395 protein-coding genes, 15 tRNA genes, 3 rRNA genes, 1 other RNA gene, 8 pseudogenes and 1 riboswitch (1 of these 423 only partly in view) are annotated in these 461,373 nt (G+C 67.7%); of the genes and pseudogenes, 260 read left to right on the forward strand and 162 right to left on the reverse strand.

What is annotated here, in order from left to right:
- Positions 1 to 508: 508 nt before the first annotated feature.
- The 25 genes from R3I40_RS02185 (at position 509) to R3I40_RS02305 (ending at position 26,262) form a co-directional block, all read left to right on the forward strand.
- Positions 509 to 2,034: ribosomal RNA gene (locus tag R3I40_RS02185) — 16S ribosomal RNA — on the forward strand.
- Between the two features lie 381 nt (positions 2,035 to 2,415).
- Positions 2,416 to 5,490, forward strand: a 23S ribosomal RNA gene (locus tag R3I40_RS02190).
- Between the two features lie 204 nt (positions 5,491 to 5,694).
- Positions 5,695 to 5,812: ribosomal RNA gene (gene rrf / locus R3I40_RS02195) — 5S ribosomal RNA — on the forward strand.
- The 16S, 23S and 5S rRNA genes sit together here, the layout of an rRNA operon.
- A gap of 243 nt (positions 5,813 to 6,055) precedes the next feature.
- Positions 6,056 to 7,063: a polyprenyl synthetase family protein gene (locus tag R3I40_RS02200; protein ID WP_317700066.1), complete on the forward strand. Its 1,008-nt coding sequence runs from the start codon at positions 6,056 to 6,058 to the stop codon at positions 7,061 to 7,063.
- A 296-nt stretch (positions 7,064 to 7,359) separates the two neighbouring features.
- The gene (locus R3I40_RS02205) at positions 7,360 to 9,117 is read left to right on the forward strand and encodes an FHA domain-containing protein (RefSeq protein WP_285262358.1); all 1,758 of its coding nucleotides are present in this window, start codon (positions 7,360 to 7,362) and stop codon (positions 9,115 to 9,117) included.
- Positions 9,114 to 9,926, forward strand: a complete 813-nt coding sequence (locus R3I40_RS02210) for a PP2C family protein-serine/threonine phosphatase (protein ID WP_239375998.1) — start codon at positions 9,114 to 9,116, stop codon at positions 9,924 to 9,926. The genes R3I40_RS02205 and R3I40_RS02210 overlap by 4 nt, the downstream gene beginning before the upstream one ends.
- 29 nt (positions 9,927 to 9,955) lie before the next feature.
- Entirely contained in the window at positions 9,956 to 10,717 is a 762-nt protein-coding gene (locus tag R3I40_RS02215) for a hypothetical protein (protein WP_285262359.1), read from the forward strand.
- A complete protein-coding gene (locus R3I40_RS02220; RefSeq protein ID WP_285262360.1) occupies positions 10,714 to 11,508 on the forward strand; it encodes a hypothetical protein in 795 nt (264 codons plus the stop codon). The genes R3I40_RS02215 and R3I40_RS02220 overlap by 4 nt, the downstream gene beginning before the upstream one ends.
- Before the next feature lie 36 nt (positions 11,509 to 11,544).
- Entirely contained in the window at positions 11,545 to 12,270 is a 726-nt protein-coding gene (locus R3I40_RS02225) for an FHA domain-containing protein (RefSeq protein ID WP_285262361.1), read from the forward strand.
- 66 nt (positions 12,271 to 12,336) lie between these two features.
- Positions 12,337 to 16,764, forward strand: a complete 4,428-nt coding sequence (locus R3I40_RS02230) for a type VII secretion EssC family protein (protein WP_285262362.1) — start codon at positions 12,337 to 12,339, stop codon at positions 16,762 to 16,764.
- On the forward strand, positions 16,761 to 17,117 hold the full coding sequence (locus R3I40_RS02235) for a WXG100 family type VII secretion target (RefSeq protein WP_183373585.1): 357 nt from the start codon (positions 16,761 to 16,763) through the stop codon (positions 17,115 to 17,117). Before R3I40_RS02230 ends, R3I40_RS02235 begins: the two co-directional genes overlap by 4 nt.
- 183 nt (positions 17,118 to 17,300) lie before the next feature.
- Positions 17,301 to 17,573: a hypothetical protein gene (locus R3I40_RS02240; RefSeq protein ID WP_239376005.1), complete on the forward strand. Its 273-nt coding sequence runs from the start codon at positions 17,301 to 17,303 to the stop codon at positions 17,571 to 17,573.
- A gap of 34 nt (positions 17,574 to 17,607) precedes the next feature.
- The gene (locus R3I40_RS02245) at positions 17,608 to 17,934 is read left to right on the forward strand and encodes a hypothetical protein (protein ID WP_183373587.1); all 327 of its coding nucleotides are present in this window, start codon (positions 17,608 to 17,610) and stop codon (positions 17,932 to 17,934) included.
- Between the two features lie 193 nt (positions 17,935 to 18,127).
- Positions 18,128 to 18,209: transfer RNA gene (locus R3I40_RS02250), tRNA-Tyr, on the forward strand.
- A gap of 95 nt (positions 18,210 to 18,304) precedes the next feature.
- A tRNA-Thr gene (locus R3I40_RS02255) sits at positions 18,305 to 18,377 on the forward strand.
- A 56-nt stretch (positions 18,378 to 18,433) separates the two neighbouring features.
- Positions 18,434 to 18,510, forward strand: a tRNA-Met gene (locus R3I40_RS02260).
- Positions 18,511 to 18,602: 92 nt separating this feature from the next.
- Positions 18,603 to 18,773, forward strand: a complete 171-nt coding sequence (gene rpmG, locus R3I40_RS02265) for a 50S ribosomal protein L33 (protein ID WP_183373588.1) — start codon at positions 18,603 to 18,605, stop codon at positions 18,771 to 18,773.
- 187 nt (positions 18,774 to 18,960) lie between these two features.
- Positions 18,961 to 19,413, forward strand: a complete 453-nt coding sequence (locus tag R3I40_RS02270) for an FAS1-like dehydratase domain-containing protein (RefSeq protein WP_285262363.1) — start codon at positions 18,961 to 18,963, stop codon at positions 19,411 to 19,413.
- Position 19,414: 1 nt separating this feature from the next.
- Complete coding sequence (locus R3I40_RS02275; RefSeq protein WP_183373590.1) at positions 19,415 to 19,903, forward strand: MaoC/PaaZ C-terminal domain-containing protein; 489 nt, start codon at positions 19,415 to 19,417, stop codon at positions 19,901 to 19,903.
- Positions 19,900 to 20,991, forward strand: a complete 1,092-nt coding sequence (locus tag R3I40_RS02280; protein WP_285262364.1) for a UDP-N-acetylmuramate dehydrogenase — start codon at positions 19,900 to 19,902, stop codon at positions 20,989 to 20,991. Before R3I40_RS02275 ends, R3I40_RS02280 begins: the two co-directional genes overlap by 4 nt.
- A 129-nt stretch (positions 20,992 to 21,120) precedes the next feature.
- Entirely contained in the window at positions 21,121 to 22,389 is a 1,269-nt protein-coding gene (gene glyA / locus R3I40_RS02285; RefSeq protein WP_281368059.1) for a serine hydroxymethyltransferase, read from the forward strand.
- Between the two features lie 35 nt (positions 22,390 to 22,424).
- A complete protein-coding gene (locus R3I40_RS02290) occupies positions 22,425 to 23,330 on the forward strand; it encodes a bifunctional methylenetetrahydrofolate dehydrogenase/methenyltetrahydrofolate cyclohydrolase (protein WP_183373592.1) in 906 nt (301 codons plus the stop codon).
- The gene (locus R3I40_RS02295) at positions 23,327 to 24,136 is read left to right on the forward strand and encodes an exodeoxyribonuclease III (RefSeq protein ID WP_183373593.1); all 810 of its coding nucleotides are present in this window, start codon (positions 23,327 to 23,329) and stop codon (positions 24,134 to 24,136) included. Before R3I40_RS02290 ends, R3I40_RS02295 begins: the two co-directional genes overlap by 4 nt.
- 220 nt (positions 24,137 to 24,356) lie before the next feature.
- On the forward strand, positions 24,357 to 24,989 hold the full coding sequence (locus tag R3I40_RS02300; protein ID WP_221187071.1) for a copper chaperone PCu(A)C: 633 nt from the start codon (positions 24,357 to 24,359) through the stop codon (positions 24,987 to 24,989).
- Entirely contained in the window at positions 24,976 to 26,262 is a 1,287-nt protein-coding gene (locus R3I40_RS02305; RefSeq protein WP_285262365.1) for a Dyp-type peroxidase, read from the forward strand. Before R3I40_RS02300 ends, R3I40_RS02305 begins: the two co-directional genes overlap by 14 nt.
- Positions 26,263 to 26,428: 166 nt before the next feature.
- On the opposite strand, the gene R3I40_RS02310 is transcribed toward R3I40_RS02305, so the two are convergent.
- Together R3I40_RS02310 and sdhA are read right to left on the reverse strand one after the other, a co-directional pair.
- On the reverse strand, positions 26,429 to 27,160 hold the full coding sequence (locus R3I40_RS02310; protein WP_285262378.1) for a succinate dehydrogenase iron-sulfur subunit: 732 nt from the start codon (positions 27,158 to 27,160) through the stop codon (positions 26,429 to 26,431).
- 65 nt (positions 27,161 to 27,225) lie between these two features.
- Positions 27,226 to 28,998 (reverse strand): succinate dehydrogenase flavoprotein subunit, encoded by a 1,773-nt coding sequence (sdhA, locus tag R3I40_RS02315; RefSeq protein ID WP_183373595.1) that lies wholly within the window; start codon positions 28,996 to 28,998, stop codon positions 27,226 to 27,228.
- Between the two features lie 104 nt (positions 28,999 to 29,102).
- Between sdhA and R3I40_RS11540 the strand changes: the two genes are divergently transcribed.
- Positions 29,103 to 29,168: a hypothetical protein gene (locus R3I40_RS11540; protein WP_396349486.1), complete on the forward strand. Its 66-nt coding sequence runs from the start codon at positions 29,103 to 29,105 to the stop codon at positions 29,166 to 29,168.
- Positions 29,169 to 29,182: 14 nt separating this feature from the next.
- Here R3I40_RS11540 and R3I40_RS02320 read toward each other — a convergent pair.
- Together R3I40_RS02320 and sdhC are read right to left on the reverse strand one after the other, a co-directional pair.
- Positions 29,183 to 29,500: pseudogene (locus R3I40_RS02320) on the reverse strand (succinate dehydrogenase hydrophobic membrane anchor subunit); the annotation flags it as partial.
- Positions 29,501 to 29,502: 2 nt separating this feature from the next.
- A complete protein-coding gene (sdhC, locus tag R3I40_RS02325; protein ID WP_239376010.1) occupies positions 29,503 to 29,880 on the reverse strand; it encodes a succinate dehydrogenase, cytochrome b556 subunit in 378 nt (125 codons plus the stop codon).
- Between the two features lie 179 nt (positions 29,881 to 30,059).
- Here sdhC and R3I40_RS02330 point away from each other — a divergent pair, with 179 nt between their 5' ends.
- The 8 genes from R3I40_RS02330 to R3I40_RS02365 all read left to right on the forward strand — a co-directional run bounded on the left by R3I40_RS02330 (position 30,060) and on the right by R3I40_RS02365 (position 39,896).
- Positions 30,060 to 31,253 carry a mannose-1-phosphate guanylyltransferase gene (locus R3I40_RS02330; RefSeq protein ID WP_285262366.1) on the forward strand — a complete coding sequence of 398 codons (1,194 nt, stop codon included), beginning with the start codon at positions 30,060 to 30,062 and terminating at the stop codon, positions 31,251 to 31,253.
- A 47-nt stretch (positions 31,254 to 31,300) separates the two neighbouring features.
- Positions 31,301 to 32,566 (forward strand): amidohydrolase, encoded by a 1,266-nt coding sequence (locus R3I40_RS02335; RefSeq protein ID WP_285262367.1) that lies wholly within the window; start codon positions 31,301 to 31,303, stop codon positions 32,564 to 32,566.
- A gap of 131 nt (positions 32,567 to 32,697) precedes the next feature.
- Positions 32,698 to 33,795, forward strand: a complete 1,098-nt coding sequence (locus R3I40_RS02340; RefSeq protein WP_259923397.1) for a BMP family lipoprotein — start codon at positions 32,698 to 32,700, stop codon at positions 33,793 to 33,795.
- 92 nt (positions 33,796 to 33,887) lie between these two features.
- Positions 33,888 to 35,459 carry an ABC transporter ATP-binding protein gene (locus R3I40_RS02345; RefSeq protein ID WP_183373601.1) on the forward strand — a complete coding sequence of 524 codons (1,572 nt, stop codon included), beginning with the start codon at positions 33,888 to 33,890 and terminating at the stop codon, positions 35,457 to 35,459.
- Positions 35,456 to 36,658, forward strand: a complete 1,203-nt coding sequence (locus tag R3I40_RS02350; protein ID WP_285262368.1) for an ABC transporter permease — start codon at positions 35,456 to 35,458, stop codon at positions 36,656 to 36,658. Before R3I40_RS02345 ends, R3I40_RS02350 begins: the two co-directional genes overlap by 4 nt.
- Before the next feature lies 1 nt (position 36,659).
- Positions 36,660 to 38,018, forward strand: a complete 1,359-nt coding sequence (locus tag R3I40_RS02355) for an ABC transporter permease (RefSeq protein WP_239376021.1) — start codon at positions 36,660 to 36,662, stop codon at positions 38,016 to 38,018.
- Between the two features lie 79 nt (positions 38,019 to 38,097).
- The gene (locus R3I40_RS02360; protein ID WP_239376023.1) at positions 38,098 to 38,610 is read left to right on the forward strand and encodes a cytidine deaminase; all 513 of its coding nucleotides are present in this window, start codon (positions 38,098 to 38,100) and stop codon (positions 38,608 to 38,610) included.
- Positions 38,607 to 39,896, forward strand: coding sequence for a thymidine phosphorylase (locus R3I40_RS02365; protein ID WP_285262369.1), 1,290 nt, complete (start codon positions 38,607 to 38,609; stop codon positions 39,894 to 39,896). Before R3I40_RS02360 ends, R3I40_RS02365 begins: the two co-directional genes overlap by 4 nt.
- A 46-nt stretch (positions 39,897 to 39,942) precedes the next feature.
- On the opposite strand, the gene R3I40_RS02370 is transcribed toward R3I40_RS02365, so the two are convergent.
- Positions 39,943 to 41,040, reverse strand: coding sequence for an NUDIX domain-containing protein (locus tag R3I40_RS02370; protein WP_285262370.1), 1,098 nt, complete (start codon positions 41,038 to 41,040; stop codon positions 39,943 to 39,945).
- Positions 41,041 to 41,076: 36 nt separating this feature from the next.
- Here R3I40_RS02370 and deoC point away from each other — a divergent pair, with 36 nt between their 5' ends.
- Complete coding sequence (deoC, locus tag R3I40_RS02375) at positions 41,077 to 41,838, forward strand: deoxyribose-phosphate aldolase (RefSeq protein WP_285262371.1); 762 nt, start codon at positions 41,077 to 41,079, stop codon at positions 41,836 to 41,838.
- On the opposite strand, the gene R3I40_RS02380 is transcribed toward deoC, so the two are convergent.
- From R3I40_RS02380 to R3I40_RS02410, 7 genes are all read right to left on the reverse strand, one after another.
- Positions 41,832 to 43,562 (reverse strand): phospho-sugar mutase, encoded by a 1,731-nt coding sequence (locus R3I40_RS02380; protein ID WP_285262372.1) that lies wholly within the window; start codon positions 43,560 to 43,562, stop codon positions 41,832 to 41,834. The two genes, deoC and R3I40_RS02380, sit on opposite strands and share 7 nt — an antisense overlap.
- On the reverse strand, positions 43,559 to 44,413 hold the full coding sequence (locus R3I40_RS02385; protein ID WP_183373608.1) for a purine-nucleoside phosphorylase: 855 nt from the start codon (positions 44,411 to 44,413) through the stop codon (positions 43,559 to 43,561). The genes R3I40_RS02380 and R3I40_RS02385 overlap by 4 nt, the downstream gene beginning before the upstream one ends.
- 61 nt (positions 44,414 to 44,474) lie before the next feature.
- Positions 44,475 to 46,253: an acetyl/propionyl/methylcrotonyl-CoA carboxylase subunit alpha gene (locus R3I40_RS02390; RefSeq protein WP_259923389.1), complete on the reverse strand. Its 1,779-nt coding sequence runs from the start codon at positions 46,251 to 46,253 to the stop codon at positions 44,475 to 44,477.
- Between the two features lie 173 nt (positions 46,254 to 46,426).
- Entirely contained in the window at positions 46,427 to 47,128 is a 702-nt protein-coding gene (locus tag R3I40_RS02395) for a Maf family protein (RefSeq protein WP_239376034.1), read from the reverse strand.
- Positions 47,125 to 48,849, reverse strand: a complete 1,725-nt coding sequence (locus R3I40_RS02400; protein WP_285262373.1) for a DUF885 domain-containing protein — start codon at positions 48,847 to 48,849, stop codon at positions 47,125 to 47,127. The genes R3I40_RS02395 and R3I40_RS02400 overlap by 4 nt, the downstream gene beginning before the upstream one ends.
- Before the next feature lie 26 nt (positions 48,850 to 48,875).
- Complete coding sequence (locus R3I40_RS02405; protein WP_183373612.1) at positions 48,876 to 49,166, reverse strand: hypothetical protein; 291 nt, start codon at positions 49,164 to 49,166, stop codon at positions 48,876 to 48,878.
- Entirely contained in the window at positions 49,163 to 50,773 is a 1,611-nt protein-coding gene (locus R3I40_RS02410; RefSeq protein WP_285262374.1) for an acyl-CoA carboxylase subunit beta, read from the reverse strand. Before R3I40_RS02410 ends, R3I40_RS02405 begins: the two co-directional genes overlap by 4 nt.
- A gap of 121 nt (positions 50,774 to 50,894) precedes the next feature.
- On the opposite strand from R3I40_RS02410, the gene R3I40_RS02415 reads away from it, so the two are divergent.
- The 11 genes from R3I40_RS02415 (at position 50,895) to R3I40_RS02465 (ending at position 61,593) form a co-directional block, all read left to right on the forward strand.
- Entirely contained in the window at positions 50,895 to 51,668 is a 774-nt protein-coding gene (locus R3I40_RS02415) for a biotin--[acetyl-CoA-carboxylase] ligase (protein ID WP_239376037.1), read from the forward strand.
- Complete coding sequence (locus R3I40_RS02420; RefSeq protein ID WP_239376038.1) at positions 51,665 to 52,777, forward strand: adenylate/guanylate cyclase domain-containing protein; 1,113 nt, start codon at positions 51,665 to 51,667, stop codon at positions 52,775 to 52,777. The genes R3I40_RS02415 and R3I40_RS02420 overlap by 4 nt, the downstream gene beginning before the upstream one ends.
- 73 nt (positions 52,778 to 52,850) lie before the next feature.
- On the forward strand, positions 52,851 to 53,546 hold the full coding sequence (locus R3I40_RS02425; RefSeq protein WP_183373616.1) for a response regulator transcription factor: 696 nt from the start codon (positions 52,851 to 52,853) through the stop codon (positions 53,544 to 53,546).
- Positions 53,547 to 53,549: 3 nt separating this feature from the next.
- A complete protein-coding gene (locus R3I40_RS02430; RefSeq protein ID WP_239376039.1) occupies positions 53,550 to 54,938 on the forward strand; it encodes an ATP-binding protein in 1,389 nt (462 codons plus the stop codon).
- Between the two features lie 28 nt (positions 54,939 to 54,966).
- Positions 54,967 to 56,118, forward strand: a complete 1,152-nt coding sequence (locus R3I40_RS02435; protein WP_259923385.1) for a 5-(carboxyamino)imidazole ribonucleotide synthase — start codon at positions 54,967 to 54,969, stop codon at positions 56,116 to 56,118.
- Positions 56,119 to 56,206: 88 nt separating this feature from the next.
- Positions 56,207 to 56,782 carry a 5-(carboxyamino)imidazole ribonucleotide mutase gene (purE, locus tag R3I40_RS02440; protein ID WP_259923384.1) on the forward strand — a complete coding sequence of 192 codons (576 nt, stop codon included), beginning with the start codon at positions 56,207 to 56,209 and terminating at the stop codon, positions 56,780 to 56,782.
- A gap of 30 nt (positions 56,783 to 56,812) precedes the next feature.
- Complete coding sequence (locus R3I40_RS02445; protein WP_239375095.1) at positions 56,813 to 57,538, forward strand: acyltransferase; 726 nt, start codon at positions 56,813 to 56,815, stop codon at positions 57,536 to 57,538.
- The gene (locus R3I40_RS02450) at positions 57,535 to 58,638 is read left to right on the forward strand and encodes a DegT/DnrJ/EryC1/StrS family aminotransferase (protein WP_239375098.1); all 1,104 of its coding nucleotides are present in this window, start codon (positions 57,535 to 57,537) and stop codon (positions 58,636 to 58,638) included. The genes R3I40_RS02445 and R3I40_RS02450 overlap by 4 nt, the downstream gene beginning before the upstream one ends.
- A 2-nt stretch (positions 58,639 to 58,640) precedes the next feature.
- Positions 58,641 to 59,654, forward strand: a complete 1,014-nt coding sequence (locus R3I40_RS02455; RefSeq protein WP_285262375.1) for a Gfo/Idh/MocA family protein — start codon at positions 58,641 to 58,643, stop codon at positions 59,652 to 59,654.
- 731 nt (positions 59,655 to 60,385) lie between these two features.
- Positions 60,386 to 60,736 (forward strand): glycosyltransferase family protein, encoded by a 351-nt coding sequence (locus tag R3I40_RS02460; protein ID WP_317700078.1) that lies wholly within the window; start codon positions 60,386 to 60,388, stop codon positions 60,734 to 60,736.
- Between the two features lie 104 nt (positions 60,737 to 60,840).
- Positions 60,841 to 61,593 carry an ATP-binding cassette domain-containing protein gene (locus R3I40_RS02465; RefSeq protein WP_396349479.1) on the forward strand — a complete coding sequence of 251 codons (753 nt, stop codon included), beginning with the start codon at positions 60,841 to 60,843 and terminating at the stop codon, positions 61,591 to 61,593.
- Here R3I40_RS02465 and R3I40_RS11545 read toward each other — a convergent pair.
- The 4 genes and pseudogenes from R3I40_RS11545 to R3I40_RS02480 form a co-directional block, all read right to left on the reverse strand.
- Positions 61,498 to 61,761: pseudogene (locus R3I40_RS11545) on the reverse strand (glycosyltransferase); the annotation flags it as partial. The gene R3I40_RS02465 and the pseudogene R3I40_RS11545 overlap by 96 nt on opposite strands.
- A 91-nt stretch (positions 61,762 to 61,852) precedes the next feature.
- A complete protein-coding gene (locus R3I40_RS02470) occupies positions 61,853 to 63,076 on the reverse strand; it encodes an IS110 family RNA-guided transposase (protein ID WP_317700079.1) in 1,224 nt (407 codons plus the stop codon).
- A gap of 712 nt (positions 63,077 to 63,788) precedes the next feature.
- Positions 63,789 to 64,922, reverse strand: coding sequence for a glycosyltransferase (locus R3I40_RS02475; protein ID WP_285262125.1), 1,134 nt, complete (start codon positions 64,920 to 64,922; stop codon positions 63,789 to 63,791).
- Positions 64,923 to 64,979: 57 nt separating this feature from the next.
- Positions 64,980 to 66,608 (reverse strand): hypothetical protein, encoded by a 1,629-nt coding sequence (locus R3I40_RS02480; protein ID WP_285262126.1) that lies wholly within the window; start codon positions 66,606 to 66,608, stop codon positions 64,980 to 64,982.
- 145 nt (positions 66,609 to 66,753) lie between these two features.
- On the opposite strand from R3I40_RS02480, the gene R3I40_RS02485 reads away from it, so the two are divergent.
- From R3I40_RS02485 to R3I40_RS02495, 3 genes are read left to right on the forward strand one after another with little or no spacing between them, the layout of a single operon-like run.
- Positions 66,754 to 68,034 (forward strand): oligosaccharide flippase family protein, encoded by a 1,281-nt coding sequence (locus R3I40_RS02485; RefSeq protein WP_285262127.1) that lies wholly within the window; start codon positions 66,754 to 66,756, stop codon positions 68,032 to 68,034.
- Positions 68,031 to 70,394: a glycosyltransferase gene (locus R3I40_RS02490; RefSeq protein ID WP_239375116.1), complete on the forward strand. Its 2,364-nt coding sequence runs from the start codon at positions 68,031 to 68,033 to the stop codon at positions 70,392 to 70,394. Before R3I40_RS02485 ends, R3I40_RS02490 begins: the two co-directional genes overlap by 4 nt.
- Positions 70,391 to 72,541 carry a DUF6541 family protein gene (locus tag R3I40_RS02495; protein WP_239375118.1) on the forward strand — a complete coding sequence of 717 codons (2,151 nt, stop codon included), beginning with the start codon at positions 70,391 to 70,393 and terminating at the stop codon, positions 72,539 to 72,541. The genes R3I40_RS02490 and R3I40_RS02495 overlap by 4 nt, the downstream gene beginning before the upstream one ends.
- Position 72,542: 1 nt before the next feature.
- On the opposite strand, the gene R3I40_RS02500 is transcribed toward R3I40_RS02495, so the two are convergent.
- Positions 72,543 to 73,685 (reverse strand): glycosyltransferase family protein, encoded by a 1,143-nt coding sequence (locus tag R3I40_RS02500; RefSeq protein WP_239375120.1) that lies wholly within the window; start codon positions 73,683 to 73,685, stop codon positions 72,543 to 72,545.
- A gap of 108 nt (positions 73,686 to 73,793) precedes the next feature.
- Between R3I40_RS02500 and wecB the strand changes: the two genes are divergently transcribed.
- Entirely contained in the window at positions 73,794 to 74,864 is a 1,071-nt protein-coding gene (gene wecB / locus R3I40_RS02505; RefSeq protein WP_239375122.1) for a non-hydrolyzing UDP-N-acetylglucosamine 2-epimerase, read from the forward strand.
- Positions 74,861 to 76,066 carry a glycosyltransferase family 4 protein gene (locus R3I40_RS02510; protein ID WP_239375125.1) on the forward strand — a complete coding sequence of 402 codons (1,206 nt, stop codon included), beginning with the start codon at positions 74,861 to 74,863 and terminating at the stop codon, positions 76,064 to 76,066. The genes wecB and R3I40_RS02510 overlap by 4 nt, the downstream gene beginning before the upstream one ends.
- A 71-nt stretch (positions 76,067 to 76,137) precedes the next feature.
- Here R3I40_RS02510 and R3I40_RS02515 read toward each other — a convergent pair whose 3' ends face one another.
- Genes R3I40_RS02515 through R3I40_RS02525 form a run of 3 tightly spaced genes read right to left on the reverse strand, consistent with a single transcriptional unit; the run spans position 76,138 to position 79,913 of the window.
- Positions 76,138 to 78,096 (reverse strand): DUF6541 family protein, encoded by a 1,959-nt coding sequence (locus tag R3I40_RS02515; protein WP_239375127.1) that lies wholly within the window; start codon positions 78,094 to 78,096, stop codon positions 76,138 to 76,140.
- Complete coding sequence (locus tag R3I40_RS02520; RefSeq protein WP_239375129.1) at positions 78,089 to 78,589, reverse strand: DUF2304 domain-containing protein; 501 nt, start codon at positions 78,587 to 78,589, stop codon at positions 78,089 to 78,091. Before R3I40_RS02520 ends, R3I40_RS02515 begins: the two co-directional genes overlap by 8 nt.
- A gap of 1 nt (position 78,590) precedes the next feature.
- Complete coding sequence (locus tag R3I40_RS02525) at positions 78,591 to 79,913, reverse strand: nucleotide sugar dehydrogenase (RefSeq protein WP_239375131.1); 1,323 nt, start codon at positions 79,911 to 79,913, stop codon at positions 78,591 to 78,593.
- 186 nt (positions 79,914 to 80,099) lie between these two features.
- Here R3I40_RS02525 and R3I40_RS02530 point away from each other — a divergent pair, with 186 nt between their 5' ends.
- A complete protein-coding gene (locus R3I40_RS02530; RefSeq protein ID WP_183373636.1) occupies positions 80,100 to 80,828 on the forward strand; it encodes a glycosyltransferase family 2 protein in 729 nt (242 codons plus the stop codon).
- Between the two features lie 9 nt (positions 80,829 to 80,837).
- Here R3I40_RS02530 and R3I40_RS02535 read toward each other — a convergent pair whose 3' ends face one another.
- Positions 80,838 to 81,812 (reverse strand): LCP family protein, encoded by a 975-nt coding sequence (locus R3I40_RS02535; protein ID WP_239375133.1) that lies wholly within the window; start codon positions 81,810 to 81,812, stop codon positions 80,838 to 80,840.
- Between the two features lie 557 nt (positions 81,813 to 82,369).
- Here R3I40_RS02535 and R3I40_RS02540 point away from each other — a divergent pair.
- The 6 genes from R3I40_RS02540 (at position 82,370) to R3I40_RS02565 (ending at position 89,291) form a co-directional block, all read left to right on the forward strand.
- Positions 82,370 to 83,341, forward strand: a complete 972-nt coding sequence (locus R3I40_RS02540) for a glycosyltransferase (protein WP_239375136.1) — start codon at positions 82,370 to 82,372, stop codon at positions 83,339 to 83,341.
- Positions 83,338 to 84,165, forward strand: a complete 828-nt coding sequence (locus R3I40_RS02545; protein WP_239375139.1) for a glycosyltransferase — start codon at positions 83,338 to 83,340, stop codon at positions 84,163 to 84,165. The genes R3I40_RS02540 and R3I40_RS02545 overlap by 4 nt, the downstream gene beginning before the upstream one ends.
- Positions 84,166 to 84,282: 117 nt before the next feature.
- A complete protein-coding gene (gene glf, locus R3I40_RS02550) occupies positions 84,283 to 85,440 on the forward strand; it encodes a UDP-galactopyranose mutase (RefSeq protein ID WP_183373638.1) in 1,158 nt (385 codons plus the stop codon).
- Between the two features lie 53 nt (positions 85,441 to 85,493).
- Entirely contained in the window at positions 85,494 to 87,539 is a 2,046-nt protein-coding gene (locus tag R3I40_RS02555; RefSeq protein WP_239375142.1) for a glycosyltransferase, read from the forward strand.
- Positions 87,536 to 88,444, forward strand: a complete 909-nt coding sequence (locus R3I40_RS02560; protein ID WP_239375145.1) for an ABC transporter permease — start codon at positions 87,536 to 87,538, stop codon at positions 88,442 to 88,444. The genes R3I40_RS02555 and R3I40_RS02560 overlap by 4 nt, the downstream gene beginning before the upstream one ends.
- Before the next feature lie 7 nt (positions 88,445 to 88,451).
- Entirely contained in the window at positions 88,452 to 89,291 is an 840-nt protein-coding gene (locus R3I40_RS02565; RefSeq protein WP_285262128.1) for an ABC transporter ATP-binding protein, read from the forward strand.
- Here R3I40_RS02565 and R3I40_RS02570 read toward each other — a convergent pair whose 3' ends face one another.
- Both R3I40_RS02570 and R3I40_RS02575 read right to left on the reverse strand, forming a co-directional pair.
- A complete protein-coding gene (locus R3I40_RS02570) occupies positions 89,292 to 90,011 on the reverse strand; it encodes a TIGR03089 family protein (RefSeq protein ID WP_285262129.1) in 720 nt (239 codons plus the stop codon).
- Entirely contained in the window at positions 90,008 to 91,264 is a 1,257-nt protein-coding gene (locus R3I40_RS02575; protein WP_285262130.1) for a folylpolyglutamate synthase family protein, read from the reverse strand. The genes R3I40_RS02570 and R3I40_RS02575 overlap by 4 nt, the downstream gene beginning before the upstream one ends.
- A 249-nt stretch (positions 91,265 to 91,513) precedes the next feature.
- Here R3I40_RS02575 and R3I40_RS02580 point away from each other — a divergent pair, with 249 nt between their 5' ends.
- Genes R3I40_RS02580 through R3I40_RS02590 form a run of 3 tightly spaced genes read left to right on the forward strand, consistent with a single transcriptional unit; the run spans position 91,514 to position 96,886 of the window.
- Complete coding sequence (locus tag R3I40_RS02580) at positions 91,514 to 91,795, forward strand: WhiB family transcriptional regulator (RefSeq protein WP_375544814.1); 282 nt, start codon at positions 91,514 to 91,516, stop codon at positions 91,793 to 91,795.
- 37 nt (positions 91,796 to 91,832) lie between these two features.
- On the forward strand, positions 91,833 to 95,240 hold the full coding sequence (locus R3I40_RS02585) for a glycosyltransferase family 2 protein (protein ID WP_285262131.1): 3,408 nt from the start codon (positions 91,833 to 91,835) through the stop codon (positions 95,238 to 95,240).
- Positions 95,237 to 96,886 (forward strand): DUF5719 family protein, encoded by a 1,650-nt coding sequence (locus R3I40_RS02590; RefSeq protein ID WP_285262132.1) that lies wholly within the window; start codon positions 95,237 to 95,239, stop codon positions 96,884 to 96,886. Before R3I40_RS02585 ends, R3I40_RS02590 begins: the two co-directional genes overlap by 4 nt.
- A 49-nt stretch (positions 96,887 to 96,935) precedes the next feature.
- Here the strand turns inward: R3I40_RS02590 and R3I40_RS02595 are convergent, their stop codons facing one another.
- Positions 96,936 to 97,343, reverse strand: a complete 408-nt coding sequence (locus R3I40_RS02595) for a metallopeptidase family protein (protein WP_285262133.1) — start codon at positions 97,341 to 97,343, stop codon at positions 96,936 to 96,938.
- Positions 97,344 to 97,408: 65 nt separating this feature from the next.
- Between R3I40_RS02595 and R3I40_RS02600 the strand changes: the two genes are divergently transcribed.
- The 9 genes from R3I40_RS02600 (at position 97,409) to secA (ending at position 107,856) form a co-directional block, all read left to right on the forward strand.
- Positions 97,409 to 97,819 (forward strand): DUF3499 family protein, encoded by a 411-nt coding sequence (locus R3I40_RS02600; RefSeq protein ID WP_183373660.1) that lies wholly within the window; start codon positions 97,409 to 97,411, stop codon positions 97,817 to 97,819.
- A gap of 8 nt (positions 97,820 to 97,827) precedes the next feature.
- Positions 97,828 to 99,498 (forward strand): phosphohexomutase domain-containing protein, encoded by a 1,671-nt coding sequence (locus R3I40_RS02605; RefSeq protein WP_285262134.1) that lies wholly within the window; start codon positions 97,828 to 97,830, stop codon positions 99,496 to 99,498.
- A gap of 31 nt (positions 99,499 to 99,529) precedes the next feature.
- Positions 99,530 to 100,219, forward strand: coding sequence for an MtrAB system response regulator MtrA (mtrA, locus tag R3I40_RS02610; protein WP_285262135.1), 690 nt, complete (start codon positions 99,530 to 99,532; stop codon positions 100,217 to 100,219).
- The gene (gene mtrB, locus R3I40_RS02615) at positions 100,191 to 101,804 is read left to right on the forward strand and encodes an MtrAB system histidine kinase MtrB (RefSeq protein ID WP_285262136.1); all 1,614 of its coding nucleotides are present in this window, start codon (positions 100,191 to 100,193) and stop codon (positions 101,802 to 101,804) included. The genes mtrA and mtrB overlap by 29 nt, the downstream gene beginning before the upstream one ends.
- A 200-nt stretch (positions 101,805 to 102,004) precedes the next feature.
- Positions 102,005 to 102,283: an LpqB family beta-propeller domain-containing protein gene (locus R3I40_RS02620; protein ID WP_285262137.1), complete on the forward strand. Its 279-nt coding sequence runs from the start codon at positions 102,005 to 102,007 to the stop codon at positions 102,281 to 102,283.
- A gap of 44 nt (positions 102,284 to 102,327) precedes the next feature.
- Entirely contained in the window at positions 102,328 to 103,143 is an 816-nt protein-coding gene (locus R3I40_RS02625) for an LpqB family beta-propeller domain-containing protein (RefSeq protein ID WP_285262138.1), read from the forward strand.
- Complete coding sequence (locus R3I40_RS11615; protein ID WP_425485173.1) at positions 103,052 to 103,906, forward strand: ComF family protein; 855 nt, start codon at positions 103,052 to 103,054, stop codon at positions 103,904 to 103,906. The genes R3I40_RS02625 and R3I40_RS11615 overlap by 92 nt, the downstream gene beginning before the upstream one ends.
- A 193-nt stretch (positions 103,907 to 104,099) precedes the next feature.
- Positions 104,100 to 104,762 (forward strand): ribosome hibernation-promoting factor, HPF/YfiA family, encoded by a 663-nt coding sequence (hpf, locus tag R3I40_RS02635; RefSeq protein ID WP_183373673.1) that lies wholly within the window; start codon positions 104,100 to 104,102, stop codon positions 104,760 to 104,762.
- Between the two features lie 241 nt (positions 104,763 to 105,003).
- The gene (gene secA, locus R3I40_RS02640; RefSeq protein ID WP_285262139.1) at positions 105,004 to 107,856 is read left to right on the forward strand and encodes a preprotein translocase subunit SecA; all 2,853 of its coding nucleotides are present in this window, start codon (positions 105,004 to 105,006) and stop codon (positions 107,854 to 107,856) included.
- Positions 107,857 to 107,956: 100 nt separating this feature from the next.
- On the opposite strand, the gene R3I40_RS02645 is transcribed toward secA, so the two are convergent.
- Both R3I40_RS02645 and R3I40_RS02650 read right to left on the reverse strand, forming a co-directional pair.
- Positions 107,957 to 108,370 (reverse strand): Rv3235 family protein, encoded by a 414-nt coding sequence (locus R3I40_RS02645; protein WP_183373684.1) that lies wholly within the window; start codon positions 108,368 to 108,370, stop codon positions 107,957 to 107,959.
- Positions 108,371 to 108,393: 23 nt separating this feature from the next.
- Positions 108,394 to 109,350 carry a LysM peptidoglycan-binding domain-containing protein gene (locus R3I40_RS02650; protein ID WP_285262140.1) on the reverse strand — a complete coding sequence of 319 codons (957 nt, stop codon included), beginning with the start codon at positions 109,348 to 109,350 and terminating at the stop codon, positions 108,394 to 108,396.
- Between the two features lie 205 nt (positions 109,351 to 109,555).
- On the opposite strand from R3I40_RS02650, the gene R3I40_RS02655 reads away from it, so the two are divergent.
- A complete protein-coding gene (locus tag R3I40_RS02655) occupies positions 109,556 to 110,140 on the forward strand; it encodes a hypothetical protein (protein WP_285262141.1) in 585 nt (194 codons plus the stop codon).
- Here the strand turns inward: R3I40_RS02655 and R3I40_RS02660 are convergent.
- Positions 110,126 to 110,356 (reverse strand): helix-turn-helix domain-containing protein, encoded by a 231-nt coding sequence (locus tag R3I40_RS02660; protein WP_183373691.1) that lies wholly within the window; start codon positions 110,354 to 110,356, stop codon positions 110,126 to 110,128. The two genes, R3I40_RS02655 and R3I40_RS02660, sit on opposite strands and share 15 nt — an antisense overlap.
- A gap of 86 nt (positions 110,357 to 110,442) precedes the next feature.
- Between R3I40_RS02660 and R3I40_RS02665 the strand changes: the two genes are divergently transcribed.
- Genes R3I40_RS02665 through R3I40_RS02675 form a run of 3 tightly spaced genes read left to right on the forward strand, consistent with a single transcriptional unit; the run spans position 110,443 to position 113,031 of the window.
- A complete protein-coding gene (locus R3I40_RS02665) occupies positions 110,443 to 111,363 on the forward strand; it encodes a CpaB family protein (protein ID WP_285262142.1) in 921 nt (306 codons plus the stop codon).
- On the forward strand, positions 111,363 to 112,571 hold the full coding sequence (locus R3I40_RS02670; RefSeq protein ID WP_239375199.1) for a CpaE/TadZ family protein: 1,209 nt from the start codon (positions 111,363 to 111,365) through the stop codon (positions 112,569 to 112,571). The genes R3I40_RS02665 and R3I40_RS02670 overlap by 1 nt, the downstream gene beginning before the upstream one ends.
- A 28-nt stretch (positions 112,572 to 112,599) precedes the next feature.
- The gene (locus R3I40_RS02675; RefSeq protein ID WP_259923368.1) at positions 112,600 to 113,031 is read left to right on the forward strand and encodes a hypothetical protein; all 432 of its coding nucleotides are present in this window, start codon (positions 112,600 to 112,602) and stop codon (positions 113,029 to 113,031) included.
- A 112-nt stretch (positions 113,032 to 113,143) separates the two neighbouring features.
- On the opposite strand, the gene R3I40_RS02680 is transcribed toward R3I40_RS02675, so the two are convergent.
- A complete protein-coding gene (locus R3I40_RS02680; RefSeq protein ID WP_183373699.1) occupies positions 113,144 to 113,650 on the reverse strand; it encodes a DUF2505 domain-containing protein in 507 nt (168 codons plus the stop codon).
- 227 nt (positions 113,651 to 113,877) lie between these two features.
- Here R3I40_RS02680 and R3I40_RS02685 point away from each other — a divergent pair, with 227 nt between their 5' ends.
- A complete protein-coding gene (locus R3I40_RS02685; protein WP_285262143.1) occupies positions 113,878 to 115,386 on the forward strand; it encodes a sensor histidine kinase in 1,509 nt (502 codons plus the stop codon).
- 123 nt (positions 115,387 to 115,509) lie between these two features.
- Here R3I40_RS02685 and R3I40_RS02690 read toward each other — a convergent pair whose 3' ends face one another.
- Positions 115,510 to 115,758, reverse strand: a complete 249-nt coding sequence (locus R3I40_RS02690) for a WhiB family transcriptional regulator (RefSeq protein WP_183373703.1) — start codon at positions 115,756 to 115,758, stop codon at positions 115,510 to 115,512.
- 315 nt (positions 115,759 to 116,073) lie between these two features.
- On the opposite strand from R3I40_RS02690, the gene R3I40_RS02695 reads away from it, so the two are divergent.
- Positions 116,074 to 116,532, forward strand: a complete 459-nt coding sequence (locus R3I40_RS02695) for a hypothetical protein (protein WP_183373705.1) — start codon at positions 116,074 to 116,076, stop codon at positions 116,530 to 116,532.
- A gap of 75 nt (positions 116,533 to 116,607) precedes the next feature.
- Here the strand turns inward: R3I40_RS02695 and R3I40_RS02700 are convergent, their stop codons facing one another.
- A complete protein-coding gene (locus tag R3I40_RS02700; protein ID WP_183373707.1) occupies positions 116,608 to 117,345 on the reverse strand; it encodes an SOS response-associated peptidase in 738 nt (245 codons plus the stop codon).
- Between the two features lie 13 nt (positions 117,346 to 117,358).
- Positions 117,359 to 118,495, reverse strand: coding sequence for a YihY/virulence factor BrkB family protein (locus R3I40_RS02705; RefSeq protein ID WP_239375214.1), 1,137 nt, complete (start codon positions 118,493 to 118,495; stop codon positions 117,359 to 117,361).
- 198 nt (positions 118,496 to 118,693) lie between these two features.
- Here R3I40_RS02705 and R3I40_RS02710 point away from each other — a divergent pair, with 198 nt between their 5' ends.
- The 15 genes from R3I40_RS02710 (at position 118,694) to R3I40_RS02780 (ending at position 131,094) form a co-directional block, all read left to right on the forward strand.
- Positions 118,694 to 119,911 carry a TadA family conjugal transfer-associated ATPase gene (locus R3I40_RS02710; RefSeq protein ID WP_285262144.1) on the forward strand — a complete coding sequence of 406 codons (1,218 nt, stop codon included), beginning with the start codon at positions 118,694 to 118,696 and terminating at the stop codon, positions 119,909 to 119,911.
- Positions 119,911 to 120,783, forward strand: a complete 873-nt coding sequence (locus tag R3I40_RS02715) for a type II secretion system F family protein (RefSeq protein WP_317700082.1) — start codon at positions 119,911 to 119,913, stop codon at positions 120,781 to 120,783. Before R3I40_RS02710 ends, R3I40_RS02715 begins: the two co-directional genes overlap by 1 nt.
- Positions 120,780 to 121,715, forward strand: a complete 936-nt coding sequence (locus R3I40_RS02720) for a type II secretion system F family protein (RefSeq protein ID WP_183373728.1) — start codon at positions 120,780 to 120,782, stop codon at positions 121,713 to 121,715. The genes R3I40_RS02715 and R3I40_RS02720 overlap by 4 nt, the downstream gene beginning before the upstream one ends.
- Positions 121,716 to 121,770: 55 nt before the next feature.
- The gene (locus R3I40_RS02725; protein WP_183375415.1) at positions 121,771 to 121,986 is read left to right on the forward strand and encodes a hypothetical protein; all 216 of its coding nucleotides are present in this window, start codon (positions 121,771 to 121,773) and stop codon (positions 121,984 to 121,986) included.
- A gap of 5 nt (positions 121,987 to 121,991) precedes the next feature.
- Positions 121,992 to 122,417: a pilus assembly protein gene (locus R3I40_RS02730; RefSeq protein WP_239375221.1), complete on the forward strand. Its 426-nt coding sequence runs from the start codon at positions 121,992 to 121,994 to the stop codon at positions 122,415 to 122,417.
- Entirely contained in the window at positions 122,414 to 122,881 is a 468-nt protein-coding gene (locus R3I40_RS02735; protein ID WP_317700083.1) for a hypothetical protein, read from the forward strand. The genes R3I40_RS02730 and R3I40_RS02735 overlap by 4 nt, the downstream gene beginning before the upstream one ends.
- A 14-nt stretch (positions 122,882 to 122,895) precedes the next feature.
- Entirely contained in the window at positions 122,896 to 123,396 is a 501-nt protein-coding gene (locus tag R3I40_RS02740) for a pilus assembly protein TadG-related protein (protein WP_285262145.1), read from the forward strand.
- Positions 123,397 to 123,491: 95 nt separating this feature from the next.
- A complete protein-coding gene (gene prfB / locus R3I40_RS02745; RefSeq protein ID WP_221187075.1) occupies positions 123,492 to 124,613 on the forward strand; it encodes a peptide chain release factor 2 in 1,122 nt (373 codons plus the stop codon).
- A gap of 67 nt (positions 124,614 to 124,680) precedes the next feature.
- Positions 124,681 to 125,820 (forward strand): cell division ATP-binding protein FtsE, encoded by a 1,140-nt coding sequence (gene ftsE / locus R3I40_RS02750; RefSeq protein WP_285262146.1) that lies wholly within the window; start codon positions 124,681 to 124,683, stop codon positions 125,818 to 125,820.
- Positions 125,817 to 126,734, forward strand: coding sequence for a permease-like cell division protein FtsX (gene ftsX / locus R3I40_RS02755; protein ID WP_183373736.1), 918 nt, complete (start codon positions 125,817 to 125,819; stop codon positions 126,732 to 126,734). The genes ftsE and ftsX overlap by 4 nt, the downstream gene beginning before the upstream one ends.
- 4 nt (positions 126,735 to 126,738) lie before the next feature.
- Positions 126,739 to 128,088 (forward strand): M23 family metallopeptidase, encoded by a 1,350-nt coding sequence (locus tag R3I40_RS02760; protein ID WP_285262147.1) that lies wholly within the window; start codon positions 126,739 to 126,741, stop codon positions 128,086 to 128,088.
- 136 nt (positions 128,089 to 128,224) lie between these two features.
- Positions 128,225 to 128,743: an SsrA-binding protein SmpB gene (gene smpB, locus R3I40_RS02765; RefSeq protein ID WP_239375229.1), complete on the forward strand. Its 519-nt coding sequence runs from the start codon at positions 128,225 to 128,227 to the stop codon at positions 128,741 to 128,743.
- 183 nt (positions 128,744 to 128,926) lie between these two features.
- Positions 128,927 to 129,299: a transfer-messenger RNA gene (ssrA, locus tag R3I40_RS02770) on the forward strand.
- 335 nt (positions 129,300 to 129,634) lie between these two features.
- Complete coding sequence (locus R3I40_RS02775; RefSeq protein WP_239375231.1) at positions 129,635 to 130,423, forward strand: SGNH/GDSL hydrolase family protein; 789 nt, start codon at positions 129,635 to 129,637, stop codon at positions 130,421 to 130,423.
- Complete coding sequence (locus tag R3I40_RS02780; RefSeq protein ID WP_183373777.1) at positions 130,423 to 131,094, forward strand: S-layer homology domain-containing protein; 672 nt, start codon at positions 130,423 to 130,425, stop codon at positions 131,092 to 131,094. Before R3I40_RS02775 ends, R3I40_RS02780 begins: the two co-directional genes overlap by 1 nt.
- Positions 131,095 to 131,185: 91 nt before the next feature.
- Here the strand turns inward: R3I40_RS02780 and R3I40_RS02785 are convergent, their stop codons facing one another.
- From R3I40_RS02785 to tdh, 4 genes are all read right to left on the reverse strand, one after another.
- Complete coding sequence (locus tag R3I40_RS02785; RefSeq protein ID WP_396349480.1) at positions 131,186 to 132,775, reverse strand: amino acid permease; 1,590 nt, start codon at positions 132,773 to 132,775, stop codon at positions 131,186 to 131,188.
- Between the two features lie 159 nt (positions 132,776 to 132,934).
- Positions 132,935 to 134,602: an alanine/glycine:cation symporter family protein gene (locus R3I40_RS02790; protein WP_285262148.1), complete on the reverse strand. Its 1,668-nt coding sequence runs from the start codon at positions 134,600 to 134,602 to the stop codon at positions 132,935 to 132,937.
- Positions 134,603 to 134,814: 212 nt separating this feature from the next.
- Positions 134,815 to 136,041: a glycine C-acetyltransferase gene (locus tag R3I40_RS02795; protein ID WP_317700084.1), complete on the reverse strand. Its 1,227-nt coding sequence runs from the start codon at positions 136,039 to 136,041 to the stop codon at positions 134,815 to 134,817.
- 54 nt (positions 136,042 to 136,095) lie between these two features.
- On the reverse strand, positions 136,096 to 137,160 hold the full coding sequence (tdh, locus tag R3I40_RS02800; RefSeq protein WP_285262150.1) for an L-threonine 3-dehydrogenase: 1,065 nt from the start codon (positions 137,158 to 137,160) through the stop codon (positions 136,096 to 136,098).
- A gap of 219 nt (positions 137,161 to 137,379) precedes the next feature.
- Here tdh and hrpA point away from each other — a divergent pair, with 219 nt between their 5' ends.
- The 4 genes from hrpA (at position 137,380) to R3I40_RS02820 (ending at position 145,538) form a co-directional block, all read left to right on the forward strand.
- Positions 137,380 to 141,258, forward strand: a complete 3,879-nt coding sequence (gene hrpA, locus R3I40_RS02805; RefSeq protein WP_285262151.1) for an ATP-dependent RNA helicase HrpA — start codon at positions 137,380 to 137,382, stop codon at positions 141,256 to 141,258.
- A gap of 74 nt (positions 141,259 to 141,332) precedes the next feature.
- Positions 141,333 to 142,784, forward strand: a complete 1,452-nt coding sequence (locus tag R3I40_RS02810; RefSeq protein ID WP_183373787.1) for an NAD-dependent malic enzyme — start codon at positions 141,333 to 141,335, stop codon at positions 142,782 to 142,784.
- Between the two features lie 163 nt (positions 142,785 to 142,947).
- Positions 142,948 to 143,439: a DUF3039 domain-containing protein gene (locus R3I40_RS02815; protein ID WP_183373789.1), complete on the forward strand. Its 492-nt coding sequence runs from the start codon at positions 142,948 to 142,950 to the stop codon at positions 143,437 to 143,439.
- A gap of 296 nt (positions 143,440 to 143,735) precedes the next feature.
- A complete protein-coding gene (locus R3I40_RS02820; protein WP_285262152.1) occupies positions 143,736 to 145,538 on the forward strand; it encodes a DEAD/DEAH box helicase in 1,803 nt (600 codons plus the stop codon).
- Between the two features lie 85 nt (positions 145,539 to 145,623).
- Here the strand turns inward: R3I40_RS02820 and R3I40_RS02825 are convergent, their stop codons facing one another.
- A complete protein-coding gene (locus R3I40_RS02825) occupies positions 145,624 to 146,961 on the reverse strand; it encodes a nicotinate phosphoribosyltransferase (protein WP_285262153.1) in 1,338 nt (445 codons plus the stop codon).
- A gap of 72 nt (positions 146,962 to 147,033) precedes the next feature.
- Here R3I40_RS02825 and clpS point away from each other — a divergent pair, with 72 nt between their 5' ends.
- The 6 genes from clpS to rdgB all read left to right on the forward strand — a co-directional run bounded on the left by clpS (position 147,034) and on the right by rdgB (position 151,243).
- Positions 147,034 to 147,372, forward strand: coding sequence for an ATP-dependent Clp protease adapter ClpS (gene clpS, locus R3I40_RS02830; protein ID WP_183373795.1), 339 nt, complete (start codon positions 147,034 to 147,036; stop codon positions 147,370 to 147,372).
- A gap of 3 nt (positions 147,373 to 147,375) precedes the next feature.
- The gene (locus R3I40_RS02835; protein WP_183373797.1) at positions 147,376 to 148,032 is read left to right on the forward strand and encodes a DUF2017 family protein; all 657 of its coding nucleotides are present in this window, start codon (positions 147,376 to 147,378) and stop codon (positions 148,030 to 148,032) included.
- 129 nt (positions 148,033 to 148,161) lie between these two features.
- The gene (gene murI, locus R3I40_RS02840) at positions 148,162 to 148,995 is read left to right on the forward strand and encodes a glutamate racemase (protein WP_183373800.1); all 834 of its coding nucleotides are present in this window, start codon (positions 148,162 to 148,164) and stop codon (positions 148,993 to 148,995) included.
- Entirely contained in the window at positions 148,992 to 149,768 is a 777-nt protein-coding gene (locus R3I40_RS02845) for an MBL fold metallo-hydrolase (protein WP_183373802.1), read from the forward strand. The genes murI and R3I40_RS02845 overlap by 4 nt, the downstream gene beginning before the upstream one ends.
- Before the next feature lie 66 nt (positions 149,769 to 149,834).
- Positions 149,835 to 150,602, forward strand: coding sequence for a ribonuclease PH (gene rph, locus R3I40_RS02850; RefSeq protein ID WP_183375240.1), 768 nt, complete (start codon positions 149,835 to 149,837; stop codon positions 150,600 to 150,602).
- 14 nt (positions 150,603 to 150,616) lie between these two features.
- The gene (rdgB, locus tag R3I40_RS02855; protein WP_259923353.1) at positions 150,617 to 151,243 is read left to right on the forward strand and encodes an RdgB/HAM1 family non-canonical purine NTP pyrophosphatase; all 627 of its coding nucleotides are present in this window, start codon (positions 150,617 to 150,619) and stop codon (positions 151,241 to 151,243) included.
- A gap of 15 nt (positions 151,244 to 151,258) precedes the next feature.
- Here rdgB and R3I40_RS02860 read toward each other — a convergent pair whose 3' ends face one another.
- Together R3I40_RS02860 and R3I40_RS02865 are read right to left on the reverse strand one after the other, a co-directional pair.
- Positions 151,259 to 151,798 (reverse strand): DUF4916 domain-containing protein, encoded by a 540-nt coding sequence (locus tag R3I40_RS02860; RefSeq protein ID WP_317700085.1) that lies wholly within the window; start codon positions 151,796 to 151,798, stop codon positions 151,259 to 151,261.
- A gap of 81 nt (positions 151,799 to 151,879) precedes the next feature.
- A tRNA-Leu gene (locus tag R3I40_RS02865) sits at positions 151,880 to 151,964 on the reverse strand.
- Positions 151,965 to 152,184: 220 nt separating this feature from the next.
- Between R3I40_RS02865 and R3I40_RS02870 the strand changes: the two genes are divergently transcribed.
- A complete protein-coding gene (locus R3I40_RS02870; protein WP_239376307.1) occupies positions 152,185 to 152,553 on the forward strand; it encodes a DUF3618 domain-containing protein in 369 nt (122 codons plus the stop codon).
- A gap of 105 nt (positions 152,554 to 152,658) precedes the next feature.
- A complete protein-coding gene (locus R3I40_RS02875) occupies positions 152,659 to 153,414 on the forward strand; it encodes an SDR family oxidoreductase (RefSeq protein WP_183373808.1) in 756 nt (251 codons plus the stop codon).
- Between the two features lie 40 nt (positions 153,415 to 153,454).
- On the opposite strand, the gene R3I40_RS02880 is transcribed toward R3I40_RS02875, so the two are convergent.
- From R3I40_RS02880 to R3I40_RS02890, 3 genes are all read right to left on the reverse strand, one after another.
- Positions 153,455 to 153,757 carry a YchJ family protein gene (locus R3I40_RS02880; protein WP_317700086.1) on the reverse strand — a complete coding sequence of 101 codons (303 nt, stop codon included), beginning with the start codon at positions 153,755 to 153,757 and terminating at the stop codon, positions 153,455 to 153,457.
- Between the two features lie 131 nt (positions 153,758 to 153,888).
- Positions 153,889 to 154,557, reverse strand: coding sequence for a hypothetical protein (locus tag R3I40_RS02885; protein WP_285262154.1), 669 nt, complete (start codon positions 154,555 to 154,557; stop codon positions 153,889 to 153,891).
- 122 nt (positions 154,558 to 154,679) lie between these two features.
- A complete protein-coding gene (locus R3I40_RS02890) occupies positions 154,680 to 155,201 on the reverse strand; it encodes a ferritin (protein WP_183373813.1) in 522 nt (173 codons plus the stop codon).
- A gap of 194 nt (positions 155,202 to 155,395) precedes the next feature.
- Here R3I40_RS02890 and R3I40_RS02895 point away from each other — a divergent pair, with 194 nt between their 5' ends.
- The 3 genes from R3I40_RS02895 to R3I40_RS02905 all read left to right on the forward strand — a co-directional run bounded on the left by R3I40_RS02895 (position 155,396) and on the right by R3I40_RS02905 (position 157,462).
- Complete coding sequence (locus R3I40_RS02895) at positions 155,396 to 156,544, forward strand: calcium:cation antiporter (protein WP_285262420.1); 1,149 nt, start codon at positions 155,396 to 155,398, stop codon at positions 156,542 to 156,544.
- A gap of 214 nt (positions 156,545 to 156,758) precedes the next feature.
- Positions 156,759 to 157,148: a type II toxin-antitoxin system RelE/ParE family toxin gene (locus R3I40_RS02900; protein WP_239376302.1), complete on the forward strand. Its 390-nt coding sequence runs from the start codon at positions 156,759 to 156,761 to the stop codon at positions 157,146 to 157,148.
- Positions 157,145 to 157,462 (forward strand): type II toxin-antitoxin system RelB family anti-toxin, encoded by a 318-nt coding sequence (locus tag R3I40_RS02905; protein ID WP_239376300.1) that lies wholly within the window; start codon positions 157,145 to 157,147, stop codon positions 157,460 to 157,462. The genes R3I40_RS02900 and R3I40_RS02905 overlap by 4 nt, the downstream gene beginning before the upstream one ends.
- On the opposite strand, the gene R3I40_RS02910 is transcribed toward R3I40_RS02905, so the two are convergent.
- Together R3I40_RS02910 and R3I40_RS02915 are read right to left on the reverse strand one after the other, a co-directional pair.
- The gene (locus tag R3I40_RS02910; protein ID WP_239376298.1) at positions 157,455 to 158,027 is read right to left on the reverse strand and encodes a recombinase family protein; all 573 of its coding nucleotides are present in this window, start codon (positions 158,025 to 158,027) and stop codon (positions 157,455 to 157,457) included. The two genes, R3I40_RS02905 and R3I40_RS02910, sit on opposite strands and share 8 nt — an antisense overlap.
- A 1-nt stretch (position 158,028) precedes the next feature.
- Positions 158,029 to 158,394 (reverse strand): hypothetical protein, encoded by a 366-nt coding sequence (locus tag R3I40_RS02915; protein ID WP_239376296.1) that lies wholly within the window; start codon positions 158,392 to 158,394, stop codon positions 158,029 to 158,031.
- Between the two features lie 1,066 nt (positions 158,395 to 159,460).
- Here R3I40_RS02915 and R3I40_RS11550 point away from each other — a divergent pair.
- From R3I40_RS11550 to nrdH, 4 genes are read left to right on the forward strand one after another with little or no spacing between them, the layout of a single operon-like run.
- Positions 159,461 to 159,907: a tyrosine-type recombinase/integrase gene (locus tag R3I40_RS11550; protein WP_396349481.1), complete on the forward strand. Its 447-nt coding sequence runs from the start codon at positions 159,461 to 159,463 to the stop codon at positions 159,905 to 159,907.
- A 28-nt stretch (positions 159,908 to 159,935) separates the two neighbouring features.
- On the forward strand, positions 159,936 to 160,469 hold the full coding sequence (locus R3I40_RS02920; protein ID WP_239376294.1) for a hypothetical protein: 534 nt from the start codon (positions 159,936 to 159,938) through the stop codon (positions 160,467 to 160,469).
- Complete coding sequence (locus tag R3I40_RS02925) at positions 160,466 to 161,602, forward strand: C40 family peptidase (protein ID WP_239376292.1); 1,137 nt, start codon at positions 160,466 to 160,468, stop codon at positions 161,600 to 161,602. Before R3I40_RS02920 ends, R3I40_RS02925 begins: the two co-directional genes overlap by 4 nt.
- A 14-nt stretch (positions 161,603 to 161,616) precedes the next feature.
- On the forward strand, positions 161,617 to 161,895 hold the full coding sequence (nrdH, locus tag R3I40_RS02930) for a glutaredoxin-like protein NrdH (protein ID WP_239376290.1): 279 nt from the start codon (positions 161,617 to 161,619) through the stop codon (positions 161,893 to 161,895).
- A 4-nt stretch (positions 161,896 to 161,899) separates the two neighbouring features.
- On the opposite strand, the gene R3I40_RS02935 is transcribed toward nrdH, so the two are convergent.
- The gene (locus R3I40_RS02935; RefSeq protein ID WP_239376288.1) at positions 161,900 to 162,124 is read right to left on the reverse strand and encodes a hypothetical protein; all 225 of its coding nucleotides are present in this window, start codon (positions 162,122 to 162,124) and stop codon (positions 161,900 to 161,902) included.
- Between the two features lie 549 nt (positions 162,125 to 162,673).
- Positions 162,674 to 163,504: a DUF2637 domain-containing protein gene (locus R3I40_RS02940; RefSeq protein ID WP_285262419.1), complete on the reverse strand. Its 831-nt coding sequence runs from the start codon at positions 163,502 to 163,504 to the stop codon at positions 162,674 to 162,676.
- A gap of 372 nt (positions 163,505 to 163,876) precedes the next feature.
- On the opposite strand from R3I40_RS02940, the gene R3I40_RS02945 reads away from it, so the two are divergent.
- Complete coding sequence (locus R3I40_RS02945) at positions 163,877 to 167,644, forward strand: AAA family ATPase (protein WP_285262418.1); 3,768 nt, start codon at positions 163,877 to 163,879, stop codon at positions 167,642 to 167,644.
- Positions 167,645 to 167,894: 250 nt separating this feature from the next.
- Here R3I40_RS02945 and R3I40_RS02950 read toward each other — a convergent pair whose 3' ends face one another.
- The 10 genes from R3I40_RS02950 to R3I40_RS02995 all read right to left on the reverse strand — a co-directional run bounded on the left by R3I40_RS02950 (position 167,895) and on the right by R3I40_RS02995 (position 180,442).
- Positions 167,895 to 168,455 carry a hypothetical protein gene (locus R3I40_RS02950; RefSeq protein WP_285262417.1) on the reverse strand — a complete coding sequence of 187 codons (561 nt, stop codon included), beginning with the start codon at positions 168,453 to 168,455 and terminating at the stop codon, positions 167,895 to 167,897.
- Positions 168,445 to 169,101, reverse strand: coding sequence for a hypothetical protein (locus R3I40_RS02955; RefSeq protein ID WP_285262416.1), 657 nt, complete (start codon positions 169,099 to 169,101; stop codon positions 168,445 to 168,447). The genes R3I40_RS02950 and R3I40_RS02955 overlap by 11 nt, the downstream gene beginning before the upstream one ends.
- Before the next feature lie 354 nt (positions 169,102 to 169,455).
- Positions 169,456 to 170,592 (reverse strand): ArdC-like ssDNA-binding domain-containing protein, encoded by a 1,137-nt coding sequence (locus tag R3I40_RS02960; RefSeq protein WP_285262415.1) that lies wholly within the window; start codon positions 170,590 to 170,592, stop codon positions 169,456 to 169,458.
- Positions 170,592 to 172,412 (reverse strand): type IV secretory system conjugative DNA transfer family protein, encoded by a 1,821-nt coding sequence (locus tag R3I40_RS02965; RefSeq protein WP_285262414.1) that lies wholly within the window; start codon positions 172,410 to 172,412, stop codon positions 170,592 to 170,594. The genes R3I40_RS02960 and R3I40_RS02965 overlap by 1 nt, the downstream gene beginning before the upstream one ends.
- Entirely contained in the window at positions 172,399 to 173,922 is a 1,524-nt protein-coding gene (locus R3I40_RS02970) for a putative type IV secretion/conjugal transfer ATPase (RefSeq protein WP_317700087.1), read from the reverse strand. The genes R3I40_RS02965 and R3I40_RS02970 overlap by 14 nt, the downstream gene beginning before the upstream one ends.
- Positions 173,919 to 175,373 (reverse strand): SCO6880 family protein, encoded by a 1,455-nt coding sequence (locus tag R3I40_RS02975; protein ID WP_317700088.1) that lies wholly within the window; start codon positions 175,371 to 175,373, stop codon positions 173,919 to 173,921. The genes R3I40_RS02970 and R3I40_RS02975 overlap by 4 nt, the downstream gene beginning before the upstream one ends.
- A gap of 33 nt (positions 175,374 to 175,406) precedes the next feature.
- Entirely contained in the window at positions 175,407 to 175,709 is a 303-nt protein-coding gene (locus R3I40_RS02980) for a hypothetical protein (protein ID WP_285262411.1), read from the reverse strand.
- A gap of 406 nt (positions 175,710 to 176,115) precedes the next feature.
- The gene (locus tag R3I40_RS02985) at positions 176,116 to 177,879 is read right to left on the reverse strand and encodes a type IV secretion system protein (protein ID WP_285262410.1); all 1,764 of its coding nucleotides are present in this window, start codon (positions 177,877 to 177,879) and stop codon (positions 176,116 to 176,118) included.
- Complete coding sequence (locus tag R3I40_RS02990; protein WP_285262409.1) at positions 177,866 to 178,618, reverse strand: hypothetical protein; 753 nt, start codon at positions 178,616 to 178,618, stop codon at positions 177,866 to 177,868. The genes R3I40_RS02985 and R3I40_RS02990 overlap by 14 nt, the downstream gene beginning before the upstream one ends.
- A gap of 63 nt (positions 178,619 to 178,681) precedes the next feature.
- Positions 178,682 to 180,442 (reverse strand): hypothetical protein, encoded by a 1,761-nt coding sequence (locus R3I40_RS02995; RefSeq protein WP_285262408.1) that lies wholly within the window; start codon positions 180,440 to 180,442, stop codon positions 178,682 to 178,684.
- Positions 180,443 to 181,894: 1,452 nt separating this feature from the next.
- On the opposite strand from R3I40_RS02995, the pseudogene R3I40_RS11555 reads away from it, so the two are divergent.
- Positions 181,895 to 181,990 (forward strand): annotated as a pseudogene (locus R3I40_RS11555) (hypothetical protein); the annotation flags it as partial.
- A gap of 125 nt (positions 181,991 to 182,115) precedes the next feature.
- Here R3I40_RS11555 and R3I40_RS03000 read toward each other — a convergent pair.
- Positions 182,116 to 182,192: transfer RNA gene (locus R3I40_RS03000), tRNA-Lys, on the reverse strand.
- 236 nt (positions 182,193 to 182,428) lie between these two features.
- Positions 182,429 to 183,523, reverse strand: coding sequence for a YeiH family protein (locus R3I40_RS03005; protein ID WP_285262407.1), 1,095 nt, complete (start codon positions 183,521 to 183,523; stop codon positions 182,429 to 182,431).
- Between the two features lie 71 nt (positions 183,524 to 183,594).
- On the opposite strand from R3I40_RS03005, the gene R3I40_RS03010 reads away from it, so the two are divergent.
- The 3 genes from R3I40_RS03010 (at position 183,595) to R3I40_RS03020 (ending at position 187,712) form a co-directional block, all read left to right on the forward strand.
- Complete coding sequence (locus tag R3I40_RS03010; protein ID WP_285262406.1) at positions 183,595 to 184,506, forward strand: LysR family transcriptional regulator; 912 nt, start codon at positions 183,595 to 183,597, stop codon at positions 184,504 to 184,506.
- A gap of 130 nt (positions 184,507 to 184,636) precedes the next feature.
- On the forward strand, positions 184,637 to 186,814 hold the full coding sequence (locus tag R3I40_RS03015) for a glucose PTS transporter subunit IIA (RefSeq protein ID WP_285262405.1): 2,178 nt from the start codon (positions 184,637 to 184,639) through the stop codon (positions 186,812 to 186,814).
- Between the two features lie 43 nt (positions 186,815 to 186,857).
- On the forward strand, positions 186,858 to 187,712 hold the full coding sequence (locus tag R3I40_RS03020; RefSeq protein ID WP_239376261.1) for a PRD domain-containing protein: 855 nt from the start codon (positions 186,858 to 186,860) through the stop codon (positions 187,710 to 187,712).
- A gap of 130 nt (positions 187,713 to 187,842) precedes the next feature.
- Here R3I40_RS03020 and R3I40_RS03025 read toward each other — a convergent pair.
- Positions 187,843 to 187,916 (reverse strand) — tRNA-Lys (locus R3I40_RS03025).
- 201 nt (positions 187,917 to 188,117) lie between these two features.
- On the opposite strand from R3I40_RS03025, the gene R3I40_RS03030 reads away from it, so the two are divergent.
- From R3I40_RS03030 to R3I40_RS03055, 6 genes are all read left to right on the forward strand, one after another.
- Complete coding sequence (locus R3I40_RS03030; protein WP_239376259.1) at positions 188,118 to 189,014, forward strand: NAD-dependent epimerase/dehydratase family protein; 897 nt, start codon at positions 188,118 to 188,120, stop codon at positions 189,012 to 189,014.
- 28 nt (positions 189,015 to 189,042) lie between these two features.
- Positions 189,043 to 189,189: riboswitch (FMN riboswitch) on the forward strand.
- A gap of 59 nt (positions 189,190 to 189,248) precedes the next feature.
- Positions 189,249 to 190,397: a bifunctional diaminohydroxyphosphoribosylaminopyrimidine deaminase/5-amino-6-(5-phosphoribosylamino)uracil reductase RibD gene (locus R3I40_RS03035; protein ID WP_285262404.1), complete on the forward strand. Its 1,149-nt coding sequence runs from the start codon at positions 189,249 to 189,251 to the stop codon at positions 190,395 to 190,397.
- A complete protein-coding gene (locus R3I40_RS03040; protein WP_285262403.1) occupies positions 190,397 to 191,152 on the forward strand; it encodes a riboflavin synthase in 756 nt (251 codons plus the stop codon). Before R3I40_RS03035 ends, R3I40_RS03040 begins: the two co-directional genes overlap by 1 nt.
- A complete protein-coding gene (ribB, locus tag R3I40_RS03045) occupies positions 191,149 to 192,474 on the forward strand; it encodes a 3,4-dihydroxy-2-butanone-4-phosphate synthase (RefSeq protein ID WP_285262402.1) in 1,326 nt (441 codons plus the stop codon). Before R3I40_RS03040 ends, ribB begins: the two co-directional genes overlap by 4 nt.
- Before the next feature lie 41 nt (positions 192,475 to 192,515).
- Positions 192,516 to 192,998, forward strand: a complete 483-nt coding sequence (gene ribH, locus R3I40_RS03050; RefSeq protein WP_259923256.1) for a 6,7-dimethyl-8-ribityllumazine synthase — start codon at positions 192,516 to 192,518, stop codon at positions 192,996 to 192,998.
- Positions 192,999 to 193,264: 266 nt separating this feature from the next.
- Positions 193,265 to 193,340 (forward strand) — tRNA-His (locus R3I40_RS03055).
- 136 nt (positions 193,341 to 193,476) lie between these two features.
- On the opposite strand, the gene orn is transcribed toward R3I40_RS03055, so the two are convergent.
- Positions 193,477 to 195,402 carry an oligoribonuclease gene (gene orn / locus R3I40_RS03060; RefSeq protein WP_317700093.1) on the reverse strand — a complete coding sequence of 642 codons (1,926 nt, stop codon included), beginning with the start codon at positions 195,400 to 195,402 and terminating at the stop codon, positions 193,477 to 193,479.
- A 166-nt stretch (positions 195,403 to 195,568) separates the two neighbouring features.
- On the opposite strand from orn, the gene R3I40_RS03065 reads away from it, so the two are divergent.
- Positions 195,569 to 196,198 carry a superoxide dismutase gene (locus tag R3I40_RS03065; protein WP_183373840.1) on the forward strand — a complete coding sequence of 210 codons (630 nt, stop codon included), beginning with the start codon at positions 195,569 to 195,571 and terminating at the stop codon, positions 196,196 to 196,198.
- 173 nt (positions 196,199 to 196,371) lie between these two features.
- Entirely contained in the window at positions 196,372 to 197,565 is a 1,194-nt protein-coding gene (locus R3I40_RS03070) for a M48 family metallopeptidase (RefSeq protein ID WP_239376661.1), read from the forward strand.
- Between the two features lie 73 nt (positions 197,566 to 197,638).
- Here R3I40_RS03070 and R3I40_RS03075 read toward each other — a convergent pair.
- A tRNA-Arg gene (locus tag R3I40_RS03075) sits at positions 197,639 to 197,711 on the reverse strand.
- A 240-nt stretch (positions 197,712 to 197,951) separates the two neighbouring features.
- Between R3I40_RS03075 and R3I40_RS03080 the strand changes: the two genes are divergently transcribed.
- Entirely contained in the window at positions 197,952 to 198,521 is a 570-nt protein-coding gene (locus R3I40_RS03080; RefSeq protein WP_239376660.1) for a single-stranded DNA-binding protein, read from the forward strand.
- Positions 198,522 to 198,584: 63 nt separating this feature from the next.
- On the opposite strand, the gene R3I40_RS03085 is transcribed toward R3I40_RS03080, so the two are convergent.
- A complete protein-coding gene (locus R3I40_RS03085) occupies positions 198,585 to 199,142 on the reverse strand; it encodes a hypothetical protein (protein ID WP_239376659.1) in 558 nt (185 codons plus the stop codon).
- A gap of 122 nt (positions 199,143 to 199,264) precedes the next feature.
- Between R3I40_RS03085 and R3I40_RS03090 the strand changes: the two genes are divergently transcribed.
- The gene (locus tag R3I40_RS03090; RefSeq protein ID WP_239376658.1) at positions 199,265 to 202,342 is read left to right on the forward strand and encodes a UPF0182 family membrane protein; all 3,078 of its coding nucleotides are present in this window, start codon (positions 199,265 to 199,267) and stop codon (positions 202,340 to 202,342) included.
- Between the two features lie 114 nt (positions 202,343 to 202,456).
- Positions 202,457 to 202,530, forward strand: a tRNA-Met gene (locus R3I40_RS03095).
- 237 nt (positions 202,531 to 202,767) lie between these two features.
- Here R3I40_RS03095 and R3I40_RS03100 read toward each other — a convergent pair.
- The 6 genes from R3I40_RS03100 to R3I40_RS03125 all read right to left on the reverse strand — a co-directional run bounded on the left by R3I40_RS03100 (position 202,768) and on the right by R3I40_RS03125 (position 209,572).
- On the reverse strand, positions 202,768 to 203,991 hold the full coding sequence (locus tag R3I40_RS03100) for an IS110 family RNA-guided transposase (protein ID WP_317700042.1): 1,224 nt from the start codon (positions 203,989 to 203,991) through the stop codon (positions 202,768 to 202,770).
- Positions 203,992 to 204,367: 376 nt separating this feature from the next.
- Positions 204,368 to 205,594 carry a pyrophosphate--fructose-6-phosphate 1-phosphotransferase gene (locus tag R3I40_RS03105; RefSeq protein WP_239376656.1) on the reverse strand — a complete coding sequence of 409 codons (1,227 nt, stop codon included), beginning with the start codon at positions 205,592 to 205,594 and terminating at the stop codon, positions 204,368 to 204,370.
- 142 nt (positions 205,595 to 205,736) lie between these two features.
- Entirely contained in the window at positions 205,737 to 206,528 is a 792-nt protein-coding gene (locus tag R3I40_RS03110; protein ID WP_239376654.1) for an inositol monophosphatase family protein, read from the reverse strand.
- A 17-nt stretch (positions 206,529 to 206,545) separates the two neighbouring features.
- Positions 206,546 to 207,550 (reverse strand): ribosome small subunit-dependent GTPase A, encoded by a 1,005-nt coding sequence (gene rsgA, locus R3I40_RS03115; RefSeq protein ID WP_375544809.1) that lies wholly within the window; start codon positions 207,548 to 207,550, stop codon positions 206,546 to 206,548.
- 35 nt (positions 207,551 to 207,585) lie between these two features.
- Positions 207,586 to 208,917, reverse strand: coding sequence for a 3-phosphoshikimate 1-carboxyvinyltransferase (aroA, locus tag R3I40_RS03120; protein WP_239376652.1), 1,332 nt, complete (start codon positions 208,915 to 208,917; stop codon positions 207,586 to 207,588).
- A gap of 94 nt (positions 208,918 to 209,011) precedes the next feature.
- Positions 209,012 to 209,572 (reverse strand): DoxX family membrane protein, encoded by a 561-nt coding sequence (locus tag R3I40_RS03125; protein ID WP_183373858.1) that lies wholly within the window; start codon positions 209,570 to 209,572, stop codon positions 209,012 to 209,014.
- A gap of 93 nt (positions 209,573 to 209,665) precedes the next feature.
- Between R3I40_RS03125 and R3I40_RS03130 the strand changes: the two genes are divergently transcribed.
- Positions 209,666 to 210,286, forward strand: coding sequence for a sigma-70 family RNA polymerase sigma factor (locus tag R3I40_RS03130; RefSeq protein ID WP_239376650.1), 621 nt, complete (start codon positions 209,666 to 209,668; stop codon positions 210,284 to 210,286).
- Between the two features lie 104 nt (positions 210,287 to 210,390).
- Positions 210,391 to 210,717, forward strand: a complete 327-nt coding sequence (locus R3I40_RS03135; RefSeq protein ID WP_239376648.1) for a hypothetical protein — start codon at positions 210,391 to 210,393, stop codon at positions 210,715 to 210,717.
- Positions 210,718 to 210,799: 82 nt separating this feature from the next.
- On the opposite strand, the gene R3I40_RS11560 is transcribed toward R3I40_RS03135, so the two are convergent.
- From R3I40_RS11560 to R3I40_RS03155, 5 genes are all read right to left on the reverse strand, one after another.
- A complete protein-coding gene (locus R3I40_RS11560) occupies positions 210,800 to 210,874 on the reverse strand; it encodes a 50S ribosomal protein bL37 (RefSeq protein ID WP_375544813.1) in 75 nt (24 codons plus the stop codon).
- Positions 210,875 to 210,950: 76 nt separating this feature from the next.
- The gene (locus tag R3I40_RS03140; protein WP_183373864.1) at positions 210,951 to 211,583 is read right to left on the reverse strand and encodes a GDSL-type esterase/lipase family protein; all 633 of its coding nucleotides are present in this window, start codon (positions 211,581 to 211,583) and stop codon (positions 210,951 to 210,953) included.
- A gap of 59 nt (positions 211,584 to 211,642) precedes the next feature.
- A complete protein-coding gene (locus R3I40_RS03145; protein WP_239376646.1) occupies positions 211,643 to 215,404 on the reverse strand; it encodes a multifunctional oxoglutarate decarboxylase/oxoglutarate dehydrogenase thiamine pyrophosphate-binding subunit/dihydrolipoyllysine-residue succinyltransferase subunit in 3,762 nt (1,253 codons plus the stop codon).
- A 160-nt stretch (positions 215,405 to 215,564) separates the two neighbouring features.
- Entirely contained in the window at positions 215,565 to 216,638 is a 1,074-nt protein-coding gene (locus R3I40_RS03150; RefSeq protein ID WP_285262048.1) for a sensor histidine kinase, read from the reverse strand.
- A complete protein-coding gene (locus R3I40_RS03155) occupies positions 216,635 to 217,357 on the reverse strand; it encodes a response regulator transcription factor (RefSeq protein WP_239375077.1) in 723 nt (240 codons plus the stop codon). The genes R3I40_RS03150 and R3I40_RS03155 overlap by 4 nt, the downstream gene beginning before the upstream one ends.
- 206 nt (positions 217,358 to 217,563) lie before the next feature.
- On the opposite strand from R3I40_RS03155, the gene R3I40_RS03160 reads away from it, so the two are divergent.
- From R3I40_RS03160 to R3I40_RS03185, 6 genes are all read left to right on the forward strand, one after another.
- Entirely contained in the window at positions 217,564 to 218,907 is a 1,344-nt protein-coding gene (locus R3I40_RS03160) for a hemolysin family protein (protein WP_239375074.1), read from the forward strand.
- Complete coding sequence (locus R3I40_RS03165) at positions 218,904 to 219,968, forward strand: hemolysin family protein (protein WP_239375071.1); 1,065 nt, start codon at positions 218,904 to 218,906, stop codon at positions 219,966 to 219,968. Before R3I40_RS03160 ends, R3I40_RS03165 begins: the two co-directional genes overlap by 4 nt.
- A gap of 353 nt (positions 219,969 to 220,321) precedes the next feature.
- Positions 220,322 to 221,209: a M23 family metallopeptidase gene (locus tag R3I40_RS03170; RefSeq protein WP_239375068.1), complete on the forward strand. Its 888-nt coding sequence runs from the start codon at positions 220,322 to 220,324 to the stop codon at positions 221,207 to 221,209.
- Positions 221,206 to 222,255, forward strand: a complete 1,050-nt coding sequence (gene tsaD, locus R3I40_RS03175; protein WP_183373874.1) for a tRNA (adenosine(37)-N6)-threonylcarbamoyltransferase complex transferase subunit TsaD — start codon at positions 221,206 to 221,208, stop codon at positions 222,253 to 222,255. Before R3I40_RS03170 ends, tsaD begins: the two co-directional genes overlap by 4 nt.
- A 76-nt stretch (positions 222,256 to 222,331) precedes the next feature.
- A tRNA-Arg gene (locus R3I40_RS03180) sits at positions 222,332 to 222,404 on the forward strand.
- 300 nt (positions 222,405 to 222,704) lie between these two features.
- Positions 222,705 to 223,064, forward strand: a complete 360-nt coding sequence (locus R3I40_RS03185; RefSeq protein WP_239375065.1) for a DUF1206 domain-containing protein — start codon at positions 222,705 to 222,707, stop codon at positions 223,062 to 223,064.
- Here the strand turns inward: R3I40_RS03185 and R3I40_RS03190 are convergent.
- Entirely contained in the window at positions 223,049 to 224,008 is a 960-nt protein-coding gene (locus R3I40_RS03190) for an ROK family protein (RefSeq protein WP_317700094.1), read from the reverse strand. The genes R3I40_RS03185 and R3I40_RS03190 overlap by 16 nt on opposite strands.
- Positions 224,009 to 224,344: 336 nt before the next feature.
- Here R3I40_RS03190 and xylA point away from each other — a divergent pair, with 336 nt between their 5' ends.
- The 4 genes from xylA (at position 224,345) to xylB (ending at position 229,851) form a co-directional block, all read left to right on the forward strand.
- Positions 224,345 to 225,538: a xylose isomerase gene (xylA, locus tag R3I40_RS03195; RefSeq protein ID WP_239375062.1), complete on the forward strand. Its 1,194-nt coding sequence runs from the start codon at positions 224,345 to 224,347 to the stop codon at positions 225,536 to 225,538.
- 88 nt (positions 225,539 to 225,626) lie between these two features.
- Complete coding sequence (locus R3I40_RS03200) at positions 225,627 to 226,832, forward strand: MalY/PatB family protein (protein ID WP_239375060.1); 1,206 nt, start codon at positions 225,627 to 225,629, stop codon at positions 226,830 to 226,832.
- Between the two features lie 42 nt (positions 226,833 to 226,874).
- On the forward strand, positions 226,875 to 228,410 hold the full coding sequence (gene nhaC / locus R3I40_RS03205) for a Na+/H+ antiporter NhaC (protein ID WP_285262049.1): 1,536 nt from the start codon (positions 226,875 to 226,877) through the stop codon (positions 228,408 to 228,410).
- Positions 228,411 to 228,468: 58 nt separating this feature from the next.
- Entirely contained in the window at positions 228,469 to 229,851 is a 1,383-nt protein-coding gene (xylB, locus tag R3I40_RS03210; protein ID WP_239375055.1) for a xylulokinase, read from the forward strand.
- Positions 229,852 to 229,964: 113 nt separating this feature from the next.
- On the opposite strand, the pseudogene R3I40_RS03215 reads toward xylB, so the two are convergent.
- From R3I40_RS03215 to R3I40_RS03230, 4 genes and pseudogenes are all read right to left on the reverse strand, one after another.
- Positions 229,965 to 231,501, reverse strand: a pseudogene (locus R3I40_RS03215) (IS1634 family transposase).
- A gap of 68 nt (positions 231,502 to 231,569) precedes the next feature.
- Positions 231,570 to 231,779, reverse strand: coding sequence for a hypothetical protein (locus R3I40_RS03220; RefSeq protein WP_239375052.1), 210 nt, complete (start codon positions 231,777 to 231,779; stop codon positions 231,570 to 231,572).
- 123 nt (positions 231,780 to 231,902) lie between these two features.
- A complete protein-coding gene (locus R3I40_RS03225; RefSeq protein ID WP_317700097.1) occupies positions 231,903 to 232,226 on the reverse strand; it encodes a helix-turn-helix domain-containing protein in 324 nt (107 codons plus the stop codon).
- Between the two features lie 525 nt (positions 232,227 to 232,751).
- Positions 232,752 to 235,022 carry a bifunctional alpha,alpha-trehalose-phosphate synthase (UDP-forming)/trehalose-phosphatase gene (locus tag R3I40_RS03230; protein ID WP_239375050.1) on the reverse strand — a complete coding sequence of 757 codons (2,271 nt, stop codon included), beginning with the start codon at positions 235,020 to 235,022 and terminating at the stop codon, positions 232,752 to 232,754.
- Positions 235,023 to 235,227: 205 nt separating this feature from the next.
- On the opposite strand from R3I40_RS03230, the gene lysA reads away from it, so the two are divergent.
- The 20 genes from lysA (at position 235,228) to R3I40_RS03330 (ending at position 254,674) form a co-directional block, all read left to right on the forward strand.
- Entirely contained in the window at positions 235,228 to 236,640 is a 1,413-nt protein-coding gene (gene lysA / locus R3I40_RS03235) for a diaminopimelate decarboxylase (protein WP_183373890.1), read from the forward strand.
- A gap of 28 nt (positions 236,641 to 236,668) precedes the next feature.
- The gene (locus R3I40_RS03240) at positions 236,669 to 237,997 is read left to right on the forward strand and encodes a homoserine dehydrogenase (RefSeq protein WP_239375048.1); all 1,329 of its coding nucleotides are present in this window, start codon (positions 236,669 to 236,671) and stop codon (positions 237,995 to 237,997) included.
- 2 nt (positions 237,998 to 237,999) lie between these two features.
- The gene (thrC, locus tag R3I40_RS03245) at positions 238,000 to 239,082 is read left to right on the forward strand and encodes a threonine synthase (RefSeq protein WP_239375046.1); all 1,083 of its coding nucleotides are present in this window, start codon (positions 238,000 to 238,002) and stop codon (positions 239,080 to 239,082) included.
- Positions 239,079 to 240,008 (forward strand): homoserine kinase, encoded by a 930-nt coding sequence (gene thrB, locus R3I40_RS03250; RefSeq protein ID WP_183373896.1) that lies wholly within the window; start codon positions 239,079 to 239,081, stop codon positions 240,006 to 240,008. Before thrC ends, thrB begins: the two co-directional genes overlap by 4 nt.
- 225 nt (positions 240,009 to 240,233) lie before the next feature.
- Entirely contained in the window at positions 240,234 to 242,261 is a 2,028-nt protein-coding gene (gene rho, locus R3I40_RS03255; RefSeq protein WP_239375044.1) for a transcription termination factor Rho, read from the forward strand.
- A gap of 146 nt (positions 242,262 to 242,407) precedes the next feature.
- Positions 242,408 to 242,623 (forward strand): 50S ribosomal protein L31, encoded by a 216-nt coding sequence (gene rpmE / locus R3I40_RS03260; RefSeq protein ID WP_183373900.1) that lies wholly within the window; start codon positions 242,408 to 242,410, stop codon positions 242,621 to 242,623.
- A gap of 148 nt (positions 242,624 to 242,771) precedes the next feature.
- On the forward strand, positions 242,772 to 243,818 hold the full coding sequence (gene prfA, locus R3I40_RS03265; protein WP_396349487.1) for a peptide chain release factor 1: 1,047 nt from the start codon (positions 242,772 to 242,774) through the stop codon (positions 243,816 to 243,818).
- On the forward strand, positions 243,811 to 244,785 hold the full coding sequence (locus R3I40_RS03270; protein WP_239375042.1) for a N5-glutamine methyltransferase family protein: 975 nt from the start codon (positions 243,811 to 243,813) through the stop codon (positions 244,783 to 244,785). Before prfA ends, R3I40_RS03270 begins: the two co-directional genes overlap by 8 nt.
- Positions 244,786 to 244,797: 12 nt before the next feature.
- Positions 244,798 to 245,601, forward strand: a complete 804-nt coding sequence (locus tag R3I40_RS03275) for an L-threonylcarbamoyladenylate synthase (protein WP_259923226.1) — start codon at positions 244,798 to 244,800, stop codon at positions 245,599 to 245,601.
- Positions 245,598 to 246,722 (forward strand): glycosyltransferase family 4 protein, encoded by a 1,125-nt coding sequence (locus R3I40_RS03280; RefSeq protein WP_259923225.1) that lies wholly within the window; start codon positions 245,598 to 245,600, stop codon positions 246,720 to 246,722. Before R3I40_RS03275 ends, R3I40_RS03280 begins: the two co-directional genes overlap by 4 nt.
- Entirely contained in the window at positions 246,709 to 247,146 is a 438-nt protein-coding gene (locus R3I40_RS03285) for a Cg1360 family ATP-synthase-associated protein (protein WP_239375036.1), read from the forward strand. The genes R3I40_RS03280 and R3I40_RS03285 overlap by 14 nt, the downstream gene beginning before the upstream one ends.
- A 159-nt stretch (positions 247,147 to 247,305) precedes the next feature.
- Positions 247,306 to 248,115, forward strand: a complete 810-nt coding sequence (gene atpB / locus R3I40_RS03290) for a F0F1 ATP synthase subunit A (protein ID WP_221187078.1) — start codon at positions 247,306 to 247,308, stop codon at positions 248,113 to 248,115.
- Between the two features lie 72 nt (positions 248,116 to 248,187).
- On the forward strand, positions 248,188 to 248,418 hold the full coding sequence (gene atpE / locus R3I40_RS03295; protein WP_183373912.1) for an ATP synthase F0 subunit C: 231 nt from the start codon (positions 248,188 to 248,190) through the stop codon (positions 248,416 to 248,418).
- Positions 248,419 to 248,441: 23 nt separating this feature from the next.
- Entirely contained in the window at positions 248,442 to 248,978 is a 537-nt protein-coding gene (locus tag R3I40_RS03300) for a F0F1 ATP synthase subunit B (RefSeq protein ID WP_183373914.1), read from the forward strand.
- A gap of 13 nt (positions 248,979 to 248,991) precedes the next feature.
- Positions 248,992 to 249,807, forward strand: coding sequence for a F0F1 ATP synthase subunit delta (locus R3I40_RS03305; protein ID WP_183373915.1), 816 nt, complete (start codon positions 248,992 to 248,994; stop codon positions 249,805 to 249,807).
- A 66-nt stretch (positions 249,808 to 249,873) separates the two neighbouring features.
- Positions 249,874 to 251,505 carry a F0F1 ATP synthase subunit alpha gene (atpA, locus tag R3I40_RS03310; RefSeq protein ID WP_183373917.1) on the forward strand — a complete coding sequence of 544 codons (1,632 nt, stop codon included), beginning with the start codon at positions 249,874 to 249,876 and terminating at the stop codon, positions 251,503 to 251,505.
- A gap of 41 nt (positions 251,506 to 251,546) precedes the next feature.
- On the forward strand, positions 251,547 to 252,467 hold the full coding sequence (locus tag R3I40_RS03315) for a F0F1 ATP synthase subunit gamma (protein WP_259923224.1): 921 nt from the start codon (positions 251,547 to 251,549) through the stop codon (positions 252,465 to 252,467).
- A 27-nt stretch (positions 252,468 to 252,494) separates the two neighbouring features.
- Entirely contained in the window at positions 252,495 to 253,955 is a 1,461-nt protein-coding gene (gene atpD / locus R3I40_RS03320; RefSeq protein ID WP_285262051.1) for a F0F1 ATP synthase subunit beta, read from the forward strand.
- On the forward strand, positions 253,955 to 254,230 hold the full coding sequence (locus tag R3I40_RS03325; protein ID WP_183373923.1) for a F0F1 ATP synthase subunit epsilon: 276 nt from the start codon (positions 253,955 to 253,957) through the stop codon (positions 254,228 to 254,230). The genes atpD and R3I40_RS03325 overlap by 1 nt, the downstream gene beginning before the upstream one ends.
- A gap of 24 nt (positions 254,231 to 254,254) precedes the next feature.
- Positions 254,255 to 254,674: a DUF2550 family protein gene (locus R3I40_RS03330; protein WP_285262052.1), complete on the forward strand. Its 420-nt coding sequence runs from the start codon at positions 254,255 to 254,257 to the stop codon at positions 254,672 to 254,674.
- Positions 254,675 to 254,729: 55 nt separating this feature from the next.
- Here R3I40_RS03330 and R3I40_RS03335 read toward each other — a convergent pair whose 3' ends face one another.
- Entirely contained in the window at positions 254,730 to 255,893 is a 1,164-nt protein-coding gene (locus R3I40_RS03335; protein ID WP_285262053.1) for an N-acetylglucosamine-6-phosphate deacetylase, read from the reverse strand.
- Positions 255,893 to 256,603 (reverse strand): endonuclease NucS, encoded by a 711-nt coding sequence (gene nucS / locus R3I40_RS03340; RefSeq protein WP_183373935.1) that lies wholly within the window; start codon positions 256,601 to 256,603, stop codon positions 255,893 to 255,895. Before nucS ends, R3I40_RS03335 begins: the two co-directional genes overlap by 1 nt.
- 186 nt (positions 256,604 to 256,789) lie before the next feature.
- On the opposite strand from nucS, the gene R3I40_RS03345 reads away from it, so the two are divergent.
- From R3I40_RS03345 to R3I40_RS03395, 11 genes are all read left to right on the forward strand, one after another.
- Positions 256,790 to 257,869: a DUF8094 domain-containing protein gene (locus tag R3I40_RS03345; protein ID WP_285262054.1), complete on the forward strand. Its 1,080-nt coding sequence runs from the start codon at positions 256,790 to 256,792 to the stop codon at positions 257,867 to 257,869.
- A gap of 66 nt (positions 257,870 to 257,935) precedes the next feature.
- A complete protein-coding gene (locus tag R3I40_RS03350) occupies positions 257,936 to 258,814 on the forward strand; it encodes a co-chaperone YbbN (RefSeq protein WP_183373939.1) in 879 nt (292 codons plus the stop codon).
- A gap of 67 nt (positions 258,815 to 258,881) precedes the next feature.
- Positions 258,882 to 260,054, forward strand: coding sequence for an AAA family ATPase (locus R3I40_RS03355; RefSeq protein ID WP_285262055.1), 1,173 nt, complete (start codon positions 258,882 to 258,884; stop codon positions 260,052 to 260,054).
- Positions 260,055 to 260,076: 22 nt separating this feature from the next.
- Complete coding sequence (locus R3I40_RS03360; RefSeq protein ID WP_285262056.1) at positions 260,077 to 260,973, forward strand: DUF58 domain-containing protein; 897 nt, start codon at positions 260,077 to 260,079, stop codon at positions 260,971 to 260,973.
- Entirely contained in the window at positions 260,960 to 261,421 is a 462-nt protein-coding gene (locus tag R3I40_RS03365) for a hypothetical protein (protein ID WP_259923217.1), read from the forward strand. Before R3I40_RS03360 ends, R3I40_RS03365 begins: the two co-directional genes overlap by 14 nt.
- Complete coding sequence (locus R3I40_RS03370) at positions 261,415 to 262,440, forward strand: VWA domain-containing protein (RefSeq protein ID WP_285262057.1); 1,026 nt, start codon at positions 261,415 to 261,417, stop codon at positions 262,438 to 262,440. The genes R3I40_RS03365 and R3I40_RS03370 overlap by 7 nt, the downstream gene beginning before the upstream one ends.
- Entirely contained in the window at positions 262,437 to 263,426 is a 990-nt protein-coding gene (locus R3I40_RS03375; protein ID WP_183373947.1) for a vWA domain-containing protein, read from the forward strand. The genes R3I40_RS03370 and R3I40_RS03375 overlap by 4 nt, the downstream gene beginning before the upstream one ends.
- Positions 263,423 to 264,322, forward strand: a complete 900-nt coding sequence (locus tag R3I40_RS03380) for a hypothetical protein (protein WP_259923215.1) — start codon at positions 263,423 to 263,425, stop codon at positions 264,320 to 264,322. The genes R3I40_RS03375 and R3I40_RS03380 overlap by 4 nt, the downstream gene beginning before the upstream one ends.
- Positions 264,316 to 265,461, forward strand: coding sequence for a cysteine desulfurase family protein (locus R3I40_RS03385; RefSeq protein WP_239375009.1), 1,146 nt, complete (start codon positions 264,316 to 264,318; stop codon positions 265,459 to 265,461). Before R3I40_RS03380 ends, R3I40_RS03385 begins: the two co-directional genes overlap by 7 nt.
- Positions 265,462 to 265,564: 103 nt before the next feature.
- On the forward strand, positions 265,565 to 266,644 hold the full coding sequence (gene mnmA, locus R3I40_RS03390) for a tRNA 2-thiouridine(34) synthase MnmA (RefSeq protein WP_285262058.1): 1,080 nt from the start codon (positions 265,565 to 265,567) through the stop codon (positions 266,642 to 266,644).
- Between the two features lie 17 nt (positions 266,645 to 266,661).
- Positions 266,662 to 267,762 carry a hypothetical protein gene (locus R3I40_RS03395; protein ID WP_239375007.1) on the forward strand — a complete coding sequence of 367 codons (1,101 nt, stop codon included), beginning with the start codon at positions 266,662 to 266,664 and terminating at the stop codon, positions 267,760 to 267,762.
- A gap of 3 nt (positions 267,763 to 267,765) precedes the next feature.
- Here the strand turns inward: R3I40_RS03395 and R3I40_RS03400 are convergent, their stop codons facing one another.
- Complete coding sequence (locus R3I40_RS03400; protein ID WP_183373957.1) at positions 267,766 to 268,419, reverse strand: class I SAM-dependent DNA methyltransferase; 654 nt, start codon at positions 268,417 to 268,419, stop codon at positions 267,766 to 267,768.
- A 41-nt stretch (positions 268,420 to 268,460) separates the two neighbouring features.
- Between R3I40_RS03400 and R3I40_RS03405 the strand changes: the two genes are divergently transcribed.
- The 15 genes from R3I40_RS03405 to cimA all read left to right on the forward strand — a co-directional run bounded on the left by R3I40_RS03405 (position 268,461) and on the right by cimA (position 289,599).
- Complete coding sequence (locus tag R3I40_RS03405; protein ID WP_183373959.1) at positions 268,461 to 269,546, forward strand: Gfo/Idh/MocA family oxidoreductase; 1,086 nt, start codon at positions 268,461 to 268,463, stop codon at positions 269,544 to 269,546.
- On the forward strand, positions 269,543 to 271,807 hold the full coding sequence (gene ligA, locus R3I40_RS03410) for an NAD-dependent DNA ligase LigA (RefSeq protein WP_285262059.1): 2,265 nt from the start codon (positions 269,543 to 269,545) through the stop codon (positions 271,805 to 271,807). The genes R3I40_RS03405 and ligA overlap by 4 nt, the downstream gene beginning before the upstream one ends.
- A 38-nt stretch (positions 271,808 to 271,845) precedes the next feature.
- Positions 271,846 to 272,142: an Asp-tRNA(Asn)/Glu-tRNA(Gln) amidotransferase subunit GatC gene (gene gatC, locus R3I40_RS03415; RefSeq protein WP_183373963.1), complete on the forward strand. Its 297-nt coding sequence runs from the start codon at positions 271,846 to 271,848 to the stop codon at positions 272,140 to 272,142.
- 1 nt (position 272,143) lies between these two features.
- On the forward strand, positions 272,144 to 273,649 hold the full coding sequence (gene gatA / locus R3I40_RS03420) for an Asp-tRNA(Asn)/Glu-tRNA(Gln) amidotransferase subunit GatA (RefSeq protein ID WP_285262060.1): 1,506 nt from the start codon (positions 272,144 to 272,146) through the stop codon (positions 273,647 to 273,649).
- Positions 273,646 to 275,199 carry an Asp-tRNA(Asn)/Glu-tRNA(Gln) amidotransferase subunit GatB gene (gene gatB / locus R3I40_RS03425; RefSeq protein WP_285262061.1) on the forward strand — a complete coding sequence of 518 codons (1,554 nt, stop codon included), beginning with the start codon at positions 273,646 to 273,648 and terminating at the stop codon, positions 275,197 to 275,199. The genes gatA and gatB overlap by 4 nt, the downstream gene beginning before the upstream one ends.
- A 285-nt stretch (positions 275,200 to 275,484) precedes the next feature.
- The gene (locus R3I40_RS03430; RefSeq protein ID WP_285262062.1) at positions 275,485 to 277,095 is read left to right on the forward strand and encodes an alanine/glycine:cation symporter family protein; all 1,611 of its coding nucleotides are present in this window, start codon (positions 275,485 to 275,487) and stop codon (positions 277,093 to 277,095) included.
- 82 nt (positions 277,096 to 277,177) lie between these two features.
- Positions 277,178 to 279,010 (forward strand): dihydroxy-acid dehydratase, encoded by a 1,833-nt coding sequence (ilvD, locus tag R3I40_RS03435; protein WP_285262063.1) that lies wholly within the window; start codon positions 277,178 to 277,180, stop codon positions 279,008 to 279,010.
- A 274-nt stretch (positions 279,011 to 279,284) separates the two neighbouring features.
- Positions 279,285 to 281,042 carry an acetolactate synthase large subunit gene (locus R3I40_RS03440; protein ID WP_183373973.1) on the forward strand — a complete coding sequence of 586 codons (1,758 nt, stop codon included), beginning with the start codon at positions 279,285 to 279,287 and terminating at the stop codon, positions 281,040 to 281,042.
- 3 nt (positions 281,043 to 281,045) lie between these two features.
- Positions 281,046 to 281,579, forward strand: a complete 534-nt coding sequence (gene ilvN / locus R3I40_RS03445; RefSeq protein ID WP_285262064.1) for an acetolactate synthase small subunit — start codon at positions 281,046 to 281,048, stop codon at positions 281,577 to 281,579.
- An 83-nt stretch (positions 281,580 to 281,662) separates the two neighbouring features.
- A complete protein-coding gene (ilvC, locus tag R3I40_RS03450) occupies positions 281,663 to 282,694 on the forward strand; it encodes a ketol-acid reductoisomerase (RefSeq protein WP_285262065.1) in 1,032 nt (343 codons plus the stop codon).
- A gap of 70 nt (positions 282,695 to 282,764) precedes the next feature.
- Positions 282,765 to 284,081 carry a hypothetical protein gene (locus tag R3I40_RS03455; RefSeq protein ID WP_285262066.1) on the forward strand — a complete coding sequence of 439 codons (1,317 nt, stop codon included), beginning with the start codon at positions 282,765 to 282,767 and terminating at the stop codon, positions 284,079 to 284,081.
- Between the two features lie 94 nt (positions 284,082 to 284,175).
- Positions 284,176 to 285,780, forward strand: a complete 1,605-nt coding sequence (serA, locus tag R3I40_RS03460; protein ID WP_285262067.1) for a phosphoglycerate dehydrogenase — start codon at positions 284,176 to 284,178, stop codon at positions 285,778 to 285,780.
- 31 nt (positions 285,781 to 285,811) lie between these two features.
- The gene (locus R3I40_RS03465) at positions 285,812 to 286,849 is read left to right on the forward strand and encodes a 3-isopropylmalate dehydrogenase (protein WP_285262068.1); all 1,038 of its coding nucleotides are present in this window, start codon (positions 285,812 to 285,814) and stop codon (positions 286,847 to 286,849) included.
- A gap of 61 nt (positions 286,850 to 286,910) precedes the next feature.
- Positions 286,911 to 287,990: a branched-chain amino acid aminotransferase gene (locus R3I40_RS03470; protein ID WP_285262069.1), complete on the forward strand. Its 1,080-nt coding sequence runs from the start codon at positions 286,911 to 286,913 to the stop codon at positions 287,988 to 287,990.
- A gap of 7 nt (positions 287,991 to 287,997) precedes the next feature.
- Positions 287,998 to 289,599 carry a citramalate synthase gene (cimA, locus tag R3I40_RS03475; RefSeq protein ID WP_183373993.1) on the forward strand — a complete coding sequence of 534 codons (1,602 nt, stop codon included), beginning with the start codon at positions 287,998 to 288,000 and terminating at the stop codon, positions 289,597 to 289,599.
- A gap of 46 nt (positions 289,600 to 289,645) precedes the next feature.
- On the opposite strand, the gene R3I40_RS03480 is transcribed toward cimA, so the two are convergent.
- From R3I40_RS03480 to R3I40_RS03500, 5 genes are read right to left on the reverse strand one after another with little or no spacing between them, the layout of a single operon-like run.
- The gene (locus R3I40_RS03480; protein ID WP_285262070.1) at positions 289,646 to 290,842 is read right to left on the reverse strand and encodes an aminotransferase-like domain-containing protein; all 1,197 of its coding nucleotides are present in this window, start codon (positions 290,840 to 290,842) and stop codon (positions 289,646 to 289,648) included.
- A complete protein-coding gene (locus R3I40_RS03485) occupies positions 290,839 to 291,375 on the reverse strand; it encodes an arsenic metallochaperone ArsD family protein (protein WP_183373997.1) in 537 nt (178 codons plus the stop codon). Before R3I40_RS03485 ends, R3I40_RS03480 begins: the two co-directional genes overlap by 4 nt.
- 38 nt (positions 291,376 to 291,413) lie before the next feature.
- Positions 291,414 to 293,975 carry a DEAD/DEAH box helicase gene (locus tag R3I40_RS03490; RefSeq protein WP_239374984.1) on the reverse strand — a complete coding sequence of 854 codons (2,562 nt, stop codon included), beginning with the start codon at positions 293,973 to 293,975 and terminating at the stop codon, positions 291,414 to 291,416.
- Positions 293,976 to 294,025: 50 nt separating this feature from the next.
- The gene (locus R3I40_RS03495; RefSeq protein ID WP_285262071.1) at positions 294,026 to 294,865 is read right to left on the reverse strand and encodes an HAD family hydrolase; all 840 of its coding nucleotides are present in this window, start codon (positions 294,863 to 294,865) and stop codon (positions 294,026 to 294,028) included.
- Positions 294,866 to 294,905: 40 nt separating this feature from the next.
- Complete coding sequence (locus R3I40_RS03500) at positions 294,906 to 295,883, reverse strand: 3-methyladenine DNA glycosylase (RefSeq protein WP_285262072.1); 978 nt, start codon at positions 295,881 to 295,883, stop codon at positions 294,906 to 294,908.
- A 62-nt stretch (positions 295,884 to 295,945) separates the two neighbouring features.
- On the opposite strand from R3I40_RS03500, the gene R3I40_RS03505 reads away from it, so the two are divergent.
- From R3I40_RS03505 to R3I40_RS03530, 6 genes are all read left to right on the forward strand, one after another.
- Positions 295,946 to 296,731, forward strand: a complete 786-nt coding sequence (locus tag R3I40_RS03505) for a fumarylacetoacetate hydrolase family protein (RefSeq protein ID WP_285262073.1) — start codon at positions 295,946 to 295,948, stop codon at positions 296,729 to 296,731.
- A 38-nt stretch (positions 296,732 to 296,769) separates the two neighbouring features.
- A complete protein-coding gene (gene gltX / locus R3I40_RS03510) occupies positions 296,770 to 298,293 on the forward strand; it encodes a glutamate--tRNA ligase (RefSeq protein WP_285262074.1) in 1,524 nt (507 codons plus the stop codon).
- A 136-nt stretch (positions 298,294 to 298,429) separates the two neighbouring features.
- Positions 298,430 to 298,501: transfer RNA gene (locus tag R3I40_RS03515), tRNA-Gln, on the forward strand.
- Positions 298,502 to 298,541: 40 nt separating this feature from the next.
- Positions 298,542 to 298,614, forward strand: a tRNA-Glu gene (locus R3I40_RS03520).
- A 50-nt stretch (positions 298,615 to 298,664) separates the two neighbouring features.
- A tRNA-Glu gene (locus R3I40_RS03525) sits at positions 298,665 to 298,737 on the forward strand.
- Between the two features lie 94 nt (positions 298,738 to 298,831).
- Complete coding sequence (locus R3I40_RS03530) at positions 298,832 to 299,644, forward strand: universal stress protein (RefSeq protein ID WP_183374009.1); 813 nt, start codon at positions 298,832 to 298,834, stop codon at positions 299,642 to 299,644.
- A 13-nt stretch (positions 299,645 to 299,657) separates the two neighbouring features.
- Here the strand turns inward: R3I40_RS03530 and R3I40_RS03535 are convergent, their stop codons facing one another.
- Positions 299,658 to 300,392 (reverse strand): IclR family transcriptional regulator, encoded by a 735-nt coding sequence (locus R3I40_RS03535; RefSeq protein ID WP_183374011.1) that lies wholly within the window; start codon positions 300,390 to 300,392, stop codon positions 299,658 to 299,660.
- A 132-nt stretch (positions 300,393 to 300,524) separates the two neighbouring features.
- Between R3I40_RS03535 and leuC the strand changes: the two genes are divergently transcribed.
- The 6 genes from leuC (at position 300,525) to R3I40_RS03565 (ending at position 306,872) form a co-directional block, all read left to right on the forward strand.
- Positions 300,525 to 301,928 carry a 3-isopropylmalate dehydratase large subunit gene (gene leuC, locus R3I40_RS03540; protein ID WP_239374968.1) on the forward strand — a complete coding sequence of 468 codons (1,404 nt, stop codon included), beginning with the start codon at positions 300,525 to 300,527 and terminating at the stop codon, positions 301,926 to 301,928.
- A gap of 85 nt (positions 301,929 to 302,013) precedes the next feature.
- Positions 302,014 to 302,619 (forward strand): 3-isopropylmalate dehydratase small subunit, encoded by a 606-nt coding sequence (gene leuD, locus R3I40_RS03545; RefSeq protein WP_183374015.1) that lies wholly within the window; start codon positions 302,014 to 302,016, stop codon positions 302,617 to 302,619.
- Between the two features lie 104 nt (positions 302,620 to 302,723).
- Positions 302,724 to 304,040 (forward strand): UDP-N-acetylglucosamine 1-carboxyvinyltransferase, encoded by a 1,317-nt coding sequence (murA, locus tag R3I40_RS03550; RefSeq protein WP_183374017.1) that lies wholly within the window; start codon positions 302,724 to 302,726, stop codon positions 304,038 to 304,040.
- Positions 304,041 to 304,044: 4 nt separating this feature from the next.
- Positions 304,045 to 304,743: a DUF2867 domain-containing protein gene (locus R3I40_RS03555; RefSeq protein WP_259923200.1), complete on the forward strand. Its 699-nt coding sequence runs from the start codon at positions 304,045 to 304,047 to the stop codon at positions 304,741 to 304,743.
- 1 nt (position 304,744) lies between these two features.
- Positions 304,745 to 305,743, forward strand: a complete 999-nt coding sequence (locus R3I40_RS03560; protein WP_285262075.1) for an NAD(P)H-dependent glycerol-3-phosphate dehydrogenase — start codon at positions 304,745 to 304,747, stop codon at positions 305,741 to 305,743.
- A gap of 13 nt (positions 305,744 to 305,756) precedes the next feature.
- Complete coding sequence (locus R3I40_RS03565; RefSeq protein ID WP_285262076.1) at positions 305,757 to 306,872, forward strand: D-alanine--D-alanine ligase family protein; 1,116 nt, start codon at positions 305,757 to 305,759, stop codon at positions 306,870 to 306,872.
- Positions 306,873 to 306,902: 30 nt separating this feature from the next.
- On the opposite strand, the gene R3I40_RS03570 is transcribed toward R3I40_RS03565, so the two are convergent.
- On the reverse strand, positions 306,903 to 307,487 hold the full coding sequence (locus tag R3I40_RS03570) for a DUF3515 domain-containing protein (RefSeq protein ID WP_239374964.1): 585 nt from the start codon (positions 307,485 to 307,487) through the stop codon (positions 306,903 to 306,905).
- Positions 307,488 to 307,509: 22 nt separating this feature from the next.
- On the reverse strand, positions 307,510 to 308,646 hold the full coding sequence (locus tag R3I40_RS03575) for an EamA family transporter (protein WP_285262077.1): 1,137 nt from the start codon (positions 308,644 to 308,646) through the stop codon (positions 307,510 to 307,512).
- A 94-nt stretch (positions 308,647 to 308,740) separates the two neighbouring features.
- Here R3I40_RS03575 and R3I40_RS03580 point away from each other — a divergent pair, with 94 nt between their 5' ends.
- From R3I40_RS03580 to R3I40_RS03635, 12 genes are all read left to right on the forward strand, one after another.
- Positions 308,741 to 309,697 (forward strand): LysR family transcriptional regulator, encoded by a 957-nt coding sequence (locus tag R3I40_RS03580; protein WP_285262078.1) that lies wholly within the window; start codon positions 308,741 to 308,743, stop codon positions 309,695 to 309,697.
- Positions 309,694 to 310,773 carry a thiamine-phosphate kinase gene (gene thiL / locus R3I40_RS03585; protein ID WP_285262079.1) on the forward strand — a complete coding sequence of 360 codons (1,080 nt, stop codon included), beginning with the start codon at positions 309,694 to 309,696 and terminating at the stop codon, positions 310,771 to 310,773. Before R3I40_RS03580 ends, thiL begins: the two co-directional genes overlap by 4 nt.
- 153 nt (positions 310,774 to 310,926) lie before the next feature.
- Entirely contained in the window at positions 310,927 to 311,118 is a 192-nt protein-coding gene (gene rpmB / locus R3I40_RS03590) for a 50S ribosomal protein L28 (RefSeq protein WP_183374031.1), read from the forward strand.
- A gap of 71 nt (positions 311,119 to 311,189) precedes the next feature.
- A complete protein-coding gene (locus R3I40_RS03595) occupies positions 311,190 to 313,424 on the forward strand; it encodes an ATP-dependent DNA helicase RecG (protein WP_285262080.1) in 2,235 nt (744 codons plus the stop codon).
- A 1-nt stretch (position 313,425) separates the two neighbouring features.
- Complete coding sequence (gene rsmD, locus R3I40_RS03600) at positions 313,426 to 314,043, forward strand: 16S rRNA (guanine(966)-N(2))-methyltransferase RsmD (RefSeq protein ID WP_183374035.1); 618 nt, start codon at positions 313,426 to 313,428, stop codon at positions 314,041 to 314,043.
- Positions 314,040 to 314,531 carry a pantetheine-phosphate adenylyltransferase gene (gene coaD, locus R3I40_RS03605; protein WP_183374037.1) on the forward strand — a complete coding sequence of 164 codons (492 nt, stop codon included), beginning with the start codon at positions 314,040 to 314,042 and terminating at the stop codon, positions 314,529 to 314,531. Before rsmD ends, coaD begins: the two co-directional genes overlap by 4 nt.
- A gap of 1 nt (position 314,532) precedes the next feature.
- The gene (locus R3I40_RS03610) at positions 314,533 to 315,123 is read left to right on the forward strand and encodes a YceD family protein (RefSeq protein ID WP_285262081.1); all 591 of its coding nucleotides are present in this window, start codon (positions 314,533 to 314,535) and stop codon (positions 315,121 to 315,123) included.
- A complete protein-coding gene (rnc, locus tag R3I40_RS03615; protein WP_259923196.1) occupies positions 315,120 to 315,875 on the forward strand; it encodes a ribonuclease III in 756 nt (251 codons plus the stop codon). The genes R3I40_RS03610 and rnc overlap by 4 nt, the downstream gene beginning before the upstream one ends.
- Positions 315,875 to 316,828: a bifunctional DNA-formamidopyrimidine glycosylase/DNA-(apurinic or apyrimidinic site) lyase gene (gene mutM, locus R3I40_RS03620; protein ID WP_285262082.1), complete on the forward strand. Its 954-nt coding sequence runs from the start codon at positions 315,875 to 315,877 to the stop codon at positions 316,826 to 316,828. The genes rnc and mutM overlap by 1 nt, the downstream gene beginning before the upstream one ends.
- A 467-nt stretch (positions 316,829 to 317,295) precedes the next feature.
- Entirely contained in the window at positions 317,296 to 320,010 is a 2,715-nt protein-coding gene (locus tag R3I40_RS03625; protein WP_285262083.1) for a DNA methyltransferase, read from the forward strand.
- Positions 320,007 to 321,992, forward strand: a complete 1,986-nt coding sequence (locus tag R3I40_RS03630; RefSeq protein WP_285262084.1) for a DEAD/DEAH box helicase — start codon at positions 320,007 to 320,009, stop codon at positions 321,990 to 321,992. The genes R3I40_RS03625 and R3I40_RS03630 overlap by 4 nt, the downstream gene beginning before the upstream one ends.
- Complete coding sequence (locus R3I40_RS03635) at positions 321,992 to 323,200, forward strand: GIY-YIG nuclease family protein (protein WP_285262085.1); 1,209 nt, start codon at positions 321,992 to 321,994, stop codon at positions 323,198 to 323,200. The genes R3I40_RS03630 and R3I40_RS03635 overlap by 1 nt, the downstream gene beginning before the upstream one ends.
- Before the next feature lie 243 nt (positions 323,201 to 323,443).
- Here the strand turns inward: R3I40_RS03635 and R3I40_RS03640 are convergent, their stop codons facing one another.
- Together R3I40_RS03640 and R3I40_RS03645 are read right to left on the reverse strand one after the other, a co-directional pair.
- Positions 323,444 to 323,668: a helix-turn-helix domain-containing protein gene (locus R3I40_RS03640; protein ID WP_239374942.1), complete on the reverse strand. Its 225-nt coding sequence runs from the start codon at positions 323,666 to 323,668 to the stop codon at positions 323,444 to 323,446.
- A gap of 614 nt (positions 323,669 to 324,282) precedes the next feature.
- The gene (locus R3I40_RS03645) at positions 324,283 to 325,506 is read right to left on the reverse strand and encodes an IS110 family RNA-guided transposase (protein ID WP_183375371.1); all 1,224 of its coding nucleotides are present in this window, start codon (positions 325,504 to 325,506) and stop codon (positions 324,283 to 324,285) included.
- A gap of 230 nt (positions 325,507 to 325,736) precedes the next feature.
- On the opposite strand from R3I40_RS03645, the gene R3I40_RS03650 reads away from it, so the two are divergent.
- The 3 genes and pseudogenes from R3I40_RS03650 to R3I40_RS03660 all read left to right on the forward strand — a co-directional run bounded on the left by R3I40_RS03650 (position 325,737) and on the right by R3I40_RS03660 (position 328,163).
- Complete coding sequence (locus R3I40_RS03650) at positions 325,737 to 327,212, forward strand: ApeA N-terminal domain 1-containing protein (RefSeq protein WP_317700101.1); 1,476 nt, start codon at positions 325,737 to 325,739, stop codon at positions 327,210 to 327,212.
- Between the two features lie 144 nt (positions 327,213 to 327,356).
- Positions 327,357 to 327,488: pseudogene (locus R3I40_RS03655) on the forward strand (zinc finger domain-containing protein); the annotation flags it as partial.
- A gap of 57 nt (positions 327,489 to 327,545) precedes the next feature.
- Entirely contained in the window at positions 327,546 to 328,163 is a 618-nt protein-coding gene (locus R3I40_RS03660; RefSeq protein WP_285262086.1) for a response regulator, read from the forward strand.
- Between the two features lie 10 nt (positions 328,164 to 328,173).
- Here the strand turns inward: R3I40_RS03660 and R3I40_RS03665 are convergent, their stop codons facing one another.
- Genes R3I40_RS03665 through R3I40_RS03685 form a run of 5 tightly spaced genes read right to left on the reverse strand, consistent with a single transcriptional unit; the run spans position 328,174 to position 335,695 of the window.
- The gene (locus tag R3I40_RS03665; protein WP_317700102.1) at positions 328,174 to 329,424 is read right to left on the reverse strand and encodes a sensor histidine kinase; all 1,251 of its coding nucleotides are present in this window, start codon (positions 329,422 to 329,424) and stop codon (positions 328,174 to 328,176) included.
- Positions 329,412 to 331,250, reverse strand: a complete 1,839-nt coding sequence (gene cydC, locus R3I40_RS03670; RefSeq protein ID WP_285262088.1) for a thiol reductant ABC exporter subunit CydC — start codon at positions 331,248 to 331,250, stop codon at positions 329,412 to 329,414. Before cydC ends, R3I40_RS03665 begins: the two co-directional genes overlap by 13 nt.
- Positions 331,247 to 332,971, reverse strand: a complete 1,725-nt coding sequence (gene cydD / locus R3I40_RS03675) for a thiol reductant ABC exporter subunit CydD (RefSeq protein WP_285262089.1) — start codon at positions 332,969 to 332,971, stop codon at positions 331,247 to 331,249. Before cydD ends, cydC begins: the two co-directional genes overlap by 4 nt.
- Before the next feature lie 30 nt (positions 332,972 to 333,001).
- The gene (gene cydB, locus R3I40_RS03680; RefSeq protein ID WP_239376578.1) at positions 333,002 to 334,108 is read right to left on the reverse strand and encodes a cytochrome d ubiquinol oxidase subunit II; all 1,107 of its coding nucleotides are present in this window, start codon (positions 334,106 to 334,108) and stop codon (positions 333,002 to 333,004) included.
- Positions 334,109 to 334,126: 18 nt separating this feature from the next.
- A complete protein-coding gene (locus tag R3I40_RS03685) occupies positions 334,127 to 335,695 on the reverse strand; it encodes a cytochrome ubiquinol oxidase subunit I (protein WP_285262090.1) in 1,569 nt (522 codons plus the stop codon).
- A gap of 374 nt (positions 335,696 to 336,069) precedes the next feature.
- Here R3I40_RS03685 and R3I40_RS03690 point away from each other — a divergent pair, with 374 nt between their 5' ends.
- The 4 genes from R3I40_RS03690 to obgE all read left to right on the forward strand — a co-directional run bounded on the left by R3I40_RS03690 (position 336,070) and on the right by obgE (position 341,815).
- Positions 336,070 to 339,282: an Rne/Rng family ribonuclease gene (locus R3I40_RS03690; RefSeq protein WP_285262091.1), complete on the forward strand. Its 3,213-nt coding sequence runs from the start codon at positions 336,070 to 336,072 to the stop codon at positions 339,280 to 339,282.
- Positions 339,283 to 339,536: 254 nt separating this feature from the next.
- On the forward strand, positions 339,537 to 339,845 hold the full coding sequence (gene rplU / locus R3I40_RS03695; protein ID WP_183374049.1) for a 50S ribosomal protein L21: 309 nt from the start codon (positions 339,537 to 339,539) through the stop codon (positions 339,843 to 339,845).
- A gap of 36 nt (positions 339,846 to 339,881) precedes the next feature.
- Positions 339,882 to 340,136: a 50S ribosomal protein L27 gene (gene rpmA / locus R3I40_RS03700; protein ID WP_183374051.1), complete on the forward strand. Its 255-nt coding sequence runs from the start codon at positions 339,882 to 339,884 to the stop codon at positions 340,134 to 340,136.
- Between the two features lie 134 nt (positions 340,137 to 340,270).
- Positions 340,271 to 341,815 (forward strand): GTPase ObgE, encoded by a 1,545-nt coding sequence (gene obgE / locus R3I40_RS03705; RefSeq protein ID WP_285262092.1) that lies wholly within the window; start codon positions 340,271 to 340,273, stop codon positions 341,813 to 341,815.
- Here obgE and R3I40_RS03710 read toward each other — a convergent pair whose 3' ends face one another.
- The 4 genes from R3I40_RS03710 to R3I40_RS03725 form a co-directional block, all read right to left on the reverse strand.
- A complete protein-coding gene (locus R3I40_RS03710; RefSeq protein WP_285262093.1) occupies positions 341,816 to 342,730 on the reverse strand; it encodes a ribokinase in 915 nt (304 codons plus the stop codon).
- Between the two features lie 112 nt (positions 342,731 to 342,842).
- Complete coding sequence (locus R3I40_RS03715) at positions 342,843 to 343,808, reverse strand: phosphotriesterase family protein (protein WP_317700103.1); 966 nt, start codon at positions 343,806 to 343,808, stop codon at positions 342,843 to 342,845.
- An 85-nt stretch (positions 343,809 to 343,893) separates the two neighbouring features.
- Positions 343,894 to 344,817, reverse strand: coding sequence for a DMT family transporter (locus R3I40_RS03720; RefSeq protein ID WP_317700104.1), 924 nt, complete (start codon positions 344,815 to 344,817; stop codon positions 343,894 to 343,896).
- Positions 344,818 to 344,982: 165 nt separating this feature from the next.
- Positions 344,983 to 345,735 carry a glutamine amidotransferase gene (locus R3I40_RS03725; protein ID WP_285262094.1) on the reverse strand — a complete coding sequence of 251 codons (753 nt, stop codon included), beginning with the start codon at positions 345,733 to 345,735 and terminating at the stop codon, positions 344,983 to 344,985.
- Between the two features lie 152 nt (positions 345,736 to 345,887).
- Between R3I40_RS03725 and R3I40_RS03730 the strand changes: the two genes are divergently transcribed.
- Entirely contained in the window at positions 345,888 to 346,835 is a 948-nt protein-coding gene (locus R3I40_RS03730) for a LacI family DNA-binding transcriptional regulator (RefSeq protein ID WP_396349488.1), read from the forward strand.
- Here the strand turns inward: R3I40_RS03730 and R3I40_RS03735 are convergent.
- On the reverse strand, positions 346,813 to 347,883 hold the full coding sequence (locus tag R3I40_RS03735) for a M20 family metallopeptidase (RefSeq protein ID WP_285262095.1): 1,071 nt from the start codon (positions 347,881 to 347,883) through the stop codon (positions 346,813 to 346,815). The two genes, R3I40_RS03730 and R3I40_RS03735, sit on opposite strands and share 23 nt — an antisense overlap.
- A gap of 293 nt (positions 347,884 to 348,176) precedes the next feature.
- Between R3I40_RS03735 and R3I40_RS03740 the strand changes: the two genes are divergently transcribed.
- The 7 genes from R3I40_RS03740 to R3I40_RS03770 all read left to right on the forward strand — a co-directional run bounded on the left by R3I40_RS03740 (position 348,177) and on the right by R3I40_RS03770 (position 352,463).
- Positions 348,177 to 349,094, forward strand: a complete 918-nt coding sequence (locus R3I40_RS03740) for a thermonuclease family protein (protein ID WP_317700105.1) — start codon at positions 348,177 to 348,179, stop codon at positions 349,092 to 349,094.
- Positions 349,095 to 349,195: 101 nt separating this feature from the next.
- Positions 349,196 to 349,411 carry a hypothetical protein gene (locus R3I40_RS03745; RefSeq protein WP_183374061.1) on the forward strand — a complete coding sequence of 72 codons (216 nt, stop codon included), beginning with the start codon at positions 349,196 to 349,198 and terminating at the stop codon, positions 349,409 to 349,411.
- 35 nt (positions 349,412 to 349,446) lie between these two features.
- On the forward strand, positions 349,447 to 350,058 hold the full coding sequence (nadD, locus tag R3I40_RS03750; protein WP_183374063.1) for a nicotinate-nucleotide adenylyltransferase: 612 nt from the start codon (positions 349,447 to 349,449) through the stop codon (positions 350,056 to 350,058).
- On the forward strand, positions 350,048 to 351,223 hold the full coding sequence (locus R3I40_RS03755) for a hypothetical protein (RefSeq protein WP_317700106.1): 1,176 nt from the start codon (positions 350,048 to 350,050) through the stop codon (positions 351,221 to 351,223). Before nadD ends, R3I40_RS03755 begins: the two co-directional genes overlap by 11 nt.
- Positions 351,220 to 351,600, forward strand: a complete 381-nt coding sequence (rsfS, locus tag R3I40_RS03760; RefSeq protein ID WP_183374067.1) for a ribosome silencing factor — start codon at positions 351,220 to 351,222, stop codon at positions 351,598 to 351,600. The genes R3I40_RS03755 and rsfS overlap by 4 nt, the downstream gene beginning before the upstream one ends.
- Positions 351,600 to 352,283, forward strand: coding sequence for a histidine phosphatase family protein (locus R3I40_RS03765; protein ID WP_259923176.1), 684 nt, complete (start codon positions 351,600 to 351,602; stop codon positions 352,281 to 352,283). The genes rsfS and R3I40_RS03765 overlap by 1 nt, the downstream gene beginning before the upstream one ends.
- A 107-nt stretch (positions 352,284 to 352,390) precedes the next feature.
- Positions 352,391 to 352,463: transfer RNA gene (locus R3I40_RS03770), tRNA-Ala, on the forward strand.
- 601 nt (positions 352,464 to 353,064) lie between these two features.
- Here the strand turns inward: R3I40_RS03770 and R3I40_RS11565 are convergent.
- From R3I40_RS11565 to R3I40_RS03810, 8 genes and pseudogenes are all read right to left on the reverse strand, one after another.
- Positions 353,065 to 354,147: pseudogene (locus tag R3I40_RS11565) on the reverse strand (recombinase family protein); the annotation flags it as partial.
- Between the two features lie 144 nt (positions 354,148 to 354,291).
- Positions 354,292 to 354,489: a hypothetical protein gene (locus R3I40_RS03780; protein WP_252908453.1), complete on the reverse strand. Its 198-nt coding sequence runs from the start codon at positions 354,487 to 354,489 to the stop codon at positions 354,292 to 354,294.
- 2 nt (positions 354,490 to 354,491) lie between these two features.
- Complete coding sequence (locus R3I40_RS03785; protein ID WP_252908451.1) at positions 354,492 to 355,112, reverse strand: DUF4913 domain-containing protein; 621 nt, start codon at positions 355,110 to 355,112, stop codon at positions 354,492 to 354,494.
- Between the two features lie 16 nt (positions 355,113 to 355,128).
- Positions 355,129 to 355,578, reverse strand: coding sequence for a single-stranded DNA-binding protein (locus R3I40_RS03790; protein ID WP_252908449.1), 450 nt, complete (start codon positions 355,576 to 355,578; stop codon positions 355,129 to 355,131).
- Positions 355,579 to 355,662: 84 nt separating this feature from the next.
- Entirely contained in the window at positions 355,663 to 357,444 is a 1,782-nt protein-coding gene (locus tag R3I40_RS03795) for a TraM recognition domain-containing protein (RefSeq protein WP_317700107.1), read from the reverse strand.
- On the reverse strand, positions 357,441 to 357,977 hold the full coding sequence (locus R3I40_RS03800; protein WP_252908445.1) for a hypothetical protein: 537 nt from the start codon (positions 357,975 to 357,977) through the stop codon (positions 357,441 to 357,443). The genes R3I40_RS03795 and R3I40_RS03800 overlap by 4 nt, the downstream gene beginning before the upstream one ends.
- Positions 357,977 to 359,461 (reverse strand): putative type IV secretion/conjugal transfer ATPase, encoded by a 1,485-nt coding sequence (locus R3I40_RS03805; protein WP_259923172.1) that lies wholly within the window; start codon positions 359,459 to 359,461, stop codon positions 357,977 to 357,979. Before R3I40_RS03805 ends, R3I40_RS03800 begins: the two co-directional genes overlap by 1 nt.
- The gene (locus R3I40_RS03810) at positions 359,458 to 360,246 is read right to left on the reverse strand and encodes a hypothetical protein (protein ID WP_317700108.1); all 789 of its coding nucleotides are present in this window, start codon (positions 360,244 to 360,246) and stop codon (positions 359,458 to 359,460) included. The genes R3I40_RS03805 and R3I40_RS03810 overlap by 4 nt, the downstream gene beginning before the upstream one ends.
- A 73-nt stretch (positions 360,247 to 360,319) precedes the next feature.
- Here R3I40_RS03810 and R3I40_RS03815 point away from each other — a divergent pair, with 73 nt between their 5' ends.
- Both R3I40_RS03815 and R3I40_RS03820 read left to right on the forward strand, forming a co-directional pair.
- Positions 360,320 to 360,952, forward strand: coding sequence for a hypothetical protein (locus R3I40_RS03815; protein WP_317700109.1), 633 nt, complete (start codon positions 360,320 to 360,322; stop codon positions 360,950 to 360,952).
- Positions 360,953 to 360,993: 41 nt separating this feature from the next.
- Positions 360,994 to 361,371 (forward strand): VOC family protein, encoded by a 378-nt coding sequence (locus R3I40_RS03820; RefSeq protein WP_252908441.1) that lies wholly within the window; start codon positions 360,994 to 360,996, stop codon positions 361,369 to 361,371.
- A 14-nt stretch (positions 361,372 to 361,385) separates the two neighbouring features.
- Here R3I40_RS03820 and R3I40_RS03825 read toward each other — a convergent pair whose 3' ends face one another.
- The 3 genes from R3I40_RS03825 to R3I40_RS03835 are packed head-to-tail and all read right to left on the reverse strand — an operon-like array spanning position 361,386 to position 364,738.
- Positions 361,386 to 362,873: an SCO6880 family protein gene (locus tag R3I40_RS03825; protein WP_285262100.1), complete on the reverse strand. Its 1,488-nt coding sequence runs from the start codon at positions 362,871 to 362,873 to the stop codon at positions 361,386 to 361,388.
- Complete coding sequence (locus tag R3I40_RS03830; protein WP_285262101.1) at positions 362,870 to 364,381, reverse strand: conjugal transfer protein TrbL; 1,512 nt, start codon at positions 364,379 to 364,381, stop codon at positions 362,870 to 362,872. The genes R3I40_RS03825 and R3I40_RS03830 overlap by 4 nt, the downstream gene beginning before the upstream one ends.
- Positions 364,382 to 364,426: 45 nt before the next feature.
- Positions 364,427 to 364,738, reverse strand: a complete 312-nt coding sequence (locus R3I40_RS03835) for a DUF6112 family protein (protein ID WP_034375318.1) — start codon at positions 364,736 to 364,738, stop codon at positions 364,427 to 364,429.
- A gap of 168 nt (positions 364,739 to 364,906) precedes the next feature.
- Here R3I40_RS03835 and R3I40_RS03840 point away from each other — a divergent pair, with 168 nt between their 5' ends.
- On the forward strand, positions 364,907 to 365,671 hold the full coding sequence (locus R3I40_RS03840) for a hypothetical protein (protein ID WP_285262102.1): 765 nt from the start codon (positions 364,907 to 364,909) through the stop codon (positions 365,669 to 365,671).
- Positions 365,672 to 365,705: 34 nt separating this feature from the next.
- Here the strand turns inward: R3I40_RS03840 and R3I40_RS03845 are convergent, their stop codons facing one another.
- The 13 genes from R3I40_RS03845 to R3I40_RS03900 form a co-directional block, all read right to left on the reverse strand.
- Positions 365,706 to 365,972 carry a DUF6112 family protein gene (locus R3I40_RS03845; protein WP_252908424.1) on the reverse strand — a complete coding sequence of 89 codons (267 nt, stop codon included), beginning with the start codon at positions 365,970 to 365,972 and terminating at the stop codon, positions 365,706 to 365,708.
- A 5-nt stretch (positions 365,973 to 365,977) separates the two neighbouring features.
- Positions 365,978 to 367,594: a M23 family metallopeptidase gene (locus R3I40_RS03850; RefSeq protein WP_285262103.1), complete on the reverse strand. Its 1,617-nt coding sequence runs from the start codon at positions 367,592 to 367,594 to the stop codon at positions 365,978 to 365,980.
- Positions 367,595 to 367,601: 7 nt separating this feature from the next.
- Positions 367,602 to 368,300: a RodZ family helix-turn-helix domain-containing protein gene (locus R3I40_RS03855; protein ID WP_252908420.1), complete on the reverse strand. Its 699-nt coding sequence runs from the start codon at positions 368,298 to 368,300 to the stop codon at positions 367,602 to 367,604.
- Between the two features lie 45 nt (positions 368,301 to 368,345).
- The gene (locus R3I40_RS03860) at positions 368,346 to 369,389 is read right to left on the reverse strand and encodes a ParB N-terminal domain-containing protein (RefSeq protein ID WP_252908415.1); all 1,044 of its coding nucleotides are present in this window, start codon (positions 369,387 to 369,389) and stop codon (positions 368,346 to 368,348) included.
- On the reverse strand, positions 369,386 to 369,679 hold the full coding sequence (locus tag R3I40_RS11570) for a hypothetical protein (RefSeq protein WP_396349482.1): 294 nt from the start codon (positions 369,677 to 369,679) through the stop codon (positions 369,386 to 369,388). The genes R3I40_RS03860 and R3I40_RS11570 overlap by 4 nt, the downstream gene beginning before the upstream one ends.
- 18 nt (positions 369,680 to 369,697) lie before the next feature.
- Positions 369,698 to 370,267 carry a hypothetical protein gene (locus R3I40_RS11575; protein ID WP_396349483.1) on the reverse strand — a complete coding sequence of 190 codons (570 nt, stop codon included), beginning with the start codon at positions 370,265 to 370,267 and terminating at the stop codon, positions 369,698 to 369,700.
- A 102-nt stretch (positions 370,268 to 370,369) separates the two neighbouring features.
- Positions 370,370 to 370,915 (reverse strand): hypothetical protein, encoded by a 546-nt coding sequence (locus R3I40_RS03870; RefSeq protein WP_252908412.1) that lies wholly within the window; start codon positions 370,913 to 370,915, stop codon positions 370,370 to 370,372.
- A complete protein-coding gene (locus R3I40_RS03875; protein ID WP_396349484.1) occupies positions 370,912 to 371,724 on the reverse strand; it encodes a DUF2637 domain-containing protein in 813 nt (270 codons plus the stop codon). The genes R3I40_RS03870 and R3I40_RS03875 overlap by 4 nt, the downstream gene beginning before the upstream one ends.
- A gap of 17 nt (positions 371,725 to 371,741) precedes the next feature.
- The gene (locus tag R3I40_RS03880) at positions 371,742 to 372,662 is read right to left on the reverse strand and encodes a bifunctional DNA primase/polymerase (protein ID WP_252908409.1); all 921 of its coding nucleotides are present in this window, start codon (positions 372,660 to 372,662) and stop codon (positions 371,742 to 371,744) included.
- Positions 372,659 to 373,744, reverse strand: a complete 1,086-nt coding sequence (locus R3I40_RS03885) for an ArdC-like ssDNA-binding domain-containing protein (RefSeq protein ID WP_252908408.1) — start codon at positions 373,742 to 373,744, stop codon at positions 372,659 to 372,661. The genes R3I40_RS03880 and R3I40_RS03885 overlap by 4 nt, the downstream gene beginning before the upstream one ends.
- Before the next feature lie 230 nt (positions 373,745 to 373,974).
- A complete protein-coding gene (locus R3I40_RS03890) occupies positions 373,975 to 374,856 on the reverse strand; it encodes a helix-turn-helix transcriptional regulator (RefSeq protein ID WP_252908407.1) in 882 nt (293 codons plus the stop codon).
- A gap of 122 nt (positions 374,857 to 374,978) precedes the next feature.
- Entirely contained in the window at positions 374,979 to 376,274 is a 1,296-nt protein-coding gene (locus R3I40_RS03895) for an MFS transporter (RefSeq protein WP_252908406.1), read from the reverse strand.
- Positions 376,275 to 376,326: 52 nt separating this feature from the next.
- Positions 376,327 to 378,579 (reverse strand): ATP-binding cassette domain-containing protein, encoded by a 2,253-nt coding sequence (locus R3I40_RS03900; protein ID WP_252908404.1) that lies wholly within the window; start codon positions 378,577 to 378,579, stop codon positions 376,327 to 376,329.
- A gap of 132 nt (positions 378,580 to 378,711) precedes the next feature.
- On the opposite strand from R3I40_RS03900, the gene R3I40_RS03905 reads away from it, so the two are divergent.
- Positions 378,712 to 379,461, forward strand: a complete 750-nt coding sequence (locus R3I40_RS03905; protein ID WP_252908402.1) for a TioE family transcriptional regulator — start codon at positions 378,712 to 378,714, stop codon at positions 379,459 to 379,461.
- A 45-nt stretch (positions 379,462 to 379,506) separates the two neighbouring features.
- On the opposite strand, the gene R3I40_RS03910 is transcribed toward R3I40_RS03905, so the two are convergent.
- Positions 379,507 to 379,707 carry a hypothetical protein gene (locus R3I40_RS03910; RefSeq protein WP_252908400.1) on the reverse strand — a complete coding sequence of 67 codons (201 nt, stop codon included), beginning with the start codon at positions 379,705 to 379,707 and terminating at the stop codon, positions 379,507 to 379,509.
- A gap of 625 nt (positions 379,708 to 380,332) precedes the next feature.
- Between R3I40_RS03910 and mobF (R3I40_RS03915) the strand changes: the two genes are divergently transcribed.
- Together mobF (R3I40_RS03915) and R3I40_RS03920 are read left to right on the forward strand one after the other, a co-directional pair.
- Positions 380,333 to 382,873, forward strand: coding sequence for a MobF family relaxase (gene mobF / locus R3I40_RS03915; protein ID WP_285262123.1), 2,541 nt, complete (start codon positions 380,333 to 380,335; stop codon positions 382,871 to 382,873).
- A gap of 55 nt (positions 382,874 to 382,928) precedes the next feature.
- Positions 382,929 to 384,506 (forward strand): recombinase family protein, encoded by a 1,578-nt coding sequence (locus R3I40_RS03920; RefSeq protein ID WP_259800613.1) that lies wholly within the window; start codon positions 382,929 to 382,931, stop codon positions 384,504 to 384,506.
- Positions 384,507 to 384,824: 318 nt separating this feature from the next.
- On the opposite strand, the gene R3I40_RS03925 is transcribed toward R3I40_RS03920, so the two are convergent.
- The 4 genes from R3I40_RS03925 to R3I40_RS03940 all read right to left on the reverse strand — a co-directional run bounded on the left by R3I40_RS03925 (position 384,825) and on the right by R3I40_RS03940 (position 388,350).
- The gene (locus R3I40_RS03925) at positions 384,825 to 385,697 is read right to left on the reverse strand and encodes an exopolyphosphatase (protein WP_102237368.1); all 873 of its coding nucleotides are present in this window, start codon (positions 385,695 to 385,697) and stop codon (positions 384,825 to 384,827) included.
- Between the two features lie 328 nt (positions 385,698 to 386,025).
- Positions 386,026 to 386,742 carry an FAD-dependent monooxygenase gene (locus R3I40_RS03930; RefSeq protein ID WP_285262124.1) on the reverse strand — a complete coding sequence of 239 codons (717 nt, stop codon included), beginning with the start codon at positions 386,740 to 386,742 and terminating at the stop codon, positions 386,026 to 386,028.
- A complete protein-coding gene (locus R3I40_RS03935; RefSeq protein ID WP_285262104.1) occupies positions 386,684 to 387,235 on the reverse strand; it encodes an FAD-dependent monooxygenase in 552 nt (183 codons plus the stop codon). Before R3I40_RS03935 ends, R3I40_RS03930 begins: the two co-directional genes overlap by 59 nt.
- Positions 387,236 to 387,246: 11 nt before the next feature.
- On the reverse strand, positions 387,247 to 388,350 hold the full coding sequence (locus tag R3I40_RS03940; protein ID WP_285262105.1) for a hypothetical protein: 1,104 nt from the start codon (positions 388,348 to 388,350) through the stop codon (positions 387,247 to 387,249).
- Positions 388,351 to 388,481: 131 nt separating this feature from the next.
- Between R3I40_RS03940 and R3I40_RS03945 the strand changes: the two genes are divergently transcribed.
- On the forward strand, positions 388,482 to 389,084 hold the full coding sequence (locus R3I40_RS03945; RefSeq protein ID WP_102237365.1) for a TetR/AcrR family transcriptional regulator: 603 nt from the start codon (positions 388,482 to 388,484) through the stop codon (positions 389,082 to 389,084).
- A gap of 189 nt (positions 389,085 to 389,273) precedes the next feature.
- On the forward strand, positions 389,274 to 392,717 hold the full coding sequence (gene mobF, locus R3I40_RS03950; RefSeq protein WP_317700138.1) for a MobF family relaxase: 3,444 nt from the start codon (positions 389,274 to 389,276) through the stop codon (positions 392,715 to 392,717).
- Here the strand turns inward: mobF (R3I40_RS03950) and R3I40_RS03955 are convergent.
- From R3I40_RS03955 to R3I40_RS04000, 10 genes are all read right to left on the reverse strand, one after another.
- Positions 392,712 to 392,918 carry a helix-turn-helix domain-containing protein gene (locus tag R3I40_RS03955; protein ID WP_317700110.1) on the reverse strand — a complete coding sequence of 69 codons (207 nt, stop codon included), beginning with the start codon at positions 392,916 to 392,918 and terminating at the stop codon, positions 392,712 to 392,714. The genes mobF (R3I40_RS03950) and R3I40_RS03955 overlap by 6 nt on opposite strands.
- A 2-nt stretch (positions 392,919 to 392,920) precedes the next feature.
- Complete coding sequence (locus R3I40_RS03960; RefSeq protein WP_317700111.1) at positions 392,921 to 393,643, reverse strand: helix-turn-helix transcriptional regulator; 723 nt, start codon at positions 393,641 to 393,643, stop codon at positions 392,921 to 392,923.
- 67 nt (positions 393,644 to 393,710) lie between these two features.
- The gene (locus R3I40_RS03965; protein ID WP_073117283.1) at positions 393,711 to 395,156 is read right to left on the reverse strand and encodes an ABC-2 family transporter permease; all 1,446 of its coding nucleotides are present in this window, start codon (positions 395,154 to 395,156) and stop codon (positions 393,711 to 393,713) included.
- Positions 395,156 to 395,863 carry an ATP-binding cassette domain-containing protein gene (locus R3I40_RS03970; protein WP_317700112.1) on the reverse strand — a complete coding sequence of 236 codons (708 nt, stop codon included), beginning with the start codon at positions 395,861 to 395,863 and terminating at the stop codon, positions 395,156 to 395,158. The genes R3I40_RS03965 and R3I40_RS03970 overlap by 1 nt, the downstream gene beginning before the upstream one ends.
- Positions 395,864 to 395,971: 108 nt before the next feature.
- The gene (locus tag R3I40_RS03975) at positions 395,972 to 396,364 is read right to left on the reverse strand and encodes a hypothetical protein (RefSeq protein ID WP_199173951.1); all 393 of its coding nucleotides are present in this window, start codon (positions 396,362 to 396,364) and stop codon (positions 395,972 to 395,974) included.
- Positions 396,361 to 397,233, reverse strand: coding sequence for an ABC transporter ATP-binding protein (locus tag R3I40_RS03980; protein WP_285262108.1), 873 nt, complete (start codon positions 397,231 to 397,233; stop codon positions 396,361 to 396,363). Before R3I40_RS03980 ends, R3I40_RS03975 begins: the two co-directional genes overlap by 4 nt.
- A gap of 11 nt (positions 397,234 to 397,244) precedes the next feature.
- Positions 397,245 to 398,009: a hypothetical protein gene (locus R3I40_RS03985; RefSeq protein ID WP_285262109.1), complete on the reverse strand. Its 765-nt coding sequence runs from the start codon at positions 398,007 to 398,009 to the stop codon at positions 397,245 to 397,247.
- The gene (locus tag R3I40_RS03990) at positions 398,006 to 398,632 is read right to left on the reverse strand and encodes a hypothetical protein (protein WP_102237361.1); all 627 of its coding nucleotides are present in this window, start codon (positions 398,630 to 398,632) and stop codon (positions 398,006 to 398,008) included. Before R3I40_RS03990 ends, R3I40_RS03985 begins: the two co-directional genes overlap by 4 nt.
- An 83-nt stretch (positions 398,633 to 398,715) precedes the next feature.
- Complete coding sequence (locus R3I40_RS03995) at positions 398,716 to 399,531, reverse strand: hypothetical protein (RefSeq protein ID WP_102237360.1); 816 nt, start codon at positions 399,529 to 399,531, stop codon at positions 398,716 to 398,718.
- On the reverse strand, positions 399,524 to 400,069 hold the full coding sequence (locus R3I40_RS04000) for an RNA polymerase sigma factor (protein WP_073117307.1): 546 nt from the start codon (positions 400,067 to 400,069) through the stop codon (positions 399,524 to 399,526). Before R3I40_RS04000 ends, R3I40_RS03995 begins: the two co-directional genes overlap by 8 nt.
- A gap of 353 nt (positions 400,070 to 400,422) precedes the next feature.
- Here R3I40_RS04000 and R3I40_RS04005 point away from each other — a divergent pair.
- The 10 genes and pseudogenes from R3I40_RS04005 to R3I40_RS04045 all read left to right on the forward strand — a co-directional run.
- Positions 400,423 to 401,421: pseudogene (locus R3I40_RS04005) on the forward strand (MobF family relaxase); the annotation flags it as partial.
- 194 nt (positions 401,422 to 401,615) lie between these two features.
- Positions 401,616 to 402,569, forward strand: coding sequence for an ABC-three component system protein (locus R3I40_RS04010; RefSeq protein WP_218154349.1), 954 nt, complete (start codon positions 401,616 to 401,618; stop codon positions 402,567 to 402,569).
- A complete protein-coding gene (locus R3I40_RS11580; protein ID WP_204514417.1) occupies positions 402,553 to 402,807 on the forward strand; it encodes an ABC-three component system middle component 6 in 255 nt (84 codons plus the stop codon). Before R3I40_RS04010 ends, R3I40_RS11580 begins: the two co-directional genes overlap by 17 nt.
- Entirely contained in the window at positions 402,794 to 404,494 is a 1,701-nt protein-coding gene (locus tag R3I40_RS04015) for an ABC-three component system protein (RefSeq protein ID WP_252908395.1), read from the forward strand. The genes R3I40_RS11580 and R3I40_RS04015 overlap by 14 nt, the downstream gene beginning before the upstream one ends.
- A gap of 173 nt (positions 404,495 to 404,667) precedes the next feature.
- Positions 404,668 to 405,663 carry a hypothetical protein gene (locus R3I40_RS04020; RefSeq protein WP_252908394.1) on the forward strand — a complete coding sequence of 332 codons (996 nt, stop codon included), beginning with the start codon at positions 404,668 to 404,670 and terminating at the stop codon, positions 405,661 to 405,663.
- A 463-nt stretch (positions 405,664 to 406,126) separates the two neighbouring features.
- Positions 406,127 to 406,870: a hypothetical protein gene (locus R3I40_RS04025; RefSeq protein WP_259923163.1), complete on the forward strand. Its 744-nt coding sequence runs from the start codon at positions 406,127 to 406,129 to the stop codon at positions 406,868 to 406,870.
- Positions 406,871 to 407,126: 256 nt separating this feature from the next.
- Positions 407,127 to 407,783 carry an abortive infection family protein gene (locus tag R3I40_RS04030; RefSeq protein ID WP_252908392.1) on the forward strand — a complete coding sequence of 219 codons (657 nt, stop codon included), beginning with the start codon at positions 407,127 to 407,129 and terminating at the stop codon, positions 407,781 to 407,783.
- A 1,112-nt stretch (positions 407,784 to 408,895) separates the two neighbouring features.
- Entirely contained in the window at positions 408,896 to 409,726 is an 831-nt protein-coding gene (locus R3I40_RS04035) for a C40 family peptidase (RefSeq protein ID WP_183374108.1), read from the forward strand.
- A gap of 590 nt (positions 409,727 to 410,316) precedes the next feature.
- The gene (locus R3I40_RS04040; RefSeq protein ID WP_285262110.1) at positions 410,317 to 411,231 is read left to right on the forward strand and encodes a C40 family peptidase; all 915 of its coding nucleotides are present in this window, start codon (positions 410,317 to 410,319) and stop codon (positions 411,229 to 411,231) included.
- Positions 411,232 to 411,770: 539 nt separating this feature from the next.
- Positions 411,771 to 412,820 (forward strand): C40 family peptidase, encoded by a 1,050-nt coding sequence (locus R3I40_RS04045; protein WP_285262111.1) that lies wholly within the window; start codon positions 411,771 to 411,773, stop codon positions 412,818 to 412,820.
- 55 nt (positions 412,821 to 412,875) lie between these two features.
- On the opposite strand, the gene R3I40_RS04050 is transcribed toward R3I40_RS04045, so the two are convergent.
- Positions 412,876 to 413,895 carry a DUF2891 family protein gene (locus R3I40_RS04050; protein ID WP_285262112.1) on the reverse strand — a complete coding sequence of 340 codons (1,020 nt, stop codon included), beginning with the start codon at positions 413,893 to 413,895 and terminating at the stop codon, positions 412,876 to 412,878.
- Positions 413,896 to 414,043: 148 nt separating this feature from the next.
- Between R3I40_RS04050 and fabG the strand changes: the two genes are divergently transcribed.
- A complete protein-coding gene (gene fabG / locus R3I40_RS04055; protein WP_285262113.1) occupies positions 414,044 to 414,817 on the forward strand; it encodes a 3-oxoacyl-ACP reductase FabG in 774 nt (257 codons plus the stop codon).
- Positions 414,818 to 414,884: 67 nt separating this feature from the next.
- Here the strand turns inward: fabG and glsA are convergent, their stop codons facing one another.
- On the reverse strand, positions 414,885 to 415,850 hold the full coding sequence (glsA, locus tag R3I40_RS04060; RefSeq protein ID WP_183374116.1) for a glutaminase A: 966 nt from the start codon (positions 415,848 to 415,850) through the stop codon (positions 414,885 to 414,887).
- A 73-nt stretch (positions 415,851 to 415,923) separates the two neighbouring features.
- Positions 415,924 to 417,516, reverse strand: a complete 1,593-nt coding sequence (locus R3I40_RS04065) for a glycoside hydrolase family 10-like protein (protein ID WP_285262114.1) — start codon at positions 417,514 to 417,516, stop codon at positions 415,924 to 415,926.
- A 91-nt stretch (positions 417,517 to 417,607) separates the two neighbouring features.
- On the opposite strand from R3I40_RS04065, the gene R3I40_RS04070 reads away from it, so the two are divergent.
- Positions 417,608 to 418,396: a class II glutamine amidotransferase gene (locus R3I40_RS04070; protein ID WP_183374120.1), complete on the forward strand. Its 789-nt coding sequence runs from the start codon at positions 417,608 to 417,610 to the stop codon at positions 418,394 to 418,396.
- Between the two features lie 149 nt (positions 418,397 to 418,545).
- Positions 418,546 to 419,448: an SDR family oxidoreductase gene (locus R3I40_RS04075; RefSeq protein WP_183374122.1), complete on the forward strand. Its 903-nt coding sequence runs from the start codon at positions 418,546 to 418,548 to the stop codon at positions 419,446 to 419,448.
- Here the strand turns inward: R3I40_RS04075 and R3I40_RS04080 are convergent.
- The 3 genes from R3I40_RS04080 to R3I40_RS04090 are packed head-to-tail and all read right to left on the reverse strand — an operon-like array spanning position 419,417 to position 421,924.
- A complete protein-coding gene (locus R3I40_RS04080) occupies positions 419,417 to 420,187 on the reverse strand; it encodes a glycerophosphoryl diester phosphodiesterase (protein ID WP_285262115.1) in 771 nt (256 codons plus the stop codon). The two genes, R3I40_RS04075 and R3I40_RS04080, sit on opposite strands and share 32 nt — an antisense overlap.
- A complete protein-coding gene (locus R3I40_RS04085; protein WP_183374126.1) occupies positions 420,184 to 421,041 on the reverse strand; it encodes a cytochrome c biogenesis CcdA family protein in 858 nt (285 codons plus the stop codon). The genes R3I40_RS04080 and R3I40_RS04085 overlap by 4 nt, the downstream gene beginning before the upstream one ends.
- A gap of 4 nt (positions 421,042 to 421,045) precedes the next feature.
- On the reverse strand, positions 421,046 to 421,924 hold the full coding sequence (locus tag R3I40_RS04090; protein WP_285262116.1) for a DsbA family protein: 879 nt from the start codon (positions 421,922 to 421,924) through the stop codon (positions 421,046 to 421,048).
- 164 nt (positions 421,925 to 422,088) lie between these two features.
- On the opposite strand from R3I40_RS04090, the gene R3I40_RS04095 reads away from it, so the two are divergent.
- Entirely contained in the window at positions 422,089 to 422,394 is a 306-nt protein-coding gene (locus tag R3I40_RS04095; protein WP_285262117.1) for a CsbD family protein, read from the forward strand.
- Between the two features lie 73 nt (positions 422,395 to 422,467).
- Here the strand turns inward: R3I40_RS04095 and R3I40_RS04100 are convergent, their stop codons facing one another.
- From R3I40_RS04100 to R3I40_RS04125, 6 genes are all read right to left on the reverse strand, one after another.
- Complete coding sequence (locus R3I40_RS04100; RefSeq protein WP_285261555.1) at positions 422,468 to 422,830, reverse strand: DUF2200 domain-containing protein; 363 nt, start codon at positions 422,828 to 422,830, stop codon at positions 422,468 to 422,470.
- Positions 422,831 to 422,852: 22 nt separating this feature from the next.
- On the reverse strand, positions 422,853 to 424,127 hold the full coding sequence (locus R3I40_RS04105; RefSeq protein WP_183374132.1) for an aromatic amino acid transport family protein: 1,275 nt from the start codon (positions 424,125 to 424,127) through the stop codon (positions 422,853 to 422,855).
- Between the two features lie 163 nt (positions 424,128 to 424,290).
- Positions 424,291 to 425,598, reverse strand: a complete 1,308-nt coding sequence (locus tag R3I40_RS04110) for an SLC5/6 family protein (protein ID WP_239374423.1) — start codon at positions 425,596 to 425,598, stop codon at positions 424,291 to 424,293.
- Between the two features lie 192 nt (positions 425,599 to 425,790).
- A complete protein-coding gene (gene selB / locus R3I40_RS04115; RefSeq protein WP_285261556.1) occupies positions 425,791 to 427,617 on the reverse strand; it encodes a selenocysteine-specific translation elongation factor in 1,827 nt (608 codons plus the stop codon).
- Complete coding sequence (gene selA / locus R3I40_RS04120) at positions 427,614 to 428,963, reverse strand: L-seryl-tRNA(Sec) selenium transferase (protein ID WP_285261557.1); 1,350 nt, start codon at positions 428,961 to 428,963, stop codon at positions 427,614 to 427,616. Before selA ends, selB begins: the two co-directional genes overlap by 4 nt.
- A 104-nt stretch (positions 428,964 to 429,067) precedes the next feature.
- A tRNA-Sec gene (locus R3I40_RS04125) sits at positions 429,068 to 429,162 on the reverse strand.
- A gap of 72 nt (positions 429,163 to 429,234) precedes the next feature.
- Between R3I40_RS04125 and selD the strand changes: the two genes are divergently transcribed.
- Positions 429,235 to 430,272: a selenide, water dikinase SelD gene (gene selD / locus R3I40_RS04130; RefSeq protein WP_183374138.1), complete on the forward strand. Its 1,038-nt coding sequence runs from the start codon at positions 429,235 to 429,237 to the stop codon at positions 430,270 to 430,272.
- An 89-nt stretch (positions 430,273 to 430,361) separates the two neighbouring features.
- On the opposite strand, the gene nrfD is transcribed toward selD, so the two are convergent.
- The 3 genes and pseudogenes from nrfD to fdnG form a co-directional block, all read right to left on the reverse strand.
- Complete coding sequence (gene nrfD / locus R3I40_RS04135; protein WP_285261558.1) at positions 430,362 to 431,477, reverse strand: NrfD/PsrC family molybdoenzyme membrane anchor subunit; 1,116 nt, start codon at positions 431,475 to 431,477, stop codon at positions 430,362 to 430,364.
- Positions 431,474 to 432,493: a 4Fe-4S dicluster domain-containing protein gene (locus R3I40_RS04140; RefSeq protein ID WP_239374453.1), complete on the reverse strand. Its 1,020-nt coding sequence runs from the start codon at positions 432,491 to 432,493 to the stop codon at positions 431,474 to 431,476. Before R3I40_RS04140 ends, nrfD begins: the two co-directional genes overlap by 4 nt.
- 317 nt (positions 432,494 to 432,810) lie before the next feature.
- Positions 432,811 to 435,945: pseudogene (gene fdnG / locus R3I40_RS04145) on the reverse strand (formate dehydrogenase-N subunit alpha); the annotation flags it as partial.
- 186 nt (positions 435,946 to 436,131) lie between these two features.
- On the opposite strand from fdnG, the gene R3I40_RS04150 reads away from it, so the two are divergent.
- A complete protein-coding gene (locus tag R3I40_RS04150; protein ID WP_285261559.1) occupies positions 436,132 to 437,088 on the forward strand; it encodes a nucleoside hydrolase in 957 nt (318 codons plus the stop codon).
- 78 nt (positions 437,089 to 437,166) lie between these two features.
- Here R3I40_RS04150 and R3I40_RS04155 read toward each other — a convergent pair whose 3' ends face one another.
- On the reverse strand, positions 437,167 to 438,969 hold the full coding sequence (locus R3I40_RS04155; RefSeq protein ID WP_259928110.1) for a DEAD/DEAH box helicase: 1,803 nt from the start codon (positions 438,967 to 438,969) through the stop codon (positions 437,167 to 437,169).
- Positions 438,970 to 439,486: 517 nt separating this feature from the next.
- On the opposite strand from R3I40_RS04155, the gene aspS reads away from it, so the two are divergent.
- Positions 439,487 to 441,283, forward strand: a complete 1,797-nt coding sequence (gene aspS / locus R3I40_RS04160) for an aspartate--tRNA ligase (RefSeq protein WP_285261560.1) — start codon at positions 439,487 to 439,489, stop codon at positions 441,281 to 441,283.
- Between the two features lie 75 nt (positions 441,284 to 441,358).
- On the opposite strand, the gene R3I40_RS04165 is transcribed toward aspS, so the two are convergent.
- On the reverse strand, positions 441,359 to 442,009 hold the full coding sequence (locus R3I40_RS04165; protein ID WP_285261650.1) for a DUF3043 domain-containing protein: 651 nt from the start codon (positions 442,007 to 442,009) through the stop codon (positions 441,359 to 441,361).
- A 133-nt stretch (positions 442,010 to 442,142) separates the two neighbouring features.
- Here R3I40_RS04165 and R3I40_RS04170 point away from each other — a divergent pair, with 133 nt between their 5' ends.
- The 6 genes from R3I40_RS04170 to ctaF all read left to right on the forward strand — a co-directional run bounded on the left by R3I40_RS04170 (position 442,143) and on the right by ctaF (position 447,654).
- A complete protein-coding gene (locus tag R3I40_RS04170) occupies positions 442,143 to 443,510 on the forward strand; it encodes a dipeptidase (RefSeq protein WP_285261561.1) in 1,368 nt (455 codons plus the stop codon).
- A complete protein-coding gene (locus tag R3I40_RS04175) occupies positions 443,507 to 443,773 on the forward strand; it encodes a hypothetical protein (RefSeq protein WP_183374150.1) in 267 nt (88 codons plus the stop codon). The genes R3I40_RS04170 and R3I40_RS04175 overlap by 4 nt, the downstream gene beginning before the upstream one ends.
- A 128-nt stretch (positions 443,774 to 443,901) precedes the next feature.
- Positions 443,902 to 444,264, forward strand: a complete 363-nt coding sequence (locus R3I40_RS04180; RefSeq protein ID WP_239374406.1) for a HesB/IscA family protein — start codon at positions 443,902 to 443,904, stop codon at positions 444,262 to 444,264.
- Positions 444,265 to 444,589: 325 nt separating this feature from the next.
- Positions 444,590 to 445,498: an aa3-type cytochrome oxidase subunit II gene (ctaC, locus tag R3I40_RS04185; protein WP_183374154.1), complete on the forward strand. Its 909-nt coding sequence runs from the start codon at positions 444,590 to 444,592 to the stop codon at positions 445,496 to 445,498.
- 95 nt (positions 445,499 to 445,593) lie between these two features.
- Complete coding sequence (ctaD, locus tag R3I40_RS04190; protein WP_239374447.1) at positions 445,594 to 447,231, forward strand: aa3-type cytochrome oxidase subunit I; 1,638 nt, start codon at positions 445,594 to 445,596, stop codon at positions 447,229 to 447,231.
- A 6-nt stretch (positions 447,232 to 447,237) separates the two neighbouring features.
- The gene (ctaF, locus tag R3I40_RS04195) at positions 447,238 to 447,654 is read left to right on the forward strand and encodes an aa3-type cytochrome oxidase subunit IV (RefSeq protein ID WP_183374155.1); all 417 of its coding nucleotides are present in this window, start codon (positions 447,238 to 447,240) and stop codon (positions 447,652 to 447,654) included.
- A gap of 93 nt (positions 447,655 to 447,747) precedes the next feature.
- Here ctaF and trpD read toward each other — a convergent pair whose 3' ends face one another.
- Entirely contained in the window at positions 447,748 to 448,821 is a 1,074-nt protein-coding gene (trpD, locus tag R3I40_RS04200) for an anthranilate phosphoribosyltransferase (protein ID WP_239374404.1), read from the reverse strand.
- A 285-nt stretch (positions 448,822 to 449,106) separates the two neighbouring features.
- On the opposite strand from trpD, the gene ctaE reads away from it, so the two are divergent.
- From ctaE to qcrB, 4 genes are read left to right on the forward strand one after another with little or no spacing between them, the layout of a single operon-like run.
- Positions 449,107 to 449,814, forward strand: a complete 708-nt coding sequence (ctaE, locus tag R3I40_RS04205) for an aa3-type cytochrome oxidase subunit III (RefSeq protein WP_239374402.1) — start codon at positions 449,107 to 449,109, stop codon at positions 449,812 to 449,814.
- 52 nt (positions 449,815 to 449,866) lie between these two features.
- Positions 449,867 to 450,667, forward strand: coding sequence for a cytochrome bc1 complex diheme cytochrome c subunit (gene qcrC / locus R3I40_RS04210; protein ID WP_183374161.1), 801 nt, complete (start codon positions 449,867 to 449,869; stop codon positions 450,665 to 450,667).
- Positions 450,664 to 451,755, forward strand: a complete 1,092-nt coding sequence (gene qcrA / locus R3I40_RS04215) for a cytochrome bc1 complex Rieske iron-sulfur subunit (protein WP_239374400.1) — start codon at positions 450,664 to 450,666, stop codon at positions 451,753 to 451,755. Before qcrC ends, qcrA begins: the two co-directional genes overlap by 4 nt.
- A 6-nt stretch (positions 451,756 to 451,761) precedes the next feature.
- Positions 451,762 to 453,411 carry a cytochrome bc1 complex cytochrome b subunit gene (qcrB, locus tag R3I40_RS04220; protein WP_239374398.1) on the forward strand — a complete coding sequence of 550 codons (1,650 nt, stop codon included), beginning with the start codon at positions 451,762 to 451,764 and terminating at the stop codon, positions 453,409 to 453,411.
- A gap of 81 nt (positions 453,412 to 453,492) precedes the next feature.
- Here the strand turns inward: qcrB and R3I40_RS04225 are convergent, their stop codons facing one another.
- From R3I40_RS04225 to R3I40_RS04240, 4 genes are all read right to left on the reverse strand, one after another.
- Entirely contained in the window at positions 453,493 to 453,774 is a 282-nt protein-coding gene (locus R3I40_RS04225; RefSeq protein ID WP_183374171.1) for an Lrp/AsnC family transcriptional regulator, read from the reverse strand.
- 141 nt (positions 453,775 to 453,915) lie between these two features.
- Complete coding sequence (locus tag R3I40_RS04230; protein WP_317700114.1) at positions 453,916 to 455,496, reverse strand: DEDD exonuclease domain-containing protein; 1,581 nt, start codon at positions 455,494 to 455,496, stop codon at positions 453,916 to 453,918.
- Positions 455,497 to 455,559: 63 nt separating this feature from the next.
- Positions 455,560 to 457,374, reverse strand: coding sequence for an AMP-dependent synthetase/ligase (locus R3I40_RS04235; RefSeq protein ID WP_183374173.1), 1,815 nt, complete (start codon positions 457,372 to 457,374; stop codon positions 455,560 to 455,562).
- 83 nt (positions 457,375 to 457,457) lie between these two features.
- Positions 457,458 to 458,207 (reverse strand): alpha/beta hydrolase, encoded by a 750-nt coding sequence (locus tag R3I40_RS04240; RefSeq protein ID WP_285261562.1) that lies wholly within the window; start codon positions 458,205 to 458,207, stop codon positions 457,458 to 457,460.
- Between the two features lie 38 nt (positions 458,208 to 458,245).
- On the opposite strand from R3I40_RS04240, the gene R3I40_RS04245 reads away from it, so the two are divergent.
- Entirely contained in the window at positions 458,246 to 459,106 is an 861-nt protein-coding gene (locus R3I40_RS04245; protein ID WP_239374390.1) for a lysophospholipid acyltransferase family protein, read from the forward strand.
- A gap of 81 nt (positions 459,107 to 459,187) precedes the next feature.
- Entirely contained in the window at positions 459,188 to 460,591 is a 1,404-nt protein-coding gene (locus R3I40_RS04250; protein ID WP_239374387.1) for a class II 3-deoxy-7-phosphoheptulonate synthase, read from the forward strand.
- A 96-nt stretch (positions 460,592 to 460,687) separates the two neighbouring features.
- Here R3I40_RS04250 and pknB read toward each other — a convergent pair whose 3' ends face one another.
- Positions 460,688 to 461,373, reverse strand: partial view of a Stk1 family PASTA domain-containing Ser/Thr kinase gene (pknB, locus tag R3I40_RS04255; protein ID WP_239374384.1) — the end only. It continues 1,357 nt past the right edge of the window; the window shows 686 of its 2,043 coding nt (coding positions 1,358-2,043); its start codon lies beyond the right edge, outside the window; it ends in the stop codon at positions 460,688 to 460,690.

A 461,373-nucleotide genomic window follows, 5' to 3' on the forward strand; every position in this document is an offset into this window, starting at 1 on the left:
GGTCCCCGAACACGGTGGCCGCCGTCACGAAACTGCAGGTCAGCGACCTGAGAATCGGGACAGATCGGACGGCGAGCCGGGGCGTATGTTGCTCGCGCCACCAAATGCCCCCACAGGGTTGCGCGCCTCGGTTCGGGGGCCGTAATGTTTTATCTCGTTGCCCCGCAGGGCGGTGAACGGGAGATGAACTTCTTCCGTGTGCTGCTCAGGGAGATAACTGAAGAGGTGAACCGGGACGGTCGTTCGGTGTGACTGAGGTCACGGAGCCGGGATTTGACAGGGTCTGGTCAGCTGAGTAGGTTAGAGGGGTTGCTCCGGAGCGGACCGCCGATTGTGATCGGGGGCGAGGTTCGGGTGCGCAAGTTGTTTGATATCTCAATAGTGTGTCTGTTTATTGATGCCAAAGTTTTTTTGGCAGAGGATCAATTTTTTAGTTGATTTCTTCGGACAATTGAACGCAGATTTTTATCAGCGTCGGTTGTTTGTTTTCTGCCGGGTTTCAAATTTTTTTATGGAGAGTTTGATCCTGGCTCAGGACGAACGCTGGCGGCGTGCTTAACACATGCAAGTCGAACGATGAAGGCCCAGCTTGCTGGGTTGGATTAGTGGCGAACGGGTGAGTATCACGTGAGTAACCTGCCCTTCACTTCGGGATAACTTCGAGAAATCGGGGCTAATACCGGATGTTCTGTCTGCACCGCATGGTGTGGGTTGGAAAGATTTATCGGTGGAGGATGGGCTCGCGGCCTATCAGTTTGTTGGTGAGGTGATGGCTCACCAAGGCGATGACGGGTAGCCGGCCTGAGAGGGCGACCGGCCACACTGGGACTGAGACACGGCCCAGACTCCTACGGGAGGCAGCAGTGGGGAATATTGCACAATGGGCGGAAGCCTGATGCAGCGACGCCGCGTGGGGGATGACGGCCTTCGGGTTGTAAACCTCTTTCAGTAGGGAAGAAGCCTTTGGGTGACGGTACCTGCAGAAGAAGCGCCGGCTAACTACGTGCCAGCAGCCGCGGTAATACGTAGGGCGCAAGCGTTGTCCGGAATTATTGGGCGTAAAGAGCTTGTAGGTGGCTTGTCGCGTCTGCCGTGAAAACCCAATGCTTAACGTTGGGCGTGCGGTGGGTACGGGCAGGCTAGAGTGTGGTAGGGGAGACTGGAATTCCTGGTGTAGCGGTGAAATGCGCAGATATCAGGAGGAACACCGATGGCGAAGGCAGGTCTCTGGGCCATTACTGACACTGAGAAGCGAAAGCATGGGGAGCGAACAGGATTAGATACCCTGGTAGTCCATGCCGTAAACGTTGGGCACTAGGTGTGGGGAACATTCCACGTTTTCCGCGCCGTAGCTAACGCATTAAGTGCCCCGCCTGGGGAGTACGGCCGCAAGGCTAAAACTCAAAGGAATTGACGGGGGCCCGCACAAGCGGCGGAGCATGCGGATTAATTCGATGCAACGCGAAGAACCTTACCAAGGCTTGACATGCACTGGATCGCTGCAGAGATGTGGTTTTCTTTGGACTGGTGCACAGGTGGTGCATGGTTGTCGTCAGCTCGTGTCGTGAGATGTTGGGTTAAGTCCCGCAACGAGCGCAACCCTCGTTCCATGTTGCCAGCACTTCGGGTGGGGACTCATGGGAGACTGCCGGGGTTAACTCGGAGGAAGGTGGGGATGACGTCAAATCATCATGCCCCTTATGTCTTGGGCTTCACGCGTGCTACAATGGTCGGTACAATGGGTTGCGATACTGTGAGGTGGAGCGAATCCCAAAAAGCCGGTCTCAGTTCGGATTGGGGTCTGCAACTCGACCCCATGAAGTCGGAGTCGCTAGTAATCGCAGATCAGCAATGCTGCGGTGAATACGTTCCCGGGCCTTGTACACACCGCCCGTCAAGTCACGAAAGTCGGTAACACCCGAAGCCAGTGGCCTTACCCCTTGTGGGAGGGAGCTGTCGAAGGTGGGATCGGTGATTGGGACTAAGTCGTAACAAGGTAGCCGTACCGGAAGGTGCGGCTGGATCACCTCCTTTCTAAGGAGTATCTTTCGAGCGTTTTGGCACTGTCGTGACCGAGTGTGTTGCGGGTGCTGCTCGTTGGGTGGAACATCAATGAATCAACAGGCTGCTGCTGGTTGGGCTGGCTCTAGTACGTGTCTCTTCGGGGGTGCTGGAACGGGTCTGGGTTCGGCTGGTGGGGTTTGGTAGGCACACTATTGGGGTGTGAGGCGGCTTGTGTCGTTTCTTCCCTGCTGGGGTAGGAGCCATCCTGTGTGGGTGGTGGGGCCTTGGTGTGGGGGTGTTGTTTGTCAACTGCATAGTGGACGCGAGCATCTTGTAAGCAATTTACAGATTGTTGCGAAACGAAGCTTTGTTTTTGTTTTGTCTCTGTGTGTTCATTTTTATGTGTGTTTTGTTGAAGTTTTCAAGGGCGCACGGTGGATGCCTGGGCACAAGAAGCCGATGAAGGACGTGGGAGTCTGCGTTAAGCCCCGGGGAGGTGACAACCGACCTGTGAGCCGGGGATGTCCGAATGGGGAAACCTGCCAGGCGTTATGGTCTGGTACCTGCCGTTGAATGTATAGGCGGTATGGGGGGAACGCGGGGAAGTGAAACATCTCAGTACCCGTAGGAAGAGAAAACAATTGTGATTCCGTGAGTAGTGGCGAGCGAAAGCGGATGTGGCTAAACCTGGTTGGTGTGATACTCGGCAGAGGTTGCTGATCAGGGGTTGTGGGATGTGCATGGATTGGGCTGCCGCCTGGTCGTCGCTGTCAGTGTGTGGTAGGTGAATCCTTGTGAGTGGGGAACCGTAGTGGGTGTGAGTCCCGTAGCTGAAACTGCATGGCTGGGTGATGGTGCATTGTCCCGAGTAGGACCGGGCTCGTGAAATCCGGTGTGAATCTGCCAGGACCACCTGGTAAGCCTAAATACTTTCTTGTGACCGATAGCGGACAAGTACCGTGAGGGAAAGGTGAAAAGTACCCCGGGAGGGGAGTGAAATAGTACCTGAAACCGTGTGCTTACAATCCGTCGGAGCCTTTTTTGTGGGGTGACGGCGTGCCTTTTGAAGAATGAGCCTGCGAGTTAGTGGTCGGTAGCGAGGTTAACCTGTGTGGGGTAGCCGTAGCGAAAGCGAGTCTGAATAGGGCGCCTTTAGTTGCCGGCTCTAGACCCGAAGCGAAGTGATCTATCCATGGGCAGTGTGAAGCGCGGGTAAGACCGCGTGGAGGCGCGAACCCACTTCAGTTGAAAATGGAGGGGATGACCTGTGGATAGGGGTGAAAGGCCAATCAAACTTCGTGATAGCTGGTTCTCCCCGAAATGCATTTAGGTGCAGCGTTGCGTGTTTCGTCCTGGAGGTAGAGCACTGGATAGGCGATGGGCCCCACCGGGTTACTGACCTTAGCCAAACTCCGAATGCCGGTGACGTGAGAGCGCAGCAGTGAGACTGTGGGGGATAAGCTTCATAGTCGAGAGGGAAACAGCCCAGAACATCAGCTAAGGCCCCTAAGCGTGTGCTAAGTGGGAAAGGATGTGGAGTTGCTGAGACAACCAGGAGGTTGGCTTAGAAGCAGCCACCCTTGAAAGAGTGCGTAATAGCTCACTGGTCAAGTGATTCCGCGCCGATAATTCAGCGGGGCTTAAGTACACCGCCGAAGCTGTGTCACTCCACTGTGTGTGGGGTGGGTAGGGGAGCGTCGTGCATTGTGTGAAGCTGCGGGGGAACCTTGTGGTGGATGGTGTGCGAGTGAGAATGCAGGCATGAGTAGCGATTAGGCGGGTGAGAATCCCGTCCGCCGAATGATCAAGGGTTCCAGGGCCAGGTTTATCCGCCCTGGGTTAGTCGGGTCCTAAGGCGAGGCCGACAGGCGTAGTCGATGGATAACGGGTTGATATTCCCGTACCGGTTGTGTGAGGACCCATGCTGAAAGTCGTGATGCTAACCACCCGAACGCTGCTCTTCACCTTCGGGTGTTGGTGTGGTGTGAGGCTGGGGTCCAATCGGTGAGTAGGTGAGCGTGTGGGATGACGCAGTGAGGTAGCTTCCGCGGGGCGATGGTTGTCCCCGTCTAAGCGTGCAGCCTGTGCCCGAGTAATGTTGGGCGCGTGTAGGTCAGACGTGATAGTGACCCTTTAGTGGGGAAGTTGGGTGATCCTGTACTGCCGAGAAAAGTCCCGGCGCCACGAGCGCAGCCGCCCGTACCCTAAACCGACTCAGGTGATCTGGTAGAGAATACCGAGGCGTTCGAGAGAATCGTGGTTAAGGAACTCGGCAAAATACCCCCGTAACTTTGGGAGAAGGGGGACCTGACCAGTGAGAGCTGGGAGGGTCGCAGAGACCAGGGAGAAGCGACTGTTTACTAAAAACACAGGTGAGTGCGAAGTCGTAAGACGCTGTATACTCACTGACGCCTGCCCGGTGCTGGAAGGTTAAGCGGACTGGTTAGCGCCTTCGGGTGCGAAGCTGGGAAGTTAAGCCCCAGTAAACGGCGGTGGTAACTATAACCATCCTAAGGTAGCGAAATTCCTTGTCGGGTAAGTTCCGACCTGCACGAATGGCGTAACGACTTCTCCACTGTCTCAACCGCGAACTCGGCGAAATTGCATTACGAGTAAAGATGCTCGTTACGCGCAGCAGGACGGAAAGACCCCGGGACCTTTACTATAGTTTGGTATTGGTGTTCGGAGCGGCTTGTGTAGGATAGGTGGGAGACTGGGAAGCTGGCACGCTAGTGTTGGTGGAGTCGTTGTTGAAATACCACTCTGGTCGTTTTGGATATCTAACCTCGAGCCATGATCTGGTTCAGGGACAGTGCCTGATGGGTAGTTTAACTGGGGCGGTTGCCTCCTAAAGAGTAACGGAGGCGCTCAAAGGTTCCCTCAGCCTGGTCGGTCATCAGGTGTTGAGTGTAAGTGCACAAGGGAGCTTGACTGCGAGACAGACATGTCGGGCAGGAGCGAAAGCTGGAACTAGTGACCCGGCACCTCATTGTGGAATGGGTGTCGCTCAACGGATAAAAGGTACCCCGGGGATAACAGGCTGATCTTGCCCAAGAGCTCATATCGACGGCATGGTTTGGCACCTCGATGTCGGCTCGTCGCATCCTGGGGCTGGAGTTGGTCCCAAGGGTTAGGCTGTTCGCCTATTAAAGCGGTACGCGAGCTGGGTTTAGAACGTCGTGAGACAGTTCGGTCCCTATCCGCTGCGCGCGTTGGATATTTGAGAAGGCCTGTCCCTAGTACGAGAGGACCGGGATGGACTGACCTCTGGTGTGCCAGTTGTTCTGCCAAGGGCATGGCTGGTTGGCTACGTTGGGAAGGGATAACCGCTGAAAGCATCTAAGCGGGAAGCCTGCTTCGAGATGAGATATCCGTGCACCTTTGGGTGTGTGAGACCCCCAAGAGATGATTGGGTTGATAGGCCAGATGTGGAAGCGCGGTAACGTGTGGAGCTGACTGGTACTAATTGGTCGATGACTTTATCAAAATACGCATAAAGCACTGGCTGTTGGTTGGTGTGTTTGCTTGTGTGTTCGCGTCCACTAGGCGGTTGATTGACCGCACCCCTTGTGGCTGCCGGCAGTGCCCTTTTTGTGGGTGGTGTTGGTGGTGGGGTTGTATTGTTTGTATAGTGTCTGATCCCCGCACCTGTGTGGTGGGTGTGGTGTGGAACGGTCTTTGTGTGGTTGTTCCGGTGGTCATAGCGTTGGGGAAACGCCCGGTTACCTTTCCGAACCCGGTAGCTAAGCCCAACTGCGCCGATGGTACTGCACTCGGGAGGGTGTGGGAGAGTAGGTCGCTGCCGGACTTTTTTCTTGTGTGGTGTGGGCTCCAGCCTGGTGGTTGGGGCCCACACGCATTTAATCGTTTTTTCGCGGCACAGGTTCATTGGCTTGGCCTGAGAGCGGGTGAGAGCCACTCGAACGCAAACAAGCGTCTCGTCAACACGTGACGGCCTGGGAGCAGGGCACCGCATCCCCAGCGGGTAGGATTGAGCTTTGGACGCGCCGCGCGGCGGTGCTCGACTCCCTCGACCCGTGAAGGAACACAGATGTCCTCGTTCGCATTGCCGTCAGACCTGGACGATGCGTTTGCCGACTCCCTCCTCACCGATCTCGCAGAGGTGGAGAAGCGGCTCAACGACGCAGTCGCCACTCACAACGCAATGGCACAGTGGACCGCCAAACACCTCATGGTCGCTGGCGGCAAGCGCATCCGCCCCCTCCTGGTGCTCCTGGCTGCACACCTCGGGGAAGGGACCAATGACAAGGTCCTCGACGCAGCAGTCCTCGTCGAACTCACCCACCTCGCCAGCCTTTACCACGATGACGTGATGGACGGAGCCACCACCCGTCGTGGCACCCGCGCCGCTCACCAGGTCTGGGGCAACAACGTCGCCATCCTCACCGGCGACTTCCTCTTCGCCCGTGCGAGCGCCCTCAGTGCCAAGCTCGGACCCGAAGCGGTCCTCCTCCATGCCAACACCTTTGAGCGGCTCTGCCTCGGCCAGCTGAATGAAACCGTCGGCCCCGCCGAGAACGCCGACGCCTTCCAGCACTACATCTCCGTGCTCGAGAACAAGACCGGCTCCCTCATCGCCGCCGCCGGAATCCTCGGCGCTCAACTCGGCAACGCCGCCGCGGACACCGTCGGCGCACTGGGCCGATACGGCGAGGCAGTCGGTGTTGCCTTCCAGCTCGCCGATGACGTCATCGACCTGCGCAGCAACCCAGAGACCTCCGGCAAGACCCCCGGCACCGACCTGCGCGAAGGAGTGCCCACCATGCCGACCCTGCTGCTGCGCCAACGGCACGCCGACGGCGACGACGCCCCGGGCACTACTGCGGTGCTCCACGCCATCGAGTCCGACCTCGAAAGCGACGACGCGCTCCAGCACGCCGTCAAACTCCTTGCTGCCGATCCCGCCACCGATCGCACACAAGAGCTCGCCGACGAGTACGGCGACGAAGCCATCGACATCATCAGCGACCTGCCCGAATCTCAGGCGCGCTCAGCACTCCTGGAATTCACCACCCAGCTCGTGCGTCGCTCCGCCTGATTCCACCCGCCCTCCCAGCCTGACAACGCGAGCGAGGAGCTGGGCGAAGCAGGCCGCACCGGGAGACCAGGGGCAGTCCATACCGGATCGTTATCCACACGGGGCGAACTATCCGCGCAAGTCAATCCCGATTTCGGTAGTGTCAGGCGGGGCAGGGAACCAGCCGGTCTCACGGGCCCTCCCACGGCACAAGGAACTAGGATGATCAGCAAGCACGGCCGGTCCGCACCGCGCCGCTGAGCACCGGCAGGCCACCAGACTGTCAGCCCACGACTTCAATCGACAGAGGAATCGCAATGACCAACACGCCATACGGACCGACAGCGAGCGCCAACAGCGGACCCCTGTCCTCCGAAACCCCCGCATCCGGCGGCAAGAAGGTCGGATCCTGGCTGATCGACGTCATCTTCATCAGCGCCCTGCCGATCATCCTCGTCGCCATTGCCGAAATCGGCTACATGCTCTCCAACGCATCCAAGCCCGGCGCCCTCTACTTCATCCTCTGGGTCGCCGCGGTCGTCATCTTCCTCATCCTCCTGCTCGCCGTCATCGGCCTGCGGGCGGCAAAGGGAACCAGCCCCGGCATGGGAGCCGTCGGCATCCGCACCATCAAGCAGGCGACCGGAAAGCTCACCATCGACAAGCGCGCCTCGAACTCGAACCAGGCCGCTGGCGCCGGCAGCTACGACCAGCACTCCGCTGGCTTCGGCCAGGCCCCCAACCAGTTCGGGCAGAACAGCGCAGAAGGATTCCAGCAGTCCGCCCCGGCCTTCGGTCAGGCGAGCGCCAACAACCCCGTCCCGCAGGGCGGTTACGACCAGCAGGGCGGTTACGACCAGCAGGCGTCCTTCGGTCAGCCCTCCGCCGGTCAGGCTCCGCAGTACGGTGAGCCCAGCGCGCAGCAGGCACCCCAGTGGGGTGCCCAGGATCAGCAGGCATCCCAGTGGGGCGCCCAGGATCAGCAGGCACCCCAGTGGGGCGCCCAGGACCAACAGGCGCAGCAGTTCAGCGCCCCTGCCGCCGGCGGCTCCTTCGCCGTCGGAGCCGCGCCGGCCGTCGGCCAGGGCTCCGCAGCTCCGGCCTACGGTGACCAGTCCGCTGCCCCGGCCTACGGTGACCAGTCCGAAGCCCCGGCCTCCGGCGACCAGTCCGCTGCCCCCGCCTTCGGTGAACAGGACCACGGCCAGGGAGCCTCCACCACAGGCGAGAGCCACATTGACGCCGCTCATGACGACAGCGCCGCAGTCGCCGCCGGTCACGGCGTGAGCGTCTCCGACGACTCCGATGCGCTGTCCGCAGAGCCCGCCGACGCCACCGCTTCCGGCACCTTCGGTGAAGCACCGGCAGATGCGCCCGCCCAGGAGCAGGCAGCCCCCGCTCTCAACGCTGAGCACCAGAGTGAGGAGCTCACCGACGGCGCGGAGGAGCAGAGCAGCGCACAGGCAGAACAGGACTCCGCGGCAGCAGGTGTCGGCGTCTCCGTCTCCAGCGACGACTCCGCCCTCACGGCTTCGCCCGAAGATGAGAACACCACCGAGGACGCCGCTGCCGTCAGCGATGACTCCGTCGGCCAGCGCCTCGACCAGAGCACCGAAGCAGCAGGCGACAGCGTCGTCGTCGGCCACGCCGACACCGCCCAGCAGGACGAAGACGACGACGCCACCCGCCTCGTCGCCGCACCGGCCGCGCAGCAGGCCACCAGCTCCGACGACGATGCCACGGAGCTCATGGCCCGAATCCGCCTCCGCTTCGACAACGGCGAAGAGCACACCCTCGCCCCGCGCACCCTCGTGGGCCGCAACCCGCAGGCATCCGGTGGCGAAAGCGTCATCGCCGTGCAGGACGAGTCCCGCTCCATGTCCAAGACCCACGCGCTGATCGAGAACAACCAGCACGGCATCGTCGTCACCGACCTCGGCTCCACCAACGGAACCTCCGTCACCGACGTCGACGGCACCGTCTACCCGGTCCCCGCCAACCAGCCGACCATCCTGCCCGACGGCTGGACCCTCCAGCTCGGTGACCGGGACGTGACCGTGGAGAAGAACGCGTGAGGGATGACTCCCAGTACGGCACGCTGCTGACCGAGCCCATCCGGGTCCGGTCAGCAGCGGCCACACACGTCGGGCGCGTGCGCAGCATGAACGAGGACTCCTACCTCGCCGCCCATCCGATCTACCTCGTCGCCGACGGCATGGGCGGCCACAACGCCGGAGAGATCGCCAGCGCCATCGTCGTCGACCAGTTCAGCGACCTCGCCGGGCAGCACGACATCACCCCCGAGACCCTCGCCGAGAACCTCATCGTCGCCTACGAGCGGATCACCCGACTCGACGACTCCACCGCCGCGCGCTCCGCCGGCACCACCGTGGCCCTCGTCGGCACCTCGTTCGACCACGACCAGGCCACCTGGGTCGTCATGAACCTCGGCGATTCCCGCATCTACCGCCTCTCCAACGACGAATTCGAACAGATCAGCATCGACCACTCCGTCGTGCAGGAACTCGTCGACCGCGGCGAAATCACCGAAGAGGAAGCCCGCGTCCACCCCTACCGCAACATGGTGACGCGCGCCCTCGGCCCCGGCCCCAACTCCAGCCCGGACTTCTGGCGCCTGCCGGCCATGCTCGGTGACCGCTTCGTCATCTGCTCCGACGGCATCAACGGCGAACTCGACGACGCCGTCATCGAATACTGCCTCCGTGAAGCCGACGACATCCGCGACGTCGCCCCCTCCCTCGTCACCAAAGCCGTCGAAGCCGGCGGCCGCGACAACGCCACCGTCGTCGCCCTCGAAGCAGTCGCCGACGACGCCGCTGAAGAGATCAACCGCTACTCCCTGTTCGACGCCGGCAGCGTCTGACCGGGACGAACCGGCAGAGGGGGGAAACAATGCCGGATCACAACGGAACCTGGTGCGCACACGGCGCCGCCCTGCTCATCCGCACCGGCGGCCGAGGACTCCTGCTGCCGCCCGGCACCAGCCACAGCGATGCAGCAGGCCTCCGCCGCGCACTCAGCGCCCCGGACGCCTTCACCAACCTCGCCGCCGCAGCCGGAGACGAACCCCTCCTCGCCTTCGACGACGACGGCGAACGCCTCCACATCCTGCTGCGCGGCACCACCACAATCCGCGCCATCCTCGTCAGCGGCAGCCAGATCGACCTCACCGAAGCCGACGGGCACCAGCCCGAGCCCGGTGCACGCCCGCCGGCCAGCATCACCCGAGACGACATCGCCGCCATCAGCGTCCACCTTGGCGACCCGCAGCCGGCCCGCACCCTCCTGGACAGCGGAATCACCGGAGTCACAGCCTTCACCCACGTCCGGAACCTGCCCAGCGGCAGCCGCAGTGCCGACGCCGACCGCGCCATCCAGGCCCAGCTCGACCCGCCGTCCACCACCCGGGCCTCAGGGGCGACGACGCGTGCAGATGCACGCACGACCCCGACGCCCCCGGAGAGCGGAACCCGCAGCAGGCTGACCGCCCGAAGTGCCGCTCGCCGCACCGGACCGGACAGCACGGCAGCGCACCCAGACGCGCCGGGCCGCACCACCGGCGGGCCGCCGCAGCGTCCCAACCGGATCGTCGCAGCCACCGCCCGCGCATCAACGAGGAGCGCCGAGGCCCGACACGGAGGAGATCACCGATGATCCGACGCCGTCGCCACCTGCCCATCGAGGGCTTCACCCCGCGACCGCACACACCCCAGCAGTGCCCGGCCAGCGGCGCCACCGCCAGCGCCTACCGATCAGTGGAGGACCGCCGACCCGTCACCGTCCGCACCTGGACGGACCCGGCCCTCGTCGCCGGCGTCAGCCCCGCCCGCGCCCAGCAGCGGATCGACGCCCTCGCCCGACTCTCCGATCTGCCCGGCATCACCCCCGTGCGCGCCGGCGGCCTCGTGGACAGTCGGCGCGGCCGCCACCTCTACCTCGTTACCGACGACAACGGCGAGGTCCTGGGCCCATCGGTCGTGGACCCGGCCCACCTGCTGCGCGCCGCAGCTGACATCGCCGCTGCGCTCCATCGCTTCCACGCCGCCGGACACCTCCACCTGGCGCTCTGTCCGCAGGCGCTCACCACCACTCCCAGCGGCCGGATCCACCTGAGCGCGCACCGCGCCCCCGGTGTCCACTGGATCGCCGAGGCCGCCCTCGAGCACCAGGCGCCCGAAGTCGGACAGGCCAGCGGGGGAGAGCCCCGCTCCGATGTCTACGCCCTCGCCAGCACGGTCCTCGCCGTCCTGGACGAAGGCGCCGACACGTCGTGGACGTCCGATGCGGCGCTCGTCACGGCGCTGGAGCGGGCGACGGCACCGTCCGTCGCGGATCGGCCCTCTGACCTGGGGATGCTCGCCGACGAGCTCGATGATGCGGCCCGCCGAGCAGCATGGTGGGAGGGGCGGGAAGAGTCGGTCTTCTCCCAGCGGATTATGGCGTAATGCGTAGTTTCGTGGCGGATGCCATAAAGTTGTGCCATGGCACAGGTATCAGTGGAGTTCTGCGATGAGTGGACTGACGTCGCAGACAACGGTTCCCTCACGATCGGACGCGAAGCCGATCTCATCATCGACGAACGCAACCCGTTCCTGCACCGGCGGTTCCTCGCCATCAGCAGCATCGACGGACTGTGGTGGCTGCTGAACGTCGGTGACCGGCTCAGCGCCTCCATCACCGACAACTCCGGCACCATGCAGGCCGTGCTGTCACCCGGGGCCCGCCTGCCGCTCGTATTCGATCAGACGAAGGTCGTGTTCACCGCCGGCCCCACCACCTACGAGTTCTCCATCCATACGACATCCCCGGAGTTCGCCACCATTCCGCGCGAACTCGACGACGACGGTCCCAAGACCATCGGCCAGGTCGTCCTCACCGATTCGCAGAAGCTGCTGATCCTGGTGCTGGCCGAGCCGATGCTGATGCGCGACGGCGAATCGATCTCCTCGATCCCGTCGTCCGCTGACGCCGCCGATCGCCTCGGCTGGACCCGCACTAAGTTCAACCGCAAGCTCGACAACGTGTGCGACAAGCTCGACCGCATGGGTGTGCGCGGTCTGCGCGGCGGCCCCGGCCGTCTCGCCTCCAACAGGCGCGCCCGGCTCGTGGAGTACGCCGTTATGTCCCGCGTTGTGGATCAGTCTGACCTTCCCCTTCTCCACAAAGCCGTGCAGGAGGCGGACGAAGCGAGGCGCGCCGCCGAATAATCGAGTGCACCGGCCGACAGCCGGCGCTCCGTAAGGAGTGAGAACGCAGTGTCCTGAGGGGGAGACATGCGGCTGCGACTCACACTCGAAACCAACGCGGACACCACCGCACTCGCTGTCACCGCCGACGGCACCGCCACCGTCGGCGACCTCGCGGACGCGCTCGACACCTGGGCCGAGAACACCGGATCGACCGCCGCCGCGATCCCGGCCGAAGGGCCCCGTCCGAACGCGGATGCCGCGGACGGGTCGGGTCCGCTCACCATCAGCGTTGGCGGGCAGCGCATCAACCCGCAGCTGCGGCTGCTGCACTCCGGCATCTTCTCCGGCACGACCGTTCGCCTCCGTGCCGCCGGCGCCGACCCCGCCTCGAGCAGCCGTCCGACGCTCGAGCGCTCCGGACCTCACGCGGCACCGGCCGCCTACCTGTCCGCTCTCACCGGCCCCGCCGAAGGGCTCCACCTGCCGCTGACCACCGGCGAGCACACCATCGGCACCAGCAGCCGCACGGGGATTCTGAGCCTCGGCGACACGACGCTGGACGAGGTCCACGCCCACCTCAGCATCAGCGCCGACGGCGACCGCATCCGCGCCGCCACCGAAAGCTCCCTGGTGCGCATCAACGGTCGCGTCATCACCGACGCCCCGATCCTGCACGGGGACATCATCCATATCGGGCAGACCACGCTGCGGCTGCGCCGCACCCCCAGCACGAGCGGGGACGCCACCGACGCCGCCGCCATCCCCGTGGACCCAGCACCCGCCCTGCTCGAACCCGTCACCGGGGAGAGGCACACCCTGCCGAAACCGCCCGGCCGCCCCACTCGGCAGACCTTCCCGATCATGATGCTGATCATGCCGCTGTTCCTCGGCGCCGGCCTGTTCGCCCTGACCCGCAGCCCGTTCAGCCTCATGTTCATCCTGTTCATGCCGGCGTTCGCCACCGCCGGGTACGTCAACTCCCGCCGCAACCACCGCCTGCAGCGCGGCGATGCCTGGCACGACTTCGACAGCGACATCGACGCACTGCGCGCCACGCTCGACCTGGACCACGCCCGCGAACGAGAGCTCCTCGCCGCGCACCACCCTCACATCCGTGACCTCGACGACGAGGTCGGCCGGCTCGGCCCGGCTGTGTTCGGCCGCCGCCGCGTCGATGCGACGTTCGGCACCGTCCGCATCGGCACGGGCAGCTGCACCTCCGCCACAACCGTTACATCCGGCGGCGCTGACGAACCCGAGCTGCGCCGGCAGCTCGCCCGCGCCGCCGACGGCCTCGCCGACATCACGGACGCCCCCATCACCATCCCGCTCACCGGCCGGACACCCGCTGCACTGATCGGGGAGGGGACGCACACCGCGCCGGTCCTCGCGTCCGCCCTGCTGCAGCTCGCTGCCCTCCATTCACCAGCCGACCTCACGCTCACCGCCATCGCCGCAGTCGATGACGACATCCCCGACTGGCTGCACCACCTGCCCCACACGAGCAGCCCGTTCAGCCCCCTGCACACCACCCACATCGCACGCGGCAGCGCCGCCGCCCGTGACCTCATCGCCGTGCTGCTGACCGAACTGCACACCCGCCTGCAGGCACCCGATGCCGAGGCCGGCGCTGACGCCACGGTCCCGTTCCCGCGGATCGTCGTCGCCCTGGTCGAACCCGCGCTGGTCAGCCGCACCGACCTGAGCGCACTGCTCGATGGCGGACCCGCCGCTGGAATCCACGTCATCTGGATCGCGCGCAGCAGCGGAGAGGTCCCGGCGGCCTGCCGCACCCGCGCCCACATCGCCGCCGACAGCGCCCGGGTCGACCACGAGGAAGCCGGTGAGCCCGGCTCCACCGGGAGCATCACCCGCAGCCGCGCCCACGTCCTGGACACCCTCAGCGACTCGGCGCAGCGCCGCCTCGCCCGCCACCTCGCGCCGCTCGCCGACGCCAGCGCCAGCACCCCCGACTCCACCACCATGCCCCACTCCTGGTCGCTGCTGGAGGTCGACGGCGGCAGCCTGCGCACCTTCCTCCGCCGTGCCGCCGAGAACTGGAGCCGCCGCAGCGGCACTCTCACAGCCGTCCTCGGACACACCGGGACCGCGCCCTGCACCGTGGACCTGCGGGCCGACGGCCCCCACGCCCTCGTCGGCGGCACCACCGGCAGCGGAAAGTCCGAATTCCTGCAGAGCTGGGTGCTGTCCATGGCGGCGCACGCCTCACCCGAGCGCATCACGTTCCTGTTCGTCGACTACAAGGGCGGCAGTGCGTTCGCTGACTGCGTCCACCTGCCGCACTGCGTCGGCCTCGTCACCGATCTCACCGACCACCTCGTGGACCGCGCCCTCGCATCCCTGCGCGCTGAGGTGCGCCGCCGCGAAGAGATCCTCCACCAGAAGGGAGCGAAGGACCTGCGCACCCTGGAGGACAGGCAGGACCCGGAGTGCCCGCCGAGCCTCGTGATCGTCATCGACGAGTTCGCTGCGCTCGCGGCCGATGTTCCGCACTTCATCGACGGCGTGGTCGACATCGCCGCGCGGGGCCGCTCCCTCGGCCTCCACCTGATCCTCGCCACGCAGCGCCCCTCCGGCATCATCACCGGAAGCCTGCGCACGAACACCCCGCTGCGGATCGCGCTTCGGCAGACCGACGCAACGGACTCCGCGGACATCGTCGGTGTCCGCGACGCCGTCGACTTCCCCGCGGACCGGCCCGGCCGCGCTGTCATCTCCCGCGGCCCCGGACAGCTCACCCACCTGCAGGGCGCGTTCGTCGGCGGCCGCACCACGGAGCAGCAGCGCAGCAGGATCACCATCCGCCCCGTCGCCGAGCCCAGCGGCGCAGCCAGGGAGGCTGCCACCGTCTCCGCCGGCAGCACCGGACAGCTCACGCCCAGCTCGAGCAACGGGGGAGCGGAGGGCCAGCCGACGGATTCTCAGCGCATCGTCACCGGGCTGCAGCGACTCGCCGACGCCACCGGCTGCCCTGCACCGCGCCGCCCCTGGCTCGATGACCTGCCCGAGAGCATCAGCCTCGACCGCCTCAGTGAACGCAGGGGTACCGCCGCCGGTGCATTCGCGCTGCTGGACTTCCCGCATCGACAGCTGCAGACCGTCATGAGCGTGACGCCCGGTCAGGACACCGCCATCACCATCGTGGGGGCGCCCGGAAGCGGCCGCACCAGCGCGCTGCTCACCCTCGCGCACACCACCGCGGAGGCGGCCCGCCGAACCAGCCGGCCCCTGACCATCTGGGGCATCGACGGCCCCAGCGGCGGCCTCGCCGCCCTGCACGACCTCCCGGAGACCGCTGACGTCATTGCGCTCGCGGACCTGCCCCGCATGAACCGCCTCATGGCCCGGTTCGCCGACCTCACTGCGGCCCCGCAGGTTCCGACCGACACACTCATCCTCATCGACGCGGGAGGCCTGCGTGACGCCCTCGCCTCCGCTGGACACACGCACTGGCAGGACACACTGCTGGCGCTCCTGCGGGACGCGCGGCGCCTCCGCCTGACCCTCGCCGTCACCGCAGAGCACCCGCAGGCCCTGCCCGCCGCCATCGCCCGATCCGCCCAGCACCGCATCGTGCTGCGCCTGTCGACGGACGACGACTACCGCATCGCCGGTGAGCGCCCCGGTGTCCTCACTGCGGACTCACCGGCAGGGCGGGCCCTCATCAACGGCACCGAAGCGCAGATCGCTCAGCCGCCCGCGCCGGACCTGGGCACCACCACCACTGAACCCGCCACCGGGGCATCCGGGCAGAGGCCCTCCGGCATCCCGACGCTGCCGGAATCCGTCGGCCTCGACGACCTGCCGCTCACGGAGAAGCAGCTACGAGTGGGCCTGCGCGCCGACAGCGTGGAGCCGCTGGTGGCGGTGCCCTCCGCCACCATGCTCATCGCCGGTGCCCAGGGGAGCGGCCGCACCACCGCCCTGATCGCCCACTGCTCGGAGTTCCGCCGGATGCACCCGTCGGCGCCGATCGTCCTCGCCCACGCCGAACGCGCACCGCTGCACCCACAGCTGCGCGACCTCGCAGACGAGGTCGCCATCGGTCTGGCCGACCTCCTCGCCCTCACCGGCGACCTCGCCGACCACCTCGCCGCGGCCCCGGGGGAGGAGCCCTGCGCCGATGGGGCAGCCGAACCGGACGTGCGCGGCCTCATCGCCGTCACCGGGCTGCGCGACCTCGCCCATGAGGACGAGCACCACCACATCGCTGACGTTCTGCGCACCGCGACCGGATACGGCTTCCACCTCGTCGGCGACCTCGACACCACAGCAGCGGCCCCGAGCAGGCAGCTCACCCGCGTCTTCACCGCCGACGGAACCGGACTTCTGCTCGAGACCGCCGACCCATCCGGCTCCACCCTGTTCGGCAGCCACCGACTGCGCTACCCGGATGCCCCCGGACCGGGCCGCGGCTACCACTTCAGCCCGCGCGGGCCCGTGCCCGTCCTGGCCGCAACCGCCACCATCGTTCGGGAGGAGACCCCATGACATTTCTCGGCATGAACCCCACTGAGGCGCGGCGAGCCGCGCAGCAGATCACCGACTACGGGCAGAAGCTCGACGGCTATACCGACGCGCTCCGCCACCTGCTCATCGACCTCGACTGGCGCGGTCCCGACCGCGACACCGTCATTGAGCGCTGGGACAGGCACATCGACACGCAGCTGCGCCTGCTGTCCTCCAACGTCCTCGGCATCGGCGAATCGCTCGACCACCACGCCGCCGAACAGGAAGCCGCCTCCGCCGGACCCGACGGGTTCGTCCCCGCTCCGAGCACCGGCCGCATCCGCCGCGTCGGCGCACCCAGTGGACCCGGATCCGTAGGGGTGAGCCCGCAGTGAAGCGTCGACTCTCACCCTGCCGAGAACCACCAGAGCAGCGGGGGTCTGCAGCCCCCGCCCCCACGCCTGGAGCAGGCGCACCATCACCCACACAATCCGGAACGGGCAGACCGGCACCGACACGGCCCGGAAGCAGCCCACACGACACAGCCGGGAGTGAACCCGGCGCGAAAGGACACAGCCATGACTGAATCCACCTTCAAAGGAATGAGCCCCGCCGCCGTCAAGAACAGCGGCCAGAGCCTCACCGATGCCGCACAGAGCATCGGTCAGGCCCTGGAATCCGCTATCGACGCGATGGAGGCGATCGAGTGGATCGGTGAGGACCGCGAACACTTCATCACCACGTACTGCGTCCCGCTCTCCGAGGAGCTCACGCTCGTCGAAGAGCTGCGCACCCTCGGCCAGCACCTCGTCACCGAGGCCGACCAGCAGCTCACCGCATCCGCCGCCTGAGCCGGAGACCCGCCACCAATCGAAGGAGAACACCATGAACGACTACATCGGCCTCGATCCCGCCTCTGTGAAGAAGGCGCTGGAGATCGTCGCGGACTGCATCCAGAAGATCAGCGGGTCCCACAACACCTGCAACCCGCTCATCCTCGCTCTGCCCTGGTGGGGCGATGACTGCGACGAGGCCCGCGTGATCTGGAAGGAGCTCAGCAGACGGATCGAGAACGTCTTGGAGCTCATCAGCCGTGCCCAACGTGCACTCGAAGAGCAGATGTCCGGGCAGGTAGAGGCCTCCCGCGCACTCTTCGGCGCGATGATCTCCGCCGGCGGCACCAACCGCACAGCGCTGCCCTCCGCTGCTTGAGCACAGTCGCCGCTGGACTGGGGCGGTCGGCCCACGAACTGCTGCTGACCGCCCCAGTCAGCGGCTACCAGCGCAGGCGCACTCCGTGAGCGGATCAGGTCACATTCCGCCTGGCGGGATTGGAAACCCCCGGTGAACTGTCGCTAGTATTGTTCGAGTCAGATCGGGTGAGTGATCGCCGGATCGGACCTCCGGCGGGTTTCCGGAGTGGCCAAACGGGGCTGACTGTAAATCAGCTGGCATCGCCTTCGGGGGTTCGAATCCCTCACCCGCCACGCAGGAGAGTCCACATCCCGCAGATGTGATCTCGTGCACCGGAGACTTCTTCGGTTTGTCTCTCACGAGCAAGCTTGATAAAGTTTCGCAGGTTGCCCTGATAGCTCAGAAGGTAGAGCGTCTCCATGGTAAGGAGAAGGTCACGGGTTCGATTCCCGTTCGGGGCTCTGAGAAGGATTCGGCCCGGCATCCCACGTGGTTGCCGGGCCGCTTTCCCGATCAAGCCGGGGTAGCTCAGCTGGTCAGAGCGCACGACTCATAATCGTGAGGTCGCGGGTTCGAGCCCCGCCCTCGGTACCACTTCCAGTCCGATGCTGGAGTGTTGACTTGTCTCCGGCTCGGAGGCACATCGAAACAGCGTATGCGAGTGCGCATGACGAAAAGAGGCAATCGTGGCGAGCAAGAGCTCTGACGTGCGTCCGAAGATCACCTTGGCGTGCGTAGAATGCAAGAACCGCAACTACATCACCAAGAAGAACCGTCGCAACACCCCGGACCGCCTCGAGCTCCAGAAGTTCTGCTCGACCTGCGGCCGCAGCACGGCTCACCGCGAGACCCGCTGATCTTCGGTCTGCGAGACCATAGAAAAAAGCCACCCGGCGCTACGGGTGGCTTTTTCTCTGCCCGAACCACGCGCGGCACCCGTCGGCCCCGCAGCCGACGCACCGCCTCCGTCCGCTCGGCCGGAACTCGCCGCCCAGGCCAGCGGACTAGAATCCTCGGCGGCACCGTACGCACAAGGAGGCTCACGTGACTCAGCCCAACCCCGACTACGCGGGCAGGCAGTACCCGCCCGGCGACGCCGCCGCCGTCACCGCTGACGCGATCCGCGCCTTCGCCACCGCCACCGGCGCCGCCAACGAACTGCACCACCGCACCGACGCCGCCCGCGCCGCCGGCTACCGCGACATCGTGGCCACCCCCACGTTCCTCGTGTCCCTCGCCCAGCAGGCCGAGGCCGCCTACATCAACGACCCCGACGCCGGCGTCGACTTCTCCCGCGTCGTCCACTCCGATGAGTCCTTCGACCTCGCCCGCCCCATCGTCGCCGGCGACGTCCTCACACCCCAGCTCACCGTGGAGTCCGTGAAGTCCGTCGGCCCCCACGCCATGATCAGCACCCGTGTCGACTTCACCGACGCCGACGGAGCCCACGCCGCCAGCGTCCGCTCCTCCCTCGTGGTGCGCGGAGAGGAGAACTGACATGACCGCCACCGTCCCCACCCCCGCCGGCATCACCGCGAACCACAAGGGCACCCAGGTCGCCAGCGCCACCATCACACTCACTCGTGACAGCCTCGTGCGCTACGCCGCCGCCTCCGGTGACTTCAACCCGATCCACTACAACGACGAGTTCGCGCGCAGCGTCGGCCTCGAATCCGTGATCGCCCACGGGATGCTCACCATGGGCTCCGTCCTCGCCCCCGTCTCCGACTGGGCAGGCGACCCGGGCCGCATCCTCCGCGCCGAAGCACGCTTCACCAAGCCCGTGCCCGTGCCCGCTCTCGGCTCCGTCGACGTCGAGGTCGTCGCCGTGATCGGCGCCGTGGACGAGGCGAAGCAGGAAGCCCGCATCGACCTCACCGTCACCAGCGGCGGCGCCCGCGTGCTCGGCAAGTCCCGCGCCGTCGTCCGCATCGGCGAGACGAACCCCGCCGACTCGTCCGGCGCCTCGATGGGGGACGCTGCATGAGGCTGAGCGACCTCACCACCCTGCGCATCGGGGGCGAGATCGACGAGGTCATCGACGCCCGCACTCCCGAGGAGATCATCGACGCGGTCCGCACCGCCGATGAGGCCGGGCAGCCCCTGCTCGTCCTCGGCGGCGGCTCCAACCTCGTCGCCTCCGACGCCCCCTTCCGCGGAACCGTCGTGCGCACCCTGCCGCCGGCCGAGCCGGCCCAGGTGCGGCCCATCATCATCACCACCGAGGACCGCGGTGACATCGACGGCCTCGTCATCACTCACGCCGCCGGCACCGTGTGGGACGACGCGGTCCGCCACGCCATCGAGCACGGCGCCTCCGGCACGGAAGCGCTCTCCGGCATCCCCGGCTCCGTCGGTGCCACCCCCATCCAGAACGTCGGCGCCTACGGCCAGGACGTCTCCGCCACCATCGCCGAGGTCGAGGTGTGGGACCGCCACGACGGCGCCCGACGGGTGCTGACGCCCCCCGAGCTCGCCTTCGGCTATCGCATGTCCGTGCTGAAGGCGACCCCGTACACGGGCGGGACGCCTTCGGCCACCAACCGCTGGGTGGTGCTGAGCGTCACCTTCCACCAGGAGAAGAGCGACCTGTCCGCACCGATCCGCTACCCGGAGCTCGCCAGCCGACTCGGCGTCGAGGTGGGGGAGCGGGCCCCGTCGGCCCAGGTGCGTGACGCAGTTCTCGAGATCCGCGGCAGCAAGGGCATGGTCCTGGACGAAGCCGACCACGACACCTGGAGCGCCGGCAGCTTCTTCACCAACCCGATCCTCACCGCTGAACAGGCGGCCGCGCTGCCCGACGGCGCCCCGCAGTTCCCCGCCGGAGACGGCCGCATCAAGAGCAGTGCCGCGTGGCTGATCAGTCACGCCGGCATCGACCGCGGCTTCACCCTCCAGGCCGATGGCGAGGTGCGCGCATCGGTCTCCACGAAGCATTCGCTGGCGCTCACCAACCGCGGCGGGGCGTCCAGCGAGGACATCCGTCTGCTCGCCCGCGAAGTCCAGCGGCGTGTGCAGGATCACTTCGGGATCGCGCTGGAGCCCGAACCCGTGAGACTCGGCCTGGATCTCTAGGGATCTGGGCGAAAGCGTCAGACTGACCTGGTAAGAAGAACCCTGGGCGGGCGTGCAGTGGCCCCCGCTCCCGTACTCCTTCCTCACCGCTGCTCGGCCGAGGATGTGTCCGTCCGTGAAGGAGAAGAAATGAACCTGATGAACAGCTCGATCTCTGAGCTCGATCCCGACATCGCGAAGGTCCTCGATCAGGAGCTCGGTCGCCAGCGCGACATGCTCGAAATGATCGCCAGTGAGAACTTCGTTCCGCGCGCAGTCCTGCAGGCGCAGGGCTCCGTCCTCACCAACAAGTACGCCGAGGGCTACCCCGGCAAGCGCTACTACGGCGGCTGCGAGTACGTGGACGTCGCAGAGAACCTCGCCATTGAGCGCGTCAAGCAGCTGTTCGGTGCTGAGCACGCCAACGTGCAGCCGCACTCCGGCGCCTCCGCGAACGCTGCCGTGATGCACGCACTCGCCGAAGCCGGCGACACCATGATGGGTCTGTCGCTCGCCCATGGCGGTCACCTGACCCACGGCATGAAGATCAACTTCTCCGGCAAGCTCTACAACGTCGTCGCCTACGAGACGGAGCCGGACACCGGCCGCATCGACATGGACAAGGTCCGCAAGCTCGCGCTGGAGACCCGCCCGCAGGTCATCGTGGCCGGCTGGTCGGCCTACCCGCGCCAGCTCGAGTTCGATGCCTTCCGCTCCATCGCCGACGAGGTCGGCGCGAAGCTCTGGGTCGACATGGCTCACTTCGCCGGTCTCGTGGCCGCGGGCCTGCACCCCAGCCCCATCGACTACGCCGACGTCGTGTCCTCCACGGTCCACAAGACCCTGGCGGGCCCCCGCTCCGGACTGATCATGTCGAAGGCGGAACTCGCCCGCAAGGTCGACTCAGCCGTGTTCCCGGGCCAGCAGGGCGGCCCGCTCATGCACGTCATCGCCGCCAAGGCCGTGGCGTTCAAGGTCGCCCAGTCCGCGGAGTTCAAGGAGCGCCAGCAGCGCACCCTCGAGGGCGCCCAGATCATCGCTGATCGCCTCATGGAGAAGGACGCCGCGGATGCCGGCATCAAGCTCCTCTCCGGCGGCACTGACGTCCACCTCGTGCTGGTCGACCTCGTCAACTCGAAGATCGACGGCCAGCAGGCGGAGGACATCCTCCACGAGGTCGGCATCACCGTGAACCGCAACTCCGTGCCCAACGATCCGCGCCCGCCGCGGGTCACCTCGGGTCTGCGCGTGGGCACCCCCGCCCTCGCCACCCGCGGCTTCGGCGCCGAGGAGTTCACCGAGGTCGCCGATGTCATCGCCGAGGCCCTCAAGGGCGACGCGGACCTGGAGAAGCTGCGTGCGCGCACCCGCGCCCTCGCCGACTCCAAGCCGCTGTACGCCGGCCTCGAGCAGTACTGATACCCCAGCTCTTCCGACAGAAGGAGAAGACGCACATGACCGCACAGGTCCTCGACGGCCGCACCACGGCCAAGACCATGAAGCAGGAGCTCAAGGAGCGCGTGGAGAAGATCATCTCCGAGGGCGCCGTGAAGCCCGGCCTCGCCACCGTTCTGGTGGGCGCGGACCCCGCCTCCGAGATCTACGTTGCGGGCAAGCACCGCGACTCCGAGGAGATCGGGATCAACTCGATCCGCAAGGACCTCCCGGAGGACATCTCGCAGGAGGACCTCTTCAAGGTCCTCGATGAGCTCAACAGCGACGAGTCCTGCACCGGCTACATCGTCCAGCTGCCGCTGCCGAAGCACATCGACACCGACGCCGTGCTCGAGTACATCGACCCGCAGAAGGACGCCGACGGCCTGCACCCCATCAACCTGGGCCGCCTCGTGCTGAACGTCAACAATCCGATCAATACCCCGCTGCCCTGCACCCCGCGCGCAGCGATCGAGCTCGCTCAGCGCCACGGCATCGACTTCAACGGCAAGCACGTGGTCGTGGTCGGCCGCGGCGTCACCGTGGGCCGCCCGATCGGCTCCCTGCTGACCCGCCGCGAGTTCAACGCCACCGTGACCCTCTGCCACACCGGCACGAAGAACCTGCCGGAGCTCATCAAGCAGGCCGACGTGGTCGTGGGCGCCGCCGGCGCACCGCACCTGATCAAGCCGGAGCACATCAAGGAGGGCGCTGTCCTCCTGGATGTGGGCGTGTCCCGCACGAAGGACCCGGAGACCGGCAAGTCCAAGATCCAGGGCGACTTCGCCCCGGGCTGCGAGGAGAAGGCCTCCTGGTACTCCCCGAACCCGGGCGGTGTGGGCCCGATGACCCGCGCCCTGCTCATGGCGAACGTGGTGGAGTCCGCTGAGCGCGCATGGGAGAAGAAGAAGGCCGCTGACAAGTGACCTTCACCGTCGCAACCGTCAACGTCAACGGGATCCGCGCCGCGGTGCGCAAAGGCATGCACGACTGGATCGAGCAGGCCGCACCGGACGTGATCACCCTGCAGGAGGTGCGGGCTCCTGACGAGCTCGTCGCCCCGCTGATCGGTGAGGGCTGGAACGTCGTCCACGCGGAAGCGGCCGCCAAGGGCCGCGCCGGTGTGGCGATCTGCTCCCGCCACCCGTTCCTGGACACTCGCCTCGGCATCGGCGTGGAGTACTACGCCACGGCCGGCCGGTGGGTGGAGGCGGACATCACCTCCCCGTTCAACGACGATGCGGTTCTGACCATCATCTCCGCGTACGTCCACACCGGCAACGCCGAGGACGAACAGAAGATGAGCGACAAGTACGGCTTCATGGACGCCATGGTGGAGCGCATCGGGCTGCTGCGGGAGGCGGGCAACCACGTCCTGCTCACCGGCGACCTGAACGTGGCGCACACCGAGCGCGACATCAAGAACTGGAAGGGCAACCTGAAGAAGGCGGGCTTCCTCCCCACGGAGAGGGCCTACTACGACAGGATGTTCGACCAGCTCGACTGGGTGGACATCGGCCGCACGCACGCGGGCGATGTCCCCGGGCCGTACACCTGGTGGTCCAACCGGGGAAAGGCGTTCGACAACGACGCCGGCTGGCGCATCGACTACCAGATCGCCTCCCGGGACCTCGCGGGCCGCGCGGTGGACTGCCGCGTGGACCGCGCCCCCTCGTACGACACGCGGTGGAGCGACCACGCACCACTGGTCGTCGACTATCGAACGGACTGAGGAAGCCCCGACTGCCCACCCGGCGGCGCCCGGAGGGCAGCCACCTCGGCATCGACAGCGGCCGACGGGACCGTGTGAACGCACGGATCCGTCGGCCGCTCCGCTGTCTCCAGGGTGGGGACCTTGGTCCTCCCGGCCGGGATTCGGGACGGATAGGGTGGCGTGCGCCCGGCCCCGTACTGCCGCGCGGCCGTCCCGATCTGCGAAGGAACCCGCTCTGATGCGCATGCGCTCTCGTCGTCTTGCCCTGTCCCGCCGCGCCGCTGCCGCCGGCGTCGCCACCGCTGCCCTCGCCGCCCTCGTCGCCTGCTCCAGCGGTGCCGACGGAGCCTCCGGAAGCGCCGGCTCGGACACCTCCAGCACCCCCGCGGTCGTCTCCGACGGCGGCGGCTCCGACCAGGGCGGTACCGACAAGGGCGCCACGGCCACCAGCGCGGATCTCACCGTGCACGACGCCTGGGGCAAGGCCGCCGACGACGGCATGACCGGCGTGTTCGCCGAGATCACCAACAACGGGCCGAAGGCCATCACCATCACGGGCGGCTCCTCCGAGGCGGCGCACATGGTGCAGCTGCACGGCACCGAAGGCAACGCCAAGGGCGGGATGACGATGAAGGAGAAGGAAGGCGGGTTCACCATCGAACCGGGCGCCTCCCTCACTCTGGAGCCCGGCGGCGACCACATCATGCTGATGGACCTGACCGGCCCGCTGAAGCCCGGTGACGAGGTCGCGATCGACCTGGAGCTCGCCGATGGGAGCACCCTCGAACTGACCGCACAGATCCGCGACTTCGCCGGAGCACAGGAGGACTACGCGCCCGGCCACGGGGGTGCATCCGATGGCGGCCACTGACCAGGCCAGCCCCGCTGAGCCGAACTCGGCTGAGCCGGCCCCCGCGCAGTCGGGGACCTCGCGACGGCGACTGCTGACCGGCGGCGCACTCACTGCAGCGGGCCTGACAGTCGGCGGCGCGCTCGGCGCATCCACCGCCTCCGGTCTCCTCACCAGGAACCGCGGAGCCGAGTCCGCCCAGCAGGAGAGCCCCGCCCCGTTCGGGGAGGAGAGGACCGCCTTCTACGGCACCCACCAGGCCGGCATCACGGAAGCCCCCGCCGCCCACGCCGCGTTCATCGCGTTCACCCTGAAGAAGGACACGGACCGGGACGCGCTCGCCCGGATGATGCGCATCGTCACCGACGACGCATCCCGCCTCACCGACGGCCGGGCCCCGCTGACGGATGTGGAGCCCGAGCTGGCGGCGGACCCGTCGGCCCTCACGATCACGGTCGGCTTCGGTCCGGGGTTCGTGGAGCGCGCCGGCGGCGCCGCCCCCGCCTGGTTGAAGCCGCTGCCCGCGTTCGAGATCGACCAGCTGCAGGACGAGTTCTCCGGCGGGGACCTGCTGATCCTCGTCGCCTCCGACGACCCCGTCGCGCTGTCGCATGCGCAGCGGGCCATGCTGAAGTCTGTGCGGCCGTTCGCCGACCTCGCCTGGGTCCAGCGCGGTTTCCGCAGCGCCCGCGGCGCGCACGACGACGGCCGCACGCAGCGCAACCTGTTCGGGCAGGTGGACGGCACGGTGAACCCGCATCCCGATGAGGATGCGTTCGATGACCTGATCTGGGTGAAGGACGGCTCGTGGATGAACGGCGGCACGTCGCTCGTGCTGCGCCGCATTGCCATGAACATGGAGACGTGGGATGAGGTGGACCGACCCAGTCGCGAATTCTCCATCGGGCGCCGCCTCGACACCGGCGCACCCCTGACGGGCACAAAGGAGCATGACGCCCCGGACTACCACGCGAAGACAGCGACCGGGATGCCCGTCATCGACGACTTCTCCCACATGCGCCGTGCCACGTCACGCAGCGCGCGGGAGCGGATCCTGCGCCGCCCCTACAACTACGACGATGCGCCCCTGCCGGGGGCGGAGTCCGGATCGAACACGGGACTGCTGTTCGCGTCGTACCAGGCGGATGTGCTCGAGCAGTTCCTGCCTATTCAGCAGCGCCTCGCCGAGGGGGACCTGCTGAACACGTGGACCACGCCGATCGGGTCGGCCGTGTTCGCGATCCCGCCGGGGTGCGCGGCCGACGGGTTCATCGGCGAGACGCTGCTGTCCTGACGGCCGCGGCCCGGCCGCGGAGGGCAGGGCGGACCGGATCCATGGCGGGCTCAGGTCCAGCCCACCCGCAGACGCAGCAGCGCCCGCCCACATGCTCCATGGGGGAGTGGTGGGCGGGCGCTGCTGTCGTGTGATCCGGCAGGATGGTCCGGCCGGGGCGCGGCCGTCAGATGCGGCCGTTGATCATCGCCTGCTTGACCTCGGCGATCGCCTTGGTCACCTGGATGCCGCGGGGGCAGGCCTCGGTGCAGTTGAAAGTGGTGCGGCAGCGCCACACGCCTTCGCGGTCGTTGAGGATCTCCAGGCGCTGCTCACCGGCGTCATCGCGGGAGTCGAAGATGAAGCGGTGCGCGTTCACAATCGCAGCGGGACCGAAGTACTGGCCGTCGGTCCAGAACACGGGGCAGGACGAGGTGCACGCGGCGCACAGGATGCACTTGGTGGTGTCGTCGAACCGTTCGCGCTCCTCAGCGGACTGCAGGCGCTCGCGGGACGGCTCCTGCCCCTGCGCCACCAGGAAGGGCATGACTTCGCGGTAGGAGTCGAAGAACGGCTCCATGTCCACGATCAGGTCCTTCTCCACCGGCAGGCCCTTGATCGGCTCCACCGTGATGGGCTTGTTGAGGTTCAGGTCCTTCAGCAGGGTCTTGCAGGCCAGGCGGTTGCGGCCGTTGATGCGCATCGCATCGGAGCCGCACACGCCGTGCGCGCAGGAGCGGCGGAACGTGAGCGAGCCGTCGATCTCCCACTTGATCTTGTGCAGCGCATCGAGGATGCGGTCCGTGCCGTACATGGTGACGGTGTGCTCGTCCCAGTAGTGGCCGCGTTCAGTGTCCGGGTCGAAGCGGGCGATCTTCAGGGTGACCTGGAAGGTGGGGATCTCCTGGTCGCCGCTCATGCGCGGCTTCTCCTGACGGCCCTCGGGCGCGCCGGATGCGGTGGTGTCAGCAGCAGCGGAAGACATCAGAACGTGCGCTCCTTCGGCTCGTAACGGGTGATGACGACGTCCTTCTTGCCCAGGCGGATGTCGGTGCCCTCCTCACCGGTGCCGTCCGCGGTGCGGTAGGCCATGGTGTGGTGCAGGAAGTTGACGTCATCGCGCTTCTGGTAGTCCTCACGGAAGTGACCACCGCGGGACTCCTTGCGCTCCAGGGCGCCCAGGGCGACGACCTCGGCGAGGTCGAGCAGGAAGCCGAGCTCCACACCCTCGAGCAGGTCGAGGTTGTAGCGGGTGCCCTTGTCGTCCACGGACACGGCGGCGTAGCGCTCCTTGAGCTTCTTGATCTCGGCGAGCGCGTGACGGCAGGTCTCGTCGGTGCGGTACACCTGCACGTGGGCGTCCATGACCTCCTGGAGGTCGCGGCGGATCGCCGCGATGCGGTCCGGGTTCGCCGGGCGGTTCTTCAGCTCCTCGAGCAGCTGGACGGTCGGCGCCTCAGCGTTCTCGGCGACCTCCGCGAAGTCCACCTCGTGGGCGTGCTCGGCGGCGTAGATGCCGGCGCGGCGGCCGAACACGTTGATGTCCAGCAGCGAGTTCGTGCCGAGTCGGTTCGCCCCGTGCACGGACACGCACGCCACCTCGCCGGCGGCGTACAGGCCCGGCACCACGTCCTTCTCGTTGCGCAGCACCTCACCGCGGATGTTGGTGGGGATGCCGCCCATCGCGTAGTGGGCGGTGGGGAACACGGGGATCGGCTCCGTGTACGGCTCCACGTTCAGGTAGGTGCGGGCGAACTCGGTGATGTCCGGCAGCTTCGCGTCGATGTGCGCGGGCTCCAGGTGGGTGAGGTCCAGCAGCACGTAGTCGCGGTTCGGGCCGCAGCCGCGGCCCTCGCGCACCTCGTTCGCCATGGCGCGGGCCACCACGTCACGCGGGGCGAGGTCCTTCAGCGTGGGGGCGTAGCGCTCCATGAAGCGCTCGTTCTCGCTGTTGCGCAGGATGCCGCCCTCGCCGCGGGCGGCTTCGGACAGCAGGATGCCGAGGCCGGCGAGGCCGGTCGGGTGGAACTGGAAGAACTCCATGTCCTCCAGCGGCAGGCCGCGCCGCAGCACCATCGCGGGGCCGTCACCGGTGAGGGTGTGGGCGTTGGAGGTGGTCTTGAACATCTTGCCGAAGCCGCCGGAGGCGAAGACGACGGACTTCGCCTGGAACACGTGGATCTCGCCGGTGGCGAGCTCGTACGCCACCACGCCGGCGGCGCGGACGTCCTCGTCGGTGCGGGGGTCGCCGGACAGCAGCACGTCCAGAACGTAGAACTCGTTGTAGAACGAGACCTCCTGCTTGACGCAGTTCTGGTAGAGGGTCTGCAGGATCATGTGGCCCGTGCGGTCCGCTGCGTAGCAGGAGCGGCGCACCGGCGCCTCACCGTGCTCGCGGGTGTGGCCGCCGAAGCGGCGCTGGTCGATGCGGCCCTCCGGGGTGCGGTTGAACGGGAGGCCCATCTTCTCGAGGTCGAGGACGGCGTCGATCGCCTCCTTCGCCATCACCTCAGCGGCGTCCTGGTCCACCAGGTAGTCGCCGCCCTTGACCGTGTCGTAGGTGTGCCACTCCCAGTTGTCCTCTTCGACGTTCGCCAGGGCGGCGCACATGCCGCCCTGGGCCGCGCCCGTGTGGGAGCGGGTGGGGTACAGCTTGGTCAGCACAGCGGTGCGGGCGCGCGTGGAGGACTCCAGCGCAGCGCGCATGCCGGCGCCGCCGGCGCCGACTATCACCACGTCGTACTTGTGGGTCTGCATGAATACGGTTCTTTCCTCGCGTTGAGTGGGGGAGTGCTCAGGCCTGGCAGTACTTCGCCATGGTCTGGGAGTCGACGCCCGGCAGGCACGGGTCGAAGGTGAAGATGACCAGGGTGCCGAGCAGGATGATGACGACGGTGACGGCGGCCAGCAGGTACTTCAGGCCCTGACGCAGGCGCGGGCGCTCCACGTAGTCGCTGATGATGGTGCGCACGCCGTTGGCGCCGTGGATCATGCCGAGCCACAGCATCAGCAGGTCCCAGACCTGCCAGAACGGGTTGGCCCACTTGCCGGCCACGAAGCCGAAGTCGATCGCTTTGACGCCTTCGCCGAGCCACAGGTTCACGAACAGGTGGCCGATGACCAGGAAGACGAGGACGAGGCCGGACAGGCGCATGAACAGCCATGACATCATCTCGAGGTTCGGGCCGGACCGGCCGGTGCGGCGGTAGCGCGAACGCGAGTAGCGGGTGCTCGGCTGGGGGATGGAAGTCGAGGTCATGATCAGCCTCCGAACATGTGCATGAGGTGGCGGGGGACGAAGGCGAGCATCATCAGTGCCCAGACGATGACCACGCCCCAGAACAGTGCGCGTTGCTTCGCCGGTCCCTTGGACCAGAAGTCGACTGCGATGATGCGCAGGCCGTTGAGCGCATGGAACAGGACGGCGCCGACCAGGCCCATCTCGCCGAGGCCGAAGACCACCGTCTTGTAGTGGCCGATGACCACGTTGTAGGCCTCAGGGGAGACGGTCACCAGTGCCGTATCGAGCACATGGACGATGAGGAACAGGAACAGAAGCATGCCGGAGATGCGATGGGCAACCCAGGACCACATGCCTTCGCGTCCGCGGTACAGCGTCCCGGACTTGGCATTCGCCACGGGGACCTCCATTGGTTCGTGAGGGGTTTTGGCTTTATCACACTAGCACTGGAGAACACAGGGCGAACGCCCAACGCCCGCTGGACATCGAGGCGTGTCGACTGTCCTGTCCGGGCGAGCGAACACCGCTCACCGACTCTTCGGTCGGTCACCTGGTTGCGGCTCGGTACTGTGGGGGCATGTGCGCAAGCTCCGTCTTCATCCCGATCGTCCCCGCCGGCGGGTCCGGCACCCGTCTGTGGCCCCTGTCCCGCCGCAGCGAACCGAAGTTCCTGCTGGACCTGACCGGCACGGGCTCGTCCCTGCTGCAGCAGACCCTTCGCCGCCTCGAGCCCATTGCGGACCACCCACCGATCATCGTCACCGGTGCTGTTCACCGCGACGCCGTCACCACCCAGGCCCAAGCCGTGGCCGCGGGGGCGGACCGCCGCGCCCGCATCCTCGCCGAACCGAGCCCGAAGAACTCCATGCCGGCGATCGCCTGGGCCGCTGCGGTCGCCGAACGCATCGATGAGGACGCCGTCATCGGCTCCTTCGCCGCCGACCACCTGATCCACGACGTCGACGGCTTCACCGCGACCATCCGCGCCGCCCACCGCGCCGCCGAACTCGGCCACCTCGTCACCATCGGCATCGAACCGACCTACCCGGCCACGGGCTTCGGGTACATCCAGGAGGCCGACGGAACCCCCGAACAGCTCGGGGCTGCGGGCGCCCGCGCGGTTGCCCGCTTCGTGGAGAAGCCGGACGCCGAGACCGCCCAGTCCTTCCTCGCCGCCGGGGGCTTCACCTGGAACGCCGGCATGTTCGTTGCCCGCGCCTCGCTGATCCTGCACTGGCTGGACCGGCTGCTGCCGCAGGTGGCGGACGCTGCGCGGCAGCTGGCCCGCCTGGGCCAGGAGCACGTCGGCCCCGAGGAGATCGACCGGATCTGGCAGGGGATGACCTCCATCGCGATCGACCACGCGCTCGCGGAGCCGCTCGCCGCGGAGGGAGCGGTGGCGATGGTGCCGGCCCGATTCGACTGGGACGACGTCGGCGACTTCCACGCGCTCAGCCGTCAGCTGCGCAGCGCCCGGCCGGCCGCCCAGCAGGGGCACGACGACGCCACGCCGGCCGGCTCAGCCGTACAGCAGGGGAGCGGGGGAGCCGGCAGTGACGTGGTCGCGCTCGGGGACGCCCCCGTCATCGCCGACGCCTCCCGCGCCAGCATCTACTCCCGCACCGGCCGCCCCGTCGCCGTCGTCGGCCTGGAGGACATCACCGTGGTCGACACCGAGGACGTCCTCCTCGTCCTCGCCGACGACCACGCGCAGAGCCTCTCCGGCCTCGTCGCGAACCTCGAGGAGCATGGGCAGGGGCATCTGCGCTGACCACCGGGAGCACGAACACGACCGACATGAACGGAAAGGGGCAAGGGGTGACACCGTCGCCGACGCCTGAGAACGAGCAGAACCGCACCGCCGGACCCGAGGCTGCCCGCCACCAAGCCGTCGTCGGAGAGGGCGGCATCATCGACCGCATCATCGACTCCCGCATCGACGACCTCATCGCGGTGCGCCGACGCCTCCACGCCGACCCCGAGCTCAGCCACCAGGAGTTCCGGACCACCGCCCTGATCGCCGCCGAGCTGCGCGACCTCGGCCTCGAACCCAGCCTCACCAAGCAGACCGGCCTGTTCTGCGACATCCGCGGCACCGATGACTCCCTGCGCCCCGTCGCGCTGCGCGCCGACATGGACGCCCTCGGCATCCCCGATCTGAAGAAGGTGGAGTACCGCTCCCGCAACGACGGCGTCTCCCACGCCTGCGGGCACGACGTCCACATGACCTGCGTCCTCGGCGCCGCCATGGCGCTGCGCGCCGTCCAGGCCGCGGGTCACCTGAAGCGGACGGTGCGGCTCGTGTTCCAGCCGTCCGAGGAGAGCCCCACCCCGCCGGGTGCGCTGCAGATGGTGAAGCAGGGCGTGGTGGACGGCATCGATTCCATCTACGCCCTCCACTGCGATCCCAGCTTCGACGTGGGCCGCATCGGCATGCGCACCGGCCCCATCACCTCCGCCGCCGACCCGATCTCCATCGAACTGCGCGGCGCCGGCGGCCACACCTCCCGGCCCCACAACACCCAGGACCTCATCTGCGCCATGGGGCTGGTCGCGACCCAGCTGCCGGCGATGCTGACCCGGCGCCTCGATCCCCGCAGCGGCGTCAACCTCACCTGGGGCTCCATCCACGCCGGCAGCACCTTCAACGCGATCCCCTCCTCGGGGCAGATGCAGGGCACGCTGCGCTGCCTGGACCGCGACGCCTGGGACAGCGCCTCCACCCTCCTGGAAGAACTGCTCATCATGCTGGTGCGGCCCCTCGGGGTGGAGGCGAGCGTGCACCACACCCGCGGCATCCCGCCGGTCACCAACGACGCCCGCTGCGTGCGCCTCATGGAGCGCACCGCCGCCGGTCAGTTCGGTCCGGAGAGCGTGGAGGCGGCGCCGCAGTCCCTCGGGGGTGAGGACTTCGCCTGGTATCTCGGGAAGGTGCCAGGGGCGCTGGGCCGCCTCGGCACCCGCACTCCCGGCGGCCGCACCTATGACCTCCACATGGGGGACCTCGTGATCGACGAGCGCGCCATCCGCTGCGGCGCCGGGTTCCTCGCGGCCCTGTGCGTGCAGCGCGACCAGAAGCGCTGACCGGGGTCGCCGCCGCGGTGGGACCTCTGGGTTCTGCAAACCCTCTCAGGCGGGGTAGGTTATTGCCAGCGCCTGGCATCGGAGCCCGGCCCCGACCCCTGACCCGACCCCCGTGTCGTTGGAGGATCCCCATGAAGTCAACGGCAGCCCGCGCAGCGGCCATCCTCGGAGCCGGAGCGCTCCTTCTCAGCGCCTGTGGCGCACCACCCGAAGAGCAGAAGGGCGCCGGTGGCGACAGCAGCGCCCCCAAGGACTACAAGGCCTGCATGGTCTCCGACCAGGGCGGCTTCGACGACAAGTCCTTCAACGAGTCCGGCCACGACGGCCTCGTTGCCATCAAGGACCAGACCGGTGCGGAGATCCAGACCGCCGAGTCCTCCTCCCCGGCTGACTTCCAGCCGAACCTGCAGAACATGGTCAACCAGGGCTGCACCCTGACCTACACGGTCGGCTTCCTCCTGGCCGGCTCCACCGCCACCGCGGCGAAGGCGAATCCCGATGCGCACTACGCCATCATCGACTCCCCGGCTCTTGACTCCGACGGCAACCCGATCGAAGTCGAGAACGTCAAGCCGATCCTCTTCGACACCGCCCAGGCCTCCTACCTGGCCGGCTACCTCGCCGCCGGCATGTCAGAGACCGGCGTGGTCGCCACCTACGGCGGTATGAAGATCCCGTCGGTCACCATCTTCATGGACGGCTTCGTGGACGGCGTCGCCAAGTACAACGAGGTCCACGGCACCGACGTCAAGGTGCTCGGCTGGAACAAGGACAAGCAGGACGGCTCCTTCTCCGGCGACTTCGAGGATCAGACCAAGGGCAAGACCCTGACCGAAGGCTTCATCAGCCAGAAGGCCGACATCATCATGCCGGTCGCGGGCCCCGTCGGCGCCGGCACCCTCGCCGCCGCGAAGGAGCACGACGGCACCAAGGTGATCTGGGTGGACGCCGACGGCGTCAAGACGAACCCGGACTCCAAGGAGGTCATCCTCACCTCCGTGATGAAGGGCATCGCCCCCGCTGTTGAGGACGTCGCCGCTGCCGACATGGCCGGCTATTTCTCCAACGAGCCGTACGTGGGCACCCTGGAGAACGAGGGCGTGTCGCTGGCCCCCTTCTACGACTTCGACTCCAAGGTCCCCGCGGACCTGAAGAAGGAGATCGACTCGCTGAAGCAGGACATCATCGACGGCAAGGTCACGGTCGACTCCCCGTCCTCCCCGAAGTGATCCCCTGATCATCACCATCACCGGCCGACGGGTTCTTCGGGACCCGTCGGCCTTCTGACCGCCGACGACGGCCGCGCAAGGAGCAGGAGACCGTGAAACTCGAACTGCAGGGCATCACGAAGCGTTTTGGTTCGTTCACCGCCAACGACAGCATCGACCTGGTGGTCGAACCCGGGGAGATCCACTCCCTGCTCGGCGAGAACGGCGCCGGAAAATCCACCCTGATGAACGTTCTGTACGGGCTGTACCAGCCCGACGGCGGTCGCATCCTGCTCGACGGGAAGCCCGTCAGCTTCAGCGGCCCCGGCGACGCCATGGCCGCCGGCATCGGCATGGTCCACCAGCACTTCATGCTGGTGCCCGTGTTCACCGTCGCGGAGAACGTCGCACTGGGCCACGAGCCCACGAAGGGCCCCATGCTGGACATGGCGACCGCCCGCGCGAAGGTGCGGGAGATCTCCGAACGGTTCGGCTTCGACATCAACCCCGACTCCGTGGTCGAGGACCTCCCCGTCGGTGCGCAGCAGCGTGTGGAGATCATCAAAGCGCTGTCCCGCCGCGCCGAGGTCCTCGTGCTCGATGAGCCCACCGCGGTGCTCACCCCGCAGGAGACCGACGAGCTCATGCAGATCATGAAGCAGCTGCGGGACGAGGGCACCTCCATCGTGTTCATCACCCACAAGCTGCGCGAAGTGCGCGCCGTCGCCGACCGCATCACCGTGATCCGCCGCGGCAGGATCGTCGGCACCGCCGACCCGTCCGCGGAGCAGTCCGAACTGGCGAACCTGATGGTGGGCCGCAGCGTCGCCCTCCAGTTCGACAAGGAGGAGGCGCCGACGGGGGAGACCGCCGTCAGTGTGCGCGACCTCACCGTGGTGGACGACGCCGGGCTGCGCACCGTCGACAACGTCTCCTTCGACGTCCGCGAAGGGGAGATCCTCGGCATCGCCGGAGTGCAGGGCAACGGCCAGACTGAGCTCACCGAAGCGATCATGGGCCTGCAGAAGAACGTGTGGGGCTCCATCCGCCTCGGCAGCACCGAACTGGTGGGCCGCTCCACCAAGCAGGTGCTGGACGCCGGGGTCGGGTTCGTCCCCGAGGACCGCACGCACGACGCCCTCATCAGCTCCTTCAGCGTCGCCGAGAACCTCGTGCTCGACCAGCACAACCGCCGCCCCTTCGGCTCCGCCCTCTCCCTGCGGCTGCCGCGCATCCGCAAGCACGCCCAGGAGCAGGTCGAGGAGTTCGACATCCGCACCTCCGGCACGGACTCACCCGTCGGCTCCCTGTCCGGCGGCAACCAGCAGAAGGTCGTGATGTCGCGCGCGCTCAGCCGCGACCTCTCCCTGTTCATCGCCGCCCAGCCCACCCGCGGCGTGGACGTCGGCTCCATCGAGTTCCTGCACCGCCGCATCATCGCGGCCCGCAGCGAAGGAACCCCCGTCATCATCGTCTCCACGGAGCTCGACGAGATCAGCCAGCTGTCCGACCGCATCGCGGTCATGTACCGCGGCCGCATCCTCGGCATCGTGCCCGGAGACGAATCCCGCGAAGTGCTCGGCCTGATGATGGCCGGCTACACCGCTGAAGCGGCCCGCGCCGAAGTCGCCTCCGGCAGCACCCTCGCCAACGAAGAACTCGCCGCCGAAGGAGACATCGCGTGAGCGCCCCCACTGCTGAGAACGAGAACACCCCCACGCTCGCCGCCCGCATCGGGCGCAGCGAGATCCCCGTGGTGATCATGGCGTTCGTGTTCGCGTTCCTGATCAGCGCCGTGCTGATCCTCATCTCCAACGAGGACGTCCGCCAGTCCGCCACGTACCTGTTCGCCCGCCCCTCCGACTTCTTCCGCGCCTCGTGGGACGCCATCGTCTCCGCGTACGACGCGCTCTTCCGCGGCGCCGTGTACGACTACAGGGCGAGGACCTCCACCCAGGCGTGGAACCGCCTCATCGAAACCCTCACGGTCGCGACCCCGCTGATCATCGCCGCGCTCGGCATGGCGGTCGGCTTCCGCGCCGGCCTGTTCAACATCGGCGGCACCGGCCAGCTGATCGTCGGCTCCGCAGCCGCCGCCTGGGTGGGCTTCGGCCTGTCCCTGCCCCCGGTGATCCACCTGATCGCGGCGCTGGCCGCCGGCATCGCCGCCGGTGGGCTCTGGGGCGGCATCGCCGGCTTCCTCAAAGCCCGCTTCGACGCCAACGAAGTGATCACCACGATCATGCTGAACTGGATCGCGGTGAACCTGCTCGCCTGGCTCCTCACCACGGCCGCGTTCCGCGCACCCAACGTGCTCACCCCGCAGTCCCCGCAGGTGAAGGCCACCGCGATGCTGCCGCGCCTGCTCGGCGACCAGTTCCGCCTCCACCTCGGCTTCGTCATCATGCTGCTGGCGGCCCTGTTCCTGTGGTGGCTGATGTCCCGCTCCACCCTCGGCTTCCGCTTCCGCGCGGTCGGCGAGAACCCCCGCGCCGCACAGGTCGCCGGCATCAGCGTGGGCACCTCCAGCTTCCTCGTGATGCTGATCGCCGGTGGCCTCGTCGGCCTCGGCGGCGCCGTCAACGTGCTCGGCACCGAACACTCCCTCAACGACGGCATCGCCGGCAGCATCGGCTTCGACGCCATCACCGTGGCGCTGCTCGGACGCTCCGGACCCGTCGGCATCATCCTGGCCGGCATCCTGTTCGCCGGGCTGTCCACCGGCGGCCGCTACATGGAGGGCCAGGGCGTGCCCATCGACCTCGTCGCCGTCATCCAGGCGCTCGTGGTGCTGTTCATCGCAGCCCCGCCGCTGGTGCGCCGCATGTCCGGCCTGAACCTGCTGACCCGTCCCCGCCGCACCGCGGCCACCAAGGAGGCCTGAGATGAACTCGACCGCAGTCAGCCGCGCCCCCATCACCACCGGGGACTCCGAGGTCCGCCTCACCGAAGCCAAGGGCCGCCTGCCCGGCTGGTGGAAGATGCCGGCCGCCCTCACATTCTTCGCCCTGGTGTCCCTGCTGGTGTTCGGCATCGGCGGAGTCCGCGGCCAGGACTCCCACTTCACCATCGCGCACGACTCCATGTTCACCTCCATGGGCATCCCCACGGAGATCACGGTGCCGTCGGTGCCCACCGCGATCGTGCTGTCGATGGTGCTGCTGGCCCTCGCCGGCTTCGCCTGGTTCATGCAGGCCACCAACCGCACCTGGCCGCGCTTCGCGAAGCCCGCGCTGCTGGTCGGCTTCGGTGTGCTGTTCGCCGTCGCGTTCCTCGTGTGGACCGTCGCAGCCCAGTCCCTGAACATCGAGTTCCTGCTGAAGGCCACCCTCGGACTCGCCGTGCCGCTGGTGTTCGGCGCCCTGTCCGGTGTGCTGTCCGAACGCGCCGGCGTCATCAACATCGCGATCGAGGGCCAGCTGCTGTTCGGTGCCTTCGGCGCCGCCGTGGTCGGCTCCATGACGGGCAGCCCCTGGATCGGCATGCTCGCCGCCCCGCTCGTCGCGCTCGTGATGGGTGCACTGCTGGCACTGTTCGCAGTCGGATACCACGTGCAGCAGATCATCGTCGGCGTGGTGCTGAACGTCCTGGCGGTCGGCCTGACCAGCTTCTTCTACGGGGCGGTGCTGAAGCCGCAGGCCGAGCGGTACAACGTGCCGCTGCGCCTGCCCGAGCTGCGGATCCCCGTGCTGGCGGACATCCCCCTGATCGGCCCGATGCTGTTCAGCCAGAACATCCTCGTGTACCTCATGTGGGTCATCGTCGCAGTCTGCACCGTCGCCCTTTTCCGCACCCGGTGGGGGCTGCGGGTCCGCAGCGTCGGTGAGCATCCGCAGGCGGCGGACACCGTCGGCATCAACGTGGCCCGCACCCGCTGGTCGAACGTGCTGCTCGGCTCCGCGATCGCCGGTCTCGGCGGTGCCACTCTCACGGTCGGCACCAATGTGGCGTTCACGCAGGAGATCTCCGCCGGCAAGGGATACATTGCGCTCGCGGCGATGATCCTGGGCCGCTACCACCCGGTGGGCGCGGCGATGGCGGCGCTGTTCTTCGCGTTCGCGACCGCCCTGCAGCAGAACCTCGGCATCCTCTCCTCCTCGCCGCTGCCGGCGGGCGTGGAGAAGTTCACGGTGCCCTCGGAGTTCCTGAACATGCTCCCGTACATCGTGACGCTGCTGGCCGTGGCCGGTTTCGTGGGCCGCGTGCGCGTCCCCGCCGCCGACGGCAAGCCCTACATCAAGTGACCGCCACCCGGTCATCGTGACCGCTCGAGCGGGCGCCGGCACCCTCAGCGCCCGCACCGCTGCCGAACGGAGTCAACGCATGGACACCCCCACCCCGGCGGGACCGACGGAGCCGACGGAGACGACAGGGCCGACGGCGCAGACCGCAGGGTTCGACGCCCTGCTGGATTCCGCTCGCGACGTCGCTCAGCGCGCCTACGCCCCCTACTCGGGCTTCAGGGTGGGCGCGGCGGGGCTCGCCGACGACGGGCGCACCGTCACCGGATGCAACGTGGAGAACGCCGGCTACGGCGTGACGCTCTGCGCGGAATGCGGACTGGTCTCCGAGCTCATCGCCGGTGGCGGCGGGAAGCTGGAGAAGTTCGTATGCGTCAACGGCGATGGGGCGGTCATCATGCCGTGCGGCCGCTGCCGCCAGCTGCTCGCCGAGCATGCGTCGCCGCAGTTCCGGATCCTCACCCCGCTGGGGGAGCGCACCCTCGATGCGGTGCTGCCGCAGGCGTTCGGCCCCGCCGACCTCGACGACCCCGCCGCCGCCGACCCTGCTGGCCCCGCCGCCGCGGAGCGCCGCACCGAAGGAGACCCCTCATGACCGAACAGTTCGACGCCGTCGACATCATCCGCGCCAAGCGCTTCGGCGGAACCCTCACCCCCGAGCAGATCGCCTGGACCATCGACGCCTATGCCCGCGGCCACATGGCCGATTCGCAGATGGCGTCGCTGGCGATGGCGATCTGCCTGCAGGGGATGGACCGTGCTGAGATCGCCCACTGGACCCGCGCCATGATCGACTCGGGCGAGACCATGAGCTTCGAGGGCCTCGGCGCCCCCACCACGGACAAGCACTCCACCGGCGGCGTGGGCGACAAGATCACGCTGCCTCTCGCGCCCCTGGTCGCCAGCTTCGGCGCCGCCGTGCCGCAGCTGTCCGGCCGCGGCCTCGGCCACACCGGCGGCACACTCGACAAGCTCGAATCCATTCCCGGCTGGCGCGCCGACCTCACCAACGAGGAGTTCTTCGCTCAGCTGCGCGAGGTCGGTGCCGTGATCTGCGCCGCCGGTTCCGGGCTCGCCCCCGCCGACAAGCGCCTGTACGCGCTGCGGGACGTCACCGGCACCGTCGACTCGATCCCGCTGATCGCCTCCTCGATCATGTCGAAGAAGATCGCGGAGGGCACCGCCGCCCTCACCCTCGATGTGAAGACCGGTGCCGGTGCGTTCATGCGTGATGAGGCGGACGCGCGCGAACTCGCCCGCACCATGGTGGACCTCGGCACGGACGCCGGCGTGCGGACCGTGGCGCTGCTGACGGACATGTCCGCCCCGCTCGGCCTCACCGCCGGCAACGCCATCGAGGTGGAGGAGAGCCTGGAGGTTCTGCAGGGCGGCGGTCCTGCGGACGTCGTGGAGCTGACCGTTGCGCTCGCCCGCGAGATGCTCGCCGCCGCCGGAAAGAGCGACGTCGATGTGGAGGCTGCGCTGCAGGACGGCCGCGCGATGGACACGTGGCGCGCCATGATCACCGCCCAGGGCGGGGACGTGGACGCCCCGCTGCCGCAGGCGGCGGAGTTCACCGATGTAGTGGCGGAGGCCGACGGGGTCATCACCGATATCGACTCGCTGAAGGTGGGGGTGGCGGCGTGGCGCCTCGGCGCGGGTCGCTCCACCCCGGGCGCCCCCGTGCAGCACGAGGCCGGTGTGCGGCTGATGCGCACCCTCGGTCAGCGGGTGACGAAGGGCGAGGTCATCGCCCGGATGCAGACGAACACGCCGGAGAAGTTCAGCCGCGCCGAGGAAGCGATCGCGGGCGCCTTCACGATCGATGCGGGGGCCGAGGAGTTCCCGCTGCCCAGCCGCATCCTCGACCGCATCGCCTGAGGGCGGGAACCGGCCGGCGAGTCAGCGGCGGGACCCGGCCGGCGAGTCAGCGCAGGCGCTCGCGCAGGGCAGGGAGGATGAACTCCCGCATCAGCGGGGCGATCGGGACGTCGTCCGACGGGTTCTCGATGTCGATCCAGCGGGCCTCTTCGAGCTCCGCGCGGATCGCCATGTCCGTAGGGTTGTGCACCTGCGGAGCGAGGAACACCGTCCCCTCCAGGGCATGCCCCGCTTCGTTGGCCGCCATGGTGCGGTGCGAGCCCAGTTCCACCAGCTGGTGCGGGGCGAGCGAGATGTTCAGTTCCTCCTTCACTTCCCGCACCGCTGCCTGAACAGCGGTCTCACCCGGCTCCGGTTTGCCGCCGGGCTGCATGAAGCGGTCCGTGCCCTTCTTGCGGACGCTGAAGAGGCGCCACTGACCGTTCGGCACACCGGGCCCCGGGGGAGTGAAGTGCGTGAAGCACACCGCGGACACGGTGATCACCGGCGGCTCGGCCACCTGCTCGGTCCGGCCCGCGCGCTCCGTCTGAGCGTCGGCGGCGGTCAACAGCGCCCGCACCCGGGCGAGCGCGTCCCGAAAGCCGAGGGGCCGCAGCCCCTTGCTCGCCCAGGTCGCCACATCGGTCTTCTGGGACCGGGCGAGGCCGACGGCGCGGCGCATGATCGTCGGCAGCGGTTTGCGGCGCTCCCGCACATCGCGCGCCACCCGCAGGCCCGTCACGAGGGCGGTGGGGCGGTCGAGGACGATCCCGTCGGCCAGCAGACCGAGCCTCTGCAGCGGCTCCACGAGTTCCGCGGCGAAGACGCCCTCGGCCAGCACGATCGGGAAGCCGGCGGCGCGGATGGTCTGCGTGCCGGTGCGGGCACTGCGGGGAATGGAGTAGGTGGGGATCCGGACCGAGTCCTCGTGGCAGAGCGCGATCAGTGCCTGGAGGGCGTCGTCGCCCTTCCAGGAGGCGGGGTGGTCCCAGTCCACGATGCCGAAGCGCTGCGGCAGGCCCGGCTCGTCGCCGTCGCAGTAGAAGTCGTCCAGCTGGACCAGGGGGATGCCGGCGAGGGCGCCGAGGCGGCCCTTGCCGCTGCCGGAGGGGCCCGCGAGCAGGACGATGCGGCGGACCGCGGCAGCTGGGGGCTCAGTGTTCACGATGCACCAGTGTAGGCGCGTGCGAGAATGACGCGTATGAACGACAACGTGACAACCACCGCCCCTGACGCCTCCGCCCTCACGCCGAGCGAACTCGCCCAGCTGATCGACCACACCCTGCTGAAGCCCGAGTCCAGCCCGGCCGACGCCGCCGCCCTCGCCCGTGAAGCCGAACAGCTCGGCACCTACTCGATCTGCGTGTCCCCGTCGATGCTGCCGATCGACACCACCGTGCACGTGGCGACCGTGTGCGGCTTCCCGTCGGGCCAGCACGCCCCCGAGGTCAAGGCCGCCGAGGCGAAGCTCGCCGTCGACAACGGCGCTGACGAAGTCGACATGGTGATCAACGTGGGCCGGGCCGCCGCCGGCGATGCCGACTTCACCGAAGCGGAGATCCGCGCCGTCCGCGACGCGATCCCCGGCGCCGTCCTCAAGGTCATCATCGAATCGGCGGCGCTGAGCGATGAGCAGATCGTCGCCTCCTGCCGGGCCGCGAAGAACGCCGGCGCCGACTTCGTGAAGACCTCCACTGGGTTCCACCCCGCCGGCGGCGCCAGCGCCCACGCGGTGCGACTGATGCGCGACACCGTCGGCGAGGACCTCGGTGTGAAGGCCTCCGGCGGGATCCGCACCCTCGCTGCGGCGCGCGAGATGATCGCCGCCGGCGCGAACCGTCTGGGCCTGTCCGGCTCCGCCGCCATCCTCGAGGAGGCGGCCGGCGGTCAGCAGGCCGGCGGCGCCGGCCTCGGTGGTGAGACCGAGAGCATCACCGAGGAGTCGCAGGCGAACGGCTACTGAACCCCGAGCACCTGGCGGATCTCGCCCGCCAGCGCCGTCAGCGTCCGCTGAGCGCGCTGGTGGGCGCCGGTGAGGTCCTCGAAGGAGGCATCGGGGGCGACGTCCTCCACAGCCTCCAGGTAGCACTTCAGCTTCGGCTCCGTCCCGGAGGGCCGCACGATGATGCGGGAGCGGTCCTCCGCGAGCAGCACCACGGCATCCGTCGGCGGCAGGCCCGCGGGCACACCGCCGCCCGCTTCGCCGGGGCCGGTGCCGCCGGCGAGGTCCGTCACCGTCACCGGGCAACCGTTCAGCTGCGCGGGCGGATTCTGCCGCAGCCGCGCCATCATCGCCCCCAGCTCATCGAGATCCGTCACCCGCAGCGACACCTGCGACGTGGCGAACAGCCCGCAGTGGCGGGCCAGGGCATCGAGCACACCGATCAGGGAGGACCCGTCGGCCTTCACCTCGGCGGCCAGCTCCGCGATGGCGAGCGCCGCTGAGATGCCGTCCTTGTCGCGCACCACGTCCGGCAGCACGCAGTAGCCGATCGCCTCTTCGTACCCGAAGGTGAGGTCCTCGGTGCGGGCGATCCACTTGAACCCGGTCAGGGTCTGCGCTGACTTCACCTCCGCGCCGTCGGCGATGGCGGCGAGCAGGCGGGAGGACACGATCGAGTTGGCGTACACGCTGCTCTCGGTGGTGCGGCGCAGCAGTGCGAAGCCGAGCAAGGCACCGAGCTCATCACCGGTCAGCATCCGCCAGTCGCCGAGCCGCGGGTCCGGGACCGCCACAGCGCACCGGTCAGCGTCCGGGTCGTTCGCGATCACGAGGTCCGCGCCCACGCGGCGCGACTGCTCCAGCGCGAGGTCGATCGCGCCGGGCTCCTCCGGGTTCGGGAACTCCACGGTGGGGAAGTCCGGGTCGGGGTCCGCCTGCGCCCCCACGGCATGCACGGTCAGGAACCCGGCCTGGGACAGCGCGGTCATCACCGTGTCGTGGCCGACCCCGTGCATGGAGGTGTGCACGATGCTGACATCGCGGGGTCCGCCCGGGGTGAGGACCTGCTGGATCGCCTGCACGTACTCGCCCTGCACATCGCCGCCGAGCGTGGTCCAGCCGGATTCGGCGACAGGGATCGATGAGACGGATTCGACTGCGGCGATCTGCGCGGCGATCTCCGCATCGACCGGCGGCACGATCTGCACCCCGCGGCCCTCTGCGCTGGTGGCGCGGCCGCCGAGGTACACCTTGTAGCCGTTGTCCGCGGCGGGGTTGTGGGAGGCGGTGACCTGGATGCCGGCGTCCGCATCGAGCGCGCGGACCGCGTAGGCGGTGATGGGGGTGGGCCAGGCGGCGGGCATCAGCATCGTCTGGTGTCCGGCGGCGGTGAGGATGGCGGCGCTGCGGCGCGCGAACTCCTCGGAGTGGCAGCGGGCATCGAAGCCGATCACCACGCGGGCATCGCCGACCCTCTCGCGCAGCCATGCTCCGATGCCGGCGGCGGCGAGGGACACGACGGAGTCGTTCATGCGGTTCGGGCCGGGTCCCATGGCGCCGCGCAGGCCCGCGGTGCCGAACTGCAGCATCCCTGCGAACGCGTCCTGCAGCTTGGCAGCGGCGGCCGCGTCCCCGTTCTCGGCTGTGTCGATCAGGGACTGCAGGGATTCCCGGGTGGCGGGGTTGGGGTCGTCGGCGAGCCAGGTGCGGGCGCGCTCCAGCAGGGCGGGGTCGGGGGTGCTCATGCGGTGCGCTCCTCAGTGGTGGGGCCGGCTTCGGCGATGCCGACGGTGATCTTCGACAGCAGGTCCGCGAGCCGCGGTGCCGCGGCCCGGCCCGCCTCGATGACCTCCTGGTGGGACAGGGGCTCCGGGGAGATACCGGCGGCGAGGTTCGTCACGAGCGACATGCCGAGCACCTCCATGCCGGCCTCTCGGGCCGCGATGGTCTCCAGCACCGTGGACATCCCCACGAGGTCAGCGCCGACCACCCCGGCCATGCGCACCTCGGCGGGCGTCTCGTAGGTGGGGCCGTGGAACTGCATGTACACGCCCTCCGGCAGGGACGGGTCGATGCGGTGAGCGAGGCTCCGCAGGCGCTGCGAGTACGCCTCGGTCTGGTCGAGGAACGTCGCTCCCACCAGCGGGGTGGCGCCGGAGAAGTTGATGTGGTCGCGGATCAGGACGGCGGTGCCGGGCCGCCAGTCGCGGTTGAGACCGCCGCAGCCGTTGGTGAGGATCGCGGTGCGGGCGCCGAGGGCGGCGGCGGTGCGCACGCCGTGCACCACGGCCGGCACGCCCCTGCCCTCGTACAGGTGGGTGCGGGCGCCGAGGACGAGGGCGATCGCGTCGGTGCCGGTGACGCGGATGGCGCGGAGCATCCCGGTGTGGCCGTCCACGGCGGGGCGGGAGAACCCGGGGATGGAGTGCGCAGGCGCGGACCACACTTCGTCACCGATGAGGTCGGCGGCACCGGACCAGCCGGATCCGAGGGTGAGGGACAGGTCGATGCGCTCCAAGCCGGAGGCGGAGCGGATGGCGGCTGCGGCCGCGTCGGCATCGCGGTACGGCTGGGCGGTGTCGTGCGTGTTCGTCATGCCCCGATCGTACCGGGGAGCAGCCGGGATCCGCCGGGGCCGACGGGCCCTCCGAGATCGATCAGTCGTCGAGTTCGCAGAGGACAGCGCCGGCGGAGACGGTCGCGCCGATCTCCGCGTCGAGGTTCTTCACCACGCCGCTGCGGTGGGCGAGGATCGGCTGCTCCATCTTCATCGCCTCGAGCACCACGAGCAGGTCGCCGTCGGCCACGGACTGTCCCTCTTCGGCGACCACCTTGACGATGGTGCCCTGCATGGGGGCGGTGACGGCGTTGCCGGAGGCGGCAGCCGGGCCGGTCTGGCCGCGCTGGGTGCGGCGGCGGCGCTGGGCCGACGGGGTCCGCGGCGCCCGCAGCGAAGCCGGCAGCGACACTTCGACGCGGCGGCCGTCGACCTCCACGACCACGTTCTCACGGCCCTCGTCCTCTTCGCCCGGCACGGGCAGGGGAGCGGGCGTGACCTCGCCGGTCCATTCGGTCTCGATCCAGCGGGTGTGGACGCGGAACGGCTCGTCGTCCTTCTGCGGGGCGAAGTCCGGATCGTCCACCACGAGGCGGTGGAACGGCATCACGGTGGGCAGACCGTCGATGCGGAACTCGTCCAGCGCGCGGCGGGAGCGCTCGAGCGCCTCCCGGCGGGTGGCGCCGGTGACGATGAGCTTGGCGAGCATGGAGTCGAAGTGGCCGGAGATCTCATCACCGGCGCGGACACCGGAGTCCACGCGGACGCCCGGGCCGCTGGGTGCTTCGAACACCTTGATGGGGCCGGGGGAGGGGAGGAATCCGCGGCCGGCGTCCTCACCGTTGATGCGGAACTCGAAGGAGTGGCCGCGGCTGACCGGGGTCTCTTCGCTGATCCTCTCACCAGCGGCGATGCGGAACTGCTCGCGCACCAGGTCCACGCCGGTGATCTCTTCGGTGACGGGGTGCTCCACCTGCAGGCGGGTGTTCACTTCGAGGAAGGAGATGGTGCCGTCCTTGCCCACGAGGAACTCGCAGGTGCCGGCGCCCACGTAGTCGGCTTCGCGCAGGATCGCGCGGGAGGCCTCCACCAGCTGGGTGTTCTGGTCGTCGGTGAGGAACGGTGCGGGCGCCTCCTCCACGAGCTTCTGGTGGCGGCGCTGAAGGGAGCAGTCACGGGTGGAGACGACCTGCACGTTGCCGTGGGAGTCCGCGAGGCACTGCGTCTCCACGTGGCGGGGGGAGTCGAGGAACCGCTCCACGAAGCATTCGCCGCGGCCGAACGCGGAGACCGCTTCACGGACGGCGGAGTCGTACAGTTCGCGCACTTCGGCGAGTTCGCGGGCGACCTTCAGGCCGCGGCCGCCGCCGCCGAACGCTGCTTTGATCGCAATGGGGAGGCCTTCGCGCTTCGCGAACTCGAGGACCTCATCGGACCCCTTGACGGGGTCCTTCGTGCCGGCGACGAGCGGGGCGCCGGCGCGCTGGGCGATGTGGCGGGCGCTGACCTTGTCGCCGAGCTGTTCGATGGCGCGCGGCGGTGGGCCGATCCACACCAGGCCGGCGTCCATCACGGCCTGCGCGAAGTCGGCCTGTTCGGAGAGGAATCCGTAGCCGGGGTGGATGGCGTCGGCGCCGGAGCGCTGGGCGATGTCCAGCAGCTTGTCCACCACGAGGTACGACTGGGCGGCGGTGGTGCCGCCCAGGGCGTACGCCTCGTCGGCCACCTTCGTGTGCAGGGCGCTGCGATCGCTGTCGGAGTAGACGGCGATCGAGCGCAGCCCGGCGTCACGGCAGGCCCGAGCGATCCGCACGGCGATTTCGCCGCGGTTGGCGATGAGGACCGTGGAGAACGGGCGGTAGGCGGAGGGACGGGACATTCGCGATTCCTTCGGAGAAACGGGTCAGTGGGCCGTGAACGGGGCACGGGCGGGGCCAGTCGGACAGCAAGCATATCCGGTGGGCCGCGCGCCGTGCGCCTTCAGGTTCATCGGTGAGCGGGCCCTGGTCAGGTGGGGAGACCCCCACCTGACCTGCGCACCTCAGTGACCTGTCAGCAGCCTTCGGGGTCGGTCCACAGGTCGCTGACCAGAAGGTCCAGCTCCGCGAGCAGGCCACGCAGCGCCGGTATCGACAGACCGATCACCGCGGTGTGGTCACCGGTGATCGAGTCGATGAACGCGGACCCGCGGCCGTCGATGGTGAAGCCGCCGGCCACGCCGAGCGGCTCCCCGGTGGCGACGTACGCGTCGATCTCCTCATCGCTGAGGTCCGCGAACGAGACCTCGGTGGAGACGGTCGTGCCGATGGTGGCGCCGGTGCCGCCGTCCGCCGGGTCGCGGTCGTCGACGATCCAGTGGCCGGTGTGCAGCACCGCGGACTTCCCCCGCACCTGCCGCCAGCGCTCCACGGCGCGCCCGGCTTCCAGGGGTTTGCCCATGACTTCGCCGTCGAACTCCAGCATGGAGTCGCAGCCGAGGACCACATAGCCGCCGTCGGAGGCGTCCAGGCCCGCTTCGGCCTTCGCCCGTGCCAGCACGAGGACCTGCTCCGCGGCGGGGAGGTCCCCGTCGGCCGCCTCAACAGCGCGGGCGAGAACAGCGCCCTCGTCGAGGTCCACGGGGCGGGCACTGAACGCGATGCCGGCGCGGCTGAGCAGTTCATGGCGGCCGGCGGATGCGGAGGCGAGCAGCAGCAGCGGCTCGAACTCCTCGCCGCCGGCGGGGCCGACGGATTCGGGGCGTGCGGTGGTCATCGCATCTCCTTCACAGCGTCTTCGAGGATCGACAGCGGCAGCGCACCCAGCGCGAGGGTGCGGTCATGGAACTGGCGGGACGGCAGCGGCGACTCGGCGCGCAGACGTTCCCAGACCCGCTGGCCCACCTTGTAGGACGGCGCCTGGCCCGGCCAGCCGAGGTAGCGGTGCAGCTCGAACCGGCGGTGCTCCTCACCGAGGCCCCAGAACTCGGTCATGAACTCCCACGCCTTCTCGTAGGTCCACTCGCCGCCGCCGAACTCCTCCGGCACCGGGCGGCCGGTGTGGAGGCCGATGTCGAGGACCACGCGACCGGCGCGCATCCGCTGCTCGCTGAGCATGCCGAGCCGCTCCGCATTCTCCGCGAGGAAGCCGAGCTCATCCATCAGGCGCTCCGCGTACAGGGCCCAGCCCTCTCCGTAGCCGGAGATCCAGCACATGAGGGCACGCCACCGGTTGAGGCGGCCCAGTCCCGCCTGCATGGTCTGCGTGCCGAGCTGCAGGTGATGGCCCGGAACGCCCTCGTGGTAGACGGTCGTGGTCTCCTTCCACGTGTGGAAGGCGGTGACGCCCTCGGGCACGTCCCACCACATGCGGCCCGGGCGGGAGGTGAGGTCCTCGCTCGGCGGCGTGTAGTAGATGCCGCCGGAGCCGGTCGTGGCGATCATGCACTCCAGGGTGTGCAGCTGCTCGGGTATGTCGAAGTGCTCATCGGCGAGGGCGGCCACCGCCGCATCGGACTTCTCCTGCATCCACGCCTTCAGGTTGTCCGAGCCGTGCACCAGCCATGCCTCGTCCTCGTTGAGGCTGGCGTAGGCGGCGTCCACATCGTCGCCGCCACCGTTGCCGTAGTGCTCGTTGATGCGCGCGGCGATCTGCCGCTGCTCCTCGAGGATGCCGAGCAGCTCCCGCACACCCCACCGGTAGGTGTCCTCCAGGTCGATCTCGGCGCCGATGTAGGCGCGCGAGTGCAGGCGGTAGGCGTCCTCGCCGACCGCGTCGGCCTCGGGGGCCGACGGGTGCAGCTCATCGAGCACGTCCGCGAGCTGCGCGTATGCTCCGCGCGCCTGGTCGGCGGCGTCCCGCAGGCCCGCCGCCAGCTGCTCATCACTGCTGGGGGCCTGGGTGATGAGCTGCGCGAAGAACCCGTCGGCCGCCGCGAAGCCGCGGGCCTCCTCGGCGCCGATCCGCAGCTGGCGCTGAGCGGAGAGCACGCCCTGGCCGGCGGCGAAGCGCAGCGACTCGGCGAAGCCCTCCAGTGCGGCGGGGATCTTCGTGAGGCGCTCGCGGATCACGTCCCAGTTCTCGACTGCCTCAGCATCGGTGTCGCCGGTGGTGGGCATCTGATCGAACACGGCGCGCAGGCCCTGGATGGGGGAGGTGATGTTGTTGACCTGTGAGTGCGGGATCAGCTTCTCGTGCATCTCCAGGTCGAGACCGAGGCGTTCGCGCATCGCGGCGAGCGTGAGGCGGTCGTTCTGGGAGAGCTCTTCGCCGGCGTCGCGGGCAGCGGCTTCGGCGTCGTCGAGGTCGGCGAGGGTGGTGCGGGCGAGATCCGCTTCGGCATCGAGGCCGGCGGGGGAGAGGTCCGGCATGTCGCGGTCATGACCGGGCACGCCGAGGCCGCTCGCGAGCAGTGGGTTCAGGGCGGTGGCCTTCTCCACGTAGGAATCGGCGATGCGGTCGATGGCGGACGGGGTCGAGGGGATGGTGTGAGTCATGACACCGATCCTATCGGCGCACGTGCTCAGCGGTGGTTGAACCGCCAGGCCATCGGCCCGCGCTCACCGCGCAGAGCATGGCCCCCGCGCACCCGGTGCACCGGGGAGGACCAGCCCGTACCGCGGTCACCGGAGCGCGACTCCAGCTCCCGCTGGTGCGCTTCCTCGCGCGCCACCACGCTCAGCGCGGAGACAGCCACGGCGATCGCTGCGAGCTCATCGTTGGAGAGCTGACCGCTCACGAGCTTCACCGCGGTCGATGCCGCGGGCGACACCTCCACCTGCCCCTGCGGGGCGCCGGACTCGGGCGTGCTCACAGCGGAATGTTCCCGTGCTTCTTCGTCGGGAGCATGTCCCGCTTCGTGCGCAGCAGGCGCAGCGCATGCGCGATCTCGAGGCGGGAGTCCCGGGGCGCGATGACGCCGTCGATCCAGCCGCGCTCCGCCGCCAGGTACGGGGTCGCGAACCGCTCTTCGAACTCACCCTGCAGCTTCGCGCGCTCCGCCTCCACATCGCCGCCGTCCTCCGCGACGCTCTTGAGCGTGCGGCGGTGCAGGATGTTCACCGCACCCTGCGCGCCCATCACCGCGATCTGCGCGGTGGGCCACGCCAGGTTGATATCGGCGCCCAGGTCCTTGGAGCCCATCACGATGTACGCACCGCCGTAGGCCTTGCGGGTGACCAGGGTGATCAGCGGAACCGTCGCTTCGGCGTAGGCGTACAGCAGCTTCGCGCCGCGGCGGATGATGCCGTTCCACTCCTGATCCGTGCCCGGCAGGAAGCCCGGGGTGTCCACGAACGTGAGCACCGGGATGTTGAAGGCGTCGCAGGTGCGGACGAACCGCGCGGCCTTCTCGGAGGCGTCGATGTCGAGGGTGCCGGCGAAGTGGGACGGCTGGTTCGCCACGATGCCCACGCTCTGGCCCTCCACGCGGCCGTAGCCGATGACCACGTTCTGCGCGTAGTTCGGCTGCACTTCGAGGAAGTCACCGTCGTCCAGCACGGTGCGGATCACGGTGAGCATGTCGTACGGCTGGTTCGGGGAATCCGGCACCAGCGAATCCAGCGCCTCGTCCTCCTGCGTGGTCTCCGTCGGCGTGTCCAGCGGGAACACCGGCGGATCGCTGAGGGTGTTCTGCGGCAGGTACGACAGAATGTCCTTGACGTACTCGATGGCGTCATCCTCATCGGACGCCATGTAGTGCGCCACGCCGGACTTCGACGTGTGGGTGCGGGCCCCGCCGAGGTCCTCGAAGCCGACGTCCTCACCGGTGACGGTCTTGATGACGTCCGGGCCGGTGATGAACATGTGGCTGGTCTTCTCCACCATCACGATGAAGTCCGTCAGCGCCGGGGAGTACACGGCACCACCCGCCGCGGGGCCCATGATCAGCGAGATCTGCGGGATCACGCCGGAGGCGCGGGTGTTGTTGCGCATGATGCCGGCGAAGGCGGCCAGGGACGCCACCCCTTCCTGGATGCGGGCACCGCCGCCGTCGAGGATGCCGATCAGCGGTACTCCGGTGCGCAGAGCGAGGTCCTGCACCTTCATGATCTTGCGGCCGTGCGCCTCACCGAGGGACCCGCCGAACACGGTGAAGTCCTGGGAGTACACGCAGACCTGGCGGCCGTCGATGGTGCCGTAGCCGGTGACGATGCCGTCGCCGTCGGGGCGCTTGCTGTCCAGGCCGAACGCGGTGGACTGGTGGCGGACGAATCGATCGGTCTCCACGAACGAACCGTCGTCCAGGAGGTCGGTGATGCGCTCGCGAGCGGTCTTCTTGCCGCGGGCGTGCTGCTTCTCCACGGCGGTCCGGCCGGCGGCGGTGACGGCGGTGTCGTACCGCTCCTGCAGATCCGCGATCCGCTCAGCCGTTGTGATGGCTCGGGGCTCCTGGGGGTTCGTCGGAGACGCGTCGTTCACTCTCACTCCTTGGTGCGCGGCCGGAACTGCAAGGATCCTACGCTACCCGCCTCCGCACTGTGATGCGCTACTCTCTCCGGGTGCCTTCCCCAGCCGACCAGCAGAAAGGGGCCACGCGACCGTGGACGCGACCAGCCTGACCTTCGTCCCCTGGGCGAGCTCCACCAACGATCTGGTCGGCGAGGACGCGTTCGCCTCCCGCCGCACACCGTTCGCCGTCGCCACCTTCGATCAGCGCTCCGGCCGGGGCCGACAGGGACGCACCTGGCAGAACCGCCCCGGTGACTCCCTCGCCCTCACCTATGTGCTGCGCCCCAGGATCGATCGGGACCAGTGGGGCTGGCTGTCGCTGGCGATGGCGCTCGCGGTGCAGGACGCTCTGGAGGACAGCGTCGGCGCGGCCGTCGAGCTCAAATGGCCGAACGATGTGCTCGATGCCGACGGGCGCAAGCTCGCCGGAATCCTCGCGGCCGTGGACGGTGAGCGGGTCGCCGTGGGGGTCGGAGTGAACCTGCGCGGCGGAATCGACGCGGACGACCCGCTCCTCGCGAATGCCGGCACCGTTGAGGCGGTGATCGGCCGCAGTCTCGATGACGGGGAGCGGGAGCAGATCGCTCGCGCGATCTGCGCTGCCATGGACCACTGGGTCCAGTGTCTGGAGACTCGGACGGGTGCTGATGAGATGACCTCGATCTATCGTGAGAGATGTGTCACGATCTCACGAGCGGTGCACATGGTCGATCAGACCGGCTCCGCCACCATCCGCGGCACCGCCGAGACCGTCGACTCCGTCGGCCGACTCGTCATCCGCGCGGTCGACGGGACCCGCACGTCCGTCACCGCCGGGGACGTCCACCTGGTGCCGGATACGAACGAGAGGAGCGTTGGTGTATGAGCTCTGCCGAGCCCAGTGACGGTGCTGTCCCCACCGTCACCGCGGAGATGAGCATTCCGCAGCAGCTCAACCGGCGCTTCGCACGCGTCCGCCAGAGCGTCGGCGCTCTCGAACGGGTCCTCCTGCAGGGGCCGCGCACCCACTCCGCCCGCGAACTGCAGTCGCTCCACGGTCTGCCCGAATCCCTGGTTGCGAAGTACTGGCGCGGTATGGGCTTCGGCGGCATCGACCATGACACCGCCGTGTTCACCGACGAGGACGCCGAAGCGATCGGTGAGCTCATCCGCCTCGTCACCGACGGCGAGATCGACGAGGACACGTTCGTCAACTTCGCCCGCGGCTTCGGCTTCCACACCGGCCGCCTCGCCATGTGGCTCACCGAAGCGCTCGTGGACGAGGCGAAGGCCGGAGGCAAGGTCTCCGACTCTCAGGCCCGCATGCTCATGCTGGAGCGCGCCCCGGAGTTCCTCGGCGTGTTCGAGCGCCAGGTCGTCTACGCCTTCCGTCGGCAGATGGCCTCCTACACGGCCCGCGCCGGATCGGAGATCCTCCGCAGCGTCGGCGAGTCCTGGTCCGACGAGGCGCTTCCGCTGCCGCGCGCCGTCGCCTTCGCCGACCTCGTCCAATTCACCCGGCTTGCCCAGTCGATCGACGGGTTCGAGCTCGCCGACGTCATCAAGCAGTTCGAGGGTCTGTGCCGCGACATCATCTCCGAGGGCGGCGGCCGCGTGGTCAAGACCGTGGGCGACGAGATGATGTTCCTCGCCGACACGCCCGAGGACGGCGTCCGCATCGCCCTGTCCATCACCGAAGCCGTCGCCGCCAGTCCCATCCTGCCGGCGGTGCGCGTGGGGCTGGCCTGGGGCAACATGTTCTCCCGCTACGGTGACGTGTTCGGGCCGCGTGTGAACCTCGCCGCCCGCCTCGAAGGCATCGCCGAACCCGGCGCTGTGGTGGTGGATCTGGAGACCGCCGAGACGGTGGACCGCGCCTTCCCGGGCGGGTTCAGCCGCGCCGAGGAATGGACCGTGGAGCTACAAGGCATCGGTCTGACCCCGGTGGTGCGCCTCGAGCGAGCCGCCGCGTCCCGCATCGTCATCAACCGCTGAGCGGCCCGGAAGCACCCGGTCTCCGCATCGATCGCCCGGCGCTGTCAGCACCGGGCCGTTAGGATCAGGAACTGTGACTCGCCTACTTCTCGTCGAGGATGACTCGGCCATTGCAGAACCGCTGTCCCGCGCCCTGGACCGTGAGGGCTACTCCGTCATGCGCGCATCGCGCGGCATGGATGCCCTGGCGGCGGCCGCGCAGGAGGACCCGATCGACTTCGTGATCCTCGATCTCGGCCTGCCCGACATCGACGGGCTTGAGGTTGCGCGCCGCCTCCGCAAGGGCGGCGTCACCGCCCCGATCCTGATCCTCACCGCCCGCGCCGATGAGGTCGACGCGGTGGTGGGCCTGGACGCCGGCGCCGATGACTACGTCACCAAGCCGTTCCGCCTCGGTGAGCTGCAGGCCCGCATCCGTGCCCTGCTGCGCCGCACCCAGGCCGTGGAGGAGCAGTCCGACGCGTTCTCCGTCAACGGCGTGGAGCTCGACGCCTCCGCCCGCCGCGCGTACGTGGGCGGTGAGGAGCTCACCCTCAGCGCCAAGGAGTTCGACCTGCTTGCGGTGCTCATCCGCGAAGCGGGCTCCGTGGTGACCCGTGACGACCTCATGCGAGAGGTGTGGGGTGCCGAATGGTGGGGCTCCACCAAGACCCTCGACATGCACATCTCCTGGCTACGCCGCAAGCTCGGCGACGACGCCACGAACCCGACCCGCATCACCACTGTGCGCGGAGTCGGCTTCCGCTTCGAGAACCCCGCCGAGAGCTGATTCATGCAGCGCAGGGTCCTGCAGGCCACCCTTGTCTCCGTGCTCCTGGTGGTTCTGCTCCTCGGCATTCCCCTCGGCACAGCCTGGCTGACCCTGGTGCAGAACAACCTCAGCAACTCGGGGCGCACCCTGCTGCAGTCCGTGGTCACCGCCACCGACGGTCGCCTCAACAACGGGCAGCGCATCGATGAGCCGATGCTGGAGCAGTACGTCAACCAGACCGCGGACCTCAACGTCCACATCTCCGTGACGCACGACGGCCGCACCGTGCAGGCCGGACAGCCGCCCGGGGAGAACCCCGTTGTGGTCTCCGCGGCCGGTTCCAATCGGCAGGTCGTGACGATCTCGATTCCGCAGTCGGATGTGCGCGCCCACACCGGTGGGGCGGTGGTGCTGATCGTGCTGACGGCGCTGAGTGCGATCGCGATCGCCATCTCCGTGGCGCTGTGGCAGGCGCAGAGGCTGTCGGCGCCCCTGACCAAGCTGACGCGCCGAGCCGCTGAGCTGGGCTCGGGCCGCGCCCGCACCCAGTGGCAGGAGTCCGGGATCGCGGAGATCGACATGGTGGCCGTGGAGCTCACGAAGTCCGGTATTGCGCTCACCGAACGGCTGGAGGCGGAGAGTGCGCTCGCCTCGGACGCCTCCCACCAGCTGCGCACACCGCTGACGGCGCTGTCGATGCGCCTGGACGAGATCCTCGCAACCTCCTCGGAGGAATGGGTGAGGGACGAGGCGCGCGTCTCCCTGGAACAGGTGGACCGCCTCACGAACGTGGTCAACGACCTCATCAACAAGCCGCGCTCCTCCCAGCGCCGCACCCCGGGCGTTGTGGAGCTGCGCAACGTGCTCACCCAGCAGAGCGAAGAGTGGAAGCACGCGTTCCGTCAGGCCGGCCGAGAGCTGCGCATCCACGTGCCGAAGTCCGCAGCGGTGTGGGCGTCCGACGGGCCCCTCACGCAGGTGGTCGCCACCCTGATCGAGAACTCCCTCATGCACGGCGGCGGCACCACGAGCCTGAAGGTGCGCGCGAACTCCCACTCCACGGTGATCGAGGTGGCGGACCAGGGAGAGGGTGTGGACCCGACGGTCGGCACGCGCATCTTCGAGCGGTCCGTGCAGGGCCCGAAGTCCACCGGCACCGGTGTGGGCCTTGCGCTCGCCCGCACGCTGGTGGAGGACGACGGCGGCCGGCTGGAGCTGCTGCAGGAGCAGCCGGCGGTGTTCGGCGTCTTCCTCATCACCGCGCCGGGGGAGGCCGGCGACGGTGATGTGGTCCTCGGGGAGTCGACCCTCACGTCCCGCGCAAGCGCGAACGACGCCGATGGGTTCTCCCAGGGCCGGGTGATGAGCCGCCGGGAGCGGCGGGCGCAGCAGGCGCAGTCCCAGCGCTGAGCGGTCCTCGCCTAGAATGGTCGCCGTGATGACTGATTCTGCGCCCTCCACCGTTCGCACCATCGGCGTTGTGGGAGGCGGGCAGCTCGCCCGCATGATGATCCCCGCCGCCATCGAACTCGGTCTGGACATCGCCGTCCTCGCCGGCAGCGACACGGTGTCCGCCGCACAGGTTGCTCACCGAGTGGAGATCGGCAGCCACGAGGACGCCGATGCAGTTGCGGCCTTCGCTGCGAGCGTCGATGCCGTCACCTTCGACCACGAGCACGTTCCCCAGGACATCCTCCGCGCCCTGGAGGCCGACGGGATCGCTGTGCGCCCCGGGGCCGACGCCCTCATCCACGCACAGGACAAATTGGTGATGCGCGAGCGCCTCACCGAGCTCGGCCACCCCTGCCCCCAGTGGTGGCGCATCGCCAGCCGCGCCGACCTCGAGCAGGCGCTGGAGGAGGCCGGCGGCCGCATCGTGGTGAAGACCGCCCGCGGCGGCTATGACGGCCACGGCGTCGCCGTCATCTCCTCGGCCGATGAGGTCGCCGACTGGCTGGAGCGCGGTGATGACCTCCTCGCCGAGCAGCTGGTGCCGTTCACTCGGGAACTGTCCGCGCAGGTGGCGCGCCGCCCCGGGGGACAGGTCGCCGCCTATCCGGTGGTGGAGAGCGAACAGAAGGACGGCGTGTGCTTCCGAGTCGCCGCCCCCGCTCCCGGACTGTCCGCTGAACGCGATGCCGAGATCCGCGGTCTCGCTGAGCGCATCGCCGAGGACCTCGGCGTGGTGGGCATGCTCGCCGTGGAGCTGTTCGAACTGGCCGACGGCACCGTTCTCGTCAACGAGCTGGCCATGCGGCCGCACAACACGGGTCACTGGTCGATGGACGGCTGTGTCACCTCCCAGTTCGAGCAGCATCTGCGCGCTGTTGCCGATCTGCCGCTGGGCTCCACGGAGCCGCTGCGTCCCGCGGCTGTGATGGTGAACCTGCTGGGCGGCACCCGCGAGGACCTCGTGGACGGCGGTCGGATCGCGGTCGAGCAGGACCCGTCGGCCACCATCCACCTGTACGGCAAGGGCGTGCGTCCCGGCCGCAAGGTGGGGCACGTGAACCTGACCGGCGAGGACATGGACGAGGTGACCGCTCGGGGGATCCGCGCCGCCGCCACCATCGTCGACGCTGACGACTGACCCGCCCCGCCGGCCGGCCCGCGCCGTCGGCTGACCCGCCCCGCTTCCACCCACCGACCACCCGCTGACCTTCCCGAAAGAGGACGCGATGACTGACATCACCCCCGCCGCCGACTCCACCGCTTCCGGCGCCACCGGCGCCCCGGACGCCGACGCCGCTGGACGCCCGCTGGTCGGCATCGTGATGGGCTCCGACTCCGACTACCCCGTCATGAAGGACGCGCACGAAGCGCTCACCGAGTTCGGCATCGAATGCGAGGTCGGCGTGGTCAGCGCCCACCGCATGCCGGAGGACATGATCGAGTGGGGCCGCACCGCCGAAGCGCGGGGCCTGCGCGTCATCATCGCCGGCGCCGGCGGCGCCGCCCACCTTCCCGGCATGCTCGCCTCCGTCACCACGCTGCCCGTCATCGGGGTGCCGGTGCCGCTCAAGCACCTCGACGGCATGGACTCCCTGCTGTCGATCGTGCAGATGCCCGGCGGTGTGCCGGTGGCGACCGTCTCCGTCGGCGGTGCGAAGAACGCCGGACTGCTCGCGGCGCGCATCCTCGGCGCGAACAACACCGAGCACGGCGCCCAGCTGCGTGAGCGGATGGTCACATATCAGCAGGAACTGCGAGAACTGGCCGTCTCCAAGGGAGAATCGCTGCGCCGCTCCCTCTGACTGACAGTCGGGAAATGTAGGCTCGAAGCCATGAACGACTCCACCGCATCGGCCCCGAGCGAGGGCCGCTTCCGCGTCGCGCCCGGCGCCGACGTCTCCGACGCCGCCCAGATCGGCGACGGCTCCTCCATCTGGCACCTGGCACAGGTCCGCGAGAACGCGGTCCTCGGCGAGAACTGCATCGTCGGCCGCGGCGCCTACATCGGCACCGGCGTCACCATGGGCCACGGCTGCAAGGTGCAGAACTACGCCCTCGTGTACGAACCGGCGAAGCTGGCCGACGGAGTCTTCGTCGGCCCCGCCGCCGTCTTCACCAACGACCACTTCCCGCGCGCCGTCAACCCCGACCTCACGCCGAAGGACGCCAGTGACTGGGAGCCCGTCGGCGTCACCGTGGAGGAGGGCGCCGCCATCGGAGCCCGCGCCGTCTGCATCGCCCCCGTGACGATCGGCGCCTGGGCGACCGTCGCCGCCGGCGCCACCGTCACCCGCGACGTGCCCCCGCACGCCCTCGTGGCGGGTGTTCCCGCGAAGCGCCTCGCCTGGGTGGGCCGCGCAGGGGTTCCTCTGAAGCCCGCCGACGACGGCACCGATGCCTGGGTCTGCCCCCAGACCGGCGCCTGGTATGTCCCCGACGAGACCACCGGCGGTCTGCGCGCCGCCGACTCCCAGCCCGCACCCGCCACCAGCACCGAACCCGCCGGCTCCGGCGAGACTGACTCCGACACCGTACAGATCGAGAAGGATTCCGAATGAACAAGCCCATGATCCCCGCCGCGAAGCCGATCATCGGCGACGATGAGCGCCGCGCTGTCGACCGTGTCCTCGCCTCCGGCATGGTGGCGCAGGGCCCCGAGGTCGCCGAGTTCGAGAAGGAGTTCTCTGCTCAGCTCGCCGGCAGTCGTGAATGCGTCGCCGTCAACTCCGGCACCTCCGGTCAGCACCTCGGCCTGCTGGCCTCCGGCGTGAAGCCGGGCGACGAGGTCATCGTCCCGTCGTTCACCTTCGCCGCTACCGCCAACTCCGTCGCCGTCATCGGCGCCACCCCCGTGTTCGTCGACATCGACATCGACACCTTCTGCATCGACCCGTCGGCCATCGAGGACGCCATCACGGACCGCACCGTGGGCATCCAGCCGGTCCACCTGTACGGCCACCCGGCCGCGATGGACCGCATCCTCGAGATCGCGAAGAAGCACAGCCTGTTCGTGGGGGAGGACGCCGCGCAGGCGCACGGCGCTGAGCTGAACGGCCAGCAGGTCGGCACCTTCGGCCAGTGGGCGATGTTCTCGCTGTACCCCACCAAGAACATGACCTCTGGTGAAGGCGGCATGGTGTCCGCTGAGAGCCCGGAGATCGCCCGCACCCTCCGCCTGCTGCGCAACCAGGGCATGGAGAAGCAGTACGCGAACGAGATCCCCGGCCTCAACAACCGCATGACCGACATCCACGCCGCGATCGGCCGCGTCCAGCTGACGAAGCTGGAGGAGTGGACGAAGCGTCGTCAGGAGCTCGCCGCGCACTTCGACGCCCACCTGCAGGGCGTTGTGGTGCCGAAGGTCGCCGACGGGGCCACCCACGTGTACCACCAGTACACGATCCGCATCGACGGCGCGTCCGCCCAGGAGCGCGACCGCTTCGCGCAGGCTCTGCGTGAGGAGCACGGCGTGGGCTGCGGTGTGTACTACCCGACCCCGGTGCACCGCCTGCCGGCGTTCGAGCTGGAGCTCGACCTGCCGAACACGGAGAAGGCGGCCCGAGAGGTGCTGTCCCTGCCCGTCCACCCGAGCGTCAGCGATGCTGACCGTGACCGCATCGTCGAGGCCGTGAACACGGTCGCAACCGCAGGAGCCTGAGCATGACGAAGAATCTCCGCGCCGGCCTCATCGGCCTCGGCATGATGGGCCGCCACCACGCACGCAACCTCATGAACCTCGAGGGCGTGGACCTCGTGGCAGTGGCGGACCCAGGCGGCGACCCGCACGGCGCCGCCCCCGGCTACGACATCCTTCCCGGTGTTGAGGAGCTCGTGAAGACCGGCATCGACTACGCCGTTGTCGCCGTCCCCACCGCCTTCCACCACGATGTTGCGATGACGCTCGCTGAGGCGGGCGTGCACACGCTCGTGGAAAAGCCCCTCGCGTTCGACATCGACGAGGCCGAAGCCATCACCGAAGCGTTCGAGTCCCGCGGGCTCATCGGCGCTGTCGGCTACATCGAGCGGTACAACCCGGCCCTGCAGGCGATGCGCAAGCGACTCGAAGACGGCCAGCTCGGTGAGCTCTACCAGATCACCACCCGCCGGCAGGGGATCTTCCCCGCCCGCATCGCCGACGTGGGCGTGGTCAAGGACCTCGCCACGCACGACCTCGACCTCACCGCCTGGGTGGCGCAGTCCCACTTCCAGTCGGTCGCAGCGGTGTCCACCGGCAAGTCCGGCCGCGAATACGAGGACATGGTGTCCGTGACGGGCCGCCTGGAGAACGGCATCATCACCAACCACCTGGTGAACTGGCTGTCCCCGTTCAAGGAGCGCACCACTGTGGTCACCGGCGAGAAGGGCGCCCTCGTGGGCGACACCGTCACCGCCGACCTCTGGTTCTACGAGAACGGCGAATCCACCACCAACATGTGGGACTCCTTCGCCAGCTTCCGCGGCGTCAGCGAGGGCGACAAGATCCGCTACGCCCTCAACCGGAAGGAACCGCTCGCAACCGAGCACGAAGCCTTCCGCGACGCCGTCCTCGGCAGGGGCGACAACTACGTCACCATGCGTGACGGCCTCCACACGGTGCGCGCGGTCGAAGCGGTGCTGGAGAGCGCGGCGAACAACACGGTGGTGAGCCTGCCGTCCGAGAGCAGCAACGCCTGACATTCGCAGGACTGTGAACGCGGCCCTCGGCCGCGCTACAGGTCTGACCCGGTTCTGCCGGGTCGGTGGGGCGACACCGGCCGGTACTTCGCTGTCCAACGGCAGCTGGACTCCGCGGACACCCCTGCCGACTGGCGCAGCCAGGTGGCCCGGTTCCTCCGGCGAGGTGACGACGAACATCGACGCGGCCGTGTCGACGAGGCCCTGCGCTGGTACGACAAGGCCCTGAGGATCGCCTACCACCCGAACCTCCACTACTCCCATGCGCGGTCCCCGCTGGCCAGCAGCCCCGACGAGTTCCTGCAGCCGCTCCGCAGCAGTGAACTCGGGGCACTGCTCCTCGGCCCGACGCCGCCCGCGACTGAGCGGTCCAGCTGGGAGCCGCGTGAGCGGCGGAAGGGCGACCCCATTCGCCTGCTCGTCATTGCGCAGAAGAACTGGACGTTCGTGGAGCCGGTCATCGAGGCGCTGGAGGCCGATGGGCACTTCGAGGTCCGCCGGTTCGAAGTCAATGATCTGCCCGTGCAGGAGCGTCCGAGTCGGGAGCGTGTTCTGCGCGCCCGGTACGACTTCGTCACCAGCGGGAAGCGCCTTGCGACCTCTGTTGCGCTGAAGGAGGCGCACGAATGGGCTGACTCCGTGCTCATCGAATGGGGTCACCACGTCCTCACCTGGGCGCCCGGCTCGACACCTCGCCCCGGCATTCAGCGGTGCGCTTCCATCGGTTCGAGGTGTACACCCCGTTCCCGGTGTTCACCGACTTCTCCCGCGTGGACTGCGTCCTGTTCGTGTCCCCCCATGTCCACCGACTGCTGGAGCGCCTCAGCCCCGGTGTGAACAACGCCGGTCGCATCGTCACCGTCGACAATTTCCTCAGCCGCGGCTTCGGTCCCGAGATCTCGGGCAGCGCGGACCGCAAGCAGCTCGCTCAGGTCGGCTGGATCAAACCCGTCAAGGACGTGGTGTTCACCCTCGATGTGCTCGAGGAGCTTCGCGCTGAGGACCCCGAATGGAGCCTTGTGCTCGTCGGCCCCGGTCTGAACGCAGACCCGGCGCGAGACACCCCGTATGAGCGGGACTGAGGGAGCGGATCTCCGGGTTCGGCGACGATGCGATCCGCATCATCGAGGCGAGGGCCGCGGTCGAGCACAAGGAGCGCCCGGACAGCGGGCAGCTCTCCGACCGCATGCACGACATCGTGTTCGAGAAAGTCTCCTTCACCTACCCGGTGCGGGACGCACCGGCGATCCGCAACGTCAGTCTCCGCATTCCCGCGGGTGCGTCCGTCGCCTTCGTCGGCACGTCCGGCGCCGGCAAGTCCACGATCGTGGATCTGGTGCTCGGGCTTCTGACACCCAGTGAAGGCCGAATCCTCGTGGACGGCACGGACATCACCACGGTGCTCCGTCAGTGGCGCAGCACCGTCGGCTACGTGCCGCAGGAGGCGTCCCTGTTCGACGTCTCCGTCGGCCAGGGCCTGCGTCACCTGGTCCGGGGCAACGGGCCCCACCAGGTGGACCCGTTCGTGGACACCGAGGTCCTTCGCCTGCGCGAACAAGCCTCTCAGGTACTCGTCATCACCGAAGGCGAGCATCACGAAGTGAACGGAGGAGGGGAGATGAGCGAGTGCTCTGATCGTCTCCTCCAGGCTGTGGTTGCTTGTGGCGGAGCCGCTGTAGGCGATGACAGAGGTGTCATCAGGCAGCTCAGCGAGGGATCGGAGTCGTCCATCGCTGCGGGACGGGGTGGGGCTGTCAACGGGAATGTTCCGCAGCAGCGCTGGCTTCCGCTGCAGTCGGTAGGTGCGCTGCAGCCAGGCAGCGATCGACGGGGACACTGTGAGGACCCGGTCCGCGCAGCGAATGCCGATGTGTTCGATGACAGCTTCGACGAATGGGGCCAGGATGTGATCCTGGCGGACGTTGCGCCGACGCCATAGTTCGTGGGAGTCGTAGACGAATTTTGCGCGTAGAATCCGGCCCGCTAGAACAGCTGGTGGGAGTGTGTTCGCGTCGTTGGCGAGGATCGAGTCGGGGCGCTCGGGGAGGAGTTCTGCGGTGGCGCGAACCCAGTATGCCGTCAGGTTCAACGGTCCCCAGGCACGCATCACAAACGCGCCGGTTCGTTGGCGCAGGGTGGGTGCTGATGGGTGATCGCGGCCCTGTCTGCTGTCCGGGGGGGTGTCCCTATGTTTCGAGTCAAGCCGCGAGAGCGGTCGGCTCGGGGGTAGGGGCGGTTGTCGGTGGCTGGTAGTAGGTGCCGTCGCGGAGCATGGCGTAGATGACGTTGCAGCGGCGGCGGGCTAGGCAGATCACGGCGGCGTTGTGCCGTTTGCCTTCGGCGCGTTTGCGATCGTAGTAGGCCTTGGAGATGGGGTCGTGGTTGGAGGCGACCCAGGCGGAGTAGAACAGGGCGTTCTTCAGGCGTTTGTTCCCTGACCGGGCGGGGAACTCTCCGCGGATCGAGGTGCCTGATCTGCGGGTGACCGGCGCGATCCCGGCATAGGCCGCGAGGTGGCTGGCGGACTCAAACGCGGAGCCATCACCGATCGCGAGGAGGATCTGGGCGGCGGTCTTGATGCCGATCCCCGGCATGCTCATCAAGACCGAGGCGAGAGGGAAGTCCTCCAGCATGCCCTCCACTTCGTGGGCCACGGTCGCGCGCTGTTCTTTCAGCTCTTTAACCTGGCCAGCGACTCGGGGGATCACCAGCTCAACCGCTGCGGTGGCGGGCACGATGACGGTCTGCTCGCTAAGGGCTGTGAAGATCTGCTCGACCAGCGTCTCGGGGTCGCGGCGTGAATGCGCGCGGGCGAACCGCAGCACCTTCCTTCGGCCGGCACTTCGGAGGCCGGTGGGGCCGCCAAACTTCTCCAGCAGGTCCAGCACGAGCCCAGTGGAAAGCTTCCCGCCGGCGAAGACGCGCTCGAGCGCGGGGTGGATCTGGGTGAGCAGGGACCGGATCCGGTTCAGCGCCCTTGTGGTCTCGTGGGCGAGGTCCTCATCGAAGCCGGCCAGAACCTTCAGCGCGGAGAGGACCTCGCTGTCGCGATCGACCTGCCGGAGGGTGTGAGGCATGGTGCGGGCCGTGTCGGCGATGATGAAAGCATCCCGCGCATCAGTCTTTGACCTGCCCGGATACAGATCCGCGGCCTTCCGCATCGCCAATCCGGGAAGGTAGGCGACTGTGCAGCCGGTATCCCGGGCCACCGCGATCGGCAACGCTCCGATGGTGTTCGGCTGATCGACCACCATCAGCACTTCGCCGTGGTTCTGCAGCTGGGTGAACAGCTCGCGAAGTTTGGTCTCGTCCTGCGGGAGGGGCTTGTCGAACAGCTTGTTCCCCTCCGGGTCGAGTGCGCACGCGTGGTGAGCTGTCTTCCCGACGTCCAGGCCGATCACGACCGCGAACCCTGTGTTCATGACGCTGTCCTCCGCATCACTGCTGGCCGCAGTCTCGACACCCGATGCCGGCACCCACGTTACGAAGAGACCTCAGACAGAGCTGGGCCGTGTCCCTATCAGCGGTCAACGCGTGTCTCTCGACCGGGCGGCAACACCCCCCGGACCATCAATGGCAGGGCAACAAAGCCATACCCGGCCGAGCGACCAGACCCCGTCCATCGGGGTGCTCACAAGGTAACGGGGGGAGAGAGAGACGCCGGTGAGCGGGTGGGGGCTGCACCCTGTGTGGTCCTGCTCGGGAGGGCGCGGGCTGCCTGGGCGGCGCCGGTCTGCTCGCGCGCGCTGGTCAGTCCGAGCAGCGATCGGATGCGCTTCGCTGCTGGTTTGAGCAGGGAATCCAGTGACAGCTCGGGAACACGGACGACCGAGACGCCGGAATCGGTGCGGAATCGTCCAGCAGAGGCGCCGCGAGCGGTACGGGAGACCGCGATGATGGTGACATCCGCACCTGCATTGACCAGAGTCCCAGCACTTTTGAGCACTCGGGAGTCGTTCGTCGCGTGGTTATGGACGAGCGAGGCAATGCATCGTCCCTGCAGGGGTGAGGGAGCATGGAAGCCCTTCTGCGGGGCGGGCGAAAGGTCACGGATTTCGCGATCATCATAGCGACTGCTCTGTCCGTCGAATCGCCCACCGGCTCTTGATCGTCGCTGCTGCGACGAGAAGCACGTCAGCGGCCCAACAGAGTGCGATAGTGCGTGTCGAGAATGTCCGCTGCGCCGTGGACGCTCCGCTCAGTGACCACGAAGCTGCGCGCAGCATCGGCGATCTGGCGGCGGGCTTCAGCACCGTCCGGCATCCATTCCAGCACGGCGTGGGCGAGGTCAGCGGCCGACGGGTTCTCGCTGTCGACGACGGTTCCGGTCCTCCCGGGGGCAACCATTTCGGCTTTGCCATCGCCACCGGTGACCACCGCGGCCATCCCGCAGGCCTGCGCCTCGAGGATCACCAAGCCGGCGCCTTCGCTGTGGGACGGCAGGATGAGGGCATCGCTTCGCTGCATCCATTGCCGTATTCCATCACGGTCCGTGGACCCGACTATGCGGACGTGCGGGAGGGAGGCGCTCTTCTCCTCCAGTCGGCTCCGTTCTGGTCCGTCGCCCACAATGAGCAGTTCGTGCTCCTGGTGTCGCGAGATCAGTGCGGACGCCTCGATGGCCAGATCGGCGCGCTTCCGCGGAATCAGCGCACCGACGAACAGAAGGCGAAGAGGACGATCCGCGGACTCGATCGCTGACGCGGGGCGGAAGTAGTCCGTGTCGACGCCCTGGTAGTGGACATGCAGACGCTCGGCTGGGGCCCCTGCGGAGAGGGCGAGCCGGCGCTGGTGGTCGCTGACGGCGAGCAGGAGATCCGACTCATCGAATGCGGCACGGGTCTGCTGTTGATGGATCCTCTGCAGCCCGCGCGGGGCGGATCGTGCCGCGCTGACCACGTCGGTGCCATGCAGAGTGGTTACCAGGGGAACGCCGAGAGCACGGGACGCGGCCCGAGCCCCGCCGGACCAGGTCCCGTGGTGCTGGTGGATCAGATCCGGCGCGGCAGCGACAAGAGCGCGCCTCTGGAGCGGCATGGCGATCTTCGCCAACGAGGCTCGCTGAGGATAGGAGGCAGGGCGACGAAGTGCTGGAACAATGGGAACCGATGTTGCGTCCGCGTCCACACGGCTCGCGAGAGGAAACGCGGCGAAACGGTAGCCGCGGCCTTCGCGCATCAGCTCATCGGCGTGCTGGGTGACGAAATAGGTCGGCGGGATGGCCAACAGGGCGGTAGCCAGTGCGATGCTCCCGGTGGGGTGGTCCATGTTCGTCCTTGCTGAGTAGATGGTCGATCGTCGGTCGGGCAGAGCTCACCGAGACCGTCAACGGGGATCTTCCCCGGGGGTTGTTGTGGACCGGGACTCATTGAAGAGATGAGTGTTGGGCAGCCAGCGATCGGTGAGGAAGAGTCGTGCAAAGAGTCCGAGCACGTTCTTGCCCAGGAGTGTGCCCACCGCGACGGGTGTGAACCCTGCGGAGGGATGGAAGGCTCGGAAGCCGAGTGGGTGGCGGCGGACATGCCGGAGGCGCCGTACCCGAGTGTCGGCCACCCCGAGACCGACAGCCAACCCCGCCTTCTTCGCGGATGCAACAACCCGAGCTGTCGCAGTTGGGCGCGCAGACGGTCCGGGGACGCGACGAGCGGCGGGTTGGACTGCAGCAGGGTGATGCTCGGCGAACCGGCGGCGGATCAGGCCCTCGTACCAGTCGCGCGAGGCGATCGCAGAGTCTGGCATCGCCGTGTAGATATCCCACGCGGCCTGCGAATGCAGAGGAAGCTCCCAATCCAACCCGAAGTGCTCGTAGGTTCGAACCGAATTGAGGATGTACTTGGCTTGGCGCTCCTCGTGCCAGACTCGTCGGGCGAGACTCATCATCTGGCGGCGCGTGACCGTAATGGTGGCATCGAGGTGAGCCCCGTGGCGGGTGAACTCCGCTGATGCGTAATCTGCGGCGGCATGGCGGACGGTGGAGATCCGAGCCGCTGCCCCAGGTCGCCCCTGCAAAGTGCAGTGCACCTTCGCGATGTGGGCGAGGATCGCAGCAGATAGATCGGTGAAGGAAGCGGGACGATCGATGAGATGCTCGAGTCCCGTCAAACGGGCCGCGCTCACGACGGTGTGCCCCGGAATGACAATTGACCCGGACGAGAGAATTCCCCGCGTGGTCAGTGAGCGGATCGCGTACCAATCCTGGATATGGGGGAGGGCCGTGCCCCGGGACGAGCAGCGGAGGAACGACTCGTCGCCGTGTCGTTGCCACTCACGACGGAGCTCCGGCTGCGTGAACTCTGTCTTGACCCACGGGATGTTCAATGAATCCGCGATCTGCTTGGACCGGACAGATTCGGCGTCCGAGGGGAGGCCGTAGGTGAACGCAAGGATCTGATCGCGCGGGATAGCGGACGTGGTCAGCAATGAAGCGAGGAGCCGTGAATCCCACCCTGCGGACATCGGCAGAGCGAGGGTTCGCGATCCGGCGCGCTTGGCCAGGTCGTCGATGCTGTCCCGGAGGGCGGAGTCGAACCGCGCCGTCATGGTCGGTTCATCTGCGGCCGGGGAGTCCGTCAGCATCAAAGCTCGGGGGGTGGTGCTGGTCACAGCACCCGTCCGTCGGCAGATCCGCACCTCTTGCCCGGCGCGCACCTGGGACACCGAAGGGAACAGGGTTTCCTGCCCGAGAACGAAGCCTGTGTGCTCGAAGGTTCTGCCCGCGTCGGCATCCACCATGCGCGGGCGATCCGGCACCAAGCTGAACGCGTCATCGGCGATGTGCACGGCGTCGTCGGTGACTCGATAGAAGATGGGCCAGGACCGGAGTCTGTCAGCCGACAGCACCACGGAGTCCGCGGACGTCACGACCCGAGCGAATCGATCACCGTCATTGAGTTCGAACGACTGAGGGGCACGTTCGCGCCACGGGGAGGTGAAGGTCGTGTGGACGTCTCGCACGGGCGGGGGCTCCTCGGTGGTCTCGGCCTAACTCGGGCTGATAGCCATGCTACCCTGGCGCTCCTATATCTCTGGATGTGAGTGGGAGGGTCCGGTCAGTCCGATGGAATCCCCGGTCGGAAAGCGGCGACGGGTCACTGCGCTGATGACGAAGTACCCGACGTTGAAGAACATCGGGATTCTGGTCACAGGCACCGGTTTCGCCCAGGCGGTCGCCATGGTTGCCATGGTCTTCACCGCCCGGATGTTCACTCCCGAGATCTTCGGTCAGTTCGCCGTCTTCGGGTCGCTGACCACCATCGCGATCACCATTGCGTCCATGCGCATGGATATGGCGATCATGCTGCCGGAAGACGACGACTCTGCGCGTCGAATCGCTCGGATCGCCACAGTCTCGAACATCGTGGTGGCCCTGCTGTTCGCTGTGGCCGCTGTGGTCGGCCGAAATCTGATCATTTCCGTGTACGGGTCGGAGAACCTTGCGAGCTGGATGCCCATCGGCGCTCTGACGATCTTCTTCGTTGCCCAGGTGACCGTCCTGCAGTATTGGTTCAACCGGCGCACCGACTACAAGACCATTTCTCTGAACCGGATGCAGCAACAGGTGGCGTCATCTGGTGGACAGCTTGCGTTCGGAGCTTTGGGAGTGCGCACCTTGCCGGGCCTGATCCTCGGCACCATGGCTGGGCAGGCGCTGGCATTCGTCAACCTCAGGCTGCGATCGAAGGATCTTGTGCAGCCGATCAGCGACGACACCCCGTCGGCCAAGGCACTTCTGTCCGAGTACAAGAAGATGCCTCTGCTGAATATGCCCACTGCGCTGGTCGATGCGATCCGGCTCAACGGTATTGTTCTGTTGATCGGGTCGGTTGCCCTCGGTGCTGTCGGTCAGTTCAACTTGGCGTGGCGACTCCTCCAAGTCCCAATCGGCCTGATCAACAGCGCCATCTCGCAGGTGTTCTTCCAAAAGCTTGCCCGCGTGAAGCCCGGTGGCATGACCCGGCTCGTGCGCTTCACGATGATGCGGTCCCTCCTGATCTCGCTGGTTCCCTTTGGTTTGCTCTATCTCCTGGCGCCGTGGCTGTTCACGGTGTTGTTCGGGCATCAGTGGGACCTCGCCGGAGATATCGCCCGAGCCTTGACACCATGGCTGATGATGCAACTGGTCACATCTCCCATCTCCACAGTCTTCGTCGTCACGGGGAAACAGCAATGGTCTCTGATGTTCGCCGTCGTCTTCTGCGCCAGCCCTCTCGCACTGCTGCAGTTCTCGACCATGGACCTGTTGCCCACGATCCGGTGGCTCGGGATTCTGATGGCGGCGATGCTGGCCACTAACCTGGTGCTTGCTGATTTCGCTGCCCGCAGCTTCGACCGTGAAGGGCCTGAAGTGCAGGAGCCAACTGAGGAGGAGACTGACGCGTGAAGATCCTGGTGGTCCCGTCGTGGTACCCGACTGCTGAACAGCCGTTCAATGGTTCGTTCTTCCGCGAGCAGGCGCAGATGCTGTCCCGATCAGGGAACAGCGTCACGGTCCTCGTGCCACGCGTCATTCCCGCCTCCCGATGGCCCCTCGCCCGCACAACCGTCACGCACGACGGCGCAGTGACCACCGTCGAGGTCCCGGTGCCGGCCTTCGCTCGGCCACTGCATCGGTGGGAGACCGCGGCGATGAGCCGACTCCTGCTTCGCGGGCTGAAGTCAGAGGCCGGTGCTGAGGGTTTCGACGTCATCCATGCTCACTCGGTTCACCCTGCTGCTGGTATTGCGCAGGCTCTGTCGATTGCCTTGGAAGTTCCCTATGTCGTGACTGAGCATCGTCCCTCCAGTCTCGAGCGTCGTGTCGGCACTGCACGCGATCACGTCATCACTCAGGCGATCTGGGATGCCGACGGTGTCGCGACCGTTTCGACTCCGTTCGCTGAGGCTCTGCAGGAGCGCTATGTGATCGATGGTGTGCAGACGCTTGACCTTCCCGTCGCCGATTCCTTCGCTCAGTCCTTGAACCGCATCGCGGAGCCGGGCGACGACGAACCAGGGGTCGTCTCGTCGGGGGGATCGACTCCGTGGACGCTCCTGCACATCTCCCACTTGAACCCGAACAAGCGGGTGGAAGAGACCCTGGAAGCCTTTACCGCTGTGCAGGAACCGGCGCGCTTGATCGTCGCCGGGGGCGATGGCGACCGGGTCGCGCAGCTGCGCGGCGCCGCGGCCCGCCTTGGTGTTGAGGACCGTGTCGAGTTCATGGGCCAGGTGCCGAGGGACTATTTGCCGGCCGTCCTCAACTCTGCTGACACTCTCGTCCTGGCGAGTGTCAGGGAGGCGGGTGGCACGGTCCTGAGCGAAGCTCTCATCTGCGGTGTTGATCTCATCGTCACCGATACCTGGGCGGGGACTCACGCTCGCAATGCGGAGGGCAGTGAGTTTGTTGAGCTTGTCGCTCAGCCCGCCGGCGGAAGTTCTGAGCAACTGGTGGACGACCTCAGTGCTGCGATGAGGCGCCGCGCCGAGAAGCACGCCTCGATGTCGGCCGCTCAACGGTCCGCATACCGCCGGAAGATCAGAAAGCAGGCATCTGTACGCGTCAGCGAGGCTGCGTTTGCGTTGTCGCATCACGAGTTCTACTCGGCCGCGGTCGACCGCGCCGCTCTGCCCTCAGCTGTCTTCCATGCCCCATACTTTTTGGAGTATCGACCCAAGGGTGGAAGCCGTCTGCGGCCCCTGCAGATGAAGCGAGCACTGCGTGACCAGGGGCTGAGGGTGCGTCATCTGCTGGGTGGCCCCGGCCAGCGGTCGTACGGTTTCCGGCAGCTCAGAGCGCGTGTCGCCGCTGGCGAACGTCCCGCCTTCATCTATTCGGAGAACTCGACACAGCCGAACGTGCTCGCATCTTCGCTGAAGAATGGAATTGCGCCGTTCCTCGACGCTCGGATCTTCTGGTGGGCCCACCGGCGGGGCATTCCTGTTGGCCAGTTCTACCGGGACATCTACTGGCGCTTCCCCAAAGCACTGAGCGGGGCTCCCCTGTACCGACGGCTGGTCATGGGGGCTGCCTACCGGTTCGATGTGTGGGTGCTGCGTTCGCTGCGGATCCACACCTTCCTGCCGTCGATGGCGATGGGGCCGGTCGTTCCGTTGCTCCCCGGCACTTATAGCGCCCTCCCGCCCGGATGCGACGTCACCGAGTCGCCGATGCCCCGTCCCCTTCATCTCCTGTACGTGGGCGGTCTTGGTTCCGAGTACGGCATGCATATGTGCGTGGAGGCTGTGAGCAGCACGGAGGACGTCAGTATGACGATGGTGGTTCCCGAAGCTGATTGGGAACGGCATCGCGAGTCGTATCGTCCTCTGATGAACGACAGCGTGACGGTGGTACATGCGCGCAGTCACGAGCTCGAGCCGTACTATGCCGCAGCGTCTGCCTGTGTGCTCTTCGTGGAACCGATCGAGTACCGTACCTTCGCGGCACCCATCAAATTCTTCGAGTACCTCAGTCATGGCAAACCGATCCTGCTGAGTGAGGGAACCCTTGCCGCCCAGTGGGGCAAAGAAGCTGGATTCGGACTAGCGATCGAGTACGACGAAGCCTCGTTTCGGGAAGCGCTGCGTGAGCTGGTCGCCGAACCGCACCGCCTGGAGCGCCTCGCTTCACGCGCTCGGGAAGAGCGGTGGAACCATACGTGGGCTCGCCGCGGACGCCAGGTCATCGACGAACTCGCTCCCGCTGTCGTAGCTCCCCAGGGACCACGCGTAGGTCGCGGGGCCGGTGAGGAGCGGCGCCGGTGAGTGCCGGATACCTGGTGCAGTGGCTGAGCTCAGTGCCTCTGCTGACGGTGCTGCTGGCCATCACAGTCGGTCCGGGCTATGCGGTGCTCAGGGTTCTGCGGATGAGGACGATGCTTGCGCTCGCGGCCGGCCCTGCAGTGACTGCCTTCCTCGCAGGGGGAATGGCGATCGTCAGTCGAAAGCTGCGCGTGGACTGGGGGTGGGGGCCGTACCTGCTGGTCGTGGTCCTTGCAGTGATCACAGCGCTTGTCCTGCGGCGCTATATCGTCCCGCCGTCCGCGAGGATCTTCCGAAAGGTTCCGGGATCCAGCCCCTCTCGGGCGGAGTTGGGGGCCATTCTGGCGGCAACCGTACTCTTCTGTCTCGTCACGGCAGTGCCGCTGCTCCAGTGGGTTGACCCCACGGTGCCCAGCCCGCGCGTCGATCCGATGTACCACTACAACGGGCTCAACGCGATTGGCCATTCCGGTGATGCGTCCATGTTCTCGGCCATGGACTTCAACTACGGCTTCCGCACTCTTCACGTCACTTACCCAAGCGTGTGGCACGCGCTCACATTCCTTGCCCTCCCGATCACGGACATTGTGACCGGCGCGAACGTAATGGGCTATCTGGTTCCCATCGTCGTCTTCGTCATCGGTCTGGTCGCGCTGACGCGGGAAGTGTTCCCTGACCGACCTTGGATGACCGTCCTGAGTGTCGTAGTGGCGGCTGGATTTCCTGCGTTCCCGAGTTACATAGTGCTGGCGAAGACCTTTTGGCCGAATGGGCTCGGCTTCGCCATGCTTCCGGGCGTTCTTGCACTCATCGTCACGATGCGGAACGGGTTCCGGTGGGGGAGAGCACGCAAACGGCACAGTTATGCGCTGACCGTTGTGGCGGCCACTGGTGTGGCCTTCGCAGGAGCGGTGCTGACGCACCCATCGGTGTTCTTCACAATTGTCTGGGTCATGATCCCCGTCGCGGTGTACGCGGGGCTGCGAGTCTTCAAGGTTCAGGGGCGCCGCTGGACCCCCAAGCGGCGCCTGGTTACCGGTGGCAGTGTCGCCCTCGCAGTGGTCGTCGCTGTTCTGGCCATGACGTCTCCGACGAAGGTCCGCGGCTATCTTTCGCGCGACTCGACTGCGAACTGGGATGGTGCGCTGTCGAAGATCGTGAGTACGGCGGTGAACTGGCCCGTGGGTAACAACCCTCCGATGGTTCTCGGGTACCTGCTCATCTTTGTACCGCTTATCCTGGCTGGGGCCGTCCTGGCGTGGCGTGATCAACGGACCCGGTGGGTCACATCCGCCTGGCTGATGCTGGTGCCGCTGATCCTCGGAACCTATTTCCCACTTCCGGTTCTGTCGAGCGTGTCGGGCCTGTGGTATTCGGATACTTATCGGCTGTTCGCTGTGCAGAACATCTTTGTGTCGATGCTCGTTGCTGTGGTGATCGACCGAATGCTCGGCACACCTGATGCCTGGGCGAGGCCGGTGCGGGCTCTGGCGAAGCCGGGCAGGCTTTTCTTTATGGCCTGGACTGCGGGGTTCGTCGTCCTCCACACGATGATGGCGATGCTGCTGACCATCGGCTACGCGAAATCAGTCGGTGCAGAGTCGCCGCTTCATCACCCGGTGTCCAGTGAGGCCGAGCTCGCGATGCTCAAGGATCTGGATCGGTCGGTCCCGGCGGGGTCCGTGATCATAGGCGACCCAGCATCCGGTGTCGCCTATGTGCCGCTCTATTCCGACGCTCAATCGGTATTCACCCAAGTGAATCCTAGGGCAATCGACTTCGATGGTGAATACCTTTATAAGCACTTCGACGACATCACCTCCGACCCGTTGGTGTGCACGATCCTCGATCATTACGGTGTTGCGTACTTCTATGAGGACACCAGCAAATTCTATTCCGGGCATGAGCGCGAAGAGTTCGCCCCGGGATTCTACGGCGTAGACACGGGTTCGGGGTTCACCTTGGTTGCTGAGGGCGGCGACGCACGTGTGTGGCGGATCGATGCCTGTGGCCCGATCGACCCGCCCCGCGACTGGTGGGACCGCAGCACAAGAAAGAACCCTGTTCTCAGTGCACCTTATCCGGACGAACCGGTGTTCCCCGGTGCGAACGGCGGCGGAAGTGGTGGCACCCGGATGAGCCGAGACTGACTCAGGCGTTCAGCATCCGTCGGAGGATGGCCCTTTCCACCTCGGCTTCATTGTCGAAGCTCAGAGCCGGTGCTGCGGCATCAGACGACTGTTTGAAGGCGGCGACGCTTTCGGGCGTGAGAGTGCGAAGCGATGCGACGATGTCCTCGACGTCGAACGACTCCGAAATCACTCCGAGATCGTGGTCCTGCACGATGCGCACCATTTCGATGCTCGGTCCGATCGCGAGTGCGAGACGAGCCTGTACGTAGTCGAACAGCTTGTTCGGCAGCGCGAGGCGGCCATTGGTGTGTGTAGGCGGCATCCAGAACACGCCGACGTCGTACTGGTTCAGCACTCGCGGCAGCTCTTGGGGACTCACTGCATCGTGGATCGTGATTCGAGGATCACCGGCTGCGCGCTGCTCCAGAGAACGCAGGTATCCGCCGCCGTCCGAAGCGGCGATGAGATACATATCCAGGGTGAACTGCTCGGGCAACTGGCGGACGGCGTCGATCATCGCTTCGAGATTGCGGCCGTGGACAGCGCCACCGGAATGGACGAGTCGGATCCGATCCCCTTCCAGTTCGGTGGGGGAGAGGTTCTGCAGCGGGGCCGCATTGCGCATGAGCTCAGGGCGCACGCCGTAGGACTCCTCATAGAGCTCTGCGATGCCCTGCGCCACTGTCGTGGCCGCGGTTGCTTTCGGCAGGTACTCTCGGCACATGTAGTCCATGAGCGGCGCCACCAGCAGCCGCCATGAGCGGATATGGGTCCGTTCCTCAGGTGCGTATTCGTGCAGGTCCGCCCACACGGGAGCGCCCTTCGCCACGCGATGAGCGCAGGCGAGGATCCGCGCCTCGTTCGCGATGACTGCATCGAAGGTCCGCTCCTTCAGAGCATCGAGGATGAACTTCACACCAGGGGCGTCGAGTTCGGCGGAGCGGAAGCGGCGCAGCGCGAGCTTGAGGACCCCGCTCGGGGTCTGGGGAAGAGACAGCTTGTCGCTCGGCACCTGAATGTGCTCATCGGCGCCGGTCGGATGCGGGCCGTACCCGATGGTGGTGACGTGTCCGACTTCAGCGGCGACGCCGATCTGGCGCAGCACACGAGCATCGGAGGCGATATCGGACAGTGAGATGACCAGGATGGTGGGGCGGGACATGCCTTCAGTGTAGGGCGGTGTGAGAGACCTTCCCAATGCGGCGAGCGTGGGGCATGTGGCACCGAGCGGCGTCTCATAGACTATGGGGTAGTCGACCAAAGGAATGACGTGAAGATCCTGTCAGTTGTGGGCGCACGCCCGCAGTTCGTGAAGCTCGCAGCGGTCGCGCAGGCCGCCTCCAAGTCCGCTGATGTGGAACACCTCATTGTGCATACCGGCCAGCACTATGACGAGGCGATGAGCGACGCGTTCTTCGACCTGCTGCACATTCCCGCGCCAGATGTGAACCTCCATGTGGGCTCCGGCAGCCACGGCCGCCAGACCGGCGCCATGCTCGCCGCCATGGACGCCGTGCTCGAAGAGCACCAGCCCGATTGGGTGCTCGTCTACGGCGACACCAACTCCACGCTCGCCGGCACCCTCTCCGCCGTGAAGATGCACATCCCCGTCGCCCACCTCGAGGCAGGTCTGCGGTCCTTCAACCGCCGCATGCCCGAGGAGCACAACCGTGTCATGACTGACCATGCCGCCGACCTCCTGCTCGCCCCCACTGAGGTGGCCCGCGAACACCTCACGTCGGAGGGGCTCGCAGAGCGCACAGTAGTGGTCGGCGATGTGATGACCGACGTCTGCCTCACCGTTGCTGATTCCGTGAAGGGCAACGAGCTGCGCCTGCCGAAGGTCATCGATCCGGCACAGCCGTTCGCTGTGGCCACCCTCCACCGAGCCGACACCACCGACGACCCGGACTACCTGCGCTCCGTCATCGCCGAGCTGCAGAAGCTTGACATCCCCGTTGCCCTGTTCGCCCACCCGCGTCTCAAGGCGAAGGCTGCCGACGCCGGCATCGAACTGCAGGGCGGATCCCTGCACGTGGAGGAGCCGCTCGCCTACCCGGATCTGATGAACGCATTGCAGCACGCCGCAGCGGTCATCACCGACTCCGGCGGCCTGCAGAAGGAGGCCTACCTCCTCGGCGCTCCCTGCACCACACTGCGCACCGAAACCGAATGGGTGGAAACCCTGCGCGATGACTGGAACGTTCTCGCGCCGAAGCCCGAGCAGATCCGCGATGCCGTCATGCGACCCCGCCCCACCGCGGAGCGCCCCGACTACTACGGGGACGGCCACGCTTCCGAACAGGTCATCGCAGCGCTGAAGGAGCACCGGGCACAGTGACGCCGAAGAACACGAACGCCCGCCCCGACGCGAGCACCCCCACGGTCCTCGTCGCGACCCGCGTGTTCACCCCCGAGCCCATCCCCGCAGCATTCCGGCAGGAAGCGCTGGCGGTCGCGCTCGAAGAGGTCGGAGCGGACGTCCGTGTCCTCACCACCCGCCCACCGGCGGGCACCCACGGGACGGTGCGCGCATCGCACGTCCGGCGCTTCCCCGTGAAGCGGGACTCCATGGGGCAGGTGCGCGGTTACGGCTCATACATGAGCTTCGACATCCCCCTGTTCTTCCGCATCCTCCTTGCCCGCCGGGTTGATGCGGTCGTGGCGGAACCGCCGCCCACCACCGGACTCGCGGTTCTTGCCGCCGCTGCGATCCGACGGGTTCCCGTCACCTTCTACGCTGCCGACGTGTGGTGTGACGCCGCAGAATCCGTCGGCGGCGTCCCCGCCGTGGTCCTGAAGGCCGTGCGCTGGATGGAGACCACCGTGTGGAAGAGGTCCGCCGCAGTCCTCACCATCTCACCGGGCGTGCAGAAGCGCCTCGAGGAACTGGTGGGGGAGCGCAGCACCTTCCACATGATCGGCAACGGGGTGGACACCTCGTCCTTCTCACCCGACGGGGACCTGCCGGATGACCGGCCGGACGGACCCTACTTCGTCTACGCCGGCACCGTGTCCGAATGGCAGGGCGCTGACGTGTTCATCGACGCGTTCGAGCAGCTGCGGACCACGCACCCCGAAGCGCGCCTGCTGTTCTTCTCCGAAGGAACCGGGCGAGACCAGCTCGAACAGACCGTGCACGAGCGCGGGATCGACGGCGTCGAATTCCACGGCCGCGCTCCGGCATCGGTCGTCGCCGGATACATCCGCGGCGCAGTGGCGGGCCTCAGCTCCATCACCCCGGGCCTCGGCTATGAGTTCGCCCTGCCCACGAAGATGTACGCCGCGACCGGCTGCGGAACCCCTGTGATCCACGCGGGTTCGGGCGCAGCCCACGACCGAGTGCAGGGCAACAGCCTCGGCTTCGCCGCGGAGTACACTGCGGAATCCGTTGCCAGCGCTATGCGCGCAGCGATTGACGGTCCCCGCCCGGACGCGGAGCATCTGCGCCAGTGGACCGAGGACAACGCCTCACTGATGGGATGCGCCCGAAAGGGTGCCGCTGCGGTGCTCGCCACGATCCGCCCCGCGCGCCGCAAGTGAGGGATAGCGACTGACCCGGACGGGGAGCGCGGCTCGTTTCTCCGGATCACTCGCCGTCCGGGCTGTCGGTCTCACCCGTCAGCGCTGCAGTCCACCTTGTACATCACGGAATGGTCCGTGGACATGATCACCTGACCGATCGCCGGATCGACTGCACCCAACGGCGTGAAGATCTCAGCGCGTCCATACGCCCACGCATCGCTGTACACGTATCCGATGCCGTGGCTCTTCAGCGTTTGACACGCTCGGGGGTCGTGCCCGGCGTTCTGGGCTGCGAGGACGAGATTCTTGTGCGATTTCTTGTAGGTTTGGCCGGCAACCGGGAACCGCACCTTCTGCCCGGTCATGGCATGGAGGTGTGACCCCCCGGAGAACGGGCTCGCGAGCAGCATGACCTCCGGGTCCATCTCTCCAGCGACCCGCTCCAGTTCAGCCAGCTCATGGGAGTCGAAGTAGCGGGGACGAGACAGATCATCCAGGTCCAGGTTCAGCGCGGCATAGTCAGCCCGGTCCTGGACGCTCACTCCCGCGAGCAACACAGCTGATGCAGCAACAACCGCTGTTACTGCGGGCAGCCGCTCCAACACCCGCTGCAGACGCGCCAGGCCCGCTGGCACCAGGGTGACTACCAGCGTCGTCAGAAACATGGAGATGCGGTCCTGGCCGCGGTACCAGAGCCCGGAGAGCTGCGGCTCCCAATCGATTGCAGCATCGATGTACAGCACCCCGGTGATCAGCACCATGACGAGGATGGGGAACGAGCCGCGCCGCAGCATCGCCCACAGTCCGATCCACGCGACGATCCACAGAGCCACGCCGATCGGCATCGGCCACACCGTCAACAGGCCGCTGACCAGTTCGCCCGCGCCCTGGGGGAGAGGCACCACGAGGCCGCCGACATAATCGCCGGGGTTGATGCCGAGGCGTCCGGAAACAACAGCGGCGTAGGGGAGGAGCCCGAGAGGTGGAGTCCAGGCCAGCGCCCACGTCCTCAGGTGACGGTCACGTCGGGTCAGAAGGTCCGTGCCCGCACCAGCACCCAGGATGAGCGCGGCATAGACAGCCACATTCGGGTGCGTGAATGCGACCCCGAAACCAGCGACACCGAGGGCACCGACGCGGACGATCACGGCGGGTGACAGCACCCCCGCCGATCGGCGGCGCAGAACCCGCCACGTCTCGATGGCGAACCCGAGCAGTGCCGGCAGCAGAGATGCTGCCACCAGGTTCGGGATGGGAGAGAGATGGATCCACTCATTGACGGGAGCGGCAGGGGCCAGCGCGGCAGCGACGGCGGCAGCGGTCGGAGCCCACCATCGCCGAATGAACAGGACACGCGCCAGGTAGGCCGAGCCGACCACGAAAGGAACGACGGCCAGGACGAGCACGGATGCGTTCAGCAGGATCGGCGTGGGGGTGAACGGCACTAGGGCAGCGAGCGCGTGATACCCGCCCGGATAGTACCGAGGAAGATCTGTCGCCAGAGAAAGACGACCGAGATGCAACGTGGAGCCGTCTCCGGTCAGGCGGACCTGCTGCACGGCCTGCAGGTGGTACAACGCATCCCAGCGCTGGAGGAACGCCCCCGGCTCACCCATCGCCACGAGGATCGGCATCACAGCGATGCCGACCGCCGGCGCGATGACAGCGAGCGACAGCCACGGGCGCGGGAACAGACGCGGCAGGACTGGTAGCTCCCTTGTCCGCGCGCGCACAGGCCCGTCGGCCGCTCCAGTCGCGGTCTCCGTGGAGGCGGCTGAGCCCCGGCGTGAGGCCAGCACCCGTCGGCCCACCAGCCCCAGAGCGGCCAGGAGCAGCACCGGAACCAGCAGAACCGGCAGGGACCACCGGATCCCCATCGGCGCCGCCGCCACCGCCGCGAGCGTGGACACCGCGACGGTGATCAACGGCGCGACCGCCCAGACGGTGGGGCCGCGCAGCCCCCAGCAGCGGAGAATGAGAACGCCTGGTCCGACAGCGAGGACCAGAGTCCACGCCGCGGACCAGGCGAACCGAGCCCAGTCAGCCATCAGTGCGCGACGCACCCTCCGCAGCACCGGTGGCGCCATCGGCCCTGCGCACGGTGCCCAATGCTGCGATCCGGTACTCATCCGGGTGCACCGTGTCCGCGATCGCGAGGCGCCGCGCCAAGTACGTTGTACGCTTCTCCGCGTTCTTCGTCCGCGCCTCCTGCAGCGCCAGGAAGCCCAACAGGACCACCACGGTCGCGTACAGCAGCAGGTCGGCGCCGCGTCCCACACCGACGAAGCGCGCAACCTGAGTGAGGATCGACGGGAAGATCACGGTGAACACCGCGAACAGGGCGAACAGGATGATCAGCAGGCGGCGCACCGCCAGCTGCTTGGCGCCGCGCTTCAGGAACAGCCACGCCGTGATCCCCAGAATGCCGGCGATCAGGATCATCTGAATGATGAACGCCCTGTTCGCGAACGCGGGGGCTCCCTGCACCGCCGCGACGGTTCCGGTCACAGCGGGATGGACGAGGAGGGCAGCGCCGGGCATGTCAGGCGTCCTTCGCGGAGGCGGTCGACTGCTCGCCGTCGCCGTGGACCAGGCGCGGGGTGCCCTGCCACTTCGCGGCGTCCGTGATGTTGCGGCCGTCCACGATCAGCTTCACACCCGGCACGGTCGCAGCCGAGTACTCCGCGTACTCCGGGTGGTTCGTCTGCACGATCACCAGGTCAGCGGCATCGCCCTCGTGCCACGGCGTCCAGCCGAAGCCCTCGAGCTCCTCATCGGTGTAGAACGGGTCGTGCACGGACACCTCGGCGCCGCGCTTGGTCAGCTCGTCCACGGTCGGGAACACACCCGAGAAGGCGGTCTCCTTCACCCCGGCGCGGTAGGACGCACCGAGCACCACGGCCTTCATGCCCTTCAGGGACCCCAGCAGCTTCTCAGCGCGCTCCACCAACTTCGCGGGGACGGAGGCGTTGAGGATGCGAGCGGAGCGCACGGTCTCGGCCGACGGGTCGCCGGAGAGGTACAGGCGCGGGTACACCGGGATGCAGTGCCCGCCCACGGCGATGCCCGGCTGGTGGATGTGGCTGTACGGCTGCGAGTTCGAGGCCTCGATCACCTTGAATGCGTCGATGCCGTTGTCCTGCGCGAACAGCGCGAACTCGTTCGCCAGACCGATGTTCACATCGCGGTAGGTGGTCTCGGCGAGCTTCGCGAGCTCCGACGCCTCCGGGGTGCCGAGGTCCCACACGCCGTTCGGGCGGGCCAGATCCGGGCGCTCATCGAACTGGAGGGCGGACTCGTAGAACTCGGTGGCGCGCTTCGTGCCCTCAGGGGAGAGGGCGCCGATCAGCTTCGGGTACTTGCGCAGGTCCTCGAACACGCGGCCGGTGAGGACTCGCTCCGGGGAGAACACGGCGAAGAAGTCCTTCGACTCCTTCAGGCCGGAGATCTTCTCGATTGCGGGCACGAAGCGGTTGCGCAGCGTGCCGACGGGCAGGGTGGTCTCGTAGGAGACGAGCGTGCCCGGGGTGATGTGCTCGGCAAGCGACGTGGTGGCCGCGTCCATCCAAGCGAAGTCCGGCTCCCAGGTCTCGTCGTTGACGAACAGCGGCACCACGATCACGATGGCGTCGGCGCCGGGAATGGCCTCCGAATAGTCCGTGGTGGCGCGCAGCCGACCAGCGGGGACGAGCTCCTCCAGCTTCTCCTGCAGGTGCGCTTCGCCGGGGAACGGCTCCTTGGCGTCGTTGACCATGTCAACGGTGCGCTGGTTGACGTCAACGCCGATGACCTCGTGGCCTGCGTCAGCGAATTGGACGGCGAGGGGAAGGCCGATCTTCCCCAGTGCAACAACGGCAGTCTTCACGTTCGGGTGTCCTCACATGGTCGATGCGAATCCGGCCACCAGGCCGAGTCCGCGTCCCGGTTAACAGTCCTCAACAGGGTATCCTCCTAGAGGTCGGGGACCATGGGAGCGCCATGCCGAATGCGGCGAAGCTCGCGCCCGCCGCCCGGCCCCGCCGTCACGACGCCGAACCACCGAAGGAGCGCGATGAGCCACGTCCCCGAGGAGCGCCGCGAGCCAACCACTTCAGCGCCCCTGCCCGACCCGGGAACGGACACCACCTGGTTCGTCATCCCCCTCTTCAACGAGGGCCCCGTGATCCATGACGTGATCACGCAGCTGCGCACCCGCTACCCCCTCGTGGTCTGCGTGGATGACGGCAGCGACGACGACTCCGCTGAGCAGGCCGAAGCCGCCGGCGCCGTCGTGGTCCGCCACCCCTACAACATGGGGCAGGGCGCCGCGCTGAAGACCGGCATCGACTACGCCCTGCAGGACGAGAACATGCGCCAGGTCGTCACCTTCGACGCCGACGGTCAGCATCAGGTGGATGACGCCGCCTCCATGATCCGCATGCTCCACGATGACGGCGTGGACGTGGTCCTCGGTTCCCGCTTCCTGGACACCCGCACCAAGCCGGGCCTGCTGAAGCGGATTGTGCTCAAGGGGGCGATCGTGTACGAGAACCTGACCACCGGGGTCAGCCTGACCGACGCCCACAACGGGCTGCGCGTGCTCGGCCGCACCGCCTGCGAGGTCATCACCATTGAGCAGAACCGCATGGCGCACGCCTCGGAGATCCCCTCGGAGATCCATCGGCACGGCCTCACCTACAAGGAGCATCCGGTGCACATCCTGTACACCGACTACTCCCGCGCCAAGGGTCAGTCGGTTCTGAACTCCATCAACATCGTCATCGACATGATCCTGCGCTGAGCGCGCCCATCACAGGGCGTTCTTCTTCGCCTTCTCCACATCGAGCGTGCCGTCCTTGATCTCGGAGAAGAACGTCTCGATCTCCTGATCATCGGTGGAGATCGCCACACCCGAATGCTTGGTCTGGAAAGCAGGGTTGTCGATCGGCATCGGCACCGCACTGCCGGAATTCGATGCGCTGCGCATCGCCATTCCCAGTCGCGTCACGTCCACCAGCCCGGTGTCGTCGTCGGTCAGCAGTGCTCGGCCGGACGCGCTCGCCAAGCGCACATGGGCGAACGGGTTCAGAAGCACGGCAGGGGAGGCGGCGCGCTTCATCATCGATGAGATGAACTGCTGCTGGCGCTCCTGGCGCCCCAGATCTGCGCGCGGATCGAAGTAGCGGGCGCGGACGAACGCGAGCGCCTGCTCACCGCCCACGTCGTGGCAGCCCTTCGTCATCTTCAGACCGGACTTCTCATCGTCCACGTCCTGGTCGATGCACAGGTTCACGTGGCCCACGGCGTCGACCATGTCGGTGACGCCGTCGAACCCGATCACCACGAAGTGGTCCACCGTCAGACCGGTGAACTGCTCGATCGTCTTCACCAGCAGCTTCGGGCCGCCCATCGCGTAGGCGGCGTTGATCTTGTACTTCCCCTTCCCGGGGATGTCCACGAGGGTGTCGCGGGGGATCGACACGAGATAGGTGTTCCCGTTGTCCGCCTTGTGCACCAGCATGAGGGTGTCAGTGCGCTGCGCGCCGCCGTCCTCCAGGTCCGCGCCGGCGACGAGATAGGTGGTGCCGGGCGTGTCCTCGGCGTCCGAGAGGGCGGCCGTGTGCTGAATGTGCGAGTTGGTCCACACCCCGAGCCCCACGCCCCATCCGAGCACCAGGACGATCAGCAGAATCGCCGCGGCGCGCAGGAGCCTCGCCCACCGCGGCAGACCCCGTCGGCCTCCCTCCCGACGCGCAGGCCGGGAGCCGCCCACCTGGCCGGGCATGCGTTGCGGGCGTCCCTTCGGCCGTAGCGCGCCGGGCTGTGCTGCAGCGGGATGAGAGCCGGCCGCGGCTGCGGCAGCGCCGCCCTGGCCGACGGGGGTCGCGCCTCGAGCAGGTGCGCCACCAGCAGGGGCGCCACCGCGGACGGGCGGCATCCGACGGGTCGGCGGCTCCTGGCGCGGCATCTGCTGCGTGGGCTGCTCACCCGTCGGAACAGGACGGGAACCGCGCGGCGGGCGCGGACGGGACGAGCGGGTGTGAGGATTCCCTCCGGCTGGGCCGATGGGGCGGGCAGAGCTGCCGGGTCGCGCATGCGACCTGCCGGACTGCTCGGGGGAATCCTGGTTCATGGGGTCTCCGAATCGAACTGCTCGGGGTCTGGTGCCCACTCAGAGTACACAGCAACGGTCCCACTTCGAGGCCCGTCGGCCCACCCTCCACAACCCCATCGCCGCGCGTGCGAACAATCTTCACCTCACCTCCCCTCGCGCCACCACGATTCGGCAGGCTCGCCCGATTACACTCGAGGCGAACCAGCCCGACGAAACGGAGATCATCCATGCCCGCCGACCTCGCGCCGATGCACGTGACCGCTGTCGTCGTCACGTACAACCGCCCCGATCTCCTGCGCGAGAGCCTCGACGCCCTGGCCGACCAGACCCGCCCCGCGGACCGCGTCATCATCATCGACAACGCCTCCACCGACGAATCCGGGCGCGTCGCCGACGAACACCACATCGGCGCTGACGTCCTCCACCTGAACCGCAACGTCGGCGGCGCCGGAGGCTTCACCGCCGGCATGGCCCACGCCCTCCGCAGCGGCGAGCACACCGACTTCCTGTGGATCATGGATGACGACACCGTCCCCCTTCCGGACGCCCTCGCCGAACTCCTCGCCGCTGATCACCGACTCCAGCAGCGCGGCATCAGCGCCGCCGTGCTCTCCTCCCGTGCCGTCTGGACCGACGGGCGCGACCACCCCATGAACTCCTCACGGACCCGCCTCGGGGTCCCCCAGAGCGAGGTGGAGCGCTTCGCCGAGATCGGAGTGCGCCCGATCCGCACCGCCAGCTTCGTCTCCGCCCTCATCCGTGCCGGCGAGGTCCGCACCCACGGCCTGCCGAAGGCCGACTACTTCATCTGGAGCGACGACTTCGAATTCACCGGCCGCCTTCTGCGCAGCGGTCAGGGCTTCGCCGTGCCCGGCAGCGTGGTCGAGCACCGCACCGTCGCGTTCTCCAACGCCGCCGCCAACCCGGGCAGCCGCATGCGCTACGACGTCCGCAACCGCCTGTGGACCCTCCTGCGCACCGACTCCTTCACCCGGAAGGAGCAGGTCCTCTACGGCGGGAAGTCCGCGCTCGGCTGGGGGAGGACCCTGCTGCGCACCCGCGGCGACCTTCTGCCGATCGCGTGGCGCGGCCTGCGCGAGGGCCTGCGCGAGATGCCCCGCATGAACGCCGTGGTCCTCGGAGCCGACCCGGAGCGAGCCGAGGAGATCCGAGCCGTGGAGAAGGCGGCCCGCCGGTGACGCAGCATCCCCGCGAGCCGTTCACCCTTCTGATGGCGGTGTGGGGCAACGACGAGCCCTCCGCCGTCCGCGCCGCCCTGCACAGCGCCACCAGCGCGCAGACCCTTCCGCCGGACCATGTCGTCCTCTCCTGCGACGGTGACCTGCCCCCGGCGCTCGCCGCCATCGCCGACGGTGTGGAGCGCGGCGAGTACGGCCCCGCAACCGTGCTGCGCCGCAGCGACCACCGCGGCCTCGCCGAAACCCTCCAGGAAGGCCTGCTGGCGTGCCCCACCTCGCTGGTGGCCCGCGCCGACGCCGACGACCTCAACCACGCCGACCGCTTCGAGAAGCAGATCCCGGCGCTGCTGCGCCGCAACCTCGACATCCTCGGCGCCGGCATGCGCGAACTCGGCTCGGGCCGAACCCGCAACCGTCCCACCTCGCAGGAGGAGATCGAGCGGTACCTCAAGGACCACTCGCCGTTTCAGCATCCCACCGTGGTGTTCCGCAAGGAGGCCGTGCTCGCCGCAGGTGGCTATCAGAGCCTCCCGTTCATGGAGGACTACGACCTCTGGTACCGGATGCTGCGAGCCGGTGCACGTGCAGGCAACCTCGCCGAAGCGCTCGTGGACTACCGCGTGGGCCCGGAGCTGTACGACCGACGCGGCGGCCTCGAACTGTTCCGCAGCGACATCCGGATGCAGCGCCGCATGGTGGCCGACGGGGTCACCTCCTGGCCCCGCGCGCTGCGCAACCTCTGCATCCGCGGCGCCTACCGAACGGTGCCCGGCCCTCTCCGGCGGCTCATGTACCGCCTGCTCGTCGAGAAGATCGGTGTGTGACTTCCCACCCGCACGGGGTGAACAGGTATTGGGAGGGTCTCCACCGGCCCGCCCGAAGGGCTCCTCAGATGCCGAATCGGTACAGTGGAGCCACGTTGACTTCAGAAAGGCAGACGCATGTCGAACCCTGACCTCGTGATCGTCGGCTCCGGCCTCTTCGGACTGACCATCGCCGACCGCGCGGCTCGTGAGCACGGCGCCCGCGTGACCATCATCGAGAGCCGCGACCACATCGGCGGCAATGCGTACTCCGAGGTCGATGACCGCACCGGCATCGAGGTCCACAAGTACGGTGCGCACCTGTTCCACACCTCCAATGAGCGGGTGTGGAAGTACGTCAACGACTTCACTTCGTTCACCGACTACGTGCACAAGGTGTACACCACTCATCAGGGCGTGGTGTACCCGATGCCGATCAACCTCGGCACCATCAACCAGTTCTTCTCCGCCGCCTACAGCCCCAGCGAAGCGCGCGAGCTCATCGCCGAGCAGGCCGGCGAATTCGCGGGCAAGGACCCGGAGAACCTCAACGACAAGGGCATCTCCCTGATCGGCCGCCCCCTCTACGAGGCGTTCATCAAGCACTACACCGGCAAGCAGTGGCAGACCGATCCCAAGGACCTGCCCGCCTCGATCATCTCCCGCCTCCCGGTGCGCTACACCTACGACAACCGCTACTTCAACGACACCTACGAGGGCCTGCCCACGAAGGGCTACACCGCGTGGCTCGAGAACATGGCGGACCACCCCAACATCGAGGTGAAGCTGTCCACGGACTACTTCGACGAATCGCAGGAGCTCAACAAGAAGAACCTGCGCGGCAATGTTCCGGTCGTCTACACCGGCCCGGTGGACCGCTACTTCGACTACGAGCTCGGCGACCTCAAGTGGCGCACTATCGACCTGGAGACCGAGCACCTCGATGTGGGCGACTTCCAGGGCACGTCCGTGATGAACTACGCCGACGAGTCCGTACCCTTCACCCGCATCATCGAGCCGCGCCACTTCCACCCCGAACGCGACTACGCCACCGACCGCACCCTCATCCAGCGTGAGTTCTCCCGTTTCGCGGAGCGCGACGACGAGCCGTACTACCCCATCAACTCCAGCGCCGACCGCGAGACCCTGCTGCAGTACCGCGAGAAGGCGGCCGCCGAGCCCTCCACCCTCTTCGGCGGTCGCCTCGGCACCTACCAGTACCTCGACATGCACATGGCGATCGGCGCGGCCCTGTCCATGGCGGACAACAAGCTGCCGGACCTGCTGCGGTCCTGAGCGCACCCCGCCCGGCCGAGACGCATCCGCACCACCATCCAGGAGCCTTCCCGATGAACCAGACCGTCCGCATCCCCGACGACCACCGAGTCCTCCACCGGCTGATCATGCCGGAGGACCCGATGGCGGACACTCTGCCGCTGTACGTGGAGTCCGTTGCTGCAGGGGCCGCCGCCCTCGCCTCCACCGGGTCGGCCCTCGGAGAGGTCGGTCCGCAGAAGAAGGCGGAGCAGACCCCAATGGCTCCCGGGGCTGCTGTGGCGGAGGACTTCGACCTCTCGGAGCACCGCTCCCGCTTCGGCGCCACCATCCCCGCCGCAGGCTCCCGGTCCTTCGGCACCTACTTCAACGCCTTCCCGGCCTCGTACTGGCGGCGCTGGACCCCGGTGCGGGAGATCACCCTCACCATCCAGACCGAGGGTGACGGGCAGATCGTCGTGAACCGCTCCAACGCCAAGGGTGCGCAGCAGCGCGTGGACGCCGTCGCCGTCACCGGAAGGCGCACCACCCGCGTCCCGCTGAAGCTCGACGCCTTCGGCGACGGTGGCTGGTACTGGTTCGACGCCTTCGCCGGAGCCCAGGGGCTGCGCATCCTCGGCGCCGCGTACTCTGCAGACGCCTCCCTCGCGAAGCGCCGCGGCACCTTCTCCATCGGCATGACCACCATGAACAAGGTGGAGTACTGCCTGGACAACATCCGCACTCTCCTGCGGCAGGACGACCTCCTGGAGCTCATGGACGTCATGTACGTGATCGACCAGGGCAGCGACCGCCTCACCGACCATGCCGAGCAGCTCACGCCCCTGCAGGAGGGGATGGGCGAGAAGCTCCGGATCATCGAGCAGGGCAACATCGGCGGCTCGGGCGGCTTCTCCCGCGGTATGTACGAGGCTTCCACCAACGGCCGTTCCGACTACGTCATCAACTGCGATGACGACATCGTCATCGAACCCGAGTCCTTCCACCGCGTCCTCACCTTCGCCGACTTCTGCACCCGCCCCACCCTCGTGGGCGGCCACATGTTCGATCTCAACAACCGCTCCTCGCTGCACACCTTCGGCGAAGTGGTGGACCCGTGGCGCACGCAGCCCGCGGCACCGAACGAGGAGATGGAGCTCAGCTACAACCTCGCCTCCTACCCGCTGCGCGCCACGCCGTGGCTGCACCGCCGTGTGGACGTGGATTACAACGGCTGGTGGATGACCCTCATCCCCACCGAAGTGGTGCGTGAGATCGGACTGTCCCTGCCCGTGTTCATCAAATGGGACGACGCCGAGTACGGCCTGCGCGCCAAGAAGGCGGGCTACCCGACCGTGTCCCTGCCCGGCGCCGCCGTGTGGCACGTCGCGTGGGGTGACAAGGACGACCTCGTCGGCTGGCAGGCGTTCTTCCACGAACGCAACCGCATCATCACCGCCCTCCTGCACTCCCCGTACGAGAACGGCGGCCGTGTCACGAAGGAGTCGCAGTTCCTCGACATCAAGCATGTCTTCTCGATGCAGTACTTCACCCAGATGGGCCGTGCCCTCGCGCAGCGCGCCATCCTGGACGGCCCGGACGCCCTGCACCAGAACATCGGCACGATCCTTCCTGAGATCCGGTCCAAGACCGGTGACTATGCGGACTCTCGCCCGAAGAAGAACATCGACGACTTCCCGGCTGTGGTGCCCGGCAAGCCGCCGCGCAAGGGCCGCCCGCTCACGCAGCCCCGCCGTGCCGCCCTGCCGCTGTGGGCGGCGAAGCAGCTGGTGCGCCAGACGCTGGTGAAGCCGTCGGAGAAGGCGCAGAAGAACCCGCAGGCAGCGATCGCGCACCAGGATGCCCGCTGGTGGCGCCTCACCCGCTACGACAGCGCCCTTGTCTCCAACGCTGAGGGAACTCAGGTGTTCTGGTACCAGCGCGACCCGAAGGAAGCGGTGAAGGCGCTCGGCGAGTCTGTGCGCGTCCACGCCGACCTCACCCGCCGGTGGAAGGAGCTCAGCCGTGCGTTCCAGGATGCCGCGCCGCGCATCACTTCCTTCGAGGAGTGGGAGAAGACCTTCGCCGCGAACCCGGCACCGCAGCGGGAGGACAAGAACAGCGCGGGGGCTGATCGTTGAGCCGAACCGCGCTGAACCGTGAGGAGAAGAAGCAGGGATGGCGCGAACCGGGGGATGACGCCGGCTGGCTGAACCCCGTCAAGGAGCGGTTCCTGCTGCGCCTGCTCGTGAAGAAGGAGCTGCGCGTCCGCTACCGCGGCAGCGTGCTCGGCATGGCGTGGTCATACGTCAAACCGGCCGCGCAGTTCCTCGTCTTCTTCATCGCCCTCGGCGTGTTCCTGCAGCTGAACCGGTCGATGCCGGCGTACGCCGTCTACCTGTTCTCCGGCATCGTGGTGATCAACCTGTTCGGAGAGGTGTTCGGCAACTGCACCCGCTCCATCTCGTCCAACGCGCCTCTGGTCTCCAAGATCTACCTGCCGAGCGAACTGTTCCCCTGGTCCAGTGCGGTGGTCGCGATCATCCACTTCATTCCGCAGCTGCTGGTGCTGACAGTCGGCGCCCTCGTGTTCGGGTGGCGGCCCGGCCTGACAGAAGCGGCATCGTTCGCCGCCGGCTTCGCGATCCTCGTGATCTTCACGGTGGGCCTCGGCATGCTCGCCGCCGCTCTGAACGCCGCGTTCAGAGACGTGGAGAACTTCGTTGACCTCATCATCATGATCGCCACGTGGGCCTCACCGATCCTGTACCCGATCTCCCTCGTGCACAAAGAGATGGGCGACAGCATCCTCTGGTCGCTGTACGCACACAACCCGCTGACCATCGTGGTGGAGCTGTTCCACTCGGCGTTCTGGCGCGGCTACGCCCGCACCGCACACCCCAGCCCCGAAGCGCAGGCAGCGATCGACATCGGGTCCTCCGTGGCCGGTCTGTGGTGGTTCGGCCTGCTGACCGCGATCGCCACGTTCATCGTGGGGGCCCTCGTGTTCGACCGCGCGAAGCGCAGCTTCGCCCAGGAGCTCTGAAACGGCGATGTCAACCGCTCTTCCCAGCGCCGCGTCCCTGCCCGACGCCGACGCCCGCGAAATGATCCGCATCGAATCCGTTACCAAGGAGTTCTCGCTGCGGCACAACCACTCCTTGAAGGAGCTGGCGTTCGCCGCCCTCAAGGGCAAGAAGCTCTCCGATTCCTTCATGGCGCTCAACGGGGTGGACCTGACCGTGTCCTCGGGGGAGACCGTCGGCCTGATCGGACTGAACGGCTCCGGCAAATCCACCCTGCTGAAGACCATCAGCGGTGTTCTCTTCCCGGACAGCGGGCGCGTGCTGGTCCGCGGCCGCGTCGCCGGGCTCATTGAAGTCGGCGCCGGGTTCCACCCGGACCTGTCCGGCCGGGAGAACGTCTACCTCAACGGAGCGATCCTCGGCATGTCCCGGGAGCAGATCGATGCGTGCTTCAATGACATCGTCGCGTTCAGTGAAATCGAGAAGTTCATCGACACCGATGTCAAGTACTACTCCAGCGGCATGTTCCTGCGACTCGCGTTCTCCGTGGCGATCCACACCGACCCGGACGTCTTCCTCGTGGATGAGATCCTGTCGGTCGGTGACGAGCCGTTCCAGCGCAAGTGCATTGAGCGGATCCGTCAGATGCAGGCCGACGGCGCCACCATGGTGATCGTCTCCCACGAGCTGGACATGCTGCAGAAGCTCTGCTCGCGCATCGCCGTCATGCAGTCCGGGAACCTGATCTTCAACGGCAATCCGGCCGAAGCGATCCGCGTGCTGCGCGGCGACGCCCAGCCGGGCGAGCACGAGGACGATGCCGACGAGCACCACGAGGGCCAACCCGACGACCTCGACACCGACTAGTCAGCGCACCCCTTCGGCGCGCTGCTGCTCCTCACTGACAGCCCACGCAGGCGCCAGCACCACACCGCCGGCCAGCCACACCGCGAACGCGCGCGATGCATCGGCTCCATCGATGTCCTCCAGCGCCACCACCGCGCCCGGCTCCACCGAACCGGAACCGTCGCCGCGATGATCACCGCCCTCGAGGTGGGCGGGGGATGGGCCGCTGAAGTGTTCCAGCGGGGCGCTCAGGTGGTCGCCGTGGCCGCGCACCGCCGGCAGGTAGTCATGCGCCAGGTCGGGGACCTCGCCGCTGAAGCGCAGCGCGAGGGACACGGGATCGAGCACCAGCACCTCGTCAGCCTGATCCACGGCGTCGAGAGCGGGGTCACTGGTGGCGAGGACCGTCCCGTCGGCCAGCGGCTCGGCGAGCAGCCCGGCGGCCTCGCCGGCGGCGGCGTCGAGGCTGAGGATCCGCACCTCAGCGCCCACCGACCAGCCGGCGAGCGCCAGCACTAGGCGCTTCCAATGCGGCGGCATCGCGATCACCATCGGCGCGCCGGGGTCCGTGAACAGCTCGTCCCGCAGCAGATTGACGGTCTTCGTCACCCAGTTCGCGAGCACATGCCCGGACAGCTCGGTGCGGCCGTCCTCGCCGCCGTACCAGATGAGGGCGGGGGAGGGGCCGCGCTGCTCAAGAGCGGCCAGCAGATCGGCGCCGGTGGGGGAGAGGTCGCTCATCGCTCCACCCCCGTCTCCGCGGCCGACGGATCCTCCACCCACCAGCGGTCCACATCCAGTCCCATCCGCTCTGCCATCTCCGCGGCGAAGCTCATCGTGCCCAGGCACACAACGGGGTCACCGGAGGTCTCCGCGTCCCGCACAGCGTCCTCGAACGACGCCTGCGCCCAGTCCTCCGGGTAGTTCTCGAACGTCAGGTGGTCCTCATGGGTGCGCACGAGAGTGGTGCGGTCCTTGTCCACCACGTCGATGATGCGGGTGATGTCCTTGATGTCCGGCAGGCACACCAGATAGCGGGCGCCGCGGAAGTCGCTGTGGGCGCTGACCGCTGCGAGCGCGGCCTGGAATCCCTCGCGGGAGATCGCCGCGTCGAGGAACCACGGCGCGCCGTTGTGCAGCAGGAAGCTGGAGCGCCCGGGCAGCTGCAGGTGTCGGGCACCGCTCAGATCCAGCGCAGGCAGGTCCTCGAGCGTGTCCGCGCGGTGGTGGGCGGCGAGTGCGGCGGTGTACCCTGCGGCGATGTTCGCGGAGGTCAGGGGCCCGAAGCCGAGGTCCTCCGGGGACGGCACTCGCAGCACATGTGCCTGCGGCAGGAGAACCTCGATCGCGCGGATCGCGACCGGGTCCTGTGCCTCCAGGGTCACGACCCGTTCGGTGCGGCGGTCACCGGCGCCGACGAGGTTCCAGGCGATCTCCTCGATCGTGTCGCCGATGACGCCCTCATGCTCGAGGAACACGGGCGTCACCACGAGCGTGTCGAGGCGGAACTGGGAGATCTCGTCGGTGGCGCCGCCGAGGCCCTCCTCAATGACGAGGACGTCCGCGCCGCGCTCCAGCAGATAGTGGGCGCCCATCAGGGTGAAGCAGCCGGTGGGGGCGAGGTACCCGTCGGTCTCCTCTACCGGCGGCAGCTGCTGGATCGCGTCCGAGAGCACCTGTCCGAGTTCGGTGTAGTCCTTCAGGGAGATCGGCTCGCCGTTGAACCGGATGCGCTCCAGGTTCGTGATGAACGGAGGGGAGGACACGGTGCCCACGTTCAGGCCGAGGCGGCGCAGCTGCTGGGTGGCGGCGGCGACCGTGGTGCCCTTGCCCTTGGATCCGACCACTCCGATGACGGGCACGGCGGGGTCCCGGTCGATGCCGACGGTCTCGGCGAGGAGAGCGGCCCGCTGACGGGACCGGACCATGGGGCCGTGGTGGCGCTTCCATTCGCGGAAGAAGGGCTCGTCCTCGCTGAGCAGGCGTGCTGGCATCGTGGGGTCTCCTCGAGTCGGGCGGTCCGCTGTCGCACTGGGCCCGAGCGAAGGTTCACGGGCACTTGACGAAGCGGAGTTGCACCAGTGTAGTTTAGTTGGGACAGGACAGTGGCCGAGAGGTGCCCTGCCGGTCCGCAGATGATTGTGTCAGACCCCGATGTGGGGGAGTGCGCAGACTGCGGCGGCACCGCACACCTCCGGCTGGAAAGGATCGCGCCGATGCAGCAGAACGCGCCTCGCACGCCCATGGAGAGCGGACTCTCGATCGTGGAGATTACGGGAGCCGGTGACTTCGGTGAGGAGCTGGAACCCGCGTCCTGGCAGGAGCGGGCCCTGTGCGCCCAGACCGACCCGGAGGCGTTCTTCCCCGAGAAGGGCGGCTCCACCCGCGAAGCCAAGAAGGTCTGCACCTCCTGCGAGGTCCGCGCCGAATGCCTCGAATACGCCCTGTCCAATGATGAGCGCTTCGGCATCTGGGGCGGCCTGTCCGAGCGCGAACGCCGCCGCCTGAAGAAGCAGGCCATCTGAGCGCCCACCGATCCTCCGGAAAGGACGACCAGCGTCCGTGATCCAGCGCGATGTCACCGCGGTTCTGCTCGTCTCGCCCGCCGACTCCGTCGGCGCCATTGACCGCACAGTCCGCGCAGTCCGGCAGCAGTCCCGCCCCGCCGACCGCACCGTCCTCGTCGCCGCGGCCGGACTGAGCGAGCCCGTCGCCGAATACCTGGCGACCCTCCAGACCGACGGCATGGTGGATGACCGCATCAACCTGTCGCCCGGTGCCACCCTGGCCGGCGCCACCCGCGCCGTCGCCTCCCGCATCGACGGCCGCGCGGCCGACGGGCACCGCCCCGACAACGCCGATCACGCCGCTCAGGACGCCGACGCGCAGGGCGCCGCCGTCGCTCCTGACCGCGCCCGGGCAGCCGAATCCAGCGGCCGTGCCGACGCGCACACCGGCGGCTCCACCGCGGTCTCCCCTCAGCATCGTGGCCGCCGCGCCCGCAGCGTCGACACCGAAGCGGAGCTCGCCCGTTCGACCCGCGAAGCACAGGAAGAAGCACGCGTTCCGGCTCGCCTGCGGCAGCGCGGAAGCGCCAGAGGGGGCCGTCGTCGCCGCGCCACGGCCGACGACCAGAGCTGGCTCTGGCTGCTCACCATGGAGGCCGAACCCGACCAGCACGCGCTGGAGGAACTCGTCCGCACCGTCCGAGAGGTGCCCTCCACTGCGGTCGCAGGCTCCAAGCACCTGTCCTCGAACTCCCGCTCCGATGCCCCACCACTGGTGGACCTCGGCATCACCCTCACCCACTCCCACCGGATCCGCACCAGTGTGGACACCGGGGAGATCGACCAGGGGCAGGCTGACTGGCGCACAGATGTCCTCGGGGTGACACTGCCCAGCATGCTGGTGCAGACCGCCGCCCTGCAGGAGGTCGGCGGCTTCGACCCGGCGCTCGCCTCCCCATGGGCTGAACTCGACCTCTGCCAGCGGATCTGGCGCTCCGGCGAACGCGTCACCGCTGTCTCCGACTCCCGTGTCAGCGCAGACCCGAGCCGCCTCACCGGCGCGAAGGACCCCGTTGCCTTCCGGTCCGGTCAGGTCCTGTCCCTGATCCGGCAGCGGCCCACCCTCATGGGCATCCTGACGCTGCTCGTCCTGCCGTTCGCGCTGATCGCACGGATCATCGGGGCGATCGTCTCGCACCGGCCCCGCGCAGTCGGCCATGAACTGCAGGCGTTCGTCCGGATCCTGCGCCACGCCCCCGCGGTGTTCGCCCGCGGCCGCGCCTCGAGTGCGCGCTCACCGATCCCACGGAGACGCCTCGCGCCGCTGTACGTTCCGCGCAGTGCCGCCGCCCGCTTGGCACTGGACGAAGTGTGGACAGATCTCTTCGCCGATGACGCGCACACGCGCCGCATCAAACGCACCACCTGGGGCATCGCCGGCACCAGTCATGGCGCAGACGACGCCGACTACGGTCGGCACACCGTGTGGACGCTCATCCTCGCCGGCCTCTCAGCAGCCATCGCCCTGCTGGCGATGCGCAGCATCCTGGGGCGCGGCGCCCTCGTCGGCCCCCACCTGATCGCCCCCACGAACGTGCTCCAGGACCGGTGGGACACCGTTTTCTCCTCCTGGATCCCCGGGGAGCTCGGCGCGTCCGGCCCCTCCGACGCCCTCACCCGCCTCGTCGGCATGATCCCCCTCAGCGGGGACGCGATCGTGCTCACCCTGCAGCTGCTCGCCATCCCCGCGGCGGCGCTCGGCGCCTGGTTCGCCGCCGGCACGCTCAGCCGGTCCATCGTGGTGCGCCTCATCGCCGCGGTCGCCTGGACCACCGCCCCACCGTTCGCGGACGCGCTGCTGTCCGGTCGCTGGCCCGCCGTCCTGGTGCACCTCATGATCCCGCTCGCCGCCATCGGTCTGGTACGCGCCATCGGCCTGCCGCACAAGACGGCGCAGGCGAGCCCGGCAGCCGCCGCGGCAGGCGGTCTCGCCCTGGCTGTGATCAGCGCTGTGCAGCCGATCCTCGCACCGATGGCGTTCATCGGCCTGCTGTTCATCATCCCGTTCATCCCCGGTCGACGCTGGCGTATGGTCTGGTTCGCGATCCCCGTTCTCGGCCTGCACCTGCCGAACCTCACCGCCTACATTCAGCACCCGAAGTCGCTGATCGCCGTCAGCGGCGTCGAGGGCGCGTTCGCCCGCCCTTCACTGGCGGACCTCGCGTTGCTGCAGCCCACCGCGCATGGCCGCCTCGCCGAAGCCGCCGGGGCCGACGGGTCCCTGCTGTGGGCCCTGTTCGCCGCCTCGCTGATGATCGCCGGGCTGCTGGCGCTGCTGACCGCCCCGTTCCTCGCCGGGGACGCCGGCCGGGTCGGCATCTTCTCGGTGCTCGTGGTGGCGGGCGGCTTCGCGCTCGCCCTGGCCCTCGGCCGGTTCGTCACGGGGTTCGATGACGGCACCCCCTTCACCTCCTACGCCGGACCAGCGCTCTCCATCGTGTGCGCGGGCCTCGTCACCGCTCTGCTGTGCACGGGGGACGCGATCGCGCACCGCGTTGCATCGCCGGTCGCCGGACAGACCTGGCTGCGGCGCACCCTCGCTCCCGTGCTCGGAATCCTCGCCGTCGGTCTCGTCGCCTCGTGGGCGATCATGGCGCCGTCGGCGATGGAGCTGGAGCGCACCACCGAGCTGCAGATCCCCGCTGTCGCCGCCGACCAGGGCGTGTCCGATCAGCGCACCCGCACGCTCGTGCTCCACCAGGAGAACGACGGCTCTGTCACCGGCCGTGTCGTGGACGGTGCAGGCGACTCCATCGACCAGTCCTCCGGTGCGGAGAACGCGCGCCAGGCGGAGCTGGGGGAGACAGCCAGCCCGTTCGACACCGCCAGTGAGCACCTCGTCGGCTCCATCGCCGCGAACCTCGCCGACGACGGCACAGGCGTGGTGCCGCCGCTGTCCACCTTCGCGGTGCAGTACGTGGTGGTGCCCAGCCAGGAGAACGCGGACTCCATCACTCTTGCGCTGAACTCCTCACCGCGGTTCGAGCGCGTCACCGAGTCCGATCAGGGCGGGCTGTGGCGCGTGGTGGACCCGTCGGCCCGAGCGATGATCCTTGATTCCGCGCCCGGCCAGCGCATCAATCCGACCACGACGACGGCCCTGCCGTCGGGCCGCACCGACGCTCAGGCGCAGGTGAAGGCCGCCGACCACGTGCGGACGGTGATGCTCTCCGAGCGCTCCGACTCCGGGTGGCACGCCACCCTGAACGGCCGCGCCCTGACCCCGGTGGTGGTCGACGACTGGGCGCAGGGCTTCGAACTGCCGGCAGGCGCCAGCGGTGAGCTCCACATCCGCTACACCAGCCCGTTGGCGACCCCGCTGATCATCATCGGCCTCATCATCCTGGCGGTGACCGTGCTGGTCGCCCTGCCGTGGCGCCGCCGTTCGAAGGAGGCACTGTGAGTTCCACCCCCACTGAGCCGCACGTTCCCGCAGACCCCGTCGGCCCCACCGACCCGGGCCCTGTCGGCAGCAGCCCGGTGCGCAGCCGCCGCGTCGCCGCCGCCGTCCTCGCGTTCGTCCCCCTCATCGGCGTCGTCGCTGCCGGCGCGACCCTCGGCCAGAAGTCGTTCACCTCCGTGGAGGACCTCTCCGCCCGCTCCACCGCGGTCGCCCAGGCGCAGTCGTGCCCCGGGCCGTTCCTGCCGCCGGAACAGACCACCGGCACCGACGAGGCGCTCGCCGAGCAGAAGCCCGCGGACACCGCGCAGGTGCGCACCCTCGCTCTCGAACCGGACACGAGCCTCCTGTTCGGGCAGGACCAGGTCGCCGCCACCCGCCTCACCGAGGACGGAACGCCCCGCACCCCCACCATCGACGCCGAGAACCGCGACGGGACCCCGCTGGACGCCACCCCGGTGAAGGGGAAGGCGGAGTTCGCAACCGCGTCCGCGGAGGCCGGCGCCGACGGGGCGATCATGCGCTCCACCTCGTTCGACTCCCAGCGGCCGATCGCGGACACCATCCAGGCCGTCCGCACCGAATCCGGTGACTTCCGGTCCCTCGCGCTCACCCGCTGCTGGGAGCCGCGGGTGAAGGGCACCTTCGTAGGCGTCTCCACCACGCCCGGCTCATCGAGCGTGCTCGTGCTCACCAACACCACGGACCGGCCCTCCTCCGCCAGCCTGACGGTGAACACAGCCGACGGCGAAGCGGACCCGCAGGGCCGCGGCACCATCGTGGTCGCGCCGGGTGCAACCGAGCGGATCCCGATGGAATCCATCGCCCCCGGATTCGACTCGCTCGGCGTGTCGGTCACCGTGCAGGGCTCGCCGCTCGCGATGAGCATGGAGACGTCCGAGCGCGACGGCCTCACCCCGCACGGCGGTGACATCGCCACCGCGCAGCAGGCGCCGTCCACCGACCACGTGTTCCCCGGCGCAACCATCACCGCGGGCCGGCCCCTCAAGATCGACCTGCTGAACAGCACCGGGCAGCCCACCACCGCGACTGTCCGCTTCATCAGCCCCACCGGCGAGGTGAAGGACCGGGAGATGACAGATGTGCAGATCCCCGCCTCCGGCGTGCTGCAGCTGGACACCGGGACCCTGCCCCGCGGCGCCTACACGGTGACGGTGGAATCCGAGGCGCCCGTGTTCGCCACGATCCGCTCGTCAGTGTTCGGCAGCGATCAGCCGGGGGAGACCACCTCGAAAGCGGTGGACTTCACGATCCAGAACCCGTCGGACCCGATCCGGAACTCCTCCGTGCTCGCGCTGCCGCGTGGCGGCGCCGACGGCCAGGTGCGCCTGTTCGGTCTGGCGGACACCACGGTCACCGTGATCGGCACCAAGGCCGACGGGTCCCTGTCGAAGCCGGTGACGAAGCCGGTGGCGGACGGTCAGACCCTGTCGATCGCGGCCACCGAGATCGACCCGAAGCCGGAGGACCTGACGGGCCTGATCGTGGTGCCGGAGACGCCCTCATCGATCACGGGGGACTGGGTCCAGACCGCGAAGGCGGGCAGCAGCGGACCGCTCATCGGCAGTGTGCGCCTGGCGGACAACAACGTGGCCGCCTCCGGCGTCAACGTCCGCCTGCAGTACTGAGCGGATCACCGCAGCTGGGCGGCCCACCGGGGCGCAGGACAGGTCGGCCTCAGAGGCCGAAGTCGGGGTCGATGTCCTCGGGCTGCTTGCCGAGGAGAGATGCCACGTTCTGCACCAGCACCGAGCGCACCAGCTCCCGCAGGTCCTCCGCGTCCGTCACACGCATCTCAATGGGGCGGCGGTACACCACGATCTGCGGCGGCGACTGGCGGTCGCCGGGGAAAGCGCGTCCCAGCAGCACCGCGTCCTCCCAGTGCGCGTGCGACGAGGGCGGAACGTCCTCGGCGAGCACTTCCACGTACTCCAGCTCGCGGGGGAAGCGCTGCAGCATCTCCGCCATCGCATCCTGCACCGAAGCGTCGAAGCGTTCGCGTCGGCTCACATAGCCGGGCAGATGCGGCGGCACGAGGTCGTGACGGAAGGCGCGGCCGCGTCGGCGGCGTCGAGGGGAGGGCATGGCCCCAGCCTATCGGCGCCGGAGGCGGTGAGGCTCAGCGCTGCGGCTCGCGATAGAGTTGCCTCGTGTCTGATCGTGAATGCTCAAAAACCGGATGCTCCGAGCCCGCTGTGGCCGTCCTGACCTACAACTACGCGGACTCCGTCGCGGTCATCGGCCCGCTCCCGGCAGAGCGCGACCCGCACGGGTACGACCTGTGCCTCGCTCACGCTCGCAGCCTGACGGTCCCCAACGGCTGGACCGTGCAGCGCGTCCCCGGCGAACTGCGCCAGCAGGACGACGTCCTCGCCCTCGCAAAGGCCCTCGCCGACGCCGAGGACCGACCTTCGGCCGCGTCCCGAGCACCGCACGGCGCCCACCGCGCCCCCGCCGCTCCCGCGCAGGCGCCCCATCGCGAGGGCACTCCCGCCCAGCAGGCCGGCGCTGCCGGTCAGGGCCGGCACCTGCGCGTTGTCCGCTCCGCCGACAGCGAATGAGGAGACCCGTGACCACCGTATCCACACCGATCGACCGCTCCGGAACCGATCTCAGCCGCATCGTCAAGGCCTATGACGTCCGCGGGCGCGCCCACGAGGACTTCACCGCCGACGGCTCCCGCGCCCTCGGCGCCGCGTTCGCCGACCTCTTGGACGGCGCCGACATCATTGTCTCCCACGACATGCGCGAATCCTCCCCGGAGCTCGCCGGCGCCTTCGCCGATGGGGCCCGCACCCGCGGCTCCACTGTCCTGTGGGCTTCGCTCAGCTCCACCGACCAGCTGTACTGCGCCTCCGGTCTGCGGGACGTCGCAGGCGCGCAGTTCACCGCCAGCCACAATCCGGGCCCGGACAACGGGATCAAGATGTGCTTCGCCGGCGCCGTTCCCGTGGGCCGCGACACCGGGCTCACCGAGATCCGCGACACCGCCCAGGCGTACCTGGACGCAGGCACCATCCCCGCGGCTCGCCGGAGGGGCGAGCAGCGTGAGATCGACACCCTCGGCGACTACATCGACACCGTGCTGTCCCTCGTCCCCCTGGACGGGGAGCGCGAGCTGACCGTTGTGGTCGACGCCGGAAACGCGATGGCGGGCCTGACCGTTCCCGCGCTCGCCCAGCGGGTGCCGTCCCTGCGGGTGGTCCCCCTCTTCTTCGAGCTGGACGGCACCTTCCCGAACCATGAGGCGAATCCGTTGGACTACTCCACCCTGAGCGATCTGCGCGCAGCGGTGAAGCGGGAGGGCGCCGATCTCGGCCTCGCCTTCGACGGCGACGCCGACCGCTGCATCGTGGTGGACGAATCAGGTGAGGTGGTGTCCCCGTCGGCCATCACCGCGATGATCGCCACCGGTGAGATCCGCCGAGTCCGCGCCGAGGGCGAGACCAGCCCGGCGGTGGTCGCCAACATCGTCTCCAGCCGCCATGTGCGCGACGCCATCGAGGCCGAGGGCGGCCGGTGGGTGGTCAGCCGAGTGGGGCACTCCATCATCAAAGCGCTGATGGCGAAGGAGAACGCGGTGTTCGGCGGTGAGCACTCCGCCCACTACTACTTCCGGGACTTCTTCTTCGCCGATTCCGGCATGCTGGCGGCGCTGCACACCCTGCGCGCCCTGCAGAAGAGCAGCGGGACCCTCTCCGACCTGATGGCGGAGCACGACCCGTTCGCCGCCAGCGGTGAGATCAACTCCCGCGTTGCGGATGCCGACGGCGCCGCGCAGCGGGTCCGCTCCGCCATCGAAGGGGTCCCGGGCGTCACGATCGACGACCTCGACGGCATGACCGTCACCCACTGGGATGAGGCGATGCCCGAGGATCAGCGCTGGTGGTTCTCCCTGCGCCCGTCGAACACGGAGCCGCTGCTGCGACTGAACGTGGAGGCGGCGACCGGGAACACTATGGCGCGAATGCGCGATGAGATCCTGGGGATCATCCGCGCCGATGCCCCCGCGGGGCGGCGCCGCTCGGATTCGGCGGGACCCGTCGGCCGCCCTGATGGAGCGGCGCATCCCGCAGCGCGCAGCCGAATCCCGTCCCTGCCGGCGTGGGCGGCCGATGTGGTGCGCTGCCCCGCATGTCGAAGCGACCTCGTCCAGCACGGGGCGCACATCACCTGTTCTGCGTGTTCGTTGGCATATCGTGATGTTGAAGGCCTCCCGATGCTGATCCAGCAGCGGTAAGATCAGCGAATTTCCGTCCTCTTCCGGCATAATGGGACCCATGAGCACTTCACCCAAGGTCCTCGTGGTCGATGATGATGCGGCCATCGCCGAGATGGTCTCCATCGTTCTTACCGGCAAGGGGTTCGATGTCACCACCGCAGCGGACGGGAATGAAGCACTCGACGGCTTCGAGGACGGCATGTACGACGTCGTCCTCCTGGACCTGATGCTGCCGGGGACCGACGGCAACAAGATCTGCCGCCGCATGCGCGAGGTCTCCGGTGTTCCCATCATCATGCTGACCGCCCGCAGTGACACGAAGGACATCGTGGAGGGTCTGGAGGCCGGAGCCGACGACTACCTGACGAAGCCGTTCGATCCGGACGAACTGGTCGCCCGCATCCGCGCCCGTGTGCGCCGGCAGGAGGAGCCCGGTCCCGAAACGCTCAAGGTGGCGGACATCGTCATCGATGTGGAGGGCCACCGCGTGTGGCGCGGGGAGGAGCGCCTGCCGCTCACCCCCCTCGAGTTCGACCTCCTCGTGGCGCTGGCGCGCAAGCCGTGGCAGGTGTTCAGCCGCGAGGTCCTGCTGCGCGAAGTGTGGGGCTACCGCCACAGCGCCGATACCCGCCTGGTGAACGTGCATGTGCAGCGACTGCGCGCCAAGATCGAGCTCGACCCGGAGAACCCGCAGATCGTGGTGACGGTTCGTGGTGTCGGATATCGAGCAGGAAAGTAGCGCCCCCCTCGGACGCTCCGGCAGGCGTCACTACCCCCACTGGCCGCTGAGCGTCCGCGTTGCGGTCATCACCCTCGTCCTGTCCGCCATCGCGATCACCGCGGTGGGCGGCTACCTCTCCACGGTCATCGCCGACGGACTCTACGATCAGCGCCGCGACCTCGTGTTCGAACAGACCGAGCTCGCGCGCAGTTCGCTGACCCGAGAACTGCGCAGCTCGGTGGGCAGCAGCCCCGGTGAACGCCAGGACTCGGTTGCCCAGTTCATCCAGTCGCTGCGCACCGAAGAGCACGGCCCGCTTTCGTCAGCGGCGCTGCTGCCGGTGGATGAGGAGTCCACCATGTCCACGATCTCCACGGACCGCGCGGTGATGGACTACGTGGACCCCGAGCTGCGAGGGCAGCTGTCCGGTTCCACCGGGTCGATCGTGCACCGCAACGTGAAGCTGAAGGACGGCACCCCGGGAATGCTGACCGCGGTGCGGATCAGCGTGCCCGGATCGGGATCCTTCGACCTCGTCATGCTGTACTCCTTCGCGGAGGAGCAGAACACGCTCTCGTTCATGCGGCCCGTGCTGCTGACCGGCGGCGCTGTCATCATGCTGCTGCTGCTCGGCATCACCATCATCATTGCGCGCATGCTGAAGACTCCGCTGGGGCGGGTCGCGAACGCCGCTGAGCGCATCGCCGACGGTGACCTCGACTACCGCATCGACGTGCGCGGCGGCGACGAGCTCGCCACCGTGGGCACTAGCTTCAACCGGATGGCGGAGTCCCTGCAGGAGAAGATCACGGACCTCACGGAGCTGTCCCATGTGCAGCACCGCTTCGTCTCCGACGTCTCCCATGAGCTGCGCACCCCGCTGACCACCATCAAGATGGCGGCGTCCGTGCTGGATGCGGAGAAGGACTCGTTCTCCCCGACCATCAGGCGCACCACACAGCTGCTGACCGACCAGGTCAACCGGTTCGACCACATGCTGGCGGACCTGCTGGAGATCTCCCGCCACGACGCGGGAGCCGCGATCCTCGACGAACGCGAGGAGAACCTCAGCGATGTGGCCCGCTCCACGGTAGAGCTGCTGAAGCCGATCGCTGACGAGGCGGATTCGGCGTTCTGCGTGAAGTGGCACAAGGAGCCGATCCTGCTGCAGATGGACTTCCGCCGTATGGAGCGGATCGTCCGCAATCTGCTGGTGAACGCGCTGGAGCACGCGGAGGGCGGCCCGGTGGCGGTGGAGACCGCGTCGAACGAGAAGTGCGCGGCGATCATCGTGCAGGACTTCGGCGTCGGCATCTCCGAGGAGTCCGCGCGCCATGTCTTCTCCCGGTTCTGGCGAGCCGACCCTGCGCGTTCCCGCACGCTCGGCGGTGCCGGCCTCGGCCTGTCGATCGCGGCGGAGGATGCTCACCTGCACGGTGCCTGGCTGGAGGCGTGGGGCCAGGAGGGCCGCGGCGCCGTGTTCCGCCTGACGCTGCCGAAGACTCCGGACGCATCCGTGGACGATTCCCCTCTGGCGCTGCGGCGGTCATGGGAGCTGCCGGACGACGGCGAGTGGGTGGGCACTCCGCGGGAGATCGGATGAGGAGCCGGGGCCTGACCCGCCGCGGCGCGCTAACAGCGTTCGCAGCGGCTGCGTCCGCTTCCGCGGTCGCCCGCCAGTTCCTCACGCCCGAAAAGGCCCGCACGTAGGCGCCGGACACGGAGGTCTTCGTCCATGTCCCCAATGAAGAACCGGCGATCTCGCAGGTCGACACCTCCACCGTGGAGGTGACGCTGACGGCGGTGACCCGCGTGGACTCCTCCGGTGTGCGCACCTGGCTCCTGGATGGGGAGCCGATGCGATACACCCTCCATCTGACCCGGGTCGCCGGACAGTGGCGGATCGCGGACCCGCCGGACATGGTGGTCATCTCGCAGGCCACCTTCGGCCTTCTGTGGACGCCGGTCAGGATCGCATACCTCGACCCGACCCGCACGACTCTGGTGGGGGATCTGCGCTGGTTCGTCCAGGCCCGCGCTGTGGACCGGGTGGCGCAGGCACTCGGCCACGCGCCGCTGTGATGGCGGTTCGCGAGAGCGGTGACGGGTACAGCACGTTGTCCCTCGTGCCCGCCTTCGCCAAGGACCGCGTCATCGCACCGGTGGGGTCCCCTCGGTCCTCGACCGCGGCAGCGCTCACGCCGGACCGCCGGACCCTGCTGGTGGGGTCGACCGACGGTCGCCTCCAGCGCAGGGAGGCGCTGACCGGGCAGGCGTTGGTGCCCCCATCGGTGGACCAGTTCGGGTGGATCTGGACCGCGGACTCCGAACGTCCCGGTGAACTCCTCGCCGTGAACGAGTCCGGCGGGGCGGAGCATTCGTCTGCGCTGCTGAACCTCGCCGACGGCGACGAGATCTGCAGCGCCTCGTTGGGGCTGGGCTCCACGCAGCTGGCGCTGCTGATCAAACGGGACGGCCGGCTGCTGCTCGGTGAGAGCGCGGTGGTCCGCAGCCGCAAGGGTGATCCGACCGGCCTGTCCACGGTCCAGACGATGCCGCTGCCGGTGAACGGCTCCGGTGAGCTCTGCTGGTACTCCAAGCAGGCGATGATCGTGTTCGTGCCGGCAGCGGAGGGCCAGAGTCCGCAGGCGATCATCTGGGACTCCACGCGGGGCGTGCAGCGGGTTCCGCCGCCGCCTCGCCGCACCCCGGTCCGCGCCTCAGCGCTGTCCACACGTCGAGTCGTCCCCAGAAGGGCCGGCCGCCGCGCGCCGCCGTGCGCGCCGAGCCAGCATGATGCTCATGCATGCCACCACCCACACCGTTCTGCGGTCCCTCGCCGATGTTCTGCTGCCGACGGCCTGCCCCTGCGGTGTCGGCGGGAGGGTGTTGTGCGCGGACTGCGCCGCGGTGCTCGAGATGGGCGCCGAGCGGGTCGATGACCGGCTCGACGCACTGCAGCTCGCCGTCCCCGATGAGCTCGGTGAGCATCGCGGAGCCGTGTCGTTCAGACCCCGCATGCCGGTGGTGGCGGCGGGGGACTACACGGCCCGACTGCAGGCACTGGTGCTGGCGTTCAAGAACGGTGGCCATTTTGCGCTCGCGGAGCCGTTCGCCCGCAGTCTGCTGGATCCGGCGCGGGAGCTGCTGCGGCACGGTGGTGTGCTGGTGCCGGTGCCCTCGAGCGGGGCGGCGGTGCGCCGACGGGGCGAGCAGCACACGCAGCTCATTGCGGAGGCGCTGGGGGAGTCCCTCCGGACACCGGTGGTGTCGTGCCTGTCGCTGCCGCGGGCGAGCGGGGCGCCCGCGGGGCTGCCGGGAGGTGCGTCGGCTGCGCGCTCGGGTGCTGCCGTGGCAGCACGGTCGGGTGGTGCTGTGGCGGGCCGACGGGTACGGAATCGGCGGGAGCGGCGCCTGTCCGGCGGAATGCGGGTGAGCGGCCGCGCCGTCACCCGCGCGCTCGGATCCTCGCACTTCGCGGCAGAGGCGAGGAGCGCCGCCGACGAGGCGAGAAGTCCGACGACCGGGACATCGCGGAACGCGCCAGGGCGGGGCCCGTCCGTCGTGCTGGTGGATGACGTCGCCACCACCGGAGCAACCCTCGCCGCCGCCGCGGATGCGCTCGAAGCGGCCGGGTGCCGCGTTCTCGGCGCTGTTGTCGTGGCGGCCGCACAGCGCGTCGGGCCAACGTCCGTCAGGCCGTGAATCCTGCTCGCAACGTGCCTGTGACTCTCATGACACTGTCAGTTCGATCGGGGATAATGAAGCCACCGGAAGCCCCGGTGATCGCCGCTAGCGGCGACTGGATCCTCGAGCAGAGTCGGAGGTGATGCGCACCCCACCCTGATCAGGATGCGCACGAGCGCATTCTTCGAGTCTCATCTCTTTGGAGGATTCCATGGACATCAACGTTGCCGGCCGCCACACCGACGTGACGGAGCGCTTCCAGCGCCATATCAACGACAAGCTCGACAAGGTCAACCAGCTCGCCCCGAACGCATCCCGCACGGACGTCGTCGTGATGACCGAGAAGAACCCGCGACTGGCGGACCAGAAGGAGCGGATCGAGCTCACTGTCCACGACAACGGAACCGTCATCCGCTCCGAGGCCAGCGCCGCCGATCAGTACGCCGCCCTCGATCTCGCCTACGACAAGCTCATGGAGCGTCTGCGCCGCCTGCGCGACCGCCGCAAGGATCGCCGCAAGGGCCGCGACCGCGCCCACCAGGTGGAGACCGAGTCCCTGCGCACCATGGGCGAGGACCAGGTCCACATGGATCGGCTCATCGAAGAGCAGAAGGAGCGCACTGCCACCGGCTCCATCGAGGCTGTCGACCCGGAGCCGGACACCGCTGCTGATGCCCCGGAGTCGCCCGTGGTGATCCGCGAGAAGAAGCACAAGGCTGAGCCGATGACCATCGACGACGCCCTGTACCGCATGGAGCTGGTGGGCCACGACTTCTTCCTCTTCGTCGACAAGGACACGAACCACCCGAAGGTCGTGTACCGCCGCAAGGGCTGGAACTACGGCGTCATCGAACTGGACACCGATTCACAGTGAGCGCACGCTCAGCGTGAGCAGCGTCCGGCCATGACCGGCACGCGCATCGGCTCCGCACCCGTCGGCGGATGACCCCGTCGGCCCCGCGCAGTCGAGCGGACCACGACCCGCAGGGCGGGACGCACCACAACGGGCGCGTCCCGCCCGCGCATTGTCTGTAGACTCCAAGGTGGCCCGACTAGCGTGGGCTGGGCCCTTCTCAGGCCGACGACACTGACGTTCAGCAATCCAGGGAGTACGAGTGGCCAGCTTCTTCGAGAAGATCCTGCGAGCAGGCGAAGGCCGTGAGCAGAAGCGTCTGGCGCCGATCGCCGATGATGTGGAGAAGCTCGAAGAGTCGTTCCGCGAGCTCACCGATGACGAGCTGCGTGCGGAGACCGACGCGTTCCGCCAGCGCCTCGAGGACGGCGAGTCGCTCGACGACATCATGATCGAGGCGTTCGCCGCGGTTCGAGAAGCAGCCCGCCGAGTCCTCGGCCAGCGCGCGTACCCGGTGCAGCTGATGGGCGGCGCCGCCCTCCACCGCGGCCGCATCGCTGAGATGAAGACCGGTGAGGGCAAGACCCTCGTCGCGACCCTGCCCGCCTACCTCAATGCCCTCGCCGGCAAGGGCGTGCACGTGGTCACCGTCAACGACTACCTCGCCTCCTACCAGAGCGATCTCATGGGCCGCGTGTTCCGCGCCCTCGGCATGAGCACCGGCGTCATCATCGCCGGCCAGACCCCGGCGCAGCGTCGGCGCGAGTACGCCGCGGACATCACCTACGGCACGAACAACGAGTTCGGCTTCGACTACCTGCGCGACAACATGGCTACGAACGCCGAGGACAGGGTCCAGCGCGGCCACTTCTTCGCCATCGTGGATGAGGTCGACTCCATCCTCATCGACGAGGCCCGCACCCCGCTGATCATCTCCGGTCCCGCGTCCGGCGACGTCAACAAGTGGTTCGCCGAGTTCGCACGCGTGGTCAAGACCCTGCGCCGCGATCGTGACTACGAGGTCGACGAGAAGAAGCGCACCGTCGGCGTTCTCGAACCCGGCATCGACCGGGTGGAGGACGAGCTCGGCATCGACAACCTCTACGAGTCGCTCAACACCCCGCTGGTCGGCTTCCTCAACAACGCCATCAAGGCGAAGGAGCTGTTCAAGCGCGATAAGGACTACGTCATCATCGACGGCGAAGTGATGATCGTCGATGAGCACACCGGTCGCATCCTCGCCGGGCGCCGCTACAACGAGGGCGTCCACCAGGCCATTGAGGCGAAGGAGGGTGTGGAGATCAAGGCGGAGAACCAGACCCTCGCCACCATCACCCTGCAGAACTACTTCAAGCTGTACGAGAAGCTCGCCGGTATGACCGGCACCGCTGAGACCGAAGCCGCCGAATTCATGGCGACCTACAAGCTCGGCGTGGTGCCGATCCCCACCAACCTCCCTACCAAGCGTGTGGACGAAGTGGATGAGATCTACCGGACGGAGCGCGGAAAGTTCGCCGCGGTCGTCAACGACATCGTCGAACGCCATAAGACGGGGCAGCCTGTGCTGGTGGGCACCACCAGCGTGGAGAAGTCCGAGCACCTCTCGGAGCTGCTGCGGAAGAAGGGCGTGCCGCACAACGTGCTGAACGCCAAGAACCACGCCAGTGAGGCCGCCACCGTCGCCATGGCGGGTGCGAAGGGCGCCGTCACCGTGGCCACCAATATGGCCGGCCGCGGCACCGACATCATGCTCGGCGGCAACGTCGAGTTCATGGCGCACAAGTCCCTGGAGGACCGCGGCTTGGATGCCGAGGAGAACCCGGAGGAGTACCAGGCGGCCTGGGAGGAGGCGCTGGAGCGCGCCAAGCGCCAGGTGAAGGACGAGGCGGATGAGGTCCGCGACCTCGGCGGACTGTACGTGCTGGGCACGGAGCGCCACGAGTCCCGCCGCATCGACAACCAGCTGCGCGGCCGTTCCGGCCGTCAGGGCGACCCGGGCGAGTCCCGCTTCTACCTGTCGCTGCAGGACGAGCTGGTGCGCCGCTTCGCCGGCCCGGGCGTGGAGCAGATCATGGCGCGCGGCGGCGTGGATGAGGACACGCCGCTGACCGGCCGCCTCGTGTCCGGTGCGATCCAGGGCGCTCAGCGCAAGATCGAGTCGCAGAACTTCGAGATCCGCAAGAACGTGGTGAAGTACGACGATGTCCTCACCAAGCAGCGCGAACGCGTCTACGGCGACCGCAACCGGGTGCTCGACGGTGAGGACATCACCGCGACGATCGACCGTTACCTCGAGGACGTCATCACCACCGCCGTCGCCAACGCGACCGGCAGCCGCAGCGCGGAGGACTTCGAGCTCGACGAACTGTGGGGCTCGCTGAAGTCCCTGTACCCGGTGTCGTTCACCGAAGAGGACCTGATCGACGAGGTCGGCGGCAAGGAGAACCTGACGCGGGAGCGCCTGCGTACGGAGCTGCTGTCCGATATCCGCATCGCGTACGGGAAGCGCGAAGAGGAGCTCGGTTCGGACGCGATGCGTGAGCTGGAGCGCAGGGTGATCCTGCGGGTCATCGACAACCGCTGGCGCGACCACCTCTACGAGATGGACTACCTCAAGGAGGGCATCGGTCTGCGCGCCATGGCGCAGCGCGACCCGCTCGTGGAGTACGGCCGCGAGGGCTTCCTGATGTACCAGGACATGGTGGCGGGCATCAAGGAGGACGTGGTCGGGTACCTGTTCAACCTCAACGTGCAGGTGCAGCGCCAGCCTCTCGTCCCGGATGCGGTGAAGAACCTCCTCGCCAAGAGCGCCGCGACCCTGTCCGCGAACGCCGATTCCGTCGGCGCCTCCGCCGGTGCAGCCGCCGAGGCCGGCTCCGAACCGGTTGCCGACACCGAGAGTGCAGCGTCGGGTGAGGACGCTGAGTTCGAGGATGAGGCGAGCGAGATCCACCTCCACGCCAAGGGTCTGGAGGATTCGGTGAACCCCTCCCAGCTGTCCTACTCCTCCGCGGAGGGCGAGAGCGCCGCGCCGATGTCGCGCGCTGAGCGACGGAAGGCTGAGCGTGAGCAGCGCCGCGCGGAGAAGAAGCAGGCGAAGAGCCGCCGGCGCTGATCTGCATCGTCCGGTGCATTCAGATGCCCCGTCACCGTGAGGTGGCGGGGCATCGCTCGTGCAGGGCGGAATCGAGGGGAGGAGCGGGGACGCCGGCCCCTCAGCCGACGTCCAGGACGACCACCTTCCAGCGTCCGCGGCGCAGCTCCCAGCGCATGACGACCATGCGGCTGCGGTGGGAGTCGCTGATGACGGCGTTCGCTTCGACCGCGGTGTCGGTGACGGCGCAGAAGCGGACCCCGCCCACGCGGATGCGGGCAGCGGTCCTGACTCCCCGCTGAGCGGCGACATCGGCGATCAGCCGCGCCCGCTCATGCAGGCGGCGGCGAACCTCGAGGTCAACGATCTGGTCCAGGCTCGTCAGCGGGCGCTGGCCGAGGATCACTTCAAGCGCGTTGCGCGCGACAGCGGTGACGGCGCGCTCCCCACTGTCGGGGTCGGCGAACGGTCCCGACGGGGCCAGCTGATGGCTGGGACGAGCTGCGGGCGTGGAGGAGATCGGGGCTGTGGACATGATGCGGATTCCTTGTCGTCTCGTCAGTCAGCAGGAGTGATGGTGGGGGCGGCCGCCGAGGGAATGTGCAGCTCATCGCCGGGGTGGATCAGATCCGGATCCTCGATGCGGTTCTCCGGGTCGGCGGCGATCTGCTCCACGAGGGCAGCGATGTCGGCGTCGTCGGCGGAGGGGCCGAGGGTGTGGGAGGCGATCTGCCAGAGGGAGTCGCCCGGGCGGACAGTCGCGGTGGTGCCGGGTGCGGGCGCGTCGGATGCCGGCGCCGGGGTGCGCGACTCAGAAGCGGGCGCCGGCTCGTCAGGAGCAGGTGTCGGTGCTTCAGTGGCGGGTGTCGGATCTTCAGGGGCGCGTGCCGGCTCATCGGTGGACGGTGCCGGCTCATCACTGGCCGGTTCGGGCGCATCGCGCGCGGGCGCGGGTGCCGGCGGCGGTGCATCCGCGGGGGCGTCCGGCGGTGCGCTGGCGGAGTCGTGCTGGGGCGCCCACCCGATCTCGAGGTCGTCCGCGTTCAGATCACCGTCCTCAGCAGAGCCGTCGGCGGAGTCATCCGCTGCGGACTGCTCCGAGGACGTCGACCAGCCGAACCCACCGGACGGTGCCGGGGCGGGTTCTGCGGCCACAGCCGACACACTGAACGCGACCACGCTGCCCGCCGCGAGTCCGGACCCGACCACAGTCTTGGCGAGTCGTGGAGCAATGACCCGCAGGGCACCGAAGCTGATGCGGCCGGCGGCCGAGCCGGTTCCGAACACGCGGGTCACCGCGATGAGGGCCCACACGAGGGCGAGGTACGCGGCGCAGACTCCCAGCGCAGCCGCTGCAGCGGCCAGGAGCCCAGCAGTGAGCTGCTGGATGCGATCGGACTCGGCGACCAGAGCGCCCTGCGCACGTGCGAACACTGTGCTGCTGACGCTCAGAACGGCAGCGCCGGCGGATGCGGCGATGGCGGTCCCTCGCCCGTGGTGGTGCTGGTGGTCCATGGGAATCCCCTCTGCGGCGGGTGCCGGTGGGATGCTGCCCCGCGCCGACACCATTCATGCTGTTTGATGCAGTTTGATAAATATTGGTCCTGTTTGGAATGTGATCATGAGGTTAGATCCACATTGAGGGGGTCGCAACCGCTTTGCTAACATTCGTGAAAACTCGTAGGCGGACAGGCCGCCCTCGCCGACACCAGGAGCTGCCGTGGTTGAACCGGCCGGTGACGCACACCAGCCCCGCCGACACCGTCGTCGTCCACCGGGTTCGTCCGTCAGCGGTGACGAGCGTCTGCAGGATGTCGCTGCCCAGCTGCAGCACGCCTCGCAGCTCGATGCGCGCCGCAGCGCCCGTGAACTCGCCCGCCTGGAGCGCGGATCGATCGGGCTCGCTGACCGCTTCGCCGGCAATGGGGGCACTCAGGTGCGGCTCACGCTCATCACTGGGGGAGTGCTCCGCGGCACGGTTGCGGAGGTCGGCGCCGACTGGGTGACGATCTCTGACGGGGACGCAGCGACGCTCGTGCGGATGGATGCAGTCCAGATTGCGACAGGTCTGTCGCAGCGGTCCCGCGGGACCGACGGGTTCGACCGCCGTTCACTGCGGTCCGTTCTCAGTGACTGGGAGGAGAGCCGGCGGGCCGTTGTGGTCGCAGCCGGGGTGCAGACGCTGCGCGGCAGAATCGCTGCCGTGTGGGCGGATCACCTGGATCTGCGGGGCGATCAGCGCGGTGCGGACCTCCTTGCGATCCCGTTCTCGGCGATCGCGACGGTCGCCTCAGTCAGCAGATGAGGCAGCGGCGGCGCGCTCCTGCGCGATCTCCCACTCCGTCTCCTTGTACTTGCGGGCGATGTACGCCTCCAGTTCGGCCTGCTCCACGCGCCACTGGCCGCGGCCGCCCACTTTGATGGCCCGCAGCTCCCCACTGCGCACGAGCGCATACGCCTGCGAGGCGCTGATGGACAGCTGCTCAGCAACCTCAGACAGGGGGATGAAGCGTGCGGCCATGCTCGAGTCCTTCCGACGCGCGGGGTGGTTCGTGGGTCCTCATCCTCTCACGCACACTGCCGCAGCCGCGCCGTGAACGACCTGTTGTGGACAACCTCGACCAGACGCGCCGCTCCGGCCCGGGACGGTTCCAGCGGCCCGCCCCCGGAGGACACCAGGTCTCAATACGGACACCGTTCATCCACAACCGCCCCACCATGGTGATGCTCGGCCTAGCGTGGACGAACAGTCCCGTCACCGTCGACCCAGGATTCGTTATGAGCATCTTCTCCCGCCGTCCCTCCGCCGCGCAGAACCGCGATTCCGAAGGGGCTGAGCAGACCCGCTCGCCCGACCCCGTCGGCCCCGCCGTCCTCGCACCAGGGCGGGCTCCAGTGCGCGCCATGCGCCTGCGCCGCCCCCGTGCACGCGATCCTCGCCTGCTCACCGGAATCGCCCTGGTGCTCATCAGCGTGCTCGCCGGAGCCGGCATCCTCACTGCAGCCACCCGCACCACCACCGTCCTGGTGGCCACCACCGACATCGCCGAAGGGCAGAAGATCGACCCCTCCGCGTTCCGGCAGGTCGAGGTCAGCCTCGGCGACAGCTCCAGCAGCTACGCCGTCTCCGCCGATCAGATCCCCGCGGGGGCGCTCGCCGCCACCCGCATCGAACAGGGCGAGCTGCTGCCCGTCTCCGCCATCGGGCAGAGCGAGGAGAGCACCCTGCGGCCCATCGCCGTTCCCATCGAGTCCGACGCCGCTGCCGGCCTGCAGTCCGGTGACGTGGTCGAAGTGTGGACCGCCGCCAGTGCCAAGGAGGGCGCCGAGGCCAGCACCAAGGGCGCGCACATGCTGGTGGACCGCGCCCAGGTGCGGTCCGTCAGCAGCGGCAGCTCCCTGAGCATGCAGAAGGCCACGGTCGAGGTGCTCGTCCCAGCGGACTCCGTCGCCGAAGTGCTCGAAGCCATCGACCGCGACGACTCGATGTTCGCCATCGAAGTCCTCGGCGGCACGGAGGTCGGCTGATGATCGACCTCGTCCTCCTCGCCTCCGGCGCGGACGAACTGCGCATCGTCCATGCCTTCGCCACCGAACTGCCCGACCGGGTGCGGGTCGTGCGCCGCTGCGCGGAACTCACCGAAGCCCTCGCCGCTGTCAGCGCCGGGGTGGCCGACGCGGTCCTCGTGGACTGCGACGTCGACGGCCTTGACCGCTCCAGCGTCGCGCAGCTGATGGCCGGCGGCACCGCCGTGATCGGTCTCGACGGAGGGACGCGGCGCGCCCCTGCGGACCTCGGCATCACCTGGGGGATCGACCCTGCCGCCGATGTCGAGCAGATGTACTCCACGATCCTCGAGGCCGTCGCCGGCGCGGATGACGCGGACGCATGGACCACGGACGAACCTGTGGATGAGCCGCGCGGACGCATCATCACGGTCTGGGGGCCCGCCGGGGCACCGGGACGCTCCACCATCGCCGCGAACATCGCCGGGGAGCTCGCCCGTGCCGGACGACGCACCATTCTGGTGGACGCCGACACTGACGCCCCCTGCCAGTCCCAGCTGCTGGGGGTGGTCGACGAGGTGCCCGGGCTCGTCACCGCAGCACGGCTCGCCACCTCGTCCCAGTTGACGGCCGACGCGCTGCACCGCATCGTGCCGGAGATCGAACCGAACCTGCGCCTGCTGTCCGGCATCGGTGTGCCGAGCCGGTGGGCGGAGGTGGAGCCGTCGGCGCTGACCGCGGTGCTGGCGGCGCTGGCGCGCGAGGCCGACGCCGTCGTGGTCGACATCGCCGCCGGCCTGGAAGACGACGACGCCCTGGCCGACTCGCTCATCTCCTGCCGCGACGGAGCCGCCATTTCGGCGCTCGCGGAGGCCGACGAAGTGATCGGAGTGTGCGCCGCTGACCCCGTGTCCATCACCCGGTTCGTCCGCGAAGTCGGGCCGCTGCAGGCGATCACCTCGGCTCCCGTGCATGTCATCATCAACGGCACCGACCGCGCCGCCCCCGAGTCGCAGCTGCAGGCGGCGATTGCGCAGCGGTTCACCCCCGCCGGCATCACCACTGTCCCGAGGGACCCGCTGGTCATGAGGCGCGCACTTTGGGACGGTGCTCTGCTGGCCGAGGCCGCGCCGCGCTCAGCCGTCCGGCGGGCTCTGCAGCGGGCCGCCGAGGCGGCAGGGGAGCGCATCGATCAGCACTGGAGGCAGGCCGCCGCGGTTCCCGCGTAGAATCGTGGCGTCGTCAACAGGAGGTCCCGTGCGCATCTTCGTTCCGCTTTCCGCCGTCCCCGACTCCGCACCCGTGATCGCCCCCGGCACGCTCGTGTGGGGCGTGGACCCCAGCATCGCGAAGGACGTCACCGCTGACGAGGCGGAGCAGCTCGATCTCGATGCCGTCCAGGAGGCCGTCCTCGTCACCGCGCACGGCGCCACCGGCGCCGCCGCGCACACACGCGTGGTCATCGCCGCCGTGGATGTGCCCGATGACGCCGCACCCGCCGAGGCGGGGGACAACGGAGACCATGCCCGGCGGATCACCGCCGACGAGCCGGTCCGCATCCGTGCCCTGCACGTCAGCGAACTCACCGCGGCGGAGGCCCTCGCCGACGAGTTCGCCCCGGACGTGCTCTGGTTCGACCCCTCGGAGACGGCGGAGGCGTTCGCCTACGCCAGCGGCGCGGGCGACTGACGCCACCTGACCGAGACCGCCCGGCCGGCGACGGCCCGGCAGACGGTGGTCCGGTGGAGGCATCCGGTCGGCGCAGCGCCGGACGTCCGATCACTCCACGGGCTGGGCCCGGTCAGTCCTCCCGCTCCGCGAAGTAGCGCTGCGCCGCGCGCTGCTCCACGCCGAACACCTGCGCCACGTACGGCTCCGCCGCCTTTTCGATCCGCTTGCCGACCAGCGGCACCTGCGCGCTCAGCTCTCCGGTCACCGTCAGCACCGAGCCTCCGGCCGACGGCTCCAGACGGTAGTGGGCGCTGACGACCGCAGGCGTGCCCTTCACCGTGATCTCGGCACGGCCCTCACGCCGGCCGTCCGCACCGGCGGCCTCCCAGGTCTGCGCCTCGTGAACGGTGACGGAGGAGCCGATCACCGACTGCACCATCTGCGGGGCGCGATCGGTGGGCATCGCAAACTCGGTCGTCGTGGTGAAGCCGGCCTCCGGGGTGCCGTTGACGTACGCGGTCGCCCAGTCAGCGGTCAGTTCCTGCTTCCGGATCTCGGCGTACTGGGGGTCGGCGTACATCGCGGCGACGGCCTCCGGCGATTGGGAGAACTCGATGGTCTCATTGAACGGCAGCATGGGGAACCTCCGGGTCGTGTCGGGCCGCCCCGGCCACGTGCCGCAGCGGGGCGGCAGTCAGGCGGGGAGCGGTGTTCGGCTGGAGCCTACCGGTCTGCGCAGGCCGAGCGCTGGGAGCCGTGACCCCGTCGGCCCTGAACTCAGCCGGCCCTGAACTCAGCCGGCCCTGATTTCAGCCGGCCCGGTGCCGCGCCCGGCCCCGGAGGTGCGGGCGGTAGGCTCAGACCATGCCCACAGCACTGTCGAAGTTCTTCAACGCCGATTCCGAATCCGAGCAGACGGGCGCGCAGTGGCTGCAGCTCGTGCTGGGGGACTGGCAGGTGGTCGCCGACCTCATGGGCGCTGACCTCGTCCTGTGGATCCGCCGCGACATCGGCGGGAAGGACACCATGGTGGCCGTGGGTCACACGCGGCCCGGCAACGGCACCACCGTGTACTACGACGACCCCGTCGGCAACCGCTACGCCCCTGCGGACTGGCCCCAGATGGCCGACGCGTTCGAGAGCTCCACGGTCTCCACCCAGGAGTGGACCGTGGAGCGGGACGAGCGCACCGCATCGGTGATGTTCGCCCCCGTCTGCACCGGCGGAGAGATCATCGCCCTGCTGTCCGTTGAGTCCTTCACCTCGTTCCAGACGGGCCACCTGGGCACCACCGAAGCGGAGATGCGACGACTCGGCATGCGCCTGCTGGTGATGCTGAGTGAGGGGTCCTTCCCGATCCTCGGCGCTCCGGTGCCGCCTCGCCGCGGCGCGCCGCGCGTGCAGGACGGCCTGGTGTCCCTCGACGCCTCTGGACGGGTGCTGTGGTGCTCCCCGAACGCGCTGTCCGCATTCCACCGCTTCGGCATCGACGGTGACCTGACGGGGGAGTCCCTCGCCGAACACGCCACCGACATGCTGCGTTCCCGCGCTACCGTGGACGAATCGCTGCCCCTCGTGCTGATGGGCCGAGCAGCCTGGCGCGCCGATATGCAGGGCCGCGGCAGCACGCTCTCGCTGCGCGCCGTCCCGCTGAAGCAGGGCGACACGCGCATCGGGGCGATCCTCCTGGTGCGCGATGTGACCGAGCTGCGCCGCCGCGAACGCGAACTGATGACCCGCGATGCCACGATCCGTGAGGTGCACCACCGCGTGAAGAACAACCTGCAGACTGTGGCCGCGCTGCTGCGGCTGCAGTCGCGTCGCATGAAGTCGGAGGAGGCGAAGGAGGCGCTGCTGGAGGCGATGCGCCGCGTCTCCACGATTGCGCTGGTGCACGAGTCGCTGCTGCAGGGCAGTGAGGAGACCGTGTTCTTCGACGACATCATCGACCGATGCCTGCGCCTTGCGGTGGACGCCGCGGCGGCAACAGTCTCAGCGCCCAGTGCGGACGGCGGTGCTCACGGTCCCGCCACTGTGCGCACGGAGCGCCGCGGCAAGGTCGGGGTGATCCGCGCGGAGGAGGCGACGCCGCTGGCCCTGGTGGTGACGGAACTGGCGATGAACGCGGTGGAGCACGGTCTCGCCCGCTCCGGCGGCACCCTGGAGGTCGTGGTGGAGCGCACCGGTTCCCACCTGAAGATCCATGTGGACGATGACGGCGCGGGGATGGCCGGCAAGCCAGATGGTCTCGGCACCACCATCGCCCAGAACCTCGTGGAGGGGGAGCTGGGCGGGGTGCTGTCCTGGCAGAACCGTCCGGATGCGGGCACCCGCGCCACCATCGAGGTGTACCTGGATCCCGTGATCGTCTGATCTGCTGCTTCTGTGACCGTGTGATCGCCTGCTGCGGTGGCGGTCTGACCCCGGACGCAGAGAAGCCCGCTGATCGTGCTGATCAGCGGGCTCCTCTGCAGGCGGCGGGCCGCCTGGTGGATGTCAGCTCGCGCGACGGGCGCGTGCGTTGCGGCGCTTGAGGGAGCGGCGCTCGTCCTCCGACAGGCCGCCCCAGACGCCGGCGTCCTGGCCGGTCTCCAGAGCGAACTTGAGGCAGACGTTCATGACCTCGCAGCGCTGGCAGACGGCTTTCGCCTCCTGGATCTGGGTGATCGCCGGCCCCGTGTTTCCAATGGGGAAGAACAGTTCCGGATCCTCGGTGAGGCATGCCGCGCGGTGGCGCCAGTCCATCGTCACTCTCTCTTTCTCAGACCGCAGGAGAAGCGCCGGGCGGCGGCTCCCTGCGGCATTCTTTGCCGAGCAGGCTTACTGGTTCGCATCGGTTCCGCTGGCGGCGGGGCTCCGAGGGAGCATCCCGCTGCCGGTTCCTCCGCAGTGACGCGGTGAAACAGGCGGATGTGCATCAATTGTTCCCCGTCCCGGCGCCGCTCACAAGGGTCTATGTCGCGAAGGTGCCGTAATGCTTCCCACACCGCCTCGTCCGCGGTTGGGCACCTCGGCCCGGTGGGCTCCGAGGCCGACGGGACCGGCGATACAGTTGGCCCTATGACCGCTTCTGATCGCTCCCGCACCCGCGCGTCCGCGTCCCGTTCTCCTGTCGACAGCGAGGGGCAGGGCCTCGAGGGGCGGCCGGAGCGCCTCCGGGTGGTCGGTGCGTCACTGCTGGTGCTGGAGGCGGTCCTGCTGCTGGGCACCGCCGTGTTCGCGGTCTTGAACCTCCGCACAGAGGCCGACGGGATCCCCACCGTGGCGTTCGGTCTGGCGGTGGTGCTGACGGTCTTCGCGGCACTGCTGGTCCTGGCGGCGGTGTCGCTGCTGCGCCGCGGCCGGTACGGCGTGTCCTACGGCATCACCTGGCAGCTGTTCCAGGCGCTGATCGGTGCGTCCATGTTCAAGGCGGCGATGCTGGCGCCCGCCGTGGTGGTCACGGTCCTGGCGGTCGCCGTGTTCATAATCCTGCTGAAGCCGCAGTGCCGTCCGGACCGCCAGGGCCTGGACGGCTGAGAGCTCACCGGCAGCCAGGCGGGTGAGGGCTCCGTCGCCCCCCTTCGGCTGAGGCTCTGGGCTCGTGCTGGGGGCTCACACGGGATCCATCAGGTGCGGGCCCTGCGCCTGCACATTCCCCACCGCCGGGTCCACCGCGTACACCTCGAGGTCGCCGTTGGGCACGCGCGGCGCCTGCGTGTTGATCCAGTCATGGGCTTCGCGCCCGGTTTCGAAGGAGTCCTGCTTCAGCCATTCCTTCGCACCGTCGCGGGTGAGGATGACGGGGATCCGCGAGTGGATCTGGGCCATGGAGCCCTCTGCTTCGGCAGTGATGATGGTGGCGGTCAGCAGCCATTCGCCGTCGTCGTAGGCGGCAGGGCCCTCGTTCTTCCCTTCGCCCTTCCACCAGGCGACGAGGCCGGCCATCAGCATCGGCCGGTGATCGGCGCGGCGGATCATGTTCGCCTGTTTGCGCTTCTGCCCCTCCACGGGCGTCCACTCGTAGTACCCGCTGACGGGAATGATCGCCCGCCGCGACTTCAGACTGCCGCGGAACGAGGGCTTGTCGGCGAGGGATTCGGCGCGCGCGTTGAACGTCTTGGACGAGAACGCTTCGTCCTTCGCAAACGGCGGCAACAGGCCCCAGCGTGCAATGCGCAGGGCCCGCACCAGTTCGCCGGTGTCGCGGTCGACGGATTCGGTGACGATGTGGATCGGCGCCGTGGGCGGGATGTTGAACCGGGAGGTGAGGGCCCCGTCGGTCAGGTCCACTGCATCGAGGTCATCGACGAGGGCGTCGATCTCCTGATGGAAGGCGAAGCGTCCGCACACGGCGCCGGTCTCCTCAGTTCTCCGGTTCGGCGGCGGTGGAGCCCTCGGTCACCTGGTGACCGGGGAAGCGACCGCCCTTGCTGGTCTCCGGGGCGTTGCGCATGTTCTCCAGGCGCAGGTCGCGGGCTTCGTCCACGAGCTTCTCGTGCTTCTTGTCCGCCTTGGTCGGGGTGTCCTCGCCGCGCTTCTCCAGCGGGAAGTCGTCCTCAGCGGCGTGACCGGCAGCGAGCTCCTTCGCGCGCTCGTACTCCGCATCGAACACGGCGCCGAGGATCAGCACAATGTTGATCACCCAGAGCGCGAACAGCACAGCCATGACACCACCGATGGCGCCGTAGCTGGAGTAGCTGCCGGCGGTGGCCATGTAGATGGACAGGGCGACCACGGCCAGGGCGATGCCGATGATGGCGAAGATGCCGCCGGGGGAGACGGGGCGGTAGGGGCGCTTCAGGTTCGGAGCGGCCCAGTACAGCAGCGACACGATGGCGAACAGCAGCACCAGGATGACCGGCCACTTCACCCACGCCCAGATCGGCATGAAGGTGCCGGACAGGAAGGTGAAGGTGTCGGTCATGCCGATCGCCTTGAAGATCGGTCCGAGGAGGGAGTCGATCAGGCCCTGGCTGAGCAGCAGGGAGGCGAGCGCGACCAGGGCGCCGACCACGACGACCACGGTGACGAGGTACATGGACCCGGCGAGCTTCACGAAGCCGCGGGTCTCCTCCACGTTGTAGATGTCGTTGGAGACGCGTGAGAACGCCTTGACGAACGCCGAGGCGGACCAGAGCGCGATCAGGATGCCGAGGATCAGAGCGACCGTGCCTCCGGAGCTGGAGGACATCAGGCTGTCGAGAGTGGAGTCGATCGCCGGCCCCACCTCCGTGCCGGAGCCCACACCGGAGGTCATGATCATGTCCTTGATGGCCTTGGCGACCTCCTCCTTGTAGCCCTTGAGCAGGAGAGCGGTCAGCGAGAACACGGCCACGAGCGCCGGCGCGATGGCGAGGACCGTGTAGTAGGTGAGGGAAGCGGCGAGGTCGGTGCCGCCGGTTCGGGTGAATTCGGGAAGAGTGCGCTTGGCTGCGTACTTCCATTCGGACGAGGACAGGCGGACCTTCTTCCCGTCCTCAGCGGCGGAGTTCTTGGCCATGGGGGATGCCTCCATTGTGGTGTCGATCCAGATCATCGTAGCGATTCGGAGCCCGTCGGCCCTGGAGCGCGGGCGGCCTGTCGTGATCATTCCGTGATCTTCATGCCCGAAACGTTATCCACAAGAAGTCCGAATCCTGCCCGATCCTTCGCGCAGTCTGGTTATGTGGATCACAGTCGATTCAACGAGGAGTGGCCTGTGGACGCCGTTGCCATCATCGAAGCGGAATCACGCGACAGCATCCGCATGCGGGGGATCGAGACCGGATCGGACGCCCTCGAAGCCCTGATCCGCGAAGTGTTCGCGGACTACGAAGCCCGCGCAGCCCGCGGGGAAGTGCCGACCGTGCGCGATCCCGAATCGGTCGTCTCCGATGTCGCGGCCCGCATCGGCGGCTTCGGCCCCCTCCAGCCGTTCCTCGACGACCCCACCGTCGAAGAGATCTGGATCAACTCCCCAACGGAGGTGTTCGTCAGCCGCCTCGGCGTCGCCGAACTGACCCCGTTGGTGCTGTCCGACTCCCAGGTCCGCGGCCTGGTGGAGCGCATGCTCGCCTCCTCAGGTCGCCGCATCGACCTCTCCACCCCGTTCGTGGACGCCCTCCTGCCGGACGGATCCCGCCTCCATGCCGTCATCCCGCACGTCACCCGGCAGCACATCAGCGTCAACATCCGAAAGTTCATCGCCCGTGCGCACAGCCTCAGCGATCTCGTTCAGCTCGGCACTCTCACGGACCAGGCGGCCCGGTTCCTCGACGCCGCTGTCAAAGCCGGCCTGAACATCCTCGTCTCCGGCAGCACCAGCGCAGGCAAGACCACCACGTTGAACTGTCTGGGAGCAGCCGTCCGTCCCCGCGAGCGCGTCATCACCATCGAAGAGGTCTTCGAGCTCGACATCCGGGTGCGCGATGTGGTGGCGATGCAGACCCGTCAGGCGAGCCTGGAGGGCACGGGCGAGATCAGCATGCGCCGCCTTGTGAAGGAGACCCTGCGGATGAGGCCGGACCGCATCATCGTCGGCGAAGTGCGCGAAGCGGAATCGCTGGACATGCTCATCGCCCTCAACTCCGGCCTGCCCGGCATGGCCAGCATCCACGCCAACTCGGCTCGCGACGCGATCGGAAAGCTCTGCACGCTGCCTCTGCTGGCTGGGGAGAACGTTGCGGGCGGCTTCGTGATCCCCACCGTTGCATCCGCCATCGACCTGGTGGTTCACCAGGACCTGATGCCCGACGGGCGCCGCCGCATCCGTGAGATCGCGGCCGTGCCGGGACGCGTGGAGGAGGGCGTAGTGGAGATCGAGAAGATCTTCGAGACCCGCGATGGTCGGCTGATCCGGGCCGACGGGTTCCCGCCTCACCGGGACCGCTTCGCACGAGCGGGGCATAACCTCGGCGAACTGCTGGGGGCCGCCTGATGGCAGTGAAGGGAATCATCCTCGGAGCAGTGCTCGGCATGGGGGCGCTGCTGATCTTCATGTCCGCATGGGAGGACGAGCGCAGCCCCAAGCGGCGCGCCCGCAGCCGCGCGGCGCAGCGCCTCAGCGACGACCTGACGCGGATCGGCCTGCTGCGAGTGGAGCCGATCCACCTCGCGGCGGTGTCGGTCCTGCTCGCCGGCCTCGTCTTCCTCATCGCTCTCGGAGCGACCACTGCCATGGTGCCGAGCATCGCCGCTGGCGCGCTCGCCCTCACCGCACCCATCGCGATCGTGCGGATGCTGGCGCAGAAGCGGCGGGACTCCTTGAAGGACGTGTGGCCGGATCTGATCGAGCACGTGAACTCCGCTGTCCGGGCGGGAATGTCGCTGCCGGAGGCGCTGGCACAGCTCGCCGAGCACGGCCCGGAGCCGTTGCGCGACAGCTTCTCCGACTTCGCCCGCGACTATCAGGCGACTGGTGACTTCGGGCACTGCCTGGACCGGTTGAAGATGCGCCTCGCCGACCCCGTCGGTGACCGCATTGTGGAGGCCCTGCGGATCACGCGGGATGTGGGCGGCACGGACCTCGGCGCGCTGCTGCGCACACTCGCCCAGTTCCTCCGTGATGACGCCCGAGTCCGCTCCGAACTCGAAGCCCGACAGAGTTGGACCGTGAACGGTGCTCGGCTCGCTCTCGTGGCGCCGTGGGCGGTCCTCGCCATGATGGTGATGCGCCCCGAAGCCGCCGAGGCGTACGACACTCCGGCCGGGGCGGCACTGATCGCCGGGGGAGCGGTGGTCAGCATTGCTGCCTATCGCCTGATGGTCCGCATCGGACGCCTCCCGCACAACCAGAGGACGCTCGCATGAGCCCCGCGGTCCTCGGCGCGGTCATCGGTGCAGCCTTCGGGGTGGGCAGCGTGCTCGTGCTCCTGCACAATCCGTGGACACGGCCGCGCGCGGTGCACCGTCGCATCGACCCGTACGTTCGCCGCAGTCAGCGCCGCGGAGGCTTCGCCGCCTACGAGCACGCCCTGTCCTCCCACCCGTTCCTGCGCCGCAACATCCTGCCGCCGGTCCGGTCGGCGGCGCGGCTCACAGCCCGCTGGTTCGGTTCGGAGGAGGAGATCACCCGTCGGCTCCGCCTGGCGGGCCGCGAGGACTCCGCCGACGCCTTCCGCGCCGAACAGGCACTGTGGGCGGTCGCCGCATTCACGGTGGCGCTGATCTCGGCGATCCTGCTCATCACCCTGCGTGACGCGGGTGCTGTCCCGATGCTGATCCTCGTGCTCGTGATGACCGTCCTCGGTGCCCTCGCCCGCGACAAATGGCTGTCCATGCAGATCCAGAGGCGATCCGAGCAGCTCGCCCGGGAGTTCCCCACGGTCGCGGACCTGCTCGCGCTCGCGGTCGCTGCCGGTGAGGGCACGGTCGCAGCTATGGAACGGGTCAGTCGAACAACGACCGGGCCGCTCGCGCACGAGCTCGGCCGGACCGTGGCGGATATCCGCGCCGGCGCGACAGTGGAGGACGCGTTCCGACAGCTGGGGCGGCGCACCTCCTTGGAGACCATCACCCGGTTCACCGACGGCGTCACCGTTGCGATCGAACGCGGTACGCCGCTGGCGGATGTGTTGCGCGCTCAGGCGCAGGACGCCCGCGACGCCGGACGCCGCGACCTGATGGAGACAGCGGGCAAGCGCGAGATCTGGATGCTGATTCCCGTTGTGTTCCTGCTGATGCCGATGGTCATCGTGTTCGCCATCTTCCCCGGCCTGTCCGTCCTTTCCATTTCCCTGTGACCTGAACCGGTCCCCTCCGTCCTCAATCACTCAAACGAACTAAGGAGTCAATCCCATGAAGGACACCCGCATCACTGCTCAGACCCGCCGACCGGAGCGTCTGCGGCGCCTCGCCGGTCGCGTCGCAGAAGCGCTGCGCAGCGACCGTGGTGACGTGCCCGGCTGGGTCCTCATCACTCTTATGACCGCAGGCATTGTTGTTGCCCTATGGGCAGTTGCGAGTGACGCCCTGATCGGGCTGTTCAACCAGGCGATCGCCCAGTTCGGCTGATCCTCATGCCCCGCCCTCTGCTGCGACCGCTGCCACGGTTCTCTGCGCGGCTGCCCTCCCGCCTGCGGGAGGAGCGCGGCAGCATCATCGCCGAGTTTCCGCTGGTGATGGTGCTGGTCGTGGGCCTGACCCTGACGCTGACGCAGCTGGCCCTGTTCGTCTACGTCCGCAATGGTCTGATCGATGCAGCGGTCCAGGGCGCCCACCACGCAAGCCTGTACGGCAACGGCGTGGAGGACGGCACGAACCGCACCTATGCGATCGCTGATCGACGCTTCCATTCCCTGGTCGACCCCGAAGTCAGCGCTGACCGCACGGCCGATGGGATGATCACGGTTCGGGTCCGGGCGGACCTGCCGCTCGTGGGCTTCATCGGGCCGCGCGGGGGACTGGTCGTGGAGGGTCACGCGGTGGACGAGGACTCGCTGTGAAGCGGGCGGTGCGCGCGGCAGCGCCCATCGGCCGACGACTGCGCAGCGAGCGAGGATCTGCAGCCGTTGAGTTCATCGGTGCGGCCGTCATTCTCCTGATCCCGCTGGCCTATCTGATCCTGTGGCTCGGGGCGATGCAGAACGCATCGTTCGCGGCCACAAGCACGGCGGTCCACACCACCCGGTCCATCACCGGGCACGAAGATCCTGAAGCTGCAGATCGCGCAGTGGCGCTGATCGTTCAGTCGGCCCGTGAGGACTACGGGGTCGAGCTCACGCGGGATGCCGTCACGGTCGACTGTTCGTCCCCGCGGTGCTCCGCCCCGGGAACGACCGTGACCACGCGGGTTGAGATCCCCGTACCGTTGCCCGGACTCGGTCACCTCGGACTGAGCGGCGGGCCGGTCACGGTCTCCGCTGAGCATTCCCTCGTTGTCGATGAGCACAGGGAGGACCGCGGATGACCCGGCCCAGTCGGATGATCCGGCCCCGCTGGACGTCACGAACACGTCTGGTCGCCGCGCTCCGGGAAGAACGGGGGAATACGTCGGTCCTCACGATCGGGGTGATGGTCATCGTCCTGATGGTCATTGCGTTCGGTGCCGCGATCACAGGCGTGGAGCTGGACCGCAATCGGGTGCAGGCCATGGCTGACGGTGCTGCGCTGTCGGCGGCCGCGGCTGTGGATGAGGATGCGGTGGAGGCATTCAACGCGGGCTATCGCGCTCCGGGGCAGACCAGGTCGAAGCTGATCTCGCAGGACAGTGCGGAGCAGGCCGTGGAGGACTACTTGGCGTCCTATCCGGCCGGTGGCGGGAGTCTCGGCAGAGTCGAGGTGGAGTCGGTTGAGGTGCATCCCAGCGGTGACGTCACGGTGCGTATGGTCGCCGAGACCTACCCGCCGCTGGTGGGGTGGATCTCCCGCAGCCTCGATGCGCCGGTGACTCTGCGCGTGGAGTCCGAAGCGCATTCGTTCTGACCTGGTCGCCCTGCCGCGATGCTGGCTGACCGGGTGGGGGAGTGCGTCCAGACTCACCGTCCCCTTCACTGACCGATGGGACTGCCTGATCTAGGATGGAAATCGTGAGTGTTGACTTTTCTGCCGAAATCCCTGCCCTGCGCGCCACGCTGACCTCGATCGAGAAGGTCACCGACATGGACGCGCTGAAGAAGCGGATCGCGGTCCTCGAGGAGCAGGCCGCAGCGCCTGACCTGTGGGATGACCCCGAGTCCGCCCAGAAGGTGACGTCGCAGATGTCGCACGCGCAGGCCGAGTTCCGCCGCATCAACGACCTCGAGTCCCGCATCGACGACCTCGAGATCATGGTGGAGCTCGCCGAGGAGGAGAACGACTCGGACGCACGCCACGAGGCGGAGAAGGAGCTCGCCTCCATCCGCAAGACCCTTGAAGAGCTCGAAGTGCGCACCCTCCTCTCCGGTGAGTACGACGAGCGCTCCGCCGTCATCACCATCCGCGCCGGCGCCGGTGGTGTGGACGCCGCTGACTTCGCGGAGATCCTCATGCGCATGTACCTGCGCTGGGCAGAGCACCGCGGCTACCCCACCAAGGTGATGGACACGTCCTACGCCGAAGAGGCCGGGCTGAAGTCCGTGACCTTCGAAGTGGACGCCCCGTACGCCTACGGCACCCTGTCGGTGGAGGGCGGCACGCACCGCCTGGTGCGCATCTCTCCGTTCGACAACCAGGGCCGCCGCCAGACCTCCTTCGCCGCGGTCGAGGTGATCCCGCTGATCGAGTCCACCGACTCCATCGAGATCCCCGAGAACGAGCTGAAGGTGGACGTGTTCCGCTCCTCCGGACCCGGTGGGCAGAGCGTCAACACCACGGACTCCGCAGTCCGCATGACCCACATCCCCACCGGCATCGTGGTGTCGATGCAGGATGAGAAGTCGCAGATCCAGAACCGTGCGGCCGCTCTGCGCGTCATGCAGTCGCGCCTGCTGCTGGTGAAGAAGCAGGAGGAGGACGCCAAGCGCAAGGAGCTGGCCGGTGATGTGAAGGCGAGCTGGGGCGACCAGATGCGCTCCTACGTGCTGAACCCGTACCAGATGGTGAAGGACCTGCGCACCGAGTACTCCGAGGGCAACCCGCAGTCCGTGTTCGACGGCGAGATCGACGGCTTCCTCGAAGCCGGCATCCGCTGGCGGGTCGGCCAGGGCACCAGCGAGGACTGACCGGGCCCAGCCCCGGTGGACCCGTGACCCGACCCACTGACACCTCCGCAGCGACAGAAGGACACGCGTGATCCGCTTCGACGACGTCACCAAGGCGTACCAGAGAACCGCAGAGCCCGCGCTCGATCGACTCACCATTGAGTTCGAGCGCGGCGAGTTCGCATTCCTGGTGGGCGCCTCCGGCTCCGGCAAGTCCACCATGATGCGCCTCATCCTGAAGGAGACGACCCCGTCCTCCGGCAGCATCTTCGTGGCCGGCAAGGACCTGTCGAGGATCCCGTCGTGGAAGGTGCCGAAGCTGCGCCGCGACATCGGCATGGTGTTCCAGGACTTTCGCCTGCTGCCCACGAAGACCGCGTACCAGAACATCGAGTTCGCGCTGCACGTGATCGGCACGCCCCGCTCCGCGTCCCGCCGTCTCGTGCCGGAGATGCTGGAGATGGTGGGCCTGGAGGACAAGGGCCACCGCATGCCCCATGAGCTCTCCGGTGGTGAGCAGCAGCGCGTCGCCATCGCCCGCGCCTACGTGAACCGCCCCCGCATCCTGCTGGCCGATGAGCCCACCGGCAACCTCGACCCGCAGACCGCCGAAGGCATCATGGAGCTGCTCACCGAGATCAATGACAACGGCACCACCGTGCTCATGGCCACGCACGACCGCTCGGCGGTGGACCGCATGAAGCGCCGCGTGGTGGAGCTCGTCGGGGGAGTCGTGGTCCGCGATGAGGTCGGCGGCGGCTACACCTCGAGCATGCCGCTCAACGAGCTCGGCGAACCCGTCGGCACGCAGGCGGACCGTGACCGCGCCGCCACCGCGGCCGCTCGCGAAGCAGCCGCCCGGGAAGTCCTCGGCCGCGACGCTGACCAGGACACCCCCACCGGGAGCATGTCCGAGCCCGCCCGCACCGCAGGTTCCGGCGCGGCGGAGGAGGCCGACGGGTCCCGCCCCGTCACCCAGACCCGCGCCGACGAGTCGGGGCACCCGGACGATCCGTTGCTGACCCGCGATGAGGACGACGCGCCCGTCGGCCCCGATCTGCGCGACGGCGGGCCGACGGGATCCACAGCAGCGCCCGCCCCCAACCTCGAGGACTACTTCCCCGAGGAGGAGAAGATCGGCGACGTCGACACCGCGTTCGATGACGACGGCTACGGCGAAGCCGGCTTCGACGAGCCCGTCCACAGCAGCGAGGAGGGCGCCCGATGAGAGCACGCTACGTCCTCTCCGAGAGCTTCATCGGACTGTGGCGGAACATCGCAATGGTCATCTCCGTGATCATCGTGACCGCCGTGTCCCTGTCCTTCGTGGGCGCCGGCATCGCCATGCAGAAGCAGATCATGGAGATGCGCCAGACCCTGGTGCAGAACTCCCAGATCACCATCTACATGTGCTCCCCGCACTCCACCACCGCCTCCTGCTCCGGCGGCGCCGCCACCGACGCGCAGCTGAAAGAGACCCGTGACGCCCTCAGCGGCGACGTCCTCTCCCCGTACATCGCCAGCGTGAAGGAGCGCAGCCCCAAGGAAGCGCTCGCGATCTACCAGGAGCAGTTCAGCGGTGAAGCGTTCGCCCAGGACTTCACCGAGAAGGACATGCCGGTGAGCTTCCACATCACCCTGAAGGACTCCCAGCGCTCCCAGGCGGTCGTGGACTTCTTCCAGGGCCGGACCGGAGTGGACGAAGTGTCCGACCTCCTCGCGGTGTACGAACCGTTCATCAACGCCCTCAACCAGTCCACCCTGCTCGCGGTCGGCCTGGCGGTCATCATGCTGATCGCCGCGGTCCTGCTCATCGCCACCACGATCCGCATGTCCGTGGTGAACCGTCGCCGCGAGATCGCAATCATGCGCCTGGTGGGTGCCTCCAACCTGTTCATCCGCCTGCCCTTCCTGCTCGAGGGCGCGGTCGCCGCCATCATCGGCGGCATCCTCGCCAGCGGCATCCTTGCGCTCGGCTTCAACTTCCTGGTCGACGGGTGGCTGCGCTCCACCCTCGGCGACTCCATCGTGCAGATCGGCAGCGGCGACATCATCTGGATCGCGCCCATCCTGATCCTGCTCGGCGCACTCATGGCCATCGGGTCCTCCGTGGTCTCGCTCAACCGCTACCTGAAGGTGTGATCGCATGACCGGTCTGCCGTCCCGTCGAACCCTGCTCCGCTCCGTCACCGGTTCCGCCCTCGTGTGCGGACTGGGCACGGTGCTGCTGTCCACCTCGCCCGTCTCCTACGCCGACAACGGCAAGAAGGACAAGCAGCGGGAGAAGGAGAGCGTCGACTCCGAACTCGCCCGCATGCGCCAAGACCTCGACGGCGTGGATCAGCAGCTCGCCGACACCTACCTCGAACTCGCGCAGACGGAGCTGCAGATCCCCGAGGCGCAGTCCCGCCTGGACGACGCCCGGACCGCCCTCGCGCAGGCGCAGAAGGAGGACGACGCGCTCGCCTCGCGCCTCGCCGCCGCGCAGAAGGAGGAGAAGGAGCTGCAGAAGAAGGTCGCCTCCGGCAAGGAGGAGATCGCCGCCGGAGACGCCGAAATGGCCGAACTGTCCCTGGACGCCTACAAGGGCTCGGGGATGCCGAGCGCCGCGTCCGTGTTCGTGGGCTCCGGTGATCCGCAGAACACCGTCGACCGTTCCATGAACTACAAGCTGACCCTGCAGTCGCAGGGCCGCGAACTGGTCGGCAAGCGCACCGACCAGGCCCAGAACGTCAATGCCGCTGACCGCCTCAGTGCTGTCCGCACCGAGATCGCGGATCTTAAGAAGAAGTCCGCCGCCGCGGTCAAGGCGCGCAAGAAGGCGGAGTCCGATGCGGCCAGCGCCAAGAAGGGACTGGACGAGCTCTATTCCCAGCAGAAGAAGCAGAAGCAGACTCTGGAGACGGAGAAGAACCGCTTCAAGAAGCGCGAGCGGGAGCTGAACAAGCAGTCGGAGCAGCTGAATGCGGAGCTGGAGCGCCTGGAGAAGAAGGAGCGTGAGGAGCAGCTCGCCGCTGCCCGCCGTGAAGCATCCCGCCGCCGCGGCGCGGGGGAGAAGGACACCCTGTCCTCCACCTACACGGACACCGTCACCACCAGTGGACAGTTCATGAAGCCGTCCGACGGCGTCATGACCTCGAAGTTCGGCTACCGCGTCCACCCGATCTTCCACACCCGCAAGCTGCACGCCGGCCAGGACTGGGGTCTCCCGAGCGGCAGCCCCGTGCGCGCCATGGCCGACGGCAAGGTGCTGCGCACCGGCTTCAGCGGCGGTGGCGGCAACGTGCTGGAGATCAGCCACGGCCTGTACAACGGGCAGCTGCTCGTGACCCGCTACCTGCACTTGTCAGCCTTCCGCGTCTCCCCAGGGCAGACTGTCAAGAAGGGCCAGCTGGTGGCGCTGTCCGGCAACACCGGCAACTCCACCGGCCCGCACCTGCACTTCGAAACCCGTCTCGACGGCACCCCCGTGGACCCCCTCAGGTTCATCGGCTGATCCCGTCGGCCGCGCCGCCGGCACGCAGGCTGGGTTGAGCCGCACGCGAAAATCCTTCGCACCACCGCTGCGGTGCGTGCAACAATGTGGGGCCCGCATCCGTCGGGCCCCATCGTTTCGAACAGGAGTGAGCATCGTGAGCACGAAGGCCTCGAAGTCCGGCAAGCGCCCCGGGGGCGACGCCCCCGAGCGCAAGAAGGTGCTGATCTCCTCCAACAAGCGGGCCCTGCACGACTACCACATCGATGCGACGTGGGAAGCGGGCATCGTGCTGACCGGCACCGAAGTGAAGTCCCTGCGCGACCGCGGAGCCTCCCTGGTCGACGGGTTCTGCTACATCGATGGCGGCGAGATGTGGATGGAGCACGTCCACATCGCCCCGTACGTGAAGGGCACGTGGACCAACCACGCAGCGCGCCGCAAGCGCAAGCTGCTCATGCACAAGTCGGAGATCCTCAAGCTCATGGGCAAGACCCGCGAGAAGGGGCGCACGATCGTTCCCCTGGAGCTGTACTTCCTCGGCTCGCACGCCAAGGTGAAGGTGGCGCTGGCGCGCGGCAAGAAGGAATGGGACAAGCGGCAGACCCTGCGGGAGAAGCAGGACAACCGCGAAGCGCAGCGCGCGATGCGTCATCGGGAGAAGCTCGGCGGCTGAGAAGTCGGCGCTGCCGCCACCGGAAACCGCGGCGGGAGGCCGACGGGCGCCGCAGTTCGCCTGTGGCGAATAATGCCTGGCCGGTCCTCCCGGCCGGTGGTAAGCTGGTTCTCCACGGATGAGGAGTCTGCGGCTTGTTTGACAAGTTCATAGGGTGTGCGATCCATACCGCATTCCTTGCACGGGGCCGATCGGTTTCGACGGTAGATGTCCAGCGAGGGGAAGCGGGCCGAGGAGCCACAGTCATCTCGTTAACGATCTGTGGAAACCAATAAGTGCCGAACCTAAGCGCACTGACTTCGCTCTCGCTGCCTGATCAGCGAGTAGCAGTCTGGACCGTCAGGGGTTGCTCGCGACCTGACCTGTCCATCATTGAGCGAGCCACTGCTTCCCGTGCTTGTCATCGGCACGGGGTGAACACTTCAGAATGACTGAGTTCGTCGGCGACATGTCTGTGTGAGCGCCGGAACTGAGAAAACGCCTTTCGCAGACTGCGCCCGGAGAAGCCCTGGCTTCGCACTATCGGACGCGGGTTCGATTCCCGCCGGCTCCACCATTCAGCAGCGCCCAGCTCATCACGGGAGTGACGCGCCAGCAGCTGATCAACGAAGAGCCCTGGACTGATGTCCAGGGCTCTTTTCTGTGCCCAAGACGGTGAACAGCACGGTCGGCGCGTGCATGTCCGCCGCTGACGTGTGGCTCAGATCTCCCATGCGGAGGTCGGAATCCGGGTCGCACGCCGAGGCAAAGGGCAGGTATTCTTCAGCTTGTGCGCTCGCAAAGAGCCCGTGGGACCGTGACAGGGGGTGACGAGTGGAGACAGGGACGGCTGGTACCAGGTTTCTGCTCACGCCCACCGTTGCTCGGCTCTTCACCTGGGGCTCCAGCTCCATGTCCGGCGAGGGCGGCGACCACGGTGCGCCGAGCCCGAGCCGTCCGCACGAGCACCTCCGCGCAGTCCTCAGCCCGGGCGAGGTCATCCCCACCGCGCAGGGCGGCACCCAGAGCTTCCACAACCGTGTCCAGATCGGACTCGACGCCCCGACCGTCGCGTTCCCCGGCGGTCGCGCCGCCACCCCCGGCACCGCGCCCGTCTCCGGGGTGGACCATCACATGAACTCCTGGCGCGGCTTCTCCTGCGCCGGCAGTATCAACGGTGTGCCCGGCGTCCTCGCCGGTGCGGACACGCACTTCACCTGGACACCGGCCGACGGGTCGACCCTCACCGAGGACGGCCCCTTCGTCTCCGCCTTCACCTCAGACCTGAAGGGCGCCCACCATCTCTTCTGGTGCGGAAAGAACAACATCGGTGAACAGGAAGGCGCCCTGACCATCAGCGATACCGATGCAATGGTCGACTTCACCGGTGCGGCGGAGCGGTGCTTCATCCTCGGACAGTGGGTCACTCCACTGGACAGCACCCGGATCGCTCGCGCGGTCGCCCGGGTCAACGATCACCAGCGCGCCCGCTACGGCGATCGCTTCCTCGATGTGCAGGAACTTCTGTCCACCTCGTGGGGTCTGCAGAGCCCACCGGTGCGCGCGCTCGCCTTCACCGCGACGCGGGGTCGCATCCCGGAGTCGGTGGTGGCCCCCGATGGCATCCATCTGAACGCGCGCGGCAACCAGGTCGTCGTGTGGGCGCTGCTGGAGCGGATGAAGCAGCTGGGGTGGATCTGATGAGGCCGTCTCCCACACCCTCGGGCCGCGTGCGCCGCCGGGTCCTCGTCGCCGCCGGGTCGATCGGCGGCCTTGCCCTGCTGACGGGAACGGGCGCCACCGTCGTCCGGAGGTTCACTGACGTCTCAGAATCGCCCTTCCGCGCGGACATCGAATGGATCACCTCCACGGGCATTGACCCGGGTGCAGGGAAGCATGAGTTCCAGCCGGAGACACCGGTTCTGCGGCATGAGCTCGCGGCTGCGCTGTACCGGTTCGCGGGGTCGCCGGCCACGGTCGGGGCCCGCGGCGTCTTCACGGATGTTCCCGCTGATGCGCAGAACCGTGCAGAGATCGAATGGCTGCAGGCGCAGGGGCTCGAGTGGGGGAGCGCTGAGGGCGAGTTCCAGCCGAACGCCGTCGCCACCCGCGGCCTGCTGGCCGACTACCTGCATGGTCTGCTGGAGGCGCGCCTGCGCCGCCACGGTCTGCGCATTGACCCGGAGGCAGCGGACCTCTTCGCCGACGTCGCTGCTGACCATCCAGCGGCAGCACAGATCCGCTGGATCCGTGCCAGTGGAATCACCGCCGGGTTCCCGGACGCGACGTTCCGCCCCGATGGTGACCTGCTGAGGCAGGAGATGGCGGCCTTCATCCGCGGCGCCGCCCTCCTCGCCGACCGCGCCCGCTGACCCTCAGACCGCAGACGCAGAACCGCCCCGAACCTCCGGTCTGAGCCGGTTGCTCGGGGCGGTGCGCTGTCCGCGTCAGGCAGCGCGGGGATCAGCCGTCGTAGCGGTGAGAGCCGCGGCCGCGCTCCTCGACGTACTGCGAGGCCGCCAGGACCGGGTGCTCGCCGGTGTAGCCCTGGCGCTCCGCCGCGATCGCCATGACGCGCTTGCGCACCAGGAACCAGCCGCCGATCAGCACGGGAACGAGCAGCAGAAGGAACGCCAGGGTGTACGTGCCGACGGGGTAGTCGAACGCCATCATCACGACGACGATCGCCAGGAACGCGAGCACCACGATGTCGTTGACCGGTGCAAGGGGTGCCCGGTATTTCGGGCGGGAGTACACGCCCTTCTTCGCCAGGTGCACGAACTTCATGTGCGACAGGCAGATCGCGGCCCACGCCGCCATGGTGCCGAATGCGGCGATGTTCAGCACGATCGTGAACGCGTCCTCGGGGACGATGAAGTTCAGCCCCACGCCGAGCACACCCACGATGGAGGTCAGCCAGATGCCGCCCACGGGCACGCCGTGCTTGTTGAGGCGGCCCGCCCATTCGGGGGCGGAGCCGGCCATGGCCATGGAGTGGACGATGCGGCCGGTGGAGTACAGGCCCGCGTTCAGCGACGACGCAGCCGCGGTGATGACCACCAGCTGCATGACCGGGGCGGTCCAGGTGATGCCGATGGAGTCGAAGAACGTCACGAACGGCGACTCGCTCCCGGAGTAGGCGCTGGCCGGCAGCAGCAGCACCAGCAGAACGATGGAGCCCACGTAGAACAGGGCGATGCGCAGCAGCACCGTGTTGACCGCCTTCGGGATCACGGTCTTGGCGTCCTGGGTCTCACCGGAGGTGGTGCCCACCAGCTCGATGCCGGCGTAGGCGAACACGGTGCCCTGGATCGCCAGGAGCGCGGGAACGGCGCCGAACGGGAACCAGCCCCCGTTCTCGCTGATGAGGTGGAAGCCGGTGTCCGAACCCGTCGGCGTCCCGAAGATCAGGAAGAGGATGCCGACCACGAGGAACGTCACCAGCGCCGCAACCTTGATGAACGCGAACCAGAACTCGAGCTCACCGAACACCTTCACACTCACCAGGTTCATGGCGAGCACGATGGCGAGGACCACGAGGGCGGTGAGACCCTGCGGGATGGCGGCGACGAACTCGCTGTACCGGCCGAACCATGCGATGTAGAGCGCGATGGCGGTGGCGTCGGCAACGGCCGTGGTGGCCCAGTTCAACCAGTACAGCCAACCGGCGGTGAAGGCGGAGCGCTCGCCGTAGAACTGGCGGGTGTAGGAGACGAAGGAGCCCGAGGAGGGGCGGTGCACCACGAGCTCGCCGAGGGAGCGGAGCATCAGGTAGCCCATGAAGCCGCAGACGGCGTACACGATGGCGAGGGCGGGCCCGGAGGCGGCGAGGCCGCCGCCGGCGCCGAGGAACAGGCCGGTGCCGATCGCGGAGCCGATGGCGATCATCTGCAGCTGTCGGGGTGAGAGCCCCTTCTGCATGCCTTCGTCCTCGGCGGCGAAGAAGTCATCGTCGGGGATGTGCACGCCGGCGGGGGCTTCAGCCGAGCCCGCGGCGAAGCCTGTGGGCGCGGAGGGCTGAGGATCACCCGCTGGGGGAGGGGTGGTGGACATCGATGTCACCTTCCGGAGAGTCGGGGGTCGATGGACTGTTGAACAATGTAATGCAGGGGGCGTCGGTCCCGGTGCTCACTTCTGCTGGGACTCGGATGGAGCGCCGGGGAAGGTGTCCGGCGATGCGGAAGCGCCCCCTCAGGCAGAGGGCCGACGGGGTCAGCCAGTGGCGTGGGACCCGGAGGACCCGTCGGCCCCCGCAGCCCCATCCGCGGCTGCGGCCCCTGGACTGCGCTCGTCGGAGTAGTGCGGCCAGTCAGGGTCGGCGGCGAGGCGGTTGTGCACCGCGGTTTCGTGCTCGTCGAGGCGGATCGCCTCCATCTCCGCGGTGCGGGTCTGTTCACGGGTGGGGGTGTGGTCGCCCATGCCGACCCGCAGGTCCTCGTCCACTTCGCTGAGGGTGCCGACCGCGACGCGGGTCCGGTGGCGGAGGATCTCGTAGCGGACCACCCGGGCCAGCACGTACAGGCCCAGCAGGTTCGGGAGGGTGACGAGGAACGTGGTGGCGTCGGCGAACCCGACCATGGAGTCCATGGAGATCGCCGCACCCACGACCACCGAGAGCACGTAGATGATGCGGAACGTGATCCGCACTCCCTTGGAGGGGCCGAAGATGTAGGTGGCGAGCATTTCGCAGAAGAACGAGTAGCTCAGCATCGTCGACAGGCCGAACAGGAGCACCACGGCCGTGAGGACGTACGGGAACCAGGCGGTGACCGTGCCGAACGCCTCAGCGGTCAGCACCACGCCGTCGGAGTCCGGGCTGCCGTGGCGGTGCACCCCGGTGATGACGATCGCGACCGCGGTCAGCATGCACACCACCACGGAGTCCACGAACGGGCCCCACATCGCGGTGTACCCCTCCGTGGCGGGGTCCTTCGTCTTCGAGGCGGAGAACGACATCGATGCCGTTCCCACACCCGCTGCGTTGGAGAACAGGGCGCGCTGGATGCCGATCACGGCCACACCGATCGCGCCGCCGGTCACACCCTGCGGCGACACGGCGCCGGTGAAGATTTCAGCGACCGCGCTCGGCAGCTGACCGATGTTCATCACGATGATCAGCAGCACGGACAGGATGTACGCGATCGCCATGAACGGGGTGATGAACGAGGTCCAGCGGGCGATGGAGGTGACGCCGCCGAGCACCACGATCGCGACGATCACCGCGAGCGCTGCACCGATCATCCAGTTGTTCTGCCCGATCACGCTGTCCTCGCCGAACGCGCTGGAGACGATCATCGTCACCTGGTTCGCCTGGAACAGGTTGCCGCCGCCGAGCATGCCGATGAGGGCGCACACGGCGTAGATGCCGGCGAGGACCACGCCGAAGCGCTTCCAGCCGATCTCGGCGAAGCCGTCGCGCAGCACGTACATGGGGCCGCCGAGGGTGGATCCGTCGGGCAGGACCCGGCGGTACTTCGAGCCGAGCGCCGCTTCGGCCATCTTCACGCTCATGGCGAAGAAGCCGAACAGGGCGATCCAGACGGCTGCGCCGGGACCGCCGGCCACGATCGCGATGGCGACGCCGGCGATGTTGCCGAGGCCCACGGTGGCGGACAGTTCCGTGGCGAGCGCCTGGAAGGAGCTGATCTCCCCGGGATCGGTCTTGCGGGCGTAGCGGCCGCGGATCACGGCGATGGAGTGCTTCAGTCCGGTGATGGGCTGGAACCGCAGCCAGACGGTGAAGAACACGGCGGCGAGCATCAGCCAGAGGACCACCACGGGGACGCCGCCGAAGATCGGCAGCTCTACGAAGATGATGGAGCTGAGCACGGCGGACAGAGGGGCGAAGACGGCTTCGATGACGGAGTCGATCGACGACATGGGGAGCTTTCTGTAGACAGTGCTGCGCGTCACAGCGCTCCCCAGGATAAGGGCGGTGCCCGGGTATGGCCACTTCAGGACGGATCGTGGCCGGCAGGGCTGCGGGTATGCGGAACCGCCGCGCACCTCCCTGGTGTCCCCGGCGGGGCCGACGGGGGAGGGACGATGCGCGGCGGTTCCGGCCCTGCGGCGTCAGGGCGTGATCGCGCCGATCAGTGCTGTTCGGCGTCGCGGGACTTCACGAACGCCTGCACGACCTTCTCGATGTCCTGCGCGGAGTGCGCGGCGCTGAGCTGCACGCGGATGCGGGCCTCACCGCGGGGCACCACCGGGAAGGAGAACGCGGTGACGTACACGCCGTTCTCCAGCATACGGTCGGCGATGCGGCCGGCGAGGGCGGCGTTGTGGAACATCACGGGGATGATCGCGTGCTCGCCCTCGAGCAGTTCGAAGCCCTCTTCGCTCATGCGGCGGCGGAACAGGGCGGCGTTGTCGAACAGCTGCTGGCGCAGTTCGCTGGACTCCTTCACCAGGTCCAGCGCGGTGATGGTGGCCTCCACGATGCTGGGGGCGAGGGAGTTGGAGAACAGGTATGGGCGGGCGGTCTGGCGGAGCATCTCCACGATCTCCTTGCGGCCGGCGACATAGCCGCCGGAGGCGCCGCCGAGGGCCTTGCCGAAGGTGCCGGTGTAGATGTCGACCCGGTCGGAGACGCCGAAGTGCTCCGGGGTGCCGGCGCCGGTCTCGCCCATGAAGCCGACGGCGTGGGAGTCGTCCACGAGGACGAGGGCACCGAATTCGTCGGCGAGGTCGCAGATCTCATCCAGCGGTGCGAGGTAGCCGTCCATGGAGAAGACGCCGTCTGTGACGATGACGGTGCGGCGCGCGCCCTTGCCGTCGTTGAGCTGCTTCGTCTCCTCCAGCTTGGCGCGCAGGTCCGCCATGTCGGCGTTGCGGTAGCGCAGGCGGGCGGACTTGGTGAGGCGGATGCCGTCGATGAGGGAGGCGTGGTTCAGCTCGTCGGAGATGATCGCGTCCTCCTTGCCGAACAGGGACTGGAACACGCCGCCGTTGGCGTCGAAGCAGGAGGCGAACAGGATGGTGTCCTCGGTGCCGAGGAACTCGGAGACACGGCGCTCCAGCTCCAGGTGGCGGTCGCCGGTGCCGCAGATGAAGCGGACGGACGCCATGCCGAAGCCGCGCTCATCGAGGGCGCGCTTGGCGGCCTCGATCAGCTTCGGGTGGTCGGCGAGGCCCAGGTAGTTGTTGGCGCAGAAGTTCAGCACCGGCTCGGCCTTCGAGGAGTCCTCGACACCGCCGGGGGTGGCCTTGACGTGGGAGGACTGCGGGGTGGTGATGGCGCGCTCGGCCTTGAAGGTGCCGGCGTTGCGGATGGCCTGCAGCTCGTCGTTCAGCTGCTGCTTGATCTCGGTGTACATGAGGGGACAGTGCCTTTCAGTGATGGATGCGGGGGAGGGGAGCCGGGGTGCGGCTCACACGTTCTCCCAGTCCAGGACGATCTTGCCGCCGGCGGCGGTGCGGGCCATCTCGTAGCCCTTCTCCCACTGCTCAGCGGGCAGGACGTCGGTGACGGTGGCGAGGATCTGGCCGCGCAGCTTCTCGCTGGAGCGGAGCATGGCGCTCATCGCGTTCCAGGTCTCGAACATCTCGCGGCCGTAGATGCCCTGCAGGGTGAGCATGCGGGTGATGACGTGGGTCCAGTTGATCTCGAACTCGCGGGCCGGCAGGCCGAGGAGGCTGATCTTGCCGCCGTGGTTCATGTTGTCGATCATCTCCTTGACGGCCGACGGGTTCCCGGAGGTCTCCAGGCCCACATCGAAGCCCTCGATCATGCCGAGGACCGCCTGGGAGTCGCGCACCCGCTCCTTCGCCACGTTGATGGCGACGTCGGCGCCGGCGGCGGCCGCCATGTCGAGGCGGTGGTCGGCGACGTCGGTGATGGCGATATAGCGGGCGCCGGCGTGGCGGGCGACGGCCGCGCACATTAGGCCGATGGGGCCGGCGCCGGTGATGAGGACGTCCTCGCCCACCACGGGGAACTTCAGCGTGGTGTGCACGGCGTTGCCCAGGGGGTCGAACACGGCGCCGAGCTCCGGGGTGATGATGTCGGTCTTGGAGTTGTGCTCGTGGACCCACACGTTCTCGTCGGGGATGACGACGTATTCGGCGAAGGCGCCGTCGCGCTGCACGCCGATGCCGCGGGAGCGGCGGCACATGTGGCGGCGGCCGGCGCGGCAGTTGCGGCAGATGTTGCACACCACGTGGCCCTCACCGGAGACGCGGTCGCCCACCTTGACGTCGAGGACTTCGCTGCCGACTTCCACAACTTCGCCGTAGAACTCGTGGCCGGGGATGAAGGGGACGGTGTCGCACATGTCCTGAGCGGAGGAGTCCCACGCGAGGATGTGCAGGTCGGTGCCGCAGATGCCGGCGCGCAGGACCCGGATCTTGACGTCGGTGGAGCGCTCCAGCTGGGGCTCCGGAACATCGACGAACTCCAGGCCGGCGCTCGCACCGACCTTCTTCAGCGCTTTCATAGAACCTCGTTGTGCTCGCTGTACGGATGGGCGCGCCGTTGCGCACCGTCACCAGCCTAGTACCGTTCCGCCCTGCTTTTCGCGCGTTGGGGCCCCGTCGGCCCGTTTCCGAAGGACCGGCCGCCTGCGCGGGAGCGCCCGGCCGGGGTCCCGGGTGAAGGGGGAGGGCAGGGCGGGCAGGCGCGGCCGACGGGTGCCGCCGGATAGAGTGGGCGCACCATGTCGACATCCTCTTCGCCTGCGCCCATCGCGATCACGTACCCGTCGGACCTCCCCGTCTCCGAACGCCGCGAGGACATCATGGCCGCGATCCGGGACCACCAGATCGTGATCATCGCGGGCGAGACAGGGTCCGGCAAGACCACCCAGCTGCCGAAGATGTGCCTTGAGCTGGGCCGCGGCGCGAACGGCCGCCTCATCGGCCACACGCAGCCGCGCCGCATCGCCGCCCGCTCGGTCGCCTCCCGCATCGCCCACGAACTCGGCGAGAAGCTCGGTGAGGGAACAGTCGGCTACCAGGTGCGCTTCACGAAGCAGACAGCCCGAGGTGCGCGCCTGAAGGTGATGACCGACGGCATCCTCCTCTCGGAGATCCAGCACGATCGGCTGCTGAAGAAGTACGACACGATCATCATCGACGAGGCGCACGAACGCTCCCTCACCATCGACATGCTCCTGGGGTACCTCAAGCGCATCGCCCGCCGGCGCCCCGACCTGAAGATCATCATCACCTCCGCCACCATCGACCCGGAGCGCTTCGCCGCCTTCTTCTCCGATGACTCCGACGACCCGGCCCCCATCCTCGAAGTGTCCGGCCGCACCTACCCGGTGGAGATCCGCTACCGCCCCCTGGTCCTCGAGACCACCGTCGAGGCCGAGAACGAGGACGAGGAGGACCTGTACGAGAAGGAGGAGCGGTCCCTGCCGCAGGCGGTCTGCTCCGCCGTTGACGAACTGCGCCGCGAAGGCCCCGGCGACATCCTCGTGTTCCTCCCCGGGGAGCGGGAGATCCGCGAGATCGGCGATGAGCTCGGCAAGCACCTCGCCGCTCGCACCGGCGCCGGTGAACAGGTGCAGGTGCTGCCCCTGTTCGGCCGCCTCTCCCAAGCGGACCAGGACCGCATCTTCTCCCCGCCGAAGAACTCGACGACGCGGCGCATCATCCTCGCCACGAACGTCGCCGAAACCTCCCTGACGGTCCCCGGCATCACCTACGTCATCGACTCCGGTCTCGCCCGCATCTCCCGCTACTCCCAGCGCACCAAGGTGCAGCGCCTCCCCATCGAGCCGATCAGCCAGGCCAGCGCCCAGCAGCGCTCCGGCCGGTCCGGCCGCACCGCCCCCGGCATCGCCATCCGTCTGTTCTCCGAAGAGGACTTCGCCGCGCGCCCCGAGTTCACCGAACCGGAGATCCTGCGCACCTCGCTCGCGAGCGTCGTGCTGCAGATGACCGCGCTCGGCCTCGGCGACATCGAACGCTTCGAGTTCCTGGAGAAGCCGGAGACCCGTGCGGTGCGCGACGGCATCCGCCTGCTGGAGGAGCTGCACGCCATCGAGCAGAAGCCGTCGGCTCCTGGCGGCCGCGCCCTCACCCCCACGGGCCGCAAGCTCGCCCGCTTCCCCCTCGATCCCCGCATGGCGCGCATGCTCCTGGAAGCGCACGACCGCGGCGCCCTCGCCGACGTCCTCATCATCGTGGCGGCGCTGTCCATCCAGGACCCCCGCGAACGGCCCCTGGAGCAGCAGGAGAAGGCCGACCAGCTCCACCGCCGCTTCGCCGACGACACCTCCGACTTCCTCACCCTCCTCAACCTGTGGCGCCACATCGAGGAGCGCCGACGCGCCCTGTCCTCCTCCGCCCTGCGCCGAGAGATCCGTCAGGAGTTCCTCCACTACATGCGCATCCGCGAATGGTGGGACCTGCACGGACAGCTCAAGCAGATGTGCCGCGACCTCGACCTGCACACCAGCAGCGACCGCGCCGGCGACGACGCCATCCACCAGTCCCTGCTCGCCGGCCTCCTCTCGCACGTGGGCCTGTTCGAGGAGAAGAACCGCGACTACCAGGGTGCACGCGGCACCCGGTTCGTGCTCTGGCCCGGCAGCGCCATCGCCAAGAAGCGCCCCGACTACGTGATGGCAGCGGAACTGGTGGAGACCTCCCGCCTCTTCGGCCGCACCGCCGCCCGCATCCGACCCGAATGGATCGAGGAGCTCGGCGCCCACGTGGTGAAGCGCTCCTACTCCGAACCGCACTGGTCCACCAAGCGCGCCGCCGCCATGGCGTACGAGAAGGTGACGCTGTACGGGGTGCCGATCATCGCGCAGCGCGCCGTCAACCTCGGCCGCATCGACCGAGAGCAGGCCCGCGACACCTTCATCCAGCAGGCCCTCATCGAAGGCCGGTGGACCACCCGCCACCACTTCTTCCGCGACAACAACCGCCTCATCGAGGACCTGCAGGAGCTGGAGGCGAAGACCCGCCGACGCGACATCATCGCCGGCGACGAGACCCTCTTCCGCTTCTACGACGAGCGCCTCCCGCAGAACATCGTCTCCGGCCGCCACTTCGACTCCTGGTGGAAGAAGCAGCGGCACAAGACCCCGGATCTGCTCCACTTCACCCGTGACCTGCTGCTCGCCGACGACGCCGAACCCGTCGCGCAGGGCTTCCCCGACACCTGGGTGCAGGGCGACATCACCCTGCACCTCACCTACAACTTCGACCCCACCACCCAGCGGGACGCGAAGCAGAAGCAGCGCGACGGCGTCACCGCCACCGTCCCTCTGGCCGTCCTCGGTCGCCTCGAGGACACCGGGTTCGACTGGCTCGTGCCCGGCATGCGCGAAGAGCTCATCATCGAACTCATCCGCTCCCTGCCGAAACCGCTGCGCCGCCACCTCATCCCCGCCCCTGACAAAGCGAAGGCGGTCGCGCAGACCCTCGCCGACGACGACCCCAACACCGGCGAAAAGTTCGTCGAGGCCGTCGCCGATGAACTGGTCGCGCTGCCGGGCGTCCCCGACGACCTGGAGCTGTACGGACCGGAGTTCCAGACCGACCGCCTCAGCGAGCACCTGCGCATGCACTTCCGGGTGGTCGACGAGAAGGGCCGCACCGTCGGCGCCGGCGACGACCTCGCGCAGCTCAAGCAGCGCCTCGCCGGCCGTGTCCGCACTTCCGCGGCGAAGCAGGCCGACAGCTTCGGCGCGCGCGGCCTCACTGCGTTCCCCGACACGCCGATCCCCACCACCCGCCGGTCCCGCCAGGGCGCCCTGGACGTGGTGGTGTACCCCGCGCTCGTCGTCCGCACCGAGACCGACGGGGCCGTCCGCATCGATCTGACGGCGCTCCCGTCGGCCCAGGAGCAGGCTCGCGAGCACCCTGCCGCGGTGACCCGCCTGGTGGACCAGCGGATGCGCACCGACTCCGCGCAGATCCTCGCCGGACTGCCGAACCCGGTGAAGCTCGCGATCACTCAGTCCAGCTACGGCAGCGCGCAGAAGCTCCTTGCTGACGCCTCCCTCGCCGCCACCGCGGACCTGGTGCGCCGCACCGACGCCGCCGGGATGGTGTTCGAGCCCGACGATTTCGAGGCGCTGGTGGAGCGCGTCGGCACGGAGCACCCGGCGCTTGCCCGCTCCCTGATGCTGAACGCCGTGGACGCGCTCGCGGCGCACGCGAAGGTGGCGAAGGCGGTCTCCCGCGTGAACTCGCTGTCGGTGCTCAACCAGATCACGCAGCTGCGCGACCACGCGGCCTCGCTGGTGGGGGAGCGGTTCGTGTCCCGCACCCCCGCCCGGTGGCTGCCGGAGCTGCCGCGGTTCGAGAAGGCCGCGCTGCACCGGGTGGACAAGATGCAGGACAATCCGCAGAAGGATGCGCACGCACAGTGGCAGATCCAGGACATCGAGGGGTACTGGCAGCACGCGCAGTTGAAGCTGCCCGCCGCTGTGCGGGCGTCGGAAGCTGCGCAGGACATCCCCTGGCTGATCGAAGAGCTGCGGGTGTCGCTGTTCGCCCAGCAGCTCGGAACCTCCGTGACGGTCAGTGACAAGCGGATCCGCAAGGCGATCGCGGAACTGGAGAAGTCCTGACATTCGGACAGGTTTCGGCCGAGTTTCGGTGAAGGTGACCGGTCGCTGAGATGGGCCGTGTCACACTGGGGTCCATGACACCGCAGCCTTCAGTCAGCTACTCCATCACCATCCGTCTGGAGTTCGCCGCGAACTCCGCCGCCATCAGCGACATCACCGGCACCATCGAGAAGATGGGCGGCAGCGTCACCGCTCTGGACGTCAACGCCTCCGGCCCCGAGCGGATGCGCGTGGACATGACCGTCCTGACCGCCGGCCACGACCACGCGATGAGCGTGGTGGAGGCGCTCAAGGGCATTGAGTCCGTCGAGCTCGGCAAGGTCTCCGACCGCACCTTCCTCGCCCACCTCGGCGGCAAGCTCGAAGTGAAGTCCAAGCATCCGATCCGCCACCGCGACGACCTCTCCCTCGTCTACACCCCCGGTGTGGCACGCGTGGTGAAGGCGATTGCGGAGACCCCGTCGGACGCCCGCCGCCTCACCATCAAGCGCAACACGGTCGCCGTGGTGACCGACGGCTCCGCCATCCTCGGCCTCGGCGACCTCGGCCCTCTCGCCGCGCTGCCCGTCATGGAGGGCAAGGCCGCCCTCTTCAAGCGCTTCGCCGACATCGACGCTTTCCCCATCTGCCTGGATGCGACTGAGGTGGACGACATCGTCGCCCACGTGAAGGCGATCGCGCCCGTGTTCGCCGGCATCAACCTCGAGGACATCTCCGCCCCCCGCTGCTTCGAGATCGAGGACCGCCTCCGTCAGGAGCTGGACATCCCCGTGTTCCACGACGACCAGCACGGCACCGCCGTGTGCGTGGTGTCCGCTCTGCGCAACGCTCTGCGCGTGGTGGAGAAGGACATCCGGACTGTCCGCATCGTCCTGTCCGGCGCGGGCGCGGCCGGCACCGCGATCCTGCGCCTGCTGAAGGCCGCCGGCGCGGAGGACATCGTGGTCGCCGACATCGACGGCGTCATCCACTCCGGTCGCAAGAATCTCACCGGCCGCCTCCCGTGGATCGCCGGGGTCACCAACCCGCGCGGCATCACCGGCACCCTCAAGGACGCCGTCAAGGACGCCGACGTGTTCATCGGCGTCTCCGCTGCCAACATCCTCGACGAGGACGACATCGCCGCGATGGCGGACCGCTCCGTGGTGTTCGCGATGGCGAACCCGGAGCCGGAGATCGATCCGGTGATCGCGGCCCGCCACGCCGAAGTGGTTGCGACCGGCCGGTCCGACTTCGCCAACCAGATCAACAACGTGCTCGCCTTCCCCGGCGTGTTCCGCGGGCTGCTCGATGCGCGCGCGAAGAACTTCAGCGACCGCATGCTGCTCGCGGCCGCGGAGGCGCTCGCGGACGTGGTCAGCCCTGAGGAGCTGAACCCGAACTACATCATTCCCTCGGTGTTCAACGAGCGCGTCACCTCGGCAGTGGCGGACGCGGTGGAGCAGCAGGCGCGTGAGGAGATGGGCACCGTGGACACCATCACCGGTGCGATCCCGGCGATCAAGGGCGGCGAGATCCACCTCTGAGCCGCGCTCTTTCAGCAGCCCCGCCCCGGAACCGAATCCCGCGGCGGGGCTGTCTGCGTTCGTGACAGGACGTGTCGTGGCGCACAGCGATGGTGGAGGCGGGCCGTGGCGCCGGGTGCGGGCCGCCGCAGTCGGGTGTCACGCCGGTCGCTAGGATGGCGGCATGACTTCGACGACTCTTCGCACTCTGCCCGCTGGCACCGCGGCCGGCGCCTCCAGCGCGGTCGCCGCCTGCGGCGCATCCGCCACTGGCGCGGCGGCACGTGGCGCCTCCGCTTCCATCAATGATCCGAACGATCCGGGGCCCTATGCCGCTCCGGATGCGCCGACGGCTCCGTCCAGCACCGCGGTCCTCGACCGTGAGGAGCAGCTGGAGGACGCCGACGAAGGCGATCACGACCGCTTCGCGCACTATGTGGAGAAGGAGAAGATCGCGAAGGCGGCGCTCAACAACTCTCCGGTGATCGCCCTGTGCGGCAAGGTGTGGGTGCCGGGCCGTGACCCGGGCAAGTACCCGGTGTGCCCGCAGTGCAAGGAGATCTACGAGCAGATGGGCCAGGGCGGCGGCTCCGGCAAGGGCGACGGCGACGGCAAGGGCGACTCCGGCCGCTCCGGCTTCGGCGGGCTCGGCCGCTTCTTCGGCGGCGGCCGCTGACCTCGGCCTCCCAGCCCACTCCGGCCTCCGATTGGCCTCCGGCCCCGCCTGGCCTTCGGTTCGCCCCGGCTCACCCCGGCCTCCGGTTCGATCCCTGGCCCCGCCTGGGCCGCTGACCCAGGCCTCACAATCGAAAGCGACGGGCGAGACGGTGGCGGCCGCGGCGGGTGTGGCGGCCGCGACGGGCGTGGGGGCTGCCGGGGCGCAACGGTGGTGGCTGCGGCGGCGAGGGTGTCCGGCACCTCGATGCGGGCTGCGTCCGGACACCCCACGGTGGGGCTACAGTGGATGCGCTCATGAACTCACATGCCTCTGCTTCGCACGATCCCGGCCCCAAGCACCCGTCGTCCTTCGCCGCCCAGACCCTGCCGCCCGCGTTCCCTGCGCGCGCCGCCTGGGGAACGGCCGCGAAGCTGCGCGCCTGGCAGGCCGAGGCGCTCGAGCTGTACCAGAGCACGCAGCCGCGGGACTTCCTCACCGTCGCCACCCCCGGCGCCGGCAAGACCACGTTCGCGCTGCAGATCGCGGCCGGGCTGCTGCAGGACGGCATCGTCCGCCGCGTGACCGTGGTAGCCCCCACGGAGCATCTGAAGACCCAGTGGGCGGACTCCGCCAAGCGCGTGGGCATCGCGCTGGACCCGAACTTCACGAACGCGCAGGGCCGCCACGGCGCCCACTACCAGGGCGTCGCCGTCACCTACGCGCAGGTGGGGGCGAACCCCCGGCTGCACCGCGCCCGAACCGAGGCCGAACCCACGCTCGTGATCCTCGACGAGATCCACCACGCCGGTGATGCCCTCACCTGGGGCGACGGTGTGCGCGACGCGTTCGATCCCGCGAAGCGGCGCCTCAGCCTCACCGGCACCCCGTTCCGCTCCGACGACGCCCAGATCCCGTTCGTGGACTACGAACCGGACGAGCAGGGGCACCTCCGCTCCAAAGCGGACTACACCTACGGCTACCGCAGCGCCCTCCAGGACTACGTGGTGCGGCCCGTTCTGTTCATGACCTATTCGGGGCGCATGCACTGGCGCACCAAGGACGGTGACGAGATCTCCGCGCAGCTCGGCGCGATGGAGACCAAGGACATCACGCAGCAGGCGTGGCGCACCGCACTGGACCCGAAGGGCGAATGGATCCCGACCGTGCTGCAGGCCGCGGACCAGCGACTCACCGAGGTGCGCCGCCATGTCCCCGACGCCGGCGGTCTCGTCATCGCCACCGATCAGAAGGCCGCGCGCGAATACGCCCGGATCCTTCTGCAGATCACCGGGCAGCCCGCCACCCTGGTCCTCTCCGACGATGCCACCGCCGGCTCCAAGATCGAGCAGTTCTCCGACTCCGATGACCGCTGGATGGTCGCGGTGCGCATGGTGTCCGAAGGCGTGGATGTGCCGCGCCTGTCCGTCGGCGTGTACGCCACGTCCACTGCGACCCCGATGTTCTTCGCGCAGGCTGTAGGCCGCTTCGTGCGCTCCCGCACCCGCGGCGAGACCGCCAGCGTGTTCCTGCCGTCCGTGCCGATCCTGCTGGCGCTCGCGAACGAACTCGAAGCCGAGCGCGACCACGTGCTCCAGCAGCGCACCGAGACGGGCGATGAGGAGACCGGGCTCGACGAGGACGCGCTGCGGGAGGCGAACCGTGCGGAGCGCGCCAGCAACGAGATGGAGACGTTCGAGGCGCTGGAGTCCGACGCGCATTTCGACCGCGTCCTCTTCGACGGCGGCGAGTACGGCACGCACGCGATGGCGGGCAGCCAGGAGGAGCTGGACTTCCTCGGCATCCCCGGGCTGCTGGACGCCGACCAGGTGACGGATCTGCTGAAGGAGCGTCAGCGCTCCCAGCAGACCCGCGGCGGCTCCTCCTCACAGGCATCCGCGACCGCGCACGACATCGCCGACCACCGGGACATCTCCGCTCTGCGGAAGGAACTGTCGTCCCTGGTGAGCGGGTGGGCGAAGCGCACCGGCACCCCGCACGGCAGCGTCCACAACGAGCTGCGCCGCCGCTGCGGCGGCCCGGCGGTCCCGCAGGCGAGCGCCGCCCAGATCCAGGACCGGATCGACGTGCTGCGCGGCTGGTTCGTCGGCAAGAAGTAGCCGGCCGACGGAGCCCGGCGCGCCGGCGAGGTCCGCCCCCCGAGGGAGGCCGACGCACCGACGGGGCCCGGCCCCGTCCAGCGCCTCAGTCGGTGACGGCGTCCGCGCTCAGCACCACCGGCAGGATCACCTCGCCGTCCTGGCCGGACAGCACCGTGTCATCGAGTTCCGCGATGGCGGCGTCATGCACCTGCCGGGCCCGCTGGATCCGTTCCTGCTGCCCGAGCTCATCCAGACATCGGCCCTGGTCGATTAGTGTCTCGTGCAGGGGGCGCACCTGCTTCCCCGGCGGCAGGATGAGGGTGTCCTCTTCGGTGCCGCTCTGGTGGGGGAGGATCAGTTCGTGGGTGGCGCGCCCGTCGGCCCCCAGCACGCGGTAGGCGCGCTTGCGGCCCGCGATCGTGGCCTTGTCCGCGGACTTCTTCGCCACCGGCACCATGGTGCCGTCCTCGCCCTCGCGCTCCACCAGTTTGTACACGAAGCCCTGAGCGGGATGGTCGCCGCCGGTGACGAGACGGGTGCCGATGCCGTAGCCGTCGATCGGCGCCTCCCGCAGCTCGAACACCCGGTACTCGTCCAAGTCGCTCGTGGCGGTGATCTGCGTACCGGTGGCGCCGAGCTCATCGAGCTGGGCGCGCACCTCCCGCGCCGCCGCGGCGAGGTCACCGGAGTCCAGACGGACCGCCCCCAGGTCGCGGCCGGCGATCTCCACGGCGGTGCGGACCGCTTCGCGGATGTCGTAGGTGTCCACCAGCACCGACGTGCCTGCGCCGAGGGAATCGATCTGGGCGCGGAACGCGTCGGCCTCCGAATCGAACAGGAGGGTGAAGGCGTGCGCGGAGGTGCCCACCGTGGGGATGCCGTAGCGGCGGCCCGCCTCGATGTTGGAGGTGGCGCCGAAGCCGACGATCGCGGCGGAGCGGGCACACGCCACCGCCGCCTCTTCGTGGACGCGTCGCGACCCCATTTCGATGAGGGGGCGGCCCGCTGCGGCGAGCTTCATCCGGGAGCCGACGGAGGAGATCGCCGAATCGTGGTTCAGGATCGACAGGATCAGGGTCTCCAGCACCACTCCCTGTTCGAAGGTGGCGTCCACACGGACCACGGGGGAGTTGGGGAAGAACAGTTCGCCTTCGCGGTAGGCCGAGAGGGAGCCGGTGAAGCGGTAGTCGGCGAGGAACGCGAGGAAGTCGTCATCGAACAGGTCGAGGGAGGCGAGGTGGTCGATGTCCCGCTCATCGAACCGGAAGTCGGCGAGGGCGTCGAGCACGCGGCCGATGCCGGTGAACACACCGTAGCGGCGGCCCTCGGGGAGGGAGCGGGTGAAGACTTCGAAGGTGCAGCGGCGGTCGGCGGTGCCGGCGCGGCGCGCCGCCTGCATCATCGTCAGCTCGTACAGGTCCGTGTAAAGCGATGTGGTCACGCCCTCAGCCTAGGATAGGGGGACACCGTCTGCCGACATCAGACCGCCGCCGGCGGGAGGGGAGGAGCACCCATGGTCGAGGCGAGCCCGGAGCGCCGACGAACGGCCCCGGCCCTCAGCGATGCCGATCGCGGACTCGAGCAGGAGCGCGACACCGCCGCGATCGCCGTCCAGGACCGCCTCTGGAACACCGTGGTGTGGAACGACCCCATCAACCTGCAGTCCTACGTGGTGCACGTGCTGCGCACCCACTTCGGCTACGACCGGCAGAAGGCGGAGCGGCTGATGCTGCAGGTCCACCACGAAGGCCGCGCCATCGTCTCCACCGACCCCCGTGAAAGCGCGGAGGGGCACGTGCAGGCGATGCACGCGTTCGGCCTCAACGCGACCCTCGAACAGCAGGAGGGCTGAGCGATGGCGCATTCGTTCGTGCCGCGGCTGGACGGCCGCTACATGTGCCGCCTCGATCAGGACGAGCGCAACGTGTTCGCGCAGGTGTCCACGGAGGTGGTGCAGCTGATCCGCTGGGATCTGCGGATGGACGCCGACGACGACTCCCAGGCCGCGCGGCCCGGGCTCGCCTCCGATGACCCGCTCGCGCGCCTGGAGGCGGAACACGCCGCCGACCAGCAGGTGTCGGCCCCGCGCGACGGCGCCGTCAGGCGCCTGTTCCCGTCGGCCTTCCCCGACGATGACCGCGCTGCCGACGAGTTCCGGCGCTTCAGCCAGACCTCCCTCGCGGAGGGGATGATCGAGACCCTCAACACGGTCATAGCAGCGCTCGGGGCCCATGAGCTCAGCCCCGATGAGGAGCTTGTCCTGGACGCCGAGCAGGCCGACCACTTCGTGCGCGCCATCACCACGATCCGCCTCGTCCTCGCCGACCGGATGGGGCTGAAGAACGACGGCGACTTCGAAGCGCTGCAGCTGCTGCGCTCCAACCAGATCGACGTCACCGAGAAGGAGGACGAGGACGGCGTGGCCAGCCTGGACTTCCTCGCCTCCCTGTACGAGTTTCTCTCCTGGCTGCAGGAATCGCTCGTGCGGGCGATGTCCGCCGGCCTGCGCTGAGCGGCCGGTCGCTGGTGGACCGCGGCCGACGGGTGCCGACTGAGACCCGCGCCGCGGCCCTAGTGTGAGAAGAGGCGCACAGTGACGGGCGCACCGGACTTCGGTGATGACAGTGGCTAGGTTGGTCGTATGAACAGTGCACCGATCGGCATCTTCGACAGCGGGGTCGGCGGGCTGACGGTCGCCCGTTCGATCATCGACCAGCTTCCCAATGAGGAACTGCTGTACATCGGCGACACCGCCCACACCCCCTACGGCGACAAGCCGCTCGCCACGGTCCGCCAGCTCTCCCTGGACGTGATGGACGAACTGGTGGACCACGGGGTGAAGATGCTCGTGATCGCCTGCAACACAGCCACCGCAGCCGTGCTCGCCGACGCACGCGAACGCTACGACGTCCCCGTCATCGAAGTCATCAAACCGGCTGTGCGCCGCGCCGTTGCCACCACACGGAACAACAAGGTGGGCGTGATCGGCACCCGCGCCACCGTGAAGTCCCGCGCCTACGAGGACGCCTTCGCCGCCGCCGTGGACGTGGAGGTCACCTCCGCCGCCTGCCCCCGGTTCGTGCAGTTCGTGGAGTCCGGCACCACCACCGGCCCGGAGGTCATCGCCGCCGCCGAGGAGTACCTGGCGCCGATCAAAGCGGCGGGCGTGGACACCGTGGTGCTCGGATGTACCCACTACCCGCATCTCGCGGGGGCCGTCAGCGTCGTGATGGGTCCCGAGGTGACGCTGGTGTCCAGTTCGGAGGAGACCGCCCTGGAGGTGTACCGCGAGCTGCGCGCCGGCGACCTGCTGCGCGAGGACGCGAAGCCGCCGCTGCACACGTTCGCTGAGACCGCGCCGCGCGTGGGCCGCACCTCGCAGTTCGCGCAGCTGTCGCAGCGGTTCCTCGGCCCCGCGATCTCCCGCACCGCGACCATTCCCATGATCGACTCGAAAGAGGGGCTCGACCAGTGAAGCTCACCGTTCTCGGCTGCTCGGGCAGCTTCCCGAGCGCCGATTCCCCCGCCTCCTCCTACCTCGTGCAGCACGTCGACGATGAGGGCCGCACCTGGAGGATCCTCCTGGACGCCGGCAACGGCTCCTTCTCCACCCTGCAGCGCGTCGTCGACCCGTGCGACCTCGACGCCGTTGTGATCTCCCATCTGCACGCCGACCACTTCCTCGACGTAGCGGCGCTCGAAGTGTTCCGCGCCTACCACCCAGAGCGGGACCTGCCGGTGATCCCGGTGTACGCCCCCGAGGACGCTGCGGCGCGGCTCAACGCCGCCACCGGCAACACCTGCACCACCCCGCCGGGGGCGTCCGGGCCCGCACTCAAGCACGAGGTCCTCGCCGATCAGCGCACCTTCGAGGTGGGGCCGGTGCGGTTCACAGCTCGGGAGGTGCGGCACCCGGGACCCGCGTTCGGCTTCCGCATCGAAGCGGGCGGCCGCACCCTCACCTACTCCGGTGACACCGACTCCTGCGACAGCCTCGTGGACCTCGCCCGGGACGCTGACCTGTTCCTCTGCGAAGCGGGGTACATCGAGGGGCGCGACGACCACATCGAGGGCCTGCACCTGTCGGGCCGCCGCGCCGGTGTCGCCGCTCAGGAGGCGGGCGCCCAGCATCTGCTGCTGACCCACATCCCGGCGTGGACGGACCCGCAGATCCCGATGCGGGAAGCCTCCGAGGTGTTCGAGGGGCCGATCTCGCGCGCTGAACTGCTCGCCACCGTCAGCGTCTGACATCCTGGTGCGGTGACGGCGCCGCAGGAGCGGGCCGCAACCGATCCGATCCGCGAGGAGAACCTGATGAACGCTGAGCCCACGACCGCTGACCGCACCGCCGCTGACGCTCCCCGTGTGGACGGACGCGGCCCCGGTGACCTGCGGGAGGTCCGCATCACCCGCGGCTGGCTGGATCACGCCGAGGGCAGCTGTCTGATCGAGTTCGGCCGCACCCGCGTGCTGTGCGCCGCGTCCTTCACCGAAGGGGTGCCGCGGTGGAAGAAGGGCTCCGGGTCCGGCTGGGTCACCGCCGAGTACGCGATGCTGCCGCGCGCTACGAACTCCCGCTCCATGCGGGAGAGCGTGAAGGGCAGGATCGGGGGACGAACCCACGAGATCTCCCGCCTCATCGGCCGCTCCCTGCGCGCCGTTGTGGATCTGGAGGCGCTGGGGGAGAACACCATTCAGATCGACTGCGATGTGCTGCAGGCCGACGGCGGCACCCGAACCGCCGCCATCACCGGCGCGTATGTGGCCCTCGTGGATGCGATCCAGTGGGGCAAGCGGCACACGTCGGTCCCGGCCGCCGCGACCGTGCTGAAGGACTCGGTGGCGGCAGTGTCCGTCGGTATCGTGGACGGTCGCCCGCTGCTGGACCTGGAGTACCGCGAGGACGTCGCCGCGGACACCGACATGAACGTGGTGATGACCGGCGCCGGCGGGTTCGTGGAGGTGCAGGGCACCGCCGAGGGCGAGCCCTTCAGCCACGAGGAGCTGACCGCTCTGCTGGGCCTCGCCAGTGACGGCTGCCGCGACCTGATCCAGAAGCAGCTCGCCGCGTTCCAGAACTGAAAGGGCCCTCGCTGATGACTGAGCCGCGGATCGTCCTGTCCACCCACAACGCCAAGAAGCTCACGGAGCTGCGGTCCGTGCTGGCGGAGGCGATGCCCGGTTTCGACCCGGCGCTGGTGACCTCCGCCAGTGAGTTGAGCCTGGCCGATGTGGTGGAGGACGGCGTCACGTTCGAGCAGAACGCCCTGATTAAGGCGCGGTTCGCCGCGGAGCGGACGGGCCTGATCGCGATCGCGGACGACTCCGGCATCGCGGTGGATGTCCTCGGCGGCGCGCCGGGCATCTTCTCCGCCCGGTGGTCGGGCCGCCACGGCGACGACCAGGCCAACAATGATCTCCTGCTCGCACAGCTCGCCGATGTTCCGGACGAGCATCGCCGGGCTCGCTTCGTGTGCGCGGCGGCGATGGCGCATCCGTCGGCCGACGGGATCGCCACCCACGTGGAGCGCGGCGAGATGGCGGGTGTGCTGCTGCGAGCCCCGCAGGGCAATGGCGGTTTCGGCTACGACCCGCTGTTCCGGCCCGACGGGTGCGCGGTCTCCTCGGCGCAGCTGAGTGCGCAGGAGAAGAACGCGATCTCGCACCGCGGTCGAGCGTTCCGGGCGCTCGCGCCGCACGTGGTGGCGCTGCTGGGGGCGTGAGCCGCGGCTGACCCCTCAGGCGAGGCCGGCGTTTGCGAGGGCGCGCTGCACGAGGATGCGGTGGCCCTTCTCGAGGTCCTCCAGAACACGGCCCTCGCGCAGTTCGGCGACGCTGAACCAGGACAGTTCGAGCGCGTCCTCCTGCGGTTCGCATTCGCCTTCCACCGGCACCACGTACACCATGGACACGGCGTGCTGGCGCGGGTTGTGGAAGAGGACATCGGGTCCGTCGGTGGGGAAGTACTCCGCGACCGTCATCGGGGTGATGGACGTGGGGATCTTCGGGAAGCTCATCGAGCCGAGGTCCTTCTCCACGTGCCGCATGATGGCGTCGCGCAGGGTCTCGCGTACGAGGACGCGGCCGGAGACGATGGAGCGGACGATGTGGCCGCCGCCGTCGGCTCGCAGCAGCAGTCCGACTTCGGTGATGGCGCCGCTGGCGTCCTGGCGCACGGGGATGATGTCCACGTAGAGGATCGGCAGGCGGCTGCGCAGATACTCGAGCTCGTCGCGGTCGAACCAGGCGGATTCGGTGCCAACAGCGGTGCGTGTCATGCGGGGTCCTCGTTCGGGAAGTGGGCGGGGTCTCAATCCCTGCCAACTCTACCCGCCGCCTCTGGGGCGGCCGCAGATCGGTGGTGCGCGAGAGGGGACTTGAACCCCTACGTCCTCAGACACTGGAACCTAAATCCAGCGCGTCTACCAATTCCGCCACTCGCGCGCGGCCCACAGCCTAACCCGGGCCGCGTCCGGCGCGGGTCTCAGGTGTCGACGGTGCAGGGCTCGGCTCGTCAGGGTGCCGGGTCCGGCTCGCCAGAGCGCGAGTCGCGGCTCGTCACGGGGCGGGTCGCAGGTGGCTGCGTCGCGGCCAAGGTTCTGCCAGGGTGCCGCGCGGTACCCTGGAGGGTGAATGAGCCCAGATCCGACGATGGAGAGTGAACGTGGCTGACAAGAACAAGGAGTCCCTCGCGGACATGCGCGCTGACGCATACCGTCGCCAGAACAACCTCGCGGGTGATGTCGCCGAGCTGCTGGACCGAGTGAACCCGAAGAACGTCCTTGAGCGCACGAAGAACGAGGCTGTTGATAAGGGCCGTGCGTTCTTCCTCGACTCCAATGGCAAGCCGAAGCCCGGCCCCGCAGCCGGTGTCGGCGGCGCCACCCTCGCCGGCATCGCCGTCGTCGTCGGCGCAGCGCTCCTCACCGTGAAGTCCAAGCAGGACGATGAGCGCAACGAGGAGCTCCGCCAGGCGAAGGAGCGCGTGAAGCGCCTCAAGCAGCGCCCCGTCAACAAGCGCGTCGTCGTCTGACCAGCGCCATGAGGTCCACCGCGTTCGCCACCGGCGGCGCGGTGGATCGCCGTGTCTGAGAACCGGCGAGTCCCGTCCCCTCCAGAGAACCGAACAGGAATGATGATGAACGATCAGCAGAACCTCACCGCCGTGATCACCGGGTCCTCCCGCGGCGTCGGCGCCGACACCGCCAAGCTCCTCGCCGGCCAGGGCTTCAACGTGGTGGTGAACTACCGGGAGAAGGCGCCGCGCGCGAACAAGGTCGTGCAGCAGATCGAAGAAGCGGGCGGTCGGGCGATCGCCGTCGGCGCCGATCTGACCAAGCCTGAGGACGTGAAGACGCTGATGCAGTCCGCCGTGGATGAGTTCGGCTCCCTGGACCTGCTGGTGCTCAACGCCTCCGGCGGTATGGAGAAGAACCTCGGTGAGGACTACGCGCTGCGCCTGAACCGCGACGCCCAGGTCGGTGCCCTGACGACTGCGCTGCCGCTGATGCAGCCGGGCTCCCGCGTGGTGTTCGTGACGAGCCACCAGGCCCACTTCATCAACGATGTGGAGACCATGGCCGAGTACCACGAGGTGGCGAAGTCCAAGCGCGCCGGTGAGGATGCGCTGACGGCGATGGTGCCGGAGATGAAGGACCAGGGCGTCAGCTTCGTGGTCGTCTCCGGGGACATGATCGAAGGCACGGTGACCGCGACTCTGCTGAACCGCGCCCAGCCGGGTGCTCTGGAGTCCCGCCGTGAAGCCGCCGGCCGCCTCTACAGCGTCGCCGAATTCGCTGAAGAGATCGTCGCCATGGCGACCGCGGACGTCGAGACCGGACACGTGGAGCTCGTGGGCGGTGCGGAGGACTTCCTTGCACAGGTGAAGAAGTAACCGGACTCAGCGCTCGCGGCGCGGGGCGGCCGACGGGGTCTCAGTCGAGGATCTCGCCGGTGGTGTAGAGCCACGCCCCGCCGTCGCGGACGAACTGCGAACGCTCATGCAGTTCCACGCGGCCACCCGAGCCGCGCCCGATGCCGATGAACTCCACGACCCCGCGGTCATCGGCGTCGGCGCCGCCGACCACGTCCCGGATCAGCAGGCGGCGCCATTGCGGCGCCTCGGGGCTGGCCAGGTCCGCGGCGAGCTCCGCCGCATCCGGGCGGGTCTCGGGGTGCCAGGTGCGCAGCAGATGCGCAGCGTCCCCGATGGCGAAGGCGGCGAAGCGGGAGCGCATCAGCGCTTCCGCGGTCCGAGCGGCGCCGGGCCCGGTGGTCGACGGCGCCGCGATGACCGGGCCGCAGCATTCACTCCAGGGCGCACGGCTGCTGCACGGGCAGGGCTCTGACGCGGCGGGATCGGCGGCCATCACAGCGCCTGCCCGCTGACGCGTTCGAGGACGCTGCGGCAGTCGTCGCTGAACGTGACGGACAGGGCGCCGCCGTCCTCCAGGGTGGACAGCTGCTCGATGCGTTCGCCGCGCTGCCAGAAGATGTGCGGGGACAGGCGGTCCTCACGCTCGGCCCCGCTGAACTCGTGAGCGGCGAAGCGCAGCAGGGCCCGGATCGCGGGCAGCACTGACGCGTCCCGAATCGGAGAATAGGCGAACAGTCGGGAGTGCGGCGCAGCGAAGAGGTAGCCGTCGTCCGTGGGGCGGAACCCGTCGGCCTGCTCGATGAGATCGGCCCCCACCAGCAGCTTGGACGCCGTCAGGGCGGTCTCCCCGGTGACGGCGGTGAAGGAGCAGGTGGCGTCGCCGTGGCGGTCGATGTCGATGAGGTCCATGGCGGCGAGGTTGTCGATGCCGATGGCGAACAGTTCGTCCCAGCCGCCGAAGCGCTCCACGGAGGACTGGGTGAGGGGGATGATGCCGTCGGGCAGGTCCAGCACGAGGATGGCGACGAGGTCCGCGGTCATCAGACGGAAGGGAACCGAGCGCATCTGCGCGAACTGGTCCTTGGTGATGACGCGGACGAACGTGTGGTGGGCGACGTCCGTGCGGTGAGCGCGCGAGAGGTCGAGGATCGGCTGGGTCATGGCCACAACAGTAGCGCGCCCGCGAGTCCGTGCAGACTCAGCGGGCGCGCTGCTGTTCAGTGCTGGTCATGGGGGCCGACGGGGCCCGGTGACCAGCGCGTGCTCAGCACCTCAAGGGGTGCTCAGGCCTCGTTCTCGGTGCCGTCGGAGGTGCGCTGGCCGAGCTCCTGGTCGATGCGGAGCAGACCCGAGCCGTCCGTGCCGACGAGTTCGAGCTGACCGACGATCTCACCGACGGTTGCCTCCTCTTCGAGCTGCTCGTCGATGAACCAGTTGAGCAGGGGGCGGGCGTCGAGGTCGCCAGCCTTCTCGGTCTCGCGGTACAGCTCGCGGATCGCTTCGGACACCTTCTGCTCATGCGCGAGGGCGGCCTGGAAGATCTCCAGGGCCGTCATCGTCCTCTCTGTGAGCTCGGGCGCGGGAATACTCTCGATCTGCGCGTGGCCCTCACGATCAACCACATGGTCGATGAACTTGTTGGCGTGGACGATCTCCTCATCCGCCTGGGCGCGCAGCCACTGGCCCATGCCGGAGAGGTCCTGGCGGTCGGCCTCGATGGCGAGCTGACGGTAGGTCATGCTGGCTTCGAATTCGAGGGTGATCTGGTCGTTGAACTTCTTCTCAAGGTCCTTCGTGATCTTCATGTGATCATCGTACGGCTCGAGTTTGTGACAGTCCTCAACACGTGCTCAGAGCCAGCTGAGGCCGGCCGCGTCGCCCGCGACGCATCCGGGCGGGGCCTGCCCAGGGGATAGGATCGCCGGCGTGACCGATGCGGCGGGGACGGCCCCGCCTGTGCCGCACCGAGCGGGGACGGCCCCGCAGAACCAGGCTTCGAATGCCCAGCACTGCCCGCACTGTCCTGACCCCTGCTGCGATCGCGCGACTGCTGATCGGGTGGGGATCCGTCGGCGCCCTCGCTGCGCTCACCCCGGCCCTGACCGCCACCCCCGCCACGCCGGTCCTCGCAGTGGCGCTCGCCGTGATCGTCGGGATCATCCTGGTCTGCTCCTTCGGAGTGGTGGCTGAAGCCGAAGCGCTCGCAGACCTGCTCGGCGACCCATACGGCACCCTGGTGCTCACCCTGTCGATCGCGCTGATCGAGGTCACGCTGATCTCCTCGGTCATGCTCGGCCCCGGCGACCATCAGACGATCGCCCGTGACTCCGTGGTCGCGGTCTCGATGATCATCCTCAATCTGGTGATCGGCCTGTCGCTGGTGGTGGGGGCCCGGCGGCACGGCCCGATGCTGCCGAATCGTCGCGGGGTGGCGCAGTACCTGATGCTGACGCTCCTGTTCTCGGCGATCGCGTTCGTTCTGCCGCACCCGCTCGGCACGGACGGTGCCTTGTCGGCCCGGCTCGGGGTCCTTGTGGCAGTGCTCGTGACCGGGGTGTACGCGGTGTTCCTCGTTCGTCAGATGGGGCGCGGGAAGCGGGACTTCCAGGAGGCGGCGGCAGGCGCGCCGCACCCAGCCGATGCAGCGCCGGGGAGTTCGTCAGCCGCAGTGGGGGAGGGGCCGACGGGTGCCGCCCGCGTCCTGGTTCTGCGCACTCTGCTGCTGATCGCGCTGGCGCTGCCGATCGTGCTGATCTCCCAGTCGATGGCGGCGCTGCTCGACATCGCCGTGACACGGGCGCAGGCGCCCGTGGCGCTGTCGGGCCTGCTGATCGCGGCGATCGTGTTCCTGCCGGAGACGATCACGTCGGTCCGGGCCGGTGCGGCGGGGGAGATCCAGCGGGTGTCGAACCTGTGCCATGGGGCGCTGGTGTCCACCGTGGGGCTGACGATCCCGTCGGTCCTGATCATCGGTGCGCTGACGGGTCAGCGGGTGGTGCTCGCGGCATCGTGGCCGGAGATCGCGATCATGGCGATCACGCTGGTCCTCACCGCAGCCGGATTCCTCCGCGGACGGATCGGAGCCGGCTTTGGGTGGGGGCACCTCGGCCTGTTCGCCGTGTATGCGGCCGTGGTGCTGGTGGGCTGAGCGTGGAGACCTGACGGGGGCATGCAGAAGGCCCCGCCGGTGATCCGACGGGGCCTTCCCATGCAGTGTGCGCCATCAGGGATTCGAACCCCGGACCCACTGATTAAGAGTCTCCGCCCGGCAGGACGCCTAATCGAAGTGGACTTCCGTGCTCAGCGCCGCCGACTTGGGGATGCAGGTTGCACCAATATGTCATCGGTGACATACTTGAGCCGTGGCATGGGACGTGCAGATGACGAAGGAAGTGCGCAAGTGGCTTCGGCAGCTCTCTCCTGGTGACCTTCGCAGGGCGGAGCGTCGGCTCGATCAGCTGGCCACCAATGGCCCCGAGTTGTCGATGCCCCATGCTCGCCAGCTAGACAAGAACCTCTACGAGCTCAGATTTACCGCGAGCAACGTTGAACAGCGGGTGACGTACACGTTCGAGCCCGAGCGGCGCGTCATCACCTTGACCCAGTTCCGCAAGCAGCGTCAGCGCGAGACACGCCACGTGCAGCGAGCACGCGAGGTTGCCCGGGATTGGCACAGACAGCGCGCGCACTTCGAGCAACGCGGAGGTAAGGACCCGTTGGATGACACCACAAGATGGAGGCCAAAACCATGAGTACCACCATTGAGGCATCGACCAAGACCTACTCATATCGTGATGAGATCGACGCCATCAAGGCGGACTTCACTCCGGCGCAGCAGCGCGAGTACGAGGCCGCCGATCTGGAGATGCGCGTGGAAGATATGTCATCACGCTTGGTCTACAACGCGCGCCGTGACGCAGGTATGACTCAAGCTGAGCTTGCGAAGCGCGCAGGCACCAACCAGGCAGTCATTTCCAAGATCGAATCCGGCCAGGTTCCGACGCTGCCAATGCTCCAGCGCATCGCAGATGCTCTCGGCAAGGACCTGTCCGTCAGCTTTAACTGAGCGAATCTCTACGACGGATCGCCCGACCGACGCTCGAAGCGCTCACGCCCAACACCTCTGCGATTGCTCGCAGACTCTTTCCCTGCTCCTGCAAGGCAACGGCCGCCTCCACGCGCTCTGGGGTCATTACCGTTGGTCGCCCGCCGACCCGGCCCTGTTCGCGCGCGTGAGCCAGGCCCCTTCGCGTGTTCTCCCGAATGAGGTCCACACGGAGCTGAGATAGGACAGCGAGGAAGCCGCTGAGTGCCCGCCCCTGTGCAGTAGTCGTGTCGATCGCCGGTTCCGTCAGGCTCCGCAGGTGCACCCCCTCCTCCTCCAGCTCACGCATGACTTCAATTGCCATCCGTTCGGTTCCTGCGATCCGATCCAGCGCCCGAACAAGCAGCACATCGCCTGAGCGTAACTCGGCCCGGCAAGCGAGCCACTGAGGACGATCAGACGTACGGCTTGACAGTCCTACGTCCACCCACACCTGTTCGGCACCAGCCTCATGAAGGGCGGCGATCTGGCTATCTGCCCGCTGATCAGAAGTGGAAACGCGGGCATACCCGAAGTAACGAGACATCTCAGAACAGCGGAACCGTATGCCAGAACTGAGGCGGAGCTTCAAAAAGGGGCCTCTCTTCGTGCTCCACCGGTGCGAGCTCGATAAGCAGTGCACCGTTGTTAGGGCCGGATGATGCAAGTAGGTCGGCTAGCTCGGCCAGCGCTCTGTCAGCCTCCTTCTTAGCCCCGGCAGGCGTACCGCTTCGGTAGATCGTTGGCGACAGGTGAATGTTAGCGAGGTGGACAGCACCGTCTCGGTGCTTAAGGACTCCAAAGAGATCGGCATGAATCAATGCCCGCTCAGGGGCGTAGGTGAGGTCATATCGCAGTTCCACAAGCTCATCGACGCGCACCAAGCTGTCATCTGAAAGTCGCATCCACAACATGTCCCAAGTGTAGTGCTGCACAAACGGTCGTTTCTGGCACACGCGCAGCCTGAGCCAAAACTGAACCGGCCTCCGAGACGGCCGCGTGCCAAAACAGTGTGCCATAAGCTCCGCGCCAAAAGTCACCCGCCTCAGCTTGTATCGGTGCGCCCAAGCTAAGGAGAAGGAACTGTGAGCAACGAGCCTGCGCAGCCCCAACCCCAACGAATCGCGACCGATTGGAAAGCTCTTGCGGCAGGTGCACTCGCCCTCATCCTGGGTGTGGGCTTGGTGATAGCCCTCAGCACATTGGGCAGCCGAGCACCAGAGGGTGCGACAACGACTGACGAGGGATTGACCGTTATCGAGGTCGAGCACACCTTGAGGGACGGCCGAACCATCACTTGCCTGAGCTCCACACAAGGACGCTCCGGGGGCTTGTCGTGCGACTGGAGCAACCCCCGCTAAGCACGGGACACTCATTCCAGTACCGCTACGAACCACGAGCTCCGGTCAGAGTCGAGGCTGCCGCGGCCCGCTACGCGGCCCTTGCCTTCGATCCGGTGGGCCAGCTGGCACCAAGGGTTGCGGTGATGGGGAGACTATCGCGGTCAGCACCGTTCCAGCGCGGTCCAGGATTAGGGGCGCGAAACGTCGAGGAGGAGAAAGAAGTTCTGTTGCGGGGCGGCGGGTGTGAGTGAAGCATGTGCGCATGGATGCTTGGACTCAATCGGTTGATCAATGGAGCTTCTGGCTGAGAGCAGCAGAGCGGGCGACAGGGACTGTGAAGCTCAGGGTGTACCACGTCATGACTTTCGCTCGGTCCACACGCACCGCCGCGCCCAGCGACGTCACCGAGCATGATGTGATCCGCTATCTCACTGCTTCAGATTGGTCCGCGAGCACACGGCGCTCGCACCGTGCGTCAATCTCCCAGTTCTTCCGATGGGCCATCACGCGAGGTCTAGCTGAGCACGATCCAACGGCAGGGCTCCTGCCCATCAAGCGCACGCGAACGTTGCCACGACCGGCCCCAGATGACGTCATCCTTGCCGCCCTCCACGCCGCAGACACACGTGTCCGCCTGATGCTTCTCTTCGCGTGTGAGGCTGGCCTACGGCGCGGCGAAATCGCCCGCATCCACTCTGGCGACCTGATCGGTCCCAAGGGCGACAGCTCTGTTCGCGTGCACGGCAAGGGGCGCAAACAGCGAGTCGTTCCACTCACCGAACGTCTCCGCATCGAGCTGCTTCAGGCTGGGCTGAGTACCGGCTGGCTCTTCCCCAGCCCACGACGTGAGGGCCCGATAGGCGCCATCCGCGTTGGAGAACTCGTCTCCGCAGCCCTCCCGAATCCATGGACCTGTCACTCGCTACGGCACCGGTTCGCCACAACTGCCTATCGAAACAGCCGAGACCTCCTACTCGTCCAAACCCTCCTGGGACACTCCAAACCCGAGACCACCGCTCTCTACGTGCACGTGGACACCAGCAGCGCCCGGGAGATCGTCGAGCGAGGCACCATAGCGGCCTGAACGTCGTGCCGACTCCGCTTGTCTCATCATGATCAACCGACGCGCCATTCTTGTCATCGGGGCAGCAGCCACCCTGGCTGGATGCAGTGAGTCTGCGACCCCTACACGAAGCCCTGATAAGCCGTCAGAGCCGAGCACACCACAAGCAGCCGCACCAACGCCCGATCCCTGGGAAAGCGTCGAGGCCAATGGCGACGCTCCACGCGGACCCTCGGACGAGGGACCGCCCTCCGCTGCCCCAGGCGATGCAGAGTCCGCCAAGCGGTTCGCAACTGACACGATCACACTGCTTCTGGACAACTCCAAAGACACGGAGACCTGGTGGAAGGCCGTAGGTCCGAGGCTTACCCCCGAGGCGCAGGAGATCTGGAAGTACACCGAGACCCGGCGAATCCCCGATGCTGAGATCACCGGCCCGGCGAGCGTGCTCACGGTCAGCGGCGTGGACGCCGAAGTGGAAGTGCCCACCTCGCTAGGCACCTGGACGGTGGTGCTCTTCCGCAACCAGCCCACGGACGGCTGGAAGGCATCAGCCATTGAAATCCCGCAGGACTCCCAATGAGCAAGATCAGCAGGGCTAGCTTCCTTGGTGGATGCTGTGCCCTCCCGGTGCTCGTTGGCGGAGGCGTCATCGCGGCCGTCGGTACGGCTCTGCTGGGCACGACCGATGACGGGTCCAACGAAGCGATGTGCTCGGGGTCCGCCCTCAACGTCAACATCGACGGAGACGTACCAACCGTTGGTGGCTACTCAGAACAGGCGATGAAGAACGCTGCTGTCATCATGCAGATCGGTGAGCAGCTGCAAATACCGGCCAGAGGCCAGCTGGTCGCGCTCATGACCGCGATGCAGGAGAGCCAGCTTGGCGACAACCCAGCCGCAGCCACCCCTGATAGCAACGGCGATGCCGGAGTATTCCAGCAGCGCCAACTACCCGGCTGGTACGGCACTCTTGAGCAGGTGAATGACCTCAGCTACGCCGCAGAGGTGTTTTACAAGGGCAAGACGCTCACCGACGAGGTACCCGGCGGTGCAGGGCCGAAGGGGTATCACATCCCCGGTCTGCTCGATGTGTCCGGCTGGGAGGGAATGGCGCCGACGGTTGCTGCCCAGCAGGTGCAGCGCAGCGCTTTCCCATCCGCGTACGCGAAGCATGAAGACGCTGCCCGCCAAATCATGTCAGCGCTGTCGGGTGTCAACGTCGAGATTGACAGCTCAACCCCGGGAGCGGCCACTTGCGAATCAACGGGTGCTTCCGATGGAGGTGTGGCAGTCCCTGGAGACGTTGCGGCGGTCATCGAGGCAGCCCGGTCCACTCTCGGCAGTCCGTACGTCTTCGGGGCGGGCGACTGGAACGGCCCCAACGGCCCCAGCGGTGGGCAGGATTGCTCAGGTCTGACCACGTTCGCCTATATGCAGGGCGCGGGTCAGCGACTTCCCCGTACCGCTCGTGCCCAATGGGCAGCGCTTCGCTCCACCTCAGTATCGCCCGCAGAGATTCAACCTGGTGACCTCATTTTTGAGGCGTGGGGCAGGCTGGGGGCCGAGGTGTCTCACGTAACCCTGTACATCGGTGATGGACAGGCTATTGAAGCAAGTATCAGCGCCGGTCGAACCAAAATCTCTAAAGCCCGGCTCAGTGGTCATCAGTTCGTAGGTATCGGGCGTGTACCCAAGACTTTCGGTAAGCAGTAAGCGGGGTTGTCACAATGACTGTAACCGTCTATTCCAAGCCTGGCTGTGTTCAGTGTGATGCCACTGAGCGGCAACTAATGCGGCACGGAGTGCAGTTCATAACGGTAGACCTTACGCAGCACCCGGGCGCGTTGAAGCGCATCAAAGACCTGGGGTACCGGCAAGCTCCGGTTGTCGTTGCGGACGGCACTCACTGGAGCGGCTTTCGTCCGGACAAGATCAAATCACTGGCGCTCTCCGGCGGCGAGGGCGCTTCGTCTTCTCCGGCGCGCGCTCCCCGCGCGAGGTTTTGAGGCTCTACTTCACACCCAGCACTGTTGCGATCAGGCCCGCTGCTGGGATGAGGACGGACATGACTGCGATGGTGGCGAAGCACCCCAGGCAGCTCTTCGTCTTCGCGTGAGTTCTACTGAACATCAGAAGGGCGATCCCGACGATGGCGGCCAGAACTGCGGCACCCGTGAGCGCCGCGCCGAGCATGATCTCCAGTGTCGGTTCGGGTACGTCTGGTGCTGAACTCATTCGTCGGACCTCCTAGCTCTGTCGTCAGCTACTCAGCGGCGTTGATCTCCTGCGCATCCTCGCAGACTGCCGCTGCCCTCAACAGTGCCTGGCTCAGTGTGATCGCTTCGGGGCCGCGTTTCTTCTCACTGTGGTCAGCTCGCACGCGCCATGCCGCGGTTAGAGCCAGGTGCTCGGCAGTTTCCCAGAGGTCTGCTGGCAGTGATCCAGGCAGCTCAGGGCTCACCCACTCTGACGTCAAGATTTCCAGTATCTGGTCAATCTGAGCGGTCCGTGCCGGGCCGCTCACTTCTCGCGCAGCACGCGCTGCTTCCGCGATCTCATGTGCCATCGGCGCTGTCACCGCCACAGAGCTGCCAGCCTGGCTCCGAGCCCGCCGCTCGTGGAGACGAATCACCGCTCGCAGTCGATGCAGACGAGCCGATGCGCCACTGTGCACGACGCGCTGAGCCGCCCGGAGCCGCGTCGTGTCCGCTTCCGACGGGTTGGTGGGGAACCACCAGTTCGCAACCCTCTTCATGATCGTTCCTCCTGCTTCGTGGTCATGGTTCATGCCTGAGCCGCCAGCTGCTCACGCGCTGCTTTGAGTCGGCGCTTGCCGGTCGACAGGCTCACTCCGAGGCGATCAGCCACCACCTGACCACTGACAGACTTCCCCTGATCCTCCTGGTCTTGAATCCACTGAGCCAGGGCCACCGGCTCATCAATCGGCCCGGGCTCATCGACCGGTTCTGCTGGGTCAGTGGGCGAGGACACCGGCTCAGCCCGGTCAGTCGTGGGCTCAGCCGGTTCTGGCTCAGGCACCTGCTTCTCGGGCTCATGCTGGCTCACGTCTGAACTCGGTTCAGGGCTCAGACTCATGGTGGGTCGGGGCTCGACCACGGCAGGCTCCTGTACAGCGCTCACTCGTGGTGCAACCGACCCCGGGCTGGGCGGGGTGGTCCACCTCCACCGGGGCAACATCATCACCAGAAGGTGAGTGGACAGCAGCAGTGCCACCGGAGGCACGCCGGACACGGCCACGGCGACGAGGGCGGGCAGGTCCACCCGCCCGCCGCTGGAGAGGGCGTGGAGCCCATTGCCAATCACCGAGATCAGAGCGAAGAGAGCGAGCTGTGCCCACGGGTAGGCCCGCACGGTGCGATCCGCGGCGGTGCGGAGCACCAGCGCCGCCGCCGTAGCAACCACCATCGACCCATCCACCACCACTGGCCACATCCACGCGATTTCCGAGCGGATGCCCGCGCCCCGCGCCAGCTCTGTCAGCGCATCGAAGCTCATCGCGAATGCCAACAGCGCCACGGCACCGGCACCGGTTGCAGACGCTCCTATCAATGTCCGCCGAAGCATCAACGGCGCCACACGCTCAGTCACGCTCATCCAGTCCCTCCACCGCGATCACCAGACCGCCATCTTCAACCACGAACAGCTCCAGCTGCTCAACGTCCTCTTCACGGCTCATCGCCGCTCCTTCCGTCACGCCGACAAGCCGCACCGCAACGACACCCGCACCCCATCAGCAAGAATTGCTATGCACGTAAGCACTACGTGGTCTTGTGCGCTATGCTGGGCCTCATGCGAGGCGGTGTGCAGGTGTGGCGACGTGGCGTGAATGGCCACGGGCTCCGTCATGCCACGGCGTACGCTCTCCAGGGCGGGTGTGATGCTGCCGAGGTCTCCCGGCAGGTCTCAGCCGGTGCAGATGCAGCCGTGGGCTACGGCCCCGAGGGCGCTCCCACGGTTGAGCGGATAGTGGCCACCGAGGCTGGCCTCCAGCGTGACCGCCTGGACCAGGACTCGCTCAAAGCGTGGATTGATGCTGCCGACCCGCTCACCGGGGAGCAGCGCGGCCGCTCTATCACCTCACCCGAGGCTCACCTGCTGTACGACTCCACGATCAATGCGCCGAAGACCTACTCGCTCGCTGGCGTGCTGCACCCCGAGCTTCGTGCGGAGTTCGACGCGCTCATGGACCGCATCACCGAACGCACCGTTGAGGACTGGCGTGAGCAGCTGGCGACACGTCGTGGCCAGGGCGGTAGGCAGCGGCTTGGTCTGGCTCAGGTCGAGGTGGTTCAGCTGGACCATGAGCGTTCACGCTCCCTGGACCCCCACGCGCACCGTCACCTGTGGCTCAATGCGAAGGTTCAGGGTGCTGATGGCAAGTGGTCCAATGTGGACTCGCAGCTCGTGTTTCGGCTCCAGCCACTGGTGAATGCTCGCGGTGAGCTCGCGGCCCGCACTGATGCCCGCTGGCGCTCGGCTCTGGCTCGCCACGGCTACTCGCTGAACGACGAGGGGGAGATTGCTGAGCTGGCTCATCTGGTCCGGCCCATGAGCAAGCGGGCTCAGCAGATCGAGCGGAACAAGCAGAAGCTTGAGGCCGATTGGCGGGAGGCTCACCCAGGTCAGGAGCCGAGCCCGCGCCTGATCGAGTCGTGGGACAGGCGCGCATGGGCGCTGGACCGGGCTCAAAAACCTGATGAGCTGGATGAGGACCAGTGGCGTGACCAGGTGCGCCGCGAGATCGCAGACATTGACCCGGCGGTGCTGTCCGAACGTGGACCACGGCCCACGGAACCGGTTCACGCAGCCGAAGTAGACCGTGACCGGCTCACGGCTCATGCCCTGAGCTGGACCGACCAGCGGGCCGTCCGGTCTCAGTCACGGTTCTCCCGCGTTGACCTTCGAGCCGGGGCCACTATGGCGGTGGCCCACCTCCAGCTCACTGAACCGCCAGAAGTGCTGAACCAGCTGATCCGTGAGGTGGAAACCCGAGCCCTGGCTCAGTGCGAGTCTCTTGCCCCTGGCCCGGCGGCCGAGGACGTGAAGACGATGCGGCTCATCGACGTGGGTGAGACCCGTCAGAAGATCACCGCACGAGCAGCCACCCGCGCCGCGCTGGGTGACACCACCCCCGCGGCCGTGGACGTGATCGCCGCCGCCGTTGAGAGCATTGATGCCGAGCGCGCCGAGGAAGGGGAGCAGCCGATCAAGCTGGACGGCCAGCAGATCGCGGCCGCTCGCACCATCGCGGGCAGTGCTCCTCTCGTCGCTATCGAGGGGCCAGCCGGAGCAGGCAAGACCACCATGCTCACCGTGGCAGAGCGGACGATCCGGGCCCAGGGCAGCCAGATGCACACCGTGACCCCCACCATGAAGGCTGCACAGGTGGCGCAGGCAGAGATCGGCAACGACTCATCCAGTCTCCACGCGCTGCTGTACGCCCACGGGTGGCGCTGGAGTGAGGACCAGGGAGGCCGCACTCACTGGAGCCGCCTCAGCGATGGCGATGTAGACGTCAACGGGCAGGTCTGGCACGCTCCCACCCGCGCCATCGCCCGAGGAGACATCATCGTCTGCGATGAGGCGGGCATGGTGGACCTGGACTCGATGAACGCCCTACTCACCCTGGCTGATGAGACGGGGGCACGAGTCGCCCTCGTCGGTGACCCGCACCAGGTCCGCCCCGTGGGCCATTCCGGTGCGATGGCTCTGGTTCAGCGTGAACTCCCCGATGACGCTAAGGCTGACCTCCACTCCATCCACCGCTTCCGCACCGCAGCAGGCGACGCAGATACGGCCTACGCCGAGATCACCCGTGACCTCCGCTCAGTCGGAAGCGAAGCGAAAGCCCGCGAAGTTGCTGCATGGCTCACCCATCACGGCTACATCACCCGATGCAGTGATGACCAGGACCAAGTGGACGCAGCCGCGGCTGCCTGGGTCGAGGCCCACGGCCGGGGAGAGTCCATCGCGGTCATGGCGGATACCAACGAGATCGTCACGGCCATCAACGATCAGGTGCAGCAGACCCGACTAGATCGCGGCCAGCTTGACACCACGGCCACCGCGCCCATCCGCGACAGCGCCACCGCACACATCGGCGATGTAGTCACCACTCGCAAGAACAACCGTGACGCAGCATTCACGGTGGCCAACCGTGAACAGTGGACCATCCAGAACATCACCGGCGCAGGCATCACCCTCACCGGCGGCATCGACAACCGCAGCGAAACGATCACCCACGAGTACGCCCGTGAGCACCTGTCACTCGGGTACGCCTCCACAGTGCATGGCGCACAGGGAGTGTCCACACGCTCGGCCGTTACCGTGCTCACTGACACCACTAGCGCGGCGCAGCTCTACGTCGGGATGACCCGCGGAAAGTACGACAACCGCCTTCTGGTGGCAGCCCCCGATGGCACCGGCGCTGCCGAGCAGATCACGGAGGCGATGCAACGCGACCGCCACGATCTCTCCGACGACCAACTACGTCATGTAGTCGCCGCAGAAACCGCGCGAGCCGGTGACCCTGCTGAGCCGTCTGAGCCTGAGCCCCAACCGTGGCGTGATCGCCCAATGGGGGACGTGGATGAGCCTCAGTGGGTCATGGACCGGCTCACCGCGAATCGGGATCGGCTCACGGCCGAGGCCCGCGCCCTGGCTGACCAGCGCCACCTGGCCCATCACCGGCTCACCACCGAGCTGACCCCGGGCCGCGACCGCGCCCACCGAGATGGAGCCGATGCGCTGACCCTCGCGACTCACAACCGGCAGATCGAGGCGGCTCAGAAAGCCCTCACCGAGCTCAGTGAGCAGCACAAGGCCATCACCGCACAGCTCAACGCCACCGAGACCACATTGGATCAGCTCACCTCCGAGCTCGAATACCGAGCCACTATGGACCGCGAACAGCGCCACCGCGAGGACCATGAACGTGAACATGCCGCGCTGCACTCCCCGGCCTGGCTCACCGACGAGCTTCGCCGCCCCCACGGCCTCACAGCCAACCTCACCGCCGCCCGCCGCGAGCTGGAGGAAGCCCGTGCCCGCCATACCGCTCGACGGGACAGGGCCTCACTGGAGATCGACACCGCGGCAGCTACCACTGCCGACGCGGCCGACTACGCCGCACAGGCCGCCGCCGCAGCCGACGCCGCACGCCGCTCCCTCGCACGCATACGAGACGAGGCACTCACCGGCGCGCTGAACACGATCACGACCGAAGCAGAAAATCTGGACCGCATTCACGAGGCGGCTCAGCGCGCTGGACTGTTCCGACGTTCCTCGGCACGACGCGCCGCGAACGACGCTGACGCCGCCTTCATTGCCACCTGGGGGCAGACTCCGCCCACGGAGGGACGGAGCAGCTGGCTGATCGAACGAGCCTCCTCCGCGGTCGATGACCGGCTGCAAGCAACCGCAGAGCACCGCCGGGCCGAAGCCGCGCAACAGCGGTCCGACGCAGCACAGAGCGCCCACCAGCGAGCTCAGCGCACCGAAGACTCCCTTGCCCGGACGATCACCGACGCGGAGCAGTCGCTTCGTGCTCTGGAGCGCGATGACCACGACCTCACCCGCGAGGCACGCATTCGATCCGTCATGCCACAGGAAATCGCTCTGAAAGAGCACCGGGCCCGGGCGGCACACTTCCGCCAGCGCCAGAATCAGGACTCCAACGGGCGCCCACGATTCGACAGTGACAAGGACAAGCCCCGTCAGCGGCAACGCTTCTGACATGGAGAAACGGCCCGAAGGAGACTCCTTCGGGCCGCTCACCGATCCGTTTCTCTAGCCGTGGACGCCTGGGCCTGGCCGCACCTGGTTCTGTTGCTTCTTATAGCAATCAAAGCAATCTCGCTGCGATAGCCAGCGCGCGAAGCTCTCACGGTAATCCGCACGGGTTGCCGATAAATCCCTGACAGCGGTATGACCGCATGCAAACTGAATTTCCCATCGGCTCGGGATAGCGACCTTCTGGCTCATTTCAGCGGCCCCGCGTGAAATCCACGAACACGACGTTCATCGATCCCCCGCCCCGTCCTGCTTCCAAATGGTTCTGTACAGCGAGATCGACACGGGCGCTCTGCGCCGCGAACTCACGGCTCATCTCACCCTCCTCCGCGATCTCGCGTGCCCAACTCTGGACACGGGGTGCAACGTGCTCATCCGTCGTGCACCGCAACGTCCCCGTGATGGCCGCGACCTCCTGCCTGACCCATGAGAAGTAGCGATGGAAGTCGATAGGTCCTGTCCCTGGCTGCATCTCGTGGTACAAGGTGTCGTAGGAATCGCGCGCCGCGCTCCACAGCTGCACCAGATCAGGGTGCTGCTCCCAGCAGGGCAGGATCACCGACGACGGAAGAGCCCACTCGGTTGTCATCTGAGCAACCCACAGGCGCAGCCGATCCAGCTCATCGCCCCACTCGTGGACCGACAGAGCCATCCAATCGACCGGATGCGGAAGCTCAGCCATCTCGGTATCGTCAGTCTGCCCGATTTCCTGTTCCAGATCGCGGAACTGATCCAGGTTCTGATCATCGGCCATTGCGCAGCCACCTCTCATATTGATCCCAATTCGCGGCACCGCCCAAGGGCGCTTCTAGTATCTCAGGCCGCGCCGCCACCGCCTCCACAAGCTGGTCCACCACGACGGCGTGTGCCGGAATCTCCACTGTGACCGCGCGCACCACCGGCAGAGGGTACGTCACGGCCGCCAGCGTCAGGTACGCCCGCACCGCTTCACTCTCCAGTGACCTCGTAAGGACGCGCAGCGCTGTTTTCCGCAATCCACGCCGCACTAGAGCCTCCGGTAGAGCCTCCAGCGCTTCAGGCCCCTCGACGTGGGCCACCCGCCGTGCCAGTGAACGACGAACCAGGCCCGCTGTCGCTGTTTCGCTGATGACGCGCCCCTCGCGCAGAGCTTCCCACCATGACGACTCTAGGTGCGATTGGTCATCGGTGTGGATCAGCAGACAGCGCCACTCGTCACCCACCATTCGAAGCACATGAGGACAGCTAGCTTCTAGAACCTCGAAGTTGGCCCGTGAAGTCAGATCGTCATGATCAACGCCCCACTTCGTGGTCGGTACCGGAACCCAGCCAGCGGCCGACGCCCCCTCTAAAGCCGACGCGGGCACCGCTGGTGTGCCCGCGTCATCGACCATTCCGACCGAGCGGTCAACGCTGTACATCCGGCTCTCCTCTCTGCTGCCGTGCTACACCCAGCAGTCGCCGCATCACCACTTCGTAGTCCATTCCGCGCCACCGTCCAGCGTCATACGCACCGTGCACCCAGTCATGGTCCGTTCGACACAGCGCCACCAGGTCCGAGTGACGCTCACGTCCCATCCGCTCGTAGCTCATGTGATGCAAGTCGGACCATGCCCCCTGGCAGACAGCGCATCGAACAGCGCCCGACCGGTTCTGTTCCTCTTCGATCCAGCGGGCGCGGCGCTCCCACCACAGCGGTGACTGCATGTACGCGCGGTAGCGGTGGCGATGCCGAGCGCGCTGCCGCCCGATTACCGCATGAGCCCGGACGCGCCTCACCGGCGTGCCTTCGCCCGAACCGCTGCACTGGGAGCAACCGGTTCTTCATCGCGAATCCGCGCGGGAGCTCGGGCCTCCATGCGCAGAGCATTCTTCACTCGCTGCTGTTCCGGTGAAGACGCTGCTTCCTGCTTCACATCATCCTTTGACGGCAGTGCCCCGGTCGCAATGACTGCCCCGGCAGGCAGCCGGTCGAGCGTTGCGTTCACCGCCGTTGCTACCCGGGTCACCACCTGTGCGCTCAGTTCTGCCGTCGTCTCCTGGTCCGCACCGGTGGTGCCCAGCACCCACCCTCCGGCGTAGGCAGTACTGGACTCAGTGGTGTCCAGCCCGTGCAGCTTCGCCAGCACATGCGCGTAGGTTTCCGCTTCGAACTCGCGCTGCCCCCGAGGCAGTGCACGAGCCCCTTCAATCTTCGGGTGATGCATCTTCACATGACCAAGCTCATGAAGCGCGGTTGCCACCGTCTCTGCTTCACCGCGGGCACCGTTGATCGTCACTTCCTGATCCTTGTACCGCGTGAGTCCTTCAGCACCGCTCGGCAACGGTCCGTCCGTGATGGTGAGGGAGAATCCCTCTCGCTCGATTTCAGCTCTCAGCGCGTCCATCAGACCATCGGGCACAACACCTTGGGTGTTGGGGCTCCACGTGGGCAGAGACGGCAGGTCAGGCCCCTCGGTCTGAGAGATATCGAAGACGCTGGCAGGCTTCACGCCCACCATCCTCTGTTCGATCTTCTCACCCGCGGCGGGCCGCTCTCGGTAGTTCAGCCGCCGCCACGATGACGGATCATCCGGTGTGGCCGACGCGAACCGCGCCGTGACCGGAGCCAGAATCTGGTAGCCCTTCTCACCGCGGCGCACCTGACGCCCCATCTCCTGAAACTGCTTGTACCCAGCTAGCAACGACGGCTCCTCCACCGACTCCCCGCGCTCCCTTCGGCCGAGATATTGCGAGTAGATCAGCGCCGCGTTGTTGGGGGAGCGGGAGCGGAACCGCGCTACGAAGCTGACCAGCGCGACCGCATCTTCGCCGGTCGCCAGGCTCTGCACACGGTCCGCCATGTCGTTCGACAGCTGCTCAACCTTCTGAGCGCGCTCCTGTAGATACTCCTCTCGTGATTGACGCGCCATCACTCATCACCACCACTCATCGTCGGGACGTCATCGGACACTCCTGTCAGCCGCTCAGCGGCTGCTTCTTGCTTCTGCTGACGAAGCCGCTTCACCTGCTTGTCATAGCGTCGGAAGAACGGTTCAAAGCTGACCACTACCAGGGGTTTCGCCGCTTCGATCACGCAGCCCAAGCCCCGCCGCATGGTCTGAATCTGGTGCTTCTCCAGCACCTGCTCTTCCCGTTCCGAGTAGGAGCGTCCAACGCCCTCACCCCGTCGGGAACTCGACACAGACTCCTGCACCACCGTCCGAGTGCCCGCAGCTCGCGACATGGAGGTCAGCACTGCGTCATCGTCCACGCCACCCAGCACGATTCGCTGAGTTGCGGACTCCCACATCGCCTTCGCCGCGTCCTGGCCATAGCGCAGAGCTGCCTGTGCGAGCGACTGGAACCCAGCCGTCGTTTGGATACCCAGGCCGCCGCCTTCACTGATCATGCGGGGCAGCTCCGGCAGCCGACCAATGTTGCCGATCTCGTCAAGACTCATATGGGCAGGCGGCTCCATCCGTCCACCCGGCGCGCCGTTGGCCCGCCGCACCATTGCTCGCCAGACAGCATCCACGAGCGTCAGAATCAACTGGGCGGCGGTACCGCCGTCCTGACCCAGGATGTAGATGGTCCCGGCATCACGCAGGAATGCATCAATGTCCAACTGATCGCCACCAGGGCCGAACGTTCGACGTACGCCCCGCTCAACCAGTGCCATCCCCACGTTGGACACCGGAGCCCACATGTTCGCGCGCGTCTCCAGGTCGTCCATCTCCACCACGGACACCAACATGGAGGCCAAGTCCGCGGCCCCGCGCGTGTCCCGCAGAATCTCCACAGCATCCAGGGCGTTCTTCGGATCGAAGCACCAGCTCTGGAACTGGCCCATCGTCACGTCCCCATCGACAGCGGCAGCGTGAAGCAAGGGAGCCATCACCCGCTTCGTGGTGGCCTCCCAGAACCCCGCATTCTTGACACCCTCACCACCGCTGGACGCGAGCACACGCGCCCGCGCCAGCGCCTCACTCACGTCCTCGCATCCAGACCACAAGCACCAGGACACCCCGCTCGGCAGGCCCGCTTCTTCTCCCACACCCTCCGGGTCACAGACCATCATGGGACCACCTGTCTGCTCGCGCAGCTCCCATGTCATCCGCACAATCTCAGCCTTCGTCGACGTCGACAGCACAGCTCCTGGAGCCTGAGCGATCCGTGGGCCGATGATCGACTGGGACTTGCCCACACGCGACGGAGCAATCAGCATCGTAGGAGTCTCAAACGTCGTGTAGGTTTTCACCCCCTGGCTCACGCCATCCCAGAACGCGAAGTCATCCACACAGGGACGCCGCCCGGCCTCAAAATCAGGTCTGATCTGACGGTGCCGGTTCAGCACCTGTCGCGCGCCGTACTGGCGCGCAACCTCAGACCGGTCAGGCAGCCCTCGCTCCCGGCCGATCTCCCGAGCCGCCGCTGATCGCTGACGGGCCACGGTTCGCCACCCGACTCGCACCAGACCACCAAGCAGCAAGACCAGCACCGCAACCACGGTCCAAACCAGCGGGGTAGACCCCACGCCAAGGAGCTCGCCAGCGTGCCCCGGGCTCAGCACTGCCTGCACTGCCTGCCCCAGCCCGGCAGAGTACGAACGACCCTGCACAACTGCTGCCACGAAGCCAGCTGCCCACACCAGGGCCACCGGCGCGGCGACGATCCCGAGAACAAACGGGGCCACCACTTCGAAGCCGCCAGCGCGCCGCCTCATCTCTCCACGAGTGTCACGCCGGGCCATGCTTCACCATCGCCTCATCGGTGTCGAAGATCGCCGCCTCACGCGGAGTCCGCGTCACTTGCACCATCGACTGCCGCCGCCCAATGCGCCACAGGGCCTGGCCCTTGCGCAGATCAGTCAGCAGACCAGCCGCTGTATCGGTCAGGTCCAACATCTCCTGAGCCGGACCCACAGCACGCCCTGACTGCCGGAACGAGATCACCGTGGACGAATCAGACACGAGGTTGTGCGCGAGAGCCCGCGCAGCCTGTCCACCATCTCCAGCAGTCTCCAGGTCACCAAAGGAGTGGAACACCAGCACGTTAGAGATGCCCCAGCCACGCGCAATCTTCCAGTTGTGCTGCAACCGAGCGAGCAGCGAGTGCTGAGTGAAAATCCGCCACCCCTCGTCGTACACCATGAATCGGCGCCGGTGCGTACCGTCCTGGAGCGCCGACTCCATCCACGAGGACGTACACGTCATCACCACATCAAGCAGCCGATTTCCATCCAGACGCGACACATCGATGGTCAGCATGGGCAGCGACGGATCAAACCGCACAGTGGACTTCCCGTTGAGCACGCCACCCAGCGCCCCCTGCGTCAGCTTCGCAAGTGCATGGCCCACCTCCTGCGAGTGGTCGCGCACCTCCGTCATGCGCGTGAACCCCTCGGGCACCCGGTCACGTTCATCCTTTTGGGGATTGAACAGCTCATGCACCACATCACCCAGCACCGGCTCCTCAGCATCACAACGCAGCACCTGAGTGAGCGCATACAGCAGAGCGCTCGACTCCATGGGAGTCAGCTCCCGCCCTTCCGGCATCAGCCGCTCTGTGATCGCCTCCAGCAGCATCGCCCGGCGATTGCGAGTGGTCTCCTCCCAATCCTCCTCGCTGTATGAGGAGGGGCGCGTGATCGGGGTGCCCAGAACATTGATCCGATCCGCACCACCGGGGCCGATCTCAAACGCTGCACCGCCGACAGCGCGCGCGGGCGCAGTCCACTCACCCTTTACATCAGCAGGCACATACGACCGATAGCCAAAAGCCGCGCCGCGCGTGGTCAAGGCTTTGTTCAGCGTGGACTTTCCCGAGCCCACCTTGCCCGAGCAGATGATGTTCGGGTCATCGAGCACACCAGCCTCATATGCGCTGAACGGGTCGTACGTAAACACGCCGCCGCCGAGAAGGTTCTGGCCCATCACCATGCCCTGAGCGCCAAGACCCGGGTCAGCGAGGAACGGATACGTGAGCCCCAGGATTCCGGTGTGCGCACGGTGCGATTGAGCCTGGAACGCATGCGACGTTCGCAAAGCCTTCGGCCCCTTCTCACCGGCAGCAGGCAGATAGTCCTCAGACCGCCAGGCCGTCTTCTCTTCCCGAGCCACACGCGCTCGCTCCGCAGCCTTCGCCTTCTGATCCTCTGCGATCAGTTCACGCTCACGGCGGCGCATCAACCGCCAGTCCGTCCGCGACAGACGTCGCGCACTGGCCGTCACCACTCGACGCTTCGACTTCTCCACTGTCACAGCCCCCGTCCGAATGGCAGTGCGCCAGCGATGAACGCCGACGCCTGTTCACCACCGAGAATTCGCAGTTCACACCCCGACTGGGCTGCCGCAGTCCGGGCCTGGTCCGTCACCACGCGCAGCTCCTGGAGATCGTCAGCCGAGACGGTCACCAGCCCGGCGAACCGCATAGCACCGTGGCCCTCTTCCAGTGCGTTTTCTTCGTTTTCCAGCGCTTGGCGCTCACGCTGACGCTCCTTCGTGTCGATAGCACCGGACTTTCGTTCCCACATCCGTGACGTTTCCGCCGCGGTGGACGCCGCACGCGCGCTGGTGATGGCACGCCGAGTCGGGATCGGCTCATAGATCATCGTGAACGTATGGCGAATCTGTGCAATCACCAGGCGCTGGAGGAATCCCGCCGTTGCCTGCTTCCGAGGCCACTCCACAACCCACAGCACCCGCTGATAGCCCGACTCAGTGCGGAAGTACGTGAACGCTTCGTCCACTGCCAGCGGGCCAGCACCAGCTAGTGACCGCCCAACCTCAGGGTGAGCCTCCAGCTCTGCCAGCGAATCCGGGTCATACGCGGTCCGAGCCAGCACGGCAATGTCTCCCGATGAGCACCAACCCTCAAAGTTCACCTGGGCATCCCCCAACCGCGACCGAAGATGCTGCATTCGCTCACGCAGAACCTCAGCGCCACCAGTGACACCACCGCCCGCCGCACGCACGCTGCCTGCCACGCCACGCGCGGTCATCTTGAGCCGAATCGAAACCCACGCTTCGTGGCGCACGGACCGCACGCGCGAAGCAGCCAGGTACTCGCCATACAGCTCATGCGCAGCAGACGACACCTCCAAGGTTCCCTCAGATTCAAAGTGCGCCCGCACCTCCTCACCCGAGTCCGAGATGGCGCGCAGCAGAACCTGCACCCGGTCTACACCCGAACCAGCATCCTCACAGAACGCCGCCAGCACACTGCCGAAGCCAGACGCCACGGAATCCTGTCGCTCACTCTCAGCCAGTACGAACGAATCCGACGCACTCACTCGCGCCACCGCCGTCAGCGTACGAGTCGTCGGATCATGCACCAGACCGGCGCCACTGAGAGCATCACTAAGCACGCGCAGCCGCGCAGCATCCCCAGGCAGACCCAGCGCCCCAGCGGGCCGCGGTGCCAGCGGGCGCGCACGGTACGTCCGCTGCCCCGTAGCACCGCGCAGCAGCCATCGGCCGAGGTAGGGTACCCAGTTCACCAAGGGACGGCCTGTCCACCACGTCGGTGCAACCCCAAGCAGCACCATCACAGGCACTGCCATCCCAGCGCGCCCCAGCCACAGACCGGCCACAGTGAAGACGAGAGCAGCACCCAGGAGCCCTAGCTGAACACCGCTGATTCCCGCGATCACTCCACGCTGAGAGCGGCGAGGGAACCTCGCCGTCAAGCGCTGTGATGCCTCCGCAGACATGACGTCCTCCTCAGGTCAGTAGTCGAGGTGAGATCAGGAGAAAATCGACGGAGCCTGATTCGCGAAGAACGTGATCAGAGCATTGGCGCCCGCGCAGGCAATCGCAACCAGCGCCGCGACCGCCAGCACCTTCACCCCGATGGCTGCCACACCCGGTCGGTTTGACAGCGAAGCACCGCCCCACACGATGGCCCCAGCGATCAGCACAATCACCGCCGCAATCAGCCCGATATTCATGATGGTTCCGGCAACGTCCGTCAGAAACGTCTTGACGCCGCTGGGCAGCGCGTCCCACGTTGGGGAAACACCGGGATCGAAGTTCTCTGCAATGACCATGGTTCGCGTCCTCTCACGTTGTGGTCCGGCCCTGCACCGGAGCATCTGACCCCACAAGCGCCGTGAGCACGACAACGGGGCCGCCACTGGAAATCCAGTAACGGCCCCGGTCTCAATTTGCCCGGATCAGCTAATCCACAACGTGAACGCTCGATCGCCCAGCCACGCCACGAACAGGCTCAAACCGGCCGCGACGACCGCGGAGCACGCTGCTCCCACCACCGCGAACCACCCGGACTGACTCATCTGCGGGCGGCTTGAAACTGTGCCAATCCCTGCCATCACCGCGCCGAGGACGACCCCGACCACTGCCAGGATGAGAGCGGCATTGGCCGCGGTGCCCGCGATGGACTCTAGTAGGTCGCGAGACCCCGGCGGGAGAGCGTCACCACGAGGAACCAGTGGATCAGTCATGCTTCGCCCCTCCATCCTGAGCCGTGCTGTCCTCGCTCACCGGCACAGGCGTAGACGGGACCGAGCCGTGCCCGGTCGTGGAATCCTCGACCGGCGGTGATGGTTCATCCGCCATCATCGAGTCACCCGACGGAACCACAGCATCCGATCCAGACGACGCCGCCGCTCCAGAGGAAGCAACGTAGTCAGCGTCACGACCCGACGCAGCCGACGCAGTGTCCCTAGCCTCGACCGGGGAATGCTCCGACGAAGCGGAGTCGCCACTCGTGGCCCCACCCGCACTCGTGCCCTCGTCGATGCCCTCCTGGACCTGAGACTGAGCTTCCTTCGCCGTCTCCTGCACCGCGCCCACAGCGGCCTTACCAGCTTCGACAGCGCCCACAGCTGCCAAGCCGACGCCGGTACCAGCGGCAGCCGCCTCACCGGCGGCGACCTCACCACCAGCAGCCTGACCGGCAGCACCGGCCCCAGAACCGCCAACAGTCCCCGACACGCCAGCTTCACCGCCTCCACCGGTCCCGCTGGACACGGTGCCGCCTCCTGCATCACTCAGAACGGACCGCGCTCGACTTGCAGCGGACTGAGACACATCGACCGCCGATGACGGGACGCGACTCAGGCGCGACTGAGCGGCCTGTCCGGCCTGGCTAATCGCCGCCACAGACGCCTCACCCATCCATCCGAAGAAGGCGAAGCACGCGACCGGCATAAACGCGGCAATGACCAGCATCATGATGCCCGAGAGCATCGTGGCCAGGTCCGGCAGCACAAACGATCCCCCCTCAACGCCAGGCTCGATGATTGCGAGAACTCCCAGTCCCATCACAACCGCGATAGCAAGCTTCGTGAACAGCAACGCCACCAGCCACCCGGTCCACGTGGACGCCCACCGTCGAGTCGGTCCCCATGAGAGACCGGCCAGACAGATGGGCCCGACCACGATGACGACATACAGCAGCGCGTTACGGGTCACCAGGGCGAGTCCGATGATCACACACGACATCAGCACAAGCAGCGCGGAGATGATCGCGATGATCGCCGTCACGAGCATTCCGGCCGCGGGTACCTCCCACCCCTTCACCGGCCCACTTACATCTTGCCCCGCGGAGAGATTTCCAATGACGGTCCCCACAGAGACCACAGCGCCCATGATCCGGTCCACGAAGGAGTCCACGTCCGTCAACGTGGCATTCAGCAACCCCGTGGCCACGCTATCGAGTGCCTGAACCCCCAAGTGGGTCAAGGGCAACAGCGCCAGTGTCCCGATCAGTGAACCGGCGGCCCCGAACGCTGCACCCCGAGCTCCGGCGAGGCTCCGTGCTCGAAACGACTCCACGCAGATTCGGAGCATGGCGAACAGGATGATCAGTGGCAGCGCGATGAAGAAGATGCGCCCGCCCATGTCGTAGATGAACTGCCCGTCCACCTGAGGTTCAGTCGTGTGGATCAGCAGGTTCATGATGAGACGGAAGAAGTACTGAGTCCCATCGACGATCGATTGCGCGAGGTCCCACAGCGCTTCTTGAAACTTCGACTCCGCGGCAGCCGTTGCTCGGTCGGTGACGGCTTGAGTTGGCCCCTTCTCCAGCACCTCGCTCGCAAGCTGCACATTGTCATTAGCCGCAATCTTTGCCGCTGACTTCCCGGTTTGGACCACGCCGCACGCTATGGGATCAGGTGACAGCAGGCAGTCTTTGATTCCCGTCGATTTCGCCGCATCAGGCGCGGCAGGCACCAGCACATCAGCCATTGTCATTGGACTTCACCTTCCCCGTCATCTCCACCGACAGCACCGTGCACGACCCAGCGCCCTTCTCGCACGACAGCACCACGACCCACTCCACCGGCCCTTCATCCCACTGCCGCCGCGACCCATCCTTCGCCGTCGCCTGCCGCTGAAGGTTGCCCTGCACGGTTACCACCGTGGTTTCCTGACCCTCCAGCCACTTCGCCAGTTTCTTTTGCTCCTCACTAGACGGCTCCTCGCCACCAAAGAAGCGCTCCTGGACGTAGCCATCATCGCTGGCGACCTTGGTCCGGGTCGGTTCAAATTCGTCAGCGACGTCAAGCTTTTGGCGCTCCTCCCACGGCTCCCACGACAGCGCCAACATCGTCGTCGCATCAGCCCACTGCGCCTGAGGAATACCTGGCGCATCACTAGGGGAGACCTCAGCCAACACCCGCGCGTAGTCATCCTGCTCAAACCGCTCGGCGTCCGTGGACCCCAGCATCCGCGTCACATTGGCAGCCATCTCCGCCGGGTCATCGGTCTGCGGCAGAGGAACCAGCGAGGTCACGTTAGAGGTCTGTGGGTCACTCCCCTTCTTCGTCGGAACCGGCCCCGCTGACGGTGTGGCCGAGGGCCGCACATCCACCCGCTCCTCCGCAGGCACCGTGCTGTTCCGGCCCAGCACAGACAGCCCCACGATAGCCACGATCATCACCAGGACCACCACCGCCGGGATGATGACCCGCTTCTGCTTCAACCTCCACATGACACGCTCCTTGCCGCATCGGCACGCTGACTCATGTCCCCACAAGCCCGCGCACCACGACAGCTACGCCACCGCCCACCGATCAGGTGGCCCCGCCTCCAACACATGCACCCACCACGCCTGTGTCTCCTGACCACGCGCGCCACTCAGCCACGCCCGCCACAGAGCTCGCTCATAACGATGCCGACGAATCACCTCAGCCACCACCGCGACAGCCCCTACACGCTCAGCAACCACATCCAGCCGGTCCGGTCGGGCAACCAGCCGTCCTCGCTCGATCTCAACCAGGCCCCAGGACCGCATCATGCCGACCACCTCGTGTGCGGTCGAACGCGAGATACCCGAGCGACGCGACGCCTCCAGCACAGACGACGCCCCACGCTCAATCGCCTCGAACACCAGCGCCGCGGCAGCACCCAGCTCCACGAACACGGGCCGCAGCGCATGAACCTTTCCAGCAGGCAGCTCCACACGCTCAGCCAGCCCGCGATGCCGCTCAGGGATACGCAGCTCGTACGCATCGGCCTCGACGCCCTCAGCCGCCTTCACCTGCACGATCCACGGGTCCGCCGACTCCCTCAATACCTCCAGCAACCGAGCCACAGTGGACGCATCGACCGGCATCGACACCGACAACGACCGCACCCCAAACGACACATGACGCGAGCCAACCTGATGAGCAGCCGCCGCCAGCGCCCGCAACAGCAAACGCACATGCACCCCCCGGGAGCCAGCAAACTCCGACCGCTCCACCTCAGCCAGCACTGCACGCCAACGCCGAATGAACCGATGTTCATCAATCTCAATTTCACGCGCTGAACGACCAGTGCCTGCCCCCCTCGTGACATTGAACGCCGCGCTTGTGTTGCACTGACGGACAGACGTCGGCCGCGGCGTAGCAGCCACAATTTTTTGAGCCTTCACCAGCTCCTTTCCGAGGCGTGAGTGCCGGTCGCCACTGACGTTGTGGAACATCGCCGCCAGGCCCGGCCACCGACCGTCCTCCATCCGCGCAACGATGCCGCCGAAGTCCAACCCGGCGCGGGCGGCCGCGCAGATCACCGCCATCCGGCCCTCGGATGCAGAGCGGTACCCCGCTTCTTCGAAAGCCCCCGACTGAGCCAGGCGCGCCATTCGCTCAGACAGCACCCGCTGCCCTCCCAGAGGCAGCGCATCGACACTGTCCACCGCATCCACCGGAGCAGGCGCCGCCAGTGCCATCTGGTCACGCCGAATCTGGGCAATCTCCTCGCTCAGAACGCGCCTCAGCGCCCCGAGCACGTCTGAGCCATTTCGCACCAGCAGGACACGGCGCGCAGTATCAAGGTCCGTCACCAGCTCCTGGAAACCACCGCGCTTGTGCACCGAACCAGGCGGCCGGATGCAGCCCGACTCAGCCCCGGTCACGTGAGGCTGCGCATCCACCCCAGGGAAACGACGTGCAACAGCGCGAGCCAGCTCAGCGGCCTCCACCGCGCTGAGCCCATCCCGCAGAGGCAGATAAACGTGATGGCGCCCGGCAGGGGAGCGGTCCACAATGACCGACCCACCGCACCGCTGGAGCAGTGCCACCAGCCGGTGAGTGAGCGCCGCGCCCTCAGTCCCCTCCACATCGACGTCGAGAGCCAGCGTCCGGCAGAAGCCGTGCGAGTTGTAGAGGAGAACCGCCGCAGGCTCCCGCGGAATATCAGCCGTCAGATCAACTTCGCGCGTCCGCGGATACTCCCACCGACCACGACGGCCATTGAACCGCGCCACACGAACCCGCGACCGCCCCGCCAGCCCCGCGGCCAGCGACCACGCCGATGCTTGCGCCTCACTCACTCCCGGCCGTACCATGAGAGCGACCTCCTTGTTTGTGTTTTGACGACAACTAGGTCAGTGGAGATCGAGGAAGGCCGCCAAACCTTTTGATCCTCATCTCCCGCAGCTTCAAGAGCGCCGCACCGACTCAGGGCGGCGCTCTTCTGCTGCACAGGCTCACGCGACACGACGCAGCACCGCTCGCCCCGCACGCTCACTCGTCTCGAACAGAGCAGGCTGCACACCCACCGAGCGCCCCAAGCCACCCGGCCGAGCGGCCACAACCCGGGCCTGACGCTCATGCCACGAGGACACCCTCACAGCGCGCCCAGCGCGCCGCGCATGCGCGCACTCACTCAGGAGGGACCACTCAGGATGGCGCTCAGTACCGAACAGCAGCCCCGCCATCGCGGCCGCACGCTCACGAGCCAGCCCAACCTCACGCAGCTGCTCACCGGCCTCCAGGAAACGACGCAGCCGCCGACGGGTCACAGACGCCGTAGCACCCACACCCCGCTCACCATCCACAGCAGTGTCAGCAGCCACCTCCACGCAACGCGCCACAACCGCCCCACGCACCCGAAACCGCTGAATCAGCACCGCGGCGAACTCTCGCACCACGGCCGCCGACTCCGGTGACCCCTCACCCCGCGCAGGTGCCCACGCAGACGCCATAGACACCGCATCCAGCGCCGGACCACCATCCGCGGTCAGCTCACTGAACCGCTGCACACGCTGAACCCCCGCGCCGACCTGGCGTGATCCCACGCCCATCGTCTCCGCAAGAGCCGCGCGGTCCACATTGAGGCTGACACTCTTAATCACGAACCCCAACGGTGCATCCATCTCCAGAATCCGAGCCGCCGAAGCCGCAAGACCACCGCGCCCCGAGATCACCAAAACCGCCTCAGCAGCGCAATCGCCCGCGCCCTCAGTGGTCGCGCTCTTAGGCTCCAGCACCCGCGTCAGAAAGTGCGCCAGAGCTTCACCAGCAGGAGATGACCAACCCGCAGGGTCAGCGGCAGCAGCTATCAGAAGCTCCCGAAACTCCTGCTCGTCATTCATCGCGGACATTACTGATCCCCTCAGCTCTCACCATCGCGAGCTCGGTCCTGCTCAGCCCGCTGCACCCACCGGCGCAACATCTGACCGCGGACCTGAACCTCGCCATCGGTCTCCCGCACCAGGCGCTGAGCAACGTCATCCCACGGCGCCGGAGTCACCGACCGCCGCTGATCCATCGCCCACTCCCACAGACCCCCATGACCAGCTTCACGAAGGAGGACGTCTGCAAGTCTCGCCTGTGTACTCATGGTCCTTAGCGTAGTACGGATTTCCGTACTCTCGCAAGAACTTGGCGCGTACAGCGTGTTTTTTGCTTTCAGGGCCGCTAGCGTGACTTACATGAGTACTGCCCCAGCGCATGAATTCCCGACCACTGACCAGCGAATCTCGGCAGCGACAAAGGCGCTCATGGCTGCTCGTGACGTGCGAGCCGACGATCTGGCGCTCGCAATCGGAGTCAGTCGGAACCAGACCTTCGCCAAGCTTCGCGGCGCTTCGACCTGGAAAGCGTCCGAAGTTGAGGAGATCGCTCGCTACTTCGGTGTGGCCATCGGGAGCCTCTATGAAGGGATGGGCCTGCTTGGCGACACGACGAAGCCCCGCCGGGTTTCCGACGGGGCTTCTCGTGGTGGTGCGCCATCAGGGATTCGAACCCCGGACCCACTGATTAAGAGTCAGTTGCTCTAACCAACTGAGCTAATGGCGCTTCGCTGCTCACAGCAGGTGACCGCTGAGGCAACAGGTCATCGCCGAAGCGACGGAGACCACCCTATCGCCCTCGCGGCCCCGGCGCCACTCGGAACCGGGGCCACAGGCAGGTAGGTCGAACATCACACCCGGCGGCTTCGTCGGCGATGAGGTGACAAGTGACGGCGAAGCAGACGCTGGGCGGCACTGACCAGATCACCGCGTGTGATGCTCGAGATCATGCGGCGGCGGCGCTCAGGCGAGCAGTGCCGCGCCGAGGCCGCCCACCACCGTCACCGCGACAGTGGAGCCGAGGGCGAGGATCACCGGGCGCAGGCCCAGGCGGCGGAACATGCTGAGCTCGACGCCGGCGCCGAGGCCGAACATCGCGGCACCCAGCAGCAGGATCTGCACGAGGCTCGCCGCATCCAGCAGGCCCTGCGGCATCGGCAGGATCGACCGCAGGATCACAGCCACGATGAACAGGGCCACGAACATCGGCATCACCGGCGGCATGGTGGTCGCGGACGCGTCGGCCCCGCGCTGGCCCAGGCGGTGGCGCTCCACGATCGCAATGCCGGCCATCACCGGGGCGAGCATGAGCACACGCGCCAGCTTCACGATCACGGCCGCTCCGAGGGCGGCACCGCCGAGGGCGCCGCCGATGGCGACGACCTGCGCCACCTCGTGCACGGAGGCGCCGGCCCACATCGCGGTCTGGTCGGTGGTGAAGCCGATCGCGGAGGCCATCAGCGGCAGCAGCGGGATCATGATCGTGCCGAACACGACCACCAGCGCCACGGCGGAGACCACTTCCTCCTCCTTCTTGTCCTGGATGACGCCGTCGGCGCCCGCCACAGCAGCAGCGCCGCAGATGGAGAAGCCGCAGCCGATCAGAAGGGAATGCGGACGGCTGAGCCCCAGCATGGATCCCATGGCGAGAGAGGAGGCGAGGCCGACGACGACCACCGCCACCACGAGGAGCAGAACGCCCCACCCGAGGGCGAGGATGTCGCCGATGGCCAGCTGCAGGCCGAGCACCACGATGCCGGCTCGCAGCAGGTGCTTCGCACTGAACGCGATCCCGGGTTCGACCAGGTCGGGCACGCGGATCGTGTTGCGCATCAGCATGCCGAGGACGATGGCGATCAGCAGTGCGCTGATCGGGCCCGTCACGGTCGAGATCGCGAACGCGAGAGCGATGCCGGCGGCGCACAGGGCAATGCCCGGGATGAGCCCGCCGATGCCGCGGCGCGGGCCCGGATCCGGTGCCGGTGCGGAGGCCGGCGCCTGGGTGGCGGCGGGGGCTGGAGCGGTCAGGGTCTGGGGGGTCGATGCGTGTCGGGACATGGGGACAAGTCTTCGCCGCTCGCGTCGCTTCCGGTAGGCATGCCCCCCGCACGGGGGCATATCATCGGCGTATGCTTCCGGATCTGCCCGACCTGCGCACCGCCCAGCTCCTCGCCGCCGTGCGCGAACTCGGCTCCATCGGGGCCGCTGCCCGCCATGTCGGCATCGCCCAGCCCAACGCGTCGCGCACCATCAGCGCCCTGGAGAGCTCCCTCGGCGCGCAGCTGCTCACGCGCCATCCCCGCGGCGCTCGCCTCACCCCAGCGGGAGAGCGCGCCGCCGAGACCGCCCGCCGGCTCCTCGACGCCGCCCGCGACCACGCCCGCACCCTCGAGGACATCGCCGCCGCCCCCACCGGCAGCCTCGCCATCGCCGCCTCCAACACCGTGGCTGACCACATGATCCCGCGCTGGCTCGCCGCATTCCAGCCCGCCCATCCCGGCATCACCGTGTCCGTCGTGGTCCGCAACTCCAGCCGGGTGTTCGACGACGTCCAGCGCGGCAGCGCCGACCTCGGCTTCGTGGAGACCCCGTCGGTCCACCCGCGCCTGTCCACTGAGGACATCACCCGCGACCGCCTCGCCATCGTGGTGCCGCCCAGCCACCCATGGGCGCAGCGCACCGAGATCACCCGTGAGGACATCCTCGCCGAAGGCCTCGTCACCCGCGAGGACGGCTCCGGCACCAAACTCACCCTCCAGCAGGCATTGGGGGAGGAGGCCGTGCTGCAGTCCATCGTGGAACTCGGCTCCAACGCGGCCGTCCGCTCCGCCGTCCTCGCCGGCGGCGGCCCCGCTGTCCTGTCCGAACTGGTGGTGCTCGAGGACCTGCAGCGCGGCACCCTCGTGGAAGTCGAGGCCGATTTCATCAGCGGCGACGAACTGGACCGCACCATCCGCGCCGTCTGGCGCGGCAGCAGCCCGTCGGCCCCCGCCCAGGCGTTCCTGCGCTCGGTGACCAACGTCCCTGCGCCGGGCATCTGAGCCCCTGCTATAGTCAGCGCAGGATTGTTACTCCTCCGAGGCAAGACCTGAGACAGCACCACTGTGCCCGTCTCGGGTCTTTTCGCATTTAACGCGGTGCCTCGCCACACTCCGGAAGGAAGGGACATCGATGTCCACCAAACAGACGCGCTCACCAGCAGCGCAGATCGTCGAGGGCGTGGGCGGCCCCGACAACATCATCAGCCTCACCCACTGCGCCACCCGCCTGCGGTTTCAGCTGAAGGACGCAGCCCAGGCCGACGCGTCCGTGCTCGACACGGTCCCCGGCGTGATGGGCACCGTCCCGCAGGCAGGCGACCGGTACCAGGTGGTGATCGGCGGCGCCGTCGGCGGCATGTACAACGACATCATCAGTCTGCCCGAGACCCGCTTCCTCGGCGACTCCTCCTCCGCACGCCCCAAGACCGACGCCGAGGTGAAGGCCGAGGCCCGCGCCGGCGGTCCGCGCGGCCGCTTCGGCTGGCTCGACAGCTTCTTCGAGTACCTCTCGGACTCCTTCCGCCCCCTGCTGGGCGTGCTGCTCGGCGCTTCCCTCATCATCGCGTTCACCGCGGTGCTCGACGCCTTCGGCGTTGTCGACTTCCGCGCCGATGACAAGTCAGCCACCTGGGTGTTCGTCGATGCGATGTGGCGCAGCGTGTTCTACTTCCTGCCCGTGATGGTGGCGTACAACGCCGCCCGCAAGCTCAACATCGACCCGTGGGTGGGCGCCGCCGTCATGGCCGCCGTCATGACCCCCGAATACATCCTCCTGAAGAACACCGAACGGTTCGCCGACACGATCTGCACCACCAACGCCACGCTCGGCACCGAGTCCTGCGTGGCGAACATCGCCGGGATCCCGCTGCAGCTGCAGGACTACGGCGGCCAGGTCTTCGTGCCGCTGATGATGGTGCCTCTGCTGTTCCTGGTGTACCGCCTGTTCCAGAGGATCATCCCGAGCTCCGTGCACATGGTGTTCGTGCCGTTCTTCAGCTTCATCATCATGATCCCGGTGACCGCGTTCCTCATCGGCCCGCTCGGCATCTGGCTCGGCTCCGGCCTCGGCACCGGTCTGGCATGGCTCAACGGCAACGCCCCGATCGTGTTCGCCATCCTCATCCCGCTGCTGTACCCGTTCCTGGTGCCGCTGGGCCTGCACTGGCCGCTGAACGCGCTCATGCTGCAGAACATCAACACCCTCGGCTACGACTTCATCCAGGGCCCCATGGGCGCATGGAACTTCGCCTGCTTCGGCGCCACCGCCGGCGTCCTCATCCTCTCCATCCGTCACCGCGACGGCGTGATGCGGCAGACCTCCACGGGTGCGCTCGCGGCCGGTCTGTTCGGCGGCATCTCCGAGCCGTCCCTGTACGGCATCCACCTGCGGTTCAAGCGGATCTACCCGCGCATGCTCGTGGGCTGCCTCGTGGGCGGCCTGATCGTGGGCCTGTTCGGCGGCGTCAACGCCTCCACCTTCGTGTTCACCTCGCTGCTGACCATCCCGGTGTTCTCGCCCGCGCTCGTGTACATCATCGCGATCGCCGCGGCGTTCTTCACCGCCATGCTGCTGATCGTGTTCACCGACTACATGACGCCGGAGCAGCGCGCGGCGGCGATCGCTGAGCGCGACGCCGCTGAAGCCGCAGAGCGCGGCGATGTCCCGACGGCGGATGAGCGTGAGCTCGTCGGTGCCGGCGCGCCCCTCCCAGCCGGTGCCGCCGGCGCTGGTGCGGCCGCTGCGGCCGGCTCCCACGCCGCCGGTTCGGAACCTTCGGCGGAGGGCTCCGTCGGCGCCCAGACTGCCGGTGGTTCTGCTGCCAGCGGACGGGCCGACGGGCCCACGGAGACGATCGGCGCCCCGCTCGACGGCGCGGTCCTGTCCCTGGATGACGTGGATGACGCCGTGTTCTCCTCGCGCGCCCTCGGTGAGGGCGTCGGCATCGAACCCGATGCGCACGCCGGGTCCGTGCAGGTGACCGCGCCCGTCGGCGGTGAGCTGATGACAGTGGCCTCCACCGGTCACGCCTACGGCATCCGCACCGCCGACGGCGTCGAGGTGCTCGTCCACATCGGCATCGACACCGTGCAGATGGGCGGTGACGGCTTCGACGTCCGCGTGGCGCAGGGCGAGTCCGTGCACGCCGGGGATGTGCTCGCCGTGGTGGACTTCGACGCGGTCCGCCGCGCCGGCCACCCCGCCACCACCCTGATGACCGTCACCAACACCGCGTCGCTCGGTTCGGTGGAGCCCGTCGTCGGCTCCGCCGCCCGCGCCGGTGACGCGGTGATCCGCGTGGCGAAGTAGAGTGTCGGGAGTCTGACACATCCATGATCAGCGGGAGGGTGCGATGAAGGTTCTGCGCGTGCTGAACAACAACATCGTGCTCTCCCGCGATCCGTCGGGGCGCGCCGTGATCCTCACCGGCTCTGGGCTCGGCTTCCGGGCCCGCCCCGGCGATGCGGTCGACCCCGCGAAGATCTCCCAGACGTTCGTGCCGGCCGACGGACGCGACCCCGACCATCTCGCGCAGCTGCTCGCCGAGCTGCATCCCGGTATCGCCCGGGCCGTCCTGAACGCACTGCGGCAGGTCGATGAGAAGCTCGCCCAGTCCGTCACCCTCGTGGTCGCGATCGCGGACCACATCGCGGGCGTCGCTGCTCGCCGCGCCTCCGGTGACGACGAACCGGCCTACCCGCTGGAGCCGGAAGTGCGGGCCCTCTACCCGCAGGAGCTCGACCGGGCTCGGACGATCCTGCGGCTCGTCAACGACCAGGTGGATGACCCACTGGGGGAGGCGGAGGAGACGGCGATCGCGCTGCACCTGGTGAACGCGAGCTTCGCGCATCAGGGGGACCTCGCCTTCACCTACCGGATGACGGGCGTGATCCAGCAGATGCTCGCCGTGATCGAAAGCCGCTTCGGTGTGGAGCTGGAGCAGTCCACGGTGAACACAGCCCGCTTCATCACGCACGTGCGGTACCTGTTCGCCCGCATCCAGCAGGGCAAACAGCTGGAGGAGGTGTCCTCCGTGATCGGTCAGTCGATCCGCGACGCCTATCCCGAGGCGGTGCGCGTGGCGGAGCAGCTCGCGTCGATCGTGAGCCTCCGCTTCGGCGAGAGCCTGACAGCGGACGAGGTGTCGTATCTGGCTCTGCACGTCGCCCGCATCACCACATCCGACGAGGCAGTGCAGCGCGCCTGACCGGGGCGGTTCTCCGGGGTCGACGGGGCCCCGCGCTTTTCGTCCTCGCAGCGACCGTACCAATGCGAGTGGGCGGGGCGGGTATGCAGAAGGCCCCGCCGGTGATCCGACGGGGCCTTCCCATGCAGTGTGCGCCATCAGGGATTCGAACCCCGGACCCACTGATTAAGAGTCAGTTGCTCTAACCAACTGAGCTAATGGCGCCTGTCCCGCTGTGCGGTACTCGAAAGACAGTACACGCCCTGATGGTCCATGGGGAAGCCGAGCGGGTGTTCGTGAGACGCATCGAACATCGCGGCACCCGCCGGCCCGTCGTCCGGGACGGATGGGCCCCAGGTGCAGGTGACCGGCTCGCATAGACTGGTCTCCACCCCCCGCTCACCACGACGAACCGAGGAGACTCCTGTGAGGATCGCAGTCACGGGCGCCACCGGCGTGCTCGGCCAGGAAGCAGTCGAAGCTCTGGTTGCGGAGGGCCACGAGGTCACCGGTGTGACCCGCCGGGAGCGCGGCATCCCCATCATCGAAGGACGCGGCGCCCGCCCCGTCGTCGCCGACGTCTTCAGCGCCTCCGACCTCGCCCGCGCATTCCGCGGGCACGACGTCGTCATCAACACTCTCGCGAAGATCCCCGTCGGCATGACCGCGCTGCGACCCCTCGCGTGGCGTGAGGACGACCGTCTCCATCAGGAGGCGTCCGTGGCGATCGCTCAGGCCGCCGCTGATGCCGGCTGCTCGAAGCTGATCCAGGAGTCCTCCCTGTTCATGTACCCCGACAACGGCGATGACTGGATCGGTGAGGACCAGGCGCTGAACGTCCGCAGCTCCGCGTTCAGAGCCCGCGTCACCGAGATGCGCGCCGCGGTCGACTTCGCCAACCGAGGCCGCTCCGCGGTGATCCTGCGGCTCGGCCAGCTGTACGGTCGCGACCCCGCCACCACGGACACCCTGCGCAAGGTGCGCGATGGGGCCCCGGTGCTGCTGGGGAAGCCGTCGGACTACATCACCCTGCTGCACCACCAGGACGCCGGCCGCGCCTTCACCGCGGCCCTGAAGGCCCGTTCCGGGTTCTACAACGTGGGCGGGGAGCCGATCCGCCGTGAGCGCTGGGCGAAGGACCTCGGCCGCGAAGCGAAGGCGGACAAACCCGCCCGGTTCTTCAACGACATCGCGCAGCTCGCGCTGAGCCCCCGCCTCGAGGTGCAGCGGCGCTCCCTGCGGGTGTCGTCCCTGCGGTTCTTCAACGAGACCGGCTGGACGCCCACGATCGGGCCGTCCACCCTCGGCTGGTCGCGCATGTGATCCGGAATGCGCTCGGTTACACTGGACGCACTTGTTCCGGGAATCGGTGGAATTCCGAACTGGCGGTGACAGCCCGCTAACCGGCTCCACGGCCCGCACCCGCGGGACCGCTGAGCTGGCCTGACCGGTGGAATTCCGGTGCCGACAGTCACAGTCTGGATGGGAGGAACACAACTGGCGCGCGCCCTCATGGCGAGCGTCCGTCTCCCGCGCCCGGTGTCGTGAAAGGAACCGATGAGCGGGAAACTCCTCTCATCCCTTCCAGGCACCGAGCTGGCCGCGGCGTTCTCGCGCGCGATCAGACTCGCCCAGAAGGGACCACGCAGCGCCAACCCCCGAGTGGGCGCCCTCCTGATTCTGCCCAGCGGCGACACCGTGGAGGGCTGGCACCGCGGCGCCGGCACGCCCCACGCCGAAGCCGACGCCCTCGACCGCGCCCGCGCCGCCGGCCACGATCCCCGCGGCGGGATCATGATCGTCACGCTGGAGCCGTGCGCCCACAGCGGCCGCACCCCCTCGTGCGCCCGGGGCCTGATCGACGCCGGCGTCACCGCCTGCCTGTTCGCCCACGCCGACCCCACCGAACGGGCCGGCGGGGGAGCGGACCTGCTGCGGGCCGACGGCATCACCGCCCTCACCTGGGTCGACGCCGTCGCTCACACCGACCACGGCCGCACCCCCGGCGACGCGGCTGCGGCGCAATCGCTGACCGCGGATGCGCAGCGGCTCAACGACCGGTGGATGCGTGCCCAGTTCGAACGGCGGCCCTTCGTCACTGCGAAGATCGCGCAGACCCTCGACGGCTTCACCGCCGCTCCCGACGGCACCAGCCAGTGGATCACCTCCCACGAAGCGCGCGCCGCCGGGCACCGACTGCGCGCGCATGTCGATGCGATCGCCGTCGGCACCGGCACCCTCATCGCGGACGACCCGCGCCTGAGTGCCCGCACCCCCGCAGGCGACGCTGCGCACCAGCCGCTGCGCGTCGTGATCGGGCAGCGCCCGGTGCCTGAGGGGTCCGCCGTCATCGGAGCCGACGGGCGCTTCGTCCACCTCGCCACCCGCGACCTGCCGGCTGCGCTCACGCAGCTGCGCCGAGAGCACGGCGTGGAGCATCTCCTGATCGACGGCGGCCCCACCCTCATCGGGGCGGCACTCGCCGCGGACCTCATCGATGACCTGTGGGTCCATATCGAGCCGACGCTCCTCGGCGCAGGCCGGCCCAGTGTTCTTGGCCTGAACCCGTCGACCCTCACCGACCGCCTGGACTTTGACGCTGATGCGCCCGAAATCCACGGCACCACCGTCACCATCCACGCCCGGCCCCGCCCTGCAGCGCCGCAGGCCGATACCGCGGGCACCCCCGACCGGAAGGACGCCTGATGTTCACTGGAATCGTTGAAGCGAAGGGACGGATCGTCGAGATCCGCGACCTCGGCGGCTCCCTCACCCGCCTCACCGTGTCGGCACCCGCGGACCTCATCGCGGATCTGCAGCACGGTGCCTCGCTCGCCGTCAGCGGGGTCTGCCTCACCGCCCTGGCCGAGCCTGCTCCCGAGCACGCACCCGGAGAGTCCGCTGCCACCACCGACGCCGCGGACCCGGGCGCTGCCGCCACAGCGCTGTTCACCGCCGACGTCATGGGGGAGACCCTCGCCCTCACCACGCTCGGCGGTGCGAGAGTCGGTGACGAGGTCAACCTGGAGCGCTGCACCCGCGCCGGCGACCGGCTCGACGGGCACATCGTGCAGGGCCACGTCGATGCGGTCGGTACGGTCGTGGACCGCCGCCACGAGGGGCAGTGGCGCCGTCTGCGGGTGCAGATCCCGTCGGCCCTCGCCGGTCAGATCGCCCAGAAGGGCTCGATCGCGCTGGACGGCGTCTCCCTCACCATCACTGAGGTGTCCGCGCCGGGCGCTGCGGAGCCCTTCGCGGAGGTCGCGCTGATCCCCGAGACGCTGCGCGCCACCACCTTGGGGCGCGCATCCGTCGGCACGAGGGTGAACGTGGAGACCGACGCGATCGCGAAGTACACCCAGCGCCTCCTCGCCGTCGCCGCCGCGCGGCCCGCCCCAGCATCCGCGTGCGACCGCTCCACCGCTGCACCCGCCGACGCCCCGAAGGAGGCCCGCGCATGACGCTCCGACTCACGCCCCTGCCCGATGCCCTCGACCAGCTGCGCGCCGGCCGACCCGTCGTTGTGCTCGACGACGAGGACCGCGAGAACGAAGGCGACCTCATCCTCGCCGCCGAACTCGCCACCGAGGAGCAGATCGGCTTCATGGTCCGCCACACCTCCGGCTACCTCTGCGCCCCCATCACCCCGGGCCGTGCACGCCGACTCGGCCTGCCGCTGATGGTGCCGAACTCCGAGGACCCGAAGCTCACCGCCTACACCCTCACCGTGGACGCCCGCCACGGCACCACCACCGGCATCAGCGCGCACGACCGCGCCCTCACCGCCCGCACCCTCGTCACCGGGGAGGCTTCCGACCTCATCCGGCCCGGTCATCTCGTTCCGCTGATCGCTCGTCCCGGCGGTCTGCGCGAACGCCCCGGCCACACCGAAGCCGCCACCGACCTCGCCCGCCTCGCAGGGCTCCGGCGAGCCGGGGTGATCGGCGAGATCGTCCACGACGACGGCTCCATGATGCGCGCGCCCGCCCTCGCCGCGTTCGCCGCCGAGCACGGCCTTGCGATCATCACGATCGAGCAGATCCTCGCCAGCGGCCTGCTGGAGGAGCTCGATGGGCACGCCGCATCCGTCGGCCGGCCGCAGAGCGCCGACGGCGCCGACGACCCCGACGGTGCCGCCGACGGTCGCGGCGAGGGAGCTGACGACTGCTCTGACGGCATCGCCGCCAGCGACCCCATCGACCTGCCCACCCCGCACGGCACGTTCACCGCCCGCGCCTGGCAGACGGAGCGCGGCGAGCACCTCACCCTCACCGCCGACGGCCCCGACCGCATCAGCGCCCCCGGGGCCGACGGAAGCCCCAGCGCCACAGTCCGCCTCCACTCCGAATGCCTCACCGGGGATGTGTTCGGCTCCCACCGCTGCGACTGCGGCGAACAGCTCGACGCCGCCCTCACCGCGATCGCCCGCGACGGCGGCACCCTGCTGTATCTGCGCGGACACGAAGGCCGCGGCATCGGCCTGTTCAACAAGCTGCGAGCCTACGCCCTCCAGGACCGGGGCGCGGACACCGTGGACGCCAACCGCGACCTCGGCCTGCCCGTGGACGCGCGGCTCTACACCGACGCCGCCGGCATCCTCCGCCGCCTCGGCCTCACCGAGGTCGACCTCATCACCAACAACCCGGTGAAGGCGGCGGCGCTGGAGGCCGACGGAATCCGCGTCCGCTCTATCCGCAGCGCCGAAGTGCCGGCGCGCGAGCAGAACGCCCGATACCTCGCCACCAAGCGCGACCGCATGCACCACCTGCTCACCGCGCTCTGAACCCCACCCCACCCACCACCCTGCACCAGAAGGAGAACCCCATGGCCGGACACGGCACCCCCTCCACCCCGCTCGCCCCCGCAGAGAACGGTCCCCGCTCGATCGGCATCGCAGCCGCCTCCTGGCATGCGCAGATCATGGACTCGCTGATGGACGGCGCCCGGCGCGCCGCCCGTGACGCGGGCATCGACGACATCGTCGAGATCCGCGTCCCCGGCTCGTTCGAAGTCCCGATCGCGGCGCAGACCCTCGCCCGCGCCGCCGACGTGGTGGTCGGCCTCGGCGTGGTGATCCGCGGCGAAACCCCGCACTTCGACTACATCTGCGACGCAGCCACCTCGGGCCTCGCCCAGGTGGCGCTGGAGGAGTCCACCCCCGTCGGCAACGGCGTGCTGACCGTGAACACGCAGGAGCAGGCGATCGCCCGCGCCGGGGGAGAGGGCGCGAGCGAGGACGCCGGCTATGCCGCAGCGGAAGCGGCGATCCGCACCTACCGCGCCATCGCGGAGGTGCGCGGGCGCTGACCGTGTCCGTGGGTGACGCGGCCGGGCATGGGCCCGGTGCGCTGCCGGGAGCGGGGATGGCGGAGGCGTTCACCGACGGCACCCGGTGGGCGCTTCTCATCGCGGCGGGGTTCATGCTGGTGGGCTTGGCGGTTCTGGCAACGAGATCCGCACCACGCAGCCGCTGACCAGATTGGCTTTCGCCGGATGGGGCGCACTATGCTGAATACTCGTGACGACGAGCGCGTCAGTCCTGAGGGATCAGGGCGCAGCTCATCCGATCCATGGTGGTCGTAGCTCAGTTGGTAGAGCTCCTGGTTGTGGTCCAGGCGGTCGCGGGTTCAAATCCCGTCGATCACCCCAGTGCCCCGGGACACCGCTGCAGCGGTGTCCCGGGATTTTTTCATGTCCGCCCCGCTGCGCCCGCAGCCGCCCTGGCTGTTCCGCCACGACGCCTGCGGCTGCCCCGGCAGCTCCGCCACCGCGCCGCTGCTGCCTCTCACTGCGGGTTGTCGAGCAGCCCCCGTCGGACCCCTTCTGCGAGCGACGGCCACACCGGCAGTCGCGGAATCAGCGTGGCCTGCACGGCGTGGTACGCATCCGGCTTCCCCCGCCACACGGTCGTGGACGGCTCCAGGTCAATGTCCAGCTCGTGGTGCCAGGACCCGCCCGCGGGGTCGATGAAGTCCTCAGCGATGTGCTCCCACCACTGCTGGTAGAGGTCCGCCCACCGGCGGTCACGGGTGGTGCGGTAGACGACCGCGGCGGCGCCGACGGCTTCAGCCGCCACCCAGTGCATCCGCTCGCGCGCCACCGGCTCGCCCTGCCAGTCCACCGTGTACGGGAACCCGCCCGTGCCGTCGATGCCGTCGAACTCAGCGGCGCGGTTCATCAGAGCGAGCGCGCACTCCAGCATCCACTGCGGCTGATCCTGACCCTGCTGGGCGAGACCGGCGCGGGCCGTCAGCGTCAGGCGCGCCCACTCGAACCAGTGGCCGATCGTCGCGCCGTAGGGGCGGAACGGATCCGCGCGGTTGTCCGTGTTGAACTCCGGCAGCATCTCCCATTCGGAGGAGTAGTGCTCGGGCAGCAGCCAGTCGTTGTCGCGGGCGAACTCGTTGACAGCGCGCTTGATGATCCCCACCGCGATCTGCAGCAGGTCCAGGCGGTCGAGCACATCAGCAGCGGCGAGCAGCGCCTCCACCGTGTGCATGTTCGCGTTGATGCCGCGGTACTCCTCCGTAGAGGAGAAGTCCCTGGTGAAGCTCTCACGGACCATGCCCTCGGTGCGGTCATAGAACCGTTCGAGCAGAACCTCGAGCGCGTCATCGAGGAGCGCGCGGGCACCGGGGCGGCCAGCGGCCGTAGCGGACGCGGCGGCGAGGACCACGAACGCGTGCGCATACGCGCTCTTCGAATCCCCCGCGACCGAGCCGTCGAGGGCGACCTCATCGAACCAGCCGCCGTGCTCGGCATCGGAGAAGACATCGCGGAGGGCGCGCACACCGTGATCGGCGAACTGCCCGGCTTCCGGGTTGCCGAGCATGGAGGCCAGGGAGAACACGTGGGTCATGCGGCAGTTGATCCACAGTTCCCGATTCTTCGACTCGTCGATCTCGCCGGTCTCATCGAGCCAACCGAAACCGCCCTCATCGAGCGCGGAGCCGGCAGCGAACTCGAGCAGGGCATCGCCCTCGCTGGCGAGCCAGCGGGCGTGAGTGGGGGAGTCCAGCCAGGTGACGCTCGCGGGGTGGTCACCCTCCGCATCGGCCGCGTCCGCGGCACCGGAGGAATCGGCGGAGCCGTCGGCCGGGAGCTCGAAGCGCTTCGCCTGCACCTTCAGATAGTCGGTGGTGGGACCGGGCGCGGAGACGAACATCGCCTCCCGGTAGTACTTCAGCTCCTGGATGGATTCGCGGATATCGGCGAGGGCGCGGTGCCCGCCGTGCTTCTGCGGCGTGTTGAAGAAGACCCGCGGCAGCCACCGCTTCGCCAGCTCCTTCAGCGAGGACACGTCGATTGTGCGGTAGGAGAGGTAGCTCTCGAACAGGGGCAGGTCGCGCTCCAGGAACGCTCGGTCGGTGCCCACGCTGTTGCCGGCGAGCGGCGCCTTGCCGGGCTCCGGCACGTACTGGCGGACGTACTCCAGACACTGCTGCTGGGCCTCTTCCAGAGTGACCCCGTCGGCCAGCTCCTCCAGCAGACCGGAGTCGGTGTGCATCTGGCGGACGAAGTCGTTCATGGACTCGATTGCGCCCTCCGGCGGGCGGATCACGATGTCCACACCGTCGCCGAGGACGGTGAGGTCGGCGTCGGTGACGAGGACCGCGACTTCGATGAGGGCGTCCTCGGCCTTGTCCAGGCCGGTCATCTCGCAGTCCACCCAGACGATTCGGTTGCTGACAGTGTTCTTCGTGCTCTTCACCCGTCCAGCCTATCCACTGCCCCCATGCCCGCGCGCTCCCGGCGCCTGATCAGGGCTTTGTCACCGAGTGCTCAACTCCGGCCACTAGGGTTGGACACGAACCGCGCCAGGCGGCACATCTGAATCGGGCAGCCCGGCGTCACTTCGACGAAGAAAGGGGCCTTCCATGGCTGACTACACTCTTCCGGATCTCTCCTACGACTACGGCGCTCTCGAGCCGAACATCTCCGGCCGGATCATGGAGCTGCACCACTCCAAGCACCACAAGACCTACGTGGACGGTGCGAACACCGCTCTGGAGAAGCTTGCTGAGGCACGCGAGAAGGACGACTTCGGCACCATCAACCAGCTGGAGAAGAACCTCGCGTTCAACCTCGCCGGCCACGTCAACCACACCGTGTTCTGGAACAACCTCTCCTCGGAGGGCGGCGACAAGCCGACCGGTGAGCTCGCCTCCGCAGTGGACGAGTTCTTCGGCTCCTTCGACGGCCTGCGCGGCCAGTTCACCGCTGCAGCCCTCGGCATCCAGGGCTCCGGCTGGGCGATCCTCGCCTGGGACTCCCTCGGCGGCAAGCTCATCATCGAGCAGCTGTACGACCACCAGGGCAACCTCGCAGCCGGCTCCGTCCCGCTGCTCATGCTCGACATGTGGGAGCACGCCTTCTACCTCGACTACCAGAACGTGAAGGCGGACTACGTCAAGGCGTTCTGGAACATCGTCAACTGGGCCGATGTTGCGGACCGCTTCGAGCGTGCCCGTAAGCAGACCGTCGGCCTGATCACGCCGACGGCCTGATCGCCAGCAGTCCCGCGCTCACCTGAGCGAACCAGCGGCGGTGCCTCCTCGTAGGCGCCGCCGCTGTTCACTGTCTGCGGGCCGGCGGGGTCATACGTTGGTCGGAGGCGCTCCGGCCGGAAGCACCGCCAGGTCTAACGGCGAGCCGACGGGTTCTTCCCTACAGTTGTTCCATGACTTCACCGCAGCAGCCCTCATCGTCACCGGCCGCATTCGGTCCTCACGGCCCCCTGGACGGTCGCGAACCCGTCGGCCGCCCCCGACTCTTCAACGGCTCCACCCGTCTCGGCCTGACCGGCGACCTCGCCATGCGGCACCCCTGGGAGCTGCCGCTCTTCGCCGTCGCCGTACTGTTCACTGTCGGGTTCAACCTGGCCTGGCTGGCGAGCATCGTCGTGTTCATCATCCTCGTCGCAACCGGCAATGACGCCTCCGTCGTCGACAGCCTCGACCCGAACCTCATCCAGCTGTTCGTCATCATCGGCGCCCTGCCGTGGATCCTGTGGATCCTGCGCGCCCTCATGTACGCGCAGCAGCGCGCGCTCGCGGTCCGTATGAGCCCCACCCAGTTCCCGGAGGGCTACCGGATGGTGTGCGAGGCAGCGCAGCAGTTCGGCATGCGCCGCGTTCCCGACGCCTACGTGACGATGGGCAACGGCGTGATCAACGCGTTCGCCGCCGGTCACGGATTCCGCCGCTACGTGGTGGTCCACTCCGACCTGTTCGAGGTGGGCGGGCGTGTCCGCGACCCCGAAGCACTGCGCTTCGTCATCGCCCACGAGGTGGGGCATCACGCTGCGGGCCACACCGGCTACTTCCGCATCCTGTTCCAGAACCTCTTCTACCAGGTGCCGATCCTCGGCAGGGCCCTCTCCCGCGCCCAGGAGTACACGGCGGACAACTACGGCTACTCGCACGTCCCCAACGGTGCGCCCGGAACCATGGCGCTGCTGGCCGGCGGCAAGTACCTCAACGCCCACGTCAACGTGAACGAGCTCGCCGACCGTGCCGCCACTGAGAAGGGACTGTGGGTGCACCTCGTGCAGTGGACCTCCACCCACCCCATCACCACCTGGCGCGCGAACGCCCTGCGCGACCGCACCCGCGCCGGCAAGATGTGGCTGCGGCCCAAGGCGCCGCTGTTCCACCAGATGCTGCCGGCGGGCTCCACCTTCTCCAAGAAGCACCCCACGCCGGAGCAGGCGATCGAACTGATCAACCGTGCGCGCGCGGAGGGACTCGTTCTGGACGAGGAGCAGTTCGGCCGCTTCCCGGGCGCCCAGTATCCGGCGCCGGCATCGATGCGCGACCTGCAGATCCGCGCACCGTACCCGCCGATCAACGAGGGCACGATGCCGAACTCCTGACCCAGTCGCGTGCAGTGATGACAGAAGGGGCGGACCAGAGAAATCTGGCCCGCCCCTTCTCGTGTGCTGTGGGCGCCCCCGGCAGGATTCGAACCTGCAACCTACGGATTAGAAGGCCGGTGCTCTATCCATTGAGCTACGGAGGCGGGGCACCCGTCGCCCCGTCCCGGGGTCGACGGCGCGGCGGTGACGCCGCGGGGTGTGCGGCTCAAGTGTAGGCGAGCAGGGCCCGCCGCCCCGAATCCGAGTGGCCCGTGCCCACCGCCACTTGTGCACAGTTCGCCTCCGCGGAGTGTGGTGCGGACGCTCACTGGGAATGCTGGACGGACCGCCGGCGGCAAGCGCCGGACCGACGCGGCCGCAGCGCCGCCAAAGAAGGGGGACCCATGTCCGCTATCCGCACCACCATCGTGGGCAACATCGCCCAACCGATCCGCCTGCAGAAGTTCCCGGACGGCAATCTCGTCGTCACGTTCACCGTCGCCGTCAACGACCAGTACCTTGACAAGAAGACCGGGGAGTTCGCCGACCGCGGCACCGAGTTCGTGCGCGTGCAGACCCGCCGCCGTGACCTCTGTCTCAACGCTGATGCTTCCCTCAGCGTCGGCGATCCGGTGATCGTGACGGGGCGCCTCACCACACATTCGTGGAAGGGCCCCGACAACCGCGACTTCTTCGCGCTGCTGCTGCATGCTGAGGCCCTCGGGCCGAGCCTGCAGTTCGGCACCACCCGCTACTTCAAGAACAACAACCAGAAGCCGGTCGGGGACGACGGCGAGCAGCTCACCGGCGGTGAGGACACCTCTGCTGAGCTCGAAGGCCGCACTGTTCCCGACGACACCGCCGAGGATCGGGAAGCGCCGGTACGGCGGGACCCGTCGGAGCTGGTCGCCGTCGGCGTCGGTGGCGGAGAGGAGGCCGACGGGGCAGAAGGCGACAAGGAGCCGCCGTTCTGATCCCACCGCCTCCGCTTGAGCAGCGGTGGACGCCGCCGAGTGGTGGCGTGATGCTGCTGGGCGTCAGTCCTGGGCCGGGGCGAGGCCGAGGCTCGCCTGCAGGGCGTCCACGAGCGCCGGGATGAGGCGGCGCCCCATCCGCGTGGGGGAGTCCGCGATGACCCGGCCGTTCTCCACAGCCCGCACCACACACCAGGTCTCACCGTTGAGCAGCGCGCCCACAACGACAGCTGTCTGCGCGGGCGCGCTGTCATCTCGCCGGTCCCCGTGGGTCCGCGGCGCGGCATCGATCACCGCGTGGACGGCTCCGCCGGCGAGGTCCTCCGGCCAGGTGGCCTCCTGCAGTTCAGCGACCGGGTCCAGCTGGTCGGCGCCCATTTCGATCGGTGTGAGGTGCTCCGGGTCGTCATCACCGGCGGCGAGGTCCTCGGGGTCCATCAGCTCGGCCAGCTGGGGATGATCCTCGGCGATCATGCCGGTCCTCAGCAGCATCCAGCGGGACGCGGTCGCACCAGCGGGGGGAGCCTGCGGTCCGGAGAAGGCGAAGCGGAAAACTTCGAGGATCGAAGCGGCGAGGCCGGCTTCGCGTTCAGTGAGATCAGCAGGGGAGTCGGAATTCACGTGCAAAGTTTAACCTGACAGAATGGACGGGGACTTCTCCGTCCAGACTACTGACCGCTGCGCTTCGATCGGCGACGCGCGTGGACAGCTGTGAGATCGCCCTGCGAGTTATGAGGTAGCCAGTGAGTTTCTCCGTCCCCGCACCCGGATCACGTCCGCGGCCGAAACCGTCGGGAACGCAGGAGGACGGCAAGAGCCGGTTCACACCCCTCACCATCACGCTTCTCATCATCGGTGCGCTCCTGGTCGCGCTGGTGATCGCTGCGGAAGTCGTCACCGCCTACCTCTGGTACAGCCAGCTCGGCTACGTCGACGTGGTCCGCACCCGCTGGATCACCCAGGTGGTCCTCTTCCTCCTGGGCGCCGCCCTCATCGCCCTGCCGCTGTTCTTCACCCTCCGCTTCGCCTACAGGCATCGGCCGGTGCATCCGCCGATCACCCGCGAAGAACAGGCGGTGGAGCAGTTCCGTCAGGCTGTGGAGCCGCTGCGCCGCCTCATCACCTTCGCCGTCCCCGGCGCTCTCGGCATCTTCGGCGGTCTCGCCGCCGCGAGGGCGTGGGAGCCGGTGCAGCTGGCGATGCACGCGAAGAACTTCGGCACCACGGACCCGATCTTCCACAACGACATCGGGTTCTACGTGTTCCATCTGCCGGTCATCGACATGGCGCTCACCTTTCTGAACTTCATCGTGGTCGCCACCGCCGTCGCCGCCATCGCCGGGCACTTCGTGTACGGCGGCATCGCCTGGGGCCAGGATTCCGGTATCTCCATCACCAAGGCGGCACGCCGGCACCTCGGCATCATCGCCTTCGGCTACCTGCTGATCCTCGCCGCCCAGCACTGGGTGGAGCGCTACCATCTGCTGAACTCCGGCCACACGAAGTTCGAGGGCGCGTCCTTCACGGATGTCAATGCCCTCATCCCCTCCAAGACGATCCTGGCGGTCGCCGCCCTGATCGTGGCGGCGCTGATGCTGCTGTGGATCATCAAGGGCAACTGGAAGATCCCCGCAATCGGTGCCGGTCTCATCGTGCTGTCCACGCTCGCCGTCGGCATGGCCTACCCCACGCTGATCCAGAACTTCAAGGTCGATCCGAACGAGCGCGCCCTCGAACAGCCGTACATCCAGCACAACATCGACGCGACGCGCGCCGCGTACAAGATCGACAAGGTGAAGGAGACCCGCTACCAGGCGAAGACCGACGCCGACGCCGGTGCGCTGCGCTCCGACGCCTCCACCACCGCCCAGATCCGCCTCATGGACCCGGGGGTCGTGTCCCCGACCTTCGAGCAGCGCGAAGCGAACCGACCCTACTGGGGCTTCGAGGACCAGCTCTCCGTTGACCGCTACGACATCGACGGGAAGCAGCAGGACACCGTGATCGGCGTGCGCGAACTGCGCCCCGACAAGCTCAACCTCGCCAACCGCGACTGGGTGACGCAGCACGTGGTCTACACCCATGGGTACGGTGTCGCCGCCGCGTACGGCAACCGGCGTCAGCCCAACGGCGAACCGTCCTTCTTCCAGTCGGGCGTGCCCGGCAGCGGCCCGTTCGGCGACTACCAGGAGCGCGTCTACTTCGGCCGCCACTCACCGGACTACTCCGTGGTGGGCGCCCCGAAGGGCTCCGACCCGCAGGAGTTCGACTACCAGTCCGGCGGTACCGACGGCAAGGGCGACGGCTCCCAGGTCTCCAACACCTACACCGGCGACGGCGGACCGAAGATCGGCAACCGCTTCGTGCGGCTGCTGTACGCGGTGAAGTTCCGCGAACCCAACATCTTCATCTCCAGCTACGTGAACTCCGAGTCGCAGATCCTCTACGACCGCAATCCGCGCGACCGCGTGAAGAAGGTCGCGCCCTACCTGTCGCTGGACTCCGAGATGTACCCGGCTGTGGTGGACGGCAAGCTCAAGTGGGTGATCGACGCCTACACCACCACCGACCGGTACCCGTACGCGCAGTCGATGGACTTCAACACCGTGGTGACGGACGCGAAGACCAACGGACAGGCCACTGCGGATCAGCGGCAGGCGGACGTCAACTACATCCGCAACTCCGCGAAGGTGACGGTGGATGCATTCGACGGCTCGGTGGAGATCTACACCTGGGACACCGAGGACCCGATCCTGCGGGCGTGGAACGATGTCTTCCCGACCTCGCACCGCGCGGCCACGAAGATCTCCTCGGATCTCATGAGCCACCTGCGGTACCCCTCGGACCTGTTCAAGTCGCAGCGTCACATGCTCGGCCAGTACCATGTGACTGATGCTGACGAGTTCTTCGGCGGGCAGGACTTCTGGCAGGTCACGCCGGACCCGAACCGCGCAGCTGCGGGGCAGAACAGCAAGGACGGCCAGAGCATGGTCGTTCAGCCGCCGCTGTACCTGTCGATGAAGATGCCCAACCAGGACGGCCCGCGCTTCTCCGTCTCCACCAGCTACATCCCGGTGGCGGGCCAGGACGTCCTCATGGGCTTCCTCGCCGTTGACTCGGAGACCGGCAGCACCGCCGGCAATCCGGCCGACAGCTACGGCGACATGAATCTGCTGGTGCTGCCGACCGCGAACCCGGTGAGCGCACCCCGCCAGGTGCAGAACACGTTCAACACCAACCCGGAGGTGTCGCGGGAGCTGAACCTTCTGCGCACCGGCAACTCCGAGGTCATCAACGGCAACCTGCTGACCCTGCCGATGGGCGGCGGACTGCTGTACGTGCAGCCCGTGTACGTGATGAGCTCCAGTTCCGGCGGCGGCACCTCGTATCCGCTGCTGCGCAAGGTCCTCGTCTCCTTCGGCGACAAGGTCGGGTACGCAGATACGCTGGATGAGGCACTGGATGCCGTCTTCGGCGGCGACTCCGGTGCGAACGCCGGTGATGCGGAAGTGCCCACCAAGGGCGAAGCCGGTGCCGTCGAGGGCGCCAACCCGGCACCGGGCACCGACGGCCAGCAGCCGAAGGACGGCGCGACGCCGCAGCCTTCGCCATCGCCGACCCCGTCGGCCGATCCATCGTCCCCGGCGGCGCCGGCGCCTGCCGATGCCGATGCCCTCACGAAGGCGCTCGACGACTTGGATGCCGCCCAGAAGGAGGCCGACAAGGCTCTGAAGGACGGTGACTGGGCCGCTTACGGTGAGGCGCAGAAGAAGATGGACGACGCCATCAAGCGCGCCCGCGAGGCCAACGGGAAGCAGTAGGCTGACGGGGACGGGCGTCAACCGGGCAAACCGGAGGTGAAAGTTTCCTGTCTCACGTTTGACGCCTCCGCGTTGGACATCGGAGGGGTGCCCGCGTAGATTAGAACATGTCGACGCGGGATGGAGCAGTTCGGTAGCTCGCCGGGCTCATAACCCGGAGGTCGTAGGTTCAAATCCTGCTCCCGCTACGAGATGAAGGCCCTGACCAGAGAAATCTGGTCAGGGCCTTTCCCTTACCCGGGAGCGGCTGGTCGCGGTGCCGTCGCGCCTGTGTCGGTCGATTCGTCGACGTATTCGGGGCTGTACGCGCTGACTTCCCCGAAAGTGCAGACGGATCGTTCGGCGTGGCCGCAGCGTGCGGAGGAGGAGTGCGGCGGTCGCAGGCTGCGCAGTGCGCGCATCGGGGGGTGTCCCTATGTTTCGAGTCAAGCCGCGAGAGCGGTCGGCTCGGGGGTAGGGGCGGTTGTCGGTGGCTGGTAGTAGGTGCCGTCGCGGAGCATGGCGTAGATGACGTTGCAGCGGCGGCGGGCTAGGCAGATCACGGCGGCGTTGTGCCGTTTGCCTTCGGCGCGTTTGCGATCGTAGTAGGCCTTGGAGATGGGGTCGTGGTTGGAGGCGACCCAGGCGGAGTAGAACAGGGCGTTCTTCAGGCGTTTGTTCCCTGACCGGGCGGGGAACTCTCCGCGGATCGAGGTGCCTGATCTGCGGGTGACCGGCGCGATCCCGGCATAGGCCGCGAGGTGGCTGGCGGACTCAAACGCGGAGCCATCACCGATCGCGAGGAGGATCTGGGCGGCGGTCTTGATGCCGATCCCCGGCATGCTCATCAAGACCGAGGCGAGAGGGAAGTCCTCCAGCATGCCCTCCACTTCGTGGGCCACGGTCGCGCGCTGTTCTTTCAGCTCTTTAACCTGGCCAGCGACTCGGGGGATCACCAGCTCAACCGCTGCGGTGGCGGGCACGATGACGGTCTGCTCGCTAAGGGCTGTGAAGATCTGCTCGACCAGCGTCTCGGGGTCGCGGCGTGAATGCGCGCGGGCGAACCGCAGCACCTTCCCTCGGCCGGCACTTCGGAGGCCGGTGGGGCCGCCAAACTTCTCCAGCAGGTCCAGCACGAGCCCAGTGGAAAGCTTCCCGCCGGCGAAGACGCGCTCGAGCGCGGGGTGGATCTGGGTGAGCAGGGACCGGATCCGGTTCAGCGCCCTTGTGGTCTCGTGAGCGAGGTCCTCATCGAACCCGGCCAGAACCTTCAGCGCGGAGAGGACCTCGCTGTCACGATCGACCTGCCGGAGGGTGTGAGGCATGGTGCGGGCCGTGTCGGCGATGATGAAAGCATCCCGCGCATCAGTCTTTGACCTGCCCGGATACAGATCCGCGGCCTTCCGCATCGCCAATCCGGGAAGGTAGGCGACTGTGCAGCCGGTATCCCGGGCCACCGCGATCGGCAACGCTCCGATGGTGTTCGGCTGATCGACCACCATCAGCACTTCGCCGTGGTTCTGCAGCTGGGTGAACAGCTCGCGAAGTTTGGTCTCGTCCTGCGGGAGGGGCTTGTCGAACAGCTTGTTCCCCTCCGGGTCGAGTGCGCACGCGTGGTGAGCTGTCTTCCCGACGTCCAGGCCGATCACGACCGCGAACCCTGTGTTCATGACGCTGTCCTCCTCATCACTGCTGGCCGCAGTCTCGACACCCGATGCCGGCACCCACGTTACGAAGAGACCTCAGACAGAGCTGGGCCGTGTCCCTATCAGCGGTCAACGCGTGTCTCTCGACCGGGCGGCAACACCCCCCGGACCATCAATGGCAGGGCAACAAAGCCATACCCGGCCGAGCGACCAGACCCCGTCCATCGGGGTGCTCACAAGGTAACGGGCAGAGAAGCGCCCCGGCGGATTCACCACCGGGGCGCTGTTCATCATGTCGGCCCGTCCATCGGGTCGCCGCGCATATCAGGTCGCCACGAACATCAGGCCAACTGGACCGAGGGAGCCCAACTGGCCGAGCCAGGCGAGACAAGAGCCAGAATCAGTCGTCGCTGGGCTCCGCCTTCGCGAACGGCTGGCCCGCACGCACCAGGACGTCCTGGAACCAGTCCTGCTCCACGTTGAACGACTTGTGGCCGGCGATCCGATCGAACTCGATGGCGCGCAGGCGGTTGTCGTTGCCCTCGTCATGGCCGATCACGCCACTGCCGCCTTCGAGGGACACCTGCACGGCCAGATCCGTCATCGACTTGATGAGGCGCAGGTCCTCTGCATTCGCCTTCGCGGACCGCGCGAAGTACCCGGACTTCTGAACCATCACCTTTTCGGCGCCGAGCTTGTCCGCGAACTGCTTCGCGAACCAGTTGCCCGGGTTGATGGTATCGAGCTTGACGTGGCCGAACGGGTCGCGCGGCACCTCCTCGCCGTTCGCCTCCATCTCCGCAACGATCTCCGGGATGCCGGCACCCTCGGACAGGAAGATGTTGACGTTGCCGACCTCGTCCATCACAGCCTTCAGGCGCTTCGCCTCACGGTCGATGTCGATCTTCAGCTCCGGCAGGAAGACGGCGTGCACATCCCACTTCTCGGCATCGAGGCCGATCTCCGGGAGCCACTGCTGCTGAGCGTGCCACTGCTGGTAGAAGCGGGCGGCTTCAGCAGTGAGATAGCCGCAGGCGCGGCCCATGATCTCGTGGATGATGAGCATGCGGGGGTTCGAGCCGTGCTCAGCGATGATGTTCTGCGCGAACTGGCTGGTCTGCTCAGCGGCAGTCAGGGCGCCCAGGGACTGGCGCACCGGCACGATGTCGTTGTCGATCGTCTTCGGCAGACCCACCACGCGCAGTTCAGCGTCGTGCTCGTGGAGGTACGCCGCAAGGTCAGCGGCGGTGGTGTTCGTGTCGTCGCCGCCGATGGTGTGAAGGACATCGACCCCGTCGGCCTTCAGCTTCTCCGCCGCCACCTGCAGGGCGTTCTCGCCCTCCCTGATGAGGCCGCGCTTGACGAGGTCGTCGGTGTTGGTGAGCTTCACGCGGGAGTTGCCGATGGGGGAGCCGCCGAACTGGTGCAGCAGACCTGCGTTCCGGCGCACCGTCTGGTCCACGATGATCTTCTCGCCGGACAGCAGACCCCAATAGCCGTGGCGGTAGGCAATGATCTCAATGCTCGGGTCGAGCTCGGTGTAGCGCTCGATGAGGCCTCCCACAGCAGACGAGAGGCACGGCGCGTAGCCGCCCGCAGTCAGAAGTGCAACGCGTTTGACGGTCATATCTTCCCTTTCCATGGGTGCCCGGAAACAGCCGCCGCGATCAGGCGGCCGGGCAGGTCAACGGACACTGCCATCCTAGCGGCGGCGCCTGGGGAGGAAGGTCCTCGCAACAGGCCCCATGACCAGGGGATTCACTGCCGGCTCAGGCCTGCTGAGCGAGCGCCTCCAGGATCATCTCGTGCAGGTGCCCGTTGCTCGCCACGGCACCGTCGCCGAAGGGCCCCGGGGCACCGTCGAGGTCGGTGAAACGGCCGCCCGCCTCCGTTACGATCGGCACCAGCGCCGCCATGTCATGCAGCGCCAGCTGCGGCTCTGCAGCAGCATCGACAGCGCCTTCGGCGAGCAGCATGTAGCTCCAGAAGTCGCCGTACGCGCGGGTCCGCCAGAACCGCTGCATCAGATTGAGGAACTCGCGCAGGCGCCCCTGCTCCGCCCAGTTCGACAGGTCGGAGTACGACAGCGATGCGGCGTCCAGCGAACCCACGCCGGACACCTGCAGGCGCTTCGCGGACGACAGGCGCGGGCCGGTGAACGCACCGGCGTCCTTCGCAGCCCACCAGCGGCGCTTCAGGGCCGGCGCGGACACGACACCGACCACCACTTCGCCGTCCTCGACGAGTCCGATGAGGGTCGCCCACACGGGAACTCCGCGCACGAAGTTGGAGGTGCCGTCGATCGGGTCCACGATCCACTGGCGGGATCCCGTCCCGGTGGAGCCGAACTCTTCGCCGATGACCTGATCGCGGCTGCGGACCCGGGCCAGCTGTGCGCGGATCATCTCCTCCGCGGTGCGGTCGGCGTCGGTGACCTCGGTGAGGTCGGGCTTCGTCTCGACTGTCAGGTCCTGGGTCTGGAAGCGGGACAGGGTCTTCTGGTCGACCGCGTCGGCGAGGACGTGGGCGAGGCGCAGATCGTCGGAGAGGGAAGAGCTCATGGGCTCACCCTACCGATTCAGAGGTCCCAGGGGTTGTTCTTCCGCAGCGCGTCGTCCAGCCGCCGGAACGACGCCAGCCGCGCCGGTCCCGCCGGTCCCGCTGCACCCTGCTCCACCAGCGCGTCCATCGCGCAGTCGGGAGCGTCCTCGGCATGGGTGCAGCCGCGCGGACAGTTCTCCTCCAGGGCCGCGAGGTCAGCGAACGCACCCAGCAGTTCCTCGGGGGTGACGTGGCCGAGGCCGAACGAGCGCACACCGGGGGTGTCGATCACCCACCCGCCGCCGGGCAGCTGCAGCGCCAGCGCGGAGGAGGAGGTGTGGCGGCCGCGGCCGGTGACGTCGTTGACGTGGCCGGTGGCGCGGTCCGTGCCGGGCACCAGCGCGTTGATGAGGGTGGATTTGCCGACCCCCGAATGCCCGATCAGCACGCTGGTCTCCCCGCCGAGGCGCTGCCGGAGCTCATCCAGGCCGGCGATGGACCCGTCGGCCTCCCGGTGGGTGACCACGTACTCCACCCCGAGCGGGGCGTAGGTGGTGAGGAAGTCCGACGGGTCCTTCAGATCTGACTTGGTCAGGCACAGCAGGGGCCTGATGCCGGCGACGTAGGCGGCGACCAGGCAGCGGTCGATCATGCCTCCGCGGGGCTCCGGATCAGCCAGCGCCGTCACGATCACCATCTGGGTCGCGTTGGCGACCAGGGGACGCTCGGTGGAGTCGTCATCGTCAGCGGACCGGCGGAGGAAGGAGCTGCGCTCGTCGATGCGCACGATGCGCGCGAGGGTGTCGGTGCGGCCGGACGTATCGCCGGTCATGCCGACGACGTCACCGGGAACGATGGGGGAGCGGCCGAGGGCTCGAGCGCGCACAGCGGTGACCGAACGCTCGGCGTCCGTGCCGGCATCGATGACGGTCCGCCAGCGGCCGCGGTCCACCGCGACGACGCGGCCCGTGACGGCGTCGGAGAAGTCGGGGCGGTCCTTCGTGCGGGGCCGGGACCCGCGGCGGGATGGGCGGATGCGCACATCCGATTCGTCGTACGAGCCTCGAGGGCGACGACTCACCAGGTGCCTCCGGACCGCGCTTCCGCGTGCAGCATGGACAGCCACATGCCCACGAAGTCCGGCAGGGTCTTCTGCGTGGTCGCCACGTTCACAACGCGCACGTCCGGCACCTTCAGACCGATGATCGCGGCGGCGGTCGCCATGCGGTGGTCCTCATAGGTCTCCATCACGCAGCCGGTCAGCGGCTTCGGCGTGATCTCCAGGGAGCCTTCGTGCTCCACAACGTCGGCGCCGAGGCGACGCAGTTCGGTGGCGAGAGCGGCCACTCGATCGGTTTCGTGGCCGCGCAGATGCTTGATGCCCCGCAGGTGCGAGGGGGAGTCGGCGAGGACGGCGAGGGCGGCGATCGTCGGCGTCAGCTCGCCGACGGAGGACAGGTCGATGTCGATGCCGCGGATGTGTCCGGTGCCGCTGAACTCGACATCGCTGCCGATGCGCTCCACCTCGGCGCCCATCATCGGCAGAATGCGGGTGAAGTCCTGGCCGGGCTGCGTGGTGTGCTCCGGCCAGTTCGCGACCGAGACGCAGCCGCCCGTGGCGACGGCGGCGGCGATGAACGGTCCCGCGTTCGACAGGTCCGGTTCGATGGTGATGTCGCCGATCTCGAATTCGCCCGGCTCCACGGTCCATTCGTGGCGGCCGTCCACCACCCGGTGCTCGGCCGTGATGCCTGCGGCCTGCAGCAGCGCCACGGTCATATCGATGTGGGGGATCGACGGCAGCGAGTCGCCCACCTGACGCACGGTCAGCGGCGCCTCGCCGCGGACACCGGCGAGCAGCAGCCCGGAGACGAACTGGCTGGAGCCGCTGGAGTCGATCTCCACCACACCGCCGCGCAGGCTGCCGGTGCCGTTGACGGTGAACGGCAGGGAGGCCGACGGGTCCTCCCGGTCGATCCGCACGCCCTGCTGTTCGAGACCGTCGAGCAGCGGCGCCATGGGCCGGGCGCCAGCGGTGTCATCGCCGATGAAGCGCACCGGGCCGGAATGCAGAGCAGCGACGGCCGGAACGAACCGCATCACGGTGCCGGCGAGGCCGCAGTGGATGACCAGGGGGTCGTCGGTCAACAGGTCCTCACTGCTGTCCCGGGCGGCACGTCGGCCGTGGCCGCGGCGTTCGGTGGTCGCGCCCTGCTCGTTGAACGAGATCGGCGTGACGATCAGAGTCTCGCCGTCGGCTTCGAACGAGGCGCCGAGTTCGGTGAGCGCGTCGATCATCAGGCGGGAGTCGCGTGAGGCCAGAGCACCGGTGAGGCGCGTCGGGCTGCTGGCGAGGGCGGCGAGCACCAGCCAGCGGTTGGTCAGCGACTTCGAACCGGGGATGGTCACATGAGCATCCACGGGCCCTTCAGCGACAGGGGCGGACCACTGAACGTGCTGCACTGTGAATCGGGAGTCCTTAGTGAGGGGAGAGGAGAGGGCCTCAGGCCTTCTTGATCTTCTTGGCGAGCTTCTTGTCGAGCTTCTTCGCGGACTTCGAGCGCTCAGCCGCCTTCTGCGCCTTCTCCAGGTCCTTGCGCTTGTTCTCGGCGATCTTCTGGCCGCGCTCGATGGCGTGGTCCACGCGCCACGCGAGGCCCGGCTTGCCGTCGGTGTCGACGACGGCGAGCAGGACGCCGCCGAGCAGACCGAGATCGCCGGCGATGCGGCCGAGCTCCTCGAGGCGCTCCTTGCCTTCGAGCTCCCAGATGCGGCGGCGACCGCCGAGCGCAATGGTGGAGGAGAGCAGGAGAGCGCCGGCGGAGAACCGCGGCGCGCGGTTCAGGGCGAAGGCCACACCCGCAGCGGCTGCAACGCCGCCGAACACGCGCACGAGGGTCTGGGCGTCGGTCGGAATGCCGGCGCTGGTGACGTAGGAGTCGAGCTCGGGGAGTTCAACGGGCAGGCCGTCGACGACGCGCTGGGGACGCGCCACGGTGCGCGCCCCGTCGACGATGAAGGGGGCTGCGAGCAGCGGGCGAGCGATGCGGCGGACAACAGACATGGTTACCTCACGGTTTTCTCTCTATGACAGAAGTCGCTGATAGCCTAACGCACATGACCCCGAACACTGTCGGAAAACCGGCCCCTGAACACTATGTCTGACCAGCCGGATCATGCGACCACGGGCTCAGCGGAGGCCCTGAGCGACGACGAGTTCGAAGCCGAAGCCCTCACCCATCTGGACTCCCTCTACGGCGGCGCACTGAAGCTCGCCCGCCACCAGCAGGACGCGGAGGACCTCGTCCAGGAGACGTACGCGAAGGCCTACCGGGCCCGGAACTCCTTCCGGCCGGGGACGAACATGCGCGCCTGGCTGTTCCGGATCATGCACAACGCGTTCATCTCCGGTTACCGCAAACAGCAGCGCCGCCCGCAGGAGTCCGCCGGTGACGGCGTGGAGGACTGGCAGCTGCACCGCGCCGAGTCCCACACCAGCACCGGTCTGCGCAGCGCGGAGACCGAAGCCCTGGAGGCGCTGCCCGATTCGGACATCAAAGAGGCCCTGAACAATCTGCGGGAGGACTACCGCGAGGCGGTGTATCTGGCGGATGTCGAAGGGTTCTCCTACAAGGAGATCGCCGAGATCATGGAGACGCCGATCGGCACCGTCATGTCCCGGCTCCACCGCGGCCGCGCGCAGCTGCGCGACCAGCTCGAGCAGTACGCCCGCAGCCGTGGCTACCTGCGCGATGAACCGGGGGAGGAGCAGGCATGAGCGGAGCCACCTCTGGTCGATGGAATGAATCCGATCCGCGCGGCGTTGTCCCCGACGACCAGCCGATGCCAGCCCGGCCTGTGCCAGCAGAGAGGAGCGCGCCCATGCGGAATGCGGACGACCCGGCGAACGGTCTGAGCGATCCCGCGGCGCACATGAACGGTCCTGCGGAGCGCATGGACGATCCCGCGGCGCGGCTGCGGGCGCGGGTGGACCAGGCGCTCGCCGCGGGCCTGACCCCCAGTGAGATCGCCGAGCTGGAGGCCCACCTGGGCGACTGCATCAACTGCGCCCGCGAAGTGGAGCGCGCCCGCCGCATTCAGGCCCTGCTGCGCGCATCCTGTCGCGAGGAGCGGGCCCCTCGGGAACTGCGCGAGAGGATCCGCGTCACCTACCGCGAAGTCCGCATCACCTACCGTCGCGGTGGCTGACCGCCAGAACCGCGCCGATGACACGAAGGAGCGCCCGGACTGATCGTCCTGGGCGCTCCTTCATCACTGGAACCGGAACGGTTCAGCAGTTGGGGCGACGGCCATGGTTGGCGCTGCTCTTACGACGCGCCTTGCGCTTGCGTCCACGCTTGCTCATCACGCACTCCTTTCGTGCAGTCATCACGGGAAGCTGCCCGAAGGCAACCCCGCTATTGTGCCACAGTCCAGCGCCGTCAGCGCGGTTCGAGGAACTGTGAGAAGTCCGAATGCAGCACGAGCCAGGCGATGAGGCCGTAGCCGGTCTGCGTGGGGATGTCCCGTTCGGAGCGGGCCACATCACCCATGTACTGCTCGTGGTGCATCAGCGCTGCGACCGGGTCCACGTAGGGGATCCGTCGGCGCGCGCACACATCGTTGAACGCACCGGAGAGCTCGAAGACCTTCTCGGTCTTCGCTCGATCGGCCGACGGCGCCGGGCCCACCACGAACGTGGGGAACTTGTAGCGCTCCAACCCGTCGAGAACGGTCGCGAGGTTGAGGCGCGACCGCGCCAGCGACAGCCCAGAGTCCACATCGGCGCTGCCAAGGGACAGGACCACGCGGTGATCGGTGGGGTACTCCTCGTCCCGCTCGATGAGGCGCTCCAGATCCTCCTGCCAGCGCACCGCCAGCTGCGCCGTGGTCTCCCGCGGCATGGCGGCGGTGAACACGTCCACCCGTGCCTGGCCGTCGTTGTGGCGGGCGACTGCGCGTCCGAGCCATCCGAGGGCCTTGGCGTCGCCGGCACCGGCGAGCAGCTCATCGCCGAGAGCGACGAGCCGAACCCGTCGGGCCGGGTCCTGCTGGTCTTCGGAGAATGAGTTCACGAGCAAGCCTCCAGGTGGGATCGATGGGGGAGATCGACGGACCTCCCAACCCTAACCGGTCATCGTGCGAACGCGCTGTCCATCAGGCGCTCGAACTCCGCAACGTGCCGCTTCATGGTGCCGGCCGCGGGCGATGCGGACGCCGGGCGCGCCGCTACAGTCAGCGGAACGCGCACATGCTCAGCGAAGTTCATGGCGATGTACTGCCACGCACCCTGGTTCGACGGCTCCTCCTGCACCCAGCGGACGTCGGCGCCGTCGTACACGGACAGCGCCTCGCGGATCTCCTGGGTCGGCAGCGGGTACAGCTCTTCGATGCGGACGATGGCGACGTCATCGGCCCCGCGCTTCTCCCGCTGCGCCACGAGGTCCCAGTAGACCTTGCCGGAGCACACCAGCACCTGCTGGATGGCCGACGGGTCCTTCGTTCCCTCGGTGATCACCGGACGGAACGAGCCGGAGGTGAAGTCCTCCACGGACGAGGTCGCAAGCTTGTTGCGCAGCATCGACTTCGGGGTGAAGACGATCAGCGGGCGGCGGCGCTCCCGCTTCGCCTGGCGGCGCAGCAGATGGAAGTAGCTCGCCGGAGTGGACGGCATCGCCACCCGCATGTTGTTCTCCGCGCACAGCTGGAGGAAGCGCTCGGGGCGGCCGGAGGAGTGGTCCGGTCCCTGGCCCTCGTAGCCGTGCGGCAGCAGCATGACCAGCGAGGACCGCTGCCCCCACTTCTGCTCAGCGGAGGAGATGAACTCGTCGATGATGGTCTGCGCGCCGTTGACGAAGTCACCGAACTGCGCCTCCCACAGGACCAGCGACTCGGGGCTCTCCGCGCTGTAGCCGTACTCGAAGCCGAGGGCGGCGAACTCGGAGAGGGAGGAGTCGTACACGTTGAACCGCGCCTGGCCCTCGCCGAGGTGCAGCAGCGGCGTGTAGGTGTCCTGGTCCTCACGATCGATCAGCACACCGTGGCGCTGAGTGAAGGTGCCGCGGCGGGAGTCCTGGCCGGCGAGGCGAACGCGGGTGCCCTCCATGAGCAGGGAGCCGAACGCCAGGATCTCGCCGAAGCCCCAGTCGATGTCGCCCTCGCGGGACATCTCCTGCCGCTTCTCGGTCAGGGACTTCAGCTTCGGGTGGATCTCGAAGGTGTCCGGGTAGTCGACGTGCGCGGTGCCGATGGTCTCGAGCACGGAGGCGTCGACCGCAGTCTCTGCTTCGACCTCGCCGTAGTCGGGTTCGTCGCCCTGCTGCGACATGGGCTTCTCCAGGCCCTTGACCGCACCGTCCTTCTTCGCGTCCTTGCCAGCTTCACGGGCACCGGCGAACGCCTGGTCGAGGTGCTGCTTGAAGTTGTCCACCACATGCTGCAGCTCGTCCTCGGAGAGGTCGCCGCGCTCCAGCAGGGTCTCGGTGAACAGCTTGCGGACGCTCGGCTTCTTCTCGATGAGGTCGTACATCAGCGGCTGGGTCATCGAGGGGTCGTCGCCCTCGTTGTGGCCCCGGCGACGGTAGCAGACCATGTCGATGACCACGTCGCGGTGGAACTTCTGGCGGTACTGGAACGCCAGCTCGGCGGCGCGGATGCACGCCTCCGGGTCGTCGCCGTTGACGTGGAAGATCGGCAGCTGCGTGCCCTTGGCGATGTCAGTGGAGTAGAACGACGACCGCGAGGAATCGGGCAGCGTGGTGAAGCCGATCTGGTTGTTGATGATGACGTGGATCGTGCCGCCCGTACGGTAGCCGCGCAGCTCCGAGAGGTTGAGGGTCTCGGGCACCACGCCCTGACCGGCGAACGCCGCATCACCGTGGATGAGGATCGGCAGCACCGGGAATTCGCTGCCGCCGAGCTCCAGGCGGTCCTGCTTCGCACGCACCACGCCCTCGAGCACGGGGTTGACCGCTTCGAGGTGGCTGGGGTTCGCAGCGAGGTACACCTTCGTGGTGTCGCCGTCGAGCGAGGTGTAGGAGCCCTCGGTGCCGAGGTGGTACTTCACATCACCGGAGCCGACGCCCTGAGCGGTGCCCTCGAACTCCTGGAAGATCTGCGAGTGGCTCTTGCCGGCGATGTTCGCCAGCACGTTGAGGCGCCCGCGGTGCGGCATGCCGATGCAGACCTCCTTGACGCCGTCGCGCGCGGCGTCGGTCAGAATCGAGTTCAGCAGCGGGATCATCGCTTCGCCGCCCTCGAGGGAGAAGCGCCTCTGGCCCACGAACTTGGTCTGCAGGAACGTCTCGAACGCTTCGGCTGCGTTGAGGCGGTCCATGATGTGGGTGAGCTGGTCCTTCGTGAAGGGGCGGCGCTTGTTCTCCACCTGCTCCTGCACCCAGTTGCGCTCCTCCGGGTCGGTGAGGTGCATGTACTCCACGCCCATGGTGCGGCAGTACGCATCGCGCAGCACCCCGAGGATCTCGCGCAGGGTCATGCTGTCCCGGCCGCCGAGACCGCGCGTGGGGAACGTGCGGTCGAGGTCCCACAGGGTGAGGCCGTACGTCTCCACGTCCAGGTCCGGATGGCGGCGCTGGCGGTACTGCAGCGGGTCGATGTCCGCCATCAGATGGCCGCGGGTGCGGTACGCGTGGATCAGGTCCATCACGTGCGCGAACTTCTCCTGCGGGGAGTCCTGCATCGGGTTGTCCGCCACCCACCGCACGGGCTCGTAGGGGACGCCGACGGACTCGAACACGCGGTCGTAGAAGCCGTCGAGGCCGAGCAGCTTGTCCGCCATCACCTTGAGGAACTCGCCCGAGGCGGCGCCCTGAATGATGCGGTGGTCGTACGTGGAGGTCAGGGTCATGACCTTGGAGACCGCAAGCTGCGCGAGGGTCTCCTGGCTGGCGCCCTGGAACTGCGCAGGGTAGTTCATCGCGCCGACGCCCACGATCGTGCCCTGGCCCTTCATGAGGCGGGGGATCGAGTGGACGGTGCCGATGCCACCGGGGTTGGTCAGCGACACCGTGGTGCCGGTGAAGTCCGCCATGGTCAGCTTGTTGGCGCGGGCACGGCGCACGATGTCCTCGTACGCCTGCCAGAAGCCGTGGAAGTCGTACTTCTGCGCCGCCTTGACGTTGGGGACCACGAGACCGCGGGACCCGTCGGGCCGCGGCATGTCGATCGCGAGACCGAAGTTGATGTCCTCGCGCTTGAGCAGGACCGGCTTGCCGTCCTGCTCATCGAAGCCGTTGTTCATGTCGGTGATCTCGGTGATCGCCTCGATCATGGCGAAGCCGATGAGGTGTGTGAAGGAGACCTTGCCGGCGCGGCGACGCTTGAGGTGGTTGTTGATGACGATGCGGTTGTCGAACAGCAGCTTCACCGGGACATCGCGCACCGAGGTCGCGGTGGGGACGGTCAGCGACTCGTCCATGTTGCGCACCACGGCGGCGGCGGGGCCGCGCAGCTTCACCGGGGTCGGCTCATTGGTCGCCTGCGCGGGCGCGGCGGAGGAATCGTCCTTCTTCGCGGGGCGGTCTGAGGTGGTTGAGACCCCGGCCTTCTTCTCCGCGGCATCGACCTTCTTCGCAGCCGAGGACTTCGCGGCGGGTGCGGCATTCGTCGGCGCGGCCTTCTTCGGCGCAGCCTTCGTGGACTCGGCCTGCTTCGACTCGGCCTTGGCGGCGGGGTTCGATGCCGCCGGGGCGGGGGACTCGTCCGCGCCCTTCTCAGCGGTGCCGGAGGACTCCCGGGAGCGGAAGAACTCCGCCCAGGACGAATCCACACTCGAGGGGTCCTCTCGGAACTGTGCGTGCAGCTCGTCGACCAGCCACTGGTTCGGGCCGAACTCGGCCTCAGCAGTGTCGTTCGTGCTGTGTGTCTGCTCTGACACTCTGGGATCGCCAACTTTCGCTTCCGGACGATTGATCGGATCCAGCCTAGCGGAATTCGGGGCACTCACCCCACCGCGGACAGCGGCTTTTACCAGGTCCTGACCGCTGAGCCGGACACAGTGGCGATTCCTGCCCCAGGCGCCGCTCGAATGAGCAGGATCAGAGGGCGGCGGGATCCGTCGGCAGCGTCACCCGAATGGTGGAGGAGGGCGCCCGCGCAGCCCGCCGCGGGTCATCGATGACCTCGATCCTGCCGCCGTGCAGCGTCACCGCCCATCGCGCGATCGCCAGCCCCAGCCCGGTGCCGCCGGAGCCGTCCAGAGCCGCCTCTCCGCGCTCGAACCTTCCGAACACGCTCGCGCGGTGCTCCTCGGCGATGCCGGGACCCTCATCGCGCACTTCGATGCACACGCCGTCGACCCCCGGCCCGAAGGCGCCCTCGGTGAGGAACGCGATCACGGAGATGCTGCCGCCGGCGGGGGAGTGGCGGGAGGCGTTGTCCAGGAGATTGGAGAACACCTGCCGGATGCGCTCCGGGTCAGCGGCGATGCTCAGGTCCGCCGGCTGCACATCCACCGACCAGTGCACATCGCGCCCCTGGACCCGGGCCGCCAGCCTCGCCGTGTCCGTGACCTCATGCAGCAGCGGTGTGAGCTCGATCTGCTCTGTCTGCAGATCCGTCACCCCGGCCTCCAGCCGGGAGAGATCCAGCAGGTGGTCCACGAGGCGGGACAAGCGCTCCGTGGCCTGCAGCGTCACCTCGAGGTTCTCCGGTGTCACCGGGGTCACCCCGTCGGCCAGGTTCTCCAGCTGGCCGCGCAGTGCGGCGACGGGGGTGCGCAGCTCGTGGGAGACGTTCGCGACCAGCTCGCGGCGCATCCGGTCGGTCTGCTCCAGATCCGCGGACATGGTGTTGAACGCGTCGGCCAGCTGCCCGACCTCATCGCGGGAGCGAGTGGTGACGCGGCGCTCGTAGTCCCCCTGCGCCATGGCGCGCGCCGCCGCCGTCATCTCCCGCAGCGGTGAGGTCATGCCGCGGGCGAGGACCTGGGTGACCGCAAGGGCGGCCAGGACCGTCAGCGGGATCATGATGATCGCGTTCAGGCCCGTCTTCGACCCCACCCACGCGATCGCGGCGGCGACCAGCACGGAGACCCCCACGAGGACGCCGAGCTTCATCTTGAACGACTGGAACCCCTGCAGCGGGGTGGGCAGCTGTTCGGAGCGGCTCACTGCTCCTCCGCCGCCTGCGGCACCTCGAGCGCATAGCCGACGCCGTGGACGGTGCGCACCAGGTCGCTGCCGAGCTTGCGGCGCAGCGCCTTCACATGCGAATCCACGGTGCGGGTTCCGGTCGCATCCACCCAGTCCCACACGTCCTCGAGCAGCTGCTCGCGCGAAAGGACCGTTCCGGGCGCGTTCGCCAGGCACAGAAGAAGGTCGTACTCGGTCGGGGTGAGGTGGGCGAGCTCCCCGCCGCGGGTCACGCGGCGCGAGGCACGGTCCACCACGAGGTCGCCGAGGGTGAGGGTGGTCTGCGCCGCCGGTTCCTGCTCCGCGGCGCCGAGCCGCTGGACGCGCCGCAGCAGGGCCTTCAGACGCGCCACGAGCTCGCGCATGGAGAAGGGCTTGGTCATGTAGTCGTCGGCGCCGACGCCGAGGCCGACCAGCATGTCGGTCTCGTCATCGCGGGCGGTGAGCATGAGCACGCCGAGGTTCTGGTCATCTCCGATGCGGCGGCACAGTTCGAGCCCGTCGAATCCGGGCAGCATCACATCCAGCACCACCAGGTCGGGCTTCAGCTGCTGGATGGCCGCCAGGCCCGTCGGTCCGTCGTGGGCGATGCGCACCTGCCAGCCCTCCGCGGAGAGACGGTCGGCGATGGCGCGGGCGATGGCCGCTTCGTCCTCAACGACGATGACGCGAGGAGCTGCTGTGTCCGTAGATTCCATGCCCACAAATGTAGGCCGCGGCCCGAACACCCAGCTGTGAGGGGAGAGGTCGACGGATGCCGACCACCTGTGGGGCCGGAGCCCGTCGGCGAATCCCACAGAGCAGACGGCGGCGACGACCCTATACTCGATGCCACGATGAACGACATATGCGACCCGAATCCTCTCCCGTCGTCCAGACCGGCCCTGAGCGGTGATCAGGGCCGATGATGACCTGGCTCCTGCTGCTTGCCGGTGTCCTGCTGACGCTCGGCACCGCCCTGTTCGTGGCGGCCGAGTTCTCCCTGGTGGCCCTGGACAAGCACACCGTGGAGAAGGCCGCGGCCGACGGCGACACCGGCGCGAAGGGTGTTCTGTCCGCACTCACTCATCTCTCCACGAACCTCTCCGGCGCTCAGGTGGGCATCACCATCACCACGCTTCTGTTCGGCTTCGCCGTGCAGCAGCCGTTGACTGACCTGATCACGCCCGGTCTCGGCGCCGTCGGCGTCCCCGAGGGGCTCAGGGCCGCCATCGGCGTGGCGCTCGCGATGATGATCAGCTACGCGTTCTCCATGGTGGTGGGGGAGCTGATCCCGAAGAACCTCGCCATCGCCGTGCCGTACCAGACGGCCCGCGTGGTCGCACCGCTGCAGCACGCGTTCACCGTTGCACTGCGGCCCGTCATCATCATGTTCAACGCGACCGCGAACTTCTTCCTGCGGCTGATGAACATCGAACCGCAGGAGGAGCTCAGCAGCGGCCGCTCACCCGCGGAGCTCGACTCCCTCGTGCGGCATTCGGCCCGTGCCGGCACCCTGGACCGCGCGACCGCGGTGCTGCTGTCCCGCACCCTGCAGCTGCGCGAACGCGAAGCCGCCGACGTCATGACCCACCGCGGGAAGATGCTGTCGATCGGCGTCAGCGCCACCGCCGAGGACGTCCTCGCGCTCACTCGGAAAACCGGACACTCCCGCTTCCCCGTCATCGAGGACAGCGAGGACGATGTGGTCGGCATCATCCAGGTGCGTCAGGCCGTCACCGTGCCGCGCGAGCAGCGCCGCACCACGACGGTCCGGGAGCTGATGAGCGAAGCGCTGCGCATTCCGGACACCGTGCCGCTGGACTCCCTGATGGTGGACCTGCGCGAAGCGGGTGCCCAGCTCGCCGTCGTGATCGACGAGTACGGCGGCACCGCCGGCATCGTCACCCTCGAGGACGTGATCGAAGAGATCGTCGGCGAGGTCAGCGACGAGCACGACGATGACGAGCCCGAGCGCTTCGTGGAGAACATCGACCACTGGCAGGTGTCCGGTCTGATGCGCCCTGACGAGATCCGCCGCGAAATGGGCATCCTCATCGAGGAGTCCACCGAGGTGGACACCGTGGGCGGCATCGTCATGATGCACCTCGGGCGCATCCCGGCTGTGGGCGACACCGTGACGGTCGGCGGCGTTCGGTACGACGTCCTCGCGATGGACGGCCGCCGCATCGACTCGCTGCGGCTGACCGTGCTCGACCCCGGGGTGCTCGCACACCGCGACCGCGATGCTGAGGAGGAGGCCGAATGAGCTCGACAGTCTCCCTCATCGTGGGCCTGGCGATGCTGCTGGGCAACGCGTTCTTCGTGGCTGCCGAGTTCGCGGTGATGAGCGCCCGGCGCAGCCAGCTCGAACCGCTGATGCAGGAGGGCCGGCGCGGTGCCCGCACCGCCATGTGGGCGATCGAGCACGTCTCGATCATGCTCGCCACCGCCCAGTTCGGCGTCACCATCTGCTCCGTCACCCTCGGTGCGGTGGCGGAGCCGGCGATCGCCCACCTGCTGGAGCCGATGTTCGTGCGCTTCGGAGTGGCGGCTGGGCTCGTCCACCCGATCTCGTTCGCCATCGCGCTGCTCATCGCCTCCTACCTGCATGTGGTGTTCGGCGAGATGATCCCGAAGAACATGTCGATCTCCCTGCCGGTTGGGTCGGTGCTGCTGCTCGCCTGGCCGCTGCGCGTGTTCTCCCTGCTGTTCGCTCCGGTGATCTGGGTGCTGAACACGGTGGCGAACATGGTGCTGCGCGTTTTCGGGGTGGAGCCGCGTGATGAAGTGGAGAGCGAGTTCACCGCTGATGAGATCGCTGCGATCGTGGACGAGTCCAGGCGCGAGGGCCTGCTCGTGGACGACCAGGGCCTTCTGGCCGGAGCGATCAACTTCTCCGACCACACAGCGCGTGAAGTCATGGTGCCGATGGAAGAGGTCGTCACCGTCCCCTACGGCGTCACCCACGCCGAGTTCGAGGACATCGTCGCCGAGACCGGGTTCAGCCGTATCGGTGTGCGCAACGACGCGGGTGACCTGGTGGGGTACCTCCATCTCAAGGACGTGATCCTGCCGCCGGATGCGAGCGACGCCGATTACCGCAGGGTGATCTCGCCGGGCCGGGTGCGGGCGGTGGTGTCCGTTGCGGATGACGACGAGATCGAAGAGGCGCTGCGGGCCATGCAGTACAACGGCGCGCATCTCGCCCGTGTGGACTCCGCCGGTGCCCGCAGCGTGGGCGCCGTGTTCCTGGAGGATGTGCTGGAGGAGCTCGTGGGTGAGGTCAAGGACGTCATGCAGAAGCACGGCGGTGCGGCCAACGGCTGATCGGCATGGCCGTCACCTGCTGACCGGGAATGCCGTCAACGGCTGACCGGGAGGGCGGTCGACGGAAGCCGACGACGGTTCGATGGGGAGTCGTCCCCGAATCCGACCCGAAATTCCTGTGATGCGGTCAACAGTGATTGTTTCGGAACGGGCACGAAAACAGTGTTCTGATCTTCGGAGTTTCCCGTCCTGCACAGGCCTCGGCAAAGACTTGGCAATGAAGGGCCTGGAGGGTGCCTGAGGAGTCTGGGAGCTTCCTACGATTGAACGCGGCTTGAACGGAAGGCGCCGGGGTGATGGATTCACGGACCGGCGTTGGACCCCCGCAGACGATCGGAAGGAAGGGTGTCGACATGGGAAAGCGTCGCGCTGATGGCCCGGCACAGATCCGGCCGCTGCAGCCCGCCCCGCGCGGTCTGCACCGGGGCACCCGCACTGCCTCGGTCGCCGTCGCCAAGGCGAGCGCACTGAGCACCTTCGCGGTCGCCACCATCGCCCTTCCCCTGGCGACCTCCTCCACCGGCGCGTTCGGCATCGCCGCGTCGAACGCCAGCACGTCCGAGCAGGCGCCGGCCGGAGCTGCACCCGGTGCTGCACAGGCCGCCCCTGCAGTCGGCGCTCCTGCTGCCCCGGCTGCTCCCGCTCCGCAGGCGATCCCGGCCGTCAGTGCCGGAGCTGTGGAGGACACCGCCGTTCTGGAGACCGGCGCGGCCGATTTCTCCGTGGACGAAGCGCCGACTGAGGCTGAGGTTGCGGCAGCCAGCGCTCCGCAGGCCGCGGGCGGTCAGACCGCCACCGGCAAGCGCGCCGGCGCTCCTGCCGAGGTCGAGAAGGTCTCCCAGGGCAAGCGCGCCGCCTACGTCGATCCCTCCGGCGGTGCCGCGATCAGCTCCGGCTACGGCTACCGCACTCACCCGACCCTCGGCTACACCAAGTTCCACGACGGCGTCGACTATGCGCAGGCCTGCGGCGATGTCGCCCGCTCCGCCGCCGACGGCACGGTCTCCAAGGTGGGCTACCACCGCGCCTCCGGCAACCTCGTCGAGGTGACCCACGCCGACGGCACCGTCACCCAGTACTTCCACCTCCAGTCCCAGAGCGTGGTTCAGGGCCAGAGCGTTGTGCAGGGCCAGGAAGTCGGCAAGGTCGGCACCACCGGCCGCTCCACCGGTTGCCACCTGCACTTCGGCGCCAAGACTCCGAGCGGTGAGTCGACGAACCCGCTGAACCTTCTGCGATGACCTCACCCATCGTCCTCGGCGTCGAGTCCTCCTGTGACGAGACCGGATTCGGTCTCGTCTCCAACGGCCGCCTGCTCGGCCAGGGCATCGCCTCCAGTGCCCAGCAGCACGCCGAGTTCGGAGGTGTGGTTCCGGAGATCGCTGCTCGCGCCCATCTGGACGCGGTGGTCCCGACCTTGGAGAACTCCCTGGCCGCGTCGGACGTGGAGCTCGAGGACATCACCCACGTCGCTGTCACGAGCGGCCCCGGCCTCGCCACCGCCGTCCACGTGGGCCTCGCGGCCGCAAAGGCGATCGCGTGGGCTCTGGACAAGCCGCTGTACGGCGTCCACCACCTCGCCGGCCACGCCGCAGCCGACCTGCTCGACCACGGCCCCCTGCCCGACAAGGGCATCGTCCTCATCGTCTCCGGTGGGCACACCTCGCTGCTCGAGGTCCACGACCTCGTGGAGGACGACATCGTCCACCTGGGGGACACCCTCGATGACGCGGCCGGTGAAGCATTCGACAAAGTCGCGCGTCTGCTCGGCCTGGGCTACCCGGGCGGGCCGGTCATCTCCGCTGCGGCGGTGGACGGGAACCCGTCGGCCTTCCGCTTCCCGCGCGCGATGCTGCGCCCCGGCGATGATCCCTACGCGTTCTCCTTCTCCGGGCTGAAGACCGCGGTGGCGCGGACAGTTGAGAAGCTGGAGCGCGATGGCGACCCGGTTCCCGTCGCGGACATCGCCGCATCGTTCGAGCAGGCGGTCGTGGATGTGCTCGTCGCCAAGGCACTGCGCGCCTGCCGCGACAAGGGCATGCAGACCCTCACGATCGTCGGGGGAGTGGCAGCGAACAAGCGCCTGCGCACCCACGCGCAGGAGGCGTGCGATGCCGCCGGGATTCAGCTGCGCGTCCCGTCGATCGATCTGTGCACCGACAACGGGGCGATGATCGCCGCTGTCGGCGACATGCTCGTGCGCGCCGGCAAGGAGCCGTCGGGACTCGCGATCAGCGCGGACCCGTCGGCGGTTCTCGAGAGGGCGCAGCTGCCCAGCGCTGGGTGAGCTTCCCCTCACCCGGCTCTCGTCTTCGTTTGAGAGGGCGTCCAGCGGCCCGGGCGTTGCTAGACTGGACCGCGTTGCCCGCGTAGCTCAGTGGATAGAGCGTCTGCCTCCGGAGCAGAAGGTCGTAGGTTCGAATCCTGTCGCGGGCACAAGAAAGGGCCCCTGGTCAGCGGAAACGCAGACCAGGGGCCTTCTTCATGCCTGGCTAGAGTGGACATGTACGCACTGAGGTACGCAATACGCAACGCGCCGGCGCTTGGATGTGGGTTGCCCAAGGGATGATGGACCCATGCGCATCGACGATTTCTTCCAGGAGTCGCCCGATACCGGGAACCCCTGGGACACACAAGAGACCGAGCTCAACGCCGAGCTGCTGACCCAACTGGCACAGGGCACGGCCCCTGACCCCAAGCCTCTCGAGACAGCCCTGTCCCTCACCCGTGGGGCGCGTGCTGATCGCCGTGGCGGGGCTGGCAGTGATCGGCATCGGCGTCTACCACATCGTCAAGGGCGTCACCCGCAAGTTCGAGGAGGACCTGCAGGCCACCGGCGGCGGCAACGTGGGCAGGGCCGTCGTGGTCACCGGGGTGGCCGGGTACGTGGCCAAGGGCCTGGCGCTGGTCGGCGTGGGCGTGCTGTTCGGCTGGGCCGCTATCGGCGCCGATCCGGAGAAGGCCACCGGCATGGACGGAGCCATCAAGCAGATGGCGACCCTGCCGGCCGGCACCGTGCTGCTGGTCGTGGTGGGCGTGGGCCTGATCCTGTACGGGATCTACTCGATCCTGCGCTCGCGCTACGCGTCCATGTGAGACCGGGCCGCGCGCTCGATCCAGCGCCCGGGGGCGGAGAGCACCGGCTGCAGGGCCGCGCGAGCGGCCCCGCGCAGGGCAGGGTCCTCGAGGTCGTCGGAGCGCTCGAGGGTGATCGGGCCCGCCTCGGCCGCCAGAGCATGACGATCCACGGTCTCCCGCACCACGGGCGAGATCTCCTCCGCGATGGGAGCGAGGTACCCGGACAGCACCACCGTGGACACGTCCAGCACGTTCATCGCATTGGCCACCGCGAGGCCGAGTGAGCGGCCGATGGTCCCGATGACCTCGGCCCGGTCCCCGCTGCGGGCCAGGGCGTCGATGAGATCGTCGATCAGCACGTCGTCCCCGAGGCCGGCGCGCTCGCGCAGCGAGTGGTACGAGATGTAGGCCTCCAGGCAGCCTCGGCGCCCACAGAGGCACCGGTCACCTCCCGGCTGGACCACCGTGTGGCCGAACTCGCCGGCCCAGCCGTGCACGCCGTCGAGCAGCTCCCCGTCGATCACGACGGCCCCGCCCACACCGGTGTAGCCACGGATGTAGATGAACGACTCCCCGGGGCGCTGGTCCAGCTCGGTGAGCACGGAGAGGCGGTTGTCGTTCTGCGCCCGGACGGACAGATCGGCGAGAGCCGGGTGCTCCCGCAGCAGGCTCACGAACGGCACCCGGTCCCAGCCCAGGTTGGGGGCCGACAGTACGTGATCGCCGTCCGGAGCGATGCGGCCCGGGATCGCAGCGACCACGCCCGCGATCGGCAGATGCCCCACCTCGCCGCGCGCCTGGTCCATCAGCCGCGCGCAGCAGGAGATCGCGTCCTCGGTGGTGGCGGAGGTCACGCTCACGTACTCCGTGCGGCGGGACAGAGTGCGACCGGCGAGGTCGACGGCCAGGCAGACCACGTGATCCGCCGCCACCTCGATGCCGATCGCAGCCAGGGTGTCCATGGCCGGGAGCAGCGGGACCATGGGGCGCCCGGCCCCCGATCTGACCGGTGCGTCCTCCTGGATCAGGTGCGCGCCGATCAGCTCCTCGACGAGCTTGGAGACCGTGGGCTTGGTTAGGCGGGTCTGCTTGGCCAGTGCCGCGCGGGACAGGGGGAGGGGGAGGAGACGACCGCTCGCAGGATCGTCGAGAGGTTGTGCTCGCGCAGGTGCGTGGACTGCATCTCTTCCCCCAGAGTCCGTTGCCGCTCGTGCTCCCCAGGATTCCATGTCTATAGTAAGTAACGCAAACTAACTAAGGGGTGGCGAGGCCGCCCCGGAGCAGCGGAGGACCCGACGATGACAGCCCCGATCCCCACCCGTGACGACAAGTTCTCCTTCGGCCTGTGGACCACGGGCTGGGAGGCGCGCGACCAGTTCGGCCTGGCGACCCGCCCGCCGCTGCAGCTGTCCGCCCACATCCGCAGGCTCGCCGAGATGGGCGCCTGGGGCTTCACCTTCCACGACAACGACGTGGTGCCCTTCGACGCCACCCCTCAGGAGCGTCAGCAGATCATCGATGAGCTCACGAAGCTCACCGAGGAGACCGGCCTGGTGATCGAGATGATCACCACCGACACCTTCGCCCACCCGGTGTTCAAGGATGGCGCCTTCACCTCCAACGACCGCTCCGTGCGCCGCTTCGGCCTGCGCAAGGTGCTGGCGAACGTCGACCTCGCCGCCGAGCTCGGCGCCACCACCTTCGTGATGTGGGGCGGCCGCGAGGGATCGGAGTACGACGGCTCCAAGGACCTGCTCGCCGCTCACCAGCGCTACGCCGAGGGCATCGACACCGTTGCCGGGTACATCAAGGACAAGGGCTACGACCTGCGCATCGGTCTGGAGCCCAAGCCCAACGAGCCCCGCGGCAACATCTTCCTGCCCACCGTGGGCCACGCCCTGGCCTTCATCGAGAAGCTGGAGCACGGCGACATCGTGGGCATCAACCCCGAGACCGGCCACGAGCAGATGGCCACCCTGAACTACACCCACGGCCTCGCGCAGGCGCTGTGGGCCGACAAGCTCTTCCACATCGACCTCAACGGCCAGCACGGGCCCATGTACGACCAGGACCTCGTGTTCGGTCACGGCGATCTCATCAGTGCCTTCTTCACCGTCGACCTGCTCGAGAACGGCTTCCCGTCCAAGCCCGGCGCCTACGAAGGCGCTCGCCACTTCGACTTCAAGCCCTCCCGCACCGAGCACGAGAAGGGCCAGTACGACTCCGCGTACGCCAACATGGAGATGTACCTGATGCTCAAGGAGCGGGCCGTGGCCTTCCGCCAGGACCCCGAGGTGCAGGAGGCGCTGGCGTACTCGGGCATCGAGGAGCTGGCCCAGCCCACCCTCGGCGAGGGCGAGTCCGTGGAGGACCTGCTCGCGGACCGCTCGACCTACGAGGACTTCGACGTGGACGCGGCCGGTGCGCGCAACTACGGCTTCGTGCGGCTCAACCAGCTGGCCATGCAGCACCTGCTCGGCTTCCGGGCCTGAAGCATCCAAGAGACCGAATTGCCTGTGGATTTTTTAACCGGACACTCCGCACGCGACACCAAACGAATCAATGCAAAGGCGCACCCCGATGATCGAGCCGAACCTGCTCAACAGCTCTGTATGGGGCCATCTGATCCGCGAAGGCAAATACGATTACATCCCACTCAACGTTGCTGAACTTCAGTTCCCGACCGCGGCGCCAATATGCGAGGAACTGACCCGCCTCGCACAGACCGGAGCGTACGGATACACAGAGCCCTTCGAGGATTTCCCACGCCTCGTGCACGACTGGTGTTTACGCCGTCACGGGTGGGAAGTAAATATGGATCTGGTGGTGATGGTGCCGCGCGTAGTACATCTCCTCGCTCTCATAGCCCGTGAGTACTTCCCGGCGCCGCCAATTGTCGTTACGATGTCCCCTCAATACTCTCCCACGCTCGAAGTCCTAAAGCGCAATGGCTGCGCAATCCGTACATCTCGCCTCGTTGAAGAGGGTAACGTATGGTCCGTAGACCTAGCAAACCTGGAATCCGTTATATTTGGTGCGGACATGCTTTTACTTTGCTCGCCGCACAATCCGACAGGAACCGTCTGGCCTCGCCATGAACTTGAGCAAATAGCAAGAATGTGCGAAGCCGCCGGGGTCATGGTCGTCTCTGACGAGGTGCATTCTGACTCCGTGCGGCATGGCACCCATACGCCCTTTGCGCTGGTCGCGGGGGAGGGGCAGGAATGGATCAGTTGCATCGCTCCAGGAAAAGCATTCAATCTCGCAGGACTCGAGACGAGCGCAATTGTCTGTTCGCGAACTGAAACTTCACAATGGTTGCGCGGATCGCTTAGGCGGGCGGGATTCCATAATGCTAATATTTTTGGTCTACGCGCGACGCAAATAGCATGGAGTCAATGTGATGAGTGGCTGGATCGCACACAGTTAGAGCTTCAAGCATCATTTGATCTCGCGTGGAAAGTATTACGACAGGAACTGCCCGGCCTGCGACCGGTTCCGGCGGGCGGAACATTCCTATTGTGGATAGACGCGCGTAGCGTTGGCAATGAGGATGCACTACGGAAATGGTTCGTTCGAGACGCCAAGGTTATTCCAGGTTTCGGTTCCGACTTTGGAGAAGAGTACTCTGGATGGTTACGTTTGAACCTCGGTATTCCCCGCGACCGACTTCAAGAGGTGCTACGCAGGCTTGTTAGTACGGCACCTATCACAGCGCGGTCCAAGATGAATGCTCCCAGCTGCCCAGCATCTTGCGATTCGCGCGGATCAGCGCACACGGATTAATTCAAAGCGCACAGAGACGCGCTTCCGCGAGAGAGGAACCCAATGAACAACGTCGATCAACTGGGTGAAGAGCCGGCCCCCGAGACTCAACACATCAATCCCGATGAGCATGGGCGCAGGAAGCCGACGCTGTTGGTCGCTCTCATTCCCATATTCGCAATGATGATATTCCTCGGCGTTGGCTACATTGCCTTTGGTCTCAATGCCGAGCCTATGATCATCCTTTCAGCGGCTGTTGCAGCGGTGGTCGCCAAGTTCCTCGGCTGGACCTGGAACGATATGGTTGAATCGATCGCGGTTAAAATGAAAAAGACGTGGCCTGCGATCCTCATTCTGATCTGCGTAGGCCTTCTAATTGGTGCCTGGATGGCTGGCGGCACAATCCCAATGATGATCTACTGGGGATTGAGGATCATTAGCCCCCAATTTATCGGTCTGACAGCTCTTTTGGTGACATCAATAGTCGCATTGGCGACCGGAACGTCCTGGGGGGCTGCCGGGACGGTAGGAGTCGCTTTCATGGGCGTTGCGATCGGCATGGATGCGAATCTTGCCTCAGTTGCAGGTGCTGTTGTGGCCGGTGCGTATTTCGGAGATAAGATGTCGCCGCTTTCGGACACTACGAACCTGGCGTCGATGATTACGCGTGTCAACCTCTATGAGCACATTGCTAACCTGCTATGGACGACACTTCCAGCATATATTATCTCCGCCCTGGCGTTTCTCTTTGTGGGGCTGAACAATGAAGGGAGTGGCGAAATTTCATCGGAGAGCATAGACGGCATGCTCACCTCCCTCTCCTCAGGGTTTGATTTCAATCTACTGGTCGTTTTGCCGGTGATAGTTGTCTTTGCGGGTTCACTTCTCCGCATGCCGACTATTCCTGTTATGTTGTCCGCCGCCGCTCTCGCGATGATCAACGCGGTGGTGTTTCAGGGAATCTCATTGCAGAACACCGTGGGCGCGATCGTCAACGGCTTCAACCTAGAGATGATTGAACGGGCGGGGTTTGATGCTGTGTCGGGCGGGGAGGATCTCGCGACGCTTCTGAATCGTGGAGGGATGAATTCCATGATGGGCACGCTGCTCATTGCGTTTTGCGCTATCGCCTTCGCGGGTATCATCGATCTGACCGGTTCGCTGCAGGTGATGGTCGAGAAGCTGTTGGCAGGCGTCAAGAATATTTTCGGACTGGTAGGAGCGACGATCGTCACTTGCTTGACGACAATCGGGGTGACTTGCAACGGGCAGATTTCAATTATTCTGCCCGGTGAGATTTTCCGTCCCGAATACATCAAGCGAGGAGTTCACCCGAAGGTGCTGGGGAGAACGATTGAGGACGCCGCAAGCGTGATCGAACCTATCCTCCCCTGGACTGCGGCGGGGGCTTACATGGCGGGCACCTTAGGCGTCGCAACCCTCGATTATCTGCCGTGGGCGGTTCAGAACTGGGCGGGGGTCCTAGTTGCAATTGTTCTGGCTGCGACGGGAATGGGTATCACGAGGCTAACTGCAGAGACGAGCGCTGAGGAGGGTGGCGTCGAGAATGCGGGCGGTCCCTCTGCCACTATGGCATGAAACACAAGATTGAAGCGCCAGCTCAGCGGAGCTGGGGAATGTAGGGAAGGAAAGTACTATGCCCTTCGTGTTAGGCATCGACTCCTCCACCCAGTCCACCAAGGCCCTGCTGGTCGACGCCGAGACGGGCGAGGTGCAGGACGAGCGCCGCGCCGCCCACCCCGAGGGCACCGAGGTCGATCCCCGTGCCTGGCTGGACGCGGTGGACGAGGCGGCCGGTCCCCTCCTGGAGCGGGCCGAGGCCCTCGCCGTGGGCGGCCAGCAGCACGGCATGGTGCTGCTGGACGAGCACGGCGGCGTGGTGCGCGACGCCCTGCTGTGGAACGACACCCGCTCCGCACCGCAGGCGCAGGCACTGATCGAGGAGATGGGCGGGCCCGAGCAGTGCGTCGGTGAGATCGGCAGCCTGATGGTGGCCTCCTTCACCGCCTCCAAGCTGCGGTGGGTGCGGGACAACGAGCCCGACAGCGCAGCGCGCGCCCGCTCCGTGATGCTCCCGCACGACTACGTCTCCCGTCACCTGGCCGGGGGAGGGGACGCCTTCACCGACCGCGGCGATGCCTCCGGCACCGGCTACTACTCCACACGCGCCGAGGCCTGGGCGCCTGAGCTGGCCGAGCGCGCCCTGGGCCACGCCCTGGAGCTGCCCCGCCTCCCGTCGACGCCGCAGGAGGTCATGGCGCGCACCCCGGGAGGCGCCGCGATCGCGGCCGGCACCGGCGACAACATGGGCGCGGCCCTCGGGCTGTCGCTCGGCCCGGGGGACGTCTCCGTCTCAATCGGCACCTCCGGTGTGTGCGCCATGGTCACGGACGTCCGGCCCGACGACGCCTCAGGCACCGTCACCGGCTTCGCCGACGCCACCGGGCGCTTCCTGCCGATGACCACCACCATCAACGCCTCCCGGATCCTCGAGGCCGGCCGTGCCCTGCTGGGCGTGGACCACGAGGAGCTCTCCCGGCTCGCGCTCGCCTCAGAGCCCGGGGCGGGCGGGGTGACCCTGCTGCCCTACTTCGACGGGGAGCGCACCCCCAACCGCCCCACCGCGCGGGCCACCCTCACGGGAATGAGCGCCTCCACCACCCGTGAGGACGTGGCGCGCGCCTACGTGGAAGGCCTGCTGTGCTCCCTGGCCGACGGCATCGCGGCCCTGGAGGACGTCACCGGCACCGCTGCGGCCCGGATCGTGCTGATCGGCGGCGGGGCCCGCAGCCGCGCCGTGCAGGAACTGGCCCCGGCCGTGTTCGGCCGCGAGGTCGAGATCGCCCCGAGCGGCGAGTACGTCGCACTCGGAGCAGCCCGCCAGGCCGCCTGGGCGCTCGCCAGCACCGACGAGCCGCCGCACTGGGAGATCACCGGCAGTCGCACCGTCGGCGCGGAGGCGACACCGCAGGTGCTGGCGGCCTACCGTGAGCTCAAAGAGCGCACCGAGGGCTGGTGAGCCCGGGAGTGCCCGGACCTGTTCGCGGACGCACCACCGGCGCGTCGCACCGGCCGGCCACCCCTGACCCCGCACGCCTGACCGAAGGAGCATCCGACCTGACTTGGACCTCTTTAGTGTGTCACTCGCTGAAGGACGTGTCGGGCGTCGTCGGTGAGTTCGGGGCTCGCGGTGATCTTTTGCCCGGCGATGGTGATAGTGACGTCCTGGAGGGGACGGAGTGTCCGGATGATCCGGCGGATGCTGAACCCGGTCTTGTGCTGCAGGTAGCGGGCGATCGCCAGGGCCGTGAACACGATGGTGAGGTGGGCTTCGATCGCGTCGCGTTGCCGGTGAAATATGGGCCTGGCCTGCAGGTCTGTCTTACTCATCCGGAAGGACTGCTCGACGTGCCAGAGGTTGTGATAGCTCGAGAGCACCTCTGCCGGCGGCATGACCTGGGCGGGGATGTTGGTGACGTAGCCCTTCAATCCGACCAGGCGCCGAGCTCGCTCGAGAGAGGCTTCGTCGAGGGTGCGACCGGCCGCAGTGGTCTTCACGAACCGGGTCGACTTCACCGCCGCGTCCCCGTCGATCACGGCCCGGGCCCGGTTCTCCTGCGCAGTGAGTGTGTGTCCGTCCCGGACTGCGCGTTTGCGGGAGTAAGCCCAGACGGCCCGCCAGTGCCCGGGATGCTGCTCGGGGTCCCAGACCGGCTCCCGCCGGTTCTTCTTCCGCTCGGTCCTGGTGTTGCCGTGGCGCGGGGTGATCGTGTCGATCAACTGCCCATCGGTGAACGCAATGCCCATTCCAGTGGAAGTGATTCGCCAGGTCACCCGGCGCTTTCACCTGTCTTGAGCCGACGATGAACTTCAGCTCCGCCTCGTCCAGCGCCGTCAGATTGGCGGTGGAGAGCATCCCGGCATCAGCGACCACAACCATGTCGGCAAGGTTGTGGCGGGTCTGGAACTGCTTGATGATCGGGACGATCGTGCGGGTCTCGGCATGGTTCCCCTCGAAGCAGCCGATCTCCAACGGGAACCCGCCCCGGTCCACGAGCAGGCCGACCACGATCTGCGGATCGACCCGGCGTTCCTTGGAGTAGCCGACCTTCCGCAGCTCGTCCTCGTGCTCCGCCTCAAAGTAGAGCGTGGTGACGTCGTAGAGGACCAGCGAGATGTCACCGCTGGTGGCAGCGTGTTCGAAGCACTTCGTGGCAATGTGGTCGCGGTACTCGCGCTCGGCGACGCGTGCCAGGCAGCGCTTCATCGTCGAGCGGTGCACCGGGTCCATCCCAACCTCGGTCAGCACTCTGGCGGAGTCGCTCATCGAGGTCGGCTCGATCAGTCTCGCGGCGACGAGCTGGAAGAACGCCTCGTCCTTGATGACGTCGAACCCCAGCGCCGCCCACGCGGACTGCAGCGTCTCTAGCAGCAGCCGGGACTGCTTCGACGTGATCGTCGCGGGGCTCGTCGACGTTGCTGTCCCCAGGTCGAGGACGCCCTGACCAGCGTTGATCTTCTCCCGACCCGCCTCCATCAGGCCGGCGAGCTCGGCTTCGGTATGAGCCGACCCGAGATGCTCCAGGACCACATCCCGACGGTTCCGCCGCTCGGCGATCTGCACCGCAGTCGCACCCGACGCCGTCTTCACCTTCCGCAGAAACACCATGCCGTTAGTGTGTCACCCACGACCTCCGGCACGGCCCTGACCAGGAGGAACATCGACAGAATCAGCGTTCATCTCCCAGAGAGGTCCAACTCGGGTGACCGGCGCGAGTGAACCTTCGTCGCGAGCACCCCGCAGACCGGACAGCCCGGCGTGACGGTCGAGGTGATCACCACCCGCCGGTCCCCGTCGGGCAGGTCGGTGGCGTCGATGACGCGGTAGTTGGGCAGGTTGAAGATCGTGCTCGCAGCATCGCGCTGCGAACCAGTATTCTCGTGCACAGGCTCGTGGTCCTCTGGGATGTGGATGTCTTGACAACACCCATCACAGCAGGGCCACGAGCCGTTCTACGCCAGCGACGCGACGCTCCCCATCACCACGAATCGGGAAGAGCCCCTTAACGATCAGCTGGAAGCGCGAGGCGTAGCGCTGATCCTCAGCTCCTCTGCCGTGGCGGCGTAAGCACGCTCGATGTAGGCCTCCAACTCGGCCTCGCAAACTCTCCACTGGTTCCGCCCGCCGACACGGATGGCCCGCAGCTCACCTGAACGCAGAAGGTCGTAGGTTCGAATCCTGTCGCGGGCGCTACGAGTAGGCCCCTCACCAGCAATCAGTGGTGAGGGGCCTTTCGTTGTGCTTCCGTCTGTCGCGGGAGTCAGATCAGCAGTGGTTGGTGTCGCCGGTCGCAGCGGTGATTCCGGGCGAGGTGTCCCCCACGTAAGAGACATCCAGCCCCGGTGAAACACCGAAGGTGAAGGACCTGCACCCGGTGTTGGGGTTCACGCGCTGCCCTTGGCGGTGGCACCGGGAGCGTTGAAGGCCGGAATCCCAGGCCCGGACTTCGTGCTGGACGCTGACTGCTGGACGGTGCAGGTGACGCGAACGTCGGTCACGACTGCATCAGCCGGAAGGTTGTTCGCGCCGACGGAATTCACTCTGAGCGTCAATTCATGAGGGTCCCCAGTTGTGCCTGGTGCGTCAGCCGGCATCCGATCAAACGCCGCGGTGCAGTTCGACCCTGCGACCGGGTTCGGGTAGCGGTAGGCTGCGTAGACCGGTGCCGCGACGGACACAACGGCGGCCGGCACAGACCAGGCCACGCCCCTCGCGAGGTTTCGGAGTGAGGGGCTGACGGGCTTCTCTGACGTGGAGGTCTCACTCGTCTGTTCGATGGGGAGTGCCTTCGCGCTGCATTGGGGATACTCGCACCGCACCAGTGTGTGACCAAACGGTGATTATTGGTCACAGCGTCGTCAGGAGTCCGAACGTCCCGTCCTCGTCCGCAGCGAACGGGACAGATCCACGAGGAACGAGCGGACATCCTCCGGGCTCTCCAGGCGGAACTGCGCCGCCGTATCGCCCTCACCCACCTTTATGGTGATGTCGTCCTCCTCCGCGCGGGCGAACACGGACTCGTCGGTCACATCGTCACCGATGTACAGCCACGCATCGGCGGCGCACGCCCGCGCGAGGGTCTCCACCGCTTCCCCCTTCGTGGCGGGGATGACGGAGAACTCCACCACGGCCTTGCCCGGGGTGACCCGAACATCCGGCAGAGTGCGCGCGTACTCCAGCGCGGCCTCCGTCGCGTTCACACCACCGCGCCCGCGGGCGTTGCGGGTGTGCAGCACCGCGGCCGACGGCTTGACCTCCACCTCGGTGCCGGGGAACTTCAGCGCGATCTTCTCCAGCGTCCGCCTGATCGACTGCAGCAGAGCGGTGCGCTGCGGGTTCATCGACAGCGACGCACCGTCCAGCACGCTCGCGTCCATATCGCGGGGCAGCGCCCCCACTTCAGCACCGTGGGAGCCGACCAGCACCACCGAGCTCGGCATGTGGGTGCGGCTGTCCAGGTCCTCCAGGGTGCGCCCGGACACCAGGGCCACGTTCACCCCGTCGATGTCGGCGAAGCCGCGCAGCGCCGCCAGCGAGTCCGGCAGCGCCTGCGCATCATCGCGGTGCGCGACGATCGGGGCGAGGACGCCGTCGAAGTCGGAGGCGATGAGCACCCGTGGGATCGACATGAACCGCTCAACGCTCTCATCCAGCTCCTCCAGCGGGGGAGCAGTCTCCCCGCTGAGGCGCACCTCCGGAATGTGGGGGCTCGAGTTGCGCTCCCCGCCCTCGCTCAGCACCGACAGGAAGTCATCGGCCCAGTCCTGCACAGTGTTGTTCTCCACCTGCCGGCGCAGCGACTCCATGGCGGCGCGCTGCTCATCGGGGGACATGGCGAGGGCGTGCAGGATCGCGGTCTTCAGCTCATCGATGTCATGCGGGTTCACCAGCGTGGCGGCGCGCAGCTCATCCGCGGCGCCGGTGAACTCCGACAGCACCAGCACGCCCTGGCAGTCCACCCGGGAGGAGATGTACTCCTTCGCGACCAGGTTCATGCCGTCGCGCAGGCTCGTCACCAGCAGGACGTCCGCCGCCATGTACAGGGCGGTCATCTCCTCCCGGTTGAAGGAGCGGTGCATGTAGGTGATGGCGGGCCGGCCCAGCGGCGCGAAGTCGCCGTTCAGGCGGCCGACCGTCAGCTCCACTTCGTCACGCAGCTGCCGGTAGGCATCCACGCGTTCGCGGGACGGGGTCGCGACCTGCAGCATCGTCACCAGGTGCGGATCCACCGCGCCTTCGGCCAGCAGCTCGCCGTAGGCCTTCAGGCGGTGTCGAATGCCCTTCGTGTAGTCCAGGCGGTCCACGCCCAGCACGATCCTCTTCGGATTGCCGAGCTCCGCGCGGATCTCCTCCGCGCGCTTGAGCACCGCCGGGTCCTTCGTGAGGCGGTCGTACACGGAGGTGTCGATCGAGATCGGGAACGCGCGCGCCACCACGGTGCGGTCCGGCTCCACGCCGATCCCCGGCACGTGGATCTCGTGCTCAGCGGAGCGGTAGCCCAGCAGCTGCCGCACGCAGGTCATGAAGTTGATGGAGTCGCGCTCCCGCTGGAAGCCCACGAGATCCGCGCCCAGCAGGCCCCGCAGCACCAGGTTGCGCTTGGGCAGCTGTGCGAACAGTTCGAACGGCGGGAACGGAATGTGGTTGAAGAACCCGATCTTCAGGTCGGGTCGCTGCGCGCGGATCATCTCCGGCACCAGCTGCAGCTGGTAGTCGTGCACCCACACGGTGCCGCCGCGCACCGCAACGGACGCGGCCGCCGCCGCAAACTTCCGATTCACATCGACGTACGCGTCCCACCAGGTGCGGTGGAAGTTCGGGTCCGCGATCACGTCATGGTACAACGGCCATAGGGTGCCGTTGGAGAAGCCCTCGTAGTACTTCTCCACCTCGCTGTTGGTGAGGAACACCGGGAAGAGGCTCATCCCGTCGGCCTCGAACGGCTCGATCGCCTCATCCGTGAGGCCCGGCCAGCCCACCCAGGCGGCGGAGTCGACATCCTCCATCACCGACTTCATCGCGGTGACCAGACCACCCGGGGACGTCACCCACGAACGGGTGCCGTCACTGGCCACGTGCTGGTCAACAGGGAGTCGGTTGGCGACGACGACGAGCTCATGCTTGTGCATGTGGTGAACCTCCTACAGCCTTCGCTGTGAGCGTACCAATGGCCCCAGACGACGGGCTGAACCAGGCCGGGCCCGCCCCGTCGGCCACCGGCCCGCCACGACCACGGAGCCGCAGTGTGGACACCCATCTCACGGCCAGGCGCCCGCTCCCTACGATGGAGCGACATCGATCCGGACGGAGCGGTGCCGACCACAAAGGAGACCCATGCGCGCACACGAAGCCGGAGCCCTGCACGGCAATGACGCAGCCCCCACCTGGCTGCCCTACCCGGCTGATGTCAACGCCCTCATCCCGGGCCTGTTCTCCCAGCAGACCCGCCGCGGCGACGACGGCGCTCTGGAGATCGGCGGCGTGAGCGCCCACGCCATCCTCCAGCAGGTCGGCTCACCCGCCTTCGTCATCGACGAAGAGGACTTCCGTGCTCGCGCCCGCGCCTTCAAGGATGCGTTCGAAACCGCCTTCGCACCCCTGAACGGCGCCCATGTCAGCTACGCCGCGAAGGCGTTCATCGCCACCCGTATCGCCCGCTGGATGGCGGAGGACGGCCTCGGCCTCGACGTCTGCACCGGCGGCGAAATGGCTGTCGGACTGCGCGGCGGCATGCCCGCCGACCGCATGACCCTCCACGGCAACAACAAGTCCGACGCCGAGATCGAACGCGCGCTCACCGAAGGCGTCGGCCGCATCGTCATCGACTCCCTCGAGGAGATCGACCGCGTCGCCGACATCGCCGAGCGCCTCGGCACCACCGCCCACGTCCTGCTGCGCGTCACCAGCGGCGTGGAGGCCCACACCCACGAGTTCATCGCCACCGCCCACGAGGACCAGAAGTTCGGCATCTCCATCACCACCGGAGACGCCCTCACCGCCGCTGAGGACGTCCTCAAGCGCCCCAGTCTCCACCTCGACGGGCTCCACTCCCACATCGGCTCGCAGATCTTCGACACCCACGGCTTCGAGGTCGCCGCCCGACGGGTCCTCGCGCTCGTCAAGCGCATCCAGGAGACCACCGGCCGCACCTGCGAGCACCTCGTGCTCGGCGGCGGCTTCGGCGTCATGTACAACACCCAGCACACCCCCTCCACCCCGACGGCGCTCGCGGACTCCCTCGCCGAGATCATCCGCATCGAATGCACCGACCTCGACCTCCCGTTTCCGGTGCTCGGCTTCGAACCCGGCCGCGCCATCGCCGGCCCCTCGACGCAGACGCTGTACACCGTCGGCACCACGAAGATGGTGGAGCTCGGCCCCGCCCAGCGGCGCCTCTACGTCTCGGTCGACGGCGGCATGAGCGACAACATCCGCACCGCCCTGTACGACGCCGACTACTCCTGCCTGCTCGCCTCCCGCACCTCTGATGCGGAACCGGCCGTGGTCAGGGTGGTCGGCAAGCACTGCGAAAGCGGCGATATCGTCGTCAAGGACGAGTACCTGCCCGCCGATGTGCACCGCGGCGACATCATCACCGTCCCCGTCACCGGCGCCTACTGCTACTCGCTCGCCTCGAACTACAACCACGTTCCCCGACCCGTTGTCGTCAGTGTGGCCGATGGCGAGGTCAGCCCCATGATCCGGCGCGAGACCGAAGACGACCTCCTGGCCCGCGACCTCGGCTGACACCCCAACCCAAGGAGACGAAGACCCCATGACCCAGAACGCATCCGCACTCCAGCCGCTCAAGATCGCCGTGCTCGGCGCCGGCACCGTCGGCACCGACGTGATCCGCCTCCTCGGTCAGCACCCCAAGGACTTCGCGCACCGCGCCGGCGCACCGCTGGAGATCATCGGCATCGGTGTGCGCGACTCCTCGAAGGACCGCGGCCCCCACGTGGACCGCTCCCTCATCCGCGACGACCTCGAAGCCCTCGTCGAAGAGGCCGACATCGTGGTCGAGGTGATGGGCGGCCAGGAGCCCGCCCGCTCCCTGATCCTGCACGCCCTCGAGAACGGCGCCAGCGTCATCACCGCGAACAAGGCGCTGCTGGCGACCGACGGCCCCGCCCTGTACGAAGCTGCCGACCGCCACGGCGTGGACATCTCCTTCGAAGCCGCCGTCGCCGGAGCCATCCCGCTGATCCGGCCCCTGCGCGACTCCCTTGCGGGGGACCGCATCGAGCGCGTCCTCGGCATCGTCAACGGCACCACCAACTACATCCTCGATGCCATGACCCGCACCGGGCAGAGCTTCGACGACGCCCTCGCCGACGCTCAGCGCCTCGGCTACGCCGAAGCGGACCCGACCGCCGATGTGGAGGGACAGGACGCCGCCGCGAAGGCATCGATCCTCGCCTCCCTCGCCTTCCACTCCCGTGTCCACCTGGACGATGTCTTCCTCGAAGGCATCACCCGCATCTCCTCCGATGACGTCGCCGCCGCTGAGCGCCTGGGCCGCGTCATCAAACTGCTGAGCGTCGTGGAGCGAGTCACCGGCGAGGACGGATCCGAGGCGATCTCGGCGCGCGTCTACCCGGTGATGCTGCCGAACGCGCACCCGCTGGCATCCGTCGGCGAAGCGTTCAACGCCGTCTTCGTGGAAGCGGAGGCCGCCGGCGAGCTGATGTTCTACGGACAGGGCGCCGGCGGCGCCCCGACCGCGTCGGCCGTCCTCGGCGACCTCGTCTCCGTGGCCCGCAACCGCGTCTTCGGAGGCAAGGAGCCCGACGAGTCCTTCTACGCCAAGCTGCCGACCGCAGGCCTGGACGCTCTCTCCAACCCGTTCTACCTGGCGCTCACCGTGGTGGACCGCCCCGGTGTGCTCGCCGACGTCGCCGGGATCCTCAGCGAGAACGGCATCTCGATCAGCACCATCCACCAGGAGGGGGCGACCGACCCGGAGGGCAGCGGCGCGAGCGCCCACATCGGCATCGTCACCCACACGGCGGGGGAGAAGGACATGCAGACCGCGCTGGAGCAGCTGCGCAGCCGGGACACCGTCACGAGCGTGGACTCGCTCGTCCGCGTTGAAGGAGAATGACCATGGCTCACCAGTGGCGCGGAGTGCTCCGCGAATACCTCGACCACCTGCCGTTCAGTGAGGACGACGCCCTTCTCACACTCGGCGAAGGCGGCACTCCGCTTGTGCACGCGCCCACGCTGAGCGACATGCTTGGTGCCGAGGTCCACATCAAGGTGGAGGGCATGAACCCCACCGGGTCGTTCAAGGACCGCGGCATGGTCTCGGCGATGACTAAGGCCGTCAACGACGGTGCGAAGGTCGTGGTGTGCGCCTCGACCGGGAACACGTCGGCCTCCGCCGCGGCGTACGCCACCCGCGCCGGCATCGGCTGCGCCGTCCTGCTGCCGGAGGGGAAGATCGCCGCCGGCAAGATGGCGCAGGCCGTGATGCACGGGGCGCGCCTGATCGCTGTGCAGGGCAACTTCGACGACTGCCTGGAGATCGCCCGCAAACTCGATGCGGCGTTCCCGGTGGAGCTGGTCAACTCCGTCAACCCGTACCGCCTGCAGGGGCAGAAGACCGGAGCGTTCGAAATCGTCGACGCCCTCGGGAAGGCGCCGGACATCCATGTCCTGCCGGTCGGCAACGCCGGCAACATCTCCGCCTACTGGATGGGATACACGGAGTACCGCGACAAGGGCATCAGCGGCTCCGTGCCGCAGATGTGGGGCTTCCAGGCCGCCGGCGCCGCACCGTTCGTGGCCGGCCGCCCCATCACCGACCCGGAGACCGTGGCGACCGCGATCCGAATCGGCGCTCCCGCCTCCTGGTCCCTCGCTGCGGATGCCCGCGACTCCTCCGGCGGCCTCATCTCCGCCGTCAGCGACGAGGAGATCCTCGAAGCGCAGTCCCTGCTCGCTTCCGAAGTCGGCATCTTCGTGGAGCCCGCCTCCGCCGCCGGTGTGGCCGGCCTGCTGAAGATCAAGCGGGAGGGCCGCACCGCCACTGGGCAGGAGCGCTCCATCCCGAAGGACTCGGTGATCACCGTGACCGTCACCGGCAACGGCCTGAAGGATACGGAGACCGCGCTGAAGAACAAGGACCTCACCCCGGTCACTGTTCCCGTGGACATCAACGCGGCGGCGAAGGCGATGGGACTGTGAGGATCGCCCACGAGCGCGTTCGCGCCCAGGTGCCCGCCACCAGCGCCAACCTTGGTCCCGGGTTCGACAGCTTCGGCCTCGCCCTGGAGCTGCGCGACGAGTACGAGCTGGAGGTCACCACCGGGGAAGTGGAGATCACCGTGGAGGGCGAAGGCGCGGATGACGTCCCCCGCGGCGATGCGCACCTGGTCGTGCAGTCGCTGCGCGCCGCTCTCGATCACATCGGCGCTGCGCAGGTGGGGATCCGCCTGCACTGCACGAACCGCATCCCCCACGGTCGCGGGCTCGGCTCGAGCGCTGCCGCGGTCGTCGGCGGGATCGTGCTGGCACGGGCACTGCTGGCGGACCCGTCGGCCCTGGACGAGCAGGAGATGCTGCAGCTCGCCACTGACCTCGAGGGGCACCCCGACAACGCCGCCCCCGCGCTGCTGGGCGGCGTCACCCTCTCCTATCTGCAGGGCGGGCGCGCGCACGCCGAACGCCTGCGGGTGGGGACGGGGGCCGACGGGTCCAGCATCCTCGACCCGGTCATCATCTCCCCGGCCGCTCCGGTCGCGACGTCGACGGCGCGGTCGCTGCTGCCCGAGGAGGTGCCGTTCGCTGATGCTGCGTTCAACCTGTCGCGCGCCGCGCTGTTCGTGCACGCGATCGCGGAGGATCCCTCGCTGCTGCTGACCGCAACGCAGGACCGCCTGCATCAGGAGCGTCGACAGGAGGCGATGCCGCAGAGTGTGGCGCTGGTGCAGATGCTGCGCCAGGAGGGTGTACCCGCCGTGATCTCGGGAGCGGGGCCGACGGTGCTCATCCCCGCCGGCGCACCGCGACACCTGGTGCGCCTCGTTCGGGACATGGTGGACGACCCCGCCCAGTGGCGGATCGCGCGCATCGGCCTGTCAGGCGGCGGTGCACGCACTGTGCTACTCTGAGGGCGCGCTCGGGATCTCTCCCGGCGGGCCATCCCTTGTCATAGGTCTGAACGCCCGCGAGTTTCAGCGCACTGCACCACGAACCATGTCTACTCGGTGGTGAATTCTCAGAGGAATCCCCTGTGCCGCTGTCTGCCTGCGCGCTTCTGTTCGATCAGAGTGTGCACGCCCGCGCTCTCCTCACCGCCGAGAACCACGGGAATCGAACCTAAGGAAGGACCCCGGGTGACTGAGAACAACGCCCAGGCCGCCGCAAGCGACCTGCAGGCCAAGAAGCTCCCCGAGCTGCAGGCCATCGCCACCTCCATGGGCATCAAGAGCGTCCGCAAGTACCGCAAGGGCGAGCTCATCGCAGCGATTCAGTCCGGCGGCGCCGCATCGAGCGCCCCCGCATCGCGCCCCCAGGCCTCGGACTCCGGCGCCCCCGACTCCAGCGAACGCGCTGAGCAGGACCAGGAGCCGTTCACCGCTCCGCAGAAGCCGGCCGAGAACGCCGAGGACAGCCGTTCCGCGAAGCGCGGCTCCGACAAGCGCTCCTCCGATGAGGGCACCGGCACCGACCGCGCGGGCGACGACCGCCCCCGCCGCGTGGAGGACATCCAGCTGCCCGAATCGCCGCGCACCGGCCGTGACAGCGCGTCAGCGGACGGCCGAGACTCCCACGAGGACCGCCGTGATGACGACCAGCAGGGCTCCCGCGGCCGTCGCGGGCGCGACCGTGACCGCAGCGACCGCGACGGTGATGATCGCGACGATCGCCGCAGCCGCCGTGATCGCGGCGGCCGCTCCGACCGCGACGGCAATCGCCGCGACCAGGGCGACGGCTCCCGGGACGACCGGGACAGCCGCGGGCAGGGCCGTGATGACGATCGCCGCCACCAGGACGACGAGGACGGCAAGGGCCGCGGCCGCAACCGCCAGCGCTCCCGCTCCCGGGACCGTCGGCGCCGCGGGCGCGACGGCGACCAGCAGCAGGGCGGCGGCAACGGCGGCCAGGACGAGCAGGTGAACGAGGACGACGTCCTCGTGGCCGTCGCCGGCATCCTCGACATCCGCGACAACTACGCCTTCGTCCGCACCACCGGCTACCTGCCGGGGGAGAGCGACGTCTACGTGTCCATGAACCAGGTCCGCAAGTACGGCCTGCGCAAGGGCGACGCCATCGCCGGCCAGGTCAAGGCCCCTCAGGACGGCGACGACAACAACCAGAAGAACCAGGGCGGCGGTCGCAACCAGGGCCGCGGCGGTCGTGGCGGCCGCGGTGGGCGCAACATGAAGAACGCCCACTCGAAGTTCGCCGCGCTCGTCACGGTGGACGCCGTCAACGGCATGCCGCCCGAGCACGCCCGCAACCGCAAGGACTTCGGCAAGCTCACCCCGCTCTACCCGGACAGCCGTCTGCACCTGGCGACCACCGCCGGCAACTTCACCACGCGCATCATCGACCTGGTCTCACCGATCGGCAAGGGCCAGCGCGGCCTGATCGTGGCGCCGCCGAAGACCGGCAAGACCATCATCCTGCAGAAGATCGCGGACGCCATCACCACGAACAACCCCGAGGTCCACCTCATGGTGGTGCTCGTGGACGAGCGCCCCGAAGAGGTCACCGACATGCAGCGCACCGTCAAGGGTGAGGTCATCGCCTCCACCTTCGACCGTCCTGCCGATGACCACACCACCGTCGCGGAGCTCGCCATTGAGCGAGCGAAGCGCCTGGTGGAGCTCGGCCGCGACGTGGTGGTCCTGCTGGACTCCATCACCCGTCTGGGCCGTGCCTACAACCTGGCCGCCCCGGCCTCGGGCCGCATCCTCTCCGGTGGTGTGGACTCCTCGGCGCTGTACCCGCCGAAGAAGTTCTTCGGTGCCGCCCGCAACGTGGAGAACGGCGGCTCGCTGACGATCCTCGCGACCGCTCTGGTGGACACCGGCTCGAAGATGGATGAAGTGATCTTCGAGGAGTTCAAGGGCACCGGCAACTGGGAGCTGAAGCTGGAGCGCAAGCTCGCCGAGCGCCGCATCTTCCCGGCTGTGGACGTCAACGCCTCGGGTACCCGCCGCGAGGAGGCGCTCATGCAGAACGAGGAGCTCGCGGTGATGTGGAAGCTGCGCCGCGTGCTGGCGCAGCTCGAGCAGCAGCAGGCGCTCGAGCTTCTGCTGGAGCGGATGAAGAAGACCCAGTCGAACACCGAGTTCCTGATGACGGTCGCGAAGTCCACGCCGAGCGTGCCCCGCGGCTCCGCCAACGGGGAGTGAGCTTCACCCGCGTCACCGGTGTAACGAGTCTGACAGGCCCGCTCGGTGACGCGGTCCGCCCCGCCGTGGGACAATGAACGACGGTTCTGGTTCACGAGCCGCCCCTGCGACTCGACCCAGCGACCCCTGACCTAAGGAGACACCCCATGCAGAAGGACATCCATCCTGATTACGTGGTGACCGAGGTGACCTGCACCTGCGGCAACACCTTCACCACCCGCAGCACGAAGACCGACGGCACCATCAAGGCCGAGGTGTGCTCGGCATGCCACCCGTTCTACACCGGCAAGCAGAAGATTCTGGACACCGGTGGCCGCGTGGCACGCTTCGAAGCCCGTTACGGCAAGAAGGCTGCCAAGTAGCTTGTTCGATGCGGCGCCGATCCCCCTGACAGCAGAGGGGATCGGCGCCGTTTCTCATCCCACCCGCCTTCGTCCCGTGCACCCAGGAGCCGCAGTGTTCGACGCCGTCCCCGCCCTCATCGACGAATTCCATGACCTCGAGCAGCGCATGGCGGACCCCGCGCTGCACACGGACCCGTCGGCCGCGAAGAAGGTGGGGCGCCGCTACGCCGAACTGACCCCGATCGTCACCGCCTACCGCGACTGGCGCAGCGCCACCGACGACCTCGAGACCGCCCGCGAGCTCGCCGCCGAAGACCCCTCATTCGCCGCGGAGGCCGACGGGATCCAGAAGCGCCTGCCGGAGCTCACCAGCCGCCTGGAGGACCTGCTCGCCCCGCGCGACCCCGATGACGCCCGCGATGTCATCCTCGAGGTGAAAGCCGGCGCAGGCGGCGAAGAGTCCGCCCTGTTCGCCGCTGAACTGGTCCGCATGTACGAGCACTTCGCAACCCGCCGCGGCTGGGTCAGCGAGATCATCACCGAAACCTCCTCCGATCTCGGCGGCATCAAGGACCTGGCGATGTCCATCCGCACGAAGGGCTCCGTCAGCCCCGCCGACGGGGTCTGGGCGCACCTGAAGTACGAAGGCGGGGTGCACCGGGTCCAGCGCGTTCCGGTCACGGAGTCGCAGGGCCGCATCCACACCTCCGCGGTGGGCGTGCTCGTGGTGCCCGAAGCGGACGCGGCCGATGAGGACGAGATGCTGGCCGAGGAGATGGCGCCGGCGAATCTGCGGATCGATGTGTACCGCTCCTCCGGTCCCGGCGGCCAGTCCGTCAACACCACCGATTCTGCTGTGCGCATCACGCACCTGCCCACTGGGCTGGTGGTGTCCTGCCAGAACGAGAAGAGCCAGCTGCAGAACAAGGAGCAGGCCCTGCGCATCCTCCGCTCCCGCCTGCTCGACCAGGTGCACGCCGAGCAGGAGGCGGAGGCGTCCGAGACGCGCCGCAGCCAGGTGCGCACCGTGGACCGCTCCGAGCGGATCCGCACCTACAACTTCCCGGAGAACCGCGTGGCCGATCACCGCACTGGGTACAAGGCGAACAGCCTCGACCAGGTGCTCTCTGGTGATCTCGATGCCGTCGTCGATTCGCTGATGGCCGCGGACCGCGAGGCGATGATCGCCGCGGCTGGGTCGGGCGATGGCTGAGGTGCGTCTGCGCGTCGGCGCAGCGATCCGCGCCACCCGCGCGCGTCTGGAAGCAGCCGGCATCGAATCGGCGGATGCCGAAGCGCGCGCCCTCGTCTCCCACGCAGCCGGCTCCGAGCGCTCCCTTGTCCTCCTCGACGACCTGCCGGTCGGCTTCGATGCCGAGCTCGAGCGCCTCACCACCCGCCGCTGCACCCGCGCACCCCTCCAGCTGGTGCTCGGCCGCGCACCGTTCCGCCGGCTCAGCCTCGAGATGCGGACCGGTGTGTTCATTCCGCGGCCCGAGACCGAACTCATCATCGACCTCGTCCTCGCCTTCCGCGGCGACGGCGAGCGCGTCGAGCGCGCCGTGGACCTCTGCACGGGGTCGGGGGCGCTGGCCGCGTCGCTCGTGGACGAACTGCCGCGCACCAGCGTGTGGGGCATCGACATCAGTGAGGACGCCGTCGGCCTCGCCCGCGCGAACGTGGCGGCAGCCGCCCGCGCGAATACCCCAGCCGCTGCCGGCGCGACCGTCCCAGCCGCCGCTCGCGCTGCCGCCGCATCGGGTGGGGGAGGGGCCGACGGGTCCCGCCAGTGGCACATCCGCCGCGGATCCGTGACGGATCCGCAGCTGCTGGAGACCGGCGGAGCCCTCGGCGATGTCGGCACTGCCGATGTGGTGGTGTCCAATCCGCCGTACATTCCGCCCGGGGCGGTCCCGCGCGATCCGGAGGTCGTGGAGCACGATCCGCATGCCGCGCTGTTCGGCGGGGGAGAAGACGGCCTGGAGATCCCGCGGGCCGTCGCCCAGGCGGCCTCGGCGCTGCTGCGAGGCGGGGGACTGTTCGTGATGGAGCACGCCGATGTGCAGGGCGAGAGCGTCCGACGGATGCTCGAGGAGGTCGGCGGCTTCACCGCGATCCGCACCGTTTCCGACCTGACAGGGCGCGATCGCTTCCTCACCGCGCGGCGCGCCGAGAAATGAGAGGATACCGCCGTGAGCGTTTATGACATCCGGGACGAGGGCTCCCGAGACGAAGCCGTCGAAGCCGCAACCGCCGCCGTGCGCGCGGGTGAGCTCGTGGTCCTTCCCACCGACACCGTGTACGGACTGGGCGCCGATGCGTTCAACCACGACGCCGTGCAGGCGCTCCTGGACGCCAAGGGCCGCGGCCGGGAGTACCCGCCGCCGGTTCTCATCGCCGACCAGAACGTGCTGCACGCCCTCGGCGTGGACATTCCCGCCGTTGTGGAGGACCTCGCCGATGCGTTCTGGCCCGGTGCTCTCACCGTGATCGTCCGAGCCCAGCCGTCCCTGATGTGGGACCTCGGCGAATCCCGCGGCACGGTGGCCCTGCGCATGCCCGATGACGAGGCCGCGCTCGCCCTGCTGAAGCGGACCGGCCCGCTGGCCGTGTCCAGCGCCAACAAGCACGGACGCGACGCCTCCACCTCGGTGACCGCTGCAGCCGCTCAGCTCGGCGAGTCCGTCAGCATCTACCTCGACGGCGGCCGCTCCGCCGGCGGCGAGTCCTCCACGATCATCGACGCAACGGTGGAACCGCCGGAGATCCTCCGCCACGGCGCCATTGCGAAGGACACCATCATCGAGAAGCTCGGTGACATCTTCGCGTCCCCGGAACCCGTCGGCCCCGACACCGACGACGCTGAGCCCGCCGCTGCAGAACCCAGTGACGCTGAGGCTGCCGACCAGCTCTCGCCGGCCGCTGACCCAGCAGAGCAGCCCGGTGATGACGCTCAGCCGACGGCACCGGACTCCGGAGACCGCGCAGACACGTGAGGGTCTACCTCTTCCTCCTGCTCGTCTCGGCGGCCGTCACCTTCCTGGCGACCCCCGCAGCGCGACTGGTGGCACGCCGCTTCGGTGCGATGACGGCCGTCAGACAGAGGGACGTCCACAAGGACCCCACCCCCCGGCTCGGCGGCGTCGCCATGTTCGCGGGCGTCGCCGTCGCCATGCTCATCGCCTCCCGCACGAAGTTCCTCGCACCACTGTTCGCCGAGTCGTTCCAGGCGTGGGCGATCCTGATCGCCGCCGGCCTGATCTGCCTGCTCGGCGCCCTGGACGACAAATGGGACCTCGACTGGGTCACGAAGCTCGCCGGTCAGGCCCTCATCGCGTTCTTCCTCGCCTGGCAGGGCGTGCAGCTCGCCAGCCTCCCCATCGGCGGCGTCACTCTCCTCAGCCCGCGCTCCGCGCTGATCCTCACAGCGGTGGTCATCATCGGCTGCATGAACGCCGTCAACTTCGTGGACGGCCTCGACGGCCTCGCCAGCGGCGTCATGGCGATCGGCGGTGGCGCGTTCTTCCTCTACGCCTACATCCTCACCCGCGACTCCTCCTCCACCGACTTCTCCTCCCTCGCCGCCCTCATCGCCGCGGTGATGATCGGCGCCTGCCTCGGATTCCTCCCGCACAACTTCTCCAAAGCACGGATATTCATGGGGGACTCCGGGGCGCTGCTGCTCGGCCTGCTGCTGTCCGCCGCGACCATCGCCGTCACCGGCCAGGTGGATCCGGCGCAGCTGTCCACCGTGGACGTGTTCGGCCAGTTCCTGCCGATCCTGCTGCCGATCGGGGTGATGATCGTGCCGCTGCTGGACATGGTCCTGGCCGTCATCCGCCGAGTCGGCAGCGGCAAGTCGCCGTTCCACGCGGACCGCATGCACCTGCACCACCGGCTCCTTGAGATCGGTCACAGCAAGGTGGGGGCAGTGCTGATCATGTACCTGTGGACCGTTGTGGTGTGTGCCATCCTGCTGGCACCCGTCTTCTTCACCCGCACCATCGCCGTCAGCGTCGCCGTGATCGGCCTGCTCGCCGCGATCGTGCTCACCGCCGATCCCCTCTCCCGCATCCAAGCGCTGCGCGCCAGGAAAGGACAGCATGAACGCCGCTGAGCAGAACCCGTCGGCCCCGCCCCGGCTGGGGGAGACCAACATCGCACTCACCCGCGCCGCTGCGATCGGCATCGCGGTCGGTGTGGTGCTGGACCTCCTCGTCATCGGCATCGCCGCCGTCGGATTCGACCGGGCCGAGCTGTGGGGAGCGGTCCTCGGCACCGTACTCGCCCTCGTGGTGACGGTGCCGACCCTGCTGACGGCGCGCTTCGCCACCCACCGCGGCTTCGGCGCCCTCGCCTCCGCGGTGCTCGGCTCATGGCTGGTGAAGATGATCGTGCTGATCGCCGTTCTGCTGCTGGTGCGGGGCAGTGCGTCGGTGTCGATGCCGTGGATCGGAATCGCGCTGCTCGCCGGGGCGGTCGTCGCGACCGTGGTGGAGATCAGTCTTATGATGCGCCACACACCGCGACTGAACGTCTGATCTGAGACGCGGCGTCGCCGACGGGCTCTGGTATGCTCATCCGAGTGCAATCGGCGCGTCGACCGCGCGCCAGGACCGACCTCAGGCCGCACGAATCAACATCGACGTTGACGTATTGCCCAGGCAATCTCGGCCCGCAACACATGGGAGTTAGAGCTGTTGACCGCTGACGTTTCCTCGCCCGAACTCGCCGCTTCAGGCGATGAGCTCTACCACACCCCCACCCTCGGAGAGTTCTTCCCGGACGCGATCCTCTTCGCCGGCACCCCCTTCGAGTTCAACCGCGTCCAGCTGGTCCGCCTGATCATCCTCGTGGTGGTCCTGGTCGGCACCTACCTCATCGCCTCCCGCGCGAAGCTCGTCCCGGGCCGCATCCAGTCGATCTTCGAGCTCATCATCGAGTTCGTGAACACCCAGATCATCGACTCCGTCATGGGCTCCGAGCGCGGCCGGCAGTTCTCCCCGATGCTCATCACCATGTTCGTGATGATCTTCGCGATGAACCTCGGCGGCGTCATCCCCGGCATGAACCTCGCCGGCACCTCCGTGATCGGCCTGCCGCTCATGCTGGCCCTGTGGACCTTCGTCACCTACATCATCTTCGGCGTCAAGAAGCACGGCCTCGGCGGCTACCTCAAGCACGAGACGATGCCCCCGGGCGTCCCGAAGCCCATCTACCTGCTGCTCATCCCGATCGAGTTCCTGCAGGTTGCGATCATCCGCTGGGCGTCGCTGACCATCCGACTCCTCGCCAACATGGTCGCCGGCCACATGATGCTGGTCGTCTTCATCTCCCTGACCCAGGGCCTGCTGCTCAGCGGCACCTGGCTGATGGCCGTGTCGCCGCTGTCCGGCGCACTCGCCATCGGAATCTACGGCTTCGAGATCTTCGTTGCCGCCCTCCAGGCGTTCGTGTTCACCATCCTGTCGGCCGTGTACATCAACATGGCCACCAGCGACGAGCACTGATCGATCACCTCTTCTTCCCGATAACCTCACCGCCTGTCCCGGACCCGGGGCGGCAAACCGAAAGGAAACCCTGTGGAACCGACCATCCTCGCCGAGCTCACCGGTAACGTCGCGTCGATCGGCTACGGCCTGGCCGCCATCGGCCCGGGCATCGGCATCGGCATCATCGTCGGCAAGACCGCTGAGGCAACCGCCCGTCAGCCCGAGCTGCGCGGTCAGCTGCAGACCACCATGTTCATCGGTATCGCGTTCACCGAGATTCTGACCCTGCTGGCCATCGTCACCGGCCTCATCTTCTCCTGATCCGCCTGACGAGGATTCCATCCATGAACATCGCCGCGAAAGACGTTCCGGGAACAGCTCTGCTGATCCCGGCGTGGTCCGAGATCATCTGGACCCTGCTCTTCCTGGTGATCTTCGCTCTTGTCTTCATGAAGTTCATCCTTCCCAAGATGAACCGCGTGCTCGATGAGCGCGCAGAGAAGATCCAGGGCGGTCTCCAGCAGGCCGAGCAGGCCCAGCAGGAGGTCTCCCGCCTGAAGGAGACCCAGGAGCAGGAGCTCGCCGAAGCTCGCCGCGAGGCAGCCGAGATCCGCGAGGGCGCCCGTCAGGAGGGTGCGCGCATCATCGCCGAGGCGAAGCAGCGCGCAGACCTCGAGGCCGAGCGCTCCCTGGCGGCCGGTCGTCAGCAGCTCGACGCCGAGCGCACCGCCGCCGCAGCCCAGCTGCGCGGTGAGGTTGGCACCATGGCCAGCGAGCTCGCCTCCCGCATCGTCGGCGAATCGCTGACCGATGACGCGCGCTCCAGCCGAGTGATCGACCGGTTCCTCGACGACCTCGAGTCGTCTACGACCGCCAAGTGACAAGAAGGTGACCATGCGAGGAACATCCGCCGCATCGCTCGCCGATGTGCTCTCCCGGACTGAGGACGTCGTTGCACGCTCCTCCCAGTCCATGGAGGAGCTCGCCTCCGAGCTCTTCCAGATCGCCGCAGCAGTCGACACCAGCAACCAGCTGGTCCGCCTGCTCAGCGATCCGGGCCGCGACCCCGAACTGAAGAGCACCGCGGTGCGCACCCTGATCCAGGGCAAGGCGTCCGACGAAGCCCTCGAGCTCACCGAGGAGGTTGTGCGCCGCCCCTGGTCGGAGCAGAACCACATCCTCGACGCGCTCGAGGCAGCAGGCGCATCCGCCCTGCTGTCCCAGGCCGAGAAGGCCGGCCGGCTCGAGACGGTGGAGGAGGAGCTGTTCCAGTTCTCCCGCCTCATCGACTCCGAGCCCGAGCTGACCGCTGCCTTCGATGAGCATCGTGACGATGCGGGCGCACGCCGCTCCATCGCCCGTCGCCTCCTCGAGGGCCGAGTCGACCCGGTGACCGTCGCTCTGGCCGTGCAGGCCGTCGGCGCAGACGCTGAGATGAAGGCATCCCGACGGGTTCTGCACTTCGCAGAGTTCGCCGCTGACAGGCGGCGCCGTCTCCTCGCGGTGGTCACCAGCGCGACCGAGCTCTCCGACAGGCAGCAGTCGCGCCTCTCCGAGATCCTGGCCGCCAAGTTCGGCCAGAGCGTCCAGATGAACTTCGAGGTCTCGCCGGATGTCATCGGCGGGATGCGAGTCCAGGTCGGGGACGACCTGTACGACGCAACGGTCCTCTCGCGCCTCACCGAGGCGCGGTCGAGGCTCTCGGCGTGACACCCCAAGCAACGAACACAAGCGTCCCGGTCCTGCCGGGTAGAGAAAAGGAAGCGGAGCAGCGCGATGGCTGAGCTCACGATTCGTCCCGAAGAGATCCGGGACGCTCTGAACACCGCGGTGTCCACCTACCAGCCTGGTGGAACCGACCGCGAAGAAGTTGGCCGAGTCTCGGAGACCGCCGACGGCATCGCCCGTGTCACGGGCCTGCCCAACCTGATGGCGAACGAGCTCGTTCGCTTCGAGGACGGCACCCTGGGCCTGGCCCTGAACCTCGAACTGACCGAGATCGGTGTGGTCATCCTCGGCGACTTCGCCACCGTCGAAGAGGGCCAGGAAGTCCGCCGCACCGGTGAGGTCCTGTCGGTCCCCGTCGGCGAGGGCTACCTCGGCCGCGTGGTCGACGCCCTCGGCAACCCGATCGACGGCCTCGGCGAGATCGCCACCACGGGCCGTCGTGCCCTCGAGCTGCAGGCCCCCACGGTGATGCAGCGCAAGAGCGTGAAGGAGCCGATGCAGACCGGCATCAAGGCGATCGACGCCATGACGCCGATCGGCCGCGGCCAGCGCCAGCTGATCATCGGTGACCGCCAGACCGGTAAGACCACCATCGCAGTGGACACCATCCTGAACCAGAAGGCCAACTGGGAGAGCGGCGACCCCTCGAAGCAGGTGCGCTGCATCTACGTCGCCGTCGGCCAGAAGGGCTCGACCATCGCCTCCGTGCGCGCCACCCTCGAAGAGGCCGGCGCCCTGGAGTACACCACGATCGTCGCCGCTCCGGCATCCGACCCGGCGGGCTTCAAGTACATCGCGCCCTACACGGGCTCGGCCATCGGCCAGCACTGGATGTACGAGGGCAAGCATGTCCTCATCGTCTTCGACGACCTCTCCAAGCAGGCCGAGGCCTACCGCGCCGTGTCCCTGCTGCTGCGCCGTCCGCCGGGCCGCGAGGCTTACCCCGGTGACGTGTTCTACCTGCACTCCCGCCTGCTCGAGCGCTGCGCGAAGCTCTCCGACGCCATGGGCGGGGGCTCCATGACCGGCCTGCCGATCATCGAGACCAAGGCGAACGACGTCTCGGCCTACATTCCGACCAACGTCATCTCCATCACCGACGGTCAGTGCTTCCTGCAGTCCGACCTCTTCAACGCCAACCAGCGTCCCGCCGTGGACGTGGGCATCTCGGTGTCCCGCGTGGGCGGCTCCGCCCAGGTCAAGGCCATGAAGTCCGTGTCCGGCACCCTGAAGATCTCGCTCGCGCAGTACCGCGACCTCGAGGCCTTCGCGATGTTCGCCTCGGACCTCGACGCCGCCTCCAAGCAGCAGCTGAACCGCGGCGCTCGCCTCATGGAACTGCTCAAGCAGGGCCAGGGCCAGCCGATGCCCGTGGAGGAGCAGACCGTGTCGATCTGGGCCGGCACCACCGGTAAGTTCGACGACGTCGAGGTGGAGGACGTGCGCGAGTTCGAGTCCCGCCTGCACGAGTACCTGCGTCACAACGGGTCCGTGCTCTCCACCATCCGCGAGTCCGGCAAGTTCTCCGATGAGACCGAAGCCGAGCTGACCCAGATCGTCGAGAACGTGAAGCGCGACTACTTCGCTGAGAAGCAGGGCTCCTCGGTCTACGACCAGCAGGGCGAGGTCAGCGACGACAGGATCGAGCAGACCTCCATCCTGGGGTCGTCCCAGAAGTGACATCGGGTCACGTTCGATTTCGATAGTCACGAGGGAGTTTCATGGGAGCCCAGCAAAGGGAGTACAAGAAGAGGATCTCGTCCGCCACGGGCATGAAGAAGATCTTCCAGGCTCAGGAGATGATCGCCGCGGCGCGCATCTCCAAGGCCCACGCCCGTGTGCTCGCGACCACTCCGTATGCGGACGCCATCACCGACGCGATCGCATCGGTGGTCCAGCACACGAAGGACGCGGAGCATCCGTTCCTGGTGCACGATCGCACGAGCAGCAACCGGGTCGGCGTCCTGCTGATCACGGCTGACCGCGGCATGGCGGGCTCGTACTCGCCGTCCGCCATCCGCGAAGCGGAGATGCTCGGCAACAAGCTGCGCAAGGCGGGCAAGGAACCGGTCATGTACGTCGTCGGCCGCAAGGGCGAGTCGTACTACCGCTTCCGCAACCGTCCGCCGCACAAGGCATGGACCGGCATCCGCGAGGAGGAGATGGCTGAGGTCGGCCTCACCATCGCCCGCGAGCTGCGCGATGCCCTGCTCAGCGAGGATCCGTCGGAGCACCTGGACGAGCTGTACGTGGTGGGGCACAAGTTCCACAACCGCTTCCGCCAGGAGCCGCGGATCGCTCGTCTCGTGCCGCTCAGCCTGCACGGCGACGACCAGGCCGCGCAGAACAGCAGCGAGACGTTCCCGCTGTACGAGTACAGCCCGGATCCGGAGTCGGTGTTCGCCGAGCTCGTTCCGCGCTACGTGGAGTCGCGCATCATCAACATCCTCCTGCAGTCCATCGCGTCCGAGCACGCGAGCCGGCAGAAGGCGATGAAGACCGCGACGGACAACGCCGAGACCCAGATCCAGAAGTTCACGCGTCTTGCCAACTCGGCCCGGCAGGCGGAGATCACCCAGGAGATCACGGAGATCGTCGGCGGTGCCGACGCCCTGAGCTCCTCCGGCCGAAAAGAACGCTGAGTCAGACAGAGCATGTTGGAGAACACAATGACCACCATCGAAACCGCACCGTCGAAGACGGCCACCGGTCGCATCGCACGCGTGACCGGCGCCGTCGTCGACATCGAATTCCCCCCGGGCAACATCCCGGAGATGTACAACGCTCTGACCACCGAGGTCGAGCTGCCCACCGATGAGGGCGCGGCGCGCCACACCCTCACCCTCGAGACCGCCCAGCACCTCGGCGACGGCATGGTCCGCGCCATCGCGCTGAAGCCGACCGACGGCCTCGTCCGCGGCCAGGAGGTCACCGACACCGGTGCACCGATCTCGGTGCCCGTCGGCGACTTCACCCTCGGCAAGGTGTTCGACGTGGTGGGCAACGTCCTCAACGTCGAAGAAGGGCAGCAGCTCGAGGTCAACGAGCGCTGGCCGATCCACCGCAAGGCGCCGAACTTCGACCAGCTGGAGTCCAAGACCCAGATGTTCGAGACCGGCATCAAGTCGATCGACCTGCTCACCCCGTACGTGCAGGGCGGAAAGATCGGCCTGTTCGGCGGCGCAGGCGTCGGCAAGACCGTGCTCATCCAGGAGATGATCTACCGCGTGGCCAACAACCACGACGGTGTGTCCGTGTTCGCCGGCGTCGGCGAGCGCACCCGTGAGGGCTGGGACCTCATCGAAGAGATGACCGAGTCCGGCGTGATCGAGAAGACCGCCCTGGTCTTCGGCCAGATGGATGAGCCGCCGGGCACGCGTCTGCGCGTGGCCCTGTCCGCACTGACAATGGCGGAGTACTTCCGCGATGTGCAGTCGCAGGACGTGCTGCTGTTCATCGACAACATCTTCCGCTTCACCCAGGCCGGCTCCGAGGTGTCCACCCTGCTGGGCCGTATGCCCTCGGCCGTGGGCTACCAGCCGAACCTGGCGGACGAGATGGGCGTTCTGCAGGAGCGCATCACCTCGACCCGCGGCCACTCGATCACCTCGATGCAGGCGATCTACGTGCCGGCCGATGACTACACCGACCCGGCCCCGGCCACCACGTTCGCGCACCTCGACGCCACCACGGAGCTCAGCCGTGAGATCGCCTCGCGCGGTCTCTACCCGGCCATCGACCCGCTGGCATCGACCTCGCGCATCCTGGACCCGCGCTACATCGGCGACGACCACTACGAGACCGCAGTGCGCGTGAAGCAGATCCTGCAGCGCAACAAGGAGCTCCAGGACATCATCGCGATGCTCGGCGTCGACGAACTGTCCGAGGAGGACAAGGTCATCGTGGCGCGCGCTCGGCGCATCCAGCAGTTCCTCTCGCAGAACACCCACATGGCAAAGCAGTTCACCGGTGTGGACGGCTCCGACGTCCCGCTGCGCGACACCATCGAGGGCTTCAAGGGCATCTGCGACGGCGACTTCGACCACATCGCCGAGCAGGCGTTCTTCAACTGCGGCGGCATCGAAGACGTCATGCGTCAGTGGGACGCCATCCAGAAGGGCCTCAACTGATGTCAGCGTCGATGCTCAGCGTCACGTTCGTCACCGCCCACCAGACGGTCTGGGAGGGCGAGGCGAGCTACGTGCGCGTCCCCGCCGCCGACGGCTCTATGGGCCTCCTGCCCAACATGGCGCCTGTCCTGGCCGCTCTGCAGCCGGGCATCGTCGAGATCACCCGGGCCGACGGCTCGCAGTTCGCGATGCAGGTGACCGGTGGGTTCGTGTCCGTGGATCACTCGACCGTCAAGGTCGTGGTGGACGAGGCCAATGAGCTGACGGCTGCCTGACCAGCGTTCACCACGCCTGAACCGATGAGCGCCCCGTTCCTTCTTCTCGAAGCGTGCGGGGCGCTCATCGCTGTTCTGGGGCTCGTCATGCTGGTGCGCGCCATCGTCGTGACGCGTTCGCGCGGCGGGGTGGAATGCTCTGTGCTGCGGCCCGAGCCGCGGCGCGGCGCCTGTTGGAGGGATGGGACGCTCCGGTTCGCCACCGATGAGCTGCGCTGGCACCGCACGATCGGCTTCCTGCTGACGGCGGGGCTGGTGATCCGGCGCGATGACATCGAGGATGTCGCCAGGGAGCAGGCCGACGGGTCCGACAGCTGGGTGCGGGGCGAGATCGCGCGCACCGGAACGGCACCCGCGGTGCAGATGCAGATGCCTCCGGCGGCGTCCTACGCGCTCGGCGCCTGGATGGAGTCAGCGCCGGCCCGCGGCGACTTCGTGCACTGACGAGCTGGTTCCGCCCAGGCCCCGTGCCGCAGTCGGTGGACGCTGTGGGAGCGGATCAGATCCACTGGCCGGCGCGCATCACACGCTCCGGCCGCAGGTCCCCGTCCGTGAGGACGACATCGGCCCGCAGACCGGTGCTGAGCGCACCCCGATCGGACAGTCCGAGCACCCGTGCGGGTGTGGAGCTGGCGGCGCGGACGGCCTGACCGAGGTCCACGCCGGCGTCGCGCACGGCGAAGCGGACTATGTCGAGCAGATGTGCGGTGCCTCCGGCGATCGAGCCGCCGTGGGTGAGGCGGGCCGTGCCGTCGGCGACGGTGACGTCAAGGGAGCCGAGACGGTAGGAGCCGTCAGCCATGCCGGTGGCGGCCATTGCGTCGGTGATCAGCAGGACCATGTCCTCACCGGCGAGGTCGAACACGAAGCGCACGGTGTCGGCGGAGGTGTGGACCCCGTCGGCGATGAGCTCCACCACCATGTCCCCGCGGGCCGACGCGTCCAGGCAGGCGAACGCGGGGCCGGCGTCACGGTGGTGAATGGGGCGCATCCCGTTGAACAGGTGCGTCGCCGTGGGGATCGCACCGGCCTGCAGGCTGAACGCGATGGCCTCGAGCATCTGGTACGCGGAGCAGTCGGTGTGGCCGTAGCTCGGCAGGGCGCCCGCCTCGATCAGCGCCTCGCTCATGGGGTCCACCTGGGGGTCCTCGGGGGCGAGGGTCATGGTGACGATGGTGCCGTCACCGGCGTCCAGCAGCTCCTTCAGAGCGCCGACGGAGCCCGGCCGGATCAGCTCTGGGTCGTGGGCGCCGCGGCGGGCCTGGGAGATGTGCGGCCCCTCCAGGTGAATGCCGGCGAGTTCGCCGCCTCGGACCAGGGGAGCGAGGGTGCCGATGCGCTCCAGCAGGGTGGCGTGCGCGGCGGTGACGAGGGAGGCCACCAGTGTGGTGGTGCCGTGGCGGGCGTGTTCGGCGATGGCGGTGCGGGCGTCGTCGACGTCCATGGCGTCGGGGAAGCCGATGCCGCCTCCGCCGTGGTTGTGGATGTCGATCAGGCCGGGCAGGATCAGGCCGCTGTGGATGATCTCCTCGATGCCTGCGGGGGCGTGGGGGGCTCCGTCGGCCGGGCCGGCGTAGTGGATGGTGCCGCCGTCGATGATGATGTGGGCGTCTTCCAGCAGGCGGCCGTCCACGACCGCGCGGCCGATGATGATGGTGGCCATCAGAACAGTCTCGCTTCCTTGTCGTCGATACCCCGCAGTTCGTCGTAGTCGAGCGTGACGCAGTCGAAGCCGCGGTCACCGGCGAGGGTCTTGGCCTGCGGCTTGATCACCTGCGCGGCGAACACGCCGCGCACGGGCGCCAGCAGCGGGTCCCGATTCAGCAGGTCCACGTAGCGGGTGAGCTGCTCGACGCCGTCGATCTCGCCGCGGCGCTTGATCTCGATGGCCACGCAGCCGCCCTCGGGGTCGCGGGCGAGGATGTCGACCGGGCCGATGGCGGTGGGGTATTCGCGGCGCACCAAGGACCAGCCGTCGCCGAGGGCGTCCATGTTGTCCGCCAGCAGGGCCTGCAGGTGCGCTTCGACGCCGTCCTTGATCAGCCCGGGGTCGACGCCGAGCTCGTGGCTGGTGTCCGAGAGGATCTCGTGGACCTGCACGCGCAGGGTGTCACCGGTCTTGCCGTGGGTGACGGTCCATTCCTCCACCCAGTCGCCGTCCTCGGCGTCCTGGGCGCGCCCGTCGTCCTCGGGCAGCGCGACCCGCAGGGTGCACGGCGGGGCCATCCAGTTCAGCGGCTTGTAGCTGCCGCCGTCGGAATGGACGAGCACGCTGCCGTCGGCCTTCACGATGAGCAGGCGCGGGGCGCGGGGGAGGTGGGCCGTGAGTCGGCCGGTGTAGTCAACTGAGCATTCTGCAACCACTAATCGCACCCGCTCAGCCTACGTGAGAGCGCGCCGGGGAGCCCAACGTCGCCGTCCCCGTCGCGCGGCGGGGAGTGATCCCCGATTCGGCTGTGGGCGCAGATCTCGAAGCGTGCGGGGTTTTCGTGCAAGACTCTTTCCACGGCCCGGGGCCTCGACGACGCCCGCGGCTGGACCGACTATGTGGGAGAAGAGATGACTCAGCACCTGACGCGCCGTTCGATTCTGTCGTTCGGTGCCCTTGCCGCGGCCGGTGGCGGCCTCGCCGCCTGCTCGTCCTCGACGAAGAAGGCGGCCCCGAGCCCGTCGGTGAGCCCCACGCCCACCACCCCGCCCTCCGCCCTCGACGAATCGGAGCTCGCCGATCTGCTCACCGAGCTCAACAAGGCGCTCACCACCGCAGACGAGAAGAAGGATCCGAAGCTGCTGTCGCCCATCGTGGCCGGCAGTGCACTGGCTGAGCGCACCGCCAGCTACGAGATCATGAAGAAGGTGGGCGAGGAGACCCTCAAGGCTGATCCGGACCGCGCACCGAAGCTGAGCCGCCCCGATGACGCCGTGAAGATCGGCATCGCGACCGACGCGCAGGGCGGGGCCCGCTACGCCCTGGCCGTCGCCGACGCTGAGAACGGCGAGGGCCTGCCGTTCTTCGTCGGCTTCGAGCAGCAGGAGGACGCCTCCGACTCCTCCCGCTTCGTCTCCTGGGGCTGGGCGCGTCAGCTGGCGAACGTGAAGATGCCGACGGTGGCCCCGATCCCGACGGGGTCCGAAGCCGTGGCCGTGGACGACGCTGAACTGCTGATGTCGCCGAAGGACGCCATCGCCCTGTACTGCCGTGTGCTCACCGACGGGCACGACAACGCGGACAAGGACGATGTGGTGGCCACCGACCCGTTCCTCGAGGAGAACCACGCGGAGATCCAGACCGAGCGCAAACAGATCAACGAAGGCGTGGACTGGGACCAGATCGCACAGGTGCGGGAGGAGTACACCCCGAACGAGCAGGAGTACCTCGGGATCCGCACGGTGGACGGCGGCGCGATCGTCATGACCACCCTGACCTCGAACCGGCGGCTCAGCGTCAGCTCCGGTCAGGTGGAGTACGGCGCGGACACGGTGCTGGCGAAGCTGGTGGGCCGCCACACGTTCACCAAGGAGCTCGTGCGCACCTACGGCTCCACCATCGCTCTGCACATTCCGGCGAAGGACCAGACCGGCGAGAAGATCCAGCCGATCGCCGGCTATAAGGTACTGCTGAAGGCCAGCGGCAGCTGACCGGTGCTCCGCGCGGACGCGGCACGCCCGACCGACACGAACCCCAGACAAGGAGAACCCTCCACGATGACCGACGCCTATGGTGTGATGGACTTCAGCTCGCTGAAGAAGGAGAACAGCGCCGCCGGCACCTCCCAGCCGCTGGCCGACGAGGTCTCCGTCAGCGAACAGGACCTGCAGGGCCTGATCGACTCCTCGCAGCAGCAGCTGACTCTCCTGCTCGTCACCAGCGCTCGGGTCCAGGGCGGGGCCTCGTTCGTCGATGCGGTGCGCGCCGCTGTGGGGCGCCATGCGGGAACGATCCGCCTGGCGCTCGTGGATGCGGATCAGCAGCCGCGCGTAGCGGCTGCGCTGCGCGTGCAGTCCCTGCCCGCTGCCATGCTGATGATGAAGGGCCAGATCCAGCCCCTGTTCGAGGGCGCGGTCGCGGACGACCAGCTGCAGTCCGTGATGGAGCAGCTGGCTCAGCTCGCGGCGCAGGAGGGCATGTCGGTGGGGGAGGCCCCGTCGGATGCCCCCGCTGCCGCTCAGCTGCCCCCGGAGCTGGAGCACGCCACCACCCTGCTGCAGAACGGCGACCTCGCCGGAGCGCAGAAGGCGTTCGAGGATTACCTGGAGACCCACCCCGGTGATCCGGAGGCGAAGCGCGGCGCCGCGACCACCCGCCTGATGGAGCGCACCCGCGAGGTGGACCTGCAGGAGGGCCGCCGTGCAGCCGCCGACGCGCCTGAGGACCTCGATGCCCAGCTCCTGGGGGCGGACCTCGACCTGCTTGGCGGGCACGTGGACGATGCGTTCGGCCGCATCCTCGACCGCTATGCAGCCGCCGACGCGGAGACCCGCGACCGCCTGCGCGAGCGCCTGCTCGACCTGTTCGACGTTGTCGGTGCGGACGATGAGCGTGTGGGCGCTGCTCGTCGCCGCCTCGCCCGCCTGATGTTCTGACCCACTGTTCCAAGCCGTCACCGCTGACGGCGCCGACGCGCCGGCCACACCCCGCGAAAGGACCCGCATGAGCACTCCGGACCCCCAGCAGCAGCCCTGGGACAGGCCCCGCACCGGCCGGCGCCGCCAGGAGGCGCCCGCTCAGCAGGCCCCCTCCCAGCAGGCCGCGTCCCAGCAGGACCCGTCCGCGTCCGCCCGGAGAACTGCGGCCCCGGACCGCACAGCGCAGGGCCGCCCGTTCGAACCGGTCGAGCGGGCGCTCAGCGCTGCGGAGCAGAACCGCGCCGACGACGTCATCGAACGGATCTCCGCCACCTTCCGCTCCCGCGTGGTGGGCCAGGAGCGTCTGCGGCTCGCACTCGTCGCCTCCCTGGCCGCCGGCGGTCACATCCTGCTGGAGTCCGTCCCGGGCCTGGCGAAGACCACCGCTGCGCAGGCGCTCGCCACCGCGATCGGCGGTAGCTTCGCCCGCATCCAGTGCACCCCGGACCTGATGCCGAACGACATCCTCGGCACCCAGATCTACAACTACGGTACCGGCGAGTTCACCACCCAGCTCGGACCCGTCCACGCGAACATCGTGCTGCTCGATGAGATCAACCGGTCCAGCGCGAAGACCCAGTCGGCGATGCTGGAGGCGATGCAGGAGCGGCAGACCTCCATCGGCGGTGAACTGTTCCGCCTCCCGGACCCGTTCATGGTGCTCGCCACCCAGAACCCGATCGAGGAGGAGGGCACCTATGTCCTCCCCGAGGCGCAGATGGACCGATTCCTGCTCAAGGAGATCCTCACCTACCCCAGCCCGCGCGACGAGCACGCGATCCTGGACCGCTCCACCTCCGGTGAGCTGACCGCCCCGCGGGCCGCGGCTCCGACCGTCAGCCTCGAGGACATCCGCTTCCTGCAGTCCGCAGTGGACCGGGTCTACGTGGATCCGGCGATCAAGCGGTACATCATCGACCTCATCTTCACCACGCGCGGCACCGGGCCCCGCCCGATCGAGAACCTGACGCAGTCGGTGCGCGTGGGCGCATCTCCGCGCGGGTCCCTCGCTCTGATGCGGGTGGGGCAGGCGCATGCGCTGCTGCACGGCCGCGACTTCGTCACCCCGGAGGACGTGCGCGCCCTCGCCCACTCGGTGCTGCGTCACCGCCTCGTGCTGACCTTCGATGCCATCGCGGCCGGCATGAGCACCGAATCCATCATCGACGCGGTGTTCGCCGCCGTCCCGCAGCCGTAGCACCGACGGAGTCCGATCGCCGATGTCGCAGTCGCTGCTCACCCGAGTGCAGGCCCGCGTGGACCTGCACACCTCCCGCAAGGTCCGCGGCCTGATCACCGGCCGCGGCACCTCCCTGTTCACGGGCCACGGTGAGGACTTCGACGACCTCAAGGCGTACCAGCCCGGCGACCGCATCTCCGACATCGACTGGAAGGCGACCGCCCGCTCCGGTGAACCGCTGATCCGCCGATTCACCGAACAGCGGATCCGGCACATCGCGATCATTGCGGACACCTCCCAGTCGATGTCCGCCACTGCCGCCGACGGCACCGACAAGCTCGAGGCGATGCTGCTCGCGGCGGGCCTGGTGTGCTTCGCCGCCCGACAGCACGCCGACCAGGTGGGACTGGTGGCCGGCACCGCGGACGCCCCGGAGACCCTGCCGATGCGGTCCTCGGACGCCCACCTGGAGCTGCTGCTGCGCACCGTTCAGCGCGCCACCACGGCCCAGGCGGGGGAGGGGGACGACCGGTGGCTGCTGGAGCGGGCGCACCGCTGGATCCGTCGGCCGTCCCTGCTGCTGTTCATCACCGACGAGGCGCGCCCATCCCCGGACCTGGAGGCGGACATGCGGCTGCTGGCGCGGCGCCACGACCTGCTCGTGCTGCGCATCCGCGACGCCGACCCGCTGCAGCCGGACCGACTGACCCACAGCGTGGAGGACACCGACGCCGACCACGACCTGCTGGACTACACCCGACGGGATCCGGCGGTGCGGCGAGCTGTGCAGCGCTACCGGGAGGCCCGCGAACAGCAGGTCACTGCGATGCTGGACGGTCTGCACATCGCCCACGCCCTCACCGACGGCGCCGACAGCGTGGTCGATGACATGATCCGACTGCTGCGCGCACCGAGGAGGCCGCATGGACGGCGTTGAGATCATCGAACCGCCGCAGTACTCCGTGGCCTGGCCGATCCTGGCGCTGCTATGCCTGCTGGCGATCATCGGCACCCTGCTGGCGATCCGTCTCGTGACCAGGTGGGCGGCGGAGCGGGCGGCCTGGGCGAAGCGGCCCACGGAGTCCGACACCGTGAAGGCTGAGTTCCTCCGGGTGCTCGCTGACCTGCGCCGCCGGTTCGACGCGGGCGAGATCGGCACCCGCGAGGCCCACCAGGAGCTGGTCGCGCTGCTGCGCCTGTTCGTCCGCCGCACCTCCGGCATCGCGATCGACACCGAGCACCTGGATGCGGTGCGCCGCGACCCGGAGCTCGGCCGCATGGGCGAGCTCATCGGCCGGCTGTACGAACCGAGCTTCTCACTCGCCTCGAGCGCGCAGATGGACGAATCGCTGCATGAGGCGCGGGAGGTGATCCGCGCATGGTGATGGTGCTGTGGTGGGTCACTCTCATCATCCTCGGCGTCGGTCTGATCGCGGCGCTGATCGCGCTGCGGTTCCGCCGGGCACGGGCCAAGCGGCCCACGATCCGCGTGGCGAACTCCGCCTATGTGGACGCCCTGCCCGCGGTGAAGCGGTCGCGGCGCATCGCCCTGATGCTGGCCGCCACCTCCGTCCTGCTCGCGGCGACACTGGTGCTGACCAGCGCCCTGCTGTCGGGGCGCCTGGCGACCGAACGGGTGGAGCAGCCGTCCACGCAGAGCCGCGACATCGTGCTGTGCCTGGACGTGTCGGGGTCGATGTCGGCCGTGGATGCGGACCTGCTGATGACGTTCAACGAAATCGTGCAGCGGTTCGACGGCGAACGCGTCGGTCTCACGGTGTTCAACAGCCGCGCCGTCACCGTGTTCCCCCTGACCCATGACTACCTGATGAGCCGTCGCCAGCTGGAGGCGGGCGCGCAGCTGATCGGCGGACAGTCCAGCACCACCGCCGAGGGCGATGCGAAGGCCACCGAGAACGACCGAGACGCCCTGCTCGAGCAGCTGCGCGCCACATCCCAGTCCACCGGCGCGGGATCCTCGTTGATCGGCGACGGCCTCGTCTCCTGCTCCCAGCAGTTCGACCGGTCCGATGAGTCCCGCTCCCGCTTCATCATCTTCGCGACTGACAACCAGCTGGCCGGCACTCCGCTGTACCAGCTGCCGGAGGCGATGGAGGCGGCGAAGCGCCGCGGCGCCACCGTGTACACCCTTGCACCGGACAGTGTGATCGGCGGCGCCGAACTGGAGGAGCTGCGCACCGAGACCGAGCGCACGGGCGGTCGAATGTGGACCACCGGCAGCGCGCAGAGCGTGGACACGATCGTGGCGGAGATCCAGAAGTCCCAGGCCGCGAAGACCGGGGGAGCGAAGCGCTCCTACTACACGGACCATCCCGCACCGTTCTGGCTCGCCAGCCTCCTGGCGATGGTGGGTGTGGTGGCCGTGGGCTGGAGGCAGCGATGAACCTCCAGTTCCTGCCGATCATTCCGCCCCTGGCGCTGATGACGCTGCTCCTGCCGCTGCTCGTGGTCTGCGTCGTCATGCTGGTCCGCCGGCCGCGCCTGCGTCTGGCGTGGGCGCGCCGCCTGCTGATGGTGCTGCTGCTCCTGGTGATCGCGCTGAGGCCGTTCAGCCCGAGCGATGTGATCGCCACCGAACGGAAGAACGCGAACGTCATCTTCGTGGTGGACCAGACCGGGTCGATGAACGCGGAGGACTACAACGGCTCGAAGCGGCGCGTTGAGGGCATGCGGGCCGATGCCGCGCAGATCACCGACCGCTTCGCCGGGGCGCGCTTCGCCATCATCTCCTTCGACTCCGCCGCTTCCCGTCAGCTGCCGCTGACCACCGACTCCACCGCGGTGCAGGCATGGTTCGACACCATGCGGCCCGAACCGCCGGGCTTCTCCAGCGGCTCCAACATCGACCGCGCCCAGGCGTCCCTGGACACCATGGTGCGGCGCACCGCGGAGGACGACCCGGAGTCGCAGATCATCGTCATCGTGATGAGCGACGGGGAGAACACCGACGGGAAGCAGTCCGTCCCGTTCTCCTCCGGCGACATGATCGACGCCGGCGCGGTCCTCGGCTACGGCACCACCGCCGGCGGCACCATGCGGGTGCACGGCGGGAAGGACGATGGTGAGGTCGTCACCGACTCCAGCGGTCAGCCCGGCCGCTCCCGCCTCGACGAAGGCGTGCTGAAGGAGGCCGCCGCGCAGCTCGGGGTGCCGTACATCCATCGCACCGAGCCCGGGCAGAGCCTCGAGGACGCGGCGAGCGGCGTCGAGCTCAGAACCATCGACAGCACACAGGCGAGCCCGCTGGACTCCGGACAGGACTGGTATTGGATCCCCGCGATCGCGCTCGGCGCTCTGGCGGTGTGGGAGCTGGCGGCGATGGTGCGGCGCCTGCCCCGGTCGCGCCGCCGCCGGGAGGAGGACGCATGAGTACGACCGCACGAGGACGTCGCCGCACCCGCCGCGACCAGCGCTCCTACGGCACCGACCCCGCGAAGGTGTCGATGGCCAGGAGGATCTGCCTGGCGATCGCGGCGCTGCCGCTGATCCTCCTGCTGCTGCTGGGCGTGCGCGTCGCCACCATGCCGATGGTGCAGGCGTCCGCTCTCGCCAGCTACCGCGCCGGGGACTACAGCGGAACCGTCTCCGCCCTGACCGGAGTGAAGGTCGGCAACGTCTTCGAACCGTACCTGCCGCACCTCACCGAGGGCACCGCCCTGCTGAAGGACAAGAAGTACGCCGAAGCGGAAGCGGAGCTGACGGAGTCCCTCCGGCTGTGGTCCACAGCGAAGGACCTCAACGCGCCGCCGCACGCCCAGTGCAAGATCCGCAACAACCTCGCCATCGCGATCGCGGAGAAGTCCCGCACGATGGATGCGTCGGCCGCGCAGAAGGAGCTTGAGCGCGCCCAGGAGGTGCTCGCCCCCTGCGGGCCCCAGTCGGATCAGCGCAAGGACAACGAGGACCAGGAGTCCACTGATTCCACCTCGCGCGGCATCGAGGGGGAGAAGCAGCGCCGCTCCCACGAGCAGAACAAGGGCGACCAGACCGACCCGGGCGACCCGGAGAAGGACCCCGGTGACGGCGGCGACCAGCAGGAACCCACCGATGAACCGGCTGACGGGAACCAGCCGCCGAACGACGACCCCACGAAGGACCCGAATGGCGACGGCTCCGGTGACCCGGCCGACGACCCGACCCCGTCGAACCCGGACCAGGACCGGGAGGACGAGCTGAACAACCGCAACAAGGGCACGACCACCGGCGACCAGGCACCCCCACCGGACGGCGGCTCCGGAGACGAAGGACCAGACAAACCGTGGTGAACAATCGCACCTATCTCGACCATTCCGCCACCACCGCCCTGCGGCCGGCCGCCCGCGACGCCCTCGTCGACGCCGCCGGTGCGCTCGGCAACCCCACCAGCGTGCACACGTCCGGTCGGCGCGTCCGCGGCATCCTCGACGACGCCCTGCAGGAGATCGCGCAGCAGCTCGGTGTGCCGCGCAGCTGGCTGATCATGACCAGCGGCGGCACCGAAGCCGATAACCTCGCGCTGCGCGGCGCCGCCCACCTCGGTCCCGTCCTCGGCCTCGCCACCGACCACCCGGCGGTGGTGCAGACCGTCCAGGCGCTCAACGGCCGCCTTCTGCCCGTGCACCGCGACGGCACCATGGATCTCACGGCGCTTGAGACCGCGCTCGACCAGGCGCGGTCCGACGGAGCCCCCGCCTCCCTCGTCTCCGCCGCCCTGGTCAACAACGAGACCGGTGTGGTGCAGGACCTCAGCGCGATCGCCGGCCTCGCCCACCGGTACGGCGCCGCCGTCCACACCGACGCGGTGCAGGCAACGGGGCATGTGCAGCTGCCCGACTTCGACACGGTCGACCTGATGAGCCTGTCCGGGCACAAGATCGGCGCGCCCGTCGGCGTCGGGGTGCTCGTGGCGCAGCCCGATGTGAAGCTGGCGGCCGTCGGCACCGGCGGCGGTCAGCAGCGCGGCATCCGCTCCGGCACCCTGGACGCCGCGCACGCCGCCTCCTTCGCCGCCGCGCTGCGCGAGACCCTCGCTGATGCCGCTGCGGAGCAGGCGCGCCTGGGAAGCCTCGCGGAGCGGCTGCGCGCCGGCATCCGCGCCATCGACGCCGATGCCGTGTTCACCGCGGAGGATTCGCCGCACGCCCCGCACATCGTGCACGTCCAGTTCCCCGGCGCTGTGCAGGATGCGGTCCTGTTCGTCCTCGACCAGGCCGGGGTGGACTGCTCCGCCGGTTCCGCCTGCTCCTCCGGCGTCACGCAGGCGTCCCACGTGCTGGAGGCGATGGGCTTCGAGGAGTCGCTGATGCGCGGCGCCATCCGCTTCTCGTTCGGCTGGACCTCCAGCGAGCAGGATGTGGACGCGGTGCTGCAGGCGCTGCCCGATGCGCTCGAGCGGGGCCGCGCCATGGGGCGGCTGTTCGCCTGAGGCAGTCAGCTCACGTTCGCTTTCGCGCAGGGCGGCGCGAAACCTAGACTCGTGCGCGGCCCGTGCGCACCCGCGGGCGGCAGCGACACCCGGGAGGCAGTGCATGAAGGTCCTGGCAGCGATGAGCGGCGGCGTCGACTCAGCAGTCGCCGCGGCGCTCGCGAAGGAAGCCGGCCACGATGTGGTCGGTGTGCACATGGCGCTGTCCAAGAACCGCGACCAGACCCGCTCCGGGTCACGCGGCTGCTGCACGGTCGAGGACGCCTCCGATGCCCGCCGCGCCGCCGACCACATCGGCATCCCCTACTACGTGTGGGACCTCTCCGACGACTTCCACGACCTCGTGGTCAAGGACTTCCTCGCCGAATACGCCGCCGGCCGCACCCCCAACCCGTGCGTGCGCTGCAACGAGCGGATCAAGTTCGAAGCGCTCATGGACCGCGCCCGCCTCCTCGGCTTCGACGCCGTCTGCACCGGTCACTACGCCGTCATCGGCACCGACGGCCCGGACGGCGCGCCCTCCCTTCACCGCAGCGCCAATGACGCCAAGGACCAGTCCTACGTCCTCGCCGTCATGGGCCCGGAGGGGCTGAAGCGCGCCATGTTCCCCCTCGGCCGCTTCGCCGACAAGGCCGAGGTGCGCGCCGAAGCGGACCGCCGCGGCCTCGGCGTGGGCCACAAGCCCGATTCCTACGACATCTGCTTCATCGCCGACGGCGACACCCGCGGCTTCCTCGAACGCTCCCTCGGGGAGGCCCCCGGCGAGATCGTCACCCCGGAGGGTGAGGTCCTCGGCGAGCACCGCGGCACCCACAACTTCACCATCGGGCAGCGCAAGGGCATCGGCCTGCAGCAGCCCGCCCAGGACGGCCGCCCCCGCTACGTGCTGGATGTGAAGCCGGACACCCGCCAGGTGGTGGTCGGCGCGGCTGAACTGCTGTCCACCCGCACCCTCGAAGCCGCCGATCTGATCCCCTTCGAGGACCTGGAGGTCGGCCGACGGGTGCAGGCGCAGATCCGCGCTCACGGCGCCGCCACCGGCGCCGTCGTCACCGCTGTGGACTCCGAGCGCATCACGGTCGACCTCGATGAGCCGATCCGCGGCGTCGCACCCGGCCAGACCCTCGTGCTGTACGACGGCGACCGGGTCCTCGCCTCCGCCACCCTCGACCGGCGCGCATGAGCCCGACCCCATCGAGCATGAGCAGCGCACCACTGGCGCGACTGGTCACCGACTCCACGCTCCGACTGCCGGCCACGAGCCTCACCGCGGGGGATTCCGCCGTCATCGCCGATGCGCTGATGCACCGCCTGGAGCGATCCCGCTCGCTTCTCGGCAGCGGTGTGGACGAGCAGATCCCGTCGGCCCCCGCGCTGGCGCACAGCGCCGCCGCCGACACCGCCACCGGCGCGGCCTCCTCCGCCCTGATCGACACCCCGCTCGCCGCCGCTCTCGCCAGCCTCGATCTCACCGGTGATCTCGCCCCGTACGGCTGGCGGGTCGGAGTGGGCGACGGCCTCGCCCTCCACGCCGCCCGCGACCACGCGAACCGCCTGCTGGACGCCGCGCGCATCGCTCTGTTCGGCTTCGACGGACCCCTCACCATCCAGCGGCCCGGATCCGTGGCGCTCGCGGCCGCCGTGTTCACCGCCTCGGGGGAGCGGGCGCTCGGCGACCCGGGCCTGCTGCGCGATCTGCCGCAACTGCTGGCCGACGGACTCGCGCGCGAGACGGCGCAGGTCCGTGAACGGGTGCCGGGCGCAGCCCTGGACATCACGCTCGACGAGCGGGGCCTGCGCGCTGTTCAGCAGGGCCGGATCCGCACCGCCTCCGGGTACCGGTTCCACCCGCCCGTCGGCCGGGACGCCATCACCCGCCACCTCGCAGCAGTCCTCCGCGGCGCGCCCACACAGCCACGCGTCCTCATCGATGCCCACACCGATTTGGTGGATGCGGCGCGGTCGGCGGGCGCCGAACGCATCGGCCTGGACCCGCTCTCAGGGCAGGCGCGGCGGCCGGGGAGGCTGTGGGAGCTGCTCGCCGATGCCCGCGACCGCGGCGTCGGGCTGACGTTCGTCCTCGCGCCCGGGCGGGAGGAGAAGGCACTGTCCCATGTGCTCAGCTGCTGGCGGGAGCTCGGGTTCGCGCCGCGCGAGGCGCGCGGGTTCGACTTCCTGCTCAGCCGCGGCTCGGCGCGCCGGCGGGAGCAGTCGCTGACCGCGGACCAGGCGCTGAGCCTGCCGGAGATCGAGCAGGGCATGCGGATGATGCTGCGGTGGGGCGAGCGCCTGGAGGCCTGAGGCTCAGGCGCGCACGAGCACCGCGACGAGGAAGCCGTCCTCCCCGGTGAACGGCGCCAGCTGCCAGGAGGAGAACGCCTGCTGAAGGCGCATCCCGGCGCGTTCGGCATCGGCGATGAAGTCCTCGGCGGACCATCCGCGGTGGGTCTGGAAACCCGCCACGAAGCGCGACGTGCTCGACAGGTGAGCGCGGATCGCCACCAGCGCGGGCCTGCGCTCCGCGGCTGCGAGGAACGTCATCACATTGCCGGCGGAGACGATGACATCGGCCATGAGGCGGGACCCGTCAGCGGCGCGCAGGTCGAGCTCGGCGAGGTTGCCCACCCGCCAGTCGGCCCCCGGATGGTCCGTCCTGGCCGCCGCGATGAGGGTTTCATCGAGGTCCACACCGATGACGCGGTGCCCGGCGTCGAAGAGATAGCCCCCGGTGCGGCCGGTGCCGCAGCCCGCGTCGATGACGAACGAGCCCCGCTCGAGCATCGCATCGATCATGCGCGCCTCCCCGTGGATGTCCTGCCCCTGCGCCGCGAGGCGCCGCCACCGCTGGACGTAGTCCGCGGCATGATTGGGGTTGGTGTGCACTGCGCGCAGCCAGATGTTCTCGGCCGGGCCGGGCGGCTGCGCACCGGTGCGTGGGAAGACGGGGATCGAGGTCATGGACTCAGCGTACGCGCGAGTGAGGTGACAGACTGGGGACCATGACAGCACGCATCGGACTCATCGGGTACGGACTCGGCGGCCGGGTCTTCCACGCCCCCTTCATCCGCGCCGCGCAGAACCTCGACCTCGTCGCCGTCCAGGTCACCAACGCGGAACGCGCCGCCCAGGCCCGCGCGGAGAACCCGTCGGCCCGGATCGTGGCCGACCTCGACGGCGTCCAGGCCGCCGGAGCCGAGGCCGTCGTCATCTCCACCCCGCCCGCAACCCACCGCGACCTCACCCTGGAAGCGGTCCGACGGGGACTGCACGTGGTGGTGGACAAACCGTTCGCGCTCACTTACGCCGACGCCCAGGAGATGGCGCGCGCCGCCGAGGAGGCCGGCGTGCTGCTGACCGTGTTCCACAACCGCCGGTACGACACCGACATCCGCACCGCCCGCGCCCTCATGCAGTCGGGCCGACTCGGCCAGGTGCGCCGGTTCGAGTTCGCCCTCGACCAGGGGTTCTCCGCCCCCGAGCGCGTCGCCTCGAAGGGCGGGGTCCTGCTGGACCTCGGCCCGCACGTCATCGACTGCGCCCTGCACCTGCTGGGCCCCGCCACCAGCGTCCACGCCCAGCTGCAGATGCGCCCGACCGACCAGGGCCCCACCGACGTGGCGCACGCGATCGCGATCGAGCACGAGAACGGCGCCCAGTCGCTGGTGTCGGCGACCAAGGCGTCCGGCATCGTCGGGCGGCGCCTCCGCCTCACCTCCGATGAGGGCTGCTACATCTCGGACTACACCGACGTGCAGGCCGACGCGGTGCAGGCCGGCCACTGGCCCGAGCACGACCGCGACGCCTGGGGCTTCGAGCAGAAGGCGCGCTGGGGCACCCTGCGCCTGCGGGAGGACGCCGGTGAGCCGCAGACCCGGGAGGGCCGGGCGGAGACCATCCCCAGCCAGAAGGGTGATGTCACCGAGCTGTACGAAGCGTTCGCCGACGCGATCACCAGCGGGGGAGAGGGCCCAGTCCCCGTGGCGGAGGCCCTGCACACGATGGAGGTCCTTCAGGCCGCCCGCACCAGCGCTGAGCAGGTCAGGGTGGTCCCCGTCGGCCGCGCAGCCCAGGGGGAGGACGCATGAGCGAGACCACTGATCTCGAAGCACGGGCCCGCATCGATGAGCTGCGCGCCCAGCTCGCCGAAGCCCGCTCCGCGTACTACGAGGACGACGAGCCGATCATGGCCGACGCCCAGTACGACGAGCTCGAACGCGAGCTGAAGGCCCTCGAAGAGGAGAACCCCGAGCTGAAGAGCGAGGAGTCGCCCACCGAGACCGTCGGCGGCGCCGTCGCGGCCGGCTTCACCCCCACACCGCACATCCAGCGGATGATGAGCCTGGACAACGCCTTCAGCGTCGAGGAGATCGACGAATGGGCCGAACGCACCCAGAAGGAGGCGCCCGGCACCCCCGCGTTCCTCACCGAACTGAAGATCGACGGCCTCGCCGTCTCCCTCGTCTACGAGAACGGCGAACTGATCCGCGGCGTCACCCGCGGCGACGGCCGCATCGGCGAGGACGTCACCGCGAACGTCCGCACCATCGCCTCCGTCCCGCAGCGCCTGACCACCGAGCATCCACCCCAGATCCTCGAAGTGCGCGGCGAAGTGTTCTACCCGACCGCCGAGTTCGAGAAGCTCAACGAGCAGCGCCGCGCCGACGGGCTCGCCGAATACGCTAACCCCCGCAACACCGCCGCCGGCTCGCTGCGGCAGAAGGACGCCGCCGTCACCGCGTCCCGCGCCCTCGAGGTCTACGTCCACGGCATCGGCGCCCACGAAGGCGGCGAGTACCCCACGAGCCAGTCCGAGACGTACGAGCTGCTCGCCTCCTGGGGCCTGCCCACCAGCCCCCACTCCCGCGTTCTGCACTCCCTCGCCGAGGTGCGCGAGTACATCGATGAGTTCGGCGATAAGCGCCACGACCTCGAGCACGAGATCGACGGCATCGTCATCAAAGTCGACGACTTCGCCCACCAGCGCGCCCTCGGCTCCACCTCCCGCGCCCCCCGCTGGGCCATCGCCTACAAGTACCCGCCCGAAGAGGTCACCACGAAGCTCCTGGACATCCAGGTGCAGGTGGGCCGCACCGGCCGCGTCACCCCGTTCGGCGTGATGGAACCCGTCAAGGTCGCCGGGTCCACCGTGGAGAAGGCCACCCTGCACAACCAGTTCGAGGTGGAGCGCAAAGGGGTCCTCATCGGCGACACCATCATCCTGCGCAAGGCCGGTGACGTGATCCCTGAGATCCTCGGCCCCGTCGAGCGCCTCCGCGACGGCAGTGAGCGCGCCTTCGAGATGCCCGCCGACTGCCCCTCCTGCGGCACCCGCATCGCCCCCACCAACGAGGGGGAGAAGGACTGGCGCTGCCCCAACCAGAAGGACTGCCCCGCTCAGGTCACCGGCCGCATCGCGCACGCCGCCAGCCGCGGCGCCTTCGACATCGAAGCACTCGGGGAGGAGAGCGCCCTGGCCCTCACCAACCCCGACCAGCGCCGCGACGAAGCCATCGCCGCCGTCCGCGCCGGCCACGCCCTCGACACCGAAACCGGCCGCATCCGCGACGCCGACGACGTCCCCGGCGAACAGACCCCCGTGGTCCGCACCGGCGGCAACCTCTTCGACCTCACCGCCGACGACCTCCGCGACGTCTTCGTGTACCAGCCGCTGCGGAGGAAGGGCGAGCCGACCGGCGACTGGCGCCTGGTCCGCGCGTTCTGGACCAAGCGCACGACCACCCGCCTGAAGTCCACCGGTGAGACCCGGGTGAAGGAGGAGAAGCCGTCGGCCACCACCACGAAGCTGATCGACGAGCTCGCGAAGGCGAAGGACACCGACCTCTGGCGTGTTCTGGTGGCGCTGTCGATCCGTCATGTCGGCCCCACGGCGGCCCGCTCCCTGGCCACCGCGTTCGGCTCCATGGAGGCGATCCGCACCGCCGATGTCGACCGCCTCGCCGACACCGACGGGGTCGGCACCGTGGTCGCCGAATCCGTCCGCGCCTTCTTCGCCGATCAGTGGCGCGCCGACCTGGTCGACGCCTGGGCCGCCTCCGGCGTCACCATGGAGGACGAACAGGACGAGGACGCCCCGCGCACCCTCGAGGGCATCACCGTGGTGGTCACCGGCTCCCTGGAGGGCTTCACCCGCGACGGCGCCAAGGAGGCCATCCTCAGCCGCGGCGGCAAGGCCTCCGGCTCCGTCTCCAAGCGAACCCACTTCGTCGTGGTCGGCGAGAACGCCGGATCCAAGGCCGACAAGGCCGAAGAACTGGGCCTGCGGATCCTCGACGAAGCGCAGTTCGTGCGCCTCCTCTCAGAGGGCCCCGCAGCTCTCAAGGACTGAGAGACGAGGCGCGCGGCCACGGGCCTAGAATGGGCCCCATGCCAACAATGAGTAGTGAAGAAGTCGCGCGCCTCGCGTCTCTCGCTCGCATCCAGCTCACCGATGAGGAGCTCACCCGTTTCGCGGGCGAGTTCGACGCGATCCTCACCGCGGTCGCATCGGTCAGCGAGGTCGCCAGCGACGACGTCCCCGCCACCAGCCACCCCATTGCGATGACCAACGTGTTCCGCGCCGATGAGGTCACCCGGACGCTGACCCAGGAGGAGGCGCTCGCGGGCGCCCCCGAGGCGGCCGACGGACGCTTCGTCGTTCCGCAGATCCTGGGGGAGGAGTGAGATGACCGATCTGATCCGCAAGTCCGCTGCTGAGATGGCCGCCGGCCTCGCCGCCGGCGAGTTCAGCGCCCGCGAACTCACCGACGCCCACCTCGAGCGCATCGAGGCGGTCGACTCCGACCTCAACGCCTTCATCACCGTCACCGCTGATGACGCCCGCGCCACCGCCGACGCCGTCGACTCCGCCCGCGCCGCCGGGAAGCAGCTGGAGCCGCTCGCCGGTGTGCCCGTCGCCGTCAAGGACATCGCCGTCACCCGCGGTGTTCAGACCACCGCGGGCTCCACGATGCTCGAGGGCTGGGTGCCGCCGTACGACGCCACCCTTGTCACCCACCTCAAGCAGGCGCGCCTGCCGATCCTCGGCAAGACCAACATGGACGAGTTCGCGATGGGCTCCTCCACCGAGACCAGCGCCTACGGCATCACCCGCAACCCGTGGAACCTGGACCGCATCCCGGGCGGCTCCGGCGGCGGCTCCTCCGCCGCCGTCGCCGGCTTCGAAGCCCCGCTCGCGATCGGCACCGACACCGGCGGCTCCATCCGCCAGCCCGCCTCCGTCACCGGCACCGTCGGCGTGAAGCCCACCTACGGCTCCGTGTCCCGCTACGGCCTCATCGCCATGGCCAGCTCACTGGACCAGGCCGGGCCCTGCACCCGCACCGTGGAGGACGCGGCGCTGCTGCACGACGTCATCGGCGGCTACGACCCGAAGGACTCCACCTCCATCAGGGACGGCTTCGGCGACTTCGTCGCCGCCGCCCGCTCGAAGGACGTCAAGGGCCTGCGCGTCGGCGTCATCGAACAGCTCGAGCACGACGACTTCGACCCGCTGGTGCGCGCCCGCTTCGAGGAGTCCCTCGCCCTGCTGGAGGAGGCCGGCGCTGAGATCGTGCGCGTCTCCTGCCCGAACTTCGAGTACGCCCTCGGTGCGTACTACCTGATCATGCCGTCGGAGGCGAGCTCCAACCTCGCGAAGTTCGACGGCATGCGCTTCGGCCTGCGGGTCATCCCCGAGGACAACCCGACCGCTGAGCGCGTCATGGCCGCCACCCGCGGTGAGGGCTTCGGCGCCGAGGTGAAGCGCCGCATCCTGCTGGGCACCTACGCCCTCAGCTCCGGCTACTACGACGCCTACTACGGCAGCGCCCAGAAGGTCCGCACCCTCGTGCAGCGCGACTTCGCCGCCGCCTACGAGAAGGTCGACGTCCTCGCCTCGCCCACCGCCCCCACCGTGGCGTTCCCGCTGGGACAGAAAGTGGACAACCCGATGACGATGTACCTCAACGACATCGCCACCATTCCCGCCAACCTCGCGGGCGTGCCCGGCATGTCCCTGCCCAGCGGTCTCGCCGAGGACGGCCTGCCCGCCGGCATCCAGTTCCTCGCCCCCGCCCTGGGCGATGACCGCCTGTACCGCGTCGGCGGCGCCCTCGAAGCGCTGCTCGAGCAGAAGTGGGGCGGTCCGATCCTCGCTCAGGCCCCGGCCCTGGAAGGAGGCGCCCGATGAGCGCTCAGCCCGTCAGCGCGAACAAGGTCCGCGAGTACCTCGATGTGCAGCCGCTGGACTTCGACGACGCCGTGAAGACCTACGACCCAGTGCTCGGCATCGAGGTCCACGTGGAGCTCGGCACCGCCACCAAGATGTTCGACGGCGCACCGAACGTGTTCGCCGCCGAACCGAACACCGCCATCACCGAGGTGTCCCTCGGCCTGCCCGGCACCCTGCCGGTGGTCAATGAGAAGGCTGTGGAGTACGCGATCCGGATCGGCCTCGCCCTCAACTGCGAGATCGCCGAGTCCTGCCGCTTCGCTCGCAAGCAGTACTTCTACCCGGACCTGACGAAGAACTTCCAGACCTCGCAGTACGACGAGCCCATCGCCTTCGACGGCTGGGTCGACGTCGAACTGGAGGACGGCGAGATCGTCCGCGTGGAGATCGAACGCGCCCACATGGAGGAGGACGCCGGCAAGAACACCCACATCGGTGGGTCCACCGGCCGCATCCAGGGCGCCACCCACTCCCAGGTGGACTACAACCGCGCCGGAGTGCCCCTGGTGGAGATCGTCACCCGCCCGATCCCGAACGTCGGCGAGCGCGCCCCCGAGGTCGCCGCTGCGTACGTGCGCACCCTGCGGGACATCTTCCGCGCTCTGGACGTCTCCGAGGCGCGGATGGAGCGCGGCAACGTCCGCGCGGACATCAACGTGTCGCTGCGCGCCGATGCGGACGCCCCGCTCGGCACCCGCACCGAGACGAAGAACGTCAACTCCTTCCGCGCCATCGAACGCGCCGTCCGCTTCGAGATCTGCCGCCAGGCCGGTGTCCTCGACGCCGGAATGGACGTGGTGCAGGAGACACGCCACTTCCACGACGAGACCGGCGAGACCAGCCCCGGACGTGTGAAGACCGACGCCGAGGACTACCGGTACTTCCCGGAGCCGGACCTCGTGCCCGTGGCGCCGAGCCGCGACTGGGTGGAGCAGCTGCGCTCCACGCTGCCGGAGCTGCCGGCGGCGCGCCGTCGCCGACTCATCGGCGAGTGGGGCTTCAGCGACTTCGAGATGCGCGACGTCATCAACGCCGGCGCCCTGGACCTCATCCAGGAGACGGTGGACGCCGGTGCGAAGCCGCAGGCGGCCCGCAAGTGGTGGATGGGCGAGCTGGCCCGCTACGCCAAGGACAAGGGCGTGGAGCTCGACGAGCTCGGCGTGTCCAGCGCCCAGGTGGCGGAGCTGATCGGTCTGATCGACGAGAAGAAGATCAACGACAAGATCGGCCGTCAGGTCCTCGGCGTCATCGTCGAGGCCGACGGCGACGGCTCGCCCGCGCAGATCGTGGAGGACAAGGGCCTCGCGGTCGTCTCCGACGACTCCGTGCTCACCGACGCGGTCGACGCCGCCATCGCCGATAATCCCGATGTGGTCGAGAAGATCAAGGGCGGCAAGGTGCAGGCCATCGGCGCCCTCATGGGCCCCGTCATGAAGGCGACCCGGGGTCAGGCCGATGCCGGCCGCGTCCGCCAGATCATCATGGAGAAGCTCGGCGTCGCCGGCTGACCTGCTGCGCGCGGGGTGCTGAGCCGATCCGCGCGTCCAGGCCGACGGGCCCGCTCACCGATTCCGGTGAGCGGGCCCGTTGCATGTGACCGACCACTCTGCGGACGGGCCTGCGTCAGCCAGGTGGCCTGAACCCGTCGGTGGAGCGGATATCACTGTTCATCCGGTCACCGTGGCGCAACGTGTCGTTCATCCATCCGCACCCTCTGGTGTTGAAGTGGACGAGTTCACACGCAAAGATCGATTGCGGTCCCAACTTCCCAACCGCTTGAACCAGGAGATTCTGTGGCTGCAGGCTCGATCGACCAGTTCCTTGAGGACACGTTCAAACCGTTCGCGGACGGGTTGTCCTCCATCGTCTTCTACTCTCCCGTCATCGCGGGAGTCGAAGTGCCGATCATCGTCCTCTGGTTGATCGCCGCTGCCCTCTTCCTCACGGTGTGGCTGCGCTTCCAGCCGATCACCGGCCTCGGCCACTCCCTCCAGGTGATCCGCGGTCGGTTCACCAAGAAGACCGACCCGGGAGAGGTGTCCTCCTTCCAGGCGCTCGCCACGGAGCTGTCCGGCACCGTGGGCCTCGGCAACATCGCCGGTGTCGCCGTCGCGATCTCCATCGGCGGGCCCGGGGCCGCTCTGTGGATCGTCCTGTTCGGCTTCCTCGCCATGAGTGTGAAGATGGCCGAGGCTACCCTCGGCGTGAAGTACCGCGAGGTCGCCGAGGACGGCACCACCTCCGGCGGCCCCATGTACTATCTCAAGCACGGCCTGGCGGAGATCGGCATGCCGAAGTCCGGCCGCGTCCTCGCGTTCATGTACGCCCTGTTCGCCGCCATCGGTGTGTTCGGTGCCGGCAACCTGTTCCAGTCCAACCAGGCGGCGATCATCCTCGCCGACCAGACCGGGTCGGACTTCCTCAATGACAACCGCTGGGTCGTCGGCGTGGTCATGGCCGCCCTGGCAGCGCTCGTCATCATCGGCGGCATCAAGTCAATCGGCCGGTGGACCTCCAAGATCACCCCGCTGATGGCGCTGGTGTACCTGATCTGCGTCCTCGCCGTCCTCATCGCCAACATCACCCATGTGCCCGATGCCTTCCTGCGCATCGTCACCGGCGCGTTCTCACCGGAGGGCGTGGCCGGCGGTGCGGTCGGCGTCGCCGTCGCCGGCATTCAGCGAGCCCTGTTCTCCAACGCCGCCGGCGTAGGCTCCGCCGCCATGGCGCACTCCGCCTCGAAGACGAAGCACCCCGCTACCGAGGGCTTCACCGCCATGTGGGAGCCGCTGGTCGACTCCGTCATCATCTGCACCCTGACCGCGCTCGCGATCACCGTCACCGGCGTGTACGAGCACGGTGACGCGGACTCCGACGGCATCGTCCTCACCTCGCAGGCGTTCGCGACCGTCGCCTCCTGGTTCCCGTACGTCCTCACCGTCGCCGTGATCCTGTTCGCGTTCTCCACGGTGCTGAGCTACTACTACTACGGCCAGCTCGCGGTCACCTTCATCGTCGGCAACCGCGCCTGGGTGGTGCGCGCCTTCCAGGTGGTGTGGATCCTCGCCGTTGTGGTGGGCTCCGCGATCTCCCTGGAGTCCGTGATCAGCTTCTCCGACTCCCTGTTCTTCCTCATGACGGTGCCGAACCTGCTGGGCATCTACCTGCTGTCCAAGGTGCTGCGTCTGGAGATCCTCCGTCACCGCGTGAAGGTCACCACCGGTGCGATCGAGCAGGTGGATCCGGAGCTCGCGGTCGGCATGGGCGATCACGATCCGTCCCAGGAGCAGATCGCTGCCGCGGCTGCCGAAGAGGATCGGGAACAGCAGATGCTCGACGCGGTGCAGGAGCGCCTCGCCGCGGATCCGGACTACCCGAGCACGCAGGCGCAGGAGCGGGACTGACCAGCGGCCGACGGCGAGCCCCCGGGCGTCCGCGGTGTGGGACGACTGTTCCGCATCGCGAACGCCCGGTAGTCTTGGGGCCATGCCTCATCTGCGTTCACGAACCTCGACCCACGGCCGCAACATGGCCGGAGCCCGCGCCCTCTGGCGTGCCACCGGCATGGAGTCCGGTGACTTCGGCAAGCCCATCATCGCGATCGCGAACTCGTACACGCAGTTCGTGCCCGGCCACGTCCACCTGAAGAACATGGGCGATCTCGTCGCCTCCGCGATCAAGGAGGCCGGCGGCGTCTCCAAGGAGTTCAACACCATCGCGGTGGATGACGGCATCGCCATGGGCCATGGAGGCATGCTCTACTCCCTGCCGAGCCGTGATGTCATCGCCGACTCCGTAGAGTACATGGTCAACGCGCACTGCGCCGATGCCCTGGTCTGCATCTCCAACTGCGACAAGATCACCCCGGGCATGCTGATGGCCGCGATGCGGCTCAACATCCCCGTGATCTTCGTCTCCGGCGGACCGATGGAGTCCGGCAAACCCGTGGACGGCGCGGTGGAGCACCGCACCGATCTGGTCGATGCGATCGCCCTGTCCGCGAATGACGCCATCACCGACGCGCAGCTCGCGGAGATCGAGGAAAGCGCCTGCCCCACCTGCGGCTCCTGCTCCGGCATGTTCACCGCCAACTCGATGAACTGCCTGACCGAGGTGCTGGGCCTGTCCCTGCCGGGCAACGGCTCCACCCTCGCCACCCACGCCCTGCGCCGGAACCTGTTCCTGGACGCGGGCACGCAGATCATGGAGCTGACCCGCCGCTGGTACGAGCAGGACGATGAGTCCGCCCTCCCGCGCAGCATCGCCAACAAGGCGGCGTTCACCAACGCCATGAGCATGGACGTCGCCATGGGCGGCTCCACCAACACCGTGCTGCACATCCTCGCCGCTGCGATCGAGGGAGGGATCGACTTCGACCTCGAGGACATCGACCGCCTTTCGCGCAACGTGCCGTGCCTGACGAAGGTAGCGCCCAACGGCACCGCCCACATGGAGGACATCCACCGCGCCGGCGGCATCCCCGCCATCCTCGGCGAGCTCGACCGCGCCGGACTGCTCGACCACAGCGTCACCAGTGTCCACTCGCCGGATCTGCGCACGTGGCTGGACCGCTGGGACATCCGCGGGCAGGACCCGTCGGAGGAGGCGCTCCAGCTGTTCCGGGCCGCCCCGGGCGGGGTCCGCACCACCCAGGCGTTCTCCTCCACGAACCTGTGGAAGGAGCTGGACACCGATGCCGAGAACGGCGTGATCCGCTCCGTGCCGCACGCCCACACCAAGGACGGCGGGCTCTGCGTGCTCACCGGCAACCTCGCCGCCGAAGGAGCCGTCATCAAGACCGCCGGCATCGATGAGGAGCTGTTCCACTTCGAGGGCCGCGCCGTGGTGTGCGATTCGCAGGAGCAGGCGATCGAGAAGATCCTCTCCAAGACGATCGTGGACGGTGACGTCGTGGTGATCCGCTACGAGGGTCCGCAGGGCGGACCGGGCATGCAGGAGATGCTGTACCCGACCTCGTTCCTGAAGGGCCGCGGCCTCGGCCGCACCTGCGCGCTCATCACTGATGGCCGCTTCTCCGGCGGCACGTCCGGCATCTCCATCGGCCACATCTCCCCGGAGGCGGCGGAGGGCGGCGTGATCGGTCTGGTGGAGGACGGCGACCGGATCGTGATCGACGTGGACACCCGCCAGCTCCGGCTGGAGGTGTCCGATGAGGAGCTGCAGCGTCGCCGCGAGGCGCGCGGGGAGCTGCCGTGGCGCCCCGTCGGCCGGGACCGCGAGGTCAGCCAGGCGCTCAAGGTGTACGCACACCTGGTGCGCTCGGCAACCTACGGGGCGACTCGCCGCCGCCTGGACTGATCGGCCGACGGGTTCTGTCGACCCGATGGGCTCCCGCTCATCAGGCGCCCCCGCTCCCACTGGCCGCTGTCCGGGACGAGATCTCAGGATGCGGACCGCCGGTGCGGAAGGGGGCGCCTCACGTATGATGTGCGTCATGCAGAGCATCATTCTTCTTGTTGTACCCGTGCGCGGCTGACGCCCCTCGGTCACATCACCCTGATGCCGCGCACCCCTCGAAGCCCTCGGGCCGAGGGGTTTTTCATTGCACGAGCCTGAAACTGGAGGAGGCCCGATGACTGGGAACACCGTGACGGGGGCCGAGTCGCTGATCCTGTCCCTGGAGCATGCGGGAGCCGAAGTCGTCTTCGGCCTGCCGGGCGGTGCGATCCTGCCCGCCTACGATCCGCTGATGGATGCGAAGAAGCTGCGGCACATCCTCGTGCGCCACGAGCAGGGCGCGGGCCACGCCGCCAGCGGCTACGCGCACGCCACTGGCAAGGTGGGCGTGGCGATCGCGACCTCCGGGCCCGGCGCCACCAACCTCATCACCGCCATTGCGGACGCTCAGATGGACTCCATCCCCATGGTGGTCATCACCGGCCAGGTGGGCTCCTCCTTCATCGGCACCGACGCCTTCCAGGAGGCGGACATCGTCGGCATGACGATGCCGGTCACCAAGCACAACTTCCTCGTCTCCGATGCCGACGAGATCCCCATGACCATCAAGAAGGCGTTCCACATCGCCTCCACCGGCCGCCCCGGCGTGGTGCTCGTGGACATCACCAAGGATGCGCAGCAGGCGCAGACCACGTTCGAGTGGCCCGAGGAGGTGGGCCTGCTCGGCTACCGCCTGCCGCCGCGCCCGCACCCCAAGCGCCTGCGCGAAGCCGTTGAGCTGATGCTGACGGCGCGCCGCCCCGTGTTCCTCCTCGGCGGCGGTGTGCTGCGCGGCCGCGCGACCAAGGAGGTGCGCGAACTGGTGGACGAATCCGCCATCCCGTTCGTCACCACGCTGATGGCCCGCGGCGCCCTGCCCGATTCCCACCCCGGGCACCTGGGCATGCCCGGCATGCACGGCAGCGTCTCCGCCGTGTCTGCGCTGCAGCGCGCTGACCTGATCATCGCCATCGGCGCCCGCTTCGACGACCGCGTGACCGGACGTCTCGACTCGTTCGCGCCCGGCGCGAAGATCATCCACGCCGATGTGGACCCCGCGGAGATCTCCAAGAACCGCGAAGCGGACGTGCCGATCGTGGGCGAGGCCGCCGAGGTCGCCGTCGGCATGCTGAAGGAACTGCGCGCCGCCCTCGAGGAGGACGACCCGCGCGACTACGAAGCCTGGTGGTCGGTGCTGGAGAACCTGCGCGAGACCTACCCGCTGGGGTGGACCCAGACCGCCGACGGCTACACGGCGCCGCAGAAGGTGATCTCCCGCATCTCAGCGATCTCCGGGCCGGACTCGATCTACGCCTCCGGTGTGGGGCAGCACCAGATGTGGTCCGCGCAGTTCATCGACTTCGAGAACCCGTACACCTGGCTGAACTCCGGGGGCCTGGGCACCATGGGCTATTCGGTGCCCGCCGCCATGGGCGCCAAGGTGGGTCGCCCGGACATGCCGGTGTGGGCGATCGACGGCGACGGCTGCTTCCAGATGACCAACCAGGAGCTCGCCACCTGCGTGATCAATGAGATCCCGATCAAGGTCGCGATCATCAACAACTCCTCCCTCGGCATGGTGCGCCAGTGGCAGAACCTGTTCTACAACCAGCGCTACTCGCACACGGACCTCAACACCGGTCACGGCACTCGCCGGATCCCGGACTTCGTGAAGATGGCGGACGCCTACGGCTGTGCGGGCCTGCGCTGCGAGCGCGATGAGGACATCGACGACACGATCCGCGCGGCGATGGAGATCAACGACCGACCGGTGGTCATCGACTTCACCGTCAGCGCGGACGCGATGGTGTGGCCGATGGTGCCCGCGGGCGTCTCCAACGACGAGATCCAGATCGCCAAGGGCATGACCCCCGAGTGGGAAAGGGAAATCTGAGCCATGACTGTCACAGTGAACCCCGAGAACGCGCACACGCTGTCGGTGCTCGTGGAGGACCGCCCCGGTGTGCTCGCCCGCGTCTCGGCGCTTTTCTCCCGCCGCGGCTACAACATCTCTTCGCTCGCGGTGGGGCCGACGGAGTATCCGAACATCTCTCGGATCACCGTTGTGGTGAACGTTGACCAGCAGCCGCTCGAGCAGATCACCAAGCAGCTGAACAAGCTGGTCAACGTCATCAAGATCATCCAGCTGGACCCGCGCCAGTCGGTGTCCCGCGAGATCGTGCTCATCAAGGTGAAGGCGGACAACGATTCGCGCACCTCGATCCTGGAGATCATGCAGATGTTCCGCGCGAAGGTGGTGGATGCCGCGCCGGATGCCGTGACGATCGAAGCCACCGGCACCGCGGACAAGATCGCCGCGCTGCTGGGCATGCTGGAGCCCTTCGGCATCCGGGAGATCGTGAAGTCCGGTGCGGTGGCGATCGGCCGCGGCGGCAAGTCGATGACGGATCGGGCCCTCAAGGGCCTGTGATCCCAGACTGCAAGACCCCTGACCACAGACTAAGACGCCGGCTCTAGACTGGCACCACCCACCAACCTGAAGGAGTTCCTCCCATGGCAGATATGTTCTACGACGACAATGCGGATCTCAGCATCATCCAGGGCCGCAAGGTCGCCGTGATCGGCTTCGGCTCCCAGGGCCACGCCCACGCCCTCAACCTGCGCGACTCCGGCGTCGACGTCCGCATCGGCCTGAAGGAGGGCTCGAAGTCCCGCGCCAAGGCCGAGGAGCAGGGCCTGACCGTCGGCACCGTCGACGAGGTCGCCCAGTGGGCCGACGTCATCATGATCCTCACCCCGGACCAGCACCAGCGCACCGTGTTCGCCGAGTCGATCAAGGACAACCTGAAGGACGGCGACGTCCTCCTCTTCGCCCACGGCTTCAACATCCGCTACAACTACATCGAAGCGCCCAAGGGCGTGGACGTGGCCATGGTCGCCCCGAAGGGCCCGGGCCACACCGTGCGCCGCGAGTACGAAGCCGGCCGCGGCGTCCCCGTCATCGTCGCTGTTGAGCACGACGAATCCGGCAGCGCCTGGGACATCGCCCTGTCCTACGCGAAGGCCATCGGCGGTCTGCGCGCCGGAGGCATCCGGACCACCTTCACCGAGGAGACCGAGACCGACCTCTTCGGCGAGCAGGCTGTTCTCTGCGGCGGCATGAGCCACCTCGTGCAGGCGGGCTTCGAGACCCTCACCGAGGCCGGCTACCAGCCCGAGATCGCCTACTTCGAGGTGCTGCACGAGCTCAAGCTCATCGTGGACCTCATGGTCGAGGGCGGCATCTCCAAGCAGCGCTGGTCCATCTCGGACACCGCTGAGTTCGGCGACTACGTCTCCGGCCCCCGCGTGGTCGATGAGAACGTCAAGAAGAACATGAAGGCCGTGCTCGAGGACATCCAGAACGGGGACTTCGCCAAGCGCTTCATCGACGACCAGGACGGCGGTGCGAAGGAGTTCGCCGAACTGCGCGAGAAGGAAGCCGCCCACCCGATCGAGGGCGTCGGCAAGGAGCTGCGCGGCATGTTCTCCTGGAACGCCAACCAGCTCGACTCCGACTACACCGAGGGCTCCGCAGCCCGCTGATTCCGGCCCTTGCCTCCGCTGGAAGCCGTCCGCCCTCCGGGGCGGGCGGCTTTCGCCTATTGTTGTGGCCATGGTCACCACGAGCCGTCGCGCGCTCCTGCGCACCGCCACCGCTGTCAGCGTTCCCACCGCCGTCGCCGCCGGACTGTCCGGATGCGGGGTCATCGCCAGCCGGAGCAGCGGTGATCCGCAGACCCCGTCGGCCGACGGGTCCTCCCCGTCCCCGCAGAGCCCCAGCGCCTCACCGACGCCCCGGCAGCCGTTCGACGGATGGGGCCGCATCGCCGATCTCGACACTGTCGACCTCGACCTCGCGGCACTCGACGCGGTAGCGAAGCTGTCACCGAGCTCCACCTCGCGCACCGACCGCTTCGGCAGCTGGCGGGCCCCGCAGTTCGCGAAGGATTCGCCCATCACCCAGCCGTCGCTCACCGAGCGCAGGCAGAACGGGAAGCCGCCGTTCGGAGACGACGCGCTCCCCGGCAAGCTCCTCACCGCTTCGGTGCGCACTGTCCTCGACTCCCCGGTGGCGTTCGAGAAGACCAACGAGAGGCACACGGAGGCCAGTCCGGAGATCATTGCGGCGATCGGTGAAACGGCTGACCCCCACGCCCTCGACGAGATCTTCCAGAGCGTGGGCCTGAACGGAGGTCCCGAGGGCGGCGAAGGATTCCTGGACCAGCTCGACGCCGAACCGGAGCCGTACTCGCCGAACGAGATCCGCTTCCACATCGGAGCCTCCGGCGCAGCTGTGCGCGCAGCCGGCATTCAGGTGTCCGAAATGCCTCTGGTGGAGGCCGCCGCGGTGGGGTACTACCCGATCGTCCTGTCGGACGGCACTACGAAACTGCTGATGCGCACGGTCGGACTGAGCTACGGCGCCTCCGATGCTCAGGCGCTTGTGGGAGCAACTCTGCAGAGCGGCACGATGGTGCACGTCAAGGACGCGGACGCGGTGCCGCAGCACCCCGGGGTCGGTTCGGTGCCGGCGGACTGGACGGCGATCACCCACGCCGGTCTCAGTCTGAAGGTGCCGCCCGCGTTCGCCGACGGTGCCGAGGCGCTGGACACCAGTGTCGGAGCCCGGGTCGGCGACGAAACGGTCCAGGTGATGCAGTTCTGCCTCCCGTCGACGGGACCGGTGCCGGTCATGCATGTGGACGCCGCAGCGCGCGTCGACGTCCCCGGCGCCGACTACGCCGTCGCCGCAGCGAGCACCTCCGCGGCCGCGTCGTCGCTGGGCTCCACGCCGCTGGCGGTGATCCTGGTCGCCACACCGAAGGACCAGTTCTGGATCGACGTGATCGCCCCCACGGCGGAACGGCTCGAGGAACTGGTGGAGGGGATCATCGCATCGCTGTCGTTCGATGAGGGGTCCGCTCTCTGAACGGTCCATATGCTGAATGCTGAGACGGCGTGAGACGGCCGGCTCCTAGGATCGATCACGGATCACCCCTTCCACCCCATCGGAGGCACCCACCGTGACGAATCCCGTCGTTCTGATCGCCGAAGAGCTCTCACCCGCCACCCGCGCCGCCCTCGGCGACGGCGTCGACGTCCGCACCGTGGACGGCACCGACCGCGTGGCCCTCCTTGACGCCGTCTCCGACGTCGACGCCCTGCTGGTCCGCTCCGCCACCACCGTGGACACGGAAGTGTTCCAGCACGCCCCCAAGCTCAAGGCCGTCGCGCGTGCCGGCGTGGGCCTGGACAACGTGGACGTGGACGCCGCCACCTCGGCCGGCGTCATGGTGATCAACGCCCCCACCTCCAACATCGTCTCCGCCGCCGAACTGGCCATCGCCCACATGCTCGCGGGACTGCGGCACATCGCCGAAGCCAGCGCCTCCACGAAGGACGGTCGCTGGGAGCGCAAGCAGCTCACCGGTCTCGAACTGTTCGAGAAGACCGTCGGCATCGTCGGCTTCGGCCGCATCGGCCAGCTCGTCGCCGAGCGCCTGCAGCCCTTCGGCGTCGAGCTGCTCTGCTACGACCCCTACGTCTCCAAGGCCCGCGCCGCCGAATTCTCCGTCACCTCCGTGACCCTCGAGGAGCTGATGCGCCGCGCCGACATCCTCACCATCCACATGCCGAAGACACCCGAGACGACCGGCATGATCGGCGCCGACCAGTTCGCCGTTGCCAAGCCCAGCCTCCATGTCGTCAATGCCGCCCGCGGCGGCCTCATCGACGAGGACGCGCTCTACGACGCCCTCACCACCGGTCAGATCCGCTCAGCAGGTCTGGATGTGTTCTCTGCTGAGCCCCCGTCGGCCTCCGAGAACGCCAGCCGCCTGCTCACCCTGCCGAACGTCACCCTTACGCCCCACCTCGGCGCCTCCACCGATGAGGCGCAGGAGCGCGCCGGCGTGGCGGTCGCGAAGTCGGTGCGGCTCGCCCTGGCCGGTGAGCTGGTGCCGGATGCCGTGAACGTCTCGGGCGGCGAGATCGCGAAGTCCGTGCGCCCCGGCATCGCCCTCGCCGACCGCATGGGCCAGGTGTTCACCGCCCTCGCCGACTACTCGCCCTCGAAGCTCAAGGTCATCGTGCGCGGCGAGATCGCCGAGAAGGACGTCTCCGCGGTGAAGCTGTCCGCCCTGCGCGGCGTGTTCCGCCCGATCGTGGACCAGACCGTGTCCTACGTGAACGCCCCGGTCCTCGCCGAGCAGCGCGACATCGACGTGGAGCTCGTCACCGACACCCACTCGGAGCGCTTCCGCAACGAGATCGAGCTGCGAGGCACCCTCTCCAGCGGCCGCATCGTCTCGGTGGTCGGCACCCTCGCCTCCAAGACGCAGGAGCACAAGCTGGTCGGCATCAACGGCCACCAGCTGGATGTGCCGCTGAGCGATCACATGCTCGTCATCACCTACCGGGACCGCCCGGGCATCGTCGGCCAGATCGGTGCGGTGCTGGGCGGCGCCGGCAGCAACATCGCCGGCATGCAGGTGTCCCGCGAAGCCGACTCCGGCAGTGAGGCCCTGGTCGCCCTCAACCTGGATCGGCCCGCCACCGGCGAGCTCGCCGCCACCATCCAGAGCTCCATCGACGCCACCCGCGCAGCTGCGGTCAACGTCTCCTACTGACCCACTCATCCTCGGAACAGAAAGAGGCTCCATGTCCTCGCTCAACCTCGCAGTCATCCCCGGCGACGGCATCGGCCTGGAGGTGATCCCCGAAGCGCTCAAGGTCCTGCAGGCCGTGCTCGAGGGCACCGACGTCCAGCTCACCACCGAGGAGTACGACCTCGGTGCCCGCCGCTGGCACGCCACCGGCGAGGCCCTCCCCGACGAGGACATGGAGGCCCTCGCCCAGCACGATGCGATCCTGCTGGGCGCCGTCGGCGACCCCTCCGTCCCCTCCGGCGTCCTGGAGCGGGGCCTGCTGCTGCGCCTGCGCTTCGCCTTCCAGCACTACGTGAACCTGCGACCCACCGTGCTGCTGCCGAACGTTCCCTCCCCGCTCGCCGATCCGGGCGAGGTGGACTTCCTGGTGGTCCGCGAGGGCACCGAAGGGATGTACGTCGGCAACGGCGGCACGATGCGCGAAGGCACGGCCGACGAGGTTGCGACCGAAGTGTCGCTCAACACGGCCCTCGGTGTGGAGCGCGTGGTCCGCTACGCGTTCGAGCAGGCGGAGGCGCGCCGCAAGCGCCTCACGCTGGTGCACAAGCACAACGTGCTGGTGCACGCCGGGCACCTGTGGCGGCGCATCACCGACGAGGTCGGTGCCGAGTACCCCGAGGTCGAGGTCGACTACAAGCACATCGACGCCATGATGATCCACCTGGTGGACTCCCCGTCCCGGTTCGACGTCATCGTCACCGACAACCTCTTCGGCGACATCATCACCGACCTCGCGGGCGCGATCTCCGGCGGCATCGGACTGTCCGCCTCCGGCAACCTCAATCCGTCCGGTGACTTCCCCTCGATGTTCGAACCGGTGCACGGCTCCGCCCCGGACATCGCCGGGCAGGGCATCGCGGACCCGACCGCGGCGATCCTCTCCACTGCCCTGCTGCTGGACAGCCGGGGCCTGACGGACGCCGCCGAGCGCATCCGCTCCGCTGTGCACGCCGACCTCGCCGCCACCGCGCCCGGCACGCGCTCCACCACCGACGTGGGCGACGCGATCGCCGCCGCAGTCCGCGCCTGACACCATCCGTTCCGCAGGCAGCAATCGCCTCTGCTGCCCGCCCCGCACCAGGGAGCCCGCCATGACCTACACACCGCCCACAGCGCCGCGCCGCACCAGTGACGAGCGCCGCGCCGAGATCCTCGCTGCACCCGGCTTCGGCAACCACTTCACCGACTACATGGCGCATCAGCGCTGGACGGTCGGCGAGGGCTGGAGCAGCGGCGAGGTGCTGCCCTACGGGCCGCTGAACATCGAGCCGGCCAGTGCCGTGCTGCACTACGCGCAGGAGATCTTCGAGGGCCTCAAGGCGTTCCGTCACGCCGACGGCTCCGTGTGGACCTTCCGCCCCGATATGAACGCCCTGCGCTTCCAGCGGTCCGCTGAGCGCCTGGCCCTGCCGCCGCTGTCCACCGCGGACTTCATCGCCAGCCTTGAAGCCGTGGTGCAGGCCGATGAGCCGTGGGTGCCCGGCGGTGGGGAGAAGTCGCTGTACCTGCGTCCGTTCATGTTCGCCAACGAGAACTTCCTGGGTGTGCGCGCCTCCCACACTGTGGACTTCTACACGATCGCCTCACCCGCCGGTGACTACTTCCCGCGCGGCGTGCAGCCGCTGACGGTGTGGATCTCCCCGGACTACGCCCGGGCCGGCCGAGGCGGCACCGGCTTCGCGAAGTGCGGCGGCAACTACGCCTCCTCGCTGGAGGGGAAGAACTCCGCTGTGGGCCAGGGCGCTGACGAGGTGATGTTCCTCGACTCCGAGACCCACACCTTCATCGACGAGCTGTCCGGTATGAACGTGTTCGTGCTCCACAGCGACGGCCGCCTCGTCACCCCGCAGCTCACCGGTTCGATCCTGCCCGGCGTGACCCGCGATTCGATCCTGGAGCTGGCTCCCGACCACGGCCTCACCCCCGTGGAGGAGCGCATCGACATCCATCGGCTCGCTGAGGACATCGCCTCCGGTGAGGTGCTGGAGATGTTCGCCGCCGGCACCGCCGCGGTCATCAACCCGATCGGGAAGCTCGCCTCCGAACAGGGGGAGTGGACCATCGGCGACGGCGGATCGGGCGAGACCACGATGGCGCTGCGTCGCATCCTGACGGACCTGCAGTACGGCCGCATTGCTGACGACCGAGGATGGATGCACCGACTCGTATGATGCACCCATGACTGCCTTCCACATCTACGACACGACCCTGCGCGACGGCTCCCAGCAGGAGGGCCTCAGCCTGTCGGTGCAGGACAAGCTGCGGGTCGCCCGTCTGCTCGACGAGCTCGGCGTCACCTACATCGAAGGCGGCTGGCCGGGCGCGATTCCGCGCGATACCGAGTTCTTCCAGCGCGCCGAGAGGGAGCTGCGGCTGCGTCACGCCCGGCTGGCGGCCTTCGGCGCGACCCGACGCGCGGACACAGCTGTGGAGGATGACGAGCAGGTGCAGGCGCTGCTGGACTCCGGCGCCGGGACGATCACGATCGTCGCGAAGTCGGATATCCGCCACGTCACCGACGCTCTGCGCACCACGCCGGAGGAGAACCTGGCGATGGTGACGGACACCGTCGGCCATCTGCGGGAGGCGGGCCGCGAGGTCTTCGTGGATGCGGAGCACTTCTTCGACGGCTTCGACTGCGACCCCGACTACGCCACCCGTGTGGTGGCGGCGGCGCTGCGGGCGGGCGCCGCCGTGGTGGTGCTGTGCGACACCAACGGCGGGATGCTGCCCCACCGGGTCACCGAGATCCACGCGGAGCTGCGGGAGCGTCTTGAGGCCGACGGGATCCGGGACCCGCAGCTGGGCGCTCACATGCACAACGACACCGGTTGCGCGATCGCCAACTCCCTTGAGCTGGTGCGCGGCGGCGCGATGCACGTGCAGGGCTGCGTCAACGGCTACGGTGAGCGCACCGGCAACGCCGATCTCATCCCCGTGGTGGCGAACCTGCAGCTGAAGATGGGGCGCGACATCGTGCCGGCGGCCGCGCTGGAGGACGCGACCCGCATCGCCCACGCGATCGGTGAGATTGCGAATATGCCGACTCAGCCGCGCGCACCGTACACCGGGTCGAGCGCGTTCGCCCATAAGGCCGGTCTGCACGCCTCGGCGATCCGGGTGGACCCGGATCTGTATCAGCACATCGATCCGCGCCACATCGGCAATGACATGCGGATGATCATCTCCGATATGGCGGGACGCGCCTCGATCGAGCTGAAGGGCCGGGAGCTCGGCTTCGACCTCGCCGGCAGCAAGGATCTGCTGGCGCGCCTGGCCCGCACTGTGAAGCAGCGGGAGGCGGCCGGGTACAGCTATGAGGCGGCCGATGCGTCGTTTGCGATGCTGCTGATGGATGAGATGCGCGGCGCTCCGTCGTACGCGCAGGTGGAGTCGTGGCGGGCCACGAGCCACCAGTTCCGCGACGGCTCCGTGGAGTCCGAGGCGACGGTGAAGCTGAAGGGCGATGGCCGCTTCGGGCGCGAGGTGACGATCGCTGAGGGCAACGGTCCGGTGCATGCGCTGGACTCGGCGCTGCGCACGGCGCTGTCGCGCAGCTACCCGCAGGTCCTGACGTTCGAGCTGCAGGACTTCAAGGTCCGCATCCTCGACTCCGAGGTGGGCGCGTCGGCGATCACGCGTGTGCTGGTCACCACCGCGATCCCGGGGGAGACGTTCACGACCGTGGGCGTGGGGCCGAACATGATCGAAGCCTCCTGGGAGGCGCTGTTCGATGCCTACAACTACGGCCTGTACCGCCTGGAGCTCGGCTCGATCTGACCGGCTCGGCTCGATCCGGTCATGCGGGGCTCCCGCGCCGGCCGGGTCAGATCGGCTGCTCGAGGGTGCGGTCGATGACGCCCACGAGTCGGTCCATCGATTCCGCGATGACGTCGGGGGAGTGGGTGACGAAGCTGAGCCGGAGCGTCGAGAAGTCGGGGGCCTGCGCGAAGAACGACCAGCCCGGCAGGTACGCCACGCCGGCGTCGCAGGCGTCGGCCAGCATGTCCTGGGCGTTGATGCCGGAGCCGAGCGATGCCCAGAGGAACATGCCGCCCTCCGGGTAGGTGATGTGGGCGCTGTCCGGGAGACGGCCCGAGAGGGCGTCCGCCATGGCGTCGCGACGGTGCCGGTACACGTCGATCACCTGCGCGACGTGTCCCTCGAGGTCTTCGGTCTCCAGGTAGCGGGCCACGGTCAGCTGGTCCACCACGGAGGACTGCATCGAGATCGCTGACTTCGCCACGGCGAGGGTCTGCCCGATGGGGCCTTCGGCGCGGGTCCAGCCGATGCGGACGCCCGGGCTCATCAGCTTCGACATCGAGTTCATCAGCAGCGTCTGCTTCGACAGCCCCGGCAGCGACGCGATCGGCGCAAGCGCCTCACCGGAGAAGCGCAGGTCCCCGTACGGGTCGTCCTCGATGAGGGCGAGGCGGTGGCGCAGCACGATCTCACCGACCTGTTCGCGGCGGGACATCGGCATGGTGCGCCCCGTCGGGTTCTGGAAGCTCGGGATGAGGTACAGCGCGGCGGGGGAGTGCTCGCCGATCGCGGCCTCGAGAGCGTCCGGCAGGACCCCATGGTCATCGCACGGCACCCCGATGACCCGCGCTCCGTGCGCAGCGAACGCCTGCACAGCGGCGAGATAGGTGGGGGACTCCACGAGGATCACATCGCCCTCGTTGAGCAGCGCCTGCGCGGCGATGAACAGGCCCTCCTGGGACCCTGACGTGATCTGCACCTGGTCCGCGGAGGTGGGCAGGAAGCGGGACATCCGTGCCGCGGCCTGTTCGCGCATCTCGGCTTCGCCTTCGGTGACGCCGTACTGCAGGGCGCGCTGTCCCTGATGGGTGAGCACCCAGTCGTAGCAGCGCCGCACCGCGTCGAGGTCGAACAGGGCAGGGTCGGGGATGCCGCCGGCGAAGGAGACGACGTCCGGCCGGGCCGCGAGGGCGAAGATCTCTTTGACGGGGGAGGTGGCGAGGCCGCGGTAGCGGTCTGCGACGGGGAAGTCGAAGGTCACCGGCCGCTCTCCTCGCCGCCCGGGGTGGGCAGGCCGTCGCCGGTGTCGCCGCCCATGAGGTTGCGGCGGGCGCCGATGTCCGGCGCGTTCGGCTCGGGTCCGCGCAGCATGGCGGCGAGGCCGGCGGGCTTCTGCCGGCCGACGGGTGCCGTGCCCTCGCCCGTGCCGTCGGCACCGCCCTGGCCGGCGCTTCCCCGGCCGGGTGCGCAGGCGTTGGAGGGGCCGCGCGGCGTGTCCTTCTCGGTGGTGGCGAAGCGGCGCATCTTCTCAGCGGTGGGGTAGGCGTACACGCCGAGGATCTCGCTGCCGAGCAGGGTGATCGGCAGGATGTCCTCACCGGAGACGTCGATCATGTCCTTGACGTGCTCGCAGGCGGTGAACGCCTCCGGCTGGTCGTCGGTGGAGTAGACCAGGATCGGCAGGCCCTCCGCGCGCAGCTCCTCCACGGTGGTGAGGAACTCGCTGCGCTCCTGGAGGGAACCGTCGGCCTCGGCGCTCTCGCGCCCGGGAATGAAGATTTCGACGTCGTTCATGCGCTCCAGCCTAGTCGCCGGCTCTGATCACGGCGTGCTCAGCGCCAGGGCGCCTTCGCGATGTCCCCGGCGTACTCCATCGACAGGGCGAGCTCCCCGGCCTCATCGGAGGCGTCGACATCGAGCACGGCCTGCAGAACGAAGTCGTTGTTCTCATCGGGGTCCATGACGGTCTGGGTGATCAGCCACTGCTTCGACTCCTTCGTGATCCGCAGCAGGCGCGGATCGCGGGCCTGCGGCTCGATCACGACATGGTCGTACAGGTCATAGAACTCGTCCATGGCCTCGCCCCAGCGGTCAGCGTCCCAGTCGTCGTCACCGAGCTGGCCGAGGTCCTCTTCGCGCTCGAAGGCGAAGTCCTCCACGCGGCGCCACATCGCCTGACGGATCATCGTCTCCACCACCTTCGTCTGGGCCGTGAGGGCGCGCGGGGAGTCGGGCCGGATCTCGTCGGCGCCGTCGTGGCCGTCGCCGTCCTCCGGATGGGCGAGCGCCTCCCATTCGTCCAGCAGGGAGGAGTCCACACCGCGCACGAGCACGCCGAGCCATTCGATGATGTCCTCGACCTCGTCGGTGCGCAGCTCCTGCGGCAGAGTGCGCCTCAGGGTCTGATAGGCGTCCGAGAGGTACCGCAGCACAATGCCCTCGGAGCGGATCAGCTGATACCGGGAGACGAACTCGCTGAATGTGGAACCGGTCTCGAACAGCTCCCGCACGATCGACTTCGGGGAGAGGTCATCCAGCGGCACCCAGGGCCGCTGCTTCGCGTAGATCTCCAGCGCCGCCTCCAGCTCCTCCGCCAAGGGCTTCGGCCACGTCACCTCGTCCAGCAGCTGCATCCGCTCCTGGTACTCGACCCCGTCGGCCTTCAGCTCCGCCAGCAGACGGCGCTTCGCGGTGCCCTGCTGGGCGAGCAGGATCTGCCGCGGGTCCTCCAGGATCGCCTCGATCGTGGAGACGGTGTCCATCGTGAGGTCCGGGGAGTCCTCATCAAGGGAGTCGAGGAACGCGATCGCGAACGGCGCCAGCGGCTGGTTCATCTGGAAGTCCAGCTGCAGGTCCTCCACCAGGTGGATGCGGCGGCCCTGGTTGTCAGCGGTGCCGGTGACCTCCACGATCTCCGATTCGGTGAGGCCGCGGAACAGCTCGATAGCGCGGCGCTTCAGGGCGAGCTTCTGCGCCGGTGTCTGGTGGCTCGTCTCGATCAGCTGCCGTGCGTGGGCGGCGGCGCTTCCGGGCCGTGCGATGAGCGCCAGCAGCATCGAGGAGGTGATGCGCATGTGGGCGCGCAGCGGCGCCGGAGGGTTCTCCACCAGTTTCGTCAGGTTCGCCTCGGTCCAGTTGACGGCGCCCTCGGGGACCTTCGCCTTCGGCTCTCTGCGCTTCTTCTTCGCATTGTTCGGTGCCTTCCCCGATTCGGCACGGGCCGCGGCGCGGGCCTTCTGCTTCTCGAACTCGACCGTCCACTCGGGCGCCTGCACCACAACGTGCCCCACCGTGTCGTACCCGGCGCGACCGGCGCGGCCCGCGATCTGGTGGAACTCCCGGGAGTTCAGCAGGCGGGTGGTGCGGCCGTCGAACTTCGCCAGCCCCGTCAGCAGCACGGTGCGGATCGGCACGTTGATGCCCACCCCGAGGGTGTCGGTGCCGGCGATGACTTTCAGCAGCCCGGACTGGGCGAGGCGCTCCACCAGACGCCGGTACTTCGGCAGCATGCCGGCGTGGTGCACCCCGATGCCTTCGCGCACCAGCTTGGAGAGGATCTTCCCGAAGCCGCGCGAGAAGCGGAAGTCCCCGATCAGCTCCCGGATCTGCGCCTTCTCGTCCTTGGTGAGGATGTTCCAGCCCAGCAGGTTCTGCGCCTGCTGCAGCGCGTTCGCCTGCGTGAAGTGGACGATGTAGACGGGGGCGTCGCGGCTCTCGAGGATCTCCCTGATGGTGTCCTCGAGGTCAGTGGTGGCCCACCGGAAGTCCAGCGGCACCGGCCGCGGCGCATCCCAGATGGTGGTGACGGATCGGTGCGTGCGCTTGTTCAGGTCCTCTTCGAAGAAGGCGACGTCACCGAGCGTGGCGCTCATCAGCACGAACTGCGCATCGGTCAGCTCCAGCAGCGGCACCTGCCACGCCCAGCCGCGCTCGGAGTCACCGTAGAAGTGGAACTCGTCCATCACCACCACTCCGATGTCGGAGTCGGCGCCGTCGCGCAGCGCATGGTTGGCGAGGATCTCCGCGGTGCACACGATGATCGGCGCATCATGGTTCACCGCGGCGTCACCGGTCATCATGCCGACCATCTCGGCACCGAACATGGAGACGATCTCGAAGAACTTCTCGCTCACCAGCGCCTTGATCGGCGCCGTGTAGTAGGCGCGCTCCCCGCGGGCCATGGCTGCGAACAGCGCGGAGTACGCGATGGTGGTCTTCCCCGACCCCGTGGGCGTGGCCGCGATGACGTGCTCTCCGGCGGCGATCGCCAGCAGCGCCTCCTCCTGGTGCGGGTAGAGGGTGCGACCCACGGAGGCCTGGGCCTCGACGAAGGCGTCGACGATCTGGTCCCCACCGGAGGACTCGGGCAGGAAGGAGGCCAGGAGAGAGGTCATGCCCCCATTGTCGCAGGCGGGCTGCGCTCAAGCCCCTCAGGCGGCGGCGATCAGATCATTCCGAGCTTCTCGAACGCCAGCTGCACCCCGTGACCGGACGGGCCGGGCACCAACCAGTCGGACGCATCGATGACGTACTGCGGCGATCCTTCGATGCCCACCCCGGTGCCGGCGGTCCTCAGCATCTTCTCGTCGTTCGCGCCGTCGCCGATGCCGACGGTCGCCGACATCTCCATCCCCAGATGGTCCGCCACGAACCGCACGCCATCGGCCTTGTCGATCCGCGCCAGATGGATCTCACCGGAGGCGAGATCATTGGAGTCCAGTGAGTTCGGCAGTGCGTTCAGCTCCTCGGAGATGTCCGCGGCGATCTCGGCGATGGGCCGGCGGCAGCCGAACACCGCGATCTTCGTGATCCGCGGAGTGCGGTCCGTCGGCATGGGGGTGATGTCGCGGATGATGTCGATGGGGCCGTTGCCGATCGAACCGGGCTGCGCTTCCGGCAGGTCCTTCTGCACGGAGCGGATGTAGGAGGTGTAGGCCTCCATCTGATCCGCCGGTACGTGCAGACCGGAGGAGGACTCAGCGACATAGCCGATCCCCTCGGACTGGAGCACATCCACCGCCCGCTCCGCCATCGGAGGCGGGAACGCCTCATCCAGCAGCACTTCGCCGTTCATACGGACATAGGCGCCGGCGGACAGGACCACGCCGTCGAACAGCTCCTCCACCTCGGGCAGCACCATGCCGAGCGGGCGGCCGGTGCACAGGAACATCAGGTGGCCATGGGCACGGGCGCGGGCGATCGCGTCGATGTGCGCGGGCGGGATGACGCCGTGGTCGGCGAGGGTTCCGTCGAAATCGATGAAGACGGCGCGGCGGTCGGTCACGCGCACTCCTTGGATGGGGGCTGGGCTGGACACCGCCAGCCTATCGGGAGCGGTGCGCGCCGGAGCCCAGGCGGTGCGCATCCTCCTCGGAGCCCGCCGCGATCAGCGGATCCAGGTGCTCCAGGATCCGTCGGCGCAGCTGCTGCGCCCCCTGAGCCAGCTCCTTCTGGCGGCGCACGTACTCCGCCTTCCCCTCCGGGGTCTCGATCGCGACCACCCCGTAGCCGAGCGGCCGCACGTCATACGGGGAGGCCTCCATATCGAGCACACGGGTGCTGCGCGCATGCTCGAAGCAGTCCAGCACGAGGCTGCTCGGCACCAGCGGCACCAGCTTCGCCGCCCACTTGTACAGGTCCATCCCCACGTGCAGACACGCCGGGTTGTCGCGCTGCACCTGGGTCGCCCGCGTGGGCTCCATCGAATTGCGCGGGACGGCCTGCGGCGTGAAGAACCGGAACGCGTCGATGTGGGAGCACACCAGCTGGTTCGCCTCCACCACCCGGTCCGTCTCAGCCTGGCCGAGGCGCAGCGGCAGATCCTCGTGCCGCTGCTGACCCGGCTGCAGCCGGTACACCATCGCCCATTCGTGCAGCCCGAAGCAGGAGAGGTTCGCCGGCCGCACCCCGAGCTGCGAGCGGGTCAGGAGCCGATGCATGAAGCGAACCGCGTCGGCCCGCTTCGCAAGGAAGCCGGCGACGTCGGCGCGGCGCACGGCAGCCCCGCCGGCGGGGGAGCGGGAGTCGATGTAGTGCCGACGGGTTCCGTCCTCCACCACGTCCCCGACCCCGGCCAGATCCCGGTCCGCGTCGGCCTCGTAGCCGACTCTCCACCCCGGGTGCCACCGCCGGAGGAACGCGGGGGAGAAGGGGTAGTAGGTGTGCAGGAAGTCCTCCACCGGGTGCTTCTCATGTCGGGCCCGGCGCTCGCGGTGAGCGGCCGTCAGCGCATCGGCGCGCCCTTCGTGCCGAGAGCGCTCAGCGGTCGCCTCCTGGGCGGTGAGAACAGCGGTGAGATCCATGCGCCCCAGTGTACGGACGGGGGCCGACGGGGCCGCCGGAGCACGGGGCCTAGACTGGAGGCATGCGCATTGCACGATTCACCGACGGCTCTGACCCGATGTTCGGCATCGTCCAGGAGAAGGACGGCGTCGACATGGTCTACGGCCTCGCCGGAGACCCCCTGTTCACCGAGATCACGCCCAACGGCGTGATTCGACCGCTGGAGGACGTGCGACTGCTGTCCCCGGTGATCCCGCGCTCGAAGGTGGTGTGCGTGGGCAAGAACTATGCGCAGCACGCGAAGGAGATGGGCGGGGAGGCGCCCGAGCAGCCGCTGCTGTTCATGAAGCCGAACACCGCCGTGATCGGTCCGATGGAGCCGATGTTCATCCCCACCTATTCCAGTGAGGTGTCCCTCGAGGCGGAGCTCGCCGTGGTCATCAAGCAGATGGCGAAGAACGTCGATGCGTCCGCCGCGGCGGGCGTCGTCTTCGGCTACACCTGCGGCAACGACTTCACCGCCCGGGACTCCCAGCGCGAGGAGGACCAGTGGTTCCGCGCGAAGGCGTTCGACACCTCCTGTGCGCTCGGCCCGTGGATCGAGACGGACCTGGACCCGTCGGCCCTCGCGATCGGCTCCGAGGTCAACGGCGAGGCGCAGCAGGACGGCACCACCGCGGACATGATCCACCCGGTCGCGGACATCATCGCCGAGGTCTCCCGCGTCACCACCCTGCTGCCCGGTGACGTCATCCTCACCGGCACCCCCGCCAGGGTGGACCAGGTGGCCGACGGGGACCGCGTCACCGTCCGGATCCAGGGCATCGGTGAGCTCACCACCCCCATCAGCAGCGCCGCGACCCTCTGACACCCTTCCCACCCACAACTCTCCGAGGAGACACACCCGTGACAACCGAGACCGCACCGCAGAGCACCGACGAGATCCGCGTCCGGTTCTGTCCGTCGCCCACCGGCACCCCGCACGTGGGCCTGGTCCGCACCGCCCTGTTCAACTGGGGCTACGCCCGCCACATGGGCGGAAAGCTGGTGTTCCGCATCGAGGACACCGACCAGGCGCGCGACAGCGAAGAGTCCTATCTGCAGCTGCTGGACGCCATGCGCTGGCTCGGCATCGACTGGGACGAAGGCGTCGAGGTGGGCGGTCCGCACGGCCCGTACCGTCAGTCGCAGCGCGGTGAGATCTACCAGGACGTGATCGAGAAGCTGAAGGAGGGCGGCTTCATCTACGAGTCGTTCTCCACCGCGGAGGAGATCCAGCAGCGCCACGTGGACGCCGGCCGTCCGAAGGAGTCCGGCTACGACGGCTTCGACCGCGACCTCACCGAGGAGCAGAAGCAGGCGTTCCGCGACGAGGGCCGCGAACCGGTGTGGCGCCTGCGCATGCCGGATGAGGACATCACGTTCACCGATGTGGTGCGCGGCGAGATCACCTTCAAGGCGGGCTCCACCCCGGACTACGTGGTGGTGCGTGCGAACGGCCAGCCGCTGTACCCGCTGGTCAACCCGGTGGACGATGCCCTGATGGACATCACCCATGTGCTGCGCGGAGAGGACCTGCTGTCCTCCACGCCGCGGCAGATCGCGCTGTACCGCGCGCTGATGGCCGTCGGCGTCGCCAAGCGCATCCCCGAGTTCGGCCACCTGCCGTACGTCATGGGGGAGGGGAACAAGAAGCTCTCCAAGCGCGACCCGCAGGCCGACCTCTTCCTCTACCGCGAAGACGGCTTCATCCCCGAGGGCATGGTCAACTACCTGGCGCTGCTCGGCTGGGGCTACTCCGCGGACGAGGACATCTTCACCCGCGAGCAGTTCGTAGAGAAGTTCGACGTCCACGACGTCAACCCCAACCCGGCCCGCGTGGACATCAAGAAGGCGAAGGCCATCAACGCCGACCACATGCGGATGCTGGACGAGGACGAATTCACCGCCCGTATGATCCCGTACCTCGAGAAGGCGGAGGTCACCTCCGTGCCGATCACCGAGGAGGAGCTGGACCTGCTCAAGCGCGCCACCCCGCTGGCGCAGCCGCGCATGAACCTCCTCTCCGAGGCGCCTGAGCTGCTCGCGTTCCTCTTCACGGCCGACGAGGACCTGGAGATCCAGCCGGACGCGCTGAAGAAGCTCGGCGATGACCCCGCTGCCGTGGTGCAGCGCGCGATCGACGACATCGAGCGCCTCGGCGACTCCGACTTCACCCCGGAGAAGCTGGAGGAGACGCTGCGCGCCTCGATCATCGACGAGATGGGCATCAAGCCGCGCCTCGCCTTCGGTCCGCTGCGCTCCGCCGTCTCGGGCCGACGGGTCTCCCCGCCGCTGTTCGAGTCCATGGATCTGCTGGGCAGGGAGTCCACACTGGCGCGCCTGCGCAGCTTCCTGACGGTGCTGGCGGAGCAGCCTGACCAGGCCTGATTCCTGGTGGCGCGGCCGGCGGACGTTGGCCGCGCCACACTTCTCCGCCTCGGATTGGCATGGTCCCCAGGGGGCATGTAATGTTGTATTCCGTTGCAGGGAAGACCTCCGTAAGGAGATCAGAACTGACCATCCTTGGGGTATGGTGTAATTGGCAACACGGCTGATTCTGGTTCAGTTGTTCTAGGTTCGAGTCCTGGTACCCCAGCGATCTGCACTTCGGTGCGGAACACGGCAGAGATGCCGAGGCCCCGTTCGTCTAGCGGCCTAGGACGCCGCCCTCTCACGGCGGTAACACCGGTTCAAATCCGGTACGGGGTACAGGGAATCGCAATCATCCATCCGTCTCGATGGGTGAGCGCTGTTCCAAGGCCCCGTTCGTCTAGCGGCCTAGGACGTCGCCCTCTCACGGCGGTAACACCGGTTCAAATCCGGTACGGGGTACACGGTAGGAAGAGCCGGGACCATCATGGTCCCGGCTCTTTCGTCATGCCCGTAGACTGGAGGCACATCAGCAGCTCGGACGAAGGAGACGGACATGACAGGCGGAATCGGGCGCATCATCGTCGGCATCGGTGACACGGAGGAAGCGGACAAGGCGATCCGCTGGGCTGCCCAGCACGCGGTTCTCACCGGCCGTCCCCTGCACCTCGTGCACGCCTTCGTCTGGCCCCTCATGGGCGTGGACGTCGACCCGGTCCCCGGTGTGAGCGGCTCCGGACTGAAGGCGTCCGCGGATCGGCTCGTCGAGGAGGCGATCGCCGTTGCGCGCGATGAAGCGCCCGATGCGATGGTCACCGGTGAGGTCGTGGACGGCCGGGCCCTCGACGTGCTGCTGTCGGTGCAGAGGCCGAACGACACCATCGTGGTGGGCTCGCGCGGCCTCGGGCGCTTCCTTGCCCTCATCGTCGGTTCCACCTCGCTCGCGCTGATCGCCCGCGCGAGCGCGAACGTCGTGGTGGTCCGCGGCAGCATCGACGACGGCCCCATCGCCGCGTTCTACGACGGCCAGGAGTCCTTCGAGCAGATCGTCACCCGAGCGGCCCGCCTGGCGGAGCTGCACCGAACCTCGCTGCGGGTGTACCCGTCGATCGCGATCCCGCACGCCGAATGGCCGAGGGTGCTGGAGGAGGCGAAGCGGATCGTCGCCCGCCATCATGAAGATGTGGAGGTCGATATGACTCCCTACACCGAGGACCACAGTGCGAAGGCCCTGATCCAGCGCGCCGAGGGCACTCGGATGATCGTCGCCGCTGCGCGCACGCAGGGCGAGGAGCGGCGTTCCGCAGCACCGACCACGGTGTCGCTGCTGCAGTACGCGCACACGCCGGTCTGGCTCGAGCGGGTCTGAGACCTGCCCGGTCTCAGCCGGCGGCGCGGCGCAGCACCTCGGTGAGGTGGTTCGCGCTCGCAATCACAGCCTGAGCGTGCAGCCGCCCCGGCTGGCGAGTCATCCGGTCCAGCGGTCCGGAGATCGACAGGGCCGCCACGACCCGGCCGTTCGGGCCGCGCACGGGCGCGGAGACCGAGCTGACGCCCGCTTCGCGCTCGCCGACGGACTGCGCCCAGCCGCGCCGGCGCACTGCCGAGAGCATGGTCGCCGTGAACCGCGCGCCGTGCAGGCCGCGGTGCAGGCGATCGGGCTCCTCCCACGCGAGGAGGATCTGGGCGGCGCTGCCCGCCTTCATCGTGAGCGTGGCCCCGAGGGGGACGGAGTCGCGCAGTCCGATGGGGCGCTCTGCAGCGGCCACGCAGATGCGGTGCTCGCCCTGGCGGCGGTAGAGCTGTGCGGATTCGCCCGTGTGGTCGCGAAGCGACGCGAGAACGGGGCCTGCAGCGGCGAGCAGGCGGTCCTCGCCGGCGGCTGCGGAGAGCTCCGTCAGGCGCGGGCCGAGGATGAAGCGGCCCTGCATGTCGCGGGCCACGAGGCGATGGTGTTCGAGCGCCACGGCGAGGCGGTGCGCCGTCGGTCGGGCGAGGTCGGTCGAGGTGACGAGCTGCGCGAGCGTGGCGGGGCCGGCCTCGAGCGCCCCGAGCACGGCGGCGGCTTTGTCGAGAACGCCGACGCCGCTTCCCTGATCTTCTTTCGCGTTGTTCATGACCTAAGACTGCCGTCTTAGCCGTTGAGACGCAAGTGCGACTCGTCCCGAACCTCGAAATAGTTGGTCCGAATTCCGAAACAGGTGGGCCTTCATCCGAGGCCCGAGCCGACGCAGCAAGGAGCCCGCACCATGGCGCGCACTCTCGCAGAGAAGGTCTGGCAGGACCATGTGGTCCGCCGCGGAACCGACGGCGAACCCGACCTCCTCTACATCGACCTGCAGCTGATCCACGAGGTCACCAGCCCGCAGGCGTTCGACGGACTCCGCCAGGAGGGTCGCACCCTGCGTCGGGTCGACCAGACGATCGCCACCGAGGACCACAACACCCCGACGATCGACATCGACAAACCCATCGCGGACATCACCAGCCGCACCCAGATCAACACCCTGCGCCGCAATGCCGAGGAGTTCGGCGTGCGCATCCATCCCCTCGGAGACGCCGATCAGGGCATCGTCCACGTGGTGGGCCCGCAGCTCGGCCTCACCATGCCCGGCATCACCGTGGTGTGCGGCGACTCCCACACCTCCACCCACGGCGCGTTCGGCGCCCTCGCCTTCGGCATCGGCACCTCCGAGGTGGAGCACGTGATGGCCACCCAGACGCTGCCGCTGAAGCCGTTCAAGACGATGGCGATCACCGTCAACGGGTCGCTGAAGCCCGGCGTCACCGCGAAGGACATCATCCTCGCCGTGATCGCGAAGATCGGCACCGGCGGCGGCGCCGGGTACGTGCTGGAGTACCGGGGCGAGGCGATCCGCGCCCTCTCGATGGAGGGCCGCATGACGATCTGCAACATGTCGATCGAGGCCGGTGCCCGTGCCGGCATGATCGCCCCGGATGAGACCACGTTCGAGTACGTCAAAGGGCGCCCGCACGCGCCGCAGGGCAAGGACTGGGACGACGCCGTCGCGTACTGGCGCACTCTGCCCACCGATGAGGGCGCCGAGTTCGATGCCGAGGTCGTCATCGACGCCGATGAGCTGGAGCCGTTCGTCACCTGGGGCACGAACCCGGGACAGGGGCTGCCGCTGTCCGCGACCGTTCCCGCGCCCGAGGACTTCACCAATGACATCGACCGCGAAGCCGCGGAATCGGCGCTGCGGTACATGGACCTCGTGCCGGGTCAGAAGCTCAAGGACATCCGCGTGGACACCGTGTTCATGGGCTCGTGCACCAACGGCCGCATTGAGGACCTGCGGGCGTTCGCCGAGGTCATCAAGGGGCAGAAGAAGCACCCCGAGGTGCGCGTCATGGTGGTGCCCGGCTCGGCACGGGTGCGCATCCAGGCTGAGCAGGAGGGCCTCGGCGACGTGTTCGAAGCGTTCGGCGCCGAATGGCGCCAGGCCGGGTGCTCCATGTGCCTGGGCATGAACCCGGACCAGCTGAAGCCGGGGGAGCGCTCCGCCTCCACCTCGAACCGCAACTTCGAGGGACGCCAGGGCAAGGGCGGCCGCACCCACCTGGTGTCGCCGGTCGTCGCCGCCGCGACCGCGGTCCGCGGCACCCTCAGCTCGCCCGCCGACCTCATCTGACCCGATCCACCGCCAGCACCCGTCGGCCCCATCTGCACCCGCAGGCCCCACCGACGGCGGCCGCGCCCCCCAAGGAGACCACCTCATGGAGAAGTTCACCACCCACACCGGCATCGGCGTACCGCTGCGCCGCTCGAACGTCGACACCGATCAGATCATCCCCGCCGTGTTCCTCAAGCGCGTCACCAAGACCGGGTTCGACGACGGCCTGTTCAGCGTGTGGCGCAGCGACCCCGAGTTCGTCCTCAACCAGGAGCCGTACACCAGGGGCAGCGTGCTCGTCGCCGGCCCCGACTTCGGCACCGGCTCCTCTCGTGAGCACGCCGTGTGGGCGCTGCGCGACTACGGCTTCGCCGCGGTCCTCTCCTCCCGCTTCGCGGACATCTTCCGCGGCAACGCCGGCAAACAGGGCCTCGTGGCCGCGCAGCTGGCACCGGAGGACATCGAGCAGATCCAGAAGAAGCTGGAGAACGAACCGGGTACGGAGATCACCGTGGACCTGGTGGAGCGCCGCGTCGAATGCGGCGACCTCACCTTCGGCTTCGAGATCGACGACTACACCCGCTGGCGTCTCATGGAGGGCCTGGACGACATCGGCCTGACGATGCGCTATGAGGCCGATATCGCAGCGTTCGAGGAGAAGCGCCCGAGCTGGATGCCGAGAACCCTTCCGGCCCGCACCGCCGGCTGATCCTCGCGTCACCTCGCCCGGGCGGCATCCGGGCTGCTCCGGTATGGTGGGCCGGTCACCGGTTCGTCCGCGAACCGCCCCAGACCATTCGATGTAAGGACACTATGAGCACCACGTTCACAGTTCGCGGCGGCAAGCCCCTCACGGGCGAGGTCACCGTCCGCGGCGCCAAGAACCTCGTCTCCAAGGCCATGGTCGCTGCCCTCCTCGGCGAAGAGCCCAGCGAACTGCGCTCGGTTCCGGACATCCGCGATGTCGCGATCGTCAAGGAGCTGCTGAAGGTCCACGGCGTCGGCATCGACTGGGACGTTGAGGGCGGCGTGATCCGCATGGACCCGTCGAACGTGGAGCGGGCTCACGTGGCCGACATCGACGCCCACGCCGGCTCCTCCCGCATCCCGATCCTGTTCTGCGGCCCGCTCCTGCACCGCCTGGGCGAGGCGATCATCCCCGACCTCGGCGGCTGCCGCATCGGCGACCGCCCGATCAACTACCACCTCGACGTGCTGCGCCAGTTCGGTGCGCACGTCGACAAGCGCGAGCACGGCATCTACATCACCGCGCCCAACGGTCTCACCGGCACGAAGATCCGCCTGGAGTACCCGAGCGTCGGCGCCACCGAACAGGTGCTTCTGACCGCCGTGCGGGCCAAGGGCCTCACGGAGCTGGAGAACGCCGCTGTCGAGCCGGAGATCGAGGACCTCATCTCCGTGCTGCAGAAGATGGGTGCGATCATCTCCCTGAGCACGGACCGCACCATCATCATCGAGGGCGTGGAGCGGCTGGGCGGCTACACCCACACCGCCCTCGCTGACCGCATCGAAGCCGGATCCTGGGCCTGCGCGGCGCTCGTCACCGGCGGTGACGTGTTCGTGCGCGGCGCCGAGCAGAAGGCGATGTCCACCTTCCTCAACATCCTGCGCAAGGTCGGCGCCGGCATGGAGATCAAGGACGACGGCATCCGCTTCTTCGCCACCGACGAGCCGCTGCGCCCCGTCGCTGTGGAGACCGACGTGCACCCCGGCTTCATGACCGACTGGCAGCAGCCCCTGGTGGTGCTGCTGACCCAGGCCGAGGGCATCTCCATCGTCCACGAGACCGTGTACGAGAACCGCCTCGGCTTCACCAGCGCCCTCAACGACATGGGCGCCCAGATCCAGGTGTACCGCGAATGCCTCGGCGGCTCCTCCTGCCGCTTCGGCCAGCGCAACTTCAACCACTCCGCCGTGGTCTCCGGCCCCCGCCAGCTGGAGGGCCGCAACATCACCGTTCCGGACCTGCGCGGCGGGTTCTCGTACCTCATCGCTGCTCTGGCGGCCGACGGGATCTCGAACATCTACGGCATCGACCTCATCGACCGGGGCTACGAGTCCTTCCGGGACAAGCTGACCGCTCTGGGCGCCGACTTCTGGGAGGGATGAGCCGATGAGCACCCCGGAGCCGGACGAGATCATCATCGAGCCCGACGACCAGCAGGACGGCACCGCCCACCACGGCGACCGCGCCGACGACACGGACCGCACCGAGCACTTCGTGCGCGAGGCCCGCGGCTACAACTCGCTCGCCCTGCGCGACATCCCGCTGCCGGACTACTGCGACGTGGTCATCATCCCCACCCGCGGTGTCCGCGAAACCGACCCGCGGGTGTGGGCGGAGGCGATCTTCTCCCGCGAGAACGCCACCCTCGCCTCCCGCGGGGCGAAGGCCCTGCGCAATGAGGCGATCCGCCTGTTCGACCTCGTGCCGCCGCCGGAACGCACGCGCGACGTCATCGAAGTGGTCGGTGATGAGGCCCTCATCGTGGACGACACCCCGTCGCTCGCCGTCCGCATCGGTGTGGCGGTGGAGCCCGGCGGTCACCTGCTGCGCATCACCACCGCGGTGAAGTACCGGAACCTGCGCGGACGCCTCACCTGGGCGCCCCGTCGCGTCATGCACGCCGCCGCCGTCCACACGCTGGCGCGCCGCGCCCCGGTCACCATGCGCACCCGCGAGGTGCGCGCCAGCGGCCAGCGCGGCCTGCTCGGGGTGACCCGTCTGCCGAAGCTGATCGACCAGCCCCGCCCCGGCCAGCACAGCCGCGGCGGCCAGCAGGATCAGCGCCGCCCCGACAGCGGCCGCTGACATGGCCGGCGCACCGCTGATCGCGGTCCTCGGCGCCGGCAGCTGGGGAACCACGTTCTCCTCGGTCCTGGCCGCCGCGGGCTGCCGGGTCCGCATCTGGGCGCGCCGCGCCGACATCGCCGCAGAGATCACCGAGCGCCGCACCAACCGCGGCTACATCCCGGAGCTCACCCTGCCGGACACGGTCAACGCCTCCAGTGACGCCGGCGCTGTGCTCGACGGGGCCGATGGCGTCGTCATCGCCGTGCCCGCGCAGAAGCTGCGCGGCGCCCTCGAGCAGTGGCCAGCCCTGCCGGACGTCCCCGTGGTGTCGCTCGTCAAGGGCATTGAACGGGACACGGATCTGCGGATCAGCGAACTGCTGGCATCCGTCGGCCGCATCGAGCCCAGCCGGATCGCGGTTCTGTCCGGACCGAACCTCGCGGTCGAGATCGCCCAGCAGCAGCCGTGCGCCGCCGTCGTCGCCTCCACCAGTGCCGCCACCGCGGACCGGGTCGCCCGCTGGTGCCGCGCTCCCTACATGCGCACCTACGTCTCCTCCGACGTCATCGGCGTGGAGGTCGCCGGCGCCATGAAGAACGTCATCGCCACCGCTGTCGGCGCCGCCGCCGGACTCGGGTACGGCGACAACACCCGCGCCACCCTCATCACCCGCGGGCTCGCCGAGATGACCCGCCTGGGCACGGCCGTCGGCGCCCGGGCCGACACGTTCGCGGGGCTCGCCGGCATGGGCGACCTCGTCGCCACCTGCGCCTCACCGCTGTCCCGCAATTTCCGCCTCGGCGCCGCCCTCGGCCGGGGCCTCAGCGTGGAGGACGCGATCCGCGAGGTGGGACAGACCGCCGAGGGCGTCGCCACCGCGCGCGCAGTCCGGCAGATCGCCCACGAACGCGACCTGGACCTGCCGATCACGTCGATGCTGGTCGATGTGATCGATCACGGGCGTGACATTTCCAGCGTGACACGGGAACTCCTGTCACGCTCCGTGCGACCGGAATGAGATCATCACACCCATGAGCATTTCCGTGGCCCTCCTCTTCGGCGGCCGCTCCGGTGAGCACGGCATCAGCTGCGTCACCGCGGGCGGCATCCTCCGCGCCATCGACCGCGACCGCTTCACCCCGATCCCCATCGGCATCACCCCCAGCGGCCGCCTCGTGTCCGTCACGGACGACCCCGACCACTGGGTGATCCGCGACGGCCGCGCCCCCGAAGTGCCGGAGGACGGCGAGGAGGTCCTCCTGCCGACCGTCGCGAAGACCGCCGGGAAACCGTCGCAGCTGCGCGTCATCCGGGGCGGCCGTGTGGAGCACCTTGCGGACGTGGACGTGTTCCTGCCGCTGCTGCACGGCCCCTACGGTGAGGACGGAACCATCCAGGGGCTGTTCGACCTGCTCGACCTCCCCTACGTGGGCAGCGGAGTGCTCGCCAGCGCGGTGTGCATGGACAAGGACTTCACCAAGCGGGTCCTCGCCGATGCCGGCATCGCCGTGGCCGACGGCTGCGTGGTCCGCCAGGAGGACTGGTGCACCGATGAGGGCCGCGCCGAGATCCGCGCACGGGTCGCCGAGCTGCAGGCACCGCTGTTCGTGAAGCCGTCCCGGGCCGGCTCCAGCCTCGGCGTCTCCCGCATCGAGGACCTCGACGGCCTCGAGGAAGCGCTGCGCTCCGCCTTCGAGGTGGACCCGAAGGTGCTGGTGGAGGCCGGTGTCAACGGCCGCGAAGTGGAGTGCGGTGTGCTGCGCACCTCCCGCCGCCACCCGGTGCGCTCCACGCAGCCCGGTGAGGTCGCCATCGGCGACGACCTCGAGTTCTACGACTTCGAATCGAAGTACTTCGGCAAGGGCACTGTCCGGATCGACGTCCCCGCGTCGATCAGCGAGGAGCGCGCCGCGCAGGTCCGTGACATCGCCGAGCGCGCGTTCGTGGCCCTGGACCTGGAGACCCTCGCCCGGGTCGACGTCTTCGTCACCGATTCCGGCGTGATCGTCAACGAGATCAACACGATGCCCGGGTTCACGCCGTTCTCCATGTTCCCCGTGCTGTGGGAGAACATGGGCATCACCTACCGTGAGCTGATCACCGAACTGATCGACTCGGCGCTCGCCAAGCCGCTCGGCGTCCACTGACGCTGTCTCGGGCGAGGGGCGGCAGCGCCGTCAGTTCGTCTCGCCCTGCCCCACGCAGAAGCGGGTCGCGGGGATCTGGTTCACCAGACCCACCACCGCCAGGGGAGCGGCGCTCGGCTGATCCGGTGCGGCGGCACGCGGCACTGTCATATCGATCGCCGGTTCACGGCCGTACGTGGTGTACGTGAGGATCCCGGTCTCATCGTCCTGATGCACGATCCAGTCCACTGCGGTGCCGTTCGGCGCCTGTGTGGTGGTGCACAGCTCCGTTGTGGGCGGCGGGGGAGTGACGCCGCAGCGCAGCACCACCGCCTTCTCACCCGTGCCCCACGCGGCGGTGGACTGGCTGGTGGTCTCCTGCCGCTTCTGCCCGATCACTTCGTCGGGCAGCTTGGTGATGACATCCGCGCAGGCGGGGTTCGCGGCGTCCGGGCCCGGCGGCACTGTGACGGCGCAGCCGCTCAGCAGGCTCAGCAGCACGCCGCCGCCGATGAGGGCGGCGCTGGCGATGAGGCCGCGGTGTGCACGGCGGGGGAGCGCACGGCTGGGCTGGACCACCTCCGGTGAGGGGTCCGACGGCTGCTGCGGATCGTGGGGGTTCGGTGAGGACGTCACCTGTTCAGCGTAGCCGCCCCGATCAGACGCGCTCGAACTCGTCGGCACTGACCGGCATGGCCGCATCTGTCTCGTCCTCACAGTCCACGGCGGGGATCGCCCCGGTGACGGGTCGAGGTGCCGTGTCATCCGCTGCTGCCATGGCGGTGGAGCCGACGCTCGCCCCCATGATCACCACGATCGCGAGGACGGCGAGCAGGCTGATGCCCTGGCCGAGGAACAGCCATCCCACCAGCGCCGCCACCATCGGCTCGAGGGACAGCAGGACCCCGAAGGCGGACTTCGGCAGGCGTCGGAGGGCAGCGAATTCCAGGGAGTAGGGGATCACGGTGGCCAGCAGCGCGCAGGCGATGACCACGGTCAGCAGGCCGAGGTCGCTGACCGCTGTGGGCAGTGCCGTGATGCCGAACGGCAGGAGGAGGACGCCCGCGATCGCGACGGCGACGGCGAGGCCGCCGGCACCGGAGACGAGCTGGCCGGTGCGCTGGGAGACCACGATGTAGGTGGCCCAGCACGCGGAGGCGATGAGGATGAACAGCACGCCGAGGGGATCCAGTGCAGCACCGCCGTGGCCCATCAGATCGTCCACGAAGAACAGGCCGATGCCGAGCACGGCGAGGCCCACCCAGGCGAGGTCACGGGCGCGCCGGGAGAGGACGGCCGCGAGGGTGAGCGGGCCGATGAACTCGATCGCGACCGCGACCCCGAGCGGCAGGCGGTCGATCGCGGCGAAGAAGAAGCCGTTCATGACGGCGAGCACCACACCGAACAGGCCGACGGCTCGCCACTGCGGCAGGGTCCACCGGTGGATCGCCGGGCGGGTGATGAGCATCAGCACGACGGCGGCGACCAGCAGGCGCAGGGACGTGGTGCCCCAGGGGCCGAAGGCGGGGAAGAGGGACACGCCGAGGGATGCGCCGATCTGCAGGCTGGTGGCGGACGCGAGGACGAACAGGGCGCCTACCAGGGTGCCGCGGCCGCTGCGGGGCGACTCGGTGAGCTCCGCCTGGCCCTGCACGATCTCGGCGACGATCGGGATGCCGGCCGTGGGGCTGCCGGTGGTGGGGGCGTCGGAGATGAAACCGGTGGTGGGGGAGTCCGTGGGCTGACCGTCGAGGGAGACGACGGTGAAGGATCCGGTGGTGGTGCGCGTGCTCATGCCTCCACTGTGGAGCCCTCAGAAGTGTTCAGTCCAGTGATGGAAACTGGAATGAATCAGTAAGGATCCGTGAACTGTTCTGCGAAGGGGCGGCATGCTGAGCGTCAGAGGGCTGCGCGTGCTGGTGGAACTGGAGCGCAGAGGCACTCTCGCCGAGGCGGCGCGTGCTCTGAACTACACCCCGTCGGCCGTCTCGCAGCAGCTGGCCGCACTCGAACGGGAGGCCGGGGTGGCGCTTCTCACCCCGGTGGGCAGAGGCGTGCGTCTCACCGATGCGGGCCGCATGCTCGCCGCGCACGCCCACGAGATCATCGGCGCCATCGCCCGCGCCGAAACGGACCTCGCGAACCTGTCCTACACCGTGTCCGGGCAGGTGCGGGTCGCCTCCTTCCAGTCCGTTCTGCTGGAAGTGGCGCCGCGCGCCCTCGCCCTCCTGGCCGATGAGCACCCCGACCTCGACGTGGTTCTCTTCCAGCGCGATGTGGACGATGCCCATTCCGGTCTGCTCTCCCACGCCTTCGACCTCATCCTCGGTGAGGAGTTCGACGGCCACCCCCAGCCGCCCGTCCCGGGTGTGCAGCGCGAAGACCTGCTGACGGACCCGCTGTGGGTGGCCCTTCCGTCGGCCCTTGCGGCGCAGCGCGCCCCGCGCCGACTCGCCGACCTCGCCGACCAGCCGTGGGCGCTGGAATCGTCGAAGACGCGGATGGGTCGCTGGGCCCGCACCGAATGCTTCGCCGCCGGGTTCAACCCCCGCATCCGATCCGAGAGCACCGACCCCACGCTGCACATGCAGCTGGTGGCCTCCGGGCTCGCCGTCTCCTTCGTGCCGGCGCTGTTCGGCGCGCGCCTCGGCCGCGGCATCGACGTGTTCGCCCTCGCCGGAGCCGACGGCGCCGCGCCCCGCCGCACCCTCTACACGGAGGTGCGGGACGGTCAGGCCCGACATCTCGCCATCCGCGCCGTGCGCAGCGCGTTCGTCGCAGCCGCGGGCGGCATCCCGGTGCACCGCACGAACGGCACCATCCGCACTGGCATGATGGACGCATGAGCACCCTCGGTGAGCTCGGCGAAGCCGGCATCCTCGCACGCATCCTGCCGATCCTCTCCGGCGCCGCGAACACGGAGCGAACTCTGATCGGTCCCGGCGATGACGCCGCTCTCCTCGCGGTCCCCTCCGGCTCGGTGGTCATCACCACCGACACCATGATCGAAGGCAAGGACTTCTTGCTGCGCGGCGATGCACCGGGGCGCAGCCCGCTCGGCTCCACCGGCGAGGAGATCGGCCACAAGCTCGCCGTGCAGAACCTCGCGGACGTCGCCGCCATGGGTGCCGAGCCCACGGCGCTCGTGCTCAGCCTGTCCGCGCCCGCCACGACCCCCCTCGCCCTGATCGAGGGGATCGCGCGGGGCCTCGCCGCTCGCTCGGCCCGTGCCGGCGCCGTCGTCATCGGCGGTGATCTGGGCGGAGCGGACATGATCAGCCTGACCGTCACCGCCTTCGGCGAACTCGTCCCGGGCCTCGGCGGACGAGCGATCCGTCGCGACGGCGCCCGGGTGGGGGATGTCGTCGCCGTCGGCACACCCCAGCTCGGCCGAAGCGCGGCCGGGCTCGCTCTTCTGCTCGGGGGCCACGACCCCGCCGAACTCGGTGATGTGCAGCGGGGCGCGGAGGGCGCGCTGGAGTTCCATCGTGCCCCCGAGGTGGACCTGGAGGCCGGGCACCGCCTCGCCGCTGCTCTCGGCCACGACCTGCACGCCATGATCGATGTCTCCGACGGGCTCCTGCGCGACGCGGGCCGTCTGGCCGACGCCTCCGGAGTCCGCATCCACCTCGACGCCGACGGCCTGGCCACCATGGCCGAGGCGCTGCGACCGCTCGCCGATTCCCTCGGGCAGGATCCGTCGGCGTGGGTGCTGGGCAGCGGGGAGGAGCATGCGATGCTGATCTGCCTGCCCCCGTCGGCCCTCCAGGCCGCCCGGGACGTGCTGCGGGATGCCGGCGGCGACCTCACCATGGTGGGCCGCGTCCTGCCGGCGGGGGAGGAGGACCCGCGCGCCACGGCTGCGGGTGTGAACGAGCAGGGGGCCGACGGGTCCGCGCTCGGCTGGGACCACTTCGAGTGAGGGAGTCCACAGCCGCCGGCGGCACTGGGCCCTGTCCTCAGCGATGGGCCGTGCGGTATGCTCATTGGGTTGCCTTGCGCCAGGGCGAGATCGTCCGCGCCTGCCGTGGGCGCATCATCGACGACTTCCATTCATTTCGACCAGGAGAACATCGTGGCTTCTAAGTGTGACATCTGCCCCAAGGGCCCGAGCTTCGGCAAGAGTGTCTCCCACTCCCACCGTCGCACCTCGCGCCGCTGGAACCCGAACATCCAGTCCGTGCGCGCCATCGTGAACGGCAGCGCCAAGCGCATCAACGTGTGCACGTCCTGCATCAAGGCGGGCAAGGTGCAGCGCGCCGCCTGAGCGCAGCTGCCCACCAGCACCCGTGAGAAGCGGCCCCGGATCCCGGGGCCGCTTTTCGCACAGGAGGAGCCATGCAGTCGCCTGCCCTGACCACCATCCTCAGCCCGAAGGAGCTGAAGGCCGTCCGCGGATTCGGGGTCGAGACCGCGGAGGAGCTGCTGCGCGTCTCCCCGAACCGCTACAAGGTCCCCGGGCCGGTGCGCGACCTCCACAGCCTGCAGGAGGGCGATGACATCACCGTCATCGCAACCGTCATCGACATCAGCGAACACCGCATGCGCAGCGGCCGCGGCACAGTCCTCACCGCCCGCATCGAGGACGATTCCGGGGACCAGCTGGACCTGCCGTTCTTCCTGTACAAGCAGCACCTGGTGACCTATCACCGGGGGAGGCTGCGCCCCGGCGTCGGCATCCTCGTCCAGGGCACCGTCAAACTGTTCCGGGGACAGCCGCAGGTCACCCACCCGGACTACACGCTGCTCACACCCGACGGCGAGGACACCGACGGCATCACCATCCAGCAGGCGCTGCAGCCCCGGCCCGTCTATCCGCAGCGATCCGGCTCCAAGCAGAGCACCGTTGCCAGCGCGTTCGACAAAGCCCTCGACTACGTCAGCCTCACCGCCACCCCCGTGCCCGGCGCGGTCCTCCGAGAGCATCGCCTGCTGACCGCTGAGCAGGCCCTCACCGCCCTGCACCGACCGCGCAGCATGAAGGACGTCGACGCCGCCCGGCGGTTCCTCCGCTTCGAAGAGGCGTTCATCATCCAGTCCGCGTTCGCGCGCCGCCGCGCCCGCGACGCCGAGGACCGCGCCCCCGCCTTGGATGTCCGCGGACCGCTCGCCACGGGGCTCGATCAGCGACTCCCGTTCTCGCTGACCGACGCGCAGCAGCGCGCCGGTGCCGAGATCGAGCAGCGCATCTCCACCGCGCGCCCCACGTCGGTGCTGCTGCAGGGCGATGTGGGCAGCGGCAAGACCATCGTGGCGCTGCGGGCCATGGTCCGCGCCATCGACTCCGGCCATCAGGCGGCGCTGCTCGCTCCGACCGATGTCCTCGCGCGGCAGCACCACGCCACCATCATGCGCATGCTCGGGGACCTCGGGGAGGCCGGCACCCTCCACGCCCCGGAGCACGCCACCACGGTCCGGCTGCTCACCGGGTCCCTCACGGTGCCCGAGCGCCGCCAGGCGCTGCTGGACATGCAGGTCGGGACCGCGGGACTGATCGTCGGCACTCACGCGCTGCTGTCCGACGGCGTCGACTTCGCCGACCTCGGCCTCGTCGTGATCGACGAGCAGCACCGCTTCGGGGTGGAGCACCGCCGCATGCTGCGCGCGAAGGGCAGCCACGGCGGCAACCCGCATGTCATCGTCATGACCGCCACGCCGATTCCGCGCACCGCGGCGATCAGCATTGCAGGCGACCTCGATGTCATCGCCCTGGACACCGCCCCTGCGGGCCGCGCCGAGGTGCAGAGCTTTGTGGTGCCCGAGTCGAGTGACTCGTGGCGCGAGCGCATGTGGGAGCGCACCGCGGAGGAGTGCCGCCGCGGCATGCAGGCGTTCGTGGTGTGCCCCCGCATCAGCCCCGATGACGACACCGACGACAACGCGGATGCCGGCTTCGTGGACGACGCCGACCCCGGCCTGCTCACCAGCAGCGGCGGGCAGGGGGCCGACGGACTCCCGGATCCCTGGGCTCTGCACAGCGTGGAGGAGATCGCCGAGCAGCTGCAGACCGACCCCCGCTTCCGCGGCCTGCGGATCGCGACCCTCCACGGCCGCCAGCACGCGAACGACAAGCAGAAGCGGATGGAGGCGTTCGCCGCCGGGCAGATCGACGTCCTGGTCGCCACCACCGTCGTCGAAGTCGGCGTCGACATCCCGAACGCCACCGTGATGGTGGTGCTCGATGCTGAGCGGTTCGGGCTGTCCCAGCTGCACCAGCTGCGCGGCCGCATCGGGCGGTCCGACCATCCCGGCATCGCCTTCTTCACCACCCGCGCCGCAGCGGGCAGCCCCCAGCACGACCATCTGAAGGCGCTCGCCGACACCCGCAACGGGTTCGAGCTCGCCGAGATCGACCTGGAGCGCCGCGGCGGCGGCGACCTCATCGGCACCGCCCAGTCCGGCATGCGCGCCGGCATCACCCATCTGAATGTGCTGCGGGACGCCGCCGTGATCGCCGAGGCGAGACAGGCCGCATTCAGCCTGGACCTCGGCGCCCTCAGCGAGGTTGAACGGACCCGACTGACCGACGCCATCGACGCCCGCCTCGTGGATGCGGACGTGGAGAGGAGCTGACATGCCCCGCATCATCGCCGGAGCGCTGGGCGGTCGCACCATCGCCTCCCCGCCCAGCAGCCGCACCCGCCCCACCAGCGACCGGGTCCGCGAATCCCTGTTCGGGCGGCTCGACGCCTGGGGCGTTCTGCGCGGCGCCCATGTGCTCGACCTGTTCGGCGGCACCGGCGCCCTCGCATTCGAAGCGCTGTCCCGCGGCGCCGGCAGCGCCGTCATCGTGGAGGCGCACGGCCCCACCGCCCAGGTGATCCGCCGCAGCGCCGAGGACCTCGGCCTCACCGACCAGGTCAGCGTTATCACCGGGCGGGCCGAGAGCGTCATCCGGACGCTGAACCCGTCGGCTGGCCCCGCCGCCTCAGCGGTGTTCCTCGACCCTCCCTACACCGTCCCCCTCGCGCACATCGCCGACCTCCTCGAGCAGCTCAGCGCCGCCGGAGTCCTCGCCGACGAAGCGGTCATCGTCATCGAGCACTCCGGCCGCACCGATGAGCAGCTGCGCCTCGGCCCCGAGTTCGTGGACGAGGGTGCGAAGCAGTACGGCGACACCGCCGTGGAGTTCTTCACCTATCTCGACCCCCGGATCAGCGCGGCAGGCACGGGCGATATGCTGGGGCAATGACCACAGCAGTTGTGCCGGGCTCCTTCGATCCCTTCACCACCGGTCACCTCGACCTCGTGCGCCGCGCGTCCGCCCTCGTGGACCGCGTCATCGTCGCCGTCTCCCACAACCCGAACAAGAACCACCTGCTGGACATCGAGACGCGCCTGCGGACCATCCGCGACACCCTCGAGCAGGAGGGACTGACCACCGTCACCGCCGAAGCCCTCCCCAGCGGGCTCCTCGTGGACTTCGCGAAGGGCCGCGGCGCCACGCACCTCATCAAGGGGCTGCGCTCCCAGATCGACCTCGCCTACGAGGAGCCGATGGCGCGCATGAACCAGCACCTGGAGGGCATCGACACCGTGTTCGTGCTGACCGATCCGTCGCTCTCCCACATCAGCTCCACCCTCGTCCGCGAGGTCGCCGGCCTCGGCCGCGACGTGTCCGACTTCGTTCCCGCGCCGGTCCTCGGCGCACTCACCGCAACCCTGGCAAAGGACAGCTGAGATGGCAGACCCCATGCTCCCCGCCGGCCTCGACCTCCGCTTCGAGGTCATCGACCTCATCCACCGCATCGGCGCCCACCGCACCGAAGAGCGCATCGTCCGCGCCGACGAGCAGGTCGGCAGCCCCGTCATGGGCGTCGCCGCCGGCGACCCGATCGACGTGCGCGCCCAGCTCGAATCCGTGGAAGAGGGCATCTTCATCACCGGCAGCGCCGACGCCACCCTCACCGGCGAATGCTCCCGATGCCTCGATCCGATCACCGAGGACGTCAGTGCCCCCATCGGCGAGATGTTCACCTACCCCGACAAGCTCGAGAAGGGCATCGATCCGGAGGAGGACGACATCCCCCTCCTCACCGGCGACACCATCGACCTCGGCCAACAGGTCCACGACGCCCTCGCCGTGGCCGCACCGTTCACACCCCTGTGCCGCGAGGACTGCCTCGGCCTGTGCGACCAGTGCGGGTTCCGCATGGAGGACGACCCCGACCACGAGCACGTCATCATCGACCCGCGACTGAGCTCGCTCGCCGCCCTGCTGCAGGACTCCGATGGCGCCGCCGGTGACGCCAAGGGGGACTCGGCACAGTGAGCCGGAAGAACCGTGCCCGCGGCATCGAGCAGCATCGCGAGGACCGCAGTGAGCTGCTCGCCTCCCTGCCGCTGCGGGGGCAGCAGATCCGCGAGGACCTCCTCGAGGTCGCGCTGACGCACCGATCGTTCTCGTACGAGAACGGGGAAGTGCCGCACAACGAGCGGCTCGAGTTCCTCGGCGACTCCGTGCTCGGCCTCGCCGTCACCCACCGCCTGTTCCACCTGTTCCCGGACGCTCCCGAGGGCCGCCTGTCCCGGCACAAGAGCGCCGTCGTATCGATGCGGGCCCTGGCACTGCTGGCGCGCCGCCACGGGCTCGGCGAGTACATCCGCCTCGGCCGCGGGGAGGCCCTGTCCGGCGGCCGCGACCGTTCCTCGGTCCTCGCCGACACGGTGGAGGCGATCATCGGCGCGGTCCATCTCAGCCTCGGCGCTGAGGCCTCCGACCGCTTCGTGCTGGACCTGATCGATCCGATCATCGACGACGACGAGTTCCTGCGCGCCGAATACGACTACAAGACGCGCCTGCAGGAGATCGCCGCGGAGCACGACACCGTCCCGGCGTACGAGGTGGAGGACCACTCGGCCGACGGCGTCTCCGCCTACAGCGCCGTCGCGACCGTGGCCGGGCAGGTCACCGGCCGCGGCGACGGCACCTCGAAGAAGGACGCTGAGCGCGCCGCCGCGCAGCAGGCCGTGCTGGCGTACTGCAACGCCCACGGCATCGAGTTCTCCGTGTTCGACGCCTGATGCCCGAGATGCCCGAGGTCGAGGTCGTGCGCCGCGGCCTCGCCCCCTACGTCACCGGACGCACCATCGACCGCGTCGAGGTCCATGACGTCCGGTCGATCCGTCGGCACACTCCCGGTGCTGACCACCTGGGCGACGCCCTCGTGGGGCGCCGGATCCGCTCCGCCGTGCGCCGCGGGAAGTTCCTGTGGCTGCTGGACGACCACCTCGACGACGCGCTCATGGTGCATCTGGGAATGAGCGGCCAGCTGCGCGTCAGCGCACCGCCCGCGACCGACCCGGCCTCCGTGGGCGGCCCGGGGGCGGGGCCGACGGGCGCCGCGCCCAGCGAGGGACCCGCCTCCGACCCGGTCAAACACCTGCGGGTGCGTCTGGAGCTCGATGACGGCACCCGCATCGACTTCATCGACCAGCGGATCTTCGGCGGCCTCTGGCTCTCGCCCCTGGAGGAGACAGCAGATGCTGCTCCCGCCGGTGAAGGCGACGCTCTTCCCCTCATTCCCTCCTCGGCCGCGCACATCGCCCGTGACCTCACCGACCCGCAACTTGATGTGGAGCGCACCGTGGCTGCGATCCGCCGCAGCCGAGCCTCCATCAAGTCCCTGCTGCTGAACCAGCAGGTGGTCTCCGGCATCGGCAACATCTACGCCGACGAAGCCCTCTGGGCGGCCCGCATCCACTACGAACGCCCCGGTGAGAGCGTCAGCGCAGCGAAGGTGCGGCAGCTGCTGGCGGAGGCGAGGGCGGTGATGGAGCGCGCCCTCGAGGTGGGCGGCACGAGCTTCGACGCGCTGTACGTCAACGTCGACGGCCGCTCCGGTTATTTCGCGCGGGACCTCAATGTCTATGGGCGTTCTGGGCTACCGTGCAGGCGTTGCGGTACCCCCATTGTAAGGGAAAAATTCACGAACCGCTCTAGCCACTTTTGCCCGTCTTGCCAGCGGAAACGCTGAACGGATGCTCCCTCTGAGCATGCCGGCTAGCTGGTGCCTCGGCAACGGGGCAGAGTCTCGACTCATCACACATGAATGCACAGCGGGAAGAAACTCTCTTCTTACGTTCAGCCACGCACATACAGCGAGTCGAATCGAGTTCTGCTGGCGGCACGTGACCCGATCAAGAGTTCCGGGCGGCGGCTCGCGTGGGAGCGGTCGACCTTGGAAGGACGGCACGTGCCGGTCCCAGAGGGTCTGATTGGACCACCAGAGCGTGGAGCGAATCGCGCAGACCTCGAAACACCTCAGTAGTGACACGGCGCGCGCACATGGCGGGACATACGAGCGAGTTGACGCGGTACTGCGTCGGACTCGGGCGATAAGATTGCCGAGCGTGCGGTCAGGTTGAACCACTGCGGATTCGCAGGCAGGACTAGCCCGGGCACGTACGCGTAGAAATCCAACGTGCAGGACAGGTGAACAACATGGCGAGGCTCAACCTCAAGGTGATCGAGGAACGCGTTTCCCCGCTGGCGGGTCGTGACTCGTACGACCGCGAGTTCATCTTCAACCTCCTGCTCGCCTACGGGAAACCGCAGAGCAGCATCACGCGCCTGCGCAACGGCGACCTCAACGTCGCTGCCGATCCGGTGAGTGAGGTCGCGCAGAAGAAGGTCGTCTACTTCAAGGAGACCGACGGCGACGCCCTGGCGGTCCTCGAAGGACTGAAGAAGTCTCCTGACGTGGTCCGCTTCAGCACGCGGTTCGTCATCGTCACCGACTACGTAGAGCTGGTCGCGTACGACACCAAGACCGATGAGACCATCGGGTTCCCCATCCGCGAGATCGACCAGCACTTCACGTTCTTCCTCCCGTGGGCCGGGATGGAGAAGGCCCAGTACGTCGCCGAGGCGCACGCAGATGTGAAGGCCGCTGAGCGCATGGGCAAGCTCTTCGACGAGCTCCTGAACGCGAACCCCGACCTCCTCGAACAGCCGCATGGACGCCACGCCCTGAACCTGTTCTTCACACGCCTGCTGTTCTGCTACTTCGCCGAGGACACCGGCATCTTCGCCGAGAATCAGTTCACGAACGCGGTCGGGTCCCAGACTCTCGACGACGGATCGGACACGGCAGAGTTCCTCACCGACCTGTTCACAGCACTCGACACGGCCCAGGCGGCGGACAAGCCCAGCCACCTCGCGGCGTTTCCCTACGTCAACGGCCGGCTCTTCACGATGTCGCCGGACCACGTCGTCCCGAGGTTCACGAAAAAGGCCCGGCAAGAGCTCATCAACGCCGGCAAGCTCATCTGGCGCGAGATCAACCCCGACATCTTCGGCTCGATGTTCCAGGCCATCGTCACGCCCGGCACCCGCAGTGACCTCGGTCAGCACTACACGTCCGTCCCCAACATCCTCAAGACGATCGAGCCGCTGTTCCTCGACGCGCTGAAGGATCAGTTCAACGCATCGCGCGATTCGGTCAAGAAGCTCGAAGCCCTTCTCGAACGCATCAGCGCGATCAAGGTCTTCGATCCTGCCTGTGGATCCGGGAACTTCCTCGTCATCGCGTACAAGGAGCTGCGCAAGCTCGAGCATGCCATCCTCGAACGCCTCGCCGAGCTGGATGACAGGTACCGCGTCCTGTTCGCCGAGTCGAAGATCAACATCGAGAACTTCTACGGCATTGAGATCGATGACTTCGCCGTCGAGGTGGCGATCCTGTCCCTGTGGATCGCGAAACACCAGATGAACGCAGAGTTCAAGGACAAATTCGGCGTCTCCATCCCCCTGATCCCACTTAAGGAAGCGGGGCAAATTAAGCAGGGCAACGCTGCTCGAGTCGACTGGAACGAGGTCTGCCCGAACGACGGCGGCGAGATCTATTTGATTGGGAACCCGCCATACGCAGGGTCGAAGACTCAGACCAAGGAGCAGAAGGCTGACTACGACTACGTATTCAAGGGGCGACCGTACTCAAAGAACCTCGACTACATTGCGCTCTGGTTCGTAAAGGGAGCCGAATACATCGAGGCCACACAGGCTGCGCTTGCGTTCGTCACGACGAACTCGGTTTCCCAAGGCGAACACGCCGGGATCATGTTCCCGATGATCTTCGAGAGGGGCATTGAGATTGGGTTCGCTTATACCTCGTTTAAGTGGGAGAACAACGCGAAGCGCAACGCAGGAGTGACCGTGGCTGTGGTCGGATTGAGGAAGGCGTCGCCTGCGCCCAAGTACATTTATGCAGATGACCTTCAGATCGTGGCGACCAACATCAATGGCTACCTCGCCGACGGGGACAACATGTTCGTGATGAAACGCTCGAAGCCATTATCGGGGCTGCCGGCTATGTCATTCGGAAGCATGCCGAACGACAAAGGTGCACTCCTGCTGAGCCCCGAGGAACGAAGTCGACTCCTTGAATCGAGACCTGACGCGGAACGCTTTATCAAGAGGTTCTTGGGCGCGAGTGAGTACATTTCTGGTGTCGACCGCTTCGCGTTATGGATCGAGGATCAGGACGCGACGCAAGCAGCTGCGATTCCTGAGATTGCCAACAGGATCGAGCGGGTTCGCGCATCGCGCTCGGAAAGCGGCAGGGCTTCGACGAAGAAACTCTCCGCGGTCCCACATCGTTTCGGCGAAGTCCGTTATAAGCCGACCGAGTCGATCATCGTTCCAAGTGTTTCGTCCGAACGCCGCGAGTACATCCCGATCGGATACCTCGGACCGGACACAGTTGTGTCGAATCTGGCTTATGCCGTCTACGATGCGAAGCCTTGGGTCTTCGCTCTCCTGACATCACGCATGCATATGTCGTGGACTCGAGCCGTTGGAGGTCAGCTAGAGACTCGCATTCGTTACTCGAACACGATTGTCTATAACAACTTCCCAGTGCCGCCTCTGTCTGACGCCATGAAGGAGAAGCTCACTGAAGCTGCGCTCCGTGTGCTAGATGTGCGGGAGTACCACTGCGAGAAGGCCCTCGCTGAGCTCTATGACCCGGACAAGATGCCCGATGACCTGCGTGAGGCTCACGCGACTGTGGACGCGATGGTCGACTCGATCTACTCCAAGAAACCGTACGAGTCCGACGAGCAGCGCCTCTCTGACCTGTTTGCGATGTACGAACGTATGACTGCCGAGGAAGCAGCGAAGGCTCCGGCGAAGAAGTCCCGAAAGGCGGCCAAGTGAACGCGCATAAGAAGCCCGTCAACATCGTCGACGTCACCTATGCCCAGACGAAGGCGTCGGTGAACACGGACGCACTGGGCATGCGCGAGATGCAGCAGCGGGTGTTCGCTAAGCGCGACGCCCAGCATCTGCTGGTCAAGGCACCGCCGGCGTCCGGTAAGTCGCGTGCGCTCATGTTTGTGGGCCTGGACAAGCTCTACAACCAGGGTCGCGAGAAGGTCATCGTCGCCGTACCGGAGCGCTCGATCGGGGCATCGTTCGCCTCGACGAACCTCACGAAGTTCGGCTTCTTCGCCGACTGGGCGATCAAACCGGAGCACAACCTCTGCGATGCTGGCTCCTCGGAGGGCAAGGTCGATGCGTTCATCAAGTTCCTCGAAGGGCCTGACGCGACACTTGTGTGCACCCACGCCACGTTGCGCTTCGCGTTCGAGAAACTCGCCCCCGACGCCTTCGACGGCACGGTCCTCGCGATCGACGAGTTCCACCACGTCTCCGCTGACACGGAGTCCAGCCGCCTCGGGGCACTCCTGCGCGACGTGATGAACGGCTCTGATGTGCACATCGTCGCCATGACGGGCTCGTACTTCCGCGGCGACTCGGTCCCCGTGCTCACTGCCGAGGACGAAGCGAAGTTCACGCCGGTCACCTTCAACTACTACGACCAGCTCAACGGCTACGAGCACCTGCGCTCTCTGGGAATCGGGCATCACTTCTACCAAGGGCGGTACACCGATGCGATCGGTGAGGTCCTCGACCTCGACAAGAAGACCATCGTGCACATCCCGAGCGTGAACTCCGGCGAGTCGACGAAGGACAAGCTCGAGGAAGTCGGGCGCATCATCGACGTCATCGGCCACGTCGAGACGACGGATCCGGACACCGGCATCATCAGCGTGCGCCGCCAGGACACCGGGACCATCGTGCGCGTGGCGGACCTCGTCGACGACACGGATCAGAAGAAGCGCGGGGACACCCTCCACTTCCTGTCCCACACGGCTTCGAAGGACCGCGACGCCGTCGACATCATCATTGCTCTTGGCATGGCCAAGGAAGGCTTCGACTGGTCCTTCGCCGAGCACGCACTGACCGTCGGCTACCGGGCCTCGCTCACCGAAGTCATCCAGATCATCGGACGCGTGACCCGCGACAGCCCCGGGAAGTCCCACGCGCAGTTCACGAACCTCATCGCGGAGCCCGACGCGACCCAGGGCGAGGTGAAGGTCTCCGTGAACAACATGCTCAAGGCGATCACCGCCTCTTTGCTCATGGAGCAGGTCCTCGCGCAGAACTTCACGTTCAAGACGAAGAAGTTCGACGCGGACGACTCGAAGACTCCCGGCGAGCTCAAGATCAAGGGGTTCAAGGAGCCGTCGACCGAACGTGTGAAGCAGATCGTCGAGACCGACCTGAACGACCTGAAGGCGACGATCCTGCAGGACGACACGTTCGCCAGAGCTGCTGCTGGCTCCGTGGACGCCGAGACGACGAACCAGGTGCTGATCCCCAAGATCATCCGCGAGAAGTACCCGGATCTCACCGACGCCCAGGTCGAGGAGGTTCGTCAGCAGGTCGTGGTCGATTCGGTGATCAAGAATGGCGAGGTGCGCGAGGTCGGCGACAAGAGGTTCATCAAGATGGCCGAGAAGTTCGTCAACATCGACGAGCTCCACATCAACCTCATCGATTCGGTGAACCCGTTCCAGCGGGCATTCGAGGTCATGTCCAAGTCGGTCACGCCGTCAGTGCTCCGGATCATCCAGGAATCGATCGCTGCGACACGCATCGAGTTCAGTGAAGAGGAAGCGGTTGCGCTCTGGCCAAAGATTCAGAACTGGGTCAAGGTGAACGGTGGCCGTCGTCCCGATCGGCGTGCTGAAGATCCGACCGAGAAGCGCTACGCGGAAGCACTGCTCTTTTTGCAGCGCCTCAAGCAGCAACGCATCGCACAGATGAAAGCCGCCGAGACAGGGGAGGGATGATGACTACTAACGACAACTCTACGCCACCATCCTCGGGCAAGTCGGTTGTAGAGGATGCGTTTCTTCGACTCCTCGATTCGGATGTGGACGGATTGCTCGATGCGCCGCAGAAGCCGAAGAAGGTCACTTCTTCGGACCGTCTGGAAGGGGCGTTTCTCGAGATCGTCGAGTTCCGACGAGAGCACGGGCGGGTGCCGAGCTCGACGACGCGCGAGATCGCCGAGCGGAAGCTCGGGGCGCGCCTCGACGGCATCATGGCGAATGACGAGAAGATCGAAGCGCTCAAGCACCTCGACGAGTTTGGGCTGCTCGATGCGCCCGAACCTCCGGGTTCGTTGGATGATCTCCTTGACAGCGACGCCATCGACGACCTGCTCGACGATGACAGCGGCGTCCTCGATGTCTCGGGTCTCCCCCTCATGCGCAAGCCCGAGTCCCCTGATTCGGTCGCGAAGCGTGTTAAGGCCGAAGACTTCGAACAGTTCGAGCACCTGTTCAAGGCCAAGCACGCTGAGCTCACCGAGGGTACCCTCCAGCTCGCCAGGTTCACCGGGCTCCACATGATCCGCGAAGGCGCGTTCTTCGTCCTCGGAGGCGTGATGTGCTTCGTTGCCGAAGTCGGTGAGGACGTCGACCTCGTCGTCGGCGGAAAGCCGAAGCAGAAGCAACGCCTGCGCGTCCTCTTCGAGAACGGCACCGAGTCGAGGATGTACAAGCAGAGCCTGATGACGCGCCTGTATGAACAGGAGGGCCAGGTTCTCGCACGGACTGGCGTCGACGCGAGCGAGGTCCTCGACGCGGATGTCGAGAGCGGGCACATCTACGTGCTTCAGTCGCTGAGCGACGACCCCGCGATTTCAGGCCTTCCTGACCTGTACAAGATCGGCTTCTCAACGACGACCGTCGAGCAGCGCATCAAGAACGCCGAGTCGTCGCCGACGTACCTGATGGCACCCGTGCGCGTCGTCGCGGACTACCGCCTCTACAACGTGAAGCCGTCAGCACTCGAGCACCTGCTGCATCGTGTCTTCGCGGCCGTGCGTCTCGACCTGACCCAGATCGACCGCAAGGGCCGGGACTATGACCCCTCGGAGTGGTTCGTCGTGCCTCGTGACGCGATCAATCGGGCAGTCGCGATGATCGTCTCCGGAGAGATCGTGGACTACGTCTACGACCCCGTGAGCCAGCAGCTGGTTCCGCGCTCATGACAGCTCGTGACAACCACCCGAGGGAATGTACTGACTAGCCCAGTCAGTATTCGGTCTTCCATGTAGTAGCGGCGCGCCGTGTCGCATCCGCGAGGACGTCTCTGATCTCGCGCTGGAGGAGGAGTGGAGCGCCGAGACCGTCAAGGTTCTCGGCTGATAGCCATTCCAGCGCCTCACTTCGTGACCCAGGAAGGGGCGGCTCACACGTATACGTGAGATCGCGCCACTTCGGGGGAGTGCTAGCTAGTTGACCGTCGCGAGGAGCTCCGCGGGGGAGACATCAAGCCCGTGAGCGAGCTTGACGCTGATGACGAGCGTCGAGTTGCGGCGGCCCCGCTCCAGGCCGCTTATGTAGGTGCGGTCGAGACTGACGTGGTGAGCGAAGGCCTCTTGAGACGCCCAGCCTCGCTCCTGGCGGAGTTCGCGGAGATGCTCGCCGAATGCGATGCGGTGCGCGGACTCCCTCATATCTCAACGGTTTCGCTACGATGACCATGAGTCCACGGACTATGAGTCACATTAGTTGGTCCGGGGGGTGATCGCGTTCGCGTCAGGCTCCGGGCAATGCGAAGGAGCGAGTAGGGCATGGGGTCAGAAGACGAGTGGATCGACATCGCCGCGGCGGCAGAGCGCGAGTCGTGCAGCCCGCAGGCCATTCGCCGGCGGATCAAGGCTGGGGTTCTGACGGAGCGCATAGAAGCCTCCACGGCTCGCGATGGGCAGCACACGGTTAAGGCTTTGGGCCCGGGTCTCTGAGCTCGACGAGGTGTTCGGTCACGCGGCTCGGTAGGAACATGTTCGAAGGATCCGAGCCACCGCGCAGCCGCTGACACGCGACCAGGAGAGCGCTCTGCGTAAGGTGCTTCCCGACCATCTTGCAGAGAAGCAGGCGAAGCGGACGAGACGTAAGGTCGGCGGGGAGGCCGTGGGGTGCCTACAGGGGATCTTCGTGAAGTCTCGCCAGGCGGGCTGAGCAGCCGGCACTGCTAGAATCGAAGGCGTATGCTCCGGTGACTATCCGGGCCGCCTAGCCCGGACTCCCGGGGCACCACTCTTGTAGGGGGGTGTCCCTATGTTTCGAGTCAAGCCGCGAGAGCGGTCGGCTCGGGGGTAGGGGCGGTTGTCGGTGGCTGGTAGTAGGTGCCGTCGCGGAGCATGGCGTAGATGACGTTGCAGCGGCGGCGGGCTAGGCAGATCACGGCGGCGTTGTGCCGTTTGCCTTCGGCGCGTTTGCGATCGTAGTAGGCCTTGGAGATGGGGTCGTGGTTGGAGGCGACCCAGGCGGAGTAGAACAGGGCGTTCTTCAGGCGTTTGTTCCCTGACCGGGCGGGGAACTCTCCGCGGATCGAGGTGCCTGATCTGCGGGTGACCGGCGCGATCCCGGCATAGGCCGCGAGGTGGCTGGCGGACTCAAACGCGGAGCCATCACCGATCGCGAGGAGGATCTGGGCGGCGGTCTTGATGCCGATCCCCGGCATGCTCATCAAGACCGAGGCGAGAGGGAAGTCCTCCAGCATGCCCTCCACTTCGTGGGCCACGGTCGCGCGCTGTTCTTTCAGCTCTTTAACCTGGCCAGCGACTCGGGGGATCACCAGCTCAACCGCTGCGGTGGCGGGCACGATGACGGTCTGCTCGCTAAGGGCTGTGAAGATCTGCTCGACCAGCGTCTCGGGGTCGCGGCGTGAATGCGCGCGGGCGAACCGCAGCACCTTCCTTCGGCCGGCACTTCGGAGGCCGGTGGGTCCGCCAAACTTCTCCAGCAGGTCCAGCACGAGCCCAGTGGAAAGCTTCCCGCCTGCGAAGACGCGCTCGAGCGCGGGGTGGATCTGGGTGAGCAGGGACCGGATCCGGTTCAGCGCCCTTGTGGTCTCGTGGGCGAGGTCCTCGTCGAACCCGGCAAGGACCTTCAGTGCGGAGAGGACCTCGCTGTCGCGATCGACCTGCCGGAGGGTGTGAGGCATGGTGCGGGCCGTGTCGGCGATGATGAAAGCATCCCGCGCATCAGTCTTTGACCTGCCCGGATAGAGGTCCGCGGCCTTCCGCATCGCCAATCCGGGAAGGTAGGCGACTGTGCAGCCGGTATCCCGGGCCACCGCGATCGGCAACGCTCCGATGGTGTTCGGCTGGTCGACGACCAGCAGCACTTCGCCGTGGTTCTGCAGCTGGGTGAACAGCTCGCGAAGTTTGGTCTCGTCCTGCGGGAGGGGCTTGTCGAACAGCTTGTTCCCCTCCGGGTCGAGTGCGCACGCGTGGTGAGCTGTCTTTCCGACGTCCAGGCCGATCACGACCGCGAACCCTGTGTTCATGACGCTGTCCTCCTCATCACTGCTGGCCGCAGTCTCGACACCCGATGCCGGCACCCACGTTACGAAGAGACCTCAGACAGAGCTGGGCCGTGTCCCTATCAGCGGTCAACGCGTGTCTCTCGACCGGGCGGCAACACCCCCCGGACCATCAATGGCAGGGCAACAAAGCCATACCCGGCCGAGCGACCAGACCCCGTCCATCGGGGTGCTCACAAGGTAACGGGACGCATATGCCGACCGAGCGGCTGCATCTGATCGAATCCCACGAGTGGTCTGGGCTGTGGTGGTTGCCCGACGCGCCGGATGAGCGCGTCCCGGGCGTGCTGCGATACGACCGTGACGGCGGTGCGGAACTAACGTTAATCGGCACCTTCGAGGACCGGGTCATGACGTCGCCCCGACCAGGCGTGACGCATGTGCATGAAGGCACGCGGTTGTGGGACGTCATACTCGGCGTCGCTCAGAATAGGGAGATCACCCTCCTTGGGTGCATCCCGACGAGCACGAACCGAAGCTTCGGCGCGCGAGTGAAGAGCCCCGACAAGCAGGTGGTTTCGGCTCAATCCGCGCTGATCGGCGTCCACGCGGCGAACGCGGAAGCTGCACTATTCGAAGGACTTCAGATCTCCGTCGAGGATCTCGGCCGCTGGGCGGCAGACGGGGTCTTCTCGTCGTCGATCGGCGGCCCAGGCGGGACGCCGTTCGATGGCAGTGGCTCGATCTGCGCGAAGCCGCTGGAGTCGACGTCGGTCCTGGTCGACGGCACCGAGTACTCACTTGAGCATCTTCGTAATCCTCCGTACGTCGACGAGCTTCGCGGGAGGACGACAGCGCGGATCCGTGACACGGTCTTCCTGCAGGTCGCTCCGCCGGACGCGTGCTCCTTCGAGGAAGCGCTCGCGTCCGCGAAGTCTCTGCAGGACCTGATCTCGCTCGCGACCCATCGTGCTGCCGGGGTGATCTGGCTGCGGCTGAAACTTAAGGGAGACGGGCCGGGGGCCGAACGGCATCCGATGGAGCGTTATGTCGAGGTGCTCTACTCGCCCGCCGCAGTGGGGGAGCGGGATGCAAAGGCCATCGAGCACCACAGAGTGTTCTTCACCTGCAGTGACATCCCCTTCCAGGAGATCGTCCCGCGATGGTGTGCGGTGCGTGATCGCCTCCGGGCCTCGACGGACCTGATCTTGGCGCTGCGGTACGCGCCAGCGCAGTACGTCGAGAGCCGTCTTCTCATGGCGGTCGGCGCTGCCGAAGCCCTCCATCGGGCGCTGGGAATCGAAGAGCTCCCGATGCCGAATGCTGAGTTCAAGAAGATGCGCGAGGCGATGCTTGAGGTCGCTCCGGAGGGTCAGCGGGAGCGGCTCAAGTCCGCGATCCGCAACGACATGACTCTCCGCGACCGGCTGGAGGCTCTTGTCAATCGGCCTGACCAGGAGGCGGTGTCGGTGCTCGTTCCTGATGTTGAACGATGGGCCAGCAGGACGGTAAAGGCCCGCAACGACCTGGCTCACGAGGGACGCACCCCCAGGCACGAGTTCGAGGAGCTAGTCGCCGTCGTCGAGGTCACGGCGGGCGTGGTGATCCTGAATCTCCTGCACGAGATCGGGCTGCCCGCGGATCGTCAGCGAGCGATCGTGAGGGAGCATCCGCAACTCCGGATGATTGCGCGTTGGGCGAGGGCAGAGCTCGTGACGCCCGAAGCGTAAGCTCGTCGAAGGCGTGGACCAGTGCCCTCGATCGCTTCACTGACGGTGTGGCCAGCCCACGTTAGGGAGTCGAGTCCCCATCGAATCACCACTGGAATGACGACTCGACTGGCCATTGGTGAGCGTCATAAACGAGTCGAATGGGGCTACTTCGCCCGCTCGCTGAACGCCTACGGCCGCGAGGGCGAGCCGTGCCCGCGCTGCCGCGCACCGATCCGCCGGCATGTGTTCCAGAACCGTTCGTCGTATGTGTGCACGAGGTGCCAACGCCGATAGAGTGTCCGAGTGCGGCTGGGGACCCAGCCGTGTCGAGTGATGGAGGATCCTTCGCCCATGGACCAGCAGACCCGAGTGATGATCGTGGACGACCACGAGGTTGTGCGCCGCGGCATCGTTGCGGCGATCGATGCCGACGAGCGACTCACCGTTGTCGCTGAGGCCGGCAGCGTCGCCGAAGCGCACCGCCGCCTGCCGGCCGTGCGCCCCGACCTCCTCGTGGTCGACCTCCAGCTGCCCGACGGCACCGGCATTGACGTCATGAACATCGCCCGATCTCTGCGCGAGGACCAGCCGATGCTGGTGCTGACCTCCTTCAACGACACCGCCGCGATCCGCGAGTCCCGCCAGGCGGGTGCCAGGGGCCTGCTGATGAAGTCGGCGCGGTCGGCGGAGATCACCGGTGCGATCGTCGAAGTCGCCGCCGGCGGCACCATGTGGCCGGCCGGCAAGGACGACGGTGACGAGTTCGACCTCACCCCCGTGGAGTCCCGCATCGTCCAGTTCATCGGCGACGGTCTGCCGAACCGGGAGATCGCCGAGCATCTCGGCATCGCGGAGAAGACCGTGAAGAACCGCATCACCGGCATCCTCCAGAAGATGGGGATGCAGCGCCGCACCCAGGTGGCGGCGTGGGTCGTCGCGAACCGCCGCGCCGACTGGAAGGACAGCTGAGCGGACCTGCTCAGCTCGCGAACTCGGTCGCCCGCCAGGACACCATGGTGCCCGGCTCCAACGGGTACACATCGACCCACCCGGCGTGCCGCCGCGCCCTCGAGCGCATGTTCGCCAGGCCCGAACGCCGCGTGACCGACGGGTCGATGCCGCGGCCGTTGTCCGACACGTTGACCTGAACCACCCGGTCCACGCCCTCGCGCAGAACCGTCACCGTCACCGCGACCGCTGAGGCGTGGGCGTGCCGGGCGGCGTTCGCGAGGCATTCGCGCACCACCGCCACCACGTCAGCGGTCAGCTCCGGGTTCGTGGCATCGAGGTCGTCCATCGAGGAGTGGAACTGCAGCGACGGCGCGAACCCGAGACCCGCGATCGCCATCGCGCACTCATGGCGGATCAGCTGCGTGAGGGTCAGCTCATCGGATTCGTTGCGCAGCGACTGCACGATGTGGCGGATCTGCGCGATCGAGTTCTCCAGTGACGCCATCGACTGCCGCAGCGATTCCGCGACCGGCCCGTTCTCCCGGAACTCCTGGAACCGTTCCGCGGACTTCGCTGCGGACTCCAGCTGCATGCCCGCCGCGAACAGCTCTTGGATCGCGAGGTTGTGCAGGTCCCGAGCGATGCGGTCCCGTTCGGTGGCGACATCGTCCTCGATGACGGAGCGGGCGCTCGCGTTGTTGAGGGCGAACGACATCACCGAGGCGAGGGCGTCCGCCAGGATCGTGGACTCCCGGTCGAAGGACGCGTCGGCGGTCTGCTCGGAGCCGGCGGGGAACCGCACCGCGATGAGGAGGCCGACGGCGTCGCGCCCGGCTTCCACCACGCGCGTCAGCACCTGCGGGGTGGGGGCTTCGGGGTGGGGCCGTCGGTCCCCGTCGGCCCAGAGCGTGCCGGGGATCGGCAGGTCGTCCTGCTCGTAGGGGTCGAGGTAGTGCCCGGTGAGGGTGCGGGAGATCGCCTCCCAGGTGAGGAGGTCGAACCCGGGGGCGTTCTGCGAGTCGAGGGTGCGCGCCATGCGGCTGGAGCGGCCCGGCGCTTCCGGTTCGTAGCGGACGTCGCGGCCCATGAGTTCGTCGCGGTAGCGGCCGCGCACCACTTCGCAGGACCAGGCGCGCGGCCCCGCTGGCAGCAGCAGCATCAGGGTGTCGGCGTGGAGGTCCGAGAACGATGCGTCCATCAGGTAGTCGAGCAGCTCATCGTCGTCGTCGCCGTTGAGCACGGCGAGCGTCAGTTCGTCGATGCGGGTCACGCGTGCCATGCGGGGTCCTCCAGGTCGATGATGTCGGCGCCGAGTTCGGTGAAGCGGCGGTCGTGGGTCACCACGATGACGGTGCAGTGCTCGAAGAGGGCGTCCTCGCCGGTGCCGAGGATGCGCTGCATCAGCGCGTGCGCCGTGTCCTCGTCGAGGTGCTCGGTGGGCTCGTCCAGGATGGTGATGGGTGAGCGGCGGGCGATGGCGCGCGCCAGCAGGATGCGGCGGCGCTCACCGCCGGAGACGTCGGTGCCGCCGGACCCGAGCATGGTGTCCAACCCGCCCGGCAGGCCCGCAACCCAGCCGCCGAGGCCCGCGTCGGTGAGAGCACCGCGGATCTGCTCGTCATCGAGATCGCGTTGGGCCACCCGGATGTTCTCCCGCAGGGAGGTGGCGAAGAGGTGTGCGTCCTCCGCGTAGGAGGTGATGTGCCCGCGCAGCTGCTGCTCGTCAAGGCCTGCGAGGGACACCCACTGCCCGCTCGAATGGGAGCCGACGGAGACCCGTCCTCGCAGCGGTGCCAGCAGTCCGGCCAGGGTCAGCAGCAGCGTCGTCTTGCCGCGGCCCGATGCGCCGAGGACGACCGTGCGGGAGCCGGGGGCGAACGTGCGGGTGAAGTCCCGCAGCACGGGCGTGCCGGGCACCCAGCCGACCGTGAGGTTCGTGGCGGCGAGGGTGAGCGCCCGGTGGCCCTTGTCTACGGCGGGGAGGGCGGCGGCGCGGTGGGCGTCGTCGTCGATGTCGGGCATCTCACCGGTGCCGGCGATGTCGCTGAGGCGCTCCGCGGCGGCTTCCGATCGGGCCTTCTGGCGGGCCGCAGCGGGCAGGACGGTGGCCGCTTCGAAGCTGGACAGCGGCAGCAGCAGGAGCAGGCCGACGATGCCGGCGGTGGTGGGGACGATGCCGCCGGCGAACCCGTCGGCCGGCAGGAGGTGCACGGCGCCCGCCGCGAGGATGGAGCCCACCAGTGCGGGGATCATGGCGAGCATGACGCCGGCCTGTGCGAAGGCCGACGGGCGCGCCGCTTCGTCCAGGCCCCGATCGAGGTCCGCCTGGGCGTCTCTGAGATCGGCCAGGGCGGTCTCGAGGGTGCCGGCGACCCGCATGGCGTCGCCGTTGTCGGCGATGTCGAGGGTGATCGCCGCCAGGCGCATGCGCCGCTGCACGAGGGCGCGTTCGGTGTGCTGAGCGGCCCGGTAGGCGGCGTACGGCGCCCACAGGGACGCGATCAGCAGGGACGCCAGCATGAACAGGGCAGCGATCGGCGCGAAGGGGAAGAACGTGAGCACAACCAGCACGGCCATGACGGCCGCGACGATCGCTGGGATGACGTGGCGGATGACGTCATCGGCCATGTCCTCCGCGTCGTCGCCGATGCGGGCGAGGAGGTCGCCGCGCTTGAGGCGCTGCAGATGGTCGTCGGTGCGGCGCGACAGGTTGGTGAACAGGTTCGTGCGCAGGTTCATCACACCGGTGAGGGCGGCGTCGTGCGTGAGCATGCGCTCCACGTACCGGAACACGCCGCGGGAGATGCCGAGCGCCCGCACCGACACCACGGCGATGGACAGGTCCAGCACCGGCGGCATCGTCCACGCAGTGGTGATCAGCCAGCCGGACACGGCGGCGAGGGCGAACGCAGCCGCCAGGGTCGCCACGCCGGCGGCGACAGCCGCAATGATCGACCGCGGCGGAATCTCCATCAGCGCCCGCATCAGGATGATGGGGGAGAGGGGGCGGTCCGGCTCCTGGTCGTGCTGGTCGAGTAGGCGGCGGTCGGCGCTGGCGGGTGCTTCAGCGTGCTCGAGGTCGGGGACGCTTCGGTGCTGGCTCATCCCGGCACCTCCGCGGTCTCGTCCGCAGCCGCGGGGACGGCCGACCGGACGGGAGTGACGCGGTCCGCGACCTCGAGGAGGCTGGTGCGGTGCGTGATGATGAGGACCGTGGAGCCGGCGTCGCGCAGACGGTCGATGACGGCGATGACGCGGTCCTCGCTCTCGCCGTCGAGGTGGGCGGTGGGCTCGTCCAGGATCACCAGAGGCCGGTGCTGCAGCAGGGCCGCAGTGAGCGCGACCCGCTGCCGCTGGCCGACGCTGAGGCCGGTGCCGCCGCGGCCGATCACGGCGTCCCAACCGCGGTCGTCGATGACGTCGCCGAGGCCGGTGGCGTCCATGGCGGCGCGCAGCTGCTCATCGTCGGGGGCGGTGCCGTCGGCTGCGGCGCTGCCGGTGAGGATCTTCCGGATGGTGCCGGGGCCGATGACCGGGCGCTGCGGCAGCCATGTCACCTGCTCATGCAGAGCGGGGAGGTCCACGTCGGCCAGGTCGATGGGGGCGGATCCGGCCGGTTCGAGGACGATGCGGCCATCGGTGGGCGTCAGCAGGCCCAGCAGGGCGCTGACGGCGGTGGACTTTCCGCAGCCCGACGGGCCGGTGAGGGCGTGCACCCCGCCGGGTTCGATGACGACGTTCAGTCCCGCGGGGGCGGTCGAGTCGCGGCCGGTGACGGACAGGTCCTCGATCCGGATCGTGGTGGTGCGCAGATCAGGGGCTGCCGTAGAGCCCTCGGGACGCAGAGGAGCGGTGAGCACGGCGAAGGCGGCGTCGAGGGCGGCGACGCCGTCGGCGGAGGCGTGGAACTGCTGCCCCACGAGCCGCAGCGGGAGGTACACCTCGGCGGCGAGGACCAGCACGGCGATCGCGGGGAACAGCTCCATTTCGGCGTACACCAGGCGCAGGCCGATCGAGACGGCGATCAGGGCGACGCCGAGGGTGGCGATGAGCTCCAGCACGAACGAGGACAGGAACGCGAACGCGAGGGTGCGCATCGCCGAGGACTTGTGCTCGCGGCCCAGGCCTTCGACGATCTGCTCGCTGCCGCGCTCCCGGCCGAGGGCGCGCAGCGTCGGCAGGCCCTCCACGAGGTCGAGGGTCTGGGACCAGAGAGTGCGCATCGTGCCGAGGGACCGCTGGGAGGCGTTCTCGGTCATGCGACCGATGAGGATCATGAAGACCGGGATCAGGGGGATCGCCACCAGCGCCACGATCGCGCTGGTCAGGTCCCACCAGGCGATGGCGAGGAGCGCGAGCGGGGTGACGGTGGCGGCGAGCGCCAGCTGCGGCACGTACCCGGTCATGTAGGGGCGCAGCGCCTCCAGGCCGGTGGTGGCGAGCGCCGCGGACGACGCGGCCTCCGTCGGCCTTCCGTTCGCGTCCACGCGGCCCCGGGGGCCGGCGAGCGCGAGGTGGCGCATGAGGCGCTGCCGCAGCTGCGCGATGGTGCGCGTAGCGGCGCGGTGGCCGGTGAGCTCCCGCACCCACTGGGTGAGGGCGCGCACCGCCAGGGCGAGGGTGAGCACGCCGAGCACCCCGGGGTGCTCCAGCGGCCACTGGTTGTGCTGGAGGACCGCGGCGCCGAGGCGCCCCACGCACCAGGCGACCGTGATCATGGCGACAGCCTCCACCAGACCCGCTGCGACAGTGAGCGCCAGGTGCTGGCGGGCACTGCGGACCTCAGAGATGAGGCGGGGGTCCAGGGGAGGCTGTCGACGAGCCACGTGCTCTAATTCCCTCTCAGCTGACCGAAGTCAGCGGGCGGTCTCGGTGCGGTGATCATCCGTGTCGAACGCGGCGCGGTACTCATCGCGCACACGGCCGACGATGCCGGAACCGGGAGCCGGGGTGTCCTCACCGGTCACGCGGTGACGGAAGACCCAGTAGCTCCAGGCCTGGTAGGCGAGGACGATCGGCAGGAGCACCACCGTAGCAATGGTCATGACCGTCAGGGTGTACTCCGTGCTGGACGCGTTGGTCACCGTCAGCGACAGGGCGTCGTCGTTGACCGCGGGCAGCACGTACGGGAACAGGCCGCCGAACAGCTGGATGGTCGCCATCGCGATCGCCAGGGAGGTGGCGCCGAACGCGGCGCCCTCACGACGAGCACGGTTGAGCGGCACCACGGCGATCAGGGCGAGCGCCGCGATCACCAGCGGGATCCAGGTCCACCAGGTGTGGGAGTGGGCGATCTGGGCCCACACCACGAACACGGCGGCGACCACGATCGTGGGGATCGCGATGCGGCCGGCGAGCCGGTTGGCGTCCTCGCGGAGGTCGCCCGTGGTGCGCAGGGCCAGGTACAGGGTGCCGTGCAGCCAGAACAGCAGCACGAAGGTCAGGCCGCCGAGGATGCCGAACGGGTTCAGCAGGCCCAGCAGGGTGGTGGTGATGACGGAGTTGCCTCCGGCATTCGCCTCCATCTCAAAGCCGCGCACGATGTTGGCGAAGGCGACGCCCCACAGGAGGGCGGGGCCGAAGCCGCCGATGAAGTGCATCCAGTCCCACGCCTTCTTCCAGGTGGGGCTGTCCACCTTGTCGCGGTACTTGAAGGCGCACACGCGCACGATGAGCGCGAGCAGGATGACGAACAGGGCGAGGTAGGCGCCGGAGAACAGCGTGGCGTACCACTCCGGGAAGGCGGCGAACATGGCGCCGCCGCCCACCAGCAGCCACACCTCGTTGCCGTCCCACACGGGGCCGATGGTGCGCAGGATCTGCTTCTTGCGGCGCTCATCGCCCTTGCCGAGCGGGAACACGTTCATGCCGACCCCGAAGTCGAAGCCTTCGAGGACGAAGTAGCCCAGGAACAGCACCGCGATCAGCGCGAACCAGAGGATCTGGAGGAATGTTGCATCCATGATGAGTCTCCTTGTGCCTCAGTAGCCGAAGCTGATGGTCGGGGTGTCGAGCTGCTTGGCGCCGTCGTCGGCGGTGACGCGCTGCGGGGCGGAGACGCCCTTCACCGCTGCCTTGTGCATCAGGTAGTACCAGACCACCGCAAGGGCGCCGTAGATGAGGGTGAAGCCGACGAGAGTGAGGATGACGATCCAGTCGGGGTGTCCGGAGACGCCCTGCATGGTCATCATGCGCACCATCGGGTCACCGGTGGGGGAGGGGTGCACCACCCAGGGCTGGCGGCCCATTTCGGTGAACACCCAGCCGGCGGAGTTCGCCAGGAACGGCATCGGGATGGCGAGCACTGCGAAGCGGGCGAACCACTTCGAGCCGGTGGTGCGGCGCATCTCGCCCTTGCCGCGGGTGACCCACCATGCCCAGACGGCGAGGATGCCGGAGAAGACGGCGAAGCCCATCATGAGGCGGAAGGACCAGTAGGTGACGAACAGGTTCGGACGGTAGTCGGCCTCGACGGTCTCGCCGGCGGCGTTGACGACCGTGTCACCGAACTTCTCCTTGTACTCCTTCTGCAGGCTCTCCACGCCCCGCAGCTCAGCGTTGGGGTTGTTGGTCGCCAGGATGGAGGTGACGTACGGGATCTCGATGAGGTGCGTGACGTCGGAGCAGTTCTGCTTGAACGCCTCCGGGCCGCCGACGGTCAGGATGGAGAACGGCACGCCCTCCTGGTCCTCGCAGATCGCCTCAGCGGACGCCATCTTCATCGGCTGCTGCTGGAACATGAGCTTGGCCTGAACATCGCCGGACACGAAGATCAGCAGTGCGGAGATGACCATGGCGAGGGTGCCGAAGCGAACCGCGGGGCGGAACACCTCGCGGGCGAGGTGGGTGTGCTCCTGGGCGGCAGCGGTGTCGGCCTCGAGCTCCTGGGCGCGGTTGTGGTGGCGCACCATGTGGAAGGCGGCGATGCCGGTGACGAACGCGGCGGCGACCAGCCAGGCGCCCGCGATCACATGCGGGAATGCGGCGAGGGTGGTCGGGTTGGCGAGGACGGCGAAGATGCCGCCGGCCTCCGGGTCGAGCTCAGCGCGGCCGGTGGTCGGGTTGAACTGAGCGCCGACGGGGTGCTGCATGAAGGAGTTCGCCGCGATGATGAAGTACGCGGACGCGGTGGTGCCGAGGGCGACCAGCCAGATCGTCAGCAGGTGGACCTTCTTCGACATGCGGTTCCAACCGAAGATCCACAGGCCCAGGAAGGTCGACTCCATGAAGAAGGCGATCAGGCCCTCCAGGGCCAGTGGTGCGCCGAAGATGTCGCCGACGAAGCGGGAGTACTCCGACCAGTTCATGCCGAACTGGAACTCCTGCACGATGCCGGTGGCGATGCCGATGCCGAAGTTGACGATCAGCATGGAGCCGAAGAATTTGGTGAGTCGGGTCCACGAGTCAGCCTTGACCGGATCCTTCGACGTGTAGGCGACGGTCTGCATGATCGCGACGAGGAGGGAGAGGCCGATGGTGAGGGGGACGAAGATGAAGTGGTAGACGGTTGTGATGCCGAACTGCCACCGTGCGAAATCAAGAGCCTCCATGCTGCGTCCTTTGCAATCTGAAGGAATGGGTGAGGGGACGGTCTCAGGGTAGTGCTCCCGGCTTGGGACCGATAGGGCTAAGGTCCTGGTCCGTCCCGCAGTGCGATGCGATGGGATCGAGCGGCGGTTCGCTCCGCTCCCCGCAGGAGCAGTGTGCGATACTGGGGCGCGAACGCCGACGTGCTCCGCACCGAGCATCCGGCACCCTCCGTTGACTGAGCGCTCCGCCGAACCAGGCCGTGAAGCTTGCAGGTCAGCACCGCAGCGCTCCGCTTCCGCGGAGCAGCGCGAGGGAATGATTGACTTCCGTCCCCCAGGGGACGATGACCTGAACGGGCCACGGTGCGGTGGTTCCGCCGAAAAGGAGCAGCCCCATGGCTGATGCACACCCGCACACTGATGAACCCTCGTCGACCAGCGTCTCGAGCGTTCCGCCCCGACGCCGTCGCCGAGCAGCCGGCAGCGCAGCCGGCGCGCCTCAGGTGAGCAGCCCCGCCCCTGACCAGGACTCGAGCCCCCGCACCACTGCCGCCGCTCCCGCCGCCTCCAGCGTCGTGACCGATGCGGCACCCGTGAACTTCCGCCAGCGCCGCCGCGCCGCTGCCGCCTCCGCGCCAGCGGACTCGGCCGCCCCGGCCGACGGCCCCGCCACGCGCACCCGCGCCGCCTCCCCGGCGAAGGCGGAGAAGAGCAGCACCAGCGCCCGCACGTCGGCGAAGGATACGAAGGGTGCATCGACGGATGCGCCGAAGGAAGCTCCGAAGGACGCCGCTGAGGTGCTCGCCGCTGAGCCGAAGCGCGCCGGTTCTCGCCGCGCAGAGCGTGCGGAGCGCGCCGAGGAGGACCGCCGCACCGCGCGCAGCCGTCGCCGTTCCCGCCGCAGCAGCGAGGCTGATGATTCGACCCCGTCGGCCGATTCCGATCAGAACGACCTCAGCAGCCAGAGCGACCAGCAGGAGGAGCCGAGCCCTCGCCGCCGCAGCCGCCGCTCGGAGAGCGCTGATGGCTCTGAGCGCAGCTCGCGTCGCCGCTCGCGCCGATCCTCCAGCGACGACCGCACCGAGGACGCGCCCGCTGAGGCCGCAGACGCCCCGCGCGACCAGAACGACCGCGATCAGGGCTCGCGCAATCAGGGTGTGGCCGATGACCTGCAGGCCCTGCGCGAGTCCGCTCCGGAGCCGAAGCGTCAGCGCCGCGCCGCCGCCGACACCGCCGACTTCGCGAACCTCCTCTTCCAGGCACCGACGCCGAGCGACCAGGACCAGGACGATGAGCCGCAGTTCGATGCGAACGGCGTGGAGATCAGCTCCGCTCTGAGCTTCGACGCCCCCGACCTCGAGGCCGCCCGCGCAGAGGCGGAGCGTCGTCGCGAAGAGTCGCGTCGTCGCCGCGCCGAGCAGGCGCAGCGCAGCCGTGACGAGGCCGATGAGGACGATGACGACGTCAACGACGGTGACTCCGACGACTCCGATGACGACGATTCGGAGGGCTCGCGCTCCTCGTCCCGCCGCCGTCGCCGCCGCGGTGGCCGTGGTCGGCGCGGCCGGGGCCGCGGTGACGATGATCAGCGCAGCTCCGGAGACGACCAGTCCTCGGATGACGACGACAGCGACGATGACGACTCCTCGGAGGAGGAGCAGCCCTCGAGCAGCCGTCGCCGTCGTCGCCGTCGCCGCTCCTCGGGTTCCAGCGGTGAGCCGGAGTCGGACGATCCGCCGAACACGGTGGTGCGCGTGCGCGAAGCCCGCGACGAGGTTCGAGCCGTCAAGGGCTCGACCCGCCTGGAGGCGAAGCGCCAGCGCCGCCGCGAGGGCCGTGAGTCCGGCCGTCGCCGCCACTCCATCACCGAGGCGGAGTTCCTGGCCCGCCGCGAGTCCGTCAAGCGCTCCATGATCGTGCGCGAGCGCCCGGGCCGCACCCAGATCGCCGTGCTCGAGGACAACATCCTCGTGGAGCACTACGTGGCGCAGAAGTCGCAGACCTCGATGGTCGGCAACGTGTACATCGGCAAGGTGCAGAACGTGCTGCCGTCGATGGAGGCCGCCTTCATCGACATCGGCAAGGGCCGCAACGCCGTGCTGTACGCCGGTGAGGTCAACTGGGACGCCGCTGGACTCGACGGTCAGCCGCGCCGCATCGAACTGGCCCTCAAGCCGGGCGACCCTGTGCTGGTGCAGGTCACCAAGGACCCGATCGGCCACAAGGGCGCCCGCCTGACCTCGCAGATCTCCCTGCCGGGCCGCTACCTGGTGTTCGTGCCGGGCGGTTCCATGACCGGCATCTCCCGCAAGCTACCGGAGAACGAGCGCGCCCGCCTGAAGAAGCTGCTGAAGACCATCGTGCCGAAGGACGCGGGCGTGATCGTCCGCACTGCCGCTGAGGGCGCAACGGATGAGGAGCTGACGCGGGACGTCGAGCGTCTGCAGAAGCAGTGGGAGAAGATCGAGAAGACCCGCAAGTCGAAGAACGCCCCGGCTGCGCTGTCCACCGAACCGGACCTGGCGATCCGCGTGGTCCGCGACATCTTCAACGAAGACTTCACCTCGCTGATCGTCGAGGGTGAGAGCGTGTACCAGGAGGTGCACGAGTACCTCTCCAACGTGGCGCCGGACCTGCTGGACCGCGTCACCAAGCACGTCGGTGACCGCGACTCGTTCGCCAAGCACCGCGTGGACGAGCAGCTGATGAAGGCGATGGACCGCAAGGTCTACCTGCCCTCCGGTGGTTCGCTCGTCATCGACCGCACCGAGGCCATGACCGTGGTGGACGTCAACACCGGCAAGTTCACCGGCGGTGCCGGCGGCTCGCTGGAGGAGACCGTCACCAAGAACAACCTGGAGGCGGCGGAGGAGATCGTCCGTCAGCTGCGTCTGCGCGACACCGGCGGCATCATCGTCATCGACTTCATCGACATGGTGCTCGAATCCAACCGCGACCTCGTCATGCGCCGCCTCATCGAATGCCTCTCCCGTGACCGCACCAAGCACCAGGTGGCGGAGGTGACCTCCCTCGGCCTCGTGCAGATGACCCGTAAGCGGGTGGGCGCCGGCCTCGTGGAGACCTTCTCCTCGACTTGTGACAGCTGCAACGGCCGCGGCGTGATCATCGACCTCGACGGTCACCAGCACCAGGAGGCTCCCGCGTTCGAGGACGACTCCAACCGTCGTGGGCGCCGCGGGCGCGGCAAGCGCGGTGGTCGTGACTCCGGCGGCAGTGCGAACGGCAACGGTGGTCGCGGCTCCAAGCAGAGCGCGCCGACGGAGGCCGACGCTGAGCAGGCCCTTGCCGATGCGGACGCCAAGCGCGAAGCCGCAGCTGAGCGCGCTCGTGACGCCGTGCAGGAGATCGTGGACCAGAAGAACAGCAGCGACGTCCAGGTCCTGGAGCAGGACCAGAAGTCGCGCGACCTCGCCCGCGCCACGATCGCCTCGATCGCGGCCGCGACCGCGAAGGACGATCACCATCACCCGGAGGTGACGGTGGACGGCCAGGTCATCAGCCTCGACCAGGAGGGTGAGCCGGAGCAGGCCCCGTCGGCTCAGGATGACCCGCAGAGTGCACTGGACCTCACGGCCGAGGAGGACTGACGTCGCCGGCCGGTCGACGTGACCAAAGCCACCGGGCTCGGATGTGCTCTGAGCCCCATGGGGGTGGGTGTTCTGTTGACCGGCCTGTGTGCGCTCTCGTATTCTGTACGTCGGTGCTTTTCCAGCACCAGGTGTGCGCATCTCCCGATCTCCGCCCGAGTTCCGGCTCGTCCTGAGCCCTCTGGGCGGGGGCTGGCGGTCTGAGATGCCAGGCCACAACAGCTTTGTGTCAGCAAGTAGGAAAGAGTAGAGACGTGGTGTACGCAATCGTCCGCGCAGGCGGTCGTCAGGAGAAGGTGTCGGTCGGTGACACCATCGTGATCAACCGCGTTGCAGGCGAGGCGGGCGACAGCGTTGAATTCGCTCCGGTCCTCCTCGTTGACGGCGACAAGGTCACCTCCTCCAAGGACGACCTCGCCAACGTGAAGGTCACTGCCGAGATCGTTGAGGACCTCCGCGGTCCGAAGATCCGCATCCTCCGTTACAAGAACAAGACCGGCTACAAGAAGCGCCAGGGCCACCGTCAGGAACTGACCCGGCTCAAGGTCACGAAGATCGCCTGATCGGCGATCCGATAATCGAGAGAAGGTAACTGACTCATGGCATCGAAGAAGGGCGTCAGCTCATCCAAGAACGGCCGCGACTCGAACGCACAGCGCCTCGGCGTGAAGCGCTTCGGCGGCCAGGACGTGCTCGCAGGCGAGATCCTCGTCCGCCAGCGCGGCACCAAGTTCCACCCCGGCAGCGGTGTGGGCAAGGGCAAGGACGACACGCTGTTCGCGCTCACCGCGGGCACCGTCGAGTTCGGCCGTCAGCGCGACCGCAAGGTCGTCAGCGTCGTCGCCTCTGCCTGATCGGCACACGCGACCGAAAAGCATCCGAAGCGAGGAGCGGGTTTCAATCCCGCTCCTCGCTTCTTCTGTGCGGGCGTCCTCTGAGCGCCCGCCTACACTGAACGCACACGCAACCAGGCACTTAGGGGAGATCCATGGCGACCTTCATCGACCGAGCAGTCATCCACGTCACCGGCGGTGACGGCGGTGACGGTGCCGCCTCCATCCGCCGCGAGAAGTTCAAGCCCCTGGGCGGCCCGGACGGTGCCGACGGCGGCAACGGCGGTGACGTGATCCTCGAAGTGGACCGCAACATCACCACCCTCATGGACTTCCACCACCTGCCGCATCGCCGCGCTGAATCGGGGGGCTTCGGCAAGGGCGACAACCGCGAGGGCAGGAACGGTGAGGACCTGGTGCTGCGCATCCCCGACGGCACCGTGCTGAAGACCCGCGACGGCGAGCTCATCGCCGACCTCGTCGGCGTGGGCACCCGCTTCGTCGCGGCCCGCGGCGGCAAGGGCGGTCTCGGCAACACCTCGCTCGCGTCGGCGAAGCGCAAGGCCCCCGGGTTCGCACTGCTGGGCGAGCCCGGTGAGGAGCGCACGCTCGTGCTCGAGCTGAAGTCCATCGCGGACGTCGCCCTCGTCGGGTACCCGTCGGCCGGGAAGTCCTCGCTGATCGCTGCGATGAGCTCCGCCCGTCCGAAGATCGCGGACTACCCGTTCACCACGCTGCAGCCGAATCTCGGTGTGGTGCATGAGCAGCAGTTCCGCTTCACGATGGCGGATGTCCCGGGCCTGATCCCCGGCGCGTCCGAGGGCAAGGGCCTGGGCCTGGCGTTCCTGCGGCACATCGAGCGCTGCCACGTGCTGGTGCATGTGCTGGACGCGGCGTCGATGGAGTCGGACCGCAATCCTGTTGATGACTTCCGCACCATCGAGAACGAACTGCGGCAGTACGCCGCCTCCCTGGACAAGGAGAGCGCTGTTGAGGGGATGCCTCCGCTGATGGAGCGCCCCGGTGTCATCGTCCTCAACAAGACGGACCTGCCGGACGGCGTGGACATGTCCGAGATGGTGATGGGCGAGTTGGAGAAGACGGGGATGCCGATCTTCCAGGTGTCCGCCGTGTCCCACAAGGGCCTGAGGGAACTGGCACTGGCGCTCGGTTCTATGGTGGAGAAGGCCCGTGCGGCCGTCCCGGAACCCGGGGACGAGGAGCGTGAGGTCGTCACGCTGAAGCCGCGGATGCGAGGACGCAAGGAGAAGGACTTCACGATCGAGAAGGAGCAGTACGCTGGGCACTACGCCTTCCGGATCGTGGGCGACAAGCCCGAGCGGTGGGTGCGCCAGACCCAGTTCTCCAACGACGAAGCCGTCGGCTTCCTCGCCGATCGCCTCAACAACCTCGGTGTCGAGGACGAACTGTTCAAGGTGGGGGCGAAGGCCGGCGACACGGTCGTCATCGGCCCCGGCGAGGACGCGATCGTCTTCGACTGGGAGCCGACGATGCTGGGCGGAGCCGAGCACCTCGGTGCCCGCGGAACCGACCTGCGCTTCGAGGAGTCCAGCCGTCCTACCCGTGCCGAGAAGCGCGAGGTGAAGCGGGTGCGGACTCAGGAGCGCCTGGGGCGCATTGCAGCGATGGACGAGGAGCGACGCTCCGGCAAATGGGCGGACCCGTCGAAGGACGACTGATCAGGCGGGCAGATCGTCACCGGCCGACGGGTACGACGTCTGCGCTCCGCGTCCTGTGACCGCGTAGGCGCCGACCCGAGCCGCGAAGCGAGCAGCGTCCACGAGTGGATCCCCGTCGGCCAGCTTCAGCGCGAGTGCGCCGATGAACGCGTCGCCCGCGCCGGTGGTGTCGACCGCGGTGACCGTGACGGCGGGGATGCTGACGCTGTCGCTGCCGTGCTCCATCACGACGGCGCCGTCCGCCCCGAGCGTCAGCACGATCGACCGGACGCCCGCGGTGAGCAGCGCGGTGCACGCGGCGGTGGCGCCGGATGAGGCGATGCCGAACTGGTCCGCCACGAGCTGCGCCTCATGTTCGTTGACCACCAGCGGATCCGCGGCGAGGACCACGGAGCGCTCCAGGTCCAGCACCGGTGCCGGGTTGAGCAGGAACCGTGCCTGCTCCGGGACGAGACCGGGGATCGCCTCCATGCCATCGCGTGGGATCTCGCCCTGGCTGATCACCACCGCAGCGCCCTCGACAGCGGCGCGGGCGGCGGTGACCCGGGCCGCGTCCATCGCGCCGTTCGCCCCGGGAACCACGATGATCGTGTTCTCTCCGGCGGCGTCCACCGTGATGATCGCCAGCCCTGTTGGGCCGGGCACCTCATCCACCGCCGTCAGGTCGACCCCGGCGGCGCGCAGCTCCTGCAGGGCAGGTTCGCTGTTTGCGTCGGTCCCGACGGCTCCCACCATCCGCACGGTGCCGCCGAGCTTCGCCGCGGCGACTGCCTGGTTCGCACCCTTGCCGCCCGGCGTGATCTCGCCGCCGGTCCCGTGGAGGGTCTCACCGGGGGAGGGGTGGCGCTGCACCACCGCGGACAGGTCGGCGTTGATCGAGCCGATGACGGTGATGACGGGGGAGTGGGTGGTCATGGCCGGACCTTTCGTTCAGTTGCCAACGTCGTATGAAGGAGGAACGCCCAAGGCCTTCGTTCCAGGCCGGTGAAAAACTAGGATTCCGACACGCCGCGGTCCCTCCGAGTATTCATGGAGTGCCACTACCAAGATACCGCTGTGGATTTACTGTCACGAGTGCCCGAGCCTGGTCCTCGGCGACACCTCGCTGTACGAGGAGTTCTAGGAACACGGTTGGGACGACCTGGAAGCCATTCCCACCGTTCATCGCCCACATCTGCTTGAGGAAAAGGTCATGGCTGACCAGGATCTGGTCCCCGTATCCGTTTGCAACCAACGCTGCGACAGCGTCGGCTGTCTGTGAGATCGATGGGGAGATCCCCTCGCCGGGGAAGGTTATATCCAACCCGATCATGTCGAACTCGAGCCACACTCCGCGCCGAAGGAGTCGACGCTGGTACTCGTGGTCCGCGCCGGAGGGATCTGAATGCGCGAGGGCTACCTTTTTGGGATCCACGCCGTGATCCCCTAGGACGATGTCAAGGACTTCATCCCCACGCCGCTGCCAGCCAGGCATATGGATGTTCATCGCAACGCCTGGTTCTTCTAGCTGGGCGAGTGACGCACCACGCAGTGCATTTTTCTCGCCGGCAGTGAAGTCGGGGGAGACCCCGATCTCGCCGATCATTCCCGCTCTAACTCCATCGACTCCATTGCGAAGTTCTCCTAGAATGCTTTCAGCAATCTGTTCGGCGGTTCGATGGGTGATGTCTTCCTGTTCGAATTTCTCCAAATATGGCCCTGTGGACATCACAACGTGCAGGCCCGTGGCGTGCGATACCTCTAGGAGGCGCGAAGGAGAGCGTCCAATCTTGCTGGTCCCCGTTGCATCCACGATGGTGCCACCACCCGCCTGCTGGAACAGGCGTACTTCCTGGATCACGTCCTCGACCGGCTTCGGCGCGACGTTGTCGATGCAACAGTACGGATCCTGCTTCAGGGTCCACTGTATGCTGGGCGAGACCTTTGACTCGACGGACTCCCGGCTGAATTTATATGAGGGTGATGTAACAACCGACGAGAGGTCGTTGAACATGTGCTCGTGCGGAAGCACTAGCCCTAACTCGTGCGCCGGAACGGCGCCTTTCACGGTTTGAACAGTTCCGAATTCTTCCACTGGTTCATCCCTCTTTCAGTTCTGTAGTCTGGTGAGCATCGTCAAGAATCCCTGGGTCCTCCTCGACCCTCTTCGACGGGATGATCGCGATACCGGAGGCAATGAGGGCGACCAATGCGCCGAGCAGCGTGGTTCCGTAGACGGTCCCCATGCCGGGGATCAGGGAGTCGATCAGGATCGAACCGATCAGCTGTCCGGCGGTGGAGCAGAGGGCTAGTACCAGCAGGCCTAGCTTACGCACCAACAGAGCCATCAGAGCGATAGAGGCAAGCCCGAGGGGTCCACCGAGGTACATCCACCACGCGCTGGGCAGATGGAACTCGGCGCTCCCAGCACCCATGCGAATCAAGAAAGCAACTGTAAGCGCGAGGAAGCCGATGATAAAGTTCCATGTGATCGAAACAAGCATGGAATCTGCAAGCTGTGCAACATTCGAGTTTCCAGCAGGTTGCCAGCCGGCCAGCAAGCCTCCAATGAACGGAAGAACCGCGAGGGCCAACATGTGAGGCGCCTCGAAGTTCGGAGACACGACAAGCAGAGTGGCGACGATTGCTAAAATCGCGCCGGTAACTCGAAAAACGCTCAGAGCTTGCTTGAACTGAATGCCAATTCCGAGGCGGTCACACACGACGCCCGAAATGATCATGCCCGAGATGAGTGAAGTCTGGAATGTGGCTACGCCTAATGCGCCGACCGAGATGCCCTCCGAAAGGACAATTACAGCTCCGCACAGGCCGGCAAAGAAGTTCGGCCATGGGATCTCTCTGCGCATCAGCTGCCCGGGCAGCGCGATAAGTGCTTGGCGCAAGCGGCGAACGGGCAACACGATAAGAAGCATCAACACTAGGCCGCCGCCAAACGAAATGATCGACGCTAGGTGTCCGTCCCCGACGTCTTGGCCGAGTCGCCCGTTCACTGCGGACTGCATCGGTCCCAGTGTGCCGGCCAAAATCGTTAGAACTGAGAACAAACCAACTGCTGCGGTCGAAACTGCTGGCGGTCGATGGTGGACGGCCGAGCGGTGCGGCTCATGTGAAGAAGACATCATTGGCTACTCCTTGGATGATTGTGTGTCTTATGTCAGCTCGGTGGATCAGCTGGGGCTCTTCGCGAGCCAGGCAATGGATTGGGAGAAGAGCTTTGCGTAGCCGTCCCACTCCATGAACTCGGTAGGCGCCCAGTGCGGTGAGATGTCGGAGGCGAATGCGAGAGTGCGTCCCTTCCCGTAGCTCCTTACAGCGAGTAGGGGATTGCCCTCGATCGTGGCGAGCAGCTGGGCGTCATCCTTGAGTTCAAGGTCCTGGTAGCCGAGGAGGATGGGCCATGTCGCGTCGAGACCCGTGGTGATCGGGTGCTCATGGTCGACGACGCGCCCCTGGACTCCTTGAGGGGTCTCGATTCGATCGTCCCAGCGGTGGATGGACACGGGAAGGACTTCTTCGACTGCGGTTCCAGCGTAGTTAGCCATCGCCTGGAAGCCCTGGAACGAGAGGTAGCCGCCCGCCATCATCAGACCTCCTCCCTGCTCGACCCACTCTCGTAGGAGGTGAAGACGGTTGGGGAATGGGCGGCCTTGTTCGAAGACCACTGGCGGAAGCAGGAGCGTGTTGGCGCCGACGTCGGAGAGAAGAACGACGTCATAGTGATTTAGTTTGTCCAAGGTGCTTGGGAACTTTTCCGCCACGTCGTCGGATCGCATGTGGTCGACGTGGTGGCCTTCCGCAGCCAACGCCTCGAGCAGACGTTCGCACCCGATGTGAACTTGGGTGTGGGGGAACGGGTCAAAGCCTTTGTGGTCGACCACAGCGCTCACCCAGGATTCTCCTGCGAGCAGAACCTTAGCCAACTGTCTCTCCTTTCGAGGTTTGCGCAAAGTCGCGCAATGAGGTGTAGCTGTCACGGTACGATGTTGGCTGACAGAACACAAGGGGTGATCGCCAAGGAGGACGCGTGTCGCTGACGAAGGTTGCGCAGAAGGCCGGTGTCTCGGTCTCCACCGTGTCGAGGTATGTCCGTGGGGAGCTCCAGGTGCAGCCTGGTACAGCTAGGAGGATCGACGCCGCAATTCATGAGGTTGGATTGAAGCGGAATCGGCGGAGGCTGAGTTCGGTTCTCCTGGTCCTTCCAGAGTTGTCCAACCCGTACTTCGCGCATCTTGCGCAAACGATTGCCGAAGCGGCGACTAGGCGCTCGCTCAGAGTCCTGATCGCGGTCAGTGGTGGGTCTCCCCAGCGAGAGGAAGAGATCGTGGGGCGAGCAACCGCGTCGACGGAGGTCGACAGCGCTATATTCGTGTCTATGTCCGGTGACCACGCAGTTCTTGAGACTGTCCCGGCTCACTTTCCGTTGGTGGTGCTAGACGAGAGCCTTGCCTCCGTGCGAGGTGAGTCGTGGTCATATGTGGGGGCTGACCACTACGGTGGTGCCTATCAAGCGGTTCAGTACCTGCTCAGCAAGGGCCATACCTTGATCGCTCACGTTGGCGGACCTGCCGCACTCGCTTCAGCGAGAGAGCGGCATCGAGGTTATGTGGACGCTCTGACGGACCGCGGAATTGAGCCTAGAGCTGACCTGTTTCGTGCTGGCCCATACAGTGAAGCTTTTGGTGCGGCAAGCCTTCCAGTGTTCATGCGTATGAAGGAACGCCCGACGGCTGTCTTCTGCGCGTCAGATATCGCAGCGATCGGTCTGCTTGCGGCGAGCCGGTCGAGCGAAGTGCATATTCCTACGGATTTGTCTGTAATCGGTTTTGATGGTATACCCGTTGGCGCATGGACGTCACCGCAACTTGCGACCGTTGTCCAGCCGTACCTCGAGTTGGCTCATGAAGCGCTCGACTCCATCGAGCATCGATGGCGCGGCGAGACTAAGCGTTCGGTTTCGCTCCCCATGGTGGTCAGTGCCGGAGAATCGGTGCGAGCGATCAGTACGGTCGCGGACCGGTGAGGTGGGCGAAGAAGAGCTCTTCGGCTTCTATGAGTGATGACACCGGGATCTGTTCGTTCACCGAATGCATCTGGCCGGGCTCACCTGGTCCCCAGATCACAATCGGGAGATCAGGACGGGCAGCAGTGATCTCGGAACCGTCGGTGAAGTACGCTACCGGGTCCTCAGAGACCTGCGATGGTAGATTCTGCACGAATGGATTTTGGGAATCTGTGCGGAGTGGGGCGAGATCTAGGTCGACGCTCACCGCGATATCGTCTGGTAGTCCTTTGATCCTCTGGTGTGCGGGAGAGGTTGAGACTGTGCGGAAGTCGATTGTCGCCTCCGCGTGGTCAGGGACAATATTTGGCGCCGAGCCGCCGCGGAAGGTGCCGATGTTGAGTGTCTCCATCCCGAGAGTGGCTTCGCTCGTGAGTGACTGCGCGGGTTTCCAGGTCAGCAGCGCCGTTGCCAATCTCTCTACGGCGTTCTCCCCCAGGTGAGGCGTCGATCCATGGGCGGCATGACCTGTTGCTGCGAATCGATACCAGGTGGCTCCTCGGTGTGCGCAGTGCACTGTCAGCTCTGTCGCTTCGGGAATGATGATCCCGGTGAGATCGAGTGAAAGGATTTCCGGAGTCGCGCATTTGGCACCCCGTGCCCCGATCTCTTCGTCAGCAGTCATTAGCAGGTGACCGTGGCTTCCGCTGAGGCCGGCACGGATTAGGGCGGTGGTGGCTGCTGCAAGTCCGCCCTTCATATCTACGCTTCCTCGGCCATGAAGAACGCCGTCGGTTGTTGCGCCGCCGAAGGGGTCGCGATCCCAGGCTCCTGCCGGTGCCACCGGGACGGTATCCGTATGGCAAGCGAAGAGGGGTGCCGGCCCGGTCCCTCCCAGGCTGATGAGCGTCCAGGGAAGCTCGCCGCCCCCCGTTCGAACCGAAGCGGCCGGTATGGATTTGAGTATCTCATCGGTTACTCGGCGCTGGACGGCGCGCATGCCTTCTGCGTCGCGGGAGATGCTCGGAATGCGGATGAGCTCCGAGGCGAGCTCGGCGACGTTACGCATTGTAGTCCTCTCGTTGTGCTCAGAATCGCGCGCCATGGCTTTTCAGGCTATCCGATAAGGGGCGGCGGATGAAGGCCCCGTTGCGGTCCAGTGTGGTCAGCACCGACGATTGAACGGGTGCCTGGCGGGGCTCGTCCCGCAATGGGTGGTCCGGTCTCTTCGGGTCCGTGAGCGTCTGAACGTCTTTTTTGGGGGCGCCCGTTCGATGGCTGTTCGGAACTAACGCCTGGCTCTAGACTGATCCACAGTCTTCCCACGCCCCAACAGGGGCGCCCCGGCGAAAGGACCCCACCGTGGACCAATCCGCCCGCACCCAGGTGACATCGCTGCTGTACGCCGTCCTGCTCATGGCGGGCACAGCGCTGCTGGTGCTCGGCGGGCTGTGGATCTACAACTCCTATGTCCGATCCGACACCCAGAGGGCCACGGTGGTGGGGGTGCAGGACGGGGACACGGTCATCGTCGATATCGACGGCAAGGACACAGCAGTGGATCTGATCAATGTGAACGCGCCCGATATCGCGACCGGTGACCAGCCCCAGCAGTGCCTGGCGAACGAATCCGCCCAGTACCTGGCGAAGCGTCTGCCGAGCGGCACCGAGGTGGATCTCGTGTTCGATCACGAGCGCAAGAACTCCGCCGGTCACCTGCAGGCGCTGGTCCAGGTCGATGACGTCTCCATCAATCAGGACATCGCCAAGGAGGGCCTCGCCACCGCGGCGGGGGTGAAGGAGAACAAGCGGTTCTACCAGAAGGTCCTCGACGGACAGAACAGCGCTATGAAGAACAAGCGCGGCCTGTTCGACCCAACGGTGCCGTGCTCGCTGGAAGCACAGGCGGCGGAGCAGAAGAAGCAGATCGACGCTGTGCAGCAGCCGGGCCCGGGGGTGGATGTGCCGACGGCTCTGGAGGACGCCGCTGCGAAGCGGAAGTCCGCAGCGGCGTTCACAGAGCAGCTGTCCGGGCAGGGCCTGCAGGACCTGGGGCTGCACGCCCTCAGCTCCACCTCCACCCACAACTATGTGAAGGCGCAGCGCGATGCGCTGAAGTCCTCCCTGCGCAGCGCAGATGTGAAGATCGACCGCCTGAAGGAGGCGAAGGAGACGGAGGAGAAGCGCCGCGCCGCGGACAAGGAGAACGAGAAGCGCCGTTCCGAATGGGAGAAGGCGGATCAGGCCTCGGACGGCGGGGGAGCGGACGATCAGCCCTGAGCGTGACGACGGCCCCGCTGCGTGGGGCTTTGCCTCCGGATGTGAAACAATGGACCGAGCTCTCCTCTGAGCGTTCAGACCCCTCCGTGAAAGGTGATTCGATGCTGGATCAGGTTCTGCTGGCAGCCTCCGAGGCCGAGGCGTCCCATGGCGGTGTGCACCCCGCCGTCATCGGGATCGGCGCATTCATCATTCTGATGTCCCTGCTGGGCATCACCTACCTGTTCTCCGGCCTGCGCCAGCAGCCGTCGGAGGGTCGCCGCACCGTCGCAGAGCTGGAGCGCACCCACCGCGAGCACCAGCGCCGTCGCCGCTGACCCCAGGACGGTCCCGCAGGAGCAGTGAACTGACGATGGAGCGCACGCGCAGACGACTCGGCGTGATGGGCGGAACGTTCGACCCCATTCACCACGGCCACCTTGTGGCCGCTTCGGAAGTGCAGAGCGTGTTCGGGCTCGACGAGGTCATCTTCGTCCCCACCGGTCGCCCCTGGCAGAAGGAGGACGACCGGATCTCCGATCCGGAGCACCGCTACCTGATGACCGTGGTCGCGACCGCCGCGAATCCCGTGTTCACCGTGTCCCGCGTGGACATCGACCGGCCGGGCCGCACCTACACCATCGACACCCTGCGCGACCTGCGCAAGCAGTTCCCCGATGACGACCTGTTCTTCATCACCGGAGCGGATGCCCTCACCAACATCCTCACGTGGAAGAACTACGACGAGATCTTCGACCTCGCGCATTTCGTCGGCGTGACGCGCCCCGGACATGATCTGGAGCTCGGTGGACTGCCGGCCGACAAGGTGACCCTCATCGAGGTTCCCGCCATGGCGATCAGCTCCACCGACTGCCGCACGCGTGTCGCGAGCGGCGAGCCCGTCTGGTACCTCGTTCCCGATGGGGTGGTCCAGTACATCAACAAGTACGCCCTCTACACAGAAAGCAGTGGCAATGGCTCCTGAGAACAGCGTGACCGGCCGCCGCGGCCGCCGAGCCCGCGCGGCCGAGGGAGGCTCCGCACGTCGTCGCGGAGGGACCATCACACTGTCCCTGTTCGCCTTCCGTCCCGTGATGGAGATTCCGCCCGCGGACTCCCCGAAGCCGGAGCGCGATGGGCTCCTGCCCGCCTCCGCGCTGCGGGTGGAGGAAGCGGCGCCCGATGTGCAGGAGGACGCGGCCGACGGGATCGATCCGCACCGCGTCACCGAGACCGTGGACGGCCGCGAGATCACCATCGAGTTCAAGCCGGTCGTCTTCGACCCCTCGGATGTCCCGGTCGCGGAGAACGGCCCGGCTGATCTGGAGCTCGGTGTGGAGGATCCCGCACTGAACTACGAGGACGCCGAAGAGCCCACTGACGCCGAGAAGCTCTCCGGCGAGGAGGAGACAGCCGACGAGGTCGACCTCGCCGGCGCGGGAGAGCCCGCCGACGCGGAGGACTCCGCTGATGCGGACGAGACCGCGGACGTCGAGGAAGCCGATGAGGCTGCCGAGGACGCCCTGGCCTCTGACCCGCTGGTGGTCGGTGTCGAGCTCCCCGACGAGGCTGGTGAGGACGCTGACGCCAGCGTCGCCGATGGCACTGTCGCTGACGGCATGGACGCCGACGACGAGTCTGATGGGGACGAGGACGACGTCGTCCCGGCTGATGCCGACGCCGAGGTGGACGATGCGGACACCGACGTGGACGGCGGTGCAGCGGCTCATGTCGATGCCGATGACCAGCGCTCCATCGGCACCGTGGCCGCCGCTCTCGGCTCCACGGCGCTTGCTGCCGGCACCGCGACGGCGGAGCTCAGCCGGGACCGCGCCGCCGATGCGGACCGCGACCACAACGGCGTCGAATTCGGTGAGCTGCCCCCGGAGGACGCGCCGGATCCGCGGCCCGCGCCCCGCTTCGAAGGCACTGTGCTGAACAAGCCCACCCGTTCCACCGCCGGTGTCGGAGCCTGGATCACCTGGGGCGTCATCGCACTCGTTCTGCTCGCCATTGTGCTGCTGGTCCTGTTCGGCCTGATCGGCCCCGGGATCCTGCAGTCCGGTGCGGACCCCGTCGGCCCCACCACCAGCCTGACCGCCACCATCGCTGACCTCTCACCCCCACGCATTGGAGTCTCTTCCCTGTGAGCATCCCTCAGGAATCCATCGACATGGCCCGCGTCGCCGGGCAGGCCGCCACCGATCGACTCGCCGAGAACGTCATCGCCCTCGACGTCTCCGAGCAGCTCGCCATCACCGACATCTTCGTCATCGCCTCCGCCGACTCCGAGCGCCAGGTGTCCGCCGTGTGCAACGGGATCGAACAGGACATGCACAAGGCCGGCTACAAGCTCAAGCGCCGCGAAGGCGAGAGCGACGCCCGTTGGATCCTCATGGACTTCACCGACATCGTGGTGCACGTTCAGCACGCCGAAGACCGCGAGTTCTACGCGCTCGACCGGCTCTGGCGCGACGCCCCCGTCATCGACCTCCAGCTCGACGACGGTCGCCCCGCCCACCACTGATGGGCTCCCTCATCCTCGTGCGACACGGGCAGACCGAACACAACGTGGAGGGCCGCCTGCAGGGACAGGTCGACATCCCGATGAACGACACCGGCCACGCCCAGGCCCGCTCCGTCGGCGAAGCCCTCGCCGGGCATGCGCGCGTGCACCGGATCTGGGCATCGCCACTGATGCGGGCCCACGAAACCGCACTGGAGATCGGCGACCGCCTCGGCATCGACGTGGAGAACGATCCTCGCCTGCTGGAGCGCAGCTTCGGACAGTGGGAGGGACTCACCCGCGAGGACATCGCCCAGCGCTGGCCGGAGAAGTACCGCGACTGGCGCAGCGGCCGCGCCGTCCACGGAGTCGGTGTAGAGGAGCGCGACGCCGTCGCCGACCGCTTCGTCGCCGCCTGCCGCGACATCATGGCGGACACCCCCGCCGACCAGACCTCCGTGGTCGTCTCCCACGGCGCCGCGATCACCCTCGGCATCACCGCCATGCTCGGCCTCGAGGCCGACGGGTTCCGCGGCATCGGGGGACTGGCCAACTGCCACCGCACCGAACTGACGTACGCCACCGCCGGGCCGCCCACCGGCTGGATGCGGATCGTGGCGCACAACCTGCCGCCGAGCGTGCCCGCAAAGGTCGGTCCCGCCACCACCGAACGGGCTCGCACCCCCGAAGGCAGCAGGCTCTGAGGGAGGCGTCACACTCCTGACGACTGGATTTCACCCGGCCACGGAACGTGTGTAATCTAGAGGGGTCCTCGCGACAGCGGGACAGGAAAAAGAGAATATTTCCTCTCGGGGGTATGGCGCAGTTGGTAGCGCGTCTGCATGGCATGCAGAAGGTCAGGGGTTCGAATCCCCTTACCTCCACGTAAGATGAGAAAATCGAAACTTGCCCCGCCTGATGGCGGGGCAGTTTTGTTTCTGCGGTGACGTGGGCCGGGGCGTCGATGCTGGTGTGGGCGAGGATGCTGGCGGTGGTCTTGTCGGGTGTGTAGGTGGCGTTCTCTTCGTCGTCGATGGTGATGCGGGTGAACAGGGCGCGGTTGAGGATGCGTCGTTCGGCTGGGTCGCACTTGTTGTAGAGGTCGTCGAGGTCGACGAGGAGTTCGGTGAGCTGGTCCAAGCCTGTTCGGGCCTCGGTGTAGGTGTCGGTGAGGTTGTCGAGCCGGGTGGTGATCTGGTCGAGGCTGGCGCGGATGCGGTCTTGTTCGCTTTTGAGGAGGTCGAGGGGGATCGCGTCGGCGTAGTGAGCTTGGACGAGTTTGAGGCGTTCGGCTTCGAGCTTGTTGCGCTGGGCGGTCAGGAGCTTGCGTTCGTCCTCGCTGGATCCTTCGAGCTGGTCGAATACGTCGTTGAGGACCTTCCGGACGTGCTCGGCCTGGGTCTGGGTCAGGGAGTTGCGCTGGTAGGTGCGTTCGATCTCGGCTTCGGCGCGTTCGGCGAGGATCGCGGATCGGGTGCATTGGGTGGTCTTGCGGCGTCGTCCGGAGCAGGTGAAGTACTCGTAGCGGTCCCCGGTCTTGTCGCGGGGGCGTTCGATCATGAGCTTGGCTCCGCAGGCGCAGTACAGGGTGCCTTTGAGGTAGTGGTCGTACTTCTGTGGCCGTTCGCCACGGGCGTTGTTGGCGTCCAGGTTGGTCTGGACGCGCAGCCACGTCTCCGCGTCGACGAGGGGCTGGTGGGTGCCGTCGTAGGTGACGCCGCGGAAGGTGACGGTGCCCTGGTAGTAGGGGTTGGTGAGGATCTTGTGCAGCCCGGTGGTGGTGACTGGTTTGGCGGGCTGCGAGGGGGTGGGTCGGGTGGTCAGGCCGCGGGCTGTGAGTTCTTTGGCCAGGCGGGACAGGGACCAGTCTCCGGTGGCGTAGGCGGTGAAGGCGAAGCGGATGAGGTCGGCGCGTTCGGGGTCGATCTCGATCTCGCGGGACTCGCGTCCTTGGGCGTCGGTGGTGCGGACGTTGAGGTAGCCCAGAGGCGCTTTGGTGGGGGTGCCGCCGATCGCGGCTTTCTGGGTCATGCCTTTGAGGACTTCTTGGGCCAGGTTCAGCGAGTAGAACTCGGCCATGGAGGCCAGGATGCCGTGCATGAGCATCCCTGAGGGGGTCTCGTCGATGTTCTCGGTGACTGAGACCAGGCTGATGTTCGCATCCCGCAGCGCGGCGTGGATCTTGGCGTCATCGAGCCGGTTGCGGGCGAGGCGGTCGACCTTGTTGATGATGCAGTACCGCACCGGGTGCGTGGTGGCGTAGTCGAGCATCTCTTGGAGCGCGCGTCGTTGGGCGGTCTTGGCTGACTCGCCGGGCTCGATGAACTCCTTGATGATGACCGCACCGAGCTGTTCGGCCTTGCGCTGCGCGGCTTCGCGCTGGGCCGGGATCGACAGGCCCTCTTCCAGCCCGTTGCGGGTGGCTTGGTCCTTGGTGGAGACCCGCAGGTAGCTGATCGCCGCCACCTTCCCTTCACTCCCGGACGCAGTGGTGTCTGGGCGTGGTGTGGTGCAGGCGAGGCGTCGAAGGCCTGAGATGTCGAGGCCGGAGAGTTGATCGAGTGTCATGGTGACCGCCTTTCACAGGCCCCCACATGTCTGGGGGCGGGTGGGGCGCCGGAGGCGGTCACGTCAGAGTCGAAAAGAACACCCCTCGAACGGGGCTTAGCAAGAGTAGGTGCCAACAGCGCCGAAACTTGATGTGGACCCAGTTTAGCGTTCGGCTGCGAGCAGGCGACGAAGATGGGCGCCGGACTGTCCGACGGGCTGGTCGCCGGCGGTGCGCAGCGCGATCCGGATCAACACCTCGGCAACCTTCGCGACATCGATCTCCTCGCGCGGCTCATACCGCACGCGCAGGGGCCGATCCGCCTCGACTCGTGCCGTGGTGCGGTGATACCGGCGCACCATCCTCAACCACCCTCAGGACCCAGAACATCGTCGCGAACCTCGTCGGTCGCCGGGTCGATCCGGTCATCCAGGCTGGCGTAGAAGGCGTCTTCGGCAGCCTGTCGTTCGTTGACCTGGTCGATGACGTATTGGACGAAGTCGGCGTCTCGGTCGGTGATGACGGACTCGTCGTGGGTGGGTTGGGGTTCTTCGCCGGGCCAGGTGGTCTGTCGGGTGGGTCGGTCGCGGTCCAGGCGGGTACCGGAGGCGGTGACCCAGTCACGGAGGCGGTGGCGGGCGTCGGCGAAGTCGCGGTGCCATCCCAGGGGTGCGGAGCCGTTTTGTTCGGGGTCGTAGGCGCACAGCCAGTGCAGGTGCAGGGCGGACAGCTCCCACAGAAGTTCGGGGTGGCGGTGCCAGTAGGGCGGGATGACCGCGGCGGGTAGGCCGTAGGTGTGGCGGAGCCAGTCGACCCACCGGTTCAGCTCCAGCAACTCGGCTTCCAGATCTTGCGCTGAGAGCAGGTTCCAGTTGATCGGGTGCGGTGGTTCGGGCAGCGCGCTGGTATCGGGGGCGTGGGGGTGGTCGTCGAGGATGCCGGGGTCCTCGTACTGGACGTCGGGCTCGGGGCTGTGAGTGCTCATGATCGGTCCGCCCGGGTCACATGCTGAGGCTGTCGGCAGCAGGCGTCGCCTGGTGGTGCTGGGGTGGTTCAAAGGCCTGCCCCGCGGCGTCGCGGTTCATGGCGTGGCGGGGTGTGCGGTCGACGTCGTAGCGGGTGCGGGCGGTGTCGTGGCCGATCTTCTTGGCGACGAACTCCTCGCCCGCGATGCGTTGTCCGTCGCGTTCGTAGGTGTAGTCGTGGGCGTAGCCTTCGGCGACGAACTGGTCGCCTTTGGTGAAGCGTTCGAAGGCGCGTTCGGCGGTGGCTCGGTAGAGGACGAGGTTGCCGAAGGAGGGCTCCAGTTTGGTGAAGGTGCCGTCTTCTTCACGCTGGAAATTCTCCTGGCCGAAGCGGGCGTAGAAGCGGGCATCGCCGCGTTCGGTGTAGGTCAGCTGCGGGTCGGATGCGATGAACCCGGACAGGGATTCCTGGGTGCGGATGGCCATGACGCGGTACCTCTCAACTCGTGGACTGCAGCCCGCTCGTGGTGTGGGTTGCTGGTACCGGTCAGGTGCACCCCGCGACCCCGGTCACGCACGGGGGGTCTGCAGGAGCTGTTCCAGTTCGCGGCGGTCGTGTTTGAGGGTGGTGGCGTCGGGGCGGGTGGGCCAGGCGGTCAGGTCGGTGATGATCGGCGGCGCGGAGCGGAGCAGGGTGACGCCGGTGCCGAAGCGGAGGGTGCGGATGCGGTTCGGTGGCAGGATCGGCACCCGCCGCACGGAGCGCTGATTCGACCTGGTGCCGTGGTCACCGAGCGTGATCGAGTCGGTGCATTCGTCGCGTTCCCCGATGAGGGTGGTGAGGTCTTGAAGGTCGCGACTGTTGGAGGCGCCACCGAGGATGAGTTTGACGATGGCGGCGTCCCAGATCGCTCCGGCTTGGTGATCGGACCACTTGTCGCGTGCCTGGGCAAGTGATTGGAGGACGGGCAGGGTGGTGATGCCGGTGCCGCCACCTTCGGCCATCAACGTCGGCAGGGACGGCAGCGGCGCGAGGTTCCCGATCTCATCTAGGGCGAGCAGCAGGGGTGGGTCGAGACGGGCGCCGGGTGAGCGGGCGGCGAGACGCCGGGCGGTTTCGATGAGGTCTTCAATGAACGCCGCCACCAACGCCGCGGACGCCCCAGCTCCTGCACCTGTGGCGAGCAGGTAGAGGGTCCCGGACTCGCGCAGGAAGGTCTCGGGGTCGAATGGGGTCTCGTTGTCGCGGGGTGTGACTGCGTCGAGGACGCGGGGGTCGGCGAGGGCGCCGAGGGCGAGGGCGACGCCTTGCCAGATGGAGTCGCGGGTTTTGGGGTCGGCGTCGATCATCGCCCCCAGCGAGTCGGCCCACCCGGCGGCAGCATCGGGGTGGTTGGTGAGGATCGCGACGGCTTCGGCTGCGGCGGCGGGGTCGAGGGTCCACCGGAACAAGTCCGCCGGCTTTCGAGAGTCCAACGCCGCGGCGTGGAGGAGGGCTTGGAGGGCGGTGCGGGTCTTGCTCTCCCAGAACCCACCCGATTCGACTCCGCCGGCTGACAAGCCGGTGGCAGAAGCCAGTCCCGTGGCGCGGATCATCGCCGTCAGCGGATCCTCACAGCCGCGGACGGGTGACCAGCGCATCCCCGCCGGGAGCCCTTCGGCCAAGTGCTGGGGATCGAACACCGCCACCGGGCCACAACGTTGCCGGGCGCGCAGGGTGGCGGTGAGGTTGTCGGGGCGCGTGCTGGTGGTGACGACGGGGCCGGGGGCGTCGAGGATGGCGGGGATGACGACGTGCAGTCCTTTGCCGGAGCGGGGCGGGCCGATCAGCAGGATCGAGTCCTCCACACTCGCCCACACCCCAACCCCTTTCGACGTCCCGAGCCGATACCCCACCTCACCCGGCGTCGGATCATTCAGCGACGGCCGCAACGTCGACGCGCGTTTCAGCAGCGCCTTCTCCGAGGCGACCTGGGCGACCTCGTGCCGCGTCGCCGTGCCCGCCAACCGATGCGGATCCACCTCCTGAGCATGAGAACGGCGCCGCAACACAACCCACCCCCAGCCCGCGAGTGCGACCAGCCCGCCCAGAGCGACGATGGTGGTGACCCAATAGGCGACGGGGCTGAGACCAGGCGCCCCCAACGCGACTGCGGGGTTACCGGGGTTGAACAACACCCCGGCACCGGCGGCCCAGCTCGCTGTGGGCTGGGGTGCTCCGGTGAGGAACGCGGCGACCGACCCGGCCGCGCGGAGCACGAGGGTGAGGAGGAACAAGGCGATGAGGCCGATGAGGGCGGCGTTGGTCAGTTCCTCACCCATCGACCCACTCTGCCGCTGCGAGGCACTCATCGCGTCTCCTGCACGATGACGGTTCCGGAGGCCCGCCCGACCACCACCACCGGCGTCACGGTTGTGTCGGGTGGGGTGATGGTGCCGTTCTCATCCGCCGCCACTTCCTCAACGATCTGGCCGAGGAGCACCGTCTCACCTGGCAGGAACCCCACCAACCGGCCCGGATCATCTGTCGGGGGTGCTGGAGTGTCCGTGGCAGCTTCTTCATCGGCAGTGGCTGGGATGTCTGGCTCGGGTTCGGGGTTTCGGCGTGGTCGGTGGGCGTGGATGATGTCGGTGAAGTGACTGCCGTCGGACTCATAGACATCCACTCGCACGGGAATACGGCGCTGCTCGGTGAGGTCATCAAGGATGGCCGCGAAGTCACTCCGACCCCACACCTCACCGGCCGGCGGAAGATGCGGCTGTTGGTCGACGGTCACGGTCAGGGTGCCGGTGATGTCGACGGTGATGACCACGTGCCGCAACACCACCGGCACTGCCTCGCTCGGGTCGTTGCGGCGGTGTCTCAGGGTGGGAAGCTTGGGCATTACTTGACTCCTGCGGTGAGGCGGCTGCTGGTGTCGAACAGCTCCAGCTCGCCGGGGTGGAGCTGGTGCTGGATCACGAACGAGCGGTTCTTGATCCGCCACAGCCCCTGACCCACGCCGAGGTTCGGTAGCAGGGCCTGTTCGGTGCCGGTCAGTCCGAGTGCGGTGGCGGTGGGGCCGAGCTGATCGGATTCCTGGCGGTAGACGATCCGCGTCTCCGCATTCGCCAACAGACTGTTGGCCAGCGAGCGCATGGCGGAGCCTTCGTCGCCGACGTTGTCGAGGTCGGAGAGTTTGTGGAAGATCAGCATGTTCGCGATCCCGTAATGCCGGGCCAGACGCCAATGCGCATCCATCCGCTTCAACAACGCCGGGTGGGACATCAGCCGCCAGGCCTCGTCATAGATCACCCACCGCTGCCCACCGTTCGGGTCCAATAGCGCGGATTCCATCCACGCCGAGCTGCAGGTCATCAACACGCTGATGAGGGTGGAGTTCTCGGTCACCCGGGACAGGTCCAGGCTGATCATCGGCAGATCCGGGTCGAACGCCACGGTGGATGGGCCGTCGAACAGGCCGGCGAGGTCACCGGCGACCAGGCGTCGCAGAGCGTGGCCGACCAGGCGCCCGTCCTCGGCCAGGCGCCCGTCGGGGTCGTGGCTGGGGGCGAGGATGTGGTCGACGACCATGGGCAGGATCGGCACCTCGTTCTCCGCCACCGTCGCGGTCAGGGCGAGGTCGATAGCGGTGTGCTCCAACGGCGTCAGCCCCCGCGCCAACACCGTCTCGGCCAGCGCGCCGATCAGGTCCCGGCGTCGGGAGGCGACGGTGCTCGCCCACTCCTGGTCGGTGAGCCCGCCGGGGCGGTGGCCCTCATCGAGTGGGTTCAACCGGCTGTGGAGGCCGTGGCCGAGCACGATCGCCTTCCCACCCACCGCTTCGGCCACCGCGGTGTGTTCGCCCTTGGGGTCGCCGGGGACGTAGACGCGGCGCCCGAACGGCAACGACCGCGTATACAGCGACTTCGCCAACGACGACTTGCCCGATCCGACGATCCCCGCGAGCACTAGGTTCGGGGCGGTGATGATCCCGCGGGCGTAGAGGACCCACGGGTCGTAGACGAAACTGCCACCCGAATACAGGTCCTGCCCGACGAACACCCCATCCGACCCCAGACCGCCTTCGGCCATGAACGGATACGCCCCGGCCAGCGTGGCCGAGGTGTCCTGATGCCGAGGCAACCGCAACCGGCCCGGAGACCGCAACGCCGCTGGCCCCGCCTCGCCCGGCGCCGGCAGAAACGTCGTCGACTTGCGCTCCTCCCGTTCCGCCAGCGCTTTCGCCTTCGCTGCTTCCCGCTCGACCTTGGCCTGCTCAGCCTGCAACCGGGCGGCAGCCTGGCGACGAGCTTTACGGGCTTTCCGTCGCTCCGCAGCCGGGGACACCAACACCGCAGCGTGCAGCCGTTCCTTCTCGCTGCTCACAGCGACCGCCCCACCGAAGACGACGTTGCGCCACCCGCTTTGGGCGCGAACCAATCCGTACCGTCAGCTGCACAACGCGGAGACTCAGAGGTGACACCGCTGAACGCGTCCCGTGCAGCGACGACCTCCTCCTCGTCGGGTGTGGGTGTGGTGTCGGGGTGTTCGCGGACCAGTCCGACATATCCCATCTGCGGGTTGTAGGTCAGCACATACCCGTCGGCCTCGAAGGTGCGATCCCACTGTCCGGCCGGCAGCTGGTCGTACACCTCACCGTTCATGAACGCCGCGCCAGTGGTTTCGTCGCCGAAGTCCCACTGCGCCAGATGCGCGATCCCCGCCTGCACCCCCTCAAGATCGATCAGGTCCAGTACCTCATCGGCCTCACTGCCCTGGAGGAACACCACATTCACCCACCGCCGTGAAGGCTCGGGCTCGGGGTTGGTGTGGGTGTGCCAGGCGATCCGACCGGACGCTTCGTGCGCGTGCATCACCCGGTCAGCGACCTCATCCAGCCCGTCGGCGGCCTGATGCAACTCATCCGCCGCCGCCAACGCCACCGCCTCCGCCGGCGCGCGGTCATCGGTGAACGCGATGTCGCGGTGATCAGCATGCGCACGAGAGAGCTGGTCCAGGACCTGCCGCAACAGCCGCACCGACCCCGACACTTCGCCCAACACTCGGTACGTGTCAGCCGGATCCTCAAAGGCCCGGGTGGCGTGTGCCAACCCGCGCAATCCCTCGTAGGCCTCAGCAGCATCAGCAACTGGATCAACAAACGTCGCCATCCCAACAGTCCTCTCTACGTAACGGCGGTACGCCTATGAGGGAGGTGTGCGATGGTGTCCTCTAATGGCTGTAATGGAGGACAGCCGAATCGACGGATGCGAGGTGCTCATGGAGTTGTCAGTTCCTGTGTGGATGCCCGCGTTCTGGTGGAGAGGCGCAGCGCAGCATGTCCGAGAATGGGTGTTCGAAGACCCGGACCAGGAGGATCACCGTGAACCTCGTTGGAGTGACACTTCCGAGCAGCGCTGGAGACTGATTGCCTCTACCGTTGCCCTCGTCGGAGACGAGCTTGCCGCGGGGCGGTGGACTATCGATGAAGATGACGACACGTACTACGGCATGGTGGCGGCTCCGGTACCGGAACCACTGACGGAGACTGAGCGGCACATCGTGACCTCATGGTTCTCTGCCGGCGAAGCAGTGTGCGTCGACCCCTGGTTCGAGCCCATCACCAACGGGCGGCACCGTCTCTGGAACACGTTGACGCACTTTGGCGATCGGTTGGTTCCCGTCGCCAGCGATGCACTGGGATACGCGACACCGACCAACACCGAAGTTCTTGGCGAAGCGTGGCCTGAGCTGTATCGAGCGCACGTCGACGACCTCGCAGCAATCGAGTGGTTCGACCTGCACAACCCGATGAACTCCCGCTTTGCCCACGCGATCGATCAGGCAGCACGCGGTGAGCACCCTGCACCCCGATAGAACCGTTCGGCTGGTCAGGTGATGCGTCCTAGCATGGAGAGATGCCAGCAATCGGACGCCTCACGCAACTCGTCTTTGAGTGCAAGGACCCCACAGCGGAAGCACTCTTCTGGCAGAAAGTCCTGGATCTTGCACCGGCCACCGGTAATGACCAGTGGTTGACGCTGGACTGGGAGCCTGTCGGACGCCTCTCTTTCCATCGCGTCTCCGATTACGAACCCCCGCAGTGGCCGGGCCACAGAGGCGAGCTGCAGGTTCACCTTGACCTGCTAGTCGATGACCTCTCGGAGGCATGTGCCGCCGTCGAAGCAGCAGGCGGCCACCCACTCACTGACGTCTTGGACCCAGGCCCGAAAGCCTGGCGCATCTACGCTGACCCCGCAGGCCATCCCTTTTGCCTCGTCACAGTGCCCGAATGACCCCTTCCTAGTCGTCAGACCTGGCGGCAGAGGGGTAGGGCTGCGGCGGTGAAGGCTTGGGCTTGTTGTCCGGCGAGGAGTCGGGTTTCGCAGTTGGCTTGGATGGCGGCTTGTTCGAGGACGGCGACGTGGGCGTCGAGGCACTCGATCGTGGTGGCGGTGACGGTGATCAGGCCGGTGTAGCGCAGGATGCCGTGGCCGGCGGTGAGGTCGGCTTCTTGCTGGAGGACATCGTGGTACTCAGCCGTCTGGGAGGCGTCTTCGATCTGCCCGATTTTGGCGCGTTGGGCTTGGTCGGAGATGTGCTCGACCTTCTTCTTGCGGATGTCGCGGGCGGCCTGGTCGGAGCGCATGGGGGTGCAGATGAGGGAGAACGACCGTTGGATCCCGCTGGAGAGCAGGATGGGTGAGAGGAAGCCTGGGTAAACCATGGAGCGCGGCCATTCGCTGATCCACAGCACGGCGTGGTGGGCGGAGTCGGTGCGGATACGACTCCAGGTCTCGTTGACCGCGACGGGGCCGGCGGTGGCGAGGTCGTGGCCGATCTGGCCGTGGCGTTCCAAAGTGGCGGCGATGGCGGGGTCGTAGGCCGAGCGCAGGATCACCGCAATCTGTCCGGGGGTGAGCCATCCCGATGGGGTGAGGTCGGCCGAGCGGAGCGCGGCGGTGAGGGTGTTCATCTCTTGGCGCAGGACGGCGGCGGCGCCGCGGATACCGCCGCCCGCGGTGCGGATCTGCCTCGCCGAGTTTCTCATGTCGAGGGACAGGGAGAGGGTGGTGGCGTGGCGTTCGCCGGCGGGGCCGGCGCGGTCGATGAGTTCGGCGTAGGTGGTGGCAGCCCAGCTCGTGTCCTCGGGCTGGCCGTGGGTGGTCCACCATTCCGCGAGTCCGGTGCCGGAGTCGGGCAGGGTGCGTTCCAGGATCTGCAAGGTGGCGATCCTGCCGGAGCGGCAGACGGTGGCCAGGACGCGGCCCCAGGCGGTGACGCGTCGTTCTTGTTCGGCGGGGTCGAGGAGCACGAACGCGGGGTGGGTGATCTCGCACACCACCGTGAGCGTGTTCTGGTGGGGGTCGTGGATCATGCCCGCCCCCGTGGTCGGATCCTCGTACTCGCGCAGCCGGGCTTGGTCGCCGGGCAGGGCGAGGGTTCCGGCGGGGCGTGGGGTGACGATGCGACGCCGGTAGAGGAGTTGGCCGATGGTGGTGCGGTAGACCCACCAGCCGGCCACGGGCACCCACTCGATAACCGGGCGTCCAGCGACAGGGACCCAGGTGAGGAGGACGGCGGTGGCCCAGATGGGGGCGGTGTAGGCCAGCCACATCCCGCCGCCGGCGTAGAGGGCGGTGATGATGGTGGCGATCGCGATCCCGACGGTGACCAGCTGAGCCGCGGACAGGCCAAGCAGGATGCCGCGCCGGGTGAGCCGGGAGAACTTCACCGGCACCAGCTCCGAACCGGTCGCCTCCAAGTCGTGGCTGTTGTTCTTGTTGCGGCGGCTCATGACTGCGGCTCCTTCCCAGCACTCGACGGCGGTGGCGGATTGTCGGCTGGGGGCGGGTTCGGCACCGGCGCAGACGGCGCCACCTGCTCACTCGCCCCAGACGAGGACGACCCCGGTGGCTGTGAGCTTCGGGCGTTGGGCGGGGTGGGCTCCGCACTGGCCGACGGAGTGCCCTGCTGTGGCGGCGTTCCACCGGGCGCAGGCGCCGGCGGAGTACTCCCACCATTGCCTCCGCCTCCGTTGGGGCTGGGGGTGTGGTCGGCGGCGTCGGCAGCGGTCTCGGCCTGCTGACCGAGTTCGTCGCCGGCTTTCGGGCCCGCGGTGGCGGCGTCCTTGGCCACCTGCACCCCGATCACGGCTGCCGCAGCAGGACCTGCAGCGGCAGCAGATCCACCCGAGGCCGCACCCGACCCGGAAGCCCCGGCCGTCCCACCAGTTCCAGCCCCGGCTTCGGCACTGCCCTGGGAGGCTGAGGGGTTCGGGGTACTCGGTTTCGCCGGCTGCTTTCCACCACCGTTGCTGTCACCGCTGCTGCTGTTGTTGCCGTCGAGGACTTGTTGGGGGTTACCTGGCTGACGGTCGGGGAGGGGGATGGGGCGGTTGAGGGAGTTCTTGGCGTCTTGTTCGGCGCCGATCGCGTGGTACATGTCGAAGCCGACGAAGCTGATGAACCGGTACGTCAGGTACGGGGCGAACGCGGCCATCGCCATCAGCACCACCCCGGCCAGCGGGTCACTGATCGAGGACAAGTCCCCATCGATCGGGGCGGCGACCTGGGTGATCGCGACCAGGAACATCACGACCAGCACGAGCTTGGAACAGATCAGCGCGACCACGAACATCGCCCACTTGCTGATCCACCCCCTCGTGGCGTCCCACGACGAGCCCGACAGGGCCAGGGGTGCGAACACAATCGCGACCAGCAGCAGCGCCTTGCGCACCAGCAGTGAGAGCCACACGATCGCCGCGGAGGTGATCGCGAGCCCGGCGAGGAAGATCGTGATGATCGCCCCCACCCCGGGGGCGGCGATGTTGATCGCGGTCAGTCCGCCGGCAAGGATCGTGATCTTCTCGCCCATCGATTCGGTGGTCTCCCCGGCGGCTTGGACGATCCCGACACACAGCTGGTCGACCACCTCCAACAGCAGCCCGGTCAGGGTGATCACCACAAACGACCCCAACACGCTCTTGGCGAGGCCGAGGGCGGCTCGGGTCAGGGCGGTGGGGTCACGTCTGATGAGGCCGTTGATGAGTTGGAGGCAGAAGAACAGCAGCATCACGAACACCGCGATGCCGAACAGCAGGTTGTAGACCGACAGGTATCCGGTACTGGTGATGTCAACCAAGGTGGTGGCGTCGAAGACGTTCCACACGGCCTCGAACAACCAGCCCGCGGCTGAGCCCATGGCTTGGGCGAGCCAGTCGAACGGGGCCGAGACCAATGAGGCGGCTGCTTCGCCAGCGGTTTCGCAGACACCTGAGATGACGGGCAGATCGCACACACCCACCGCAATCACTCCTCACACACGCGGGTTGGAACGGTTGGGTAGGGGTTAGACGGACTGGCCGACGTTCCAGAAGAAGTTGATCAGCGTGACCGCAGCGCCGCAGATGATCGCTGCCCCGCAGGAGACCAGGACACCGACCTTGCCGCGGCCGGCCAGGTGCGGGTTGGACGAGTTCGCGCCGAAGCCCCACACGATCGCGGAGATGATCAGCGCCAGCACCGACAGGATCAGCCCGATCGTCATCACCGCCCCCACGATGTTGCGCAGCTGCGCGATCCCCGGCAGCCCATCATCGTTCGGCGTGATGTCCACCTCCATCGGCAGCATCATCGGCAGCGTGGGCAGGACAGAAGTCATCAGATCAAGCACGGCGAGCTCCTTCGAAGCAGACGGCCCACCCGCTGCGGCGGGAGGGCCCTTGGTTGGGTCTGCCTGTCAGGTGTGCTGGCGGGTCCAGACGGCATGTGGGCCGGTCCCGTCGGCCGGTGACTATTGGAGCGGCGCTTCGGAAGCCATAGTGGTTGCATGAAGTGTCATCCAGAAGCAGATCTGCCACCGGTTCGGTTGCCCCGAGCGCCCAAACCTCAGCTGGCGGGTGGCTCAGTGGATCGATATCCCGAGCTTGCGGCGTCACGGCGAGCCCTTGACCAGCTACGTATCGACCACTTAGATCTCGCCGCGCAGTCCCTCATGGCTGCTGACGGCGATTTGTACCTGCCTGACCTGATCGTGACGGCGATGATCCAGCGCAGTTACGGGGTGCTCGATGCTCTTATTGACGCGGTAGACACGTACAACATCCATGCGGCTGCCCCCTTGCTGCGTCTTCAGCTCGACACGTTGTTCCGGGCGCATTACATTGCCAGCGGTCCGGATGTTGACGGCCTCACCCTGAAGCTCTTGCGAGGCGAGGAGCTGCGCAAGATCAAGGATGCTGATGGCAAGCCTTTGAACGACTATCGACTCAAAGAACTGGCAGCCGACACTCACGCTTGGGCACTGCCCGTCTATGACAAGACGTCGGGCTGGGTTCATTTCTCTCTCAACCACATGCTTGTAACGACGCAAGCCGCAGATCCGAACTGCTTTCACATGGGAGTGCCGCTGCGAGTGGATGTCATCCCCGAATCGCTCTGGCAGGAAATTTACGGAGCGGCCATCCAAGCGACGGAAGAGTTGTTCGCGTATGTACGTGGTTGGGCGACGCGAAAGGGGCTACCGCCAGGGCAGGTGCGAACGCTGAATGGCGTTCGTGTGGAACACACTGTGGGCCAGTCGCCAAGCGATTGACGTCGCGGACGTGCTCTTGAGGACTCTTTCAACATCACAGTTGGTCACCGAGGTGGATGAGCCAGTTGAGCCAGGTGATCCCGGCGCCGGCGAGGGTGGCCGTGCCGAGGGCGACGAGGAGTCCGGTGCGGGCATTGGTGGCGGTGGTGTGGTTGCCGTTCGCTGTGGCGATGGCCCAGGTGATGCCGCTGATGAGCATGGTGAGGACGGCGGTGACGAGGACGAACGTCAAGAGGGCGCCGATCACGTTGTGGAGGGTGGTGTTGTCGCCGAGGGCGCCGAAGTCGGGGTAGATGTTCACGGGTATCAGCTGCCTTCCTTGACGGTGATGTGGACGTGGTCGTAGTGGCCGCCGGTGACGTCGTTGGGGTCGTGCATGCCGCCGCCGTTGTAGGGGCGCCAGCCTTCGGCGTCGCGGGCGAGGGACCAGATCTGGCCTTGCCAGATGAGGTACTCGACGCCGAGGGTTTCGGCGTTGTCTTTGAGCCAGTTCGTCAGCGCCCATCCGGATTCGAGTTGCTGGGGTGTGGGTCGGGTGCCGATGGCGTTGCCGAAAGTGACATCGCAGGCCCGGCCGAGGGGGTGTTCGGATTTGCTGCCGGGGCGGGGTGAGTAGCAGGCCCAGGAGGCGTCGGGGTAGGCGGTGAGGGCTTGGGTGTAGACGTGCAGCATGCGGGCGGTGATCTGTCCGTCGGTGGTGGGGTCATCGACCTTGCGGTCCGGGTCCCCGGCATCGGGTCCTTGGGGCGGCGCGGGCTTGGTTGCGGCCGGGTTGCAGCCTTCCTGCTCGACCGGTGTGGTGGGGGCTGGAAGGTTGCCGGTAGTGTGTTGGTCGAGCCAGGGCTGGGGGTCGGTGAACTCGCCGTCGCTGCCGCCTTGGCGGAGTTCGAAGTGCAGGTGCGCGCCGGTGGAGTAGCCGGCCGACCCGACATCGCCGATGTGTTGTCCTGCGGTGACGTGGTCGCCGACGTTGACGTGGATGCCGGTCTCCCACAGGTGGGCGTAGGCGGTGGCGATCGTCTGCCCGCCGATGGTGTGTTCGATGATGATCAGCCCGCCGTACCCGCCGGACATCGAGGCGTGGGTGACGATGCCGTCGGCGGCGGCGAGGATGGGGGTGCCGTCGGGGGCGGAGTAGTCCGCGCCGGTGTGGAGCTTGTTCTCCCCGGTGATGGGATGGACCCGCATCCCAAACGGCGAGGTGGCGACCCAGGTGCCCTCGGGCAGCGGGAAGACCACACGCCCGGTTTCCGGCAATGGTGGACTGGTGGTGCTGGGGATGGTGAGGGTGGTCAGGATCTGTTCGGCGACGGGCTCGTAGTTCGCATACCGGTCGGGGTAGGCCGACACTTCCACGGCTTGCGCGGCTTCACCTTTCGACAGGGTCTGCCAGCCCGGGATGTCGAGCAGGCCGCGGGGTGAGGGGTGGTTGGGGCCGGTGGGTCCGCCGAAGAACGCGCGGGCCTGATAGACGGGGTCCATGAGGTCAGCAACGGTGCCCCACCCGGCTTGGGGTCGCATCTGGAACAGGCCGAGGCTGTCGTGGTCGGAGGCGTCCCCGTCGTTGGGGTGGTTCCCGGAGTCGGGGTAGACGCTGGTGTTGGCCAGCATCCGCAGATTCGACTCGGTGAGGGCGGCCATGAGCGCGATCTGCAGCCCATCACGCGTGACGCCTTCGATCTGGGAGCCGGTCTGGATGATGGTGGCGGCATGGGTGAGCTGGGTGGTGTTGAGCGTGAAGGTCTGCCCGTCAGCGGTCGTCACGTCCAGCGAGTCCGGCACCGGCCCCACCACCGATGGGCCGCTGGTGCTGGTGGTGCAGGAGGCGTTGGCGCCGGGGCTGAACATCATCCCAACCCCCAGCAGGAGCAGGGCGGGGCTGAACAGCACGAGCACGGCAGCGATCACGGCGAGCTTCTTCACGACCAGGTCACCGCAGCGGGTTGTCGAGCTGTGACAGGCGCAGCAGATGGCAGGTGTCGTAGGTCGGCGCGCAGACCACGAACACCGTGAACTCCACCTTGTGGGCCGAGGTGACCGGTTCGCCGTTCCAGGTCCCGGTGCGGTGCCGGGTGCCCTCGATCGTGTAGGCGACCGTGCCGGGTGCGAGCTGCCCCTCGGGTGCCTGAGCAACGGCTTCGCCCCACTGGTCGGGGATGTAGGCGCGGTCGATCGTCAGATGCTGACTGGTGCCGTACTCACGCAGGTCCTGCCATGCGGTCCGCGAGGGCAGGTAGGCGGCGACGTCGGTGGCGAGGCCGGCTTGTTCGGCGCCGCTGGGGTCACCGACGGCGAGGATCGCCGAGGTGTAGTCCAGCGGCAGCAGCCCGGTGGTGGTGTCCCACGCAAACAGCGTGGTCGCGACATTGCGAGCGAACTGCTCCGGATCAGCGCTCCGCGCCACCGGTGGCACCGCCGGCGCCCCGGATGCTGAAGGACTCGCCGTGGCGGTGGTGGTTGCGGAGGGTGACGGGCTGGTGGTGATGGTCGGTGACGTGCCCGGGGTGCTGGTGGGGGTGTGGGGGCCGGTGGCCAGGCCGTAGATCCCGACCCCACACACAAGGGCCGTGACCGAGCCGGCAGCGATCAGCACGAGCCGGCGACGCGACGAACGATCGGAAGTGTCCATGCCCAGCAGGTGCACCCACCCACCCCAAACACCAGCAGGCAGAAGCTAGATGGCGCGCAGCTGCGGACGCCCACCCGCCGGTCCGTCATCCTGCTCATCGACAGGGCCGGAGGCGGCGGTGGTGGTGTTGTCCGGAGTGGTGAGGGCGGCTTGGAGGGCGTCGGCGAACGCGACGGTGTGTTCGATCACGCGCAGGAACGTGGCGACTTGCTCGTCGGTGAGTTCGACGGCGAGCACAGCCGGGTCGTAGTGGGTCCACCACTGATCCAGTTCGGTCCACGTCACCACGAACGCCCGCACCGGGTACTGCACCGGCGCGCCCTCAGCCTCGTCCTTGGGCTTCTTGGCCGGGGCGGGCTCCGGCTTGCCACCGGATTGGATGCGGGCGAGGGCGTCGGCCGCGGCCTGATGCAACGCCTCATCACCAGCATCGGGGCTGGCGGTGTGGTTGCGGATGGTCTCGTAGATCGGATGGACCGGGCTGCCCGCGTCGATCTCCTCCAACCCCTGCCGTGCCGCTGCCCTCACGTGTTCGGGCAGCGTCTCATCGGTGGCGGCATGTTCGAGGAAGCCGATCTTGTCCAGCGTCTTGTACGAGGCACCGCCGGGAATCATTCCGGCGGCTTGTTCACTGGCGCGGCCGGTGGGTGTTGACGGTGCGGGAAAATTTCCCACACCGTCAGCTCCGGGCTGGTTGTCGCTGCGGAACTGGGTCGCGGCCTTGCGACGCGCAGCGTCCTCGGCCATGAGGGATTTCAGTTCGCGGTAGAGGGCGGCGGCTTCCAGCGCGGTGAGCGGCTTGTGTAGGACGTTGTCGTCTTGTTCGGCCAGCAGGTGGCCGAGCCGGTCGGAGATACCGGAGCGTACCCACACGTTGACGGTGCGCCAGCCGAGCTGCTTGATCGCCGCCAGCCGTCGTGCCCCGCAGATCAGCACCCCGTCGGGGCTGACCGTCAACGGCTGCAACAACCCATCGCGCTCAATCGACGCCGCCAGCGCATCGATGTCACCCAGATCGGCACGGTGACGTCGGCCCACATGCAGGGAGTCGACGGCGCGGTCCAGCTCGATGTGCCCCGGGGTACTCATGACCGCACCCGTTCCCGCCCCGGGACGGCACGGACGATGGCGGTGACCAGGGCGTCATCATCCAACAGGTCCGCCAGGGACTCCCCGAGCAACAGACGCAGCAGGATCCCGCGCCCAGCCATCGTGGTGGCGTAGGCAGGTTCGGGATGGCCCAGCAGAACCCTCAACAGACACGTCCAAGCCGGGGCGGGAAGGTCGAGCAGAGCGCGGGCGTGCTTGTCGCGCCGCAAGGCTTCGTAGGTGCCCCGCCGAGACCCGATCCGCGCCAAGGCGTTGGTGACGTGATCCACCCCCGCCCGAGCGGAGGCTTACGGCCAGCCCAGCAGCACGAACAAACCGGTCGCATCCGCCACTGCTGCCTGCACACTCGAACCCACATCCACGTCGCCCTGCTGGTCGTGGTGGTGGGGGTCGGTGAGCTGGAACGCCGGGTGGTACTCGTACAGGGGTGTTTCGCGGTCGGAGAACCGTTCGGGGTCGTGGTGGGCAGAGATGTGGGCGCGGCGGGCCTGGTGGACCGAACACAGGAGCCCTTGGGCGCGTTCTTCATAGATGCAGGTGATCCGCACCGCATGCGTGACCACCGCCCACGGATCCGCGGCCTTCCTTGCCGCCGGCGTGCGCATCACATCAAACGCCGCCGACGCGGCCTCCCACACGTCCAGGCCGTGCTTGCGTGCCAAGGGTGCGAACCGCTCCGCCGCAAACTCCAACAGCTCTCTGGCTTGGGAGTTGTTGCGCCATCCGTGCTCGGCCAGCTGCTCCAGCAAAGCCCGCAGCCCTTCACTGGTTCGGAAGTCCGAGCTGTCGGGGTGGGGCGTCGACGACGTCCCGGTCTCAGTGGCGGTGCCGGTGGTTGGTGTTGTGGTGTGGGTCATGGTGGTGCCTCCTGACAAGCAGGTGCGCACCCCCACCCCAGATGTCGGCGGCAGTGGTGTCGTGGTGGTGCTGGCGAGAGTCGTCATTGCTGGTCACCACGCTCAGCTCATCCCCACCGCGGACCGCCCCGACACCGACTGGCCTCGCCCGTGGCCGAAGGCCGACAACGGCGCCAACCGCGCAGCCCGATCACCGACGCGCCGTGCACCCACCGTGATGCCGTGGCGGGTCTTCTGGCTCAGTGCGGCCTGGAAGTGGATGCCGCGGCCAGCGACTGTGGCGCCACGCCGGGCCATCAGATCGGTCGGACGCACCCACTCCACACCCCGCCCCACCTGCCGCCCCACAGGCCGGCTGGTGGTCCGAGCGGTGCGAGCCTTGACCGCCTCCGGCACCCCCTCCACGTCCCCACCCAACCCCGGGGAGCCCGCGTCTGGTCCGTCGACGTCGGGGGCGAGCTGCTCGTCGAGATCCTCTGGCGGAATCTCGGGTGGGACAAGATCGCCTCGCTCACTCACGGCGTCCTGGTCGAGGTTCTCGGCGTGCGTGCCGGGGGTGGTCAGGGCGAGTTCTTCGGGATCGGGTGGGCCGTAGTCGTCGTGGACCGGCGGCTCCACCGGGTGGTGCTCGTGTTCGTGGGTGCTCATGATTCCTCCTTCATCGATGGGTTGGTGTCAGGTTCAGAACTCCTCGTCGGTGTGGAGGTGAGCCAGCGGCCCACCGTGGACGGATGCACGCCCAGCTCGGCGGCAATCTGCTTGTTCGACCACCCCTCACTCCGCAACCCGGCAGCCCGCTCCCGCCGACCCACCCCAGCCGTCCCCGACGCGGAAACGTCAGGGCCGGTTGACCCTTCACAATCCGGCGGGGCGGATCGGTCGGCCTCGGGTGCTTCCTCGGCGTGCTCGGCAGCGGGATCTGGTGCAGGCGAAGTCACCGGTTCGTCGTCAGCGCCGATGGGATGGGCGCTGACGGTCCCCGGGAGTGCCGCCGGTGGCCGGCCTGACTCGATGCCCGGCCCTGGGCCGGGTGTGGGCCGGTCGTTCTGTTGGGTGACGGTCTGCCAGATCACCGGCTGTGAATCGGTGGTGTGGGTGAGGATGACGGTGAGGTGGGTGATCGCCAGCAACACCACGGGCGGAACCGCAGCAATCGCGGCCGCCAACACCGCAGGCACGTCGGCGTCGGCGGCCACGATGGCGTGCAGAGCGTTGGCGGTGACCGAGACGACGGCACCGCCGATCAACAGGGCCCAGGGATACCAGGCGGCCTTCTGGCCAGCCAGAGCGACGACGGCGACGGTGGCGACCACGATGATGCCGTCGACGATCAGCGGCCACGCCCACGCCTGACCTGCCCCGATGCCCGAACGGGCCGCGAGATCAGCCAGAGAGGTGAAGGACAGCCAGAATGCCCCGATCGCGATGAACACCGTCCCCGCGACCGCCGTCCGCACCGCCCACCGCCGCGCCCTCATGCCAGCCCCCACCCCGCGCCCACCGGCACCCGCACCGGCGATGCTGCCGCTGGTTCGGTGGGCCTGGGTGCGGTGGACGTGGTGGGGTGGGTGATGCGGTAGGCCGACCGCACGGTGGCGGCGATCTCCCGCGGACCCAACCCCGCCTCACCGGCAGCCGCGCCCAGCACATCCACCGCCGTGGCAGGTGCGATGTCGTTTTCCGCGGCCCGGCACGCCGCCCAGAACAACCCCCGATTCCGCTCGCCCTCACCCAAACCCGCCACCCACGCAGCCAGCCGCGCCACCACCACCCCAGGCTCGCTCTGAGCCATGCCGCGTTCAGCAGCGCGCGGTCGCAGGACGGGCCGGGGGTCGAGGAAGTCCCGCAGCGCCTCACTGTCGATCCCGGCCGCCGCGCTCCGCCGGACCGTCGCCAACCGATACGACCCAGCAGCGGTGTGTGAGGGTGGGATGACGATGTAGCCGCCATCCCCACGGAAATCCACACCGACCCGGGCCGCCTGCCACGACCGCTGCACCACATCCGGCGTGGCCGGGTAATAGCCATGCCGTCCACCCGAGGGGGAGACCACCGTGAACACCGGCATCCCCACCCGCCCCGCATCAAAGGCGCGGCGCATGCTCTCCCGGCCATCCACGTGCTCGCGGACATCAACATCCACGACCACGACACCGGAGACCGCCCCGGTCGGAAGCCCCAGGTTCGCCTCCGGCCACCGCGCCCACCATTGCTCGATCTGGGCGAGGTCCGTGGTGGCGTCGTGAAACCCGCGCGGCGTCAACGGGCGCTTTTGCCCGGGCACGCACGGAAACACCGGCACCCCCGCCGATGCAAGATCACTCGCCACCCGCCCCAGCGACCGATCCGAGCCAGGAGCGAGAAGACGGGCCAATTGGTAGAGGTTCAGGCTCATAGCGCCACCGCCTCACGCCCCGACACCACCCGCCCCGCCGACTCCGACACCGCCGGCGCCGCCGAGGCCTGCCGTGTCGCGGGTTCGCGAGCGGGGGTGTCGCGCTCCAGACCGGGCGGGGCGCCGTTGCCGACCTGCACCGTGTCGAGCTGCTCCAGAATCCCCAGCGCGGTCTTGCGGACCCGTTCCCCGGTGGTCTTGACCACCTCGACCGGGTCCTGGCCCTCCACCCGCGCCGCCCACGTCGACACGTACGGGACGGTGTAGCCGGAGGTGTCCATGCCATGCGCGGCACCCACCATCAACGCGACCGATTCGGCCTCCACCTCACCGATCCCACGATGCTGCCGTGCCTCACCCGCATCCGGGCCATGCAACAACACGTGGCCCAGCTCGTGAGCCAGGGTCTTCACCTGCGCCGCCGGATCCATGTCACTACGCACCGACACCACCCGACTGCCGTAATCGGTCAGCCCATTCGCCCCGAAAATCTCCGACGCATCCGCAACCAGCCGCAGCCCAAACCCGGCAGACTGGACCTGGGCGGCGAGGCCCTCCCACAACCCGGCAGGAGCCTGCCCCTCCAACAACCGCGGCGCCGGCGGCTCAGGAATCGGGTCACCCGTGGTCTGGGAAGCGTCCCAGACGTAGGCGGGGCGGACACCGACCATCTTCGTGCGCACCGTCTCACCCGCACGCGGCTTCTCACCCTTCCCAAGGCGTCGCCACGACTCAGCATCCTGCGGGGTCGCTGAGGCGAACCGTCCCGTCACCGGCGCCAAAATCTGATACCCCGGCTGCCCCTTCGACACCTGACGGCCCAACTGCTGCCACTGCCTATACCCGGCGACATGCGACGGCACCGGGTCCGGCACCAGACCCAACCCGTAGGCCTCCTGATGCTGGGTGAAGATCAGAATCGTGTTCGCGAACGACCGCGCCCGGAACCGGGCCGCGAACTCCAACGCCCGGCCCCAATCCTCACCCGACACAAGCTGCTCGACCGCACCAGTCAGCCGCTCATGCAGCGCATCAAGCTTCGCTTCCCGCGCCGCCCGAGCATCCTTGCCCGAGGTTGCCATGCCGGCCTCCTTCCGCGAACCTGCCCACCGGGCCGAAGAACCGACCCGGTGACCATCAGGTACGCCGGAACCACCAGCACTAGAAGACGGACAACAAGGAACCCCTACACTGACCGCCAGGATCCACAGTGAACCTGACGTGTCCCAACGACTTATCAGCTCTTGGGTTTCTATGGGGAGCGGCTACGGGGGTGGAGTCCCTTTCGGCTACAACGGTGTCCCGATCCCGGTCAGGCGCTCGTCATCTCACCGAGTCGGTCGCGGTACCGCTGGGGGGTGATGCCGACACATTGCCGGAATGCCTCTGAGGCTCGGCTACGGCTCTTCCAACCTACGGCTCGTCCGGCTGCCGCGACGCTAAGGTCCGTTTCGCGGAGAAGCCGGGCCATGACGTCGACTCTCAACATGGTCAGGTACGCCAGCGGCGTCTTGCCATATGCGTCGGTGAATACTCGTGAGAGGTGCTTCGGGGAGAGGTGGACGTGCTTAGCCAGGCTGGAGAGCGTCCAAGGAGCTTCGGGACTACTACGCAGCAGCTCAGCCACTTGATATGCCTCAGTCCTCAGCGCCATGGTTCTACGCTTCCTCGGCAGGCTAGGCAGAGTGGACGTACGCTGGGCTGGCCTTCTGGGAACGGCGCTGGTCCGTATGTGAGGGATGACAACGTCCAGAACTGCAAAGAGCAATGCTTGGATCCGACAGAACCGTTCGGGTGCAGGTCCGTCAACACTGAGTGCGACCAACTCGTCCAGCCAGGGTGTCAACAGTCCGATACGGTCCTCACCTATATGCAGAAGTTGCGCTGGTTCGGAGTACAGCTCATCAACGAAGTCTCGCGCCTGTAGCCGGTCCGCGAGAAATGCTGCGTGTTGCCAAAACACCTGATCGACCACATAGTCGTGGTCCAGGTAGATGGTCGTGACCGTCGCCGACTCCTCGGGTTCGGTTGCGCACAGTGTGTTCGCCCCGATCACCGCCATATCCCCCGCGTTTAGATGTTTCTCACCGAACTCGCTTAGCAACAGAAGGCTACCGGCTCGGGAAAACATGAGCCTCACGTAGTCGTAGCCGATGGGACCTGTCGGCCTGTGTAAAGCGCGAGTGTCGGCCAAGATCGGGTGTGGAGAATTACGTCCACGAGGTAGCAACCGTGCCTCCGTGGGCGTCGACGGCGGTAGCACTGGCCTCGGCATGGCTCTCGAAGCTCGCACTGCGAAAGTGGTTCTTCAGCCCGTCACTGAGTTGTCTGCCCAGTCGGATTCTTTGATTCGTTGGTGGCGGAGTTGGAGCGTGCCGCTCTTATCACGGCCCGTCCGGATGGAAGAGCGGTGGCGAGGGTCAGCACGACGATGAGTGCAGTGCCTGAGGAGATGAGCAGTCCTTGTAGCCTGACGACATCGGCGAGGGGACCGAAGATGATCACTCCCGCTGGTGTGGACAGCGTCATGGCGATACTGACGTAGCTGAAGACGCGTCCGAGCATTCCGGGGTCAACTGTCTGTTGGATCAGCGTCATGAACGGCGCGGAGAACGCAGGTACTGCGAGCCCGAAGAGGAAGGTGAAGAGGTAGTACAGCCAAAGGTTCGGGCTCAACCCGAGAGCGACGGTGAATGCTGCGACCGCGTAGGCGGATCCGAGGAGTAGCCCGATCCTGCTGCTCTTGGCGAAGAGCGTCGCGACCAAGATTCCTCCAAGCATGGTGCCGATGCTGAGGAGCATTTGCATGACTGCTAGCATCCACGGCTCGGTGCCGAAGCTCTCAGCGATCAGCAGTGGAGAGACAACCATCGCGGGTGCTTGGGAGAGCAGAAAGAAGAGGGCGAGGACGAGCAGAAGCCATCGGATCAATGGGTTGGAGCTGATGTAGTGCATTCCCTCCACGAGTTCACGGCGGTAGCTTTCCCGTTTGTCTCCGTTCGCCTGCACTGTGGGGACCCCGACGAAGAGTAGTAGCCCGATTCCAAGTACCGCGGTGAGCACATCGAGATAGAAGGCTGCGATGATATCGGCGCTGGCGTAGATCGCGGCCCCTGCGGCAGGCGCGAGAAGGGCCATCGCCGAATTGATCGTCTGGAAGATGCCGTTGATGCGCATGAGATGTTCCTGGGGGACGATCTGCGGGATCAGTGCTTGAACGGTCGGCGTTTGGACCCCGGCGCCGACCGATCGGATGGCGACTGCCGTGAGGATCAGCCATAGGTCGGTGAGTCCGATACTCATCAGGATGGCAAGGATCAAGGTTGTCGCTGCGATCAGTGAGTCGGCGGCGATGATGAGTTTCTTCCGGTCCAGCCGATCGGCCAGAACGCCTCCGAAGATCGACATCACGCCTTGAGGGCCAAATGCGGCGAGCATGAAGAGACCGAGAGCCATGCCTGAGCGAGTCTCTAGGGTGATGTGCCACATCACGGCGAACTGGACGATCATCGAACCGAACAGGGATACGGTCTGTCCGGTGACGAATAGGACGGTGTTCCTAGCCCAGCGATCGGGTGGAGCCGAGGGGGTGTCTTCGAGGTGGGCGGGCATGCAGGAGGTTCCTTTCAGTGATGAACGGCGTGAAGAGGGCAGAAGGGGATCGTCAGCGACCGTGGGCTTCAGTCCAGGCCCGCAGGTGAACGGCCGTGTACGTGTCGGCTGTCGCGACCATGTGCTGTGGGGTCCCTTCGAACACCACACGCCCCCCGTCAGTTCCGGCTCCGGGTCCGATGTCGATGATCCAGTCGGCTGCCGCGATGACCGCGAGGTTGTGTTCGATGGCAACGACGCTGCGCCCGGAATCGACGAGGTTGCCGAGCATGGTGATGAGCATCTGCGTGTCTGCGAGGTGCATGCCGCCGGATGGTTCGTCCAGGACGTAGACGTTGGCGTCGTCGCGCAGGGCCGAGGCGAGCTTTAGTCGCTGTCGTTCGCCTCCGGACAAGGTGCTCAGTGGTTGGCCGAGTGTCAGATAGGGCAGGCCAACGGTGAGAAGCTGGTCGAGGATCCCGGCGGATTTGCCGGTGCGGAAGATCTCGCGGGCTTCGCGGACTGTCAGGCTGAGCACCTCGTCGATGGCCAGGCCGTGGAGCCGGTGGGTCAGCACGTCTGGTCTGTAGCGGCGACCGTCGCATTCGGGGCAAGTGCTTTCAACGTCGGCCATGATTGCCAGGTCGGTGTAGACGACTCCGAGCCCGCGGCACGTGGCGCAGGCGCCGTCGGAGTTCGCGGAGAAGAGCGAGGCGCTGACGCCGTTGGCCTTTGCGAATGCGCTCCGGATGGAGTCGAGGAGGCCGGTATAGGTGGCGGGGATGGAGCGTCGCGAGCCCCTCAGCGGGCTCTGATCGATGAGCAAGACCCCGGGCTGGCCGTCGAGGCCTTGACGGATGAGAGTGGACTTGCCTGAGCCGGCAACGCCGGTCACGACGCTGAGCACACCCGTGGGGATGTCCACGGAGACGTGCTTGAGGTTGTGTGCTGTCACGTTGCGGATCTTCAGCGCTCCGGTGGGCTGCCGGGCTTCACGTTCCTCTGTGCTGCGATGGCCGAGAGCACGCGCGGTGACCGTGCCGCTGTCGAGCAACCCCGCCGGTGCGCCGGCGTACGTGATCGTTCCACCATCGCGTCCGGCGCCCGGCCCGAGTTCGATGATGTGGTCGGCGGCGGCGATGACTGCAGGCTTGTGTTCGACGACGAGAACGGTGTTGCCTTTGTCTCGAAGCTGGAACAACAAGGCGATCATGCGGTCGATGTCGTGGGGATGGAGTCCACTGGTGGGTTCGTCGAAGACGTAGGTGATGTCCGTCAGAGCCGAACCAAGGTGACGGACGATCTTGATCCGCTGAGCCTCTCCGCCGGAGAGGGTGGAGGTCTGACGGTCGAGGGAGAGATACCCGAGACCGACGAGAACAAGGGAATCGAGCATGCGGCGCAGCTGCACGATCAGCGGCGCGACGTCCGAGTCGTCAATGCGATCCAGCCAGGACCGCAGGTCACTCACCTGCAAGGCGGTGCACTGGGAGATGGTCGCTCCCTGCACTGTCGCCGTCCGTGCTGCCTCGTTCAATCGGGTGCCTCGGCACTTGGGGCACTCAGCGAAGGTCGCAACTCGAGCGATGAAGTCGCGGATGTGCTTCTGCTTCGTCTCACCGGCCTTGTCGAGGAAGACTCGGCGGACTTTCCGGACAAGACCCTCGTACGTCGTGTTGGTGTGTCCGAGACGGACTTTGACGGGTTCTGCGTGCATCAGCCATTCCCATTCCTCCGGGCTGTACTGGCGCAGCGGCTTGTCCGCGTCGAGGCGGTCCGATTCGCCGTAGGGACGCCAGTACCAGGTGCCGACGCCGAAGTTCGGCACGGTGATGGCTCCGTCGTTCAGAGATCGATTGCGGTCGACCAGGACGTCTTCGTTGATGGCGGACGCCGTACCGATGCCCTCACAGGCCGGACACATTCCATCAGGCACATTGAAGGAGAAGCACGCGGACGGCCCTACATATGGAGTGGAGATGCGGGAGAAGAGCAACCGCAGGAGTGCATAGACGTCGGTGGCCGTGCCTACCGTCGAGCGGGCGGTGGTGCCGATCGGGTCTTGGTTGACCACGACAGCCGCTGTGAGCCCCGACATCTCGTCGACATCGGGACGAGAGAGTGTCGGCATGAAGCCTTGGAGGAATGCGGAATAGGTCTCGTTGATCAGGCGCCTGCTCTCGGATGCGATCGTGCCGAAGGCGAGGCTGGACTTTCCTGACCCTGACAGGCCTGCGAAGACGGTCAGCTTGCGCTTGGGGATATCGACATCGACACCCCTGAGGTTGTGGCTGTGTGCTCCTCGGACGCGGATGACATCCGGCATTGACGAACCTGCCGTGATCGGGCTTGATGACTCTCTGACATGATGACTCATGTGCATCAATCGTATCTCTGAACGAGCTGTTGATACTTTGCGTCGATTCCTGCGGCCAGGCGGTGGTAAAGTCTCAATACGATGAGAAGCCTCCGACCCGCCGACCTGGCGCGAGAGCATGGCCTGTCCACCCAGGCGGTGCGCAACTACGAGCGCAACGGCTGCCTCCCACCCGCCGATCGGACGCCGACGGGCTACCGGATCTACACGGACGTGCACGCCGCAGCACTGCGCGCCTATGTCGCACTCGTTCGCGGGTTCGGGCACGCTAGCGCCAGGTCGATCATGCAGGCGGTCCATCAAGGCAGGACCGACGACGCTCTGGCAGTGATCGATGCCGGGCACGAGCAACTCATGCGCGACCGCGCAACTCTGAGTACTGTGCGCGAAGCTGTGGAGCACATCGCCGCTGAGTCCGACGAACTCTCCGTAGGTGCTTCACCCTCGGCTGGCTTCCGTTCCATTGGGGAACTGGCGCATGCATTGGATCTGAGCCCGGCAACCGTGCGAACTTGGGAGCGAGCTGGAATCCTCGACCCCCAGCGTGACCCCGCCACCGGATACCGGGTGTATGCGAACGACGATGTTCGCGATGCCCGCCTCGCCCACCTACTGCGTCGGGGCGGCTATTTGCTCGACCAGATCGCGGTAGTGATTGGGCAGATACGCTCGGCCGGCGGCACGGATGAACTTTCGAAGACCGTCGGAGACTGGCAAGCCAAACTGACCGCACAAGGCATAGCGATGCTCAAGGCTTCGGCAAAGCTCAGCGAGTACCTCGATATCGCCGCAGACGACGAGGGGTGTGGGCGGAGCATGACATCCAGCTGACCGCAACCCCCGAGGCAATCGCTGGGCCCAGGGAATGCGGTGTGGTCAGGAGAGGGACCAGTGTCCGACCTCGCGGTACGTGGAGTCCATGACAGCTTCGAGATGCGGCTTGTCGAACGAGTAGTGCTTGAGGTTGCCGGCCCAGTAGCGCAGTACGCGCCCAAGCTCTTCCGCTGGGTCGCCCGCGACGGTCTCAAGATCCACTTCGAGTCGGAAGGTCTGGATGTTCGTTGGTTCATCGTTCATAGCCTTCACCTTAACGTTGAATGAGCTATTGAAGCTTGCTTGGTGATCTAGCGTGCATCTATGGGTCCTGTCGGGCGCAAAGTTTAAAACCTATCCCGACCTCGGGCGACTTTGTGCGCTCAGAGCTCGACGGGGAGGCTGTCGACGAGATTGACGACCGGGCCCGTCCCGCCTTACCGGTGAGGAGTAGGCCGAGAACACGTGCTGAGGCACGCGAGTGAATGGTCACGGAGGGCAGTGAGAACACGCGCTGGATCATGGCAGGGGCGGGTTCACCAGTCCGTGGTGTTCTCACGTGCCCACTGGGCGAAGGTGCGCCCGAGGCGTCCGGTGATGCGCGGAACGGTGTCGAGCACCTGCCCGGATGCCTCGGGTGGGCTACTCCCGCGCGGTTGCGATCCCCAACAGTGACCTCGACTGGGTCACTTTCGTCCTCGCTGCACTATGCGTCCCCTTCGCCTCCACGGGCCGCAGAGGCGATCACCCATGCCGCAGCTCGGGCAGCCAGTAGACCACTGCCGACAGCACCTGATCGAGAGGCCACGCGTCTTGCAGATCGAGGTCGGGAAGGCGCCGGCTCACCTGTGTGAGGAGCAGGTAAGGGGTGGTTTGGGTGACGGTGTCGATGCGGGTGATGTCGGCCGGGGACGGCTACAAGTACCTGCTGCGCACCGTGGCGGCGGGTGACGGTGACCGGTCGCTGTCCACTCCGCTGACCCGCTACTACGCCGAGGCCGGCACCCCACCCGGACGCTGGCTCGGCTCCGGCGTCACCGCTCTGGGTAATGGCGAACTCACACCTGGCGCCCAGGTCTCAGAGGCACAGCTCCAGTTGCTGGTGGGGATGGGACGGGACCCGATCACTGGTGATCCGTTGGGGCGGGCGTATCCGGTGTACAGCTCGGCTGCGGAGCGGGTCGCGGACCGCGTCGCGCAAGTGGACCCGTCGCTGAGCCCGGTGGAGCGGGAACGCTCCGTTGCGCAGATCGAGGCGGAGGAGGCTGCGCGGGGGTCGCGGCGTGCGGTGGCGGGGTTTGATTTCACGTTCAGTGTGCCGAAGTCGGCGTCGGTGTTGTGGGCGGTTGCAGACGCGGGGACGCAGGCGTTGATTGCGCAAGCCCATCATGAGGCGGTTGCGGCGGTGGTTGCGTTCATGGAGCGCGAGGTTGCAGCCACCCGCACCGGTGCAACTGCTGGGGATGGCGCGGTTGCACAGGTCGACGTCACGGGCCTGATCGCGACGGCGTTTGATCACTTCGATTCACGCGCTGGGGATCCGCACTTGCATACGCATGTGGTGATCAGCAACAAAGTCCGCACGGTGTTGGATGGGAAGTGGCGGAGTCTGGATGGGCGGCCGATGCATGCCGCGGTTGTCGCGCTGTCGGAGCTGCACGAGGCCGTGTTCGCCGACCACATGACCCGCACCTTCGGCGTGAGCTGGGAGCCGCGGGAGATGGGTCGGGACCGGAACCCGTCATGGGCGATCACTGACGTCCCCGAGGAACTGGTGGCGGAGTTCTCCACCCGGGCGCGGCAGGTCGAGGTGGAGAAGGACCGGCTGGTAGCTGAGTACGTGGCCACCCACGGACAGCAGCCATCGGATGCCACCGTGATCCGGTTGCGCGCCCAAGCCACGCTCGCGACCCGTCCAGAGAAGCAGGTCCGCTCGTTGACGGAGCTAACAGCCGAGTGGCGCACCCGCGCCAGCCAGCAGCTCGGCACGGATGCCACCGCGTGGGCGCGGACCGTCACTGCCGGGGAACGGCAGATGCTGTTGCGGGCTGATGATGTGCCGTTGGACCTGATCGAGCAGGTCGGGCGCTCGGTGGTCGAGGTGGTCGGTGAGAAGCGCTCGACGTGGCGGCGCTGGAACCTGATGGCCGAAGCCGCCCGCCACACGATGGGGTGGCGGTTCGCCACCGTTGAGGACCGCGAAGCCATCACCGCGATGGTTGCCGACGCCGCCGAACAGGCGTCCCTGCGCCTGACCCCACCCGAACTGACCACGAGCCCGGTGGAGTTCCGCCGCCCGGACGGAACCAGTGTCTTTCGCCCGAAGCACTCGACCGTGTTCTCCTCCGACACCCTCCTCGCCGCAGAGGACCGCCTCCTGCAACGGGCCCGTGCCACGACTGGCCCGAGTATCGACCTGGCCACCGTCGAAACGATCACGAGCAAGCCTGACGCCGAGGGGCGGGTGCTCGGTCCCGACCAGGCTGAAGCCTTGGCGTCGGTCGCGGTGTCGGGCCGGGTGGTGGATGTGTTGGTGGGGCCGGCGGGGGCTGGGAAGACGACCGCGATGAATGCGCTGCGCCGGGCGTGGGAGACCTCGCATGGTGCTGGGTCGGTGGTGGGGTTGGCCCCGTCGGCGGTGGCGGCGCAGGTGCTGGCCGACGATCTGGGGATCGCCACGGAGAATACGGCGAAGTGGTGGACCACCCACCAACACACCGGCGCGACCTTCCAGCCCGGGCAGCTGGTCATCATCGACGAAGCCTCCCTCGCCGGCACCCTGTCCTTGGACCGGATCACGCAGGCAGCGGAGGAGGCCGGGGCGAAGGTGCTGCTGGTCGGTGACTACGCCCAGCTCCAGTCCGTCGACGCTGGCGGTGCGTTCAGCCTGCTGATCCACGACCGCGACGATGCTCCCGAACTGGTCGACGTCCACCGCTTCACCCACGCCTGGGAGAAGACCGCATCCCTGGAGCTACGGCACGGCCGCACCCCAGTCATCGACACCTACCTCGACCACGACCGCATCCACGACGGCGACGCCGAGGCCATGACCGATGCCGCCTACACCGCCTGGCGCCACGACCGCCAAGCGGGGTTGGCGTCGGTGCTGATCGCCGAAACCCGCGAGAACGTCACCGCCCTCAACGTCCGCGCCCGCGCCGACCTCATCCTCGACGGCACGCTGAAGCCCGGCCCCGACATCACCCTGTCCGACGGATCAGCAGCGAGCGTGGGTGACACGATCATCACCCGCCGCAACGACCGTCGGCTGCGGAACCGGCACGGTTGGGTCCGCAACGGCCAAACCTGGACCATCACCGCCGTGCGTGACGACGGGTCAATCACGATCCGCCCACCCGGTACCCGGTTCGGCAACAGCATCGTCCTACCCGCCGACTACGTGGCCAAGCACGTCGACCTCGGCTAGCCGAGGTTCTGTAAACGCACCTACCTCTCACGCGAGTAGGAAGGTGGGCCGACTGATGGGCCAGAACGAGCATGAACAGACTACGGGATCAGGGTCGCCGTTGCGGGCGGTGGTGTACGTCAGGATCAGTGATGACCCGGAGGGCAGCGAGCGTGGAGTTGACCGGCAGGAGGCCGACTGCCGCGCCTACGCCGCCGCGCACGGCTTGGAAGTAGCAGCCGTGTTCCGAGAGAACGACACGTCGGCGTTCAAGCAGAACACGATCACTCTGCCCTCGGGTGAGCGGGTGCGGCGGGTGATCCGCCCGCAGTTTCGCGCAATGCTCAAACACCTGAGCGAGGGGCAGGCGCAGGTGATGGTCGCGTATGACTTGGATCGGGCGGTGCGCGACCCGCGCGACCTGGAAGACCTCATCGACGCCAAGGTGCTCGGTGAATTTGGGGTTCGCTCGGTGACTGGGTCTCTGCGCCTGGACACGGATTCCGATGTGGCGATGGCCAGGGTGCTGGTGGCGATGGCGAACAAGTCATCCGCTGACACTGCGCGTCGGGTCGCGCGGGCGGCAAAGCAGCAGGCCCTCGAGGGCGCGTGGCATGGGGGCAGGGCGCCGTTCGGGTACCGCGCCGAGAACGGCGTCCTCGTCATCGATCCGGTGACCGGGCCGATGGTGGTCGAGGCGATGCAGCGGGTGCTGGCCGGTGAGTCCCTGTACCGGATTCGCAAGGACTGGAACGAGCGCGGCGTGCTCACCACGCACGGCTGCGCGTGGTCGGACAGGACACTGAAATTGATGCTGCGCAACCCTTCCACCAAGGGAGTGCGCGAGTATCGGCCGATCTTGCCGGATGGCACCCGCTCCAAGACCTCGCTCATGCAGGTGAAAGCGGCGTGGCCTGCGATCGTGGACGAGGACACCTGGCAACAGGTCTCCGACGTGCTCGACGCGCGGAAGAAGGCGCGGAACCTCCACCAGCCCGGCAGCGGTGCGGCGAAGCGCATGTACCCGTTCTCAGGGCTCATCCGCTGCTCTGCTTGCGGAACGGCGATGCTCCACCGAGGTCCGGTGTATCAGTGCGTGCAGGCCACCCGCGGCGGCTGTCACCGCTCGATCCGCTCAACTGAAGTCTCGAAGCTCGTAGAGGAAGCGGTGCTGGCGACGTTCGAACAGATCACCCTGAACCCCACCAAGCGCCGAGCACCCGGCGGCGACTTGACGGCGCGTGTCGGATTGGCGGCCACACTCGATGCCGACCGAGAGCGCCTGGCCCAACTTGATGATGACCATTACGACGGGCTGATCGACAAGGCCATGTGGGTGCGGCAACGGGCACGGATCGCTGAGCGCATCGAGGCCACCCGCCGCGAGTACGCCGCCGCCGTACCCGAACAGCACGTGGGGCCGAGCATCGACATGACTACCGTCGCCGCCGAGTGGGAGGGCCGGACGCCGATGTGGCAGTACCAGGCCACCAGCCTGGTCCTGCAAGCCGTGCTCGTCCACGCCCACCCCGCCGATATGATGACCGCCGTGCCCAAGCGCCGAAACGAGAGCACCGAGGCGTTCCACGCCCGCCGTGACGCGCACCGAGCCGACGTTCTCGCCCGGCGGATCGAGTTCATCTGGCGCGCGTGACTCCTGACCGGGTGCTGTTGGTCCCGTTCCCTGGCCGCGCAGGCGGTTCAGGGTGCGGGGCCTTTCCGTATCTTGGCGACGGCGCGCACCGTGGGACGAGGTGCCGTGCACAGTCCTCGCAGTTCGTCCAGCACCGCCGGATCATCCACCGTCGCACGCAAGCCCTGGGCTTGGCGTGAGGCAGCGGCCAGGCGTGCTCCCAACGTGGAGACGGCAGGCTGTGACAGCGGAGCGGAGGAAGTAGGAGTGACAGTGGTGGTAGCGGTGGGAGTGCTCATGCTGATAGGTACGACGCCCCTCCCGCACGCTCATCGTGGTTCAGGGCTCGGTCTGCTTGTCCGGGTTGGCGGCCCATATCGCAGCCAGCAGACTGGTGTCGCAACGCAGGGAATCGAGGGGTTCTCCGCTGAGCAGGCGCAGCAGCACCCCGTCGCCGGTCGCAGTACCAGCGTGCTTCGAGGCGGGATGCCCCAGAACGATCCGCAGCAACGCTGCCCACGACCTCGGCGGTATCCCCAGCAGTGCCGAGATAGCGCGGTCGCGGCGTAGCACTTCTACCGCGTTCGGCCGGGAGGTCAGATCGCCGAGCCGGTAGGCGAGGTGCTCGATGCAGTCGGTCACGAGCACGGCATCCCAGCCCACCGAGGCGAACAGCCCGACTATCTCCGATAGGACGGCAGCAACCCGAACACGGTCACCGGAGTCTTCCTCATCGTCGATGGTGGGGTCGGTGACGTGGAAGGCGGGGTGGTAGTCGGGAAGGTTCTCTCGTTCAGCGAACCGGATGGCGTCGTGGAACCCAGTGAACCTGGACATGTGGCGCACCTTGGCGGGCGCAACGAGCATCCCCGCCGCCCGAACCTCGACGCCACAGGTGATCTGCACCGCGCGAGTAACCACCGCCCACGGGTTCCCCGCGTTCCGCGTCGAGGGGGCGAGCATGACCTCGAACGCAGCTGAAGCCACCTCCCACTCATCCAGCCCGTACTTACGGGCCAGCCGTCGGTACCTCTCTGCCGTGTATCGCATCAGTTCCGCTGCTTGACGGTCACTGCGCCAGGCCCCAGGCCCGGCATCGTGCAACCGGATCAGCAGGGCACGCAAACCCTCCGGCGTCTCAAACCCGTGACGCGGCGAGCCATCCGGGGCTGCGACATCGTCGCCTGTACTGGGTGGGGTGTGTTCGGTCACGGTGGCACCTCCCGAGAAGGAGGTGCGCCACAAGCACCCACGCCATGACGTGCGCCTGCACGCCTTTACGTCCGCCGATTGACAGCAGGCACTTCGCTACGTCGCGCTCTGCACAGTGCTGTTGGTTTGGCGCGAGTCGCCAGAAAGCCATTCAAGGTCTGCTTCTCGGCGTACCCGCACCCGCCTGGCGGTCACGGATTGCAGGCGAACGAAGCGCGACGGATCCGTGCCAGATGCTCGGTTTATCACCGGATATGCGACTATTTCGTCGGATCAATCCCCGTTCAAGGCCATCCCTCGTTGATTATCGGAGTGGTGGCCCAGCGCCTTATACGCGCTCGGGGCGAAGGCCTATACCGATGACGCGAGCGGCGGTTTTCTGCAACCAGCGCGAGCGGCGAACGATTTTTGCTGCAGCGGGCGTCTTATAAGTGTCGTCGAGGTGTTTCGGGTATAGGTCGGCAAGGATCTTCCCCTGGCCGGCCTGAATGATCCTTGCTGGTCTTTCTCGCCGTTTCTGCACTCGTCGCAGCAGCGCCTCCGTCGGAGTCTTCCCTGCTGCGAGGCCTGGCCCAAGCATGCGAGATGCTGCCACCGCGTCCTGTATCGCCAGGTTGATGCCGACACCCCCAGCGGGAGACATGGCATGTGCGGCATCGCCGATGCAGAGCAGGCCGGGGCGGTGCCAACACTTCAGGTGGTTGACCGAGACGCTGAGGAGCTTTAGGTCATCCCAGGACTCGATCTCCTGGGTGAATCGCTCCGCGATATTAGGGATGGTCTGGCGTATCCGGTCGGCGACCACACTCGTGGGATAAGTGCGCAAGTGGTCGTATTCGCCTTTGGGGATGCAGTAAGCCAGTTGCCAGTACGATCCCCGGTCTACGGCGACGATGGTGAACCCCGATCCGACACTGACGAAGGGCACCTGGTCGTCGTCTTCCCGGCTGATCCGGAACCAGAGCACATCCATCGGAGCGTCGCTCTCAACGGGGGCGAGCCATGCGCGTGTGCGTACTGTGGAGTGGCGGCCGTCCGCTCCGATAACGAGCCGTGCCGTGAGCGTCTGCTCGCCATGGGGGGGTGGTGTAGCGCACCCCGTGTGCCTGATTGCCCTTGATGAGCAGCTCGGTCACTTGGGCTTCGCGGATCAACTCGAACGATGGGTACGCTCGGGCTTCTTCGGCGAGGAAGTCGAGGAAATCCCATTGGGGCATGAACGCCACATAGTTGTAAGGCTCTGGCAAGAGGGAGAAGTCCGCGAACACGGACTCACCATCCGGGGCGGACACAGCCACGGTCTTCATGCGCCGGTGCGGGATGTTGAGGAATCGGCCGACGATACCTAGTTCGTCCATGACTTTCATCGTGGAGGGATGGATCGTGTCGCCACGAAAGTCTCGGAGAAAATCGGGATGCTTCTCCAATACCCGCACGTTCACGCCTTGACGGGCCAGCAACAGGCCGGCCATCATTCCGGCGGGGCCGCCGCCTACGACGACGCAATCGACGGTTTCTTCACTCTTGGTCGAGTCCATACATTCTCCTTTCAGTGGCGTACTGTCGTGGCCGGTGACGCGGCCGTTTCGCTGGGGCGCTTCTGGCGGGCAAGAAGCGCCAGGATGAGTCCGCCGGCTGCCCAGATCGCCAGTGCCCACCAGGACGTTCTCGCGCTGGCGTCGGGGAAGTAGCTGACGGTACGCGTGAGAGTGGTCGTCGCGCCCGGGATGAGCCACTGGCCGATGTACCCGAGTCCGGCCGGGAGGAGCTGGTAGGGCACGGCGAACGCAGCCCACGGCATCGCCGCGAACAGTGTCACGGCCGCTGCGACCCCGAGTCCCGCCCGCCCGAGCAGACCGTGCAGTCCGACGAACAGGGTGCTCGTTGCGGTGAGCGAGAGCGACAGGGCGGCCCAGACCAGCCCGAACGGTCCGGGGTAGATCTGGAGCCACGTGCCCAGCACCAGCGTCAGAAGGAGTCCGCCGCCGACCCCCAAGCCGAGGACGGCGCTGATGCGCTGCCAACGCCCGGCGACAGTAAACGCGATCAGGATGCTTGCCAGCAGAGTGCCCACGGTCAGTGGGATGCCGGCGGTGGTGAGTCCGACTCCGTTCGGGTCTCCCTCCGAGTACGGCACGACGTCGGTGACCTGCACCGCAGGCAGGCTCTCCGGGAGCTGGTTGAGCATCGCGACAGGGTCGCCCTCGCCGCTGACGAGAGCTTCCTGCAGCTGCCCAGTCACGCCCGCGTACATCTGTTCGCTGGCGTTGATCTGTACTTGGGAGGCCATCTCGGTCATGAACGCTGCTGGCACCTGCCCGTTCGCGGACGCGGTCAACACCTCTGGCTCTTCTCCGAGCACGAGAGCCCCGATGAACTCCCGCTGCTTAATCCCGGCCACCGCTGCATCGCGATCATCGACCACCACGATGTCCACAACTTCGCCCAGTCCACCCTCCGCTGCCTCGACGAACCCCTCGACGGCCTCCGGCTGTCCGGTCACCGCCACCGAGATGCCATCGGCCTCGCCTTCGGCCGATGGCCACACGAACGCCACCGCCAGCAACGTCAAAGCCACTGCCGCCACCGAGACGATGCCCCACACCCGACCCCAGCGACTCCCCGTCGCGATCGTGGACTCGTTCCCACTCATGCCTACACCTCCAACAAAACGAATGATCTCTCTCTATGCTAGCCATATGGGAAGTTCAGTCGTCAAGCCGCGCGGGGAGTTGGCTTAGTACGATGGGGAAGATTCGTTCTTTATCGGTAGGGAGGGTGTAGGTGCCGAAGATCAGCGAGGCGCAGCGGCAGGCACGGCGCGATCAGATCGCACAGGCTGCGGTGGAGCAGTTCGCCGCGCGTGGCATCCACTCGACCTCGATGGCGAACATCATCGACGCCTCTGGCCTGTCGTCCGGGGCGATCTACACCCACTTCTCGGGCAAGGACGAGATCATCGCCTACGTCGCCCGCGCCACCGTCAGCGGCGTGTTCAGCGGACTGGAAGGGGTCTTGGACTCAGACCCGCTCCCCAGCCCCGAGCACCTCATGACTTTGATCACTGAACGGATCACGCAAACGGACGTGCCGACCGGCTTCATCGTGCAGGTCTGGGCGGAGGCCGTCACCAACCCGATCGTTCGCGGCGCTGCGAACGAAGTCTATGCCGGGGCTTTCGAGTTCTTCCGCGAGTACGCAGCGCTCTGGCTCTCCACCGGCGGTGGACTCGACCCCCGGCAGGCCCGCGCTCAGGCACCCCGCCAGGCGCGGCTGATGATCAGCCTGATCTACGCCCACATCTTGCAGACCCCCCTCATCGACAGCCATAACACTGGCGACTTCATCAACGACACCGCCGACCTTTTCACCGCCCTCACCCGCTGACTCCCCAACGAGTCAACAGCCCTGACCCGGCAACCCGTTCTGTTCTGCCCCCGCGCTGCCGTCTGCTCTCTGACATAACAACTTCTCAGACTCAGTAGTTGATGCACGGATGCTACGGCCGGGGCCGTAGTGCGCACCTCTCCTGCAAGGACGACCTTGCGGGAGGCGGTGACAGGCGTGAAGGGCGGCGTGATCCTGTTCCGCGGCAACGGTGCCGCCGCTCGCCGCTATGTCGAGTCCGACCGGTCCGGCGCGGACGAGTACTACCTCGGCGCCGACGACGCCGTGGCCGAGTACGCGGTCCTCGACGCCATGGGCGAGGTGACGGTCTCTCGGTCGCTGACGTCTGCTGAATACGAGGGGTGGGTGGACTGGATCAACCCGGTCACGGGCGAGCAGATGGGTACTCCACGTCTGCCGGGTGACGGGCGCAAAGGGTCGCCGTTGTTCGCGGAGATGACGATCAACGCCCCCAAGAGCCTGTCGGTCGCCGCCGCCCTCCACCCCGACGTCTCCGCAGCGCTCGATGCCGCGCAGCAGGACGCCCTCGCCGAGGTACGCCGCTGGCTCGGCCAACACAGCGTGACTCGGGTCGGCCCGAGGGGCGCGCAGGAGGTCGTGCCGATCGAGCACATGCAGGTCGTCGGCATCCGGCACAAGACCTCGCGGGCGGGTGATCCGCACCGGCACATCCACATGCAGATCGGCACCAGAGTGTTCGCGGCTGGGAAGTGGCGAGCGTTGGACACGGTGGCGTTGTTCAAGCAGCAGGGCGCGATCCGCGCGATGGGCAGCGCGGTGATCGCCGCGCACCCGCAGCTCACCCAGACCCTCACCGAGCACGGCCTGACCCTCGACCCCGTATCGGGCGAGGTGGCGGAGCTGGAGCCGTTCAACCCGGTGATGTCGAAGCGGTCGGCACAGATCAGCCGCAACCTCGACCGGCTCGAAACCGAATGGGAACAAGCCCACCACGGTGAGCAGCTGGGGCCGGTGATGAGCGCACGGTTGCAGGGCATCGCGTGGGCACACCAGCGCCCCGGGAAGAAGCCGGCCGATCTCAAGAACGAGCAGTGGTGGCGGCAAGAACTCACCGACGCCGGCTACGACCCCGAGCATCTGGAACGCAAGCCCGTGCAACCCGCGATGTCGCTAGATGACCTTGCCGTGCAGGAGGTCGCATCGCGGGCACTCGACCGGTGCGCCGCCGGGGCGTCGGCGTGGACCCGGCACACGATCCAGGAGCACATCACCCGGATCACGACCGAGGCAGGCGCGCAGGCCACACCGGCGGAGTTGCGGAAGTTCATCGCGGTTGCGACCGATCTCGCGATCGATGACTGCTTCTCGATCCTGCCACCCGATGCGCCGACACCGGAACACGTCGCCCACCTGACCAGTCTCGGCGTGATCGCCGCCGAGACCGCGCTACGCGACCAACTCACCACCGCAACACCACACCAGGAGCCGGAACACCCGGACGTCACCGAGGCCGCGCAGGCGGCAAAGCTCGATGAGGGGCAGACGGCTGCCGCTGCGGCGGTCGCGTCGGCTGATCCGCTGGTGATCGTGGAGGGTGCGGCCGGGGCCGGGAAGACGACGATGCTCGGCGTCGCCATCCACGTTGCCGCCGAGCAGGGCCGTGGGTCGCGAGTGGTCGCCCCGACCTTACGAGCAGCACAAGTCGCACACGACGACCTCGGCATCCCCGCCACCTCGGTTGCGGCGCTCGTGTATGCGCATGGGTGGCGATGGAACGATGACGGCGTCTGGACCCGCCTCGCGCAGAGCGATATCGACCCCGACACCGGGCGCAGCTTCACCGGCCCGACCGAAGAAGGGCGGCTGGTGCGGGGTGAGCGGGTGATCGTGGACGAGGCCGGGATGCTCGACCAAGACACCGCCCACGCCCTCCTCACCATCACCCAAGAGGCAGGCGCAACAGTCGCGCTCGTCGGCGACCGCGCCCAGCTGCCCGCCGTGGGACGGGGCGGGGTACTCGACATGGCCGCCCAGATCAGAGGCCGCACCTACGACATGACCGAGCTGCACCGCTTCACCGACTCCGCCTACGCCGCGCTCACTCTCAAGATGCGGGACCGGGAGAACCCCGGCGACGTGTTCGACCAACTGGTCACGATGGGCGTCGTGACCCTGCACGCCGACGACGACGCGGCCCGCGACCACATCACCGCCAACGCCCGAGACGGGGAGGCGATCACGGTGGCGACCAACGAGGAAGCTGCCGCGGTGAATGAGCGCATCCGCACCGGCCGGGTCGAACAGGGCGAGGTGGACGACACGGTGACGGCGACCGGCAGCGACGGCCTGCCCATCGGGGCCGGTGACCTGATCCAGACCCGGAAGAACGACACCAGCCTGGGTGTCGCGAACCGGCAGCAATGGATCGTGCAACGGCTCATCGATGATGGCACCGTGTACGCACGTGAGGTCGGCAACAAGCAGAAGAACCTCCGCACTGTCGCCCTCCCGCCCGAGTACGTGAACGAGTACGCGCACCTGTCCTATGCGACGACCGCCTACGGCGTCCAAGGCGCAACCGTCGATACCGCCCACACGATCCTGTCGGAAGCGACGACCGCGGCAAACGTCTACGTCGGCATGACCCGAGGCAGCGACACCAACCAGCTGCACGTCGTCGCCGAAGACCTCGCAGACGCCCGGGCGCAGTTCAACGACGCCATGGAACACGACCCAGCAGACCGCGGCCTCGACCACGCCACCACCCAAGCAGTCGAAGCCGTGCGTGGCTTGGTCACCAACGGCCCTGTGCGGCTGGTCACGGACGAACTCGCTCGCCTTTACGGTGAGGTCGAACGCGCGCTGCGGGCGGCGGAACGCTGGGAACAGATCGCCGACAGGTTCGACGCCCAACGTGAGACTCACCGCGCCGAGACGGACGAGAACACCGAAGCCCTCCGCAAGGCCGAAGAAGCGGTCGAGCAGATACGTGTCGAGGTCGCAGGGCCGCTCACCGCCCGGGCTGAGGCCGATGCCGCGGCCTACCTCTCCGCCGTCGCAGACGAGACCACGGCAAGCGCCCGCCTCGCTGCTGTCGGCCGGTTCGGCAAGCGTAAGGCCCGCACCGAGCATCGCGCCGCGACCGAACGCGCCCGGGAGCTGCGCGGACAGGTCGCCAACGAATGGGGCACCACCCCGAGCGCTGCTGACCAGCTCACCGCATGGGCGAGCAGAGTCGCCGCCAGCCACGCCGAGGCCGATCCCCGCGTGACCGAGGCGGTGCAAGGCGTGGCGGCCGTGACGGCCGGGCAGAAGACGATGCGGGAACGTCACGAGCAGGAACACCTGGCACTGCTGGTCAGCGAGTACGGGACCGAACGCGCCCGCCGCATCCACCTCGGCATGCGTGAGCCCGACCCACACCGCCGCGCCCGCGCCGCGCGTACCGAGGCCGCCGCCACTCGTGCCGAAGCCGACCAGCTGCGCGCTCTGCCGATCGTCGAAGCCGCCGCCCGCATCGACGCCAAGCAGGCCGAGCGGGCCGACCAGCGGCAGCGAGCGGCTGAACGCGCACAGCAGCTCCGCGACCCGTTCGAACATGACACCCACCGCCACAACCCTCGGTCAGACGGGCCGACACGGACCCTATAGAACCGCCGGTCTTAGAACCGTTGGTCTCCGAGACTCCGGATGGAGTTGCATCTGCCGGTACCGCGTCGGAGTGATCCCCGCATGCTCGCGGAACGCCTCCGTCGCACGGTTCCGCGACTGCCATCCGACCCGACGGCCTGCTTCCGCGATCGAGACCTCGGGCTCGCGTAGTTGGCGGCTCATCTCCTGCACGCGCAGCATTGTCAGGTACGCCAGCGGTGTCTTCCGAACGCCTCCACGAACACCCGGCTGAGCTGCTTCGGCGACAGATGAACTGCGTCGGCCAGCTCCGTCAGGTTCCAGTCATGCGCGACATCGCCGCGCAGCAGCGCCTCGACCTGACGAGCCTCGGCCCGCAACGGTGCGAACCTGCGCTCGCGCGGCAGGGTGGGCCGGATATGGGCACGCTGGTTCGGGGCGATCCGGTGGGGCGATACCTCGATGAACGGCGACACCTGGTCGATGATCGAAAACCACAACGCCTGGGCCCGGTGGAACCGGCTCCGGGCGAGCTCGTCCGTGGTCAGAGCGACCAACTCATCGACCCAGGGCATCAACATGCCTGCCCGGTGCTCACCCAGCCGGAGTATCTGGGCCGGTTCGGTATAGATCGTGTCCGCGAAGTCCTGAGTGTCGAGGCGGTCGCAGAGCATATCGACGTGTTGCCAGAAGAGCTGGTCGAGCACGTAATCGGAGTCGGCGTAGATCGTGGACACCGTGATGTGCCCTTCCGGCTCGGAGCCGCACAATGTGTTCGCGGCCAGCAGCACAACATCGCCGACGTTGATCGGGTGTTCCCCGAACTCGCTGAACAGGATCGCCGACCCGTCGCGCACGACTATCAGCTTCACGAAGTCATACGCGACGGGTCCGACGGACCGGTAGATCGTCCGGTTGACTGCCCGCAAAGCGGCGTGTCCGGTCATCTCCTGCCCTCGTACCGCCCCCTTGCCGGAGGTAGGCACTGGAGCTGTGGCCGGGCGGTAGTCATGGTCAGACGCCTCGTGCGGTTGCGGTTCGCAGTACGCGACCGCTGAGCAGCCAGGTGGACGCGGCGATGAGCAGTCCGATCAGCGCCGCGAGGGTAAGACGGGCTGGCGTGTCGGCGGTGAGCGGCCAAGCGGTGGGGCCGAGTACCCAAAGCCAGGTATCGGCGAGGACATCTCCGCCGAGGGTGATCCCGAGGATCATGATGATGACCGTTGCGCCGAGCGCCCAACCGACGCCGTAGCGGACGGTGAGCCAGAGTGCTCCGAGGACGCCGGCCGTGCCGAGGATCAGCCAGAGCAGTCCGGAACGCAGCAGCGAGACGATGGTCGCCGGGTCGGTCTCGCCGCGCAGGACGGTGTTCGCGAGTGTGCAGAGGGTGACGGCGAGAGTGACGACGGTGACGCACAGCACGAGCCAACTGCGTACGGCAGCAGGGATATTGCCGCGCCGCAGCACGAGGATGCGCCAGCCGGGCGTGAGAGCCTGCCAGGCGAGCACGACGATGATGCAGGCGCCGAGTGGGAGCATCGCGTAGGTGTGCAGGCCGAGAAGGTAGCTGTTCGGGTACACGGCTGCGACTGCGACAGCCAGCACGACCGCCGCGACGCAGAGCGGGATCACGGCGCGGGAGCGCATGACGGTGCGTATCGCGCCGAGCGCGCCGGGGCGGGTGCTGCGTCGGCCGACCGGCCGATTGTCGGTCCGGCCCTCCGTACGCGCAGCGCCGACCCGGATGAGTCGCACGCCGAGGACGACAGCGGCGAGCAGCAGCCCGAGAACGAGAGCGAGTGCCGGGGACTCCTGGGCGAGCGGATCGGTGGGATCGAGGGGTTCGGCGTTCTGGTGCGCGCCGAGCAGCGGCAACATCGCCCGCACCGCCCAGGTGGGCGGGAGCACCGGCCAGACGGTGATCTCCGCGGCGAGGCTGCCGATGACCTGCCAGGCCCACGCGGCGAGGAAGACGGGGATGAGTCCCCAGGCTTCGGTGGCGACGTAGGCGAGGGCGAGCACACCGAGGGTGGCGATCCAGCAGCTGGCCCCGGCCCAGAGGATTCCAGTGACGTCGGTCGGTGCTCCGGCCAGGAGCGAGAACGGAATGACGGTCCAGAAGGCCAGTGCATGGAACAGTGCCGATAGCGCGGCGAGGACGAGGAAGCGCGCGAGCACGATGGTCCGCGGGCTGACCGGCCGCCAGAGCGTGCCGCCCTCGCGCGCGACTGCTTCGCGGGCGGTGGTAAGCCCGGCCAGCAGGGTGAGCAAGGGGGCGGCCATCCCCGTGACGTACAGCGTCTGCCACAACAGAGCCGCCCGCTCCTGACTCTCGGGGGTGATCAGAATGCCTGCGAAGCTGATGCCTGCGATCACCAGCCCGAGCCAGGGCAGGTAGGCGGCGGCCGAACCGCGGGTGCGTACGGTCTCGGCGCGGACGGCTGCGACGAGCGGGCGCATCAAGCGGCCTCCGACCGTGCGGCATCGGGCAGGGTGAGATCGAGGAACGCCTGCTCCAGTTGCCCGGCGGGCGCGAAGTCTTCGAGGGTTCCCTGGTAGCGGCAGCGCCCATCGGCCAGGACGGAGATGTCGTCGGCGAGTTGGGTGATCTCGCCGAGCTGATGGGAGCTGACGAGCACGGTCCGCCCGGCGGCGGCGTAGTCGCGCAGCAGATGCCGCAGTTCGACGATTCCCTGCGGGTCAAGCCCGTTCTGCGGCTCATCGAGGATGAGCAGGTCTGGTTCGGTGAGGATCGCGATCCCGAGCGCGAGCCGGGCCTTCATGCCCATCGAGAAGTGCCGTGCACGTTTCCGGCCGGTCCCGGCGAGTCCCACGATGTCGAGGACTTCCTCGATACGTTCCCGGCCGACCCCGGTGAGACGGGCGTGCACGAGCAGGTTGTCGAACGCGCTGAGATGACCGTAAATCGCAGGGCCGTCGATGCTGGCCCCGATCCGCTCCGACGTCGTCCGGCTCCGCCCGCCTCGCATCGAGGTGTCCCCGAGTACGTCGATCGTGCCGGAGTCGGCGTCCATCAGCCCCAGCAGGATGCGGAAGGTCGTGGACTTCCCGGCACCGTTGCGGCCCAGCAGGGCGTGGACCCGCCCGGTGGTGACGGTGAGGTCGAGGCCATCGAGCACCACCGTATCGCCGCGTTGCAGCCGCACATCGACACAGCGGACAGCGGCGGCGCTTCGGTCGACGGCAGTGGCGGATGGGCGTGCGTGATCGTCATGAGAGACCATCGCGTGGTTCTCCTTTCGCGGATGATGGGGTCAGGCGTCGCAGACGGTGAACGCGAAGGTGCGCAGCGTGCCGATGGAGCCGTCGGAGATCTCGCCGATGTCGGGCAGGTCCTTGTTCTGATCGACTGCGTTGAGGGCGTAGACGGTGCCGTCAGGGGCGGTGAAGGTGAGGACCGGGTCGCTGTCGGAGTTCTGTTCGCAGGCGACGGTGCCGTGGTCGACGGTGAGGTTCCAGGAGTGCCCGAAGTCGTCCTTGCTGACCTCGGCCGGGTTGCTCGTCGCGGTTACCTTCGGCCCGTCGACAGGGAAGTCCTCGGGATGTTGCATGCCGTTGCACCCGGCCAGCCCAATCGTGCCGAGGATGAGGGCACCGGCCGCTGCGGCGAGCCGTCCGGTGCGGCGGCGCGGGGTCATGGGGGTCATGGGGTCTCCTTCAGTTGGGCGAGTGCCATGTAGCCGTCCTCGAGGTTGGGGTCGGCCGGGCTCGCGTCGGCGGGTGGGGTGTCGGTGATGATCCGGTATTGGGTTCCCGCCCCGGTGGTCGTCGCGTTGACGACGGTGACGTGCTCGGGCGGCGGTGCGGTGCGGGCTGCGGTGAGCCAGGTGCGTCCGCGGGCGGCGTCGATCAGCCCCTCGGTGGGGCCGTCGTAGCGGGCCCGGCCGTCGCGGAGCACGAACACGTACGGGCAGGTCTGGGCGACATCGTCGAGGATGTGGGTGGACAGAATCACGGTGCGGTCCTGGCCGAGGCTGGCCAGCAGGGTGCGGAACCGCATCCGCTCTTCCGGGTCGAGTCCGGCGGTGGGTTCGTCTACGATCAACAGCCTGGGGTCACCCATGAGCGCCTGCGCGATGCCGACGCGGCGACGCATCCCGCCGGAGAACCCGCCGATACGCCGATCCTGCGCGTCGGTCAACCCGACCCGGGCGATCAGCTCGCGGGCCTGCCCCTTTCGTGCGCTCGAGTTGTCGATGCCCTTGAGGACGCCGACGTAGTCCAGGAACTCCAGCGGGGTGAGGTTCGGGTACGGTTCGACGTCCTGCGGCAGATAGCCGAGCGTCTTCTTCACCGCCCGCCGGGTGGACGCGTCGGCGAGGTCGTGGCCATCGATCTGCACCCGGCCGCGAGTCGGCTGGATGATGCCGCACAGGATGCGCATGAGGGTGGTCTTCCCGGCCCCGTTGGAGCCGAGCAGCCCGATCATGCCCTGCGGCAGATCGAGGGTGACGTCATCGAGTGCGGCCGGCTTCTTGCGGAAGTCCTTGCCGAGATGATCCATCGAGATGAACATGCGGTTTCCTTTCAACGCTTCCGGGTGCGTTCGGCCAGCGACGACCCGGCCAGCAGCAGGGCGGCGATGATGACGAGTTGGAGGACCAGGGAGATGGCCGCGCTCAACGGAGTGCCGTCGAACCCGAGGGGACCTGTGGCGGGATAGATCGAATCGGCACCGAACCAGCCGGCGACGATCGCGTCGCCGATGACGGAGAACACGGTGCCGTTCGGGGTTGGGAGCGGCAGCACAGAGCTGGAGAAGATCAGGAAGAACCACACCAGCACCGCCACGATCCGTCCCAGCGCTTTCGGCATCAACACACCACAGACCCCGGACAGTGCCATCGTGATCAACGCCGCCGGGGCAACGATGGTCGCGGTGACGGCCAGCGCGCCCGGTAGGGACCAGGGATGCCCGCTGATCGTCTGCATCAGCCCCATCACCAGCAGCACCGCCAGCGACGGGGCGATGACGACACTGAACGCTCCGAGCACCCGCGCGGTCCGCAGCAGCGCACCCGGGGCGGGAGTCGAGGCTTCGAGCTCGTGCATGCCGAGCTTCGCTTGTGCGGTGAAGAAGTCCGCGAACGCGGCCGCGTAGGCGATCCCGGTGAACATCGCGATGATCTGCCCCGAGAACGCGAGGTCTGCGATCCCGCCGGTACCGGGCCGGGCTGGGGAGATGACCGCGAGCAGTGTCGCGAATGCGGTCAGCGGGATCGCGGTGAACCAGAGTGCCTTCTGCCTCCGCGCGGCTCGGGAATGCGTGCGGGCCAGGTCGATGAGGGTCATACCGTTGCCACCTTCGCGATGTTGCGTTCCGAGTTGCCGAGCCGCTGCCAGGCCAGGACCAGCAGGACCGCCGCGGCCGCAAGCGGCACGCCCCGCTGCAAGTGCAGTGGGAGCACGTACGGGTCCCAGAGCATCGCGAGGAACATCCACGCTGCGACGACTGCGATCGTCGTGGCTGACGCGGTCCCGGCGTATGCCGCTGCGAACAGGGCGATCACCGCGACGAGCACGACTGCCCCGGCAGGTGAGGCCACGCTGGCCCACCCGATATCGCGCGGCCACATCCCGAGCAGATGCAGGGGCACGACCATCACGACCGCACCAGCCAGCCCCGAGACGGTGACGAGTAGGCCGCGCAACAGTTGGACGGTGCGGAAACCGACGGTCGTCGACTCGTGCAGCTCGATCAGCGGGTCACCGGTGAGGGCGACTGCCACGCACACCCCGGCGCAGATCACAAAGACCTGCGCCAGCCAGGTCACCAGCGTCATCGCCTGCGATGTCGGCCACGCCGACGACACCAGCCAGCCCGCGACCGCGACCAGGCCGCCCGCGATCACCGGACCTACGGCGATGGGCAGGCCAACGCGGCGCCATTGCGTGCCCAGCAGCGCTCCCGACATCCGATCCACCTTCCTGAACCAGGCCGACGCGCAGGGTGCTGTTCGGCCTTCACTGGATCAGTAGCGGTCCGGACGGGGAAGGTTCACACCGGTTCAGGAAGTCCTCCGCGGCGGGCAGCGGCAGACCGGGCGGAGATGATCGCAGCGGCAAGGATCAGGATGCCGAGCGCCGCGACACCGGCCGGGGTGATCGCCTCCCAGACCACGCCAGAGATCGCACCGAGACCGATGCTCATCGTGCTGTTCGACGCCGGAGTCACCAGCGGAATCAACACCAGGCCGGCGATCATGCCCGCCCACGGCACTGCCCAGATCGCTACGAAAGTCGCGACACCAGCGATCACCGCCAACGGGACCAACCAGCCGGCCAGTAGCGCGCCCAGTCCACCGGTGTGCCCCCACGCCGTCACCACCACCGACGCCGCGGTCCCGCAGACCACGTCGAGAACCAGCACGATCCCGATCCGCGCCATCACGACGACCTGCGGCCCCAGCGGCGTCGACAGCGACACTGCATCCGCTCGGCTCGGCGACAACGCCATCGTCACCGTCGCCGCCACGCCCAGCAGCATCAGTGCGGAGAACCCCGTCACGGCCGCCGACGCCCCCTGGCTCACCCCGAGGAAACGGGCGGCGAGCACCGCCATCGTCACCGTCACCAGCACCACCGGCAGCACGAGCCACGGCACCACCCGCACCTGCGCCCACGCCAACGCCCCAGCCAATCGCAGGCTCCGGGCCGCGGACCAGCGCGGTGCGTCGAGCGGGGACGGCTGCGCGGCTATACGGCGATGGATCGTCGAGAAGTCCGGGGCCTGCGCGGCACGCTCGGACTCCCACCGGCGCAGCACGTCGCGGATGTCCTCGCCCCGGTTCTGGTTCGATTCGTGTTCAGGCATCCTGCCTCCTCAGTTCCTCACGCAGCTGCCTTCGCGCCCGTGACACCCGGCTCTTGACCGTCCCGACCGGCACACCGACAACGTCGGCGATCTCCTCGTACGGCAGCTCGTGCAACCACGCCAACCGCACCACCTCAGCCAAGCTCTCCGGGAGCGCATCGAGCGCATCCAAGACGGCAGCCGCCTGATCGGCGGCCAAGACCAGTTCGGCCGGGCCGAGTTCGTCCGAGGGCAGCTCGTTCGCCTGCTCTTCGTCGAGGGGCACCTGTGGCAGGCGTTTGCGGCGGGTGTGCATGTAGATCTGGCGCTTCGCGATACCGAGTAACCAGGTGAGCACCTTCGCGTCGCGCCGGAACGCGCGCGCCGATCGCCAGCATCCCAGCCAAACATCCGCACTCACCTCCTCCGCGACCCCACGGTCCGAGACCCGGGCGAGAACGAACGCGAACACGACCGACGCGTAGCGGGCATACAAGTGGCCGAGCGCACGCTCGTCGCCCCCACCGACCAGAGCCAGTAGGTGATCATCGGTCTGCATATCCCCGCTCTGCACCAACCAGCTTCACCTCGCTCCGCCGTTCCCGTCCGATGTCCATCACCAGATCAGTAGCGCCCAGGCACTCCTAGGTTCACTCCACTCCCGTCCTATCAGGACCAACTGACGACTGACGGAGCGCGCTGAAGGAGACGCAGAGCCTCACAAGCGTCTACTGGCGGGACCCTGTTGCCGAGCGCAGTCACTGCCTGGATCGATGTAAGGCCAATGCTCCGGATCGGCAACTCAGACCTCTGGCAGGGTGGGTCCCCGCAACTCACGGCCGCGGTATCGGCACCCACGGCCGTAGACTGGGGCGCACAGACACACGATCACGGTAGGTGTGTTTGGGGTACCTCGGCTACGCCGTCACCGCCCACCGCGCCCAAGGCATCACCACCGACACCGCCCACGTCCTCGTCGAACCCACCACCACGCGGGAGAACCTGTACGTCGCCATGACCCGCGGACGCGAATCGAACCGGGCCTACGTCATCCTCGACCGCCCCGACGACCACGCCACCGCGCACCCGGGCGACAATCCCGACGCCACCGCCCGCACGGTCCTCTACGGCGTGCTCCAACACAGCGGTGCTGAGCTGTCGGCACACGAGACCATCACCGCCGAGCAAGACCGGTGGGGCTCGATCGCCCAACTCGCCGCCGAATACGAAACCATCGCCGCCGCAGCCCAACACGACCGCTGGACCACCCTGGTCCGCAGCTCCGGACTCACCGACGAGCAAGCACAAGCCGTCATCGACTCCGACGCCTTCGGCGCCCTGACCGCGGAACTGCGCCGGGTCGAAGCCAACCACCACAACGTCGACACCCTCCTGCCACGCCTCATCAAGGCTCGTGGGTTCACTGACGCCGACGACATCGCCTCCGTCATCCACCACCGCCTCGCCAACGCCACCACCCGACCCGCCGGATCGGGACGCACTCGACGGGCACCGCGTCTCATTGCCGGGCTGATTCCCGAAGCCGCCGGCCCCATGACCCCCGACATGCAACGGGCCCTGACCGAGCGCCGCCACCTCATCGAGACCCGAGCAGAAGCCGTCCTCGACACCGCCCTCCACACCCACGAACCATGGGTTACAGCCCTCGGTCCGATACCCACCAGTGGGCGGGAGCGGCGACAGTGGCGACGCCGCTCCCTGGTCGTCGCCGCCTATCGAGACCGTTACCAGATCACCGACCCCACCCCGCTCGGCGCCCAGCCCGAAGACACGGCGCAGAGGATCGACCGTGCCCGGGCCGAAACAGCGTTAAGGATGTTGCCTCGCGCCCGTGTCGAGAACCCCCAGACGGGGCCTGAACGGCGCATGGAGCGTCCGCTTCAACTCTGAGCCCAACTCTCTGTGACCTCAGATCTCTGTCGGCTCGCCTTGGGGATGCCGTTGACGAGCGGCAACACGAACCGACGGGGAAGACGATGGCAGAGGGTGGACAGCTAGACTTGGTTGACAAGGTGGCGCAACCTTCATAGGGCGACACCGTTCTGTCGAAGGCGCAAATCACCTACGGGAAGGGGGTGCGGCCCATGATCGACTCCGCATGGAAGAGCTGGTATCGAGCAAAACATGACCAGCGGTGCATCGCTTCCGGTGATGCTTTCGAGGACTACGCCACGGCGCTCTTGGCCCGCCTCCACAGTGACTACCTGAACCCAGCCCCGATGGGCAAGCACGGCGACGGGGGCTGTGACGGACTCGCTGACAACGGATCGATCCTATACGCCTGCTATGGGCAGCGAGCCACTACCGGCGTTGACCAGAAGACTAAGGACAAGCTGGAGTCTGACTTCGCCAGAGGGCTCGCTTGTTGGAACGGCTTCTCAACTTGGCGGTTCGTCACGAACGCTCTCTTTGGCCCCTTGCCGACGAAGAGTGTCCTAGCTCTGCGACAACAGCACGCGTCGGGAACGCAACGTCCCATCACTATCGAGATCTGGCAGGTTGACGATCTGTGGTGGAAGGCCGCTGACAAGCTAACTCCAGCGCAGCTAGATGAAGTAATCCCAGGCGTCCCGCATGCCGAGAACGTGGAGCTTGCCGATCTTGTGGAGCTCATTCTCTCTCTGGAGGATGTAGACGGAGATGGCCCTGACCACATCGAATCCATCCGTCCAGTCCCCTCCACCAAGATGGACTTCAATAACCTCCCGGAGACTACGAGGGCAGAGTTCAATGCGGGAAGGCTGCTTTCGGCACGTATCGACAAATGGTTCTCCGAACAGGCAGATCCTGCGTTGCGTGATGAGAAAGCTCAACGCTTCCGTGTCATCTACCAAGAGGCTCGACAGGCTACAAGGGACGTGCGCGAGATTGTTCGTCGAGTCTATGGGGCGCTTGGTGGGCAGGACTTCGATCTGTCCACGAAGCGGGCTAATGCCGTATACGCCGTCACGGCTTACTTCTTTGACTCATGTGACATTTTTGAGGAGCCACCTGCTGACAATGCTGGAGGCGAGGTGCGGCATGTTGCTACCAACTAAAGGCATCGAGCCTCAGCGTGCTTTGCTGACCATTGGGGCAAGCCTGATCTCGCTCTTGGAATCGCCCGCAACCGTGTCGGGGCTTTGGGAGCGGTTCTTGAAGTACTCAAGTGAGGTTCGCGGAGACTCCAAGGTCACCTTCGATTGGTTCGCCTTGGCATTGTCTATGTTGTTTGCGATTGATGCAGTTTCCTGGAATGAATCTGGGCAGTTGGTGAGACGGCATGTTTCTGCATGAACTAGGCTCGTCCGACTCGCGCTTCAAGCGGCTGTGGTTTCACGAGGGGATGAACATCCTACTCGCGGACAAAACGACCGAATCTACGTCCGGGGATAGCCGGAATGGGGCGGGTAAGACCAGTTTCGTCAGAATCGTGCGCTACCTGCTCGGCGGCGGTATTGCCGACAGTCTTAAGGTTGAGGCATTGTCCAAACACTCCTTCTGGGCAAAACTTGACCTCGGAGAGTCGGCAGGGATTAGCCGAGTGGAAAGGCCTATTTCGCCGCAAACGAAGGTCTATATTGATGGTGCCACGACTAGCGTTGATGACTGGAAACGTGAACTCTCTGCAATTTTAGGTATTCCCGATTCTGTCAGAAGGCCGACAGTGGGCCAATTGTTCGGACAGCTCGCCCGCGACTACTTCGGTGATCCGCTCAAGACTCATCGTGTCGAGTCCGATTGGGAGTCCGGCACTCGGATGGGTTTCTTCCTCGGATTTTCCCCTGAGATTCTCGCGAAAGCAGGCGAAGTAACCGCACTGGAGAAGAATCGAAAGGCGCTCAGTAAGGCCATCTCCGAGGGTGCAATCGGAGCTATCACGCTCAGTGAGCCGGAACTGCGCGCCCGTTTGGCTCAGGCGCGTGAGAAGCGGTCGCGTTTGGAGTCCAATCTCTCGGGGTTCAGAGTCGACGAGCAGTATGCCGACCACCAGGCGGATGCAGACCGTCTGACCCACGCAATCAGAGAGCTCAACGATGAAGGACTCTCGCTTGAACGGCGGAAGCGTGACCTTGAACTTGCAATGACAGAAGAGCGTCCAGCAGTTGCAGGGACGGACCTAGCCAAGCAACTGGAGAGTATGTATGCGGAGGTCGGCATCGTCTTGCCAGGAGCTGCAACCCACCGGTTCGCCGAGGTCGCTGAGTTTCATGCTTCGGTAGTGCGAAATCGGCAAATGTACCTTCAAGCAGAGCTTCTGTCCGTCACTCAGCGCTTGGCGGAGGTCAACTCGGAACGTCAGGCCCTTGATCAGCGACGCTCGAGCATCATGAATCTATTGAACGACTCAATGGCATTGGAAACATTCCGAAGCGCTGAACGTGAACTCACAGATCTGGATGCTCTTGTTGCTGATCTGGAGCGGAAACTCGAACTTGTGCAGTCTGTCAGCGACACCGGGATCCGCCTGCGTGCAATGATGTCCGAGGCCGAATCGAGCGTTCGAACTGAGATCGCAGACCGCGAGCTTCCTCTGGAATCAGCCATTGTTTTGTTTCAGCAGCTCGGCGAAGAGATCTATGCCGACCGCAACGTCTCTTTGCTGATTGAAGCTACACGCAAGGGCATGCTGAAAGTTGTGCCGAAGATTGATGGTGATGCATCAGCGGGAATTCTAGGTGTCAAGACCTTCCTGCTTGACATGGTGTGCACAGTCACGGCAATTCAACTCGGTCGCGCCCCACGAATTTTGGTACACGACAGTCAGTTGTTTGACTCTATGGACGATCGCCAAATTGCTTCTTGTCTCAACATTGGCGCTCGGCTGGCAGATGAGGTTGGGTTCCAGTATGTCGTGACACTCAACTCGGATCGTCTGACAGCCGCTGAATCCGAAGGATTCGACCGGCGGAGTTACGTTATCGATCCGGTGCTCACCGACTCGGGGGAAGAAGGCGGGCTGTTCGGGTTCCGCTTCATCTAACTCCTGTCCGGTGGCACGATACCTCTAGAGGCATAGCAAGCCCTTCGCCGCGCTGGAGTTTATGCCGCGGGTGATGAGCCCCGATTGGTGCACCGCATAGAACGGGAATCTAGGCAGATTTGTTCGATAGCATCCTCGTAGCGAGAGGTTGCGCCCGTCGATGGAGGTACGTCATGGCAGACGATCTGGCCGAGCCGCAATCCCTGCTGGCTGTCACCAACTACTGGTCACGAGCCCTTCTGCCGTCTGAGGTGTACGACGACCGGTTCGTGCAGTGGGCTCACGACCACGGTGCCTACTTGTACCTCGTGCTCGTCGGGCCGAAGACTGAAATCGTGGACCTTATCCAGCGGCCCGACGGCTGGAAGATGGAGACACGCTTCCACGACGGCTCGCAATTCAAGCCGCGCACCATCCCCGTGCCTTTCGACCTTCTTCCTCGCGAGGGCACGCGCTTGGTCGACGGCGCGGTTAATTGGGTGGACGAGCAGGGTGAGAATCAGCGTTCAAACGCTGTGGACCTGACCCGCCGTGTCCTGGCTCGCGCCTGGAGGCCGGGCCAGCACATGGACCACTGGCATGAGTGGACGCTCCGCAAGTTCTTCACGTACCGCGTCGAGTACATCGGTCAGTCGTTCGGGAAGCAGGGTGAGCGCACGGCTGCCGAGAGAATCGGTGAGGGCCACGAGACGGTCCAGCGCGTGCTGGCTCAGGTCGGAGACCTGTATCCCAACTCCGCAGTGGCGCTCATCGTCTTGGATGCGGCGGTGCAGGGTCGAGAACTCTCCGGAAGCATCGGCCCCGACAACTGGGAAGAGATCGCGCGGATGGCAATGCAAGCGATGACGGAGCCAGACGGCCCGTTGGTCGATCAGGCGAAGCTCGTGACCGTGGCCGAGGCCATGCTTATTCGGTCTTTCCCAGAGACCCGCAACAAGCAGTACAAGAGCTTCCCATCCAAGGACGCTCCTGCGCTCGTTGCAGAACTCCTCGCTGCAGGTGTGACGCATTTGGGAGTGCAGCTCGACGTTTCGCGGAGCCTCGCTCTCCTGAATCATCCCGATAGGACCAGGGCGCCGCAGGACAGGCTGCGGTTTGCGGTCAACCTCGCCACGGGAGCCCGGGAGACGCTAGACACCACGGCGCCGCTGTCCTGGCAGGCCGACTGACTCTCGGATGACTCCCCGTCCTGTCAACGACGCCCAGCGTGAGGTGCTCGACTGGCTCGCCGCCGGAGGCTCCCAGGACCCGCCGCGGCCGGAGATGAAGCTGAGCGCCGCCGCGCTGGCGGCGCGCGGCCTCGTCAAGGTCCGCCGCCCGGGCGGGAAGTGGACGGCCGAGCTCACGGAGACGGGCAGGTACTACGTCGAGCACGGCAGGTACCCGGGTGAGGTCGAGCAGGCCGAAAGGCCACCGGCTCCACGAACGCGCCGTGCAGGGAGTCCTGCAAGACTAGGGACTCAGGACCTTTCCCCGGCGCCGGCCGAGACGCGAGAGCCTGTCGTAGTGCCGCAGGAGCCCCAGGAGCAGGTTCCGCTGCGCCAGGTCGTCCGGCGTCCCCACCCGGCCGTCAAGGAGCTCAGGGATAGGCCGGGCCGGCTTCCGATGCCCCTGCGCAGGCGCTGCGTCCTGGTGGCCCACTCTCTAGTCACCGAGGCGCTGGCTCGCGGCTGGACGGTCACGCCCGTGGAAGCGCGCCGAGAGCCCGATGGTTACCGCGGCACCTACCTGCGCTATCCTAACCAAGCGCTGCTCCTGCTTGATGCCGGGCACGCGACGGTGGGGATCGTGTTCAGCGAGGTGACGAAGCGGCGTCCACACGAGGACACAAAGGAGGAGGCGGCGCGCCGGGCGAAGGGGCAGTACGTCGGGGCGCCGAGGTACGACTACGTCGGTGACGGCAGACTGCGGCTCCACCTGACGGACCACGACGGACGGAAGACCGGGGCCTCGTGGACCGACGGTGCCCGCGTGAAGGTCGAGGAGCGGCTGGCTGAGGTGATCGCCGCCGTCGAGGCCGCCAGCCAACGTGCCGTCCGGATGGAGCAGGAGCGCCGCCGCCGCGAAGAAGAGGAGAGGCTTCGCCGCGAGGAAGTACACCGGGTCGAGCAGCTGCGCCGCGGCTACGAGGAGTGGGAGCAGGCGCTCCACGCACGTGCCGACGCGTGGACTAGGCACCGCGAGATGGCCGCGTTCGTCGACGAAGTGGAGCGCGCCATCGGCGAGGAGGGACACCCGTTTGTCGAGTGGGCCCGCGGGCACCTGGCGGCGGTCGACCCGCGCCGGGTGCTGCCGTCGGGCGCCGTGCCCACGTGGACGCATGAAGAGCGAGCACGGCACGGCCGGTATGAACCGAAGCCGACGTACCGCTGGTGAGACACTCCGCCTGCGGGAACCGAACTCGTCGTCCTGAGACACTGGTCAGGATCGCGCCGTCGCATGGCGCCAGACGAGGGGGAGTTCCGTGATAGGTTAGCTGCTCTCGGACGAGGTCGCCGCCTCGCTGGGTAAGTTCTTCTTCGGCGGCGCGGGCCCGAGCCACGCGACCCTCACGAGGTGCTTCACGGCGTGTGGTCTATCGGACGAGGACCCCTACGACGTCGCCACCGGCACGCCGAACAAGGAGCACCGCGTGCTGCTGCTGTGCCGGACAGCCCGGCGACGTCCGGGAGACGTGGCCGCAAAGGCACTGGATCAGCTGCTGACGGCGCTGCGCGTCGATGGCGCGTTCAACAGCTCAGACGCGCAGACAAAGGAGCGGGTCGCGACCCTGCAGCGCGCGCTCCTGGTCCAGGGGGCTGTGCTAGACGACGAAGGGCGGCTCCATCACGAGCAGCCGCTCGACCTGGAGACCGGCGGAAGGCAGGCCCTCGACGAGCAGCTCGCCCGGTTGCGCCGGAATGTCGAGGATCCGGGGGCCCTTCTGGGGGGAGCGAAGGAACTCTTGGAATCGATCTGCAAGTTTGTGCTCGAGGAGCAGATGATGCTCCCGACAGGGAAGCTCGACTTCGAACCGCTGCTGCATCTGGCGATGGAGCGGCTCGGACTCCAGCCCCAGCTCGTCGACGCCTCGCAGCCTGGCGGCAAGCAACTGCGCGCCATCTATCAGTCGGCCAAGACAACAGCCTCGACGATCAACGAACTGCGCAACCTCCAGGGCACCGGCCACGGGAGGACGCTGCCCACGGGCATCAGCAAGGAGACCGGCCGCTACGTGATCCGCGAGGCGACACACGTCGCGGAGCTGCTCCTGAGCACGCATGATCGGCAAATGGGTCGAGGCTCCTGACAGCGCTCCCGGAAGGCACGAGCTAGGACGGCATGGTCGATGCGTCGCCAGCAGGTCGTCGGTGTGCGACGGTCTCAGCCGCAGTCCTCGCCGCGGTCGTCAGTCGTGGGCTGCGTTCCCTCCCTCTCGGCCAGGGCGGGGAGCGTAGGCGAGCGGATGCTTCCGCCCAGCGACGAGAGCTGCACGTTCCGCCTGGACCGTGAGGTTGTCTAACATGTCTCGGATGCCTCGGCGCAGGTTGCTCTTCAGCGATGGGCCTGCTGTGCTTTCGGGAGTGCTCCGCGGCTGTGCGTGTCGCGCATCAGGGCGCCGGCGATGATCAAGTGTTTGCGGACTGTCCCGGCCGTGTAACCGAACCTGTCGCCCACACGCTCCAGCGAAGCCCCTTGCTCATACATGGCACGCATCAGCCGAATCTCGCTGCTGGACGGGGAGTGGTTCCGGAGGACGACACCGCGTTCCCGGAGGAGTCGAGCGAGCCGCTCGTGTCCAAGACCGACCTGCCGGGCCACAGTTTTCAGAGACCCGCCGGCAGCGTAAGCGGTTTCCGCTCGTTGAAGAAGGTCGTCGGACGTCCGTGGTGCCTGCCGTGGTTGGCGTCTCCGGCGCTGCGGTCCGTGCCGTCTAGCGCGGATCGACCGGTGTGCTCGCGCTATCTGAATCACAGATGGGGCAAGTTTCGACAAGCCTCCCGCTAGGTCCACTCGAGAAACCGTGAGACAGTGACTCGTTGAAGCCCATCGGCCAAGCCGGTGGGCTTCGCTGTTGTCCGAGGTCGCCGAACAGCCCCCATCCCCACCCGGACCGCCCACGGGAACCACTGTGCGGACTCCTTAAAAGTGCGGTCAAGCGCAGGCGAGGGAATGGGAACGATACCCCCGTGTTTGTGACATGAGTCAACGGTTCGGGCGGTCTTGAGCAAAGTCGTCGGTCAAGCATTGCCAACCGCCTAGGAGATGGCCCCGACCCTCCGTAGGTTGGTAGCACAGGCAGCGCCGGAGACCAGCCCGCAGAGGGTGGAGATCTCGGCTGTCATGACCCAGGACAGACTCGGGCTCCTCCAGGACCCACCCGCATTCAGCAACACGTAACCAGAACAGGAACGGCACCCCATGGCTCGTCACAACACCCACCGCGCAACCGGCGCAGCAGAAATCCGCTTCCCCCTCGGCACCGCCGGCAAGGCAGCAACCGGCATCGCCCTCGCAGGCGCAGGCGTCTTCGGCGTCCTCTCCGGTGCACAGGCAGCCACCGCCGCTCCCGCCCCGGCCCCCGCCGCACACAAGGCCACCACTGCCGCTCCGCAGACCGCTCAGGCCCCCGTTGAGCGCGCCACCGCCCCCACCCTCACCTTCACCTCCAAGCTGCGCTACGGCTCCACCGGCGGCAACGTCTCCGAGCTGCAGTCCGCCCTCAACGCCAAGGGCGCCAGCCTCGCGGTCGACGGCAAGTTCGGCCCCCGCACCCTCGCAGCCGTCAAGGACTTCCAGGCCTCCTCCGGCATCGCCGTCGACGGCGTCGTCGGCCCGGAGACCCGTGGCGCCATGAACGGCGGCTCCGGATCCATCCCCGGCGGCACCGGCAAGTCCGCCCCGGTTCAGAACTCCAACTCCTCCAGCTCCGTGCTCGCCGCCGCACGCTCGCAGATCGGCACCGGCTACGTGTGGGGCGCCAGCAACCCGGGCTCCGGCTTCGACTGCTCCGGCCTGACCTCCTACGCCTACAAGGCCGCCGGCATCGATGTGCCGCGCACCTCCAGCCAGCAGGTCGCCGCCGCCCGCCAGATCCCGCAGTCCCAGGCACAGCCCGGTGACCTCGTGGCATGGCCCGGTCACGTCGGCATCTACGCCGGCAACGGCAAGGTAGTGGACGCCGGCCGCACCCCGCAGGCCGTCACTGAGCGCAGCATCTGGGGCAACCCGACCTTCCACACCTTCCGCTGATGCGGCGAGCCCCGGCGTGAGCCGGTGCGCCCCTTCAGAGACCGCACAAGCGCCGTTCCCTTCGGGGAGCGGCGCTTCGTCGTACCCCGCGCAGTGCCACGCGGAACTGGTTGAGGCGCGCCGCCCCGTGGCAACGGTGCGCCACGGAATCCGCGCGGAAGCAAAGGATCTTGAACAGGCAGCGGCGCCGCCGCGCGGTGCAGAACACCTGGTCACACGCCCTCGAGGCAGGATCCGCCGTGAGGCGGCGCCGCCGGCGGGGAGGCCGACGGGGGACATCGTCACGAGAGTTCAAACGAAGCGGCGCGAAGCAATTGAATCCTCAACACAAGATTGCAGCGAGATCACAGCGGCAGGCGTTCTGTGACCTGGTGCATCGAGCCACCGCCCTCTTCGTAAAAGTCCCTGACCGACCCCTTCAACACGCACGGGAGGACGGCCGACCCGGACATAGCGTGGTTCCCACGAGGCCACAGGGCAGCAGCGGGTTCGGGTCAGCGAACAGCAGCCCACCGCCTCGATCGACTTCCTCCCGCACGGGAGACGCCGCACGGCGCATCACCAGAGAACACACGCAAAGGAAGAGAAGCATGGCTACCAACAACCTCCACCGCACCGCCGGCGCAGCAGAGATCCGTCTCCCCATCGCCGGGGCCTGCAAGGTCCTGACCGGCATGGCACTGGCAGGCGCCAGCGTCTTCGGCGTCACCGCAGCCGCAGGCGCCGCCGAGGCACCGGGTGCAGGCGAAGCGGACCCCGAGCAGGTCAACCGCACCCCAGCAGCGGCGGCACCCAGCCAGGAGAAGAAGACTGAGACCGCACCGGCCGCCGATGAGGCCGCGGACATCACCCTCGACGGCACCGCCATCCTCACGTGGGGCTCCGCCGGCAACAACGTCTCCACCCTCCAGACCGCTCTGAACGCACAGGGCGCCGACATCAAGGTGGACGGCGTATTCGGTCCCGCCACCGACCAGGCCGTGCGCGACTTCCAGGCCGAGAACGACCTGAACCGGGTCGACGGCCGCGTCGGTCCCGAGACCCGCGATGCCCTCAACGGCACCGAGGACGCATCCGGTGCCGAGGGCGCATCCGCTCCGGCCGGCGGCACCGCCGCACCGGTCGCCAACAAGCAGTCCGATGCCGAGGGCTCCACCTCCTCCGCTTCCGGCGACGGCCAGGCCGTCCTCGAGGCCGCCCGCTCCCAGATCGGCGCCACCTACGTGTGGGGCGCCAGCAACCCGGGCTCCAGCTTTGACTGCTCCGGCCTGACCTCGTTCGCCTACGACGCCGCCGGCATCGATGTGCCGCGCGCCTCCAGCCAGCAGGTCGCCGCTGCCCGCCAGATCCCGCAGTCCCAGGCACAGCCCGGTGACCTCGTGGCATGGCCCGGTCACGTCGGCATCTACGCCGGCAACGGCAAGGTCGTGGACGCCGGCCGCACCCCGCAGGCCGTCACTGAGCGCAGCATCTGGGGCAACCCGACCTTCCACACCTTCCGCTGATCGAGCGGGACATGAGACTCGCTGCCTGATCGGGCAGTGATGACAGGAGAGCGCCGCATCCCATCCGTGGGAGCGGCGCTCTTCTCATGCTGATCCGCCTCGGGGAACGGCTCAGCCTCGAGTAAAGGTTCAGACTTTTTTCGCCCTCCCTCCCTGAAACGGGGCACAAGAGCACCAAGAAGTCCCCTGTAATGGTCGAATATCCACCGCTAGAGCAAAGAAAAAGCAAAGACACGGTCTGCATCGCGTGCAGATTTGGGTTCTCTTGGCCCAATGTCTGAGGCGTTTCGTGAGCCGGTCCGCCGTTAGGTCAAGGCGAGGGTCAAATCTTCTGCACAGCCGGTTCAACACACGGGGAGGGGTCCCCAGGCGGCCCTACAGTTGAGAGCGAAGGGCCCCACCTCGGGTTTCATCTGAGCGCGGGCCATATTCCACACGGAGCAGCTTCCTTCCCCGCCCGTTCACGGGCGCCGCTCTGTCGCTTCCCGTGCGTCCCCAGGGACGCCTCGATCCTCGACCCGTGAAGGAAACCGCTGCTCGTGGCACGCCAGAACACTCATCGCGCCCCCGGTCCCGCTGAGATCCGCATCGACATGACATCCACCCTCACCAAGACCGGAGGCGTCGTCCTCGCCGGTGCGGGTGCCATGAGCGTCATGACCGGTGCCAACGCCGTCAATGCTCCCGCCGCCCCCGTGCACACGGCACCGGCTGCGCCGAGCCTGAACGCCACCGTCATCAGCTCCACCGCGAAGATCCGCCCGGGCCACCGCGGTTCTGCGGTCCGCGAACTTCAGGCGGCGCTCAACGCCCGCGGTGCCAGCATCGTAGTGGACGGCGTCTACGGCGCCGCCACCCGCAACGCCCTCACCGCCTTCCAGTCCGCCAACGGTCTGGTTCCGGATGGCGTCGTCGGCCCCGCCACCCGCGGTGCTCTGCGCTCCACCGGCGGCCAGAGCGCATCCGCTCCGGCGACCGCGATCAGCTCCACCGCGAAGATCCGCCCGGGCCATCGCGGTTCTGCGGTCCGCGAACTTCAGGCGGCGCTCAACGCCCGCGGTGCCAGCATCGCAGTGGACGGCGTCTACGGCGCCGCCACCCGCAACGCCCTCACCGCCTTCCAGTCCGCCGCCGGCCTGGTTCCGGACGGCATCGTCGGCCCCGCCACCCGCAGCGCGCTCAACGGCGGCGGCGTCTCCATCCCGGCGGGCAACGGGACCTCGAAGCCCGGAGCGGCACCCTCCAACGGCAGCTTCAACGCTGACGCAATCATCTCCGCTGCCCGCGCGCAGACCGGCGTCTCCTACAAGTGGGGCGCCTCCAAGCCGGGCATCGGCTTCGACTGCTCCGGCCTCACCCAGCACGCCTACAGGGCAGCGGGCATCAAGCTGCCCCGCACCTCCGGTTCCCAGGCCGCTGCCGGCCGTCAGATCCCGCGGTCCCAGGCGCAGCCCGGTGACCTCGTGGCATGGCCGGGCCACGTGGGCATCTACCTCGGCAATGGCCGTGTGATCGATGCCGGCCGCACCCCGCAGGCCGTCACTGAGCGCAACATCTGGGGCAACCCGACCTTCCACACCTTCCGCTGATCCTTCAGCACTGATAGGCGCCGCCTCCTCGGACTCCGGGGAGGCGGCGCCTGGTCTATGCGACTTCGTGCGATGCTTCCCACGCGAAGGTGGCGAGCCAGTGGCTGGCCATGTACTCATCCGAGACAGCAGCGGCGGTGCCCGGCGCCATGAGGGAGGGGGCCGCCGCGCGCAGCGCAGCCGAGAGGTCGGACCGGGCACCGATCCGGTCGAGTGCGCGCGCCAGGCGCAGCCCGGAAGCGGCAGCGGTCAGGCCGAGCCCGTCGAGGTGGGACTGGTGGCCGTCGGTGGGGTCCAGCACCGGCACGGGCCGCAGGATCTCGGAGTCTTCGCCCAGGTCGGTGAGGAACGCCGGCAGCCAGTCAGCGAGCTCATCCGGATCGAGGGCGAGCAGCATGAGGTCGGCTTCGCAGAGGCCAGGGGAGAGGAAGTCGTGGCCGGAGCGCTCCTGGTGGAACGCCCACGCCCGGTCCCTGGTGAAGAAGCGTCGGGCGCTCTCGCGGATGGCGTCGGCAGCGTCGGTGCGGCCGCGGCGCTCAGCGACTATCAGCAGCCGGCGCAGCGCGAACGCCGTGTTGGTGTGCAGTCCGTGCCGCACCGGCAGGTCGGTGCGGGACAGCCAGGTGATCGTGAGGTCGAGGACGGTGTCGGCGAGCGGCGCTGCCCCGGGCGCGAGGTCCTGCAGTTCGGGCGTGGTGGCGGTGGCGAGGGAGTCGGCGAGCATCGCAGCCCACGCCCAGCCGTAGGGCCGCTCCCATGTGGGGTGGGCCCGCAGGTAGTCGACTTCGGTCTGGATGTTCTCGGCGCTGAGGTGCTGCTGGAGGAGGTCCAGGGCGCGCTGCCGCCATGCGGGGGCGGGGGAGGGGCCGACGGGCTCCTCGATGAGCTGGGTGAGCAGCCAGTGCATGTGGACGCTGGAGTGCCAGTCGAAGGAGTTGCCGAATGCGGGGTGCAGCGCTGCCGGGGTGTGCATGTCGGCGGGGTCGGCCTGCACATGGTGCGCGGCGTACGGGTAGTGGCGGGTGATGTTGTCCAGGGCGACGGCGGCGAAGGCGTCGATCAGATCGGTGTCCATAGAGACCTTAGGGTACGGGACAGCACAGAATCGCACAGCCGGCCGCATTGGGCCGGCATTTTCGCGGGAACCGCCCAGTGCAGCGCCTTCACCGCGCCTACTGTGGAGATGGAACCCCATTCGCTGTGACTGACTTCTGGAGGACCCCATGTCTGATCTTCTCGCCGGCCGCTGCGCCCTCGTCACCGGCGGCACCCTCGGCATCGGCTTCGGTATCGTCCAGACCCTGCGCGCTCACGGCGCCCGCGTCATGGTCACCGGCCTCACCGATGAGGAATGCGGCCCCGTCCGGGACGCCGGTTTCGACGCCATCGCCGTGGACGTCCGCGACCCGGACGCCTGCGCCGCCGCCATCGAACAGGCCGTGTCCACGCTCGGCTCCCTCGATGTGCTCTGCTCCAACGCCGGCATCTACCCGCAGGTCCGCATCGAAGACGCCACCGCCGAAGACTTCGACACCATCTTCGGCGTCAACGTCCGCGGCACCGTGAACATCGTGAAGGCCGCGCTGCCGACGCTGCGCGACTCGGGCCGTGGCCGCATCGTGGTCACGAGCTCCATCACCGGCAACCACACCGGCTACCCCGCCTGGTCGCTGTACGGCGCCACAAAAGCCGCGCAGATGGGCTTCGTCCGCTCCGCCGCGATCGAGCTCGCACCATCGAAGATCACCGTGAACGCTGTCCTGCCGGGCAACATCGTCACCCCGGGGCTGAAGGCCCTCGGCGAGGACTACATGGACAAGATGGCGCGCTCCGTCCCCCTGGGCTTCCTCGGTGAACCCGAGGACATCGGTGAAGCCGCCGCCTTCCTCGCCTCCGACGGCGCCCGCTACATCACCGGTCAGCAGATCATCGTGGACGGCGGCCAGATCCTGCCGGAGACCCCCGAGGCGCTGGAGGACATGCGCGCCGCCGGTTGACAGCCGCGCCGAGGTGAGGCCCCGCGGTCACGGGGCCGGCCGGGCTGGAGGGCCGGATCCGTCGGCCTCACCGCCGACGGAGGAGGTCCTCCGCCCGCGCCTCCGCATCGACCACGGAGGCGCCGTCCAGCATGTGCAGGGCGAAGTCACGGCTCATGCGGTCGAAGCAGGCGGTGCCGCGCACGGGGTTGCCGTGCTCGTCCAGCGACGGTGAGAACGTCGCGAACCCCAGCTTCGGCGGCAGCGCCGCGAGGATGCCGCCGCCCACCCCCGACTTCGCCGGCAGGCCCACATCGGTCATCCAGTCGCCGGCGTCGTCATACATCCCGCAGGTCATCATCACCGACATCGTCAGCTTCGCTGCGCGCCGGGAGAACACCCGCTCACCCGTCTTCGGGTTCACGCCGCCGCTGGACAGCGTCGCCGCCATCACCGAGAGGTCCTCCGCGGTGACCAGGGTGGAGCAGCCGCGCACATAGCCCTCCACCACGTCATGCGCGTCCTCGGCCATCTGGCCGGCGGCGCGCAGCATGTGGGCGAGCGCCAGATTGCGGTCAGCGTCCTCCATCTCCGCTTCGAGGGTGTCGGCATGCACCTCGAGGTCACGGCCCGCGGCTCGGCACATCGCCTCGTGCAGACGCTCCCGCCGCTCACGGGGGCTGGTGCCGAGCATGGCGTGGATCCGGATCGCGCCGATGTTGATCAGCGGGTTCTTCGGCCGGCCCGTGTCCAGGTTCAGCGACACCGCGTTGAACACCTCACCGGTGGGCTCCACATCCACTCGGTTCAGCACATGGTCCTCACCCCGATGGTCCAGCGCCGCCGCGTAGCCGAACGCCTTCGAGATCGACTGGATCGCGAACTCATGCCGCGTGCCGACGCTCATCACCTCACCGTCGCCGAGGCACACAGCGATTGCCAGGTGGTCCGATCGGGCGCCCGTCAGCTTGGACATCGGCGGGATCTGTCCGCCGCTGACCTCATCGAGAACGGATCCCCGCAGGGCCGCCAGGTAGTCAAGAAGCGCACTCATGGCTCGACGCTAAGCCACCGGGCCCCTCCAGGCAAAGCCGCGCACCTGCGTGCGAGCCTGAGGCACGCGCCCCTCAGATGCGGACGGGGCGGCTGGGAGCCGACTGATTCCACAGCCGGTCCAGGGCCGTCACCACGAACGTTCCACGCACCGGCGCGGAGCCCGTCAGGGTGAGGGTCTGGCGGCCCCCGCGGTCGTCGGCGCGGACCGTGGCGAGGAGGTTGCGCCCGTCGCCCAGAGCGGCTCCGTCGGCCTGCCCGGCCGGCAGGCGCCAGATCGCGAAGCTGGTGGCGCCCTTCGCACTCGCGCGGTTCCAGGACAGCACCGCGGCATCGCCCTTCGCGGACACCTGCACACCCACCGGGGCAGACGGGGTCGTGCCCTTCAGGTGCGGCATCTCAGGAACCAGTGCCGGAGTCGAATAGTGCTGCTTCACCATCGCGGTGACGGCACCGGCGGTGTCGGAGCGCAGATCCTTCGCGCTGAAGAACGCATCGCCGTCCACCGACGGGTAGGAGCGGTTGAACGTGAGGTGCTCGGTCAGCTCAGCCGCACCGAACTCACCGGAGGTGGACTTGTACACGGCCTGACCGATGAACAGGGACACGTTCGTGTCCTTCACCTGCTCGCACCACCAGGAGGTCAGCTCCGCGTAGTCCGCCGCTGGGTGGCCGATCTCCCAGTAGATCTGCGGACAGATGTAGTCCACCAGGCCCTTCTTCACCCAGTCGAGGGTGTCGGCGTACACGGTCTCGTAGGACCCCGAGCCGGACGTGGCGGAGCCGCGCGGATCCGAGGACTGGTTGCGCCAGATGCCGAAGGGGCTGACCCCGAACTTCACCCACGGCTTCTCCGTCTTGATCCGCGTCCCCATCTCTTCGGTCAGCAGGGTGATGTTCTGCCGGCGCCAGTCCTCCACGCTCTGGCCCGCGCCGTACTGCGCAAACGCGTCAGCGTCCGGCAGCTCCTCCCCGTCCACGGGATAGGGGTAGAAGTAGTCGTCGAAGTGGACGGCGTCGATGTCGTACCGAGTGACGGCGTCCATCATCGCGTCCTGCACGAACGACCGCACCGCCGGCAGACCCGGGTTGTAGTACAGCTTCTTCCCGTACGCGAACACCCAGTCCGGGTGCACCCGAGCCGGGTGGTCCGCGACCAGAGCCGACGGGTCGTCATGCTGCGCCACCCGGAACGGATTGAACCAGGCATGGAACTCCAGGTTGCGGGCATGCGCGGCCCTCACCTGGAACGCCAGCGGGTCATACCCCGGGTCCTTCCCCTGCTCGCCGGTCAGCCAGTGGGAGAACGGCTCCAGATCGGACGGCCAGAACGCGTCGGCCGTGGGCCGCACCTGCGAGATCACCGCATTCAGCCGCAGCTCCTGGGCCAGGTCCAGCCACGCCAGGAACTCCTTCTTCTGCTCCTCAGCGGACAGCCCCGGCTTCGAGGGGTAGTCGATGTTCTCCACCGCCGCGATCCACATTGCGCGCAGCTGCCGCACCGGGCGGGTCCTGTCAGCACCCGCCTCACTGATCGTCTCCGCCGACGGGTCGTGCGCCGCCGACGCCGCCGGCGCCCCCACGATCCCGACGGTGAACGCCGCTGAGGAGACCACCGCCCCGGACGTCAGACGCAGCAGATCGCGGCGGTTCAGCGGTTCAGCCATGAGGGTGGTCTCCTCGCACAGGTGACAGGACACCCTTGACCGTTTCATGATTCTCTTGGAATTTCCATGAACAAACCGGAAGGACACTGCCATGTGCCGTCTGCTCGCCGTCTCCACCCGCGACGACCGCCCCCTCGCGGAGGCCTACAGCGAGCAGTTCGAAGCGTTCACCTCCCAGTCCTGCCTGCACACGGACGGCTGGGGCCTCGCCTGGTATGAGAACGGTCACCTGAGCACCGGCCGCGACATCGACGAAGCGCACGCCTCCGGCCTGTACCGCGACCTCACCACCCACCGGGCCCGCGGCCCCATTATGCTCGCGCACCTGCGCAAAGCCAGCGAAGGCCTCGCCACCGAGATCGCCAACACCCACCCCTTCACCGACGGCGACATCGCCTTCGCCCACAACGGCGAGTTCGACCTGTCCGATGCCCTGCGCCGCGCCGTCCTCGACCGCGGTGGCCGCACCCCCTTCGGCACCACCGACACCGAACTGTTCTTCTCCCTCCTCACCCGCTGCGCCGCCGACGCCGACCTCACCGACGCCTCCCCGCTCGCCGACTGGGCGCGGGCCGTGCAGCAGGCGGCGCGCGACATCACCGGACTGGTCCTCGCCCACGGCACCCGCCCGCCCGAGTCACTGAACTGCGTGCTCACAACCCCGCGCGGCTTCGTGGCGTACACCCAGTGGGACCCGGAGCAGTCGAAGCCGCCGAAGAAGTACGGCGACTACCACCTGGACTTCCGAGCGGAGGCAGAGCGTGTCGTCGTGGTGTCCAGCGGCGTGGACACCTCCGGGTATGAACGCCTGGAGCAGGGGGAGGCGCTCGCCGTCACCGCGGGCACGCTCACCGCCGAACGCATCGCCGCGCTGGGCTGACGCCGCGCTCAGCCCTTCCCGGTCGGCATGTGGGGATTCCCGCGGTCGACCTGTGCCGACGGGTGCCGACGGGTGCCGCCAAGGTTGCGCGGAGGCCTGGCGATTAGCCTCACGGCACAGCCCTCGACACCCGTTCTTCAGGAGGCGCCATGTCCGAGAAGCTCGACCAGCTCACCTTCCACGACCCCGTCACCCGCTTCGAGTCCATCGAACCGCCGATCCAGCACCAGGAGGAGCCCGGCCTGGACCGCGATCTGAAGCCGCACCCTGACCGCGGTGAGGAGTCCTACCGCGGCACCGGCCGTCTGCAGGGCCGCCGCGCTCTCATCACCGGTGCCGACTCCGGCATCGGCGCCGCCGTCGCCATCGCCTTCGCCCGCGAAGGCGCGGACGTGGCCCTCAACTACCTCCCGCAGGAACAGGCCGACGCAGAGGTCATCAAGGACCTCATCGAGAAGGAGGGCCGCACCGCGGTCCTGCTTCCCGGTGACCTCGCCGACCATGATGTGAGCCGCTCACTGCCGGACAAGGCGGTCGAAGGTCTCGGCGGTCTCGACATCCTCGTCAACAACGCCGGCAAGCAGATCAGCGTGGACGAACTGGAGAAGCTCGAGGATCAGCAGGTCGAGGAGACGTTCGACGTCAACATCCTCGCGATGTTCCGCATCACCCGTGCCGCGCTGAAGCACCTGCCGGCAGGCTCCACCATCATCAACTCCACCTCGGTGCAGGCGTACAAGCCGTCCGCGCACCTGCTGGACTACGCCTCCACCAAGGCCGCGATCAACGCGTTCACCAAGGGGCTCGCCGAGCAGCTCGCACCCAAGGGGATCCGCGTCAACGCGGTGGCGCCCGGTCCGGTCTGGACAGTGCTGCAGGTGACCGATGGGCAGCCGAAGGAGAAGCTGCCGAAGTTCGGCAAGGACACCCACCTGGGCCGCGCCGGCCAGCCGGTGGAACTCGCACCGGCCTACGTGTTCCTCGCCTCGGCGGAGTCCAGCTTCGTGGTGGGGGAGACCCTCAACGTGAACGGCGGCCAGCCGACCCCCTGATCAGCAGGTGGGCGACATCGGTGCAGATGCCGGTGGCGCCCCAGTTCAGCAGCTGATTCGCGCGCGCCGGGTCGTTGACGGTCCACACGTTGACGTCGAATCCGGCGGCGCGCATCGTCTCCACCTCGGCGCGGGTCAGTCCTCGATCCTGCGGATGCACGATTCCCGCACCGGCCATCTCGATCACGGTCCGCCAGTCCTCCCGCAGAGTTGCACGGGTGAACAGGCAGGCGAGTTCGATCCGTGCACCCGCCGGCCCGCCCGGCAGCTGGTCCGCGGCGCGGCGGATCAGCAGGTGGTTGAACGAGGACAGGATGATGCGCCGGTCCGGATCCAACCGGTCCAGCGCCTTGAGGACCGTGTCCACGAGGGCGCGTCCAGCCGCGGCACCGCCGACGGGTGACTTCAGCTCGATGTTCGCATTGAGCTCCAGGGCGTTCAGCAGATCGATCAGCTGATCGAGCGTGGGAATCCGCTCACCGGCGAACGCGGGGGAGAACCAGGAGCCGGCGTCGATATGCTCGAGATCGCTGCGAGTGAGGTCCGCGATCGTTCCGGAGCGGTCCGTGGTGCGGTCCAGCTGGGTGTCGTGGAGGAGCACCGCTGTGCCGTCGCCCAGCAGATCAACGTCGCATTCCAGCCACTGCACTCCGTGCTCCGCCATCATTCGGAATGCCGCCAGCGTGTTCTCCGGGGCGAGGCGGCTCATGCCCCGGTGGGCGATGATGCGTCCCGTCACCGTTGACCCCCTCGACCAGCGCCGCGGCGGTGAGCGTTCCATGCGACCACAGCGGCGAGGACGGCTGCGGCGACCGCGATGGTCACCCAGTTCGGAACCGCCCTGGAGAAGGACATGACGTTCGCCTCCAGCTGCGCCTGGTCGCGTGCGCCGAGGACACCGCCGAGGTTCGCCGTGCCCTGCGTCAGCAGCATCAGCACGCCGATGCCGATCGTGAGCACACCGGCGATGATCGCCGTCCACGTGGTTCGGATCGGGCCGAGCACCACTTCCCGCGGCCGCACCAGCGACCGCACCCACGGCAGGCGCGTCCACACCAGTGCCAGGATCAGCAACGGCGCCGTCATCCCGGCCGCGAACACGAGCAGGATGAGGCCGCCGTACAGGGCGTTGGAGCTGAACGCGGCGAACGCGAGGACCGCGCCGAGCATCGGGCCGGCGCACACACCGGCCACGCCGTACACGGTGCCGAGCGCGTAGGTGGACAGTGCCGAGATGCTCGAGCTGCCGCCCGGGGCGCCGGGCGCTCCCACCGACGGGGCGGAGCTGAGGCGGGACAGACCCGGAATCGGAATGTTCAGCAGCAGCAGAGCACCGAGCACGATCACAAGGATCGAGACGACGGTGACCAGCGTTGACCGGTGCTGGTTCACCAACGCGCCGAGGGAGCCGGCGAGGATGCCCAGCGGGACAAGGGTGGTGATGAGTCCGAGGTAGAACACGCCGGTGCGCGTCAGCACGGTGGTGCGGTCGGCGAACGCGTACGAGAAGAACGCCGGCAGCAGCATGACGGAGCAGGGGCTCAGCAGTGTGAGTGCCCCACCGAGGAAGGCGCCGAGGAAACCGAGGTCCATGGTGTCACTCCGCGGGCTTCTCGCCGGCGTCCTCGAGGGCCGTGTCGATGAACTCCTCGAAGTTCTCGATCGGCTGCGCGCCGGCCATGCCCTGCATGCCGATGCCGAAGAACGGGACGCTCGTGACCCCGGCCATCTGAGCCTGCTGTGTGGAGGCGCGGACCTCCTCAGCGAGCGCCGGGTCCTTCATGTCCTTCTTGAAGCGGTCGATGTCCTCCACGCCGACCTCCCGGGCGAAGTCGACGAGCTCGTCATCCGGCAGCTCCGGGTGGCCGCGTTCGGGGGCGGCGGCGTAGACCGCGGTGATGTACTCCACGTACTTGCCCTGGCGGCCGGCGGCTCGAGCTGCCATGGCGGCGCGCTCAGACTCGGGACCGAAGAAGGAGACGTCATGGAACTCGATGCGCAGCTGACCGGAGTCCACGTACTTCTTCTGGATCTCCGGGAGGGTGTCGCGGTCGAACTGGGCGCAGAACGGGCAGCGCATGTCGGTGAACTCGATCATCGTGACCGGCGCGTCCACATCACCGATCGCCATGGGGTCGTCCGGGTCGTTGCGCTCCAGGCCGGGGCCGTCATCACCCGCAGCGGGGGAGGCCGACGGGGCCTGCTGTTCACCGCCGCCGTCGGATGCGGCCTGGGCGGTCGCCGTCGGCGCGGGGGTCGCCGACGCGGAAGCAGCAGTGGGCGATTCGGACGAGCGGTTCTTCGTCAGCTGCGCGACGAGCACGAGCGCGGCGAACACGGCAGCGGCGATGCCGACGACGATCAGGATGCGCCCGCGCCCTCGACCGCGGCTCTGCGACGGGGCGTCGGCGCCGTCGGGCGCAGTGCTGGGGAGCGGTTCAGGCTGGGGTGAGGAGGGGTTCGTTGACGTAGACACGCCGACAGGCTAGCGGTTTCCAGCGGGCGGGACGAGGCGTTCGAGGCCCGTGCCACCGATGCATCAGCGGGAAAGGCTGGGAGTGCGTGGAGAGTCGCCGCCTATAGTTGCATCGTTATCGAAACGAGACTGGCGCGCCTTGCGTCGATTCGGAAGGAGACCCCATGAACAACGATTTCGCTGACAAGGCAGAGAGTGCCGCGGACAAGTTCGCAGACAAGACGAAAAACAAGTCCGACGAGTTCTCCGGCAAGGCCAAGGAAGCACTCGGCGGCCTCACCGGCGATGATCAGCTCAAGGGCGAGGGCAAGGCCGAGGCCCTCATGGCGAAGGGCAAGGACGCCCTCGATTCCGTCAAGAACTCCATCCAGGACGGCTCCGCTCAGGAGGCCGTCAAGGAGAAGTTCGAGCAGGTCAAGGGTGCTGTCGCCGAGGGCGTGGACAAGTTCCAGAACCGCAAGTCCAACTGACACCAGCGGACACACAGCAGGGCCCCACCCGAACGGGTGGGGCCCTGCTGTGTGAGAACGGCGCCGCAGCGGGTCAGGAGCGGAGGATGTTCTCCATCTTCTTGCCGCGCGCCACTTCGTCCACGAGCTTGTCCATCCAGCGGATCTTCTGCATGAGCGGATCCTCGATGTCCTCCACCCGCACCCCGCATATCACGCCGGTGATCAGGTCCGTGTTCGGGTGCATCTGTGGAGCATCCGCGAAGAACTCCCGCAGCGTGGCGGGAGAAGCCGCCTGCTCGCGCAGCTGCTCGGTGCTGTAGCCGGTCAGCCAGGTCAGCACGTGGTCGAGCTCCTCGCGGGTGTGGCCTTTGCGCTCCACCTTGGTCTGGTACAGGCCGTCGATATCGCCGTATCGCATCTGGAAGACGCGCTCGAGCTTCGGGTCAGTGGTCATGCCCTGAGCCCATCGGAGGCGCTCACAGGAAGAACTGCGTGACCAGGCCGGAGATCGCGATCAGCCCGAACACGACCACGAACGCGTTCACCACCCACTGGCGGCGGAAGGGCTTGAGCGCCGGGATCGTGTAGATGCCCACCACCGGCAGGATGAAGAGGATCATCGCAATGACCGGGCCGGTGATCTGTTCGATGATGTCGAGGATCTGCGGGTTCGCGACCGCCACCAGCCAGGTGATGACGAACAGCAGCACCGCGACGATCTTCTGCACGGTCTTGGCGTTGAAGTCCTCGCGCGGGGTGCGGCGCACCGCACGGATGATGCCGACCGCGCCCTCAGCAGCGCCGAGGTAGTGGCCGAAGAAGCTGGAGGTGATCGCCGCCATCGCAATGATCGGACCGGCGTAGGCGATGATCGGGTTGTCGAGCGTGTTCGCCATGAAGGTCAGCACCGTGTCATTGGAGGCGCGGGCCTGCGCCATGCCGTCCGAACCCATCGCCAGGACGCAGGACCACACGAACAGCATCGTGAACACCACGAGGATGGTCGAGGCCAGACCGAGCGTCTTGGACGCAACCGCGTTCGCATCGTCTCCGTGCTCTTCGCGCATCGCGAGGGAGAACTGAGAGATCGCGGGCGAATGGTTGAACGCGAACACCACGGTCGGCATTGCGAGCCACACAGCCGTCAGCAGGCCCGTTGCGCTCGGTGCCTGGCTGAAGGCGGAGAAGTCCCACTGGGGGATCAGGTAGATCGAGAAGGTGAACAGGGCGAGGATCAGCGGCACCACGATCCACCCGGTGATCATCAGCATCAGCTTCTGCCCGAACAGCATCACCAGCATCATCGCGCCCACCAGCACCAGGGCCAGCAGCCAGCGCGGAATTTCCGGGCCGTGCAGCTGCTGCTGGATGAAGCCGTCCACCGTGTTCGTGATGGAGACGCCGTAGATCAGCACGATCGGCAGGATCGCCAGGAAGTACAGCACCGTGATGACCATGCCGATGGCATGGCCGTAGTGGTCCTCGGAGGTGGTGGTGATGTCGGCGTCCTCACGGTCGGAGGAGAGGACGTACCGGGACAGTCCGCGGTGCGCGAGGAACACCAGCGGGCCCACGATGATCGTCAGGATCAGCAGGGGCCACACGCCGCCCTCACCGGCAGAGATCGGGAGGAACAGGATGCCGGCGCCCACAGCGGTGCCGAACATGCTGATCGCCCATCGCTTCGAGGCCTTGGGTTCGCCGTCGGACGCCGTGGTGGTGTTCGACAGATTCTCGGGGGTGGAAGACATCGTTGTCCTAGCAGAGAGACTCCGGGGTGCCCCTCGACCTTACCAATCTGCACCCGTGGCCCGACTCAGGCGCGCGCGAGTCGGCTCCGCAGAACTGCGAACGCCCCGAACAGCGCCGCTACCTGGGCGGACACTGGTCGGGGCGAGAAGCCGGAGCTGCGGATCAGGCGCCGGTGAACAGCGTGAACAGGACGCCGGAGATGGCGATCAGTCCGAAGATCAGAACGAACCCGTTGCGCAGGTAGTCGCGGCGGTACTTCGTCAGGCCCGGGATCGTGTAGATGCCCACGATCGGCAGCACGAAGAGGATCGCCGCCAGCACCGGACCGGACATCGATTCGATCAGGTCGAGGATCTGCGGGTTCACCACCGCGGTGACGTACACGATTGCGAAGATGATGGCGGCCACCAGGTACTTCACGCCCTTCTCGCCGAGGCGCTCGGTGAAGCGGGGCGCGGAGTCGCGGATCATCGCGACCACGCCTTCCGCCACGCCGAGGTAATGGCCGAAGAAGCTCGAGGTGATCGCGCAGATCGCGATGATCGGGCCCATGATGCCGATGATCGCCACGCCGGTGTCGTTGGCGAGGTAGGACAGCACCGTCAGGTTCTGTGCGCGCGCCTCCGCCAGCTTCGAGGGACCCATCGCCAGCACGCAGGACCACACGAACGCCATCGTGAAGATGACCAGCAGGATGTTCGCGACCCGCAGGGTCCGGGAGGCCTCCTGTTCGGCGCGGTCGCCGTAGGCGTCCCGCATCGACAGGGAGAACTGGGAGATCGCCGGTGTGTGCGAGAACGCGAACACGAGCACGGGGATCGACAGCCACACCGAGAAGACCAGCGAGCCGACGGTGGGGCGCGCGGAGAACGCCGACAGGTCCCACATGGGGATCAGGTAGAGGGTGAAGAACGCGAGCGCGGCGATCAGCGGCCACACCAGGAACGACGTCACCTTCAGCATCAGGTTCAGGCCGAAGAACATCACGGCCATCATCGCGCCGATGAGCACAAGGGCCAGCAGCCAGCGCGGGATCTCCGGTCCGTGCAGCTGGTTCACGAGGAACGAGTCCACGGTCGAGGTGATCGCCACGCCGTACACGAGGACGAACGGCAGGATCGCCAGGAAGTACACGATCGTGATGACCATGCCCCAGACCCTGCCGTAGTTCTGCTCCGCCACCATGGTGATGTCCGATCCGGGCACGCGGGAGGACAGCACGAAGCGGCTGAGGGCGCGGTGGGCGAGGAACGCGAGCGGCCCGATGATGATCGTGATGATCAGCAGCGGCCACACGCCGCCGGCGCCGGCGGAGATGGGCAGCAGGAGGATTCCCGCACCCACGGCGGTGCCGAAGAGCGAGATCGCCCACGACATGTTGAACCGCTTCGGATGCTCGGGCGGGTTCGCGGGCTCCTCGATGACAGCGGCGGTCGAACCGCCCTGTTCGGCAGGGGACTGGGCAGACATCGTTGTCGGATTCCTTCGCAGGTGGACGGTCAGGGTCACGCGCCGTCAGGGCACGGCGGTGCCCCACGGCGGTCATGAGGGATTGGTCCACCGTAGCCCGGTGCCGACGCGAGGTCGACTTAAGTGGCGCAGGATACACCAGGGTGAATGCGGTGTCAGGAGAACGCCGGTGTCCGTCTCTCAGGCGCAGGCTCAGCGCACGATGGTGCGGCGATTCGCATCGACGCGCCGGGTCCAGCCGCGCCCGTCCAGATGCTCCAGCAGCGGGATCAGCACTCGGCGGGTCGTGCCCAGCGCACGCCGAGCCTCCGACGCCGTGAACGGCTGATCCAGCTGCGCCAGCTCCCGCATCGCCAGTGCCGGCGCGGTGGGCAGCAGCACGATGCCGTCGGCGATGCGCAGCAGACGGCCCTGCTTCTGAGCCGCCGCGAGCTCCTTCGGGCCAAGCCGCAGGTCATCCAGATCGAACGCCTCCGGGGCCGCGAAAGGCTCCGCTCGCAGCCGCCGCTCGAGCTCAGCGACCGATGCCTCCGCTGCACCCAGGCTCGGGGCAGCGCCGGGCAGGGTGAAGCGCCCGTCGGCTGCGTCGACGCCGGCGGTGCGCACCACCAGCGGCAGCAGGGACGCATCCGGCAGCTGGAGGGCGGTGAGGGCGGCGCCGCGGGGGAGCCCGCCGCCGAGCGGGTCGCGCTTCAGCTCCTCGTCGATCGCGGTGCGCAGCTCGGCCGCCCAGCGGTCGAGGCGGTCGCGGGCGATGAGGAAGCCCCCGTCGGCGACCAGACCGAGGTCCTCCAGGGACGGGGCCGACGGGTCCGCCCCCGGCACCTCGAGTCCGAACCGCTCGAGCTGTTCGGTGCGCATCGCACCCCGCCGCTCCACCTCCACCAGGGCACTGCCCCTCTCGGGCAGGGCCGCGAGCTCCGCGGCGCGGCGCCGTCCCGCGCCGCGGCGGTCCAGTTCCGGTGGGTCCACATCCATGACGCGGACACCGCCGAGGACGGCGCGCTGCCCGCTGCCGCGCAGGACCATGCGGTCCCCGACGATCAGCGGCAGCTCCCGCGGCATGGTGATCCGCGCATGCGCAGCATCGAACGGCCGCACATGCGCCTGCAGAGCGGCCGAGCCGATGTGGACGGTGACATCGCCCGGCAGCTCGGTGAGGTCGCCGGCGGTGGTGGAGCGGACATCCACCGTGTCGGTGAGATGGAAGGCGCCGGGAGTGATGAGGACATCGCCGCGGTGGATCGCATCGGTGCCGACGCCCCGCAGGTTCACCGCTGCCCGGTTCACCGGTTCCAGGCGCTCCACGGACCGTTCCCGCGACTGGAGGCCCCGGACGTCCGCACTCAGCGTCCCCGCGCGGGTGATGATCTCAGCGCGCATCCCGGTGCGGAGGGTGCCGGCGCCGAGGGTGCCGGTGATGACGGTGCCGGCGCCGGAGATCGCGAACGACCGATCGATCCACAGCCGGGTCCGGTGGCCGGCGGCTCCGGCAGCCGGCGAGGCGGTGATGGATTCGCGCAGGACACGATGCATCTGGGTGCGCAGGACCTGGATGCCGTCGCCGGTGCGGGCGGACACGGCCACGGCGGGCGCACCCTCCAGCCCGGTGCCGCGCAGCTGCGCACGCGTCTGCTCGATGACTGCGTCCACCATCTCCGGCGCTCTGTCGGTCTTGGTGATGACGATGATGCCGCGGTCGATGCCGAGAGCCGCTGCGGCGTCGCGGTGGTCCGCGGACTGCTGCTGGAAGCCTTCGTCGGCCGCGACCACGAACAGCACGATCGGGGCGGGGCCGAGCCCGGCCAGCATGTTGCCGAGGAACCGCTCATGGCCGGGCACATCCACGAAGCTGACGGTGTCACCGTCGAGCTCGGTCCACGCGAACCCGAGGTCGATGGTCAGGCCGCGCTCCTTCTCCTCCGCCCACCGGTCCGTGTCGATGCCGGTCAGGGCGCCGATGAGAGTCGTCTTGCCGTGGTCGACATGTCCGGCGGTGGCGACGACGAAACAGCTCACGAACCCTTCTCCTCAGTGCTCTCCGCAGGGGCAGCCGCCGCGATGATCTGCTCAGCGAGGACCTGGTCCTGATCCTCGGGGATGCAGCGCAGATCGATCAGGCAGGCCCCGTCGGCCACCCTCCCCACGACCGGCACCTCACCGGAGCGCAGCGGGTCCGCCAGGCGGGTCGGCAGGCGCAGCGCCCAGCCGGGCAGGGGAACGCCCGTGCCTCCACCGCCGCCCACCCGGCCCTCATGCTCCACCACAACCACTCCCGGCACCGCGGGGCGGACCGTGTCGGAGAGGGCCTCGGCGCGGCGGCGCATCTCAGCGCTGTCGGCGTGCAGCGCCGCAGTGACCGGGGGAGTGGGGCCGAGGAGCGTCGCCTCCAGCGCCGCGAGGGTCAGTTTGTCCACCCGGACGGCTCGGGCCAGCGGATGCCGCGACAGCTGCGCCACCGTGTCGGCGCGCCCGGCGAGGACACCGGCCTGGGGACCGCCCATCAGCTTGTCGCCCGAGGCGATGACGGCGTCCGCCCCGGCCCGTAGCGCCTCCCCGATGCTCGGCTCCTGCGGCAGCGCCGCATCCGGTTCGAACTGACCCGAGCCGACGTCGACGATCAGCGGGACACCTCGTTCGTGCGCGAGCGCAGCCACGTCGTTCAGCGGCGGAACTCCGGTGAAGCCCTCGAGGCGGAAGTTCGACGGGTGCACCACGAGGATCGCGCCGGTGCCCTCCCCGATCGCGTCCGCGTAGTCCTCCAGGCGGGTGCGGTTCGTGGTGCCGACCTCCCGCAGCCGCGCCCCCGTGGACTCCATCAGGTCCGAGAGTCGGAAACCCGCCCCGATCTCCACGAACTGGCCGCGGGAGATGATGACGTCCCGATCGAACGCGAGCGCTGTGGTGGCGAGGACGAGCGCTGCAGCGCCGTTGTTCACCACGAACGCGTCCTCAGCGTCCGGCATCCGCTGCAGCAGGGCGGCGCGCGCCTGCGTGCCGCGGCGTGACCTCTTCCCCGTGCCGAGGTCCATCTCCACGTCCGTGTACCCGGCGGCGTCGGCGATCGCGGCGCGCGCGGCCGCGGAGAGGGGTGCTCGGCCGAGGTTGGTGTGGATGATCACGCCGGTGGCGTTGAGAACGGGGCGCAGGGCCGACGGGGTCCGGCCCGTCACCAGGCGCACCACCTCAGCCTGCACATCCTCCGGGGTGATCGCGCCGGCTCGGGCGCGGTCCTGCACACCGCGGATGATGCCGGTGACGACCGGCCGGCTCAGCGACGCGGACGCGGCAGCGACCTCCGGCAGGGTCAGGAGGTCATCCGTGCGGGGGATCCGTCGGCGCGGATCGGAGGGGGCAGTGGGCACGGCGCGGCCTTTCTGCTCGGGACAGCGGCGAGCCCCCGAACCCGCCCGAGGCGACCGGTGGCGGTCGCCGGTGCGGGGCGCGGCTCGAGGGCTGCGAGAAGAGTTGGCGGAGACGGACAGGAATCGAACCTGCCAAACCGAGATGCTCGGTTTCAACAGTTTTGAAGACTGCGGAGCCCACCAGGACCCAGACGCCTCCGCCGCCCACGCTACCAGAACAGAACCCCAGGCCCGGGGCCTGGGTCCCGAGCCTCCTCGGTACAGTGGGAGCATGAGCACTCCCAACTTCGCCGGTATCACCCTTCCCTCGGATGGCCAGCGCCGCCTCACCCAGTTCGCCCACGGCGGCGGCTGCGCCTCCAAGATCCCCGCCGCGGAACTCGAGCAGGCGGTCTCCCCGCTCGCCGGTCAGGACTTCGACAGTGTGATCGTTGGTCTCGACGACGGCGATGACGCCGCCGTGGTCCGCATCCAGGACGGCCTGGCGGTCATCTCCACCGCGGACTTCTTCGCACCCGTCGTCGACGACCCCTACGACTGGGGCCGCATCGCCGCCGCGAACGCCCTCTCCGACGTCTACGCCATGGGCGGCACGCCCGTCGTCGCCATCAACCTCGTGGGCTGGCCCCGCGCCGACCTGCCGATGGAGATGCTCAGCGAGGTGCTGCGCGGCGGCCGCGACATTGCGAACGAAGCCGGCTGCCCCGTCATCGGCGGCCACAGCGTGGACGACCCGGAGCCGAAGTACGGTATGGCCGTCACCGGAACCGCCGACCCGTCCCGCCTCATGCGCAACGACGCCGCCGAGGCGGGGCTCCCGCTCACCCTCACGAAACCGCTCGGCGTCGGCTTCCTCAACAACCGCCACAAGACCACCGGCGACGTGTTCGCAGCAGCGATCGACTCCATGACCACTCTCAACCGCGACGCCGCCCGCGCCGCGATCGACGCCGGGGCAGTCGCCGCGACGGACGTCACCGGCTTCGGGCTTCTCGGCCACCTGTTCAAGATGTGCCGCGCGTCCGGTGTCAGCGCCGTGGTCGACTCCGCCGCCGTGCCGCTGCTCGACGGTGCCGCCGACGCGCTGGCCGACGGGTTCGTCTCCGGCGGCACGCGCCGCAACCTCGACTGGGTCGCCCCGCACCTGCGCACGCACGATTCCGTCGGTGAGGACGCGCTGCTCACTCTCGCCGACGCGCAGACCTCCGGAGGGCTCCTCGTGGTCGGCGAGGTGCCCGGCTACCCGGTTATCGGTGAGATCACCCCGGCTGGCTCCGACGCGCCGGCGGGCACCGTCACCATCCGGTGACATCCGGGGACCTGCTGCGCCCTTCCCTAATGTGAAGCGCCGGCCGCCCCCACGGATCGGGACGGCCGGCGCTTCAGCTGTCGCGGAGGTCAGCCCGCGGTGGTGATGGAGTCGTCGACGATGCCGGCAGCGCGGCGCTCCTCAAGGCGGTCACGCTGCGGACCCACCACGTACTTCGGATCCGTGGTGGACAGGTGGCCGGCCTCGACCACGCCGAAGCGGGTGAGAGCGGAGCCCGCCATCAGTGCGGCACCGGACGCGGCGGCGAGGATGCGGGACCGCTTGCCGAACAGCAGCGTGCCCACGCCACCGGCGATCGTGAGGGCGTGCGCGAGCTTCAGCTTGCGGCCCGGCTCCTCGATCTCCAGCGGCTCCCGCTCCAGCGGGTGCATGTCCTTCTTCATCAGGTCCATGGCGATGAGCTCACCGGCGGCACCGGTGATCGCCAGCAGGCGCGCCGGCTTCGTCTGCTCGGAGCCCGTCGTGATCATCGCCAGGCCGCTGGCGGCGGCCGTTGCGGAGGACACGAACAGGTACGGCAGGCCGCGACGGGCACCCGCCCACGTCGGTGTCGAGGTCATCGACAGCAGTGCGGCCGTGTAAGCGGCCAGCGGCGCCCCGAGGAAGCCCATCGCCACACCGGAGGTATCAGCGGCGGTGCGCAGCATCGGGCGCAGCGGCCCCAGCGGCAGCACCTCACCGAGGGCGTCGTCCGCCTCCGAGGCGGCGGCGATGCCGGTCAGGGTGCCGTACACGGACAGGATCCACGTGCCCCACGACATCGGCGATGTCGGCTTCACCGTGCGCATCATGTTGAGGAAGCGCTCGGGGCGGCCGAGGTCGGCGATCAGGCACACCGTGCCGGCGCCGACGGCGCCGAGGGCAGCGAAGCGGGCGTTGCGGCGCAGGTCGTCCAGATCGAACATCTGCGCACCGAACGCCAGCAGGCCCGAACCGCCGGCGACACCGCCGAGGAACAGGTACGCGCTGATCTCGTCGCCCCACGGGGCGGCCTTCACGATCGGCCGACCGTAGTACGAGGTGAACTCGACGTCGTCGACCATGCTCATCTCGCGCCCGCCGTCGTCACCTCCGCGGCGGCGACGACGCAGCATGTCACTGGCGGCGCCGCTCAGGCGGTCGCGGCGGCGCTTCCGGCGCGGCTGCTCCGGCGGACGGTATGCATCGAAATCGGAATTCGTCACTTCCTGCCTCCCAGGAACGCCAGGGCCGCCACGGCGACCATGCCGGCCGAAGCAGCGGCGTAGCTCGCCATGATCTGACCAAGGTGCTTCGTCGGAACGACCGGGTCCGGCGGAAGACCGTACGTCTCCGGTTCGTCCAGCAGCAGGAACACCGCGCCGGTGCCGCCCACGCCGTCCTTCGGGTTCGCGCCGTACAGACGCGCCTCAGTCATGCCCTTCGCATGCAGTTCGGCCACGCGCTGACGCGCCTTGTCCACCATGTCGGTGTGGTCACCGAACTTGATGGATGTTGTCGGGCAGGTCTGCGCGCACGCAGGGGTCTGCCCGTCCAGCAGACGGTCGTAGCACAGGGTGCACTTGTTGGCGGTGCCCATGTTCTTGACGTCGTCGTGGTCCCCGGGCTCGGACTTCGGCGAAATGGTGCCGTCGTCACGGCGCTGGATCACGCCGAACGGGCAACCCGCCACACAGGTGCCGCAGCCGTTGCAGATGTCGTTCTGCACCACCACGGTGCCGAACTCCGTGCGGAACAGCGCACCCGTCGGGCACACGTCCAGGCAGCCGGCGTTCGTGCAGTGCTTGCAGACATCGGAGCTCATCAGCCAGCGGAAGTCGGGCGTATCCGGGGGAGTGGTGTCCACATTCCCACCGGCGATCGCCGCATCCGCCCTCTGCTCGGGAGTCATCGTGGACTTCGGGCCGATCGACGGCATGCCGAGCGACACCAGGCGCCTGCCCGACTCACGGGCCTTCGCCACCTCGTCCTCGCCCTGTTCGATGAAGGCGACGTGGCGCCAGGTGTTGGCACCGAGTTCACCGGTGTTGTCGTGCGACTGCGAGAGGTATTCGTAGTCGCCGTCCTGCGGGTTCTGGTTCCACTCCTTGCACGCCACCTCGCACGCCTTGCAGCCGATGCAGATGGACGTGTCGGTGAAGAACGCCTTGCGATCCTTGGCGTCGTGAAGGGACCAGCGAGCGTTCTCGATCGGGTCCTCAGCTCCGTAGAGCTTGGGCATGAGAGCAGTCATCGGTCCTTCCTCTTCTCGGTGTCGCCGGACGTCGAGCCGGAGCTGCTGGCGGTGGGGTCCTCGCTGCCGTTCGGAGCCGCGTTCGTCTCCTTGGTGTGCTTCGAGGACTTCGACTCATCGGAGTCACCGCCGGTGGAGCCGGAGGACTCCGTCATCGCGCCCGAGCCCTTCTCACTGTCGTCCCCGCCGGACTGCTTGCCGGCGAAGATCGTCGCGCGGCCCCGGTTGGAGCCGTCCACCACGGTCTGCTCCGCCTGCAGCGGGTTCTCCGGCTGCGCGAAGGAGCGGTCCAGCTGCACCATGCCGGTGTCGACAGTGATGCCGGCGTCCGCACGGTACTTGTCGATCAGATCCAGCAGATCCTCACCCCGCGGGCGTCGACCCGGGCGGATGGCTGCCGCGTTGTGCTTGGAGTCCTGGATCTGGACGTTGTCGTCCAGGGTCAGGCCCAGCAGATCGTTCGCGCTGTCACCGGAGACCACGGCCTCGTCGCCCTGCGCCCAGTGGTACGGGATGCCGATCTGGTGAACCGTGCGGCCCAGCACCTGCAGCGGCTTCACGCGGCGGGTCACCATGACGCGCGCCTCGATCGCCGAGCGGGGCGAGATGATCGTGGCCCATTCGCCGTTGACCAGGCCGGCCTCTTCGGCGAGCTCGGGGGAGACCTCGCAGAACAGCTCCGGCTGCAGCTCCGACAGGTACGGCAGGAAGCGGCTCATACCGCCGGCCGTGTGGTGCTCCGTCAGCCGGTACGTGGTGAACACGTACGGGTAGACGTCGTTGCCCGCCTCCCGCACGTGCGGGGCGTACAGGTTGTCCTCGCGGGAGAACAGCACTCGGGTCGGGCTGGACTGGATCGGGTAGAGCGGGTTGCCCACATGGGACTCCGGCGGCTCGTAGTGGGTCGGCATCGGGCCGTCCACCATGCCCTTCGGAGCGAACAGCCATCCCTTGCCGTCTGCCTGCATGATGAACGGGTCGTTGCCGCTGAGGCCCTTCACACCCGTCTCACCCGGCTCGGCTCGGTGGCTCGGTGCGAGCGTGGGCGGGAAGTCGGGAACGTCGTACCCGGTCCACTTGCCCTGCTCCTCGTCCCACCAGACGAGCTTCTTGCGCTCCGACCACGGACGGCCCTCCGGGTCCGCCGAGGCGCGGTTGTAGAGGATGCGGCGGTTGGCAGGCCATGCCCAGCCCCACTCGAGGGCCATCTCGTCCTGCTCCTGGCCCGGCTTGCGGCGACGCGCCTGGTTGACGCCGTCGGCCATCACGCCGGCGTAGATCCAGCAGCCGCCGGCGGTGGAGCCGTCGGCCTGCATCTCGCCGAAGGCGTTCAGGTTCTGGCCCTTCTTCTCACCCGACAGGTGATAGCCGTTGATCTCCCGCAGGACGTCCTCGGCATCGGGCTCACCGTGCTCATCCACGCTGTAGTCCCAGGTGAGGTCCTGGATCGGCTTGTCGCGCGGATCGGTGGAGTCCTTCAGGCGCTCCTTGATCATCAGGCCCAGCTTGTGGAAGAACTCCAGCTCACTGGTGCAGTCGCCCGGCGGGGTGACGGCCTGGTCGCGCCACTGCACCATGCGCTGCGTCTGCGTGAACGAGCCCGCCTTCTCCGTGTGGTTCGCGGCCGGCATGAAGAAGACCTCGGTGTCGATCTCCTCGGTCTTCAGCTCACCGGTGGCGATCTCCTGCGAGTCCTTCCAGAAGGTCGCGGTCTCGATCATGGAGAAGTCGCGCACCACGAGCCACTTGAGGTGGCTGAGCGCCATGCGCTGCATGCGGCCGTTGGCGGAGCCCACGGCCGGGTTCTGGCCGAGGATGAAGTAGCCGTCGACCTTGTCCTCGAGCATCGCCATGGTGGTCTGGTACGTGCCGTGTGCGCCGGAGAGCTTGGGCAGGTAGTCGAACGCCCAGTTGTTCTCCTTCGTTGCGGCATCGCCCCACCACGCCTTCATGAGGTTGATGAGGTAGGTCTCGCCGTTGGCCCAGAAGCCCTTCTGGTCCTTGTTGCCCACAGCCTTCACGTACTCCTCGTACGTGTTGTGCTTGCCTGCGGTCGGCATCGCGATGTAGCCGGGCAGGATGTGGAACAGGGTCGGGATGTCCGTGGAGCCCTGGATGGTGGCGTGACCGCGCATCGCCATGATGCCGCCGCCCGGGCGGCCCATGTTCCCCAGCAGCAGCTGGATGATCGAGGCGGTGCGGATGAACTGCGTGCCGATCGAGTGCTGGGTCCAGCCCACGGCGTACACGAAGCAGCTCGTGCGCTCGCGACCCGAGTTGTCGGTGAGGGACTTCGCGAGGTACTCGAAGTCGTCCTTCGAGATGCCGCAGGTCTCCTCCACCAGCTCGGGGGTGTAGCGGGCGTAGTGGCGCTTGAGGATCTGGAACACCGTGCGCGGGTGCTGCAGGGTCTCGTCGCGCTCACCGGAGTCGTCGTACTGCCAGGACGACGGATCGTACGAGCCGGTTTCCGGGTCGTAGCCGGAGAAGAGGCCGTCGAGGTCCTCGGTGTCCCGGAAGTCCTCACTGATCAGCTGGGCGGCATTGGTGTACGCCGTGACGTACTCCTTGAACCACAGCTCATTGGTGATGATGTAGTTGATGATCGCGCCGAGCAGAACGATGTCCGAGCCCGCACGGATCGGGACGTGCTTGTCCGCAAGAGCGGACGTGCGGGTGAAGCGCGGATCCACGTGGATCACGCGGGCGCCGCGCGCCTTCGCTTCAGCGACCCACTGGAAGCCCACGGGGTGGGCCTCCGCCATGTTGGATCCCTGGATGACGATGCAGTCGGCGTTCGCCATGTCCTGCTGGGACTGAGTGGCGCCGCCGCGGCCGAACGAGGACCCCAGACTGGGGACCGTGGCACTGTGTCATATGCGTGCCTGGTTCTCCATCTGGATCGCCCCGGCTGCCGTGAACAGCTTCTTGGCGAGGTAGTTCTCCTCGTTGTCGATGGTCGCGCCGCCGAGCGAGGCGATGCCGAGCGTGTGACGGAGGGTGCGCCCCTGATCGTCCTTCTCGCGCCAGTGGTTGCGGCGGGCTTCGATGAAGCGATCGGCGATCATCTCCATCGCCGTGTCGAGGTCGAGCTTCTCCCACTTCGTGGATCGGGGAGCCCGGTAGAGCATCTCGGTGATGCGCCCCGGTGAATTGACCAGCTGCTCCGATGCAGCGCCCTTCGGGCAGAGACGGCCGCGCGAATGCGGCGAGTCGGGGTTGCCCTCGATCTGGATGACCTTGTTGTCCTTGGTGTAAACGCGCTGGCCGCAGCCGACTGCGCAGTACGGACACACGGAGTGAGCCATCGAATCCGCGGTGACGGTGCGAGCTGTCAGATCCTCAGAGACCTTCGACTTCACCGACGGGCCGCGGCCGAAGAGGTCACCCGATGTCAGCTGCCGAACGGCGGGCCAATTGAGCGGGGTGATTCTAGCCATGACCCGAGCCTACTCCGTGAACGTCGGAATACAACGCCCAGACGCGCATCGGCGGGTGTTGCCCACGCCATCCCGAATTATGTGCGCTCGCATTTGCGGAAATGGGCGTCCACCTCGGGTTTTCGTCGGCCGACGGAGGCCGCCGTAGACTGGGTCGGACCCAATCGAGCAGATGGAAGGAACCGCGTGAGCGCGCACAAGATCTACCTGGACTGCGACCCCGGCATCGACGACGCCCTCGCGATCGGTTACCTGCTCGCTGCGGAGGACGTGGACCTGCTCGGCATCGGCACCGTCAGCGGCAACACCAACGCCGCCCAGGGCGCCACGAACGCGCTCGCCCTCCTCGAACTCGCCGGCCGCACCGAGGTGCCCGTCGCCGTCGGCTCCAACGACTTCCTCCACGGCAACTACGACGGCGGCGCGCCGCACGTGCACGGCGCGCGCGGCACCGGCGCAGTGGAGCTGCCCGCCCCGTCGGCCTCCCCGGTGGAGGAGAGCGCCGTTGACATGCTCCTGCGCCTCTCCCACGACCACGCCGAGGAGCTGCACATCATCGCCGTCGGTCCGCTGACCAACATCGCCCGCGCGGTGGAGAAGGACCCGACCCTGCCGCGGCGCGTCGCACGGGTGACGATCATGGGCGGAGCAGCCCTCGTTCCCGGCAATGTCAGCCAGGCCGCCGAAGCGAACATCAAGCATGACCCCGAGGGTGCGCAGGTTGTGTTCGGCGCCCCGTGGGACATCACCGTGGTGCCGCTGGACGTCACCCTCACCAACACGTTCGAAGAGGAGGACCGGCAGGCGCTCGCCGCCTCCGGGCAGTTCGGACGCCATGTCGCCGAGATGCTGGACTACTACTTCCAGTTCTACGTCGGCTTCTACGGCCGCCGCGCCGCCGCCCTGCACGACCCGCTGGCCGCCGCGATCGCCGTGGAGGGCATCAGCGCTGCCGTCGCCCCCATCGTGCGTGTGCGGGTGGACTGCACCACCGGGGCTCAGCGCGGTCGCGTGATCTGCGACCTGCCCTCCGATGTGCCGGTGGAGTCCATTCCCGACACCCCAGGTGCGAACGTCGCAGTCGTTCTGCGCACTACCAGCGACCTGGCTCCGCAGCTGCGCGAGGCGCTCGTCTCCCTCTGACACCCGCGCTCCGCAGACCGGGGCGCACGACGACGGGGCGCCCTCCCAGCAGGAGGACGCCCCGTCGTCTGTGTGCGATCAGAAGCGGCGGTCGCGGCCGCGTCCGCCGAAGTCGCGGTCGCGCCCACCGCGGAAGCCGCGGTGTCCGCCCTTGCCGCCGCCGGGGCCGCGGTCCTCAGCGATGCGCATCTGCTTGCCGGCCACACGGGCGCGACCGATCGCCGCGAGCTGGTCCTCGCTCACGCCGTTGCGCAGTTCGACCAGGGAGAACGACGGGAAGATGTCGATCTTGCCCACGTCCTTGCCGTTCAGGCCGCCCTCGCCGGCGATGGCCCCGACCACGGCCTGCGGGCGCACACCGTGGTTGCGGCCCACGCTGATCCGGTAGGAGGTGAAGCCGGGGCTCGTGGTGCGCGGGCCGCGGCTGCGGTCGCGCGGACCGCCGTCACGGCTGCCCCGATCGCCGCGATTCGCGCGATCACGGTCGCGGCCCTGGTCGCGGAACGACGCACCGGTGAACTCCTCATCGTCGCGGCGGGGGCCGTCATCGCCCACCACCATGGCGCCGAGGACAGCGGCGAGCTGCTCGGCAGAGATGTTGGTGCTCTCCAGGTGTTCGGAGATCAGCTCGTGGTAGAGGCTGAGTCGGCCGGCGTCCAGGCGGGTCTGCACCTCGCCGAGGACGCGCTGCATCTTGTGGCGAGACACGTCCAGCGGGGTCGGAACCTGGACCTCGGTGAGCTCCTGGCGCGTCACGCGCTCGATGTTCTTCAGCTTGCGGCGCTCGTGCGGCGCCACGAAGGTGATGGCCTTGCCGGTGCGGCCGGCGCGGCCGGTGCGGCCGATGCGGTGCACGTACGCCTCCGGCTCACCGGGGACGTCGAAGTTGACGACCAGGCCGATGCGCTCCACGTCGAGGCCGCGAGCGGCGACATCGGTGGCGACCAGGACGTCGAGGGAGCCCTCGCGCAGGCGGCCGACGATGCGCTCGCGCTCCTTCTGCGCGACGTCACCGGAGATGGTGGCGGCGACGATGCCGCGTCCCACCAGGGCGGTGCCGACCTCTTCAGCAGCGCTGCGGGTGCGGACGAACACGATCGCAGCGTCTGCATCGCTGGTCTCGATGACCCGGGTGAGCGCACCGGTCTTGTGCTTGAACGGCACCACCGCGTAGCTCTGCTCCACGCTGGTGACAGTGGTGGACTGGCGCGCCACGGCGACGCTGACGGCGCTGGGCATGTGCTCGTCGGCCACACGCTTGATCGCTGGCGGCATGGTGGCGGAGAACAGCGCCATGCGCTTCTCCTCCGGGACGAATCCGAGGATCTCGTCGACGTCCTCGGCGAAGCCCATGCGGAGCATCTCGTCGGCCTCATCGAGCACGAGGGTCTGCAGGTCGCCCAGGCGAAGGTTGCCGCGCTTGAGGTGGTCGATGACGCGGCCGGGCGTGCCGACCACGATCTGCACACCGCGCTCCAGCGCCTTCTCCTGCGGGCCGTAGGGGGAGCCGCCGTAGATGGACAGCACGCGCACGCCCGGCATGTTGCGGGCGAAGTCCTGGATCGCATCGCCCACCTGCATGGCGAGCTCGCGGGTCGGTGCCAGGACCAGACCCTGCGTCGCGGTGGACGAGGGGTCGGTGTGCGCCAGCATCGGCAGACCGAACGCGGCGGTCTTGCCGGTGCCGGTTTGGGCCACGCCGATGACGTCCTCGCCGTTCAGCAGCGCCGGAATGGCCTTCTCCTGAATGGGGGAGGGGGTGACGAATCCGATCTCGGTGACGGCGTCCAGAAGGGCCGGCGGAAGGCCGAGGTCGGCGAAGGTCACGGCCGCATCCTCGGTGGTGGCGGTGGGGTCGGTGGTGTCGATGTTCTCGTTCATACGCTCCTGCGCTTCTTCGATGGACGCGGGAGCCGAACGAAGGGCCTCAGGGGACCCTGCGGAGTCCGCCGATGCGGGCTGGGCGGCTGAATGCGTCGCTGTGGTGGGGGTGGTGTCGTTCGCGGTGGTGGCGGTGGTGGGCAGGTCAAGGGCAGCGCAGGGCTGCTCGAGTGCGGTCAAAGGCTTCCAATCGGGGCAGTGAACGCCCGATCCCAGTAGTCCGCGCGCTCTCGTCGTTCACTTGAGACTCGCGGCGTTCGAAGCGCCGCACGAGCGGTTCGGTACCAGGAGGCGAACCGCGACCCATGGCGTCATCCTCAGTGGTCACCGAGCAAGAGGACGCCGATCAAGTGCTTCCTCCACACTACCGATCGGACAGCCGTGCGGATAGGCACTCGGGTGGCGACATCCCTCACGTCCTCCGCCGGCCGGTCGACGGAGCCCGACCTCGGTCCGATGCGGAGGATACGATGGACGCACTCGTACCCTCATACACGCACAAGGCGAAGGATTCTGCATGCTGCGCTCTCACAACGCCGGTGAGCTCCGCGAGGAGCACATCGGACAGACCGTCACTCTGGCCGGCTGGATCGGTCGTCGCCGCGACCACGGCGGCGTCGCTTTCCTCGACCTGCGGGACGCCTCGGGCGTCGCTCAGGTTGTGGTCCGCGAAGAGGACGCCCACCACCTCCGCAGCGAATACGTGCTGAAGGTGACCGGCACGGTCGAGAAGCGCCCCGAAGGCAACGAGAACGATGCCCTGCCCACCGGCACCATCGAAGTCATCGCGGACACGGTCGAGGTGCTGAACCCGTCGGCCGCCCTCCCGTTCCAGCTGGACGAGCACTCCGACGTCGGTGAAGAGGCCCGCCTGCGCTACCGTTACCTCGACATGCGCCGCAGCGGCCCCGCGAAGATCCTCCGCCTGCGCTCCGCCGTCAATCAGGCAGCGCGCACCACCCTGATCGACCAGGGCTTCGTCGAGGTCGAGACCCCGACCCTGACTCGCTCCACCCCCGAGGGCGCCCGCGACTTCCTCGTCCCGGCGCGCCTCGCACCCGGCTCCTGGTACGCCCTGCCGCAGTCGCCGCAGCTGTTCAAGCAGCTGCTGATGGTCGGCGGCATGGAGCGCTACTTCCAGCTCGCCCGCTGCTACCGCGACGAGGACTTCCGCGCGGACCGCCAGCCCGAGTTCACCCAGCTCGATGTCGAGATGAGCTTCGTGGACCAGGACGACATCATCGCCCTCACCGAGCAGCTGCTGCAGAACATCTGGGCCACCATCGGCGTCGAGGTCGCCACCCCGATCCCGCGCATCACCTACGCGGAGTCGATGCGCCGCTACGGCTCCGACAAGCCGGATCTGCGCTTCGACCTTGAGATCACCGAGATGACCGAGTACTTCCAGAACACGCCGTTCCGCGTGTTCCAGGCCCCGTACGTCGGTGCGATCGTGATGGCCGGCGGTGCCTCCCAGCCCCGCCGTCAGCTCGACGCCTGGCAGGAATGGGCGAAGCAGCGCGGTGCGAAGGGCCTCGCCTACGTCCTCATCCAGGAGGACGGCACCCTCGGCGGACCCGTCGCCAAGAACCTCTCCGATGAGGAGAAGGCCGGCCTCGCCCAGAAGACCGGCGCCCAGCCGGGCGACTGCGTGTTCTTCGCCGCCGGTGACGCCAAGAGCTCCCGTGGCCTGCTCGGCGCCGCCCGCAATGAGATCGCCGAGAAGCTCGGCCTCATCGACGACGACAAATTCGCGTTCGTGTGGGTGGTGGACGCGCCCATGTTCGAGCCGGCCGGTGACGCCGTCGCCGCCGGTGATGTGGCCGTCGGCTCCGGCGCCTGGACCGCCGTGCACCACGCGTTCACCTCCCCGAAGCCGGAATTCCTCGACACCTTCGACACCGATCCGGCGTCCGCCCTCAGCTACGGCTACGACATCGTCTGCAACGGCAACGAGATCGGCGGCGGCTCCATCCGCATCCACCAGGAGGATGTGCAGAAGCGCGTCTTCCAGGTGATGGGCATCTCCGAGGAGGAGGCGCAGGAGAAGTTCGGCTTCCTGCTGGAGGCGTTCAAGTACGGCGCCCCGCCGCACGGCGGCATCGCCTTCGGCTGGGACCGCATCGTGGCACTCCTCGCCAAGGTCGACTCCATCCGCGAGGTCATCGCGTTCCCGAAGACCGGCGGCGGCTTCGACCCGCTGACCGAGGCACCCGCTCCGATCACCGCTCAGCAGCGGAAGGAAGCCGGCGTGGATGCCAAGCCGAAGAAGAAGGACGAGGCGGAGGCTGCTGCGGAGAACGCCGAAGCCTGAGAAGCCGTCGCACAGCAGAAGAGCCGGCCTCGAGGAGGGACCGGCTCTTCTGTTCGTCCGGACGGACGCTGCGGCTCAGGCGCGGGGTGCTTCGCCGCGCTTGATCATCGGGCGCGGCATCCGCAGGCGGCGGATGTTCGTGGCGCGCAGCAGCGCGTAGCTCACCATTCCCGGCGGCACGGAGCCGAAGCGGTCCACCATGGTGCGGCGCACCTTCGAGCGCAGCAGGATGAGGTCGAGGACCGCGACGATCACACCCGCCCACAGCACGATGATCAGCGTCAGCCCCACCTTCGAGTACAGGGCCGGGCTCACCAGCTGCAGGATCAGCGGCAGCGTCAGCGTCACCAGGGCGAACGGCAGCAGCCACTCGGCCACGTTGAAGCGGGAGTCGACCACATCGCGGGCCAGGCGGCGCTCCGGTCCGGCATGCGCCAGCGGGTAGTTCGCCTCGTCGCCGGTCATCAGCGCGTGGTTCTGCTTGCTGCGGGCCTCGTTGACGCGTTCCCGGTTCCGTCGGCGCGCCTCCTTGCGATCCGAGGGCACGAGCGGACGCTGGCGGGCGGCCTGCGCATCGCGGCGCTTCGGGGTGGGGCGGCCCTTGCCCCCGGACTTCGCCGGCTTCTCCGCGGCGACGGGGGTGGTTACTGACTTCTCGGCGCCCGCAGGAGCGGCGCCCACGGCGGTCGAGCCGCCGCGCTTCTTCTTCTCACGACTGGTGTTCATCACGCCGCCCAGTGTAGGCGAGAAGGAGCGGGACCCGGGCAGGGCGGGGAGTGACTGCGACCAGCGCGATACGGTGGAGCCAGTGCGCCGCTGCACAGGCGGCACCCGTCGGACGAAGGAGAACATCCCAGCCATGACCGTCACCGCGGACCCGAAGCTCACCGCCCGCATCGCGGAGCTGATGCCCGAAGCCGTCGAGGACCTCAAGAGCCTCGTGCGCATCCCCTCGATCGCCTTCGACGGGTACGACCAGTCCCATGTGGCCCGGAGCGCGGAGGCGGTCGCCGGCCTGCTGCGCGAGGCCGGCATGCCCGAGGTCGAGATCGACAGCGTCGACGGGGGAGCGCCCGCTGTGCTCGCCCGGCGTCCCGCCGCGGACGGCATGCCGACCGTCATGCTCTACGCCCACCACGACGTTCAGCCCGTCGGTGACGAGAACGCCTGGACCTCCGCACCGTTCGAGCCGGAGGAACGGGACGGTCGCCTGTACGGCCGCGGAGCCGCCGACGACAAGGCCGGCATCGTGGCCCACGTCACCGCCCTGCGTGCCCTGCGCGAGGAGCTCGACGAATCCGGTGTGGGCGTCACCGTCTTCATCGAAGGCGAAGAGGAGTGGGGCTCGCCCACTTTCCGCCCCTTCATCGAGAAGCACCGCGACGCGATGGAGTCGGACATCATCATCGTCGCCGACTCCTCCAACTGGAAGATTGGGCAGCCCTCGCTCACCACCAGCCTGCGCGGCCTGGTGGACGCCGTCATCGACGTCCGCGTGCTCGACTTCCCGGTCCATTCCGGCATGTTCGGCGGGCCGATCCTCGACGCCCCCACCCAGCTGGGACGGCTGATCGCCACCTTCCATGACGCCGACGGGGCCGTTGCGATCAAGGGTCTGCACCAGGCCGAGGAGCCCGATGTCGACATGGACGAAGCGGACCTCCGTCGCGACGCAGGCGTGCCCGACGGCCTCGGCCTGTCCGGCACCGGCTCGCTCACCGGTCGACTCTGGACCAAGCCGGCCCTCTCGATCATCGGGATCGACGCCACCCCCGTGCAGCAGGCGTCCAACACGATCATCGCCTCCACCCGCGCGAAGGTATCGCTGCGCCTCGCGCCCGGACAGGAGCCGGAGGCGGCGATGGAAGCGCTGATCCAGCACGTCAAGGAGAACACCCCGAACGGCGCGGAGGTCACCGTGACCCCCGGTGAGATGGGCAAGCCGTTCCTCGCCCCCGCCGACAGCGCCGGCATGAAGCTCGCACGCGCCGCCTTCGAGGCGTCCTGGGGCGTGAAGCCTGTCGACACCGGGCTGGGCGGCTCCATCCCGTTCATCGCCGACCTGCTCGAGGTGTTCCCGGAGGCGGACGTCCTCGTCACCGGTGTGGAGGACCCGGATTCGCGAGCGCACGGCATCGACGAGTCGCTGCACCTCGGAGACTTCGAGCACGTCTGCCTCGCCGAAGCGCACATCCTGCGCGGCGCCGCAGCCGGTGGCGGCCGATGAGCAGCCCCCTGCGCGACGAGGACCGCACAAGTCAGCCGGTGCACCCGGCGACCGTCCCGTTCACCTTCGGCGGGCTCGTCCTCGGCTTCCTGCTCGGCTATATCATCGGCCCGTGGGGCGCAGTGATCGGTGGCCTGGTGGCTTTGGGCGGGGTGATGCTGGCCGCCTCGAAGCCGGGGGTGCGCAACCCGGTGCTGATGGGGCTCGGAGGCATGGTGATCGGGTACACCGGCATCATGCTCGTCGCCCTGTTGAATATGTAAAAGATCGTGTTGCACAATTAGCACACACGGCTGTTCCCCATCCTGCGCCGGGACCCTCGGTCCCGCCGACCGCAGTGCTCCGGCGTAGGGTGGGAGGCACGTACTGTCGATCACGGGAGGATCCCTCTATGACCACCACGGCTGGCGAGCAGAAGACCGCACCGGCGCACGGCGTCGAACTGACCGATGTCGCTGCTGACAAGGTGAAGTCCCTCCTCGCGCAGGAGGGACGCGACGACCTCCGCCTGCGGATCGCTGTGCAGCCAGGAGGCTGCTCCGGTCTGATCTACCAGCTCTACTTCGATGAGCGACTCCTCGACGGTGACGCCACGGTCGACTTCAACGGCGTTGGGGTCGTGGTGGACAAGAACTCGGTGCCGTTCCTCATCGGTGCGACCATCGACTTCTCCGACACCATCGAGAAGCAGGGGTTCACCATCGACAACCCGAACGCTGGGAGCTCCTGCGCCTGCGGCGACTCCTTCGCCTGATCGCACGTGGGTGCGCTGCGCGCCCTTCTCGTCTGCACGAATGCGGCGCTCCCATCGCGGGGCGCCGCATTCGGCGTTCTCGGCCGAGGTGCGCCGACGCCGCTGACGGCGGGCATCTCACATTTTTGCGGCACGCGGGGCCTGGAGTCTGCATCGTGCTCAATCTCGCGTATGATGATCGAGCGGAACCATGCTGTCCGCTGGGAAGCGCCGGATCAGTGCGTCCGGCGGGCGAACAGCAGGAACCGATGCCCCTTATACGTCGAGTCGACCGCCTCGCCCCGCTCCTCGGGCGGCTGACGGTCGGTGATTGGAAGGTCAGCCTGTGATTCCCCAAACCACGGAACGCAGCCGCAGGGCTCCGAAGGCGCTCGCTGCCACAGCCCTCGTGTCGCTAGCGCTGGTGGGCTGTACAGCCGAGCAGAAACGTGGATTCCTCCCGCAAAGCACCCCTGAAGAGGTGACTGACCAGACCGGCCGCATCATTTCGATGTGGACCGGATCCTGGATGACGCTGCTGGCTGTCGGCCTCCTCGTGTGGGGCCTGGCCATGTGGTGCGCCATCGCCTACCGCCGGAAGAAGCACGACAAGGGCTTCCCGGTGCAGCTGCGCTACCACGTGCCGATCGAGCTCACCTTCACGCTGATCCCCGTCGTCATGATCATGACGCTCTTCTACTTCACCCAGCGTGACATCAACGAGATCGAGAACCTGAAGGCCGATCCCGATTACACCGTCAACGTCGTGGCCAAGCAGTGGGCGTGGGACTTCAACTACGTGGATGACGACGTCCACGAACCCGCCGGCGTCCAGTCCTTCCGCACCGGCGAGCCCGGCGCCGAGAAGGATCTGCCGGTCCTCTACGTTCCGGTCAACAAGACCGTCGAGTTCCAGCTCGACTCCCGCGATGTCGTCCACTCCTTCTGGGTCGTCGACTTCCTCTACAAGAAGGACATCTTCCCGGGGCACACCACCGTCTTCCAGGTGACGCCGACCGCTGAGGGCACCTTCCCCGCCAAGTGCGCGGAGCTGTGCGGCGAGTACCACTCGGACATGCTCTTCAACCTGAAGGTCGTGTCCCAGGAGGAGTTCGACGCTCACATGAAGGAACTGCGCGAACAGGGCTACGAGGGGCAGCTCAGCAACGACCTCAACCGCATGCAGAAGGATTGGAACATGCGGGACAAGAACCAGGAGACGATCCAGAATCGTCGTGAGGATGGTGCGAAGTGACCACGCAATCAGCACCTCGGGCAGCGACCGGTTCGCACACTCCCGAGCAGACCCAGTTCAAGCCCGCGCGCGCTGAGACCTCGCTCGGCAAGCAGATCATGGGCATGCTCACCACCACCGATCACAAGCTGATCGGCATCATGTACATGGTGATGGCGTTCGCGTTCTTCTGCTTCGGCGGCGTGCTCGCCCTGCTGATCCGCGCTGAGCTGTGGGAGCCCGGCCTCCAGGTCGTCGTCTCCAAGGACCAGTACAACCAGCTGTTCACCATGCACGGCACGATCATGCTGCTGATGTTCGGCACCCCGCTGTTCAACGGCTTCGCCAACTACCTCGTGCCGCTGCAGATCGGCGCCGTGGACATGGCGTTCCCGCGCCTGAACATGTTCGCCTTCTGGGTGACCGGCTTCGGTGCGCTCATCGCCTGCGCCGGCTTCCTCACCCCGCAGGGCGCGGCATCCTTCGGCTGGTTCGCCTACGCCCCGCTGAGCGATACGACCTTCTCCCCGGGCCTCGGCGGAGACCTGTGGGTGTTCGGCCTGGCCATGCAGGGCTTCGGTACGATCCTCGGCTCGGTCAACTTCATCACCACGATCATCTGCATGCGCATGCCGGGCATGACCATGTTCCGCATGCCGATCTTCACGTGGAACATCCTCATCACCGGCATCCTGGTGCTGATGGCGTTCCCGCCGCTGGCCGCCGCCCTGTTCGCACTCGGCGCCGACCGCATCTACGACGCGCACATCTTCAACCCGGCCAACGGCGGACCGGTGCTCTGGCAGCACCTGTTCTGGTTCTTCGGCCACCCCGAGGTGTACGTGCTCGCCCTGCCGTTCTTCGGCATCGCCTCGGAGGTCATCCCGGTGTTCTCCCGTAAGCCGATCTTCGGCTACAAGACCCTGGTGTACGCGACGATCTCGATCGCCGCACTGTCCGTGACCGTGTGGGCGCACCACATGTACACCACCGGTGCGGTCATGCTGAGCTTCTTCGCCTTCATGACGATGCTCATCGCCGTGCCGACCGGCGTGAAGTTCTTCAACTGGATCGGCACCATGTGGCGAGGCTCGATCACGTTCGAGACCCCGATGCTGTTCACCCTCGGGTTCCTCACGACCTTCCTCTTCGGCGGTCTGACCGGCGTCATCCTCTCCACCCCGGTGCTGGACTTCCACCTCCAGGACACCTACTTCGTGGTGGCGCACTTCCACTACGTCATCTTCGGCACCATCGCCTTCGAGATGTTCGCCGGATTCTACTTCTGGTGGCCCAAGATGTTCGGCTACAAGCTGGATGAGCGCCTTGGCCGCATCCACTTCTGGCTGCTGATGGTCGGCTTCCACCTCACGTTCCTCATCCAGCACTTCATGGGTGTGGAGGGCGCACCGCGTCGCTACCCGAACTACCTGGCTGAGGACGGCTTCGCGTTCATGAACCAGGTGTCCACCGTCGGTGCGTTCATCCTCGGTGCCTCGACCCTGCCGTTCCTGCTGAATGTGGTGCTCACCCACCTCAAGGGCCACAAGGTCACCGAGAACGATCCGTGGGGCTACGGCGCTTCGCTCGAGTGGGCGACCACCTGCCCGCCGCCGCGCCACAACTTCCACTCGCTGCCCCCGGTGCGCTCCGAGCGTCCGGCCTTCGACCTCCGCTTCCCGGATGTCGCAGCGACCGACCACATGCACGCTGATGCTGTCACCGCTGCAGCTGCGGCGCGGAAGGGGAACTGACACTCCATGAATACGTTTGCCCGCATCACCGCGATCTGCGGATTCTTCTTCATCATCGTCGGGGTGGCCTACACCTTCCTCACCGGCACCTATGAGCCGTCCGGCTTCGAATGGGTGGGCGTTCCCGCCATCTTCGGCCTCTCCGGACTGATGTTCATGATGTCGGTCTACTCGATGATGACGAGCCGCCGGTTCAACAAGCAGGCGCAGGACGACCACGCAGGCGAGGTCCATGACGAAGCCGGCGTGCAGGGCACCTTCGCTCCGTACTCCTGGGCGCCGCTCTGGGCATCGCTCGGTGCGTCGCTGGTCTTCATCGGTCTGCCGATCGGCTGGTGGCTGATGGTGCTCGGCTTCATCGTGGCCGCTTACGGCGTGATCACCTGGGTGATGGCGCACTCCACAGGATTCCACGCCCACTGATCGACTGACCCGATCAGACACGAAAGGGGCGATCCATCCTCGGATGGATCGCCCCTTTCGTCATACCCGGGCAGGGCAGCGGTGGAAGCTTCCTCAGCGGGCCGCCAACAGTTCCTGCGACGTTGAGGCCCACGTCTCGATCAGCTCCGCCGGCCGCCCCGAATCCAGCGTCTCCTCCGCACGGGCGAAAGCGGCACTGAAGCGGTCCTCGAAGCCGTCGGAGGGCTCCTGACCGATGCCGGCGGCCGCGGTGATGCCGGCTGCTGCGTTGAGGAGGACGGCATCGCGTGCAGCGGAGCGCTCACCGTCGAAGATGCGGCGGGCCACCTCTGCGTTGTAAGCGGGCGAGCCGCCCACCAGCTCCGACAGGGGAGCCTTACGCAGTCCCAGCAGTTCGGACGGATTGAGCACGTGCGGGCGGATCTCGCCTCCGCGCACTTCCCACACATCGGAGTCGTCGGCGATGGTCAGCTCATCCAGACCGTCGCGTCCTCGGAACACCAGAGCGGACGCTCCGCGCTCCTGAAACACTCCGGCGATCACCGGAGCCATGCTGGCTGAGGCCACGCCGACGGCCGAGGCCTCGACGCGGCCCGGATTCGTGATCGGGCCGAGGATGTTGAACACGGTTGGCAGCCCCAGGCCCTTACGAGCGGGGGCAGCGAAGCGCATGGACGGGTGGAAGACCTGTGCGAAGCAGAAGGTGATCCCGACCTTCTCCACCATGGCGGCGACGTCGCCCGCCGGGAGGTCAAGGCGAACACCGAGCTGCTCCAAGCAGTCGGCGGCCCCGGACTTCGATGAGGCGGCCCGGTTGCCGTGCTTCACCACGGGCAGTCCGCTCGCTGCGATCACCACGGAGGCCATGGTGGAGATGTTGACGGTGTTGGCGCCGTCTCCACCGGTGCCGACGATGTCGACAGCTCCCGTCGGCGCGGTGAAAGTGCGGGCGTGCGCCACCATCTCATCGGCGAGGGCCCGCACTTCTGTCACCGTCGGCCCCTTCGCTTCCAGGGCCACCAGGAACCCGGCGAGCGAGACCGGCTCAACAGCTCCGTCCATCACCTCCGCCATCGCCCATCGGACCGATGCGGAATCGAGGTTCTCTTTGCGCAGGAGGGCGGAGGTGAGTGAACGCCAGGTGGGGGAGGTTCCGGGAGTCGTCATGCGATCATCATCTCATCCTGTCCAGACCGTCTGCGGCGGCGTCCACCCAGGCTCCGTACCGCTGTCACCTCGCACTACGCCCGGTCATGGTGACTTCGCTCTCCTCGCCGGAGCGATCCAATCGACACCGCGGGCCAGGGCTGCTCCGGAGGGCCTCTCCGGTTTCTCAAAGAGGTCGAAGATCGGTATGCTGAACCCCGTCGAGGCGTGGTGTGCCATGCCCTCAGCAGCAAAGTGGGTCTCGGTGCCGTGTCTGAGCCCCATTTCGGCCGATCACACGCGATAATGGGAAACGTGTCTACAGCAAGTCTTACCTCGCATGCTTCGCATGGAGCGCACTCCGCCGCCCCGAGCCCTGTGAGCCGCCCGAACGCCACCCAGGTGGGGACCATCGTCTGGCTCTCCAGTGAGCTCATGTTCTTCGGTGCGCTCTTCGCCATGTACTTCACGCTGTACAGCGTGGTCCCCGAGGTGTTCCTGCAGGGTCAGGAGCACTTCAAGCTGGCCTTCGCGGTCACCAACACCCTGATCCTGGTGGCGAGCTCGTTCACCTGCCAGGCCGGTGTGTTCGCCGCTGAGAAGCGCATCCGCAGCCGTCAGGGCAGCATCCTGAACATCGCCAAGTGGGGCCTGATCGAGTGGTTCACCCTCACATTCATCCTCGGCGCCATCTTCGTGTCCGGCCAGGCCTTCGAGTACGCCGAGCTCGCCCACGCGGGCGCCTCCTTCTCCGCCTCCCCGCACTTCTCCATCTTCTTCCTCGCGACCGGCTTCCACGGACTGCACGTGATCGGCGGCCTGCTCGCCTTCCTCCTCGTGCTGGCTCGTGCGTTCGCCGCCAAGCGCTTCACCCATCACGAAGAGGTCTCTGCGATCTGCGTGTCCTACTACTGGCACTTCGTCGATGTGGTCTGGGTCGCTCTGTTCGCCGTTGTCTACCTGCTCGACCCGGTCATCCTGGGCACCATGCAGGGCAACTGGACGTTCTTCTGAGCCGCCCCCGCATGCGCACTCTTTCCCCATCCCACGAATCGAGGTCTGACCTGTGAAGGCACTAGCCCAGCATCGTCACCACCCGCTGGCGTTCCTGGCCATCCTGCTGATGGCTCTGCTCGCCACCGGCGGTCTGTTCGTTGCTCTGTCCCCGAAAGACGCCTCCGCGCAGTCGGCCAGTCAGGCCGACATCGACGCCGGCCGCGATCTCTTCGTCGCCAACTGCGCCACCTGCCATGGCATGAAGGGCGAGGGCCGCATCGACGGCGAGGGCAACACCTCCGGCCCGTCCCTGATCGGCGTCGGCGCTGCTTCGGTGGACTTCCAGGTCGGCACCGGTCGTATGCCGATGCAGGAGTCCGGTCCGCAGGCGCACCGGAAGCCCGCCCAGTTCAACGATGAGCAGACCAAGCAGCTCAGCGCCTACGTCGCATCCCTCGGCCCCGGTCCGGAGATCCCCTCCGCGGACGCTGTGGACCCCGCCAAGGGCGACCCGGCCAAGGGCGGCGAGATCTTCCGCATCAACTGCGCCATGTGCCACAACGCCTCCGGTTCCGGTGGTGCTCTGACCCGCGGCAAGTTCGCTCCGCCGCTGCTGGATGTCGAGCCGACCCACGTATACGAGGCGATGGAGACCGGCCCGCAGAACATGCCGGTGTTCAATGACAACAACCTCACCCCCGAGGACAAGCGCGACGTCATCGCGTACCTCAACAAGTTGGATGAGAACGGCTCCCCGGGCGGCTACTCGCTCGGTTCGCTCGGCCCCGTGACTGAGGGCCTCTTCGCCTGGACCGTCTTCCTCGCACTGATCCTCGGATGTGCTTACTGGCTGGGAGCTAAAGCAAAGTGACACACAACGACCATTCCCACAACCACGACGGCACGCAGCCGCACCGCGGCGTCAGCGCTGTTGTCGCCAAGGAAGACGGCGGGTTCGTCAACCCGGGACTCCCTCCTCACGAGTACCGTCAGTCCGATCTCGATCCGAAGGCTGAGCGTCGGGCCGAGAAGATGGTGGCCGGGATGTTCATCCTGTCGATCATCGGCACCGCGATCTTCATCGCCAGCTACTTCCTCTTCACCCCGATGGGGTTCAACCTGCTGGCTGAGTCCAAGACCCTGCAGGCGGTGAAGTGGTCGAACCTCTTCACCGGCATCGGCCTGGCCGTCGCCATGTTCTTCATCGGTGCAGCCGCCGTGCACTGGGCGAAGACCCTGATGCCGGACCATGAGGTCACCGAGGAGCGCCACATCTACAGCCGCACCAGCCCGGTGCGCGAAGAGGCCTCGGGCATCATCGTTGATGGTCTGGACGAGTCCGGTGTGGCACGTCGCCCGCTGATCGTCGCCTCCATGGTCGGAGCCCTCGCTGTGCTGCCGATCGCAGTGCTCTTCCCGATCTCTACCCTCGGGCCGCTGCCGGGCAACAAGCTGCACCACACCTTCTGGGCCAAGGCCAAGAAGGAGCCGCTGCGCATCGTCCGCGACCACGACAACACGCCGATCAAGGCCTCCGATGTCACCGTCGGCTCGATCTTCCACGTCATGCCGGACGGTCTGACCCACGAGAACAACGAGCACGACTTCCTTGAGCAGCGCGCGAAGGCCGCTGCGGTTCTGGTCCGCATCGACCCGGCCGATGCCAAGAACCAGGAGTCGCTGAGCAACGGCTACGAAGGCATCCTCGCCTTCTCGAAGATCTGCACGCACGTGGGCTGCCCGGTGGCGCTCTACGAGCAGCAGACCCACCACATGCTGTGCCCGTGCCACCAGTCGACGTTCGACGTCACCGACGGTGCCAAGGTCATCTTCGGCCCGGCCCACCGCCCGCTGCCCCAGCTGCCCATTGAAGTTGATGACGAGGGCTACCTCGTTGCGACCGACGACTTCCCGGAGCCGATCGGACCCAGCTTCTGGAACCTCCACAAGGACAAGTGATTGATCGTGTCGACAACTGAGAAGCAGGGGCTGCTGAACCCCGAAGGCCGCGCTTTCAAGCTCGGCTCCGTCGGTGCCGACTGGATCGATCAGCGCACCAGCATGTCCAGCGTGGTGAAGAACTTCGCCCGGAAGGTCTTCCCCGACCACTGGTCGTTCATGTTCGGCGAGGTGGCGCTGTACAGCTTCGTCGTGCTGCTGATCTCCGGCACGTTCCTCACCATGTTCTTCGTTCCCTCCATGGACGAAGTCACCTACGAGGGCATCTACGAACCGCTGTACGGCCTGGAGATGTCCCGCGCCTACGCGTCCACCCTCGACCTCTCCTTCGAGGTCAAGGGCGGTCTCCTGTTCCGCCAGATGCACCACTGGGCAGCGCTGCTGTTCATGGTCGCGATCTTCGTGCACATGTTCCGCGTGTTCTTCACCGGTGCGTTCCGCAAGCCGCGTGAGCTGAACTGGCTCGTCGGCTTCAGCCTGATGATCCTCGGCATGGTCGCCGGCTTCTCGGGCTACTCCCTGCCGGACGACGTCCTCTCCGGCAACGGCCTGCGCATCGCGGATGGCCTGATGAAGTCGATCCCGCTCGTCGGCACCTACATGTCGATGCTGCTGTTCGGCGGCGAATTCCCCGGCACGGACATCATCCCGCGCCTGTTCACGATTCACATCCTGCTGGTCCCCGCGGCCATCATGGGCCTGATCGCGATCCACCTGGTGATGCTGGTCGTGCACAAGCACGCCCACTACCCGGGCCCGGGCGCCACCGACCGCAACGTCGTGGGCTACCCGCTCTTCCCGGTGTACACCGCGAAGGCCGGCGGTTTCTTCTTCATTGTGTTCGGTCTCATCGCCCTGGTCTCCGCGACCGTGTCGATCAACTCTGTGTGGGCCTATGGCCCGTATGACCCGTCGCCGGTGTCCGCTGGTTCGCAGCCGGACTGGTACATGCTGTTCACCGATGGCGGTCTTCGTCTGATCCCGGGCTGGGAGTTCACCATCTTCGGATACGTGATCTCGCTGAACATGCTGATCCCGATGGTGTTCTACGGCCTGTTCCTCGCTGCTCTGGCCCTGTGGCCGTTCCTCGAGCAGTGGGTGACCGGTGATGACCGTGAGCACCACGTGCTGGACCTGCCGTACAACGCTCCGGTCCGCACCGCTTTCGGCGTCGCCTGGATCACCGAGTACATCCTGCTCGTCCTGGGCGCGACCAATGACCTCGTCGCCATCGCGTTCCACATCTCCATCAACGACCTCACCTGGCTGTACCGCATCGGGTTCTTCGTGGCTCCGGTCGTGGCGTTCATCGTCACGAAGCGGATCTGCCTGGCGATCCAGCGCCACAAGCGCGACCTGGTCCTCCACGGCGTGGAGACCGCCAAGGTGGTCCGGATGGAGAACGGCGAGATGCTGGAGATCCACGAGCCGCTCAACGAGTACGAGCGCTGGACCCTGGTGCAGCACGACACCTTCCGTCCCCTCAAGGAGGGCAACGGTGTGTCGGGTCTGCGCGCGAAGGCATCGAGCTTCTTCTTCAAGGACCAGATCGATCCGGTCACCCCGCGTGAGCTGCGCGCGGCCCTCGAGCACGGTGGCCATGAGCGCCACAAGATCGAGGCGCTGACGGGTCCGTACCGTGAGCTGGAGCCGTGATCCGCTGAGTCACTCTCGTGATGACGAAGGCCCGGTCCCCGTGTGGGGGCCGGGCCTTCGTCCTGTGGTCAGGACTGGGCGTCAATTGACGGCGCCGAGGTCGAACGCGGCGTCGAGATCGTCCGAGGAGTATGTGCGGAACGCGATGTTGGTGGTGGTGGAGACCACGCCCGGCACCTTGGAGATCGTGCCGGCGATGACGTCGGCGAGCTCTTCGTGTTCGCGGACCCGCACCTCCGCGATGAGGTCGACGTCGCCGGTCACCGAGTACACCTTGCTCACTTCTTCGGTGTTCGCGATCTTCTGCGCGACTTCGGGAATCTGATCGGATTCGACGGTGATGGAGACGATCGCGGTGATCATAGGGGAGCCTTTCTGCAGGGTGAGCACCCGTCGGCCGGTATGACGCGACGCAATGGATGCTGCCGGCGCCGAGTGCGGGCGGGTGGCTCCCACACTATCGCCCCGGGCCAGGGAAGCGGAGGCGGACCGTGCAGCGGGTGCTCAATCGGTCGCAGCAGCGGTGCGGGCGAACGCGCGGCTGAGAGCGCCGAGGTCGAACGCGCCAGTAGCGGGGCTCGACCAGTCGCCGTCGACGTGCACGATCCGGACGCCGTCCTGCTGCAGCCAGTGGAGGATCAGCTCTGCCTCCCCCCAGTACCCGAAGCAGAGGGGCGCGTGCTTGTCCGCTTCGTCGGCGGAGATGCGGCGCAGATGCTCCACGGACGCAACGGGGTCCCCGTGGCTGGGGAGGGCGAGGACGGCTCCGAGTCGACCGTGACGGATGGCGAGGGTCTCCCAGATCCACGGTGATGACTCGGAGACGCGGTGGCGCCGGGTGGCGACGATGAACGGAACCTCGGCGATTTCACGAAGGCGCTGTGCGCGGGCAGCCGCCTCGAGGAACGCCTCAGTGCGTTCGCGCAGCTGTGCGGCGTCCTCGAAGCGGCCGGAGGTGGTGAGGGCCCGCAGCCGGTGCGCGACGTCGTCGAGGACCTCCGAGGGGTCCGTTGTCATTGCGCGGCGCATCCGCTGGTGGAACGAGTCGTCACCGCGAGTGGGGCCGAACTGGGCGTCGGGGCCGAGGATCGACCGGTACAGAAGGGAGCGCATCGGCTCCACATGGTGGTGGGAGCGCAGCGGCCCGATCTGGACGGTGCCGTCGTCCTCAGGCTTCGTCGTGCGTGCTGCTCGCAGTCCGGCGGCGCCGGCGCCGAGGCGCAGCCAGTGCCCGGCGCTGGGGCGCAGTCCCTGCCTGTTCGCGGGTGGACGCTGCTCGGCGATCATCCGCAGCTCCCGGATAGAGGCTTCGGTGTCGCTGGCGCATTCGATGACGTCGACCCGTTCGGTGAGCGGGATGATGTCGAGGACTTTGCGGCGGGTTTCGGACGGGGAGAAGTAGGAGCGGACGCGGGACCGGAGGTTCATGGACTTCCCGACGTACAGGACGGCCCCGTCGGCGCCGATGAAGGTGTACACGCCGGGGCCCGGAGGTATGCCGTCGGCGAGGTGGCGTTTGCGCAGCTGGGCCGGGGTGGCCTGCTTCCCGGAGCGGGTGAGGTCGTACAGGTGGGTGCCGCCGATGCCGCCGAGTCGGGCGATGATCTCGTGGAGGACGTCCACGGTGGCGCGGGCGTCGGAGAGGGCCCGGTGGTTGGGGACGACGGTGGCGCCGACGTGGGCGGCGAGGGTGCCGAGGCGGTGGTTCTGCACTTCACCGCGAGGGAAGGTGCGGCGCGCAAGGGTGAGGGTGTCCACCACGGTGTGCTTCGGCCACGCGTAGTCGGTGCGGGCGGCGGCGGCGCGGAGGAAGCCGATGTCGAACTTCGCGTTGTGCGCCACGAGCACGGTGCCGCGGGCGAATTCGAGGAACATCGGCAGCACAGCGCTGATGGTGGGGGCGCCGGCGACCATGCGGTCGTTGATGCCTGTGAGGCGCGCAATGTAGGCGGGGATGGGCCGCTGCGGGTCCACGAACGTCTGGAATTCGCCGGTGACCTCGCCGCCGAGCACGCGGACAGCGCCGATCTCCGTGATGGCGTCGGAATCGGCGCTGGTGCCGGTGGTTTCGAGGTCGACGACCACGAACTCCACGTCCTGGAGGGCGGGGCCGAGGTCCTCGAAGCTGGGTTGGGTGGGCAGCGCCTGTCAGCTCTTCCCGGGCTTCGGGCCGGAGTAGATGCGGTCGATGACCTCGGCGTAGTCCTTCACCACAACGTTCCGCTTCAGCTTCAGCGACGGGGTCAGGTAACCGGATTCCTCGGTGAAGTCGCGGTCGATGATCTCGAACTTGCGGATCGATTCAGCGCGGGACACGGAGCTGTTCGCGGCATCGACGGCGCTCTGAACCTCAGCGAGCACCGCCTCCTCGCGTGCGGCGTCCGTGGCGGACATCTCCGGCAGGCCGTGGTTCTTCAGCCAGGTGGGGAGCATCTCCTCATCGAGGGTGATCAGGGCGGCCACGAACGGCTTCTGGTCGCCGATGACCATGCACTGGGAGATCAGCGGGTTGGAGCGGATCTGGTCCTCGAGCTGGGCGGGGGAGATGTTCTTGCCGCCCGCAGTGACGATGAGCTCCTTGGAGCGGCCGGTGATCGTCAGGTGGCCGTCGTCGTCGAGGGTGCCGACGTCTCCGGTGTTGAACCAGCCGTCGCTGGTCTTCGCTTCGGCGGTGGCCTCGGGGTTGTTGTGGTAGCCCTTGAACACCATGACGCCCTTGGCGTGGATCTCACCGTTGTCGGCGATGCGGACAGCGGCGCCGGGCAGCGGCGGGCCCACTGTGCCGACCTTGTGGTTCCACGGGACGCACACACTCAGCGGTGCGGTGGTTTCGGTCAGGCCGTACCCTTCGAGGATGGTGACGCCGAGGCCGCGGAAGAAATGGGCGTGGCGCGGGCTGAGCGGTGCGCCGCCCGAGATGGCCCATTTCAGGTCGCCGCCCATGAGGGCGCGCAGCTTGGAGTACACGAGCTTATCGAACACGGCGTGCTGCAGCTTGACTGCGAGGGGGATGCGTCCGTTGCTGATGCCCTCGGAGTAGCGGCAGGCGATGTCCACGGCGCGCTGGAAGATCTTCCCCTTGCCGTCGGCGATGGCCTTCTGCTCGGCGCCGTTGTACACCTTCTCGAACACGCGCGGCACGGCGAGCAGGAGGTTCGGCTTGAATGTGCCGAGGTCGTCCAGGAGGTGCTTGGCGTCCGGGGTGAAGCCGGTGATCGTGTCGTCGACGGTGGCGAGGTGCACGATCATCCGGGCGAACACGTGCGCGAGCGGCAGGAACATCAGCAGACGACTGCCCGGCGGCAGGACGAGGTGTCCGAGGAGCGCCTGAGCGTTCAGGGAGGTGTCCATGAAGTTGCCGTGAGTGAGCTCGGCGCCCTTGGGCCGGCCGGTGGTGCCGGAGGTGTAGATGATGGTGGCGACGTCGTCCTTGACGCGGCTGCGGCGCGCCTCTTCGAGGCGGTCCATGTCGAGGACGGCGCGGTCGGCGCTGATGCGCTCGATGTCGCCGGAGTCGATGATGAACACTTCCTGCAGGTTCGGCAGGGAGGAGGCGACCTGTTCGACGTCCTGCGCGTGCCCGGTGGTCTCCACGAACAGGAACTTCGCACCGGAATCGGAGGCGATCCATTCGATCTGGCCGGGGGAGGAGGTCTCGTAGATGGCGACGCTGACCCCGCCGGCGAACCAGACGGCCCAGTCGATCAGGGACCATTCGTAGCGGGTGCGGGACATGATGCCGACCACGTCGCCGCTCTGCAGACCCTGGTCGAGCAGGCCCTGGGCGAGCTGGCGGACCTGGGTGATGAACTGCGACACCGGCAGCGGCGACCAGGTGCCGGGGGTGAGCTGGCGTTCGAAGATGGGGGCGCTGGGGTCGCGGCGCTCCCGCAGGAGCAGGAGGTCGGTGGAGTTCTCGTCATCTCGTCCGCTGGCGGCGATCGGGGTTTCGAACTGCTTCACTGAGAACTCCTCATCTGACAGGGCGCGCGGTTTCGCGGTGCGCATCCGATCCTACGCGCCGGGGGCGATCTGTGCTCGTCGAATCACCGAAGGCGGACCGACGGATTCCGCAGACGCTCCAGTGTACGCGCAGCGAAGCGCTCGGATTCCTCCGCGATCATGTCGGCGTCATGGTCGAGGGTGGCGACATGCCAGCTGTTCTCGGCGGTGACGCGGGTGATGCCGGCGGCGTTGACAGCACCGGATTCGATGTCATCGGAGTCGCTGATGGCGACCAGGTGGTCCACGGTGGAGGTGGCGAGCCAGATGGGGCACCGGATGCGGTCCAGACGAGCGCGCACGTGCGCGGTGTAGCCGTTCAGCTCCGCGACGGACGCGACGGGAACGCGGGGGTAGGCGGGTTCGCGCACCCCGGGCTTCCTGATGTCGGAGGCGATGCTCGGCACGGACGGCACGATGTGCTGCAGCCAGAACGCGAACCGCGCCACGGGGCTCTTCACGCCGAGAGCGGGGTTGACGAGCAGAACGGCGGCAACGAGGCCGGGGTGGCGTTCGGCGAGGGCGAGGGCGGTGGTGCCGCCCATCGACAGGCCCGCCACCACGATCGGACCGCCGGTGTCACGAGCGAGGCGCTTCAGGTCCTCCTCGGGGCCGTGGAGCCATTCGGGCCAGGTGGTGCGTCCCATCTCCTGCCAGGTGGTGCCGTGGCCGGCGAGGGTGGGAGTGCAGACGCTCCAGCCCTGCTGCCGGAAGCGGCGGGCCCACGGTTCGATGGAGCCGGGAGTGCCGGTGAAGCCGTGGAGCATGAGGGCGGTGCGCTGCTGAGGGGTCATGAGACCATGGTGCCATCCCGCTCCCATTCTGAGGTCCCATGCTGATCTACCGCCTTGCCAAGCCTGTTGCGACGGTCCTGGCGCGCCGTGTGTGGCGCGCGTCCCTGACCGGCGAGAACCGCCTGTCCGCCGGGTACGCCGCGGTGCTGTGCTCCAACCATGCGTCGGTGGCGGAGACGTGGATGCTGCCGGCGCTGATGCGCCGACCGGTGCACATCCTCGCGAAGGACTCCCTGTTCACCCGTCCCGGTGCGGCCGGCTGGGTGGCGCGACGTTTCCTGCTGAGCGTGTGCGTGATCCCGGTGAACCGCTCCGGCGGCGGAACCGCCAACGGCACCCTGGACAGCGCTGCCGAGGTGCTGCGCGAAGGCGAGCTGATCGGCGTGTACCCGGAGGGGACGCGCAGCCCGGACGGTCGACTGTTCAAGGGGAAGACCGGTGCGGTGCGCGTTGCTCTCGCCGGCGGCGCCCCGATCCACCCGGTCGCGATCCACGGCGCGTTCCAGGCCGGTCACGGCCGGTCGGTCTTCCCGCGCCTCCAGCCCCGCATCCGGATTGAGGTGGGGGAGGCGATCGATCTGCGCACCGAGCTGGAAGCCCTACGGGCTGAGCAGGTGGGGGACCGGCATGCTGAGCCGATGGGGACCCTGCAGGCTGAGCAGCCGGGCGACCGGCGCGCCGAGCGGTCGGATCCCCCGAAGTCGGGGGAGGGGGCCGACGGGATGCCGGCATCCGTCGGCTGCGCATCAGGTGCTCCCGCCTCGCAGGAGGAGATCCGCGCCCTGACGGATCTGGTGATGGCGCGCCTGGCGGCGATGACCGGTCAGGAGCAGGTGGATGAGTACGCTGTGGATCACCGTGCGCGGATGCGGAAGGCGTCGGCCGTCATGGCTGACTGAGCGGAGTCTGCCCGGGTGTCCGAACGGTGGACGCCCGGTCCCGGAATTTGCCCCGACCGGGCGCCTCGCTACGATCGCAGCGTGACTATTCATTCGCCGCTCAGCGCCAATACCCGCCATGCCTTCGGACTGTCTGCCGAGAACGAAGCCCTCACGGAGCTTTCGGCATGGCGCGAGTATCCGCGCGTGCAGCAGCCCACATGGCCGGATGAGCAGAAGCTCGGCGATGTCTTCGACCGCCTCCGCTCCGCCCCGCCGCTGGTCTTCGCCGGCGAGGTCGACCTCGTCCGCTCCCGCCTCGCGGCGGCATCCCGTGGTGAAGCGTTCCTGCTGCAGGGCGGTGACTGCGCTGAGACCTTCCAGGACTCCACCGCGGACCGCATCAAGAACAAGATCCAGACCATTCTGCAGATGGCTGCGATCCTCACGTACTCCGCGTCCACTCCCGTCATCAAGATGGGCCGTATGGCGGGCCAGTTCGCGAAGCCCCGGTCCTCCGATGAGGAGACTCGCGACGGCGTCACCCTGCCCAGCTACCGCGGTGATGCCGTCAACGGCTACGAGTTCACCCCCGAGGCCCGCATCCCGGATCCGGAGCGGCTGTGGCGGATGTACACGACCGCGGCGTCGTCCCTGAACCTGATGCGCGCCTTCACCGGCGGCGGCTTCGCCGACCTGCGCCAGGTGCACGATTGGAACCGCGGCTTCGTCCGCTCCAAGGGCTACACGAAGTACGAGCGCCTCGCCGATGAGATCGGCCAGGCCCTCCAGTTCATGGAGGCCTGCGGGGTCGACTTCGAACCGCTGAAGCTGGTGGAGCTCTACGCCTCCCATGAGGCCCTGCTGCTCGACTACGAGGAGGCGCTCGCCCGCGTGGACTCCCGCACCGGCGAGATCTACGCCTGCTCCGGCCACTTCCTGTGGATCGGTGAGCGCACCCGTCAGCTGGACGGCGCCCATGTCGACTTCCTGCGGAAGGTCCGCAACCCCATCGGGGTGAAGCTCGGCCCCACCGCCACTGCCGACGACGCCAAGCGCCTCATCGACCTGCTGAACCCCGAGCGCGAAGAGGGGCGCCTCACGTTCGTCACCCGCATGGGCGCCTCCACGATCCGTGAGCGTCTGCCGAAGCTGCTGGAGGAGGTCAAGGCCGACGGGGCCCCCATCACCTGGGTGACCGATCCGATGCACGGCAACACGATCACCTCTTCGAACGGCTACAAGACCCGCCGCTTCGAGGACATCATGGATGAGGTGCGCGGCTTCTTCGAGTCCCATCAGGAGGCTGGGACGATCCCCGGCGGCCTGCACATGGAGCTCACCGGCGATGACGTCACCGAGGTGCTCGGCGGTACCGGTGAACTGGATGAAGAGGGCCTGACCCGCCGCTACGAGACGCTGGTGGACCCGCGCCTGAACCACACCCAGTCCCTGGAGCTCGCGTTCCTGGTGGGGGAGATGCTGCAGCGCGCCAAGCGCGACTGACCCCTGCCGCTCACCGCGGTCGAACCATATGCACAGCGGCCCCGCCTCGAGGATCTGAGGCGGGGCCGTCCTGTGCGCTGCGGGCGGAGCGGCGGGTCAGAACACCCGGATGGTGATGGTGGAGCCCTTCTCCGCTTCGGAGCCGGCGGCCTGGTCCTGTTTGTACACCTTGCCGAACACCGGCTCACCCTTGTCGTGCTCGACCGACACGGTGAAGCCGGCCTTCTCCAGCTCCGCCTTCGCGGCCGCTTCGGGCTTCTCGAACACGTTGGGCACCTTCACCATCTCCGGCCCCTTCGAGACAACGATCGTGACGGCATCGCCGCGGAAGAGGGACCCGTCGGCCGGCTGCTGGGAGGCGACCGTGCCCTTCGGGGCTGAGGAGAACGCCTCCGTCTGCTTGACCGTGAGGCCGGCGGCTTCGAGGCGGGTCCGCGCTTGGTCCGGGCTGGCGCCCGTCACCACGGGGACGGCGATCGGCTCGCGGCCCTTCGAGACCGTGACGTGCACCTCCGCGCCCTTCGGCAGGGCGTCGCCGTCCTGCTGCTGGGAGATGACCGTGCCCTTCGGCACCTTCTCGTCGAACTCGGGGTCGTCCTCCACCACGGTGAAGCCGGCGTCATCCAGAGCGGCCGTCGCCTCCTCCACGGGCTTGCCGGTGACGTCGGGGACCGCGAAAAGCTCCTCGCCCTTGGAGACCACCACGGTGATGGTGTCGCCGCGTTTGATGGTGGCTCCGGCGGCGGGATCCACGCTGATGATGTGCCCCTTCGGCACCTCCG

The organism is Helcobacillus massiliensis, assembly GCF_033106145.1.
In the GTDB taxonomy this organism is placed as follows: domain Bacteria; phylum Actinomycetota; class Actinomycetes; order Actinomycetales; family Dermabacteraceae; genus Helcobacillus; species Helcobacillus massiliensis.

What these genes read in the sequence shown, in the direction of transcription:
- R3I40_RS02455 (WP_285262375.1), top strand. Translation starts at nt 58,641, where the DNA reads ATGACGAAGAATCTCCGCGCCGGCCTCATCGGCCTCGGCATGATGGGC.
- R3I40_RS04240 (WP_285261562.1), bottom strand. Translation starts at nt 458,207, where the DNA reads ATGACCCCTCAGCAGCGCACCGCCCTCATGCTCCACGGCTTCACCGGC.
- R3I40_RS03665 (WP_317700102.1), bottom strand. Translation starts at nt 329,424, where the DNA reads ATGGCACGCGTGACCCGCATCGACGAACTGACGCTCGCCGTGCTCAAC.
- R3I40_RS02960 (WP_285262415.1), bottom strand. Translation starts at nt 170,592, where the DNA reads ATGGCGCGTCAATCACGAGAGGAGTATCTACAGGAGCGCGCTCAGAAG.
- R3I40_RS02690 (WP_183373703.1), bottom strand. Translation starts at nt 115,758, where the DNA reads ATGGACTGGCGCCACCGCGCGGCATGCCTCACCGAGGATCCGGAACTG.
- R3I40_RS02920 (WP_239376294.1), top strand. Translation starts at nt 159,936, where the DNA reads ATGATCAACCGACGCGCCATTCTTGTCATCGGGGCAGCAGCCACCCTG.
- R3I40_RS04040 (WP_285262110.1), top strand. Translation starts at nt 410,317, where the DNA reads ATGGCTACCAACAACCTCCACCGCACCGCCGGCGCAGCAGAGATCCGT.
- prfB (WP_221187075.1), top strand. Translation starts at nt 123,492, where the DNA reads ATGGAAATCGTGAGTGTTGACTTTTCTGCCGAAATCCCTGCCCTGCGC.
- R3I40_RS03400 (WP_183373957.1), bottom strand. Translation starts at nt 268,419, where the DNA reads ATGACCTCGATCCCCGTCTTCCCACGCACCGGTGCGCAGCCGCCCGGC.
- R3I40_RS03020 (WP_239376261.1), top strand. Translation starts at nt 186,858, where the DNA reads ATGAAGGTTCTGCGCGTGCTGAACAACAACATCGTGCTCTCCCGCGAT.
- R3I40_RS02420 (WP_239376038.1), top strand. Translation starts at nt 51,665, where the DNA reads ATGAGCTCTGCCGAGCCCAGTGACGGTGCTGTCCCCACCGTCACCGCG.
- R3I40_RS03955 (WP_317700110.1), bottom strand. Translation starts at nt 392,918, where the DNA reads ATGCTGCGCGTGCAGGAGATGAGCCGCCAACTACGCGAGCCCGAGGTC.
- R3I40_RS02565 (WP_285262128.1), top strand. Translation starts at nt 88,452, where the DNA reads ATGTCAACCGCTCTTCCCAGCGCCGCGTCCCTGCCCGACGCCGACGCC.
- R3I40_RS03160 (WP_239375074.1), top strand. Translation starts at nt 217,564, where the DNA reads ATGATGACCTGGCTCCTGCTGCTTGCCGGTGTCCTGCTGACGCTCGGC.
- R3I40_RS03100 (WP_317700042.1), bottom strand. Translation starts at nt 203,991, where the DNA reads ATGAACACAGGGTTCGCGGTCGTGATCGGCCTGGACGTCGGGAAGACA.
- R3I40_RS03110 (WP_239376654.1), bottom strand. Translation starts at nt 206,528, where the DNA reads ATGAGCTCTTCCCTCTCCGACGATCTGCGCCTCGCCCACGTCCTCGCC.
- clpS (WP_183373795.1), top strand. Translation starts at nt 147,034, where the DNA reads ATGGTCGAGGCGAGCCCGGAGCGCCGACGAACGGCCCCGGCCCTCAGC.
- R3I40_RS04175 (WP_183374150.1), top strand. Translation starts at nt 443,507, where the DNA reads ATGAGCAGCCCCCTGCGCGACGAGGACCGCACAAGTCAGCCGGTGCAC.
- R3I40_RS02300 (WP_221187071.1), top strand. Translation starts at nt 24,357, where the DNA reads ATGCGCATGCGCTCTCGTCGTCTTGCCCTGTCCCGCCGCGCCGCTGCC.
- R3I40_RS03650 (WP_317700101.1), top strand. Translation starts at nt 325,737, where the DNA reads ATGCCGACCGAGCGGCTGCATCTGATCGAATCCCACGAGTGGTCTGGG.
- R3I40_RS03015 (WP_285262405.1), top strand. Translation starts at nt 184,637, where the DNA reads ATGTCCACCAAACAGACGCGCTCACCAGCAGCGCAGATCGTCGAGGGC.
- R3I40_RS02885 (WP_285262154.1), bottom strand. Translation starts at nt 154,557, where the DNA reads ATGACCCAGCCGATCCTCGACCTCTCGCGCGCTCACCGCACGGACGTC.
- R3I40_RS03895 (WP_252908406.1), bottom strand. Translation starts at nt 376,274, where the DNA reads ATGCCCGCCCACCTCGAAGACACCCCCTCGGCTCCACCCGATCGCTGG.
- R3I40_RS02555 (WP_239375142.1), top strand. Translation starts at nt 85,494, where the DNA reads ATGAACCAGACCGTCCGCATCCCCGACGACCACCGAGTCCTCCACCGG.
- R3I40_RS02875 (WP_183373808.1), top strand. Translation starts at nt 152,659, where the DNA reads ATGAACGATCAGCAGAACCTCACCGCCGTGATCACCGGGTCCTCCCGC.
- R3I40_RS03900 (WP_252908404.1), bottom strand. Translation starts at nt 378,579, where the DNA reads ATGCCGGATGTCATCCGCGTCCGAGGAGCACACAGCCACAACCTCAGG.
- rsmD (WP_183374035.1), top strand. Translation starts at nt 313,426, where the DNA reads ATGCCCCGCATCATCGCCGGAGCGCTGGGCGGTCGCACCATCGCCTCC.
- R3I40_RS03530 (WP_183374009.1), top strand. Translation starts at nt 298,832, where the DNA reads ATGACAGGCGGAATCGGGCGCATCATCGTCGGCATCGGTGACACGGAG.
- R3I40_RS04070 (WP_183374120.1), top strand. Translation starts at nt 417,608, where the DNA reads ATGTGCCGTCTGCTCGCCGTCTCCACCCGCGACGACCGCCCCCTCGCG.
- R3I40_RS02950 (WP_285262417.1), bottom strand. Translation starts at nt 168,455, where the DNA reads ATGGCCGATGATCAGAACCTGGATCAGTTCCGCGATCTGGAACAGGAA.
- R3I40_RS03070 (WP_239376661.1), top strand. Translation starts at nt 196,372, where the DNA reads ATGACTTCACCGCAGCAGCCCTCATCGTCACCGGCCGCATTCGGTCCT.
- ctaF (WP_183374155.1), top strand. Translation starts at nt 447,238, where the DNA reads ATGAATACGTTTGCCCGCATCACCGCGATCTGCGGATTCTTCTTCATC.
- ctaE (WP_239374402.1), top strand. Translation starts at nt 449,107, where the DNA reads ATGGGAAACGTGTCTACAGCAAGTCTTACCTCGCATGCTTCGCATGGA.
- R3I40_RS02670 (WP_239375199.1), top strand. Translation starts at nt 111,363, where the DNA reads ATGATCGACCTCGTCCTCCTCGCCTCCGGCGCGGACGAACTGCGCATC.
- R3I40_RS03335 (WP_285262053.1), bottom strand. Translation starts at nt 255,893, where the DNA reads ATGGCCACCATCATCATCGGCCGCGCGGTCGTGGACGGCCGCCTGCTG.
- R3I40_RS04155 (WP_259928110.1), bottom strand. Translation starts at nt 438,969, where the DNA reads ATGAACGAGAACATCGACACCACCGACCCCACCGCCACCACCGAGGAT.
- R3I40_RS03720 (WP_317700104.1), bottom strand. Translation starts at nt 344,817, where the DNA reads ATGCAGTCCGCAGTGAACGGGCGACTCGGCCAAGACGTCGGGGACGGA.
- R3I40_RS03735 (WP_285262095.1), bottom strand. Translation starts at nt 347,883, where the DNA reads ATGCGTAACGTCGCCGAGCTCGCCTCGGAGCTCATCCGCATTCCGAGC.
- R3I40_RS02695 (WP_183373705.1), top strand. Translation starts at nt 116,074, where the DNA reads ATGACCGCTTCTGATCGCTCCCGCACCCGCGCGTCCGCGTCCCGTTCT.
- R3I40_RS02595 (WP_285262133.1), bottom strand. Translation starts at nt 97,343, where the DNA reads ATGCCCTCCCCTCGACGCCGCCGACGCGGCCGCGCCTTCCGTCACGAC.
- R3I40_RS02705 (WP_239375214.1), bottom strand. Translation starts at nt 118,495, where the DNA reads ATGGCCAAGAACTCCGCCGCTGAGGACGGGAAGAAGGTCCGCCTGTCC.
- R3I40_RS03370 (WP_285262057.1), top strand. Translation starts at nt 261,415, where the DNA reads ATGGTGATGGTGCTGTGGTGGGTCACTCTCATCATCCTCGGCGTCGGT.
- R3I40_RS03315 (WP_259923224.1), top strand. Translation starts at nt 251,547, where the DNA reads ATGGGAGCCCAGCAAAGGGAGTACAAGAAGAGGATCTCGTCCGCCACG.
- R3I40_RS02815 (WP_183373789.1), top strand. Translation starts at nt 142,948, where the DNA reads ATGACTTCGACGACTCTTCGCACTCTGCCCGCTGGCACCGCGGCCGGC.
- R3I40_RS03860 (WP_252908415.1), bottom strand. Translation starts at nt 369,389, where the DNA reads ATGAGTACCCCGGGGCACATCGAGCTGGACCGCGCCGTCGACTCCCTG.
- R3I40_RS04100 (WP_285261555.1), bottom strand. Translation starts at nt 422,830, where the DNA reads ATGACCACTGACCCGAAGCTCGAGCGCGTCTTCCAGATGCGATACGGC.
- R3I40_RS11580 (WP_204514417.1), top strand. Translation starts at nt 402,553, where the DNA reads ATGTTGCTACCAACTAAAGGCATCGAGCCTCAGCGTGCTTTGCTGACC.
- R3I40_RS03125 (WP_183373858.1), bottom strand. Translation starts at nt 209,572, where the DNA reads ATGTCTGTTGTCCGCCGCATCGCTCGCCCGCTGCTCGCAGCCCCCTTC.
- R3I40_RS03010 (WP_285262406.1), top strand. Translation starts at nt 183,595, where the DNA reads ATGCTTCCGGATCTGCCCGACCTGCGCACCGCCCAGCTCCTCGCCGCC.
- R3I40_RS02215 (WP_285262359.1), top strand. Translation starts at nt 9,956, where the DNA reads ATGCCGGATCACAACGGAACCTGGTGCGCACACGGCGCCGCCCTGCTC.
- sdhA (WP_183373595.1), bottom strand. Translation starts at nt 28,998, where the DNA reads ATGCAGACCCACAAGTACGACGTGGTGATAGTCGGCGCCGGCGGCGCC.
- R3I40_RS03200 (WP_239375060.1), top strand. Translation starts at nt 225,627, where the DNA reads ATGATCGAGCCGAACCTGCTCAACAGCTCTGTATGGGGCCATCTGATC.
- R3I40_RS03355 (WP_285262055.1), top strand. Translation starts at nt 258,882, where the DNA reads ATGAGCACTCCGGACCCCCAGCAGCAGCCCTGGGACAGGCCCCGCACC.
- R3I40_RS03375 (WP_183373947.1), top strand. Translation starts at nt 262,437, where the DNA reads ATGAACCTCCAGTTCCTGCCGATCATTCCGCCCCTGGCGCTGATGACG.
- trpD (WP_239374404.1), bottom strand. Translation starts at nt 448,821, where the DNA reads ATGACGACTCCCGGAACCTCCCCCACCTGGCGTTCACTCACCTCCGCC.
- R3I40_RS02570 (WP_285262129.1), bottom strand. Translation starts at nt 90,011, where the DNA reads ATGAGCGACCTCTCCCCCACCGGCGCCGATCTGCTGGCCGCTCTTGAG.
- R3I40_RS03365 (WP_259923217.1), top strand. Translation starts at nt 260,960, where the DNA reads ATGGACGGCGTTGAGATCATCGAACCGCCGCAGTACTCCGTGGCCTGG.
- R3I40_RS02520 (WP_239375129.1), bottom strand. Translation starts at nt 78,589, where the DNA reads ATGCCCGGCGCTGCCCTCCTCGTCCATCCCGCTGTGACCGGAACCGTC.
- R3I40_RS03995 (WP_102237360.1), bottom strand. Translation starts at nt 399,531, where the DNA reads ATGCCTGAACACGAATCGAACCAGAACCGGGGCGAGGACATCCGCGAC.
- R3I40_RS02575 (WP_285262130.1), bottom strand. Translation starts at nt 91,264, where the DNA reads ATGCCAGCACGCCTGCTCAGCGAGGACGAGCCCTTCTTCCGCGAATGG.
- R3I40_RS02795 (WP_317700084.1), bottom strand. Translation starts at nt 136,041, where the DNA reads ATGTACACCGAGATCAAGCAGCAGCTGAACGACGAGCTGCAGGCCATC.
- R3I40_RS03330 (WP_285262052.1), top strand. Translation starts at nt 254,255, where the DNA reads ATGAGCGCCCCGTTCCTTCTTCTCGAAGCGTGCGGGGCGCTCATCGCT.
- R3I40_RS02580 (WP_375544814.1), top strand. Translation starts at nt 91,514, where the DNA reads ATGGAGAGCGGACTCTCGATCGTGGAGATTACGGGAGCCGGTGACTTC.
- nadD (WP_183374063.1), top strand. Translation starts at nt 349,447, where the DNA reads ATGGAGCGCACGCGCAGACGACTCGGCGTGATGGGCGGAACGTTCGAC.
- lysA (WP_183373890.1), top strand. Translation starts at nt 235,228, where the DNA reads ATGCGCGCACACGAAGCCGGAGCCCTGCACGGCAATGACGCAGCCCCC.
- R3I40_RS02475 (WP_285262125.1), bottom strand. Translation starts at nt 64,922, where the DNA reads ATGGACCACCCCACCGGGAGCATCGCACTGGCTACCGCCCTGTTGGCC.
- R3I40_RS03965 (WP_073117283.1), bottom strand. Translation starts at nt 395,156, where the DNA reads ATGCGCCCGCTCGTCGCAGCCGTCCGCGCCGAGACCGTACGCACCCGC.
- R3I40_RS02500 (WP_239375120.1), bottom strand. Translation starts at nt 73,685, where the DNA reads ATGTCCCGCCCCACCATCCTGGTCATCTCACTGTCCGATATCGCCTCC.
- R3I40_RS03350 (WP_183373939.1), top strand. Translation starts at nt 257,936, where the DNA reads ATGACCGACGCCTATGGTGTGATGGACTTCAGCTCGCTGAAGAAGGAG.
- R3I40_RS02685 (WP_285262143.1), top strand. Translation starts at nt 113,878, where the DNA reads ATGCCCACAGCACTGTCGAAGTTCTTCAACGCCGATTCCGAATCCGAG.
- R3I40_RS02200 (WP_317700066.1), top strand. Translation starts at nt 6,056, where the DNA reads ATGTCCTCGTTCGCATTGCCGTCAGACCTGGACGATGCGTTTGCCGAC.
- R3I40_RS02310 (WP_285262378.1), bottom strand. Translation starts at nt 27,160, where the DNA reads ATGAGCGGCGACCAGGAGATCCCCACCTTCCAGGTCACCCTGAAGATC.
- R3I40_RS02650 (WP_285262140.1), bottom strand. Translation starts at nt 109,350, where the DNA reads ATGGACCACCAGCACCACCACGGGCGAGGGACCGCCATCGCCGCATCC.
- ligA (WP_285262059.1), top strand. Translation starts at nt 269,543, where the DNA reads ATGAGCGAGACCACTGATCTCGAAGCACGGGCCCGCATCGATGAGCTG.
- R3I40_RS03490 (WP_239374984.1), bottom strand. Translation starts at nt 293,975, where the DNA reads ATGACCTCTCTCCTGGCCTCCTTCCTGCCCGAGTCCTCCGGTGGGGAC.
- R3I40_RS02645 (WP_183373684.1), bottom strand. Translation starts at nt 108,370, where the DNA reads ATGTCCACAGCCCCGATCTCCTCCACGCCCGCAGCTCGTCCCAGCCAT.
- R3I40_RS03285 (WP_239375036.1), top strand. Translation starts at nt 246,709, where the DNA reads ATGAACGCCGCTGAGCAGAACCCGTCGGCCCCGCCCCGGCTGGGGGAG.
- gatC (WP_183373963.1), top strand. Translation starts at nt 271,846, where the DNA reads ATGCCAACAATGAGTAGTGAAGAAGTCGCGCGCCTCGCGTCTCTCGCT.
- glyA (WP_281368059.1), top strand. Translation starts at nt 21,121, where the DNA reads ATGAACCTGATGAACAGCTCGATCTCTGAGCTCGATCCCGACATCGCG.
- gatB (WP_285262061.1), top strand. Translation starts at nt 273,646, where the DNA reads ATGAGCGCTCAGCCCGTCAGCGCGAACAAGGTCCGCGAGTACCTCGAT.
- mtrA (WP_285262135.1), top strand. Translation starts at nt 99,530, where the DNA reads ATGGGACCCATGAGCACTTCACCCAAGGTCCTCGTGGTCGATGATGAT.
- cimA (WP_183373993.1), top strand. Translation starts at nt 287,998, where the DNA reads ATGACTGCCTTCCACATCTACGACACGACCCTGCGCGACGGCTCCCAG.
- R3I40_RS03130 (WP_239376650.1), top strand. Translation starts at nt 209,666, where the DNA reads ATGTCTGACCAGCCGGATCATGCGACCACGGGCTCAGCGGAGGCCCTG.
- R3I40_RS03800 (WP_252908445.1), bottom strand. Translation starts at nt 357,977, where the DNA reads ATGCCCAAGCTTCCCACCCTGAGACACCGCCGCAACGACCCGAGCGAG.
- R3I40_RS02245 (WP_183373587.1), top strand. Translation starts at nt 17,608, where the DNA reads ATGAACGACTACATCGGCCTCGATCCCGCCTCTGTGAAGAAGGCGCTG.
- R3I40_RS03500 (WP_285262072.1), bottom strand. Translation starts at nt 295,883, where the DNA reads ATGGATCTCACCGCTGTTCTCACCGCCCAGGAGGCGACCGCTGAGCGC.
- R3I40_RS03935 (WP_285262104.1), bottom strand. Translation starts at nt 387,235, where the DNA reads ATGGACTCGACCAAGAGTGAAGAAACCGTCGATTGCGTCGTCGTAGGC.
- R3I40_RS02485 (WP_285262127.1), top strand. Translation starts at nt 66,754, where the DNA reads ATGACGAAGTACCCGACGTTGAAGAACATCGGGATTCTGGTCACAGGC.
- R3I40_RS03885 (WP_252908408.1), bottom strand. Translation starts at nt 373,744, where the DNA reads ATGGCAACCTCGGGCAAGGATGCTCGGGCGGCGCGGGAAGCGAAGCTT.
- R3I40_RS03595 (WP_285262080.1), top strand. Translation starts at nt 311,190, where the DNA reads ATGCAGTCGCCTGCCCTGACCACCATCCTCAGCCCGAAGGAGCTGAAG.
- thiL (WP_285262079.1), top strand. Translation starts at nt 309,694, where the DNA reads ATGAGCACCCTCGGTGAGCTCGGCGAAGCCGGCATCCTCGCACGCATC.
- R3I40_RS03485 (WP_183373997.1), bottom strand. Translation starts at nt 291,375, where the DNA reads ATGAACGACGTCGAAATCTTCATTCCCGGGCGCGAGAGCGCCGAGGCC.
- R3I40_RS03380 (WP_259923215.1), top strand. Translation starts at nt 263,423, where the DNA reads ATGAGTACGACCGCACGAGGACGTCGCCGCACCCGCCGCGACCAGCGC.
- R3I40_RS03640 (WP_239374942.1), bottom strand. Translation starts at nt 323,668, where the DNA reads ATGAGGGAGTCCGCGCACCGCATCGCATTCGGCGAGCATCTCCGCGAA.
- R3I40_RS02720 (WP_183373728.1), top strand. Translation starts at nt 120,780, where the DNA reads ATGAGCCCCGCGGTCCTCGGCGCGGTCATCGGTGCAGCCTTCGGGGTG.
- R3I40_RS02955 (WP_285262416.1), bottom strand. Translation starts at nt 169,101, where the DNA reads ATGTACAGCGTTGACCGCTCGGTCGGAATGGTCGATGACGCGGGCACA.
- R3I40_RS03905 (WP_252908402.1), top strand. Translation starts at nt 378,712, where the DNA reads ATGAGAAGCCTCCGACCCGCCGACCTGGCGCGAGAGCATGGCCTGTCC.
- mobF (WP_285262123.1), top strand. Translation starts at nt 380,333, where the DNA reads ATGCGGGTGATGTCGGCCGGGGACGGCTACAAGTACCTGCTGCGCACC.
- R3I40_RS04035 (WP_183374108.1), top strand. Translation starts at nt 408,896, where the DNA reads ATGGCTCGTCACAACACCCACCGCGCAACCGGCGCAGCAGAAATCCGC.
- R3I40_RS02775 (WP_239375231.1), top strand. Translation starts at nt 129,635, where the DNA reads ATGTCCGGCGAGGGCGGCGACCACGGTGCGCCGAGCCCGAGCCGTCCG.
- R3I40_RS03575 (WP_285262077.1), bottom strand. Translation starts at nt 308,646, where the DNA reads ATGAGCACGCGCACCACCACCGGATCCTTCACCGTCGTCTCCCTCGAC.
- R3I40_RS02915 (WP_239376296.1), bottom strand. Translation starts at nt 158,394, where the DNA reads ATGTTGTGGATGCGACTTTCAGATGACAGCTTGGTGCGCGTCGATGAG.
- R3I40_RS03610 (WP_285262081.1), top strand. Translation starts at nt 314,533, where the DNA reads ATGGCAGACCCCATGCTCCCCGCCGGCCTCGACCTCCGCTTCGAGGTC.
- R3I40_RS02680 (WP_183373699.1), bottom strand. Translation starts at nt 113,650, where the DNA reads ATGCTGCCGTTCAATGAGACCATCGAGTTCTCCCAATCGCCGGAGGCC.
- R3I40_RS02660 (WP_183373691.1), bottom strand. Translation starts at nt 110,356, where the DNA reads ATGGCCGCACGCTTCATCCCCCTGTCTGAGGTTGCTGAGCAGCTGTCC.
- rpmA (WP_183374051.1), top strand. Translation starts at nt 339,882, where the DNA reads ATGGCATCGAAGAAGGGCGTCAGCTCATCCAAGAACGGCCGCGACTCG.
- R3I40_RS02435 (WP_259923385.1), top strand. Translation starts at nt 54,967, where the DNA reads ATGACTGATTCTGCGCCCTCCACCGTTCGCACCATCGGCGTTGTGGGA.
- R3I40_RS02790 (WP_285262148.1), bottom strand. Translation starts at nt 134,602, where the DNA reads ATGTCGTCGATCGACTCCGTCATCGAAGCCGTCTTCGCCCCTCTGTCC.
- R3I40_RS03325 (WP_183373923.1), top strand. Translation starts at nt 253,955, where the DNA reads ATGTCAGCGTCGATGCTCAGCGTCACGTTCGTCACCGCCCACCAGACG.
- R3I40_RS02780 (WP_183373777.1), top strand. Translation starts at nt 130,423, where the DNA reads ATGAGGCCGTCTCCCACACCCTCGGGCCGCGTGCGCCGCCGGGTCCTC.
- R3I40_RS02940 (WP_285262419.1), bottom strand. Translation starts at nt 163,504, where the DNA reads ATGAGCGTGACTGAGCGTGTGGCGCCGTTGATGCTTCGGCGGACATTG.
- R3I40_RS02880 (WP_317700086.1), bottom strand. Translation starts at nt 153,757, where the DNA reads ATGCGCTCCCGCTTCGCCGCCTTCGCCATCGGGGACGCTGCGCATCTG.
- R3I40_RS03820 (WP_252908441.1), top strand. Translation starts at nt 360,994, where the DNA reads ATGCCAGCAATCGGACGCCTCACGCAACTCGTCTTTGAGTGCAAGGAC.
- R3I40_RS03230 (WP_239375050.1), bottom strand. Translation starts at nt 235,022, where the DNA reads ATGCACAAGCATGAGCTCGTCGTCGTCGCCAACCGACTCCCTGTTGAC.
- R3I40_RS03960 (WP_317700111.1), bottom strand. Translation starts at nt 393,643, where the DNA reads ATGACCGGACACGCCGCTTTGCGGGCAGTCAACCGGACGATCTACCGG.
- ilvC (WP_285262065.1), top strand. Translation starts at nt 281,663, where the DNA reads ATGGCAGATATGTTCTACGACGACAATGCGGATCTCAGCATCATCCAG.
- R3I40_RS04105 (WP_183374132.1), bottom strand. Translation starts at nt 424,127, where the DNA reads ATGTCTTCCACCCCCGAGAATCTGTCGAACACCACCACGGCGTCCGAC.
- thrC (WP_239375046.1), top strand. Translation starts at nt 238,000, where the DNA reads ATGGCTCACCAGTGGCGCGGAGTGCTCCGCGAATACCTCGACCACCTG.
- R3I40_RS02280 (WP_285262364.1), top strand. Translation starts at nt 19,900, where the DNA reads ATGAGGCTGAGCGACCTCACCACCCTGCGCATCGGGGGCGAGATCGAC.
- R3I40_RS02340 (WP_259923397.1), top strand. Translation starts at nt 32,698, where the DNA reads ATGAAGTCAACGGCAGCCCGCGCAGCGGCCATCCTCGGAGCCGGAGCG.
- R3I40_RS02760 (WP_285262147.1), top strand. Translation starts at nt 126,739, where the DNA reads ATGACCGGTCTGCCGTCCCGTCGAACCCTGCTCCGCTCCGTCACCGGT.
- glf (WP_183373638.1), top strand. Translation starts at nt 84,283, where the DNA reads ATGTCGAACCCTGACCTCGTGATCGTCGGCTCCGGCCTCTTCGGACTG.
- R3I40_RS03870 (WP_252908412.1), bottom strand. Translation starts at nt 370,915, where the DNA reads ATGAGCACCCACGAACACGAGCACCACCCGGTGGAGCCGCCGGTCCAC.
- R3I40_RS03755 (WP_317700106.1), top strand. Translation starts at nt 350,048, where the DNA reads ATGGCTCCTGAGAACAGCGTGACCGGCCGCCGCGGCCGCCGAGCCCGC.
- R3I40_RS02380 (WP_285262372.1), bottom strand. Translation starts at nt 43,562, where the DNA reads ATGAGCACCCCCGACCCCGCCCTGCTGGAGCGCGCCCGCACCTGGCTC.
- R3I40_RS02400 (WP_285262373.1), bottom strand. Translation starts at nt 48,849, where the DNA reads ATGACTCACACCATCCCCTCGACCCCGTCCGCCATCGACCGCATCGCC.
- R3I40_RS03360 (WP_285262056.1), top strand. Translation starts at nt 260,077, where the DNA reads ATGTCGCAGTCGCTGCTCACCCGAGTGCAGGCCCGCGTGGACCTGCAC.
- nhaC (WP_285262049.1), top strand. Translation starts at nt 226,875, where the DNA reads ATGAACAACGTCGATCAACTGGGTGAAGAGCCGGCCCCCGAGACTCAA.
- R3I40_RS03040 (WP_285262403.1), top strand. Translation starts at nt 190,397, where the DNA reads ATGTTCACTGGAATCGTTGAAGCGAAGGGACGGATCGTCGAGATCCGC.
- R3I40_RS03080 (WP_239376660.1), top strand. Translation starts at nt 197,952, where the DNA reads ATGTCCGCTATCCGCACCACCATCGTGGGCAACATCGCCCAACCGATC.
- mutM (WP_285262082.1), top strand. Translation starts at nt 315,875, where the DNA reads ATGCCCGAGATGCCCGAGGTCGAGGTCGTGCGCCGCGGCCTCGCCCCC.
- R3I40_RS02445 (WP_239375095.1), top strand. Translation starts at nt 56,813, where the DNA reads ATGAACGACTCCACCGCATCGGCCCCGAGCGAGGGCCGCTTCCGCGTC.
- R3I40_RS02515 (WP_239375127.1), bottom strand. Translation starts at nt 78,096, where the DNA reads ATGGCTGACTGGGCTCGGTTCGCCTGGTCCGCGGCGTGGACTCTGGTC.
- R3I40_RS11550 (WP_396349481.1), top strand. Translation starts at nt 159,461, where the DNA reads ATGCTTCTCTTCGCGTGTGAGGCTGGCCTACGGCGCGGCGAAATCGCC.
- R3I40_RS04245 (WP_239374390.1), top strand. Translation starts at nt 458,246, where the DNA reads ATGCTGATCTACCGCCTTGCCAAGCCTGTTGCGACGGTCCTGGCGCGC.
- R3I40_RS02785 (WP_396349480.1), bottom strand. Translation starts at nt 132,775, where the DNA reads ATGTCCACCACCCCTCCCCCAGCGGGTGATCCTCAGCCCTCCGCGCCC.
- R3I40_RS02935 (WP_239376288.1), bottom strand. Translation starts at nt 162,124, where the DNA reads ATGAGTTCAGCACCAGACGTACCCGAACCGACACTGGAGATCATGCTC.
- R3I40_RS03005 (WP_285262407.1), bottom strand. Translation starts at nt 183,523, where the DNA reads ATGTCCCGACACGCATCGACCCCCCAGACCCTGACCGCTCCAGCCCCC.
- R3I40_RS02535 (WP_239375133.1), bottom strand. Translation starts at nt 81,812, where the DNA reads ATGCCCGGCCAGGTGGGCGGCTCCCGGCCTGCGCGTCGGGAGGGAGGC.
- R3I40_RS03270 (WP_239375042.1), top strand. Translation starts at nt 243,811, where the DNA reads ATGGCTGAGGTGCGTCTGCGCGTCGGCGCAGCGATCCGCGCCACCCGC.
- cydC (WP_285262088.1), bottom strand. Translation starts at nt 331,250, where the DNA reads ATGAGCCAGCACCGAAGCGTCCCCGACCTCGAGCACGCTGAAGCACCC.
- R3I40_RS03635 (WP_285262085.1), top strand. Translation starts at nt 321,992, where the DNA reads ATGACTACTAACGACAACTCTACGCCACCATCCTCGGGCAAGTCGGTT.
- R3I40_RS02465 (WP_396349479.1), top strand. Translation starts at nt 60,841, where the DNA reads ATGCACGACATCGTGTTCGAGAAAGTCTCCTTCACCTACCCGGTGCGG.
- R3I40_RS02985 (WP_285262410.1), bottom strand. Translation starts at nt 177,879, where the DNA reads ATGACAATGGCTGATGTGCTGGTGCCTGCCGCGCCTGATGCGGCGAAA.
- R3I40_RS02820 (WP_285262152.1), top strand. Translation starts at nt 143,736, where the DNA reads ATGAACTCACATGCCTCTGCTTCGCACGATCCCGGCCCCAAGCACCCG.
- R3I40_RS04140 (WP_239374453.1), bottom strand. Translation starts at nt 432,493, where the DNA reads ATGCCCAAGCTCTACGGAGCTGAGGACCCGATCGAGAACGCTCGCTGG.
- R3I40_RS03165 (WP_239375071.1), top strand. Translation starts at nt 218,904, where the DNA reads ATGAGCTCGACAGTCTCCCTCATCGTGGGCCTGGCGATGCTGCTGGGC.
- R3I40_RS03465 (WP_285262068.1), top strand. Translation starts at nt 285,812, where the DNA reads ATGTCCTCGCTCAACCTCGCAGTCATCCCCGGCGACGGCATCGGCCTG.
- R3I40_RS03560 (WP_285262075.1), top strand. Translation starts at nt 304,745, where the DNA reads ATGGCCGGCGCACCGCTGATCGCGGTCCTCGGCGCCGGCAGCTGGGGA.
- R3I40_RS02220 (WP_285262360.1), top strand. Translation starts at nt 10,714, where the DNA reads ATGATCCGACGCCGTCGCCACCTGCCCATCGAGGGCTTCACCCCGCGA.
- R3I40_RS02470 (WP_317700079.1), bottom strand. Translation starts at nt 63,076, where the DNA reads ATGAACACAGGGTTCGCGGTCGTGATCGGCCTGGACGTCGGGAAGACA.
- atpD (WP_285262051.1), top strand. Translation starts at nt 252,495, where the DNA reads ATGACCACCATCGAAACCGCACCGTCGAAGACGGCCACCGGTCGCATC.
- aspS (WP_285261560.1), top strand. Translation starts at nt 439,487, where the DNA reads ATGCTGCGCTCTCACAACGCCGGTGAGCTCCGCGAGGAGCACATCGGA.
- R3I40_RS02730 (WP_239375221.1), top strand. Translation starts at nt 121,992, where the DNA reads ATGCCCCGCCCTCTGCTGCGACCGCTGCCACGGTTCTCTGCGCGGCTG.
- nrdH (WP_239376290.1), top strand. Translation starts at nt 161,617, where the DNA reads ATGACTGTAACCGTCTATTCCAAGCCTGGCTGTGTTCAGTGTGATGCC.
- hrpA (WP_285262151.1), top strand. Translation starts at nt 137,380, where the DNA reads ATGTCGACATCCTCTTCGCCTGCGCCCATCGCGATCACGTACCCGTCG.
- R3I40_RS03985 (WP_285262109.1), bottom strand. Translation starts at nt 398,009, where the DNA reads ATGACCCTCATCGACCTGGCCCGCACGCATTCCCGAGCCGCGCGGAGG.
- R3I40_RS04225 (WP_183374171.1), bottom strand. Translation starts at nt 453,774, where the DNA reads ATGATCACCGCGATCGTCTCCATCACCGTCGAATCCGATCAGATTCCC.
- R3I40_RS02975 (WP_317700088.1), bottom strand. Translation starts at nt 175,373, where the DNA reads ATGTCTGCGGAGGCATCACAGCGCTTGACGGCGAGGTTCCCTCGCCGC.
- R3I40_RS02990 (WP_285262409.1), bottom strand. Translation starts at nt 178,618, where the DNA reads ATGTGGAGGTTGAAGCAGAAGCGGGTCATCATCCCGGCGGTGGTGGTC.
- R3I40_RS03790 (WP_252908449.1), bottom strand. Translation starts at nt 355,578, where the DNA reads ATGGCCATCCGCACCCAGGAATCCCTGTCCGGGTTCATCGCATCCGAC.
- R3I40_RS02860 (WP_317700085.1), bottom strand. Translation starts at nt 151,798, where the DNA reads ATGACACGCACCGCTGTTGGCACCGAATCCGCCTGGTTCGACCGCGAC.
- R3I40_RS04165 (WP_285261650.1), bottom strand. Translation starts at nt 442,009, where the DNA reads ATGAACACCAGTCGTGAGAAGAAGAAGCGCGGCGGCTCGACCGCCGTG.
- R3I40_RS02715 (WP_317700082.1), top strand. Translation starts at nt 119,911, where the DNA reads ATGGCAGTGAAGGGAATCATCCTCGGAGCAGTGCTCGGCATGGGGGCG.
- R3I40_RS02235 (WP_183373585.1), top strand. Translation starts at nt 16,761, where the DNA reads ATGACATTTCTCGGCATGAACCCCACTGAGGCGCGGCGAGCCGCGCAG.
- R3I40_RS03155 (WP_239375077.1), bottom strand. Translation starts at nt 217,357, where the DNA reads ATGGAATCTACGGACACAGCAGCTCCTCGCGTCATCGTCGTTGAGGAC.
- R3I40_RS03470 (WP_285262069.1), top strand. Translation starts at nt 286,911, where the DNA reads ATGACCTACACACCGCCCACAGCGCCGCGCCGCACCAGTGACGAGCGC.
- R3I40_RS02240 (WP_239376005.1), top strand. Translation starts at nt 17,301, where the DNA reads ATGACTGAATCCACCTTCAAAGGAATGAGCCCCGCCGCCGTCAAGAAC.
- R3I40_RS03405 (WP_183373959.1), top strand. Translation starts at nt 268,461, where the DNA reads ATGACAGCACGCATCGGACTCATCGGGTACGGACTCGGCGGCCGGGTC.
- R3I40_RS02725 (WP_183375415.1), top strand. Translation starts at nt 121,771, where the DNA reads ATGAAGGACACCCGCATCACTGCTCAGACCCGCCGACCGGAGCGTCTG.
- R3I40_RS03345 (WP_285262054.1), top strand. Translation starts at nt 256,790, where the DNA reads ATGACTCAGCACCTGACGCGCCGTTCGATTCTGTCGTTCGGTGCCCTT.
- R3I40_RS03580 (WP_285262078.1), top strand. Translation starts at nt 308,741, where the DNA reads ATGCTGAGCGTCAGAGGGCTGCGCGTGCTGGTGGAACTGGAGCGCAGA.
- R3I40_RS03395 (WP_239375007.1), top strand. Translation starts at nt 266,662, where the DNA reads ATGAGCAGCGCACCACTGGCGCGACTGGTCACCGACTCCACGCTCCGA.
- R3I40_RS02395 (WP_239376034.1), bottom strand. Translation starts at nt 47,128, where the DNA reads ATGACCACCGCACGCCCCGAATCCGTCGGCCCCGCCGGCGGCGAGGAG.
- R3I40_RS03880 (WP_252908409.1), bottom strand. Translation starts at nt 372,662, where the DNA reads ATGAGCCTGAACCTCTACCAATTGGCCCGTCTTCTCGCTCCTGGCTCG.
- R3I40_RS02225 (WP_285262361.1), top strand. Translation starts at nt 11,545, where the DNA reads ATGGCACAGGTATCAGTGGAGTTCTGCGATGAGTGGACTGACGTCGCA.
- R3I40_RS03565 (WP_285262076.1), top strand. Translation starts at nt 305,757, where the DNA reads ATGAGCATTTCCGTGGCCCTCCTCTTCGGCGGCCGCTCCGGTGAGCAC.
- gatA (WP_285262060.1), top strand. Translation starts at nt 272,144, where the DNA reads ATGACCGATCTGATCCGCAAGTCCGCTGCTGAGATGGCCGCCGGCCTC.
- coaD (WP_183374037.1), top strand. Translation starts at nt 314,040, where the DNA reads ATGACCACAGCAGTTGTGCCGGGCTCCTTCGATCCCTTCACCACCGGT.
- R3I40_RS04095 (WP_285262117.1), top strand. Translation starts at nt 422,089, where the DNA reads ATGAACAACGATTTCGCTGACAAGGCAGAGAGTGCCGCGGACAAGTTC.
- R3I40_RS02385 (WP_183373608.1), bottom strand. Translation starts at nt 44,413, where the DNA reads ATGACGAACACGCACGACACCGCCCAGCCGTACCGCGATGCCGACGCG.
- R3I40_RS03105 (WP_239376656.1), bottom strand. Translation starts at nt 205,594, where the DNA reads ATGACCGTCAAACGCGTTGCACTTCTGACTGCGGGCGGCTACGCGCCG.
- ftsX (WP_183373736.1), top strand. Translation starts at nt 125,817, where the DNA reads ATGAGAGCACGCTACGTCCTCTCCGAGAGCTTCATCGGACTGTGGCGG.
- tsaD (WP_183373874.1), top strand. Translation starts at nt 221,206, where the DNA reads ATGACCTCACCCATCGTCCTCGGCGTCGAGTCCTCCTGTGACGAGACC.
- murA (WP_183374017.1), top strand. Translation starts at nt 302,724, where the DNA reads ATGAGCACCACGTTCACAGTTCGCGGCGGCAAGCCCCTCACGGGCGAG.
- atpA (WP_183373917.1), top strand. Translation starts at nt 249,874, where the DNA reads ATGGCTGAGCTCACGATTCGTCCCGAAGAGATCCGGGACGCTCTGAAC.
- prfA (WP_396349487.1), top strand. Translation starts at nt 242,772, where the DNA reads ATGGCGGACCCCGCGCTGCACACGGACCCGTCGGCCGCGAAGAAGGTG.
- R3I40_RS03440 (WP_183373973.1), top strand. Translation starts at nt 279,285, where the DNA reads ATGACTGGGAACACCGTGACGGGGGCCGAGTCGCTGATCCTGTCCCTG.
- R3I40_RS02390 (WP_259923389.1), bottom strand. Translation starts at nt 46,253, where the DNA reads ATGTCCCGTCCCTCCGCCTACCGCCCGTTCTCCACGGTCCTCATCGCC.
- tdh (WP_285262150.1), bottom strand. Translation starts at nt 137,160, where the DNA reads ATGAAAGCGCTGAAGAAGGTCGGTGCGAGCGCCGGCCTGGAGTTCGTC.
- R3I40_RS04015 (WP_252908395.1), top strand. Translation starts at nt 402,794, where the DNA reads ATGTTTCTGCATGAACTAGGCTCGTCCGACTCGCGCTTCAAGCGGCTG.
- R3I40_RS03765 (WP_259923176.1), top strand. Translation starts at nt 351,600, where the DNA reads ATGGGCTCCCTCATCCTCGTGCGACACGGGCAGACCGAACACAACGTG.
- R3I40_RS03920 (WP_259800613.1), top strand. Translation starts at nt 382,929, where the DNA reads ATGGGCCAGAACGAGCATGAACAGACTACGGGATCAGGGTCGCCGTTG.
- R3I40_RS02330 (WP_285262366.1), top strand. Translation starts at nt 30,060, where the DNA reads ATGTGCGCAAGCTCCGTCTTCATCCCGATCGTCCCCGCCGGCGGGTCC.
- ribH (WP_259923256.1), top strand. Translation starts at nt 192,516, where the DNA reads ATGGCCGGACACGGCACCCCCTCCACCCCGCTCGCCCCCGCAGAGAAC.
- R3I40_RS03715 (WP_317700103.1), bottom strand. Translation starts at nt 343,808, where the DNA reads ATGTTCAACGACCTCTCGTCGGTTGTTACATCACCCTCATATAAATTC.
- R3I40_RS03810 (WP_317700108.1), bottom strand. Translation starts at nt 360,246, where the DNA reads ATGGCGACGTTTGTTGATCCAGTTGCTGATGCTGCTGAGGCCTACGAG.
- R3I40_RS04065 (WP_285262114.1), bottom strand. Translation starts at nt 417,516, where the DNA reads ATGGCTGAACCGCTGAACCGCCGCGATCTGCTGCGTCTGACGTCCGGG.
- R3I40_RS03535 (WP_183374011.1), bottom strand. Translation starts at nt 300,392, where the DNA reads ATGAACAACGCGAAAGAAGATCAGGGAAGCGGCGTCGGCGTTCTCGAC.
- R3I40_RS03305 (WP_183373915.1), top strand. Translation starts at nt 248,992, where the DNA reads ATGCGAGGAACATCCGCCGCATCGCTCGCCGATGTGCTCTCCCGGACT.
- R3I40_RS11575 (WP_396349483.1), bottom strand. Translation starts at nt 370,267, where the DNA reads ATGACCCACACCACAACACCAACCACCGGCACCGCCACTGAGACCGGG.
- rpmE (WP_183373900.1), top strand. Translation starts at nt 242,408, where the DNA reads ATGCAGAAGGACATCCATCCTGATTACGTGGTGACCGAGGTGACCTGC.
- R3I40_RS04170 (WP_285261561.1), top strand. Translation starts at nt 442,143, where the DNA reads ATGACCGTCACCGCGGACCCGAAGCTCACCGCCCGCATCGCGGAGCTG.
- R3I40_RS04085 (WP_183374126.1), bottom strand. Translation starts at nt 421,041, where the DNA reads ATGGACCTCGGTTTCCTCGGCGCCTTCCTCGGTGGGGCACTCACACTG.
- R3I40_RS03990 (WP_102237361.1), bottom strand. Translation starts at nt 398,632, where the DNA reads ATGTCGGGAGCGCTGCTGGGCACGCAATGGCGCCGCGTTGGCCTGCCC.
- R3I40_RS02305 (WP_285262365.1), top strand. Translation starts at nt 24,976, where the DNA reads ATGGCGGCCACTGACCAGGCCAGCCCCGCTGAGCCGAACTCGGCTGAG.
- R3I40_RS03855 (WP_252908420.1), bottom strand. Translation starts at nt 368,300, where the DNA reads ATGGACACTTCCGATCGTTCGTCGCGTCGCCGGCTCGTGCTGATCGCT.
- R3I40_RS03455 (WP_285262066.1), top strand. Translation starts at nt 282,765, where the DNA reads ATGGTCACCACGAGCCGTCGCGCGCTCCTGCGCACCGCCACCGCTGTC.
- R3I40_RS02360 (WP_239376023.1), top strand. Translation starts at nt 38,098, where the DNA reads ATGGACACCCCCACCCCGGCGGGACCGACGGAGCCGACGGAGACGACA.
- R3I40_RS04050 (WP_285262112.1), bottom strand. Translation starts at nt 413,895, where the DNA reads ATGGACACCGATCTGATCGACGCCTTCGCCGCCGTCGCCCTGGACAAC.
- rdgB (WP_259923353.1), top strand. Translation starts at nt 150,617, where the DNA reads ATGACTGAGCCGCGGATCGTCCTGTCCACCCACAACGCCAAGAAGCTC.
- xylB (WP_239375055.1), top strand. Translation starts at nt 228,469, where the DNA reads ATGCCCTTCGTGTTAGGCATCGACTCCTCCACCCAGTCCACCAAGGCC.
- cydB (WP_239376578.1), bottom strand. Translation starts at nt 334,108, where the DNA reads ATGGATGCAACATTCCTCCAGATCCTCTGGTTCGCGCTGATCGCGGTG.
- R3I40_RS03225 (WP_317700097.1), bottom strand. Translation starts at nt 232,226, where the DNA reads ATGTCTCTTACGTGGGGGACACCTCGCCCGGAATCACCGCTGCGACCG.
- R3I40_RS03240 (WP_239375048.1), top strand. Translation starts at nt 236,669, where the DNA reads ATGACCCAGAACGCATCCGCACTCCAGCCGCTCAAGATCGCCGTGCTC.
- leuC (WP_239374968.1), top strand. Translation starts at nt 300,525, where the DNA reads ATGGCGCGCACTCTCGCAGAGAAGGTCTGGCAGGACCATGTGGTCCGC.
- R3I40_RS04075 (WP_183374122.1), top strand. Translation starts at nt 418,546, where the DNA reads ATGTCCGAGAAGCTCGACCAGCTCACCTTCCACGACCCCGTCACCCGC.
- R3I40_RS03625 (WP_285262083.1), top strand. Translation starts at nt 317,296, where the DNA reads ATGGCGAGGCTCAACCTCAAGGTGATCGAGGAACGCGTTTCCCCGCTG.
- R3I40_RS03910 (WP_252908400.1), bottom strand. Translation starts at nt 379,707, where the DNA reads ATGAACGATGAACCAACGAACATCCAGACCTTCCGACTCGAAGTGGAT.
- R3I40_RS04110 (WP_239374423.1), bottom strand. Translation starts at nt 425,598, where the DNA reads ATGTCTGCCCAGTCCCCTGCCGAACAGGGCGGTTCGACCGCCGCTGTC.
- R3I40_RS02905 (WP_239376300.1), top strand. Translation starts at nt 157,145, where the DNA reads ATGAGTACCACCATTGAGGCATCGACCAAGACCTACTCATATCGTGAT.
- R3I40_RS04000 (WP_073117307.1), bottom strand. Translation starts at nt 400,069, where the DNA reads ATGCAGACCGATGATCACCTACTGGCTCTGGTCGGTGGGGGCGACGAG.
- hpf (WP_183373673.1), top strand. Translation starts at nt 104,100, where the DNA reads ATGGACATCAACGTTGCCGGCCGCCACACCGACGTGACGGAGCGCTTC.
- R3I40_RS02890 (WP_183373813.1), bottom strand. Translation starts at nt 155,201, where the DNA reads ATGAAGATCACGAAGGACCTTGAGAAGAAGTTCAACGACCAGATCACC.
- R3I40_RS03190 (WP_317700094.1), bottom strand. Translation starts at nt 224,008, where the DNA reads ATGGACACCCTGGCTGCGATCGGCATCGAGGTGGCGGCGGATCACGTG.
- R3I40_RS03685 (WP_285262090.1), bottom strand. Translation starts at nt 335,695, where the DNA reads ATGGAGGCTCTTGATTTCGCACGGTGGCAGTTCGGCATCACAACCGTC.
- R3I40_RS02910 (WP_239376298.1), bottom strand. Translation starts at nt 158,027, where the DNA reads ATGTCTCGTTACTTCGGGTATGCCCGCGTTTCCACTTCTGATCAGCGG.
- deoC (WP_285262371.1), top strand. Translation starts at nt 41,077, where the DNA reads ATGAACGACAACGTGACAACCACCGCCCCTGACGCCTCCGCCCTCACG.
- R3I40_RS03785 (WP_252908451.1), bottom strand. Translation starts at nt 355,112, where the DNA reads ATGAGCACTCACAGCCCCGAGCCCGACGTCCAGTACGAGGACCCCGGC.
- purE (WP_259923384.1), top strand. Translation starts at nt 56,207, where the DNA reads ATGACTGACATCACCCCCGCCGCCGACTCCACCGCTTCCGGCGCCACC.
- R3I40_RS03710 (WP_285262093.1), bottom strand. Translation starts at nt 342,730, where the DNA reads ATGACCACCCACTCCCCCGTCATCACCGTCATCGGCTCGATCAACGCC.
- R3I40_RS03745 (WP_183374061.1), top strand. Translation starts at nt 349,196, where the DNA reads ATGCTGGATCAGGTTCTGCTGGCAGCCTCCGAGGCCGAGGCGTCCCAT.
- R3I40_RS02895 (WP_285262420.1), top strand. Translation starts at nt 155,396, where the DNA reads ATGCCCAGCACTGCCCGCACTGTCCTGACCCCTGCTGCGATCGCGCGA.
- R3I40_RS02925 (WP_239376292.1), top strand. Translation starts at nt 160,466, where the DNA reads ATGAGCAAGATCAGCAGGGCTAGCTTCCTTGGTGGATGCTGTGCCCTC.
- R3I40_RS02740 (WP_285262145.1), top strand. Translation starts at nt 122,896, where the DNA reads ATGATCCGGCCCCGCTGGACGTCACGAACACGTCTGGTCGCCGCGCTC.
- R3I40_RS03645 (WP_183375371.1), bottom strand. Translation starts at nt 325,506, where the DNA reads ATGAACACAGGGTTCGCGGTCGTGATCGGCCTGGACGTCGGAAAGACA.
- R3I40_RS02965 (WP_285262414.1), bottom strand. Translation starts at nt 172,412, where the DNA reads ATGGCCCGGCGTGACACTCGTGGAGAGATGAGGCGGCGCGCTGGCGGC.
- R3I40_RS02530 (WP_183373636.1), top strand. Translation starts at nt 80,100, where the DNA reads ATGAGCCACGTCCCCGAGGAGCGCCGCGAGCCAACCACTTCAGCGCCC.
- rph (WP_183375240.1), top strand. Translation starts at nt 149,835, where the DNA reads ATGAACGCTGAGCCCACGACCGCTGACCGCACCGCCGCTGACGCTCCC.
- R3I40_RS02450 (WP_239375098.1), top strand. Translation starts at nt 57,535, where the DNA reads ATGAACAAGCCCATGATCCCCGCCGCGAAGCCGATCATCGGCGACGAT.
- ribB (WP_285262402.1), top strand. Translation starts at nt 191,149, where the DNA reads ATGACGCTCCGACTCACGCCCCTGCCCGATGCCCTCGACCAGCTGCGC.
- R3I40_RS03170 (WP_239375068.1), top strand. Translation starts at nt 220,322, where the DNA reads ATGGGAAAGCGTCGCGCTGATGGCCCGGCACAGATCCGGCCGCTGCAG.
- obgE (WP_285262092.1), top strand. Translation starts at nt 340,271, where the DNA reads ATGGCGACCTTCATCGACCGAGCAGTCATCCACGTCACCGGCGGTGAC.
- murI (WP_183373800.1), top strand. Translation starts at nt 148,162, where the DNA reads ATGAACAGTGCACCGATCGGCATCTTCGACAGCGGGGTCGGCGGGCTG.
- R3I40_RS03975 (WP_199173951.1), bottom strand. Translation starts at nt 396,364, where the DNA reads ATGACCCCCATGACCCCGCGCCGCCGCACCGGACGGCTCGCCGCAGCG.
- R3I40_RS03825 (WP_285262100.1), bottom strand. Translation starts at nt 362,873, where the DNA reads ATGAGCCGCCGCAACAAGAACAACAGCCACGACTTGGAGGCGACCGGT.
- leuD (WP_183374015.1), top strand. Translation starts at nt 302,014, where the DNA reads ATGGAGAAGTTCACCACCCACACCGGCATCGGCGTACCGCTGCGCCGC.
- R3I40_RS03505 (WP_285262073.1), top strand. Translation starts at nt 295,946, where the DNA reads ATGCGCATTGCACGATTCACCGACGGCTCTGACCCGATGTTCGGCATC.
- xylA (WP_239375062.1), top strand. Translation starts at nt 224,345, where the DNA reads ATGACAGCCCCGATCCCCACCCGTGACGACAAGTTCTCCTTCGGCCTG.
- R3I40_RS03940 (WP_285262105.1), bottom strand. Translation starts at nt 388,350, where the DNA reads ATGAGTGGGAACGAGTCCACGATCGCGACGGGGAGTCGCTGGGGTCGG.
- R3I40_RS03780 (WP_252908453.1), bottom strand. Translation starts at nt 354,489, where the DNA reads ATGGTGCGCCGGTATCACCGCACCACGGCACGAGTCGAGGCGGATCGG.
- ilvN (WP_285262064.1), top strand. Translation starts at nt 281,046, where the DNA reads ATGACTGTCACAGTGAACCCCGAGAACGCGCACACGCTGTCGGTGCTC.
- R3I40_RS02430 (WP_239376039.1), top strand. Translation starts at nt 53,550, where the DNA reads ATGCAGCGCAGGGTCCTGCAGGCCACCCTTGTCTCCGTGCTCCTGGTG.
- R3I40_RS02980 (WP_285262411.1), bottom strand. Translation starts at nt 175,709, where the DNA reads ATGGTCATTGCAGAGAACTTCGATCCCGGTGTTTCCCCAACGTGGGAC.
- R3I40_RS03035 (WP_285262404.1), top strand. Translation starts at nt 189,249, where the DNA reads ATGAGCGGGAAACTCCTCTCATCCCTTCCAGGCACCGAGCTGGCCGCG.
- R3I40_RS02810 (WP_183373787.1), top strand. Translation starts at nt 141,333, where the DNA reads ATGACACCGCAGCCTTCAGTCAGCTACTCCATCACCATCCGTCTGGAG.
- R3I40_RS04020 (WP_252908394.1), top strand. Translation starts at nt 404,668, where the DNA reads ATGGCAGACGATCTGGCCGAGCCGCAATCCCTGCTGGCTGTCACCAAC.
- selD (WP_183374138.1), top strand. Translation starts at nt 429,235, where the DNA reads ATGAGCACTCCCAACTTCGCCGGTATCACCCTTCCCTCGGATGGCCAG.
- R3I40_RS03135 (WP_239376648.1), top strand. Translation starts at nt 210,391, where the DNA reads ATGCGGAATGCGGACGACCCGGCGAACGGTCTGAGCGATCCCGCGGCG.
- R3I40_RS03660 (WP_285262086.1), top strand. Translation starts at nt 327,546, where the DNA reads ATGGACCAGCAGACCCGAGTGATGATCGTGGACGACCACGAGGTTGTG.
- R3I40_RS02355 (WP_239376021.1), top strand. Translation starts at nt 36,660, where the DNA reads ATGAACTCGACCGCAGTCAGCCGCGCCCCCATCACCACCGGGGACTCC.
- R3I40_RS03795 (WP_317700107.1), bottom strand. Translation starts at nt 357,444, where the DNA reads ATGAGTGCCTCGCAGCGGCAGAGTGGGTCGATGGGTGAGGAACTGACC.
- R3I40_RS03555 (WP_259923200.1), top strand. Translation starts at nt 304,045, where the DNA reads ATGAGCACCCCGGAGCCGGACGAGATCATCATCGAGCCCGACGACCAG.
- R3I40_RS03690 (WP_285262091.1), top strand. Translation starts at nt 336,070, where the DNA reads ATGGCTGATGCACACCCGCACACTGATGAACCCTCGTCGACCAGCGTC.
- R3I40_RS04180 (WP_239374406.1), top strand. Translation starts at nt 443,902, where the DNA reads ATGACCACCACGGCTGGCGAGCAGAAGACCGCACCGGCGCACGGCGTC.
- R3I40_RS03300 (WP_183373914.1), top strand. Translation starts at nt 248,442, where the DNA reads ATGAACATCGCCGCGAAAGACGTTCCGGGAACAGCTCTGCTGATCCCG.
- R3I40_RS02230 (WP_285262362.1), top strand. Translation starts at nt 12,337, where the DNA reads ATGCGGCTGCGACTCACACTCGAAACCAACGCGGACACCACCGCACTC.
- R3I40_RS03835 (WP_034375318.1), bottom strand. Translation starts at nt 364,738, where the DNA reads ATGACTTCTGTCCTGCCCACGCTGCCGATGATGCTGCCGATGGAGGTG.
- fabG (WP_285262113.1), top strand. Translation starts at nt 414,044, where the DNA reads ATGTCTGATCTTCTCGCCGGCCGCTGCGCCCTCGTCACCGGCGGCACC.
- R3I40_RS02835 (WP_183373797.1), top strand. Translation starts at nt 147,376, where the DNA reads ATGGCGCATTCGTTCGTGCCGCGGCTGGACGGCCGCTACATGTGCCGC.
- R3I40_RS03815 (WP_317700109.1), top strand. Translation starts at nt 360,320, where the DNA reads ATGGAGGACAGCCGAATCGACGGATGCGAGGTGCTCATGGAGTTGTCA.
- R3I40_RS02290 (WP_183373592.1), top strand. Translation starts at nt 22,425, where the DNA reads ATGACCGCACAGGTCCTCGACGGCCGCACCACGGCCAAGACCATGAAG.
- mnmA (WP_285262058.1), top strand. Translation starts at nt 265,565, where the DNA reads ATGAAGGTCCTGGCAGCGATGAGCGGCGGCGTCGACTCAGCAGTCGCC.
- R3I40_RS02275 (WP_183373590.1), top strand. Translation starts at nt 19,415, where the DNA reads ATGACCGCCACCGTCCCCACCCCCGCCGGCATCACCGCGAACCACAAG.
- R3I40_RS02540 (WP_239375136.1), top strand. Translation starts at nt 82,370, where the DNA reads ATGCCCGCCGACCTCGCGCCGATGCACGTGACCGCTGTCGTCGTCACG.
- R3I40_RS03980 (WP_285262108.1), bottom strand. Translation starts at nt 397,233, where the DNA reads ATGTTCATCTCGATGGATCATCTCGGCAAGGACTTCCGCAAGAAGCCG.
- R3I40_RS02365 (WP_285262369.1), top strand. Translation starts at nt 38,607, where the DNA reads ATGACCGAACAGTTCGACGCCGTCGACATCATCCGCGCCAAGCGCTTC.
- glsA (WP_183374116.1), bottom strand. Translation starts at nt 415,850, where the DNA reads ATGAGTGCGCTTCTTGACTACCTGGCGGCCCTGCGGGGATCCGTTCTC.
- ilvD (WP_285262063.1), top strand. Translation starts at nt 277,178, where the DNA reads ATGCCTCATCTGCGTTCACGAACCTCGACCCACGGCCGCAACATGGCC.
- R3I40_RS03840 (WP_285262102.1), top strand. Translation starts at nt 364,907, where the DNA reads ATGAAGTGTCATCCAGAAGCAGATCTGCCACCGGTTCGGTTGCCCCGA.
- R3I40_RS03065 (WP_183373840.1), top strand. Translation starts at nt 195,569, where the DNA reads ATGGCTGACTACACTCTTCCGGATCTCTCCTACGACTACGGCGCTCTC.
- R3I40_RS02205 (WP_285262358.1), top strand. Translation starts at nt 7,360, where the DNA reads ATGACCAACACGCCATACGGACCGACAGCGAGCGCCAACAGCGGACCC.
- R3I40_RS04010 (WP_218154349.1), top strand. Translation starts at nt 401,616, where the DNA reads ATGATCGACTCCGCATGGAAGAGCTGGTATCGAGCAAAACATGACCAG.